At 35.2% G+C, this 394,414-nt stretch carries 374 protein-coding genes, 5 pseudogenes and 1 other annotated feature (1 of these 380 only partly in view); of the genes and pseudogenes, 63 read left to right on the top strand and 316 right to left on the bottom strand.

Annotated features, from left to right (window positions below):
* The 3 genes from MKY04_RS07610 to MKY04_RS07600 all read right to left on the bottom strand — a co-directional run.
* A protein-coding gene (locus tag MKY04_RS07610; protein WP_126295770.1) for a hydroxymethylglutaryl-CoA lyase crosses the window boundary here: on the bottom strand, positions 1-657 show its 5' portion. 249 nt of this gene lie to the left of the window's left edge; only the first 657 of its 906 coding nucleotides appear in the window; its start codon is at positions 655-657; its stop codon lies beyond the left edge, outside the window.
* A 138-nt stretch (positions 658-795) separates the two neighbouring features.
* Entirely contained in the window at positions 796-2,790 is a 1,995-nt protein-coding gene (gene tkt, locus MKY04_RS07605) for a transketolase (RefSeq protein WP_346235595.1), read from the bottom strand.
* A 140-nt stretch (positions 2,791-2,930) separates the two neighbouring features.
* Positions 2,931-3,161, bottom strand: a complete 231-nt coding sequence (locus MKY04_RS07600) for a DUF896 domain-containing protein (protein ID WP_126295772.1) — start codon at positions 3,159-3,161, stop codon at positions 2,931-2,933.
* 295 nt (positions 3,162-3,456) lie between these two features.
* Between MKY04_RS07600 and MKY04_RS07595 the strand changes: the two genes are divergently transcribed.
* Positions 3,457-3,870, top strand: coding sequence for a YugN family protein (locus MKY04_RS07595; protein WP_126295773.1), 414 nt, complete (start codon positions 3,457-3,459; stop codon positions 3,868-3,870).
* A 53-nt stretch (positions 3,871-3,923) separates the two neighbouring features.
* Here the strand turns inward: MKY04_RS07595 and MKY04_RS07590 are convergent, their stop codons facing one another.
* From MKY04_RS07590 to MKY04_RS07575, 4 genes are read right to left on the bottom strand one after another with little or no spacing between them, the layout of a single operon-like run.
* Positions 3,924-5,543, bottom strand: coding sequence for a BCCT family transporter (locus MKY04_RS07590; RefSeq protein WP_346235594.1), 1,620 nt, complete (start codon positions 5,541-5,543; stop codon positions 3,924-3,926).
* Positions 5,544-5,568: 25 nt separating this feature from the next.
* On the bottom strand, positions 5,569-6,726 hold the full coding sequence (locus MKY04_RS07585) for an iron-containing alcohol dehydrogenase (RefSeq protein WP_126295775.1): 1,158 nt from the start codon (positions 6,724-6,726) through the stop codon (positions 5,569-5,571).
* Between the two features lie 31 nt (positions 6,727-6,757).
* Positions 6,758-8,194: an aldehyde dehydrogenase gene (gene aldA, locus MKY04_RS07580; protein WP_126295776.1), complete on the bottom strand. Its 1,437-nt coding sequence runs from the start codon at positions 8,192-8,194 to the stop codon at positions 6,758-6,760.
* 11 nt (positions 8,195-8,205) lie between these two features.
* Positions 8,206-9,339, bottom strand: a complete 1,134-nt coding sequence (locus tag MKY04_RS07575; RefSeq protein ID WP_126295777.1) for a mandelate racemase/muconate lactonizing enzyme family protein — start codon at positions 9,337-9,339, stop codon at positions 8,206-8,208.
* Positions 9,340-9,457: 118 nt separating this feature from the next.
* On the opposite strand from MKY04_RS07575, the gene MKY04_RS07570 reads away from it, so the two are divergent.
* Positions 9,458-10,249, top strand: coding sequence for an AraC family transcriptional regulator (locus tag MKY04_RS07570; RefSeq protein WP_346235593.1), 792 nt, complete (start codon positions 9,458-9,460; stop codon positions 10,247-10,249).
* 122 nt (positions 10,250-10,371) lie between these two features.
* Here the strand turns inward: MKY04_RS07570 and MKY04_RS07565 are convergent, their stop codons facing one another.
* Positions 10,372-11,190, bottom strand: coding sequence for an IclR family transcriptional regulator (locus tag MKY04_RS07565; RefSeq protein WP_126295779.1), 819 nt, complete (start codon positions 11,188-11,190; stop codon positions 10,372-10,374).
* Positions 11,191-11,254: 64 nt separating this feature from the next.
* Here MKY04_RS07565 and MKY04_RS07560 point away from each other — a divergent pair, with 64 nt between their 5' ends.
* The 3 genes from MKY04_RS07560 to MKY04_RS07550 are packed head-to-tail and all read left to right on the top strand — an operon-like array spanning position 11,255 to position 15,208.
* On the top strand, positions 11,255-12,562 hold the full coding sequence (locus MKY04_RS07560) for a lyase family protein (protein WP_346235592.1): 1,308 nt from the start codon (positions 11,255-11,257) through the stop codon (positions 12,560-12,562).
* Positions 12,563-12,572: 10 nt separating this feature from the next.
* Positions 12,573-14,084 carry an aldehyde dehydrogenase family protein gene (locus tag MKY04_RS07555; protein WP_346235591.1) on the top strand — a complete coding sequence of 504 codons (1,512 nt, stop codon included), beginning with the start codon at positions 12,573-12,575 and terminating at the stop codon, positions 14,082-14,084.
* 17 nt (positions 14,085-14,101) lie between these two features.
* On the top strand, positions 14,102-15,208 hold the full coding sequence (locus tag MKY04_RS07550; protein WP_346235590.1) for a Zn-dependent alcohol dehydrogenase: 1,107 nt from the start codon (positions 14,102-14,104) through the stop codon (positions 15,206-15,208).
* 125 nt (positions 15,209-15,333) lie between these two features.
* Here MKY04_RS07550 and MKY04_RS07545 read toward each other — a convergent pair whose 3' ends face one another.
* Together MKY04_RS07545 and yneA are read right to left on the bottom strand one after the other, a co-directional pair.
* Positions 15,334-15,993: a YneB family resolvase-like protein gene (locus MKY04_RS07545; protein WP_346235589.1), complete on the bottom strand. Its 660-nt coding sequence runs from the start codon at positions 15,991-15,993 to the stop codon at positions 15,334-15,336.
* Positions 15,983-16,327: a cell division suppressor protein YneA gene (gene yneA / locus MKY04_RS07540; RefSeq protein ID WP_246020458.1), complete on the bottom strand. Its 345-nt coding sequence runs from the start codon at positions 16,325-16,327 to the stop codon at positions 15,983-15,985. Before yneA ends, MKY04_RS07545 begins: the two co-directional genes overlap by 11 nt.
* Before the next feature lie 169 nt (positions 16,328-16,496).
* On the opposite strand from yneA, the gene lexA reads away from it, so the two are divergent.
* Positions 16,497-17,117, top strand: a complete 621-nt coding sequence (lexA, locus tag MKY04_RS07535) for a transcriptional repressor LexA (protein WP_346235588.1) — start codon at positions 16,497-16,499, stop codon at positions 17,115-17,117.
* 103 nt (positions 17,118-17,220) lie between these two features.
* On the opposite strand, the gene MKY04_RS07530 is transcribed toward lexA, so the two are convergent.
* The 9 genes from MKY04_RS07530 to MKY04_RS07490 all read right to left on the bottom strand — a co-directional run bounded on the left by MKY04_RS07530 (position 17,221) and on the right by MKY04_RS07490 (position 25,166).
* On the bottom strand, positions 17,221-17,931 hold the full coding sequence (locus MKY04_RS07530) for a gamma-glutamyl-gamma-aminobutyrate hydrolase family protein (RefSeq protein WP_346235587.1): 711 nt from the start codon (positions 17,929-17,931) through the stop codon (positions 17,221-17,223).
* Between the two features lie 243 nt (positions 17,932-18,174).
* A complete protein-coding gene (locus MKY04_RS07525; RefSeq protein WP_346235586.1) occupies positions 18,175-18,762 on the bottom strand; it encodes a DUF6434 domain-containing protein in 588 nt (195 codons plus the stop codon).
* Between the two features lie 120 nt (positions 18,763-18,882).
* The gene (locus MKY04_RS07520; protein WP_346235585.1) at positions 18,883-19,638 is read right to left on the bottom strand and encodes a prepilin peptidase; all 756 of its coding nucleotides are present in this window, start codon (positions 19,636-19,638) and stop codon (positions 18,883-18,885) included.
* 380 nt (positions 19,639-20,018) lie between these two features.
* Positions 20,019-20,531 (bottom strand): GNAT family N-acetyltransferase, encoded by a 513-nt coding sequence (locus MKY04_RS07515; protein ID WP_126296306.1) that lies wholly within the window; start codon positions 20,529-20,531, stop codon positions 20,019-20,021.
* A 71-nt stretch (positions 20,532-20,602) separates the two neighbouring features.
* Positions 20,603-20,896 (bottom strand): DNA-binding protein, encoded by a 294-nt coding sequence (locus tag MKY04_RS07510; protein WP_126296307.1) that lies wholly within the window; start codon positions 20,894-20,896, stop codon positions 20,603-20,605.
* A gap of 178 nt (positions 20,897-21,074) precedes the next feature.
* The gene (glnA, locus tag MKY04_RS07505; RefSeq protein ID WP_126296308.1) at positions 21,075-22,409 is read right to left on the bottom strand and encodes a type I glutamate--ammonia ligase; all 1,335 of its coding nucleotides are present in this window, start codon (positions 22,407-22,409) and stop codon (positions 21,075-21,077) included.
* A 70-nt stretch (positions 22,410-22,479) separates the two neighbouring features.
* Positions 22,480-22,884 carry a MerR family transcriptional regulator gene (locus MKY04_RS07500; RefSeq protein ID WP_126296309.1) on the bottom strand — a complete coding sequence of 135 codons (405 nt, stop codon included), beginning with the start codon at positions 22,882-22,884 and terminating at the stop codon, positions 22,480-22,482.
* A 240-nt stretch (positions 22,885-23,124) separates the two neighbouring features.
* The gene (locus MKY04_RS07495; protein ID WP_126296310.1) at positions 23,125-23,751 is read right to left on the bottom strand and encodes a Bax inhibitor-1 family protein; all 627 of its coding nucleotides are present in this window, start codon (positions 23,749-23,751) and stop codon (positions 23,125-23,127) included.
* A gap of 167 nt (positions 23,752-23,918) precedes the next feature.
* The gene (locus MKY04_RS07490) at positions 23,919-25,166 is read right to left on the bottom strand and encodes an aminotransferase class I/II-fold pyridoxal phosphate-dependent enzyme (RefSeq protein ID WP_126296312.1); all 1,248 of its coding nucleotides are present in this window, start codon (positions 25,164-25,166) and stop codon (positions 23,919-23,921) included.
* 369 nt (positions 25,167-25,535) lie between these two features.
* Between MKY04_RS07490 and MKY04_RS07485 the strand changes: the two genes are divergently transcribed.
* Positions 25,536-26,189: a trimeric intracellular cation channel family protein gene (locus MKY04_RS07485; RefSeq protein WP_126296311.1), complete on the top strand. Its 654-nt coding sequence runs from the start codon at positions 25,536-25,538 to the stop codon at positions 26,187-26,189.
* Between the two features lie 65 nt (positions 26,190-26,254).
* On the opposite strand, the gene MKY04_RS07480 is transcribed toward MKY04_RS07485, so the two are convergent.
* The 11 genes from MKY04_RS07480 to MKY04_RS07430 form a co-directional block, all read right to left on the bottom strand.
* Positions 26,255-26,557, bottom strand: a complete 303-nt coding sequence (locus MKY04_RS07480; RefSeq protein WP_126294805.1) for a rhodanese-like domain-containing protein — start codon at positions 26,555-26,557, stop codon at positions 26,255-26,257.
* 88 nt (positions 26,558-26,645) lie between these two features.
* Positions 26,646-26,882: an RNA chaperone Hfq gene (hfq, locus tag MKY04_RS07475; protein ID WP_126294804.1), complete on the bottom strand. Its 237-nt coding sequence runs from the start codon at positions 26,880-26,882 to the stop codon at positions 26,646-26,648.
* Positions 26,883-26,933: 51 nt separating this feature from the next.
* Positions 26,934-27,866, bottom strand: coding sequence for a tRNA (adenosine(37)-N6)-dimethylallyltransferase MiaA (gene miaA, locus MKY04_RS07470; protein WP_346235584.1), 933 nt, complete (start codon positions 27,864-27,866; stop codon positions 26,934-26,936).
* The gene (locus MKY04_RS07465; RefSeq protein ID WP_246020342.1) at positions 27,863-28,777 is read right to left on the bottom strand and encodes an alpha/beta fold hydrolase; all 915 of its coding nucleotides are present in this window, start codon (positions 28,775-28,777) and stop codon (positions 27,863-27,865) included. The genes miaA and MKY04_RS07465 overlap by 4 nt, the downstream gene beginning before the upstream one ends.
* Before the next feature lie 12 nt (positions 28,778-28,789).
* Positions 28,790-30,427: a glycerol-3-phosphate dehydrogenase/oxidase gene (locus tag MKY04_RS07460; RefSeq protein WP_126294802.1), complete on the bottom strand. Its 1,638-nt coding sequence runs from the start codon at positions 30,425-30,427 to the stop codon at positions 28,790-28,792.
* Between the two features lie 36 nt (positions 30,428-30,463).
* Positions 30,464-32,374, bottom strand: coding sequence for a DNA mismatch repair endonuclease MutL (mutL, locus tag MKY04_RS07455; RefSeq protein WP_126294801.1), 1,911 nt, complete (start codon positions 32,372-32,374; stop codon positions 30,464-30,466).
* Positions 32,375-32,477: 103 nt separating this feature from the next.
* Positions 32,478-35,072, bottom strand: coding sequence for a DNA mismatch repair protein MutS (gene mutS, locus MKY04_RS07450; protein ID WP_346235583.1), 2,595 nt, complete (start codon positions 35,070-35,072; stop codon positions 32,478-32,480).
* Between the two features lie 380 nt (positions 35,073-35,452).
* Positions 35,453-36,061 (bottom strand): outer spore coat protein CotE, encoded by a 609-nt coding sequence (gene cotE / locus MKY04_RS07445; RefSeq protein WP_126294799.1) that lies wholly within the window; start codon positions 36,059-36,061, stop codon positions 35,453-35,455.
* 258 nt (positions 36,062-36,319) lie between these two features.
* Complete coding sequence (locus MKY04_RS07440) at positions 36,320-36,757, bottom strand: RicAFT regulatory complex protein RicA family protein (RefSeq protein WP_346235582.1); 438 nt, start codon at positions 36,755-36,757, stop codon at positions 36,320-36,322.
* Positions 36,757-38,289 carry a tRNA (N6-isopentenyl adenosine(37)-C2)-methylthiotransferase MiaB gene (gene miaB / locus MKY04_RS07435; protein ID WP_126294797.1) on the bottom strand — a complete coding sequence of 511 codons (1,533 nt, stop codon included), beginning with the start codon at positions 38,287-38,289 and terminating at the stop codon, positions 36,757-36,759. The genes MKY04_RS07440 and miaB overlap by 1 nt, the downstream gene beginning before the upstream one ends.
* 152 nt (positions 38,290-38,441) lie before the next feature.
* Positions 38,442-38,807, bottom strand: a complete 366-nt coding sequence (locus tag MKY04_RS07430) for a hypothetical protein (protein WP_126294796.1) — start codon at positions 38,805-38,807, stop codon at positions 38,442-38,444.
* Between the two features lie 262 nt (positions 38,808-39,069).
* On the opposite strand from MKY04_RS07430, the gene MKY04_RS07425 reads away from it, so the two are divergent.
* The 6 genes and pseudogenes from MKY04_RS07425 to MKY04_RS07395 all read left to right on the top strand — a co-directional run bounded on the left by MKY04_RS07425 (position 39,070) and on the right by MKY04_RS07395 (position 45,821).
* Positions 39,070-39,372 carry a hypothetical protein gene (locus MKY04_RS07425; protein WP_126294795.1) on the top strand — a complete coding sequence of 101 codons (303 nt, stop codon included), beginning with the start codon at positions 39,070-39,072 and terminating at the stop codon, positions 39,370-39,372.
* Between the two features lie 488 nt (positions 39,373-39,860).
* Positions 39,861-42,277, top strand: a pseudogene (locus tag MKY04_RS07420) (collagen-like protein).
* A gap of 445 nt (positions 42,278-42,722) precedes the next feature.
* Entirely contained in the window at positions 42,723-43,097 is a 375-nt protein-coding gene (locus MKY04_RS07410; RefSeq protein ID WP_246020340.1) for a hypothetical protein, read from the top strand.
* Between the two features lie 72 nt (positions 43,098-43,169).
* Complete coding sequence (locus MKY04_RS07405) at positions 43,170-43,655, top strand: hypothetical protein (protein WP_126294793.1); 486 nt, start codon at positions 43,170-43,172, stop codon at positions 43,653-43,655.
* Positions 43,656-44,690 carry a glycosyltransferase family 2 protein gene (locus tag MKY04_RS07400; RefSeq protein WP_126294792.1) on the top strand — a complete coding sequence of 345 codons (1,035 nt, stop codon included), beginning with the start codon at positions 43,656-43,658 and terminating at the stop codon, positions 44,688-44,690.
* Between the two features lie 24 nt (positions 44,691-44,714).
* On the top strand, positions 44,715-45,821 hold the full coding sequence (locus tag MKY04_RS07395) for a polysaccharide pyruvyl transferase family protein (protein WP_126294791.1): 1,107 nt from the start codon (positions 44,715-44,717) through the stop codon (positions 45,819-45,821).
* A gap of 447 nt (positions 45,822-46,268) precedes the next feature.
* Here the strand turns inward: MKY04_RS07395 and MKY04_RS07390 are convergent, their stop codons facing one another.
* The 111 genes from MKY04_RS07390 to MKY04_RS06840 all read right to left on the bottom strand — a co-directional run bounded on the left by MKY04_RS07390 (position 46,269) and on the right by MKY04_RS06840 (position 165,221).
* Positions 46,269-47,357 carry a glycosyltransferase gene (locus MKY04_RS07390; RefSeq protein ID WP_346235581.1) on the bottom strand — a complete coding sequence of 363 codons (1,089 nt, stop codon included), beginning with the start codon at positions 47,355-47,357 and terminating at the stop codon, positions 46,269-46,271.
* Between the two features lie 102 nt (positions 47,358-47,459).
* Positions 47,460-49,010: a methyl-accepting chemotaxis protein gene (locus tag MKY04_RS07385; RefSeq protein ID WP_126294790.1), complete on the bottom strand. Its 1,551-nt coding sequence runs from the start codon at positions 49,008-49,010 to the stop codon at positions 47,460-47,462.
* A gap of 153 nt (positions 49,011-49,163) precedes the next feature.
* Positions 49,164-50,030 carry a 2-oxoacid:ferredoxin oxidoreductase subunit beta gene (locus tag MKY04_RS07380; protein ID WP_346235580.1) on the bottom strand — a complete coding sequence of 289 codons (867 nt, stop codon included), beginning with the start codon at positions 50,028-50,030 and terminating at the stop codon, positions 49,164-49,166.
* On the bottom strand, positions 50,030-51,769 hold the full coding sequence (locus tag MKY04_RS07375; protein ID WP_126294788.1) for a 2-oxoacid:acceptor oxidoreductase subunit alpha: 1,740 nt from the start codon (positions 51,767-51,769) through the stop codon (positions 50,030-50,032). The genes MKY04_RS07380 and MKY04_RS07375 overlap by 1 nt, the downstream gene beginning before the upstream one ends.
* A 309-nt stretch (positions 51,770-52,078) precedes the next feature.
* Entirely contained in the window at positions 52,079-52,345 is a 267-nt protein-coding gene (locus tag MKY04_RS07370; protein ID WP_097072367.1) for a stage V sporulation protein S, read from the bottom strand.
* 165 nt (positions 52,346-52,510) lie between these two features.
* Positions 52,511-53,308 (bottom strand): TIGR00282 family metallophosphoesterase, encoded by a 798-nt coding sequence (locus MKY04_RS07365; protein ID WP_346235579.1) that lies wholly within the window; start codon positions 53,306-53,308, stop codon positions 52,511-52,513.
* Positions 53,309-53,616: 308 nt separating this feature from the next.
* Complete coding sequence (locus tag MKY04_RS07360) at positions 53,617-54,333, bottom strand: CpsD/CapB family tyrosine-protein kinase (protein ID WP_126294786.1); 717 nt, start codon at positions 54,331-54,333, stop codon at positions 53,617-53,619.
* Positions 54,334-55,059 carry a YveK family protein gene (locus tag MKY04_RS07355; RefSeq protein ID WP_126294785.1) on the bottom strand — a complete coding sequence of 242 codons (726 nt, stop codon included), beginning with the start codon at positions 55,057-55,059 and terminating at the stop codon, positions 54,334-54,336.
* A gap of 164 nt (positions 55,060-55,223) precedes the next feature.
* Positions 55,224-56,195 carry a UDP-glucose 4-epimerase GalE gene (gene galE / locus MKY04_RS07350; protein ID WP_126294784.1) on the bottom strand — a complete coding sequence of 324 codons (972 nt, stop codon included), beginning with the start codon at positions 56,193-56,195 and terminating at the stop codon, positions 55,224-55,226.
* Between the two features lie 40 nt (positions 56,196-56,235).
* Positions 56,236-57,126, bottom strand: a complete 891-nt coding sequence (galU, locus tag MKY04_RS07345) for a UTP--glucose-1-phosphate uridylyltransferase GalU (protein WP_126294783.1) — start codon at positions 57,124-57,126, stop codon at positions 56,236-56,238.
* A gap of 25 nt (positions 57,127-57,151) precedes the next feature.
* Positions 57,152-58,450, bottom strand: a complete 1,299-nt coding sequence (locus tag MKY04_RS07340) for a glucose-6-phosphate isomerase (RefSeq protein ID WP_346235578.1) — start codon at positions 58,448-58,450, stop codon at positions 57,152-57,154.
* A gap of 77 nt (positions 58,451-58,527) precedes the next feature.
* Positions 58,528-59,781, bottom strand: a complete 1,254-nt coding sequence (locus tag MKY04_RS07335) for a flippase (RefSeq protein ID WP_346235873.1) — start codon at positions 59,779-59,781, stop codon at positions 58,528-58,530.
* A 113-nt stretch (positions 59,782-59,894) separates the two neighbouring features.
* Positions 59,895-60,773, bottom strand: a complete 879-nt coding sequence (locus tag MKY04_RS07330) for an ATP-grasp fold amidoligase family protein (protein ID WP_126294781.1) — start codon at positions 60,771-60,773, stop codon at positions 59,895-59,897.
* A gap of 55 nt (positions 60,774-60,828) precedes the next feature.
* Complete coding sequence (locus MKY04_RS07325) at positions 60,829-61,710, bottom strand: ATP-grasp fold amidoligase family protein (RefSeq protein WP_126294780.1); 882 nt, start codon at positions 61,708-61,710, stop codon at positions 60,829-60,831.
* A gap of 190 nt (positions 61,711-61,900) precedes the next feature.
* Positions 61,901-62,719 carry a glycosyltransferase family 2 protein gene (locus tag MKY04_RS07320; RefSeq protein ID WP_346235577.1) on the bottom strand — a complete coding sequence of 273 codons (819 nt, stop codon included), beginning with the start codon at positions 62,717-62,719 and terminating at the stop codon, positions 61,901-61,903.
* 31 nt (positions 62,720-62,750) lie between these two features.
* The gene (locus MKY04_RS07315; protein ID WP_126294778.1) at positions 62,751-63,863 is read right to left on the bottom strand and encodes an EpsG family protein; all 1,113 of its coding nucleotides are present in this window, start codon (positions 63,861-63,863) and stop codon (positions 62,751-62,753) included.
* A gap of 26 nt (positions 63,864-63,889) precedes the next feature.
* Positions 63,890-64,987, bottom strand: a complete 1,098-nt coding sequence (locus tag MKY04_RS07310; RefSeq protein WP_346235576.1) for a glycosyltransferase — start codon at positions 64,985-64,987, stop codon at positions 63,890-63,892.
* Between the two features lie 77 nt (positions 64,988-65,064).
* Positions 65,065-65,760 (bottom strand): sugar transferase, encoded by a 696-nt coding sequence (locus MKY04_RS07305; RefSeq protein ID WP_126294776.1) that lies wholly within the window; start codon positions 65,758-65,760, stop codon positions 65,065-65,067.
* A complete protein-coding gene (locus tag MKY04_RS07300) occupies positions 65,760-67,112 on the bottom strand; it encodes a UDP-glucose/GDP-mannose dehydrogenase family protein (RefSeq protein WP_346235575.1) in 1,353 nt (450 codons plus the stop codon). Before MKY04_RS07300 ends, MKY04_RS07305 begins: the two co-directional genes overlap by 1 nt.
* A gap of 418 nt (positions 67,113-67,530) precedes the next feature.
* The gene (locus MKY04_RS07295) at positions 67,531-68,760 is read right to left on the bottom strand and encodes a GNAT family N-acetyltransferase (protein ID WP_126294774.1); all 1,230 of its coding nucleotides are present in this window, start codon (positions 68,758-68,760) and stop codon (positions 67,531-67,533) included.
* Between the two features lie 360 nt (positions 68,761-69,120).
* Positions 69,121-69,873, bottom strand: a complete 753-nt coding sequence (locus tag MKY04_RS07290) for a tyrosine-protein phosphatase (protein ID WP_346235574.1) — start codon at positions 69,871-69,873, stop codon at positions 69,121-69,123.
* A gap of 142 nt (positions 69,874-70,015) precedes the next feature.
* A complete protein-coding gene (gene rny / locus MKY04_RS07285; protein ID WP_346235573.1) occupies positions 70,016-71,572 on the bottom strand; it encodes a ribonuclease Y in 1,557 nt (518 codons plus the stop codon).
* Positions 71,573-72,253: 681 nt separating this feature from the next.
* Positions 72,254-73,318 (bottom strand): recombinase RecA, encoded by a 1,065-nt coding sequence (gene recA, locus MKY04_RS07280; protein WP_126293029.1) that lies wholly within the window; start codon positions 73,316-73,318, stop codon positions 72,254-72,256.
* A 298-nt stretch (positions 73,319-73,616) separates the two neighbouring features.
* Positions 73,617-74,873 (bottom strand): competence/damage-inducible protein A, encoded by a 1,257-nt coding sequence (locus MKY04_RS07275; protein WP_126293028.1) that lies wholly within the window; start codon positions 74,871-74,873, stop codon positions 73,617-73,619.
* 13 nt (positions 74,874-74,886) lie between these two features.
* The gene (gene pgsA, locus MKY04_RS07270; RefSeq protein ID WP_126293027.1) at positions 74,887-75,465 is read right to left on the bottom strand and encodes a CDP-diacylglycerol--glycerol-3-phosphate 3-phosphatidyltransferase; all 579 of its coding nucleotides are present in this window, start codon (positions 75,463-75,465) and stop codon (positions 74,887-74,889) included.
* Between the two features lie 48 nt (positions 75,466-75,513).
* The gene (locus MKY04_RS07265) at positions 75,514-76,389 is read right to left on the bottom strand and encodes a helix-turn-helix domain-containing protein (RefSeq protein ID WP_400194421.1); all 876 of its coding nucleotides are present in this window, start codon (positions 76,387-76,389) and stop codon (positions 75,514-75,516) included.
* A gap of 267 nt (positions 76,390-76,656) precedes the next feature.
* Entirely contained in the window at positions 76,657-77,448 is a 792-nt protein-coding gene (locus MKY04_RS07260; protein ID WP_126293025.1) for a DUF3388 domain-containing protein, read from the bottom strand.
* 296 nt (positions 77,449-77,744) lie between these two features.
* Entirely contained in the window at positions 77,745-78,002 is a 258-nt protein-coding gene (locus MKY04_RS07255) for a DUF3243 domain-containing protein (protein ID WP_126293024.1), read from the bottom strand.
* Positions 78,003-78,045: 43 nt separating this feature from the next.
* Positions 78,046-78,774 (bottom strand): elongation factor P 5-aminopentanone reductase, encoded by a 729-nt coding sequence (ymfI, locus tag MKY04_RS07250; protein ID WP_126293023.1) that lies wholly within the window; start codon positions 78,772-78,774, stop codon positions 78,046-78,048.
* On the bottom strand, positions 78,775-80,070 hold the full coding sequence (yfmH, locus tag MKY04_RS07245; RefSeq protein ID WP_346235571.1) for an EF-P 5-aminopentanol modification-associated protein YfmH: 1,296 nt from the start codon (positions 80,068-80,070) through the stop codon (positions 78,775-78,777). It abuts the gene before it with no gap.
* Between the two features lie 6 nt (positions 80,071-80,076).
* Positions 80,077-81,339, bottom strand: a complete 1,263-nt coding sequence (yfmF, locus tag MKY04_RS07240; RefSeq protein ID WP_126293021.1) for an EF-P 5-aminopentanol modification-associated protein YfmF — start codon at positions 81,337-81,339, stop codon at positions 80,077-80,079.
* A 294-nt stretch (positions 81,340-81,633) separates the two neighbouring features.
* Positions 81,634-82,593 (bottom strand): ABC transporter permease, encoded by a 960-nt coding sequence (locus tag MKY04_RS07235; RefSeq protein ID WP_346235570.1) that lies wholly within the window; start codon positions 82,591-82,593, stop codon positions 81,634-81,636.
* Between the two features lies 1 nt (position 82,594).
* Positions 82,595-83,644 carry an ABC transporter permease gene (locus MKY04_RS07230; protein ID WP_126293019.1) on the bottom strand — a complete coding sequence of 350 codons (1,050 nt, stop codon included), beginning with the start codon at positions 83,642-83,644 and terminating at the stop codon, positions 82,595-82,597.
* A complete protein-coding gene (locus MKY04_RS07225) occupies positions 83,637-85,181 on the bottom strand; it encodes an ABC transporter ATP-binding protein (RefSeq protein WP_126293018.1) in 1,545 nt (514 codons plus the stop codon). Before MKY04_RS07225 ends, MKY04_RS07230 begins: the two co-directional genes overlap by 8 nt.
* 253 nt (positions 85,182-85,434) lie before the next feature.
* Entirely contained in the window at positions 85,435-86,514 is a 1,080-nt protein-coding gene (locus MKY04_RS07220) for a BMP family lipoprotein (RefSeq protein ID WP_126293017.1), read from the bottom strand.
* A gap of 52 nt (positions 86,515-86,566) precedes the next feature.
* Positions 86,567-87,295, bottom strand: coding sequence for a GntR family transcriptional regulator (locus MKY04_RS07215; protein ID WP_126293016.1), 729 nt, complete (start codon positions 87,293-87,295; stop codon positions 86,567-86,569).
* 169 nt (positions 87,296-87,464) lie between these two features.
* On the bottom strand, positions 87,465-89,789 hold the full coding sequence (locus tag MKY04_RS07210; RefSeq protein WP_346235569.1) for a DNA translocase FtsK: 2,325 nt from the start codon (positions 89,787-89,789) through the stop codon (positions 87,465-87,467).
* 161 nt (positions 89,790-89,950) lie between these two features.
* Entirely contained in the window at positions 89,951-91,618 is a 1,668-nt protein-coding gene (locus MKY04_RS07205; RefSeq protein WP_346235568.1) for a ribonuclease J, read from the bottom strand.
* A 1,132-nt stretch (positions 91,619-92,750) separates the two neighbouring features.
* A complete protein-coding gene (dapA, locus tag MKY04_RS07200; RefSeq protein WP_346235567.1) occupies positions 92,751-93,653 on the bottom strand; it encodes a 4-hydroxy-tetrahydrodipicolinate synthase in 903 nt (300 codons plus the stop codon).
* A gap of 12 nt (positions 93,654-93,665) precedes the next feature.
* Positions 93,666-94,703 (bottom strand): aspartate-semialdehyde dehydrogenase, encoded by a 1,038-nt coding sequence (locus tag MKY04_RS07195; RefSeq protein ID WP_126293012.1) that lies wholly within the window; start codon positions 94,701-94,703, stop codon positions 93,666-93,668.
* An 81-nt stretch (positions 94,704-94,784) separates the two neighbouring features.
* The gene (locus MKY04_RS07190) at positions 94,785-95,375 is read right to left on the bottom strand and encodes a dipicolinate synthase subunit B (protein WP_126293011.1); all 591 of its coding nucleotides are present in this window, start codon (positions 95,373-95,375) and stop codon (positions 94,785-94,787) included.
* Positions 95,354-96,151 carry an NAD(P)-dependent oxidoreductase gene (locus tag MKY04_RS07185; protein ID WP_126293010.1) on the bottom strand — a complete coding sequence of 266 codons (798 nt, stop codon included), beginning with the start codon at positions 96,149-96,151 and terminating at the stop codon, positions 95,354-95,356. Before MKY04_RS07185 ends, MKY04_RS07190 begins: the two co-directional genes overlap by 22 nt.
* Entirely contained in the window at positions 96,148-96,417 is a 270-nt protein-coding gene (locus tag MKY04_RS07180; RefSeq protein ID WP_126293009.1) for a YlmC/YmxH family sporulation protein, read from the bottom strand. Before MKY04_RS07180 ends, MKY04_RS07185 begins: the two co-directional genes overlap by 4 nt.
* A 179-nt stretch (positions 96,418-96,596) precedes the next feature.
* Positions 96,597-97,838, bottom strand: coding sequence for a M16 family metallopeptidase (locus tag MKY04_RS07175; RefSeq protein WP_126293008.1), 1,242 nt, complete (start codon positions 97,836-97,838; stop codon positions 96,597-96,599).
* Between the two features lie 246 nt (positions 97,839-98,084).
* Positions 98,085-100,196, bottom strand: a complete 2,112-nt coding sequence (gene pnp / locus MKY04_RS07170) for a polyribonucleotide nucleotidyltransferase (protein WP_346235566.1) — start codon at positions 100,194-100,196, stop codon at positions 98,085-98,087.
* 343 nt (positions 100,197-100,539) lie between these two features.
* A complete protein-coding gene (gene rpsO, locus MKY04_RS07165; RefSeq protein ID WP_126293006.1) occupies positions 100,540-100,809 on the bottom strand; it encodes a 30S ribosomal protein S15 in 270 nt (89 codons plus the stop codon).
* 134 nt (positions 100,810-100,943) lie between these two features.
* On the bottom strand, positions 100,944-101,894 hold the full coding sequence (gene ribF / locus MKY04_RS07160) for a riboflavin biosynthesis protein RibF (protein WP_126293005.1): 951 nt from the start codon (positions 101,892-101,894) through the stop codon (positions 100,944-100,946).
* Between the two features lie 15 nt (positions 101,895-101,909).
* On the bottom strand, positions 101,910-102,821 hold the full coding sequence (gene truB, locus MKY04_RS07155) for a tRNA pseudouridine(55) synthase TruB (RefSeq protein ID WP_126293004.1): 912 nt from the start codon (positions 102,819-102,821) through the stop codon (positions 101,910-101,912).
* A 289-nt stretch (positions 102,822-103,110) separates the two neighbouring features.
* A complete protein-coding gene (gene rbfA, locus MKY04_RS07150; protein ID WP_126293003.1) occupies positions 103,111-103,452 on the bottom strand; it encodes a 30S ribosome-binding factor RbfA in 342 nt (113 codons plus the stop codon).
* Positions 103,453-103,546: 94 nt separating this feature from the next.
* Complete coding sequence (locus MKY04_RS07145; RefSeq protein WP_126293002.1) at positions 103,547-103,825, bottom strand: DUF503 domain-containing protein; 279 nt, start codon at positions 103,823-103,825, stop codon at positions 103,547-103,549.
* Positions 103,825-106,056, bottom strand: coding sequence for a translation initiation factor IF-2 (gene infB / locus MKY04_RS07140; RefSeq protein WP_126293001.1), 2,232 nt, complete (start codon positions 106,054-106,056; stop codon positions 103,825-103,827). The genes MKY04_RS07145 and infB overlap by 1 nt, the downstream gene beginning before the upstream one ends.
* 14 nt (positions 106,057-106,070) lie before the next feature.
* Positions 106,071-106,376 carry a YlxQ family RNA-binding protein gene (locus tag MKY04_RS07135; protein WP_126293000.1) on the bottom strand — a complete coding sequence of 102 codons (306 nt, stop codon included), beginning with the start codon at positions 106,374-106,376 and terminating at the stop codon, positions 106,071-106,073.
* On the bottom strand, positions 106,373-106,651 hold the full coding sequence (gene rnpM / locus MKY04_RS07130) for an RNase P modulator RnpM (protein ID WP_126292999.1): 279 nt from the start codon (positions 106,649-106,651) through the stop codon (positions 106,373-106,375). Before rnpM ends, MKY04_RS07135 begins: the two co-directional genes overlap by 4 nt.
* Positions 106,652-106,713: 62 nt before the next feature.
* Complete coding sequence (nusA, locus tag MKY04_RS07125) at positions 106,714-107,856, bottom strand: transcription termination factor NusA (protein ID WP_126292998.1); 1,143 nt, start codon at positions 107,854-107,856, stop codon at positions 106,714-106,716.
* A 21-nt stretch (positions 107,857-107,877) separates the two neighbouring features.
* A complete protein-coding gene (rimP, locus tag MKY04_RS07120) occupies positions 107,878-108,357 on the bottom strand; it encodes a ribosome maturation factor RimP (protein ID WP_126292997.1) in 480 nt (159 codons plus the stop codon).
* A 456-nt stretch (positions 108,358-108,813) separates the two neighbouring features.
* The gene (locus MKY04_RS07115) at positions 108,814-113,139 is read right to left on the bottom strand and encodes a PolC-type DNA polymerase III (protein WP_126292996.1); all 4,326 of its coding nucleotides are present in this window, start codon (positions 113,137-113,139) and stop codon (positions 108,814-108,816) included.
* Between the two features lie 276 nt (positions 113,140-113,415).
* A complete protein-coding gene (locus tag MKY04_RS07110; RefSeq protein ID WP_346235565.1) occupies positions 113,416-115,122 on the bottom strand; it encodes a proline--tRNA ligase in 1,707 nt (568 codons plus the stop codon).
* Positions 115,123-115,352: 230 nt separating this feature from the next.
* Positions 115,353-116,612, bottom strand: a complete 1,260-nt coding sequence (gene rseP / locus MKY04_RS07105; RefSeq protein WP_346235564.1) for an RIP metalloprotease RseP — start codon at positions 116,610-116,612, stop codon at positions 115,353-115,355.
* Positions 116,613-116,660: 48 nt separating this feature from the next.
* Positions 116,661-117,806, bottom strand: coding sequence for a 1-deoxy-D-xylulose-5-phosphate reductoisomerase (gene dxr / locus MKY04_RS07100; RefSeq protein WP_346235563.1), 1,146 nt, complete (start codon positions 117,804-117,806; stop codon positions 116,661-116,663).
* Between the two features lie 73 nt (positions 117,807-117,879).
* Positions 117,880-118,674, bottom strand: a complete 795-nt coding sequence (locus MKY04_RS07095; protein ID WP_346235562.1) for a phosphatidate cytidylyltransferase — start codon at positions 118,672-118,674, stop codon at positions 117,880-117,882.
* Positions 118,671-119,462, bottom strand: coding sequence for an isoprenyl transferase (locus MKY04_RS07090; protein ID WP_346235561.1), 792 nt, complete (start codon positions 119,460-119,462; stop codon positions 118,671-118,673). The genes MKY04_RS07095 and MKY04_RS07090 overlap by 4 nt, the downstream gene beginning before the upstream one ends.
* A 348-nt stretch (positions 119,463-119,810) precedes the next feature.
* Positions 119,811-120,368 carry a ribosome recycling factor gene (gene frr / locus MKY04_RS07085; protein WP_346235560.1) on the bottom strand — a complete coding sequence of 186 codons (558 nt, stop codon included), beginning with the start codon at positions 120,366-120,368 and terminating at the stop codon, positions 119,811-119,813.
* Positions 120,368-121,093: a UMP kinase gene (gene pyrH, locus MKY04_RS07080; RefSeq protein WP_126292989.1), complete on the bottom strand. Its 726-nt coding sequence runs from the start codon at positions 121,091-121,093 to the stop codon at positions 120,368-120,370. Before pyrH ends, frr begins: the two co-directional genes overlap by 1 nt.
* Positions 121,094-121,226: 133 nt before the next feature.
* Complete coding sequence (tsf, locus tag MKY04_RS07075) at positions 121,227-122,111, bottom strand: translation elongation factor Ts (RefSeq protein ID WP_126292988.1); 885 nt, start codon at positions 122,109-122,111, stop codon at positions 121,227-121,229.
* 287 nt (positions 122,112-122,398) lie between these two features.
* Positions 122,399-123,121 carry a 30S ribosomal protein S2 gene (rpsB, locus tag MKY04_RS07070; protein ID WP_126292987.1) on the bottom strand — a complete coding sequence of 241 codons (723 nt, stop codon included), beginning with the start codon at positions 123,119-123,121 and terminating at the stop codon, positions 122,399-122,401.
* A gap of 157 nt (positions 123,122-123,278) precedes the next feature.
* The gene (locus MKY04_RS07065; protein ID WP_126292986.1) at positions 123,279-123,830 is read right to left on the bottom strand and encodes a hypothetical protein; all 552 of its coding nucleotides are present in this window, start codon (positions 123,828-123,830) and stop codon (positions 123,279-123,281) included.
* Positions 123,831-123,839: 9 nt separating this feature from the next.
* Positions 123,840-124,142 (bottom strand): RNA polymerase subunit sigma, encoded by a 303-nt coding sequence (locus MKY04_RS07060; RefSeq protein WP_126292985.1) that lies wholly within the window; start codon positions 124,140-124,142, stop codon positions 123,840-123,842.
* 11 nt (positions 124,143-124,153) lie between these two features.
* Positions 124,154-124,924, bottom strand: coding sequence for a FliA/WhiG family RNA polymerase sigma factor (locus MKY04_RS07055; RefSeq protein WP_346235559.1), 771 nt, complete (start codon positions 124,922-124,924; stop codon positions 124,154-124,156).
* 304 nt (positions 124,925-125,228) lie between these two features.
* Positions 125,229-125,615: a hypothetical protein gene (locus tag MKY04_RS07050; RefSeq protein WP_346235558.1), complete on the bottom strand. Its 387-nt coding sequence runs from the start codon at positions 125,613-125,615 to the stop codon at positions 125,229-125,231.
* A complete protein-coding gene (locus MKY04_RS07045) occupies positions 125,615-126,118 on the bottom strand; it encodes a chemotaxis protein CheD (protein WP_126292982.1) in 504 nt (167 codons plus the stop codon). The genes MKY04_RS07050 and MKY04_RS07045 overlap by 1 nt, the downstream gene beginning before the upstream one ends.
* A gap of 2 nt (positions 126,119-126,120) precedes the next feature.
* Positions 126,121-126,753, bottom strand: a complete 633-nt coding sequence (locus MKY04_RS07040; RefSeq protein ID WP_126292981.1) for a chemotaxis protein CheC — start codon at positions 126,751-126,753, stop codon at positions 126,121-126,123.
* Between the two features lie 65 nt (positions 126,754-126,818).
* A complete protein-coding gene (locus MKY04_RS07035) occupies positions 126,819-127,262 on the bottom strand; it encodes a chemotaxis protein CheW (protein ID WP_126292980.1) in 444 nt (147 codons plus the stop codon).
* Between the two features lie 29 nt (positions 127,263-127,291).
* Positions 127,292-129,367, bottom strand: a complete 2,076-nt coding sequence (locus MKY04_RS07030) for a chemotaxis protein CheA (protein ID WP_346235557.1) — start codon at positions 129,365-129,367, stop codon at positions 127,292-127,294.
* A gap of 15 nt (positions 129,368-129,382) precedes the next feature.
* Positions 129,383-130,534: a protein-glutamate methylesterase/protein-glutamine glutaminase gene (locus tag MKY04_RS07025; RefSeq protein WP_126292978.1), complete on the bottom strand. Its 1,152-nt coding sequence runs from the start codon at positions 130,532-130,534 to the stop codon at positions 129,383-129,385.
* On the bottom strand, positions 130,535-131,398 hold the full coding sequence (locus MKY04_RS07020) for a MinD/ParA family protein (RefSeq protein ID WP_126292977.1): 864 nt from the start codon (positions 131,396-131,398) through the stop codon (positions 130,535-130,537).
* Entirely contained in the window at positions 131,395-132,546 is a 1,152-nt protein-coding gene (gene flhF / locus MKY04_RS07015; RefSeq protein WP_126292976.1) for a flagellar biosynthesis protein FlhF, read from the bottom strand. The genes MKY04_RS07020 and flhF overlap by 4 nt, the downstream gene beginning before the upstream one ends.
* Entirely contained in the window at positions 132,543-134,579 is a 2,037-nt protein-coding gene (flhA, locus tag MKY04_RS07010; RefSeq protein ID WP_346235556.1) for a flagellar biosynthesis protein FlhA, read from the bottom strand. Before flhA ends, flhF begins: the two co-directional genes overlap by 4 nt.
* 23 nt (positions 134,580-134,602) lie before the next feature.
* A complete protein-coding gene (gene flhB, locus MKY04_RS07005; protein WP_346235555.1) occupies positions 134,603-135,688 on the bottom strand; it encodes a flagellar biosynthesis protein FlhB in 1,086 nt (361 codons plus the stop codon).
* A gap of 1 nt (position 135,689) precedes the next feature.
* Entirely contained in the window at positions 135,690-136,466 is a 777-nt protein-coding gene (gene fliR, locus MKY04_RS07000) for a flagellar biosynthetic protein FliR (RefSeq protein WP_126292973.1), read from the bottom strand.
* Between the two features lie 4 nt (positions 136,467-136,470).
* Positions 136,471-136,740 carry a flagellar biosynthesis protein FliQ gene (gene fliQ / locus MKY04_RS06995; RefSeq protein WP_126292972.1) on the bottom strand — a complete coding sequence of 90 codons (270 nt, stop codon included), beginning with the start codon at positions 136,738-136,740 and terminating at the stop codon, positions 136,471-136,473.
* A 13-nt stretch (positions 136,741-136,753) separates the two neighbouring features.
* On the bottom strand, positions 136,754-137,419 hold the full coding sequence (gene fliP, locus MKY04_RS06990; RefSeq protein WP_126292971.1) for a flagellar type III secretion system pore protein FliP: 666 nt from the start codon (positions 137,417-137,419) through the stop codon (positions 136,754-136,756).
* Positions 137,419-138,087, bottom strand: a complete 669-nt coding sequence (locus MKY04_RS06985; RefSeq protein ID WP_126292970.1) for a flagellar biosynthetic protein FliO — start codon at positions 138,085-138,087, stop codon at positions 137,419-137,421. The genes fliP and MKY04_RS06985 overlap by 1 nt, the downstream gene beginning before the upstream one ends.
* Before the next feature lie 4 nt (positions 138,088-138,091).
* Positions 138,092-138,454: a response regulator gene (locus tag MKY04_RS06980; RefSeq protein ID WP_126292969.1), complete on the bottom strand. Its 363-nt coding sequence runs from the start codon at positions 138,452-138,454 to the stop codon at positions 138,092-138,094.
* A gap of 21 nt (positions 138,455-138,475) precedes the next feature.
* Entirely contained in the window at positions 138,476-139,699 is a 1,224-nt protein-coding gene (fliY, locus tag MKY04_RS06975) for a flagellar motor switch phosphatase FliY (protein ID WP_346235554.1), read from the bottom strand.
* A complete protein-coding gene (gene fliM, locus MKY04_RS06970; RefSeq protein WP_126292967.1) occupies positions 139,692-140,687 on the bottom strand; it encodes a flagellar motor switch protein FliM in 996 nt (331 codons plus the stop codon). The genes fliY and fliM overlap by 8 nt, the downstream gene beginning before the upstream one ends.
* A 29-nt stretch (positions 140,688-140,716) precedes the next feature.
* Entirely contained in the window at positions 140,717-141,148 is a 432-nt protein-coding gene (gene fliL / locus MKY04_RS06965) for a flagellar basal body-associated protein FliL (protein ID WP_126292966.1), read from the bottom strand.
* On the bottom strand, positions 141,135-141,359 hold the full coding sequence (locus tag MKY04_RS06960; RefSeq protein ID WP_126292965.1) for a flagellar FlbD family protein: 225 nt from the start codon (positions 141,357-141,359) through the stop codon (positions 141,135-141,137). The genes fliL and MKY04_RS06960 overlap by 14 nt, the downstream gene beginning before the upstream one ends.
* An 84-nt stretch (positions 141,360-141,443) precedes the next feature.
* Positions 141,444-142,409 (bottom strand): flagellar basal body rod protein FlgG, encoded by a 966-nt coding sequence (flgG, locus tag MKY04_RS06955; protein ID WP_126292964.1) that lies wholly within the window; start codon positions 142,407-142,409, stop codon positions 141,444-141,446.
* A 220-nt stretch (positions 142,410-142,629) separates the two neighbouring features.
* Positions 142,630-143,016, bottom strand: coding sequence for a TIGR02530 family flagellar biosynthesis protein (locus MKY04_RS06950; RefSeq protein ID WP_126292963.1), 387 nt, complete (start codon positions 143,014-143,016; stop codon positions 142,630-142,632).
* Between the two features lie 15 nt (positions 143,017-143,031).
* Positions 143,032-143,700: a flagellar hook assembly protein FlgD gene (gene flgD / locus MKY04_RS06945; RefSeq protein ID WP_126292962.1), complete on the bottom strand. Its 669-nt coding sequence runs from the start codon at positions 143,698-143,700 to the stop codon at positions 143,032-143,034.
* A gap of 3 nt (positions 143,701-143,703) precedes the next feature.
* On the bottom strand, positions 143,704-144,975 hold the full coding sequence (locus tag MKY04_RS06940; RefSeq protein ID WP_346235553.1) for a flagellar hook-length control protein FliK: 1,272 nt from the start codon (positions 144,973-144,975) through the stop codon (positions 143,704-143,706).
* Positions 144,976-145,011: 36 nt separating this feature from the next.
* On the bottom strand, positions 145,012-145,602 hold the full coding sequence (locus MKY04_RS06935; RefSeq protein WP_126292960.1) for a MotE family protein: 591 nt from the start codon (positions 145,600-145,602) through the stop codon (positions 145,012-145,014).
* Positions 145,603-145,606: 4 nt separating this feature from the next.
* Complete coding sequence (fliJ, locus tag MKY04_RS06930) at positions 145,607-146,056, bottom strand: flagellar export protein FliJ (protein ID WP_126292959.1); 450 nt, start codon at positions 146,054-146,056, stop codon at positions 145,607-145,609.
* Positions 146,056-147,381, bottom strand: a complete 1,326-nt coding sequence (gene fliI, locus MKY04_RS06925; protein WP_126292958.1) for a flagellar protein export ATPase FliI — start codon at positions 147,379-147,381, stop codon at positions 146,056-146,058. The genes fliJ and fliI overlap by 1 nt, the downstream gene beginning before the upstream one ends.
* A gap of 4 nt (positions 147,382-147,385) precedes the next feature.
* Entirely contained in the window at positions 147,386-148,177 is a 792-nt protein-coding gene (fliH, locus tag MKY04_RS06920) for a flagellar assembly protein FliH (RefSeq protein ID WP_185807630.1), read from the bottom strand.
* Complete coding sequence (gene fliG, locus MKY04_RS06915) at positions 148,161-149,174, bottom strand: flagellar motor switch protein FliG (protein WP_126292956.1); 1,014 nt, start codon at positions 149,172-149,174, stop codon at positions 148,161-148,163. Before fliG ends, fliH begins: the two co-directional genes overlap by 17 nt.
* Before the next feature lie 14 nt (positions 149,175-149,188).
* Entirely contained in the window at positions 149,189-150,781 is a 1,593-nt protein-coding gene (gene fliF, locus MKY04_RS06910; RefSeq protein ID WP_126292955.1) for a flagellar basal-body MS-ring/collar protein FliF, read from the bottom strand.
* 64 nt (positions 150,782-150,845) lie between these two features.
* Complete coding sequence (gene fliE / locus MKY04_RS06905; protein ID WP_126292954.1) at positions 150,846-151,151, bottom strand: flagellar hook-basal body complex protein FliE; 306 nt, start codon at positions 151,149-151,151, stop codon at positions 150,846-150,848.
* 20 nt (positions 151,152-151,171) lie between these two features.
* Positions 151,172-151,627 carry a flagellar basal body rod protein FlgC gene (flgC, locus tag MKY04_RS06900; RefSeq protein WP_126292953.1) on the bottom strand — a complete coding sequence of 152 codons (456 nt, stop codon included), beginning with the start codon at positions 151,625-151,627 and terminating at the stop codon, positions 151,172-151,174.
* 2 nt (positions 151,628-151,629) lie between these two features.
* Complete coding sequence (flgB, locus tag MKY04_RS06895; protein WP_126292952.1) at positions 151,630-152,022, bottom strand: flagellar basal body rod protein FlgB; 393 nt, start codon at positions 152,020-152,022, stop codon at positions 151,630-151,632.
* Between the two features lie 494 nt (positions 152,023-152,516).
* The gene (codY, locus tag MKY04_RS06890; RefSeq protein ID WP_126292951.1) at positions 152,517-153,296 is read right to left on the bottom strand and encodes a GTP-sensing pleiotropic transcriptional regulator CodY; all 780 of its coding nucleotides are present in this window, start codon (positions 153,294-153,296) and stop codon (positions 152,517-152,519) included.
* An 89-nt stretch (positions 153,297-153,385) separates the two neighbouring features.
* Positions 153,386-154,780, bottom strand: coding sequence for an ATP-dependent protease ATPase subunit HslU (hslU, locus tag MKY04_RS06885; RefSeq protein ID WP_126292950.1), 1,395 nt, complete (start codon positions 154,778-154,780; stop codon positions 153,386-153,388).
* Complete coding sequence (gene hslV / locus MKY04_RS06880; protein WP_126292949.1) at positions 154,777-155,322, bottom strand: ATP-dependent protease subunit HslV; 546 nt, start codon at positions 155,320-155,322, stop codon at positions 154,777-154,779. Before hslV ends, hslU begins: the two co-directional genes overlap by 4 nt.
* Positions 155,323-155,339: 17 nt before the next feature.
* A complete protein-coding gene (xerC, locus tag MKY04_RS06875; RefSeq protein WP_185807629.1) occupies positions 155,340-156,239 on the bottom strand; it encodes a tyrosine recombinase XerC in 900 nt (299 codons plus the stop codon).
* Positions 156,240-156,696: 457 nt separating this feature from the next.
* Positions 156,697-158,775 (bottom strand): type I DNA topoisomerase, encoded by a 2,079-nt coding sequence (gene topA, locus MKY04_RS06870; RefSeq protein ID WP_346235552.1) that lies wholly within the window; start codon positions 158,773-158,775, stop codon positions 156,697-156,699.
* 232 nt (positions 158,776-159,007) lie between these two features.
* Complete coding sequence (dprA, locus tag MKY04_RS06865; protein WP_400194407.1) at positions 159,008-159,898, bottom strand: DNA-processing protein DprA; 891 nt, start codon at positions 159,896-159,898, stop codon at positions 159,008-159,010.
* Positions 159,899-159,980: 82 nt separating this feature from the next.
* On the bottom strand, positions 159,981-160,883 hold the full coding sequence (gene sucD, locus MKY04_RS06860) for a succinate--CoA ligase subunit alpha (protein ID WP_126292947.1): 903 nt from the start codon (positions 160,881-160,883) through the stop codon (positions 159,981-159,983).
* Between the two features lie 19 nt (positions 160,884-160,902).
* A complete protein-coding gene (gene sucC, locus MKY04_RS06855) occupies positions 160,903-162,063 on the bottom strand; it encodes an ADP-forming succinate--CoA ligase subunit beta (RefSeq protein WP_126292946.1) in 1,161 nt (386 codons plus the stop codon).
* Positions 162,064-162,232: 169 nt separating this feature from the next.
* On the bottom strand, positions 162,233-162,526 hold the full coding sequence (locus tag MKY04_RS06850) for an EscU/YscU/HrcU family type III secretion system export apparatus switch protein (RefSeq protein WP_126292945.1): 294 nt from the start codon (positions 162,524-162,526) through the stop codon (positions 162,233-162,235).
* On the bottom strand, positions 162,523-164,436 hold the full coding sequence (locus MKY04_RS06845) for a hypothetical protein (RefSeq protein ID WP_126292944.1): 1,914 nt from the start codon (positions 164,434-164,436) through the stop codon (positions 162,523-162,525). Before MKY04_RS06845 ends, MKY04_RS06850 begins: the two co-directional genes overlap by 4 nt.
* Complete coding sequence (locus MKY04_RS06840) at positions 164,433-165,221, bottom strand: ribonuclease HII (protein WP_126292943.1); 789 nt, start codon at positions 165,219-165,221, stop codon at positions 164,433-164,435. The genes MKY04_RS06845 and MKY04_RS06840 overlap by 4 nt, the downstream gene beginning before the upstream one ends.
* A 177-nt stretch (positions 165,222-165,398) precedes the next feature.
* Here MKY04_RS06840 and MKY04_RS06835 point away from each other — a divergent pair, with 177 nt between their 5' ends.
* Entirely contained in the window at positions 165,399-165,920 is a 522-nt protein-coding gene (locus tag MKY04_RS06835) for a PCYCGC motif-containing (lipo)protein (RefSeq protein ID WP_126292942.1), read from the top strand.
* A gap of 231 nt (positions 165,921-166,151) precedes the next feature.
* Here the strand turns inward: MKY04_RS06835 and ylqF are convergent, their stop codons facing one another.
* From ylqF to recG, 19 genes are all read right to left on the bottom strand, one after another.
* The gene (gene ylqF, locus MKY04_RS06830) at positions 166,152-167,030 is read right to left on the bottom strand and encodes a ribosome biogenesis GTPase YlqF (RefSeq protein WP_126292941.1); all 879 of its coding nucleotides are present in this window, start codon (positions 167,028-167,030) and stop codon (positions 166,152-166,154) included.
* Between the two features lie 142 nt (positions 167,031-167,172).
* Positions 167,173-167,724, bottom strand: a complete 552-nt coding sequence (gene lepB / locus MKY04_RS06825; RefSeq protein ID WP_126292940.1) for a signal peptidase I — start codon at positions 167,722-167,724, stop codon at positions 167,173-167,175.
* A 101-nt stretch (positions 167,725-167,825) separates the two neighbouring features.
* Complete coding sequence (gene rplS / locus MKY04_RS06820) at positions 167,826-168,170, bottom strand: 50S ribosomal protein L19 (protein WP_126292939.1); 345 nt, start codon at positions 168,168-168,170, stop codon at positions 167,826-167,828.
* A 134-nt stretch (positions 168,171-168,304) separates the two neighbouring features.
* Positions 168,305-169,033 carry a tRNA (guanosine(37)-N1)-methyltransferase TrmD gene (trmD, locus tag MKY04_RS06815; protein WP_126292938.1) on the bottom strand — a complete coding sequence of 243 codons (729 nt, stop codon included), beginning with the start codon at positions 169,031-169,033 and terminating at the stop codon, positions 168,305-168,307.
* Entirely contained in the window at positions 169,033-169,551 is a 519-nt protein-coding gene (gene rimM, locus MKY04_RS06810; RefSeq protein ID WP_126292937.1) for a ribosome maturation factor RimM, read from the bottom strand. Before rimM ends, trmD begins: the two co-directional genes overlap by 1 nt.
* Before the next feature lie 475 nt (positions 169,552-170,026).
* The gene (locus MKY04_RS06805; RefSeq protein WP_346235551.1) at positions 170,027-171,340 is read right to left on the bottom strand and encodes an ISL3 family transposase; all 1,314 of its coding nucleotides are present in this window, start codon (positions 171,338-171,340) and stop codon (positions 170,027-170,029) included.
* Positions 171,341-171,700: 360 nt separating this feature from the next.
* Entirely contained in the window at positions 171,701-171,934 is a 234-nt protein-coding gene (locus tag MKY04_RS06800; RefSeq protein WP_126295849.1) for a KH domain-containing protein, read from the bottom strand.
* 14 nt (positions 171,935-171,948) lie between these two features.
* Entirely contained in the window at positions 171,949-172,221 is a 273-nt protein-coding gene (rpsP, locus tag MKY04_RS06795) for a 30S ribosomal protein S16 (RefSeq protein WP_126295848.1), read from the bottom strand.
* Between the two features lie 173 nt (positions 172,222-172,394).
* Positions 172,395-173,753 carry a signal recognition particle protein gene (gene ffh / locus MKY04_RS06790; protein WP_126295847.1) on the bottom strand — a complete coding sequence of 453 codons (1,359 nt, stop codon included), beginning with the start codon at positions 173,751-173,753 and terminating at the stop codon, positions 172,395-172,397.
* 11 nt (positions 173,754-173,764) lie between these two features.
* A complete protein-coding gene (locus MKY04_RS06785) occupies positions 173,765-174,097 on the bottom strand; it encodes a putative DNA-binding protein (protein WP_126295846.1) in 333 nt (110 codons plus the stop codon).
* 170 nt (positions 174,098-174,267) lie between these two features.
* Positions 174,268-175,503, bottom strand: coding sequence for a signal recognition particle-docking protein FtsY (gene ftsY, locus MKY04_RS06780; RefSeq protein ID WP_126295845.1), 1,236 nt, complete (start codon positions 175,501-175,503; stop codon positions 174,268-174,270).
* Positions 175,504-175,606: 103 nt separating this feature from the next.
* Positions 175,607-179,167, bottom strand: coding sequence for a chromosome segregation protein SMC (smc, locus tag MKY04_RS06775; protein WP_126295844.1), 3,561 nt, complete (start codon positions 179,165-179,167; stop codon positions 175,607-175,609).
* A gap of 1 nt (position 179,168) precedes the next feature.
* A complete protein-coding gene (gene rnc, locus MKY04_RS06770; RefSeq protein WP_126295843.1) occupies positions 179,169-179,930 on the bottom strand; it encodes a ribonuclease III in 762 nt (253 codons plus the stop codon).
* A 627-nt stretch (positions 179,931-180,557) separates the two neighbouring features.
* The gene (gene acpP / locus MKY04_RS06765; RefSeq protein ID WP_126295842.1) at positions 180,558-180,794 is read right to left on the bottom strand and encodes an acyl carrier protein; all 237 of its coding nucleotides are present in this window, start codon (positions 180,792-180,794) and stop codon (positions 180,558-180,560) included.
* A 126-nt stretch (positions 180,795-180,920) separates the two neighbouring features.
* A complete protein-coding gene (gene fabG, locus MKY04_RS06760) occupies positions 180,921-181,667 on the bottom strand; it encodes a 3-oxoacyl-[acyl-carrier-protein] reductase (protein ID WP_126295841.1) in 747 nt (248 codons plus the stop codon).
* A gap of 1 nt (position 181,668) precedes the next feature.
* The gene (fabD, locus tag MKY04_RS06755; protein WP_126295840.1) at positions 181,669-182,610 is read right to left on the bottom strand and encodes an ACP S-malonyltransferase; all 942 of its coding nucleotides are present in this window, start codon (positions 182,608-182,610) and stop codon (positions 181,669-181,671) included.
* 33 nt (positions 182,611-182,643) lie between these two features.
* A complete protein-coding gene (plsX, locus tag MKY04_RS06750; protein ID WP_126295850.1) occupies positions 182,644-183,627 on the bottom strand; it encodes a phosphate acyltransferase PlsX in 984 nt (327 codons plus the stop codon).
* On the bottom strand, positions 183,611-184,201 hold the full coding sequence (gene fapR, locus MKY04_RS06745; protein WP_126295839.1) for a transcription factor FapR: 591 nt from the start codon (positions 184,199-184,201) through the stop codon (positions 183,611-183,613). The genes plsX and fapR overlap by 17 nt, the downstream gene beginning before the upstream one ends.
* A 99-nt stretch (positions 184,202-184,300) precedes the next feature.
* Positions 184,301-186,349 carry an ATP-dependent DNA helicase RecG gene (gene recG, locus MKY04_RS06740; RefSeq protein WP_126295838.1) on the bottom strand — a complete coding sequence of 683 codons (2,049 nt, stop codon included), beginning with the start codon at positions 186,347-186,349 and terminating at the stop codon, positions 184,301-184,303.
* A 371-nt stretch (positions 186,350-186,720) separates the two neighbouring features.
* Here recG and MKY04_RS06735 point away from each other — a divergent pair, with 371 nt between their 5' ends.
* Positions 186,721-187,236, top strand: coding sequence for a sigma-70 family RNA polymerase sigma factor (locus MKY04_RS06735; protein WP_126295837.1), 516 nt, complete (start codon positions 186,721-186,723; stop codon positions 187,234-187,236).
* Entirely contained in the window at positions 187,229-188,056 is an 828-nt protein-coding gene (locus MKY04_RS06730) for a hypothetical protein (protein WP_346235550.1), read from the top strand. Before MKY04_RS06735 ends, MKY04_RS06730 begins: the two co-directional genes overlap by 8 nt.
* A 150-nt stretch (positions 188,057-188,206) precedes the next feature.
* Here MKY04_RS06730 and tnpA read toward each other — a convergent pair whose 3' ends face one another.
* From tnpA to MKY04_RS06705, 5 genes are all read right to left on the bottom strand, one after another.
* Complete coding sequence (gene tnpA / locus MKY04_RS06725; protein WP_346234657.1) at positions 188,207-188,680, bottom strand: IS200/IS605 family transposase; 474 nt, start codon at positions 188,678-188,680, stop codon at positions 188,207-188,209.
* 177 nt (positions 188,681-188,857) lie between these two features.
* Entirely contained in the window at positions 188,858-189,769 is a 912-nt protein-coding gene (gene sdaAA, locus MKY04_RS06720; protein WP_126295835.1) for an L-serine ammonia-lyase, iron-sulfur-dependent, subunit alpha, read from the bottom strand.
* Positions 189,770-189,781: 12 nt separating this feature from the next.
* Positions 189,782-190,444, bottom strand: coding sequence for an L-serine ammonia-lyase, iron-sulfur-dependent subunit beta (gene sdaAB / locus MKY04_RS06715; protein WP_126295834.1), 663 nt, complete (start codon positions 190,442-190,444; stop codon positions 189,782-189,784).
* 338 nt (positions 190,445-190,782) lie between these two features.
* Complete coding sequence (locus MKY04_RS06710) at positions 190,783-192,435, bottom strand: DAK2 domain-containing protein (protein WP_126295803.1); 1,653 nt, start codon at positions 192,433-192,435, stop codon at positions 190,783-190,785.
* 18 nt (positions 192,436-192,453) lie between these two features.
* Positions 192,454-192,816 (bottom strand): Asp23/Gls24 family envelope stress response protein, encoded by a 363-nt coding sequence (locus MKY04_RS06705; RefSeq protein WP_126295802.1) that lies wholly within the window; start codon positions 192,814-192,816, stop codon positions 192,454-192,456.
* Between the two features lie 477 nt (positions 192,817-193,293).
* On the opposite strand from MKY04_RS06705, the gene rpmB reads away from it, so the two are divergent.
* The gene (gene rpmB, locus MKY04_RS06700) at positions 193,294-193,482 is read left to right on the top strand and encodes a 50S ribosomal protein L28 (protein WP_126295801.1); all 189 of its coding nucleotides are present in this window, start codon (positions 193,294-193,296) and stop codon (positions 193,480-193,482) included.
* 118 nt (positions 193,483-193,600) lie between these two features.
* On the opposite strand, the gene MKY04_RS06695 is transcribed toward rpmB, so the two are convergent.
* From MKY04_RS06695 to MKY04_RS06625, 15 genes and pseudogenes are all read right to left on the bottom strand, one after another.
* On the bottom strand, positions 193,601-194,014 hold the full coding sequence (locus MKY04_RS06695) for a hypothetical protein (RefSeq protein WP_126295800.1): 414 nt from the start codon (positions 194,012-194,014) through the stop codon (positions 193,601-193,603).
* Positions 194,015-194,326: 312 nt separating this feature from the next.
* Positions 194,327-194,980: a thiamine diphosphokinase gene (locus tag MKY04_RS06690; protein WP_126295799.1), complete on the bottom strand. Its 654-nt coding sequence runs from the start codon at positions 194,978-194,980 to the stop codon at positions 194,327-194,329.
* Entirely contained in the window at positions 194,977-195,645 is a 669-nt protein-coding gene (gene rpe / locus MKY04_RS06685; protein WP_126295798.1) for a ribulose-phosphate 3-epimerase, read from the bottom strand. Before rpe ends, MKY04_RS06690 begins: the two co-directional genes overlap by 4 nt.
* A gap of 2 nt (positions 195,646-195,647) precedes the next feature.
* Entirely contained in the window at positions 195,648-196,529 is an 882-nt protein-coding gene (gene rsgA, locus MKY04_RS06680; RefSeq protein ID WP_126295797.1) for a ribosome small subunit-dependent GTPase A, read from the bottom strand.
* A gap of 12 nt (positions 196,530-196,541) precedes the next feature.
* On the bottom strand, positions 196,542-198,524 hold the full coding sequence (gene pknB / locus MKY04_RS06675; protein WP_346235549.1) for a Stk1 family PASTA domain-containing Ser/Thr kinase: 1,983 nt from the start codon (positions 198,522-198,524) through the stop codon (positions 196,542-196,544).
* Positions 198,525-198,526: 2 nt separating this feature from the next.
* Positions 198,527-199,276: a Stp1/IreP family PP2C-type Ser/Thr phosphatase gene (locus MKY04_RS06670; RefSeq protein ID WP_346235548.1), complete on the bottom strand. Its 750-nt coding sequence runs from the start codon at positions 199,274-199,276 to the stop codon at positions 198,527-198,529.
* A 5-nt stretch (positions 199,277-199,281) separates the two neighbouring features.
* Positions 199,282-200,418, bottom strand: a complete 1,137-nt coding sequence (gene rlmN, locus MKY04_RS06665) for a 23S rRNA (adenine(2503)-C(2))-methyltransferase RlmN (RefSeq protein ID WP_126295795.1) — start codon at positions 200,416-200,418, stop codon at positions 199,282-199,284.
* 6 nt (positions 200,419-200,424) lie between these two features.
* Positions 200,425-201,807, bottom strand: coding sequence for a 16S rRNA (cytosine(967)-C(5))-methyltransferase RsmB (rsmB, locus tag MKY04_RS06660; protein ID WP_126295794.1), 1,383 nt, complete (start codon positions 201,805-201,807; stop codon positions 200,425-200,427).
* Entirely contained in the window at positions 201,804-202,745 is a 942-nt protein-coding gene (gene fmt, locus MKY04_RS06655; protein ID WP_346235547.1) for a methionyl-tRNA formyltransferase, read from the bottom strand. Before fmt ends, rsmB begins: the two co-directional genes overlap by 4 nt.
* 3 nt (positions 202,746-202,748) lie before the next feature.
* On the bottom strand, positions 202,749-203,240 hold the full coding sequence (def, locus tag MKY04_RS06650) for a peptide deformylase (RefSeq protein WP_126295792.1): 492 nt from the start codon (positions 203,238-203,240) through the stop codon (positions 202,749-202,751).
* Positions 203,241-203,610: 370 nt separating this feature from the next.
* Positions 203,611-206,025, bottom strand: coding sequence for a primosomal protein N' (gene priA, locus MKY04_RS06645; RefSeq protein WP_346235546.1), 2,415 nt, complete (start codon positions 206,023-206,025; stop codon positions 203,611-203,613).
* An 8-nt stretch (positions 206,026-206,033) separates the two neighbouring features.
* Positions 206,034-206,576, bottom strand: a pseudogene (gene coaBC / locus MKY04_RS06640) (bifunctional phosphopantothenoylcysteine decarboxylase/phosphopantothenate--cysteine ligase CoaBC); the annotation flags it as partial.
* Between the two features lie 119 nt (positions 206,577-206,695).
* Positions 206,696-206,920, bottom strand: a complete 225-nt coding sequence (gene rpoZ / locus MKY04_RS06635) for a DNA-directed RNA polymerase subunit omega (protein WP_126295789.1) — start codon at positions 206,918-206,920, stop codon at positions 206,696-206,698.
* A 6-nt stretch (positions 206,921-206,926) separates the two neighbouring features.
* Positions 206,927-207,544, bottom strand: coding sequence for a guanylate kinase (gene gmk, locus MKY04_RS06630; RefSeq protein ID WP_126295788.1), 618 nt, complete (start codon positions 207,542-207,544; stop codon positions 206,927-206,929).
* 146 nt (positions 207,545-207,690) lie between these two features.
* On the bottom strand, positions 207,691-208,566 hold the full coding sequence (locus MKY04_RS06625) for a YicC/YloC family endoribonuclease (protein WP_126295787.1): 876 nt from the start codon (positions 208,564-208,566) through the stop codon (positions 207,691-207,693).
* A gap of 154 nt (positions 208,567-208,720) precedes the next feature.
* Here MKY04_RS06625 and MKY04_RS06620 point away from each other — a divergent pair, with 154 nt between their 5' ends.
* Both MKY04_RS06620 and MKY04_RS06615 read left to right on the top strand, forming a co-directional pair.
* Complete coding sequence (locus MKY04_RS06620; RefSeq protein ID WP_346235545.1) at positions 208,721-210,406, top strand: Rqc2 family fibronectin-binding protein; 1,686 nt, start codon at positions 208,721-208,723, stop codon at positions 210,404-210,406.
* A 244-nt stretch (positions 210,407-210,650) separates the two neighbouring features.
* Positions 210,651-212,336: a methyl-accepting chemotaxis protein gene (locus MKY04_RS06615; protein WP_346235544.1), complete on the top strand. Its 1,686-nt coding sequence runs from the start codon at positions 210,651-210,653 to the stop codon at positions 212,334-212,336.
* Between the two features lie 51 nt (positions 212,337-212,387).
* Here the strand turns inward: MKY04_RS06615 and pyrE are convergent, their stop codons facing one another.
* From pyrE to lspA, 12 genes are all read right to left on the bottom strand, one after another.
* Entirely contained in the window at positions 212,388-213,017 is a 630-nt protein-coding gene (gene pyrE / locus MKY04_RS06610; protein WP_126292841.1) for an orotate phosphoribosyltransferase, read from the bottom strand.
* 1 nt (position 213,018) lies between these two features.
* Positions 213,019-213,726 carry an orotidine-5'-phosphate decarboxylase gene (gene pyrF / locus MKY04_RS06605; protein ID WP_126292842.1) on the bottom strand — a complete coding sequence of 236 codons (708 nt, stop codon included), beginning with the start codon at positions 213,724-213,726 and terminating at the stop codon, positions 213,019-213,021.
* Position 213,727: 1 nt separating this feature from the next.
* On the bottom strand, positions 213,728-214,639 hold the full coding sequence (locus tag MKY04_RS06600; protein ID WP_346235543.1) for a dihydroorotate dehydrogenase: 912 nt from the start codon (positions 214,637-214,639) through the stop codon (positions 213,728-213,730).
* Positions 214,636-215,409: a dihydroorotate dehydrogenase electron transfer subunit gene (locus tag MKY04_RS06595; RefSeq protein WP_126292844.1), complete on the bottom strand. Its 774-nt coding sequence runs from the start codon at positions 215,407-215,409 to the stop codon at positions 214,636-214,638. Before MKY04_RS06595 ends, MKY04_RS06600 begins: the two co-directional genes overlap by 4 nt.
* The gene (gene carB, locus MKY04_RS06590) at positions 215,409-218,606 is read right to left on the bottom strand and encodes a carbamoyl-phosphate synthase large subunit (protein ID WP_126292845.1); all 3,198 of its coding nucleotides are present in this window, start codon (positions 218,604-218,606) and stop codon (positions 215,409-215,411) included. The genes MKY04_RS06595 and carB overlap by 1 nt, the downstream gene beginning before the upstream one ends.
* Positions 218,599-219,699 (bottom strand): carbamoyl phosphate synthase small subunit, encoded by a 1,101-nt coding sequence (locus tag MKY04_RS06585; protein WP_126292846.1) that lies wholly within the window; start codon positions 219,697-219,699, stop codon positions 218,599-218,601. Before MKY04_RS06585 ends, carB begins: the two co-directional genes overlap by 8 nt.
* Positions 219,699-220,973 (bottom strand): dihydroorotase, encoded by a 1,275-nt coding sequence (locus MKY04_RS06580; RefSeq protein ID WP_126292847.1) that lies wholly within the window; start codon positions 220,971-220,973, stop codon positions 219,699-219,701. Before MKY04_RS06580 ends, MKY04_RS06585 begins: the two co-directional genes overlap by 1 nt.
* 2 nt (positions 220,974-220,975) lie before the next feature.
* On the bottom strand, positions 220,976-221,851 hold the full coding sequence (locus tag MKY04_RS06575; protein WP_346235542.1) for an aspartate carbamoyltransferase catalytic subunit: 876 nt from the start codon (positions 221,849-221,851) through the stop codon (positions 220,976-220,978).
* Between the two features lie 342 nt (positions 221,852-222,193).
* Positions 222,194-223,528 (bottom strand): uracil-xanthine permease family protein, encoded by a 1,335-nt coding sequence (locus MKY04_RS06570; protein WP_346235541.1) that lies wholly within the window; start codon positions 223,526-223,528, stop codon positions 222,194-222,196.
* A 24-nt stretch (positions 223,529-223,552) separates the two neighbouring features.
* Positions 223,553-224,098, bottom strand: coding sequence for a bifunctional pyr operon transcriptional regulator/uracil phosphoribosyltransferase PyrR (gene pyrR, locus MKY04_RS06565; protein ID WP_126292850.1), 546 nt, complete (start codon positions 224,096-224,098; stop codon positions 223,553-223,555).
* A 362-nt stretch (positions 224,099-224,460) separates the two neighbouring features.
* Positions 224,461-225,372, bottom strand: coding sequence for an RluA family pseudouridine synthase (locus tag MKY04_RS06560; RefSeq protein ID WP_346235540.1), 912 nt, complete (start codon positions 225,370-225,372; stop codon positions 224,461-224,463).
* Positions 225,372-225,848: a signal peptidase II gene (lspA, locus tag MKY04_RS06555; protein WP_126292852.1), complete on the bottom strand. Its 477-nt coding sequence runs from the start codon at positions 225,846-225,848 to the stop codon at positions 225,372-225,374. The genes MKY04_RS06560 and lspA overlap by 1 nt, the downstream gene beginning before the upstream one ends.
* 151 nt (positions 225,849-225,999) lie before the next feature.
* Here lspA and MKY04_RS06550 point away from each other — a divergent pair, with 151 nt between their 5' ends.
* The gene (locus MKY04_RS06550) at positions 226,000-226,413 is read left to right on the top strand and encodes a hypothetical protein (protein ID WP_126292853.1); all 414 of its coding nucleotides are present in this window, start codon (positions 226,000-226,002) and stop codon (positions 226,411-226,413) included.
* Between the two features lie 865 nt (positions 226,414-227,278).
* On the opposite strand, the gene ileS is transcribed toward MKY04_RS06550, so the two are convergent.
* The 33 genes from ileS to MKY04_RS06385 form a co-directional block, all read right to left on the bottom strand.
* The gene (gene ileS, locus MKY04_RS06545) at positions 227,279-230,038 is read right to left on the bottom strand and encodes an isoleucine--tRNA ligase (RefSeq protein ID WP_126292854.1); all 2,760 of its coding nucleotides are present in this window, start codon (positions 230,036-230,038) and stop codon (positions 227,279-227,281) included.
* Positions 230,039-230,155: 117 nt separating this feature from the next.
* Positions 230,156-230,395, bottom strand: a binding site (T-box leader).
* Positions 230,396-230,599: 204 nt separating this feature from the next.
* Positions 230,600-231,142: a DivIVA domain-containing protein gene (locus MKY04_RS06540; protein WP_126292855.1), complete on the bottom strand. Its 543-nt coding sequence runs from the start codon at positions 231,140-231,142 to the stop codon at positions 230,600-230,602.
* 94 nt (positions 231,143-231,236) lie between these two features.
* Positions 231,237-232,022 carry an RNA-binding protein gene (locus tag MKY04_RS06535; protein WP_346235539.1) on the bottom strand — a complete coding sequence of 262 codons (786 nt, stop codon included), beginning with the start codon at positions 232,020-232,022 and terminating at the stop codon, positions 231,237-231,239.
* A 78-nt stretch (positions 232,023-232,100) separates the two neighbouring features.
* On the bottom strand, positions 232,101-232,382 hold the full coding sequence (locus MKY04_RS06530) for a YggT family protein (RefSeq protein WP_126292857.1): 282 nt from the start codon (positions 232,380-232,382) through the stop codon (positions 232,101-232,103).
* A 261-nt stretch (positions 232,383-232,643) separates the two neighbouring features.
* On the bottom strand, positions 232,644-233,114 hold the full coding sequence (locus MKY04_RS06525; RefSeq protein ID WP_126292858.1) for a cell division protein SepF: 471 nt from the start codon (positions 233,112-233,114) through the stop codon (positions 232,644-232,646).
* 16 nt (positions 233,115-233,130) lie between these two features.
* Positions 233,131-233,799: a YggS family pyridoxal phosphate-dependent enzyme gene (locus MKY04_RS06520; RefSeq protein ID WP_126292859.1), complete on the bottom strand. Its 669-nt coding sequence runs from the start codon at positions 233,797-233,799 to the stop codon at positions 233,131-233,133.
* Positions 233,800-233,874: 75 nt separating this feature from the next.
* Positions 233,875-234,114: a PRC-barrel domain-containing protein gene (locus MKY04_RS06515; protein ID WP_126292860.1), complete on the bottom strand. Its 240-nt coding sequence runs from the start codon at positions 234,112-234,114 to the stop codon at positions 233,875-233,877.
* Positions 234,115-234,180: 66 nt separating this feature from the next.
* Complete coding sequence (gene sigG, locus MKY04_RS06510; RefSeq protein WP_126292861.1) at positions 234,181-234,963, bottom strand: RNA polymerase sporulation sigma factor SigG; 783 nt, start codon at positions 234,961-234,963, stop codon at positions 234,181-234,183.
* 147 nt (positions 234,964-235,110) lie between these two features.
* The gene (gene sigE / locus MKY04_RS06505) at positions 235,111-235,818 is read right to left on the bottom strand and encodes an RNA polymerase sporulation sigma factor SigE (protein ID WP_126292862.1); all 708 of its coding nucleotides are present in this window, start codon (positions 235,816-235,818) and stop codon (positions 235,111-235,113) included.
* A 26-nt stretch (positions 235,819-235,844) separates the two neighbouring features.
* Positions 235,845-236,669, bottom strand: coding sequence for a sigma-E processing peptidase SpoIIGA (locus MKY04_RS06500; RefSeq protein WP_126292863.1), 825 nt, complete (start codon positions 236,667-236,669; stop codon positions 235,845-235,847).
* Positions 236,670-237,408: 739 nt separating this feature from the next.
* Complete coding sequence (gene ftsZ, locus MKY04_RS06495; RefSeq protein WP_126292864.1) at positions 237,409-238,560, bottom strand: cell division protein FtsZ; 1,152 nt, start codon at positions 238,558-238,560, stop codon at positions 237,409-237,411.
* Between the two features lie 32 nt (positions 238,561-238,592).
* Entirely contained in the window at positions 238,593-239,882 is a 1,290-nt protein-coding gene (gene ftsA, locus MKY04_RS06490) for a cell division protein FtsA (protein WP_126292865.1), read from the bottom strand.
* A gap of 101 nt (positions 239,883-239,983) precedes the next feature.
* A complete protein-coding gene (locus tag MKY04_RS06485; protein ID WP_126292866.1) occupies positions 239,984-240,355 on the bottom strand; it encodes a small basic family protein in 372 nt (123 codons plus the stop codon).
* Between the two features lie 3 nt (positions 240,356-240,358).
* Positions 240,359-241,078 carry a DUF881 domain-containing protein gene (locus tag MKY04_RS06480; RefSeq protein WP_126292867.1) on the bottom strand — a complete coding sequence of 240 codons (720 nt, stop codon included), beginning with the start codon at positions 241,076-241,078 and terminating at the stop codon, positions 240,359-240,361.
* Between the two features lie 51 nt (positions 241,079-241,129).
* Positions 241,130-241,846: a DUF881 domain-containing protein gene (locus tag MKY04_RS06475; RefSeq protein WP_126292868.1), complete on the bottom strand. Its 717-nt coding sequence runs from the start codon at positions 241,844-241,846 to the stop codon at positions 241,130-241,132.
* Positions 241,824-242,666 carry a cell division protein FtsQ/DivIB gene (locus tag MKY04_RS06470; protein WP_126292869.1) on the bottom strand — a complete coding sequence of 281 codons (843 nt, stop codon included), beginning with the start codon at positions 242,664-242,666 and terminating at the stop codon, positions 241,824-241,826. The genes MKY04_RS06475 and MKY04_RS06470 overlap by 23 nt, the downstream gene beginning before the upstream one ends.
* 188 nt (positions 242,667-242,854) lie before the next feature.
* Positions 242,855-243,934 (bottom strand): putative lipid II flippase FtsW, encoded by a 1,080-nt coding sequence (gene ftsW, locus MKY04_RS06465; protein ID WP_400194435.1) that lies wholly within the window; start codon positions 243,932-243,934, stop codon positions 242,855-242,857.
* A gap of 242 nt (positions 243,935-244,176) precedes the next feature.
* Entirely contained in the window at positions 244,177-245,526 is a 1,350-nt protein-coding gene (gene murD / locus MKY04_RS06460) for a UDP-N-acetylmuramoyl-L-alanine--D-glutamate ligase (RefSeq protein ID WP_346235538.1), read from the bottom strand.
* Positions 245,523-246,497 carry a phospho-N-acetylmuramoyl-pentapeptide-transferase gene (mraY, locus tag MKY04_RS06455; protein ID WP_126292872.1) on the bottom strand — a complete coding sequence of 325 codons (975 nt, stop codon included), beginning with the start codon at positions 246,495-246,497 and terminating at the stop codon, positions 245,523-245,525. The genes murD and mraY overlap by 4 nt, the downstream gene beginning before the upstream one ends.
* A 369-nt stretch (positions 246,498-246,866) precedes the next feature.
* On the bottom strand, positions 246,867-248,789 hold the full coding sequence (locus MKY04_RS06450) for a penicillin-binding transpeptidase domain-containing protein (protein ID WP_126292873.1): 1,923 nt from the start codon (positions 248,787-248,789) through the stop codon (positions 246,867-246,869).
* A gap of 65 nt (positions 248,790-248,854) precedes the next feature.
* The gene (locus MKY04_RS06445; RefSeq protein WP_126292874.1) at positions 248,855-251,029 is read right to left on the bottom strand and encodes a penicillin-binding protein; all 2,175 of its coding nucleotides are present in this window, start codon (positions 251,027-251,029) and stop codon (positions 248,855-248,857) included.
* Between the two features lie 38 nt (positions 251,030-251,067).
* A complete protein-coding gene (gene ftsL / locus MKY04_RS06440; RefSeq protein ID WP_126292875.1) occupies positions 251,068-251,439 on the bottom strand; it encodes a cell division protein FtsL in 372 nt (123 codons plus the stop codon).
* Positions 251,440-252,390: a 16S rRNA (cytosine(1402)-N(4))-methyltransferase RsmH gene (gene rsmH / locus MKY04_RS06435; protein ID WP_126292876.1), complete on the bottom strand. Its 951-nt coding sequence runs from the start codon at positions 252,388-252,390 to the stop codon at positions 251,440-251,442.
* Positions 252,391-252,423: 33 nt separating this feature from the next.
* Positions 252,424-252,855 carry a division/cell wall cluster transcriptional repressor MraZ gene (gene mraZ, locus MKY04_RS06430; protein ID WP_126292877.1) on the bottom strand — a complete coding sequence of 144 codons (432 nt, stop codon included), beginning with the start codon at positions 252,853-252,855 and terminating at the stop codon, positions 252,424-252,426.
* Positions 252,856-253,117: 262 nt separating this feature from the next.
* Positions 253,118-254,734, bottom strand: coding sequence for a bacillithiol biosynthesis cysteine-adding enzyme BshC (bshC, locus tag MKY04_RS06425; RefSeq protein WP_346235537.1), 1,617 nt, complete (start codon positions 254,732-254,734; stop codon positions 253,118-253,120).
* Between the two features lie 126 nt (positions 254,735-254,860).
* Entirely contained in the window at positions 254,861-255,250 is a 390-nt protein-coding gene (locus MKY04_RS06420; protein WP_126292879.1) for a DUF3397 family protein, read from the bottom strand.
* A complete protein-coding gene (locus tag MKY04_RS06415) occupies positions 255,250-256,149 on the bottom strand; it encodes a ketopantoate reductase family protein (RefSeq protein ID WP_126292880.1) in 900 nt (299 codons plus the stop codon). The genes MKY04_RS06420 and MKY04_RS06415 overlap by 1 nt, the downstream gene beginning before the upstream one ends.
* Before the next feature lie 77 nt (positions 256,150-256,226).
* The gene (locus tag MKY04_RS06410) at positions 256,227-257,759 is read right to left on the bottom strand and encodes an acyl-CoA carboxylase subunit beta (protein ID WP_346235536.1); all 1,533 of its coding nucleotides are present in this window, start codon (positions 257,757-257,759) and stop codon (positions 256,227-256,229) included.
* Positions 257,760-257,791: 32 nt separating this feature from the next.
* The gene (locus MKY04_RS06405; RefSeq protein WP_126292882.1) at positions 257,792-258,004 is read right to left on the bottom strand and encodes an acetyl-CoA carboxylase biotin carboxyl carrier protein subunit; all 213 of its coding nucleotides are present in this window, start codon (positions 258,002-258,004) and stop codon (positions 257,792-257,794) included.
* Positions 258,005-258,088: 84 nt separating this feature from the next.
* On the bottom strand, positions 258,089-258,472 hold the full coding sequence (locus MKY04_RS06400) for a transcriptional regulator (RefSeq protein ID WP_126292883.1): 384 nt from the start codon (positions 258,470-258,472) through the stop codon (positions 258,089-258,091).
* 369 nt (positions 258,473-258,841) lie between these two features.
* The gene (locus tag MKY04_RS06395) at positions 258,842-259,603 is read right to left on the bottom strand and encodes an enoyl-CoA hydratase/isomerase family protein (protein ID WP_346235535.1); all 762 of its coding nucleotides are present in this window, start codon (positions 259,601-259,603) and stop codon (positions 258,842-258,844) included.
* Positions 259,604-259,926: 323 nt separating this feature from the next.
* Entirely contained in the window at positions 259,927-260,100 is a 174-nt protein-coding gene (gene rpmF, locus MKY04_RS06390; protein ID WP_036202717.1) for a 50S ribosomal protein L32, read from the bottom strand.
* Positions 260,101-260,124: 24 nt separating this feature from the next.
* Positions 260,125-260,658 carry a YceD family protein gene (locus tag MKY04_RS06385; RefSeq protein ID WP_346235534.1) on the bottom strand — a complete coding sequence of 178 codons (534 nt, stop codon included), beginning with the start codon at positions 260,656-260,658 and terminating at the stop codon, positions 260,125-260,127.
* A gap of 152 nt (positions 260,659-260,810) precedes the next feature.
* Between MKY04_RS06385 and MKY04_RS06380 the strand changes: the two genes are divergently transcribed.
* Positions 260,811-262,025: a nucleotidyltransferase gene (locus MKY04_RS06380; protein ID WP_346235533.1), complete on the top strand. Its 1,215-nt coding sequence runs from the start codon at positions 260,811-260,813 to the stop codon at positions 262,023-262,025.
* A gap of 401 nt (positions 262,026-262,426) precedes the next feature.
* On the opposite strand, the gene MKY04_RS06375 is transcribed toward MKY04_RS06380, so the two are convergent.
* Entirely contained in the window at positions 262,427-263,473 is a 1,047-nt protein-coding gene (locus MKY04_RS06375) for a SepM family pheromone-processing serine protease (RefSeq protein WP_246020153.1), read from the bottom strand.
* A gap of 226 nt (positions 263,474-263,699) precedes the next feature.
* Here MKY04_RS06375 and MKY04_RS06370 point away from each other — a divergent pair, with 226 nt between their 5' ends.
* Positions 263,700-264,503 (top strand): hypothetical protein, encoded by an 804-nt coding sequence (locus tag MKY04_RS06370; protein ID WP_346235532.1) that lies wholly within the window; start codon positions 263,700-263,702, stop codon positions 264,501-264,503.
* A 156-nt stretch (positions 264,504-264,659) separates the two neighbouring features.
* Here the strand turns inward: MKY04_RS06370 and coaD are convergent, their stop codons facing one another.
* Genes coaD through MKY04_RS06355 form a run of 3 tightly spaced genes read right to left on the bottom strand, consistent with a single transcriptional unit; the run spans position 264,660 to position 267,170 of the window.
* Positions 264,660-265,145 carry a pantetheine-phosphate adenylyltransferase gene (gene coaD / locus MKY04_RS06365; protein WP_126292888.1) on the bottom strand — a complete coding sequence of 162 codons (486 nt, stop codon included), beginning with the start codon at positions 265,143-265,145 and terminating at the stop codon, positions 264,660-264,662.
* Positions 265,146-265,183: 38 nt separating this feature from the next.
* The gene (rsmD, locus tag MKY04_RS06360; RefSeq protein ID WP_126292934.1) at positions 265,184-265,729 is read right to left on the bottom strand and encodes a 16S rRNA (guanine(966)-N(2))-methyltransferase RsmD; all 546 of its coding nucleotides are present in this window, start codon (positions 265,727-265,729) and stop codon (positions 265,184-265,186) included.
* A 16-nt stretch (positions 265,730-265,745) separates the two neighbouring features.
* On the bottom strand, positions 265,746-267,170 hold the full coding sequence (locus MKY04_RS06355) for an RNA polymerase II (RefSeq protein WP_126292889.1): 1,425 nt from the start codon (positions 267,168-267,170) through the stop codon (positions 265,746-265,748).
* A gap of 143 nt (positions 267,171-267,313) precedes the next feature.
* On the opposite strand from MKY04_RS06355, the gene MKY04_RS06350 reads away from it, so the two are divergent.
* Complete coding sequence (locus tag MKY04_RS06350) at positions 267,314-267,703, top strand: DUF7147 family protein (RefSeq protein ID WP_126292890.1); 390 nt, start codon at positions 267,314-267,316, stop codon at positions 267,701-267,703.
* 24 nt (positions 267,704-267,727) lie between these two features.
* Here the strand turns inward: MKY04_RS06350 and MKY04_RS06345 are convergent, their stop codons facing one another.
* The gene (locus tag MKY04_RS06345; RefSeq protein ID WP_126292891.1) at positions 267,728-268,000 is read right to left on the bottom strand and encodes a YlbG family protein; all 273 of its coding nucleotides are present in this window, start codon (positions 267,998-268,000) and stop codon (positions 267,728-267,730) included.
* Between the two features lie 209 nt (positions 268,001-268,209).
* Between MKY04_RS06345 and MKY04_RS06340 the strand changes: the two genes are divergently transcribed.
* Positions 268,210-269,133 carry a glycerophosphodiester phosphodiesterase gene (locus MKY04_RS06340; protein WP_126292892.1) on the top strand — a complete coding sequence of 308 codons (924 nt, stop codon included), beginning with the start codon at positions 268,210-268,212 and terminating at the stop codon, positions 269,131-269,133.
* Between the two features lie 233 nt (positions 269,134-269,366).
* On the opposite strand, the gene MKY04_RS06335 is transcribed toward MKY04_RS06340, so the two are convergent.
* From MKY04_RS06335 to MKY04_RS06325, 3 genes are all read right to left on the bottom strand, one after another.
* Complete coding sequence (locus tag MKY04_RS06335) at positions 269,367-269,813, bottom strand: YlbF family regulator (protein WP_126292893.1); 447 nt, start codon at positions 269,811-269,813, stop codon at positions 269,367-269,369.
* 133 nt (positions 269,814-269,946) lie between these two features.
* On the bottom strand, positions 269,947-271,425 hold the full coding sequence (locus MKY04_RS06330) for a UDP-N-acetylmuramoyl-L-alanyl-D-glutamate--2,6-diaminopimelate ligase (RefSeq protein ID WP_126292894.1): 1,479 nt from the start codon (positions 271,423-271,425) through the stop codon (positions 269,947-269,949).
* 195 nt (positions 271,426-271,620) lie between these two features.
* Complete coding sequence (locus MKY04_RS06325; protein WP_126292895.1) at positions 271,621-272,703, bottom strand: CAP domain-containing protein; 1,083 nt, start codon at positions 272,701-272,703, stop codon at positions 271,621-271,623.
* A gap of 151 nt (positions 272,704-272,854) precedes the next feature.
* On the opposite strand from MKY04_RS06325, the gene MKY04_RS06320 reads away from it, so the two are divergent.
* Positions 272,855-273,220: a YugN family protein gene (locus tag MKY04_RS06320; protein ID WP_126292896.1), complete on the top strand. Its 366-nt coding sequence runs from the start codon at positions 272,855-272,857 to the stop codon at positions 273,218-273,220.
* 168 nt (positions 273,221-273,388) lie between these two features.
* On the opposite strand, the gene MKY04_RS06315 is transcribed toward MKY04_RS06320, so the two are convergent.
* The 7 genes from MKY04_RS06315 to cyoE form a co-directional block, all read right to left on the bottom strand.
* Positions 273,389-273,850, bottom strand: a complete 462-nt coding sequence (locus MKY04_RS06315; RefSeq protein WP_126292897.1) for a DUF420 domain-containing protein — start codon at positions 273,848-273,850, stop codon at positions 273,389-273,391.
* Between the two features lie 64 nt (positions 273,851-273,914).
* Positions 273,915-274,835 carry a cytochrome c oxidase assembly factor CtaG gene (ctaG, locus tag MKY04_RS06310; RefSeq protein WP_126292898.1) on the bottom strand — a complete coding sequence of 307 codons (921 nt, stop codon included), beginning with the start codon at positions 274,833-274,835 and terminating at the stop codon, positions 273,915-273,917.
* A 253-nt stretch (positions 274,836-275,088) separates the two neighbouring features.
* The gene (locus MKY04_RS06305; RefSeq protein WP_126292899.1) at positions 275,089-275,430 is read right to left on the bottom strand and encodes a cytochrome C oxidase subunit IV family protein; all 342 of its coding nucleotides are present in this window, start codon (positions 275,428-275,430) and stop codon (positions 275,089-275,091) included.
* A 1-nt stretch (position 275,431) separates the two neighbouring features.
* Positions 275,432-276,055, bottom strand: coding sequence for a cytochrome (ubi)quinol oxidase subunit III (locus MKY04_RS06300; protein ID WP_126292900.1), 624 nt, complete (start codon positions 276,053-276,055; stop codon positions 275,432-275,434).
* Entirely contained in the window at positions 276,055-277,947 is a 1,893-nt protein-coding gene (locus tag MKY04_RS06295) for a cytochrome c oxidase subunit I (protein ID WP_126292901.1), read from the bottom strand. Before MKY04_RS06295 ends, MKY04_RS06300 begins: the two co-directional genes overlap by 1 nt.
* 39 nt (positions 277,948-277,986) lie before the next feature.
* A complete protein-coding gene (coxB, locus tag MKY04_RS06290) occupies positions 277,987-279,057 on the bottom strand; it encodes a cytochrome c oxidase subunit II (RefSeq protein ID WP_346235531.1) in 1,071 nt (356 codons plus the stop codon).
* 103 nt (positions 279,058-279,160) lie between these two features.
* Positions 279,161-280,078: a heme o synthase gene (cyoE, locus tag MKY04_RS06285; protein ID WP_126292903.1), complete on the bottom strand. Its 918-nt coding sequence runs from the start codon at positions 280,076-280,078 to the stop codon at positions 279,161-279,163.
* A 336-nt stretch (positions 280,079-280,414) separates the two neighbouring features.
* Between cyoE and MKY04_RS06280 the strand changes: the two genes are divergently transcribed.
* Positions 280,415-281,347, top strand: coding sequence for a heme A synthase (locus tag MKY04_RS06280; RefSeq protein WP_346235530.1), 933 nt, complete (start codon positions 280,415-280,417; stop codon positions 281,345-281,347).
* A gap of 155 nt (positions 281,348-281,502) precedes the next feature.
* Here MKY04_RS06280 and pyc read toward each other — a convergent pair whose 3' ends face one another.
* The 3 genes from pyc to MKY04_RS06265 are packed head-to-tail and all read right to left on the bottom strand — an operon-like array spanning position 281,503 to position 286,466.
* Positions 281,503-284,940 (bottom strand): pyruvate carboxylase, encoded by a 3,438-nt coding sequence (gene pyc / locus MKY04_RS06275; protein ID WP_126292905.1) that lies wholly within the window; start codon positions 284,938-284,940, stop codon positions 281,503-281,505.
* 12 nt (positions 284,941-284,952) lie between these two features.
* Positions 284,953-286,125, bottom strand: coding sequence for an FtsW/RodA/SpoVE family cell cycle protein (locus MKY04_RS06270; RefSeq protein ID WP_126292906.1), 1,173 nt, complete (start codon positions 286,123-286,125; stop codon positions 284,953-284,955).
* A 59-nt stretch (positions 286,126-286,184) separates the two neighbouring features.
* Positions 286,185-286,466, bottom strand: a complete 282-nt coding sequence (locus tag MKY04_RS06265) for a YlaN family protein (RefSeq protein WP_126292907.1) — start codon at positions 286,464-286,466, stop codon at positions 286,185-286,187.
* 178 nt (positions 286,467-286,644) lie between these two features.
* On the opposite strand from MKY04_RS06265, the gene MKY04_RS06260 reads away from it, so the two are divergent.
* Complete coding sequence (locus MKY04_RS06260; protein WP_126292908.1) at positions 286,645-287,145, top strand: peptidyl-prolyl cis-trans isomerase; 501 nt, start codon at positions 286,645-286,647, stop codon at positions 287,143-287,145.
* Between the two features lie 14 nt (positions 287,146-287,159).
* Positions 287,160-287,363, top strand: a complete 204-nt coding sequence (locus MKY04_RS06255; protein WP_126292909.1) for a YlaI family protein — start codon at positions 287,160-287,162, stop codon at positions 287,361-287,363.
* A 290-nt stretch (positions 287,364-287,653) separates the two neighbouring features.
* On the opposite strand, the gene MKY04_RS06250 is transcribed toward MKY04_RS06255, so the two are convergent.
* The 3 genes from MKY04_RS06250 to MKY04_RS06240 are packed head-to-tail and all read right to left on the bottom strand — an operon-like array spanning position 287,654 to position 290,174.
* The gene (locus MKY04_RS06250; protein WP_126292910.1) at positions 287,654-288,448 is read right to left on the bottom strand and encodes an ABC transporter permease; all 795 of its coding nucleotides are present in this window, start codon (positions 288,446-288,448) and stop codon (positions 287,654-287,656) included.
* Positions 288,426-289,208: an ABC transporter ATP-binding protein gene (locus tag MKY04_RS06245; protein ID WP_126292911.1), complete on the bottom strand. Its 783-nt coding sequence runs from the start codon at positions 289,206-289,208 to the stop codon at positions 288,426-288,428. The genes MKY04_RS06250 and MKY04_RS06245 overlap by 23 nt, the downstream gene beginning before the upstream one ends.
* Complete coding sequence (locus MKY04_RS06240; protein WP_126292935.1) at positions 289,209-290,174, bottom strand: ABC transporter substrate-binding protein; 966 nt, start codon at positions 290,172-290,174, stop codon at positions 289,209-289,211.
* Between the two features lie 1,006 nt (positions 290,175-291,180).
* On the opposite strand from MKY04_RS06240, the gene MKY04_RS06235 reads away from it, so the two are divergent.
* A complete protein-coding gene (locus MKY04_RS06235) occupies positions 291,181-291,543 on the top strand; it encodes a hypothetical protein (protein WP_126292912.1) in 363 nt (120 codons plus the stop codon).
* A 370-nt stretch (positions 291,544-291,913) separates the two neighbouring features.
* On the opposite strand, the gene MKY04_RS06230 is transcribed toward MKY04_RS06235, so the two are convergent.
* From MKY04_RS06230 to typA, 3 genes are all read right to left on the bottom strand, one after another.
* Positions 291,914-293,128: an ISL3 family transposase gene (locus tag MKY04_RS06230; protein ID WP_346234469.1), complete on the bottom strand. Its 1,215-nt coding sequence runs from the start codon at positions 293,126-293,128 to the stop codon at positions 291,914-291,916.
* Between the two features lie 201 nt (positions 293,129-293,329).
* Positions 293,330-293,650 (bottom strand): YlaH-like family protein, encoded by a 321-nt coding sequence (locus tag MKY04_RS06225; protein WP_126292913.1) that lies wholly within the window; start codon positions 293,648-293,650, stop codon positions 293,330-293,332.
* A gap of 33 nt (positions 293,651-293,683) precedes the next feature.
* Positions 293,684-295,528: a translational GTPase TypA gene (gene typA, locus MKY04_RS06220; RefSeq protein ID WP_126292914.1), complete on the bottom strand. Its 1,845-nt coding sequence runs from the start codon at positions 295,526-295,528 to the stop codon at positions 293,684-293,686.
* 144 nt (positions 295,529-295,672) lie between these two features.
* On the opposite strand from typA, the gene MKY04_RS06215 reads away from it, so the two are divergent.
* Positions 295,673-295,858 (top strand): DUF5325 family protein, encoded by a 186-nt coding sequence (locus MKY04_RS06215; RefSeq protein ID WP_126292915.1) that lies wholly within the window; start codon positions 295,673-295,675, stop codon positions 295,856-295,858.
* 272 nt (positions 295,859-296,130) lie between these two features.
* Here the strand turns inward: MKY04_RS06215 and MKY04_RS06210 are convergent, their stop codons facing one another.
* Positions 296,131-296,922, bottom strand: coding sequence for an inositol monophosphatase family protein (locus MKY04_RS06210; protein ID WP_126292936.1), 792 nt, complete (start codon positions 296,920-296,922; stop codon positions 296,131-296,133).
* 422 nt (positions 296,923-297,344) lie between these two features.
* Positions 297,345-297,542, bottom strand: a complete 198-nt coding sequence (locus MKY04_RS06205; protein WP_126292916.1) for a hypothetical protein — start codon at positions 297,540-297,542, stop codon at positions 297,345-297,347.
* A 119-nt stretch (positions 297,543-297,661) separates the two neighbouring features.
* Between MKY04_RS06205 and MKY04_RS06200 the strand changes: the two genes are divergently transcribed.
* Positions 297,662-298,288, top strand: a complete 627-nt coding sequence (locus tag MKY04_RS06200) for a YktB family protein (RefSeq protein WP_126292917.1) — start codon at positions 297,662-297,664, stop codon at positions 298,286-298,288.
* A gap of 308 nt (positions 298,289-298,596) precedes the next feature.
* On the opposite strand, the gene MKY04_RS06195 is transcribed toward MKY04_RS06200, so the two are convergent.
* Positions 298,597-298,881, bottom strand: a complete 285-nt coding sequence (locus MKY04_RS06195; RefSeq protein ID WP_126292918.1) for a UPF0223 family protein — start codon at positions 298,879-298,881, stop codon at positions 298,597-298,599.
* A 20-nt stretch (positions 298,882-298,901) separates the two neighbouring features.
* Positions 298,902-299,861: an NAD(P)H-dependent flavin oxidoreductase gene (locus MKY04_RS06190; RefSeq protein ID WP_126292919.1), complete on the bottom strand. Its 960-nt coding sequence runs from the start codon at positions 299,859-299,861 to the stop codon at positions 298,902-298,904.
* Between the two features lie 141 nt (positions 299,862-300,002).
* On the opposite strand from MKY04_RS06190, the gene MKY04_RS06185 reads away from it, so the two are divergent.
* A complete protein-coding gene (locus MKY04_RS06185; protein WP_346235529.1) occupies positions 300,003-301,472 on the top strand; it encodes an aminotransferase class I/II-fold pyridoxal phosphate-dependent enzyme in 1,470 nt (489 codons plus the stop codon).
* Between the two features lie 235 nt (positions 301,473-301,707).
* Here the strand turns inward: MKY04_RS06185 and MKY04_RS06180 are convergent, their stop codons facing one another.
* The 11 genes from MKY04_RS06180 to pdhA all read right to left on the bottom strand — a co-directional run bounded on the left by MKY04_RS06180 (position 301,708) and on the right by pdhA (position 313,810).
* Positions 301,708-302,385, bottom strand: coding sequence for an LrgB family protein (locus MKY04_RS06180; RefSeq protein WP_126292921.1), 678 nt, complete (start codon positions 302,383-302,385; stop codon positions 301,708-301,710).
* On the bottom strand, positions 302,360-302,791 hold the full coding sequence (locus MKY04_RS06175) for a CidA/LrgA family protein (protein ID WP_346235528.1): 432 nt from the start codon (positions 302,789-302,791) through the stop codon (positions 302,360-302,362). Before MKY04_RS06175 ends, MKY04_RS06180 begins: the two co-directional genes overlap by 26 nt.
* A 165-nt stretch (positions 302,792-302,956) precedes the next feature.
* A complete protein-coding gene (locus tag MKY04_RS06170) occupies positions 302,957-304,483 on the bottom strand; it encodes a tripartite tricarboxylate transporter permease (RefSeq protein ID WP_126292923.1) in 1,527 nt (508 codons plus the stop codon).
* A 20-nt stretch (positions 304,484-304,503) separates the two neighbouring features.
* The gene (locus MKY04_RS06165) at positions 304,504-304,953 is read right to left on the bottom strand and encodes a tripartite tricarboxylate transporter TctB family protein (RefSeq protein ID WP_126292924.1); all 450 of its coding nucleotides are present in this window, start codon (positions 304,951-304,953) and stop codon (positions 304,504-304,506) included.
* 61 nt (positions 304,954-305,014) lie between these two features.
* Positions 305,015-306,037: a tripartite tricarboxylate transporter substrate binding protein gene (locus MKY04_RS06160; protein ID WP_346235527.1), complete on the bottom strand. Its 1,023-nt coding sequence runs from the start codon at positions 306,035-306,037 to the stop codon at positions 305,015-305,017.
* Between the two features lie 351 nt (positions 306,038-306,388).
* Positions 306,389-307,075, bottom strand: coding sequence for a response regulator (locus MKY04_RS06155; protein ID WP_346235526.1), 687 nt, complete (start codon positions 307,073-307,075; stop codon positions 306,389-306,391).
* Entirely contained in the window at positions 307,068-308,675 is a 1,608-nt protein-coding gene (locus MKY04_RS06150) for an ATP-binding protein (protein ID WP_126292927.1), read from the bottom strand. Before MKY04_RS06150 ends, MKY04_RS06155 begins: the two co-directional genes overlap by 8 nt.
* A gap of 236 nt (positions 308,676-308,911) precedes the next feature.
* Positions 308,912-310,324 (bottom strand): dihydrolipoyl dehydrogenase, encoded by a 1,413-nt coding sequence (gene lpdA, locus MKY04_RS06145; protein WP_126292928.1) that lies wholly within the window; start codon positions 310,322-310,324, stop codon positions 308,912-308,914.
* Positions 310,325-310,327: 3 nt separating this feature from the next.
* On the bottom strand, positions 310,328-311,686 hold the full coding sequence (locus MKY04_RS06140) for a dihydrolipoamide acetyltransferase family protein (protein WP_126292929.1): 1,359 nt from the start codon (positions 311,684-311,686) through the stop codon (positions 310,328-310,330).
* A 30-nt stretch (positions 311,687-311,716) separates the two neighbouring features.
* Positions 311,717-312,694: an alpha-ketoacid dehydrogenase subunit beta gene (locus tag MKY04_RS06135; protein ID WP_126292930.1), complete on the bottom strand. Its 978-nt coding sequence runs from the start codon at positions 312,692-312,694 to the stop codon at positions 311,717-311,719.
* Between the two features lie 3 nt (positions 312,695-312,697).
* Positions 312,698-313,810: a pyruvate dehydrogenase (acetyl-transferring) E1 component subunit alpha gene (gene pdhA / locus MKY04_RS06130; RefSeq protein ID WP_346235525.1), complete on the bottom strand. Its 1,113-nt coding sequence runs from the start codon at positions 313,808-313,810 to the stop codon at positions 312,698-312,700.
* 390 nt (positions 313,811-314,200) lie between these two features.
* Here pdhA and def (MKY04_RS06125) point away from each other — a divergent pair, with 390 nt between their 5' ends.
* A complete protein-coding gene (gene def / locus MKY04_RS06125; protein WP_126292932.1) occupies positions 314,201-314,758 on the top strand; it encodes a peptide deformylase in 558 nt (185 codons plus the stop codon).
* A gap of 226 nt (positions 314,759-314,984) precedes the next feature.
* On the opposite strand, the gene MKY04_RS06120 is transcribed toward def (MKY04_RS06125), so the two are convergent.
* The gene (locus tag MKY04_RS06120) at positions 314,985-315,755 is read right to left on the bottom strand and encodes a Cof-type HAD-IIB family hydrolase (protein WP_346235524.1); all 771 of its coding nucleotides are present in this window, start codon (positions 315,753-315,755) and stop codon (positions 314,985-314,987) included.
* Between the two features lie 525 nt (positions 315,756-316,280).
* On the opposite strand from MKY04_RS06120, the gene MKY04_RS06115 reads away from it, so the two are divergent.
* Entirely contained in the window at positions 316,281-316,490 is a 210-nt protein-coding gene (locus MKY04_RS06115; protein ID WP_126296370.1) for a DNA-dependent RNA polymerase subunit epsilon, read from the top strand.
* A gap of 5 nt (positions 316,491-316,495) precedes the next feature.
* Complete coding sequence (rnjA, locus tag MKY04_RS06110) at positions 316,496-318,163, top strand: ribonuclease J1 (protein ID WP_126296371.1); 1,668 nt, start codon at positions 316,496-316,498, stop codon at positions 318,161-318,163.
* Positions 318,164-318,400: 237 nt separating this feature from the next.
* On the opposite strand, the gene MKY04_RS06105 is transcribed toward rnjA, so the two are convergent.
* The 3 genes from MKY04_RS06105 to MKY04_RS06095 all read right to left on the bottom strand — a co-directional run bounded on the left by MKY04_RS06105 (position 318,401) and on the right by MKY04_RS06095 (position 320,574).
* Positions 318,401-319,060, bottom strand: coding sequence for a potassium channel family protein (locus MKY04_RS06105; protein ID WP_126296288.1), 660 nt, complete (start codon positions 319,058-319,060; stop codon positions 318,401-318,403).
* A gap of 78 nt (positions 319,061-319,138) precedes the next feature.
* A complete protein-coding gene (locus tag MKY04_RS06100; protein ID WP_346235523.1) occupies positions 319,139-319,909 on the bottom strand; it encodes a class I SAM-dependent methyltransferase in 771 nt (256 codons plus the stop codon).
* 221 nt (positions 319,910-320,130) lie between these two features.
* Positions 320,131-320,574 (bottom strand): redoxin domain-containing protein, encoded by a 444-nt coding sequence (locus MKY04_RS06095; protein WP_126296286.1) that lies wholly within the window; start codon positions 320,572-320,574, stop codon positions 320,131-320,133.
* A 252-nt stretch (positions 320,575-320,826) separates the two neighbouring features.
* Between MKY04_RS06095 and MKY04_RS06090 the strand changes: the two genes are divergently transcribed.
* The 6 genes from MKY04_RS06090 to MKY04_RS06065 all read left to right on the top strand — a co-directional run bounded on the left by MKY04_RS06090 (position 320,827) and on the right by MKY04_RS06065 (position 326,567).
* Positions 320,827-321,369, top strand: coding sequence for an XRE family transcriptional regulator (locus MKY04_RS06090; RefSeq protein ID WP_346235522.1), 543 nt, complete (start codon positions 320,827-320,829; stop codon positions 321,367-321,369).
* A 16-nt stretch (positions 321,370-321,385) separates the two neighbouring features.
* Positions 321,386-322,477, top strand: a complete 1,092-nt coding sequence (locus tag MKY04_RS06085) for an ABC transporter ATP-binding protein (protein WP_126296284.1) — start codon at positions 321,386-321,388, stop codon at positions 322,475-322,477.
* A gap of 1 nt (position 322,478) precedes the next feature.
* Positions 322,479-323,282: an ABC transporter permease gene (locus MKY04_RS06080; RefSeq protein WP_126296283.1), complete on the top strand. Its 804-nt coding sequence runs from the start codon at positions 322,479-322,481 to the stop codon at positions 323,280-323,282.
* Complete coding sequence (locus MKY04_RS06075; RefSeq protein WP_126296282.1) at positions 323,282-324,082, top strand: ABC transporter permease; 801 nt, start codon at positions 323,282-323,284, stop codon at positions 324,080-324,082. The genes MKY04_RS06080 and MKY04_RS06075 overlap by 1 nt, the downstream gene beginning before the upstream one ends.
* On the top strand, positions 324,079-325,155 hold the full coding sequence (locus MKY04_RS06070) for an ABC transporter substrate-binding protein (RefSeq protein ID WP_346235521.1): 1,077 nt from the start codon (positions 324,079-324,081) through the stop codon (positions 325,153-325,155). Before MKY04_RS06075 ends, MKY04_RS06070 begins: the two co-directional genes overlap by 4 nt.
* Positions 325,156-325,376: 221 nt before the next feature.
* Positions 325,377-326,567, top strand: coding sequence for an MFS transporter (locus tag MKY04_RS06065; protein WP_346235520.1), 1,191 nt, complete (start codon positions 325,377-325,379; stop codon positions 326,565-326,567).
* Positions 326,568-326,842: 275 nt separating this feature from the next.
* Here the strand turns inward: MKY04_RS06065 and MKY04_RS06060 are convergent, their stop codons facing one another.
* From MKY04_RS06060 to MKY04_RS05985, 16 genes are all read right to left on the bottom strand, one after another.
* Entirely contained in the window at positions 326,843-327,283 is a 441-nt protein-coding gene (locus MKY04_RS06060) for a hypothetical protein (protein WP_346235519.1), read from the bottom strand.
* 86 nt (positions 327,284-327,369) lie between these two features.
* The gene (locus MKY04_RS06055; RefSeq protein ID WP_346235518.1) at positions 327,370-328,137 is read right to left on the bottom strand and encodes a hypothetical protein; all 768 of its coding nucleotides are present in this window, start codon (positions 328,135-328,137) and stop codon (positions 327,370-327,372) included.
* Positions 328,138-328,366: 229 nt separating this feature from the next.
* Entirely contained in the window at positions 328,367-329,485 is a 1,119-nt protein-coding gene (locus tag MKY04_RS06050) for an N-acetyldiaminopimelate deacetylase (RefSeq protein ID WP_126295550.1), read from the bottom strand.
* A gap of 12 nt (positions 329,486-329,497) precedes the next feature.
* Positions 329,498-330,214, bottom strand: a complete 717-nt coding sequence (gene dapD / locus MKY04_RS06045) for a 2,3,4,5-tetrahydropyridine-2,6-dicarboxylate N-acetyltransferase (protein WP_126295551.1) — start codon at positions 330,212-330,214, stop codon at positions 329,498-329,500.
* Positions 330,215-330,334: 120 nt separating this feature from the next.
* Complete coding sequence (locus tag MKY04_RS06040; RefSeq protein WP_126295570.1) at positions 330,335-331,228, bottom strand: LysR family transcriptional regulator; 894 nt, start codon at positions 331,226-331,228, stop codon at positions 330,335-330,337.
* A gap of 230 nt (positions 331,229-331,458) precedes the next feature.
* Complete coding sequence (gene cbpB, locus MKY04_RS06035; protein ID WP_126295552.1) at positions 331,459-331,899, bottom strand: cyclic-di-AMP-binding protein CbpB; 441 nt, start codon at positions 331,897-331,899, stop codon at positions 331,459-331,461.
* Between the two features lie 145 nt (positions 331,900-332,044).
* Positions 332,045-332,284 (bottom strand): short-chain dehydrogenase, encoded by a 240-nt coding sequence (locus MKY04_RS06030; protein ID WP_126295553.1) that lies wholly within the window; start codon positions 332,282-332,284, stop codon positions 332,045-332,047.
* A gap of 150 nt (positions 332,285-332,434) precedes the next feature.
* Positions 332,435-333,202, bottom strand: a complete 768-nt coding sequence (fadH, locus tag MKY04_RS06025) for a 2,4-dienoyl-CoA reductase (RefSeq protein WP_126295554.1) — start codon at positions 333,200-333,202, stop codon at positions 332,435-332,437.
* A gap of 133 nt (positions 333,203-333,335) precedes the next feature.
* Positions 333,336-334,985, bottom strand: coding sequence for a putative bifunctional diguanylate cyclase/phosphodiesterase (locus MKY04_RS06020; protein ID WP_246020435.1), 1,650 nt, complete (start codon positions 334,983-334,985; stop codon positions 333,336-333,338).
* Between the two features lie 626 nt (positions 334,986-335,611).
* Complete coding sequence (locus MKY04_RS06015; protein WP_246020437.1) at positions 335,612-337,702, bottom strand: RNA degradosome polyphosphate kinase; 2,091 nt, start codon at positions 337,700-337,702, stop codon at positions 335,612-335,614.
* Between the two features lie 65 nt (positions 337,703-337,767).
* On the bottom strand, positions 337,768-339,309 hold the full coding sequence (locus MKY04_RS06010) for a Ppx/GppA family phosphatase (RefSeq protein ID WP_126295557.1): 1,542 nt from the start codon (positions 339,307-339,309) through the stop codon (positions 337,768-337,770).
* 210 nt (positions 339,310-339,519) lie between these two features.
* Positions 339,520-340,422: a chemotaxis protein gene (locus tag MKY04_RS06005; protein WP_126295558.1), complete on the bottom strand. Its 903-nt coding sequence runs from the start codon at positions 340,420-340,422 to the stop codon at positions 339,520-339,522.
* Between the two features lie 71 nt (positions 340,423-340,493).
* A complete protein-coding gene (locus tag MKY04_RS06000) occupies positions 340,494-341,819 on the bottom strand; it encodes an MFS transporter (protein WP_126295559.1) in 1,326 nt (441 codons plus the stop codon).
* 32 nt (positions 341,820-341,851) lie between these two features.
* Complete coding sequence (locus MKY04_RS05995; RefSeq protein ID WP_126295560.1) at positions 341,852-342,727, bottom strand: NAD(P)-dependent oxidoreductase; 876 nt, start codon at positions 342,725-342,727, stop codon at positions 341,852-341,854.
* Between the two features lie 377 nt (positions 342,728-343,104).
* On the bottom strand, positions 343,105-343,287 hold the full coding sequence (locus tag MKY04_RS05990) for an aspartyl-phosphate phosphatase Spo0E family protein (RefSeq protein WP_126295561.1): 183 nt from the start codon (positions 343,285-343,287) through the stop codon (positions 343,105-343,107).
* A gap of 92 nt (positions 343,288-343,379) precedes the next feature.
* Complete coding sequence (locus MKY04_RS05985) at positions 343,380-343,568, bottom strand: hypothetical protein (protein WP_346235517.1); 189 nt, start codon at positions 343,566-343,568, stop codon at positions 343,380-343,382.
* 122 nt (positions 343,569-343,690) lie between these two features.
* Between MKY04_RS05985 and MKY04_RS05980 the strand changes: the two genes are divergently transcribed.
* The 3 genes from MKY04_RS05980 to MKY04_RS05970 all read left to right on the top strand — a co-directional run bounded on the left by MKY04_RS05980 (position 343,691) and on the right by MKY04_RS05970 (position 345,448).
* Entirely contained in the window at positions 343,691-343,882 is a 192-nt protein-coding gene (locus MKY04_RS05980) for a YkvS family protein (protein ID WP_126295563.1), read from the top strand.
* A 203-nt stretch (positions 343,883-344,085) separates the two neighbouring features.
* Complete coding sequence (locus MKY04_RS05975) at positions 344,086-344,697, top strand: CPBP family intramembrane glutamic endopeptidase (protein WP_126295564.1); 612 nt, start codon at positions 344,086-344,088, stop codon at positions 344,695-344,697.
* A gap of 85 nt (positions 344,698-344,782) precedes the next feature.
* Complete coding sequence (locus tag MKY04_RS05970) at positions 344,783-345,448, top strand: hypothetical protein (RefSeq protein WP_126295565.1); 666 nt, start codon at positions 344,783-344,785, stop codon at positions 345,446-345,448.
* Positions 345,449-345,490: 42 nt separating this feature from the next.
* On the opposite strand, the gene MKY04_RS05965 is transcribed toward MKY04_RS05970, so the two are convergent.
* A complete protein-coding gene (locus tag MKY04_RS05965; RefSeq protein WP_126295566.1) occupies positions 345,491-345,937 on the bottom strand; it encodes a MarR family winged helix-turn-helix transcriptional regulator in 447 nt (148 codons plus the stop codon).
* An 85-nt stretch (positions 345,938-346,022) separates the two neighbouring features.
* The gene (locus MKY04_RS05960) at positions 346,023-347,483 is read right to left on the bottom strand and encodes an ATP-binding protein (protein ID WP_126295567.1); all 1,461 of its coding nucleotides are present in this window, start codon (positions 347,481-347,483) and stop codon (positions 346,023-346,025) included.
* A 705-nt stretch (positions 347,484-348,188) separates the two neighbouring features.
* Here MKY04_RS05960 and MKY04_RS05955 point away from each other — a divergent pair.
* From MKY04_RS05955 to MKY04_RS05935, 5 genes are all read left to right on the top strand, one after another.
* Positions 348,189-348,593, top strand: a complete 405-nt coding sequence (locus MKY04_RS05955) for a YkvA family protein (protein ID WP_126295568.1) — start codon at positions 348,189-348,191, stop codon at positions 348,591-348,593.
* 122 nt (positions 348,594-348,715) lie between these two features.
* A complete protein-coding gene (locus tag MKY04_RS05950) occupies positions 348,716-349,105 on the top strand; it encodes a YvaD family protein (protein WP_126295569.1) in 390 nt (129 codons plus the stop codon).
* A gap of 358 nt (positions 349,106-349,463) precedes the next feature.
* Positions 349,464-350,611 (top strand): IS3 family transposase gene (locus tag MKY04_RS05945; RefSeq protein ID WP_346235183.1). Its coding sequence is split into 2 segments (ribosomal slippage): positions 349,464-349,737 and positions 349,737-350,611, totalling 1,149 coding nucleotides; the frame shifts between segments, so codons are not numbered across the junction.
* A gap of 571 nt (positions 350,612-351,182) precedes the next feature.
* The gene (gene glyA / locus MKY04_RS05940; RefSeq protein ID WP_126296346.1) at positions 351,183-352,526 is read left to right on the top strand and encodes a serine hydroxymethyltransferase; all 1,344 of its coding nucleotides are present in this window, start codon (positions 351,183-351,185) and stop codon (positions 352,524-352,526) included.
* Between the two features lie 45 nt (positions 352,527-352,571).
* Positions 352,572-353,225 carry a GntR family transcriptional regulator gene (locus MKY04_RS05935; RefSeq protein WP_346235516.1) on the top strand — a complete coding sequence of 218 codons (654 nt, stop codon included), beginning with the start codon at positions 352,572-352,574 and terminating at the stop codon, positions 353,223-353,225.
* Positions 353,226-354,293: 1,068 nt separating this feature from the next.
* On the opposite strand, the gene MKY04_RS05930 is transcribed toward MKY04_RS05935, so the two are convergent.
* Positions 354,294-354,449, bottom strand: a complete 156-nt coding sequence (locus MKY04_RS05930; protein WP_346235515.1) for a hypothetical protein — start codon at positions 354,447-354,449, stop codon at positions 354,294-354,296.
* Between the two features lie 387 nt (positions 354,450-354,836).
* On the opposite strand from MKY04_RS05930, the gene MKY04_RS05925 reads away from it, so the two are divergent.
* The 3 genes from MKY04_RS05925 (at position 354,837) to MKY04_RS05915 (ending at position 357,752) form a co-directional block, all read left to right on the top strand.
* A complete protein-coding gene (locus tag MKY04_RS05925) occupies positions 354,837-356,045 on the top strand; it encodes an ISL3 family transposase (protein ID WP_346234717.1) in 1,209 nt (402 codons plus the stop codon).
* Between the two features lie 211 nt (positions 356,046-356,256).
* Complete coding sequence (locus MKY04_RS05920; RefSeq protein WP_126296343.1) at positions 356,257-357,171, top strand: helix-turn-helix transcriptional regulator; 915 nt, start codon at positions 356,257-356,259, stop codon at positions 357,169-357,171.
* A 77-nt stretch (positions 357,172-357,248) separates the two neighbouring features.
* Entirely contained in the window at positions 357,249-357,752 is a 504-nt protein-coding gene (locus MKY04_RS05915; protein WP_126296342.1) for a DinB family protein, read from the top strand.
* A gap of 314 nt (positions 357,753-358,066) precedes the next feature.
* Here the strand turns inward: MKY04_RS05915 and blaI are convergent, their stop codons facing one another.
* Entirely contained in the window at positions 358,067-358,456 is a 390-nt protein-coding gene (gene blaI / locus MKY04_RS05910) for a penicillinase repressor BlaI (protein WP_126296060.1), read from the bottom strand.
* Positions 358,457-358,517: 61 nt separating this feature from the next.
* Positions 358,518-360,284: a BlaR1 family beta-lactam sensor/signal transducer gene (locus tag MKY04_RS05905; RefSeq protein WP_185807822.1), complete on the bottom strand. Its 1,767-nt coding sequence runs from the start codon at positions 360,282-360,284 to the stop codon at positions 358,518-358,520.
* A 348-nt stretch (positions 360,285-360,632) separates the two neighbouring features.
* On the opposite strand from MKY04_RS05905, the gene bla reads away from it, so the two are divergent.
* Positions 360,633-361,556 (top strand): class A beta-lactamase, encoded by a 924-nt coding sequence (bla, locus tag MKY04_RS05900; RefSeq protein WP_126296062.1) that lies wholly within the window; start codon positions 360,633-360,635, stop codon positions 361,554-361,556.
* 511 nt (positions 361,557-362,067) lie between these two features.
* Here the strand turns inward: bla and MKY04_RS05895 are convergent.
* From MKY04_RS05895 to MKY04_RS05835, 13 genes and pseudogenes are all read right to left on the bottom strand, one after another.
* The gene (locus tag MKY04_RS05895) at positions 362,068-362,349 is read right to left on the bottom strand and encodes a GNAT family N-acetyltransferase (RefSeq protein WP_221766341.1); all 282 of its coding nucleotides are present in this window, start codon (positions 362,347-362,349) and stop codon (positions 362,068-362,070) included.
* A 636-nt stretch (positions 362,350-362,985) separates the two neighbouring features.
* A complete protein-coding gene (locus MKY04_RS05890; protein WP_126296063.1) occupies positions 362,986-363,375 on the bottom strand; it encodes a hypothetical protein in 390 nt (129 codons plus the stop codon).
* Between the two features lie 196 nt (positions 363,376-363,571).
* Entirely contained in the window at positions 363,572-364,192 is a 621-nt protein-coding gene (locus MKY04_RS05885; RefSeq protein WP_346235514.1) for an SDR family oxidoreductase, read from the bottom strand.
* A 244-nt stretch (positions 364,193-364,436) separates the two neighbouring features.
* The gene (locus MKY04_RS05880) at positions 364,437-365,165 is read right to left on the bottom strand and encodes an MOSC domain-containing protein (protein ID WP_126296065.1); all 729 of its coding nucleotides are present in this window, start codon (positions 365,163-365,165) and stop codon (positions 364,437-364,439) included.
* Between the two features lie 457 nt (positions 365,166-365,622).
* Positions 365,623-366,696, bottom strand: coding sequence for a DUF4179 domain-containing protein (locus MKY04_RS05875; protein WP_126296066.1), 1,074 nt, complete (start codon positions 366,694-366,696; stop codon positions 365,623-365,625).
* Positions 366,680-367,222: a sigma-70 family RNA polymerase sigma factor gene (locus tag MKY04_RS05870; protein WP_126296067.1), complete on the bottom strand. Its 543-nt coding sequence runs from the start codon at positions 367,220-367,222 to the stop codon at positions 366,680-366,682. The genes MKY04_RS05875 and MKY04_RS05870 overlap by 17 nt, the downstream gene beginning before the upstream one ends.
* Before the next feature lie 346 nt (positions 367,223-367,568).
* Complete coding sequence (locus MKY04_RS05865) at positions 367,569-367,811, bottom strand: hypothetical protein (protein ID WP_126296068.1); 243 nt, start codon at positions 367,809-367,811, stop codon at positions 367,569-367,571.
* Positions 367,812-368,029: 218 nt separating this feature from the next.
* A pseudogene (locus MKY04_RS05860) lies at positions 368,030-368,274 on the bottom strand (DJ-1/PfpI family protein); the annotation flags it as partial.
* Between the two features lie 251 nt (positions 368,275-368,525).
* A complete protein-coding gene (locus tag MKY04_RS05855; RefSeq protein ID WP_126296069.1) occupies positions 368,526-369,230 on the bottom strand; it encodes a hypothetical protein in 705 nt (234 codons plus the stop codon).
* A 4-nt stretch (positions 369,231-369,234) separates the two neighbouring features.
* Positions 369,235-370,050 carry an ATP-binding cassette domain-containing protein gene (locus MKY04_RS05850; protein ID WP_346235513.1) on the bottom strand — a complete coding sequence of 272 codons (816 nt, stop codon included), beginning with the start codon at positions 370,048-370,050 and terminating at the stop codon, positions 369,235-369,237.
* A gap of 285 nt (positions 370,051-370,335) precedes the next feature.
* Complete coding sequence (locus MKY04_RS05845; RefSeq protein WP_346235512.1) at positions 370,336-370,716, bottom strand: DUF3997 domain-containing protein; 381 nt, start codon at positions 370,714-370,716, stop codon at positions 370,336-370,338.
* 75 nt (positions 370,717-370,791) lie between these two features.
* Positions 370,792-370,965 carry a DUF5412 family protein gene (locus MKY04_RS05840; protein ID WP_346235511.1) on the bottom strand — a complete coding sequence of 58 codons (174 nt, stop codon included), beginning with the start codon at positions 370,963-370,965 and terminating at the stop codon, positions 370,792-370,794.
* On the bottom strand, positions 370,950-371,198 hold the full coding sequence (locus MKY04_RS05835) for a DUF5412 family protein (protein WP_281274639.1): 249 nt from the start codon (positions 371,196-371,198) through the stop codon (positions 370,950-370,952). The genes MKY04_RS05840 and MKY04_RS05835 overlap by 16 nt, the downstream gene beginning before the upstream one ends.
* 340 nt (positions 371,199-371,538) lie before the next feature.
* On the opposite strand from MKY04_RS05835, the pseudogene MKY04_RS05830 reads away from it, so the two are divergent.
* Positions 371,539-372,681: pseudogene (locus MKY04_RS05830) on the top strand (IS3 family transposase).
* A gap of 109 nt (positions 372,682-372,790) precedes the next feature.
* Here MKY04_RS05830 and MKY04_RS05825 read toward each other — a convergent pair.
* Positions 372,791-373,240, bottom strand: coding sequence for an Lrp/AsnC family transcriptional regulator (locus MKY04_RS05825; protein WP_126295974.1), 450 nt, complete (start codon positions 373,238-373,240; stop codon positions 372,791-372,793).
* A 114-nt stretch (positions 373,241-373,354) separates the two neighbouring features.
* Between MKY04_RS05825 and MKY04_RS05820 the strand changes: the two genes are divergently transcribed.
* The gene (locus MKY04_RS05820) at positions 373,355-373,897 is read left to right on the top strand and encodes a cysteine hydrolase family protein (RefSeq protein ID WP_126295975.1); all 543 of its coding nucleotides are present in this window, start codon (positions 373,355-373,357) and stop codon (positions 373,895-373,897) included.
* Positions 373,898-374,098: 201 nt separating this feature from the next.
* Positions 374,099-375,428: pseudogene (locus tag MKY04_RS05815) on the top strand (IS3 family transposase).
* A 279-nt stretch (positions 375,429-375,707) separates the two neighbouring features.
* On the opposite strand, the gene MKY04_RS05810 reads toward MKY04_RS05815, so the two are convergent.
* Both MKY04_RS05810 and MKY04_RS05805 read right to left on the bottom strand, forming a co-directional pair.
* Positions 375,708-376,781: a HAMP domain-containing sensor histidine kinase gene (locus tag MKY04_RS05810; RefSeq protein WP_346235510.1), complete on the bottom strand. Its 1,074-nt coding sequence runs from the start codon at positions 376,779-376,781 to the stop codon at positions 375,708-375,710.
* Position 376,782: 1 nt separating this feature from the next.
* Positions 376,783-377,469 (bottom strand): response regulator transcription factor, encoded by a 687-nt coding sequence (locus MKY04_RS05805; protein ID WP_126295977.1) that lies wholly within the window; start codon positions 377,467-377,469, stop codon positions 376,783-376,785.
* 469 nt (positions 377,470-377,938) lie between these two features.
* Between MKY04_RS05805 and MKY04_RS05800 the strand changes: the two genes are divergently transcribed.
* From MKY04_RS05800 to MKY04_RS05790, 3 genes are read left to right on the top strand one after another with little or no spacing between them, the layout of a single operon-like run.
* Positions 377,939-378,943 (top strand): DJ-1/PfpI family protein, encoded by a 1,005-nt coding sequence (locus tag MKY04_RS05800; RefSeq protein WP_346235509.1) that lies wholly within the window; start codon positions 377,939-377,941, stop codon positions 378,941-378,943.
* Between the two features lie 15 nt (positions 378,944-378,958).
* Positions 378,959-379,393 carry a hypothetical protein gene (locus MKY04_RS05795; protein ID WP_126295980.1) on the top strand — a complete coding sequence of 145 codons (435 nt, stop codon included), beginning with the start codon at positions 378,959-378,961 and terminating at the stop codon, positions 379,391-379,393.
* Between the two features lie 21 nt (positions 379,394-379,414).
* Positions 379,415-380,059 carry a DUF2306 domain-containing protein gene (locus tag MKY04_RS05790; protein WP_346235508.1) on the top strand — a complete coding sequence of 215 codons (645 nt, stop codon included), beginning with the start codon at positions 379,415-379,417 and terminating at the stop codon, positions 380,057-380,059.
* A gap of 793 nt (positions 380,060-380,852) precedes the next feature.
* Here the strand turns inward: MKY04_RS05790 and istB (MKY04_RS05785) are convergent.
* Complete coding sequence (gene istB / locus MKY04_RS05785; protein WP_036180664.1) at positions 380,853-381,578, bottom strand: IS21-like element helper ATPase IstB; 726 nt, start codon at positions 381,576-381,578, stop codon at positions 380,853-380,855.
* Positions 381,571-383,001 carry an IS21 family transposase gene (gene istA / locus MKY04_RS05780; RefSeq protein ID WP_346234451.1) on the bottom strand — a complete coding sequence of 477 codons (1,431 nt, stop codon included), beginning with the start codon at positions 382,999-383,001 and terminating at the stop codon, positions 381,571-381,573. Before istA (MKY04_RS05780) ends, istB (MKY04_RS05785) begins: the two co-directional genes overlap by 8 nt.
* Before the next feature lie 160 nt (positions 383,002-383,161).
* Between istA (MKY04_RS05780) and MKY04_RS05775 the strand changes: the two genes are divergently transcribed.
* Complete coding sequence (locus MKY04_RS05775; RefSeq protein WP_126295982.1) at positions 383,162-384,550, top strand: S-layer homology domain-containing protein; 1,389 nt, start codon at positions 383,162-383,164, stop codon at positions 384,548-384,550.
* A 465-nt stretch (positions 384,551-385,015) separates the two neighbouring features.
* On the opposite strand, the gene MKY04_RS05770 is transcribed toward MKY04_RS05775, so the two are convergent.
* The 5 genes from MKY04_RS05770 to MKY04_RS05750 form a co-directional block, all read right to left on the bottom strand.
* Positions 385,016-385,516 carry an ATP-binding protein gene (locus MKY04_RS05770; RefSeq protein ID WP_346235507.1) on the bottom strand — a complete coding sequence of 167 codons (501 nt, stop codon included), beginning with the start codon at positions 385,514-385,516 and terminating at the stop codon, positions 385,016-385,018.
* A 321-nt stretch (positions 385,517-385,837) separates the two neighbouring features.
* The gene (locus MKY04_RS05765; protein WP_346235506.1) at positions 385,838-386,122 is read right to left on the bottom strand and encodes a hypothetical protein; all 285 of its coding nucleotides are present in this window, start codon (positions 386,120-386,122) and stop codon (positions 385,838-385,840) included.
* Between the two features lie 193 nt (positions 386,123-386,315).
* Complete coding sequence (locus MKY04_RS05760) at positions 386,316-386,807, bottom strand: DinB family protein (RefSeq protein ID WP_346235505.1); 492 nt, start codon at positions 386,805-386,807, stop codon at positions 386,316-386,318.
* A gap of 352 nt (positions 386,808-387,159) precedes the next feature.
* On the bottom strand, positions 387,160-387,372 hold the full coding sequence (locus MKY04_RS05755) for a hypothetical protein (RefSeq protein ID WP_346235504.1): 213 nt from the start codon (positions 387,370-387,372) through the stop codon (positions 387,160-387,162).
* Between the two features lie 380 nt (positions 387,373-387,752).
* Positions 387,753-388,739 (bottom strand): YhdH/YhfP family quinone oxidoreductase, encoded by a 987-nt coding sequence (locus MKY04_RS05750; RefSeq protein WP_346235503.1) that lies wholly within the window; start codon positions 388,737-388,739, stop codon positions 387,753-387,755.
* A gap of 103 nt (positions 388,740-388,842) precedes the next feature.
* On the opposite strand from MKY04_RS05750, the gene MKY04_RS05745 reads away from it, so the two are divergent.
* A complete protein-coding gene (locus MKY04_RS05745; RefSeq protein WP_126295987.1) occupies positions 388,843-389,265 on the top strand; it encodes a MarR family winged helix-turn-helix transcriptional regulator in 423 nt (140 codons plus the stop codon).
* A 95-nt stretch (positions 389,266-389,360) separates the two neighbouring features.
* Here the strand turns inward: MKY04_RS05745 and MKY04_RS05740 are convergent, their stop codons facing one another.
* The 3 genes from MKY04_RS05740 to MKY04_RS05730 form a co-directional block, all read right to left on the bottom strand.
* Entirely contained in the window at positions 389,361-389,870 is a 510-nt protein-coding gene (locus MKY04_RS05740) for a type 1 glutamine amidotransferase domain-containing protein (RefSeq protein ID WP_126295988.1), read from the bottom strand.
* 396 nt (positions 389,871-390,266) lie between these two features.
* Positions 390,267-390,704: a hypothetical protein gene (locus tag MKY04_RS05735; RefSeq protein ID WP_346235502.1), complete on the bottom strand. Its 438-nt coding sequence runs from the start codon at positions 390,702-390,704 to the stop codon at positions 390,267-390,269.
* A 229-nt stretch (positions 390,705-390,933) separates the two neighbouring features.
* Entirely contained in the window at positions 390,934-391,344 is a 411-nt protein-coding gene (locus tag MKY04_RS05730) for a DUF4275 family protein (protein ID WP_126296081.1), read from the bottom strand.
* Between the two features lie 347 nt (positions 391,345-391,691).
* Between MKY04_RS05730 and istA (MKY04_RS05725) the strand changes: the two genes are divergently transcribed.
* Together istA (MKY04_RS05725) and istB (MKY04_RS05720) are read left to right on the top strand one after the other, a co-directional pair.
* Complete coding sequence (istA, locus tag MKY04_RS05725; RefSeq protein WP_346234451.1) at positions 391,692-393,122, top strand: IS21 family transposase; 1,431 nt, start codon at positions 391,692-391,694, stop codon at positions 393,120-393,122.
* Positions 393,115-393,840 carry an IS21-like element helper ATPase IstB gene (gene istB / locus MKY04_RS05720; protein ID WP_036180664.1) on the top strand — a complete coding sequence of 242 codons (726 nt, stop codon included), beginning with the start codon at positions 393,115-393,117 and terminating at the stop codon, positions 393,838-393,840. The genes istA (MKY04_RS05725) and istB (MKY04_RS05720) overlap by 8 nt, the downstream gene beginning before the upstream one ends.
* Here the strand turns inward: istB (MKY04_RS05720) and MKY04_RS05715 are convergent.
* Positions 393,811-394,353: a hypothetical protein gene (locus MKY04_RS05715; RefSeq protein ID WP_346235501.1), complete on the bottom strand. Its 543-nt coding sequence runs from the start codon at positions 394,351-394,353 to the stop codon at positions 393,811-393,813. The genes istB (MKY04_RS05720) and MKY04_RS05715 overlap by 30 nt on opposite strands.
* Positions 394,354-394,414 lie beyond the last annotated feature (61 nt).

Genomic DNA, 394,414 nt, shown 5'->3' with positions numbered 1-394,414 from the left:
CACTATATTTGCAATTGCTGTTCCATACGTATCATGGAAATGCATGGCAAAAAGATATGGTGGATATTTTTTTAGCAATACTTCTAGCAACCTTTCAATATCTGTCGGCACCCCTACACCAATGGTATCGCCGAGTGAGATTTCTTTTACTCCCATATCAATTAAATGGTCCACGACGTATAATACTTGTTCTGGTTTTACAGGACCATCGTATGGACATCCAATTACTGTTGATACATATCCTCGAACTGCTAAGTTATTTAGCCTCGCTTCTTCTACTACTTCCTTTAACACAGGAAATGTATCTGAGATAGTTTTATTAATATTTGATAGATTATGCCCTTCTGATGCTGACATAAAGATGCTAACCTCATCGATATGAACTTGTAACGCCCGTTCAAGTCCCTTTATGTTAGGAACTAAAGCTGCGTAGGTAATTTCTTTTCGGCGTTTTAAATTACATAAAACATCCACCGCATCTGCTAATTGCGGTATCCATTTCGGGTGGACAAATGAAGTAACCTCGATATAATCAAGACCCGTTTCTGATAATTTTTCAATAAAGGCGATTTTATCAGTTGTTGAAATATAGTTTTTTTCATTTTGCAATCCATCTCGAGGTCCTACTTCTTTTATTCTTACTTTATTCGTCGTCACTCTTTTCCCCCTCTCATTAATTATGAATATGAGTTATAGAGAATGGTATTCCTCTATTTGGGGTGATATTCCATCACTTTTTTCATAATAAAAAAACTGACCCAAAACTTACATTTTGGATCAGTTTTTATTACTTATTTAAAGAGCTTTTACTTTCGCAACGACATTGTCTACTGTAAAGCCATATTTCTCCATGATAATTTCACCAGGAGCACTTGCGCCGAATTGGTCGATTGCAAGGATGTCGCCTTCAAAACCAGTATATTTATGCCAGCCGAATGATGAGCCCATTTCAATTGCTAAACGTTTTGTCACAGCTTTAGGCAGGACAGACTCTTTATATTCATCTGATTGTTGTTCGAAACGGTCCATAGATGGCATTGAAACAACTGAAACATCAATTCCTTCAGCTAATAATTTACTTTGTGCTTCAATAGCTAAAGAAACCTCTGAACCAGTTGCGATAATGATTGCATCTGGAATTTGTTTTGTAGCAGAAGAAACAACGTATGCACCTTTTGCAACGCCATCTTTTGCAAGTTCAGCAGTATTTGCAAGGACCGGCAAGTTTTGACGTGAAAGAACAAGAGCAGTCGGCACATTTTTAGACGAAATTGCCAACTTCCATGCTTCTGCTGATTCATTTGCATCTGCTGGACGAATCACAGATAGATTTGGCATCGCTCTTAGTGAAGCTAAATGCTCAATTGGTTCATGAGTAGGGCCGTCTTCCCCAACTGCTATAGAATCATGTGTAAACACATAAGTAACTGGTAATCCCATTAATGCAGATAAGCGAACTGCTGGTCGTACGTAGTCGGAGAATACGAAGAATGTACCACCGAATACGTTCAATCCTCCATGCAACGCCATACCATTTAAAGCAGCACCCATTGCGAATTCACGAACACCAAACCAAATATTGCGGCCTTCTGGTGTATCCGCGAAGAAATCACCTGCACTTTTAATTGTCGTTTTATTCGAACCAGCTAGGTCAGCACTGCCCCCAAAGAATGATGGAACTTTTTTTGCTAATGCATTAATTACATCTCCTGAAGATGAACGAGTCGCAACAGATTTTCCTGCTTCATAAACAGGTACTTCTGCATCAAAATCAGCAGGCAGTTCATTATTCATTGCTTTTATAAATTGCTCTGCTAATTCAGGGAATTCAGCTTTATAAGATTCAAATTTTGCATTCCACTCTGCTTCAGGCTGTGCACCTTGCTTTTGAGCAGCTTCATTGAAAATTTCATAAACTTCTTGTGGCACCTTAAATGGCTCATGTTCCCAACCATATGCTGCTTTAGTTAATACTGCTTCGTCAGTGCCTAGAGGAGCACCATGTACATCCGATTTTCCTGACTTATTTGGAGAACCAAAACCGATAACCGTTTTAATTTCAATTAATGTTGGTTTGTCTTCGCTTTGTTTTGCTTGTTCGATAGCAGTATTAATTGCATCAACATCTGTACCATCAGCAACATGCAGATAGTTCCAGCCGTATGATTCAAAACGTTTTTGAACATTTTCAGAAAATGATTTTGCCAAATCGCCATCTAATGAAATATCGTTTGAATCGTACAACACGATTAATTTTTCAAGATTTAGATGACCAGCTAATGAAATTGCTTCTGCTGCAACACCTTCCATTAAATCGCCATCTCCGCAAAGTGCAAAAGTATAGTGGTCAACTATGTCATGTCCGGGTTTGTTATATGTAGCAGCTAAATGACGTTCAGCCATTGCCATACCTACTGACATTGCAATCCCTTGGCCAAGTGGTCCTGTTGTTGCTTCAACTCCAACAGTGTGTCCATATTCTGGGTGCCCAGGAGTTTTAGAGCCCCATTGACGGAAGTTTTTAATTTCTTCCATATCTAAACCGTATCCTCCTAAATGTAGAAGGCTATATAATAACATCGAACCATGTCCTGCAGAAAGAACAAAACGGTCGCGGTTATACCATTTTGGATTTTGTGGATTGTGGCGTAGTTGTTTCGTCCACAATGTATATGCCATTGGAGCTGCACCCATTGGTAAACCGGGATGACCCGAATTTGCTTTTTCGATTGCATCAATAGATAATGTTCGGATTGCATTAATTGCTAATAGATCCGCTTTTTGTGCCATTATTTGACATCCTTTCTCGTTCTATTTATTGTTCTTATCCAGTTTAGACAAGTTTATGACAGAAAACAATCCTATTTATAGACATTTTCAGTAATATGTCATGCTTTTTACAATTGTGCTATATTATTCTCCGTTTAAAATTAATTTAATTTATTTTTTTGTATTTTTTTAATCTTTTCAGGAGTGACCTCATTACCTGCAGCATCAAAAATTTGTACATTTTCTATTGTATTTCGGAATGAAGAACGGAATGAATCTAAATACTCCTTACGAAGAACTGTACGTTCTTTTGCTTCTGCTTCAGTTAATGTTCCCTCTTTTGCTCTTTTTGAAAGCTCATTGATTCGCGCAATTTTTTCTTTTGATAACATTTGTAATACTCACCTTTCTTCAATCCCATTCCAGACCTAAAACGTCCTGAATGAAAATATCAATACTTAAAAGGTATGAAAAAAAGAGATGAAGCGCAAGTGATTTAACTTAGTAAGGATTATTAATATTAAATTATAAACTTACTGAACCACTCTGCAGCATATATAGGAAAGAAGTTTAAAAAAATAATCCAATAACATTACTTTATTATCTTCAAATTATTTCTGTATGTTTCCTCTATATGTATTGTTCCTTGTGCTCTTGTTAAAAATAGTAGAAAAAAGGAGACGAATTATGTTAAAACTAGAAACAAATATAGAAGGAAAACAAGCACAATTTGGTTTCCTTCAAAATAAAATTAAAAAATATGGTTTTTGTCTTGGAAGCTATTGGGAGTATGATCACGGCTTTTTCGATACTATTCTTTATAAGGAAGACTGTGAAACAATTTATTTACGCCTTCCATTTGTTGTTATTGATGGTATGCTCGATTCCGCGAAGGCTCATATAAGTTTTCAAACTCCATATGTCATTAAGCATGTTTTCAATTGTGGGTTAGATTTTGACGAAAGCTCATTATTGGACGCAACAGGATTCAGTCAATTTCAAAATCCAATCGATAAAGATGGGGAAATTATAAATAAAAATAAATGGGTACATGCAGGCGAACAAGTTGTCATTAATAATGTAATCCCTTACCTCAATTAAAATATTAACAGGGTGACCCAATCTATTTTTGGGTCACCCTTACTTCTTATACTTTAGTTATTATTCGACTCTACTAAATCCTTCTCGTTTTCTAGGTTATTATTAACTTCCCGTTGAAGAACTGTATCTTTATAGCTTTCTTCCCTCTTTACTTGTTCAGTTACATCATATTTTGCAGGGTTGTTTGCAACCTTTAATAATGAACCGACAATTGCCAAACATAAAATTAAGGCTGGTATTCCACCTAAATTTGAAAGAATCTTTATTCCATCTATTTTTGCAAAACTTAACATTACCCATGCAATGATACCTACAGCCGTACCCCACATTACTTTAATTATAATATGAGCTTCCTGACTCTCAGGGGAAATACCGTGTGAACTAATACCGCCCATAGCCGAAATATTTGAGTCCGATGCAGTAACGAAAGAGATAAAAACAATAAATAAATAGAAAGGAATTACAATCATTGACAACGGAACATCTGCCAGTACAGCATACAATACTGATTCTGCACCAAAATTATTTAAAATATCTCCTAATGTACCATCAGTAAGTTGTTTATGGATTGCGGTACCTCCGAAAATTGTCATCCAGAGTGCACCAAATATAGAAGGGAACACGAAGTTTACTGCTATAAAAGTACGAACTGTATACCCATAACCAATACGACCTAAGAACATTGCTGTTATAGCCGCCCATGCAAACCAGTTTGCCCAGTAAAATACAGTCCACCATTTTGGCCACATATCACCTGCAGCAGCCCCAGTAAACAAACTTTTTTCAAAAAAGTTTGTTAAATAATGACCAAAAGATTCTGTACCTAAATTAACGATGAATGTCATTGGACTTGTAATAAAGATGAAAAGTACGATAATAATGTAGACATTCATATTAATATTAGATAATATTCGAATACCCTTCATTAAACCAGTTGAAGCAGAAATAGTAAAAGTAATCATAGTTATAGCTGCTATAATCGCCCACATTACTGTATTACTTTCCCAACCTGTTAAATAGTGGACACCGCCAGCCAGATTCAGTACAGCAGTCCCCATTGCCGATGCCATACCTAATGCTAATGTATAAAGTGAAATACCATCAATAAATGAACTAAATTTCCCATCAGTACGTTTTCCTAAAAGCGGTGCCAACGTCGAACTTAAACTAAAACTTTTTCTCATATTATAAAATGCAAAAGCAAACATTAATGCTGGCACACAATATATTGCATATGGTGTAACTGTCCAATGCAAATACATTGTAGACATGGAGAAAATAGCTGCTTCAGCACTATTTGCTTCTAGACCTAATGATTCCGGAGGAGTTACTAGGTGATATATAGGTTCAACAATTCCCCAAAATGTCACACCTGCTGCAATAGTAGTACATAATGTAATAGCTAACCAATTTTTCATGCTTAGCATTGGCTTTGCATCTTTACCACCAATTCGATATCTTCCTAAAGGCGAGAAGTAAACTGCAATGACAACAACCAGCATAAGTAGACCACTCAAACTAAACAACCATCCAACATTATCTAATAGCCAATTATTCGCAATATTTACCTTTTCAAGAAACAAATCTGGATATAACAAACTAAATAAGCCCGCAACGAGTAGTAAAATAAATGGCGGCCAAAACACTCCATGACGTAAATTAATTTTTTTCATTTCTTAGTCCCCTTTGTAAGAAATATTAATTAAAAATACTTTTAGCAAATCGATTTAGGTCTTCTATTGTTGGAACTGCACAACTATTTTGCAGCATTGGTTGATTTTCTTGATCTTGCATTATTTGTACAAAATGATTTATTTGTTGTTCACCAACTTTTCCTTCTCCCACTAACAAATCAAGCTGACCAACACTAACTAATTGTTTGTACCGCGCTGCAATTTTTAAAGGTGCTTCAGCATTCCATTCTATATCCATCGCTTGTGCCACTGTTTTATAGCTTTCTGACGCATTTATTACTAGCCAATCTATCGTTTTATATAATGAAATTGCTACTGCTCTTCCATGTGGAATCTTCTCTAAAGTTCCTAATGCATGGCCAATACAGTGTGCCAGACCAGTTCCCCCTTGTTCAATGGCAAGGCCTGCCAAAGTTGCGCCAAGAGATAAATTACCACGAGCCTCCAAATCATGCGGATTGGAAAGTACTTTCTCGAAATTCTCATTAATTAAACGAATAGATTGGTAGCTTAATGCTTCAATTATTGGATTTGAACGGCGACCACTTACTGCTTCCATTGCATGAATTAATGCATCAAGAGTTGTTGCTACTGTTAAATGAATTGGAAGATTAACGGTAAATGTAGGATCTAGTATGGCAAGTGTTGGCGCCATATTTTCATCCCATCCCCAAACTTTTCGTCCTTCTGTGTCTGAAAATACAACGGTACTAGTTACCTCTGCACCTGTACCAGAAGTTGTAGGGATAGCGATATTTACTACTTCACTTGTTTTAAATGGATTTTCCATCAATGCATAGTGCATTGTGTTATGAATATCACCTGAAACAAGTGTTGCCATTTTCGCAACATCCATCGCTGAACCTCCACCTAATCCGATGACACATTTAATATTGTTTTCACGAATTATGTTTGCTACTTCATCGATTTGTATAATTGAAGGGTCAGGTTTTACATCTACATATGTATCAACTGTATACCCCTTCTCAGTTAAAACGTTTTCAATTTTGTCTAATATTCCAACCATTTTAACCCCTTGGTCGGTTACTATTAGGACCTTTTCTTTGCCTATTAGTTTTTCAATTTCACTTGGTAGATTTAGATATACACCTTCACCAAATAATATTTTTGTTCTAGAGTAGTAACTAAGTGAAGCAGTCATTTGATATCCCCCTTGTGGCAATAATTTCTTGTTAAAAACTTAAGTACACCGTTTTATATTGTAAAAATTCTTCAAAGCCATGTTTTCCGTCATCTCCTCCAATACCGGATTTTTTCCATCCAGCATGGTAACCTTGATAAGCTTCTCCTTGTTGACGATTCACATATACTTCACCGAAATTTAATTCCTTTGTTAATTTCATTACTGATTTATAAGATGTCGTATAAATATTTGAGGTAAGTCCATACTCTGAGTCATTTGCCAATTCAACTGCTTCGTCAATTGTTGAAAATGATAGAATTGGAAGTACCGGACCAAATACTTCTTGTTGTACAACGTTCATTTTCTGATGACAGTTGACTAAAATAGTTGGTGCATAAAAGCTATCACCAAGTTCAGATAAAATGCGCCCGCCACATAAAATTTCGGCTCCTTCTCCTACAGCTTCTTTTACCATTTTGTCTACTCGCGCTGCATCCGCCGAGGACACAAGGCAACCAACTTCAATATCGGGATTAGTACGTCCGTCGCCAACTTTTACTTCTTCAAATGCTGCTAATAGCTTCGATACGAACTCTTCTTTAATCGACTCATGCACATAAACGCGCTCAGTATTACTACATACTTGACCAGAATTTGATAAACGGCCACCTTTTATTGCGGAAACTGCCAAATCAATGTCTGCATCTTCCATAACAATAGCTGGTGCCTTCCCACCTAATTCAAGAGATACACGAATCATATTAGCCGCGCATTTTTTCATAATTTGCTGCCCAACTTTCGTTGAGCCTGTAAATGTTACCATTTGTATATTTGCTGAAGTTAATGCCTCTCCAACTATTTCATCAGCACCAACTACGACATTTACAACCCCTTCTGGAAAACCAGCTTTTTGAAACAGTTCTGCTAACTTTAAAGCTGATATAGGTGATTTTATACTTGGCTTAATTACTACTGTATTTCCTGCTATTAACGCTGGGATAACCTTGCGTATTAAAACATAGATTGGAAAGTTCCATGGAACAATTACACCAATTACCCCCAACGGCTCTCTTTCAATTAAAATACGTTCTGTTGTTGAATCACTAGTAATAACTTCCCCTTCTATCCGACGAGCCCATTGCGATTGGTATTCAGCTAAATCAGCACTATAAAATGCTTCTGAGTTTGCAGCACTAATAGGTTTTCCCATTTCCAAGTTAATAAATTTGCCAATGGTTTTATAATTCTCATCTAAACGCAACAATGCTACAAACTCTTTTACATAATTTTCACGTTGAAATGCCGGGGTATTTTTCCACTTTTTAAATGCTTTTGCCGCGCATTCAACCGCTTTATCGACATCCTCCGCTGTACAGCTTTGAACTTGTGCAACAACCTCATTTGTTCCCGGGTAAACAACATCCATCCATGAATTTGTTTCATTTTTTAAAAATTCACCATTAATAAAAGCAGTACATCTCTCCATTGTGTTCCCCCCTAAACTGTTTCACCTACATAAAAGTGTTTTATTTCGTATTTTTCAAGTGCTTGCTGATCAAGTTCAAATCCTAATCCCGGTTTTTGAGATGCTTGCAGATAACCGTCGGAATCTATCATTAATTTATCTACTTGCACGAAATCACGACGCTCATTTGACCACGCTGGAGGATCGTATGGGAATTCTAAATATGGGCAATTACTTACCCCCAGCGCTAAATGAAGATTCCCTAAAACTCCAATCCCATTAGTCCAAGTGTGTGGACTGAACCAAGCCCCCTGACCCTGTACCAACTCAGCTATTTTTTTAACCCCTGTAATCCCACCTGTTAATGCTACATCTGGCTGGTAAACGTCTAAAGAGTTGTTGCGATTCATTTCTCGGAAGTCATACCAGTTGCGGTTCATTTCACCGCCAGCTATACGAATTTCAACCTTATCTCGCAGTTTTGCCATATTTTTAAATTCATGACAAGCTAATGGTTCTTCTAACCAAAATACATCCAACTTCTCCAGCTCACGTGCTACTGAAGTCGCTTTTTTTAAATCCCAAGTACGTTCTGTATCCCATGGCATTTTCCATCCTTGGTTGGCATCTACCATAATTTCTAGTTTATCTCCTACTGCTTTTCGTACTTCTTCGACCACTTTAATATCATCTCTTACGTCGGTATGGTGGAAACGAATTTTCATAGCTTTAAAGCCTTGCTCAATAAACTGTAATGCTCGTTCTGCTCTTACTTCCGGAGTAACAATTTCACCAGTAGAAGCATAAGCAAGTATTTTCTCATTTTTTGCACCTAGAAGCTTATATACAGGTTGATTTGTAGCTTTCCCCATTAAATCCCAAAGTGCTAAATCTAATGGCCAACAACGTCCATAATGGAAATCAATATTTGAAATAACTTGGTTATGACGCTCGATATTAAATGGATCTTGTCCAATAAATAAATGTTCATGACCACTTAGCCCCATCATTAAGTCTCCAGAGCCTATTCCTGTAATTCCTGAGTCAGTGTGGACATATACAACTGTAGATGCAAATTTCTTCCTTGGCTGCGGATCCCACGCAGCTTTAAATGGTGGATCTAAAGGTAATAAATAATGTTTTACTTCAATTCCAGTAATCTTCAATCCTATCTCCTCCAAAAAAGCGCTTTCAATATTTTTTTACATTCTATACAATTATTAATGATTAATGAATACACGTTTTTTCCAAAAACATATACTTTTTTGCAAAGGAGTGAAAATTTTGATAGATGAATTATTAAAGAAAAATAGCTTTTCCATTCATCAACACTCTTATTGGAATCCAATCGAGGAATTTCAATTATCGCATGATACATACCCTCATTGGTCATTTTTTTGTATTGAAGAAGGTGAAATGGAGTATAAATATCTTGACACCACTGGTATTGCTAAATTTGGGGATATTATCGTTTGCCCTCCCCAGTATCCACTATTCCGTAGAGCTGTTAGCCCTTTGAAATTCCACTTTTTTCAGGCTAGTGCTGATAGTGATATGAAAAATTATTTCCGAGTTGGAGTAAATACTCTACAAAATCTTGAAAGATTAAAATCAACCTATAATTTTTTTGCTAAACTTTCATTTTCAGAGGATGAATATAGTAAACAAGTTAAAGCTCACCTAATTTACGATATTTCAATTCAATTATTAATAGAAAATGAATTATTTATATTAGAAGAAGAGCCACAAATTAAAGATGAGGTTATTGTAGATATCATCACATATATAAATAATAATTTTGAAGATAAAATAAGCTTCCAAGAGTTGGCTGAAAAGCATCGCCTTAACTCTTCTCAACTAACTCGCCGCTTTATGAAACAAGTAGGTGTTAATCCTATTGATTACTTAACAATGGTGCGTTTGCGGCTTGTAAGAACTTTACTAATTGAAACTACAGATAATTTAGATGTAATTGCGGAAAAATGTGGCTTTCAAAATGGTTTTTACTTAAGTCGTAAATTTAAAAAAATAATGAATATCTCTCCTTCAGAATTTAGAAAAGTGTACCGAATGTAAAAAGTAGGTTGTTCACTTGGAGTATTCTTCTGTCAAAAGAGACTGCCAACTTTAGTAGTAGATTACTTTTATAAATAGTAAAAGAGCTAACCAAAACTTTCCCTTTTTGGTTAGCTCTTTACTTAAATTAATTTACTTGAGATTTCTTTTGCCACCTCCAACAGTTGCGGGGCAGCTTCACGTAAATCTTTCTCCGAAATTCGAAAAGCAGGTCCTCCAAGTGTTATAAAAGCGATTGGATTATTATTTGCCTCAATTGCTATAGAAATAGCGTTCTCGCTCTCATCATATTCTCCAATGGAAAGACTATATTTTTGCTGACTTATTTCTTTTAATTGTTTCTTCAGTGCTTGTCTATTAGTAATAGTGAAAGAAGAGAATTCTTCAAGAGGATACATTAAATAAGATTCCAGTTCTTCCTCAGTAAAATAACTAAGCTGCAATTTACCATTAGAAGAACAATGTAACGGTGAAAAAGTATTTGTATAGTTCATTAAACGAACCGTTTGCTCAGGATCCACCTGGCAAATGTTATACATTTTTTTATTTTGAAATACGCTTAAAATGACAGTTTCATTGTATTTCTTACTAATTTCCTCCATATAAGGTTGTATAACTTTTACTAAATAACTATAGCTATCATTACCCCTCACTAATTGGTAAAGTTTCACTCCTCTTTGATAATTTTTTGTTACTTCATCTTTCTCAATATATCCCCTTTTTTCTAAAGTACCTAATATTCTCCAAATCGTTGTTCGGTTTAACCCCGTTTTTTCCATCAACTCCATAATTGAAATTGATTGTTCACTATTTGCTACAAGCTCTAACAAATCCAGTGCACGTTCGACTGATTGTACTGTTGTTGTTTTTCCTTCATTCGCCATCATAAAACTAATATAACATAAAATAATTGAAGTATTGACAATTTTAAGAAGCTGCAATTATAATGCTCTTAAGTTCACATAGTGAATTAAATGTTCATAATATGAACAAAGGGGTGGTTTGTTGATTAGAATTGAAAGTGATTCCTTTGGACAAATAGAAATTGATGAAAAATTACTTTATGGTATTCAGACGGTCCGTACATTACAAAATATGTCTTTTTCTAATAAGCCGTTATCAAATTACCCTGAATACCTTAAAACAATTGCATCAGTAAAGTTAGCTGCTGCAAAAGCCAATAATTATGAAAAATTAATTTCTGATGACAAGTTCAACGCCATTGAATATGCATGTAAAAAAATTCAAGCAGGTGATTTTTTGGAACACTTTCCAGTTGATGTATTTCATGGCGGAGGCGGAATCGGAATTAATATGAATGTGAATGAAGTATTAACATCACTTGCAAATCAGAAACTTCAACATTCCACATTTAAAGTTCATCCGATTGAAGATGTTAATCTATCCCAATCAACTGCTGATGTTTGTAGTACGACAAGTAGAATTACTATTTTCATTTTAGCTAAACAATTAATTTCACAAGTTCATCTATTGATTGAAGCCTTTAGTGCGAAATCAAACGAGTATTCAGATGTTGAAACAATGTCTCGCACTTGTTTACAAGACGCGCTCCCTATTCGTTTTTATGATTTTTTTAGCGCCTATATTGAATTGTTAAAACGGAGAGCAGTTTCCATAGAAGCATCCATCCAACCATTACTTTTAATTAATTTAGGTGGAACTGTAGTGGGTACTGGAGATGGGGCATCGGATTATTACAAAAAAAATATAGTAGGAATTTTAAAGGATGAGATTAAGCTTCCTCTAGAAAAAAATCCAAACTTAATTGATTGTGCACAAAACATTGATTTATTTATAGATGTCTCCAATCAATTAGCACAGCTAAGTAATGCCTATTTAAAAATTGCCAAAGATCTACGTATTTTATCTTCCGGACCTTATGGTGGATTTAATGAAATAAAGCTACCAGCTGTTCAAAACGGCTCTTCATTCTTTCCTGGAAAGATAAATCCTGTTATTCCCGAAACAGTTATTCAATGCTCTCTACAAGTTTTGGGAATTCACCGATCAGTTTGTGGTGCACTTGAACACGCAGAATTAAATTTAAATGTATTTGAAAGCTTTGCTGTATTTAACATACTTGACCAAATTAATTTAATAACCAATGTCACAGAGCTTTTCCGTAATAAATGTATTGCAGGGATTGAAATAAATGAACAGCGTTGCTCTGAGTTGGCAAGCTCACCTATCCCCTACCTATCACGTTTAAAACAAAAGATTGGCTACACAAAAGTGAATGAATTATTAAAGAAACATAGTTTTGAAGAAATAAAGTTAATGAATCTAATTTGAGGTGATATTAATGACAACTGCACAATTTAACGGAATTGAACAGCCAAAATTAGAATGGGCTAAAGAATGGCTTAAGGAAATTAAGTGCTCTTATGTAAATGGTGAATGGGTAAAAACTGGCACAAATGAACTAATCGAATCTATCAATCCTGCAACGGGCGAAATTAATGGAAATTATGAAATTGCAACAGAGAAGCTAGTAAATGATGCGGTAGCTGCTGCACGAAAAGCACTTGAAAGCGACGATTGGAAGAAAGTCACTCGAAAAAATCGTGCTAAAATTTTACAATCAATCGGTGCTTTAATTAAGAAACATCAAGCAGAGTTAGCAACGTTAGAATCCTTGGATAATGGAAAACTTTATACAGAATCTTGGGAAGACATGACGGAGTGCATCGAACTATTCGAATATTATGCAGGTTGGACTGATAAATTTTATACAGAAAACAACCCAGTTGAAGGCAATTTTTTAAGCGTAACTACTGCAGACCCAATAGGTGTATGTGGTCAAATCGTTCCATTTAATTTCCCATTACAAATGGCAGCTCTAAAAATGGCACCTGCTTTAGCAATGGCCAATACAGTGTTACTAAAGCCAGCTAATGCAACTTCATTTTCTGCTATACGTTTCTTTGAAATTTTAGATGACAATAATGTTTTGCCGCCAGGAACTATTAATTTATTAGTCGGAGATAGTAAGGTTGGCTCTTGGATTAGTAAACACCCTGACATTGATAAACTTTCTTTTACTGGCTCCACAAAAATTGGAAAGCAATTATTACGTAATTCAGCCGATAGCAATTTAAAACCTGTCACACTTGAACTTGGCGGCAAATCACCAAATATTATTTTTGATGATTATAAAGATTTAGACGCAGCTATAGAGCGTTCATTTATTGCATTATTCACTCACAAAGGTGAAAAATGCTCTTCTCCTACAAGACTTTTTGTGCAAGAGACCATCTATGATTATGTTGTAGAAAAAATATCTGAACGGGCACGAAACTACAAATGTGGAGACCCATTCGATCCGAACAGTGATCAAGGTGCACAATGTACAAAAGCTCATATGGAATCTATTTTAGAGTACATTGAAAGTGCCCGTGTTGAGGGTGCATCAATTGTTGCCGGTGGTGAACGTGATTTAGAAGGTACTAATGCAAACGGCTATTTTATAAAACCAACAATTATTGCAAATGTACACAATAAAATGACAGTAGCACAAGAAGAGATTTTTGGTCCTGTATTATGTGTGATTCCTTTCAAAACAGAAGAAGAAGTTATTGAGATGGCAAATGATACTATATATGGACTAGGTGCCGGTTTGTGGACGGGAGACCCGTCACGTGCTCATCGAGTTGCAAATCAATTAAAAGCTGGTATGGTATTTGTCAATCGTTATGGATGCTACGATATGGCAAGTCCTTTCGGTGGTATTAAGCAAAGTGGCTGGGGAAAAGAATATGCAATTCATTCATTAAATTCATTTGTTTCAAAACGAGCTATATGGTTCGCATACTAAATAGAAGAGGTGCAATAATGAGAGCTGCTGTATTAATGGAAACAAACAAACCATTAGAAATAAAAGAAGTACATTTACTAAATCCAAAAGAAAACGAAGTACTTGTGAAGATCGGTGCAACAGGCGTTTGCCACAGTGATTTAAATGCTATAGAAGACCCAACTACCCCTACCCCAACAATTTTAGGACACGAAGGTGCTGGGATTGTAGTTGCAGTTGGTTCTTCGGTTAAGACAGTAAAAGTTGGAGACAAAGTTGCACTAAGCTGGGTGCCGTATTGTGGTGTTTGTGAGTTCTGCTTGGATGGAACTGTCAATTTGTGTGAATCTGCATTTGACCCAATGTTTGATGGAACATTATTAGATGGTACTTCTCGCCTTCATATTAATGGAGAGACCATTTATCATAATTCATTACTATCAACATTTGCTGAATATGCGGTTGTACCTGAGATGTCTTGTGTTAAACTTCCTGATGGTATGCCTATGGCGCAGGCTGCACTTATCGGCTGTGGTGTTGCTACCGGTTATGGGGCTGCTGTAAAAGCTGCTGGTGTAACGCCCGGTTCAACTGTTGCAGTTTTTGGTATAGGTGGTGTTGGTATCAATGCAATCCAAGGTGCTAAAATTGCTGGTGCAAGTAAAATCATTGCTTGTGATATTAAAGAGAGCAACTTAGAATTAGCTAAGCAATTTGGTGCAACACATACTGTTAATACATCTATACCTGACTCCTTTGAACAAATTAAAGGTTTAACAAATGGTTTGGGTGTCCATTATTCAATAGATTGTACTGGAAACACGCGTGCTACTGAAACCGCATGGCATAGTACGCGTAAAGGAGGCACAATAGTAATTGTTGGTGCCTTCAATCCAAATCAAACATTAAATCTACCAGCAGGTGGTTTTCATCGTGTAGGCAAAACAATTAAAGGTAGCTTTTATGGCGATATTCAGCCATTGAAAGACTTCCCTGTAATTGCACAACTATATTTAGATGGAAAATTGAAGCTTGATGAGCTGATTTTAAAAACTATTAAACTAGATGATATTAACATTGCAATAGATAGTTTCCATAACCACAGCTGCAGCAATGTAGGTCGTACTGTAGTAACATTTGATTGAGTATATTCTAAAATAATAGATAGCAAATAATAAAATGCCATCAATTTTATTATTTGCTATTTTAGTTTGACTCTATGCGAATACTCCTGCATCAATAAATAAAATTAAAAACAGAAGAATAATATTTAATTTTCTCCATCCTCAATATATTCAGTATATCTGCGATGTACTGTTGCTTTACTAACTTCGAATCCTAAACCTCTTAAAGTTGAAGCAATCTCTTGAAAGGTAAGTCCCTTTTGACGGAGCTTCACAATTTCTTCAATCGGTACATCAATTCGTTCACGGCCATCGTGGTTGTGCCGATTTTTTATGTTTAGTTCAGGCCTATATCCATTCTCAACCGCGCGACGCATACCTCTTTTAATTTTCGCATTATGAATCTTCCTTTGATATTCTTCAACAATTGCTAAAATTTCAAGAAGCATTGTATCCATCTCATTTAATGTAATTGGACCTGCGGAGTTTAAAGAAAATATAGTTGTCCCACTTTTTTGAAGAAGATGTAAAATAGCCATTCGTGCATTACCACGTCCTAAACGTGTTTCATCCTGCACAAATAACGCTTTTACATGATTTTCTTTAATAAAATCCATCATTTCAAGCAAACCTTCTCGTTCAACTTCATAGCCGCTCTGTTGATCTTGAAACGTTTTCAACACTTGATAATTCATTTTTTCTGCATAATGTAATAATTCTTCTTCTTGTCTAACTAGTGAAGTCTCTTGAGTATTTTTTTCTGTACTTACTCGTGTATAAATAACTGCTGTCTTGTTACTTGTCATTATTTTTAACCGCTACCTCAATAGGATGAACCTCTTCATCCTCTATTTTTTTTGCAATAAAATTACTATTTTCGTTGACTGGAATTGCTATTTGGTGCCCAGCTACGATTATTTCATTATTTAAGCCGTTTTCAGCCTTTACGGATTTAATCCACTCTTCAATTGTCATTTTACCACGAAACTGTTCCGCTAATGTCCAAAGGGTATCGCCATGTTGGATTTCATATTGTTCGTATGTTGTATCACCATTATCTGTTATGAATAGGAAGCCTGCCATCATCATAAAAACCGTAAATAAAACCACAATATAACTGTTTTTTTGTAACCAATTCATGTCTATTACTCCTTTTTCGAATGTTTGTTCGGAATGTATGTTCTTACTTTAATACGAACATTTGTTTTTGTCAACACTTTGAACGAACCTATGTTTGCATTTCTGTTCGCATACTGATATACTATATGTAATTAATAGAGATACATATTCACTTAAAGAGGTGAGAAGGTTGAAAAAAATATCAAAAAGGCAAGAAGATATTTTAGCATTCATAAAAGAAGAGGTTCGAACGAAAGGTTACCCGCCATCTGTTCGTGAGATTGGAGAAGCTGTTGGTCTTGCTTCTAGTTCAACCGTTCACGGTCATTTAGCACGATTAGAAAGCAAAGGTTTAATTCGCCGCGACCCTACAAAACCACGTGCAATTGAAATTTTAGATAATGAAGGGGAAACTGTTCAAAAGCAATCTGTTGTACATGTTCCACTTGTAGGGAAGGTTACAGCCGGACTGCCAATTACTGCAATTGAAAACATTGAAGAATATTTCCCTCTGCCTGATACATATGGCGTCGGTGAAGATAAACTTTTTATGCTTGAAGTTATGGGTGAATCGATGATAGAAGCTGGCATTCTTGATGGAGATTACGTGGTGGTAAAACAAACATCTACTGCGAATAATGGAGATATTGTAGTTGCCATGACTGAAGATGATGAAGCTACAGTAAAACGATTCTTTAAAGAAAAAACGCATTTTCGCCTACAACCAGAAAACTCCAGCATGGATCCGATTTTAGTAAACCAAGTAACTATTTTAGGAAAAGTAGTAGGATTATATCGTCAATTCCACTAAAAAAGGCTGTCTCGCAAGTCTAATCTGACTTTTGGGACAACCTTTTTTTGAATGAACAATATTTATGTCTTCTTAACTTTAAATATATGAACCCTCACATGAGTTAAATTTTATACTTGGTGCAAGCCTGTATAAACTCAGCAAACAATGCCTTTGAATGTTTATCGCCAGCAACTGCCATCTCTTCTGGATGCCACTGTACAGCAATACAAAACGGATAATCTTTTAACTCCACAGCTTCTACTATTCCATCACTTGCCTTAGCTGTTATTAACAAAACATGCGGAACATCTTTTATGGCTTGATGATGAAGAGAATTTACAGCAATCTTATCGTTTCCAATTATTTTATATAACAGACTTTCAGAATTTATCGTTACAAAATGAGATGCTTCATGACGTTCCGCTTTTTGATTATGAAGAAGCGGCTCTTTTTCGAATTGTGTATTAATATCTTGATAAAGCCCCCCACCTAATACAATGTTTAAAAGCTGTATTCCCCTGCATATCGCAAATATTGGAAGCTTATTTTTCAATGCAGCTTTGGCAAGGGCTATTTCAACTTGATCTCTCCGTAAACTTACTTCACCGAGATTAAGATGAGGCTCTTCATTAAAAAAATGAGGATGAATATCTACCCCACCAGTTAATAGCAAACCATCAAGTGTACTTATAAGTTGATCTACATCTTTTTCTACACCAAACGGAATACATAAAGGGACACCTCCAGCATCTAGTATTGATTGAACATATGGTGCATTCAAGCTATACTTCTTGTCACTTTTAGTCATCGTAAGTCCGACAATAGGTTTCATTTAAGCACCTCCAAAAATCTATAATTTACCTGTTATAGAATATTCTTTTGGGGAGCTTTCATTTCCTTCAAAAATAACTTTATTCGTCATCTTTATGCTTTCCTGTCTTACTGTTCAATAAAAAATGTATGTAATGAATTGAATGATTTCCGCCAAGTATTTTGTAGTTTGCACCTCTTAAACGTTTAATAAAAGGAATGATCGAGCCAAATCTGAAATCTAAATGAATTTATATTTGACAATTTAAAATGAATCTAACGGAAAATTTTTAGGGATGTATTTATTGCTTCCGGGAAGTTTCTTTATTTTTTTCCATGCTTCAATTGCTTCTTGCCGATTTTTCCCTTGATTTTTCGGGTCAGCGAAAAAGTCACGAATGAATTGATTGTACTCAAATTGAGAGGCAATTTCCTTTTTATAAGAGGGATCCTTTTTTCTCTCTAAATCTATATACCAAGCATCAACTACGTCACGATATGTTTTTCCAATATTATTTTTAAAGTAATTTTGGATATATGTAGAAAAATGAAAATTTGGAATAACAGTTTTGAAAAACGCTCTTACATCTTGGCTGCATCGGTGATTCTCCGTAATAACTGTATCAAGGCTTAAATTTGTTTGCGGCTCTATCTTCTTGTTAGAGGTAAATTTTTTAATAGGTTTTTTTATCTCTCCTGTCTGAAGAAACGCTTCAATCCTCTCGGAAATTTCCATTTTAGAGCCAGAAGCACTTATTCCATGTTGTCGGCAAAATAATTGTAATTCTTCTTTTAACCAATAAAAATCTCTAAAACTTTGAATACTAATATTTTTTGTTAAATTCGGTCTCAACCAAATCACCTCCATATATTTTAATATTAGAACATTAGTTCCCTAAATTCAATTTATTTTATCCAGTAACATCCAGCATTGTAAAATTCATAAAAAAACTTAACGATTTTCGTTAAGCTTTTAAATAACTACTTTACTATACCATTCCAATATAGAATCTCCGTAAAAATAAACAATAACTGCAGCCAGCGCTATAGCTGGTCCAAATGGTACAGGAGTTTTTGTTCCTTTCCCCCGGGCTTTTAACGTAGTGACACCGAAAATCATACCAATCACAGAGGCAATAAAGAGTGTAAGCAGAGAGTTTAAAGTTCCTAGTACTAGACCTATTAAGAAAAAGAGCTTAATGTCCCCTCCACCTATGCCGCCTTTTGAGAGGATGGCAATTAACAAAAGTATGCCAAAGCTAATAAACGCACCAAGCAAACTATCCCACCAAGGATCAAGTGGTGATAAAATTCTCCCAGCCACTAAAAAAGGGAGAAAGAATAGTAAAATTTTATCTGGAATTAACATATATGCAAAATCCGAAACAACAATGATTATTAAAAGCGAGATGAAAAAAAATGCTGTAACAAGTTCGCTGTCTATTCCTATTTTCCAAAACGCAAAGGCAAATAATGAGCCGGTTGCGAGTTCTGTTAATAAATAAACCGGCGAAATTTTTGTACTACAGTTTCTACATTTTCCCTTTAAAATTATGTATGAAAGTACGGGTACTAAGTCGACAATTGTTAAACGGCGTTGACAGTTTCTACAATGTGATGATGGGGTGAGAATTGATTCCTTAATCGGTACCCTTAGTCCAACGACATTAAAAAAGGAACCAAATACAAGACCCAATATCAATACAAATATTGCAATAATAATTTCCAATTTAACCTCCCCTTACTTTTACCTGGTAGTAATGATTGGATTCGACTATGTTGTGCGGAATCAAAAAATTTTTATTTAAATTCAAACTTTATTTTTCACACACAAGCATAGCATACAATATTTTCTTATTTAAATATACAAAGCTATTAAACCCTTCATTAGTACGTTAAATAGATAAAAACAAAAAGTTTGCGTTAGTATACATACAGCAAGGAACTTTTTGTTATAAAGAGCGACTTTTCTCGTTATATACGAAAAAAGTTGCTAGTTAAGCGGGGTGTTTTTTCAGATATATGGCAAACAAAAATAGACTGCTATCAAAACAGTCTATCCTTTTTGCACTATTCCTGAATTTTTAATGAATACTGAAACTTTATCGTTTATTTCCACTCTTCCTTCAAAATTGCGTAAAAATATTCATCCCACCATTCATTATCTTTTGGGATACATTTTTTAAAGTATCCTTCTCTTCTCATGCCAATCTTCTCCATGACTCGGTATGATGGAATATTTTCAGGTTGACATGTAGCTATAATTCTATGTAGATTCATGTTATTAAAGGCATATTCTAAAATAGCTTGTGCTGCTTCAGAAGCATACCCTCTATTTTGATATTGTGGATTAAACACCCATCCAATTTCATAAGTATGGTCTCCAAAATACTTATGAAAAATAATGTGACCTATAAGAGTATTTTCACCTAATAGTACTACAGGATATTTTTCTGCCTTTTCACCTTTATTTTTATTTACAAAGTCTTTTGCATCTTCTTTAGTAAAAACCCCTTCTGGTATATACCTCATAACATTAATGTCTGATGTATACTCATATACAGCTTGCCAATCTTCGAATTCAAATTCGCGTATTAGTAGCCTCTCTGTTTTTATATTCATTAAAATGATCCCTATAAAATATCTTCCTTTACTTTTGAATATAAGCTTGCAATCTTTTATGTTATAAAATCTTATTTCTCGCCTAGATGCATTAACCAATTGCGTAATTTTTCTTTAGGATAATATACATTATCATTCAATTTAACATGCGGTATATCAGGATACTCTTGTATTAATTTTTTCGCATCTTCTTTCGATATACCGATAAAATAGTGTACCTCATTTTCTTTAATAAGTTCATGGCCGTCATCTTCATCTAAATCTTCAATAAAACTTTTATAATTAGGGTTTTTAAAGTTTTTTAACCCTTCTCCAATAAAGTATCCCGCTACGGCGATTCCAATGCCAATCCAAATTAATTCCATCTTTGCTCACCACCCTATATTTATTTACTTATTATTCAAACTAAAAGTTTCATTTTATTACCTTATTTTTATTATTCTTCTTAATGTAAAATGCCCCAAAGTTTTATAAAGTAAATCCCTGGGACATCTTAAAAATTAATATTAGATTATTAAAATTATTTGTAAAAATTAATTTCGATTAATACATTTTTAAGTATTGTTCGCGTTCCCATGGGTGTACTGTTGTACGGAACATTTCGAATTCAATTTCTTTTGCTTCTTTGAAGTTTGCATAGATATGTTCACCTAATGCACGTTTAATTACTTCATCGTTATCAAGCGCAACAAGTGCATCGTCAAGTGAAGCTGGCAAGTTATCGATACCGTTTGCTTTGCGTTCTTCCTCACTCATAATGTAAATATTGCGGTTGATTGCTGGAGGAGGCGTCATTTTTTGACGAATGCCTTCTAAACCAGATTCTAAAATAGCTGCTAATGCTAAATAAGGGTTTGCTGATGGGTCAACTGAACGCACTTCAATACGTGTAGAAACACCGCGAGAAGCTGGTACACGAATTAAAGGTGAACGGTTTTGAGCTGACCAAGCTACATAACAAGGTGCTTCATATCCAGGAACTAAACGTTTATATGAGTTTACAGTTGGGTTTGTTACCGCTGTAAATCCTTGAACGTGAGCTAGTACACCTGCCATGAATTGCATTGCTGTTTCTGATAAGCCGATTTCAGCTTTTTGATCATAGAATGCATTTTCTTTACCTTTGAATAAAGATACGTTACAGTGCATTCCTGAACCTGCTTCACCAAATAATGGTTTTGGCATGAATGTTGCGTGTAAGCCATGTTTACGAGCAATCGTTTTAACAACAAGCTTAAACGTTTGGATGTTGTCACATGCTTCTACAACATTTGCATATTTAAAGTCGATTTCGTGTTGACCTGGCGCTACTTCGTGGTGAGAAGCTTCAATTTCAAAGCCCATTTCTTCAAGCTCTAATACGATATCACGACGGCAGTTTTCTCCAAGGTCTGTTGGTGCTAAGTCGAAATAACCACCATGATCGTTTACTTCTAAAGTAGGTTCGCCTTTTGCATCTAATTTGAATAGGAAGAATTCTGGCTCTGGCCCTAAGTTAAAGTGTGTAAAGCCCAGCTCCTCCATTCCTTTTAAAACTCGTTTTAAGTTGTTACGAGGGTCGCCTGCGAATGGTTCGCCGTCTGCAGTATAAATATCACAAATAAAACGAGCTACTTTACCATTTTCAGTAGTCCATGGGAATACCATAAAAGTATCAAGATCAGGATATAAGTACATATCAGATTCTTCAATACGAACAAAACCTTCAATAGAAGAACCGTCAAACATCATTTTATTGTCTAATGCTTTATCTAATTGACTTACTGGAATTTCTACGTTTTTGATTGTTCCTAAAATGTCTGTAAATTGTAAACGAATGTATTTTACTTCTTTTTCTTCTACAAGACGTTTAATGTCTTCTTTTGTGTATTTACCCACAGAATTCCACACTCCTACTCTTCCCTTACTAGCAAATATGTTTAGTAAATAAATTTATAATTTACGCGAATTATTGATAAAATCGCGATAAATCTCCTTGTCTTAAAGATGGTTTTTGATGGCGCCCTGAAATACGCATTTCTTCACGTAAAATTCGCCGTAATTCTGAATCGGAAATTTCTTCTTTTGCTTTTGCAGCTTGAACTGCAGGATTGTTCTTCATGTCAAATACTTTTTTAATTCCTGCCATGTTTACGCCTTGTTCAAGCATATCTTTAATATCAAGAAGAGTGTCTACATCATTTAGAGAAAACATTCTTCGATTGCCTTCTGTACGGTGTGGCTGAATTAAATCATGTTCTTCATAATAGCGAATTTGACGCGCTGAAAGTTCTGTTAATTGCATAACAGTACTTATCGGTAAAAGCGGCATTGATCTTCTTATTTCACTAGATCTGCTATTTTCACTACTCATTTAATTCACCTCCCTTTCAACCATCATACTCTCGACCATATATATTGTCAATGTCACGTAAGAAAAACTAACATAAAAATATAAGAAATAGTTGCACTATTTACAAAATACAATCAATATTAAGCATATAACATACACAAAGCATAAAAATCAATAATAACATTTCTTGTTAACTAACATTCAATCAATAACTAAAACTGCCTCACCTTAAATAAATGGGAGGCAGTTTTAGGATAAACATTATTTTCTTATATGATTAGTAAACTCTCGAATATTTAAAAACATATTTATAAAATTTAAATAAAGTCCTAGAGCAATTACTATTACTTCACTGTCCTTCACAAAATTGTTCCTCATTATATTTAACTCATAAACCGTATAGAGAGCAAACATTAAAACAAAAAGGCCACACAGAATTAAGAAAAATGAACTGCTTATTGGAATAAAAATATAAATAAAAGCGAACACAACAAATACAGATAATATCGTTAATAGATAATTTGCCATATCTGGAACTTCAAATGTTAATTTTAATCCAAGAAACGCTAATAATAGAAAAATAATAATGGTTCCAATATAAACGGATATGACTAATGCTGTCCCGAGCCATTCAATAAAAACAATCATAATTAAAAATTCAAGCATTCCTAGGAAAAAAGGAATTAAATAAAGAATAATGTTGGGAAGTTGAATTTTTTGCATCAGATATGTACTCACTAACAACACAATACTTAGAATTGCTAATGGTATAACAATGGAGTATGGCAGCATTGTTGCGAGCAGTACACCTAAGATAGTTAGTACCCACATAAAAACAAAATGTTTTAATATGAAGTTGAAGTTCCGATTTCGACTCATATAAGTCATAAATTACTCCAATCTGTTGTCGTTTTTATTTACTATATTTTTATTTTCCTTATGTTATTAATCATTTTAACAAGGAAGAAAGGACAGTATTTTTCGAACTTTCAGGATCAACTTCATTTTTTCTAATAAATATAAATAAGCGATTCCTTTCAGAACCGCTTTAAAAATTATTTTAGTTTTTGTACCGCGCTGCAGATAGCAAACTTTACGTGCTCGTAAGTTAATCCACCTTGAATATAAGCTGTAAATGGTGGACGAATTGGACCGTCAGCTGTAAGTTCAATACTTGAACCTTGTACAAAAGTTCCAGCAGCCATAATGACGTCATCTTCGTACCCTGGCATGTAAGCTGGTACTGGAGCAAAATGGGCATTAATTGGTGATGCCGCTTGAATTTCTTGGCAAAATTCCACCATTTGCTGAGCAGTTTGGAATGACACGGACTGTATTAAATCCGTACGATTATCTGTATAATGGGGGTATGTTGACATCCCCACTTCTTCAAGCATAGCAGATGTAAAAATTGCACCCTTTAAACTTTGTGCAACAACATGCGGTGCTAAGAAAAAACCTTGGTAGAAATCCGCTAGAGTATTTAATGAAGCACCTGCTTCTGCTCCAATGCCAGGTGAGGTCATTCTATAAGCGCATTTTTCTATTAAATCTGCACGCCCTGCAATATAACCACCGATTTTAGCTAATCCCCCACCTGGATTTTTAATTAGTGATCCAGCCATTAGATCTGCTCCAACCTCTGTTGGTTCCAATGCCTCAACAAATTCACCATAGCAATTGTCTACAAAAATAACGACATCTCGCTTAATGTCACGGATTTTTTTACACATTTCTTGAATTTCTGAAATCGTGAATGATGGTCGACTTGCATAACCTTTTGAACGTTGAATCGCAACCATTTTTGTACGTTCGTTAATGGACGCAACTACACCGTTCCAATCAATTTCATGATCATCAATTAAGTCTACATGTTGATAACTTATCCCAAAATCTTTTAATGACCCTGTATCCTTATCTCCCCCATCAACGATTGATTGAAGCGTATCATACGGTTTTCCAGTAATATAAACCAATTCGTCACCTGGTCTTAACACACCAAATAAGCTTAATGTTATAGCATGTGTTCCCGAAATAATTTGACTTCGTACAATTGCTGCTTCTGCTCCAAAAACCTCAGCATAAACCCTTTCCAAATTATCTCGACCCTCATCATCATAACCGTATCCACTAGAAGGATGTAAATGATAATCACTTACTTGGTGTTTACGAAAGGCTGCTAAAACTTTTTGTTGATTGAAAAATGCCATTTTATCTACTTTTTCATGAAATGGACGGATTTTTTCTTCCACTTTACTTGCAAGTTCTATTGTTTCTGGTTTCAAAGTTGAAATAAATGTCATGATAATAGCTCCGATCTTAATGAATTCCTCTATCATCTTACCAATTCTTTTTATCTTTTCAACTATTTTAGATTTTCCAAGCATTTTTCTGCTATTTCAAATCAATTGCACATTGGCGTTTTGTATTGGATTTCTGATGCATTTAAGCCTATTTTAATTTTGAATTTCATTTATCTCAGTCAATGATACTTATAAAGGCACAGGGGGATAGCCCTATTGAATAAAACTATAATCTATATTCATGTCCCTCCTAAAAAGGCAAGGTAACTTCAGTACTTGTCTTGATTAAAGATAAACCATAAAATAACTCTTTACGAATATCTTACAAACTGCTATTCTCAAAATTGCATGAAGTAAGGGGGATGTTTTATGGCATGGGATGTATTTAGTATTATTGGAACAATCGCCTTTGCAATCTCAGGTGCAATTGTTGCAATGGAAGAAGAGTATGATTTATTTGGAGTGTATTTACTCGGCATTGTAACCGCATTTGGTGGTGGAGCTATTCGAAATCTTTTAATTGGCTTGCCAGTTTCGACATTATGGAGTCAGGAAATGATGTTCCAAATCGCTATTGCCGCAATTACAATCTTTTTCCTCGTTCCACATCATTTAATAAAGCATTGGAATCGTTGGGGGAATTTTACCGACGCCATTGGTTTATCGGCTTTTGCAATTCAAGGTGCAATGTATGCTGTATCGCTTGAGCTTCCTCTTAGTGCGGTTATCGTAGCAGCAGTTTTAACAGGTTCAGGCGGAGGAATTGTTCGTGATTTACTAGCTAGAAGAAAACCTATTGTATTACGTGATGAAATTTATGCGGTTTGGGCAGCTGGAGCAGGGGTTATTATCGGGTTAGAATTATTTACTGGAGACTTCTTTCTATATATGCTGTTTATAGTTATCACTTCATTGCGTGTTTTATCATATATGAAGCATTGGAAATTGCCAGTGCGAACATTAAAAAAGGATTTAGAAAAACCGGCAGTAGTTATTTCTACAGATAAAAAAGCACATAGATGAATTGGATAAATTCATCTGTTGTGCTTTTTTGACCATAATACACATTTTTTAGACTTTAAATAGTATTATTTAAACTCCAGTTCACCATCATAAGCCATCATACCACCTTCAAGATTGATGACTTCAAAGCCTTGTGATTCAAGATATTCGCAAGCGCTTGCACTGCGAGCGCCAGCTTTGCAAACCATAATATATTCCTTTGATTTATCTAGTTCAGCTGCACGTTCGGGAATTGAACCTAACGGGATATGAACTGCTCCAGGAATCATGCCTTCTTCAACTTCAAAATCTTCACGTACATCAATAATATTTAAATCTTCATTCGCGTCCAATAGGTTAATTAACTCATCCGTTGTCATTGTTTTCATGAACAGACCTCCAAATTTTCCATTTACTATGCCATTATAGTAAATAAGTAAAAAATCGGCTAGTATATTAACTTCGCCGATTTAAATATTAATTATTGTCTTCGCCGTCTGAACCGAGTTGCACTGTTTTTGATGGTACAAAAGTTGAAATTGCGTGTTTATAAATTAAGTGTTGTTTCCCTTCTGACTCCAACAATACAGTAAAATTATCATACGACTTTACTAACCCTTTTAGTTGAAAACCGTTTAGTAAAAACACAGTGACAAATGTATTGTTTTTACGAAGATTGTTAAGAAATGTATCCTGTAAATTGATTGATTTCATGCCGTACACCTCGTCTATTTATTCTATTAGTACGTATTCGGCAAGTGGAAATTAATTCCCTTCTTTAATATTAAAAATTTTAGAAAACTTTTTAATTTCATCCCAATCGTTTCCAACCCACTTAACATCCATTTTGTTTCGAAAGTAGGTCAATTGTCGCTTCGCATATCTTCTTGAATTCTGTTTTAATTGTTCAATAGCTTCTTCAAGAGTGATTAAACCATCAAAATATGCGTATAGCTCCTTATATCCAATTGCTTGAACAGACTGCACATTGCGAATTTTTTTATCCCACAAACTTTTCACTTCATCAAGCAGGCCATTTTCCATCATTAAATCTACTCGTAAATTAATGCGTTCGTATAACTTTTCTCGATCCATGTCCAAACCGATAATCAAATGGTGATACAGTGGAATATTTCCTCGGTTATACTCCTCAGCTGCTTTTGACACACCATGTAATTCAATCATTTCAAGTGCTCGAATAACACGACGAGTATTATTCGGGTGAATTGAATTTGCAATTTCCGGGTCAAGCATTGCTAATTTTTTATGCATTGCCTCTGGTCCAATAGTAGCCAACTCATCATAATATTTTTTCCGAGCTTCTAGTTCTACTTCCTCTTTTGTAAACTGGAAGTCATATAATGCGGCCTGTACATATAGCCCTGTTCCCCCAACGATGATGGGCAGCTTCCCTCTACTTTGAATTTCACTAATTTTCTTTCTTACCAATACCTGATATTCAGCAACTGAAAAGCTTTCTGTTGGATCTTTAAAGCTAAGTAGATGATGTGGAATACCTTCCATTTCTTCTTCCGTTATTTTTGCAGTTCCAATATCGAGGCCTTTATAGATTTGCATCGAATCCCCATTAATAATTTCACCATTAAATTCCTTTGCCATTCGAATGCTTAATGCTGTTTTTCCTGAGGCTGTTGGCCCAACAATAGCTACAACCTCAATACGTTTCTTTTCTATCATTTACTCAACCACCGCGATACGACATGAAACACATGCTCTTTATTTTTTTCTCTTAATATTTCGTGGCGCATTCCTTCAAAAAGGTACACGACAACATTGTTTAATCCAGCTCTTTTCAATTGGTTTGCAACTTTATAAACACCAACACCTTTATTTCCTACCGGATCTTCACTTCCACTTATTAATAGTACAGCCAAATCTTTTCGAATGTTTGCAATTTCATTCCTTCGATTAATCAATAATAATCCTTCTGTTAAATCTACAAAAAATTGATTTGTCGGTACAAACCCACAAAATGGGTCGTTAATATAAGTGTGTACTTCATCTTCATTAGTACATAGCCAATCAAATGCCGTCTTTACATTTGCAAATTGTTTGTTAAAGCTTCCGAAGCTCAACTCATTCATTAGATAACTTTTCACTGTCTTCCCCTGAACAAGTGAAAGAGTTTTGGCCAGTATATTTCCCAAGCTATGAAGAACTGTTGTTGCACCAGTTCCACACAAAATGCATTTATCAATTTCTTGACTATAAAGTTGTATAAATCTCCGTGCTAAAAAGGAACCCATACTATGACCGAATAATATCGTTTCACGCACTTCATGTTCCATCTGAAAATATTGAATTAATTCATAAACATCTTGAACAACACGATGAAAGCCATTGTTGTCTGTAAAGTATCCTTGTCTTCCATTCATTTCTGCAGTTTTTCCATGACCACGGTGATCATGTATCGTAACGAAATACCCAAGCTCACAAAGTGCATCGGCAAACGCGTCATAACGACCACCATGCTCGGCCATTCCATGTAAAATATAGAAATGCCCAATAGCTGTTTCTTTCGGTTCATATAGTCGAACAAAAATCTGATGTCCATCACTCATTTGCAAAAACCTAGAAAGTTTTGCCAAAGCACTCACACCTTACATTGTTTGATTTTTTGCTTCATCAATAAATTGATCTAACTGCATTTGATAAAAGACCTTTTCACTTTCAGAATAGCCGATAATATTGCTCATTAAATCGATTACTGTTATTTTATATCGTTCAACTAAACCTATATTAAAATAAAGATAGCCAGTTCGGCGAATAAAGAAATCACTAGGGGTGATCGTCATCTCATGATAAATTGAATATAATAGCTGTGCGTATAACGCTATTGGCAGACTTACGCTATTATCGATAACTGATCTAGCAAATTGAAATACTTCATCGACATTTGTCCCGTATCTTTCAACTAGCTGCTTCGCTTCATGATTCGGAATCCCTAGCATTTCGCCTTCTTTTGCTTTATTTACAATATAATCTTTAAAATTGAGCGAATTCAAACCCCTTGCACCTGACAATGCCAATTCTTTCGTAATACATTCTGAAGCATGTTTAAACCGATGTTTCTTCACAATTTTATCAACAATCGTTTGTGCCATTTGGCGATAGCCGGTTAATTTCCCTCCTGCAATTGTTATTAATCCGCTAGGAGCAGTCCAAATTTCATCCTTGCGAGAAATTTCAGATGGATCCTTACCCTCTTCAGAAATTAGTGGCCGTACACCTGCCCAAGTTGATTCGATATCACTGGATGTAATATGAACCTTAGGGAAAATATACTGAATTGCATCTAATAAATAGTTTATGTCTTCTTTTGTTGCAACAGGCTGAATCGGATCATCATTATAAAAAGTGTCCGTTGTTCCAACATACGTTTTTCCATCACGAGGTATTGCAAAAACCATACGGCCATCTTTTGTATCAAAATAAACAGCTTGCTGAAGCGGGAATTTTGATTGATCAATGACAATATGAATTCCTTTAGTAAGTCGAATATGTTTGTTATGATGAATTTTATCCATTTTTCGCACTTCATCAACCCAAGGACCCGCAGCATTAACAATTTGGTGTGCATGTATAGTAATTTGTTCACCCGAGATTTCATCACGAACATTTGCTGCTACTATTTTTGCACCCTTATATTCAAAGCCAGTAACTCTCGCATAGTTCAAACAAACAGCCTTGTATTCCACTGCTTTCTTTAATACTTCTATCGTTAATCTTGCATCGTCTGTTTTATATTCCACGTAGTACCCTGCACCAAGCAGCCCTTCTTCTTTCAATAAAGGAACCTTTTGAAGAGTTTCTTTTGCAGAAAGCATTTTTCTCCGTTCATTTTTTTGTACTTGAGCAAGCCGATCGTAAACTGTTAAAGCAGCTTTCGTTGTTAGTTTTCCTAAAGTTCCCTCTTTATACAAAGGAAGGAGCATCCATTCAGGTTTTGTTACATGAACTGCATTTTCATAGACAATTTGACGCTCCCTGCCAACTTCTGCAACTAATCCAACTTCAAATTGCTTTAAATAACGAAGCCCTCCGTGAACTAATTTAGTGGAACGGCTTGAAGTACCAGCAGCAAAATCTTGCATGTCAACAAGCGCAACTGAAAGACCACGAGAAGCAGCATCAAGAGCGATGCCAGCTCCCGTAATCCCTCCACCAATAACAAGAACATCAAATGAATAACTATTGCAGATATTTAATAGTTTGGAACGATCTTTAAATGAAAACATCGAGTATATCTCCTTCTGCTATCGAATTATTGGATGTTACATGACACGTTTAAACATTTTCTCAACTTCATATGTTGAAAAGTGAATCATAACAGGTCTTCCGTGCGGACAAGTAAATGGATTGTCAGCTTTTCGCAAATCTTCTAGTAATGCGATCATTTGTTCCTTTGTTAGAAAGTAATTTGCTTTAATTGATTTTTTACAGCTCATCATAATTGCGGCTTCTTCTCTTAACTTTTTCACATCGGTTTTTCGAGTTTTCAGAACTTGTTCAATTAGCTCTTCAATAATTTCCTGTTCAAAACCTTTCGGGAACCATGTTGGATGCTCCCGAACTACAAAAGAAGATTGGCCAAAGTCCTCTAAAAAAACTCCAACTTCTTCAAGTGCACTAAGGTTCTCTTTTAATATCAATGCCTCATCAGCTGAATAATGGAAGGTTAACGGCAACAAAAGAGATTGTCGTTCATTTGCATTGACTTCTCCAACTTTGTCGCGGAAATATTCATACTTAATTCTTTCTTGTGCAGCATGCTGGTCGATTAAATAAAATCCATCCTCCATTTGCGCAACGATATACGTACCATGAATTTGACCGACAATTTCAAGCTGTGGGAATGGTTCTTTTTCTTCCTTTTGTACAGTTGCTCCCAATTCCTGTTTATTATCCTCAAGAATGGTTGAAGTCATTTCATTTTTCTCATCATGCGGCAATGTTATGTCTGTTTCATTCCATTGTTCCAAAAACTCAGAAGTAATGTCCTCACTGAGCACATCTTTTGGATTGGTTGCTGTTTCAACTTCCTTTGAGGTTTCTTTTACAACCGACTGCTGAGCATTTAATTTTTCCACAATTTGATTCATTTTTGTTTCATCAAAGGTAGGAGTTGGTTTCCAAAAATTTATTTGCTCACTCGGAACACGTACTGGCTTCTCTTTCTTTTCTGCCAACGGAACATGAATAGCAGAGCGAATCGCTTGGCGAACTGCATCTTCAATAAGTGGCAACAGCTCTTGCTCTTTACTTAATCTTATTTGGAGCTTTGCTGGATGAACGTTTACATCCGTCAAATAAGGATCTCCCTCAATATAAAGCACAACAATTGGGAAACGTTCGATTGGCAAATACGTATGATATGCATCAACAATCGCTTTTTGAACTAAGTAATGCTTGACCCACCTTCCATTTACAAATAAAGACATATAATTTTTTGAAGCTCGTGTTACTTCAGGTAGGCTGGCAAATCCGTGTACTTTATAGTCTTTAGATTCAGCATTAAAAGAAATCATTTTTCTTGCATTTTGAACTCCGTAGATTGCTGCGATGACTTGCTGCACATTCCCTCGACCATTTGTTTGGAGAAGTGTTTGCCCATTATGTACAAGTTTAAACGCAATTTCTGGATAACCCAATGCTAGACGATTCATATAATCAATTGAATGACCGAGTTCTGTTTGAATTGTTTTTAAATATTTTAATCTCGCAGGGGTATTGAAAAATAGTTGCGAAACTGTAATATCAGTTCCTCTTCGAAAAGAAGTTGGTTTCTTAGAAACAATATGCCCTCCTTCAAGCCGAAGCTCCATCCCACTGCTTTCTCCATCAGAAGTTTTTAATGTAACCTTTGATACAGATGCAATGGATGCCAATGCCTCACCTCTAAATCCGAGAGTTCTTATGCGAAACAAATCCTGCTCCTTTGAGATTTTGGATGTAGCATGGCGGGAGAATGACTTTAATGCATCTTCTTCATCCATCCCACTACCATTGTCTGTTACTTGGATGGAGGTTAATCCTGCTTCTTCGAGAAAAACTTCAATTGATGTACTGCCTGCATCAATGGCATTTTCAACAAGTTCTTTTACGACAGAGGAAGGTCGTTCCACCACTTCACCTGCTGCAATTTTATTTGATAACCATTCATCCATAATTTGAATTTTTCCCATTTGGAAGAACCTCCTTTGCGTTCTGTTTGATTGGTTTATTGGGGATTTTATCCGCTAATTTTGGAGTTTTATCCACCATTTTTCTAATTTTATCCGCCAAGCTTTATTTCTTGTTTAACAATAGTTGTTGCAGCTCATACAGTACATTAATTGCTTGAATTGGAGATGTGCCCATGATATTCATTTTTTCAAGTCGTTCTAATACTTCACACTCAGCCTGTGAAACTTTTTCTGTAGCAGAAAGTTGTGCTTCCTTACGTTTCTCTATTTCTTCAAATAATGATAATTGAAGTGCATCTTCTTTTACCTCTTTAGTAGTTTGACAATCCTTTGATTCGAATTGTTCTAGCAAAACTCTTGCACGTTCAATAATTGCTTCAGGCATTTCTGCAAGTTGAGCTACATGAACACCGTAGCTCTTATCAGCTGCACCTTGTTTCACTTTGTGTAAAAAGACTACTTTGCCGTCCTGTTCCGTTGCGCTAACATGAACATTTTGAAGGCGCTGTAATTGTTGTTCAAGTGCTGTTAGCTCGTGATAATGTGTTGAAAATAATGTGTTTGCACCAATCTTATCATGAATATATTCCATCATTGCTTGAGCTAACGCCATTCCGTCATAAGTTGAAGTACCTCGGCCGATCTCATCAAACAATAAAAGACTTTTGTCTGTTGCGTTCATAATTGCATTTTGCGATTCAAGCATTTCTACCATAAATGTTGATTGACCTGCAACCAAGTCATCTGCCGCACCTATCCGTGTGAAAATTTGGTCAGTTATTGGAAGTTCTGCTTCATCAGCTGGAACATAACAGCCCATTTGTGCAAGCACGACAATTAAAGCAACTTGTCTCATAAATGTACTTTTACCTGACATATTAGGCCCAGTAATTAACATCATATTTTTTTCATCGGTTAGTATACAGTCGTTTGGAACATACATTTGTTTATTTAACATTTTTTCTACAACAGGGTGGCGTCCTCCTACGATTTTTAACGCCCTTCCATCATGAAATGTTGGTTTCACAAAACGATATTTTTCCGATACGACAGCAAAGCTAATATAAACATCAAGTTCACTAATTTCAGATGCAAGCTCTTGTACACGGGGGATATATTGCTTTAATTGTTCACGAAGCTCGACAAACAAATCATATTCAAGTGCCAAACTTTGTTCTTCTGCATTTAAAATAACCGCTTCTTTTTCCTTTAACTCTTCGGTAATATAGCGCTCGGCATTTGCTAATGTTTGTTTTCGTTCATAACGAGTTAAATCCGCATTGGCAATATTGGATTTTGTAATTTCAATATAGTAACCAAATATCCGATTGTAACCGATTTTCAAGTTTTTTATGCCTGTAATTTCACGTTCCTTCTGCTCTAATTGGGCAATCCAATCCTTGCCGTTGCGCGCCGCAAATCGCAATTCGTCAAGTTTATCATCATAGCCTTCACGAATAACATCCCCCTCTTTAATTGCTACTGGAGGATGATCAGTTATCGCTTTCGATAAGAGCTGCTCGATATCCGTACATTCATCCAGTTTTTCACCGAGCTTCACCAAAGTTGCTTTATTGCTATTGATTAATTGTTCTTTAATCGATGGTACTTGGCGCAGTGATTCACGTAGCTGTGCTAAATCACGCCCTCCTACATTGCCAAATGCAACTCGTCCAGCTAAACGTTCTAAATCATACACTTTTCTAAGAAGCTCTCTTAATTCGTCTCTAATGAAAAATTCATCTAGAATGTCTGTCACAATTGAGAGGCGCTCTTCTATTGCACTCTTATCAGCAAGAGGTTGATGCAGCCATTGCTTTAATTTTCGCCCACCCATTGCTGTAACAGTTTCATCTAACAACCACAGAAGAGTCCCTTTTTGATCACCACCGCGAATTGACTGAAGCAGCTCTAGATTTCGTTTTGAGTTCGTATCAATTCGTAAAAGCTTTTTTGTTTCTGTATATGTAAATGGTTGAATATGAGTAAGTGAGCGCATTTGAGTGCGTTCAACATATTTTAATAAACATTTAGCAGCTCCTTGCAGCGATTTCGGCAAATTGCTTACATACTGTATTGAATTTTCGTCAGTCCCCTCTTCATTTTCAAGAGAAAGAACTATCCCTAAATTGGCTGCTTGTTCAGCTAATAAAACTTGAAGATACTCTGTCACAACGAGCTCACGAATATTAAATGCCATCAATTGCTGCAACAAGGATTTAGTCCCACCTTCAACTAACAAGGTGTTAGTTTCACCTGTTGAAACATCTAAATAGGCTAATGCAAAGCTATTTTCGGATAATTGTTCGGCAGCAGCAATATAATGATTTGATTTCCCGTCAATCGTTTTTCCCTCTGTTAAAGTTCCTGGCGTAATAAGCTGAATTACTTCTCTCTTCACAACGCCTTTTGCCTGCTTAGGATCTTCTGTCTGTTCACAAATTGCTACTTTATAACCTTTTGAAACAAGTGTCTCAATATAACCTTGGGCTGAATGATGGGGTACTCCACACATCGGAACACGCTCCGTGCTCCCAGCATCACGGCTAGTTAATGTAATTTCTAAAATTTGTGATGCGGATATGGCATCATCAAAAAACAATTCATAAAAGTCGCCTAATCTGAAAAACAGAAAGGCATCTTTGTACTCTGATTTAATTAATAAATATTGTTGCATCATTGGTGTATATGTCGTCATTTTATTCCCTCACATGTATTACTAGTTATCTTTTATTATAACAAAAATCTATTAATTAACGAGGAATCCTACTTAGAAAAGCGCAAGGCTCCGTTTTGCCCCTCTATTTAGAAAGCGCCACATTATGTGGTATTGTCGTACTTGAACATCTATGTGCGTTGTTGAAAGTCAATATCGATAAAATATCGATAAATTTTTTTCCAGCTTTTTGACCGGGGCAGATCACAGCATAGAAAGGCCAGATAGCATGTGCAAAATGCAATAAATTTTATTTATATAATAGAAAAGATTACTCTTCTAACTTATACTTTCCTATCCACAAATTAAAGAAGAGCGCCTACTTCACTACTTCTTTTTAGTAGATGGCGCTCTCAACTTTATTAATGATATGATGACGATTCGTCGCTTATATTGTCATATTTGCTTGAACTTGATGAAGAACTAGAGCTTGAGCTTGAACTTGAACTCGAGCTTGAACTTGAGCTAGAAGAAGATGAACTTTCTTCTTTTTCTTCTTCAAATGTCCATTCTTCTTCATATTCTATTGGATGAACCGATACAACTACTTTAGTTTCTCCTACTACTTCTACTAAGAATTCGCGTTCAATAACAACTTTGAAGCAGTCCCCATTCGATGTAATTACTGCCTCTATACAATTTGGCTGTTGTAATACACGTACATGACAATCATTTGAATCAATAACATCGTCATCACGGTAATGAAGTTTTATACGATCTTTGTATTGAACCGTCTCAGTGTGTACTGCAGTTTTTGAGTGATTATTATACGCGTACCACACGTTCACATCGAACTTACCTGAAACCTCTACATATTTGCCTACTTTCTTTGCATTATAGTGATGATTAATTACCCAGCAACCTAAAATGCTCGTTGGAACATTGGACGGGCGTATAACTTCACTACTTTCAACTCGTTTTTTACCCTTCGCGACAATCGCTTTTGTCACTATTTGACGCAAACGTTTCAACGTACTTTCCTCCTTTACATTTTCGAACTATAGTATGCGGCACATGCCTAATTGGTGAAATGTCATGGATAAATTTCTCTTAAATTTTTGAAGAAAAGGTATTTTAACTATAGATAATAGAATTGTTATTTATTTTTTTTTGATTTTTATTGGTTTTGACAACTTATAGTATTAAAGATGGGCGAATAGTGTTCCCATGGAAATAAAAAAACTGCCTCAAAGTTTTATAAAAACTAATGAGACAGTTTTAATGTTAATTTATGAACAGCTTCCAGGTTGAGAATTCCGTATTTTTGAACCTGTTTCGCCACGTAAAAGGTCGCCGCCTGTTGATTCAATAATTTCAGTTGTCACAGTATTGGCAATAGCATTTGAAACAAGCTGCAATAAATTGTTTACATCCATTTGAGATTGTTTAAATTGTTGCACGATTGGTAGTGCATCGATTTCTTCTTCAACTTTTGCAATCTTTTCTTCAATTAATTTTAAAGCTTTTTCTTTTCCAAGATGTTGGAAATTTACAGCTTGTTTTTGCAATGTTTTAAGGCTAGCAATTTTTTCACGAACAAATTGATTTTCATTAATTTGCGCTTCTGCTTTTTTGAAAAATTCAACTTCTTCTGTATTAGCGATCATATGTGCAATTTCTTTAGATTTTGCAACGATTTCATCTTTTGTATAAAGCTTTGTTGTCATTATACTTCCACCCCATGTCGATTGACGACTTCTACAAACTCACCACGTAGAGAGTAAGATTTCGCCTCGAGTATTTTTACTTTCACAATCTTTCCAATTAATTCCTTAGGACCTTTAAAGTTCACTAATTTATTTCTTCTAGTATATCCAGCTAAAACATCATCACGTTTTTTACTGCTTCCTTCAACTAATACTTCAACCTCTTGACCTTCATATTTTTTCAATGCAGCAGATGAAAATTCTTCAACTACTGCATTTAAACGTTGAAGACGCTCTTTTTTAACTTCTAGTGGAACATTATCATTCATTTTTGCAGCAGGCGTTCCTTCACGAGGAGAATAAATATACGTGAATGCTGTTTCGAATCCAACTTCACGATATAAGTCAATTGTTTCCTGGAATTGTTCCTCTGTTTCATTAGGATAACCTACAATAATATCAGTTGTTAAAGCAACATTAGGAATTGCTTCTTTGATTTTACGTACTAAATCTAGGAAGTGCTCGCGAGTATATTTACGGGCCATAATCTTTAAAATTTTATTTGACCCAGATTGAACCGGCAAATGAATATGTTCCACTAGATTGCCGCCTTTAGCTAATACTTCGATTAAATGATCATCAAAGTCGCGAGGGTGGCTTGTTGTAAAACGAATTCTTGGGATATCGATTTTACGTAACTCGTCCATTAAATCACCTAGACGATACTCAATATCAGTAAAGTCTTTTCCGTAAGCATTTACGTTTTGACCAAGAAGCATAATTTCTTGATATCCTTGAGCAGCCAGTTCACGTACTTCCTGGATAATTTCATCTGGTCGACGACTGCGTTCCTTACCTCGTGTATAAGGAACTATACAATACGTGCAGAATTTATCGCAACCATACATAATATTTACCCAAGCTTTAATGGCACCATTACGTTGTTTCGGAAGGTTTTCAATTACGTCTCCTTCTTTTGACCAAACTTCGATGACCATTTCTTTGGACATATATGCTTCCTTTAGAATATGTGGCAAACGGTGAATATTGTGTGTACCAAATACCATATCTACATGTTGGTATGTTGTTAAAATTTTATTTACAACCGACTCTTCTTGTGACATACAGCCACAAACGCCGATTAACATTTCAGGATTTTGACGCTTATATTTTACTAGGAAGCCGAGCTCTCCAAATACTTTATTTTCAGCGTTTTCGCGGATTGCACAAGTATTTAACAGCACAACATCAGCTTTATCAATTTGATCTGTTGGTTCATAACCTAGCTGCATAAAAATACCAGCCATTACTTCTGAATCATGTTCATTCATTTGGCATCCGTACGTACGAATATAAAACTTGCGACCTACTCCCATACCTTTGAATTGTTCATCTATGGCGAAGTCTTTATGGTACTTTACTTCTTCTTTCCCACGTTTTTTCGCTTCTTTTAATGAAGGAGCAGTAACTACTCGTTCAAAATAACTACTATAATCTTTTTCTGGTTTTGGTTGTTTTACTTGTTGACTAGCCAGTCGTTGTTCCTCATTCATTGAATCTAGAAACTCCTTTCAAGATTGGTTTCGCACATTCGAATCCCATTTTATTATTATAACGAATGATAGGTAGAAAGAACAATATAGGGAATTGAAAAGTTATAGATATAATATGAACTTGTACTATTTTTCAACAAAATATATTGGGTTTACTTATCCGAAATATTTGTAATGAATAATTCATATTGTTTTGGGTCATTTTCTTTTAAAATTGTAAGGAATGTAAAACAAAACTGAACAACTGAAGACCACTTCATCTCATACTTCTGCTCAAATTGATGCTTTGGATATTTTAAAACATCTTTAAATATAGTTGATGGTTCAATTTTTCTTTCCCTCAAGTATCCGAGAAAGGCAAGAAAAAGTTTATGATCTTGTAGTACAAGGGACTTTTCTTCCACAAGCTTATTTATTTCTATCGGACTTTTTAAAGAATTCCCTTTTCTAAACACTTTTTCAAGTTGTTCACTCTGCTTGCTTTTTTTAATCGATATGAAATCAATAACGTTTTTCAAAATAGTCCCCTCATTTTATCATTTTTCATTAGTAGGTAATGTTAATGTATTATTTTGTCTAGAACTATTTACTTTTCCAATTTGGTTGTTCTACTCCCAGTTCATATTTTTCCACCAATCTCATTAAGTTTCAATTAATTGATTTCAAGATTTTCTATAAATAATTGTAAAACTGGGCGAAAACCCATTTTTGCGCACCCAATTTAAATAAATTACATATAACACATTATATCTGGTATGAAATTTATGGAGGGAGAGTTGAATGTCTCAACCAAATATTCCGAATATAAGCCCTGCAATTACCATTGATCGAGATGATGCTATTAATTTACTGCTTGCATCAATAGCTATGGAAGAATTAGGTTTAGCACATATCATTAATGCAGAAGGAGAAAAAATACAATATTCGCTGGGGTCAGCTCCTGGTCTATCCCCTAGAGCCTCTTTTGAAGATATTTTAAAAATAAATAATAGTGTTCAAGATACAATAACTACCACGATTAAAAAAGAACTATTGCTTGATATTAAATTAAAACAGATAATTCAGTTAATTTCAAATAGCTAATAGAGGTCGATCAAAATGTTGAAGTCAAGTAGTACGATGTTACTTATTGTGAAATCACTTGTAATATATAATACTTAACATCACGATAGAGTGAGTTCTACTAAACTTGTAGTACTCATTCTTTTTGTATCCTTCCAATTGATAACCCTTTTGCTACTCATTTTCTTTTAAATACATATTATTTCTTTCTTCATTAAACCTCCATATCTCCAGAAGTTAAAGGAAATTCTCCTAACCTTTAACAAGAATATTATATTTTCGGGGACCATAGATATTAATTATCTTTCTTCTATTCTAGAAAACCAACTATTTATATTACTTTTTACCGAATTTTTTATATTTATTATGAAAATCGGGCGAGTGTTTATACCTTTCTTTACCATTTGAATAATTTACTAAAGAACACGTTGCCGATCGGTTTATCGAGGATTCGATAGGAATTAGGCGAAACGAGTTCTTTTCTAAATTTAATAGAAAGGGGAAGTGAAATGTCTCAACCGAATTTGCCAAATATTACCCCAACAATCACCCTTAGTAGAAATTCTGTTATTAACCTATTGTTAGCATCGATTGCGATGGAAGAAATAGGTTTAGCACATATTCTTAATGCTGAGGGAGAAAAAATCCAGTATGCTTTGGGGACAATTCCTGGCTTAACACCTCCAGCCACATTAGATGACATCCTTGATGTGAATTCTAGTGTTCAAGATACACTTTCGATGGCTATAAAGAAGGAATTGTTACTGGACAATAGATTAAGACAAGTGGCTCAATTGACTGGTAATGGAGTAATTGGGCCAACTGGACCGACTGGACCTGCTGGGCCAACTGGACCTGCTGGGCCAACTGGACCTGCTGGACCGACTGGACCTGCTGGACCAACTGGACCTGCTGGACCGACTGGACCTGCTGGACCAACTGGACCTGCTGGACCGACTGGACCGACTGGACCTGCTGGTGCGACTGGACCTGCTGGACCGACTGGACCTGCTGGTGCGACTGGACCTGCTGGACCGACTGGACCTGCTGGACCGACTGGACCTGCTGGGCCAACTGGACCTGCTGGACCGACTGGACCTGCTGGACCAACTGGACCTGCTGGTGCGACTGGACCTGCTGGACCAACTGGACCTGCTGGTGCGACTGGACCTACTGGACCGACTGGACCTGCTGGTGCGACTGGACCTGCTGGACCGACTGGACCTGCTGGACCAACTGGACCTGCTGGACCGACTGGACCTGCTGGACCGACTGGACCTGCTGGTGCGACTGGACCTGCTGGACCGACTGGACCTGCTGGACCGACTGGACCTGCTGGACCGACTGGACCTGCTGGACCGACTGGACCTGCTGGACCGACTGGACCTGCTGGACCGACTGGACCTGCTGGACCGACTGGGCCGACTGGGCCGACTGGGCCGACTGGACCGATTGGACCTGCTGGTGCTACTGGACCTGCTGGACCGACTGGACCTGCTGGTGCGACTGGGCCGACTGGACCTGCTGGACCAACTGGTGCTACTGGGCCGACTGGACCTACTGGGCCGACTGGACCTGCTGGTGCTACTGGACCTGCTGGGCCGACTGGACCTGCTGGACCAACTGGTGCTACTGGCCGACTGGGCCGACTGGGCCGACTGGACCGATTGGACCTGCTGGTGCTACTGGACCTGCTGGACCGACTGGACCTGCTGGTGCGACTGGGCCGACTGGACCTGCTGGACCAACTGGTGCTACTGGGCCGACTGGACCTACTGGGCCGACTGGACCTGCTGGTGCTACTGGACCTGCTGGGCCGACTGGACCTGCTGGACCAACTGGTGCTACTGGACCGACTGGACCTGCTGGGCCGACTGGACCGACTGGACCTGCTGGTGCTACTGGGCCGACTGGACCGATTGGACCTGCTGGTGCTACTGGACCGACTGGACCTGCTGGACCAACTGGTGCTACTGGGCCGACTGGACCTGCTGGACCGACTGGTGCTACTGGACCTACTGGGCCGACTGGACCTGCTGGTGCTACTGGGCCGACTGGACCTGCTGGACCAACTGGTGCTACTGGGCCGACTGGACCTACTGGGCCTGCTGGACCGACTGGTGCTACTGGACCTACTGGACCTACTGGGCCTACTGGGCCGACTGGACCTGCTGGTGCTACTGGGCCGACTGGACCGATTGGACCTGCTGGTGCTACTGGGCCAACTGGACCTGCTGGTGCTACTGGGCCAACTGGACCTACTGGGCCGACTGGACCGACTGGTGCTACTGGACCTACTGGGCCGACTGGACCGACTGGACCGACTGGGCCGACTGGACCTACTGGGCCGACTGGACCGACTGGACCGACTGGACCGACTGGGCCAACTGGGCCGACTGGGCCAACTGGACCTACTGGGCCGACTGGGCCTGCATTTGCTGAGGAAGGATTCTCTGCACAAGCAGCAGCCTTAAGTGATGTAACAGGGCCTACACAAATTGGCGGTTGGACAGTTGCACCACCGTATTATCCAGGAGAAAACTTTGACCCAGCGACGGGAACTTACACAATCCCTGAAACTGGAAGATATGCAATTTCAGCAACAATCAACTATACAACAACGGCTGCACTTACTGTAAGTTTAGGACCGGATGTTAATCCAGCATTTGTTGTTCGTAGAATTAATACTGCGGAGGACTTAATCACTGGATTATTCCCTGTATTAAATGTAAACGTCGCATTAATACTCACACTAAGGGCAATTCTCGGAAATGGTACTGTTACTCTAACAGGAGAAGTAGCATTGAATGCAGGAGATCAAATTGGCTTATTCTATGAATCTGATGGTTTAACAATCGGAATAGATATTGGTGGACCTGGTTCTGGAATTGTTTGGTCAGTACACCAAATTACAGATACAATTTAATTAAATAATTATAACAAGCTTTATAACACTCGCTGAAAGCTGGATGCATATAATGTATCCAGCTTTTTGTTACTCTTAATAACATATAATTTGAGGTTCCTCAATTAATAAAAACATTGAATTATTCTATAAAATTTAAAATCCAAATAGTTAAGTCATAAATTTCATATGAAACAAGCACGTAATCAACAACGCTTTAATAAATTATTAAAGGACCTATGTAGTCATTCACCTAATAATTCTAAAACTCATTTCATTCGATCCATTGTAATAGTCTGCACTAAACAGTACCTGGTGCATATCCTTATTGTTCATATGAAAAACTCTCTATCCATCTTCGTAGCAATCAGTAACGATTATAAAAACTTAAATACACTTTAAACCTTGTCATGCTATTGGTCCAGACTTTGCCAAATGATAAATAAATCAATTTAGGAGGAATCAAATGTCTTTACCGAATATCCCTAATATCACACCCAAAATTTCATTGGAACGATGTGATACGATAAACTTACTACTTTCTTCCATTGCTTTAGAAGAAATCGGTCTTTCTCATATTTTGAATGCTGAAGGTGAAAAACTTCAATATTTTTTAAAAACATGCCCAGAAAACTACCATGATTATTTAAAAATCAATAACAGCATAAATAATACACTACGTACCATTATTAAATCTCAACTATTGCTACAGCTTAAACTTGAAGATGTTGTAACACTTAATTTACTTTCGGGTTGTCATAACTGTTCTGAACATCATGATCATCCAACTAAATGTAGTTCTTGCTTCGGAAAATTAGAAAAAGATAAAAAACACTTATAACCTAGAGTAAAAATTTAACGAGGCATTCTTGAAAATTTATAAAAAGATTATTAGTTGAAAGGGGGAGATTAATTGCAGGAGAAATATACCTTTAAAAAAGAAACAGTTAAAGAAAGTGATATCAATTATATAAATTTTTTAGAGTCATTCGTACAATCAATTACTCATTATTTTGGTCAAAATTCTAATCAAAACGATTCTTTTACTGAAAATCAAATGACCCATTCCTTGTTTTTAATTGAAAAAATACATTTCTATCTTTTTTCTCGATATAAACTTTATAAGCAAATCGTTTCGTTTCCTGAAGAATTCCACCCATTTCATCATACTAAAACGGATACACTTTTTCAGTTATTAAAAGGTTTAGATAGATTGATGCATAAGTATCCTTTTTTAGATGAAGAAAATCAAATTCAATGCCAAAACAACTTGTCTCAAATTTTAAACTACTATTCTCATAATACAAACTCAATTAAAATTAAAATTACATCTCCACTTCCAAAGCCTTGGAAGCCAAGAGAACAATCAAACATTTTGAATAAGGAAGTGAAAGTCTAAATGACAGCTCCGACAATTTCATTATGTATGATTGTAAAAAATGAAGAGCAATTTATAGAGCAATGCTTAAAAAGCGTCAATGACTTTGTTCAAGAGATTATTATCGTTGATACAGGCTCAACGGACGAAACAATTAATATTTGCGAAAAATACAAGGCTTCCATCTATTCATTTAAATGGACGAATAATTTTGCAGATGCAAGAAATTTTGGTTTATCGAAAGCAAGCGGTGATTGGATTTTATGGCTTGATGCAGACGAAGAATTAGAAGCTGGCAATGAACAAATGATAATAGAAAGCATTAGTAAGACAAATGCTGCTATGCTGTTAATGCCAATTATCAATTATTATGGAGAGACATTTCCAGTTAAGAAGCAACAAGCCTATTTGTATTATCAACCACGTTTGTTTCGAAATCATATAGGGGTTAAATTTTACAATCAAATCCATGAAACCCCAATGCTTTCTAATAAAAACGAGGTCACAGAGTCAATTGAAAGCCTAAAAGCTCCAATCCATCATTACGGATATATAGAAGAAATTACAAAACAAAAAAATAAGTCTCAGCGCAATCTCCAAACCCTTCTCATAGAATACGAACAACCTAACCACAGTCCTTGGATTGAATATCATTTAGCAAGTGAATATTACCGAAAAAAGGAGTACAATACTGCTTTTCTTTATATAAATGAAGCGATTTTAGGTTTTCTTTACCAAGGTTTAAAACCACCAGCATTACTTTATCGTTTAAAATATGGGATGTTAATTGAAATGAATAGTTTTGACGGGGCTTGGCCTGCTATTGAAAAAGCAATTCTCCTTTATCCTGATTATGTCGATCTTCATTTTATGAAAGGTCTTATCCTATATCAAAAGGAACAGTACTCTGATGCACTAGCTTCCTTTGAAAAATGTCTTGAATTAGGTGAAGGTCATACAGAATACCTTATTCTTCGGGGTTCAGGGAGCTTTAAAGCTACAGAATATAAGCATTTATGTTTAAAAAAAATCAATTCAACAAAGAAGAACAACTAGTTTCTTTATTAAGGAAGTGACTGTTTGAAAAAGGTTCTTTATATTGGATGGATTGGCTATAAAAATTTAGGCGATGAATTAATGGCCGATATATTCAAGCAACAGTTTTCTATATTAGGAGAATCGTACAAGCTTGATTTTGTTAATATTGAACACAAATATTTAAAAAATGTCTCCCCTAATCAGTATGACCTCATTGTTTTAGGTGGCGGTTCCATACTAAGTGGAAATGGAAACTTAATCCATCCATATATCATTGAGTATTTGTATAATTGCTTAACAATAAATAAAAAAATAATGATTTGGGGATCTGGTATAGACTGGGCTCCAAAAGATTATATTGAACGATTAGAAAATAATGTGGAAATTCCAATATTAATTTCAAATAATTTTAGCGCTAAAATTAAACAGGTCTTTATGGAAAGTGTTTGGTCTGGTGTTAGAGGTCCGTTAACATTAAAAGTGTTAGAACAGTATGGGGTTAGAAAGGATGCTCATATAAGCGGAGATCCTGGATTTTTACTAAAACCTCAGGTAATTTCTAAAAATGAACAAATAAATAAATTACAATCTACTCTTCAACATAATGAAAAAATTATAGGTGTGAATTGGGGAACAAGCTTTAATAATATTTATGGGGAAGATGAAATCACTGTAGAAGATCAATTAGCAGTCAGCTTGAACCAGTTCATTGAAAATGGGTACTTTATTTATTTATTTTCTGTTTGGAGACAGGATTTCCCATCTATAGAACGTCTTTACTCAAAGCTTGATAATAAGTCTCAAGTGATTTTGGACCGAAATCTCTACAATGAGTATGAGTTGATGGACATCTTACAAAATTGCACCTTTACTATTAATTTTAAATTACATGCTAATTTTATTTCATTAGCAGCAAATGTTCCTTTTATTGCTTTTGGTTATCGCTTTAAAGTATTTGATTTTGTTAAGTCAATTAATCATGAAAAATACTTGGTCTCAACTGATGAACAAAATATAAGTGAACAAATTTCACAGTTGGAATCAGACATTATTAATAATAGAAGTACTATCCTTTCAAATTTGAACGTACATCAAACTAATTTTCGAAAGAAGATTATTGAACCTTTTAACAATGGGTTGTATATATAAAAAAATAAATAAAATAACTAGACGGGATTCTCCATTTTAGACTGTAGGCAAAATCAATAAACGCTGATTTTGTTTACAGTCTTTTTTATAATTAAGTAAGATTTACTCTACTAGTTTTGATAGCAATAAATATGAAAATTTACTGGAGAAGCAACAAAATATCACTAAAATTACTATTTATGAAAAAAAGTGTCCAGATAATACTGGACACTTCAGAGTGTAGACAAAGTCGAAAATCGACTTTGTCTACACGTATTTTTAGGTAATTCTTAAAAAGTAAAGAATATCCAGACTGTCTTGAAAACGCTTGCCAGCCAAGGCACGAAGGCGAGTGAAGACGCGAATAGAAGTTGCCTTCATGAGCGGACGAGCGAGACAAGTAACGTAGGATGAAAGCGTTTGTCAACAGTCTGAAGTGTCCAGATAATACTGGACACTTTTTTTCAATTATTTATTTGCAAAATAACTATTAAAGAATTCTTCATTTTTTAGGACTGCAGGATCATGTGGTCGATATGCTTTTGCCTTGTTATTATATTCAACAGCAAGTTCCTTTTCACCAATATTCCAATAACAAACACATAACTGTAAATACGGATACCAAGTTGAATAGCTTTCCTGTCTAAATCCCATAATATTTTCTGTTGAAACATTAGTTGCTAAATGATACCAAATAATGGCCTTCTCATAAAGTTTTTGCTCTTTATATAAGTCGCCCATACGACAAGAAACTTCTGGTCTTGGTACATCGTATACAAGTGATTTTAAAAGTGCATCAATTTCTTTTTCTGCATCACCTAAACTTCGATAACATGCAGCTAAATTAATACAAGCTCGAATCTTATCCTCTACCCATCCTTTGTCCTCTGACAAAAATTTATTATAATATTGAATTGCTTTTTCATATTGTCCATGATCCTTTAATTCATTACTATAATAAAATAAATCTCTTGGGGTAAATGTTTCCCCCTTCTCTAATCGTTTCTCATAAATTTTTAAATTCCGATCACTTTGTGGTCGATTGATTGATTTATCTTTTTTTCGGTGTGTAATGGCAACATCTGATGAAATTATATTTCCACCCACTTGCAAATATTCGTGAACTGCTCCATACCATTGAAAATTGCGCGCTCTTTTTACAAGTCGATTTCTTCTAAAACTAAATGTTGGATTATCATATTCATCAAAAGCTATATGATAAAGCATGGAAACTGCATCCACTTTATTTGCAAGAGAATCCTTTAATTGTTGAAACTTTATCTGATCCTCTTCTAGCAAAACATCATCTGCATCCATCCAAAAAATGTAATCCATCGTTGCTTTACTAAAGGCAAAATTTCTTGCTTTAGAAAAATCATCAACCCATTCAAAATCAAAAATCTTTTCTGTAAATTGACTTGCAATTTCCTTCGTTTTGTCTGTTGAGCCAGTATCGACAATTATAATTTCATCCACAAGATCGTTTACACTATTTAAGCATTGATGTAAAACTTCTTCCTCATTTTTCACTATCATACATAAACTAATTTTAACCATTCGTTCACCACCAAATATATTCGTTTTCATATTCATTACTATATGAATAGAAAATTTGAGTGAACATGATGAATGCACCAATTTTTAACAAAATATTAAAAACTAAACCGTAAATCGCTTAATTGCACTTGTTAATGAACGAATATTTTTCGTAATTTTTTGAATTTCCTCGTGCATTTCACGTGTTGCTTCCAGCTGATCATTTGTTGATTTTGACACTTGCTCTATTCTGGATGCATTTTGCTTTGATACTTCGCTTAATTGTAATGAATTTTGAGCAACTTCTTTTGTGCTTTCTGTGATTGAGCTTATTGTTGAAGAAACCTCGCCAATATGCGGTCCGATTTCATTTACAGATGATACGATTTGTTGGAATTTTGCAGCTGTTTGATTCGTAGTATCAAGACCTGTTTGGACAGATTCAATAGCAACTCCCATGAAACGTACTGACTCTTTTGTGTCGCTTTGAATTTGCTTGACTATATTCTCGATTACCCGAGTTGATCGAACTGATTGTTCTGAAAGTTTACGAACCTCGTCAGCAACTACGCTAAAGCCTTTTCCATATTCCCCGGCTCTTGCTGCTTCAATAGCTGCATTTAATGCTAGTAGATTCGTTTGTTCTCCGATTTCATTAATCATTTGAACCACTTTTTCAATTTCTTTTGAATGCGCAACTAACACCTGCATCATATCGTTCGTTTGCTTTACGGCTTGTTCAATTTCATTCATTTGTCCAATATTTAAGTTGACAAATTGAACCCCTTCATTTGCTTCATATACGGTATGTTGAATCGTTTTCTCTATATACTCAATACCTTCTGCGATAACTTCTATACCCTCAGCAATCCCTTGAAGTGCATTTGTATTAACTTTTAATTGATCTGTTGATCGAATGGTAGCTTTTGTTAAATCGGTAGCATCATGTGAAATATGGATTGATGCCTCTGTTGTTTTTTCTGATGCACGTTGCAATTGGTCATTTGCTTCATCTACTGAAGCAGCACTTTCTTGTACAACCCTTAATAGTTCCTTCACTTCCGTTGCCATTTGATTGTAGCTTAGCATGACCTCGCCTAGCTCATCCTTGGAATCATATGTAGCGGTTTTTGTAAAATCACCTTGTTCAGCCTCTTTAAGCAATTTTTTTAGCTGTCTTGTCGGTATATTTACGGCTCTTGTAGCCCGTATACTGAAATAAATAATAATTAGAATAATCACAACTGACACACTAGCCAATAATTTGTATCCAAATGAAATATCCTTTTGATAAGATGCCATTTGACTTTCTGCCCTATCAATTACATATTGCTTCATTTCTTGTACTGTAGTGATTATTTTATTATGATCTTCACTTTCCAAACTACTATTTAAATCTTTTATGTAAAATTCCATTTTAGAATCAAACTTATAATTTTCTAGTAAATTTTGAATCTCGTTCAATCTATTGGAATCTCCGGTAAGAAAAGCAACTTCAATATCTGAGATTGTGTTAACGGCTAGAAGCTTCTCTCCATACATAATTTCTGTATTATTTTCCATTTTCCTTAAATAATCAATACTAAAAATTGCAAAAATACTGTTCGAAATAATACAAACAATCATTAAAACTAGTAATCGGTCTTTTACCTTAATATAGCGTCTTAAACGCAATCCAAACGACCCCTCTACTTTATTTCTAGTAAGAGCATAGTTTAGTTTTATAAAGCAACTGTAAGATATATGTAAATAGTTTGTAAAAATTTCATATTCAAGGTATTTCCCCCAAGTAAAAGAGCTCCTTTAAAAGGAGCCCTTGCGAAGCAATTACATAAATTCTTTTACTAATTCATTAAACTTTTCTTCAGATAAATTCATATCAATTTTTGATAGTGGTTCTTCAGAGTAGCCAGGTACTTTTTCTTGGTAAGATTTTGTATCCGTTTCTTGATAAATAATACCTGTTACTAATCCTTCTTTTTCCATAACTGTTTGCATTGCTAATTCTCTGTTTGTAGAATCATAGTCTTCAATTTCAGATAGTTTCGTTAGATGCTCTTTAAACCATTCATAGGTATTTACCTTATTGTATGTTACACAAGGACTGAATACGTTAATGAATGAGAATCCCTTATGCTGAATACCAGCCTCAATTAAAGCTGTTAATTCTTTAATATCTGTTGAGAAACCTTGTGCGACAAATGTTGCACCAGCTGATAATGCCACTTCTAACGGTTTTAATGAAGGTTCAATTGCCCCGCCAGGTGTTGATTTTGTAATAAAACCTTGTGCAGAACGAGGTGAAGTTTGACCCTTTGTTAAACCATAAATTTGGTTATCCATAACAACATAAGTGATGTCAATGTTACGGCGGATCGCATGTACTGTATGAGCCATACCAATAGCAAACCCGTCGCCGTCACCACCAGAAGCGATAACATGGAGATCACGGTTGGCCATTTTTAATCCTTGTGCAAGTGGCAGCGAACGACCATGAATTCCGTGGAACCCGTAAGAATTAATATAGCCGGCAATACGTCCTGAGCAACCAATACCTGCAACTACCGCTAATTCATGTGGCTCAATTCCTACATTAGCCGCTGCACGTTGGATAGCTGCTTGAACAGAAAAGTCACCACAGCCTGGACACCAGTTTGGTTTAACTGAGTTACGAAAATCTTTAAATGTTGCCATTAGTCAAGCAGCTCCTTTACTTTATTTGTAAGCTCACGAGGTAAGAACGGTGTACCGTCATATTTCGTGATACTAAGTGTTTTATTGTGACCGCCAATATTCATTTTCATAATATTTGCAAGTTGAGAAGTTTTATTGTTTTCTACAACAATCACTTTTTTCGCTCCTGCTACTAAAGGAGCCATTTCTTCTGATGGGAATGGGAATAGTAAACGGATATGTGCATGGTTTACTTTAAGCCCTTCATTCGTTAATTGCTCTTGTACTTCTTCAATTGCTCCACGTGTAGAGTTAAAACCAACTAATAATACATCCGACTCGTCATGTGGTGCATTTACATAAACAGGATTATCGAATTTTAAATGTTGAAGTTTACGGAAACGTTTGTCCATTTGAATCTCACGGTTTCCTTGTGCTTCGCTTGGTTTACCTGTTTCATCATGCTCAACACCTGTTACATGGTGAATACCATTAGGTGTTCCTGGGAAAACGCGTGGTGAAATTCCATCTTCAGTGTTTTCATAACGTTTGAAGTAGTCTTTATTGTCGTTTGGTTCAATATCCCCTTCAACAATTTTCCCGCGACGAATTTCAATTTTCTTATAATCAAAAGGATCCGTAGTTTGTTTACCAAGAGATAATTGTAAATCCGTCATAATGATAACTGGTAGTTGAAGTTCTTCCGCAATATTAAATGCTTGAATTGTGTCAAAGAACGCTTCCTCCAATGTAGAAGGTGCAATGACAACTTTTGGAATCTCACCATGTGTACCATAGAGCATTGCCATTAAGTCTGATTGTTCTTGTTTTGTTGGAAGACCTGTTGATGGACCCCCACGTTGCGTATCGACAATCACTAAAGGTTGCTCCGTCATACCAGATAGACCTATCGACTCCATCATAAGTGATAATCCAGGTCCTGCTGATGCCGTAAATGCGCGGGCACCACCAAAGTTCGCACCAATCGCCATTGTAGCAGCTGCGATTTCATCTTCTGTTTGAATTACGGCTCCACCAAGCTTCGGTAGCTTTTTAATTAAATACTCCATAATTTCTGAAGCGGGTGTAATAGGATATGCTGCCATAAAGCGTGCACCTGCTGCTAGAGCACCTAAAGCAACTGCGTCATTACCAATCATATACATGCGACGTTTTCCATCTGCAGGAGCTAGTTCCCATTCACCTACTCGTTCACCTAAAAGCTCACTCATAACGTCATAGCCTTTTTGGATAGCTTCAATGTTTTTATTAACTACTTCTTCGCCTTTTCGTCCAAAAATTTCTTCGACTACACCTTGAAATACTTCAATATTTAAGTTTAATAAAGCTGAAGTTGCCCCAATTGCTACCATGTTTTTCATCAGAGAAGTACCTAGTTCTGCAGCAATTTCTGTAAATGGTACGATAAATAATGGAGCTTTGGAATCTTCAGGTTTTGTAGGATTAAATTTGCTATCAGCTAGAATGATGCTTTTTTCTGTTAGCTCTTTATAGTTAACTTCAATCGTTTCTTGGTCGAATGCTACTAAAATATCTAAATCGTCCGCAATTGAGCGCACTTCTGTTGGTCTTACTGTAATTTTATTATTCGTATGGCCACCTTTAATACGTGAAGAGAAATGACGATAGCCGTAAAGGTGATAACCTAAACGATTCATTGCCATTGAGAAGATTTCACCTGTACTCTCAATACCTTCACCTTGCTGCCCACCGACTTTCCACGAAAGCTGATGTAACATGTTAACAACTCCTTAAATTATTACTCTATTTATATATGAATTTCCTACATTAGTTTAACATGAACATATATCATAAACTATTGGAAATACAACAATTTGGTGAAAATCAGACCTTTGACGGAAATAGAGAAAATACCGAAAATTATAGCTTTATGTAAAATAAGACGACCACTATAAGTTAAAGATTCACTACTTCAGTATGTCATAATTGTGTCAGTATTTCCCGAGCATTGTAAAACAAAAAATTAAATTGAAAAAGCTCTCATTAATTAGCAAGGCTAATTAATGAGAGCTCCGGTTCAAACGCTTTTATCGGTTTCTTTTTTCAACTACTAACTTTAATGCTGTTCGATCCTCACCAGCAATTGTTATATCTGCGAATGCCGGTGCACAAATTAAGTCCGTTCCGCTCGGCGCAACAAAACCGCGCGCAATCGCAACTGCTTTCACTGCCTGATTCAATGCACCTGCACCTACAGCTTGCATTTCCGCATATCCTTGCTCTCGAATAACCGCAACGAGCGCACCTGCGACAGAATTTGGATTAGAGCGAGATGATACTTTTAATGAATCCACAATTATTCCTCCCCATATAGCTTTAATAAATGTTGAATGAAGCATTTGAATTTTTGGGCATTCATTCAAAGGACTTCAACTTAGTGTCCGTATCACATTTTATGTTGCTAAAGAGGAAATTAGAATCTATTCTAATTTGAATTTGGAGCTGAAAAAAATTTATTTTTAACCTTTAAATGGATAGTCTTCATTTATATAAATTCGTTCACAGCTAAATGCTTTACCCGTTTTATCATCTATCTCAACGAAAAATCCACTTAGTACTTCTCGTCCGGTTTTAGGAACTTCAAAACGAGAAGGCATATTTGTTTGAAATTTGTAAATGACGCTTTCTTTTTTCATTCCTAAAACTTCATCGTACGGACCTGTCATCCCAACATCGGTAATATAAGCTGTTCCACCTGGATAGATTCTGGCATCTGCTGTTTGAACATGTGTATGTGTTCCAACAATAGCAGAAGCACGACCGTCCAAATGCCAACCTAGGGCAATTTTTTCACTTGTTACTTCAGCATGAAAATCAACAAAAACTAATGGGGATATTTTACGTGCTTCTTCCACTAAAACATCAGCCATCGCAAAAGGATCTTCATGTGGCGGTAGAAACACTCTACCATGCAAATTAATCACTGATAACGTAACACCGTTTTTCGTAATTTGCACCATTCCTTTTCCAGGTGCTTCGTTTGAAAAGTTAGCAGGACGAATTAAATACTCTGCATCATCAATAAATTCAAAAATATCTTTATTGTCCCAAGTGTGATTGCCCATAGTAATTACATCAACACCAACTTGCAACAATTGCTGATAAATTTTTTGTGTAATTCCGCGGCCAGCTGCTGCATTCTCTCCGTTTGCAATGACAACATCTGGACCATATTTTTTCTTTAAGCGGGGTAAATATTTTTCCACTGCATCTCGACCGATTGAACCCACGATATCGCCGATAAATAAAACTTTCATTTAATGACCTACTTTCTATCAACGCCATGCTAACCAGCGTCCGCTTTCGGAATCGTAAAGGGCCTGCACCGATAAGGTTAAATCGCCTTTGCTGGAGGGAGACTACTTGGCTAATTTCCTACGAACTCTCCGAAATCGAAACTTGCTGGAGGCTTTATCTCTATTTAGTGGGGTGGCACTAAATAAATAAGATAAATAACACCCTCAATTTTACCATTCATTGTTTGATAAGAGCAAAATAAAACGTAAATCACAAGAAAGATTTACGTTTCAAGTTTTATATTCAAATGTATTCGAATGACATTCAGTTATTGCTTTTCTATATATGCATATTGATATCTATAATAATTATTTCGAGGTATTTTATAGTTGTTTAATACAACTCCTAATATGTTAGCTCTTGAGGCAAGAAGAATTTCCTTTGATTTTAAAACATCCTCTTTTTCAGTACTTCCTGAATTTATAATAAGCACAGTGCCATCAGTTTTATTAGCCAATATTTGGCTATCTGTCACTGATAACAATGGTGGTGCATCGAAAATGATAACGTCATAATATTTCTTTATCTCATTTAATATATCATCAAGTGCCTTTGAAGATAGTAATTCAGCTGGATTGGGCGGGATTGGACCACTAGGAATTATAAATAGGTCTTCAACCGAAGTATTTTGAATTACTTCATAATACTGCTTTTTTCTTGCTAATATTGTTGAAAAGCCCTCTAAATTTAAAATATTGAATGTTAAATGCAATGTTGGTTTACGCATATCTGCGTCGATTAACAATACTTTTTTTCCTTCTTGGGCAAACACGATGGCAATATTGGCAGCATTTGTTGTTTTCCCCTCTCCTGGAATTGAGGAGGTTATTAAAAGAGTTTTTTGATCATCAATAGACATTGAAAATGTAATATTAGTACGAATTGTTCGAAACTGTTCCGATACAAAAGAATAATTATCTGATAAAGTCACAAGAATACGCGGCATAGTAGAAAGTTTTCTTCTCTTTTTCTTTTTTTTGAACATTTAACTCCTCCTTGCATGATATTGCGAGCTAGAGGATTTATGGCTTTTTTCAAGTTTCATCAAACTAACTCTACCGATTACTGGCAAGCTTAAAATTTCTTCAATATCCTTTTCATTCTTAATTGTAGAATCTAAATTTTCTAATAGAAAAGCTAAACCTACACTAAGAAGCAATCCTGCAATTGCTGCAATTCCAATATATAAAACTTTATTTGGTTTTACAGAGCTGGGGGTATCACTGATAGTTGCGCTTGATAAAATATTTATATTATCAACATTCATTAAAGTTGGAATTTCCTCTTTAAATATCTCTGCAACTTTATTGGCTATTATCACTGCTTGTCCATAATCTTTGTTTTCTATTATTATATTGACAACCTTTGAGTTATCTTCATTTGAAACGGAAATTTGATTTGAAAGCGATTCTGTTGTTATATCCAAGTTTAATTCTTCAATTACTTTATTCAAGATAGCTGGACTTTTTATAATCACATTATACGTATCGATTAATTGTAAATCCGTTTCAAGTTCTGCCCAACCGTAAACTTCCTGATTTATATTATTTTGATTTATTAAAATTTGTGTTTGCGCTGAATAGATTGGTGGAATTACATAAAAAAGAAGAAGCGCAGTAACTCCAGCACTTATAACAACAAAGCTAATAATAAGAAAAAGTCGTTTTTTTATTATTTTTAATATTTCCTGTAAACTAAGTGCTTCATCCAATGAGTGTCCTCCCTAGTGCTTATAGTTAAAAAAGAAAACTTTTAGAAATCCAGCATTTATTATAAAAGTATATGGTTTGTACAATTATTAATATGTACCCAATAGTTTGTTTATTCTTCAATATGGGGTGTCTTTACAACAGAGACCCCAACTTTATTAGCCTGCTAATATTTTTGATGTTTATGCCATTTCCAAGCACTCTCAATGATTGACTCTAAGTCTTTTTCTGCTTTCCAACCAAGCTCTTGCTGAATTTTTTTTGCAGAAGCCACTAATATTGCTGGGTCACCTGCACGTCTTTGTGCAATTTCAAAATTACATTTTGATTGAGCGATTTTTTCACAAGTTTTAATAACTTCCTTTACTGAATAACCGGTGCCATTCCCTAAATTATAAATAGCAGCCTTGTTCTTTCCATTTAACAATGACTCAAGTGCAATAATGTGAGCAGTTGCCAAATCCATTACGTGAATAAAATCTCTAATACAAGTACCGTCGGGGGTATCATAATCATCGCCATAGATGAATACTTTTTCTCGAGAGCCAGCAAGGTGCTGCAATATGATGGGAATTAAATGAGATTCTGGATGATGGCTTTCTCCAATTTCACCTGTTGTATAAGCACCCGCAGCATTAAAATATCTTAAAATAACATAATGTAAATCATATGCTTGTGCGTAATCAGATAATATTTGTTCAATCATGAGTTTAGATCGGCCATACGGATTTATCGGCCATGTGGGGACAGCTTCATCAATTAGTTGTGAATTTGAAATGCCATATGTAGCTGCTGTGGATGAGAAAATACAATTTTTCACCTTATGTTTTATCATTGTATTTAAAAGTGAGAGTGTCGCAACTACATTATTCATATAATACTTTTGTGGATTTATAACAGATTCTCCTACTAAACTGTTCGCCGCAAAGTGCATAACAGCTTGAATAGAGAACGTTGAAAAGATTTCATTTAATAATTGTTGGTCACCTAGTTCACCATGTATAAAAATTACTTTCTCATCAATTGCTTCTTGATGGCCGGTTGATAAATTATCTAAAACTAATACTTTATGTGACTTTACCAGCTCTTTTACTAGGTGGCTGCCAATATAACCAGCACCACCAACTACAAGAATCATTAAATAATCTCCCTCACTAATTCAGAATTTATATAAGACGCTATAAGTTTACTTTGTCTTTACTTAATCTCTTTATTAATAATTCCTTTAACATCTCTTCTACTTTTTGACCAATTTCCTCATTATTTAAAGCAAATTCCAATGTAGCTTGAATAAAGCCAATCTTCTCTCCAACATCATATCGATTTCCTACGAATTCATATGCAAAAACACTTTGAATTTTATTTAGTTTTTCAATTGCATCTGTCAACTGGATTTCCCCGTTATTATCCATTTCATGACAAGATAAAATTGGGAAAATTTCGGGAGTTAATATATATCTACCAACGATAGCTAAATTAGAGGGCGCTGTACCACGTTTTGGTTTTTCAACAAAATTTCGCACTTCATATAGTCTTCCATCCATACTAAGCGGGTTTATAATGCCGTAACGTTCAGTATCCTTTCCTAAGACCTTTTGAACTCCTACAATCGATGACTGTGTTTTATCATATTGGTCAATTAATTGTGCTAAGCACGGTTTTGGTGATTCAACTATATCGTCTCCTAATAAGACAGCAAAAGGTTCATTTCCAATAAAGTTCCTTGCACACCAAATAGCATGCCCCAACCCTTTTGGTTCCTTTTGTCTAATATAATGAATTTCTACTTCAGAAGAATATTTAATTTTATTTAATTGCTCATGCTTTTCTTTTTTTACTAAATTCTGTTCAAGTTCTAGGTTTATATCAAAATGATCTTCAATTGCACGTTTGCCTTTGCCTGTGACAATCAAAATATCTTTAATTCCTGATTGAATCGCTTCATCAACGATAAACTCAATTGTAGGTCTATCTACTATCGGCAACATTTCCTTTGGCATTGCTTTTGTAGCTGGTAGAAAACGAGTACCAAGACCTGCAGCTGGAATTATTGCTTTCTTAACTTTCATCCTATTAATCTCCTCATTTGTTATTTTAAATTTGTTCAGTTGCTAATTTTGTATTTAACAATTCAAGCATTTTATTTTTATAAGCCTCAACACCTGGTTGATCAAATGGATTTACTTCTAACAAATACGCACTCATTACACATGCCTTCATAAAAAAGTAAATGAGGTATCCTAGATGATAACTATCAAGACGTTGCAACTCCAATTGAATAACAGGCACTCCCCCATTGGAATGTGCAAAAGCAACCCCTTCTTTAGAGGTAGCATTTATTTCATTAAAGCTAAGGTTGGATAAAAAGTTAAGCTGATCCTCGTTTCGATTGTCAAAAGGTACTCGATAATCATCTATAATTTCTTTAAAATGAAGGAATGTCTCAAAAAGTATTGGGTTGCCTTCCTGAATAAATTGGCCTATGGCATGTAAATCAGTAGAGTAATTAACTGTTGCAGGAAAAAGACCTTTTTTATCTTTTCCTTCACTTTCTCCAAATAATTGCTTCCACCATTCATGTAATCTAGCAAGACTAGGTTCAAAAGATGCGAGCAATTCGATTTGGTAGCCTTGTTTATATAATGCATGTCGAATAACTGCATAACGGTATGCTTCATTCATTTCTAATTTCTCTTCTTTTAAATGTATTGCTGCCTTTTTAGCACCTTCAATTAAATGATTTATATCCACCCCCGCAGCCGCAATTGGTAAAAGTCCAACTGGTGTAAAAACAGAAAAACGTCCGCCAATATTTGAAGGTATGACAAATTGGCGATAGCCTGAATTTTGAGCTATGTTTCTTAGCAATCCTTTTTTAGAATCCGTTGTGACGATAATACGTTCCTTTGCCTGTTCCCCATAGCGTTTTTCCATATATTGACGAAATACACGGAATGCTAAAGCAGGTTCAAGTGTTGTTCCAGATTTCGAAATAACATTTACATATATGTCTTTGAACTTAAGACTATTTAATAATTGCTGAATATAAGCACCGCTCATGTTTTGACCAACATAAACAACTTCAACACCATTTTGATGTTGCCCAAAATATGGAGTTAGTGCATCTTGTATTGCCCGCGCACCTAAAAATGAACCACCTATACCGATTACTACTAATATGTCGGCATTGCATTTTATTTCATTTGCTACATTTCCAATTGAATTCAACAAATCATCTTCTGTTTCGATAGGTAAATTAAGCCAACCTGTTTGTTCATCTTCTATTCCTTCAATGTAATGATGAATTGAAGCTACCATTGAAGAATAACTTAACCAGTCAATATAAACTAATGATTCATTTAAAATACCAGTATGAAGCAATGGAATTGTCAAGTTTTCCCTCATTTCCTATTTGTTGAAATATAGCAACATTGCTTTCAATTTTTGCAGCTTTATTCATTTCTTTTTGCTTAATTCTTTATATCTTTAAAACACAATGATTCAATTATTAATTTAAACAAAGGACGTGTTTTATTAAAAAATAAACAAGCAATAAGTGTAGAAACTATTTCCACAAATAAAGTAGCAATTGCAGCACCAACCGCTCCATATTTAGGAATAAATAGACAGTTCAGTACTATATTTAATAAAGCTCCAATTCCTACAAAGTAAACTTGATATTTTCCTAAATTCTCTACAGTTAACCATATAGCTTTAGTAGTCCCTATTAATGAAAAAATTCGTGACCAAATCAATATGATAAGTACATTTATTGACTCAATAAATTGATTTCCATAAATTAATAAAATGATAGGTTTGGCAAGTAGAGTAATTACTACAGAAGCTACAATCCCTATCCACATTATGGAACAATATAGCTGCTTATTTTTCTTAATGTATGATTTTTCATTTTGATCTTTTGAATTCATTATAATCGGCCTTGCTGACTCTATAAGTGCATTTGGTATAAACATCCATAAACTAGATATCGTTAGTGCTGCTGAATAAATTCCTACCGTTGCACCACCAGTCATCTGTCCCAGCATAATTTTATCGATTTGGGTATACACCATAATAAGTAATCCGGCAATAAAGTGATAATAACCTTGAAATAACAATCGTTTTGCTGTTTGATATGAAAACTGCAGTCTTGGCCCGTTAAATCTTATATAAAACACCACGATAAATAAACTTATAACAATAGCTTCAATCACCGTTGCAATAGCGAAATATTGTATAGGTTTTTCGAAAATAATTAAAGCTAACCGCCAAATTGTCACGATAATAAAAGCTGTCGATTTTGCAATCACAATATATTTTGATTGCAAATTTGATTGAAACCAATATTCGATTGTATCAAAAATAATAAAGAGTAATGAGATAGACTGAAGTAATGTTATAATTAGAAGAATAGTATCATTGGGGTTTAAGTAGCTAACGATTAAGTAGATTAAGAAAAATGAAATTAGTGAAGAAAATAATCTAAGATAAATAGTTGTACCGATAATCTTGCCAGTATCTTCTCTTTTTTTAATAATTTCATTTACGATTATACAATCAATTCCAAGATTACTTACTGTCGTAAAAATTATAATATAAGCTAAACTATAATTAAGTAAACCAAAATCTTGAGCACCAAGGTATCGAGCCATAAGTGATGTAATTATTAGCGACAGGCCCATCCTAAAAATCTGTTCAAATAATAACCAACCAGTATTTCTTATAAATTTTGTATTAAGTTTATTTTTTACTAATGAAAGCTGTACTATAATAAACTTCCTTTATAGAATTTTATAATCAACTTATTTGAGTAATACTTTTGGATAGAATCCTAAATTTAAAAATTTATATTTTGTTCTAACATTTTTCCGGATGTTCCTTTAGTAGACTTTGCCAAATCTATTAAATTACCAATGATATGCTCTGCTTCATCAAATAAATCGGTAAATAAGCAGGCATCTGGCGTAAAAGTAAGTTCTCCAAAATAAATCTTTTTATTGTAAAAATATAAATCCACTCTTACATAAGTGAATCCGCTGCTTAGCTTTCTTGCAATTTCCAGCATCTCATTCGCTTTTTCCGGCGGTGCAATAACTTCTTTAAAGCTAAGACTCTGCTGATCATAAGGTAATATGTCCCAGTTTAAATCGAATAAAATGGATTTTGTTTGAGCAGTTCCACGATCAAATATTAATTCTATAATTTTCGGTTCTCCATGAAAACAGTGGAACTTATAATCCATTGGCAGCTTCCCATCAGATCCCCCTAAAAATTTTTCAGCAATTATTCTAGCTTTAATTTTAGAGTAATGAGGTTCACAACAGTAAAGTGAATAATCGGTTTTCATCCATTTTTTTATTTGTTGAATAGTATGCTCTTTATCCAAATTCTCTTTATTTGAACAAATAATATTAAATCCAGATCCATGTGTACATTTCAATACAAAACTATTCGGCAACTCTCGAAAATCAATCTCTTCAACACTTTCATACACTTTATATAAATCAATTAATATATTTGAATATCCTAATTCTTGAATATATTGCCTTACTAGGTACTTATCCGTATAAATAGTTTTTAAGGAATCGTCTTCGTTAAGTTTTAACCACATCAATTTTTCATTGAATGTTTTAGGGTTCTTTAAATTTAATCTTTTTTTAAAAGTTTTAAAATAGATTAATTTACTGGCGAGCTCTGGTGAGGTTTTTACTAACATTGAAAAAACTATTCTTAAAGTTCTTTTAATAATTGATATTAACCCCTTACAAAAATTATTTTACGCAGGATTTTGTCAAATCTAATAAGTTGCCAATTTTATATCCTGCTTCATCTGATAAATCTGTGAATAAGCAGGCATCCGGTGTAAAAGTAAGCTCTCCAAAAAAAATCTCTCTATTACAGTAATATAAGTCTACTCTTACATACGTAAATATGCTGCTTAGCTTTCTAGCGATATTCAGCATTTCATTAGATTTTTCAGGCTTTTTAATTTCTTCCTTGAAGTTAATACTTTGTTCATTATAGGGTAATATGTCCCAGTTCAAATCTAGCAAAATACATTTCTTTTGAGTAGTTCCTCGATCAAAAATTAACTCTATAATTTTTGGCTCTCCATGAAAACAGTGGATTTTATAATCAATAGGCACTTTGCCATCTGAGTTCCCTAAAAATTTTTCAGCAATTATTCTAGGTTTAATTTTAGAGTAATGAGGCTCACAGCTGATTAAAGAATAATCTGTTTTCATCCATTTTTTTATTTGTAAGACTGTATTTTTTATATCAAGTTTTTCTTTGTTCGAACAGATAATATTAAAACCCGAGCCATGTGTACATTTTAAAATAAAACTATTTGGTAATTCTTCAAAATCAATCTCTTCAGCACTATCGTAAACTTTATATAAATCAATTAAAATTTTTTCATACCCATTTTTTTTTATATAATCTCTTACTAAATATTTATCTGTGTATCTAGTTTTGAGAGTATCCTCTTCCATTAATTTAAGCCACATTAATTTTTCATTGAATGTTGTTGGATTTTTTAAATCTAATTTTTCCCTAAAGGTTTTATAGTATATAACTTTACTAGCAAATACTGGAGAGGTTTTTACCAATAGTGAAAAACTAGGTCTTAATACCTTTTTTATAATTGACATTTAATCCCCCACATATGTTGTTATCATTTGCTCATTAATTAAACTTCCTATAAATGAATTTAAAACTTTATCACGTAATAATAACAATAATGATATTAAATTTTAGAGGATTTAGTGTTAATATTCATCGTGTAAATTTAAATTTTTCTTTTAACCTATTCCTTAAAGATCCTTTGCGATTCTCTTATTTTTACTTTCCGTAAAGCACTTTCTTTAAAGATTGTCTGAAATGTTGGGGTGCTAGACCGTAAAAGAATTTGCTTACTGCAAAGAAAAACCCAATATAATCTCTGGTGTTAATAAGTGATTTTGCAGACATTTGGAATATCTTATAAGCATAATCTACTGGATTTTTATTTTCGTAATTTTGATTTTTGTGTATTCTTTTAATACATGTTTTAACTGGGAAAAAGCCAATTTTTACATTTTGCTGTTTAAGTCTTAACCACAAATCATAATCTATTAATTTTTTTAAGTCTTCATTATATCCTCCTACTTTTTCAATTAATAATTTTTTAAAGATGACTGTACTATGATTTATCGGGTTAAACCTACCAACCTTTTTTGTAATATCAATCATCCGATCCCCTATTTCACTTTGTATAAAATTATTTATAGTTTTCTCATTTCCAATTAACAAATAGTAATCTGAACATATGACATCAAACTCAGAATGTGTCTTTATATTATTTACTTGTAATTCTAAATGTCTTTTTGACCATAAATCATCTCCATCTATATTTGCAATAAAATCTGAAGATGCGTTCTTTAACGCTAAATTCAATGCATTTGATCTACCAATATTTTGATTTAGGTTTAAAAATTTAATAGTCATCATTTTATTATTTTCTACAAACTGTTCAACAAGTTCACCTGTATTATCTTTTGAGCCATCGTTTACTATAATCAATTCATAATTTTTAAACGTTTGCGATTTAATACTATTTAATGTATCCGTAATCGTATTTGCACCGTTAAAGATTGTTAAAATGATTGATATTTCCGGCAACTTATAACCCCTTTTATCCCTTAATATTTTGCTAATTTAAAAAAGTATATGGAACTATCCCCTGATTATTAGTTAAAATTCTGAGGAAATAATAGACTAACCAAAATAATAAAATGAGAAACGGTACTAACCTAACCATATATTTATTTGTATCATTTAAGAGTTGATGAAAAAGTAGTGAGTAAAAGTAAATATTAAAAACAGAGAGGTATAATTGGATTCTATCGACTGCTTCAATACCAGCTATCGCATATAAGCATAAATTTATAGTGATGATATTATAAGAGAAGTAAAACAAATGATAATTTATATTAAGATTTTTTTTTGCATCTAAATAAAAATGGGTAAATACTAGAATCCCCATTTGAAAAATAACAGGCATTAATTCTACAATGCCTTTTTCCTTATTCACAGAAAAAAAATGCTTAGTATTAACTTCATATTTTTCTGCATAAAATCCTGAAAAGTTTATAATAAATTTTCCTACAAAATCTTTAAAATCTGAGATGAAATATAAAATAATAGTTAATATAAAAAATGGAATAATATATTTAATATTAAATTTACTTTTTGGAACTAGAAATAATAGAAATAAAAATATTGCACTCCTATGAAATAATAAGGCAATTAAAATGATAACTACGAATTTGTATCTATCTTTTTTTGACAAGAGGAAATTAATAAAACAAAATATCAATGATACAGCTATTAGTTGACGTACTTGGTTAAAGCTGGTTAAGTATACATAAGTTAAAATAAAGAAAAGTATACTAATTAAATAATTGGGACAATTCTTCTCAATCCCTTTAGAGATAAAAAATAAAAATATTAAATAAACAATAAACGAAAAAAGTATATAATTATTGTACTTATTTGCAATATTATATATAAATGAAATTCCAGGTTCAAATATTTCATAGTTTTCGCTTTTAAAAAATTGGTAATACATCGATGCATCTGTACCTACTGTTAATCCTTTGAAAACTGCCAACAGCCATAATAACAAAAAACAAAACATTAATGTATTTTTCTTTTGAGAAGTATATCTTTCTGTCTGCAAATTATAAAAATTCTTTTTAATAGTTAAACGTTGCAACACTAGTCCATAAAAAACTAATATAGGTAGTAATGTATATACTAACATCTACCTCTCCTTAACAATTAATATACTTAAACCGTTTCATAAAGTTCTGCTATATTTTTAATCATTTTATCCAGACTAAAATGATTCTTAAATATTTCAAATGAATTAGATGGTAAATAATTATATTTTTCTTTATCATTTATTAACATGGTAATAAAGTTATTTACTTTTTCGTAGTCTTGGAAATTAAAGAGCAATCCATTTTTATTGTCTATTATTAAATCTTGATGACCGACAATATCACTTAAAAGTACTGGCAGCTTATAAGAAAGAGCCTCCACCACAGAAAATGGTAATCCTTCGTAAAATGATGTTGAAAAAAATAAATTTGCGTTTGAGAGTAGATCATTTTTATTTTCTAAATATCCAATAAATTTTATTTTGTGTTCCAATTTTAGCTCAGCAACTGTCTTTCTAGCAGAGTTTAAGTGCTCTCCACTACCTGCCCAAACAAATTGGACACTAGGATTTCTCTCAATAATAAATTTAGCAAACTCAATAAATCCAAATGGATTCTTTTGACTATCTACTCGAGCTAAATTTACAATTGTAAAAATTCCATTTAACTTCTTTATTTCATCCTTCTCTGGTAATTGTGAACCATTGTAAATAACTATCGAGTTTTTATTGTTTACAATTTTATTACTCACTGCCATTCGTTCTTCACTTTTTGACACATGAATAACTTTTAGACAAATACTATTTATTCTTTTTTCCACTTTTTTAACTAAGTATTTTTTAATCTTCCCCATTGATTTAAAAGAGAAGTAACCGTGTGGAGTATAAATAAACTTAACTTTCGAGTTAAAACACACTTTATAAAAAAAGATTAAAACTCCTGATATTGAGCTATTAGCATGGATTACATGTATATCCTTTTCCTTAACGATTTTATTAATTGTTTTCAAAGCCTTAATAAACTTAAAAAAAGATTTGTTAAAAGAAAGATTATTGTCGATAATAAATTCGTTATTTGAATTAAGCACATTACTTTCAAGTCTTTTAGTACTAACTAGAACTATTAATTGGACATTGCTTAATTTATCCTTATTCGAGGATATTCCATCAACATATGTTTTAACTCCCCCACCATATGCTTCACATAATAATAGAATATTTTTCAAAGATTTCCCCCTAAAAATTCTATAAGAACGAAAAATAGTAGTTGAAATCTCATTATTCAATAGGTATGAAAGAAATTCTAATATGCACCCTTCTTTTGAATAACAACGTATATAGTTTTTAATAATATGTAGATGTCTAACTTTAATGATTGATGATATACATAATACAATTCTACATTTACCCTTTCAGGATATCCGATAGTACTCCTCCCGTTTACTTGCCAATATCCTGTGATGCCTGGTTTTACAGAAAGAAAAACATTTTTTCTTTCTTTATATTCCATTAATTCCTCCTCAACAATTGGTCTTGGTCCTACTAAGCTCATATCCCCAATAAGTACATTAATTAATTGGGGTAACTCATCTATACTCGTTTTTCTTAAAAACCTTCCGAGCTTTGTTATTCTTGGATCTTCATCTTGTTCAAGTTTATAATTGTTTTCTATATACTTTTTATAAAGAAATTGATTTCTCTTCAATGTCTCATCGGCATTTACAACCATGGATCTGAACTTATAAACAAAAAATAATTTACCACCTTTTCCAAATCTTCGTTGTTTATAGAATAACGGCCCTCTAGCCTCTCCGAGAAAATAAAGAGTTCCTAGAATTAAGAAAATTGGTGAGGTTATTATTAATCCTAAAATAGCAAATACAATATCCATACTCCGTTTTATAAAAGCATAATTCCTTGATAGCCTCTTTTTATGAATAATTTTAGAATTGATATTATGCGAAAGAGAAGTGGATGGTTCATACACATCTTTCGACATTATTTAGATTCACCCACTTGGCATACTACTTCTGAATTATTGGATTTTATATTTTTAACACTAGATCTCCCGATAGAGTGGTACTCTATTTGATAGGGTTTTATGTCCTTTAATTTAATGCAATTTCTTCCGTCGATGAGAAGAGGATATTTCATTGTATTTATTAAATTAAAATCCATATTCTTTATTTCATCCCACTCGGTAAGTATGAGTGCTGCATCAGCACCTCCAATTGCCTGTTCAATGTTGTAAACAAAGTGAATGGATGAATCTAATATTTGTTTTGCATTGTCAATGGCAATAGGGTCATATGCATATACAATAGCACCTGCCTTAACTAGTTCACTTGAAATACTAATCGATGGTGCTTCCCGCATATCATCAGTGTTCGGTTTAAAGGCTAATCCGAGAAGTGCTATTTTTTTGCGCTTCAGATTACCGAACCTATCGTATAACTTATCAAGCAATATTCGCTGCTGCTTTTTATTTACGTTAACGACACCTTGCAATAATTCGAAATCATATGCGACATTTCCAGCAATTTGAATTAAAGCTTTTGTATCCTTTGGAAAACATGAGCCGCCATAGCCTATACCTGCGTTTAAAAAATGAGAGCCAATTCGGTGGTCTAACCCCATACCGTAGGCCACTTGTTCCACATCTGCATCCACTCTTTCGCATATATTAGCAATTTCGTTTATAAAGCTTATTTTCGTCGCCAAAAATGCGTTGGAAGCATACTTAATCATTTCTGCACTTCGAATACCTGTTATATAAATAGGAATGTTAAATGGTTTATTGATTTCTTCTATTAGTTTTGCGGCCTTTTCACTATTTGCCCCAATAACAATTCGATCTCCATGAAATGAATCATAAATGGCTGATCCTTCTCTTAAAAATTCTGGATTGGAAACGACTTCAATTGATATGTAACTAGGCTTATGATTATTAATTATTGTTTGAATTCGATTATTTGTGCCAACTGGTACAGTACTTTTAGTTACAACAATCGCATCTCTTTTCACATTTTTAGCTATTATCTTAGCTACATCATCAACATAGGATAAATTTGCAGAACCATCTTCATTCTCAGGTGTGCCTACCGCTATATAAATAACATCCTTGTTTTTAAATCCTTCTAAATAATTTGTTGTAAAAGAGAGACGACCTAAATTAACATTTTTCATCATTAGTTCCGTTAATCCAGGTTCATAAATAGGGGAGATTCCTTTTTTCAATTTGTCAACCTTACTCTTATCAAGTTCAATACATGTCACGTGATGTCCGATTTCTGATAAACATACACTAGTCACTAAACCAACATATCCTGCACCTACTACTGCTAACTCCAACTCTTCCCCTCCGAGATTTTTCTTAGCCTTTTTCGCCTTCCTTCTAAACATTTGAACTAATAATAAGTAAGCGATTTAGGAGGTTTTAAAAACTTGCATATAAATCTAACTAAAGTATCATCTAATCAATAGTTCATTTGTTTTTTTCTTTTTACACAATATGTTTTTTTATAATACATAATTCCTTGGCTAGTGGTAAAAATTATTTATATTATTTAATAATTCGTCATTCTATATATAATTAATATAAAATTTCTTTAATTTTATGCCTAAACTACTAATAAAAAATTACTAGGCATACACGACTGTATTTATTAACAAAAAAAAGTCAAAACCACCAGTATAACTGGTGGTTTGCTCTTCTATACAATAAAAACAGCTGTCTGATTTGATATCAGACAACTGTTTAAAGAAGAGTTTAAAAATAATCAATAAACGTAGGAATTCCAACTGGAAGTATATCCTCAAGAACGGAGATTGTGTCAGTCTTTCCTTTTAGTCGTTCGATTTTTTCAAGGTATTTTGGGCGTTTATAGCCTAATAACATTGTTGCTAATGTTTGAATGGACATGTGGACGTTAATATGTTCCTGATCGTCGGAATGATCCACTTTCTTCACTGTTACTTTCCAATCAGTAGAAGAAATATCATATGTTCCATTATTCCATTCAATTAAACGATCTGTCACGGTAAAACGAATATGAAATGTCGGTTCATCGAATGGGAATGTTGCTAGAAATTTTTCTACATCTACTATACGAGCCATGAAATATGGAGATACTTCTTGAATAATTTCACTATCTTCTAGCAAAAAGGCAACAGGTTCATTACCCGCAGTTTTTCCGTATGCATTGTATACCATTGATTTATGGGCAGAAACGAAATTCCATAAACCTTTACGCGCTTCTTCCTGTAAATAAACAATTTCATCAATATAAAAATTTTCTTCCATAATACGATAAAACATATACCCTTGAGGCTCGTCATCTTCATCATAATAAACCGCTGCCTGTAATTGTACATCGGTATCGACGAATTTTTCCTCCCAATAGTCTTCATGGAATTTTTCATTCCACGCAATCGTATTTCGAATCATTGCACCGTGAGTTCGTGAAGCATATTTTTCATAAATATTTACAACATGTTTATTTCTCGTATCTACACGACGAATTTTTCCTGGTAATTCAGTATAATTGGGGAATTGTGTGTCCTTAACCTGGAACTCGACAATGTCACACATAATTTCCCAGCCCTTTTTTCTATAATATGGAATAGAGAATGGAAATAAATATGAAATATAACGACCCTCGTTACGCATAATCGTTAATGTTTCTTTAATTAATTGATCCATTAGTCCTTGCTTTGAATACTCAGGATAAGTACCAATTGCAGTAATCCCACCCATTTCATAAGCGACCCCGTAAACGTTTACTTGAAATGGCAAACTAAGAATTTGAGATACAAGCTGATCACCGTCAAACCAGCCAAGTGCATGCCCGACATTAAATTGTCTACTTTTTTCTGTTACGAAACGACGATCTTTTTTTAAGGACATCGACATTTGGAAAACATAATTTAATAAATCAATTGATTGTCCCATTTCATCCATTCTAATTTCTCGCATTACTAAACCTTTACGCTGATTCACTATTATCACCTATTATTTTTGGATTTTATTTTATGTGAATACTGCTTTAAGAAAAACTCGAGCTCCCTTTAGAAAAGCAGCTGCTTTACATATTTAAATGTTTAGCAGCCATGAATCACTTGTGTGAACCTAAAGCAATGGATTATAACATCACATCTATTATTAATATCGGCATTAAAATAATAATTTACTTCGAGTTGAATACATATTTTCCACTTTCTTCTATTATTGGATAGTAAATTGCTTTTAGGTCATACGAATAAGCTAAACTAAAATTTGATATTATACTTATTAAAGAATTAGGAGAAGCTCCTTCTTCAAGAATACTAAAATTTTTCATTTCATTTCAAGGGTTGAAGTTTACCATCTCCGTTTTTTTATCCTCTCTGGTTCAAGAATTATTAATTGTTTATTTTTTATTATATTTTTATTATTTCCAATCAATATGTAAACATAATCCAAGAGACCTTTTTTTTCTAAGAAGCATAGCCCTTCCTTAAATAAAAAAGGACGTGCTTTTAAATTATGAACATCCGAACCATAGGTATGTATTAAATTTGCTTTGACTAAATCTAAGGAAAATTTTTGTACTTTTCGCCCAAAGTGTCCGGTTAAACTACCAGCTGTTATTTGAGCTAATACACCATTTCTAACTAGCTTTTCTAAAAGCAGTGGGTTTTCAAAAATTTCATGGTTTCTTTCAGGGTGGGCAATGATTGGCGTTATTCCATCCTTTAATAATTCTTGAACAATGTGAAACGTATATAAAGGTACTGAATATGATGGCAGTTCAAGTAATAAATATTTTGAATTTGCTAAAGTATGTACTTCGAATGTTTTAACTAGTTGAGCTAAATTGGGGGATAGCCTAGCTTCGTGTCCTGTATATATTTTTAAGGGAATGTTATATTTCAAAAGCTCCATTTGAAGAAGATTAACTTTATTCTGAACTTGATTAAAATTTACTGAATATAAAGGATGTTGGAAATGTGATGTTGTAATAATGTCAGAAATCCCTTCATCTACTGCCTTTTGTAACATGTTAATTGTTTGCTGCATTGTTGCTGGCCCGTCATCTTCATTCCATAGTAAATGACTATGTATATCGATCAATACGTATCCTCCTTTTGCCATTACACACCAATTAACTATTGTTATTAAAAACATAATATAAAAGACTTTAAATTAGTACATGGAAAATATGATTTCATAGAAAAAAACCACTATCAACTAAAAGTTAATAATGGTTTTCCATTTATTTCGCGTATTCAACTGCACGTGTTTCACGAATTACAGTTACTTTTATATGGCCTGGATAGTCGAGCTCTTCTTCGATACGTTTTCTAATATCTCTTGCTAAGCGATGTGAAGCTAAATCATCAATCTTATCTGGTTGTACAATAATTCGAATTTCACGACCAGCTTGGATTGCATATGATTTTTCTACCCCATCATAGCTTTCAGAAATTTCTTCTAGCTTCTCTAGACGGCGAATGTAGTTTTCCAGTGTTTCACTACGAGCACCCGGTCTTGCTGCTGATAGTGCATCTGCAGCAGCTACAATTACTGAAATAACAGATGTTGGTTCAGTGTCACCATGGTGAGATGCAATACTGTTAATTACAACAGGATGTTCTTTATATTTCGTTGCAAGCTCTACACCAATTTCAACGTGACTTCCTTCAACTTCATGGTCAATTGCTTTCCCAATATCGTGAAGCAATCCTGCGCGTTTTGCTAAAGTTACATCTTCCCCTAGCTCTGCTGCCAGTAAACCAGCTAAATGTGCTACCTCGATTGAATGTTTTAACACATTTTGGCCATAGCTTGTACGATATTTCATACGACCTAGAATTTTCATCAAGTCAGGATGCAAGTTGTGAATACCTACCTCGAAAATCGTTTGTTCACCTGTTTCGCGAATTTGCTCGTCCATTTCTCGACGTGATTTTTCCACCATTTCTTCAATTCGAGCTGGGTGAATTCGACCATCTTGTACTAATTTTTCAAGTGCAAGACGAGCTGTTTCACGGCGAATCGGATCAAATCCTGATAAAATAACTGCCTCTGGTGTATCATCAATAATTAAATCAATACCAGTTAGTGTTTCAAGTGTTCGAATATTGCGACCTTCACGACCAATAATACGGCCTTTCATTTCGTCATTCGGTAGGTTTACAACCGATACAGTTGTTTCTGCAACGTGATCAGCTGCAAAACGTTGTAGTGCAAGTGATAATATTTCACGAGCTTTTTTGTCAGATTCTTCCTTTGCACGTGTTTCAGCTTCCTTCGTCATAATTGAAATATCTGTTGAAAGCTCGTTTTCAACCTGTTTCAAAATGATATCCTTCGCTTCTTCACGTGTTAAAGCTGCGATGCGTTCAAGCTCTGACTTCTGTTCGCGTACTAGCTCTTCCACTTTACTTTCCATCTGTTCAATATGCTGTTGTCTTTCGGCAAGAGCTTCTTCTTTTCGCTCTAAGCCTGTTTCTCTCTTATTCAGAGCATCATCCTTGCGATCAAGATTTTCTTCTCTTTGCAATAACCGGTTTTCTTGTTTCTGAAGCTCGTACCGGCGTTCACGGATGTCTTTTTCTGCTTCAGTTCGAATTTTGTGAGTTTCATCTTTTGCTTCAAGTAGTGCTTCTTTTTTAAGCGCTTCCGCTTCTCGCTTAGCTTCATCAATGATAAGCTCAGCCGAGTTTTTCGCACCATTTACTTTTGATTCATTCACTTTTTTCATATAGAAATAGATAACAGCGGCACCGACGATGAGTCCAAGCAAAGCGGAGATAATGTTGTCCGGCATTCGAACACCTCCTCTTGCTATATTCGTGTCATTTTCAGTCGGCTCATATATTGAGTAAGTTCAACATACTGCCTATTTCATTTCAAAATTAAGAAATTATACATATTTAATTGTATAGCTCAATACTAGGTCTGTCAAGGATTCCCACTATTACGCGATAATAATATAAGCATATATTTTGATAAAGACTTCGAATATGACTTTATCCACTTGTATTAAAAATTAATCTTAAAAGGATTTGAAAATTAAGCTAGAACTCTTTAATAAAATTTATGCTTATTTTTTACATAAAATAGAATTTCTTATTATTTTAGTCAAAATTTGATATTTTATTCAAAGAAGTTTTCTGAGTAGATTTATTCCAAATTAAGTAAATAATCCTTTACTTAATTATTTTTACCGTTCTTTGGCATATTCCTCTTTTTTTGAAAGAAGGATGATTATTACAAGACAGTTTATTCATAACAAGGCGTATTATGTTTATGTCCTTAATAATACTTCAAGTAGACCTACTATTAATCACCCTGAAAAGGCACTTCACAAAATCTTCGGGAATTTCTGATTGTATTAAAAAATCTACTCATTTAAAAATAAATGAGCAGATTTTACTAGAGAATAATTTGAGATTTATAAATCAATATTCAACTGTTCTCAGATTTTAGGACAGTGCTATAAAATATCCTATTCTTCGTCTAATAATAATGCTAACTCTTCATCCATTTCTTCCTCTTCATCATGTGCACCAATTGTATATGATGACGAAGCAATTCCATAGGATTCACGAATTTTGTTAGCTATCTCATCGCGGATTGCTGGATTTGCTTTTAAGTATTGTTTTGCGTTTTCACGACCTTGACCTATGCGCTCATCACCATATGCATACCATGAACCGCTTTTTTGAATAATGTCTAACTCTGCACCAAGGTCAACAATTTCTCCTTCTTTGGAAATACCTTCACCATACATAATATCTACTTCTGCAGTACGGAATGGAGGAGCAACTTTATTCTTTACAACTTTGATCTTCGTTTTGTTCCCTATCATTTCTGTACCTTGTTTAATTTGTTCAGCACGGCGAACTTCAAGACGAATTGACGCATAAAATTTAAGGGCACGTCCACCAGTAGTTGTTTCTGGGTTGCCGAACATAACGCCAATTTTTTCACGAACTTGGTTGATAAAGATAGCCAATGTGTTTGATTTGTTAATAATACCAGAAAGTTTACGAAGTGCTTGAGACATTAAACGAGCTTGCAGACCCATATGAGAGTCACCCATCTCACCTTCAATTTCTGCTTTTGGTACTAGGGCAGCAACTGAGTCGATAACGATAATATCAATCGCACCACTACGTACTAATGCTTCAGCTATTTCTAATGCTTGCTCACCAGTATCTGGTTGAGAAAGTAATAATTCATCAATATTAACACCTAATTTTTGCGCGTACACTGGATCTAATGCGTGCTCTGCATCGATGAACGCAGCTTGTCCGCCATTTGCTTGAATTTCAGCAATTGCGTGCAGGGCAACAGTCGTTTTACCAGATGATTCTGGACCGTAAATTTCAATAATACGGCCGCGAGGATAGCCCCCTACTCCAAGTGCTGCATCAAGCGCCAAAGAACCACTAGGTGATGTTGAGATTTGGCGGTCTGATTGTTCACCAAGCTTCATAATAGAACCTTTACCGAATTGCTTTTCAATTTGTTTTAATGCCATATCTAAGGCAGCTTTACGATCGCTCAAAATATTTCCTCCCTATATATCAATTGAATTAAGTTTGTCTCTTTCTTATGTCTCTACTATACTTCTTTTTGAGACAACTTTCAAGGAAAAAGCGAACATATTTTCGTTTTTTGTGCAAAATAAAAATTTGAGCTACAAAAATAGCCCAAATTTCTTTTTTACATAATTAAAAAAGCATAAAAATTATTCGGATGTCTAGCCCCTCAATATAATTTGCATACCTCTCCTACAAGATATGAGACAAGTCGGCTAAGCATGCTCCTAAGTGTTGCCGATGTCCAGCTTAAAGTAGCTATTCTTATACTTTTTCATAACCTTTTTCATGTAACAATCTCATCAAGTAGCTGAATGCTAGTTTAACGGCGCGTATTCGGTTTGTATTGCGCATGCCTGAAAGCTGAAGCTTGCGAGTAATTGGATCAGAATCTCCAATACTAAATCCAATCCAAATTGTTCCTGCAGCTTGGCCGTCATGTGGTTCTGGTCCAGCAGCGCCAGTTAAGCCGATACCAATATCTGTTCCAAACTTTTGACGTACTTTAGAAGCCATAGCGGCTGCACATTCGCTGCTAACAATACCGAACTCATCTAAAAATGACTTTTCAATACCAAGCTGAGTTACTTTCGCCTGTTCAGTATATGTTACGACTCCACCAACTAGTATACTGCTTACACCTGGAATTTCAGCAAGCTCCGATTGAAACAATCCTGCTGTTAAACTTTCTGCCGCAGAAATTGTTAATTTATTATGGAGTAGCATTTCGACTGTTTTTGAGGCTAATGAATCGTCATTATTCCCGTAATGGTATTCACCAACAATGTTTAAAATTTCACCTTCTTTAGCTTTTATCAAATCCCAAGCTTCATTTTCTGAATTCGCTTTAGCTGTAATACGCAATGTTACCTCACCATCAGAAGCTAAGGGTGCAACAGTTGGATTTGATTGATTATCTAAAATATCCTGTACCTGTACTTCAAGCTCGGCTTCACCAATACCATAAAAACGTAAAACATGAGAAACAATAACACCGCCATCATTTAGAAGCGCAGCAAGTTTAGGCTTAACTTCAAACTGAAACATTGGTTCTATTTCTTTTGGCGGCCCTGGAAGTAATATGTATGTGCGGCCATTCTGTTCTAAAATCATTCCAGGTGCCATGCCATGATGATTAGCAAGCACTTTGCTTCCTTCAAGCACAAGTGCTTGCTTGCGGTTATTTTCTGTCATCTCCCGTCCACGTTGGGCGAAGTATTCTTCAATATAAGTTAACGCTACATTATCAAAGACTAGTGGTACACCAAGATGATTTGCAATTGTTTCCTTTGTTAAATCATCTTTAGTTGGTCCAAGCCCACCAGAGAATATAATTAAATCTGAGCGTGATTCTGCAATCTCAATTACATCTTTTAAACGTCCAGCATTATCTCCAACAGCTGTATGATAAAAAACATTGATGCCAAGTTCAGATAATTGAGTTGAAATAAATTTTGCATTGGTATTTGCAATTTGACCGAGCAATAATTCGGACCCAACCGCTATAATTTCCGCATTCATTTTCTAACCTCACTTATTTAGAGTTTACAAATACATGACGGTTTAAATAAAAATATTCCCATCCTGACCAAATGGTAAAGATTAACGCAACATAAAGAGCAATGATATCAAATGGTATGCCGATTAGTGTAAAGATAGTATTGTGTAATAACAGCGAAGCAATTGCAACGATTTGTGCCCATGTTTTAATCTTTCCTAACTGGCTGGCTGCTACAACTTCTCCTTGACCTGCCAAAATTGCACGCAAGCCTGTCACCGCAAATTCACGGCTCAAAATAATAATGATAACCCAAGAAGGTGCCATCCAAAGTTCAACTAGAATAATAAATGCTGCAGAAACCAATAATTTATCCGCTAATGGATCTAAAAATTTCCCTAATGTTGTAACTAAATTATATTTTCGTGCATAATAACCATCAATCCAGTCAGTTGTTGAAGCAATGATAAAGATTAATGCTCCTACAAAATGATTTACAGGCATTTCTGCACCAAATAGCTCGATTGTTCCCCAACCGAAGTCAAATAGTATTACAATCACAAATAACGGGATTAGACAAATTCTTGAGACTGTAATCTTATTCGGAATATTCATTTTTATAACACCTTTCATTCGAAAGAAAATAGCCATCCTTTTAGATGACTACTGTTCTTGTTGTAATGTAATAATAATATTTTGTGTCATAATGTCTTGTGCATACTGAACTTCAACATCATTTACAAACACTTTAGCATTTTGTGAGTTGCCAAGTCTAATACGCGCAAAGCCATTTGAAGTAGAATCGTGTTCCACGACCTCACCAGCTGTATATACACGAGCTTCTATTTGTTCGTTTCCATTAGTATCACGAACTCCTACCCATGTGTCTCCAGAAACTTCAATACGAATATTCATCGTATCTGTACCAGATAATTCATATGTTGTTGTTTCGCCATCAACCACACCTGGGGAAATTGTTTGAGTAACAGTTGGTTCTTCTACGACTGGTTCCTCTTCTGTATCCTCTGGTGAATCTGTTTCTGGCTTATTTGCATTGTCTTCAATTGGTTCTATAGGAGTTTGCGTATATTCAAATTGTGAAGTTGCCTCTTCATCTTCTGGAATATTTGAAACCTTTTTCTGATATAAAAACCAGATTGCAACAATAATAACAATAATAAATAATGCGACGATAATTTTAGGCATTGTTTCTAATAAACGATTCGTTGAACGAGCATTAAGTTTTCGTCGAGTCGGACTTTGGGAAAGAGACTGGGCAACCTCTTCTGTTGGCTGAGTTGGAATATCACCCTTAAATTCCTGTAAGATTTCTTCTGAATCTAATCCAACAGCCTCTGCATATTGTTTTATAAATGCCCGAACATAAAACGATCCAGGCATAATCGAATAATTTCCTTCTTCGATGCCTACAAGATAACGCTTTTGAATTTTTGTAATTTCTTGTAGATCATCCAAACTATAACCTTTAGATAATCTCGCTTCTTTAAGGCGAGTTCCGAGTTCTGTCAACAATAACACCTACTTTTTTAATCAATTTCGCCACGACGAAATTGTCTTTCAGATTTTGAATATACAAAATCTATGACACACGTCGGGAGCAAATACAATGTTGGCCACTAAAGCATTACCACAGAACATGGCAATGTTATGCCTGAGTTTATCTAATTTATGTGGGGGGTGCATATACCCATTAAAGAGCAGTTTCTCATCCCCTAACCATACATCAGATTCTTCCGTGGCTGACTCGTTTTCGCCACACTAAACAAATTTCTAAATGAAGATTAACTAAAATCCTCCAAAACCACCGAAATGGTCATTTTGTGACATCATCTCATTTTTTTCAATTAATTCATAAGTAATCACTTCTTCTGGATGATGGCGAAGTTCAATAATGTAATCGAAATCCTCTATTTTATATTCTGAATGCTGTACAAAAATGTCAGGATGTTCTATTACTTTAGTGGATGGGATTCGCATTATTTCTCGAACTAGCTGCTGATGCCGCTCATCCGAAGAGCGACGGGTAACAGCACCGTCAAGAATAAATAAATTATTTGCACTAAATTCATCACCAATTAACGAATTTCGTATAGTTTGTTTAATCATAGTTGATGATAAGAAAATCCATTTTTTATTAGCACAAACACTTGCAGCAACAACGGATTCAGTTTTGCCTACACGAGGCATACCACGAATTCCAATAAGTTTATGCCCTTCTTTTTTAAAAAGCTCAGCCATAAAATCAACTAATATACCGAGTTCGTCCCTTACGAATCTAAACGTATTCCTTTCGTCTGCGTCTCGTTCAATATAATGTCCATGTCTAACTGCAAGCCGGTCGCGTACTTTTGGTTGGCGAAACTTTGTAACATGAATATTTTCCATTGTAGATACAATAGATCTAAAGCGTTCAATTGAATCTTCATTCTCCGCTTTTAATAACATGCCCCGTCGTTCCTCATCTACACCATTAATTGATACAATATTTACTCGCAACATACCGAGAAGTGATGCAATATCACCTAATAAACCTGGACGATTTACTTGAATCTCATATTCAAAATACCATTCACCCATTAAAATCGTCCCCCCACTAACGAAACGAAATTTTTTCTTTATAAGTTTCATCATAGCGGATTTTATATGTATTGAAAAGTTCGAAACTGTCGATTTTTCTACCAAATTATAAAAAATTATTATTTTTATATCATTTCATTTTAAAAAAGCGATTTTGGAGTTCTTTACACGAAATTTATTTAAAAATAATAGAAGAAAAAGGAGGACTAGCCTCCTTAATAAGAGAAGTGGTTAAGTGTGATTAATTTCTTTGATTTCTAGTTATTTAGACATACTAAATGAACAGTTCAATATTATTATTGAACGCGGTTGTTTTGCACTAGTTTGATTACACAGTTTGCAAGGGCATGTTTTTCGTCATCAGATGCTACTCCCCATAAATCGGATAGTACGCGCTCTTGTTCGTTTTTAGGATCAACATTTTTCGCTAAATAATCGCCAATTTGTACAGCTGTTTTTTCAATCACTTTTTTAGGCATACCTTGTTGTTTAGCATCGTCAACTTGTTGACCTAAAAATGACGTCCATCTTTCCCAGTTTTCTAATAGCGCCATTGTAATCTCCTCCTTTGTACTTTATTATGTACAAAATCAGAAATTATATGTACCAACCACCATTTAATCGAATAATTTGTCCTGTTACATAATCAGCCTGCCCACTTAAATAGAAAGCAACTAAATTCGCGACATCTCTCGTTGTACCTGCTCTTCCTAATGGAATTTCTTCATAAAGTTGTTGTTTTTCTTCATTATTTAAATGTTGATTCATAGAGGTATCAATTAATCCTGGAGCAATTGCATTAACAAGTATATGATTAAAGGCAACTTCTTTTGCATAGGCTTTTACAAATGCATGCTGAGCACCCTTTACTGCACTATAAACAGATTCAAAAGCAGCACCAGTTTCGCCCCAAATAGAACCAATAAACATGATATAGCTCACATCATTTGCTCTAAGCTTACTTGATAGTAAGGCTAATAAATGAATTGGGTTTTGAACATGAACTTTCCAAAGTCGATTCATTTCAGACACAGGTGTTTCTTCAATTAGACCATAGTAAGCATGTCCGCTGGCAACTACAATTGCTTTTATGGAAAAAATCTGACCTGCAAGTCGTTCTGCTCCATCGTCTTCAGTAAAGTCTGCTTGAACAGCTATGAATTCTTGTTCTGGGTAAGTAGAAGACAACTCTCTAACCAAATTATCCACTTTTAATCTGCCGTTATTAAAATGCAAATAGAGCGACCAACCATCTTTAGCCAGCCGCTTTGCTATTGCACTACCTATCGCACCAGAAGCACCGATTACGAGTGCAAAATGTTTCATTTATTCTTTTCTCTCACTTGAAGGTAAAATTTTAAATACTGTTTGTTGTGACTCGCCTTGAATTGTTTTAAATGCTTCAACTATATCTTTCAGCGTAAGTTTTTCGATTACTGGTACAGCATCAAATAAATTCATGTCATTAAACTCATATCGAGTAAATTGATTTGCAATAAATTCCATTGAGTTTAATGCTCTTAAGAAGAAACCTATTTTCTTGCGTTTTACACGTTCAACTTTTTCTTCGGTAAAAGTTGACTCAGCATTATTAATTTGCGTTTTGATTAGTTCTGCTAATTTATCAGGTTGGCTTGAATCAGATCCAATTAACGCAAAACCATATCCTTTTTCAAGTGAAAAGTCGTATGCAAATGATTCATCGATTAATCCATTTTCATAAACTTCTGTATAGAAGTTGGATGCACGACCAAATAAACATTCTAAACCAATTTGAACTGACAGCTCATGTTTCAGCATTTCTTCTCCACTTAAATTTGTTTCTAATGCTTTTAGACCAACATAAACTTTTGGCTTTTGAACATCCATTTTTAATTCGCGTTCCTGAATGGCTACTTCTTTAGGCTCATCTTCAAAATGGCGTTCGATTGGTGTTGGTTCTGGGAATTGTTTTTTATTTTGATTTTTTTCAATAAAAGCCATCATTTCAGTTGGATCAATTCCACCAACAACAAACAATAACATATTTGAAGGATGATAAAATGTATTGTAGCAAGTGTACAAATGCTCTGCTGTAATTTTATCAATCGATTCAATTGTACCTGCAATGTCGATTTTGACAGGGTGCTTATGAAACATATTTTCGATTGCCCCAAAATAAAGTCGCCAATCTGGCTGGTCATCATACATTGTGATTTCTTGACCAATAATGCCCTTTTCTTTATTTACAGTTTGTTCAGTAAAATATGGTTCTTGAACAAAATTTAATAAAGTCTCTGTGCTTTTATAAATATTGTCTGTTGCGGAAAATAAATATGCTGTTCTTGTAAAGGAAGTAAATGCGTTTGCTGATGCACCTGCTTCGCTGAATTCTTGAAAAACATCTCCATGTTCTTTTTCAAACATTTTATGTTCTAAGAAGTGTGCAATGCCATCTGGAACTGTAATCGTTTCAGATTCTCCAATTGGGACAAATGTACGATCAATGGAACCATACTTCGTTGTAAAAGTAACAAATGTTTTAGAAAAACCTTTTTTCGGTAAAATGTATACATCAAGTCCATTGGACAATTTTTTGTAATATAAAGTTTCGTCTAGCTGTTTAAACTCAATTGTTTGCATGTCGTTTTAGGCCTCCTTACCAGATAAAAAATAAATTGCTTCAAGTTTAACCTGAGAAGCCATTTTTTGCACATCTTCTTTTGTTACCTTATCCCAGCGCTCTTTCCAAAGTTCAACTGAGAATTGGTCGTCTAGATCTTTATATTGATCATAAATGTCAATTTGTCCACGAGCAAGATCAAGTGCTTCTTTCAGTTGGTTTGTCAGCATCGCTTTAGTTTGATTTAACTCAAGGTCAGATATTTCTCCATTTTTTATCGCTTCTAATTGCTCAGCTATTACATCCGTAGCTTTCTTTTCATTTGCTGGTTCTATTCCTGAAACAACAAATACTAAACCATAATATGAAGAATAAGAACTTGATGCATAATATGCTAAACTTTCACGTTCACGAACATTCATAAACAATTTAGAGTGAGCATAGCCCCCAAATACACCATTAAATATTTGCATTTTAGGGAAATCCTCGTCACCAAAAAACACAGGTGTACTGTATCCAATATGAAGTTTACCTTGCTTCATTTCCTGTTGTTCTTTTGTATATTCTTTTTCTGGTTTAGAATCGACATTGTTCCTTTCAACTTTTTTAGGAGCACGATCTTTAAATGGAAGTGCTTCTGTTAATTTTTTCTGAACTGCTTCAACATCTATATCACCGACAACGTAAATATCAATTTTGTCCTCATTAATCATGGAATGATAAGCTTCTGTTAATGAATCAATTGTCACCGCTTTTACAGTATCAATTGTTCCATTTGCAGAAATAGAAGCTGGATGATTTGGTCGTATAATTTGTGTTAATCGATGCTGTGCATAACGAGTTTTATCATCAAATATTGAGTGAATACGTTGAATAACCATTTCTTTTTCACGCTCAACAATCGATGAAACGAATTTATCGTTTTCGAAGTTCGGTTGAAAAATAACAGTATTTAATAAATCGAGAACTTCATTAAATACTTTATTTTGCGCTAAATATTGATCGTTTACTGTCTCTACATTTAATACCACTGTATGCTCGCTGCCGCGCTTTGACGCATCAAAATATAATACAGTACCAAAAAGGTCATCTAAATAGCTTCGAAATTCTGCTGATTTTTTGAATTTCCCATTACTATGCTGTAAAACATTTGACAATACGGCACGTTCTGCTGCATCTTTCATTGTTAATGGTCTTCTCCATTTTATTGAAAAATTCACAGTTTTGAATTGTGTTGTTTGTCGAATATGAAGAGTAACCCCTTCTGCTAATTTTGTCGATAAAAACAAAAAAATTCCTCCTGACTTAATTCATTACAGTCACTATCACTACTATACATGTACCATTGGGTTTTATGCAAAAATAATCCAATTTGTTTATAAACAAATTTTAATAATTTTATTGTCATAATTAATTTTGCCCTACTCATACCTTTTAATTCATTTGAAAACATAACTTGCACAAAATAGTGTGAACTAAATTCTTCACTTTCTGAATTTATAATCATAGAAAAAAGAGACATCTCAATTTGAGACGTCTCTCCCTAACGTTATCTAAATTTAGCATATGAAAAAATAAAACTATTATCGTTTTCCTTTAATATAAGGTACTCCACTTGCTTTTGGAGCGTTTGCTTTACCGATAAATCCAGCTAAAGCTAAAATTGTTAACACATAAGGTAGGATGTGTAAATAAACAGCTGGTACATCTTGAATATAAGGAATTGATGAACCAACGACACTTAGTGCTTGTGCAAACCCAAAGAAAAGCGCAGCACCTAATGCACCAAGTGGATGCCACTTACCAAAAATCATAGCCGCAATCGCCATGAAACCTTGTCCGCTAATTGTTGAAGCTCCAAAGTTACCAGCAATTGCTTGGGCATAAATTGCACCGCCAATACCACCTAATGCACCTGAAATCATAACCGCAATATAGCGCATTTTTGTAACGCTAACACCCATTGTATCCGCTGCTAGAGGATGCTCCCCTACAGCTCTAAGTCTTAAACCAAATGGAGTTTTATAAATTACAAACCATGCAACAATAGCAACTACAAACGCCAAAATAGAAGTAGCATAAACGTCAACGAAAAACATCTTTCCGATTAACGGAATATCACTTAAAACAGGGATATCGAAACGAGAAAAACGTTCAGCAATAGAATCTGTTTGACCTTTATCGTAAATCATTTTCACTGTAAATACTGCCACTGCAAGACCTAGCAAATTAAGAGCTACACCTGAAACTGTTTGATCCGCTCTTAATGACACAGCAGCTACTGCTAAAATTAATGACAAAACAATACCAAAAATCATAGCAACAATTAAGCCAACCCAAGGCGTAAGATTACCTAATTGATCAGCAAACATTAAATTAAATATAATACTACTTGCTGCACCTACAATCATAATTCCTTCAAGACCAATATTTACTACCCCTGATCTTTCAGTAAATACTCCACCAATTGCTGTCAAAATTAATGGTGCAGCATAAAAAATTGCAGAAGGAATAATAAAATATAGCACATCTAAAAAGCTCATATTATTTTTCCTCCTTTCTTTGCTTGCCAAAACGTTCTAGTACAACTCGAATAATATAGCCTGAAGCTACAAAGAAAATAATTAAAGCAATGACAATGTTAACGATTTCAGTTGGCACTCCAGCTTCACTTGGCATATTCAATCCACCATTTTTTAATGATCCAAATAAAATAGCACCTAAAAGTACACCAAATGGTTGATTTGCCCCAAGTAACGCAACGGCAATACCATCAAATCCAATTCCTGTAAAACCATGCAGCTTAGACATGTTTTCGAATGTTCCTAATGCTTCCATCGCACCGCCAAGTCCGGCAAATGCACCTGAAATTACCATTGCTAGAATAATATTTTTATTAACATTCATTCCCGCATACTGGGAAGCATGTTTATTAAATCCTACTGCTTTTAATTCATAGCCACGCGTTGTTTTTTCAAGAATGAACCACATTACTAAAACAGCAATTAATGCAACAACAAATCCCCAGTGCATACGAGAATAATCAGTTAACGACTCAAAAAAACTAGAGCGTAATGAAGCAGTTTCCTGTACTTTCGGCGTTCTTTCATCACCGCCTGATAAAGTTCCTATTAAAGAATTGGCTACATGTAATGCCGTATAGTTCATCATAATTGTTACAATAACTTCATGCACTTGCAGCTTGGCTTTCAAAAGACCAGGTATAAATGCCCATAATGCACCCGCAACTGCTGCAGCGATTAGCGCTAACGGAAGATGAATTACTGTTGGTAAATCAAACTTAAACCCAACATATGCGGCAGCTAACCAACCCATAATAAGCTGTCCTTCTACACCGATATTGAATAGACCTGTACGGAAAGCAAAAGCAACAGCCAAACCAGCAAATACATATGGCGTAATCTGGCGTACTGTTTCACCCATTGTATACGTATCCATAAAGATACCGTTCCACAATGCAACATATCCTTCAACAGGACTGAAACCGCTGATTGCCATTACGATCGCACCAATAATTAAACCAAGTAAAATCGAGATAAGTGGAACAAGTATATTAACTAATCTCTTACTCATTTTCGCCACCTACCTTTTCCTTTCCATGCAGCGATTGTCCCGCCATTAATAACCCTAATTCCTGCTCTGTTGTTTCCTGAGGTTTTACAGTATCAATGATTGTACCATCATGAATTACTGCTATACGGTCTGAAACATTCATTACTTCATCCAATTCAAATGATATTAGTAATACAGCTTTACCTTTATCACGTTGTTCAATTAGACGCTTATGAATAAATTCGATTGCCCCAACATCAAGACCTCGTGTTGGCAATGCAGCAATTAGTAAATCCGGATTTCGATTAATTTCACGTCCAATAATTGCCTTTTGTTGATTACCACCAGATAAAGACCTGGCTATAGACATTTCACCCTCGCCTGAACGAACATCATATTCCTCGATAATTTTACGTGCAATTTCATTTACTTTTTTATAATCGATAACACCAGATTTAGAAATTGGCGCTTTGTAGTATGTTTGTAGAGCAATATTGTGTCCAATAGGAAAATCTAATACAAGTCCGTGTTTGTGGCGGTCCTGAGGAATATGACCAACACCCGATTCTGTAATCTTTCTTGGTTTTAGTCCTGTAATATCTTTTCCATTCAAAGAAATCTTTCCACTTTTTACTTTACGGAGGCCTGTAATTGCTTCAATCAATTCAGATTGTCCATTTCCATCAATACCAGCAATGCCAACAATCTCACCAGCACGAACCGTTAAATTTAAGCCCTTAACTTTATCTACATCACGATTATCTGCAACAGTTAAAGATTCAATTTGCAGTACTGTATCTGTAGGGTTAGGATCTTTCTTTTCTGTTTTAAAGACAACTTGTCGGCCTACCATTAGTTCAGCAAGTTCTGTCGGATTTGTTTCTGATGTGATAACAGTGCCGATTCCTTGTCCTTTTCGTATAACTGTTACTCGATCCGAAACTTCCATAATCTCCTTTAACTTATGGGTAATTAAAATAATAGATTTCCCTTCTTCGATAAGGCGCTTCATAATTTGAATTAGCTCTGTTATCTCTTGAGGGGTAAGTGACGCTGTCGGTTCATCGAAAATTAAAATTTCCGCACCACGGTATAGCGTTTTTAAAATTTCAACACGCTGCTGCATACCAACAGAAATATCTTCAATTTTTGCATTTGCATCAACATTCAAACTATATTTTTCAGACAGCTCTTGAACTCTTTTCGATGCGTCCTTGATATTGATCGTCCCCATTTTTGTCGGCTCACTACCAAGTATAATGTTTTCAGTCACCGTAAAATTTTCAACTAACATAAAGTGCTGGTGTACCATACCAATCCCAAGTTTATTTGCAACATTCGGGTCAGTAATTTTTACGTCTTTACCATGAACCCGAATTGTCCCTGCTTCAGGCTGGTATAACCCAAAGAGCACATTCATTAACGTAGATTTCCCTGCACCATTTTCACCAAGAAGTGCATGTATCTCGCCTTTTTTTAGTTGAAGGGTGATGTTATCATTGGCTACAAAATCCCCAAATTGTTTGCGGATTCCAAGCATTTCAATTACATATTCCAATGTGTTCACTCCCTTGGACACTATTTTCGTAATAGTAGTTTAATAGACTTGTATTTAAATTAACACAAGAAAGGTTTTAATTTAAGAAGGTGTATTATGTAAAAATTTTTATAAACTTAAAACCTTTCATCTATTAATTAAACTCCCAGGCAAAAATGAATTTTCGGAAAATTATAGTTGTTCGAATATTTATAATTTTATTTCTGAACAAAACATGAAGACTAGCAATAGCTAGCCTTCATATTCCTAAAGATTATTCCCCAGGTTGTTCTGGAACTTTGATTGTTCCATCGATAATTTGTTGTTTAAATTCTTCTACTTTGGCTAAAGTTTCTTCAGAAATTGCACCACGAGAATCAGCTAAGTCAACACCTTGGTCAGCTAAACCGTAAGTGATTGTTTCGCCACCAGGGAATTTTCCTTCTTGCGCTAATTTTGCAACTTCTTGAGCTGCAACATCAACACGTTTTAAAACAGAAGTTAATACGATATTCGTATCAGCATCAACTTGTCCTTCATCATATTGGTCACGGTCTACACCAATAGCCCAAACATTTGCATTTGGATCTTTTTGTTTACGTTCTTTTGCTTCTGTGAATAATCCGCTACCAACACCACCAGCAGCATGGAAAATAATATCTACGCCAGAATCATACATTCTTTTTGCAATTTGTTGACCTTTTGCAGCGTCACTGAAGCTAGCCGCGTATTCAACATCTACTTTAATATCAGGATTTACAGCTGCTACACCAGCTTCAAAACCAGCTTGGAATCCACCGATAATTGGACCTTCCATACCGCCAATGAAACCAATTTTACCTGATTTAGATTCAAGAGCTGCTGCAACACCAGCAAGGAAAGAAGCTTCGTTTGCACGGAACATGATTGAAGCTACGTTATCTTTACCTTCAATCACTTCATCAATAATTGCAATTTTTGCATCTGGTTGTTGATCTGCAACTTCTACTACAGCATCATGCATAAGATATCCTACTGCATATACTAAATCAAAATCACGACGAATTAAGCGAGTTAAGTTTGATACATAATCTGATTCAGAAGCAGATTGTAGGTAGTCAAAACCACCATCGCCTTTTTCTAATCCATTTTCTTCACCGAAAGCTTGGATACCTTCCCAAGTAGATTGGTTGAATGATTTGTCATCTACACCACCTGTATCAGTTACCATTGCTACTGAAAACGTTTCTTCTGTAGTTTCAGTATCAGTAGTTGTACCAGTTTCTTCTGTTTCCTCTTTTCCGCCACAAGCACCAAGGATTGTTCCAAGTGCAAGCAATCCAGAAAGAGCAAATGCAAATTTACGTTTCTTCATTCTTTTGACCCCCCGAGATTTAGTAATTAGCAGGAATTTCCCAAGAAATGTTCTACACCCGTTTTCGAATTACATGGAAGCTGAATTTATCAGCTCTGAAATAGTTCTTTGAATAAAGAACAACACGATCATTATCATCATAATGAAGTTGTTTTAGTACGAGCAATGCGGTTTCTCGTCCGCAATTTAATATTGGTGATACTTGTTCATGAAACCCTACTGGATCAATATAAGTAACAGCATAAGCTACATGAATGTCACCAGATTGTTCCAGCGATGAGAAAATGGATACTTCCTTTTTTTGAACATAATCAGATGGCAAGTATTTTGCTAAAACTTTATCAACACAGTATACTACCGGTTCTCCATCTGCAGTTCTTACTCGTTCAATTGTAATCACTTGGTCATTCGTGCAACATTGAAAGCGATGCATATCATCCTCTGATGGCACATCTTGAGCTGCATTAATAAATATTGTTCCTGGAGTCATTCCAGCATTTTCTATCATAGAAGAGATGCTGGATAACTGTTCAATACCCGATGTAAAAACCGGTTTTGGATTTACAAAAGTACCTACTCCATGACGACGAACAATAATATTTTCCTCTTCTAATAATCGCAGCGCTTCACGTAGGGTTGCACGACTTACTCCAAGTTCTTTCGATAACTCGAATTCAGAAGGCAATTTTTCATTTTCTTGATAAACTCCCTTATCGATATCCGATTTTATTCGATCAATTACTTGAAGATATAAATGACGATGATCAGCTTTTATTGACAATTTCATCACCACCATAACAAAGATCAGACATCTGATGTTGAACATTCCTACTAATCGTTCATAATATACCATTTTTCTCGAATAATGAAAATAGATTTACAAAAATCTGTTGTGTAATAGATATAAAGTTTCTATTCTTTTTTTACAATATCATGTAACATTAATAGTTCTATCCATTTTCTACATTCGTTTTATTTACTAATACTTGTCTTGGCCTACTTCCATCTGGCGGACCAACTACCCCTCTCATTTCCATTTGGTCTACGATGCGTGCAGCTCTAGAGTAGCCTATTCTAAAGCGTCTTTGAAGCATGGAAACAGATGCCGTTTGCATTTCTACAACTAGCTGAACAGCCTCATCATATAAATCATCTGTTTCTTCCTGGAATGATTTTTCAGGTTCATCTGTTGGTATCATTGATTCATCATATTGTGCTTTTTGTTGTTCTATAACAAAATCAACTACTGCCTCTACTTCGGAATCAGATAAGAACGCTCCTTGTACTCGAATTGGCTTAGATGATCCGGCTGGTAAAAATAACATATCACCTCTTCCCAGCAATCGTTCTGCACCACCCATATCTAATATCGTTCGCGAGTCAACAGCAGATGATACTGCAAAAGCAATACGCGATGGAATGTTTGCTTTAATAACACCTGTAATAACATCCACTGAAGGTCTTTGCGTTGCGATGATTAAATGAATACCTGCAGCACGTGCCATTTGTGCTAAACGTGTAATGGAATCCTCAACATCATGTGACGCAACCATCATTAAATCCGCCAACTCATCGATTATAACAACGATATAAGGCAGTTTCGGATGTTTTTCATCATGTTCCCTATTAAATTGTTCAACATGCTGATTGTAACCTTTAATATTTCGTGTACCAGAGTGAGAAAATAAATCATAGCGGCGTTCCATCTCAGATACCACTTTTTGTAATGCTTGCGATGCTTTTCTTGCATCTGTTACAACTGGTGCCAATAAATGGGGAATGCCATTATACATATTTAACTCAACCATTTTTGGATCAATTAACATCATTTTCACTTCATGGGGCGCAGCTCGCATTAAAATTGAAACAATGATGCCATTAATACAAACACTTTTCCCGCTTCCTGTAGAACCTGCAACTAATAAATGTGGCATTTTATTAAGTTCTGCCAATATTGCTTGTCCAGCAATATCCCGACCAAATCCAATGAGCAGCTTTGAATCTGGTTTATTATTTTCCTTTGACTCAAGCACTTCTCTTAAAGTTACGATTGCTACCTCACTATTTGGCACTTCAATACCAATTGCTGATTTACCTGGAATCGGGGCCTCCATTCGAATATCCTTCGCTGCAAGAGCTAAAGCTAAATCGTCTTGCAAACTAACAATTTTGCTTACTTTAACACCGACATCTGGCATGACTTCATATTTTGTTACAGCTGGTCCAAGGTGGACTTGAGTAACTCTTGCCTTAACACCAAAACTTAAAAACGTTTGTTCTAGTTTTTTTGCATTCGCTTGAATTATAGAATATTCACCGCTTTGATCATGTGTTGGAGGGAGTTGTAACAAATTCATGGAAGGTAGTCGATAATCAACATTTTCCACATTACTTTCAACTGCATGTTGTATTGCATCTTCAATATTTACATGATCTTCTTCTATCGGTTCCTCAGCAATTGTAATATGGGGCTGCTCAATTTTATATTGTTGGGTAAAAGCAGAAATAATTGGTTCTTCATCTACCTCTTCATCTTTATCTTCAACTAAGTATTCCGTCTGTTTTTTGCGTACTGGCTCCTCAGTAGTTGCTGCAATTTCATTTGAAACCGAGTCATCTTTTGACCTTGAACGTTTTGGACGTTTTTCATCCTTTATTACAGATTTTTTACTTCTTCTTTTTCTAGGGAATTTCTTTTTAATTTTCGGCGCTTTCTCGATAAGAATTGGTACAAGGGCTTTACCTGTAATTAAAATGATTCCGATAAATAAAATAAACCACGCAGCCACCTTTGCTCCTTTAGCATCGAATAAAATATGGAACATACTAAAAAATAGAGCCCCAATTATTCCTCCACCTAGAGCGCTGCTGCGGTTTTCAATCCCATCCATTTCGATTAAAAGTCGCCATGTTTCCCGTAATACCGAATTAGAAAGTAATTTATTACTATTATATAATTCTTCAAATAATACACTATGACTAAAAATGGATAAACTAATTACGATTAAAATCGATCCTTGTACAATTCGATCTTTAAAGGATACACTCTTTCTTTTTACCATTAGAAGTATTGCTACTAAAACTGCGAAAAAAGGAACTACAATATGCAAGTTTCCAAAAAGGAACATGGAGATTGTCTGAATGGTACGTCCGACAACACCATACTCAAAAAATACAATAATGGCAAAGGCGATTAATAATAAGCCAATAATTTCATAGGCAAGAGGATGTAATCCAGATTTTGCTTTCGTGCTTGTTTTTTTCTTTTCAGTCATTTCTTCACCTACTTATCTTTAACGATAATATTTAATTTTTAAGAGAAAAAAAGGATTTCCTTGAACCGATATCGGCTAAGAAAATCCTTCTTGGTTGTGGACAAATTCTTGCAGGAAGAATTATTATTTACCTGTCTACAACCGTAATAATTACGAGTTGCTTAGTATTCCATAATAATTGGGATAATCATTGGGCGGCGCTTTGTTTTTTGGAATAAATAAGCGTTTAGCGTATCACGGATTTCTTGTTTTATGTTTGTCCATTCAAACGTATCTTTATTCACATACTTTTCAATAACATATCGTGCAAGTTCAGTAGCTTCTAAAATTAACTCCTCTGACTCACGCACATAAACAAATCCGCGCGATAATATTTCAGGACCTGATGCAATTCGTTTTTGCGCTCTGTTCAACGTTACAACAACGATGAATATTCCATCTTGTGAAAGTAGCTTACGGTCTCGCAACACGATATTTCCTACGTCTCCCACACCGATTCCATCGATAAGAACATTGCCTGCTTGTACACGTCCACTCATTCGCATTTTGCCATTTTTATATTCTACAATATCACCTTTATCAGCAATAAAGATTTGTGATTTTTGCATTCCAGTTGCCTGTGCTAATTTTGAATGTGCAATTAACATTCGGTATTCGCCTTGTATCGGGATAAAATATTTTGGCTTCATTAAATTTAGCATCATTTTCAAATCTTCTTGACTACCATGACCAGAAACGTGGACTTTTTTATCAGCTGTTAGAACAGTTGCGCCAGCTTTTGCCAAACTGTTCATTGCACTGCCCATTTGAATTTCCATCCCTGGTGATGGCGTAAAGGTAATAAGAACTGTATCGGTTTCTTTAATTCTTATGTCACGATGCTGTTTACGAACTATTTTATCAAGCGCTTCTAAAGGTTCACCTTGGTTGCTAGTAACGATGATAATTAATTCTTCATCTTCATATTTTTGAATATCACTTACTGGGATGAGTGTATTCTCATCAATCGTTAGATAGCCAAGATTAACACCAATATCAATTACTTTTTCTAGGCTTTTTCCAATGACTGCAACTTTTCTATTGGAATCCTGTGCTTGGTTGAATATTTGCTGAATTCGAATAAAGTTTGACGCATAAACTGCTACAATGATGCGAGCAGGCGCTGAATAGAAATATTTTGCCAATCTTTCTTCAATAACTGTTTCACTCGTTGTATGTCCTGGTCGTTCAGCTTCTGTTGATTCTGAAAGTAAAATGAATACGCCCTCTTCACCAAGTTGGGCCATTTTAGCAATGTCTGGTTTATATTTCCCTTTAGCAGATTGATCAAACTTAAATTCTCCTGTATGAACAATTGCACCTTCAGAAGTATGGAAAACAATTCCTAATGAATCAGGGATGCTATGTGTCGTATGGAAAAAAGTCACATAAGTAGAATTAAAGTTCATACGGCTTTTATTTGTTACTTCGAAAAATTTAACTGGCTGAGGAACCGGCAAATCTTTTATATGTTCCTTCGCTAAAGCAATTGTTAATTTTGACCCGTAAACAGGAGCTTTTATCTTTTGTAGTACGTAGGAGATTGAACCAATCGCATCCTCGTGACCATGTGTTAAGAAAATTCCTTTTACTCGTTCTTTATTTTCTTCTAAGTAAGTAATGTCAGGGATGACGATATCTATTCCAAGCATTTCATCTTCTGGAAACATTAACCCACTATCTACAATGAATAGTTCGTCATCGATTTCGATTACGTACATAGATTTTCCGATTTCTCCTACTCCGCCAAGAGGGATTACTCGGATTACTTCGTTTTTTGTTTTCGTCACTTGATTTCCTCCTAAAAATATCCCGAACGCACAACCACTTATAAATCATTATACGGTGTCCATGCAGGAAGCACAAATAAAAAAGCGAAAATTTTAATTTTAAAAGCGGAGGCGGCTCGTTTAGGCTCGACATGCGCTGGAGACTTCCGCCAAGCGTGCTTGCACGCGTAGAAGGAAGTTGAAGCGACACGAGAGCCTAGCCGACGCAGCTGGATATCTTTAAAAGCGGAGGCGGCTCGCTTAGGCTCGACATGCACTGGAGACTTCCGCCAAGCGTGCTTGCACGCGCAGAAGGAAGTTGAAGTGACACGAGAGCCTAGCCGCCGCAGCTGGATATCTTTAAAAGCGAAGGCGGCTCGCTTAGGCTCGACATGCGCTGGAGACTTCCGCCAAGCGTGCTTGCACGCGTAGAAGGAAGTTGAAGTGACACGAGAGCCTAGCCGACGCAGCTGGATATCTTTAAAAGCGGAGGCGGCTCGTTTAGGCTCGACATGCGCTGGAGACTTCCGCCAAGCGTGCTTGCACGCGTAGAAGGAAGTTGAAGCGACACGAGAGCCTAGCCGACGCAGCTGGATATCTTTAAAAGCGGAGGCGGCTCGCTTAGGCTCGACATGCACTGGAGACTTCCGCCAAGCGTGCTTGCACGCGCAGAAGGAAGTTGAAGCGACACGAGAGCCTAGCCGCCGCAGCTGGATATCTTTAAAAGCGAAGGCGGCTCGCTTAGGCTCGACATGCGCTGGAGACTTCCGCCAAGCGTGCTTGCACGCGTAGAAGGAAGTTGAAGCGACACGAGAGCCTAGCCGCCGTAGCTGGATATCTTTAAAGCGAAGGCGGCTCGCTTAGGCTCGCGTCGGCGAAAGCGCCACATCCTGTGGCATCGCCGACAATTTTTCTGCACCGAAAGCGAAGCGTCAGATGCATGACTCACATCGTGTGAGCCCATGCGCTGGCCCACAAAAGCGTAACATTCTGTTGCACTGTCGACACTCGCACCTCCTCGTATATGCAGGGGGACACAATCGTTGTCCATACTCACCTAGATGGTAATAAAATCAAGAGCACCACTACCTATGACTTCCTAACTTTTAAAAAAAGCAAACACCGAAATGTTTGCCTTTCAATACTCCATAACTTAAGAGACAGTATTTAATTTTGCTACTTTTTCTTGGAATTGCTCCCAAACTTCATCAAACCTAATTCTTTCTTCTTCCAATAGTTCAACTAATGGAAGTCTTACTTTTTCAACATTAAAACCAACTTTACTCATTGCATATTTTACAGGGACTGGATTTGGGTTTTCGAATAATTTTTTAATAAGTGGTAACATTGCTTGATGGTATTTTGCAGCAACTTCATGTCGCCCTTTTTCAAATGCTTTAATCATTGCCTGCATTTCATTTCCAATAACATGAGAGGCAACCGAAATGACCCCTCTCCCTCCTATCGAAATAAGAGGCAGTGTCAAGGCATCATCTCCGCTGTATACAAATGTATCATCCGAAACGTTTGCTAGTATTTCAGTCATTTGATCCAGACTTCCACTAGCCTCTTTTATAATGCGGATATTGGGAATTTTACTTAACTCGATTGTCGTTTGTGCAGAAATATTAACCCCAGTACGTCCTGGAACATTATAAACAACAATCGGCAAGTTTGTAATATTCGCAACAGCCTCAAAATGTGCATAAATTCCTCTTTGGTTTGGCTTGTTATAAAAAGGTGCAACGACCATTATGCCATCAGCACCAAAAGCCTCCACCACTTTTGTTGCTTCGATTGTGTACGAAGTATCATTATAACCAACACCAGCAATTACTGGAATTCGTTTATTTACTTTTTTTATCGTAAAATCAATAAACTCTCTTTTTTCTGGAATAGTTAATGTTGGGGTTTCACCCGTCGTCCCACAAACTATGATTGCATCTGTACCATTTAGAATTAAGTGCTCTATTACTCGCTCTGCTACTTCATAATTAATTTTTCCATTGTCATCAAATGGGGTAATCATGGCAGTAGCAATTCGACCTAAATCCACTATTAACACCCCTTAGAGTAAATTATCCTCTAACATCGCTTCTGCAATTTGAATGGAGTTTAAAGCAGCGCCTTTTAATAAATTATCTGAAACAATCCATAAATGGAATCCTTTTTTGTTCGATAGGTCTTGGCGAATACGTCCAACATAAACTGGATCTTCACCTTCAACATATAATGGCATTGGATATTCTTGGTTAGATATATCATCTTGTAATACAATACCAGGAGCATTTTTCAACACATCAAAAATATTTTGAACAGAAGCGTCTTTTTCAACTTCTATATAAACAGATTCAGAGTGTCCAGAGACAACTGGTACACGAACACACGTTGCAGCTACTGAAAGTTCAGGCATATGCATAATTTTTTTCGTTTCATTTATCATTTTCATTTCTTCATATGTAAAGCCATTGTCCGTAAATACATCGATTTGCGGAATGACATTACGCGCAATCGGATAATGCTTTTTATCTGATTTACAAGGTAGAATATTTGCCTCAACATCTTTGCCAGCTTCCCACTGTGCGCTTTGTTGACGCAGTTCTTCAATTGCTGAAACACCTGAACCAGATACAGCTTGGTAAGTGGAAACAATTACTTTTGTTAAACCAAATGCCTCACGAATTGGTTGAAGTGCAGCAACCATTTGGATCGTTGAACAGTTTGGATTTGCAATAATTCCATTATGACGAGCTAAATCTTCTCTATTTACTTCTGGCACAACTAAGGGCACTTCTGGGTGCATACGGAAATGACTTGTATTATCAATTACAACAGCACCACGTTTTGCTGCTTCTGGCGCTAATTTCGCAGAAACAGAACCGCCAGCTGAGAATAACGCAACATCTACACCTTCAAAAGCTTCTGGCGTAGCTTCTTCAATTGTGTAAGTTTTTCCGCCAAACTCAACTTCTTTGCCAGCTGATCTAGCAGAAGCTAAAAATTTTATATGTTTAATCGGAAAATTACGTTTTAATAGCTGTTCTTTCATTTTAGTTCCTACTGCACCTGTAGCACCTACAATTGCAACTGTTAATTCCTTAGACATTTACTCATCTCTCCTCAAAAACTAGTAACATAATGTTGTAAATTGTATCACAAAAAGTTTGAAATGTGTTAGAAAATTGGATTATTTCAAATATTGGATAAATAAGGGTTGTAGCTGTTTTTTATGAATGAGAGCATGCTCGACAGTTTCGAGCATCTTTGTAAAATCTGCAATTAATGAGTTCGGTTTATTAAATGGATCATCTTGACCGAAAGGAATAAAATATATATTTTTTGAGTTCAACAATTTCATAATATTTACCCCATTTAATCCTAGGGCATCATTTGTAGAAATTCCTAATACAACCGGGGAACCGTTTCGGAGTGTTGCTTTTGCAGCCATTAATACAGGACTATCTGTTGAAGCATTTGCAAACTTGCTAATTGAATTACCAGTCATAGGGGCAATAACCATACAATCTAGTGGATTTTTCGGACCAAAAGGCTCTGCTTCTACAATGGACGATACAACTTTCTCTCCAGCTAAAGACTCTATTTTTTCAATCCATTCTTCTCCAGTTCCAAAGCGTGTTGCAGCAGTTAACACGGAATGTGTAATAATAGGTACTACTGTAGCACCAGCATTGCGGAAATCCATAATTCTTGGAACAACTTCCTCATAGGTACAATGTGACGCTGTTATGCCTAGCCCTATTCTTTTTCCTTCGAGCAAGGATCTCTCCTCCTTAATTGTTCGACAATCGATTCATATAATACGTTTCCAGCATCTTCAGGGAAAAACTTTCCAGGCAGCGCTGGCAACAGTTCATACTGCTTTCTACTAATTCCATCTTGTAAACACCCTGGATAGGAGGCTAAATCAAATATTGGAATAGAAATTTTATCGTTAAATTGTTCATCAAGCCATTTTGCTGGAATTGTATTAATAAAGAAGTCTCCTTTGATGTCACCTACTTCTTCCAAGTAAACAGCTTCATAGCGCAATGCTTTTGCTTCATTTAGCTGTATATTCGATCTGACAGCTACACAAACATGTGCGCCCATACTTCTTAAAATATGCGCAACCATTTTTGCTACTCGACCAAAGCCGGTTACGATAAACTTTTTTCCTCTAATTGCTCGTTTTGTATTATAGAAGGTTGATACAAACGCTTCCGCTGTTAAAGAAGCATTGTGCCAAATAAATGCCTCATCTTCTAAATAATAATGAACTTCATTTTGCTGTAATAGTTCTTTCCATTGGTCATTTAATTTGCCAGCAAAAATGACTGCTCGTGATAGTCCATATACAATTGGCACTTCAATCGGTAATGGATGAATTGGCAGCACAACAAAGTGAGGATGAAACTCAAGAACTGTTTTGTTTAGCTCTTCATCCCACACCGATAAATTTTTATAAAATACGGTTCTATTACCATCGCTCAAATTTTTTGCTAAAACCTTCATTCGTGAATCTGTACCAACAATAAGCCATTTCTCTTCATTCATAAATCAAACTTCCCTCTTTGTGTATATGTTTTACGGAACAAAATTCTATCTTCACCAATTAGGTGAATTTCCTCCCAAGGAATAAATAAAGGTGAAGTTGTTTTCTTTTTTTGAAATGGCAATTTCGTTGATTGTTCACCGAGTTCAAAGCCAAAAATCTTACCTGTCTTTGGATCAAATACGCATTCCGTTTCAGATAAATATCCGTATCGAACTCCATTTTCCATTTCAATCAATTCTTTCTCTGCAAGCTCCGATAGCAGCATTATCTCCCTCCTCCATGAGCTTATTGTTACTATATGCAACCTAAGAAATGAAGGTGCCCCTTCAACTCAAGTTCTGAATGTTATAAAAAATTAACGAAAATATAAATCGTTAGTTTATATTACTTTTATTCTTTAAGAGACGATTTTATTTAGAAAAATATAAAAAAGTTGTCTCCTTTTTAGGAAACAACTTTTTCATTAACTCCTTGACCAATAATCGCAACAGCAGGTTCTGCACCTAATATAGTGTCAATAAGTTCATCTATTTTGTCCATCGATACCGAATCGATTTCTGAGATAGTTTCATCGATTGTTTTATGGCGGCCATGAACAAGTTCATTTTTTCCATTGCGGCTCATTCTTGCACTGGTACCCTCTAAATCTAAAACGAAGCTGCCTTTTAAATGCTCTTTTGCATTTTCCAATTCTGTTTTTGTAACCCTTGAAGAACGAACTGTATTTAAAGTTTTATCAATTGTTTGCTGTAATAATGGTAGCTGTTGATTTGTTGTACTGCTATATATTGTCAATGCTCCGACATCCTCATAGCATGACTGATAGGAAAAAATTGTATAAGCGAGTCCACGATCTTCCCTTACCTCTTGGAATAGTCTTGAGGATGTGTTGCCGCCAATTATATTATTTAAAACAATAAAGCTATTTAAATCTGGGTGTTTTACTCCTATTGCTGGATATGAAATAGCAATATGGGACTGCTCTACATCACGTTGTTTGACATATTTGCCAGAATGAAATGTTGGGAAAGTAAGTGTCGTTTCTACAGCCTTAGGGGAATGCTCAAAACGACTAAACAACTTTTCAATGTGAAGTAGCAAGTCCTTAGTTATATTACCAGCAACTGAGATGACAATATTTTCTGGGTAATAATGTTTATCCATATATTGAAGGATTGTGTCTTTTGTGAATGTCTGTAATGTTTCGCTTGTACCTAAAATCGGTAGACCTAGAGCGTCGGTCGGGTACATAACGCGCCATAATTGTTCATGAACATCATCATCAGGTGCATCCTCGCTCATTAAAATTTCTTCTAAAACAACCTGGCGCTCTTTTTCCAATTCCACCTTTGCAAACTCTGAATTAAAAAACATATCTGCAAGTATAGAAATTGCCAGTTCACCATGATGATCTAACACTTTTGCATAATAACAAGTATTTTCTTTTGAAGTAAACGCATTAATTTCACCGCCAATTCGATCAAATTCTTCTGCAATTTGGCGAGCTGTTCTCGTTTTCGTCCCCTTAAAGAGCATATGCTCAATAAAATGTGTAATTCCATTTTCTTCAGGCAATTCAGATCGCGATCCAACCCCTACCCATATCCCTACAGAGATTGAACGGACATGTGGAATATGTTCTGATACGATGCGAACGCCATTATGACATGTATAAACAGTAACCAATTTCTTACCTCTCTTTTTCTTTTTGTCTTTCTTTTAGCTAAATTCATAAGAAAATATATCTTCTTCATACAATACAATATTCATATAAAAAGAGCCAGTTAGAAAAGCGCAAGGGCTAATTTGTTTTCCCGGACAATAAAAAAAGGCCACCCTAGTTTAAAATCATGGGCACCTTCCTTAAATTAGCCTGCTTCATCAAATGAAGCGAGGCTATAGTTATCCGATAAGTTCTAGCTTATTCATTAATTAGGCTTGTTCAGCACGTTCTTTTTCTTCTTTAATTACCACTTTACGCGATAAGTTTACACGCCCTTGGTTATCAATCTCAATACATTTCACTAGTAGTTGATCACCAATTTTTAATACATCTTCTACTTTGTTTGTACGTTCTTCTTGAATTTCTGAAATGTGTAGCAAGCCGTCTTTTCCTGGGAAAATTTCACAGAATGCGCCGAATTTCTCGATACGTTTTACTGTTGCCATATAGTACTCGCCCACTTTTGCTTCACGTACAATAGATTCGATGATTTCTTTAGCACGTTTGTTCATTTCCTCATTAGCAGAAGAAATATAAATTGTACCGTCTTGTTCAGTATCAATTTTTACGCCAGTTTCATCGATAATTTTGTTAATTGTTTTACCACCAGAACCAATTACATCACGGATTTTATCTGGATTGATATGAACCACTTCAATTTTTGGAGCATATTTAGATAAGTGAGTACGCGGCTCAGCAAGTGTAGCAAGCATTGATTCTAATATAATCATACGACCAGCTTTTGCTTGTTGCAGTGCTTCTTCTAAAATGTTTCGAGATAACCCGTCAATTTTAATATCCATTTGAAGTGCAGTTACACCTTTTGCTGTACCTGCTACTTTAAAGTCCATATCTCCAAGGTGGTCTTCCATTCCTTGAATATCCGTTAAAATAGTATAATGTTCGCCTTTTTTAACAAGACCCATTGCAATACCAGCTACAGGAGCTTTAATTGGTACACCCGCATCCATCATCGCAAGTGTTGAAGCACAGATTGATGCTTGTGAAGTTGAACCATTTGATTCTAAAACTTCAGATACACAACGAATTGCATATGGGAATTCAGATTCGTCAGGAATAACTGCGAGTAATGCACGTTCACCTAATGCCCCATGTCCTATTTCACGTCGTCCAGGTCCACGCATTGGTCCTGTTTCACCAACTGAGAATTGCGGGAAGTTATAGTGGTGCATAAAGCGTTTTGACTCTTCTAAACCAAGACCGTCTATAATTTGCACGTCACCCAATGGTCCTAATGTACAAATTGATAGCGCTTGAGTTTGTCCACGTGTGAACAAGCCTGAGCCATGTGCACGTTGTAATAAGCCAACTTCAGAAGAAAGTGGTCGAATTTCATCAACCTTACGACCATCAGGACGAATTTTTTCTTCTGTAATTAAACGGCGAACCTCATCTTTAACCATTTTATCTAAAATTGTTTTTACTTGTTTTAATGTTTCTTCGTCTGCTTCTTGTTCTTCGTAGCCTGCAATAACACGTTCCTTAACAGCTGTTATAGCTTCCTCACGCGCATGCTTTTCTACTGTTTGAATTGCAGCAATCATATCTTCTTCACAAAGTTCTTTAACTTGAGCAGAAAGTTCTTCGTTAATTTCAAATAGTTCAACTGCAATTTTTTCTTTTCCAACTTCAGCAACAATTTGTTCTTGGAATGCAATTAATTTCTTAATTTCTTCATGACCGAACATAATAGCTTCAAGCATAATTTCTTCAGGTACTTCTAATGCACCTGCTTCAACCATATTAATGGCATCTTTATTTCCTGCCACAGATAGGTGAATAGTACTTTTTTCTACTTGTTCAACAGTCGGATTGATAACAAATTCACCATCAATGTAACCAACATGTACTCCAGCAATTGGTCCATTGAATGGAATATCTGAAATAGCTAATGCCAATGATGAACCAAACATTGCCGCCACATCAGTAGGACAATCAGGATCAGAAGACATTACCATTGAAATAACTTGTACTTCATTACGGAATCCGTCTGGGAACATTGGTCGAATTGGACGGTCAATTAAACGTGAAACTAAAATCGCATGCTCTGATGGTCGACCTTCACGCTTAATAAATCCACCGGGAATTTTACCAGCTGCATAAAGACGTTCTTCATAGTTCACCGTTAGTGGGAAGAAATCTAATGCCTTTGGAGTTTTTGACATCGTGGCTGTTGCAAGTACTGCTGATTCACCATAGCGTACTAATGTTGCACCATTTGCTTGTTTTGCTAGCTGTCCTACCTCAACTACTAGTTGGCGGCCAGCCCATTCATATGAATAGACTTTTTTTTCGGTCATTTAATGAACCCCTTTCTTAATGAAACACACTACGTTACGAATATATATCATAGTAAGTGTATCAAAAAAGCAATTTCTATGCTAAATATTTTCAATTTAATTATGGCTATTTCGTATATTTTTTACAATTTATTTAGGAGAATATCATTTATTTCTTTTTTATTTAAAAAAAGATTTTACATAAATAAAAAGCGGGAATATTCCCGCTTTTTTGGCCAACGCTATGTTGGTCATGCTTTTTACTGTCTAGCTGCAGCGCCCAGCCCCTACTTCCCACGTGTGCAAAATTTATTCTGCATCGAAAGTGATAGCGGCAGATGCAGGGCGCTTTCGCTTTTCTTTATTATCGACGTAATCCAAGACGTTGGATTAATTCACGGTAACGTTGTACGTCTGTTTCACGTAAGTATTTTAATAAGTGACGACGACGACCAACTTTTTTAAGAAGACCACGTTCTGAGTGGAAGTCTTTTTTATGAGTACGTAAGTGATCGTTTAAAGCATTGATTTCTGCAGTTAATACTGCGATTTGTACTTCTGGAGAACCAGTATCTCCTTCGTGAGTGCGGTACTCAGCGATAATTTCATTTTTGCGTTCTTTTGTGATTGCCATAGTCTTATGGACCTCCTAAATAATAATTTAACACCAATAGCACAGCAGTCGTTGGAGAATCGAAAAGCCGAGCTAAGGTTTAGTGCGTAATACACTTAAAGAAGTGTACCATACTTTAGATTTACAAGCAAATATTATGATAGGTGCTTGAAGTAAAGAATTGCTTCCTCTTTATCTTTTTCAATTTGAGCCTTTAATGCATCGATGCCGTCAAATTTTTGTTCACTTCGAAGACGTTTATACCAACCAACTTGTACTTCTTCTCCATAAATATTTTTATTAAAATCTAAAATATGCACTTCAATTGATAATTGTCGGTCATCAGGGTTTTTAAACGTTGGTTTATATCCCACATTACAAACACCATCATACCATTTGTTTTGAACTAAAATTCTCACAGCATATACACCGGTTGCAGGAATAAAACTACCTTCTATCGCTTGAATATTTGCAGTTGGGAAACCAATTGTACGCCCTCTCTTATCCCCATGAACGACTATACCTGGCACTTCAAATGCTCGTCCTAATAATTTCGCTGCACTTTCCATATCTCCATCTTGTAGATATTGACGTATTCTTGTAGAGCTTATTTTTTCTGCATCATCACTTAGTTTATCCACAATCGTTACACCATAATCTCCATTGCTTAATTCTTTCATCGTTTCCATATTGCCCTTGCCAAAATTTCCGAATGAGAAATCAAATCCTGCAGTGACATGTTTAACATTTAAATCCCGAATAAAGTATTGAATAAAATCTTCTGGAGAAAGTTTAGCAAAATCTGATGTAAATTGAACAACAAAAACATTATCTACACCCAGATCATTTAATATGTCCAGCTTTTGTTGTAATGGTGTTATGTAAAATACTTTTTCCTTTCGCCCACCTAATACGATAGATGGGTGGGGATCAAATGTCATAACTGCACTCTCAATCTTTAACTCTTGCGCTTTGTCGATTGCAGTTTTTATGACAGCTTGATGACCTTTATGTACACCATCAAAAAATCCGACTGCTAATGAATATGCAGCCGTTTGATCTAGTTGATTTAACTGATGTGGATATTTCAAATGAATAATATTCATTGTGGATTTTGCCTCCTATATTAAATTTGGGAACATTTTTTCAGGCTTCATGAATCCTTCTTTTGTTGGATGTGCTATATAAACGGCTAAAGCCTTTCCTTGCTTACTAAACACAATTTTATCACTTTCTCTTAAAAAGGCATGTATCGGAAGCACTTGTCCATTTATAATTTGTTTATCATTTGATGAATCAATTTCAACAAATGGATAATTAGCTAATGCATATTCTACAGGAAGAATGATATTTTGAATATTTCCTTCATTCATGATGTTTTCCACTTGTTCTATTGTGACACAATTCTCCTTAGTAAATGTTCCAGAGGCAGTACGGATTAAAGATAACATATGTGCAGGAAAACCTAATTTTTCCCCAATTTGTACAGCAAGTGTACGGATATACGTTCCTTTACTGCACGCAATTCTTAAACGAAATGTTATTTCTTCCCCCTCGAAAACTGTTGAATCATCAAGCAATTGCATCGAATAGATCGTTACAGTTCTTGTTGGGCGTTCTACAACTTCACCTTTACGAGCGTATTCGTAAAGTCTTTTACCATTTACTTTTACAGCAGAGAACATTGGCGGAGTTTGTTCTATCCGACCTGTTAAAGATTCTAATACTTCTAATAGCTGCTGTCTTGAAATCTTTTTATAAGTTTCATCTGCTTCGACTGTTTCCCCTTCAGCATCCTCTGTTGTAGTTGATTTGCCAATACTAACAATCGCCTCATATGTTTTGCCAGCATCAGTTAGATATTCTGCAATTCTTGTCGCCTGCCCAATGCAAATAGGCAGGACTCCTTCAACTGCTGGATCTAATGTTCCCGTATGACCAATTTTTTTCGTTTTTAAGATTTTGCGCAATTTAAAAACACAATCATGGCTAGTCATGCCTCGCTCTTTCCATAGCGCTATAATGCCGTTCATTGTAGTTCTCCTTTAATATTAGCTATGAGATAAATGAAATTTATCATACAAAAATTCTGAACTCGATAAAAAGAAAAGTCTACATTGCACAACATTATGCAGATGTAGACCTATACTCTTTAAATTTTTGTCCCGCATTGACGAGAAGTAGAAATCCTACTATTTCAACTTTAGAAGAGTCGAGTAATGGTAGGTGGTGATCAACTTCTCCTAATAAGTTCCACTAACAATCAGTAGGGGATGAAGACCTCTACTGACTAAAGTTCAACTTTATAGTTCCCTTTAGAATTTACTCTTCATGGAGAGAACGTAACAGCGCATCAATTTTGTTTCCGTATTCAATCGATGAATCAAATTCAAATGTTATTTCAGGTGTTCGACGCAAACGAATTCGATTCCCAATTTCAGTACGAATGAAACCAGAAGCTTTTACTAAAGCTTTTAATGTTTCTTCACGCTCACGATCGTTTCCTAGAGAAGAAATATAGACAGTTGCTTGTTGAAGATCACCAGTAACGTCTACATCCGTTATGGTTACAAATCCAACACGCGGGTCTTTTAATTTACGAGTAATAATATCGCCAAGCTCTTTTTTCATTTGCTCAGCTATACGATTTGAACGTAATGACATAAGATGTGCCACCTCTTTATTAAAGGGATGTTTTTTTATAAGGTATTTATATATTGATATTATACCTAGCCATCACCTTTAAAATTTAGTCTAGTTATAAATAATCTCGCCAAACCTCAAGCTGTTCCCATGCAGGATTTGATTGAAGAAAATGCAGTGCGTGGTTGATTTCACGCTCTGCACTTGCCTTCGATGAGGAAACGGACACTAAAGCTAATCTTGTCCGTTGCCACACATCTTGATGGTCAATTTCTGCTATCGAAACATTGAACTTTTGCTTTGTACGAGTAATCATTCGCTGGAGAACTGCTCTCTTTTCTTTTAACGAATGGGCAGTTGGAATCATAAATTCCACTTCCACGTAGACAATCACTAGCGTTTAATTTCTTCCATAATGAAGGCTTCAATTATATCGCCTTCTTTAATGTCGTTGAAGTTTTTAATTGTCATACCGCATTCGTAACCTTTCGCAACTTCTTTCGCGTCATCTTTAAATCGTTTTAACGAATCGAGTTCACCTTCATAAACTACGATGCCATCACGAATTACACGAACGCCAGAATCACGAGTTACTTTACCATCCGTTACATAAGAACCAGCGATTGTACCAACTTTTGAAACTTTAATTGTTTGACGTACTTCCGCTTGACCAATAATTTTTTCTTCAAATTCTGGGTCAAGCATACCTTTCATCGCAGCTTCGATTTCTTCAATCACTTTATAAATGATTCGGTGTAATCGAATGTCTACTCCTTCTTCTTCAGCAGCACGTTTTGCATTTGCATCTGGACGTACGTTGAAACCAATGACAATGGCATTTGAAGCTGCAGCAAGTGAAATATCTGATTCCGTAATAGCACCTGCACCAGTATGAATAATTTTCACATTAACGCCTTCTACATCAATTTTCATTAATGATGCAGCCATTGCTTCAACAGTACCTTGAACGTCTGCTTTCACGATAATATTTAATTCTTTTACTTCGCCTTGAGACATTTGTTCAAATAAATTGTCTAATGTCACGCGTTGTTTTTCTGAACGACTTGCTTGAATTGCAGTCATTGCACGAGATTCTCCAACTTGGCGAGCAGTTTTTTCGTCTTCAAATACAACAAAACGATCTCCTGCTTGTGGAACTTCATTTATTCCCGTAATTTCTACTGGAGTTGCTGGTCCAGCTTCTTTTACACGGCGTCCTAGATCGTTTACCATTGCACGTACACGTCCATAAGCATGACCTACAACGATTGGGTCCCCGATACGCAATGTACCATCTTGAACTAATAATGTAGCAACAGAACCTCTACCTTTATCTAATTGAGCTTCAATTACTGTACCGATTGCTGAACGATTAGGATTTGCTTTTAGTTCTGCTACTTCAGATACTAATAGTATCATCTCTAAAAGCGTATCAATACCTTCACCTTTTAGGGCAGATATTGGAACAAATATTGTGTCACCGCCCCAGTCTTCAGGAACTAGACCATGTTCAGTTAATTCCTGCATTACTCGGTCAGGATTTGCAGAAGGTTTATCCATTTTATTCACTGCAACAATAATTGGAACTTCTGCCGCTTTTGCGTGGTTAATCGCTTCAACAGTTTGTGGCATTACACCATCATCTGCAGCTACAACAATAATTGCTAAATCAGTAATTTTTGCTCCGCGCGCACGCATTGTTGTAAATGCAGCGTGACCTGGTGTATCAAGGAATGTAATTTTTTTATCATTTACTACAACTTGGTATGCACCTATATGTTGTGTAATTCCACCTGCTTCGCCAGCAGTCACTTTTGTATTACGAATTGAATCCAGCAATGTTGTTTTACCATGGTCAACGTGTCCCATAATCGTTACAACTGGTGGTCGTTCCTTTAATTCATCTTCATTTACTTCAGTTTGCTCGAAATATACTTCTAAATCCGTAATATCAACACGTACTTCTTCTTCTACTTCTACACCATAGTCAGCGCAAATTAATTCAATTGCATCTTTATCTAACTCTTGGTTAATTGTTGCCATTACTCCAAGCATAAATAATTTTTTAATAATTTCTGATGGTTCACGGTGTAATTTTTTCGCAAGTTCTGCAACAGATAAAGATTCATAGAAAGTAATTTTTTCTGGCAGTTCTTTTGGTGTTACAGTTGCTTGAGGTTGATGATGTTTTGGTTGGCGACGTTTCCCACCATGAATTCCTGGTTTCTTACGTTGGTTAAATCCGCCTTTATTTTTGTTGTTGTTTTGTTGTTGTTCCATGTTTTTGTTATGGTTACCCTTACTTTTATGTTTTTCGCCAGCTCCATTAGGCGTTTGTTTATGTTCATTACCAGCTTTTTTCTGTGGTTTAATAGGCTGTTGTTCTGATTGTTTATTTTGAGCTTTTGGTGCAGATTTTTTCGTATCGCTCATTACTTTTTGTTTAGAAGTTTGATTCGCTGAATTTCCTTGATTAAAAACAGAATCTAATTTAGTTACAGCTTCACTTTCAAGCATCGACATATGATTTGAAACAGTAATGTTTAGTTTGTTTAGTTGTTCGATTACTTCTTTACTTGATTTATTTACTTTTTTTGCATATTCATGAACTCTTAATTTGGTCATCTGCTCACCCCCGATTATTTTTCGTTGAGTAGACTAGACATCTTCTTCGCAAATCCACTATCTGTTATAGCGAGTGCGACACGTGCTTCTTTACCAATTGCAGTCCCTAGCTGGTAGCGATCACCAAACACATGATACTCAACGTTGTAATACGTACATTTATCTTGAATTTTTTTACTAGAATTATTTGACGCATCAGATGCTAATATTACCAGCTTTGCGTTGTTATTCCTTATTTCCTTTACTACTAACTCTTCGCCTGAAACTACTTTCCTTGCTCTTGCGGCTAGTCCTAATAGTTGAAGGAATTGTACACTCATAAAATAGACTCCCTGCGAATTAATTTGATTAGTTCATCGAAGACTTCATCAGGGATTTTCACTTCTAATTGACGCTCTAATATATTTTTCTTCCGCGCAATGTCAACTGCCTCTTCAGACTTTGATATATATGCGCCACGTCCTGATTTTTTTCCTGTAATATCTACAGATACTTCTCCTTCTTTTGAACGAACGATGCGTATCATTGATTTTTTAGGAAGCATCTCGCCAGTTACAACACATTTGCGTAATGGTACCTTTTTTTTAGTCGACATGAGAACTTCACCTTCCCTTAAAACGAAAAATATTCATTAATTATGCATATAGCGTGTTATGTTTATTCTTCGTTATCTTGATAAAGATCGTATTCGATTTCATCGTTTGAAGTATCAATATCTTCATCATCTTGGATAAATCGGCTTGATTCATTAGGGTAAATACCTAACTCGCGGGCATCTGATTCACTTTTAATATCAATTTTCCACCCTGTTAGTTTTGCTGCAAGTCGAGCATTTTGACCACGTTTACCGATAGCAAGTGATAATTGGTAATCAGGTACAACAACTGTAGTTGATTTTTCTTCTTCATTCACAATAACATCTAGTACTTTAGATGGGCTAAGTGCATTTGCTACGAATACAACTGGATCTTCTGACCACTCTACAATATCGATTTTTTCACCATTCAACTCATTTACGATATTTTGTACGCGTGCACCCTTCCCACCAACGCAAGCCCCTACTGCATCAACTTCTTCGTTATGTGCATAAACAGAAATCTTCGAACGATCTCCTGCTTCACGAGCAATTGATTTAATTTCTACAATGCCTTCATAAATTTCTGGAACTTCCATTTCGAAAAGTCTTCGAAGTAATCCTGGATGTGTGCGAGAAACAATTACTTGTGGTCCGCGTGTTGTACGTTCAACCTTTGTAATATAAACGCGAATTCTTGACTGAGGTTTATAAACTTCACCTTGAATTTGTTCATTTACTGGCAATGCAGCTTCAACTTTACCTAAGCTAATATAAATGTTGCGTGCATCTTGACGTTCAATTGTACCATTAACAATATCGTCTGTGCGGTCAACAAATTCTTCATAGATTAATCCACGTTCAGCTTCGCGAACTCGCTGCGTTACAACTTGTTTAGCCGTTTGAGCAGCAATACGGCCGAAATTACGCGGCGTTACTTCTTGTTCTAACACATCACCAATTTCATAAGCAGGGTTGATTTTTTTCGCTTCTTCAAGAGAAATTTGAAGACGATCATCTTCTACTTCTTCTACTACATCCTTACGTGAGTAAACAACCATTGAACCATTTTCTAAATTTAAATCAACACGAACATTTTGTGCTTGATTAAAGTTACGTTTATATGCAGTTACTAATGCCGCCTCAATTGCTTCAATTAAAACGTCTCTTGAAATGCCTTTTTGCTGTTCCAGAGCAGTTAAAGCATCTAATAAATCACTACTCATTCTATTTTCACTCCTAAATAGCTAGTTTGATGAAAAATCAATTGCAAGCCGTGCTTTTGCGATTTTTTCTTTTTCAATAAAAATGTTAATTTTACGAGTTTTAATTCGAACTTCAAGCTCTAAACCTTGTTCAGTATATGCCTTCAAATAACCTTGAAATTCTTTCATATCTTTTATTGGCTCATATGTTTTCACATAAATAAATTTGCCTACTGCTTTTTCGAAATCTGCTTCTTTCTTCAAAGGACGCTCGGCTCCAGGTGAAGAAACTTCTAAATAATAGTTTTGCTCGATTGGATCTTTTTCATCCAGAACTACACTTAGACGCTCACTAACTTGAGCGCACTGGTCGATATCGATTCCGCCTTCAGGTGTATCTATATAGACGCGAAGAAACCAATCGCGGCCCTCCTTTAAAAACTCTATATCGACTAGTTCAAGATTTAAGTCTTCTAAAATTGGTGTAACAAGCTCTTCAATTACTGACGTTACTTTGCTCATAGTATCCTCCTAAACGTAATTGTTTTTTGCTTATTAATATAACTAGTTGTTGCTTAAAGTAAAGCGTAGGCGTCCTAACTCTTTTTTGCGAAAAGTCGACATTACTTACATTGTGTTTGGAGTACTAAAAATCCAAACAAGTTCATGCTTTTCCTTTATTAAAGGAAAACACAGATAATAAGTCTGCGGCTTACTATAGTCGTAATTTTAAAATTGTATGCTTTGTTGTTTAGAAAAATAGAAATTCCACCTAAGTTGGTGAAATTAACGTCAGAACAAGGTGTTCGTTCAATGGTAATTAAATTTGGATTAGCATAACAACAGAAAAGAGCGGGAAGGCCCCACTCTTTTGCTGCAAAACTATCAACAAATTATTACCTTTACAATAGCACAAAATCTTACTTAATGCAAATTTACGTAAATGTGTCACTCTAATGGTAATTAGAATTTGCATTTCTAGAATAATGAAAGCTGGTTGGCATCTGGCAGCCCATCTAGACAGCCGAGGCTATCCATATACTCAATTAACGTTTTTGAAACACGTCCACGTTGTTGCAAATCTTCTTTTGATAAGAATTCTCCTTCTTCTCGTGCAGCAACAATTGCTTTCGCAACGTTTGTTCCAAGACCAGGAATCGCATCAAAAGGAGGTATTAAAGAATTGCCATCAATGACAAATTCACTTGCTTGTGAACGATATAAGTCAACTTTTTTGAAACTCATGCCGCGTTCACACATTTCTAACGCCAATTCAAGAACCGTTAATAAATCTTTTTCCTTTTTAGATGCATCTAAACCTTTTGCATTAATTTCATCGATTCGTGTGCGGATCATTGCAGACCCTTGCGTCATCGCTATTAAATCGAAATCACTTGCACGTACTGTAAAGTAAGCAGCGTAATATAAGATAGGATGATGCACTTTAAACCATGCTATACGCACAGCCATTAAAACATATGCAGCTGCATGGGCTTTAGGGAACATATATTTTATTTTTTTACATGAATCGATATACCATTCAGGTACATTTTGTGCGCGCATTTCTGCTTCCATTTCTTCAGTTAAACCTTTTCCTTTACGAACAGACTCCATAATTTTAAAAGCAAAACTTGGCTCTAACCCTTGATAGATTAAATAAACCATAATATCATCACGACAACCAATTACTTCTGACAGGACACATGTACCGTTTTGAATAAGCTCTTGTGCATTTCCTAACCATACGTCAGTTCCATGTGATAATCCTGAGATTTGAACAAGTTCACTAAATGTTGAAGGTTTCGTATCCTCTAACATTTGACGAACAAAACGTGTTCCGAATTCAGGAATACCAAGTGTACCTGTTTTACAGCCAATTTGTTCTTCTGTAACACCAAGTGATTCTGGACTTGAAAATATTTTCATAACTACCGGATCATCGGTTGGAATTGTTTTCGGATCGATCCCAGATAAATCTTGCAGCATCCGAATTACTGTCGGATCATCGTGCCCTAGTATATCTAGCTTCAGAACATTATCATGTATGGAGTGGAAGTCAAAATGCGTCGTTCTCCATTCTGCATCTTGGGCATCAGCAGGGTATTGAACAGGCGTAAAATCGTATATATCCATATAATCAGGTACAACAATAATCCCGCCTGGGTGCTGGCCAGTTGTTCTTTTTACCCCTGTACATCCTTGTACAAGACGATCAACTTCTGCCCCACGGAAGGTTATATTATGGTCATTTGAATAACCCCTTACATAGCCGTATGCAGTTTTTTCAGCAACAGTACCGATCGTTCCTGCACGGTAAACATAGTCTTCTCCAAAAAGCACTTTCGTATAATTGTGTGCGTGTGGCTGATATTCTCCAGAGAAGTTTAAGTCGATATCGGGTACTTTGTCTCCTTTAAAGCCAAGAAACGTTTCAAACGGGATATCCTGTCCATCTTTTTTATAACGTGTTCCGCATTTCGGACAGTCTTTATTCGGCAAGTCAAAACCACTACCTACAGAACCGTCATCAAAGAATTCAACATTTTTACAGTTCGGGCAAACATAGTGCGGCGGCAATGGATTAACCTCTGTTATTTCCATAAAAGTCGCAACAAGCGATGATCCAACAGAACCACGCGAACCAACTAAATAACCGTCAGATAGTGATTTTTTAACAAGCTTAGCAGAGATTAAGTAAATAACGCCGAATCCGTTCCCTAAAATCGATTTTAATTCTTTCTCAATACGCGCCTTTACTATCTCGGGCAAGTCCTCACCATAAATTTTATGCGCCATTTCATATGTTAAATTTGTTACCTCATCGTCAGAGCCTTCAATTTTAGGTGTATACAATTCATCCTTAATCGGTTTAACATCACCAATCATATCTGCTACTTTCTGAGAATTTGTTACTACAATCTCTTTAGCTAAATCTGGACCTAAGAAATCAAACTCCTCAAGCATTTCATTTGTAGTACGAAAATGAACCTCAGGCAATTTGTAGCGGTTTAATGGGTTTGCTCCCCCTTGAGAACCAACTAAAATCTGTCTAAATATAGCATCTGTTTGATGGAGGTAATGAACGTTTCCTGTTGCAACAACTGGCTTATCTAATCTCTTCCCTAGTTTTACAAGCTTGCGGATAATATCCTCTAGATTCCACTCATCATGAATTGCACCATCTTCAATTAGTTGTGAATAGACTGGTTTTGGTTGAACTTCAATATAATCATAAAACTTGGCAACCTTTTCGGCTTCCTCAGTCGATTTGTTCATCATCGTTTCAAACAACTCGCCTTTACTGCATCCAGAGCCAACTAATAAACCTTTGCGCAATTTTACTAAGTCAGAACGGCGTATTCGAGGAACTCGGTAAAAGGTTTGTGTATGGGCAATCGAAATAAGTTTAAATAAATTTTTTAGCCCTTCATTATCAATCGCTAAAATTGTACAGTGATATGGGCGAGATTGCTTATAGCTTTCATTTTTGTCTATATACTTATTAAATTCATCATGATAATTGATGCCTTGCTCCTTCGCTTCTTTTAATAGATGAAGCATTAATTCTCCTGTTGCCTCTGTATCATAAATCGCACGGTGATGCTGTGTTAATTCAATACCATATCGTTTACATAGCGTATTTAAACGATGGCTTTTTAACGTCGGGTTTAAGAAACGTGATAATTCCAATGTATCAATAACAGGATGTATTACTCCGTGTATCCCAGCTTTTTCATAGGCAGTATAAAGGAAGCCAATATCGAATGAAGCATTATGTGCTACTACAATGGCATCTCCAATAAACTCCTTGAACTCTGACACTACTTGGTCGACTTCAGGTGCATCCTGCAGCATATCATCAGTAATATGAGTTAACTCGATAATTTTTGCAGTTAAAGGCTTATGCGGATTTGCAAACCGTTCGAATTTATCGATTACCTTACCTTCTTTAATTTTTACAGCGGCAAGTTCAATAATAGTATCGTAAGCAGTAGAAAGACCCGTTGTTTCCACGTCAAATACAACAAATGTTGCATCATCTAAAGCAATATGCTGCTCTGCATATGCAATCGGGGAGCCATCATCTACTATGTTTGCTTCAACTCCATATATAATTTTTATTCCATGCTTTTTCCCTGCAGCATATGCCTCTGGAAAAGCTTGTGCAACTGCATGGTCTGTAATGGCAATCGCAGGATGCCCCCATTTTGCTGCTTGTGCGACTAACTGATCAATTGGTGTCACGGCATCCATCTGACTCATTGGCGTGTGAAGGTGGAGTTCTACTCGTTTTTCCCCCTCAGGTGCTGTATCCTTTCGCGGCTCTTTATATACCTCATTAATATCTTGAGCCATAACAACTAAGTCTCGAACGAATGTATCGTTTTGAACAGAACCGCGAACTTTCACCCACATTCCTTTTTTCAATTGGGTCATCATTTCCGCATCTTCTTTGTCTCGAGAGAACATTTTTACTAAGATTGAGTCCGTATAGTCAGTAATTTTCAACTCTAATAAAGAACGCCCACTTTTCAGCTCTTTAATGTCAACTGCAAATACGTATCCTTCAATTACAATGCGGCGTTCTTCCTCTAAAATACGGCGAATTTCCATCGTTTCTGTCTCTTTAATTTGAACTCCCAGTTGGAAAGGACCGCTGTTCGCAACTGCTGCTGGATTTTCACTTTTAGCCTTTTCACGTTTTTGGAAATCTTCCATTGCTTGTCTAGCAAGTTCAGCTTCCTCCATTTGACGCTGTTCTATATATAAAAGCTGTGCCTCTCTCATTTCATCCGTTTCTTCAAGTAGCTGAAAATCTACTGAAAATGGCGGAAAACCTAATGAGCCGTAAGCTTCTACGATTTTTTGTGCATATTTAGATTTTAATGTTAACTGTTCAATTTCTGACATACAACAAGCTGTTAATTTATTCCCATTCCACTTTGGCATTTGATTGATTAATCTATTTTTCAATGGTGGAGAAGCATCTAATTGTTCAACAGCTGTTAACCAATAATCTGTCACAAGTTGTTCTGTTACTTCTGGATTGCTTGCCTCAATGGTAAATGTAGCTTGTGCAATATGATTAAACTGTTCAGCCATTCTAGTACGAAACAGTTGATAGACTTGAAAAGGCAAAATATTTTTTAATTTAATTGCAAAACACCATACACGATTTTTCTTATGAACTGTCAGCCGTGTGAGTTCTCCTTGTTCAAAAAATGACATGTAGACATCTTCAGTCAATTGCAATTGTTGTAATAAGGTTAAAAATCTTTCTCTTGCTTCTTGATTGTCTAACATTCAACTCACCACCTACTTAATTTATTTTTATAATGTTTGTCCGAAAAGTAAAAGGAGTACAACTCAACTTTATACTGAGTTGTACTTTCTAAATTGTTGATTTCCGCTCCAAATGTATTTGTGACGAGTATCGTAGGGGGCATGCGGAAGCTTTCCCCGGAGCGCAGCCTAAAACGAAAACCAACAAGTATATGCCTAAAATAAATTTCTTAAATTCTTACTCGTACTTATTATCTCAAGAAGAAATTTTTTGGACAACCTTTATATAGAAATTTATTAATTACTTCTAAAAAACTCATTTAAATAATCGACAAGCTCTTCTTTTGCCCATTCGAAAGTTTCACCTGTACTTCGTATTTTTACTTCAACAATTCCTTCACTTGCTTTTTTCCCTATCGTTACACGAACAGGCAAGCCAATTAGATCTGCATCAGCAAATTTAACTCCAGCACTTTCATTTCGGTCATCAAACAATACTTCAAAGCGATAGAACGTTAAAATATTATAAAGCTCATTTGCTAGACTTAATTGAACATCATCATCAGAATTAGTAGGCATTAAATGAATATCATAAGGGGCTAATTGTTTTGGCCAAATAAAACCATGTTCATCTTGATACTTATCTGCAACTACTGCTAATAATCTCGTAATGCCAAAACCGTAGCTTCCCATTATGATAGGTTTTGATTCACCATTGTCATCAACAAAGTTTGCATTAAATGTTTCTGAAAATGTTGTACCTTGCTTAAAAATATGCCCTACTTCAATTCCCTTTTCAAAGCGAATAGATCCGTTTCCATCAGGTGAAGGATCACCCTCTTGAATATAGCGAATGTCTTCATACGAATTGATAGCAAAGTCCCTTTCAGGGTTAACATGAATATAATGATATCCATCCTCATTTGCTCCTGCAACACTGTTGCGTACTGATTGAATCGCTAAATCAGCGATAACTTTAACGTCTACTGGAAGCTTAATCGGACCAATCGATCCAGCAGAGCACCCTAACAGCTGCTGAATCTCTTTTTCATTTGCTAAACAAAGAGATTTTGCATGCAATACTTTTCTTAATTTTATTTCATTGATTTTATGATTACCACGAACCAATACAACTACATACTTATCATCAGCTTTAAATAATAGTGATTTAATGCAGTTTGAAGGTTGCATGTTTAAAAATGCACATACGTCTTCCATTGTTTCGACATCTGGAGTAGCAATTTTTTCTAAAGACTTTAAATGTTCATCAGAGATAACACCTTGATCTACCACTTCTGCAACTTCAATATTTGCTGCATAGTTGGATTGATCTGAAAACGCAATAATTGCTTCTCCTTCTTCTGAAGGGACGATGAATTCCTCTGCAGAAGTCCCTCCTATTATACCTGAATCCGCTTGAACAATTCGGTAATTTATTCCGACACGATATAAAATGGAGGAATAGGCCTGAACCATCTTATTATATGTATTCTCTAAGCACTCATTATTCGCATGAAAAGAATAAGCATCCTTCATTATAAATTCCCGACTACGGAGTAGGCCATAGCGAGGTCGGATTTCGTCGCGAAACTTCGTCTGAATTTGAAATAATATTAGAGGCAGTTTTTTATAAGATTTGATTCCCTCTTGGACTAACATCGTTACAGCTTCCTCATGTGCTGGAGAAAGCAGCAAATGTCGACCGCTTCGATCATTAAAATGCATTAATTCTTTACCGAAATTTTCATATCGATTAGATTGTTCCCATATTTCAACAGGTTGAATAATAGGTAAAGAAATTTCAATTGCGCCTAACGATTCCATTTCTTGTTGAATCATTTTTTCTATTTTTGTTAATACACGTTTTGCTAATGGTAAATATGAATAAACACCACTTGTACTTTGTCGTATAAAACCGGCACGAAGCAGCATTTTATGAGAGCGAGCTTCAACTTCAGAAGGCACTTCACGCATTGTTGGAATTAAAGTTAAACTTTGTTTCATAAGTGCTCACCTTTTCTTTTCAAAACTTACTAAGTTTAGCATAGCATACTAATCTTCTATATGCGTATAAGCAATTTTTTACAGTAAATGGAGCAAAAAAAGATTTAACCTTATTCATTTTGGATTTTACCATAAACGAATAAGGTTAACTAAAAATTCAATCATATATATTAAAAGGATATGTTTTCTTTAATTTAGAAAGGCTAAGCAGGTCGCTTTCCCTTTTCATATTAAAAGAAAAATCTTTGGATATCGTTCCAAGTAACCACGACCATTAAAATCATTAAAAGGACTATTCCTACAAAATGAACTAACCCTTCTTTTTGCCGATCGACTGGCTTTCCTCGCAATGCCTCAATTCCGAAGAATAATAGTCGTCCACCATCTAAAGCTGGTAGAGGCAATAAATTCATGATACCTAGGTTAATACTTAACACTGCTGCCCAATTCATTAAATTATAAACACCATATTGTGCAACAGTTTCTGTTGCTTTATAAATTCCTACTGGACCAGAAAGTGCATCAATTGTAAATTGACCTGTAACAAGCTTGCCCAACAGATCAAGAATTAGCACCGTATAATCCCATGTTTGTTGTGCACCAAAGACAACTGCTTTTAAAGGATTTTTTTCAACAGGACTTTGATACATAACACCAATTTGTCCAACTTCTTTTCCGCTTTTTTCAACTGATTGAGGGGTTAACGTTAATTCTAGTTCTTGTCCATCTCGTTCAACTAAGAATTTTAATGGTTGTCCAGGGTTCTCTTGCACAGTGCCTGATAGTGAATTCCAATCTTCAATAGCAACTCCATCAATTTCCTTTACAAGGTCTCCTGCTTCCATCCCTGCTGCTTGAGCCGGACCATCATCAACCACATCATAAATAACCGGTTCATTAGTTGGCACTCCTTGCATTAAAGCGATAAAAACAAAAACAACGAATGCTAAAATAAAATTAAATAACGGACCCGCAAAAATAGTCATAGCACGTTGACCAACTTTTTTCGAATTAAATTGTCGATCAAATGGTGCAATAATTGTTTCATTTCCGTTTTCAACTATTGTAGCTTTTCTAGATACTTTAATTCGGACAAATTGATCATCTTCATCATATCCTTCAATCCATAACCCTTTTTCTAGGTCGGCACGCTCAACCTCCATAAAAAGTACATTTGGATTTTGGACTTTTTGGTTTAAATAAATTTTTTCGGCGACGTTATCTCTGTTTAAAATTAGTCCGACTCTATACCCAGGCTGTAATTCAACCGTGTCAGTATCTTCTCCAGCCATGCGGACATATCCACCAAGTGGTAATAATCGGATTGTATATAACGTTTCACCTTTTGTCATTCCGAAAATTTTCGGACCCATACCAATTGCGAATTCGCGAACTAGAATCCCTGCACGCTTAGCAAAAATAAAATGTCCAAGTTCATGGAAAAACACAAGGGAACCGAAAACAATAATAAACGCAAGAACAGTTTGCATAAAATCCCACCTTTAAGAGCAAGTTTTGTTAGTCTATGCTCACTCTATCTATTTTACCATGCTTACTACTGTTTTTCTTGTTTCTTTATCTACATGTAGTATTGTTTCTAAATCTGGTATTAAAGTATTGTTATGATTTATCATTACTTGTTCAATAATTTCTTCGATTTGTAAAAATGTAATTTTTTCTTGTAAAAATAGTGCAACTGCTGCTTCGTTTGCTGCATTCATTGCCGTTAAAATCGTACCTCCTGCTCTTCCTGCATCATAAGCAAGCTTGAGAGCACGATAGCGGTCAAAGTCTACTTCTTTAAAATGAAGTTGTCCAATTTGTGCTAAATTTAAGCGTTGACCGCCTTTAAGTGGCAATCGATCTGGATAACTTAGTGCGTATTGGATTGGCACACGCATATCAGGTGTACCTAACTGAGCAATGACACTTGTATCATGATACTCAACTAATGAGTGAATAATACTTTCTCTATGCAATAAAACATCAATTTTTTCATAAGGCATATTAAACAAAACGTGCGCTTCAATCACTTCTAAACCTTTATTCATCATTGTAGCTGAGTCAATTGTAATCTTTGCTCCCATTGACCAATTCGGGTGATTCAAAGCATCTTTTACTGTTACATTTTTTAATTGTTCACGTGTTTTATCACGGAACGATCCACCTGATGCAGTTAAAATAAGTCTCTCTATTTGCTTCGGATTTTCACCATTCATTGATTGAAAAATAGCAGAATGCTCACTATCAACAGGTAAAATAGGTACATTATATTTTTTTGCCTCAGACATTACTAAATGTCCGGCAGTTACCAATGTCTCCTTGTTCGCAATGGCAATCGTTTTGCCCATACGAATAGCTGCGAGTGTTGATTCTAAACCTACACTACCTAGTACAGCATTTACTAGAACCGTTGATTCTGGATGAGTAGCAACATCGATTAACCCCTGAGCACCAAAGGCAAATTGGACATGGGGGTAATCCTTTTGCAATGCCAATGCATCGCTCTCATCTTGAATTGATACAAGCTCTGGCTGTAGATGGTCAATAATTTCACGAGTTTTTTCAATATTTTTACCTACTGAAAAAGCAACAAGCTTAAAGCTTTCAGGATGGTTTAACAAAATGTCAACCGTTTGCCATCCAATAGAACCAGTTGCCCCTAATAAACTTATTTTTTTCAAAAAATTACTTCCCTTCAAATAACAAATTTCCTGCATCACGTTTATCCTTTTTAAACTTGTGAAGCTTGTCCTGTTATCCTACAAAATGCAGTAAATTTAATAATGGTAATACAAATAATAAACTATCAAAACGATCCAGTATTCCACCATGCCCTGGTAAAATTGTTCCTGAATCTTTTACATCATAATGTCTTTTAATGGCTGATTCAACTAAATCTCCCATTTGGCCAAAAATTGAACATACAATTGTGATGATGATTAACGCAGCCCAGGAAATATTAAATGGATAAATAACTTGCATTAAACATGCGAATATAACAGCAATTACAATACCACCAATAAAGCCTTCTACTGTTTTATTTGGTGAAATTTCAGGCCAAAGTTTATTTTTCCCTATTTTCCTTCCTGTAAAATAGGCACCTGAGTCCGTAGCCCAAACAACAAGTAAAGCATAAATAATGAATTGTAACCCGGCTTCACGCGTTTCAATTAAATAGTGGAAGCCAATGCCAACATAAAATGAGCTTAACAATACAAATGCTACATGATCGAAAGTAAATCGATTTTTTACAATAACGGAATAAACTAATAATAGGATGATAGCAATAATAACGAACTCTAATTTTGTATAATTAAACCTTTCAATAATTTTGTCCGCCCATAAATTTGGAATTAAAAGCGCGAACACTGTCAAGGCACCAATTAATCCTGGTATAGAAAAAATTGATATACCTTTCATTTGGAGGATTTCAAACAACCCAATTGCTGCTACTAGATATACCAAAAGTGTAAATGGCAGGTCGCCAATTAAAACAAATGGGATAAATAATGCAGCAGCAATTACCCCCGTAATAATTCTTTGCTTCAACGAATTTCTTCCCCTTTCAACCCACCGTAGCGCCGATTCCGCTTTTGATAAGCCTGAATAGCTTCCATAAATATTTGTTCATCAAAATCAGGCCAAAGCGTATCAGTAAACCAAAACTCCGTATAGGCGAGTTGCCACAACATAAAATTACTTAAACGAACTTCTCCACTAGTGCGTATGAGTAGATCTGGTTCTGGTAGCTGCGATGTCATTAAATATTGATTCACTGTATTTTCATCGATTGAGTCGATTGTTAAATTGCCATTACTTACTTCTATCATTATATCCTTGAATGCTTTAACAATTTCAGACCGACTTCCATAATTCATAGCAAAATTTAATATCAATCCAGTATTATTTTTTGTTTTTTCCATTGCTTCCTCTAATGCAGTCTGCGTATTAGCTGGTAAAGCGTCTTTATCACCTATCATTTGCACTCGAATATTGCGTTCCATAATCTCTGGCAAAAAGGAATTTAAAAACTTTTCAGGTAAACCCATTAAATAATCTACCTCAGTTTTCGGTCTTTTCCAATTTTCGGTTGAAAATGCATACAGTGTTAATACATTTATCCCTAAATCATCTGCAATACGTGCAATTTTTCGAACCGTTTTCATTCCTTCATGATGACCAGCTATTCTTGGCATTGCTCTTTTTTTAGCCCACCGTCCGTTGCCGTCCATAATGATTGCAATATGGGAAGGTATAAAGTCATTGATTGAAAGATTTCCATTTTCCACCAACGATTTCTTTTCTTTTTTTGACTTTCCAAATATTCCTTTGAACATCTTATTCCTCCACCTGACAACATTTTGGACGTATTCTTAATTATCATATCAAAAACGAATGTTTGTGTCCTTTTTTTCTTTATAAACATTTTCATATTAAGCCACTTATTTGTTTTTATGTATAAAAAAACCTATCTCTTTTAAGAAAAGTGCAGCGCTTTAGCCGAGCCGTAGTGGACAAGGTTGCAGCTATTCATATCAAAAGTTTTTCCTCTCTTATTAAGAGAAAAAGACGTCCTATTAAAAAGGACGTCCTAATCCACTTTTTGTTCACTATAAATTTTTAAAAGTTCCGGCGTCCTTTGCCTTAAAAACTGTATTTATCATTCTCTAACTGCAAACGCCTTTTTAAATAGATAAAATTTCTTTTTCTTTATCTTTTGCAACTTCATCTACTTTGACAATATATTCATCAGTTAGTTTTTGAATATCGTCACTATAACCACGTAGATCGTCTTCAGTAATATCGCCATTTTTCTCTAATTTTTTCAAATCATCGTTGGCATCACGGCGTACATTACGGATTGCAATCTTTGCATCCTCCGCTTCTTTCTTCACAACTTTAACAAGATCTTTACGACGTTCTTCTGTTAAAGCAGGAATTGTTAAACGAATAACATTTCCATCATTTGTTGGTGTAATCCCAATATCAGATTTCATAATTGCTTTTTCAATTTCACCTAAAATCGTTTTATCATAAGGTGTAATCACAAGCAATCGTGCTTCTGGTACTGAAACACCTGCTAGTTGGTTGATTGGAGTAGGTGCACCATAGTAATCAACTGTAATTCTATCCAACAGTGATGCGTTGGCACGTCCTGCACGAATTGAAGCTAGTTCTCGTGTAAATGCAGAAATTGTTTTATTCATTTTGTCTTTTGCTTGTTCTAATACTTTCTTAGGCATTAAACATTCCTCCTAACGACTGTTCCAATTTTATCACCGAGTACGGCGCGTTTAATATTTCCTTTATCCATTATAGAGAATACTATTAATGGTATGTCGTTGTCCATACATAAAGTGGAAGCTGTCGAATCCATAACTTGCAATCCTTGTTGAATTACCTCTAAATATGTGAGTGTGTCATATTTTACTGCATTTTCATCAACTTTTGGATCTGCAGAATATACACCATCAACATTATTTTTTGCCATTAAAATTGCATCTGCATCAATTTCAGCAGCCCGTAATGCAGCTGTTGTATCTGTTGAGAAAAATGGATTCCCTGTACCTGCTGCAAAAATAACAACACGTTTTTTCTCGAGATGACGAACTGCTTTTCGACGTATGTAAGGCTCCGCCACTTGTGTCATCACAATTGAAGATTGTACACGAGTTTCAATTTCTAATTTTTCTAACGCATCTTGTAAAGCTAACGAGTTCATCACTGTTGCTAGCATTCCCATGTAGTCTGCTGAGGCGCGATCCATTCCCATTTCACTGCCGACTTTTCCACGCCAAATGTTTCCACCGCCAACAACTACCGCTACCTCAACACCAAGCTCTACTACTTCTTTAATATCTTCAGCAACAGATTTGATGATTTTTGGTGATAAACCGAAACCTGCCTCACCTGCCAACGCTTCGCCGCTTAATTTTATTACTACTCGTTTATATTGTGGCACACTCATAGTAAACCTCCGTTACTCATTATTAAAATTCAACCATCTATATATTCAATATCTTGAAAAATAGGGAACACGCAAATTGTGCTCCCTATCTTCCATCAATTGTGTTCATCACACAATTTATTATTTGAATTGATTAGTTACCTTTAACTTGGTTCATTACTTCTTCAGCGAAGTTATCTTCACGTTTTTCAATACCTTCACCAACTGCAAAACGTACAAATGATGTTACATTTCCACCTGTAGCTTTTACAAAGTCACGAACTTTTTGGTCTGAATTTTTAACAAAAGTTTGGTCTAATAAACAGATTTCTTCGAAGTATTTTCCAAGACGACCTTCAACCATTTTTGCAACGATATTTTCAGGTTTACCTTCGTTTAGTGCTTGTTCTGTTAAAATTTTACGTTCATGAGCAACTTCTTCTTCAGAAACTTCATCACGAGATACATATTTTGGGTTAATAGCAGCAATGTGCATAGCAACATCTTTAGCAGCATCTTCATCAGTAGAACCTTCAAGCACTACTAATACACCAATGCGTCCACCCATGTGTAAGTAAGAACCGAAAGCATCGCTATCAGTTTTTGTTTTAACTTCAAAACGACGAAGAGTGATTTTTTCACCAATAGTAGCTACTGCAGTTGAGATTTGATCAGCAATTTTAACACCTTCTGCATTTGTAACTTCTAAAGCAGCTTCTACTGATTCAGGTTTTTCAGCTAAAATTTGTTTCGCTAATTCAGCTACTAATACTTGGAATTTTTCATTTTTAGCTACAAAGTCAGTTTCTGCGTTTACTTCTAAAATAACAGCTTCATTGCCTTCAGCTAAAATATAAGTAGTTCCTTCTGCAGCAATGCGGTCTGCTTTTTTTGCAGCAGATGAAAGACCTTTTTCACGTAAGAAGTCGATAGCAGCTTCAATGTTACCATCAGTTTCTACTAGTGCTTTTTTGCAGTCCATCATACCTGCGCCAGTTTTTTCACGAAGTTCTTTTACTAATTGTGCAGTAATTGCCATTTGAAGTTTCCTCCTTGAGTTATATAAATATTAAATTTTTTATAAGTTCTTATATATGAAGCAAAGTGACACTTTACAAAAATGTCCCGTTCCAGCGGTTAGCTCATTAAAGTTGGAGCTTTAGCGAACCGCCTCCACTTTTCTTTCTAAAAAAAGGTGATAAGAGGTTTCATCCACTTATCACCTTTTGTAGGCAGCTAGAAGTGCAGCACTTCCTTAGCTGCTTAAGTGCAACTAAGGCTCATCACTAGATAGAGTGGCGATAAGCCAAGTATTCTAACAGTGAATTACTCAGCAACTACTACTTCTTCAGCTGGAGCTTCAGATTCACCTTGTTTTGACTCAATTAGAGCATCAGCCATTTTTGCAGTTAATAATTTAACAGCGCGGATAGCATCGTCGTTTGCAGGGATTACGTAGTCGATTTCATCTGGATCACAGTTTGTATCAACAATACCTACGATAGGAATATTTAATTTACGAGCTTCTGCAACAGCAATACGCTCTTTACGTGGATCAACCACGAACATTACATCTGGAATATCTGCCATATCACGAATACCGCCTAAGAATTTCACAAGACGTTCGTGTTCTTTTTTAAGTTGGATAACTTCTTTTTTAGGAAGCACGTCAAAAGTACCGTCTTCTTCCATTTTTTCGATAGCTTTCATACGAGCAACACGTTTTTGAATTGTACCGAAGTTTGTTAAAGTACCACCTAACCAACGTTGGTTGATGTAGTAGTTACCTGAACGTTCAGCTTCTTCTTTAATCGCTTCTTGCGCTTGTTTTTTAGTACCAACGAAAAGTACTTTACCACCGTCTTGGCCAACTTGACGCATGAAGTCGTAAGCTTCTTCTAATTTTTTAACTGTTTTTTGTAAATCGATAATATAAATACCGTTACGTTCTACAAAAATGTATTTTTTCATTTTTGGGTTCCAACGGCGTGTTTGGTGTCCGAAATGTACACCAGCTTCAAGTAATTGTTTCATTGAAATTACTGACATAAATATTTTCCTCCTAAATTTTGGTTTTGTTCCTCCGCATTTTTCATTTGCACCAAGCAACTTTTTATTCAAAAAGCACCACTTACTACATCAAAATGCGTGTGTAATAATAACACCAATTGATAATATATCACACTAGATTTCGTACTGCAACATTTTATGCATGAAACTTAATGAATAACTCAATTTCCGTTTTTCCCTTTTGAGTAATTTTTGCTATTTCATCAATAGATTTTCCCTGTTGATGCAGCTTTAATACTTGTTGTTCAAAAGTCGGCAGTTCAGTTTTTTCAATAGGCTCCTTTTGGACATTCAGAGTTGAAGCACTATTTATATTTTTATGTTGACTGTACGCGTTCTTCACTATATTTTTAGGAACAACTGGCTTTGATTCTATTACAAAATCTTCTGTATTGCTTTCTTTTTGAATTAAAGAAGAAGCTGTTTCTATCATTGCCTCATTTTTTTTATCTATTGCCCCTTTATTTACTTCTGCCGTTTTAACATTAGACAACTCTTTTATTAAACGATCGTTTTCTTCACGCATTTCCAATAAATATACGCTTATTGCATCGTCCATTTCACGAATAAGTTTATCTTGGCGTATTTCTAAATCTTTAAATTTAGATAGTTTCGTATTTAAAAGAAGAATAAAGTAAAAACAAATCAGTTGTGAAACGATTAGTATAACGATTAAAACTGAGACCATTATGTTCTCCTATCCACTAAAATCTATAAAATTCCCTTTAAAAGGATGCTGTGCTTCTTGTTGTTTCTTCTTTTGTTGTTTTTCTCTCTTAGACATATTCTGTTCATTACTACTGTTATCTTCATCTTCAGAAACTTTGTCTGTTTTTTCTGTATCCATAACTGTAAACTGCTTTTTTTCAATATCCTTTTTTAGTGCTTCATGCGCATTTATTTGTTGTTGAATTACATTTTGTTGATGCTGTTCTACTGCTTTACCTGCTTCATATGTTTTCGGAATTGCAATCTGAAGTTCTATATTTCGTAGACTCATAAAATTCCTCCCTATAAATTAAGCATTTCAGTAGAAAGAAGTTTCCTAAGCTTGAATAAAGCCTTTGAATGGATTTGTGATATACGAGATGTTGAAAGTTCTAGTAATTCACCAATTTCTGTGAGTGTCATTTCTTCTGAGTAGAACAAGCTTAGCACTAGCTGTTCCTTTTCATTTAGCTTTTTAATATTTTCCTCGAGATCAGAAATCAACTCTGAAAAAACAACTTCTTGCTCAGGCGTTTTTGTATAATCGTCTCGAATGGCAAAAGCTTTTCCTTCTGCATCATCTTGATCCTGCTGATCATTTATGGAAAGTACATTAGAAAAGAAATGTTCTTGAACAGTCTGATATACTTCCTCGACAGGCAAATCCATATATTCGGCAAGTTCCTCAGGTGTTGCATGCCTCATAAGCTTTTGTTCCAATTTTTCAATTTGTGCTTCCATTTTCTTTGCTTTTTCCCTTGCAGAGCGGGGCAGCCAATCTTCTTTTCTTAATCCGTCAATTATAGCACCACGCACCCTGAAAGAAGCATATGTATCAAATTTCAAATCCCTATTTATGTCAAATTTATTTAATGCATCAAAAAGTCCCATCATGCCAAGACTCATTAAATCATCCCTTGAAACATTTTTAGGCACACCAGCGCCAATACGTTGAACATGATAAGAGACTAGTGGTTTATACTTTTTTAAGAGTAAATCACCCGCATGAGGATCTCGATTATTTATCCAGCTATTCCAAAGTTTTTGTTCATTATCTAGCGTTAGTTGTACCACCCGTATCCACCTCACATTTAGACGTTTATTTTCTACTAACAATTATATCAAATCATAGTAAAAAAACACACGCTTCTATAAGACTATTATATTACTTAGCAACTATATTTTTTGGAATGATCATATGAAAAAAGAGCCGTTTTTCGACTCTTTTCGCTTAAATTAGTTAATATAACTTATATTGAATTTATTAAAGTTCCACCGATTCGAAGCACTAACTTTCCATTAAGGAGAAAGTTCTTTTTAAAGGAAGGCATAACAACGCAAGAAGCAAAAACTAAGACTCTTTCCTGTTCTTAATCCTTTAAGAATTATTTGTAGCGGTGTCATCTTGACTTAACATTGTACGCACCACTTGTGCTATTTCCTCTGGGCTTTCATCATTATATTCAACAGTAGAATAATTTGATGTTGTAGGCATTTCTTTATCTAGATATGGATCGTGATTTAACGTTTCTGTATCTGTCTCATTTTGCTCTGCAACTTCCTCAAACAGTTGTTGATCAGGTGTATACAGCACATATGCCAACAAGTAACGGACAGCAAAGGTAACGAAAAATGCAACAGCGGCAGTGACAAAGGAACCAATTAAAATTTGAGCAGGTGCTTGTGATTGAGATAATGTTATAAAAAAGTAAATCGTAAAAGCTAATAAAGCAGCCCAACAATTGTAAAATATCGAACCGTACATTATATTTCACTCACTCCTTGATTCACTGTCCTTATGCTCAGCATGCAAGTAGCCGGGTTGAACTCAATAGTTCTTCCACTATTGCCACCCGTATCTTCAGCAACAATAGGAATGCCATTTTTCTTAAGCTCCCTTTTTACTGCCTCAACATTACGGGGACCAATGCGCATCGTATCTTTATCAGAGGTGAATTTAAACATTTGAGCTCCACCAGCTATTTTAGCCTTCAAACGAAATGGCTGCACACCTTCCAATTTTAACATTGCGATAAGTGCTTGGATTCCTGAATCAGCAAACTTTGCGACATTTATTGTTTCCGTTCTGCCTAGACTTGACTCAGGCAACATAATATGTACCAATCCAGCTATTTTTTTTGTTTCATCATATAACACAACACCTACACATGATCCTAATCCTGAAGTTCTTATTGTATTTGGTATTTTTACGACATCCATTTGGGCAATTCCAACTTTAATAACTTGACTGCTACTAGAAGAAATCATTTCTAGGATACTCCTAAAGCTTTAAAAATAGACTCAAATGACTCTGGATCAGGTAACAAGAAAAAATGCCCACGGACTTCTTTAGAATTGTCGAAACCTTCTTCAAAAATGGATGTATTAATGACAATAACATTATCACTAACTTCTGAAATTTCAATAAGTCCGATGCTTATAATTGCACCAAACATATCTACACTTAAGCCTGGAACTGTAGGATAAATCTTCAACCTAGTAAAATCTGAAAGTGCAGATAAATAAGACCCGGATAAAATATTGCCCATTTCCTGCATCGCAGATAGTCCTAGTTCTGGGATTGGGTTACTACTAAAATCAAAATTCTTATCATTAATTAAATGCTGTATAAAGCGATTGGCTTGTTGAATTGGCAAGATAAAAAACATGCTGCCCTCTACATCCCCTTCAATACGAAGAAAAATTCCAACGACAACCTTCTCGGCTCCCCCAGCCAGCTCCATCATGTCATTAAAAGTTACCATTTCAACTTTCGGTACACGCATATCAATTTTTTTGCCTAATAAATCAGATAATGCTGTTGCTGCATGTGCTGCACCAATATTCCCTATTTCCTTAAGAACATCTAAATGCATTGAAGTTATTTTTTGACTATGGTTCATATGTTTATCCCCACTTCAATCATTCCCAATCGATTAGCAAAAGATATGCTAATCGATCGAAAATTTTAGTCTACTGGATTTAAAACTTTATCTAAATGTAATAAAATTAGTAAGCGATTTTCAATTTTCGCTACACCTGATATAAACTCTTCCTCATGTGAACCAACAACTTCCGGTTGTTGCTCAATTGAGCTAACCGGTATATCAATTACATCATTTGCTGAATCAACGACAAAACCAACTTCCATTTCATCAAGTGTAATAATAATAATTCTAGCTGTATCTTCACTGTCAGTTGCAGGTATGTTAAAGCGTTCACGTAAATCTATAATTGGCGTTACTACCCCGCGCAAATTAATAACACCTTTTACATATTTCGCAGTTTTTGGAACACGAGTAATATGCATTAGCTTTTCTATTCCTTGAACATTCGATACTGGAATAGCATACTCTTTATCCGCTAACTGAAAAACTATAACTTTTAAATATTCCTGTTCAAGAGCATTCATCTGCTACACCTCTCATTTATCTTCGTTAGTTACTTCATTAATGCATTACAATCTATAATTAATGCAACTTTACCGTTTCCTAAAATTGTTGCGCCAGAAATAGCAAAAATATTAGTTAAGTAGTTACCTAAAGATTTAAGAACAATTTCTTGTTGTCCAATAAATGAATCTACTACTAAACCAGCTAGTTTTTCACCTTTTCGAACAATTACAACAGAGTGATATTCATCTGCTCTTTGTTCTTTTCTTGGAACCTCAAAAATTTCTTCTAAGAAGATAAGCGGAACTACTTTCCCACGGAAATCAATAACTTTTTGATTATGCGCATTTAAAATATCTGAATTTTTAATAATAGAAGTTTCTATAATTGATGATAAAGGAATAGCATAAATCTCTTGTTCAATTTCTACTAACATAACTGAAATAATTGTTAAAGTTAATGGTAATTGAATAGAGAAAATGGATCCAACGTTTTCTGTTGATTCAATAGAAATACTGCCGCCTAAAGATTCAATTGTTGTTTTAACAACATCTAGACCAACACCGCGTCCTGAAATATCAGAAACTACATCTGCAGTAGAGAACCCAGAAGCTAAAATTAATTCATTAATTTGTTTATCCGATAAGTTAAGTGCAGCTTCTTTTGTTATAATTCCTTTTGAAATAGCCTTTGATAATACTTTTTCTCGGTTTATACCAGCACCATCGTCTTCTATTTCGATAAAAACATAGTTTCCACTATGATATGCTCTTAAAACAACATTACCTTCTTCCGGTTTTCCTTTTGCACGACGTACCTCAGGACTTTCTATACCATGATCAACTGAGTTTCGAATAAGGTGAACTAGTGGATCACCAATTTCATCGATAACCGTTCTATCAAGCTCAGTTTCTGCCCCAAGAATTTCAAGATTAATTTTTTTCTTTAAATCACGCGACAATGTACGAACCATTTTAGGAAATCGATTAAATACTGTATCGATTGGAATCATACGCATCGTTAATACGATATTTTGCAAATCACCCATTGTGCGGCTCATTCTTTCAACCGTTTCATTTAATTCTGAATGATTTACTTCTGTAGCTATTGATTGTAGTCGCCCTCTATCAATTACTAGCTCTTCAAATAAGTTCATTAAAATATCTAAACGTTCAATACTAACTCGAATTGTTTTACTTGCAGCATGACCATTTTTAGCAGGAGCCTGTGACTTCTGATTATTATTAGCCTCCGGTGTTTTTGGTACAACAATTGCAGGAGATTCATTTTGCACTGCAGCTTTAAACGTTTCTTCAGTAGTAGATTGTATAAAGAACTCTTTAGAAAGTGGAGTCACCGTAACAGTGTCAACCTCTGATACTTTCATAATTTTGCTTTTTAATTCTTCAGCTGAATTTTTAGAAATAAATGCTACTTGGAAATGTTGATCAAATTGTTCCTCTTCTAATTTATCAACAGTTGGTGATGATTTAACCACATCTCCATTTTTCTCTAAAATATCAAATACCATATAAACTCGGGCTGCTTTTAATAAGCAGTCTTCACGTAAAGCAACAGAAATTTCAAATGCATTGAAGCCCTGGTCAGTTGATTGCAGTATTATTGTTTTTTCAAAATCATCATAGTCTAATTTTGGAGATGTTTCTGCAACTGCTGTTGCAGCCACCTCAGCTAATGCAGCATCAGCAACACTTGCAGGCGATTCACTAGTTGTATCACTCGTTTCACCTGATTCAATACGTTTTAGTTTTGCAACCGTATCAGAAACATTTCGTTTTCCATCACCGCCATTTGCAATATCCATTACCATTTCTTCAAGATGATCAACTGATTCAAAAACAACATCAAGAATTTCTGGTGTTACATGAATTTTTTCATTGCGAATTGCATCTAAAACATTTTCCATTTTATGTGTTAAATCTGCCAAATCTTCATATCCCATTGTCGCAGACATACCTTTTAAAGTATGAGCGGAACGGAATATTTCATTTACAATCGCTAAGTCATCAGGATTTTTTTCAAGCTCTAACAAATTATCGCTACAAGATTGTAAATGTTCTTTACTTTCTTCAATGAACATTTCTAAATATTGATTGACTTCCATACGATAACACTCCTTTTATGGCAAATATTTCATAATCATTTGCGCAATCTCGTCAACAGCTACTACTTCGTCTACTAGTTGAGTTTCAACAGCAGCTTTCGGCATTCCATAAACAATACATGTATCAGCTGACTCGGCAATTGCAGTTACATTACCATTTTGTTTTAAATCAATTAGTCCTTTGGAACCGTCATACCCCATACCAGTCATAATGACAGCAATTTTATCAAAGTCATTAAATTTACTAACATTTTCGAACATTACATCTACAGCAGGTCGATGTCCGTAACGAGGTGGTTCTTGTTGATCTAATTGTATTTCAAAATTTGTCCCAATTTTTTGAAGCTTTAAATGCCATCCGCCTGGAGCAATATAAGCTACACCATTTTGCAATCTGTCTCCATGCTCAGCCTCTTTTACTGTTATTTTGCTAAGGTTATTTAACCTTTCCGCTAAAGATTTTGTAAATCCTGCTGGCATATGTTGAACAATTAAAATTGGAGCATTTATTGTTTCAGGCAATTTTGTAATCACTTCTTGCAAGGCCCTTGGTCCACCAGTCGATGTCCCAATTAATACAATTTTTTTAGAAGTATTGCTCCACGTACTTTTTTGTTTAATTATATTTGCAGTTCCTTTGTTAGTTCTTTGCTGTAATATTGTTTTGTTTAAAGGAGTAGACTCACTTTTATTGTTTGTACTGGCAACATCTAAAACTGTTTTTTTGTTTCCAATAGGTTTTTTCAACTTTGCAACTGGAACATGAGCTGCTTGCTCCACTTTATGTACAAGTTCTTCTTTTATCTTGTGAAGATCAAGGGAAATTGTCCCACTAGGTTTTGCTACAAAATCGACTGCACCATTTTCAATTGCACTTAAAGTATTTTCTGCCCCACTTACTGTTGTACTTGATAACATAATCACAGGGACTGGGGAAACTTCCATAATCTCTTTTAATGCATCAAGACCATTCATTTCAGGCATTTCAACATCCATTGTTACAACATCAGGCTTTAATTGTTGTATTTTCTTTATGGCATCTTTGCCATTGCGAGCTATACCGATGACTTCAACCTTTGAATTCCCTTCAAAAAAGTCACTAATTAGCTTTCTCATAAAAGCAGAATCATCAACAATTAATAGCTTGCTTTTATTCGAAAATTCCAATTAATCACTCCCTTTCGAAAAAATACTTTTTAGTTTAGATAAAAATGTATTTCGAGCATGAATTTCTTTTGTTTGATGAAGAACAAAGTGATTTACAATCTCATGTAATGTTTTAGAAATAGATGCATTAGGATAGGATATTGAAAAAGGCACTTGTTCTCGAACAGCTTTTCTTACTACCGGATCTTCAGGTAAAGATCCTAATAAATTCACATTCTTTGATAAAAATCGTTGCATCGTATTTTTCAAGCGAATTAACGTTTCTTGCCCCTCTTCTTTTGAGTAAGCTCTATTACATAATAAATAAAATGTTTTATATTGATCCTTTAAATGAATATATTTCATCATTGAGTAGGCATCTGTAATAGAAGTTGGTTCAGCAGTTGATATAACAATAATTTCATCAATAGAAGTCAATAGATCAATCGACCAATTCGCAGCTCCTGCCCCCATATCAAACAGAACATAATCATATGATTTTTGAAGCTCTTCAAATGCATCAATCAATAAATCGAACATTTCTTTCGACCATTCTACAACTGAGGACAAGCCTGAGCCACCTGAAATATACTGCAAGTTGTAAGGTCCCTCATACATCGCTTCTTCCAAAGAAACGCTACCTTCAAGATAATCCATTAAGCTAAATCGGGCCGTTTTACCTATTAAAATATGGACATTTCCCATACCGATATCCATGTCAAGTACTACAACCTTTTTTCCTAGCTTAGCTAACTCAATTGCAAAGTTAGTTGAAAAATTGCTTTTTCCTACTCCACCTTTACCGCTAACTACTGCAATAGACCTACCCAATGCTCCTTGACTTTCTAGCACTTTCATTCTTAATTTTTCAGCTTGATCTCTCATTTGAATTCTCCTTGAAAGAACAATTCAAGCAAACTATCTAGGTTTGCTTCTTCGATATCTTCTGGTACTTCTTGTCCATTCGTATAGTAAGCAAGTCCTTTATTATATTTAATCATTAAATTATACATAGTGCCAATAGAATTTGTTTCATCTACCTTAGTAAAGATAAATTTTCCTATTTGAAATCCATCGAATTGTCTTATTATCGCTTCCATATCACTTTCTTTAGAAGTTAAGGATAAAACTAGAAAGGATTCTACCTCTTCATTAAAATCAATAATTTTTTTCAAATCATTAACATATTTTGCTTCTTTATAATTTCTACCAGCAGTATCAATAAAAACTAAATCAAGATTTGCAAATTTTTCAATTGCCTGTTGGTAGTCACTGGCATTATAGACAATTTCAACAGGTGCCTGTAAAAGATTTGCATATGTTTTTAATTGCTCGATAGCCGCAATTCTATATGTGTCAGTTGTAATAAACCCAATTTTCTTCTTTTTTTCTAACACACAACGAGCTGCCATTTTAGCTATAGTAGTTGTCTTACCAACCCCAGTAGGTCCGAGTACATTAATATACTTTTTTCTATATGAAAGTCCGCCCAGAGGAAGTTCTGCCAACTTTTTTCTCATAACTCCCTTTGCAATTTTTTTCATTGTTTGGTTATTCAATGGGGACTCTGAATTTTGATGATGTACAAAAAGCTCATCACTAATTACGGTGATGAGCTCATCGTCAAGCTCTTGACGTTTTAAAAAGTCAATAAAAGGCAATATTTCCTCTGGCAATTCGGATAGTCTTGCATCTCTTTGCATAGACTGCAGCATTAATTTTAAATCCGAAATTTCGCTTTTTAACTCATGTGTAAACGAATCGTCTATATGTACTTTCGTTTGTTGAGGTATTTCTGTTGGTTTCATGATTGACTCAGCATTTATTTGCAGGTCAGGGAAACGCGGAGTAGGCTTCGCATCTACACGGTCCACCCCTGCAAGCACTTCAAAGTTTTTATGTCTTACTAAACCAAATAATTTTTTGGTCACGACTACTTTGGAATTGATGATAACTGCATCATCTCCAAGCTCGCTACGGACTAATTTCATCGCTTCTGCAATTGAAGGTGCAGTATATTTTTTCATTTTCATTCTACATTCACCACCCCAACACTTTGGATTTCAACATTTGCGTCCAATTCATTGTAGGATAAAATTGGTATTTGCGGGAAATAGCGCTCCGTTAATTGTCTTAAATACATTCGAATGCCAGGTGAGCAGAGAATAATTGGTGACTGTTCCATAAATGAAACCCTCTCTACTTCTTTTGCAATTGCCTCAAGTACTTGCTGTGATTCTTGCGGATTCATTGCTAAATAATTGCCATGGTCTGTTTGTTGTATACTATCTGCAATTAATTTTTCCAATTTTCCAGGTATCGTAATTACTTTTAATGAATCTTGTCCAGCAGAAACATATTGAGCAGTAATTTGTCTAGCTAGTGATTGACGTACATATTCTGTAAGTATATCTGGGTCGCTAGTTAACTTTGAATAATCTGCCAATGTTTCAAATATGATTGGCAAGTTTCGAATCGATACATTTTCTCTTAATAACTTCGCTAAAACCTTTTGAATTTCTCCTATTGATAAAGGTGTTGGTGTAAGTTCATCAACTAAGATTGGGTAACTTTCGTGTAAATGATCAATTAGTTGTTTTGTTTCTTGACGACCTAGTAATTCATGAGCATTTGCACGAATCATTTCTGTTAAATGTGTTGAAACGACGCTAGGTGGGTCAACCACAGTATAACCAAGCACTTCTGCTTCCTCTTTTGTTTTTTCTGTAATCCACTTAGCAGGTAAGCCAAATGAAGGCTCAATTGTGTCGATACCATCAATAGAATTATCATCTCCAGGACTCATAGCTAAATAATGATCAAGAAGGAGTTCACCACGGGCCATTTCATTCCCTTTGATTTTAATTCTGTATTCATTTGGTTGAAGCTGGATATTATCTCGTATTCGGACAATCGGTATAACAATCCCTAACTCTAAAGCAAGCTGTCGACGAATCATTACTACCCTATCTAATAAATCTCCGCCTTGAGCAGCATCAACTAATGGAATTAAGCCATAGCCAAACTCGAATTCTATTGGATCGACATTTAATAGATTCACTACGTTTTCAGGGCTTTTCATTGTATCAGCAGCCACTTCTTCCTCAATTTCTAATAACTCTTCAGGATCCTCTGGTTTCTTATGATCAATCAAATATGCGCCGACGATCAGAATAATCGCAATCGGAATTGTAATCCACTCGGGAATCGGCGTGAAAAGTCCCATTAAGAAAATTGTACCGCCAGCAATATATAACAGCTTTGATTGAGCGAATAATTGCTTTGTAATATCTTCTCCTAAATTGCCATCTGATGCTGCACGTGTTACAACAATACCAGTAGCTGTTGAAATTAGTAATGCTGGTATTTGAGCTACAAGTCCATCACCGACAGTTAACTTAGAAAAATGCGAAGCCGCATCTGCCAATTCATAATCAAGCTGTAGCATCCCGATTATAATCCCGAATATTAAGTTAATAAAAACCATTATAATAGAAGCGATAGCGTCACCTTTAACAAATTTGGTTGCACCATCCATCGCACCATAAAAATCCGATTCTCTTGATACTTTCTCACGACGTTCTCTAGCTTCTTTTTCTGAGATAATGCCTGCATTTAAATCAGCATCGATGCTCATTTGTTTACCAGGCATCGCGTCTAATGTAAAGCGAGCTGCTACTTCAGCTACACGTTCAGACCCCTTAGTAATAACAATAAAGTTAATAATCACCAATAACATGAAAATTACTAAACCGACTAGTATATTACCACCAGTTACAAATTCACCAAATGTCTCTACTACATCTCCAGCATCACCATTTGCTAAAATTGCACGGGTTGTTGATACACTCAAACCCAGTCGGAATAACGTTAGTAATAATATGATTGAAGGAAAGATTGCAAAATCCAACGCTTCTTTCATATTCATCGCTGTTAATAATATAAGTAAAGAAAGCGTGATGTTAATGATGATTAAAAAGCTCAATAACCATGTCGGTAGAGGGATGACGAGCATCGCTACTATTAAAACAACTGCAGCTAAAACCCCTAAGTCGCGAAATTTCATGTTTGTCCCTCCTACAAAATGGTCTAAATTTTACGTTTAATTCGATAAACATATGCTAGTATTTCTGCTACTGCTTTAAAAAACTCTTCTGGCACTTGTTGTCCGATTTCTACTTGATCATACATTGCACGTGCTAACGGACGATTTTCAACCATAACTACATCATTTTCTTTAGCAATTAATTTAATTTTTTGTGCTACAAAGTCGGTACCCTTAGCGACCACTGTTGGTGCGTCCATACTTTCATCGTATTTTAATGCGATAGCATAGTGAGTTGGGTTTGTAATAACTACATCTGCTTGAGGTATTTCCTGCATCATGCGCCGCATCGCCATTTCACGCTGGCGTTGCTTTATTTTTGCTTTGATCTTAGGGTCCCCTTCAGCATTTTTATATTCATCTTTAATGTCTTGTTTTGACATTTTCAATTGTTTTTCGTACTCGTATTTTTCATATATGTAATCTAATAACGCGATAAACACTAGCGTAATTGAAGCAGCAATTCCCATCATCCCAGTTAACTTGGCGACAGTTGTTAAAGTATCCCAAGTGCTTTGGAATGATAACGAAAGTACTTCTTCAAGGTTTATCCAAATAATAATTGAAGTAACTGCTCCGATAAATGAAATTTTTAATAGCGATTTCAATAAATTTACAATGGCACGGACGGAAATGATTCTCTTAATACCTTTAATTGGATCTATTTTTTTTAAATCAAATTTCATTGTTTCCATTGTAAAAAGAAATCCAAATTGTAAATAGTTAGATCCAATACCTGCAACTAGTGTGATAACCATAAAAGGTAATAGAACCATTGCCATTTCCTTTAATGTATCTACGTAAATTTTCATTACTGTATCGGCCGTTAACGATTCAATGAGCATATTTTTTTCAAAAGCTTGATGTAAAAAAGAAAACAGACTTTCCAGCATTTTTGGAGCTGTTATATACAAGAATAAAAAGAGAATTAGCAGTACAAAGGCTGCAGTTACATCTTGGCTTTTTAAAATTTGACCTTTTTTCCTTGCATCCTGTCTCTTTTTTGGCGTTGCTTTTTCCGTCTTTTCCCCAGCAAAAAATTGTAAATCTAATGTGAGCAGCAACTTCAAATTAAGCACCACCTAATAATCGCATTAAATCACGCATGGATAGTATCATAATTTCAATTAATTTTTCCATCACTTCAATCAAGACACCCATCGATACGATTAATACAAGCAAACCTACTGCAATTTTAACAGCAAACCCAATTACAAAAATATTAAGCTGGGGAACTGTTTTCGCCGTTATACCTAATGCAATAGTGACTAAAAATAAAGTTGCAACTATTGGGGCTGACATTTGGAATGCAATTGCAAAGACAGTAACTATCAATTTCATTACAAACTCAGCAAAATCAACATCTCCAAAGTTGGGGAATAGTTGATTAATCGGCATAAATTGATAGCTATAATAAATGCCGTCTAAAATGAGATGATGACCGTTTATTGCAAGCAAAACAAACAATAGTAAAAAATTAAAGAATTGCCCCATTAATGGAGTATTTACTCCGGTTTGTGGATCAATTACATTCGCCATAGCAAAGCCCATTTCAAAATCAATAAATCCACCTGCCATTTGTACAGCAGTTGTAATCAGATATGCCGTTAAACCAAGTACTAAACCAATAATTGCTTCTTTTAAAACTAGTAATATGTAATCTCCATCAATTGGAATAGCTTCAATATTCATCGTATAATAAATCATCCAAGAAAATAATACTGCTAAAGCTATTTTCAATTGTGCAGGAATTGTACGATATGAAAAAAAAGGGACTGATACAAAGAAAGCAGAAACTCTAACAATTATTAAAAGCAAGACCGATAATTTTGGAATAATTTCTGTCATTTAATCACCCGATATACCGAGTTAAGTTATTAAGAATATCGTAAAAATAATCTGTCATTTGAGAAATCATCCATGGTCCAAAAAATATAAGCGCAACTAATACAGCAACGATTTTCGGTACGAAAGACATCGTTTGTTCTTGAATGGATGTTGTCGCCTGGAATATACTAACAATCAACCCTGTTACGAGTGCTATCAGTAATAAGGGTCCTGAAACAATGAGGACAATCCATACAGCTCTTTCTGCAATTGCAATGACCATTTCTTCTGTCATATAGTATCATCCCCTAAAAACTTTGAAGTAGAGATTTGATGACTAAATACCATCCATCAACTAAAATAAATAGCAAGATTTTAAATGGTAGTGAAATCATCACCGGAGGGAGCATCATCATACCCATGGACATGAGTACGCTTGCCACAACCATATCAATTACTAAAAAAGGAATAAAAATCATAAATCCAATTTGAAAGGCAGTTTTTAATTCACTTAATACAAAAGCAGGCACTAAAATCGACAAAGGAATTTCTTCAACCGATTGTGGACGTTCTGCTTGATTGTAGTTAATAAATAATTCTAAATCTTTTTGCCTTGTATGCTTTGACATAAACTCTTTAAAAGGAGTTGTTGCACGGTCATATGCTTCCTCTATTCCAATCTCTTCATTAAACAATGGCTGTAATGCCTGTTCGTTTACTTCTTGAAACGTTGGTGCCATTATAAAAAACGTTAAAAATAAAGCCAGTCCAATAATTACCTGATTAGGTGGTATTGTTGAAGTAGCAAGTGCTGTACGAGTAAAAGAAAGAACAATCACTATCCGAGCAAAAGAGGTCATTAATATTAAAATACTTGGTGCTAGTGAAAGCACTGTTAATACAAGCAATAACTTTACAGATGTTGAAACGTTTGTAGGATCACTTTCAGAAAAGAATGAGATAAAATCTTCCATTATTTATCCTTCTCCTTTTCTTTCCATTTTTCCAGCTCGTGCTGTCTCTCTTTTTTTATATCCAACAACCTCTTATTAAATATATCGCCAAAATTTGAATCATCTTGTTTACTCTCAGATTCTATTTGATTTGGCTTTAATTTCTTTAATAGTTCTAAAATATAAGGAGTTGTTGCACCGAATGATTGCTTTTCATTGTAAAAAGCTACTAATTGTTGAACTTCATCCGGATCATTAATTTCTTTAATTAATTGCACATTATCTCCAACGCCCACGATATATAATTTATCCCCAATATGAAGCAATTGGATTGATTTTTGAGCGCCAACAGATATTCCGCCAATATTTCGTACTAGACTATTTTGTTGATAATTCATACTTTTTTTATTAATAAATTTTAAAACAAACAACAACAAAGCTAGCACAAAAATAAGGGCAAATAACATTTTAATATAATCCCATGGTCCTAATCCTACAGCTGCCGAATCAGATTTCTCTTGGTCGGCAGCTGGTAGAGTTTCCGGACATGAATCTGGATTTTTCAAACATTCATCCGAAACCATTGGACTTTTCTGACTTGCTAACGTTGTATCTGTAGGTGTCATCATTAAAAATGTAAATAATAACGCAATGACAAGCCGAATTGTTACAAATAGTTTAAACTTCATTTTATTACCCTAGTGCTTTTTGAATTGCTTCAATAACGCGATCTGCTTGGAATGGTTTTACAATAAAATCTTTTGCACCAGCTTGAATTGCATCAATTACCATCGCTTGTTGCCCCATTGCTGAACACATAATAATAGTAGCGCTTGGATCTGTAGATTTGATTGCTTTTAATGCAGCAATTCCATCCATCTCTGGCATCGTAATATCCATTGTTACTAGATCTGGACGTAATTCATTATACTTTTCTACAGCCTGTAGGCCATCAGCTGCTTCTCCAACTACTTCAAATCCATTTTTTGTTAAAATATCCTTTATCATCATGCGCATAAATGCAGCATCGTCAACTATTAATATTTTTTTTGACATTTAGAATTCCTCCAATAAACACTATTTTAGATTATTTAAACGATCTGCTTGACTTAAAATATCTGTAATACGAACACCAAAGTTCTCATCGATTACAACGACTTCTCCTTTTGCAATAAGACGGCTATTTACTAAAATATCGACAGGTTCTCCTGCAAGCTTGTCCAATTCAATAATAGAGCCAGATGCAAGCTGTAAAATTTCCTTTACACTATGCTTCGTACGACCAAGCTCAACGGTTACTTGCAAAGGAATGTCTAGTAACATATTTAAGTTGCGAGCTTCATCCTTTGAAATATTTGCATTTTCAAATGTCGCAAATTGAGCCTGCTGTACATTTACTGGTTGGACAGGTGCTTGATATTGCGGCATTGCATAAGCTGGTGGCTCTGCATACATTGTCGCTGCCTGCTGCTGATAAACTTGTTGCTGTGGAGTCGGTTTTGGCTGAACCTGCTGCTGTGGAACTGCAGGCTGCGCCGGAGCAGCAGGTGGTGTTTGCATAGGTTGTTGTACAACCGGCTCCTGCTGAACAGGTGCTTCGTCTTCCCCAAGCAGTGATTTAACTATTTTCTTTCCAAAATCTAATGGTAATAATTGCATTAAATTTGAATCTATTAATTCACCAATTTTTAATCTGAATGAAACTTTCACTAATAAATCTTCATCCGGTATACTTTCTTTACCTTCATTTTTTGAGAAATTTAACAAATCAATTGAAGGTGGTGAAATATCTACCTTTTTATTAAATACAGTAGACATGGATGTTGCAGCTGAACCCATCATTTGATTCATTGCTTCTTGTACTGCACTTAATTGGATTTCGCCTAAATCTGGATTTGGGTTTAATCCGTCTCCACCTAGCATTAGATCAGCAATAATTGCAGCATCTGATTGTTCAATCACTAATAGGTTCATTCCACTTAAACCAGTTGTATATTCCACTTGTATCGCAACATACGGATGAGGAAATTCCTCTTCTAACCGTTGGCGATCAATCAATGAGACTACTGGAGTTGTAATGTCCACCTTTTGTCCTAAAAGAGCGGATAACGCAGTTGCTGAACTTCCAAATGAAATATTTCCTACTTCACCTAAAGCATCCTGTTCCATTGAACTAAGGTAATCTTCTACACGAAGTGTTTTTCCATCATTATTAGTTTCTAACTCGTTGTTTTTTTCTGCTAACGTTTCGCCCCTTAATAGAGCTTCAATTTCTTCTTGGGAGAGCATTTCATTACTCATTTTCGTCTCCTCCTTTCAAAGGGTCGATAATCTGGACTGCCATTTTTTTATTACGTTTACCTGGCTGTACTGTGAATTTTGGTAAACCACCAACCTTTAAAATAAGCGGGTTATCAATTTTTTGATCCAACTGAATAACATCTCCAACATTCATATATAGAAAATCTTCAATCGTTATATCTGTCGTACCAAGTTCAGCTATTAAAGGTAATTCTGCTTGTTTTACTCGTTTTTCTAACATATCAGCCTGTTCCGGAGTTGCTTCCTTCGTATTAGATTGCATCCAATACTGAACAGATAAATTGTGAATGATTGGTTCCAACACGACATGGGGTATACAAATATTTATCATACCTGTTGTCTCACCAATTATTGTATTTAACGAGATAACAACAACTGTTTCATTTGGTGAAATCATTTGTAAAAATTGAGGGTTTACTTCCAGCTCTACAAGCATTGGATCGATTTCTGCGACAGAATCCCATGCTTCACGTAAATTATCGAATGACCTTTCGAATAAATTTGTCATTATTTTTTGTTCAATTTCCGTTAAGTTGTCTACATTACTATAGCTTGCACCGCTACCTCCCATTAAACGGTCCAACATGGAGTAGGCGATATTTGGATTAATCTCCATTAAGATATTACCATCTAAAGGTGGTACTTCAAATACATTTATTAATGTCATATTCGGTATTGATCGTACAAATTCCTCAAACGGAATTTGATCGACAGAAGCAACAGTAATTTGAACATAAGTTCGTAACTGTGCTGAGAAGAAAGTTGTCAGTAACCGCGCAAAGTTTTCATGTATACGGGTCAAACTTCGGATTTGATCCTTCGAAAAACGAAGAGCACGTTTAAAGTCATAAACTTTTATCTTTTTTGTTTCTTCTTCTTTTTTCATGTCATCTGCTGACATTTCCCCCGTTGATATCGCCGAAAGCAGCGCATCAATTTCGGATTGGGATAATACATCTCCTGCCATTTGCCCACCTCCATTTCAAGATGTTTCATTTACTGAATGATGTAGGAGGTTATATAAACTTGTTGTACCTCACCCTCTTGCATCAATTCATTTATTTTCGATTTGATTGTTGATTCAAACATTACTTTTCCTTGTTTTCCGTCTAAATCTTTTTTCGTCATTTCAGCAAGCTCTTCAATGATGATATTGTTAGTTTGGAAATCACGCTTTACTAATTCTTCTGCAGCCTCTTTACTGTCAGTTTGTAACTTAAGCGTTAAACGAACAATACTGTTATCTGCTAGATTCGTTGTTAGCTCCGGCACATCAACAGATGCTTCTAATATTTCATCGATAGTAGGTTCTGGAGGAGCTGCTTGCTGCTTGTTAAATTGTGTCAATAACACGAAGATGACGACACCAATCAGTGTTATCGTAATTAAAATGATGAGCATAATCGTTAATAATTTATTCTTCTTCATTTTCATCACCTCGTAGATGCGGGTTTGATAATATTTGTATACTTCTATAAAAGAGAGCTACTCGATTACGAACCTCTTCTTCACTTTCAAGAACGATAAATTTCCGCCCAGTCGTCAGCGTTATCGTTGTATCTGGAAAGGCTTCGACTGACTCTATGTATATAGCGTTTAATGAAAATGGTTTACCATTTAAACGTGTAAGTTCAATCATTGAAATAGGGCCGGGTCGCATTGGCGAGAGCCGGCCCGACCCTCCTTTGCAATGAATCTATGAAAATATTATGTTACTAATAGATTAACGTTTTAAATTAACAAGCTCTTGTAAAATTTCATCTGATGTTGTAATAATACGAGAGTTTGCTTGGAAACCACGTTGTGCTACGATCATTTCCGTAAATTCCTCTGAAAGGTCAACGTTCGACATTTCTAAAGTACCTGGTACAACTTTCCCGATACCTTGTTGTGTTGCCACTTGTACTGTTGGATCTCCTGAGTTCGATGTTACTTGGTAATAGTTATTGCCGTTTTTCTCTAGACCACCTGGGTTAGGGAATTTTGCAAGTAATAGTTGACCAGCAAATTGTAGTTGTCCATTAACATCGACATAAGTTATTGACCCATCTTGTCCAATATTCATAGATTGTGCATTTGTTGGGATTTTGATAGGGCCATAGCCTTCTACATCAATCGCACCATCTACGTAAAGGCTATCAGTACCAATAGCAGTTGCTGCCTCCCCTTTCTCTGCATCCGCATTACTTACCGGATCCTCAACAACGTCTTCGTATAATGTATCATTCGCAACACCTACTAAGTATTTACCCTCTGAATTAACTAAATAACCGTTCTCATCCATATAGAAATTACCTGCACGAGTATAAACAACATTGCTAAATCCAGAATCTGCCTCAATAATTCCGTCCTCATCCGGTGCAACCGTTGAATCTCCAACCATAAAGAATCCATCTCCGGAAATCGCTAAATCAAGAGTTCTTCCAGTTGTTTGCAATGAACCGGTACCATGAATTACGTCAATTGCTGCCATTTGGGTACCTAATCCAACTTGCATTGGATTAACACCACCTCTAGTAGCAGTGAATCCTGAAGCACCTGATACTGATTGTGAAATTAAATCTTTAAATACAACACGACTTTTCTTAAATCCGTAAGTATTTACGTTTGCAATATTATTACCAATAACGTCTAGTTTTGTTTGATGGTTTTTCAACCCGGAAATACCTGAATACATGGAACGTAACATCGTTATCGTTCTCCCTTCATTTTTCAAATTTACTTATATTTTGTGTTGCATCAATCGATCAACAACACGAGGTATCCTAATCAAATTTGCCTTGATGAAATTGCGTCAAAATTATTAATCGTTCTTGAGCGATAAATCTACTACAAAATTACTGCCCTTCACCAAAAGGCTTAAAATTATTTATAGGCTAAGCCTACTGAATAATTTTATAGGTCCTACCTTATAACACAATCGTGCCATCAATATTTGTAAATAATTGATTTTTTGCTTCAGTGCGTTCCATCGCAGTTATCACTGTTGCATTTTTAGCACTTACAATTAAAGCTGCTTGGTCCATCAAAACGAGCGGTTGGTTGACACCTTTCGAACGAGCTTCAAACACTTTATCCGTCACAACTTGCCATTCTTGATCGGATATATGAATATTACGTTCTTGTATACGCTCATTTGCATGTTTGCTAATTTTTAATTCTTGACTATCGGTCGCTGCACTTCGCAAATGGTCACGGAAAGATTGCTCTGTCCTGGCTATTGTTTTAGATTTTAATTGTGAGTTTGATTGAATGGTCGGTTGCAACGGCACGCGCTGTATTCCAAATCGATGCATGTGTTTTCACCAACCTTATTCATTCACTAACTCAAATTGATCTTTCTGTAAACGGGTACCATTGGATAAAATATATTCAATTATTTTATTATTTGTTGAAACTGCCTCTATAACTGCTTGAACCATTTCTCCGTTAGATTCATACTGCACCGTTTGTCCAATTAATTGACTTGCAGCTACAAGTGGATTTTCCTCAGTCGGGCTATTAGATGATGACGTTCCACTTAAAACCGATGAAATATTGCCTGGAGAAATTTCCTTTCCATCTTCCAAGATGAATACAGGTGCGCCATCAACAAATTTCATTTCTTTTATAACACCTGTACCCTCTTTGATGATGTTTTTTCCTTCTTCATCCAGTTCTTCTGTTATCTCAACCCATTTAACTTCTTTCCCAACGAACATCGTATAATTCATTAATTGGCTTTCTTGTTGTGATATAAGTAAGTTTTCCATCGCTGTAGTCATATTTTGCATTTGCTCTAATGAAGAAAACTGCGCCATTTGTGCAATAAACTCTTTATCATCCATAGGGTCAGTCGGGTCTTGATTTTGCAATTGTGTAATTAAGATTTGTAAAAAAGCATCTTTACCTAAACTGCTATTGTCACCTTCTTTTGCATATTTCGGTGTGTTGGCAGATGGTAAATAAAAATCTTTTGATATTCCAGATGTACTAGCCATTTACTACACCCCCTCATTTATCAAATACTCACTAAAGGAAATCTTCTCTTCCTCTTCGTCAGTTTGATCATTGTCATCCTCTTGTTCTGATTGTTGCTGCTTGAATAAGTTGCTAAATGGATTTTGGTCTCGCATATTGCGATCAGTTTCCTGCAGCGTTTGCGCAATATCAATCCGATCTATTTGGATGTTTTGCTGTGCAAATGCAGCTTTCAATTGTTGAAGTTGGCTATCTAACAGTTCTTTTCCTAAAGAAGTTGATGTTAGTAATCTAGCAGTTAATACACCATCTTGCTGCATTAACTCAATTCGAATAGAACCAAGATTTTCAGGATAAAGCTTCAATAATAATTTCATTGAACCTTGATTACCGGACAATTGACTGCGATTAAGCAAGTTTTGAATTTCTTTTAGCAACGCCTCTGACTGTGCTGGCTTTTCAGTTGGCAAAGTAATTGTCACTGTTTTAGTAGAGACTGTAGTAGTTGCAGTTCCAAGTGTTGAAGATGGTTCATTCGTCTCGCTCTTCTTGATGGTTTGTTCAACTAATTGTTGAAATCCTTGCAGTGATACTTTCACTGAGGAAGAAGTTTCGACTGTTTTAGATTGAGCACCTTGATAATTTGCTTCCAGCTGTTTTGATACTGCTTGCAAAGATTCTTGCAGCTGTGTTAATTTAGCTGCTTGTTCATTCAACAAATCAGAATTTTTGCCAGTTGAATATGCCAGCTTTAAAAATTGCAATAATTGCTCCACTTCTTTTGGTGTTGCTTTATGCTCTCCTTGAAGTGCAGTAGTAATTTGAGGGATTAATGTTGACGCTTGCTCATTTACGATTTGTATAAAATCCCAAATATTGTTTACTTCAATGCTGTCATCACCTAGAAGCTGCTGAACAGTTTCTAATAATTGTTCTTGGTCAATATTAAGTACTAATAGCAAATCCTCTAAATTCATTAATTCATCAATTGCTACAGCCTGTCCATTGTCAGTGCCAACCATTAATAGCCCTTCATCATGTGAAATTCCTAATAAATCAAGAATTTCTTCGATTGAATCTGAATTTAATAGTTCAGTCAACTCTTCTAAATCCGTCAACCCTTCTTTAGCAGCTTCATTGTTAATATCATTGTCTTTTGTTGAAGATGAAACAACATTGCTAAATACGTCGCCAAAATTATTACCCTTTGTATTCATAGTATTAGTTGGCGCTTTTACAGACTGTTTTGCCGATATAGTATTGAAATTGCCAAGTTGCATTATACCGATATTCATTATTTCACCTCCTTCCAATCAACCATATAAATGTTTCTACTGTGATAGAAGTTCAGAATATCTTGCTGCTTCAGCCGGATCCATTTTTTCGAATATGGCAGACAATGTTTCAGGCTGCATATTGGATAATATTTTTAATGCTTCTTCATCACTCATCTCAGCAATGATCGGAGCAGCACTTTTTGCTGACATTTGTTCAAATGTAGATAAAATATCTTCAAACTCTTTCTTTGCTTCATTTTCGGTTTGTTGTAAACTTTCAATTTTGCTTTGTAATTGTTCCTGAATAGCAACATTGTCTTTATTTTCTGCCAATGCACTATCCAATTTAGATTGCAGCTGCGCAATTTCAGCTTCTTTTTCTTTTACCTGTGCCTCAAGCTCAACAATTTTTTTATTATAATCGACTGAAGATTCTTCAGCTGATTCCTCAGAGGAAAAACCTGTTAATTTAGAGGCCTTTTCAAAAACATTAAAGTCTGTGACTGTAGCAATAACTAATAAAACCGCTATGACAAATAGTAATGGAATCAAGACTAAATAAAATAATTTTTGAAAAATACCTGGGGATTTTTCCTCTTCAATTTGGTCTATACTATTTGCATTTTGTACTTTCCCTTTAGCCATGAAATCACCTGATTTCCTTCTTGTAATACATAAGCGAGGAGAGCTCGTCCAGTTGCAGCATTTCTATATGATCTTGCTGCTTTTTAAAAGATTCGTAATCCATTTCTCTCATTTTCTCAAACTTACGTACTTCCAAGTTTTTTTCTAATAATTTTTGTTCATGCCAATTCATTTTTGCACGTGCTTGCATAACTTTGTTTTGTAAGTCAGCGATTGTATGCTCTAGGCTATCAATGAATGTTGTGAAATGGTGAATTTCATCAATAGTAGCACCTGTTTTTAATCGCTCATTTTGATATGTTATTAAATCTTCTTTTTTCTTCAAAAATTCATATAATTTTGTAGCCACTTCTTCAAATGATCGTACAGATTCTTTATAAGCAATTTCTGATTGTTGCTTTTCTTGCTCACGAATCGATAGTACTTTTTCGAATCGATATGTATATTGAAGCATTATTTTCCACCACCATTTGATAATGCGACAAGCTCATTTATTGTATGTTCCAATGTTACTTTTTCTTTATAACCTTGTTTTAAAAATGATGTAATAAGCGGTTCATAATGAATCGCATCATCTATTTCTTTCGATGTGCCCCTTTTATAAGCACCGATATTAATTAAATCTTCTGATTTCGAATACGTATAGTAAAGCTCTCTTAGTCTTTCAGCTGCTTTAACGTGTTCCGGGCTCGATATATGATTCATCAAACGGCTGACACTTTTTAATACATTAATGGCTGGATATTGCCCCTTGTTTGCTAAAGTGCGGTCCAATACAATATGACCATCTAATATACCACGGACTGTATCTGCAATCGGTTCATTCATATCATCACCATCTACTAAAACTGTATAGAAAGCTGTAATAGTACCTTTCAAGTTTGTTCCTGTACGTTCTAATAGCTTTGGTAATATCGAGAAAACTGACGGGGTATAACCTTTTTGAGCAGGTGGTTCACCAGTTGCAAGCCCTATTTCCCGCTGTGCCATTGCAACACGAGTGACGGAATCCATCATTAACATGACATTTAATCCTCGATCTCTAAAGTATTCTGCTATGGCAGTTGCTGTGAAAGCTCCTTTTATCCGCATAAGTGCTGGTTGATCGCCTGTTGCAGCAACGACAATAGAACGGCTTAATCCTTCTTCACCTAAATCACGTTCTATGAATTCCCTCACTTCTCGACCACGTTCACCTATTAAAGCAATGACGTTTAAGTCTGCTTGTGTATTACGTGCAATCATACCGAGCAATGTACTTTTCCCTACACCAGAACCTGCAAATATACCAACACGTTGTCCACTGCCAACTGTTAGCATGCCATCAATGGCTTTCACCCCAACTTCCAACTGTTTATTGATTGGAGGCCGTTTTAAAGGATTCGGTGGTTCTTTATCTGTTGGAACAGTTACCAATCCTTTAGGAAGCGAAGATCCATCAAAAGGATTCCCCATTGAATCTAACACTTTTCCAATAAGCTCAGGGCCCACCTTTATTTCAAGAGGTTTCCCAGTACCTTCTACTAAACAACCAATTGAGATTTCACGAACAGACGTATATGGCATAAGAACAACATACTCATTATTAAACCCAACAACCTCTGCTAAAATAATTTGATGACCATTTTTCGGTGAGTTTACATGAATTTTGCAAACATCACCGATTGAACTTTCAGGTCCCTGTGACTCAATCATTAATCCGACTACACGATTTACTTTCCCAAATTTTTTAAATGTATTAATATTAGGGATTTTCTCTATTAATTGAGCCGCTTTCATCCTATCAGTCCTTACTACTTAAAATTTCATTAAGCTTCAATCTAAGTTCATGTAATTGTTCATCAATTGATACAACAATTCGGCCATGGTTTGTTTCGATATAGCTTTCAGTATCGGTCAGGTCTTCATTAACAAAAATCAGTAATGGTACATCTGTCGGAAACATTTCAGCTAATTCATCACGATTATCTGAAACGATTTTATGGTAAAGAGGTGATACATAAATTTTAATTTCTTTCATTTCACGAGCTTCTTTTAACCCTCGTTTAATAATTGAAAGATATATTTCATCATCACGATCCAATGAACTTCCGATAATGCGTTCAGCTGAAGCTAAAGCTATATCTAGAATTACCTGTTCTTGGTCTTCAATATATTTTTGTGCATTTAAGCGAGCAGTTTCGATTGTTTCGTTCGCTACTTTTAAAGCCTCTGCCATATCTGCACTCGCTTTATTTATTCCCTCTTCATAACCTTGCTGAAAGCCTTGATCATACGCCTGCTGCTCTAGAATGAGTTTTTCTTCTTCCCACATATGCTTTAACTGCTCTATAGCTTCAAGTTGTTTATGACGATACTTTTCGAATTCTTCTTTTTGTAAGTCTATTTGATATTGTGCATCTGAAAGCAATTGGTCACGTATTGCTGTTATTTCTGCGACAGATAGCTTAGGTTCTTGTTCTAAATCGTCTTGATCAAAGTTTTCAGTAAACAAGTTGCGAAGCTGGATCTCTACTTTTTTTTCTTTTTTTTGCATTGCGTTGGCTGAACGGATGATTCTAGACAATGACGTCATCTCCTCCACCGCGTGCAATAATAATCTCTCCTGCATCCTCTAAGCGACGGATAACTGCTACTATTCTTGATTGAGCTTCCTCTACATCACGAAGACGAACAGGTCCCATAATTTCCATTTCTTCTTTAAATGAATCAGCCATACGCTGTGACATATTGCGGAAGATAATATCTTTTACTTCCTCGCTACTTACCTTCATAGAAAGTAATAAATCTTCATTTTCACAGTCGCGAATAACTCGTTGAATCGAACGGTTGTCCAACGTAACAATATCCTCGAATACAAACATGCGCTTTTTAATTTCTTCAGCAAGCTCTGGATCTTGAATTTCAAGCGCATCGAGAATTGTTTTTTCCGTCTGTCTATCTACACCATTCAATACTTCAACAACTGCGTCTACGCCACCTGTTTCAGTATAATCCTGCGTAACAGTTGAGGACAGTTTTCTTTCTAATACTGATTCAATTTCACTAATAACCTCTGGCGAAGTTGAATCCATTACTGCTATACGCTTTGCAATATCAGCCTGAACCTCTTGTGGCAGTGATGATAAGATGACCCCTGCCTGTCCTGGATCTAAATATGACAAAATGAGGGCAATTGTTTGCGGATGCTCATTTTGAATAAAGTTGAAAATTTGTCCAGGATCAGCTTTTCTAGCAAAATCAAAAGGTCGAACTTGTAGTGAAGAAGTAAGTCGATTAATTATTGCTTGCGCCTGATCTTGACCTAACGCCTTTTCTAAAACAGTTTTTGCGTAGCCAATCCCTCCTTGAGAAATGTAATCTTGCGCTAATGCGATATTATGAAATTCTTCAATTATTTCTTCTTTAATACCTGGTTCAACTTTTTTCACGCTTGAAATTTCCAACGTAAGACGTTCGATTTCTTCTTCATTTAAATGCTTATAAACAGAAGCAGAAACTTCAGGTCCTAGAGAAATCAACAGTAAAGCAGCTTTTTGTTTCCCTGTTAATTCTTTATCTTTCTTGGACACAGCACGTCCCCCCATTAATCTTCAGTAATCCAACTTCGCAAAAGCTTTGCAAAGTCTTCCGGTTTTTCTTTCGCCATTTTTTCAAGTTGTTTACGTCGAATTGTACTCTCTGTTTCTTTTTCATCATTAATATCATCAACAAATAAATCTTCTTGTTCATTGATAATATTTAACTCTTCTTCTTTTTGTTTTTGTTTTTTCGAACGCAAGATAAAGAATACAAGAAGTAAGATAACAGCTAGTAATATTCCACCTATTACCCAAATCCACCAAGGAATTGTCGGCGTTTCTTCAGCTGCAGCAGCTTCATTTCCATGGAACTGTTGAACAGATACTACAATTTTTTCATCGACCTGTTCGTCAGTAAGTTGTCCCGCTGCCTCTTTATCAATTGTTGTTCGAACAATCGTCGACAAAATTTGTTCAACGTCTGCTCTTACCTCTTCTGGTAAAGATGCTGTGTCATTTGCCACTGGTGGTTCGAGCATAACTTGAATACCAATGTCGCGAATTTTATATGGACTTTCTTGAATATCTCTTGTAATTCGATTCACATCATTATTGATGGTTTCTTCGACACGTTCATAGTCTCCATCTCCATAAGCACCCGCTTGATAATCAATAAAATTATCAGTAACATTTTCAGCTTCAGGAGTACCTATTGCAGCATTGCCGCCTGTATATGTTTCTGTTATACGTTGGGCACTGACTTCAATACCTGCCATATTCTCTTCATCTACAGGTTCGACAAGATTTTCTTGGCGATTTTCTTGTTTAAAATCGATGTCAGTCGTTACAGAGACAACCACTTTATCATTCCCCATCAACGTTCCTAGCATTTGTTGAACTTGACGTTGAAGATCACGTTCAATGGTCTTTTTCACTTGCATTTGACCTTCAATTGAATCGATTGAATTAGAACCATTTGTTGCTGATTCTAAATCGAAATACTCAGAATATTGATTTGTAATAACAATATTATCAGTACTTAAATTTGGAATACTTTTAGATACCAAATTGTATAGTGTTTCAATTTGCTCATTGCTAAATTGATGTCCTGGTTCTGTATCCAAAACAATTGATGCACTTGCTTGTTGACTAGCATCATTTAAAAATACCCCTTGTTCAGGCATTGTAATCATGACATTGGCATCTTTAACACCGTCAATTGTTTTAATTAGGTTTGCCAACTCAGTTTGAGTGGCAGCAAGCTTGATTACATTAAATTCATTATCCGTCATCCCAAATCCGGCATTAGAAGTGAAAAATGAATTATTGATTTCACCTGAATTAGGATAACCTTGGGATGCAAGTGATACTTTTAATGTATCCACTTGATCCTCTGGAACTAAAATATTTGTACCCCCTGGGGCGATTTCATATGTAATACCTTGTGCACTTAATACTTCTGCAATTTCACCAGCTTCGGTAGTAGATAATTCAGTAAAAAGCGGCACCATAGTTGTTCTAGTAGAAAAATATGTAATAATACCAGCTAATGCAATAACACCAATTAAAGTTCCTATTATCGCACCCTTCTGATTTTTCGTTCGACTCTTCCAAAATCTAGAGGAGTCAGTTTTCACTCTTGTCAATCGTTCATTCATTGTGTGTCCTCCGATTATAGTGAATACACCAACAATTTATCGTCGTTTATTGTTATAAAATTAATTAAACAGACATTCGCATAATTTCTTGGTAGGCTTCAATTGCCTTATTTCTTACTTCAATTGTTGCATTTAATGTAACGCCCGCCTTTTGAGAAGCTATCATTACTTCATGCAGGTCTACATCTTCTCCATTTATTAATCTTTCAGTTAATTTATCAGACGTAATCTGTTGCTCGTTTACTGATTTGATTGCATCTTTTAATGTGTTTGCGAAAGACTGTTGGGCCTCATATGGCGTCGTCGGAGTTAATTTCGTTTCAGTTGCTGATTGAGTTGGCAGCATTGATGATACTGAATTTATCGCCAAGTTGATTCATCCTTTCCCTTTTACTTTCCTATTTCCAGCGCTTTTGTTAGCATCGACTTACTTGCATTAAAAACCGTAACATTCGCTTCATAAGAACGAGTTGCAGAAATTAAATCAACCATCTCTGTTAATAAATCAACATTAGGCATTTCAACATACCCTTCCTCGTTCGCATCAGGATGTGTTGGGTTATAAACTAATTTAAAAGGTTTCTCATTGTCTTCATTAATTGATACTACTTTAACACCATTTCCAGAATAATCCTTTCCACCTATTGCAGCATTTAAAAAATTAGAAAATTGCCCCTGATTCTCAGCCAATGTAACTGACTTTCTTCTATATGGCTCCCATTCTCCATTTACTTGTCTCGCACGTGTTGTATCAACATTTGCGATATTTGAAGAAATAACATCCATTCTTAAACGTTGAGCAGTAAGAGCAGACGCAGTTGAATTCATACTAGCAAATATGGACATCTTTATTTACCTCCTTTGATGACAGTATTCAACGTATTAAATTTACCAGAAATCCGCTCAACTAAAGCATTATAGTAAATAGTGTTTTCTGCTAAACTCGCTTGTTCTGCATCCATATCAACACCATTTCCATTGCTGCGATACTTGTAATTTTCATAGCTAAAAACTCCTGGAGTTGATTGTTTAATTTTAAAATCAAAATGTCTAACATCTGTTCGATTTGCTTCTATTGTTGAATTTTGGGCATCTGACAGCATTTTCTTAAAACTGACATCTTTCGCTTTATAATTCGGTGTATCGACATTCGCAATGTTTTGAGCAATAGTTTTATTTTTCAAAGATGCATAATTAAGTCCATACTCTAGGCTACTTATAGTTCCACCAAACAAGTTCAAACCATTCACCTCAATATATTAAATTTATTTAACATTTTGTTTCAAATCAATAACTTAATTTTAAAGTATGTTACGACAAAGTGTCTATCGCATTTTGTCGATTTTTAATAGGCTATACGTACTAATTTTCAAGGAATTTCTATTTATAGAATTCACAATTTGCACATTTAATACTGAATTCGACATGAAGTGATAGAGATTATAAGGATAAACCTCACACAAAATCAACCATTAAGAAAAAAGGACTATGGTAAAAATGTACAACATAATAAATAGCCTTTTATCTATAACAGAAAAATTTTCAAACGATTGAAAACGCTTTTATACTGGTTGTACTTATAGCTGTACTTTTGATCAAGAATATCCTGTCTGACAAGCGTTGGCAGGTTGTTAAAATGTTTTTATAAAATAATAAAAGAGTGTAGACAAAGTCATAATTAACTTTATCTACACTCTGATGTGGTTTCACCTTTAGCAGATGAAACATATTTCAATTATTTCATTTTAATTTCAGCTAATGCAATTAAAAACTTATCATTCAATACTTTTATATACGTACCTTTCATTCCTAAAGAACGAGATTCAATAACACCAGCAGATTCTAATTTACGTAATGCATTTACGATTACAGAACGAGTAATTCCTACACGATCTGCAATTTTTGAAGCTACAAGTAAACCTTCATTACCGTCAAGTTCTTCAAAAATATGTTCAATAGCTTCCAATTCACTGTATGATAATGAGTTGATTGCCATTTGTACAACCGCTTTACTACGTGCCTCTTCTTCAATCTCTTCTGATTTTTCTCGTAAAATTTCCATTCCAACTACAGTAGCACCATACTCAGCTAATATTAAATCATCGTCTTCAAAGCTTTCAGTCAGGCGTCCTAAAATTAAAGTACCTAGACGTTCTCCCCCACCAATAATAGGAACAATTGTTGTTAACCCGTTTTTGAATAAATCGCGATTTTCTATTGGGAAAACAGTATGTTCACTGTCAATGTCAATGTTAGGAGAAGTCTCTGTTATTTCAAATAAATGCTGTGTATAGTCTTCAGGGAATTGACGAGCTTCAAACATTTTTTTCATTCTTTCATTCTCAATTAATTGGTGAATTGAAATACCTAAAAGCTTCCCTTTTCGGCTTACAATAAATACATTGCTATCTATAATATCACCAAGTGTTTCTGCCATCTCTTTAAAGTTAACAGGTTTGCCGGCTGACGCTTGCAGCATTGAATTGATTTTACGTGTTTTTTCTAATAAATTCATTTAAATAAATCCTCCTAAAGGTTTACATTTAATAATTCACTTAATATTCTAAAGGTTTATAAAATTTATTGTAACTAATTAAACTCGAATTATAAGATAAATTGTGACAAATCTTTGTTTTTAGATATTTTCTCGAGCTTTTTATCGACATATGAAGGGGTAATTTCAATATGTGCTGGTGCTATTTCAGATGCTTCAAATGATAATTCTTCTAATAATCGTTCCATAATCGTGTGAAGTCTTCTCGCCCCAATATTATCCGTTTCTTGGTTAACCTCTGTTGCGATCTCAGCAATTCTATCTATCGCTTCGTCTGTAAAACTAATTGTTACACCTTCTGTTTCCAAAAGAGCTTTATACTGCAATATAAGGGATTGATCTGGTTCTTTTAAAATGCGAATAAAATCTTCCTTAGTTAACTTATCAAGTTCAACACGAATCGGGAATCGGCCTTGCAATTCGGGGATCAAATCACTTGGCTTAGACATATGGAAAGCACCAGCTGCAATAAACAACATAAAGTCAGTTTTTACTGGTCCATATTTTGTTGTTACAGTCGAGCCCTCAACAATCGGTAATATGTCACGCTGTACACCTTCTCGAGATACATCTGCTGAAGAAGATCCGCGACTTGCAATTTTATCAATTTCGTCAATAAAAATAATTCCAGATTGCTCTGCTCGTCGTATCGATTCCCCTGCTAATTCATCACTATCAATTAATTTATTCGCCTCTTCAATAATTAAAACGCGTCTAGCATCTTTGACCATCATCTTACGCTTTTTAACTTTTTTTGGCATCAAATTTGATAGCATGTCCTGCATTCCTGACGAACCCATGTCCATTCCCATTCCAGGCATTAATTCGAAAAATGGAGTATTTTGTTCAGTTACCTCAACAGTTACCCATTCTTCTTCTAATTTGCCCGCTTTTAAGTCTTCTAAAACTTGCGAGCGTTTCGAGCGGATTTCAACTTCCTCGACGCTCGTATCCTCAACAGGCTTTTCAGTTTTCTGTCCAAAAAGCATTTCTAATGGGTTTTGAGCCATCTTCGCTTTTAATTTTGATGGTACTAACAATTTAGCAATTGCTTCATTTGCATTTTGTTCTGCCAGATCTTTTACATTTTCCATCATTTCATCTTTAACAAGCCTTCTTGAAGCTTCAACCAAATCACGTACCATCGATTCTACATCGCGTCCAACATAACCTACTTCCGTAAATTTCGTTGCCTCAACTTTTATAAAGGGTGCATTTGTAAGCTTTGCAATTCTTCGAGCAATTTCTGTTTTCCCTACACCAGTAGGCCCAATCATTAAAATGTTTTTTGGAATAATTTCATTTTTTAAATCCTCATTTAATAATGATCGGCGATATCTATTTCGAAGGGCTATGGCAACAGCGCGCTTTGCATTATTTTGCCCAACAATATAACGGTTTAGCTGTTCTGTAATTTGTCTTGGCGTTAAATTTTGTTGTGTCATTCTTCCAGCGCCTCCACGATAATGTTATGGTTTGTATAAACACAAATATCCGCAGCGATCGTTAATGCTGCCTTCGCAATTTCTTTAGCAGATAAATTGCTGGCATTTTGCTTTAGCGCACGTCCAGCAGCTAATGCATAATTTCCTCCAGATCCAATCGCTAAAATACCATCATCCGGTTCAATAACTTCACCAGTACCTGAAATAAGAAGCAATGTCGAATTGTCCATTACTAAAAGCAGCGCTTCTAGTTGACGAAGCATTTTATCACCGCGCCATTGTTTTGCAACCTCTACCGCTGCACGCTGTAAGTTGCCTCCATATTCATTAAGCTTTGCTTCAAACATTTCAAATAAAGTGAATGCATCAGCAACAGACCCGGCAAACCCAGCTAATACTTTACCGTTAAATAGTCTTCTTACTTTTTTGGCAGTATGTTTCATTACAACTGAATTACCTAGTGTTACTTGCCCATCCCCAGCCATTGCACAGCCACCATTATGATGGATTGCAAAAATGGTTGTTGCGTGAAATTGTTCCATTTATCTTCCTCCTCACATTATGCTCGTGGATGCGTACTCATATAAGTTTTTCGAAGATGTTCTTTCGTTACATGCGTATATACTTGAGTTGATGATAGATTGGCATGGCCTAATAATTCTTGAACTGTTCTTAAATCCGCACCATGATTTAATAAATGTGTCGCAAATGAATGCCTTAACATATGTGGATAAATTTTAGTATGCATTGAAGCATTTTTAATCATTTCCTCTAATATATAACGTACACCACGCGGAGTAAGTTCTTCTCCACGCATATTTACAAAAAGTCGATTATGTTTTGTCTTTTTCATAAGAACCGGACGAACTTCTTCAATATATTTAACTAAAGCTTCGTGGGCATACTGTCCGAATGGAATTATTCTTTCCTTACGCCCCTTCCCCATTACTCGAATAATTGAATAATGAAAATCTATATCCTCAAGATCTATTGAAGTACATTCGCTGACTCGAATACCTGTTGCATAAAGCAATTCAAGCAAAGCAATATTACGTAGAGACTTGGGATCTGTACCGTAGTTGCGTTCGAATAATTGTGAAAGTTCCTCTTCATAAAAGAAGTTTGGTAAGCGCTTTTCTTTTTTAGGATGATAAAGTGAACGAAATGGTGCATCATCTAAATCATATTCTCGATTTAAAAATTTAAAAAATGATCGAATAGATGAAATTTTACGAGATATTGATGTTCTTGCTTTTTTTTCGTCGTATAACTTTGTAACATAAATTCTAGCATGCAAGTATTCAACATCATTTAGCTGAGTGACACCTTCGGATTGTAAAAAGGCCAGAAAGTCCTTTAAATCAATCTCATATTCCCTAACAGTATGTACTGAGAAGTTTTTTTCCAATTGAATATAACGGAGAAATTGATCCAATGCATCTTTCGATTCGATACCCAATTCAAGAAACCTCCCTTCCAACTATTTTCACTCAAGTCTCGCATCGTATTTGTAAGATTTTACAGAAGATTGCATTAATGATTGTGGCGCTATAACTAAAATTTTATTTCATTTAAAAACATCCATAATGACACTATACCTATATTGGAAATATATCAAGTATTAAGTAAATAAAAATTGTAAATTTTGAGTGAAGCATTAACAATTTAGTAATAAAATAACCGATTTTTATTGTCTTAAAGCACCCCGATTGCGCTATGACATCTATAATGTCTTAGAATGTCTAAGCCAACATGGTTCTCAAGTCTAATCCTTACAACTTTAAGACCTTTTGATAAGAACTAAGCTGGAGGCACAGAACACAAGCAAAAGAAAATGCCTCATAAATTATAACAATTTAATGAGGCATAAAGCAATTATATTGTTTGATAATTCATAAAATTTAGAAATATCATAACTATTGAGTCGGTTCTTCTTCGTAGTCACATTTTGTACATTGAATTTGAATACCTTTTTTTATTTTCTTCTCAACTAACAATGAACTACATTTCGGGCAAGGTCTACTAATTGGCTTATCCCAGGAGACAAAATCACATTCTGGATACGTGTTGCAACCGTAGAATAGACGTTTTGTTTTACTTTTTCTTTCTACAATTTCTCCAGTATCACAATTTGGACATTTCACTCCAATAGGCTTGATAATCGCCTTAGTATTTCTACATTCTGGGAAATTTGAACAAGCCATAAATTTTCCATATCGCCCTAATTTATAGACCATAGGCGAACCACAGTTTTCACAATCTTCCCCAGCTGGCTCATCTTTTATTTCGATTTTTTCCATCACTTCATCTGCATGCTTGACATTTTTCTCAAAGTCTTTATAAAATTCATCAATAATTTTTACCCAGTTTGTTTGCCCTTCTTCAATTTTATCGAGGTCTTCTTCCATTTTCGCAGTAAACTCGATATTAATAATTTCAGGGAAAAATTCTATCATAAACTGATGGACAATTTCACCAAGTTCTGTAGGTACAAATCGTTTAGCATCTAACTGAACATAGCCGCGCTTTTGAATTACATCTAACGTAGGTGCATATGTCGAAGGACGTCCGATTCCAAGCTCTTCAAGTTCTTTTACAAGACGTGCCTCGGTAAAACGTGGTGGTGGTTGTGTAAAGTGCTGCTTTGGCTCAATTTCTAACGATTTTACTGTATCGCCAACTTCCATTTCAGGCAGCAGCTTTGTTGTTTCTTCAGAATTATCATCAGTTCCTTCAATATAAAGTTTCATAAAACCAGGAAATTTCACATGGGAACCGTTTGCACGGAATTGTACATCTTGATTAACTAAATCAACAGTTACTGTGTCTAAAATCGCCGGTGCCATTTGACTTGCAATAAAACGTTCCCAAATAAGTCGATAAAGACGCAATTGATCCCGACTTAATACTTCCTTCAATTCTTCAGGTGTTCTCATTACACTAGTTGGACGGATTGCTTCATGGGCATCTTGAGCATTGGAAGATTTTTTTGCTTGTTTCTGCTCTCCGATAATATAATCTTTGCCATATTTTTCGTTTATAAAATTCGTAGCTTCAGCTTTAGCACTGTCTGAAATTCTTGTTGAGTCAGTTCTCATGTATGTAATTAACCCGACAGTACCTTCTTTTTTGCCTATATCAATACCTTCGTATAGTTGCTGAGCCAACATCATTGTTTTCTTCGCTCGGAAATTTAGCTTTCTCGCTGCTTCTTGTTGTAAAGATGATGTCGTGAAGGCAGGTGCTGCATTACGTTTTCGTTCTTTCTTAACGACATTTGTTACTCGGAATTCATCGCCTTTTAAACCGCTTAAAACAGCCTTGACTTGTTCCTCGTTTGTAAGCTTAATTCTTTCTTTTTCATTGCCATAGTAAAGTGCGTCAAACTGTTTTTTTCCTTTTTCGAAATTACCTTCAATAGTCCAGTATTCTTCTGGAACAAAATTCTTAATCTCTTCTTCTCGATCAATTATTAATCGAAGTGCAACAGATTGAACACGTCCTGCTGATAATCCCTTTTTAACTTTTTTCCAAAGGATTGGACTAATGTTATATCCAACTAGACGATCTAAAATACGTCTAGCTTGCTGAGCATCAACTAAATCCATGTTAATAGCACGGGGATGTTTAAAAGAGTCTAAAATTGCATCTTTTGTAATTTCGTTGAAAACAACGCGACACTCCGAATTCATATCAATATTAAGAGCTGATGCTAAATGCCATGCAATTGCTTCCCCTTCGCGGTCAGGGTCGGCTGCGAGATAAACTTTTTTTGCTTTTTTCGCTGCTGACTTTAATTCCTGGAGTACTGGGCCTTTTCCTCGAATGGTAATGTATTTCGGTTTATAATTATTTTCCGTATCAATACCTGTTTGGCTTTTTGGCAAATCAATAACATGACCAATGGAAGCCTTTACTTTATATTTTTTGCCTAAGTATCTTTCAATTGTTTTTGCTTTTGCTGGTGATTCTACAATCACTAAATAATCTGCCATCTATACTTCCCCCTTGTAGAGGTAAATTGTTATTAATCAAATCCACCATGTAATTTGACGATTAATTTTTTAGGACTTAAATAATACACATCCATTACCTAAATCGCATCATTACAGCGGTGTTCAACTTTCTTCTTTTTTCCAGGAAGCTCTCCCTTGAAGCAAAGTTAAAATGAATACCTGTTGCAAAATGTATAACAGTTTTTATGATAATGCAACTTTTTTTCAATATTTACCTTAAAAACAATTTTAATTCCTCTAATATTTGGTGGCCGCTCCATATAGGAATTGCCCCTTCTCTTAATAAACTATTCGTTCCTTTTGACTGTTCAGAGTCTATAGGTCCTGGTACTACAAATACATCTTTTCCATGCTCGAGTGCGTGTTCAGTTGTAATAAGGGAACCGCTCTTTAATGCTGCTTCTGTTACGACTATTGCATTGCTAATACCGCTTATAATACGATTTCTCATCGGAAAATGCCATTTCTGAACCCCAACATATGGAGGATATTCTGTTAATAGTAAATGATTTCCTTCCAATTCATCTGCAAGTTTTTTATTTTCTTTTGGATATAGATGAAATAATCCGTGACCTAAAACAGCAATAGTTTTTCCACCATATTTAATGGCTGCACTGTGTGCTAAACTGTCAACGCCTTTAGCTAGTCCACTTACGATAATAAAATTCCCCTGAATAAGGGGCGGTACAATCATTTCCATGGCCAACTCAGAATAATTCGTTGCTTTTCTTGAACCAACAATAGCTATTTTATTAGGATTTTTTAATAGTGAAATATCCCCTTTTGCATAAAGGATTGTTGGCGGATCAACTAACTCCATCAATTTCCCGGGATAATATTCACTATTAAAAGGAATAACATTTATATTAGCAGAATTATATGCATCTAATAAATTTATTTTTAACATTCGATGGTAATTTAGTAAAATATTATCAGCGTTTTTTGTCGAAATTGATAGGATTTTAGAGAAATTAGAGGACGACAAATTTTTTATATTTTGAATTGAGAGACTAGATTCTAATAGTTTTTGGAGTTTATTTAAAGTGAGAGGATAAACGTAGTGTAGAGCAATAAGATCGTGTAAAGAATTCAATAAAATCACTCCTCTTTTAGATAAATAATCTGATGAAAGAAGACGTGACCGCAAAAAAAGAAGGTGTAGCTCATTGGCTACACCTTTTATTTTAATGTGTTTTACATTTTTCGTATAGACCTTTTTCTTTTATTACTTTAATCAATGTTTCCCCTATAACAGATGGCGTTGCAGCTACTTCTATCCCAGCCTCATTCATTGCCTTAATTTTTTCTTTAGCCGTCCCTTTGCCGCCAGAAATAATTGCTCCTGCATGTCCCATGCGTTTCCCAGGAGGTGCAGTTTGACCACCAATGAAGCCTACAACAGGTTTTGTCATATTTTCTTTAATCCATGCAGCAGCTTCTTCTTCTGCAGTTCCGCCGATTTCACCAATCATAACAACCGCATATGTTTCTGGGTCATTATTAAATTCAGATAGAACATCGATAAAGTTAGTGCCATTTACCGGGTCTCCTCCGATACCAACAGCTGTTGATTGACCAATTCCAGCCTGTGTTAGTTGATGCACTGCTTCATAAGTAAGTGTGCCTGAGCGAGAAACGACACCAACGTGACCTTTTTTATGAATGTAGCCTGGCATAATTCCGATTTTACATTCATCAGCACTAATAACACCTGGACAGTTTGGACCTACTAAACGTGTTTTCTTTCCTTCCATATAACGTTTTACTTTCACCATATCCAACACAGGAATATGTTCCGTAATGCAAATCGTTAAATCTAATTCAGCGTCTACTGCCTCCATTATAGCATCTGCTGCAAATGGAGCTGGTACATAAATTACTGAAACATTTGCACCTGTTTGTTTCACTGCTTCCTGAACAGTATCAAATACAGGTACTCCTTCTATTACTTGCCCACCTTTACCAGGCGTTACCCCTGCTACAATTTTTGTACCATATTCCAGCATTTGTTTCGTATGGAAAAGGGCTGTTTCCCCTGTAATACCTTGAACAATTACCTTTGTATCTGCATTAATATAAACACTCATGAAATCTCCCTGCCTCCCATTAACCTACAAGCTCTACAATTTTTTCTGCGCCGTCAGCCATAGAATCTGCTGCAACAATGTTCAATCCAGATGCATTTAATAATTCTTTGCCTCGTTCGACATTTGTCCCTTCTAATCGAACTACTAACGGCACTTTTAACCCTAATTGCTTAGCAGCAGCAATAACACCTTCAGCTATTATGTCACATTTCATAATACCGCCAAAAATATTAACAAAAATGCCTTTTACGTTAGGATCTGACAAAATAATTTTAAATGCCTCAGTTACTTTTTCAGTTGTTGCACCACCACCAACATCAAGGAAATTGGCAGGTTGACCGCCGTAGTAGCTAATAGTATCCATCGTTGCCATCGCGAGGCCCGCACCATTAACCATACAGCCGATATTACCATCGAGCGAGATATAGCTTAAATCATATTTTGATGCTTCAATTTCCTTTGGATTTTCTTCATCAAAATCTCTTAACTCGACAATATCCTTATGTCGGTAAAGTGCATTTGAATCAAAATTAAATTTTGCATCAAGTGCCATTACTTCGTCTCCACCTGTTACGACAAGGGGATTAATTTCAAGGATTGATGCGTCTTTATCAACAAATGCATCATATAAGCCCAACATCAACTTAGCAGCTTTATTAACGAGCTTCGGCGGAATATTCATATTAAATGCCATACGGCGCGCCTGAAAAGGTAATAGACCTGTTACAGGATCGATGACTTCTTTAAAGATTTTTTCAGGGGTTTCCTCAGCTACCTCTTCGATGTCCATTCCACCCTCTTCAGAACCCATTAGAGTAACTCTAGAAGTTGATCTATCTAAAACGAAGCTTAAATAATATTCTTTTTTTATATCAGATCCTTCTTCGATGTAAAGTCGTTTTACTTCTTTACCCTCTGGACCTGTTTGATGTGTTACTAAAATTTTTCCTAATAATTCTTTCGCGTAAGTACGGACTTCATCCAAGTTCTTCGCGATTTTTACACCCCCAGCTTTTCCACGACCACCAGCGTGAATTTGTGCTTTTACAACGATTACATTGGAACCAAGTTCTTTTGCAACCTTCACTGCCTCTTCTGGTGAAAATGCAACTTTACCGTTTGGTACAGCCACACCATATTTTCTCAGGATTTCTTTCCCTTGGTATTCATGGATATTCATGATACATCCTCCAATCAGCCTTTTGAAAATTATTTTCTTAACATATTCTATTCTATACAAATATTCTGACAAAGTCTATTATTGTATTATTTGTATATTTTTCAATGTCTTATTACACAATTTTCTATATCAATCTAACAAACAATTGGCTTCATATTGTTTTACTATACTATTTTCCCTTTGTTAACGAGTCATAATTTCGATCTAATCGGTAAATAAATGCAAAAACTTCTGCTACTGCCTGATAGAGCTGTTCTGGTATTGAATCATTTAAATCTAGCTTGCCTAGCAATTCAACAAGATTTGGATCCTCATAAATTGGGACATTATGGATAGAAGCTTGTTCTAATATATTATCTGCAATTTTTCCCTTTCCCTTTGCAACAACTGTTGGACTATTGCCGTTATCCGGATTATATGAAAGGGCAATCGCTTCTTTTCTTATTAACTTTTTGTCGTTCATATTCTTATATCTACCCCATTTTGAAACTTTGAATCATTTTTTTGAATTACATTTTCATTGATTATTTGAGATTTCGTATTCTCAAATTTTTTTATGAATAATCCAGAAAGCTGATAATCTTTTTCTAACAATCCTGTTTTAAGAGATTGTTTTAACGGTTCTGCGAGTATTTCAAGATGAGGGTGATCATTATAAAGGTGAATAGTAATAATTCGATTTTGCACTTGCATATCGACTACCGTTTCTTGCAATGCCTCCATATTTAGATAAAATAAAACCCTTGCATAATTAGCATCGATTTTACCGTTTTCTTTCATTCGGCCATTCCATTGAATTGTTGCATCGGCATGTTTCCCCAAAAATTGTAAAGGAACTTGCATGATAAGTTGATGCTGTGGACCACTTTCTCCAGAGAATAATTGCATTCCATTTAACCTTGATAAAATAATATCAGCACTCTCTTTTAACGGCTGTGATGTTTGAGCATCTTGCAGTAAAGATATAAGTTGCGGTTTTAGCGATTGTGCGATTTCTGAAATATCACCACCCTTACTATTTAAAGATGCTTCGTAGCTCATTCCTAGAGATTTAAAAATTGTTTTTAATGCTTGTTCCATCGCTCTGCTGTCAATTGAAGCAAGGACTTGCGCATCCGCTTGTGTAACAGCATTTTGTATAAACGGATCAGCTGAATCATTAGCAACTTTTAAAATATTGGAAAATATTGCTTGCGAGTTGTTAGTAGCGTCGTATTTCATCAATGATAATAATTGATTTTTAGCAGAGTCACCATTTTCATCTTGCGTGAATAAACGACTTATTGCATTTTCTGAAAATGACTTTATAAGCTGTTCGTGCAGCTGCTTTGCTAACAATTCAATTGTTTGTGCATTTTTGGGTAAAGCTTCAAATCGAATAATAAGTTGTTGAAGCTGCGACTTTTGTTCTGAAGTTAATAATTGTTGATTCGTTAACCATTCTTTCACTTGAGCGATCATATTTTGTACATCTGCTGCATTTGCAGCTGCAATTGTTTGAACTAGCTGGCCAGCTGATGAATTCTGTATCTCGGTATTTGGTAATAACTTTGATGTAATTTGTTGAAAGCTTTGTGATAACCAATTTGGAATCGTCGAATTTTTAGGTAGAATCTCTGCTTCTTTCAAAAAATTTAATGCCTGTAGATTATTGGCGGAAGTTTCTGAACTAAGTAAGGTTTGCACAGCTTTTGATAATAGAATGCCGCCAGTTTCTACTGCAAATGGTTTTGAAATGGCTTGTAATTGTTGAAGCAAATTCAGCTTTATTTGTTGAGATACATTATTATTTTCTTTTGACAAAACGTTTGCAAAGTTTTCAATTGCCTCTGCTATCCCTGTTGTTTTAGCCCCATATAACAATCCTTTGAAAATTTCGTCAGTAAAAGGAAGCTTTAATTCAATCATTCTGTGTATTACTTGGATAGCCTCATTTTTCAATGTCCCTTCAGGTAAATTATTTAACCAGTTTTCTGCCTGAATTAGTTGATCTTTTGATATTGGTAGTTGATTTTTTATAAAGTGGGCTAGTATTTGCTGCAGTTCTGCTGTTTTTGGCAGGTTCATTGAGTCAAGCAATTGCGTCATTTGCTGTGCCATTGTCTGAGAAGGCTGCATTGGCCCTGTAACTACCTTTAGTTGTGCTTCGGGGTTTATACTTGTTACCTGAAAAAAATGAGAATCTCCTGCTTTTAACGGCGTTTCTAGCTTCGCAAAAAGTTTTTGGTTGCCAATTTGTATCTCTGCCATCTGGTCGGGGTAAAGCTTTTTAATAGTCCCGTGAAAAACTTGTCCTTGTTTTAATGACAGGGATTGGCTTTGCTGAATTGCCGCCCTGTCAATTTGAATTGGGTTAAATGATGCGGATGTCATAAAAATAATCGCTCCTTACTTTCAACCATTGATTTAATCGGTTCAAAACTTTTTCGGTGCTCAATTGTTGGCCCAAACTGTTCAAGCGCTTCTAAATGTTGTTTCGTTCCATAGCCTGCATTCTGATCAAATCCATAGGCCGGATATTTTTCGTGCAGCTTCTCCATATATTCATCACGTGCATTTTTCGCTAGAATTGAAGCTGCCGCAATTGCTAAGCTTTTGGCATCCCCTTTTACGACCGATTTTTGGGGTATTGATATCGGCAATGTCATAGCATCTACAATACAGAAATGTGGACAAATTGTTAGATTCTCGACGCTTTCTTTCATTGAATGTTTTGTTGCTTCATATATATTTAATTGGTCTATCATATCAACACTTTGAAAATGAATAGAGTATGCTAATGCGTGCTCTTTAATGATTTGTGCAAAATCCTCTCTAGCTTTTTTTGAAAGCTGTTTTGAATCATTAATCCCTATAAAACGCTCACAGTTATATGGTAAAATGACAGCCGCTGTCACAACTGGACCAGCCAAGGGGCCTCTACCTGCTTCATCAATTCCTGCTATATACGCATTTTCAAAAGGCATAAATGAAGCATCGAAACGAACTTTCCGTTCATGCTCATCAACTATTAGTTGCTGTTTTTTCATCCGGTTTTCCCATTGTTTCCACACCTTTTGTACACCTATTCGCTCATCTTGCTGAATTTCATCCATCCATTGCTCATATTGCTTCGCTTCATTTAATGCGATTGTTATTTCTTTTATTGTTTTCCCCATAACACTACACTTCCCTACAGTCTCTATACTATTTTATCGGCATCTTTACTTGTTCATAAAAGTAAAAATTTTAGCTTTCATTATATGTACTACTTTTAATGTAACATAGCTGTCACTGTATTCGATCAATCAATAAGAATATAATTAAAAAGACTATAATTTTTGGAGGAGAAACCTATGAAAAAAATACTCCCTCTCTTTGCTGCACTAGTACTTATTCTCTCTGCATGCAGCAGTTCTTCAGAAAACACACATAGTAAAGAAGAGCATTTAGATGCTGAGGAAGGAATGGAATCATCAACTATTTCACATAATCATTTATCAGGAGATCTTCAAGAATTAACTGCATCTGCACACGAACTACCAGAATTTTTAGATTCACAACCGGAGGATATTCGTTTAGTTTATGAAGTTGCTGGACAAGCAACAGACATTTTAAAATGGATACCTTGTTATTGCGGATGTGGTGAAACTGCAGGACATCGAAGTAATTTAAACTGTTTTATTGCTGAATCCCGGGACGATGGTTCAATAGTTTGGGATGACCACGGTACAAGGTGTCTTGTTTGTTTAGAAATTGCAGTTGAATCTGTTCAAATGTATAAGGAAGGGAAAACGTTAAAAGAAATTCGCGAGGCAATCGATTCAAAATACGCAGAAGGTTATGCAGAACCAACTCCAACAGAAATCCCTGCATAAAAAAACATCATCAAATTACTAAAAAAATCTGCCATTCACCCCTTGCGTAATCAGTACCCAACGTACGAATGGCATTTAAAATTAAAAGGGTATAGAAAGTCTTAATTGACTTATCTATACCCTGTTATTTCTAGCTAGTTAGACTTTTTTAAACCTCTTGCCAGACATTTTACTCTAACTGCAAGCTCCCAATTATTACAATGTACTATAAAAGTGTTTGTCAAATTCAAGTTACTCTTCTGTCGATGCCTCTTTCTCCAGTTGTTCCTCAACAATATCAAATGTTAAATTTCCTAGATTTTGATTACGAATGTCTCGTACAATAATTTCAGATACTTGATCATAATCAATTTCGCCGCCTGGTCCAAACACTTTTCTTAGCTTTCCAATATGGTCGAATGTTTCAACTAAATCTTCATGTACAAATGTTATTCCGTAGCGTTCTTCCATTCGGTTAGGATAATGGATTGAAAGAAAACGCAATCCATATACCGCTAAATCCTCCATGTTTATAATGGTATCTTTTATCGCTCCTGTTAAAGCTAGTTTTAATCCTACTTCTTGATCTTCAAATTTCGGCCATAAAATCCCTGGCGTATCTAAAAGTTCCAAATCTTTGCCAACCTTAATCCATTGCTGCGCCTTTGTTACCCCAGGTGTATTTCCCGTTTTTGCGATATTCTTTTTAGCTAAACGATTAATTAATGTAGATTTCCCAACATTCGGTATCCCTACAATCATCGCACGTATAGCTCTTGGTTTCATGCCTTTTGCTTTCATACGTGCCCATTTATCAGCTAGTATTTCTTGGGCAGCTTTTGTTACACGCTGTAGACCTTTACCATCTAATGAATTAATAGCAACAGCCATATGTCCACGGTCTGCAAAGTATTGTACCCATTTATGTGTTTGTGAATCGTCTGCCATATCAGCTTTATTTAAAATTAGTAGACGTGGTTTCTGATTAATTACTTGATCAATCATTGGATTTCTTGAAGATAGAGGCAAGCGTGCATCAATTAATTCAAAAACAATATCTACAAGCTTTAATTTTTCAGATACTTCACGTCTTGCTTTTGCCATATGCCCTGGAAACCATTGAATTGTCATGTTGTCATCCTCCTATATGTATTGCTTGAACGAAATTTGTACAAGTTAATGTTTTTATTATGTGATTTACAATAACTATTTTTCCCTAATTGCCAAAAAGAAAAGGAGATTTCAAGTGAACCTCCTTTTAGTAACATACGTATTAATCTACTATCTGAATTTCATTTAATGGCCAAAATACAATATTTGTTTTTCCAATAATTTTTTCTTCACTAACGATGCCAATATGTCGGCTATCTTTACTATATCGACGATTATCACCCATTACAAAAACATAGCCTTCTGGAATAACTTCAAGTGTTGGATCAATGTCTTGTAATGTAAAATCCTGAGTCAATGTGCCTTCTGTTAGCTGGGATTTATATTCATCTAAATACGGCTCATCAATCGGTTCTCCGTTTATATATAATTGATCGTCTTTATACTCAATATAGTCGCCCGGCAGCCCAATTACACGTTTAATATAATCTTTTCCTTCTGGGGCATGGAATACAACGATATCGAAACGATCAAGCTCTCCCATTTTATTTACTATCATCCGGTCGCCATCTTCAAGAGTCGGCATCATAGATTCACCATCAACTACAATTGGTGTAAATAAAAAGTACCGAATAAGTACTGCAATTGCAAAGGCTATTATAAGTGCTTTTGCCCATTCCCAAATTTCATTTTTTTCTTTTTTAGTTTTTTCCACGAGAGATGTCCCCCCATCTATTACTATTTTATAGCAAATGAATAATGTTGTACAAGCAAAAAGAAAGGGAGCTTGCCAACCAAGCCCCCATTCTAAATAAATTATCGAATTTCTTTAATACGAGCTGCTTTACCACGTAGGTTACGTAAATAGTAAAGTTTAGCACGACGTACTTTACCACGACGGATAACTTCTAATTTAGCGATTTTTGGAGTGTGTACAGGGAATGTACGTTCAACACCAACACCGTAAGAAATTTTGCGAACTGTGAAAGTTTCGCTAATTCCGCCACCACGACGTTTAATTACAACACCTTCAAACACTTGGATACGTTCACGAGTACCCTCGATTACTTTCACGTGTACACGTACAGTGTCACCAGGACGGAAAGTAGGAAGATCAGTGCGAAGCTGTTCTTTTGTAATTTCTGCAATAATGTTTGACATAGTTTTCTCTCCTTAGACAGATGCTCATGCAGTCCTCTGTTGGCCACAGCGGAACACCGTAATTCAGTACTTCACATAGAAGCACAAAATGAATAATACCACATTTTTATTTATTTTTGCAAGTCGTTTAACTATTATTTTTCGTTCTTTAACTTTTCAATATATGAGATTTGCTCTGGTGTTAATTGCATTTCCTCCAGCAGGTCAGGGCGTCTTTCGAAAGTTCGTTTTAACGATTGTTCCTCACGCCATTTATCAATTTTCGCATGATTTCCCGATAATAATACATCTGGTACTTTCATTCCACGGAATTCAGCTGGACGAGTATAATGTGGATGCTCAAGCAAGCCTGTTGAAAACGAATCATGTATATGTGAATCTTCTTGTCCTAAAACACCAGGTAAAAGTCTTACCACTGCATCAATAACAGTCATTGCTGGCAATTCACCACCAGTTAAAACAAAGTCTCCTATTGAAATTTCATCCGTTACAAGATATTGTCGAATGCGTTCATCATATCCTTCATAGTGTCCACATAAAAATACAAGGTCCTGTTCTTTTGAAAGCTCCTCTGCTTTTTTTTGAGTAAAGCGTTCACCTTGAGGGCACATTAGAATGATTCTCGGTTGTCTACCCTCTGCAATTGTTTCGACTGCTTGAAACATTGGTTCAGGTTTTAGCACCATTCCAGCACCGCCGCCGTAAGGATAATCATCAACTTGTTTATGTTTATTGTCGCTATATTCTCGTATATCTGAAACTGTTAATGATACTGCCTCTTTTTCTTGAGCCTTTTTTAAGATAGAAGAGCCAAATACACCTGTAAACATATCAGGAAATAGACTTAAGACATGGATATTCATTACAATAATCCTTCCATAACGTGAATAATAATTTTCTTTTCTTCTACGTCGATTTCTTTTACTACATCCTCAATATACGGGATATAATGTTTCTTTCCGTTAGTAGCCTTGATTTCCCAAACATCATTTGCACCGGTTTCTAAAATCTCCGTAACTGTACCAATTTTTTCGCCTTCTTCAGAGAACACTTCACATCCGATGATTTCAAAATGATAATATTCATTTTCTTCAAGCTCGTCATCAGCTAATTGATCTTTTGTTACTTTTAATAAGCCTTCCTTAAATGATTCAACTAAATTAATGTTATTGTATCCTTCGAATGTTAATAAAATGAAGTTTTTATGTCGACGTACACTTTCTACAGTTACCCAAATTGGTTTTTTATCATCTTTCTTGAATACCGCTAATTTGCTTCCTGGTGCAAACCGGACTTCTTCAAAGTCAGTTGAGGATAATACGCGAACTTCTCCGCGAATACCATGAGTATTAACGATTCTGCCTACATTAAACCATTCCATAAATTCACCTCTTTATAAACTTATTGTTTACGTTCACTTATGTCAATCATACTAAGAAAAGAACAAGCGCCCTGCTCATGAGGTTACTCGTTTGAAAAAAGGCTTTTGCTTAGCACCGCGTCGGCGAGAACACCACGTCCTCTAGCAACGTCTAAAATTTATCTGCATCGAAAGCGAATCGTCAAATGCATAACTCTCGTCGTGTGGGCCTCAAGCACTCGCCGACAAAAACGCCATATCGAGTGGCATTGTCGCCACCTGCACATCCTTGTGCGACGGATGTCCCTCAATCGAAAGCATTTTTTTAACTTTCGACTAAGGGTAGACCGCGACCTTGAGGAGGTGGGTGACTTGGGCTTGCGCTAGACATTATTTAAAGATATTATACTTTTTATTTTTATAAATTAAAAAGGTTCTTTGTCAAATAACGTTGGTGAAGGATATTAATCGATTATTACCATGCTCTTAACTAGCTTTAGGCTGTTTGGGAGCGTGGTTGTTTTTGTTCTGTTGTTTTGAGTTTGAAGTGTAAAATAATTCGCTTTTTGTAATTCATAAAATTTCTATATCCATAAGCTACACGATTTAATACTTTAATTTTATTGTTAATCCCTTCAATTTTGCCGTTGTTATAAGGATAATTAAAGCTGTTATGTATATACGGAAGATGCTCTTTCAACGTTTTTATACTAGTCTTCATATAGCTAGAGATTAAAGGATGAACAGGATTTATTAAACAAGATTCTAACATTTTAAAGTCCTTCTCTTCCATTGCTTTCAAAAGGGCTTGATAAAGCTCATAATTCGCTTTTAGCACTGGATCATACGCTAAAATCTCTTCAACGATGCTTGTTTCAAGACGTTGTCCGAATAGCGAATAATATTTGTATTCAACGCTAGAGAGAGCCGATTTCTTTTTGAGAATTAGCTTCCAGTAACGCTTCAATCGACGGTACTTTTTCATGTCTTCGTTATCTGAAGTTCTTAGTTGATTCATCACACTGATTCGGCACTTATTCATAGATCGATTGATTAATTGAACTAAGTGAAATCGGTCAATAATTATTTTCGCTTTTGGAAACAGTTCTTTAATGACGCTTACATAACCTGCATTCATATCAATCGTTACCGTTTCCACATTTCGTCGGTCATTTAGGCTGTAATTCACAATGAAATGATTTTTAATTGCGAAGTTATCGCGACGATTAAGAATGTCCAAGATATCACCATTCAACACATTGATATATTCAAAAGCCATTGCCCCTTTTGCGTATTTAAATTCGTCAAAAGAAAGATGCTTCGGAAGCTTAGTATGATGGGGTTTAAGATGCACTGCAACTTCATTAATGACTCGTTGAACCGTTGTAGGTGAAATCGAACAATCTTTAGCGATCGATTTTAAGGATTGAGCTTCTGCAGATTTAATCATTACTTGAACTTTAACATTCTTAGAAATATAACAATTACGTTCAACGATTGGTGTTTTGGCAGTAAAGCTAGTGTTGCATTCTGTACACATAAAGCGTTGCTTTCTTAGTAGTAAATAGGTTGGACTTACCCCGGTAAGAGGTAAAGTAATTCGCGATAATTGAGTTCCGTTCTTAAAAACTGTAAAATTTTTGTTTTCAATACCACACTTTACGCAATGAGTAGGGTTGTAGGTTAATGTTCCAGTGATGTATTTACAAGCTTTTCCTTTAAAAGTCCCTTGTTTTACACAATCTTCATCGAATGTAATATTCAAGTCTTGAATATCAATCAAGGATTTAATACTATTAGAATATGACAAGTGAATTCCCTCCTGAATGATGGTTTTGGTCGACTTTAATTCTACAGGGAACCTCACTTGTTTTCTATTATTAAAATAAAAGAAAATAACGCTAGTGATATTCCATCACCTTCTCCAACTTTCGGGAGAAGGTGATTTTCATTCACCAACGTTATAAATTGTACAGCCATTAAAAAGAAGGGACTCGCTGATCGAGTTTCCCTCCTTTTTTTGGCTGAAACATACAGCTTCAGCTTTTTTATTGTCTCTAGCTTCAGGTGCTAGCTCTTTCGATCACTTCAACTTCCTCCTACGCGAGTACCCCCGCTTGTCGGAAGTCCCCAGTGCCGTCGAGAGCTAAACGAGCCCTTCGCTTTTCTTTTAATCCAATATATCGACGTAAGTCTTTTTCTTATGGTGACCGCCAGCAGCTGAATAAACAATTGTACGTATTGCCTTTGCAACCCGACCTTGTTTGCCTATAACTTTTCCTCTGTCTTGCGGATGAACAAAAAGTTTATAAACAATTCGACTTGAATTCTCGTCCGTCTCAATACGAACTTCTTCTGGATAATCGACTAATGGTTTTACGATTGTTTCAATCAGCGCATGCATAGCGGCACCTCCGATTATTTACTGAATTTTTGGTTGTGGAATTTTTCCATGATACCTTGTTCTGAGAACAGGTTACGTACAGTATCAGATGGTTTTGCACCATTAGCTAACCATTGAAGAGCTTTCTCTTCATCGATGTTTAAAGTAGCTGGTGAAGTAAGTGGGTTATAAGTACCAACTGTTTCGATTTGACGTCCGTCACGTGGTGAACGAGAGTCAGCTACTACGATACGATAGAAAGGAGATTTTTTAGCTCCCATACGTTTTAAACGAATTTTAACTGCCATGTTTATTTGCACCTCCGAATAAGTTTCACACAAGATAGTATATTATCAATGTTTGTGTAGTTTGTAAAGTGTTTTTTCTTAACACCTAAAATTTTAGCAAATTTTTTAACTTACTTCAACGATTAGTAAGATTTTAAGTTCAAATATTTAAGATAAATTAGATATTAGTCCTCTTATTTAAACAAAGAATCCAAGCCAGGTAATCTCATTTTTTTCTTACCTTTTCCTTGCGCCATACCTGTCATTTGCTTCATCATTTTTTTCATATCTTCAAATTGCTTTAACAATCTGTTTACTTCCTGGACAGATGTACCAGAACCTTGTGCAATACGTTTTTTACGACTTGCATTCATGATTTCAGGATGTGTTTTTTCAGCAGGCGTCATCGAATAAATAATCGCTTCAACACGCCCCATTTGTTTTTCATCCACCTTCACATTATCAAGGCCTTTAATTTTATTAGCACCTGGTAACATCTTTAACATATCTTCAAGTGGACCCATTTTTTTCACGGCTTGAAGTTGCTCTACGAAGTCATCAAGTGTAAAGCTTTGTGTCATAAATTTTTCCTCAAGCTCTTTCGCTTTTTCCATATCGACATTTGCTTGAGCTTTTTCAATTAATGACAGCACATCACCCATACCTAAAATACGTGAAGCCATACGTTCAGGATGGAATGGTTCCAGTGCATCCATTTTTTCACCCATACCGACAAACTTAATCGGTTTTTCTGTTACAGCACGGATAGATAATGCTGCACCACCACGTGTATCACCATCAAGTTTAGTTAGTACAACACCTGTAATTCCTACCGTTTCATTAAAGCTTTGGGCAACGTTTACCGCATCTTGACCAGTCATCGCATCGACAACTAAAAATACCTCATCCGGTTCTTTTAAAGCCTTAATGTTTTTCAATTCGTCCATTAGTTCTTCATCGATATGTAAACGACCTGCTGTATCGATAATAACAACATCCAAATGTTCTTCCTTTGCATGCTCAATCGCTTGTCGAGCAATTTCAACAGGGGACACATTGTTTCCAAGAGCGAATACAGGAATTGAAAGTTGTTTTCCTAATGTTTCAAGTTGTTGGATCGCCGCTGGACGGTAAATGTCAGCTGCTACTAATAAAGGTTTGCGGTTATACTTTTTACGCAGTACGTTTGCTAACTTACCAGTAGTTGTTGTTTTACCCGCACCTTGTAGACCGACCATCATAATAACAGTTGGCGGTTTTGAATTAAATTTAATTGGGCTTTGTTCCCCACCCATTAATGAAGTTAATTCATCTTGAACGATTTTAATTACTTGTTGACCTGGCGTTAAACTTTTCATTACTTCAGAGCCAACTGCGCGTTCACTTACTTTTTTTACAAAATCTTTAACAACCTTTAAGTTAACGTCTGCCTCAATTAATGCAAGACGAACTTCCCGCATCATCGCTTTAACGTCTTGTTCGGAAACTTTCCCTTTACCTTTAATCTTTTGGATTGTCCCTTGGAGTCGTTCCGCTAATCCTTCAAATGCCATTGTTTAGCCTCCTAATCCGTTTCCTTTAATTGATTAATTAATGCAAGACAATCTTCTTTAGAAGCTTCGTCTTTAATTGCATTCGATAATTGTTCAAGGATAGTTTGACGTTGACCGAATTTTTCAAATAACCGTAATTTTTCTTCATATTCCTCAAGCATTGCTTCTGTACGTCGAATATTATCATATACAGCTTGACGTGAAACTTTATAGCTTTCTGCAATTTCTCCAAGTGACAGATCATCTAAATAGTAAAGTTCCATATAACTACGCTGTTTTTCAGTTAATAATGCTTGATAAAAGTCGAAGAGAAAGTTCATGCGTGTTGTTTTTTCAAGTAGCATCAATATCTCTCCAATCATAATTTGTCTATAGTATCATATACGTTTACACAATTAACTGTCAAGGCGAAATCCTTGATATATTTAAAAAGTACAATTCAGGATAAATACTGAATTGTACTTTTATGCATCTTAAATAGTTGATTTTTGTTCCAGTCGGGCACCTAAACCAGCTAATCATCCATTTTTTCTAATTCTTTTTCCAAGCCTTCTGCAAATAGTCCGTAGACGTAACGCTCTGCGTCAAATGGCTGTAGATCATCCATTTTCTCACCAAGACCAACAAATTTCACCGGAATATGAAGTTTGTTGCGAATCGCTAACACTATACCGCCTTTTGCAGTACCGTCAAGTTTTGTCAATACAATTCCAGTTACATTTGTTGCTTCTTTAAATGTTTGTGCCTGAATTAAGGCATTTTGTCCAGTTGTCGCATCAAGTGCAAGCAACACTTCGTGAGGAGCATTTGGTATTTCCCGAGAAATAACTCGGTGAACTTTTTCAAGCTCTTTCATTAAATTCACTTTATTTTGAAGTCGTCCTGCTGTATCACAAATTAATACATCAACTCCGCGTTTTTTAGCTGCTGCAATCGCATCATAAATGACAGCTGCCGGGTCAGAGCCTTCCGATTGTTTAATAACTTCACAGCCAACACGGTCTCCCCATACTTGCAGCTGATCAATCGCTCCAGCACGGAATGTATCACCTGCTGCAAGTAAAACGCTTTTACCTTGTGTTTTTAAACGATGTGCAAGCTTTCCAATTGTTGTCGTTTTGCCGACACCATTAACCCCAACAAATAATATAACAGTAAGCTCACCCTCTGGCTGCATATTTAATTCCACAATATTTTCTTCGCCAGCTTCATAAATTTCTACTAATTTTTCGGAAATAATCGTTTGGATGCCTTCTGTATCTTTAATATTTTTCCGTTGCACCTCAAAACGCAGTTTATCCATTAAATCCATTACCGTTTCAAAGCCAACATCAGCTTGCAATAAAACCTCTTCTAGTTCTTCGAAGAAATCTTCGTCAACTTTACGGTATCGAGCTACTAAATCATTAACTTTTGAAGTAAAGGAATCACGCGTTTTCGCTAGACCCATTTTAAATTTTTGGGTAATTGACCATGCTGACGGTTTCTTTTCAGTCTCTTGTTCAACTACACTTTCAGAAAGATTGTCTTTTATTGAAGAATCTGTTTTCTCTTCTGTTTGTTCTTCAATAATTTCCAACATTTTTTCCACTGTCTCTTCAACTGTATTAAGTTCTTCATTTTGTTCAACTTTCTCTTGTACATCAGATGAAAGAGATTCCGATGCATCAGCTTCTTCAACATGTTGTTGAACTTTTTCTTCTTCAGCATTACCTATTAATTTTTCCTTCAATCGTTTGAAAAAGCTCATAAAATTCCGCTCCTTTTCCCTATTAGAAAATTTGGCTTATCGCCGAGCATTCTCTGCGATAAGCCCTAGTTGCACTTAAGCAGATAACACAGTGGATACCTTTTTATCTGCTTAGTACTGCTTCTTCTTCAAGTTTTACAGAAACAAGTTTAGAAACACCTGATTCCTGCATTGTAATACCATATAAAACGTCCGCACCTTCCATTGTCCCTTTACGATGCGTAATAACAATAAATTGTGTTTCGCTGCTTAATTTATTCAAATAGTCGCTATAGCGTTGTACATTTGCTTCATCGAGTGCAGCTTCCACTTCATCTAAAATAACAAATGGAACTGGTCGTGTATTCAATATTGCAAATAATAGTGCAATGGCTGTTAGTGCTCTTTCTCCACCAGAAAGCAAACTTAAGTTTTGAAGTTTTTTTCCGGGTGGCTGCGCTACAATCTCAATGCCGGTTTCAAGTAAATTATCTGGATCAAGCAATACTAAATCAGCCTGTCCACCGCCAAACAGCTCTCGGAATACAAATCTAAACTGTTCCTGAATCATCGTAAATGATTCTCTAAAACGACTAGACATTTCTTCATCCATTTCTCTAATTGCTTCATGTAATGTCTCTTGTGCTTCGATTAAATCATTTCGTTGCTCAGTTAAGAATGTGTGTCTTTCTAAAACACGATCATATTCTTCAATGGCAGTTAAGTTTACAGGGCCAAGCTCTTCTATAGATTGTTTTAAAAGTTTTACTTTTCGGCGGACTTGGTCAACATCTTCAATGTCAATCGCTTGCTGCGCGGCTTCTTCAAAGTCAAGTTCATACTGCTCATCTAATTGTGTATGTAAACGATTGATTTCAAATTCCATTCGACTTCGTTTTACTTCAATTGCTCTCAAGCTTTCCATAAATCCTTTATGAACACGCTGTAATTCTTTTAACTGTTCTTCAAGCAGGGATAATTTTTGCTGTTGTTCTAAACGAGCCTGTCGATTTTTTTGTATTTCATTCGTTAGTGTCTCTTTTTTAGACGCCCATTCTTGAACAGTTTTTTCAATTTCCTCATCAGAAGGACCGTCGCTATCATTCTGCTGTATCCATTTAATTTCTTGCGCAATAGATTCTAGTTGTTGTTTTGCTTTTGTTCGCTTTAATGCTAGCTCAGCCGTTGAAATTTGCAATTGGCTAAGCTGTTCTTGAACGACGGCAAGCTCTGAACGTTTTTGTGCAGACTGCTCACGCAAGTCATCTTTTTCTGTTTCACTTTTTGATTTTAATTGAGTAAGTTGCTCTACTTGGTTGTTAATATCATCGAGTTCCAACTTTAGTTGCTCTAGACGCTTTATAGCCTGTTTTTTTTGTTGTAAAAGAGAAGTTTTTCTTGATGTTGCTGACGACTGTTCAGAAGTTGCGTTATTAACTGTCATTTTTAGATTTTTTTCTTCAACTTCTAATTCAAGTAATTTAGCTCGATGCTCTACCTCTTCTTGACGAAGTGCATCTCCTTCAACCTTTAAAGCCTCTAATTGTTCTCGCAACTGTGCCAACAGTTGTTTTTCTGATGCGACTGATTTTTCAGCTTGAACAATAGAAGCATCCATTTGTGAAAGCTTCTCTGTCAATTGATCCAGCTCCGCTTTACGAGAAAATAAAGAGGATTGCTGCTTTGATGCACCACCTGTTAGAGAACCTCCGGCATTAACGATATCTCCTTCAAGTGTCACAACACGGTATTTGAAACCGCAGCTTCTTGCGATTTGGCTTGCACCTTCAAGATTTGAAGCAACTAAGACATTACCTAATAAATTCTCAACTATACTGCGATTTTCTTCATCAAAATTCACAAGTTCATAGGCAAGGCTTACAAAAGCAGGGTGTTCAGTAGCTGAAGCTAGTTGAGAAGGTAGCAATTTTCGGGACTTCATAACAGTTTTAGGTAAAAATGTTGCTCGTCCAATTCGTTTTTGTTTTAACCAGCCAATTGCTCTTTGCGCATGTTGCTCCGTTTCCGTAACTATATGTTGGGAGGCAGCGCCTAAAGCCGTTTCAATAGCTTTAGAGTACTTTCCATCAACTTGAATTAACTCTGCAACTGCCCCCTCAATTCCAGGTAGCTCTCCTCGATCACGAGCCAACAAAATCTCTTTTACTCCTTGGAAGAATCCTGAAAAATCAGCTTCAAGCTCTGCTAAAGTATCTTTTCTTGCTTTAAGTTGCTGCTGATGTTGATAGGCTTGATACAATAACTGTTGTTTCTCGTCAAATGATGATGAAGCACCCTTCAGTTGAATTTGTATTAATTCATATTGCTCAAGTTTTTCTTTAACTTGTAACTCAACTTTTTGCAAAATCTTTTGAAGCTGCTGTTTCAACTCGCTAACTTGTTCAAGCTTTTTAGCCATTTCTGATGATCGATCACTCATTCTATCAGCCGTTTCTTGGTGTAATGCAAGCTGCTGCTCTATATGCTTTAATTCGTTTCTAACAGTTGCTTCTTCATTTAATAAATCGATATATTTATTTTTTGATTGCTCAATTTCTTGCTCAATTTCTATTGCTGATGAATTTAATGTCAGTTCAATTTGTTTTATGTCATTTTTTAATTGTTGAACTTCTTTTTGCTTTTCTGCAAACTGTAATTTCTTTTCCTGTTCACTTGCAGTTAATTCATTCTCTTCTTCAGTGGCTTGCTGTAATGAAATTTGCAATTGTTTTAACTGTTTTTCAGCATTCAATCGCTTTTCTTTCATCAAAGCTTTGCGGCCTTCCCATCGTTCAACTTCAGAGCTTGCTTCAACTAATTGCTCTTGTGCAGCATCTAATACTTCATCAATGTCTTTTAATTTTCCACGAATACCATCTACTTGGGCTTCAAAATTTGAAATTTCCAATGCATGCTGATGTTCAGTTTTTCTTAAATCCTCATGCTCACTATTTACAGCTTGTAAATCAGCTGAGTAGTTTGTTAAATCGTTTACAATTAAGGCAATATCAAATTCTCTTAATTCTTCTGACATTCTTACATAATCTTTTGCTGCCGATGCTTGAATTTGTAATGGTTCTAGACGACTATCAAGTTCATGCAAAATATCTAAAACGCGGTGTAAGTTTTCATCTGTTTCAACAAGTTTATGTTCTGCTTTTTTCTTTCGCAGTTTATATTTTAAAACTCCAGCAGCTTCTTCAAATATCGTTCTGCGATCATCTGGTCGACTGTTTAAAATTTCATCTACGCGTCCTTGAGAAATAATAGAAAACGCTTCTTTCCCTAGACCAGAATCTAAAAATAAGTCCGTAATATCCTTCAGGCGACATTGCTGATTGTTTAGCAAATATTCGCTATCACCTGAACGATACACACGTCTTGTCACACTTATTTCTGTATAGGGCATTGCAACCTGTTCATCTTCATTATCTAAAACAAGCGTCACTTCTGCAAAATTCAGTGGCTTCCTTGAATCACTTCCAGCAAAAATAACATCTTCCATTTTGGATCCGCGCAGTGATTTCGCTGATTGTTCCCCCAACACCCACCGAATGGCATCTGTAACATTACTTTTCCCACTGCCATTAGGTCCTACAACTGCTGTTACACCAGGAACAAAATCAATACCAATACGATCAGCAAACGATTTAAAGCCAATTACTTCAAGTCGTTTAAGGAACATACTATTCCTCCTTGTGCAAAGACTGATTTAAAGTTACCATTGCGTTTTGAGCTGCTTGCTGTTCAGCCTCTTTCTTCGATTTACCTCGTCCAATTCCGAGTTCTTGATTATTTAATAAAACACGGGAGACGAATGTACGATTATGTGCCGGTCCTTTCTCGTCTACAATTTCATAATGCAGTACACCATTATTTGATTGTTGAACCATTTCTTGCAATTGACTTTTAAAATCCATCACATGCGAAAAAGCACCGACTTCTACTTTAGGGAAAACAATTCTTTCTAAAAATTCAACTACTATATCTAACCCTTGATCTAAATAGAGAGCTCCAATAAATGATTCAAAAACGTCTGCTAAAAGTGCAGGGCGCTCACGACCACCAGTAAGCTCTTCACCTTTTCCTAATAAGACGTATTTGCCGAAGTTTAGTTCATTTGCGAAGATAACAAGTGAAGGTTCACAAACGATTGAAGCACGGAGCTTTGTTAACTCTCCCTCACTCATATGTGGATATCTTTCGAAAAGGTATTTAGATACAGATAGTTCAAGAACTGCGTCTCCTAAAAACTCAAGTCGTTCATTGTCAGTAAAAAGTTTGCGACGATGCTCATTCACATAGGATGAATGCGTAAATGCTTGATAGAGTATGGATTTGTTTCGAAAATAAATATTGAGTTCCTCTTGTAAAAATTCAAATTGGCTTTTAATTTTTTCAGGTAGCACACCAATTTTATGATTACTTCCTTTTTTTCGTATTGTCATGAACAATCTGCCTTCCTAATAGATTCTAACGTTTAGTTTACCTTGTTATGTATGAGAAATTCAACTTTTCTTTAATAAGAAAAGCGGAGAACGCTCGTTAAGCTCCGACAACAACTGGAAGATCCGACAAAAGGGCGCTTTTTGCCCTTGCCGGAGGATCTGAAGTTGTCGAGGAGCTAGCGTTCGCAGCTAGACATCTTGAAAAGCGGAGGCGGCTCGTTTACAACCGACAAGCGCTCGCCGACAAAACCGCCACATCGTGTAGCATTGTCAGCACTAGCCCATCCATGTGCGTCGGAGAGCCCGAATCGAAAACGTCTTTTCAGTTTTCGACCGAGGGCAGACCGCGACCTCGAGGGTGTAGCCGCCGTAGCTAGACATTTTTTAGAAAAGCGGAGAACGCTCGTCCAGCTCCGACAACAACTGGCCGACAAAAGCGCCACGTCGTATGTCTTGTCGGCACTAGCATATCCGTATGCGTCAGAAGATCCGGCAAAAGGGCGCTTTTGCCCTTGCAGGAGGATTTGAAGTTGTCGAGGATAGCGTTCACAGCTACAACTATTTAAACAATGAAAAGAGGCACTATTTTGCACTTTAATAAATGCGAAATTTGTGCCTCTAACTATTTTAGCTTACTTTGCCTTCAATGTAACTGATAGCATCGCCAACAGTTGCGATTTTTTCTGCATCTTCGTCTGAAATTTCCATATCAAACTCATCTTCAAGTTCCATAACTAATTCAACAACGTCTAATGAGTCTGCACCTAAATCTTCACGGAAAGAAGCTTCTAATTTCACTTCGCTTTCGTCAACGCCTAAACGGTCAACGACAACTTTTGTAACACGTTCTAATACTGTAGCCAAGTCGGTCACCTCCCCTCAAATAGTATACATAAAAAAGGCAGTAGTTCAAAGTGTGTGACAACAAAATTATGCATTACATAATAATTTTTGTTAAAATCCAACATCACAAAAGGATATTAGAATTTTTTACATGTGCATACCGCCATCAATGTGTAATGTTTGGCCAGTCATATAATTTGAATCCTCAGAAGCTAAGAATACAACTGCTTTTGCAATATGTTCTGGCTCTCCAAGACTGCCAAGTGGAATTTGAGATAACATTGAGCTCTTAACTTCTTCTGGAAGTGCATCTGTCATTTCAGTTGTAATAAACCCAGGAGCAATTGCATTTACTAAAATATTACGGGAAGCAAGCTCTCTTGCAGTTGTTTTCGTTAATCCAATAACACCGGCCTTTGCAGCAACATAATTTGCCTGACCCGCATTACCCATAACACCAACAATTGAAGTAATGTTGATGATGCGACCGGAGCGCTGTTTCATCATTTGGCGTGTCACTGCTTTTGTACAAAGGAATACACCTTTTAAATTGGTATTAATGACATCATCCCATTCCTCTTCCTTCATACGCATAATGAGATTATCACGTGTAATTCCTGCATTGTTAACCAAAATATCGATTGAGCCAAATTGTTCGATAGCAGCATTCATTAAGCTTTGTACAGACTCATTATCTGCTACATTGGCTTGTACAGCAATAGCTTTTGCTCCTAAGCTGTTTATTTCTTCAACAACTTGTTGTGCTTTTTGCTCACTTCCACTGAAATTTACAACAACGTTTGCTCCCTCTGAAGCAAGTTGTAATGCAATAGCTCGGCCAATCCCTCTTGAAGCACCTGTTACAACTGCAGTTTTTCCATCTAATTTACCCAATTTATTCACCCCTTAAAGATTCGACTACTTCGTTAAATGAAGCTTCATCATACACACAAAATGTTTTAACGGAACGATCTACTTTCTTCACTAAGCCAGAAAGAACTTTTCCTGGACCACACTCTATGAATGTCGTCACACCTAGCTCTAACATTTTACGGACATCATCTTCCCATAAAACAGGACTGTAAACTTGTTCAACCATTTCCTTTTTAATTTCAACGGCATCCTGTAAAAGTTCTGCTTTCACATTGCTAATAATAGGTGTTGTCGGAGTTTGAATATCGATATTTTCAATTTCTTGTTCTAACTTCACAGCCGCTTCTTTCATTAGCGATGAGTGGAAAGGCCCACTAACAACTAATGGAATCGCTCTTTTTGCACCAGCCTCTTTTGCTGCTGTTGATGCCTTTTCAACACCAAGCTTTGTTCCTGAAATAACTATTTGACCAGGACAATTTAAGTTTGCAAGCTGCACTGTCTCTCCTTGTGCAGATACTTGTTCACAAACCTCTCTTAAACTATCAGCTTCCATACCTAGAATTGCAGCCATTGCGCCTTGACCAGCAGGAACGGCTTCATTCATAAACAATCCACGTTTATGAACAGTTTTTACAGCATCTTCAAATGAAAGTGCCCCAGAAGTTACGAATGCACTGTATTCACCTAATGAATGACCAGCTGTATAATCAGGTTGAATTCCTGCTTTAATTAATTTTTGTGCAATCATGACGCCAGTAGTTAATAATGCAGGCTGGGCATTATAAGTTAACGTTAATTCTTCGGCAGGACCCTCTAACATTAACTTTGATAATTCAAATTGTAATACTTCATCAGCTTTATCATAAAAGGCTTTGCTTTCTTCACTATTTTGAATAAATTCTGAGCCCATTCCAACTTGTTGTGAACCTTGTCCAGGAAAAATAAAAGCTATTTTTGTCATTTTGTATCCCCTTTTCTAATCCATTATTACTCCTTAGTTTGGAGAAATTGTCGTTTTAATCACATCAACTACATCATGCTCTACCATAATAGATGCCTGACGTATCGCACTATAAATAGCTCTAGCATTAGATGATCCATGTGCTTTAACGACCGGCGCCTGCAGACCGAATAGTGCAGCCCCGCCATGCTCTGAATAATCCAGTTTACCTTTAAGATTCTTCAACTCATTTTTCATTAATAGAGCGCTAATTTTTGTTTTACTAGAAGCCATAAAAGCATCCTTTAGCATAGACATTATTGCTCCGGCAGTTCCTTCAATCGATTTCAAAACCATATTTCCAGTAAAGCCATCTGTTACAACTACATCCGCCACATTGTTTAATAAATCTCTAGCTTCTACATTGCCAATAAAGTTTAAATCTGTTTCTTTTAACTGGCCGAATACTGCCTTTGTTAACTCGTTTCCTTTTTTCTCTTCTGTCCCGATATTTAATAGACCAACACGGGGTTTCTCAATTCCACGTACTTTTTGAGCATAAATATTCCCCATAATTGCGTATTGCACTATATTTTCTGGCTTTGCATCGGAATTCGCACCTAAATCAAGCATTAAAAATCCTTTACCATCGATTGTCGGTAAAGTTGTTGCTAATGCAGGGCGAGAAACCCCTTCAATACGACCTATTTTAAATAATCCACCAGCCATTAATGCACCTGTATTGCCGGCTGATAAACAAGCATCTGCACGACCTTCTTCTACAGCTTCCAACATTTTTGCCATAGAGGAGTCTTTTTTACGGCGAACTGCACGAGCAGGATCATCTTCCCCTTCTACTACTTCCTCACAATGTATTACCGTCAAGCGGTCATGTTCTTTTAGGAAAGGTTGTAATTGTTGCTGATGTCCATAAAGCTGTACTTCAATATTTGGAAAGTCTTCTAGTGCGAGTAATACACCTTCAACGATTGCTTTTGGCGCATGATCTCCACCCATACCGTCAATTGCTAATTTCATTATTGTCACCTGAGCCTTTCGTGCGATACATTTCAAATTCGCCTTTAAATACAGTTTCATTATTAACTGTTGATATTACTTCTATATATGTACGATTTTTTTCATTATGTTGTCCGCGTACAATCGCTTTCGTAATGACACGGTCACCTGCTTTTACAGGATTAATAAAGATGACATTTGCTTTTACAGTTAACGCTAGTTCATCGTTTATAACTGCTACGGCTAAAGAGTTCGCCTGTGCAAATAAATGATGTCCCCTTGCAATGCCATTTCGCTGAAAAACATGTTCTTCCTTAACATCGAAAATTGAGATTGCCTGCTTATCTAATTCTATATCAATAATTTCTCCAATCACTTCGTCCAAGGGCAGAGATTTTACTTCATTTTCATAATTTCTTTCAGCAACATCCTTTATACGTTCACGCAATTCAGGAATAGCTAGTTCCATTCGATCCAGGCGAATGGTTTGAACACTGACTCCAAACTGAGAAGCTAACTGTTCATCAGTGACGAATGGGTTGTTTTCTATTGTTTCAGTAAGTAGCCTTTGTCGTTCTTTTTTTGTTCGCTTCATATCACTCGTCACCCACTTAAATAATTTTAGCACTTGGTACTAATACCAGTATACATATCCTCAAAAAAGAACGCAACAAAAATTGTTGCGTTCTACATGTTAATCAATCCGTTCACCGTTGAGAACACCTGTCTCCTCTAACATTTCCCTTAAATGTCGATAATCATCGCCTGTCCAAAATGCTTCGTCATAAATTAGTTTTGCAGCATCTTGTCTTGCAACCTCTAACGTACGATAATCATGTACTAAATCAGCAAGTTTGAAATCTGGCAAACCACTTTGTTTTTTTCCAAAGATATCTCCAGAACCCCGTAGCTCTAAATCCTTTTCTGCTAGCTTAAATCCGTCGTTTGTTTGTGTCATTGACAACATGCGTTCTTTTCCTTCATCACTTTTAGGATCAGCTAGTAATACACAATACGATTGATGTTCTCCTCGACCAACTCGGCCGCGCAATTGATGGAGCTGTGCCAGTCCAAATCGATCCGCATCATAAATTACCATAAATGAAGCGTTTGGCACATTTACACCAACCTCGACTACCGTTGTAGATACTAATACATCAATTTTCCCTTCAGTAAATTCACGCATTACTGCATCTTTTTCATCAGGATGTAGTCTTCCGTGCATTAATCCAATTTTATATCGACCATGAAAAATCGTTGCAAGCTGCTCGTATACATCAACCGCATTTTGCACATCTAATTTATCCGATTCCTCTATTAACGGACAAATTACATATGCTTGTCTACCTTGACGCAGTTCCTGTTCCATTTTTGATAAGACCGAATTTAATTGTTCATTTTTTAACCAATGAGTTTCAATTTGTTTTCTACCTGCTGGTAATTCATCAATAATGGAAACATCCATTTCACCAAAGGCAGTAATAGCAAGAGTTCGGGGAATTGGAGTAGCCGTCATAAAGAGAACATCAGGATTCATGCCTTTATCTCTTAAAATTCTACGCTGCTCAACTCCAAATCGGTGCTGCTCATCTGTAATGACAAATCCTAGATTAGAAAAAACGACATCAGGTTGAATTAGAGCATGAGTCCCTATCAAAATATCGATTTCTCCATTATGTAATTGCTCTAAGATAATTCTTCTTTCTTTTGTTTTTGTTGAACCTGAAAGTAAAGCAACGCGTACACCAATCGGTTCAAACCAATTTTTTAAAGATTCAGCATGCTGTTCAGCTAAAATTTCGGTCGGAGCCATTAATGCCCCTTGAAAGCCCGCTGTAACAGCTGCATAAAGTCCAATCGCCGCAACAATTGTTTTTCCTGAACCAACATCTCCCTGCAACAGCCGATTCATTCGATGAGGTTCTTTTAAGTCCTTGCAAATTTCATTCACAACACGCTGCTGCGCCTTTGTTAACGTAAACGGTATCATTTTAATGAATTCACGAAGCTTTTGCAAATCATATTGAATCGCTAGACCTCGTTCATTTTCTTTCCTTGCTTTTCTTAATGCTTGTATTCGCAATTGAAAATATAACAGCTCTTCATAAACAAACCGTCTTCTCGCTTGTTTGGCATGCTCACTATCCTTTGGAAAATGCACACCTTCCAGCGCATCTATTATAGATAGCAATTTATATTGCTCGATTAAATGCGGCGGAAGGGTTTCTTTCATTTCTTTACCGACTACATCTAAAGCCTGTCGCATATATTTGCGAAATTTATTTTGATGGATGGAGCCCTTCAAGCTATAAACCGGTTCAAAATCGACACTATCAGTTTTAGGTCCGAATTTAATTGACGTACCGTTAATTACTTGTCTTCCTCGATCCCATTTTCCTGATACTGTAACAATCGCACCTGGAGTCAGCTTTGTCCGCAAATAATTTTGATTAAAGAAAACCACTTTTATTAAATGTCTTCCTGCTAATACAGTTACTTGAATTCTCGATTTATTTTTTCCTAAATAAAGAACAGAAGGTACACTTTCTACTCTTGCTTCAATTGTAACCTTCTCATTATGCGGAGTGGCAGCCAAATCTTTTAGCCGATAATCTTCATGCCGATAAGGAAACGTCCATATTAAATCGTTTATTGTAAAAATGCCCATATCACCAAGATGTTCAGCAGTTTCTTTTCCGATTCCTTTTAATGATGTGACCGGCTCTAATATTACGCTACTCACCCTTCAATACAACTCCTAAAAAATTAATTGTGAATGTTTTTAGTGTAGGAGTGAGCAAAGTTTTAATGCATTGATGCATATTAGCTTCCCCCTTCTTCTAATTACTTTCTTATTCTTTTGTAAACCAACCTGAACATTTTAATAATATTATATACTTTTTCTATTTTGGGTTGATAGTGATTTAATCTATCCTATAACTTTAGTTGTTTAATATAAAACTAAATACATGTTATGGATAGCAGCGTGTAATATGTAAAATAAAGTTATTTAAAAATAAAAAAGGAATTTTTTAATATAACCATTTAAATTTTTACATTTTTAGACTTTCTTATTTTTGGAATCGTCTAAGTTGGGAAGGGAGGGCTTCTATCGTGCAACTAGATGATGAAAGGTTTCAATCAATTATTAATGAACATAATGATTATTTACTTCAGCTAACCTATCTTTACGTAAAAGATTGGAACACTGCAGAAGATATTGTTCAAGAAGTTTTTATTAATTATTGGATGAAGGAAGAACAATTTCAAGCTCAATCAAGCCTGCGAACTTACTTAACCAGAATTGCGATTAATCGTTGTAAAGACTATTTAAAAAGCTGGCGGTACAGAACGCAAACATTAACAAATGTTTTTACTGGAATGATTCGCCCGAAAAATCAACTGATTTTGCAAGACGAACAATTGATATTAGCAGATGCTGTCTTAGCATTACCAATTAAATTTCGTGAGGTTATTATTCTTTATTATTTTAAAGAGTTAACTATCCGTGAAATTGCAGTAATTATAAATACTTCAGAAAGTACGATTAAATATCGGCTGAGATCTGCTAAAGAGCGTTTGAAGGCAAAGTTATCCACTCAACAATGGGAGGTGTTAACAAGTGAATGAGATTAAGAGACAATTACAATTAAAAGTTGGCGATACAACCCAACAACAGCAAAATGTTATTCAAAAGATCAGTGCACAGTATCCAATTCGTACAAAAAAGAATAATGCCTTTTTTCCTGCGTTCATTAGTTTTGCACTTTTAGTAGGGGCTTGTCTATTTGTATTTTCATATATTGGCGAGAAGCAATCACGTACTCCCCCTAATGAGATTGTTGCAACAACAGTTGAACAGGAAAAAGACAATGAAAACAATACGACTTTACTTTTAACAGAAGAGCAGAAGAAAGAATATTATAAGCAATATAAGGAAATTATGGACAAAGTCAATGAGAAGAAACTCGGCCTCGGATTAGAAGTTGCCCCGATGGAAAGCTTCGAAGAATCCGATTGGGTGGAACCAAAGGACTACGAAAAAATGGTAAATAGTATTGTAGAGGATTTTTTAGCAACAGAACGTGAAAAAAAAGCTGCACTATCACGATATCTTGAAGAAACTGTAACGAATCTAGATGGCGAAACGACAAAACCAATCTATGTGTACTTCTCTGGTTTAATGATAAAGATTAAAATGACAGCTAATTTTGTAACACAATATAACACAGAGTATGATCGACAATTGTTTATAGCAGTTAATGATATATCAACACAATTAGCAGACAAAAAAGGAACGTGGGAGCAAACTTCCTCAAAAGCTTCTTTAATTGATGGTGGTAAAACTTATAGTATACGTATTGAGGGGATTTTCTATTTTAATGGCATAACTTATGAAAAAGCATTTACAATTGAATTTAGTTGTGATGAATTCGGTAATATATATTAGTTTTCTTCAAATAAGTAAGTCAAAACCACCAGTATAACTGGTGGTTTGCTCTTCGCGTGAAACGCTGGGTTACTGGCTCCTGTCTAAAGACATTCTGAAAGGTCCGCCAACCGCACTTCGCTTCCTCACTTTGCCGCTAAAGCGGCTTTTTTATTTCTTTCTTCGATTGATTTCTTCTCCTGTGAAAGGGTCAATGAATTCTTTCATTGTCATTTGATCTTCCAGGATATCTTCTTGTAATTGATTTTTGATATATTCTTGTATTGTTTTTTTATTTCTTCCTACTGTATCCACATAAAATCCTCTGCACCAAAATTTTCTGTTTCCATATCGATATTTCAGATTGGCGTGTCGATCGAAAATCATTAAACTACTCTTCCCTTTTAAATAACCTACAAATCCTGAAACACTTAACTTCGGTGGAATACTTACTAACATATGAATATGATCGGGACATGCACTTGCTTCTATGATTTCCACGCCTTTTCTTTCACACAATTGTCGCAGGATTCTTCCTATATCTGCCTTTATTTGACCATAAATCACTTGTCTTCTATATTTCGGTGCAAACACAATGTGATACTTACAATTCCACGTTGTATGTGCTAAACTTTTCTTATCCATTTTGGAGCTCCTTTCGTACGAAGTCGGTTGACCAGACCTGACTTTATTGTACGACTGGAGTTTTTTTTATGTCCATAGCTATAAGCTTTCCGGAACCCCCTGCATAGCAGGGGGTTTTCATTTATACAAATCAAAAAAACACGCCATTCTTTTATGAATAGCGTGTTTTAAATTTACTTATTGTTGAAGCGACTTAATACTCTCTAATTTTCCATTGTCTAAGATTGCCTTGCTAATGGCTTTCCCAGTAGGTGTTGCAGCAAGCCCTCCGCGAGCTGTTTCTTTTAAACTAGGGTGCATTGATTGGCCAATTCTAAACATTGCACCAATTACTTCATCACATGGTATACGGCTTGTAATACCTGCTAATGCCATATCAGCAGCAACCATTGCATTGGCTGCACCCATTGCATTGCGTTTTACACATGGGACTTCTACAAGGCCTGCAACTGGATCACAAACTAAACCAAGCATATTTTTTAACGTAATCGCAAAGGCTTCTGAACTTTGAGCAGGTGTACCACCAGCCATTTCTACAATTGCTGCAGCAGCCATTCCGGCAGCAGAACCTACCTCCGCCTGGCAGCCTCCAGCAGCTCCAGATATCGATGCATTATTTGCAACAACAAAGCCAAAAGCACCCGATGTAAATAAAAATCGTATCATTTGCTCGCGGCTTGGATTTAATTTATTTTTTACAGCAAATAAAGTTCCCGGTACTACCCCAGCTGAACCAGCAGTAGGCGTTGCACAAATTGTTCCCATAGCAGCATTTACTTCATTTGTTGCAACCGCTTTACTTACAGCATCCAATAATAAATCTCCAGATAGACTATTACCTTTAGCGATATAATTTTGTAATAAAACTGCATCTCCGCCAGTTAAACCTGTGACAGACTGAACCCCTTTTAAGCCTCGCTCTACTGCTTCCTCCATCACAGTTAAATTCCTATCCATTTGTTTGAAAATTTGTTCACGTGTACGACCACTCATTTGAATTTCTTGTTCAATCATGATTTCAGAAATGAGCTTATTTTCTTTTTCAGCAAGTTCAATTAATTCTCTTACATTATGGAATAATACGTCCAATTAGCTCACTCCTTAATTATTAATTTTCGATACTTTTGTTATATTTGGAATATAAGAGATTTGTTGAATAATTCGATCGTCTATATTTTGATCGACTTCAATTACCATTAAGGCAGTTAAACCTCGCTCAATTCTGGATACTTCCATATGACCAATATTAACATTATGCATTGCTAAACAATTTGCCACATTTGCAATGCAGCCAGCTCGATCATCATGAACAACTAAAAGCGCTGGCATACCACCAGTTAATCTTAGTTTAAAGCCATTGACTTCACTAATTTCAATTTTACCACCACCAATGGAAATCCCTTCCACTGACATTTCACCGTCATCATCACCCATGACAATACGAGCAGTATTAGGGTGTTCTTTATTTGCCGTTTCTGGTATAAATTCAAATTCTAGTCCTTCCATTTTGGCATGTTCAAATGCACTTTTAATTCTTTCGTCAAATGTATCAAAATCCAGCAATCCACCGACGATAGCCACATCCGTCCCATGACCTCGATAAGTTTCTGCAAATGAACCGTACAGATGGATTTTTGCCCATTTCGGCTTTCTGCCAAACAAATCTCTAGCAGCCCTGCCTATTCGCGCCGCACCAGCTGTATGAGAAGATGATGGCCCGATCATAATAGGTCCAATGATGTCAAAAACTGAAGTAAATTTCATCCGACTTCCCTCCTTAAAAATATAGATCTAACCATTTAACATCAAAATATGAGCAACGAGCTATATATGAAATTATTATATTGTAAGCCTAGTTTATCACGAACGTTCTTCACCCTTCAAAATAAATAATATTCAAATAAATCAACTAGAAATTTCCCTATTTCGCTTAATAAAAAGACATTCCAGCTCTTTTTATACTAAATTATAAATCCATAATAATTTCCTTCGTCATAGCAGAACGCAACCTCGAAAGGCTAATAACTTATAGACATCTCCAAAAGATTACATAATAAAAAAGTGTACGAAAGTCAAAGTCTAACTTTACGTACACTTAATCACTATTCTACTGATAAAATAAATGGATATAATGTTTGTTTTCCTTCAACTACTTCCACTTCTGCATCAGGGTAATTTTCCTCGATAAAGCTTGCAAGTTCGTTCGCTTCATCTTCTGAGGCATCTTCTCCGTAAATAATCGTTATGATCTCCGAATCTTCATCGACTAATTCAGTAACGACTTTTTTTGACGCTTCCTGCATGTTAGGAGTCGATAAAACGATTTTCCCTTCAGCCAGCGCCATATAGTCATCTTTACGAATTTCAACCCCATCAATCGAAGTATCACGAACTGCATATGTTACCTGACCTGTTTTCACATGGGCAAAAGCATTTGTCATGCCCGTTTTATTGCTCTCAACAGACGCTTCTGGATTGAATGCTAAAATAGCAGCCATACCTTGTGGAATTGTTTTCGTTGGCACAACTGCAGCTTCAATATCTAAAAGTTCAACTGCTTGTTCAGCTGCCATTATAATATTTTTATTGTTTGGCAAGATTAACACTCGTTCTGCACCAATTTCTTTTACAGCTTTCACGATATCCTCTGTAGAAGGGTTCATTGTTTGACCACCCTCAATAACATAAGAAGCGCCAATGCTGCGTAATAAATCGGCGATACCTTCGCCCATGGCAATTGTTACAACTGCATATGGATGTTTCTCTTGTTTCTTAGGAGCATTTTGTGCTGCATTTGCTGGTTCGTTCACAATTGCAGAATGCTGTTCACGCATATTATCTACTTTTATTTTAATTAAACTGCCGTATTTTTGACCTGCAGATAGTACAGCACCTGGAGTTTCAGAATGGATATGTACCTTTGCAATTTCATCATCAGAAACAACAAGTAAAGAATCACCCATAACACTTAATTCTTCACGGAATTTTGCTTCATCAAATGGTTCTTTCTCTTTTTCAAAACGAACCATTATTTCTGTACAATATCCAAAAACAATATCTTCTGTACTCATAAAGTCTTGTGCTCGATGATGTTCAGCATTAATTAAATCATTTAATGATGCATCATTTTTCTTTGGTAGCGCTTCCCCTTTTAGCGATGCAAGGAAACCTTCATAAACAAAAAGCAACCCTTGGCCACCGCTATCCACAACCCCAACTTCTTTTAACACTGGGAGCAAATCTGGGGTTCTATTTAATGAATTTCTTCCCTCTTCGACTAATGCTTCCATCACTTTTATAATATCTGTTTCTGTTTCTGCTACTTCTACAGCTTTCGCAGCTGCCTCACGAGCAACTGTTAAAATTGTTCCTTCTACTGGTTTCATTACTGCTTTATATGCAGTATCTACACCTGCTTGGAATGCGTTTGCAAAACCTTTTGCATCAATCTCATCGGCTTTTTCAATTGATTTACCGAAGCCGCGGAAAAGCTGAGATAAAATAACTCCTGAATTACCGCGAGCACCCATTAATAAACCTTTTGCTAAGCTTTGTGCTGTTTTCCCAATATGCTGCTGGGCATTTACTTCAGTTTCCTGTGCACCCGATGTCATTGACAAGTTCATATTAGTCCCTGTATCTCCATCCGGAACCGGAAAAACATTTAATGAATCAACATAACTTGCATTTTGGGACAACGCATGTGCACCCATTTGTACCATTTCGGCAAATTTGATTCCGTCTAATGACTTCATCCGTATAAAATCCTCCTCTTACACATTCATAACACGAACGCCTTGAACAAATATGTTTACTGATTTAACGCTCATACCTAGTGTTTTATTTACTGTATATTTTACTTTTGATTGTACCTGATAAGCTACTTCAGAAATTTTTGTGCCATAGCTAACAATAATATACATGTCAATATGAAGGTCTTTTCCTTCTTGACGGATAATAACGCCTTTAGCGAAATTTTCTTTGCGTAAAATATCTGTTAAACCATCACGAATTTGATGTTTTGATGCCATACCAACAATACCATAGCATTCGATTGCTGCTCCACCAGCAATTTGTGCAATTACATCATTCGAAATATCAATTTGGCCGAAATCATTACTAATTTCTATTGACATATTTATGCCCCCTTGGCTCTTTTTGACTACTCTATATTGTACTACACAAAAATTTATTATAAAAGAGAACGTTGACATTCGTCCACTTATTATAAAATTAGTAATAGTTAAAATGAAATATATTTTTATGATTTTATTATTTTTTATACCTTCAGTGACACGTCATTCAAAGAAAATAGAATAACATTTTTAATTTTATTTGTCACTTGCACGTTGTATGTCTATAGGAAAACTGGCAAACAAGTAACAATATCTCCTCTGAGGTTAGTAAATACGTCGCTGCTAATGAAAAATAATAATTAATAGTATTATTCTTTCCATTTTAAATATATTTTTTTCTAAGTGTAAAGGTTTTTTTCTTGAAAGGTTGTATGAAATAGGTTGCATAGAAACACGAGCTATGTTAAATTATTAAAGTATGTGAAATAACGAACTGAAAAAACATCTTTCAGATTCATCTGCAAGGAGGGAATATACATGCCTAAACAATGTGTAGTAACTGGTCGTAAAGCTCGTTCAGGCAACAATCGTTCACACGCTATGAACGCTAGCAAACGTACTTGGGGTGCTAACTTACAAAAAGTTCGTATCTTAGTGAACGGTAAACCAAAACGTGTATGGGTATCTGCTCGTGCCCTAAAATCAGGTAAAGTTGAACGCGTTTAATCGTGTTAACACTTTAAAAAATCGATTTTTACTTTAGGTAAAAATCGGTTTTTTTATTTTTGTAACTATTGATGCCATTCAAATGTATATAACTTCTTTTCGCTATTTATATAAATTGCTATAAGATAATCATTTCCGTTATTTTTTGATTTATAAAAATAATAATCACCCATTTGCGCTTTAACTTGAATCTGTTCAAGTTTTTTGTTAATTTTTCATCTCTATATAATAAAATCGTTGTTTGTATAAAATTCTTAATCTGACTATTAACTTTACTTACGCTTTCTTCTGTAATAAGTTTCATACCACTGTTAATTAAGTTAAGTTCAGTACCATAACTAAAAACATTGATCCATTCACCATCACCATTAAAGCTCGCTTCTGATCCCCAAAGCTCTTCACTATCTTTTGGTATCGGGATATGGATACCCCATTCTTCTGCATATAATTTTATTAACACTGTTTGTCTATTCCCATTTAAAAATAACGGTATTACTATTATTAGCAGAACCAATATTCCCCATCTTTTCATTACTTCACCTCTTCATGTCTAGTGACGCTTAAAACATTTCTTAGTTGCAATAAAGTCGAAAAGCATCATTCTATATAAAAAAGAGCTGTCCCTTTATATTTTAAGGGACAGCTCCTTCTTTGTAAGCTATTCGAGACCAATGTTGCATCCAATTTAATTTATAGGCTTTTTCGATGAACGAATAAAAATTAAAATTATTCCCTACTCTTCTTCTTCTTACCGCCTGTAAAAAAATTGATGCAACTGCGTGTAAGACTACTAACAAATTTCGGTAATTGAAATGTATAAACTCTCAAACACTGGACCTCCTTTTTAGTCACTGCTTCTTATCACTAAACATATGCCTGATGAAAAGGAGATATACCCAAGCTCTGAAATCAATTCATTACTAGTAAATCGTGAGGTACCTAATTCAATTGTTTCGTTTGTTGTTTCGTATTTTACACCGCGTAAATTAACATTCTCTACAGTAGTTTCATAAGCAAAGAATGATATATATCGTAACTTTTCATCTCGTAATATAGTATGTTTGCCAGGGAATAGTATGCAAATTTCATTATGAGAGTTTACAATTTTAATTTTTATTTTCGGATATTGTAATTGAAATCGATACATTGAGCGAATTGCAGCCTCAAAATGATCTAGTCTGCCCCCGGTTACACCTGTTAAATATATTTCGGATGGCTCATAGGAAAGTGCCTTTTGCAATGCCAAGTCGGTATCTGTGTCATCCTTCTCAGCTTTCACTTTTTCTATTTTGGGTACTACATTGACAACTCTTTCCCACTCATATTCCGAAAGTGAATCAAAATCGCCAACGATTTCAGATGGTATAATTCCCTCATCTAGCAAGTAGATCGACCCTCTATCAGCACCGATATATAAAACATTTTGTTTGGACTTAAATTTATCAAATGAGCAAAGCTCTTGTTTCGGTCCACCTGAACATATAACTACAATAGTCATTTTTGTAATGCAGCCTCACCAGCAGCTTTAATTTCTTGCAAGCTTTGTGCTCGATTTTCTTTATTGTATATGGCAGAACCTGCAACGAAAATCGTTGCCCCTGCGTTTGCACATGGAACAATCGTTTCAGCAGTGATGCCACCATCAACTTCAATTTCAACAGATAATTGTCGTTCGTTAATTACTTTAGAGAGTGCTTCAATTTTCGGTACAACAGAGGAAATAAATTTCTGACCACCAAAGCCTGGGTTTACTGTCATAAATAATACAAGATCTACGTCCTCAAGTATATGTTGAATAGACTCAATTGGTGTGTGCGGATTTAATACAACACCTGGCTTAACACCAAATGAACGAATTAACTGGATTGTACGGTGCAAGTGTCTGCATGCTTCGACATGGACAGTGATATAATCTGCTCCTGCTTTAGCAAATTGTTCGATATAGGCATCTGGATTTTCAATCATTAAATGAACATCAAGCGGTAATTGTGTAATTGGTCGCAGTGCCTCTACAACGATTGGACCCATTGTAATATTCGGAACGAAATGACCATCCATTACATCAATATGGATCAGTTCTGCTCCTGCTTCTTCTACTTCTTTTACTTCTTGTCCTAATTTTGCAAAGTTTGCTGCTAGAATAGATGGTGCAATTTTAATCATCATTAGTACCTCGGCTTTCGATCAAGTATTTCTTGTAAAAACTGCTGATAGTGTTCATAACGATAAGGCTGGACCTCTCCTGTCTCAAGTGCATCCTTAACTGCACATTTTGGCTCTTTAATATGTAAGCAGCCTCTAAACTTACATCCTTCACTAAGTCGTTCGAATTCTGGAAAGCAAGAAGTTAATTCTTCTTTCTCGATTGTATCGAAATCAAAAGAGCTAAAACCTGGTGTGTCTGCCAAAAGACCGCTACAAACTTCTATTAGCTCTACATGACGTGTTGTATGTTTTCCTCGACCAAGACTTTGTGATATATCGCTTGTTTGCAGCTGCAACTCTGGCAGCAATGTATTTAGTAAAGTAGATTTACCAACCCCTGATTGACCAGCTAATACAGATGTTTTTCCCTCTAAAATAGGTTGTAATCGTTCAAGCAATGTTTCGTCATTTTTATATGTTTCAATTATTTCATATCCAATTGCTTTATATTGATCAATATAGACTTGCAACTTTACTCTTTCCTCATCTGTTAAAAGGTCCATTTTTGTTAAACAAATTATTGGATCAACTTGAAATGATTCTAGTACGACTAGAAAACGATCAAGTAATATTGTATTAAATTCTGGTTCTTTCACAGAAAAAACTAATAATGCTTGGTCAATATTAGCAATTGGCGGTCGTACAAGCTCATTTTTTCTCGGATGAAGCTTCATAATGACTCCATCCGAATCACCTTCTTTTGTATAATCAACAATATCGCCTACAAGCGGGGATTCCCCTCTATTTCGAAAAACACCACGCCCTCGACATTGTATTAGCTCACCATCTTGATAAACATAGTAATAACCACTTAACGCTTTTCGGATTTGGCCTTGCGCCATTCATTATCCTCCTTAATTTACTTTTTCATAAGGTATTGTTTCTTCTGCTATAACAGTTGAATCTCTTTCAATTCGATAAGCGGCAGTAGCCCCTTCTTCAATCTCAAGCTGAATTTTGTAATTGTAATTTTCGGTAATTGTAAATTCTTCATAAGGCTCTACCATTGTATTTTTTTTATCTTGAATGAAAATTCTAACTTGCTGCTCATTACCTAATTGTATTGGTTCATATGGAATAACAACTTCTTTAATATACATTTTCACAAGTTTTTCGGCTGGACCTTTTGAAATGACTACATCAATTGTTCCGCCTTCTTCTAGACTTTCATTAGCCTTTGGATCCTGGGAAATGACATTTCCTGCTGGAACTGTGTCCGAATATTCTTCGCTTTTCTTGTTAATTTTAAAGCCTGAGCTTTTTTCATATTCCCGTAACGCAGCATCATTATAATCTGTTAAGTCAGAAACTTTTATATAATTTTTCCCTTTACTTACTTTTAGTGTAACCGACGTTTCTTCTGGTACAATTTCTTCTCCTGCAGCTGGTTGCTGTTCAATGATTGTTCCTTCTGGTTCATTAGAAGAATACACATCTTCAACATCAATGTCTTTAAATTGTCCATTTTCTAAAATAGTAATAACTTGATTTGCTTGCTGGCCAACATAATTTTTCATTTCAATCTTTTCAGTGCCTAGACTAACAATTAAAGTTATTTCAGTACCTTCCACTCGTGTTAAACCTGCCTTAGGATTTGTACCGATAACCAATCCTTCTTCAACTTCTTCTGAATGCTCTTCCCGCTGATCTTCGTCTACAGTAAATCCAGCACCTTCTAATGTTTCAATCGCATCTTCGACTTCCATATTAGTTACTTCCGGTATTTCTACTTTCTTAGGACTTAATAAATTGACCAGTAAAATTAATGTTAAAATAATTATGGCAATTACAGCACCAACAATAGCCCAAATCTTGCGTTGATTTTTTTTCTTCTTTTTTGGTGCCTGAATCTGTGAGTTATTTTTTTCTAAATCAGGACGTTTTGATTCTGACGGTTTTTGCGACAAAACTTTTGTATTCACAATATCATTTATAGGCAATGATTCTTTAATTATGGGAATTGCCTTTGTTTCATCATCATCAACTGGAGGCTTAAATTTTTTTTCATTCACTCGATTTGATGATAGAACTGTTTGCAAATCATCTTCCATTTCTTCTACTGAAGAATAACGATGAATTGGGTTTTTCGCTGTTGCTTTTAGTACAACATTTTCAAGACTTTGAGGAATTGATGCATCAAATTCTCTCACTGACGGCGTTTCAGTTTGTAAATGTTTTAGCGCAATCGATACTGCGGACTCACCTGAAAATGGAAGTTCTCCAGTAAGCAGCTCATACAATACAATTCCAAGTGCATAAATATCAGACTTTTTTGTTGCATTGCCACCGCGAGCCTGTTCAGGTGATAAATAATGGACAGTACCTATAACAGAATTTGTTTTCGTATAGCTTGTTGCACTTAATGAAGTAGCAATTCCAAAATCAGTAATTTTCACATTCCCGTCTTCATCTACAAGTATATTTTGCGGTTTAATGTCTCGGTGAATAATTTGATTTTCGTGTGCATGTGCAATAGCTGATGTCAGTTGCTTCATAATTTGGACACTTCGAGCAGGTGACAAAGGCGAAAACTCATTTATGTATTGCTTCAACGTTTTGCCTTTTATATATTCCATTACAATGTAGTGCATGTCCCCATCTTCACCAACATCATAAATACTAACGATATTTGGATGTGCAAGGCTTGTTGCTGATAAAGCTTCTCTTTGAAAGCGACGGTGAAACTCTTCTTCATTTGAAATATCATAACGTAATATTTTAATGGCTACGTCTCGATTAAGAATCATATCATGTGCCAAATAAACATTTGACATTCCACCGCCACCAATAAGTTCTATAATTTTATAACGATCGTTTATTCTTTTTCCTATAAGCATTGCTACACCTCCTCATCGTTCATAGATAATAGAATGACAGAAATGTTATCTTCTCCACCTGAATCATTTGCTAATTTAACTAACTTTTTACCCTTTTCCTCTATTGACATTGGGAGAGTTAAAATGGCAGCCATTTCATCTGTGGAAATTTTATTGCTCAGCCCATCAGAACATATTAAAACGTATGACGCCTGTTCCAACTGAAGCTCATAAAAATCAGGATCAACTGTTGATTCTGTACCGAGTGATTTTATAATAAAGTTTTTCTGAGGGTGATTTGCAGCTTCCTCTTCACTAATTTCTCCATATTCAACTAAAATATTGACGTAAGAATGGTCTCTTGTAACTAGAGTGACATGTTCGGGAGTAAAATAATATACTCTACTATCCCCAATATGCCCTATTAAACATTGATTCCCTTCGATTAGAACTGCAATTAGTGTTGTGCCCATTCCTTGGCATCCTTCATGTGTTAATGAATGATTATATATTTTTTCATTTACTTTTTTAATAACTTCAAACATCCATTGCTTTTTTGCTTCAGGTGAATTTAGCTGTGAAGCATCCGTATTAAAAAAATACGTTTTCAATTCTTCTATTGCCATTTCACTAGCAACATCTCCAGCATTATGACCACCCATGCCATCAGCTAAAATAGCAAGTTTAAAGTGATCGGGATGCTCTAAAAAAGCAACCCGATCTTCATTAACTATTCTCTTACGCCCTATATCACTTTCGACTGTGTACTTCAAAGTACTCACCTCGTCTCTTGTGCTCTCTCTTTCGCTCTTAATTGTCCACATGCAGCATCAATATCAGAGCCATGTTCACGACGAATGGTTACATTTATACCATTCTTTTTTAACGTTTTTTCAAAGGCAAAAATTTGATTTCGTGGTGTTCTTACATAATTTCGTTCTGGAACATAGTTTACAGGAATTAAATTAACATGACATTTAATACCTTTTATAAGTTTTGATAATTCTTCAGCATGTTCAACTGAATCATTTTCACCGCCGAATAAGCCATACTCAAAACTTACACGACGCCCTGTTTTATTTGTATAATAGCGAATTGCTTCCATTAAATCTTCAAGTTTATAGGCACGAGCAATTGGCATAAGTTTTTGACGGAGTTCTTGATTTGGTGCATGTAATGAAAGTGCAAAATTGATTTGCAATTGTTCATCTGCAAATTGATAAATTTTAGGAATAATCCCTGAAGTTGAAACAGTAATGTGACGTGCCCCTATATTTAATCCCTTATCCTCGTTAATAACTTTCAGGAAGTTCATCATCGCATTATAGTTATCAAATGGTTCACCAATACCCATGATTACAACATGTGATACACGTTCTCCCACTTCATCCAATGCTTGTTGCACTTTTACTACTTGCTCTACAATTTCTCCTGCTAACAGATGGCGCTTTAAACCACCAAGTGTTGAGGCACAAAATGTACAACCAATTCGACATCCAACTTGAGTTGTAACACAAACTGAATTTCCATAATCGTGTCGCATTAATACCGTTTCGATTGAATAACCATCCTGAAGCTGGAATAAAAATTTAATTGTTCCATCTTTCGATTCTTGCTTAATAATTGTGGAAAGTGTTGTTAAAGCAAAGTTTTCACTTAGCTTTTCTCGAAGTGATTTCGAAAGATTTGACATTTCATCAAATGTTTTTACTCGTTTCTCATATAACCACTCATAAATTTGACCAGCTCTAAATGCCTTTTCTCCATTTTCCTTTAGCCATTCTTGTAATTCGTCAAGTCGCAAAGAGTAAATTGATTCTTTTAGCTGCGGTTTTTCTTTTTTCTCACGACGAGGCTTTTGTTCAGCCTCTTCCACTAAATCTTGAATACGTTCGTTAAATTTATTTTCATCCATTTGTTATTAGGATTCTCCTTTTTCTGCCATTTCTAAGTCAGTCTTTTTACGAAAAGACGCTACAAAAAAACCATCGCTCCCAAAGTCTTGTGGGAATACTTGTAGCATGCCACTTTGCCCGCGTTCTAACAGCAACTCAGGTAAATTTTCTATTTGTACTGGTTCCATTTCTGGGTGTGACGCTAAAAATTTCTTTACCGTCATTTCATTTTCATCAACATTTACTGTACATGTACTATAAACAAGACGGCCTCCCTGTTTTAATACTTCCACAGCATTATCAAGTAATTTTAATTGAATTTCATGAAGACTTTCAAAATCTTCTTCACGTTTTGTATATTTTATATCTGGCTTACGACGCATAACACCTAGACCAGAACATGGAGCATCTACTAAAACACCATCAAATGATTCTTTCTGTAAGAAGTCAGCTGCTTTTCTACCATCTATTGGTGCTGTTTCAATAATATTTAATCCAAGTCGGCTGCTTGTTTCTTCGATTAAATCCAATTTATGAGGATGTAGATCCGTTGCTAAAATCGAGCCTTCATTTTTCATTTTTTCAGCAATATGCGTTGTTTTACCACCAGGTGCTGCACACATATCCAATACGCGCCAGCCTTCTTGCGGATTTAGAACATTGGCAGGCATCATCGAGCTTTCATCCTGTATCGTAATATATCCTTCTTTAAACGCTTTTGTTCTAGATGCTTGTCCGTTTACAAAATGGAGACATTCAGGTATGACTTTACTTTGCTTTGCTGTAATCCCCTCTTCTTCCAACAATCTTATTACATCTTTCACAGTTGCTTTTGTTGTATTCACACGTACTGTTTGAATAGGTGGAACATTGTTCTCCAGCAGCATTTCAGTTGTTTTTTCAATTCCATACGATTCCATAAATCGTTCGACCAACCATTCTGGGTGGCTAGTTTCAATTGCTAAACGTTTAATTGGCTCTTTTATTTCATCTGTAGAACGAATACCTTGTCTTAAAATCGACCGTAAAATACCATTAACCGTTGAGGCGATCCCTTTATGTCCTCTTCGTTTCGCTATTTCAACAGCTTCATTTACTGCAGCATGATCCGGCACGCGGGATAAATAAACAATCTGATATAAGGAAAGACGAAGAAGCCATCTTACCCAAAGATCAATATTCCCTCGGATAAAAGGTTCTAGATAATAATCTAAAGTGTATTTATGCTGCAATGTTCCATAAGTGATTTCTGTAAGAAGTGCACGATCTTTAGCATCAATATTGTATTTATTAATTGTTTGATTTAGCAATAAATTACTGTATGCTTGGTTTTTATCTACTGCTAAAAGAATTGTTAACGCGGCATCACGAACATTGCCATCCCAAATTTGTACTTTCTTTTTTGTCATTCAAATTTGTCCCCTATCGCGAGTTTCGAACCTGTTCCACGCAAGTATTCTTCCGCCGTCATACGTTTCTTTCCAGCCGGCTGAAGTTCTAGTATAGCTATGGATTTTCCATCACCAGCTGCAACTTCAAAACTATCTTTATTAATTTTTATCACTTCACCTGGTTCAGCATTTGTTGAAGTTAGTCCCATTTTAGCTGCCCAAACTTTTACGTTATCACCTTGGAACGTCGTATAAGCAGTTGGCCATGGAGATAACCCGCGGACTTGGTTAAATACTGTTCTTGCATCCTTTGACCAATCAATTCGTTCTTGCTCTCTTGAGATATTATGTGCAAATGTTGCTTTTGTCTCATCTTGTTTTAGTCTTTCATTTTTACCTTCGACTATAAGAGGCAATGTATCTTTTAATAAGTCTCTGCCTAAAATACTTAATTTATCAAACATACTGCCTGTATCATCTGTTTCTTCAATGGCTATCTCACGTTGGGAAATAATATCTCCTGCATCCAACTTTTCTGCCATATACATAATCGTGACACCTGTTTTTTCTTCTCCATCAAGAATAGCCTGGTGAATTGGTGCACCTCCACGATATTTAGGCAGCAACGATGCATGAACATTAATGCAACCCAAACGTGGAGCATCCAATAATTTTTTGGGCAAAATTTGACCAAATGCTGCAGTAATAATAATATCTGGATTTAATGACAATATTTCATCCAACTCTGATGAATCACGCAGTTTTTCTGGCTGAATGACATGCAAACCTAAACGTATTGCTTCATCTTTTACTGGCGGCGGAGTTAAAACTCGTTTACGACCTACAGGACGGTCGGGCTGTGTAACAACTGCTAACACTTCATAGCCTTCTTCATGAACCATACGCAAAATCGGTACGGAAAAAGCCGGTGTCCCCATAAATACAACTGAAGTCATTTTTTACTCCTCCTCACCATACATCTCAGCAAGTTCCTCTTCTGTCACAATTCTTATAATTTTAGAATCAAATAACACACCATCTAAATGATCAATCTCATGAAGAATGGCACGAGCATCAAAGCCACCTGCTTCTAATTCATAAACACGACCTTCTCTATCACACGCTTCAATTTTCACATATGTAGGCCGCTCTACCTCACCAAACAAATTAGGGAAGCTTAAGCAACCTTCTATATCAACTTCTGCTCCGTCAATCTCCAGAACAGTAGGGTTAATCATTTCTAAAATATCACGCTCTTCACCGATTTCAACAATTGCTACACGCAATGGAACATTAATTTGTGGAGCAGCAATTCCAACACCATCATATTCAACCATCGTGTCATATAAATCATCAAGAAGTGTAATGATTTTCTCATCGATAACTGTTACTTCGCTACATTTTTCTGTAAGCACCGCTGCAGGATGCTTTACAACTTCTTTTATTGCCATTATTTAACCTCTTTCTACACTTCTACTCTACGATTTTCGCTACAGACGGACGCGTATCAAGGGCGGGCATTTCGCCTCCTCGTAAGCTGCGCTCCTGCGGGGTCTCAATGCCCCTGTTGCCTCGCTTTCGTCGCAAATAAATTGACTCACGCTCTTCCCGAAGGAAGCTTTGTACCTGACGCTTCGCTTTCGGTACAGAAAATGTACCTGACGCTTCGCTTTCGGTACAGAAAATGTACCTGACGCTTCGCTTTCGGTACAGAAAACATTGCTCTGTTGCGAAAGGCGCAGCCGACAGCTACACTTGCCGTCTTTCGCTACAATCGAAAATAATATTTGCCTAGTATATTGATAAAATTAATTTATCATATCAAATCATAGTCGGATCTAAGTCGACTGAAAGTATAATACCTTTTTTTATCCAATCTGAACGATACAACTTTATAAGCTGCATAAGTGTTGGAATCAAATCCGGTTCTATTTTGTATTTTATCAAACATTGGTATCGATATCTATTTTGGAGGCGGCTAATTCCAGATGCTGTAGGACCAATAATCGATACGTTAAACGATAACTTTGAGCGCAACCATTCGACTGTCTTTCCAGCGTACTCTGCTGCCATCATTACATCCTCATGCGACACTTGAATTAGTGCTAAATAATAATAAGGTGGATAGCCTGCTTGATGGCGCATAAGCATTTCACGTTCATAAAATGGGCCATATTCCTGGGATTTGGATAATTCAATCGCATAATGCTCAGGAGTATACGTTTGAATTACAACTTCTCCCGCCTTTTCATGTCGACCAGCACGTCCGCTAACCTGTGTTAGTAGCTGAAATGTTTTTTCTGCAGATCGAAAATCAGGTAAATGCAGCGACGTATCGGCACTTAGTACACCAACCAACGTAATGTTTGGATAATCGAGGCCCTTTGCAATCATTTGTGTTCCAAGTAATATATCTGCTTGTCCATCACCAAATGCTTGTAGTATTTGCTCATGAGCCCCTTTTACTTTCGTTGTATCAACGTCCATCCTTAAAACTCTTGCTTCGGGAAACAGTTTACTCAATTCCTCTTCTACTTTTTGTGTTCCTGTACCAAAAAAACGAATATGATCACTTTCACATTGTGGACAACTTTTCGGTACAGATATTTCATAGCCGCAGTAATGGCATTTACATTTTTCACTTGAACGGTGATATGTTAATGAAATATCGCAATTCTCACACTGTAATACAGTTCCACAATCCCTGCAAAGTACAAAGGAAGAATAGCCACGTCGATTTAAAAACAGGACGATTTGTTCCTTCTTTTGTAAACGTACTTCAATTGACTCCATCAAACTTCGTGAAAACATAGAACGGTTGCCTTTTTGCAACTCTTCCCGCATATCAACTACCTGTACAGTAGGCAATGATTGCTTTAACGCACGTTCTCTCAATGTAAGAAGTGTGTATACATTTTTCTTTGCCCGTGCAAAAGATTCCAGTGAAGGTGTAGCACTGCCTAAAATAACAGGACAATGATGAAATTTACTGCGCCAAATCGCCACATCTCTTGCATGATATCTCGGTGAATCCTCTTGCTTATATGTAGATTCATGCTCTTCATCTAAAATAATAATTCCAACATTCTCAAATGGTGCGAATACTGCAGAACGTGCACCCACGACTACCTTCACTTTGCCTTCGTGAACTTTTCGCCATTCATCGTATTTTTCACCAACAGAGAGTCCACTGTGCATCACTGCAACGAGCTCACCAAAACGTGAGCGGAAGCGTTCTGTCATTTGAGGTGTAAGAGAAATTTCAGGTACTAATACAATGGCTTCTTTGCCATCATTTAAACATTGTGAAATAGCCTGTAAATACACTTCAGTTTTGCCGCTTCCAGTTATCCCGTGTAAAAGAAAGGTTTCTGACTGCTTCTGTTTCATAGATAAAACGATTTTTTCCAATGCAGTAGATTGCTCATCTGTTAAATCTAAGAAATCCTTTTTTTCTACCTTTTTTGTAAACGGATCACGATATACTTCTTCATGAATAAATGTTGCAGCCCCTAAGCTAATTACAGCTTGCAATACTTGGGAAGATGTATTCGCCTCTTCATAGATTGTATTTGGCTCTATTGTTTCTCCAACATGTGATTGCATCCATTCTACAAGCTGCTTCTGTTTTTTTGCGCGGTTGGAAATGTGATTTTGAATTTCTAAAAGCTTATTTAAATCGTTGCAAATTTGAACTTTTCGAACTTCTTTGACATTCCCTTTTTGTTTTACTACATTTTCAATAACAACTAATTTTTCATTAAGTGCATGTTTTAGTTCGTGAAGTAAATTGTTTTTTTCAAATTCTTTATAGTTCACTTTTGAAGAGTTTCCGAATATTTCTTTTAAGGATTGTGGCAATAACTCAATATCTGTTTGAAGCGTTACCATTTTTTCGTATTTTGCCCGCAATGCAGAAGGCAACATTACTTGAAGTGCATCTATCTCATAGCATATCGTTTCATGCTTTAACCACTTTGCGAGTTCAAGCATTTCATTCGTTAAAACAGGTTCGATATCTAGAAGCTGAGATACTGGTTTAATTTTTTCCAAAGGAATATCAGTTGATTCCTTTAACAAAACTACAAAACCAAGCACATTTCTTGGACCAAACGGAACCTTTACCCTACTGCCGCACTCAATTAAAGTTGTCATATCATCTGGAACTAAGTAATCAAAAGGCCGATCAACTGGATATGCAGCAACATCTACAATTACCTCGGCAACTAATGTCATAATTTTTCCGCTTCTCCCTTAAAAAACTCAACTACAAGCTGTGTAATTTTTTCCGGCTCCTCTAATCGTCCTTTGCCTACATAGCCACATGCCAAATATCCTTCAGACGGCTCTATAAATGAACAGCCATCTTCAGCTAATCTAGCGATATTGCGTTTAACAGCTGGATGATCATACATATGTACATTCATTGCAGGGGCTAGCCAAACAGGGCATGTTGCAGCGAGTAAAGTAGTTGTTACCATATCATCAGCAATACCATTTGCCAGCTTGCCTATGACGTTTGCAGTGGCAGGGGCAACGATTATTAAATCTGCCCAATCTGCTAAATCAATGTGAGCAATTACACTTGAATCTTTTTCGTCAAAAGTATCGTAATATACATCGTTTTTTGACATAACTTGAAAGCTTAACGGTGTTACAAATTTTCTAGCGGATTCTGTCATTATCACTTTGACATTAAAATTAGCTTGAGATAATTTGCTGACTAGTGCAACTGCTTTATAGACGGCAATACCGCCGGAAACACAAAGTAATATATTTTTCTTCATGACTACCCATCCTTCCAAATGACAAGCTCCCAAAGAAAAATTCTCCGGGAGCTACTTAAGATCGTCATATCATAAAATTATTTCATGTCTATAAATTCATTCCAGCATGACGTTTGAAATTATACTTCGTCTTCGTAAATTGTAGACTCGTCTTGCTTTTCTTTATTTAATATACCTGCCGCAACTTCCTCTAACGCTTTGCCAACTGGCTTGTAAGATACATAGCCCTTTAATCTTTCATCACCTTGTTCTTGCATTTGGCGAGCACGTTTAGCTGCAAGACTTACCAATGAATATTTAGAATCAATTTTACTTTTTAATGCATCAATAGATGGGTATAACATAAAAGTTTATTCTCCTCTCAACATAGACAAATATTGTTTTTCAACACGTTCACGTCGACAATGTTCTGCAACAATAATAGCATTTATTTTATCACATGCATTTTGAATTTCGTCATTTTCTACAACGTAATCATATAAACTCATCATTTCGAGTTCTTCCCGCGCAGTTTCAATTCTCTTTTTAATAATATCCTCTGTTTCAGTACCTCGTCCAACTAAACGGTTTTGAAGTTCTGAAAGACTTGGCGGTGCCAGGAAAATAAATAGTGCTTCAGGTGCCTTTTCACGAATTTGTGCAGCTCCTTGTACCTCTATTTCTAAAAAAACATCCCGTCCTGCATCAAGTGTTTCATTTACATAGGCTAGCGGGGTACCATAGTAATTGCCAACAAATTCGGCATGTTCTAATAACCCACCTTCCTCAATCAAGACCTCAAACTCTTCACGCGTCTTAAAAAAATAATCGACTCCATCTACTTCCCCTTCTCGCGGAGAGCGGGTAGTCATCGAAATCGAGTATTCATAATTTGTGCCGGCCTTTGAAAATAGCTCCTTGCGTACTGTTCCTTTACCGACACCAGATGGGCCTGATAGAACAATTAATAAACCACGCTCTTTTCTCATTGTTCTCAACTACTCCCTTACTTTACTGCTATTAATATCAATTACGTCCCTGCGCAATTGCATCCTCTCACCACTAATTAGGCGGAGTCTTCTACTGAATCAAGAAAAACAATAATTTTTAATTTATTACTAATAGCATAAACGAATTATTCGATATTTTGTACCTGTTCTCGCATTTTTTCTAAAACTGTTTTACATTGAACAACTGCAACTGCCACTTTAGAGGATTGATTTTTTGAAGCAATCGTATTTACTTCTCGATGCATTTCCTGCATTAAAAAATCCAATTTACGACCTATTGAAGTAGATTCTTCCAATGTTTCTTCAAGCTGATTAAAGTGACTATCCAGACGATCCAGCTCTTCAGCAATATCCACGCGATCTGCAAATAATGCTACTTCAGCAATAAGGCGATCTTCAATAGCATCAACTTGTGCGATTTCTAATATTCTTTCAGTTAACTTATCGCGATATTTTTTAACTGCTTCTTGTGAAAATTCTCGAATAAATTCAATTTGCTCTTTCAATTCAGCTTTATATTGAAGCAAAGCATTTTTTAATTGCTGACCTTCTCTTTTCCGCATCACAACTAATTTTTCAGCAGCCTCTCTGACAGCATGTTCCACCGCTTCTTGAAGCTCTTCAGATGATATCTCTTGCTTTTCATACGTTAAAGCATTCTCTAATGAAAAAAGCTCCTCCATCGTCCATTTTTCTTCTAGTGGCAACACTTCACGAAGCTGTTCTTTCGCATTTTTATACGCCTCTATAATAGACCAATTGATTTGAAATGCAGATGCTTCATTTCCCATTAATTTTAAATTAACGACAACATCTAATTTTCCACGTTGTACATATTGCGAAAAAATTTTTTTGGCTAGCATTTCAGCTTCTAGCCATTCCTTGGGGAATTTCGTATAAATTTCTAGAAAACGATGGTTAACAGACCTAACTTCAACAGTAAGCTGAAAGTTATTCGTGGTTGTGACACCCCTACCAAAACCAGTCATACTACAAACCAAGGTTCGTCACACCTTTCTTTACATACTGTTCCAATTATAACACATGTTTAGTATTTTATTACGTATGAAGCAAAGAAAAAGTAAATGGAAGGCAACAGATAAGAACTATAGTATAATGTGAGAAAGATTTTTTATTTAGAAAAGAGGAATTAAAATGGCTTTTGATGGATTATTTACTTTTGCTATGGCAAATGAATTAAAAAAACTTATTACCGGACGTATTACAAAAATCCACCAGCCGAATGCACTCGAAATTGTTTTACATATACGTGCAAACGGTGAAAATTATAAATTATTATGTTCAATCCACCCATCATACGCACGTGTTCACTTAACTGAACAATCGATTGATAATCCTGCCGAGCCACCGATGTTTTGTATGCTGCTTAGAAAGCATTTAGAAGGAGGCTTTATACACGCAGTCCAAACAGATGCTTTCGAACGTATTATTACATTGGATGTGGAAAGTAAAAATGAGATTGGTGATCAAGTTTTCCGTAAATTAACGATTGAGATTATGGGTCGTCATAGTAATGTAATGCTAATAGATAGCGATTCAAATAAAATTATCGACAGCTTAAAACATTTACCACCAACTATAAACAGCTATCGAACTGTATTGCCTGGACAACAATACATAGCTCCACCAGCTCAAAATAAAGTTAATCCATCTACTGTTTCAGAGGATGAATTGCAACTGTTTTTCGCCGAAGAAAAGACAGCAAAAGATATTGTTTCTCATTTTAAAGGGTTTTCACCAACACACGCTGAAGAACTGTTGCATCGCTTAAAACAAGGAGAAATAGTTAACACATTCAAGACATTTTTAAACGAAATCATAACAGGCGCCTTTCCGACCTATTTAGAGGCTGACAAAAAAACATATTTCTCACCGACAAAAATAACTCATTTAAATGGCAAAGAAACAACATTTGATAATTTAAGTTCTTTGCTAGACCGCACATTCTTTGCACGCGCAGAACGTGACCGAGTTAAACAACAAGCTGGTGACTTGGAACGTTGGCTGCTAAACGAATTGAGTAAATTGAATTTGAAATTAAAAAAGCTTCAAAAAGATCTTGACCATGCATCGAAGTTAGATAAATTTCAGCTTTATGGTGAGTTGCTGATGGCGAATTTATATCAATTTGAAAAGGGTATGAAAGAAGTAACGGTCACAAACTACTACAGCGACAATGGCGAACAAATTACTATTCCGATAAGCGAAAGAAAAACTCCAGTCGAAAATGCCCAAAGCTATTATACGAAATATAATAAAGCTAAAAATGCACTCATTATGATAAATGAACAAATGACTAAAACAAAAAATGAAATCCAATATTTTGAAATGATTTTAGCACAAGTTGGGCAAGCTTCCCCGGCGGATATTGAAGAAATTCGCGAAGAACTTGCTGAACAAGGATATCTTCGAATGCGTGCAACAAAGCGCAAAAAGAAACCAACGAAGCCATCACCTGAACAATTTATGTCATCATCAGGAATTGCTATTTCCGTCGGTAAAAATAATAAACAAAATGATTATTTAACATTTAAATTAGCAAAAAAGACTGACATTTGGCTTCATACAAAAGATATACCCGGTTCTCACGTAGTCATCCATTCAAACGATCCGGACGAAACAACTTTATTTGAAGCAGCTACATTAAGTGCTTACTATAGTAAAGCTAGAGAATCTTCTTCTGTACCTGTTGATTACACAGAAATTCGTCAAGTGAAAAAACCAAATGGGTCAAAACCTGGTTTTGTTATTTATTTCGAACAAAAAACCCTTTATGTAACACCAAATGAAGAGATTGTTTTAAAGTTAAAAAAAAAATAAATAATTAAATAAAATCCACTCTCCTTTAATAGAGCTTTGCCTTCGCTTCTTTCTATTAAAGAGGGTGGATTTTCTATTCTCTTGAACTTTCTAGCTTATCTATTATTAAATTTAATTACTAATTAATCTTTTTAGTTCGTTCTACTTTCGTTCAGATTTTGTTCAATTCCCTCGTATAAAATAAAAAGTATTACAATCTTATAAGTATTTGAATAACAGTAAAACTGTTTTATGGAGGGGAATTATGTCAATAGGAAAAAAAATCGGGATTGGTTTCTTTACTGTAATAGTAGTATTTGTCATTTCATTAAGCCTCATTATAAAAGAAATAAACAATATTAATACTAAAGTTGAACAAGCAATTGATGAACAAGTTGCCCAAGTGCAATTAGCAAATGATATAAAATTCGGAATGGCTATGCAAGGGCTTTATGTAAGAGCAATTATGATTGATGATACACCAGAAACACGTGACAACTTATCGACATATTCAAAATTTTTGGATAATAAAATCTTGGAACTTAGTAATCAAGCAACTGAAAATGAGTTAAAAAAATATGCTGATGAAATTTCAATGTATAATAATAATTTTAACGAAGCTATAGAAAAGATGTGGAATTACTATAACACCGGTGATAAAGAAAGTGCCATCAAAGTTGTAGTGGAAGAAGCTAAAACAGCAAACTCTGGTATTTCCGATTACTCTGATAAAATCTTAAACTATCAAGAAGATTTATTAAATAAAGTTTCTGCAAGTGCAAAGGAAACAGTTGAATTAACAAGAACAATTACTATTGTTTCTATTATTGTCGGAATATTAATAGGCATTATAATTATTATTTATGTTCGCCGTACGATTTCAAATCCATTACAAAAAATCGTCGATAGGGCAAATTTAATTGCAGAAGGCGATTTATCTGAAAAAGAGATTATACATAAGTCTAAAGATGAAATCGGTCAGCTTTCAATTGCATTTAATAAAATGAAATCTAACCTACAGCTTTTAATACGCAATGTACAATCGGGTACTGAGCAATTGTCGGCTGCTGCCGAAGAATTGTCTGCAAGCACTGAAGAAATGGCGGCAACTTCGGAAGATATGGCTAAACGAGTTGAGGAAACTGCAGAAATAGCAAAGATTTCATCAAGTGCTTCAAATGAAAGTGCAAGAGCAATGGATGAAACCGCTACTGGTATTCAAAAAATTGCAGAATCAGCACAAGCACTTCACCAAAATGCAACAGACTCTTCTGAAACTGCTGCCATAGGAAGTAAAAATGTTGAGCAAGCTCAAAATCAAATGAACATTATTAAAGAATCCTCTTCAGTTGTAAATAACTTAGTACAAAAACTAAGTAAACAGTCTGAAGAAATTGAAAATATTACACAGGTAATTACAGACATAACAGAACAAACAAATTTACTTGCCTTAAATGCAGCAATTGAAGCAGCTAGAGCTGGAGAGCATGGTAAAGGTTTTGCTGTCGTTGCAGAAGAAGTAAGAAAGCTTGCTGAAGAATCAAAACTCTCTGCAAGTAAGATTGTTGAAATAACAACTTTAATAAAAGCGGATACTAAAAATGTTGAAAATGCGGTAAATGACTCGCTTCACTCCGTTCATGAAGGCGTCGATATTATTGCCGAAACAGGGAAATCGTTTAACTTAATTCAACAAGCAATTTATTTAATGAATGACCAAATAAGTAATATTTCAGCTGCTTCCCAGCAAATATCAGCAAGTGCTGAAGAAGTCGCAGCTTCAGTTGAAGAAATTTCAAAAGGTTCTACTAATGCAGCTGACCATATGGAAACAATTGCTGCTTCAGTAGAAGAGCAAACAGCAACGATGGTTGGAGTAAACAATGTAGCTATAGAATTATCCGACCAATCAGTCGAGCTGCAACAACTGCTCAAAAAGTTTAAAGTATAAAATAATAGGTCAACTCAAAATTTGGTTAATTTTGAGTTGACCTTTAATATTTTATAGCTCCCCGGCTTTTAGTTTTTTATGCCAGTCCTTCAGAAATGGTATCTCTTCAGATTTAATTGCTCCAGACTCCATTGCCGCTTCTACTAAATAATCAAAATTTGTTAAACTTACATATTTAACGTTTCCATCCTTAAATGCCTGCTCTGCACGAGGCAAATTATATGTATATACACAAACTACTCCAACTACTTCACAACCAGCAGCACGCAATGCTTCAACTGCTGTAATAGATGAACCACCAGTAGAGATGATATCTTCAACTACGACTACTTTTTGACCTGCTTTAATTTTTCCTTCTATTTGGTTTCCACGCCCATGTTCTTTTGCTTTTGAACGTACATAAACCATTGGCAATTCTAAAATATCTGAAACCCAAGCAGCATGAGGAATACCAGCAGTAGCAGTACCAGCAACAACTTCTGTCTCAGAGAAATATTCCTTAATATTTTGTGCAAGACCATTTGCAATTTGTTTACGAATAATAGGATCTGAAATAGTTAAACGTGTATCACAGTAAATTGGTGATTTTATTCCAGATGCCCAAGTAAATAATTCATTCGGGTTTAACTCAACTGCACCAACCTTTAACATTGCATGTGCAATTTCTTTTTGTAATGACATTTTAGTTTTCCTCCCATAATTCGCTTACTGTTTTATATGCTTCAACTGGATCTTTTGCATTTGTTATTGCACGCCCTACTACAATTAAAGAAGAACCATCTCTGCGCGCTACGTCTGGTGTTGCTATTCGTTTCTGATCATGTATTTCTCCACCAGCTAAACGAATCCCTGGTGTTACACGTAGAAAATCTTCTCCGCATTGATTTCTAATTACATTTGCTTCATGCACCGAGCAAACTACTCCATCTAAGCCTGCTTGTTTTGTAATACTTGCATAATGTAATACTGATTCAAGCAAGGATAAGGTGATTTTTTGTTGCTGCTGCATTTGTTCTTCTGTTGTAGATGTTAGTTGTGTGACACTAATTAATTTTGCACGCTTCATACCTGATGGAGTCCCTGCCTCTAATCCTTCAAGTGCACTTTCCATCATATTGACGCCACCTGCTGCATGAACATTGACTAAATCGACGCCTAGTCTTGCTAAACCTTTCATTGCGGATTTAACAGTATTCGGAATATCATGCAGTTTTAAATCTAAGAAGATGTCATGGCCATGTTCCTTTACTTTGCGCACTATATCGGGACCTTCCTGTAAATAAAGTTCCATCCCGATTTTTACAAACAACGGCTCATTAAATTGACTCAAAAAAGCGAATACTTCTTTTTCACTAGGGAAATCTAGTGCAATGATTGGCTTACTATTCATTTTATCGATGGCTCCTTCCAATTAGTTCTTTAATATGTGTCACGCCTAATTCTTCCAATTTCTTCGGTAGTGCATCGATAATATTCGGACATACAAAATGATCTACAAAATTGGCAGTTCCAACTGCTACTGCTGAGGCTCCGGCAGACATGAAATCTATAACATCTTGGACGCATGACACACCGCCCATTCCAATAATCGGAATATCCACTGCTTTATACACGTCATATACCATTCTAATGGCAACAGGCTTTACTGCTGGCCCTGACAGCCCCCCTGTACCGTTTGCAATAACAGGCTTACCTGTACGTTCATCTAAGCGCATACCAATTAATGTATTAATCATTGTGATTCCATCTGCACCAGCAATTTCAACTGCTTGGGCAATTTCAACAATATTTGTTACATTAGGCGACAATTTGACATAGACAGGAACCTTTGAAACAGCTTTTACCGCTTCCACTAATTCACGTGCTATAACTGGATCTGTTCCGAAAGTAATACCACCATGCTTGACATTCGGACATGAAATGTTTAATTCTAAAGCTTTTACATTCGGTGCTGTACTAATTCTTCTCGCTACTTCAACATAGTCTTCTATTAATGTACCAGCAACGTTTGCAATAATAGGTACATCGTATTTCTCCAACCAAGGAAGCTCATCACTCATTACTTTATCAAGCCCTGGGTTTTGTAATCCGATTGCATTTAACATACCAGCAGGTGTCTCGGCTACACGAGGAGTTGGGTTTCCAAGACGTTTCTCAACTGTAGTTGCTTTTATCATAATTGCACCCAATTTTGACAAATCATAAAGCTGTGCGTATTCACGCCCAAAACCAAAACAGCCTGAAGCTGGCATAATTGGGTTTTTCAAATCCAATCCTGGGAGTTGAATGCTTAGCCGACTCATAGTTTAACAACTCCTTTCGGAAATACTGGTCCATCAGAGCAAACTTTTACATAATCCTTTTCTGAATCCTCTGTTGTTTTGCAAATACATGCAAAGCAAGCTCCGATACCACAGCCCATCCGTTCTTCAAATGACAGATAGCCTGGTTTATTAGGATAAAATTGTTCAAGGGCGCGAAGCATTGGCAGCGGACCACAAGAATAGAACACATCAAATTCTGGCTTTAACTCTCCAAGTAAATCTGTTACAAAGCCTTTTGTTCCCTTAGACCCATCTACTGTTACAAAATGTGTTTCACCTAATGTTGAAAACTTGTCCTCATAAAAAGCCACGTCTTCTGTAGCAAAACCAAATACATGGATTGTTCGAACTCCGCGTGCATTTAACTGTTTGGATAACTCATATAAAGGCGGTACACCAATTCCTCCTCCTACTAATAAGGCTGTTTTGCCTTTAGGAAGTTCATCAACAGGGAATCCATTTCCAAGCGGTCCAAGAACATCTACTTCGTCTCCTACTTGCTTTTCGGATAGAATCGTTGTACCACGGCCCTCTGCACGATAAATAAGTGTTACCTCTCCTGCTTCTTTGTCAATATTAGCTATACTAATTGGTCGTCGTAGGAGCGGCTCAAAGCTTTGCGACACACGAATGTGGACAAATTGTCCAGGATTCATTTCCTGAACAATTTGACCTTGTAAAGTGAGTTCAAAAATGTGATGAGCGATTTCTGTTTGACGAACGACAACCATTCGTTCTTGTTGAATCATTAATGGAATACCTCCGCTTTTGGCATTTCTTCTGCTGTGAATGTCATCGATTCAATAATTTCTAACATTGCCTCTGCTGTATCAAGTGATGTTAAACATGGCACACCATTTTCTACTGATTCACGACGAATACGGAATCCATCGCGAGCAGGCTGTTTCCCTTTTGTTAACGTGTTAACAACGAGTTGTGCTTCGCCATTTTGAATAACATCAAGTAAAGTTTTTTCTTTCGAGCCGATTTTGCCAACAACATCAGCCTGCACACCTGCTTCAGCAAAGCTTTGTGCCGTGCCTTCTGTTGCCATAATGCGATAACCAACCGTATTAAAACGTTTTGCTAATTGAATTGCTTCTTCCTTATCTTTATCAGATACTGTAAACAATACTGTACCGTAAGTTTTGATTTCCATACCTGCTGCAACAAAGCCTTTATACAATGCTTTTTCAAATGTTGCATCTTTCCCCATTACTTCACCCGTAGATTTCATTTCAGGCCCTAATGTAATGTCGACACGGCGCAGTTTTGCAAAGCTGAATACCGGTACTTTTACAAAGACACCTTTTTGTTCCTTAGCAAGTCCTGTTGGGTATCCTTGCTCTACAATCGATTGCCCTAAAATTGCCTTTGTCGCAATATTAGCCATTGGAATGTTTGTAATTTTACTTAAGAACGGCACAGTACGGCTTGAGCGAGGATTTACTTCAATTACATAAATTTCACCATTCGATAATACATATTGGATGTTCATTAATCCAATAATGTTTAATCCTTTTGCTAAGCGTGTTGTATAATCAACTAAAGTTGCTTTTTGCTGATCCGTTAATTTTTGTGGTGGATATACAGAAATTGAGTCGCCGGAGTGAACCCCTGCACGTTCAACATGCTCCATAATTCCTGGAATTAATACATTTTCTCCATCACAAATTGCATCAACTTCAATTTCCTGCCCTGTTAAATAACGGTCTACTAATACTGGATGATCAGGAGAAGCCTCTACTGCATTTTCCATATAATGCTCTAATTCTTGTTCATTATAGACAATTTCCATCGCACGCCCACCTAGTACATATGAAGGACGCACTAACACTGGGAAGCCAAGTTTTTTTCCAATCTCCAGCGCTTCCTCAGTTGATACAGCTGTCTCACCTGCTGGCTGTGGAATGCCTAATTCATGTAATGCCTGCTCAAATTTATCACGATTTTCAGCGCGGTCAATATCTTCTAAGTTTGTTCCTAAAATCTTCACACCATGCGCTGCTAATTTATCAGCTAAGTTAATTGCTGTTTGACCACCGAATTGAACAACAACCCCTATAGGTTTTTCAAGATCAATAATGTGCATTACATCTTCGATTGTTAATGGTTCAAAGTAAAGCTTATCTGAGATTGAGAAGTCAGTTGAAACCGTTTCAGGGTTTGAGTTAATAATGATTGCTTCATAACCTGCTTCTTGAATTGCCCATACAGAGTGTACTGTTGCGTAGTCGAATTCTACACCTTGACCGATACGAATCGGGCCCGAACCAAGTACTATAACGGATGGTTTATCTGTTACGATTGATTCGTTTTCCTCTTCATATGTTCCATAGAAATATGGTGTTGTTGATTCGAACTCAGCAGCGCAAGTATCCACCATTTTATAAACAGGGATAATGCCTTGTTCTTTACGGTATTGGTAAATTTCCTCTGCAGTAGTATCCCAAAGCTCAGCAATTTTCTTATCTGCAAAGCCTAAACGTTTTGCTTGGCGTAAAATTTCGGCATTATTTACGTTTTCAGATAACGATGCTTCCATATTAATAATGTTTTGCAGTTTGTTTAAGAACCATAAGTCAATCTGAGACCATTCATGAATTTGCTCTGCTGTAACACCTCGTCTCATTGCTTCTGCAATGAAGAATAATCGCTCGTCACCAGCTTTGCGAATGCGTTTTTCAATCCAGTTGTCTGAATTGTCTTCAGCATGCTTTAATTCAATGTGTGTATGACCAGTTTCAAGAGAGCGTACGGCTTTTAAGATTGCCTCTTCAAAAGTACGGCCAAGAGCCATAACTTCTCCTGTTGCCTTCATTTGTGTTCCTAAATTACGTTTGGCAGATTCGAATTTATCAAATGGCCAGCGTGGGATTTTGGCAACAATGTAATCAAGTGCCGGTTCAAAGTCTGCATAAGTTGATCCTGTTACTGGATTGATAATTTCATCTAAAGTCAAACCTACTGCAATTTTCGCTGCTAATTTTGCAATTGGATAACCTGTTGCTTTTGATGCTAGCGCTGATGAACGTGATACACGTGGATTAACTTCGATTACATAATAATTGAAGCTGTTTGGATCAAGCGCTAGTTGTACGTTACAGCCGCCTTCAATTTTTAATGCGCGAATAATATCTAAAGAGATATTACGCAGCATTTGATATTCGCGGTCGGATAATGTTTGAGATGGCGCTACTACGATTGAATCGCCTGTATGGATTCCTACTGGGTCAAAGTTTTCCATATTACATACAACGATTGCATTATCGATTGAATCTCGCATTACTTCGTATTCGATTTCTTTGTATCCAGCGATTGATTTTTCAAGCAAACATTGTGTAACTGGACTATATTTTAATCCGCTTGTTACGATTTCCTCTAATTCTTGTTCGTTGTTGCAAATACCGCCGCCTGTTCCACCAAGAGTGAATGCCGGGCGAACAATTACAGGATATCCAATTTTCGCAACAAATGCTTTTGCTTCTTCTAAATTATGAATAATATCTGATTCAGGCACAGGTGCACCTAATTCATACATAAGATTACGGAATTGGTCACGGTCTTCTGCTTTGTTAATGGCATCTAGCTTAGTACCTAGAATTTCAATGCCTAGCTCATCTAAAATTCCAGAGTTGTTTAATTCAATTGCCATATTTAATCCAGTTTGCCCACCGAGTGTCGGAAGAATCGCATCTGGGCGTTCTTTACGTAAAATACGGGATACGAACTCTAAAGAAATAGGTTCTAGATACACCTTATCTGCAATCTGAGTATCTGTCATAATTGTTGCAGGATTTGAGTTGATTAATATTACTCGGTAACCCTCTTCTTTTAATGAAAGACAAGCTTGTGTTCCTGCATAGTCAAATTCTGCTGCTTGACCGATGACAATTGGACCTGATCCAATTACTAAAATAGTTTCTATATCTGTACGTTTAGGCATGTTGTTTCTCCTTCCCAGCATGTACTTCCATTAGTTCGATAAATTCATCGAATAAGTGATTTGAATCTTCCGGCCCAGGTGAAGCTTCTGGGTGGTATTGTACTGTAAATACAGGATATTTTTTATGACGCAGCCCTTCAACCGTGCCATCATTTAGGGCAATATGTGTTACTTCTAGATCTGTACCTTCCAATGATTTTTCATCAACTGCATAACCATGATTTTGTGAAGTTAATTCTGTACGTCCAGTGCGTAAATCTTTTACTGGATGATTTGCACCTCGATGTCCGAATGGTAATTTGAAACTTTTTGCTCCACAAGCAAGTGCAAATAATTGGTGCCCTAAGCAAATTCCGAAGATTGGCACTTTTCCGATTAGGTTGCGTATTGTTTCAATACCTTCCGTAACATCCTGAGGGTCCCCAGGTCCATTTGATAGCATAATACCATCTGGATGCCATGCTAAAATAGTTTCAGCAGATGTGTTATATGGAACAACTAACACATCACAGTCACGTTTATTTAATTCACGTAAAATACCATGCTTCATTCCAAAGTCCATTATGACAACTCGTTTGCCACGTCCTGGACTCGGATATGCTGCTTTTGGAGAAACTTCTTTTACATGATTTGTAATAAGAGGTGTTTCTTTTAGTTTTGCAACTACTTCCTCTACATTAACTTCTTCATCTGCCGCTGTAAGAATTGCCTTTACAGCACCTTTCGAACGAATGATGCGTGTTAATTTACGCGTATCAATTCCTTCAATTCCTGGAATGTCTTGAGATAATAAATAATCATTTAGTGAAATGTCATTTCGAAAGTTTGATGGCTGTTTTGCCAACTCACGACAAACCATCCCTCTAATTGCTGGAGTAATCGATTCAAAATCATCACGGTTAATTCCATAATTTCCGATTAAAGGATATGTGAAAGTAACAATTTGTCCATAGAAAGATGGGTCAGATAATGTTTCTTGGTAACCCGTCATACCAGTTGTGAATACGACTTCACCTTGGGAAGCGCGGTCACTTCCAAATGCAATACCATTAAAAACTGTTCCGTCTTCCAAAATTAATAAACGTTTTTTCATTATTTCTCCTCCTTATAGACGATGTTGCCTTCAAAAATTGTCATAATTGGCCAACCTTTTGCAGCCCATCCGTTAAACGGTGTGTTCCGTCCTTTTGAGACAAACTCTTCTGCATGAATTGTTTGCTCTTTATTTAAATCGATGATAATCAAATCAGCTGATGCACCTACTTCAATTTTTCCATAAGGCAAGTTGAAAATTTGTGCTGGCTTTACTGTCATCCAATCAATTAATTGTTTTAAAGTCCATTTGCCTGTCTCTACAAATTGTGTATATAAAAGTGGGAATGCTGTTTCAAAACCGACAATTCCAAATGGCGCCCCAACCATTCCACAGCATTTTTCTTCAACTGTATGAGGTGCGTGATCCGTTGAGATACAGTCGATTGTTCCATCAAGTAGTGCTGCATGCAGGGAATCTTTATCCTCTAGAGCACGCAGTGGAGGATTCATCTTCCAGTTCGCATCATCCCCAGGAATATCCATCTCTTCTAATAACAGATGATGAGGACAAACCTCGGCTGTCACTCGGATGCCAGCTGCTTTTGCATCTCTTACTGCTCTCACTGATTCTTTCGTCGAAACATGACAAACGTGATATCTAGCACCTGCAGCTTCAGCTAGTAATACATCTCGAGCAATTTGCACTGATTCACAAACAGAAGGAATTCCTGGTAATCCAAGCTCTTTATTTCGTTTTCCTTCATGCATTACGCCATCATAAATTAATGAATTATCCTCACAATGTGCAACAACTACCATATCAAGCTTCGCTGCATCCTTCATTTGCTCGAACATTGTTGCAGCTAGCTGAACACCTACTCCATCGTCCGAAAATGCGACTGCACCATGGGCTTTTAAGTTAGCTAAATTGGTCCGCTCATCACCAGATTGTGCAACAGTTAGTGAACCATATGGAAGGACACGAACAACTGCACTTTCTTTAATTAATCCATTAATGAGTTGTAAGTTTTCCACTGAATCTGGCACTGGTTTTGTATTTGGCATCGCACAAATTGTAGTAAAGCCGCCTTTAGCCGCAGAAGCTGAACCAGTTGCGATTGTTTCTTTATGCTCAAAACCTGGTTCACGCAGATGAACGTGTAAATCAACAAAGCCGGGTGCTAGTAGGTTCCCATTGCCATCAATAATTTCTGCACCTTCTGGCTGTTTTCCACCAATTGCAATGATTTTTCCATTATCAATCGTTACACTTGAGTTTATTAATTCGCTTTGCTCGTTTAATAGTTTTATATTTTTTATATGTTTCGTCATGTTTATCTTCCTTTCAATATTGTTTCAAGTATCGCCATTCTGACAAAGACGCCATTTCTTACTTGATCAAAAATTCGGGAGCGCTCGCACTCAACTAATTCTGAAGCAATTTCTACATCGCGATTTACTGGTGCTGGATGCATAATTATTGCATTTTTTTTCATTTTTGCTTCACGCTCGAATGTTAATCCAAATTGTTCATGATAGCTTTCCTTTGAAAAGCTCTTATTTACAATATGACGTTCGTGCTGAATGCGTAATAACATGACAACATCGCTATCTTCAAGCAGTTCATCCCACGAATGATGGGCCGCGTAATCGCCTGCCCATTCAGGTGGGCAAAGGAAGCGTATATTAACACCCAGCCTTTTTAGAGCAGTTGCATTTGATTTTGCGACACGGCTATGAGAAATATCACCGACGATTGTTACATTTAGTCCTTCAAATGAACCAAATTCCTTATAAATCGTATATAAATCTAGTAAGCTTTGTGAAGGATGCTGACCTGCTCCGTCCCCAGCATTTATTACTGCAACATTAATACCTTCAAGTAATTCGTTATAATATTCATCTTCTTTGGCGCGGATTACAACCGCATCCATCCCTATCATTTCTAATGTTTTGACCGTATCGTACATTGTCTCGCCTTTTAATGCACTTGAAAAACTAGCATCAAATGGAATCACTGAACATCCTACTTTTCGCTCTGCCATTTCGAAGCTTGTTTTTGTTCGTGTACTTGGCTCAAAGAACAGATTTGATACATTATATGACCTGTTAAGGACGCTTTCTTCCCCTGCCTCGAACTGTGCTGCCCGTTCTATTATCATCATTACTTCTTCATTAGATAAATGTTCCATTGAAAGTAAATTTCTCATTGCCTCTTCCTCCTGATAAGAAAAGCGAAAGCGCCCTGCTCAGCCCCGCGTCGGCGAAGGAGCCACATCGTGTGGCATCGCCGACATGACTCACATCGTGTGAGCCCCATGCGCTGGAAGGCCGGAATCGATAAGCTTTTCTAGCTTTCGACCCGAGGACAGACCGCGACCTCGAGGGGCTGGGCGCTGTAGCTAGACATTATTCAATGCTTTATAGTAAAAAAACCTCGCAAGCTTGCGAGGCGTAGGAGGTATGACAAGGCAAAGCACGTTAAATTTTAACGCACTGCCGCCATAATTCCCCTTTTTTGCCTCTCTGGACAATTCTTTAAAAGGTAATCTTTATTCATCTAACTCTTTAACTTCTTTATCTCTTCCCGGCAACATAAAGTTGAGAATAACACCAACAATTGCAGCTAAAGCCATTCCTTCAATTGCAAATGTATCTGTAAATCTCAAGGCTGCTCCGCCAATTCCCATAACAAGAATTACTGAAGCAATTACCATGTTTCGGCTATTACCAAAGTCAATGTTGTTTTCTACAAGCATGCGAAGACCACTTGATGCAATAATCCCGAACAATAGGATTGAAATCCCACCGAGTACTGATGTTGGAATTGTTTGTACTAACGCCATTGCTTTTCCAAAGAAAGAGAACAGAATGGCTAGTACTGCTGCACCGAGTATTACATAAATAGAGAATACTCTTGTTATCGCTAATACTCCTATATTCTCACCATAAGTTGTTTTTGGTGGACCACCAATAAGTGCACTTACAAATGTTCCTAAGCCGTCACCAAGCAAAGATCTATGTAATCCAGGATCCTTTACATAGTTGCGGTTAACTACTTTGCCTAAAACCAACTGATGACCGATATGTTCTGAAATTGTTACAATAACGATTGGCACCATTGCTAGTAAAATAGTTAACGTTACATTAAAGTCATAGTGTACACCTGGTATTAAAAAGTCTGGCAAAGCAAACCAAGATGCCTCTTTTACAGGTGTAAAATCAACAATACCTACAATTGCTGAATATATGTATCCAACAATGATTCCTAATAGAATAGGCATAGTACTTAATACATTTTTAAAGTAAACATTGAAAATAATTGCTGCCAGCAATGTAACTAGTGCTGCAGAAAAATGCAAGACACTGTATTGTTTCACCATTTCAGCAACACCTGTATCTGGATTTACTTGCTCTACATTAATATTCATTGCCATATCTACCGCTGTTCCGGCAAGCCCTAAACCGATTACCATAATGACAGGTGCAACAACGATTGGCGGTAGAAGGCGCATTAGCCATTTGTAGCCTGTTTTCCAAATTAATAATGACACAATCCCATATACAACCCCGACTGCCATAGCACCGATCATTGCATTTCCTGGATTAACACTTGCTCCATTGTCATCTAGCCCACCAGCTGCGATTAAGATTGGAGCAATAAAGGCAAATGATGAACCTAAATAGGCAGGTACTTTAAATTGTGTAATTAGCAAGAAAATGATTGTTGCAATCCCACTAGTTAGTAATGCAATTGCAGGACTTAATCCTACGAGCTGCGGTACTAATATAGTTGAGCCGAACATTGCAAACATATGTTGAAAACTTAGCGTAATCAATTGTCCAGTTGTTGGTTTTTCATTGATGTCTAAAACCGCATTTGCCATGTTTTTTCCCTCTTTTTTTTAATGTTAGTCTGCTTTGTGTAGTGTTACGTTATCTTCCCCATCTACTTCAGTTAAACGAACGACGATTCTCTCCGAACTTGATGTAGGAATGTTTTTTCCTACATAGTCTGCACGAATTGGTAATTCTCTGTGTCCTCTATCTACTAGTACCGCTAACTGAATTTGAGAAGGTCTTCCTAAGTCTATTACTGCATCAAGTGCTGCACGCACTGTTCGTCCTGTGTATAGAACGTCATCAACAAGAACAATTTTTTGTGCCTCTACTACATAATCAATATCAACTTGTTGTACAAGCGCCTCGCCATTTTCATTTTTCGTTGATAAATCATCACGGTATAAAGTGATGTCTAGTTCACCTGTACGTATTGGTTGACCTTCTATTTTTTCAATTTTTTCTGCCAATCGTTTGGCTAAAAATGCACCTCGTGTTTTGATTCCAACTAAAATACATTGATCAATTCCTTTATTGCGTTCAATAATTTCATGGGCGATCCTTGTCAAAGCTCGATTCATTGACGGCCCATCCAATAGTTCTGTAATTTGTGGCATATCTTTTTCCTCCTCCCTATTTGAAAATAAAAAACCTCTTAAGCGCCAGCTTAAGAGGTTGGATATACATGTTGAAAGTGCATGCTTGGAAATTCTCTAATGATAATAAGCATAACATTGCCTATTAGGACACGATTCGACATTTGAATTCTTCAAATGAACAATGTGCTGCACACAAGAGCATAGAAATTCCCTTACATTTCTACAAGTACCTTCTCAGCCTCTCTGGACTGCCATTAAAGGTGAATATTTAATTTTTTGTCAGTTCCCATCTCTGTGGGTTTGTTTATTTATTCACTGTTGTCAGTATAGTCTTATAACCTACTTAAGTCAATAATGTTTTTGAAATAATTTTCTCAAAGTTATTGATTTTGCCGTAACTGTTCAAGTAATGCCTCAAAATCATCTGGAAGCGGTACTTCAAATTCTAAATATTCTTTTGATGTAGGATGAATGAATCCTAACACGCCTGCATGAAGCACTTGTCCACCAAAATCAATCGTTTTTTTAGGCCCGTATTTTGGGTCTCCTACTAACGGAAATCCAATATAGTTCATATGTACACGGATTTGATGTGTACGTCCTGTTTCTAAACGACATTCTACTAACGTGTAATTCCCCAGTCTTTCAGTTACCTGGAAATGGGTAACAGCATGTTTTCCATTATCAACAACCGCTTGTTTTTGGCGGTCTTTTGGGTCCCTAGCAATTGGCGCATCGATTGTACCTTTATCATGTGCAATATGGCCATGTACTAAAGCTGTATATTTACGGGTCACCGTTTTATTTACTAATTGTTCGACTAGTGAATGGTGTGCATGGTCATTTTTTGCAACCATTAATAAACCAGATGTATCTTTGTCAATTCGATGCACAATACCTGGTCTTAAGACGCCATTTATGCCCGACAAATCTTTACAATGATACATTAATCCATTGACTAAAGTACCTGTCATATGACCAGGTGCAGGATGTACAACCATTCCCTTTGGTTTGTTGACAACGAGTACGTCTGAATCTTCATAAACAATTTCTAAGTTTAAATCCTCAGGAATGACTTCTAAAGGCTCTGCTTCCGGAACGTCAACTTCAATGACGTCGCCTTCTTTTACTTTATATTTTGCTTTAACGCTTTCACCATTAACTTTTACAATACCATCTGTAATCCAGCTGGCTATTTGAGAACGCGACCAATCCTCTTGAATTGACGAAAGAGCCTTATCAATGCGTTCTCCCGCATTTTCTTGTTCTATTGTAATTGATACAACTGCCATTATTTCACCTTTTTCTTATTTTCCCGTTCTTCTTTTAACAATACTAAAATAATCATAATTACAGAAATTGTTAATGCTGCATCAGCGATATTAAATATTGGGAAATCATAATTAATTATTGGAATTAATACATCTATAAAATCGACCACTTCTCCACGGAAAATTCGGTCGATAAAATTACCAAGTGCTCCGCCTAATAATATCATTAAGCTTACTGCAAATAGTGGTTTATGTTTTGCTTCTTTATGAAAATAATAAATAATCCCACCAATTACAACGAGTGTAACGATTGTAAAAATCCACATTTGTCCTTGCAGCATTCCCCAAGCAGCACCACGGTTGCGATGAGACAGAATAGCAAACCATGGATCCCAGACCATAATTTGCTCGCCTAATTCCATATTTTTTACGATTAACCATTTAGTCCATTGATCTAATAAAACAACAATCGCTGCTAAACCATAGTATTTATACACAGTATTCCCCCGTTTACCAATAATCTCTCCTATTCTAACATAAAACAAAACGGAAATATAATTATACATGGTTGAAGAAGTTGCTCTGGTGAAGAAAAATTGTAACGAACTATACATATTAAACGTCTATTCGATATAAGGAGGAATCATTTTGAAAAAATACTCATTTATTACAATAATACTTTTAGGAAATCTAATGCTATGGGGATGTTGGAATGAAGAAAAGAATATCTCCTTATTATCACAAGTACCTATTACAGAAGTAACAATCGGTAATCCTACTGCAAAAGAGATCCTGGAGAATGATTCGCAAGCAGATATTTTTCAGTGGGATGATATTATCTATGAGACGAATATCGATTGGGTCAATGAACTTGTTTTAACTGAAGGTGATCTAGTAGGATTTATTAAATATAACACTTCCAACCCAACCGATTTTAAGAATGCTACAGCAAATATTTTACCAATAGGCACTGAATTATATAAGGTAAATGAACGCAATGATATATTCATTGCAAAATATAATGGTGAATGGAAGTACTATTATCAATTGGTTGAAGGGTAAATCACAGTGTATGTAATAATAGACGCAGGGACAAAACTAAAAGACGCCATTTTTCTTGATGAGAAAAATGACGTTTTTTTCTAAGTTGAAAATTTTCAGATTCTTATTAATAAGAAAAGCGAATTCTTACAAAAAATCCACTTATGTCCCAGCCCCATTGCTGCAAATTTAAAATTTTTAACATTTAAAAATACTAATTCTTAAAGTGAATTCATATATTTTATTTTTTATCATTTTTAGTTTTAACAGAAGAAGAAAATAACCAACGAAGGGCAAAAAATGCTACAATAAAAAAGAACGTGTCTAGAATATTTTCGCCCCATTGAAATTTACCCGTCCTATTATAGTCCCAAAAAACATAACTAAAAAATAAAGCTATACTAGCAATAATTGTAAATATAATTTTCATCTTTAATAACCTTTGCTTTTTTATATGCATAATAATATTCCATAATATACCATAAATTAACAAATTTAACAAAGGCCAATTTTAATATACATAGTTAAAGCGAAAAAGATGTACTACTTTAATTAAAACTGAAGAAATCTAAAATCTGTAATCCCATTAATCATCTTCTAATTTAGTTCCATTATATACCTTTCGATCAACACAGCAATCTTATTACGTGCCGTTTCAATTTGTCATTGCATAGTACTCTTCAGTGATGTATTTGCTGCGTCAGCAGTTATTCGTTAGTTCAATTATAGAAGGTCAACATACATATAGATTCAATTCTCGTTGGCAAAGTTTTACTAACCAAACTTATACACTGCCATATAAAAAGCTGCTCACTTTACTATAATGAGCAGCTTCTTAATTTTATGGAACAGTCCTTATAAACAGCTCCGAATTTTTTAAATAGAATTAAACATAATACTTCTCAACTACATCGGCACAACGTTTACATGCTGTTGGATGCTTTTCGTGTTGACCTACTGTTGTTGAGTAAGACCAGCAGCGTTCACATTTTTCACCATCTGCATGCTCTACAACGATTGCACATTTTTCAAGTACAAGTGCATTTTCTGGTGCACTTTCCTTGCTTCCACCGACAACAAATTGTGATACGATACAGCTTTGAGCAAAGTTAATTGCTGAATCATTTAATAATGTTTGAATAGCTTCATCAGCAAATACTGTAACTTTCGCTTCTAATGATTTACCAATTGTTTTTGCATTACGTGCTTCTTCAAGCGCTTTTAACACCTCGTCACGGATTTCTATAACCTTTTCCCATTTCGTGCGTAGTTCAGCGAAATTGCTGCGCTCATCAACTTCAGGGAAATCTGTTAATTGAACAGAAAGCTCTTCCTCATTTAAGTAAGACCATAATTCATCTGTCGTATGAGGTAAAATTGGCGTTAAAACTTTTAATAAAGTTAATAGTGTATCATACATAACTGTTTGCATCGCACGACTGTCTTTATTATCTACACCTTCAATATAAACAACGTCTTTTGCAACATCTAAATAGAATGCTGATAATTCAACTGCGACAAAATTATTAATTGTATGATATACAGAAGCAAATTCATATCGGTCGTATGCATTGCGAACTGTTTTTAATACATCTTGCAAACGCATATACATGTATTGATCGATCTCACGTAAATCTTCATAAGCGACGCGATCAGTTTTTGGATTAAAGTCAGTAACATTCCCATGTAGGAAACGAAGTGTGTTGCGGATTTTACGATACACTTCTGAAATTTGCTTCAACATATCCATAGAGATACGAACATCGCCAGTATAGTCAACTGATGCTACCCATAAACGTAGAATATCTGCACCATATTGGTTCATTACTTTTTCAGGTATAATAACATTTCCTAAAGATTTACTCATTTTGCGGCCTTCACCATCTAATACGAAACCATGAGTTAAAAGACCTCTATAAGGAGCATAACCATTAATTGCAACAGATGTTATTAATGACGAGTTAAACCATCCACGGTGTTGGTCAGAACCTTCAAGGTAAAGGTCAGCAGGATATTTAATTCCGCGTTCTACAAGTACACCTTGATGAGATGAACCTGAGTCAAACCATACGTCCATAATGTCATTTTCTTTTGTGAATTTTCCATTTGGACTTCCTGGATGAGTAAATCCTTCTGGTAGAAGATCTTTTGCTTCACGCTGGAACCAAATGTTAGAGCCATGCTCACGGAATAGTTTTGACACATGTTCAATAGTTTCTGGTGTAATAATTTCTTCCCCATTTTCAGCATAGAACACTGGAATTGGAACACCCCAGGCACGTTGTCTTGAAATACACCAGTCACCACGGTCACGAATCATATTATAAAGACGTGTTTCACCCCATGCTGGAGTAAAAGCAGTACTGCTTACTGCATTTAATAACTCATCACGGAATGCTTCTACAGAACAGAACCATTGTGGTGTCGCACGATAAATTACCGGCTTCTTCGTACGCCAGTCATGTGGGTATGAGTGCGTGAAGAATGATAATTTTTCTAATGCACCAACCTCTTTTAATTTTTCAGTAATGACTTTATTTGCATCATCATAAAACAGACCTTCAAATCCAGGTGCTTCATGTGTATAGCATCCTTGGTCATTTAATGGACTTAAAATGTCTAAGCCATATCTTTTGCTAACTAAATAGTCATCTTCCCCGTGACCTGGAGCTGTGTGAACACACCCTGTACCTGCTTCTGTTGTAACATGGTCACCAAGCATGATTAAAGAATCACGATCATAGAATGGGTGTTTTGCAACAATATATTCTAGTTGCTCCCCTTTAACTTCTTGCAGAACTTCAGCGTTTTCCCATTCTAGTGTATTTGAAACCGTTTCTAATAAGTCTTTTGCAATAATATATTTATTATTATTTGCTGATACAACGATATAAGTAATTTCAGGGTTTACTGAAATACCTAGGTTTGCTGGCATAGTCCATGGAGTTGTCGTCCAAATGATAAATTTTGCATCCTCTGGTACAACGCCTTTTGAATCTTTAATTTCAAAACTTACATAAATCGAAGGTGATTTAATATCTTTATATTCAATCTCTGCTTCTGCCAAAGCTGACTCAGAAGACGGCGACCAGTAAACTGGTTTTAATCCTTTGTAAATATATCCTTTTTCCGCCATTTTACCGAACACTTCGATTTGGCGTGATTCAAACTCTGGTTTTAATGTAATATACGGATTTTTCCAATCTCCGCGGACACCTAAACGCATAAATTGAGTTTTTTGATTTTCAATTTGTTCATAGGCATATTTTTCACATAATTCACGGAACTCAGCTACTGTCATTTCTTTACGTTTAACACCTTTGTTTGCAAGTGCTTGCTCGATTGGCAGTCCATGAGTATCCCAACCAGGAATATAAGGTACATGATAGCCAGTCATTGAACGATGACGAGTAATCATGTCCTTTAATACTTTATTTAAAGCGTGGCCAATATGAATATCTCCATTGGCATATGGAGGTCCATCATGTAGAACATATTCTGGACGGCCCTTTGTACGCTCTAAAACTAGTGTATTAATGTCAATTTCATCCCATTTTTCTTGCATTTTTGGTTCATTTGCCGGCAAATTCCCGCGCATCGGGAAATCTGTTTTTGGCATTCGTAACGTATCTTTATACTCTACCATTTAAAATTCCTCCTTAATTGAATTATCTGTTTTTAAATGCGACTATATAGCTTTCTAAGAGGGAACATTGCGGTACTAAAAATAAGTATACTAAATAAAAAAAGTTCCTCATCCCAGTAAAGGGACGAGAAACTATAACTCGTGGTACCACCCTAATTTGCGGAGAAATTGCATACAAAATCCGCCTCTTAGACACTGTAACGCCGTGTGTACGAAATCACTTAATCAAATACCATGTATTTTTTCAGTGATTTAGCTCAGGAGTGATGTTCATTTTTGAAGCTTAGTCGAGCTTTCACCATCCTCGACTCGCTATTGATCACTTTCAAAAATTACTGTCTCCATCAACGCCAAATATTTATTATCAACTACGCCTTGGCGTAATTGCTTCCGGGTTTCTACTCGTGTATTCACGAGTCAACTCCTCTACGAAATCGCAAGACTCGCAGATGGCAATATTTCATTCATCTTATACTAAAATGAATATAAATTCTATACTCGTGTATCAGTATATGGAAATAGTGAAATTCAGTCAAGTAAATCGTTAACCATTAAAGATAATTATTTTATATCATCTGTTAATAATTCAAAATCGTCTTGATCCGTTCTTGCTTGGTTTTGAATTTCCGTTAATCCAATTTCATATTCCATTAAATGATCCCAGTCATCTGTATTTAGCAAGTCTAATTGAGCTTCTACCAGCATTTTAAAACGATTGCGGAATACTTTAGATTGCTTTTTTAATCCATCGATTTCAATCGTAATTTTCCGTGCTTTTGCAAGCGCTTCATTAATAATTCGATCAGCATTTTTTTCAGCTTCTTTAATAATTAATTTAGCTTCTTGCTGCGAATTGCGGCGTACTTCTTCTGCAGCTTCTTGTGCCACAACAATAGATTTTTGCAAAGTTTCTTCTAAAGTATTATAGTGTTTCATTTGCTGTGTCATTGTTCTAACTTTTTCTTCAAGCTCTTTCTTTTCACGTAAAATTATTTCATAGTCTTTAATTATTTGCTCTAAAAAATCATTTACTTCGTCTTCTGCATACCCGCGAAAACCTCGAGTAAATTCTTTATTATGTATATCAAGAGGTGATAATGGCATCGGTCAACACTCCTTTACGTTAAATATATAATTTTATTATACAGTGGTACACCATTCTTGACATCAAATTTTCGTAAATTTTCACTATAATCTACTATTTTTGCTCTAAGCGACCTACTTGAAGGCGAATTTTATCCTTTTTAGTTCGGCCTTCAGTCATAGCTATTTTCAATCTTCCAAATCCACGAGCAGAAATGATATCCCCTTCTTGTACCTCAAAAGACGTCCCCTCACGTACTGTCCAATTTACTTTCACTTTTCCAGCTTGAATAAGCATTTGTGATTTTTGCCTTGAAATATTTAATACCGTAGCTAAAATAACATCTAATCTCATCGAAGAAACCGTATAGATCTTTTCAACCCACGCGTCCTTCATTTCAATTAGTTGTGTTAAATCATCTATTTGCTTGAGTTGTACCTTTGTCTTTCCAATGCTTGTTAAATTTGTTTTTACATAATCTTTTACTTCCTGTGCAACTGCAAATTGAATTATATCTTCTTCTATATGAATATCACCAAATTTATTTCGCCCAATTCCAATCGATAATAAAGCACCTAATACGTCAGGATGCTTTAATTGAACAAATTTTGCTGGATAATGAATTGAAAAAATCGCAATTTGAAAGTCGTCCCTTAAAGGGATAAAGTAACTAGGACTAATATAGAGTCGTTGTCTTTCTGCTTCTTTAAAACCTCCGTCAGTAGAAATAGATAGATCCTGATTTTGACCAATAATAGATGATACGATAAAACGTTCACGCGGATCTAAAAAGTCAGTTAATTTTGGAGCAAAACGATCTTCTACTTCGCGTTGCCATCCAACTACCCGTTCAATAAAAACTTGTTCATCTTTTCGAAAATGCTGAATTAAATGCTCCATTTCTACAACTCACTTTTGTCTTATGATTCAAATACATCTTTATTAAAAAACCCCCACTTCGTAGTAGGGGGTAAATTACTAAGCTACCATTTTTAAAATATTTAGGAGAACGATTTGTACACCACGTTCTATAAAGCTTAATAATAGTATCGCGATAATTGGTGAGAAATCAATCATCCCAATTGGTGGTATAAATTTTCTAAAGAAACCTAAATAAGGCTCACAAAATTTCGCAAGCAAACGACCAAACCCCGAACTTTGGGCAGCTGGAACCCACGACATTAAAATATAGATGATTAGCATAAACGAATAAATTGAAAAAATCATTGATATAACTGGAATAATTGATAGTAAATTCATATAAATAAATTACCCTCTCTAATAATCAAATTCCTTCAGCGTATTAATACCTTACGTAGCTTGAAGTTAAAAATAAATATGTACAGCAAGTCCATAATAAAAGCGGAAACGCCCTAATTCGCCCTGATAAGTGCTGAAAGGCATGAATCGAAAACGTCTTCCCAGAGCTTTCGACCGAGGGACAGACCGCGACCTCGAGGGGCTGGGCGATGGAGCACACTCTACAAGAAGGATTAACTTCATTCCGAAAATGGAATAAAGTTAATATTCCTCATATAAATAATTTGAAATTTCACCTGTAACTTCTACATTTTCTGGGGTGCATAGAAAAATATCTGTACCAATACGTTGAATGTCCCCGCCTAGTGCATAAACAGTTCCACTTAAAAAGTCGATTATACGAACACCGGCATCACGATCAATTCTTTGCAAATTAACAATTATTGCACGTCTATTTTTCAAATGCTCTGATATATCTTGAGCTTCGGAATATACTCGAGGTTCAACAATTACTACCTTAGAGTTTTTAGCAGAGTTTGTTGCTTGTAAACTTACTACATTATGAGGTGTATGTGTGTCTACCTTCGTGTAATTACGATTTTTTTTAGGACTCGCCTTTACAACAGGCTGCTCTTTTGTAATATTTATCGGTTTACTTGATGTTTCAACTTCAACAGTCTCTTCTTCTTCTTCTAAGTAAAAGAAATTTTTAATTTTATTTTTCATACTCATCTAGCATCCCTCTTTTCTATCCAACAAGAGCTGTTCCAATTCTTACAAATGTTGCACCTTCTTCTACCGCAATTTCGTAGTCGTTTGACATCCCCATTGAAAGCTCGTGGCAAGGTGCGTAAGGCAAGTTTAATTTAACAACTTCCTGTTGTAAATTCTTTAAATTTTTAAATACATTTCTTATAACAGTTTGATCCTCAGTGTTTGGAGCCATTGTCATTAAACCTACAACTCGAATTTTATCAAATTGTCCTAAAGATTGTATAAATGGAATAACTTCCTCTGTTTTTAATCCATGTTTAGACTGTTCGCCTGAGACATTAGCTTGAACAAAGCAATTGATTGTTTTTTCTGCTCTTTTATTAATTTCCTCTGCTAAACTAATGCGGTCTAAAGAATGTAAATAATCAATCTCATTTATTACCTGTTTAACTTTCCTAGATTGTAAAGAGCCAATATAATGCCATTTTGCTTGATTATTTAATTCGCTTTTTTTAGCTAATAATCCTTCTGGTCGGTTCTCTCCCAAATGGATTAATCCAGCATTAATTGCCTCTTGTGCTCTATCTATAGAAACTTGCTTTGTAACTGCAATAATAGTTACATCGTGGTTAACGTTTGCTCTATTTTTTGCTTCTTCGATTTTATTTTTAATTTCGCTTAATTTAGAACTTATTTTTTCCACACTAAACCCAACTTTACATAAATAGTTTCCTTCATTGTATCAATCTGTATATTAATTTTCAATGAATAGCACGACCTATTCAGAAATCTCCTTCACTAAAATTACATCTTTTCCTACTACAAGAATATCATTTATTAGTACTTTTCTTACATGGTCCTCTCCTTGAATGAAGGACATAAACTTTTTTGGTTCTGCTACAAGGAAAGCTATTATATTACCCGTTTTCTCACAAACCTCGGCATCAATAATATAACCTATAAATCTCCCGTTGCCAGCTTCAATAATTTCCTTTTGTTGAACGGCAGAAAAACGCAAAGAGATCTCCTTTCTATCGTTAATTTATAAAATAAAAACGCACTTAAAATAAAGTGCGCGATAATTTTAGCCTAATTTATAGTCTTTTTGCATTGTCTCAATTGCATTTTTTTCCAATCTTGAAATTTGTGCTTGAGAAATGCCGAGTGATTTTGCAATTTCAGTTTGTGTTTCGCCATAATAGAATCGTTTAGATAAAATCATTTGTTGTCGTTCATCTAATTTTTGCATACTTTCTTTTACACTAACATACGCAACCCATTGATCTTCTGATACATCGTCATCTCTTAATTGATCCATAATATATACTGCATCACCGCCGTCAGAATATATTGGCTCCTGTAATGATAAAGGATCTTGAATTGCATCTAATGCATAAAGTACATCTTCTTTTTTCATTTCAATAGCTTCCGCTAATTGTTCAATTGTCGGTTCATGCAAATTTTCTGAAATAAATTTTTCTTTTGCCTGCATCGCTTTATATGCAATATCTCTTAATGATCTAGATACTCGAAGTGCATGGTGATCTCTTAAATGTCTTCGAATCTCACCAATAATCATTGGTACAGCATATGTTGAAAATCGAACATTATGCTTCAAATCAAAATGATCAATAGCCTTTAATAAACCGATACAACCAACCTGAAACAGGTCATCTGCCTGTTCACCACGATATGAAAATCGACCGACAATACTTAAAACTAATCTTAAATTACAAATCACAAGTTCATCTCTTACCCATTCTTCCCCAGATTGTAGACGAACGAACAGCTCTCTCATCTCTTCATGTTTTAGTACTGGCAAAGAAGCAGTATCTACACCACAAAGTTCTACTTTTGTACGGACCATCTTCTTTTCCTCCGAACTTTTTTTTATCTCTGAACTGTTTTTTAAGTTTGTCCGGAATAAAGAAGAATATGCACCAAAAGCGTGTCCAATTTCATCCAGTAATCTATCGTAACTTGTCTTAAACCTGCCTGTTGCAAGTTAAAAAACTTATGAAATTGGTTGATTTAGATGTTCTCGTAAATCTAAAATAATTTTCTTTTCTAACCTTGAAATATATGATTGGGATATTCCCAAATGGTCGGCTACTTCTTTTTGCGTCATTTCTTGTTTCCCATTTAAGCCAAATCGACACTCCATAATGTATCGTTCACGTTCACTTAAACCATTAATAGCTTGAAACATATGCTGACGCTCTATTTTCTTTTCAACATCATTCATAATAATTTGTTCCTCAGTACCTAAAATATCTGATAAAAGAAGCTCATTTCCATCAGGATCTGAATTTAATGGCTCGTCTAATGAAACTTCTCCCTTCATTCGGCTTGTCTTTCTTAAGTGCATTAATATTTCATTTTCTATACATCTAGATGCATAGGTAGCCAATTTGATATTCTTTTCAGTGTTAAAAGTTTCAATTGCTTTAATTAGTCCAATTGAACCAATACTTATTAAATCTTCAATTGGAGTACCTGTGTTATCAAAACGTCTCGCAATATAAACAACTAGACGTAAATTTCTTTCAATTAGTGTATCTCTTGCTCTTAAATCACCATTCATAAAGGCTTCAATAACTGTCATCTCTTCTTCTCTAGTTAATGGTACTGGCAATGAATCATGCCCTCCTATATAGTATGTTCCATTAGTACGAAACTTACTCCAAATTTTTCTAAATAAGTCGATTAATTTATTAAACAATCATTTTCCCCCTTTATGCATCATTTTTATAACGATAAAACGTGAAGAATTATTTGTGCGTTATGTGGATATTTCGCATCATTACGTGTGAAAACAACATATTGCTCGGAAATTTCCTTATCCTTTGTCCCACTTATTTTCAATCGATCAAAACGAAAGGCAAGTACTGTTGATTTTTCCTTTTGTACCGTTGAAAGAGACAATATTCGAATCTTTGGATAGACATAAGTAGGAAACATCTTTAAGTCATAGGGATTTTTTTCATCCCATTTCAATAACGCTTCGTGAAAATCTTCCGATAAATCTTTTGCAACAGCATTATATGAAAGAAAATGTACCGGTTTACCACTTAAAGGTTCAATACATTCATTGCCGGTATCAATAAATCCCTTTAAGCAATATGTTCTTTTTAATAGGTCAAGCTCACAATCCACGACAAATGAAGATTGAATATTCATTTGCATCATTTTTCTCCATTTTGAGTGAATCGTTGTTAAACTCAAGAAAGCGATTGCTGAACAAAAAATAAAAAAAGTTACTTCGCTTTGATTTAATAAAAAGGGCAGTAAACTTGTAAGTACTCCACCGAGGAAAAAAGTAGTTATAAATAGGATTGTCCCTTGCTTTAACAACGATTGGATTCGAAAAGAGAATGCGAGCCCGATTAGTACAATAAAACTAACTGCTGCTCCTAATAATGATTGATAAAAAATCGATGAAATTAATCCACTGCAAAACGCACTAAGTAGCAATCTACTCCTTTTTACATACAATCCCGTTATTTCTTGTGTGAATTTTAATAAAAAGTAATTGAACAACGTATTGTATAGTACGAGTAATTCTCCAATCATTTTAGCGTCCTCCTAGAAATAGATTAACACTAGGAAGACGAAGAAAATGTCAAACCGTTGTACAAAAAGCTAAAATCTTTTTGACAAAATTTTTATTAAATTAAGAATTTCGACATGAATATTGAGCGAAAAATGAATTTTTAAGAAAAATGAGGGTAAAAAAAAGGTGTGTTATACTTGCTGAAAAACATTAGGGAAAATCAGTAGTGAATCATTTGATATAAATGTGAACGGTCTAGGGGGCTACACGATGTTGGTCATGGGAGCGATGAATCATGGACGCAACTTTCTCGCTTCCCACACAAGTCGCAAAGCCACTTTGTATCTCTACCACTTGTCTTTGGGGCCAACAGGGCGCTGGTCATGGTGACAAGACATGCGATGTGGCGTTTTTATCATCTGCTTCGTATAAGGCCCGCAGAGTGCTTTTAACTTTTTTATATTATTTTACAACTACATGATAGGATTCTTGTTGTAATCCTACTACATGCATTCGACATTCTTGCATGAATTTTATAAGTTGTTCATTATTCTTTAAAATTAGAATAGAAAGTAATAAAAAAGGATCTGCTTTCAAAAAGCAAAATTAATAAAAATCCTCGTAAGTATCTATCAACAAATTTGAATTCGTTAAACAATAAAAAAACTGCCCATCCATTTTAAAAGAATGAGCAATTTTGAATATAATCGCATAACAAGAACTTAAAATAGCCCCTTATGTCGAATAGTTTCGAATTAATTAACCACGGTTACGTCGATTACGTAAGAATGTTGGAATATCTAACATATCTTCTTGTTGATAAACTTGACGTTGTGGTTCTTGTTGTTGCACCGGTTGTTCTTGTACACGTTCACGAATTGGAGATTGTTGTTGTTGTGTTTGCGTATTGCGTACATTCCCCATTGGTCGTGTATTTTGTGGTCGTTGTTGTGCAACATCATCAGAAAATCCTGTAGCAATGACTGTTACAATAATTTCGTCATTTAAGTTTTCATTGATAACAGAACCGAAAATCATATTTACTTCTTCATCTGAAGCAGATGCAACAATATCAGCAGCTTCCTGTACTTCAAATAAACTTAAATTCGTTCCACCTGTAATGTTCATAATTACACCTTTTGCACCATCAATAGATGTTTCAAGAAGCGGACTTGAAATTGCTTTTTTTGCAGCTTCTGTTGCACGGTTTTCACCTGTTGCAATCCCAATTCCCATTAGTGCTGATCCTTTGTCAGACATAATAGTTTTAACGTCTGCAAAGTCTAAGTTAATTAGTCCTGGTGTAGCAATTAAATCAGAGATACCCTGTACACCTTGTCGTAAAACATTATCAGCTTCACGGAATGCCTCGAGCATTGGTGTACTCTTATCAACAATTTGTAAAAGCTTATCATTCGGGATAACGATAAGGGTGTCAACAGCTTCCTTCATTGCTGCAATACCGCCAATCGCCTGTGTTTGGCGTTTGCGGCCTTCAAATGAAAATGGACGTGTTACAACACCAACAGTTAATGCTCCTAATTCGCGAGCAATGGTTGCAATTACTGGAGCAGCACCTGTACCAGTACCACCGCCCATACCTGCAGTAACAAATACCATATCTGCCCCTCTAAGAACTTCCTCAATTTGCTCTCGGCTTTCTTCAGCAGCCTTTTTTCCAACTTCCGGATTAGCACCAGCACCAAGCCCTCGAGTCAGTTTATTACCAATCTGTAATTTATATTCTGCTTTTGATAGATTTAAAGCTTGTGCATCAGTATTAACAGCGATAAAGTCAACACCTTGTACGCCATGTTCAATCATTCTATTTACTGCGTTATTACCACCACCGCCAACTCCAATTACTTTAATGTTGGCTAGCTGGTCTACACTTGTATCAAATTCTAACATAGTTTCTCCTCCTACCACACTAGTCTCGAAAATTATTCAAAAAACTTATCAAATAGTTTCTTAGCTTTGTTAATGACGCTTGTTTTATTCATGTTATTATCTCGTTCTGATGCATTAGATTGTTTTTTAGGAGGAGTTGTCCCTGCTCCAATTGTTGCATAAACAGGTGTTTGATTTGCACTTCTACCATAAAATTCATCCTCTAAATGTGCATAGCGTATTAAACCAACAGCTGTTGTATAAGCCGGCTCACGGACACCTATATAATCTGGAGTATAAATTCTTACACGTGTTTGCATTGTTTGTCTTGCCAATTGGGCAATTCCTTCCAACTGAGCAACACCACCTGTAAGGACTACTCCACCAGGTAAATCACGCACCCCTAAGCGAGCTAACTCATCTAAAATAAGCTCAAACAATTCTTCTAAACGTACACCAATGATTTCTGAAATAAATTTTTGGCTATATTGATCCATCGTATCAGTTCCTGAAACTGGTACTTCAAATACTTCTTCATCAGAGGCATCATCAAAAAATGCATGTCCAAACTGCTTTTTTATTATTTCGGCTTGTTCTGTTGGGGTTTTAAGAACAATAGATAAATCTTTTGTTATATGCTCCCCACCCACTGGAATAACGCCCGCACGTGTCAATAAACCATCCTCAAATACTGCAATTGTAGTTGAGCCGCCTCCTAAATCTATGAAGGCAGTACCTTGGTTTTTTTCATCTTCCGTTAAAGCAAAATAGCCTGCTGCTAAAGGTTGTAAATAAATTTCTCTAATTTTTAATCCTGCACGTTCTACACATCTCAATACATTATGAACTAATGTTTTTGATGTAGTGATCATCGTTGCATCCATCTCTAAGCGAATACCAATCATTCCACGCGGATCTTTAATTTCATCTAAATTATCAACGATGAACTGACGCGGAATTAAATTTACAAGTTCTCGTTCAGGCGGGATTGACATTACTTGAGCGGATTCAATAACTCTCTCTAAATCCTCATCAGTAATTTCGCGGTTCTCACTATTTACAGCTACAACCCCTTTAACCGGTTGAAGGGCAGTTTGGTTTGCAGGTATACCCAACACTACATCGTCTATTTTAATTCCTGTCATTCGTTCTGCTTGATCCACTGCTTTTTTAATTGATTGTACAGTAGCATCTATATCAACAATTGCGCCTTTTCGAATTCCATTAGATTTAACATTTCCGACCCCGATGACATGTAATTGATTATCTGTTATATCTCCTATCAACACTTTGATAGAAGATGATCCTATATCAAGTGAAATGTAAATATCTTGATGACTCACTATACCGCCCCTCCTTCAATTACTACTCCTATATATTATTCTATTGTAATTTCCACCTATTGTCTAAGTAAATCCATGTATACTATACAATTTTACAGCTATTATACTGTATTTTCATCCTTTTTTATATGTCTCTCTTCCCATTTTGTTATCAAAATTCGTCGAATGACAGCGATATTCTGGAAAAGTCGAACACCAAAGGCAAAAATTGCAGCCAAATAAAGGTCTACACCTAAATGAACACCTAAAAATGCTAGGGCAGCAGCTAATGCGATATTAAAGAAAAATCCTGAAATAAATACTTTATCGTCATATACTTGTTGTAAATTTGCTCTTATTCCTCCAAAAATTGTATCAAGCGCAGCAAGCACAGCAATTGATAAATAATGTTCATACACTGCTGGAATTTGAATATCGGTTAATAGCCCAAAAGCGAGTCCTAAAAGTAATCCTAATAATGGTAGTAACCACATTCTCTAATCCCCTTTGCTGTTCTCAACTAAGTAAGTATTTGTTAAGTCACCATCATATTCATCTATTGTTAAATTTGATTGTGCTTCATTAATAACTAAATTTAAATTGTCAAGGTAAAACTCATCTCGAAACGATGAAGCGTATAAATAACTATACAATTTTTCAGCGTCTTCATAGCTGTTTGTAATAACTCGTATTTCTAGGTTCGACTTGTCTATTGGAACACCGTTTACTGTTGTTGCACCGTTAATATCACGTATCGCTGATGTGTGAACGATTCGTTGCCCTCCAATCTCAACAAATAAACCGTTATAGTGATATATTTCATTTACTAATCGAATTAATAAATCAGGTGAAATAGGTTCTATTCTATAGCCAAACTCGATTAATTCAGATGCTGGAACGATGTTTAAAATTACACCAGGTCCAGAAACTGAGGTAATACCTGTTTGCTGCGCTAAGCTATCCACTGTATTTTTTAATAATTGAGCTTGACTTTCAGCATCGTTTTGTTCGTATTCCTCAACAATTTTGTTTAAGGCTGATATTTCTGATAATAATTCTGAATGCCGCTTTTTTTCTTCAGATAACTCTTGGCGTATTTCCCAAATGTCTCTAGTATCTCTTGCCGTCGGTTGCTGCATTGTATTATATTGGACTGCTATCATTAAGCCTACAATAGTTGATACAATGGTTATTTTTGCAACTATTTTTTTATTCATCGAAACACTCCTAAACGATACTATAATTTATAAGCAAGTCCCGCGAATAATTTATGATTCATCATTTACTGAAGGCATTTGAATAAGGTCACTTTCTTCAATTGTAACAACAATTCGATCATTTAATAATTGGTCAAAAATTCCTCCAACAATTTTCATTGATGCAACTAGAGATTGTGAGTCACCTACAGCTTCAATTACAAAAGGGGCTGGATATTGCTTGCCGTCAATTGTAATAACGGGGCCATTACACCTGATATATGAATTCGATTTTAACCTTTGTCCATTAATTGAAATTGCTTCTGCACCAGAAATTTTCAATTCATTTATTACGGATAAAACATGGCTTTCATGAACTATATATTCATTTGGATTTGTAGAATTGGGGTCATATTCGCCATCTTTTAAAGTGACTCGTACTCCCTCTCCTTGGGCTGGAATCTCACCAACAATTAACCTGAGTTTTTCCGCCTCATCAAGCAAATGCTCGTACTCATCTTTGTTTTCTGCGAAAGACTTTTCAAATTCTCGTATTCGCACTTGCAAGTTATTAAGTTCTTCAGTTAATTCCTTATTCCTCTCTTGTTGTTCAATTAAATCTTCCCGATATGATTCTTCTTGATTTAGATATGAATTGTTTACCTTTTCTTCATCTTTTGTAAGGTTATATGAATACCCGATAATAAACCCTGTAACAATACAAACAATTAAAATAATGAAATGCTTCCTTGTGATTTTATTATTCTTATTCTGAAATGATTTCTTCATCAGCAATCACTTCCTGTTCTTCTTCTGTATCAGGATCTATTTCATCACTAGTTAAATCTACTTGTGTATATTCATCACTATAAGATCTGTAATATGACCCTACTTCAATATCAATAATCCCTTTTTCATATCCTCCAGCACTTTCAATTTGAGCAACAATTGATGGATAAAACTTAAGCTTGTCCGCGAGGGACGTAATCTCTGCCCGCACCTCATAGCCATCATTCATAAAAAGCGTTATAGAATACGGATCTGAGCTTGATGGTGTAGCATTAATTTGTGAAATTAGTGCTAGTACAGTAGGGTCTAACTTTGCAAGCTCTTTTAATAATTTTTTCCTTAATTCCTCATCCTCAAATTCTAAAAATAATGGAGCATCAATGGGCTCCAATGTACTACCCTGTGTGAAAATTTCACCGTTTTCCAGCATTGGATAAAATTCATTGTCGACTGAAATATAAGCAACTTTCTGCCATTCTTTAATTTCAATTTCAACAGTTGTTAACCACTTTCTTTTCACTTGAACATCTTTTACCCAATGTTGTTGTTTAATTTTTTTCTCAATTTCATCTGCATGAAATCCCCACATTGAATTGCCAATTTGCAAGGTGGATTGCTGCAAATAAACTTCTTCATCCACAAGCTTAGAGCCTTGAATGTCAATTTTCTTTATATCGCTATAAGGTGATTGAAAATAAAGGAGTAAAAATAATGTTAGAAAAAACAACAATAATAATGTGATAAATTTAAAATTTGTTCTTCTTCTTCTTTTTTCTCTTAAAGTTGGTATACGCTCTTCAATGTCAATTACTTTATCCATAATTTTTACTCCTCCTTTCACGATAAAAACTGAAGAGACTCGGTCCGGCTCGCGTCGACGAAATGAGCCACCAATGTGATCCTCTTTGGCCGGAGACTTCCGTAAAGTGTGCTTACACTCGTAAAAAGGAAGTCGAAGCGACGCTAGAACTAATTCACTGTAGCTAGACACTGTTAAAAATCCGATAGTTAATCGGTTCGATTTGAAAAACTAACGACAATCGCTACTATAAACCAGATAATTAAAAGCGATGTTCCACCATAGCTAATAAAAGGCAGTGTTACACCTGTTACCGGAATAAGCCCAATAACTACACCTATATTTAAAGCTGCTTGGAATCCAACCATTGCGACTAATGCCGATATTGCATAAAAATCCGAGCTTTTCGTAGTCTGCAGTGCCAGTCCACAACCTGAGTAAATGAAAAGCGCAAAAAGAACTAACACTACACATCCGCCTAAAAATCCAATTTCCTCTAAAATAATCGAAAAAATAAAATCATTTTGAGGCTCTGGTAAATATAAAAACTTTTGACGACTTTCTTGGAAGCCATGTCCCAATAATCCCGCAGGCCCAATTGCCAATAGGGATTGAACCGCTTGGAAACCACTTCCTAACGGGTCTGCCCATGGGTTAATAAAAGCTTCAATTCTTTTTAACCGATAAGGTGCCGATGCGATTAATGCGACTAATCCGATGATGCCAAGAGCAATAAAACCGACATACAGTTTTATCGGATATTTAGCAATAAACAGCAGTATGAATGCAGATACTACTAAAATAAATACAGAGCCAAAGTCAGGTTGCAGCATAATCAAAGCGCAGGGAATAATAATGATAACAAAATGTTGCAGCCGTATAACTCGTTCCCCATTTTTCACCTTGCTTAACATATAGCTAAGATACATTAGGGTGGTAATTTTCACTAACTCAGCAGGCTGAATCGTTAATGGACCGATGCCAATCCAACTTTGAGAACCGTTTCGGACAATCCCAATTCCTGGTATCAAAACCAAAACTAGTAGTAAAAGCGAAAATACATATAGAATAATCCATGTTTTTTGTAATGTGAAAATCGGCATGTTTGCAACAACTGTAAATACAACTATGGCAAGAATTAAGTAAATAAGCTGTTTCACATAAAATGGCATTTGTCCTTCGTAGTGAATTGAACTCCAATATGTACCAGCAGAATAAATAAAAATAATACCTATAGTCGACAACAGTAAAGCAGAAATAATAAATAGCCTCTTATAAGTAAACTTCAGTTAAGGCATCCTTTCCTCTTAAGAACTTAAGAAAATCATAAGCGCCCCCAACCCTACTGCTCTTTTCATACCGAATTGCAAGTCGAAACAACATGACTTCGCATCCATAGGACCCTGCTAATAGCATTAAAAGAGCTTTTGCCCTTGTCAGGGAAGCAGCAGCTGAAAAGGGATAAGCGCTTATGGTAGGCACTTTTCAATATAATGTTTTGCAATAAACAAACCTGATTAAAGTACTAGATTTAAAGGTTCATTACTTCCTGGATGAATAAATCTCCACGCACCTCAAAGCTCTTATATTGATCCCAACTTGCACAAGCCGGCGACAACAAAATAATGTCTCCTATTTCTGATAACGGTATGGATAAACTCACAGCATCTTCAACATTCTTTGCAAGAATTGTTTTTTCAATACCACACGATTTGGCAAATTCAATAAACCTTTCGCCAGTGCCTCCAAATGCTACAACGGCTTTAACATTTTTCATCGACTCTCGTAATTCTTCAAAGGAATGACCTCGGTCAAGTCCCCCTGCAAGTAAAACAATCGGCTGATTGAAAGCTTCTAGCGCGACTTTTGTTGCTAAGCAATTTGTTGCTTTAGAATCGTTATAAAATTTCCGACCATTCCATTCACGTACAAACTGAGTGCGATGTCGAACTCCTGTAAACGTTTTTAATACTTCTTCCAAGGGAGATTTATCACAACCATAGATTATACATGCAGCAAGAGCTGCTAATATATTTTCTAAATTATGTTTCCCTGGTAATGCAATATTTACTCTACTTAGATAAGGTTCACCCTGCCAGTAAATTGTTGTGTTATCAGCACTTATGCCATGTTCAGTACGTCCACTTGCATTAAATGGCACCTTTTTAGCCTTTGAGCGGCTCGCATATTTTTTTACAATCTCTTGTTCTGCGTTAAATATTAGCCAATCAGTTTCATCCTGATTTTTGGTAATGCCAAACTTCGCCTCTGCATATTGTTCAAACGTCCCATGGTAGTCTAAATGTGCATCATATAAATTTGTTAGGATGGCAATTTTAGGTTTAAACTCAATTGTTCCCATTAATTGAAAAGAAGATAGCTCAGTCACGATTACATTTTCAGCAGTCGCCTCAGCAGCAACACCGCATGCAACAGTACCTATATTTCCTGCAATTAAAGGATGTCGGTTGGCGTTTTTTAGCATGTCATAAATTAATGTCGTTGTTGTTGTTTTACCATTCGTACCAGTTATCCCTATAATCGGCGCCTCACTAACTAAATAAGCCAGCTCAACCTCTGTTATAACAGGTATCTCCCGCTTTAAAGCATCTTCGATAATCGGATTAGTGTAAGGAATTCCAGGATTTTTCACAATTAGTTCAAAACCTTCATCTAATAAATCCTCTGGATGTCTCCCACATATAACAGTTATTCCTTTTTGAAGCAGCTGTTGCGCTTGAGGGTTCTCGTCAAAGGGCTTTGAATCATTAACAGTTACGAAAGCCCCCAACTGATGAAGGAGCTCAGCGGCCGCTACACCACTTTTCGCCAAACCAAGAACCAGCACTTTTTTATGTTGTAGTTTTGAATATTGAATCATAACATTGCCTCCGTAACTACTGCAATCAATGCAACAATTAATGCAGTTGACCAAAATACCCCAACCACTTTGCGCTCAGACCAACCTGATAGCTCGAAATGATGATGTATTGGACTCATTTTAAATATACGCTTACCGCGCAATTTAAAACTTCCTACTTGTAAAATTACTGATAACGTTTCTATTACAAAAACTAAGCCTATTAATAATAGCAACAGTTCTTCCTTCACTATAACTGAGACAAGTGCTAAAGCCCCCCCCAATGCTAATGAACCTGTATCACCCATAAACACTTTTGCCGGATTTGCATTAAAAATTAAAAATCCTAGTAAAGCTCCTGTTACAGCGAATGTAAATAACGCAACATCTGCTTGTTCATTAAAAAGGGCAATGACACCATAAGCGGTGAAAGCAATAGATGCTGTTCCAGCAACTAAGCCATCTAATCCATCTGTTAAATTAACTGCATTCGAAAAGCCTACTAACCAAAAAATTAAAAATGCAACATATAAAATACCTAAATCAATCGATAGTTGTGTAAATGGGATGGTAATTGATGTATCAAATGTTCCTAAACGTAACAATAAGAATGCTGCAATTGAAATAATAATTTGAGCTATTAATTTTTGCAATGACGTTAATCCTAAATTACGTTTAAAAATTACTTTAATACCGTCATCTAACAAGCCTATTAATCCAAAACCAGCCAGTACTAATAACATTACAACTGATTGAGTCGTAAATAAGTCGAAACCATTTCCAACAATTACCGTTGTAGCAATTATCGATATTAAAAATATAACGCCACCCATTGTAGGGGTACCAGCCTTTTTCATATGAGACTGTGGGCCTTCTTCTCGAATGCTCTGTCCAAATTTTAAACGCCGTAGAATTGGGATTAATATTGGAGCTAGAACCACAGAAACGATAAATGAAATTGCTAGAATGGTTATTGTTGTTGTGATTGTCATGTTAAATCTCCTCTTTTGTCTAGCTTCGCACGTTACGTTCTAAGCAGCTTTACTTACGTCCTTGGTCATGCACTTATGATGAAATTTCCAACATATAAAGTTAAATGCACTAGTATTCATAGTGCAGCAGGACAAAGCGTTTTCGCTGACCAATGCTTAGAGCTCAGGTAATGTGAATGCTGTCGACGATGCCACCAAACTGCCTTTGCGACGAAAGTGTAGCAGCAGGAGCAGAATGTGGCGTTTTCCGTCGACCAGCACTTGCCGGAGCTAAGCATACGCACTCCGCTTTTCTTATATACTTGTTCTTTCAAAATGATTCATCATTTATAATAGTTGTTTTTAAATCATTTTTAAAGCTAATTAAAATTAATCTTTGTCTAAATAAAGATGAATAGTGCCATCTTGTTGAATGATATTATCTGGTTCTGGCAATTGAGCTGTTACTACATCCCCTTCACCATGCCACTCAATTTTATATGGGTATTGTAACTTCATAACCTCAGCTTTTTCATAGCCAATCAAATTTGGGACCCGATCTGTTATTGGATCTCCCCAACGATATTGCTTTTCTAACTGACCTTCACGATTTACTTCTATCCCTACTTTTGGTGCGATGTCTTCAATTATTTGACCGACAATTGGTGCTGCTATCGTACTGCCAAATACTACTGAACTTTTCGGATGATCAATTGCAACATATACAACAACTTCTGGATCATTAGCAGGAGCAAATCCAATGAAAGATACAATATAGTCCCCTTGCTTATAACGACCATTCTCTACCTTTTGAGCTGTACCCGTTTTACCACCGATCCTTAATCCATCGCGATATGCTTGACGGCCTGACCCATTTGCTACAACAGATTCAAGAGCATGACGTACTTCTTTAGATGTTTCTTCACTAATTACAGTACGCTTTAGTTGCGGTTTATTCTCAGCAATTGTTTTACCTGTTTCTGAATCATACACTTTCGATACAACATACGGGGTGAACAACTTTCCTCCATTTACTGCTGCTGCAACTGCTTGGACTTGTTGAATAGGTGTTACAGATATTCCTTGGCCAAATGATGTAGTGGCATGCTCCACAGGTCCAAATGCCTCTTCTGAAAACAATATACCTGAAGCTTCACCAGCAATATTTGAGCCCGTTGTTTCGCCAAAGCCGAAATCTTTTATATATTGCAGCAGCTTTGTTGAACCAACGCGTTGACCAAGTTCAATAAATCCAGGGTTGCATGAATTTTCTACAACTTGTAAAAATGTCTCACTACCATGGCCAGAACGTTTCCAACAACGAAGTCTCGCTCCCTCTACTAGCGTATATCCTTGGTCGTAAAATCGATCATTCTCTAAATCCACAACGCCCTCTTCCAGAGCAGCGCTTAAAGTAATAATTTTAAAGGTTGACCCAGGCTCATATGTCATCCAAACGGGCAAATTCCGATTGTAAATTGATGAATCTACCTCTTCAAAATTCGATGGATCATATGTAGGATACGAGGAAAGTGCTAATATTTCACCAGTATTTACATTCATAGCAATAGCCAATGCCTGATCAGCATCATATTTTTCCATTGCTTGTGATAATTCTCTTTCAACAACTTGCTGAACTTCTAAATCAATTGTTAGTTCAACAGTTGCACCTTGGTCACCCTCACGCCATTCATCATCAACATGGGGAAGAGAGTTGCCTTTTGCATCTGTAAAGAGTCGAATTGCTGCGGCCCTAGACGTAAGAAACTCGTTATATTGATATTCAATTCCAGCCAATCCTTGGGTATCATATCCGGTAAAGCCTATAAATCGAGACAATAAATCACCATATGGATAATGTCTTACATAATCTACACCACTGTACAAGCCATCAATTTTAAGACCTTGAATTTGTACAGCTTGTTCATACGTAATATTTTTTGCTTCTGGTGCAAGTTTTACTAGATAAGCTGTCGAATTCATTTTTTCAAACAACTTTTGTTCATCAATCTTTAGAACGGATGCAATTTGTTTTGCAGCTTGTTCGATATTATCATTTTGAGCAGGCATAAAGTAAAGTGTTGGAGCAAGCTTATTTGTAACAAGCACTTCACCATTACGGTCGAGTATTTCTCCGCGTTCAGATGCAAAGGGGATTTCTCGATCCCAGTTTATTTTAGCAAGCTCCGTTAACTTATCATGCTGTATAACTTGGACATAAAATAATCGAATGACAACTGCAATGCCAAAAAGAATAAACCCATAGACGATTAGTTTCAAGCGTTTTTTTGAAATGGTTGATATCCACTTCATTTTCTATTCACACCTCGTTTTTAACAAAGTATGTATAGAAGTTGACTTCTATTCGAACGCTTTTCCTAATCTTGTGGCAAACTCTCACTTTCTTCATCTGGTTCTTCATTTACTTGAGTATATTTTTCTTCAGGTGTTTTCAATTTCACAACAATTGGTGAGGAATCGGTGATTGTCGTATTTGCTGAAACACTTTGACTTTCAACATACCCTTCTCCAACTATTTCAATAGATAAACCTGTCATCATTCTATAGACTAAAATATTTCGAAGAGACCAATTTTCAAATGATGGAATGGTAATTGCTCCTTCGGTTTTAAGAAATACTATACTTCCTTTTGTAATCGGTATACCAGCTTGCGGATATTGATCCGTTATTTGTCCACCTTCACCAATCACGATTGGGGTTAAGCCCTCGTTTGCAAGCTCTACTTGAACACTTTCCACCGTTTTACCGATGTAATCATCTATTTTTGCGGTTTTTACCTCCGCTACATCTTCTGGTTTAATGTTTAAGTACTTTAAACTGTTTTGAACTACAGATGTGAACACTTTAGCTACTGGTTCGGAACCAACTTCAGTTGCAGACAATTTAGGTTGCTTCACTGCAACGTAAACAATAAGTTGTGGGTCATCTATTGGAGCTAGTCCTAAAAATGAATAAAGATAATTATTTTTCCCTGTTAAATAACCTCCACCTGGTCGAGCTATTTGTGCAGTACCGGTTTTTCCACCGACTTCATAGCCATCAATTGCAAACCTTTGAGCAGTTCCTGCTTCAGAAGTAACAGTTGAAGCCAAAATTTGACGAACTTGACTAGCAGTCTCTGCAGATATAGGTTTACCTTTCACAACAGGTTCACTTTCTTTTATTATTTCACCAGTATTGGTATCTACTACTTTATCTATTACATAGGGCTGCATCATTTTACCATCATTTGCAATGGCAGTCATAGCCTGTACAAGTTGGATTGGTGTTACTGTAGAGCCCTGCCCAAACGATGTCGTTACCCGGTTTATAGGATACGTAGTTAAAAGTGTACCTGTTACTTCACCTGGTAAATCGATGCCTGTTTTTTCTCCAAAACCAAACTTCTTTAAATATTCAATAAATGTTTCGTCACCAATTTGCTCTAGCAAATTTGCCATAGCTGTATTTGCAGATCGTTGGAATCCTTCTAAATAAGTAATACTACCCCACCCAACAATATTGTGGTCACGAATTGTTCTATCTAATACTGTATAGCTTCCTGATTTGAAATAAGCATTTGGGTTCCACTTTCCAGTTTCAATTGCTGTCGCCAATGTAAATGTTTTCATTGTAGAACCTGGCTCCATTACTTTTTCAGTCACTTCATTCAGCCAATTATCACTTAATCCTTCTCGTGAATCGGGATCAAATGTTGGACGCTGCGTCATAGCTAAAATTTCACCTGTTTTAGGATCTGCAACAACTGCTACCATTGATTCTGGGTTATATTCTTTATAAACTTCTGTCATTGATTCTTCCAAGAAGTTTTGAATTGTTTTATCGATTGTTAAATAAATATCACTGCCATTTTCAGCAGGCTTTACCATTTTTTTGCTATTTGGAAGTAAATAGCCGAAAATATCACTTTCATATTGAATAGACCCATTTTTCCCAGTTAATTCTTTATTATAAATGTACTCTAAACCCATTTTCCCAACTGTATTAAATGTACCATCATCTTGCTTTTCTTTCAGTGCAAAACCGATTAAATGAGACGCAAATGGTCCATTTGGATAATATCGTTTCGAGTCACTTGCAAAAGTAATTCCTGGTAATTTTTCTTCTTTAATCGCATTCATTGTTTCATGACTTATACTACGGCCAGCAACCCCAAATTCAACTTGGTAAGGCTGTCTGCCGTCACTTAATTTTTTTGTTAAGTTCTTATATATTTCCGACTCTTCCATTGGAATATACTGGGCTAAAATTTTTGCCGTTTTTTCAGGATCAGTAACATGTTTAGGATGTTTTTTATCTGTAGTCGCTTTTGGACTAACAACTGCAATAAGACGATAGCTTAATGTATCTTCTGCAATGATATTCCCGTTTCTATCTTTAATTTTCCCTCGTTCGGCCGTTAACACTGCTTCTTTTTCATAAAGTGCAGCTGCTTTTGCTTCCAATTGCTGTCCAGCTACTTCTCCTGTCGCCTGAATATAAAAAATCCGGATAAATAATGCAAAAAAGAGCCCTCCATATAGTAATAACATTAGAAAGGCTCCCCATTGGAATCGAAATGTCTTTTTTTTCATTCTCCCGGCACTACCTTTACATTTTTCTCATTAAGAGTTAAACCGAGTGCTTTTGCTTTTTCCCAAATTCTCTCATACGTTGATAACTCGCTTACTTGTACCTTTAAGTCAGCATTTTTTTCTTCAGTTTTAGCAATTTCAGATTCGATTTGTTGAATTTCCATCGTCGTTTGCTGAATCGAACTTTGCTTATGTAATATCGAAACAGCAAACACAGCAACTAAGACTATAAAAGCGATATAGATTAGTTTTTCTTTTGCAGTGATAAGTTTTTTCTTTTTATGACTATTTTGCTTTTTAGAGGGGTGTTGCTGTTCCGGAACTACAGGCTGCTGAATATATGAATTTTGCCTAACACGAACTGCCATTTACCCACGTCCTTTGTCATTTATTTTTTCAGCTATTCGAAGCTTTGCTGATCGTGAACGATTATTTGCTTCTAGTTCTTCCTCGCTTGGAAGAATCGGTTTTCTCGTAATTAGTTTTAATGTCGGTTTATACTCGTCTGGAATTACTGGTAATCCAGGAGGTAAATCTGGTAATGAAGAAGCCTCTTTAAAAATTGTTTTTGTTAATCGATCTTCTAATGAGTGGAATGTGATAACACTTATCCTTCCGCCGACCTTCAATAAGTCAATTGCATCAACTAATGAATCCTCAGCTGCTCCAAGTTCATCATTTACCGCAATACGAATTGCTTGAAAGACTCTTTTTGCAGGATGTCCGCCTTTTCTTCGAGCGGGTGCTGGAATCCCCTCTTTAATTAACTCTACAAGCTCTCCAGTTGTTTCAATCGGAGCGTGTTTTCTTGCTTCCTCAATTTTGCGAGCTATTTGCTTAGAAAACTTTTCTTCCCCATATCGGAAGAAAATACGAACCAAATCTTCATAAGACCATTCATTGACTACATGAAATGCAGAGATTTCTGCTGTTTGATCCATTCGCATATCTAAAGGTGCATCATGATGATAACTAAATCCGCGCTCAGGTGTATCTAATTGGGGTGAAGAAACTCCTAAGTCATATAAGATACCATCAATTTTTTCAATATTTAGTTTTTGAAGCTCTTCTTTTATATAACGGAAATTAGAATGAACAAATGTTACACGATCTAAGTAGTTCTCTAAACGGACTTTTGCATTTTCTATTGCCGTTATATCTTGATCGAAACAAATTAATCTCCCTTTGGTTGACAGTTGTTGTACTAAATATTCGCTATGACCTGCGCCGCCTAACGTACAATCAACATATATTCCATCAGGATTGATGCTCAATCCATCAACTGTTTCTTTTAATAGTACGGTTGTATGATCGAACATTTAACCATTACTCCTTCTCTGCGCGCGACTTTTCTAGAAGTCAAAGCCAATTAAATTTTCTGCAATTTCATTAAAAGAATCCTCTGCTTCGCTGAAATAAGATTCCCAAGAATCTTTAGCCCAAATTTCAATCTTGCTTGATACTCCTAAAACTACACACTCTTTTTCAAGCTTTGCGTAAGTGGCAAGTGTTGATGGGATATTAATTCTTCCTTGTTTATCTATTTCAACTTCAGTTGCCCCTGAAAAGAAGAACCTTGCAAAAGCACGAGCATCTTTTTTTGTCATGGGCAATTCCTTTAATTTTTCTTCGAGTTTTCGCCATTCATCCATAGGATATCCAAATAGACAGTTATCAAGTCCGCGCGTAATAACAAAAGTAGCACCTAATTCTTCACGAAACTTTGAAGGTATAATTAGACGCCCTTTTGTATCAACGGAATGTTGATATTCTCCCATGAACATGCTACTCACCCCACTTTAGTAAATAATGTACCACATTCCCCCACTTTCCTCCACATTTTTAAAGAGATTGTTATTAACTTTTAATAAATTGTGCATATAGTACTTTTTGCGATATTTTCAACTAATATAATAGACACAAAAAAGAGGTCGTCTCATATGCCTTTGAGACGACCTTCTTTTATGCAGAATATCAATTTAAGGACTATTAACCTAAATTAATCAACATTTATATTACATAGTAATATCTTTATTTTCGAAAACACTACAATTTTACTATGTAATGTTTATTCGAAATTGTCATTGGTAATTTACATAAATCATTTATTAAATCTATTCCATATACATTTAAATATTGGAACGGGTTATAAACTCTTTCTTGAAGATTTTCATTAGGGTAAATTTCAGCGTTGAGCAAATTGAATTGACCAATAGTTTTGTCATGTTTTGCTAAAACTTCTTGTTCTATTTTTTTATTTAAATATTCTAATTGCATTTCATGATATTTTTTATTTTTGTTTATAATCGGCAGCAGCTTAATTTGTTGTTCTGTCAAGTGAACAGCTAACTTTTCATATTGCTCGTTTAATAATCCTTTCAATTCAGCAATTTGTTTTTTCGCTTCAACATCTTGCACACTGTTGATAAATTTTTCTTTTAAAGACTGTGCACTTCCATCCATTACTTGTGCAATTGTTAACTCGTAATCTAAAAGCAGCTGATTAACTTTTCTTGTAAGCAGAGTGATGTTTAGTCGGGGCGCTAATATTGGCATCTGCAAATCAAGCAGCTCGAATGCATCTTTTAACGTCGCCCAATACGCTAGTTCTCCAGGCCCACCAACAAAAGCTAATACCGGTATGGCCATTTCCTGCATTAAAGGCCTAGTAACCACATTATTACTTAGATTTTCTGGGCTTGTTTTTGCAATATCTAATAATTGCTCTTTTGTAAATTTAAATAGTCCGTTTGAATTTTGATAGCCATTTGCTGTTCTTTCCAATAAAAAGCGTTCACCGTCTTGAACATAGAAAAGGTTTGCATTTTCAATAGTAGCAGAAATCGGTTTTCCATACCCTTCTTTATCAAGTAATTGCTCCTTCTCTACTACAACTTTAGAAATGCCCTCATTTTGTTCAATTATTTTTACAAAAAACGATGATTCAAATTTTCGGAAAGGAGTAAATGCAGCATCAATCATTAATAAACCTTCATTTTTAAATAAATGGTTCATGATACGAGCAAATAAATCAGTAAATGTATCGCTTTGTTCTATTTGATGCAATACAAATTTAAAGAGATCTTGTGTGTATTCAGTTTCCCCATAATCATTAAAAATGGATTCTATTAAATTGATTAATTCATCTTTTTGAATTTTAGTTGCAGAAGCCATTGTTTTTTTAGAAGATCGTTTATCATATACTTGTTTCTTCGGAATTCCATTATGAATAGTAAAAGTATGATTGATTTCTTCTAAATCGTGATCTTCTCCAGCGATCCAAAAAATAGGCACTACCTTTTCTCCAAGCTTTTCACTTTGTTCTTTTGATAATAAAATAACAGTAATCGCTTTATGAACAGAATATAATGGACCAGTTAAAATTCCTGCTTGCTGACCACCTACTACAGCAACTGCACCTTTTTCAAGATGTTTCAAATTCTCTTCTACTTTTTCGGAAATGCCCAAAGGCTCCATATAGGAACGAATGATATTACTTAACTCTTCATTGTTCGTATATCGACTTTTCAAATAATCAAGTCGAGTGGTAAAAGAATAATCATTAAATTCGTATTGATAAAAAGGTTGTAGCTTCTCACTACCTGACCAATAATCAAAAAGTAATTGATTGCTAACTGGTAATTCTACCTGTTCCAGCTTCATAAAAAATCTCCTCTACTCTATGAACAGTTTTCAAAAGTTGTTCGTTTTCTCTCTTTTGTGTTTTATTTCATTTCACTTACTATATTGTAAACGTTCCTACTTTTACTTCAAAAGAAAATGCTTCATTTAATTGACAATGTATTCAATTATACTTTGAATTAAACCGATAATCCATATCGCCATGTAAGCGATGGTTAATATGATAAAGTATAATCTCCAAGTTTTTTTTAACAGCGGTAATATTTCAATTTCTTTTTTAGTGCGCCAATCTATGTATGTAAAAATAATCGCAATAACAATTTCAATCACAAATACAATTATATTGTACTTCATTCCCCATAAGCTTGAGATTGAAAGTGGTACAGAGAAGAGCAAAATGAATGTCGTTGCATCCGCTGCATAACCAAAACTTTTCGCAACACTTTTTTTCCGTTTATGAAAAATAGCATATGTAATAAAAAATAGAATAATGGGAAAACAAATAATTGCACTGATTATATATTGGATGACAAGCATCACATTTTCTCACCGCTCTCTATTGCCAACAGCAAATGATATAGTGTGGTTAATGTCGGTAAAGGTTTTTCTCTTTTAGCAGCTCTTTGTATAACCTCTCCTATAATCGTTTCAGCTTCAGTTGGACGCATTTGTAATCTGTCGGACAGCATGGATGAAGTATTTGCAGCAGTTTTTATACATAAATTTTTAACATCTTCAAATTGAAAATCTTCTCTCTTTTCAGGGAATGCTTCCATTAACTCGTCATATAAATTTAATAGAAGCTGATATGTATATTGATTTTCAATTAGTTGTCCATTTTTCATCTGAACGATAGCGGTAATTGGATTAATAAAACAATTTAGTAATGCTTTTTCAAAAAGCATTTGCTCTGCGTCCTCTTCCATAACTAATTGAATCTTACCATCTAAAGTGCTAGCTAATTTTTTAAATAATTCTTTTTGCCCCTTTTCTACAGCTAATTTCAATACACCTTGCCCTCGATGAACAACAATATGATCACTTTCTTTTTCAGCGCCAAATTGGCAAGCACCAAATGCGATTGTTTTTTGCGGCAAGCGTAATGCTTCCTGAAAATGTGCTAAGCCATTCTGCAAAAATAACAAGGGAGATTCAATATTTAATGTTTTAAGCGTTTTATACAATGGCTTTAGCTGCCCATATTTAACTGCAACAATAACTAATGAATCTTCTTTTATAGATGAAAAGTCAGTTTCTACCTGGATTTTTGCTGTATAGAATGAACCATCAAGATTTTTTCTTATTAAACCAAATTTTTGAATTTCTAAGGCTTGTTCCTTTCTACGAACAATAAGTGTAACATTTATATTTTGTTCAGCTAAGAAACTTGCAATAAGCATTCCTACTGATCCTGCACCTATTATAGTAATCCTCATACAATTTCCACCTTCTTTGATTGTAAGAAAAGTAAAGGTCTACCGATTATGGCAGACCTTGTTTTATTTATATTTTATTATACTGGATACACGGGGTGTTTTCGATAAGGTAATGAAATTTGTTTACTTGAATAATGCAGTAAGCGTTGCGCAAGGGTCGTTCGTAGATTACTTGGCGAAACAATTTCATCAATTACCAACTGTGATGCAAGCTTATAAATATCGATTTCTTCTTTATACTGATCAATTTTATCCTTAATGAAATTCATACGTTCTTTATTATCGTTTATTTCAGCCAGCTTATTCGAATAGACAGCATTTATTGCAGCTTCCGGCCCCATAACGGCAATTTGTGCTGTTGGAAGAGCTATACAAACATCCGGTTCAAAAGCGGGTCCACACATTGCGTACAATCCTGCCCCATATGCTTTACGAATAATAACAGAAATCTTTGGAACGGTTGCACTGCTCATGGCAGAGATAAATTTAGCCCCATGTCGAATAATACCTGCTTTTTCAACCATTGTTCCAATCATGAATCCTGGTACATCAGCTAGAAATAACAATGGTATCGAATAAGCATCACACAATTGAATAAATTTGGCCGCTTTATCGGATGAATCAACGAATAACACTCCACCTTTTACTTTTGGCTGATTTGCAACTATTCCAACAACTTGCCCATTAATTCTGGCTAATCCTGTAATAAGTTCTGGTGCAAATAATTTTTTTATTTCAAAAAAGCTTTCTTCATCTATTAGTTGATGGATTAATTCATACATGTCAAATGGAACATTTTGATTTTCTGGTATGATTTCTTCTAATGAACGACCAGGTATTGGCATCTTAGGCGTTTCTTTATTAGGCAACTTTTGAAAATTTGCGCCAAAGTAGCCTAAATATTTTTTTGCATATTCAATAGCCTGTTGCTCATTTTGAGCTAGAACATCTCCACAGCCACTTATTGTACAATGCATTTTTGCGCCGCCCATTTCTTCTAAAGAAACTTTTTCACCTATTACTTTCTCAGCCATGCGAGGCGACCCTAAATACATCGATGCATTTCCTTCAACCATAATAACGATATCACAAAAGGCTGGAATATATGCACCTCCTGCTGCAGAAGGGCCAAATAAAATACATATTTGCGGAATCATTCCACTTAACTTCACTTGGTTATGAAATATTCGACCAGCACCCCGTCTACCTGGAAACATTTCTAGTTGATCTGTAATACGTGCTCCTGCAGAATCGACTAAGTACAATAGTGGTACTTGCAATTTTTCCGCGGTTTCTTGAATGCGAATAATTTTTTCAACCGTCCTAGCACCCCATGTACCTGCTTTGACAGTCGAATCATTAGCCATGACGCAGACCGTTTGATTATTTATTTTTCCTATTGCAGTCACTACCCCGTCTGCCGGTAAATCCTTTTCTACACAGTTGGCAAATCGGCCATCTTCTTCGTATTCTCCATTATCGAACAAAATCAACAATCTATCTCGGACAAATAATTTATTTGCTTCCCTTAATTTTTCGTGGTATTTCTTTTGACCGCCTGCGGTAATTTTCTCGATTTTTTCTGCTAGTTTTTCGTTATATGTTTTCAATACCTAACACTCCCCTTTGTGCGGCTCTTCCATTATGCAATTGTGATTAGTACATCCTCTTCGTTGACAAAATCTCCTTCAGCTACGTTAATTTTAATAACAGTTCCATCAGCCTCTGCTTCAAATGGAATCTCCATTTTCATAGATTCAATGATAATGACCGTTTGACCAGCAGTTACTTGTTGTCCTTCCTTTACTAGTAACTCATATACAATTCCGGCCATTTGCGCCTTCAATTCCACCATAAATGACTCCCCTTTCCTCAAATGGAAGATGTTCTTTAAGTGAATCTCTTTAGTTCATTTATGTTTAATGATGAAATGATCTTATTATTTTTGATGTTCAATAAAATTTGCGCCTTGTTGGAGCCATTTAATTATTTTTTCGTGTTCTGTCTGCAATTCTCTATATTTTATTTCTAGCTCGTTATATGCTTCAGTTAATTCATCAAAACTATTAAGCGCTAGCTTTAAATGACTGCGCATTAATTGCTTTGGACGTTTTCGCACACTGTTTAGCATTTGGCCATATTGACCGCGCAATGTTTTATTCCAACGGAAACCACACGCTTGCTTTGTACGATTTAAAACTGCTGCCGCTTCAGAAAAAGCCTCTAGTTGCGTTTTACCATTTTGAACAGCTTGAATAACAATTTCTGCTAATTTCTCATCATCATCGGCTGTCCATTGATCTTTACGTCTTTTTCCATCCATTTCTATCACCTCACATTTTTTACTACTATATGCTGACAAATAGAATAAATAGAATAGCATTCGATAGAAAAAATAGGTTGCGACATATTAAAATTCTTTCTACTTCCATATGGTTTATAACAAAAGAAAAAAACGCCTCAAAAGAGACGTTTCAATTATTAATAAGGGAAATAATGGGACACCTTCAATATTTTTTAAGCATATGTTAAGAAGTTTTTTATAATAGCCAAAAAATACGTTGTTCTCACCTTTTATGCTGCTCTCAAAGTGTAAGAATCAATTTTTCGGTTTTCTCGTTGATTTTAGATTGCATATGATGGCTGTGATTAGCACAAGCGATATATCATATCTTTTTTAAAACCATAGTCTCTATTTTGATTTATTTAAAAATCGGTATACTGCTTCATTATGCGCATCACTTTCCCATAGTTTTGCACATAGACGGATCTCTTCCATTACACGTTCATACATATTTCTTTCCTTCCATTTTCGCAACTCTATTTCTTTATACGCTTGATGTACAGAAGGGTGAATTTTCCTCATTTCTAAAATAAATTCATCTAGTGCTTGTTCTTTTGATCCTTCAAAAATACGCATTGCCCAACCAATTTCATATAAAAGATTTGCATCATAGCTTTTCGCATCAACTAGCATTTTTAGCGCTCTATCATGCCTCAATCCTCTTTCAAATAGATACGTTCCTCCACCCCAGCCCGTAGTAATAGAAAGGGTGCCTTGTATAAAACCACATTTTGCATGACTAGCGACTAATCTAAAGTCGCAAGCTGTCGCAATCTCGCAGCCACCCCCAACTGCAGCTCCGTTAATTAACGCAATTGTTGGTACACGTAATGTTGCCAAGTCATACATAATATTACCCATTTTACTTAACATGCCAAAAGCCTGTTCCTCAGTTTTCAAACTATGAAATTCAGATAAATCGCCACCTGAACAAAAGGCTTTTTCTCCAGACCCGGTAATTACTAAAAAACTTATCGATTTATTTTCTTTTATATATGAAATAACTTCTCTTAATCCGTTCATGACTTCATCATTCACAGCATTTCGTTTTTCTTCCCGATTAATCGTAAATATACAAACCCCATTGTCATTTTCAATTTTATAAGCCAAACTTTACATCCCCTTTAAATGCTCATTATTTCAACATAACGTAAGACTTTGATTTAAATAGTAAATGACTAAATCTATTTTTACAAGTTGCGTTTATAAAGAATTAGAAAATTGTTTCTATTATTTTGCTCAAAATTAAAAAGGCTATTAGAGAGCCATGGCCTCTCTAATAGCCTAAAAGAGCTTGCAGTGTGAATTTCGGAATACGCACTGCTGATATTTTGCGCTGCACGTTCATATTATAAGATTAGTAAACCTCTTACTTATGTAAAATACATTTTATTAGGTTTTTTAACACTTATACCTTACGTGCTTTCGCTTTATTATTTGCTTACTACTTCTTTACCTTTGTAGTGTCCACAAGCTTTACATACGTGGTGAGCTAAAGTTGCTTCTCCACAGTTTGGGCAAGCTACCATACCAGGTACAGATAATTTGAAATGCGTACGACGCTTTCTTTTAGCAGTTTTAGAAGTTCTTCTAAATGGTACAGCCATTATTGGCACCTCCTTACAGATTATCTATTCATCTGTTTGATCAAAATACTTAGCTAAATCAGCCAGTCTTGGATCCACTTTTGGTTCGTCATTTTCCTTTTGACGTCGGACATCTTCTTCTGTTGAATAGCTCCAACCTTTACCACCGTGTACCTGCCCTTCAGTATTTTCTTTAAATACTTGCATTGGCACTTCAAGAAGTACAAGCTCCTCTAAAACCGGTTTTAAGTCGATTACTTCACCATCAATATAATGGATATCTTCATCGTCATTACCACGGTGTTCTTGATCAACCCAGCTGAATATTTCAACTGCATCGACTTTTATTGGATATTCAACATCTTCCCAAGTCCTAGATTCAGGAAGTGTTAATGTCGCCGTCATCGTAAACTGACATGTCATTTGCGATGCACCGAAAGTACAGTGTCCTTTTACATGAACGGGTGAAATATGACGAATATCTTTATTTCGTTTCATTACATCATCCAATTGTACTTCTGCATCAATCGGCATCCCATTTTGGCGATACTTTGATAATTGATGAATTGACCATTTCATTCATTAATCACCTCGAGACAACAATGTTGATTATATAATGTGTATTTTTAGATGTCAAGATATTTTCTTGTCACTCAAGCATTTGAGGACTATAATTTTTAGTAAATGCAAGCTCTTTTAATAAAAAAATTTTCTACCTAGGAGTGTAACAAATGAAAGCAGTCGGCGTTGTCGTTGAATATAATCCTTTTCATAATGGCCACCTATATCATATGGAACAATCAAAAATACAAACAAATGCTGATGTGTCGATTGCCGTTATGAGTGGGCACTTTCTACAACGGGGCGAACCTGCTTTAGTTGATAAATGGCATCGTACAAAAATGGCACTTTTAAATGGAATCGATATTGTTATAGAGCTTCCTTACGTGTTTAGTACAGGCAATGCCACTCACTTTTCACAAGGTGCAATACAGCTTTTAGATGCTATCAATTGTGATACATTTGCTTTTGGAAGTGAACAAGGTACTATACAGCCATTTTTAAGCACCTATTCATTGCTGGAAAAAAATAAAGAAGAGTATAATACGTTAATCAAACAATTCGTTACAACTGGTGTTAGTTATCCCCAAAGTTTGTATATGGCATACGAAAAACTTAAACAAAAAGAACCTGGAGAATATATTGATTTATCTCAGCCAAATAACATTTTAGGATACCATTACATTGAAGCAGCCAACCGCTTAAAACTTTCTATAAAGCCGGTTACAATTCAAAGAATTCAAGCTGGTTATCATGACTCTATCGATTCTGATTCTACAATTGCAAGTGCCACTGGTATTCGAAAAGCAATATTTGAACAGCAAGCTATAGAAGAAATAGCTGCTTATGTACCACCGGCAACTCTATTGCAGTTAGAAGATTGGAAAGCAAAATATAACACATTTATAAGCTGGGAATTGCTCTGGCCTCTGCTGCGCTTTGCAATTTTGCGCAATACGCCGGAGCAATTAACCCATTTTGCAGATGTGACAGAGGGAATTGAATTTGCTATCAGAAAGGCAGCAAAAAAAAGTGATACTTTTGCTGAATTCATGGTGAACCTAAAATCAAAACGCTATACATGGACTAGGCTTCAACGAATGGTAACACATATCTATACGGGTATTACGAGGGAGCAATTGCATCAATTTTCAGAACCAACTTATATACGTTTACTAGGAATGACTTCAAAAGGTCAAGCGTATATATCCGAAAATAAAAAGCATTTCAAGCTACCTTTAATAAGTCGAGTAGCATCCACTAAGGATCCAATGCTAGAGTTAGATATCCGTGCATCCGATATGTACGCGCAATGCATCAATCTTGCTTCAAACCAAAAAATAAACGGAGACTACAACACCCCGCCTATAAGGATACAGGTATAAGAGGAACAATTGAAATTGTTAATTTCCTAATACGTTCCAGTAGGCTGAACGAATTTTAGAACACGCAGCCTACAACTGTAAGCTGCGTACTATTTTAGTATCATAAGAAGCACGCTCTAATTTGTTAGCGGGCCTTACACAAAGCAGGTGACAAAAACGCCACATCGCATGTCTTGTCACCATGACCAACGTCCTGTTGGCCCCAAAGACAAGTCGTAAAGACACAACGTGGCTCTGCGATTTGTGTGCTTAGCCCGCTCACTCAATCCAAAATTTTTAAAAAAATTTTTATTTGTAATTCAATTAAAAATTATCCTTAAGTCTATAACTATAAAAAATACAATCCAGATTGGTACTGGATTGTATTTTCTGCGTTCGAATTCAATTATCCGTGAAATTAACTATGAGACGTCTTCCTTTGGTTCTAATTGCTCCAAATACTCAAGCGCATCATCAATTGTCTTAACAGGAACAATTTCCATATTAGTTCCTATTTTTTTCGCCGTTTCAACAGCAGCCTCATAGTTGGATTTTACATTTGGATTTACTTTTAACATTGCATCTGTTATGTCATCGTCTGGAGCAAAGAAAATTTCTATATGATCTTCATTGGCAGCAACAACCTTCTTCTCAATCCCGCCAATTCGACCAACTGTTCCATCTTCATTCATTTCTCCGGTTCCTGCGATATTGTAGCCCTTTGTTAAATCCTTATCAAGAATTTGATCCAAAATTTCTAATGTAAACATTAAGCCTGCTGAGGGACCGCCAATATCTTCTGCCTTTACTTTTACTCTTGGATCTGTTTTAATCGATTTATTTTCAGAATACGAGATGCCTATGCCGACTCGATGATTTTCATCGCCGGGAATTTTCTTTAAACTAATTGTACGATCAAGCAATTCATCATTTCGATTAATAACTAGCTTTACTTCATCATGTTCTTTTTTCGAATTTAAAATATTGGATAAATCTTCTGCCTTTTCTATTAACTGTCCATCTATCTCAACAATATTATCGCCAGGCAGTAGTTGACCATCCGCTGCTCCCTTTGAAAGAACATTCAAAACCGTAACACCATTGTATTCAATCGTATATGGTAAACCAGCTTTTTTAAATGCGACGTAAAGCGCATTGAATTGTGAGTCTGACATAAGCTTTAATTGTCGAATACTATATTCTGTTTCGTCTTCCTCTTCTTGACGAACATCCTTTAGCTCCATAATTTCTTCAAACTCTCTAAAATGTGCAATGACATATGTAAGAGGAGTTGCAGTACCCATGGCAACAGTCATTAGATTGAGGGTACCTTTATCATCTTGATCCCCGTCTTCAACCGTTACAAATTGGCTAACATCATAGGCGCTCCCAGGTTTCATAATATAGTAATCAAGCTTATAAAAGGCTAAGAAAAAAACGATGCCTAGTGGGATGATAAAAGAAAGCATCTTCTTCAATATGTATAGCACCTCCTGAAGTTACCCTTTCATAGACTATTTATTTTTTAGTTTGCATATATTATTTTAGCATTTGATTATACAGAAAACAAAACAATGAAAAGAGTTGATGCATATTCCACTACTATATTTATTCGTTTGTCTAACATTAATTTGTTTACTATTATTATTTCCTGGTATTGCTCACGAAGGGACAGATTTAGGTGTAGAGTTGTTTATGGAAGCATTATTTCCATATTTACTGCCATATCTGATACTTACACAATGGTTCATCCGGTTGACACCGAACAAAAGTAATTCCTTATCAAAATTCAAATTATACTTTAAAACATATGGAATCAGTGCTCTTGGTGGTTTTCCAACAGGCGCTGCAACGATTGCCTATTTAAAAAAAAGCAATCAAATTTCTCTCCGTGAAGCAAACATCCTTTTAAGTATTTGTCATAGTCCAAGCCCTTTATTCGTATTAGGATTCGTTGGAAATGATTTACTAAATGACAATCGTTTTAGTTGGCAATTCTTAATTTTATATCATGTAGTTTCCATTATCATCTTAACAGGTGTTTATTATTATTATCGTCAAGGAAGTATAGACACTGTTCATATTACCGAGCCTCAAAAAACGAAACAACAAAATCCTTTTACAAGCAGTATTAAAGATAGCATCCCTACTGTTTTAGTTGTAGGATCGACAATCATTTTTTTCACAACAATCTATACAGTCGTTATGCATTCAGTAAAAAGCTTTCTTCCAGACATACATAATAATGGTATGCTGCTCATCGCAGCGATGTTGGAAATGACAAATGGTTTAAAAATTGGACAACAGTTGTTTGAAAGTCAATCAACTATTCTTTTATTGCTTTTAGCAACTTTTTTAACAAGCCAAAGTTTAAGTATTCATATGCAAGTTGCCGTTATTGCTAAAAGTGAGAACATTTCTTTAAAACCATATATGCTTATGCGAATTTTATATACTATTTTTATCCCAATACTGTTCTATTTGATTTTTTTATATTGAAGGCAACACCTGCTTAGCCCAGACAAGTGGGGGACTTCAAAAAATTGTGATATTAGTACTTTGCAGCAAGAAGTTGAAGTTCCGTGATGCTTTTGCTTGTTTTAATTTAACGTAAAAAAATCGACAAAATCTTTAAAAGGATTTTGTCGATCTTTTTTACTTTTTAAATTTTTCCAGTAATGCGGATTCTACTTCACTTGGTACTAAACCAGTTACACTTCCGCCATATTTCGCTACCTCTTTTACGATGCTTGAGCTTAAGAAAGCATATTGATTTTTCGTCATAATGAAAAATGTTTCAATTGACTCATCTAAAAAGCGATTCATTGAAGTAATTTGCATTTCATATTCAAAATCAGAAACTGCACGCAAGCCACGTACTATTGCTTTTGCATTTTTCGATTGAGCATAATCAATTAATAAACCAGATGAGCTATCAATACGAATATTTGGGATATCCTTCGTTACTTCTGCCATTAAAGCCATACGTTCATCAATTGTAAAGAGCGGCTTTTTTGAAGAATTATTTAAAACAGCTACATATACAATATCAAAAACATCTGCTGCACGCTTTATAATATCTAAATGGCCGTTTGTTATAGGATCAAAGCTTCCTGGTACTACTGCTATTTTTTCAGACAACGATTTCTCCCTCTTCCCTTTATCAATCGTCTTTAAAGTCAACGATATATAGAAATAATTGTACCCCCGTAACTTTCTTGTCGTGTTAAAGTATAGGGGCCATAAGTCGAAGGCAAGCTAACTTCTGCAGCATGTTCACAAACAATTACGGCATTTTCAGAAAGCTTTCCACCATCTATTAATGTTAAAATAAGATCATAATACTCAATTTTACGATATGGGGGGTCTAAAAAAAGGTAATCTATTTGTATATCTCGTTTTATTAGACCTTTTACCGCGCGTGTTGCATCAGTTTTAAAAGTTTCAGCAACATCCTCATAACGGCATTTTTTTATATTTTCCTGCAGTGTTTGATAAGCACGTCCATCCTTTTCAACAAAGATTGCTCTTTGAACGCCTCGACTTAAAGCTTCTATCCCTAAACCTCCACTACCCGCAAATAAATCAAGTACAGTCCCCCCATCAAAATAGGGGCCAATCATATTAAAAATTGATTCTTTTACTTTATCAGTTGTAGGTCTAGTTGTAGTCCCTGTAATCGCTTTTAAAGGCATTCCCTTTCTTTCACCTGCTACAACTCTCATATACTCACCAAGCTTTCTATTGTTGTAAAGTTGCTGTAGGTTTAATTGAAATTGCATTATCACTTTTATCAATTTCTACTGCAAATAGTCGTTGCAGCCACGTTTCTTCTACGTAATGGCTTCCTGCAATTTCAATAACTGGCTCTGAAACAGTATTATAGCGTGTTTCATTATAAACATAAAATCCGTAGTCTTTTGGGAATCGGAAATTACTAGCTTCATTACGTACATAATACCCATTTTTCCCAACCGATACTTCATATCCTAAATGCTTTAATAATGGATCGGCTGTATAGTAAACAAAACCGTCTTTAAAAACTACTTTTACATTATCAATTTGATCTGTACCTACATAAACACCCCGATTATCATTAAATAAAAATGGAAAAATACCTTCTATTGAAGCGTTTAATGATAAGTACTGTGTATGATGGCCAAAAACTTCTGATAATCCTTCATCTAGAATTTTAGGAGAAACTTTTTCACCTTTTAATTTTTCTAAACGCTCAACCCACTCTTTTAACTGTTCGTCAGTCATTTGATTTTTTAAGGTATCTACTATTTCTGTAGATTTCTTTCCGCCAATCTCAGAATCTGTAATAAATGAAGCAACAACCTGGCTTAGCCATTTCGGGCTGTCGCCAAAATCATATAGAGATTTTGCTTGGCTAACAATTACATTTTTTTCTATAGAATCAATCGTTAAATCTCCTAAAAATAAAATACGCTTTCCTTGCTGTGAAGACAGATTCTGCCCCTGAACGATTGCGATATGCTTATCATTTAGGAAATGTAAATTTTCTAATCCCTTTAAAAGTTCATTTGATAATGCAGACTTAGAAAATATTGATAAGTTATCAGTAGATTTTTGAAGCTTTATATTTCCATCCTGCCAATAAACTTCTGAAACAGGACCTGCTCCACTAAACAGGGCATAATTTACAAGCGATAATTGCTGTTGACCAATCAAAGGTAAACCTGTTATCCATTGACCTAAAATTTCACTATCAGTGGAAATATGTACTGTTGAATATGAAACTTTTCCATTAGACAGTCCTACAAAAATATCTTTTATTAATTGCTTTGATTTTAAACCACCGTCTAAAGGGATTATGTATGATAGAGATTGACTTAAAGCGTCTCCCTTTTCAAATTTTGACTTATCTTCACTTAATCGGCTGCAGCTAGTTTCGGATTCAATAGAACAATCGGGACTTTCGGCATTTTTTGGCCAAACAATATCAATCGTTTGGTTCGGCAAATTTTTAAAATGCTGTCTTATATCTAAGCTGTTACTGCGATACGTAATTTCAATTTCCTGAGTATAATAAAAGTCACCTTCACCAGCTTCAAGCTTGTCCGAATATACCTGGTACTGAAAGAATAGTACTCCACTAATGATTAAAATAAGAAGTCCAAAAAAACTTATTGCATATTTCATGTGCCTTACCCCCTGCATCATGATACTATTATTATTAGAAAACTTGGCTAATCGGCAAGCTTTTTTCGATTAGCTCTAGTTGCACTTATGCAGATAGGAAAGTTTTATCCTCACTTATCTGCCGAAGAAAGGATGTATGAAATTTGATTCAACAATTTATTGAGCTCGGACAAGGTTACGGCGATGTTTATGAACTTTGCGAACTTATTAAAACAAATGAAAAAAGATTCCATAATGCATTTATTTTTATTTCAGATAAAGGGGACAAAAAAGTTGCTTCACTGGCTGTTGCTTTTAAAGCGGTAGGCGAAAGCAATTTTATGCCAATCTATATTTGCCGTGAAGGCATACCATATAATATTGAAAAGCCTTCTAAAAGAATTGCTATTTTTGAAGATACATTAAATGAAATCGGTAAAAAAGCAATTCCAATGGAAGTAAAGCATTCCTCAATTTATTCTGAAACAGTGCTGTACTACCAGCATTTAATTGGAATCTTAAGAATGAATCATTTTATTCCACCAAAGCAATAAAACCTCGCTATTGAATGTCAAAAATTATAAACCGACTTTATAGTCATATTCTTTCGCTTTGTCTGGTTTAGCATTTTCAAATTCCGTTTTCAAAAACGGACGGAATGACTCTACAACGTCTTTCACAAAAGGAAGGCGTTGTAATTTCAGTTTTGTCGATTCAATTTCTTCTCGATCACAGTACATCACAACATATTTTAACTTACGTGAAATATAATGGACGTGCCCATATTTTCTTAAGCCCTTTGCATGTTTCAGCTGATGAACGTAAACGATTAGCCCTTGTCGTTCTTGCATTTCAATTCCCTCATTTCTTACTTAAAAGCATACCATAATGTCAATTTTGATAGCAACAGAGTTTAGCTGACATAAGACAAGAATTTCCGTTATAATCATCCTTATAGAGTTTACAATATTCCATATTTCATTCAGAATATTTTTAAGTAAAAATAACAATAAACTATTAAATTATAAGTTGCTGTGTTTTATTTATAAGGAGGATAAAAATGGGAAAGAAAACGAAGGTAGCTCTTGCAATTGCAGCAGCAAGTGCAGCAGCATGGGCTGGAAGTAAAGCTATTTCTAAGCCCCAAAAAAGAGAAATAAAAGATGTATTACAATTCAATCGCCCTATAGTTCTCGCACATCGTGGTGGCTCACACTTAGCACCTGAACATACAATGATTGCTTTTAAAAAAGCATTAGACTTAGGTGTCGATGGCTTTGAAGTAGACATTCGCTTAACAAAAGATGAAGAAATTATTGTGTTCCATGATGATACAATTGATCGCACTAGTGATGGTGCAGGTTTTGTAAAAGATTTTACATTAAATGAATTAAAACAATTTAACTTTGGCTATCATTTTGAAGACTTAGATGGGCAATTTCCTTATAGAGAACAAAAAGCGGACGTCGTAACTTTAAGAGAATTATTTGAGAGGTTCCCAAACACATATATTAATATAGATATTAAGGATGGACCTGATACGTATGAAGGAAGCTTAATGCCATCTAAATTATGGCGTCTTATTGAAGAGTACAATGCAGAAAATCGTATTGTTGTTACAAGCTTTTACAGTGAACAGGTTGACCGTTTTAATTTATATGCACAAAATCGAGTTGCCTTAGGTGCGGGTGAAGCAGATGTAAGAAAGGCATTTACAGCGTTTACTAGTCAATTTGGGCATTTATATCATCCAAAGGTTGATGTATTCCAAATACCTACTAAATCTGGGGTTATTTCATTAGACTCATCAAAATTTATTGCGTTCCTATCAAAATTAAATATTCCAGTTCATTATTGGGTAATAGATGATACTGAAGCAGTACAGCGTTTAATTGAAAATGGTGCACAAGGTATTGTAACAGACCGTCCAGATATTATTGTTCCTTATCTACAACAATTGCAATCAGAAAAAGAAGAATCATAGTGTGAAAATAGCAGTGGAGGTTAATTTTCTCTACTGCTTTTCTATTGTTTAACAGGAAAATTTCAAAACTAATTGAAAATTGCTTATAGGATTTTTTAAATTGTATAGGTTTTGTGAGAGGACTAAGGAGCTAACACAATGTTGATCACGGGAACGTTGCCACATGGACGCAAACGTTTTTAATAATTTCCATAACAACAAAAAACGACTCAAATTTAATTGAGTCGCATTTTTTATGCCGAGCAGGAGCAGCTTCCACCGCTTCCACAGCCGGTTCCACATGATGAATCTGATGCAAAAAAAGGATTGCTGACTGGAACTTTTACCGCTTCTGAAACTGATTTTCCTATAATTAAGCTTATTTCATCTAGTAAATCTTGAAAATCATTTTCAGCTAATTTTAAATTCGCTACAAGTTCGTTTAAATCAAGTTGACGCTTTTGTTGACGAATTTCTTTCATAATTTTATGATAATCAGGATGATATTTCCCAAAACGCTGAACATCCTCATATTGTTCTTTCATTCGTGTAAATGCTTGTATTTGCTGTACAAGTTTTTCATTACTATATACATCATTATATGCATTACGTAATTTTTGAGCTTGTTCTGAAGAGAGTATCATTGCACTCAATTCATCTGCTTCATCTAAAATGAAGGCCCATTCTGATGTCATAATCATCAATATTTCCTCCAATCTGATATTATCATAGCAGAAAATAAGCAATGTTTGTATTATGAATACTTATTTGTTTACTAAAAAAATTTTTTCATAATTAATACCTATATTATAAACGCAATTACTATAATAAACTCTATTCAACACGATCCTTCATACACTTTTCTATAACAGATTTCACACATTCGTAATCCGAAAATTCGAATTGTTCCGTCCCAATTGTCTGCGTTTTTTCATGACCTTTTCCCGCAATCAATATCGTATCTCCCTCTTTGGCAGAACGAATTGCTCTTTCGATTGCCTGAGCTCTATCTAAAATCATTTCATATTGCTGTTTTGCAGTAAAACCAGCAGCTATTTGAGCATTAATCACTTCAGGGTCCTCACTTCTTGGATTATCTGTAGTTAAATAAATTAAATCTGCATATTTTGATGCTACTGCCCCCATTTTAATACGTTTATGCTTATCTCTATCCCCACCGCAACTAAATACAACGATTAAATCACCTTTTACAGTTTTTCTTAATGTTTGCAAAACTGCTCTTAATGCTGCTTCTGTGTGGGCATAATCAATATAAATTGATAAGTTTAAATCATTCTTAATAGATTCTAATCGACCACTTGGCAAATGAAGTGTTTCTGCCGCATTACATATTTCTTCTATTTGAAAGCCAAGTTCACTTACAGTAGTAATTGCAGCTATTGCGTTTTGTAGATGATGTTCACCAACAAAAGGTATGGAGAACACCTTTTGCCCTTTATTGCTTTGAAGACAACATGTTGATGTTGTTAATCCTTCTGCAAGAAGTTGTAATTGGTAATCAACCCTATTTCCTAAACCAAAGTATGCCTTTTTCTTTTTCGTTTGCAGTCCTACTGTCCGGCAGAAGGAATCGTCTCCATTTAAGACAAGCTGATCTGCTAAAGAAGCTAGTAGCTGTTTAGCTGCTTTATATTTGTCATACGACCCGTGATCTTCAATATGATCCTCTGCTAAATTTAGGAATACACCTATATTAATAGAACAGTCATCTAAACGATGTTTTGCAAGTCCCATAGATGAAGCTTCAAGTACAACATATTGAACACCACGATTAACAGCAATTTTTAATATTTTGTGTAAATGCTTCGGCTGTAAAGTAGTTAATGGTTCATAAGATAATTTCACTTCAACACCATTAATAAATATTCCGTTTGTTCCAATGACGATTACATTTTTATGTAGTGCATGTAGTAGCTGACCGATAAAATGACTTACTGTTGTTTTTCCATTTGTACCAGTAATAGCAATTACTTGCATTGCTTCAGCCGGATAATTATTTATTTTTGCAGCACTATATGACATGAATTTTAAGCAATTCGGCACCCATATTAACGGTACTGATAACTTTAATGTATCTAGTAATTTTTCATCCTCGATAACTACCCCAACTGCCCCATTTTCTATTGCAATATCTATATATTTTAATCCATCAGATTTTCTTCCTTTTCGTACTACAAACAAATCGCCTTTTTGAACTCCTTGGGCATAATCTTCTATTCCAAACACTTCAACTCTTATAGACCCACCCTTAACAGTACATGGCCAATCTTTTAAAAGTTCTGCCAGTTGCAAGATGTCACTCCTTTTCCCTATTCTATGCCTAGGTTTCATTCGTGACACTAAAAAAGTGTGTGCTAATATAAATGTGTAAACGCCCTACAAGCCCTGTGCAGCCTTTTAAAGTTGATACTTTCTTCAAACACGAAAAAACAAAAAGAGTATGTTTTCAACTTATAACAGCTAATAACATACTCCTAAACATCATTATTATTCAGTTATTTTATTTTCTTCTTCTAAATTTTTTTGTATAAATATTTGTGTATAATAATTCATAAAGACACCGGATCCTACGGTAGTAAATTTTTCATCCAGCATATATTCTCTATGATTACTTGAATTTAACCAACCATGTGCCGCTTCAATCGAGTCAATATATGATGTAGCAATGTTTTCCTCTGCATCCTCATATAAAATTCCTTCTTCATCCAATCGCTGCTTTAATGTACCATTTGTAGGCGAGTCATGTGATAAATAATTTTGACTGTACATATCTTCACTATGCTGCATTGCTACAAACGAAATCTCTTGTTCGTTATCAATTAGGGGAATATCATTTTGTTCTCGAAATTGATTTAATAAATCGTATAGTTGATCTGCACTTGCCTGATTGCTTTCTTCTATCAAATAAGAAGTTGGACTTGGCGATGTTAAAAGTTTTCCTACAAATGACATTTCATAAGGTCGGTGCATTACCAACGTTTTACTATCAATATATCTTATTCCACTCAATGATCCACTTTCACTATCCATATATAACTGTGCAAAGATATCTTCAAATTTAGTTAATATTCTAGTATTCATATCTTCTTCACTCATAGTAAAAGTGTAAATATTATCATCAATAACTGCTGTAACCTCTGAATCAATTATTGTCATTCGATATATGTCATTAAGTGATTGGCCAATTTTATATGGAGTTACATCTAAAGATTTTCCACTCGTATACACTTGCGTAATAATGCCATCTTCTACACCAAACATGACAAACTTATTAACATCCTCATTATAAACCCACCATTCATAACCAAAAACAGTTTGATCGTAGCGGTTCGGTTCTCCGTATAGTTTTATTATAGTATCACTTTTTTTGCCAATAAAGGTTGATAATCCCGTTTTTGGACGAGGCAACGCATCCTGTAAAACTTGCGGTTCGCTGTCAGTCTTCGGTATAATTTGAGAAGATGAATTTGGTCCTTCTAATGGTTCGTATTCATCTCCAGAGTTTGACGAATAATAAAAGATAATTGCTAGAAATGAAAGGACAATTAAGATTCGAAAAAGAGTTTTCATGCGCACCTATCCTTTCTTTTTTAATGATATTTAGTATACCAATTATATATCGGTTGACACAATGTTGCCATTGCAACAAAACTTAATTTGCTCTATTATTGAAATTGAGCGTATAATTTATGTACGATTTTGCTAAAGGAGGATTTTTTTAATGTATTTTGAAAACAAAACACTTGAAAATATAACTGCTGGACAAGAATTACTTGTAAGCGTTATGGAAAAAAACGGATTAGAATGTCATGGTGGATGGGACTATGATCGCATGACTTTCGACAAACGTTTTGATTTACGCGAAGGTCGCTATTATTTACGCGTATTCTGCAGCGCAATTTCTGGTGACGTTGGAAATAGAAGTGCCGTTTTAAAAATCAACAAACCTGCTCTTGGTAAATACTACTATCCACACGGTGTAGAATATGACGAAGATGAAGTATTCCCAGTACATTTAGTAAAAGAATGCGAAGAAATTTTAGAAAACGTTAAAAAAGACTTCGCAGCATTCGGTATCGAAGCTTAATATTTCAATTTCAAGGGTATGGCGAATGTCATGCTCTTTTTAATTATAGAACAAAGACTTATAATAACTCCACTTCCTTTGCAACTACTTCATTCCCAGCTAAAGATTCCCTAAAACTTCAAGGGGATGTCCAAATTTTGGACACCCCCTTGTAAAACAAACTTTTTTTTAAAAACCTAAAATCGCTTTAATAACAGAGGTAGTTTCTCCACCTTTGTAAATTACATAAAGCAATAAATATACTGCAACACCAGTAATTGCTACAAAAAACCAAATAATACTTGTAATCGGACCAATTTTACGGTGAATACTAAGCTTAGTCTTTAATCCTGTGATAATACTTACTAACCCAAAAACTGCTCCTACAGTCGCCAAAATAATGTGGAAAATTAAAAAGAATGTATAATATCCTTTTACATCATCCGGTCCACCAAACGCAGTATTACCAATAAAAACAGTTCTAGAAACATAAATTATAAAGAAAATTAAAGCTGAAACTCCAGCAGCGATCATTACCTTTTTATGTGCATCAATTTTTCTTTTAAAAATTAGTCCCCATCCGATTGCAACTAACACAGCACTGATTACTATGAATGAAGTACTAATCGTAGGTAGAAGAGGTACTCCCATTTAACATTCTCCTATCTTGTATATATCTCTACTCACGTCAAAACGTAATTAGGTACAAAATTTATTAGTATTGCTCACTTTGTTTTTTTGATTGAAAATCTCTTAAAGCCTTTTCAGTAATTGCTTCTTCGTCTGTATGTTCTTCTTTCCACCACTCACGGAAAACTCTAAATAATACAACTGCAAATATTATTTCTTGTATTATTTTCATTAGAACCCCACCTAATTGTTGATCACCAATAGGGCTCATATTATTAAATAATTCAGGTCCTGATAAAGTCAAGCCAGATAATGTTGAACTTGGAACACATAGCTCCATTGCCTTTAACCATACTTCTCCATCTGTGTAAGTTGCATACATAGGCTCTGGATTAAAAATAATTAAAGCACAAGCCGGTGTAATTAATACGGCATTTGCAATGATATAACCAATTTTGAAGAGGTTTTTCATTTTCGGCTGACCTTCTACCTTATTTACTAAAGGCCAATTCATAAAGAAAGCAGCTAAAAATAATATAAATGAAAAGATACCGTGGAATGTTTCATTTAGTTTTATCGTATCAAACAAAACTGGAATATGGTATAGAGAAAACATCATCGCAAATACAAAAGCAGCAACTACGGGTTGTGTAAAAATTTTAAATATATTTCGAACAACTGGTGCTTCAATAACGACTTTCCAAACCCACCAAGGAATTCCTTTAATTAGTAAAATAGGTACTAACAATAATAAAAATGCCATTTGCACCATATGATAAGTGAACATAATATGTGACATCAAATCTATAGGCGAACCCTTAATAATATAAAGGGATATCATTGCTAATAGAAAATATATTGCTTCACTCTTTTTTAAAGGTTCGCTAGTTTTAAAATCTTTTCGCCACACGACTGTCACTAAAAAATAAAGGACTGTTAAAAATAATATTACTCCGATTAAATAAGGACTCCATAATGCTTGAAATCCAAATATACTTAACGGCATACACATGCGCTCCTTTAAACTTCAATAGTCTTATTATAGAACGCTTACATCGTAACATCAATGAACGAACTATGACAAATATAATATTTTAACGTTTTAACTAATTATTTGTTAATTATATAAAGATTTGAACACTCATATGTAAATACTTTCTGTTTGCTAATATCGCTAGCAAAAACGCTGTAATACTCAACAACCGTTCATTAAAAGTTAAAAACACGCTTCTGATTATCAGAAGCGTGTTTATTTTATCTTACCACCAAATGATAGTTAAGAATGTAATAAAGAATGTAAATGCAATTAGAGCACCAGTCCAAACAAATAATTGAATTACTCCGATATGGTGACCTTTTTTATCATCCATATGCATGAATGAATATAGTTGTAAAACAACTTGGATCCCTGCAAGTAATAAAATTAATGGTTTAATAAAGAACGGTGAAAAATCTGCTACTACTACTGTAAATGCAAGAAATGTTAAGAAAATCATAATCGCAAAATTGACTACTTGCTTACGCATGTGCACAGCATTATGATGGCGGTCATATTGATACTGCGCTTTAGTCTTTGCACGAAATTCAGTACCGTGTCCCATATTATCCTAACACCCCCATTAAGTATACTACAGTAAAGATAAATACCCAAACTACGTCAATGAAGTGCCAATAAATTGATGCTGCATAGTATTTTGGAGCATTGTATAAGTTTAATCCGCGTCTAGCGTTACGAACGATTAGACATGTAATCCAAACTAAACCAATTACTACGTGCAAACCGTGTGTACCTACTAAAGTAAAGAAGGCGGAAGAGAACGCAGATTGTGTATAGCCAAATCCAATGTGTACATAATGATAGAACTCATAAATTTCAAGACCTAAGAATCCAAGACCTAAAAGAACAGTGATGATCATCCAAGTTTGAACGCCTTTGAAATTATAGTTTTTCATATGATACATCGCAAATACAGAAGTTAACGAAGATGTTAAAAGCAACATCGTCATAACAAATGCTAATGGCAATTCATAAAGTTCAGCTGCTGAAAACTCCATACCAGCTGGCCCTTTATCTTTTAAAGAAAGGTAAGTAGCAAATACACTAGCGAAAAGCACAATATCGCTACAAATGAAAATCCAAATTCCAACGAATTTATTTTTCCCTTCCATTGTTGCTTGTTCAGGATGATCTGGCCAAGTTTGTGGGGTGAATTTAGTTTCTTCCATTATTTGTTACCCCCTTTTCCATAAAGTTCCTCTTCTGTAGCAAGGATCTCGTCAACGTGAACATGGAAGCCTAGATCGTCTTTAAGAGAACGAGTAATCATAGCAGCTACAGTAATACCTAAACCAATAACTATTACTGGAATTGACCAAGAAACACCATCTGGATGATAAAGTGCACCGAATGCTGCAACAAACATACCGATTGAAATTACTAAAGGTATAATTGAGTTATTTGGCATATGGATGTCGCCAAGAGGTTCAGCATATGTCATACCTTCTTTATTACCTTCATGTTTTTCTAACCAGTAAGGGTCGAATCCACGAACAAGTGGAGTTTGCTTAAAGTTATAGAATGGAACTGGCGTTTTAAGAGCCCATTCAAGTGAACGTCCATCGCCCCAGTAGTCTCGGCAATTTAATGGTTTAGACTTAATAGACATAAAGATGTTAGTTACTAATAAGATAACTCCAACACCCATCATTAATGCACCGATAGAAGAGATAAAGTTAAATAAATCCCATCCTTGGTCTGCTTGGTATGTGAATACACGACGTGGCATACCCATTAATCCTAAGAAATGTTGAATAAAGAATGTTAAATGGAACCCTATGAAGAAAATCCAGAAAGTCCATTTACCTAATTTTTCACTTAAAGCACGGTTAAACATAATTGGCCAATAGAAATGGAATGAACCAAAAATAGCTGTTACGATACCACCAACAATAACGTAGTGGAAGTGAGCAACGATAAAGTAAGAATCATGTAATTGGTAGTCAAGTGGTGCAGTTGCCTGCATTACACCTGTTACCCCACCAGCTACGAATGATGGAATGAAACCAAGAGCATAAAGCATTGGTACTGTAACTTTAATCGAACCGCCCCAGATTGTAAGTATCCAGTTAAATACTTTCATACCAGTCGGCACTGCAATAGCCATTGTAGCAACGGCAAAGATTGCATTTGCTGTTGGCCCAAGACCTGTTGTAAACATGTGGTGAGCCCAAACCATGAATCCTAAGAAACCAATTAAAATTGTTGCGAATACCATCGAAGAGTATCCGAATAATCGTTTACGAGCAAATACCGGAATAATTTCAGAGAATAAACCGAATGCCGGTAATACTAAGATATAAACTTCTGGATGTCCGAAAATCCAGAATAAGTGTTCCCAAATAATTGTGTTACCACCCATAGTATGATTGAAGAAGTTTGCTCCGAACATACGGTCAACTAACATAAGGAATAACCCAACTGTTAGTGGAGGGAATGCGAATAAAATTAAAGTACTTGAAATTAAAGAAGTCCAAGTAAATAATGGCATACGCATAAATGTCATACCAGGTGCACGCATTGTAATAATTGTTACAATGAAGTTAATACCAGAGATTAACGTACCAGCACCAGAAATTTGTAAACCTAGTACATAGAAATCAATACCATGACCTGGTGAATATAAAGATAATGATGCATATGATGTCCAACCTGCATCAGGTGCTCCACCCATAAAGAATGAAAGGTGTAAAAATAATGCACCTAAAAAGAACAACCAAAATCCTAAAGAGTTTAGGAATGGGAATGCAACGTCACGTGCACCAATTTGTAGCGGCACAATAGCATTCATGAAAGCAAATAGCAATGGTGTAGCTGCTAAGAATAGCATCGTTGTACCATGCATTGTTAGTAATTCATTGAAAAAACCTGCTGAAACGAAATTGTTATTTGGTATCATTAATTGAATACGCATTAATAACGCTTCGAAACCAGCGATAGCGAAGAACAGTGTACCAGCAACTAAATATAATACTGCGAGTTTCTTATGATCGACAGTTGTTAAATAGTCCCATACTGTTGCTCCAAAGCCCTTTTTCTTTGCGACTGCGACAGAGCTCACAACTTTAACCTCCTTCAAGTGTTTCTACTCTAGTTCAAATTAATCTTCTACAGATAAAGTCATAATATAATCAGCAACTGCGCTGATCTCTTCTTCAGATAACTCCCCATATTTACCAGTCATTAAATTGCCTGGCTTATATGTTTCAGGATCTGTAACCCATTTTTCAATACTTTCTTTACTGTGTTCTAAAACACCCGCAACACGATTGCGGTCTGCAAAAGTCGCTAAGTTAGGACCCATCGCACCGCTAGCTCCAACACCAGAAATTGCGTGACATCCTAAACAACTATTAGCAAATGTTGCTTCACCTAAATCTGCTGAGTCAGCATTTGCAGTTTGACCTTCTGTAGCTTGCATTGCAGCAACCCAATTATCAAAGTCTTCACGGCTTAATGTTTTAACTTTGAAATCCATTAATGCATGAGATGGACCACAAAGCTCGGCACATTTACCATAGAATACGCCATCCTTAAGATCAGCTGATTCTTCATCAAATTGCAAGTAGAATTTGTTAACGTTTTCTACGTTCGTATCCATTTTACCACCAACTGATGGAATCCAGAATGAGTGCTTAACATCTGCTGCTTTTAAGTTAAAGTAAACTTTTTCACCAGTAGGAACAACAAGCTCTTGAGCAGTTACAATACCTTGTTCTGGATACTCAAATTCCCACCAATATAATTTTGCAGTAACATTTACTGTTAACGCTGTTTTGTTGCCTTCTTCATCTACTTCTTCCATAGCTTTTACGTCAGCAAATTTATAAGTAGTTATAAGCGTTGGCACAGTTAAAATTAATAGTAGTATAATTGGTATAACTGTCCAAATTACTTCAAGAGTATGACTACCCTCTACTTGTTTTGGCATGTGATCCTCGCCCTGTTTTGAACGGCGGAACTTAGCAAAAGCATATAAATAAAGAACAGAAACTACTACTACTACTAAAGCCATTATTGAGATGGAGAATAATAGTAAGTTAAATTGTTCCTTTCCCACTGCACCTGCTGGTTTAAGTGTTGTAATATACTCTTCACCACATGCAGAAAGAAAAACTGTCATTACCGCTAACAGCGAGAAAAGACGCCATTTTTTAAGCCCTTTCATCATAGCTTAATTAAACCCCTCTTTCTTTGTTGTATTTTCATGTGTAAACCAGGACTTTGGTTTTTTAGTTCTATATGAATCCCTTTTTAAAAGAAGAATCCCAAAATTAAATGAACACGGAAAAGATTATAATTGATACAAATAATATCGTCATATGGTTCAAAGAGTAAATGAACATTTTATTTGCCCACTTTATATCATCTTTTGTATTAAAACCTTGAACTGCTAATAACAGCCATCCTGCATTTAATAGTGTAGCCAAAATTAAAAAGCCTGTACCAAGTTCATCTAAAAGAAATGGCAATGGTAAAAGCAACAGTATCCAAAATAGCATAGATAACTTTGTTCGCTTAAAACCTTTCACTACTGGTAGCATTGGTATATTTGCCGCCCGATATTCTTCAGTACGTTTCATAGCAAGTGCATAAAAATGTGGTGGTTGCCATGCGAACATAATCAAGAATAATGCAACTGCTTCAAAACTAAGTGACGGGTCAATAGCTGACCAGCCAATCAATGGCGGTATAGCACCGGAAATACTCCCAACTATTGTATTGCTTACAAATTTCCTTTTAGACCACAGTGAATATAGAACTACATACGCTAAGATACCAATAAGTCCCCACATGCCGGCAGACGGTGTTGCCGAAAATAACAAAATTTCACCTACAATTAAAAACGAAAGAGAAATTGCCAAAACGTCACGTTGCGTAAATCTACCAGTTACTGTAGGCCTTGACTTCGTTCTTTTCATAATTGGATCGATATCTTGATCGATGTAGTTATTCATGGCGGCTGATCCACCGATGATTAATCCTGCACCGAGCAATGTACATAATATCAAATCAATTCGTTGTAAAAGGTGTCCATCCGTTACTTGAAATGCTAACCACATTCCTGTAAACGTTGTCACTAAATTCGAGTTAACAATTCCAATCTTTATAAGTGCAAGAAAGTCTTTGATAAACGGAGTCGTTTTAGGCTGATTTTCTCCAGTAGAAGTTACTGCCCGACTATTTGACATTTTGCCCCCCCTTTCATTTTTGTAAGCATATTCCGCTAACAATAACTATATCGAAATTTGTCTATGATTTCTAGACATTACATAAAATTTCGAAGAAGTTCGCTAAAATGCTTACAGTACTTGCAAATAGGTCAAACAACATCTTTATAGTAATGCATTTTTAGGTAATATTTGTGAAAGTAAAAGTACGAATTTATGAACAATTTGTGAAAAACTTAACCCTTCTGTCAACGTTCTTCTGTTTGAAGTTGTCTTTTCCTTATTTATTCGCTATCATCATAAAAGCAGAGGCGCTTTTGTAAGCGTGGTTTATAGACAAAGTAGGTGGCTCATAACATGCAATATAAATATAGTAAATTATTAAAGTGGATTGCTTTTGCTACAACATTGGGTATGTTGCTTATTCTTTTAGGGGGGGCACTCGTTACAAAAACGGGCAGCGGTTTAGGCTGTGGCCGAAATTGGCCTGATTGTAATGGGTCACTTATTCCAAAAGAAATTACACCTGAAGTATTAATAGAATTTTCCCACCGTTTTGTAACTGGAACGGTTTCAATTCTAGTACTTATTTTAGTTATTTGGACTTGGCGAGCACTTGGTCATATTCGTGAAGTCAAATTTTTAGGTTTTTTAGCAATCTTTTTCTTAGTGGCACAAGCTTTAATCGGTGCAGCGCAAGTTTTATGGGGACAAGGCGATTTTATTTTAGCTCTTCATTTCGGTATTTCATTAATTTCCTTTGCTGCTGTCTTATTACTTGCGATGATTGTGTTTGAAGTCGACACGAAGTTTGATGCTGATAAAGTTTTTATTGCCAAACATTTAAAATGGCATACAATCGGTGTGACGTTATATTCTTACATTGTTGTTTATACAGGTGCATTAGTACGTCATACAGAGTCGAGTTTGGTTTGTCTCGATTGGCCGTTCTGCAATAATGAGCAGCCATTTGCACTTCCGGACAATATGTATGTCTGGGTACAAATGGGGCACCGATTCGCAGTACTTTTAATTTTTCTGTGGATTACATACATTACAATACATGCTATTAAGCATTATAAAGATCAACGAGTTATTTATTGGGGATGGATTATTGCCTTTATAATCGTTGTTTTACAAATAACTGCAGGTATGCTCATTATCTTTACTAGACTTAATTTAATAGTTTCTTTGTTACATTCATTATTTATTTCATTATTATTCGGTTTATTCTGCTACATGATTTTGCTCATCGCACGCAGTAGTTATAATGAAAGAAATAAAAAATAATTACCAAAATGAAAGGGTACAATTCAAATTCTTGAATTGTACCCTTTTCTTTTTTAATTATTGATTTTAATTTCAAATGCTTTTGGTGTTTATAAAATACTTTAAACCTATTTTGCAATTACGCAAATTGAATGGTTCTTATAGAGTTAGAATCGTTATTCTAACTCTATTAATAAATCTCCTGTTGAAATGGCGTCACCGGCAGAAGCATAAACTTCTTTAACAACACCATCTTTTGGTGCTTGCACAGTAGTTTCCATTTTCATAGCTTCAGTTATTAGTAAATGGTCGCCGCGCTTAACAGTACTTCCTTTAGACACAACAACTTTCAAGACAGTACCAGGCATTGTAGCTCCTATTTGATTTGGATTGCTTGGGTCTGCTTTTAACGCAATACTACCATCTACTTCAACCGTTAAGTCTTGAATCACAAGCTCGCGGGACTGTCCATTCAGCTCAAAGTAAAGGACACGAGTACCGTCGTGTTGAGGCTCACCAATTTCAATTAGTTTAATAATTAATGTTTTCCCTTTTTCGATTTCTACTTCAATTTCTTCTCCTAGTTTCAAGCCGTATAAGAAGGTTGGTGTATCCAACACAGATATATCGCCAAATAAATCAGTAGCTGTTATATAATCTTCAAATACTTTTGGATATAAAGCATATGCTAAAACATCTTGGTTTGATACATGACGTCCAAATTTCTTCTCAAGAGTTTGTTTTAGTTCTGCAAAATCAATTGGCTCCAACAATTCTCCTGGTCTTACTGTAATAGCTTCTCTATCCTTTAAAATAACTTTTTGCAGTTCTTTTGGGAAGCCTCCATGAACTTGCCCTAAATAACCTTGGAAAAGCTCGACAACAGAATCTGGGAAATCAATTGTTAAACCACGTGTGAAAATATTTTCTTCATTTAAATCATTTTGCACCATAAATAATGCCATATCCCCAACAACTTTAGATGATGGCGTCACTTTGACAATGTCCCCAAACAATAAGTTTACACGGGAATACATCTTTTTCACTTCATCCCAGCGATCGCCAAGACCAACTGCTTTTGCTTGCTGTTGCAGGTTGCTGTATTGCCCTCCTGGCATTTCATGAACATAAATTTCAGAATGTGGACTCTTCATTCCGCTTTCAAAATCACTGTAAAATGTACGTACATCCTCCCAATAGTAGGATAGTTGTTCCAGCGATTCGATGTCAGCACGAACTCCTCGCTTGCTTCCCTGCATTGCATAATACAATGAATTTGCACTTGGCTGTGAAGTTAAGCCAGACATTGAGCCTAGAGCTGTATCAATAATATCCACACCTGCTTCTATTGCTCTTGCATAAGTATAAATACCATTGCCGCTTGTATCATGTGTATGGAGGTGAATAGGAAGACTTGTAGACTCTTTTAATTCTGAGATTAAACGATAGGCTGCTTCTGGTTTAAGCAAACCTGCCATATCCTTAATCGCTAAAATATGAGCCCCAGCTGCTTCTAATTCTTTCGCCATTTCTTTATAATACTGAACCGAATATTTTGAGCGTGAATCATCAAAAATATCTCCAGTATAACAAATTGCAGCTTCTGCAATTTTTCCAGTCTGACGAACCTCATCTATTGCAACTTCCATTCCTTTGATCCAGTTTAAGCTATCAAAAATTCTAAACACATCAATTCCCGATGATGCAGATTCTTTAATAAACTCTCGTATTAAATTATCTGGATAGTTTTTATAACCTACTGCATTTGCTCCACGGAACAGCATTTGGAACAAAACATTTGGCATTTGTTTTCGAAGCTTTTCTAATCGTGCCCAAGGATCCTCTTTTAAGAAACGATATGAAACATCAAAAGTTGCACCGCCCCATAGTTCAAACGAGAAGAAATCGTGAAGCATTCGAGCATTATAATCAGCTATCTGATACATATCTTGCGAACGAACACGCGTAGCAAGTAATGATTGGTGGGCATCACGGAACGTTGTATCTGTTAATAAAACATCTTTTTGCTCTTTAACCCATTCAACAAGTCCATCTGCTCCTCGTTCATCTAAAATTTGTTTTGTACCATTTGGGATAGATGTTGTCTTAATATCTATTTTAGGTTTATTTGGTTGTACTAAAATTGGCTTTGTTCGCTTTTCGATTCCAGGGAAGCCATTGAGCGTAACATTTCCAATATAATTTAATAATTTTGTTCCTCTATCTTTTCTTTCAGGGAAATCGAACAATTCAGGTGTTGTGTCGATAAAGCTCGTATCAAACACACCATTAATAAACTTTTCATGTAAAACAACATTTTCTAAAAACGGAATATTTGTTTTTACACCACGTATACGGAATTCACGCAAATTACGGTGCATTTTTGCCGATGCTTCTTTAAATGTCATACCCCAAGTCGAGATTTTTACAAGCAATGAATCATAATAAGGGGTCACGACAGCACCTTGGAAGCCATTACCTGCATCTAATCGAACACCAAAACCACCGCTCGAACGATAAACCATTAGTTTTCCTGTATCCGGCATAAAATCATTTGCTGGGTCTTCTGTTGTTACACGCGATTGAATTGCATAGCCAAATAAAGGAATTTCATGTTGTTTAGGAATTCCAATTTCTTCAGAATGAATTTGATGCCCTTCGGCAATTTTTATTTGTGCGTGAACGATATCAATACCTGTAATCATTTCTGTAATGGTATGTTCTACCTGAATTCTAGGATTTACTTCAATAAAGTAAAAATCGTTACCTGCAACTAAAAACTCGACAGTCCCTGCATTTATGTACTGTACATTTGCCATTAACTTTACAGCAGCTTCACAAATACGATTTCTTAACTCAGAAGAAATTGAATTAGATGGCGCAATTTCTACAACTTTTTGATGGCGTCTTTGAATTGAACAATCACGTTCGTAAAGATGTACAATATTCCCTGACGCATCTCCTAAAATTTGAACTTCTATATGTTTTGGCTTAATAATTGCCTTTTCAACATATACTTCATCCGAACCAAAGGCAGCCTTTGCCTCCGATTTGGCACGTTCATAAGCAGATGCAAGCTCATCTTTAGATTGAACAAGACGCATCCCTCGGCCTCCACCGCCAAGTGCTGCTTTAATCATTAAAGGATAGCCATAGTTCTCTCCAAATTCCATTACTTCTTCAAGCGACTCAACTGGTCCATCACTGCCCGGTATAACTGGTATACCAGCTTTAATCGCTTGTTCTCTTGCTTTAACCTTGTCGCCAAACATTTCTAGGTGTTCAGATGTTGGACCGATAAAGATAATTCCTTCTTCTTCACAACGTCTTGCAAATTCAACATTTTCAGATAGAAAGCCATATCCTGGGTGAATTGCATCAACCTCAGCATGTTTTGCAATTTCAATAATGCCTTCAATATCCAGATAAGCATCTATCGGTTTTTTTCCTGCACCTACGAGGTAAGATTCATCGGATTTATATCGGTGATATGAACCACTATCTTCTCTCGAATAAATTGCAACAGTTTTTAATTTAAGTTCATTACATGCTCGAAAAATTCGAATAGCAATTTCTCCACGATTTGCAACTAAAATTTTACTAATTTTTTTCATACAAATTCCCCTTTACCCCTTCTTTTTTTCAAGCTTTACATACATGGAAACATTTATTAATATTCCCATTGCAAAAGATAGTAATAATATAGATGTACCGCCATAACTTATAAATGGTAGCGTTACACCGGTTAACGGGATAAGTCCCGATAATCCCCCTAAATTAATAAACGATTGAACCGCAATCCAACTGGCAATCCCTGCAGAAATCATCCGTGCAAGTGGATCCTTTGTCTTTAATGCGATTGTCAAAGCTCGAAAAACAATAAATCCTAGTCCTCCGAGTACAATAATTACTCCTAAAATACCAAGTTCTTCAGAAATAATTGCCATAATGAAGTCATTTTGAGGTTCTGGCAAATACCCTAGCTTTTGAATGGATTGTCCCAATCCAACACCTTCTAATCCACCAGAGCCTATTGCAATATAACCATTAATAATTTGATAACTTGAACCCCCCTCATATTCGAAGGGGTTTAAAAAAGATTTTATCCTACCAAGGCGGTTCTGTGTTAAAATTTCATCGCCTTTAACTAAAAGTACTAACCCGATTAAAGCAGACCCAAAACCAGCAAGAACCGCAAAAAACTTCATAAACTTTTTAAATTGAATACCACTTGCAGCAATAACAGCTACTGCTATTCCTGAGATAATCATAACTGCTCCTAAATCTGTTTCGGTAGCAACAAATAATATAATTACTAACCATACAATAATCGGGTAGACAATGTTATTTGGCTCTAGATTTTCCATAGGATTATTTAAACTTTTCCTATAAAAGGCACCAGCAAAATATAAAATTATAAATAGTTTAGCAAATTCAGAAGGTTGAAACATAGTTAGTCCAAACAAATTGATCCAGCTTTTTGCACCACCAGCCTCATATCCATCAATTAATAGCCATATGAATAAAAAAATTGTAAAAAATAACAATACTTTCATTAATTTTTTGCTACTGAAATGTTTATAAGGGAAAAATGCTCCTATGAGAAATGCAAAAGCTGCGACTACTAAGTTAAGTAATTGCTTTCTATAAAAATAGTCTGGAGTACCATCCTCATAGACAATACTCACCATCATACTTGAGCTATAAATCATTACAAGACCAAATAAACATAAAAACACATAAGTAAAAAATAATGGATAATCAAAATTTCTCACAAAATAGGCCAAATACTTTCTCATGTTTCAAAACCTCTTTTTAGAAAAAAAACTCAAATCGCAAAGAGCGTTTGAGTTTTTTATTATTTGTTTGTATATGCTTCATGCAGTAAAGAAAGTTCTTTTTCTAATGTATCAAGAATTTCTTTACCACGTTCACGTTCAATTAAACCTAGCTTCACAGCAAAATCAATTTCACGTGATAAGCCAAACATCTGTGTATCTAATACTTCTTCATATAAAGGACATGATGGCATCGTTAAATGATCCATTTGAACTTTTATTAAACGTGCAATTTTATCTGCATCGGATAGCAGTAATTCTAAAGCTTTCTCCTGAAAGGAAGCCTGACTTTTCGTATCCATGAGGACGCCCCCATCATTTGATATTTCTTCTATTCTATCTTAATAAAGTTTATCTTTTAGCTGTTAAAAAAGCAAGTCCATTAGCAAGAAAACATAACATTTGATTTATAATTCTTTATTATTTGCCTATAGTAGCGTTATACTGTACATGACATTTAGATTAGGGGGAACCATAAATATGGAAAATATTATACCAATTAAAGGTGCCGTTAAATATAATATTACTTTAGATCCAACTGTTTGGATTTTTGATGACCGTAGATTAGATTTAAATACGTATTTCACAGACCGTAATGAAGAGGAAGACGAAGAGACGCTTTATTTAAAAAATGCTGGTGCACATTGGTCAAGAGAAATAATGGAGGGTGCGGTTTTCCCACCAACTTTAAAAACAGAAAGAAAATTTGATCGTCAAGGTATGAAAACAGGAACTTTCGGCATGGAAATTAAGTATTTTTTAAATAATGCTGAAATTGACAATAATGCAACTAAAGTTGTATTTGAATTAAAAGACGGCAGCGAACATACATTTTCGATAGATGAAGCATACTCACTTATTTTCAAGTATAGCCAGGATGGAAAGCCGATTACTGATGGAGGTCCTGTCCACATTATTTTTTCAGACGGATCAAATATCGACAATCCAATTAAAAATGTATCAGCAATTCGTGTTGAATAGATGGAGGGGATCTGATGCGAGTCAAATGTGTCATTTGTGATTCAATAAATAATCTCAACGACGATTCACCATTGGCAAAAAAATTGCGCAACCGTCCAATTCATACGTACATGTGCGAACCATGCCACGAAAGAATTGCAAAAAAGACAGAAGTAAGACTAGCTACAGGCAACTTCCGCCTATTCCGAACATCCTCACCGATTGATGAGGATTTCTAAAAAGCTTTTTGAGGTTTGAATGGTAAAAATAATAAAGTGAACGGCTATTTCAATCTAATTTGGATAAATAGCAAACAGTTTAAACATTAACCAAATAAATCCGTCATTCGCGCCTCACATGCCGCAGTAGCCAAAGTATGAGATCCAAGTCTGCGATTTATTGATCGCAGACTTTAGCTCATACGACGGCTGCGGCAAGCGCGAACGACATTTAGCAACACTTTTACTTTAATAAATTTTAGAAGAGAAAAATCCTGAACACTTTACCGTTCAAGGATTTTTACACACTTCTATTCACTCTTAATTAACCACTTCTCCAGCATTTCCACTAACTGATACATAATCGTTGCAAAAATCGCAATAATTAGTAGGGACATAAGCACAAGGTTAAAGTTGAACACTTGGAAGCCATAAATAATCAAATAACCAAGTCCCTGTGATGAAACGAGGAACTCTCCAACAATAACCCCAACCCATGCTAAACCAACGTTTACTTTTAAAGTAGAGATAATTGTTGGGAATGATGCTGGCAATATTGCTTCTTTAAACATTTGCAACCTTGTTGCATTAAATGTTTGCAACACTTTTAAGTAATTCGCATCAACATTTCTAAACGATGTATATATTACAATCGTTGAAATGATGACTGAAATAATTGCCCCCATCGTAATAATTGAATTCATCCCAGGACCCATCGCAACAATTAAAATTGGACCTAGGGCAACTTTCGGCATTGCATTTAAAATAACTAAGTAAGGATCCAGCACTTTCGAAAGAATTGGTGACCACCATAAAATTGCTGCTAATATCGTCCCAAGTAAAGTACCAATAATAAACCCAAGCACTGTTTCAAAAAGTGTGTAGCCTATGTGAATAAATAATGTACCGTCCGATATATTATCAATAAACAAATTAAAGACTTTTGAAGGGGAACTAAAAATTAATGGGTCTATCCATCTTAAACTTGAGGCAATTTCCCATAGTGAGAAAAAAGCAATGATAATTAGCAATTGGTAAAAACGAATCCATCGTTTTTCTTTCACGAGTGATTGCTTAAATTGCTCATGTAGATTGTTGGTGTTCAAGGCCTTCAAGCTCCTTCCAAATAATTTGGAAAAGAGAGGAATAGCTTGAATGGGAACGAGCTTCAAAAGGGGTAAGCCTTCTTAATTCCTCTGGTACTACAAACGTTTGATACAGTCTTCCTGGTCGAGGTGAGAAAAGAAAGATTCTATCACTCATCGCAATCGCCTCACCTAAATCATGTGTAACTAGAATAGCTGTCTTTCCATACTCTTTTAACATTAGAGAAACTAAATCCTCTAGTTTTAATTTTGATAAGTAATCCAACGCTGAGAACGGTTCATCTAACAGCAGTATTTTCGGATCGACTGCTAATGTTCTTGCTAAGGCAACTCTTTGCCGCATACCGCCTGATAATTCTCTTGGGTATTTCTTTTCAACTGATGGCAAGCCTACATCATTTAATAGTCTCGATGCAACAGATTGAAAGCTCTCTTTTTCTTTATTTAATAACTTTAAGCCAAGTGTTATATTTTCTTCAATAGTCTTCCAAGGAAAGAGATAGTCTTGTTGAAGCATATAGCCGATTGATAATTCAGCATTATTATAAACATCTTGACTTTCAATTGTTATTGAACCTGATGTCGGTTTGAATAATCCAGCAATAATAGAGAGAAGTGTCGTCTTGCCGCAGCCGCTAGGTCCGATAAATGAAACAAATTCACCTTTATTTATTGTTAAATTAATATTCTGTAATGCCTCTGTTGCAGCTTCTTTTGAAAAATACGTATGGTGAACATTGCTGACAGATAAGAAATCCATTTACTCCGAAACCTTCTCTGCAAACGACGTATCTACTAATTCATTATAATCCATACGTTTTGGTAGTTCTCCTGCTTCTTCCATAATATCCTGTAAATTATTCCATTCTGCTTCGTCTAAAATCGGATCTTTTGCAAATGATTCCTGAGATTTATAGCGCTCAACAACAGTTGCAATTAATTCCACATCCGTATCTTCAAAGAAAGGTTGAATTGCTTCGGCTACTTCCTCAGCAGAGCTTTCATATACAAAATCCTGTGCTTTTTTTATGGCTCTCGTAAATTTCTCAATTACTTCTGGATTTTCATTCATATAACTATCTTTTGCCATGAAAACTGTATATGGTAAATGTCCAGATTCCGTTCCAAATGATGCAACGATATAACCGACCCCCTCTTGTTCAAACACACTTGCTGTTGGTTCAAATAATTGAACAAAGTCGCCAGTACCTGAAGCAAATGCTGTTGAAATATTAGCAAAATCTATATTTTGAATTAATTCTAAATCTGCTTGAGGATCAATTCCGTGCTTCTTCAACACGAATTCACCTGTCATTTGCGGCATACCACCCTTACGTTGTCCAAGGAAGGTCGTACCATTTAACATATCCCAAGAGAAATTGTCGATTTTTTCTCTTGAAACTAAAAACGTTCCATCAGTCTGTGTTAATTGTGCAAAGTTTTTAATTGGATCATTTGCACCTTGAGCAGATACATAAATAGATGTTTCAGAACCTACAAGGGCAATATCTATTCCATCAGATAGAAGAGCTGTCATCGTTTTATCCCCACCGGCAATTGTTGATAATTCGACATTAAGTCCTTCTTCTTCAAAAAAGCCCTTGGAAATTGCTACATATTGAGGTGCGTAGAAAATGGAGCGCGTTACTTCACCAACTTTTACATTTTGAAGCTCTTCTTTGTCACCACAAGCGACAAGAAGAAGGAGTCCAAAACATGCTAACATAACTAAAAAACTTGACCTCACCCATTTTTTCAATGCTCCAACCTCCTTTTACTCTTCGTACTTTATTCTAGAGTAGGTTATGCGCAATATAAAAAATGTGTGATTACCCAGAAAGGTGGAGATAATTGTTTAATCTAAGGTGGTTAAAGGAAGTTTCATTTAATGGCTTGATTAGTCCATACTTAAACAGAAAAAAACTATAGTAATAGTTATATGAAGGCCCTAATTATGTCACTAAATTGGACTAAAGAAATGACCTACTAAACAATTAGACGAAAAATAAAGAATCCGAATTCAAACAGCAATTGAGCTTTGTAGCCTATGGTACATATATTGATTAACCATCTAAAATATAGTACTTCTAAATAATTTATTAATCGTTTAATTAACATTTTCCAATTAAATGTGATAAAAGTGAACATCAATAGTTACATAATAAAATTAATAGTGTTTTAATGAGTAGAATATTTTTTAATATTAATAATTTCAAATCAAGAAAATTATTATTTCGTACCTAAGTGCTATTTAAAGGTATTTTTTTAACATTAAACAAAAGAAGTGGTCATTACGGTGCATTACAGAACAGCATACTTCAAATTGATCCGTAAAACAGGAAAAAATAGAAAAAATATTTTAAGTTATTTTTATAACATCAGTTTTCAACTGAAAACTCTTTAAAATGATTCTGTCAACCTTACTAAAGAGTTTTCGAATCAAACCAATTGTATTAAATTCATTTGACACAACGCTAATAAATAGCGATGTTATGAAAAAAATTTCTTTTTCATCCTGCTCAATTCCTTCTATTTACACCATTGAAAATCAATCCCTTACATATAAATGTATTTGAAATCTACTTATAACTACCAGAATTTGACATTTTTCATAAAATGTTAAAATGAATTTAGGGATATTTTTTTTAAAACCTATAAAGCTTATCTATAGTACTATTTAAATTTTAAAAGTTTTGAGTTTTTAAAACCCATCAATAGGAGGAAAATTTTAATTGAAAACAATATTAAAAATTTTAATACCATTCGTTTTAATTATTTCTATTTATGGATATAACTCTGAAGCAGCATCCGCTAGCACATCTGAAACTGTTTTCATATCAGGAGCTGATTATCAAGTTTCAGACTATATTAATAGTTCCTCATCAGTATATGTCTTAGCTAAAAATACTGGTTCTGATCCTATTTTCTTCTTAGTGGTAGGACCCGGATTAGTTGCAGAATCAAAAGTATACACTCTTCAACCCGGTGCTGCTTGGCAAGGTACAATTAAGACAAATAGTAACACAAAACACGCTTTAGCTTTATATTGCGGCGGTTACAAATGTAACGGAACAGGTAATATTTCTTTAAAATAATAAATAGTACTATTCATTATTTTTTTAACTGATTAATTAGGTTTTAAAAAAATACTTCTATCTGTATACACAAGTACTTAACAGATATATTACTATATCCCTTTATGTAACCCAAGAATGATTATACGCTTGGGTTACATTTTACATTAATCTCTCTCTTTATAAACAGGACATTATAACCGTCTTCCAGATTCATCCATAAATCTTTAAAATCCTCTAATTTATATTACCCTTAAAAACTTTCAATCACTCTTAATAAAAAATTATCACTTTGAAAAAACATTTATACTTAACTACTCCTTCATGTTTGCAAAGAAAAGAAGGTTCTATGTCAAATGTTGGGGTGAAGTGATATTACACGGCACCCCGATTATCCTAAATGAACCCCAATTTTCTTATATAAATTATTTAATAAAATTTTCGCTTTAAAGTGTTCATAGCTTCTAAAACCATAAGCATTGCGCTTCAAAACTTTTGATTTATTATTAATTCCTTCTAAAAAACCATTTGAATATCCAAAACTTAAACTATTTAAAATTTCAACTTGCCAATTTTTTAGCGTTTGAATAGCCTTTAAAAATGCCGGAATATTTGCTTCTTCTACCTTTCGGTAAAAGGCTTCTAATCTTTTTTTTATTTCTATCAAATCATTTGAAGTTTTTGCCCAATCAAACCATTCGCAGTAAGCTTCTTTTAATTCATAGGCTTGCTTTAGTTCCTTCGACATTCCTATGTAACGATTTAAGTACCAACGATTCGTTTCTGTTAACTTATCAAATCGTTTATATAGTACATGACGCATTTTCTTACATTTCTTTCGATCATATGCATGCCATTCTTTTTGAACATTTCGACGTACTTCATCTAGTGCCCAGTAAATATAACGACAATAATGAAAGCGATCCGCAATAATAATCGGGCGATTTAACGCCTTCCTAACTGCTGCTTTAAAGCTTGGATTCATGTCCATAACCACAATTTCTACATCTGCACCGTATTTCATCAAGTAATCCTTAATGGTTTCTTTTCTACGATTTGGTAAAATATCAATTGGTTCATGTGTTTCCGCATTGGCAATAATTAATTGATAAGTTCCCGCATCGGTATCTGCTTTATATTCATCAATCGCGATACATTTTGGTAAATGAACCCCTTCATTTAATTGTTCCTTTACTACTTCTTTAAAGCGACGAATCACTGTTGAGCTTGATGTACCAAGTACTTCAGCTGCTTCTTTAAATGTTTTTGCCTTTATTGAACGGATTCGTACAACTTGATTCCATTCTTTCGAGAAACGTTGATATTTATCCACGAAAGGGGATTTTTCTGAAAAACGTTTCCCACATTGGCATACATAACGACGACGTTTATAAAAAAGGACGGTTAATCGTTCAAACCATTTTAAATGATTAATTTTTTGAATTCGATAATCATGGACTTTTGATGTTATATTCTTGCATGCCGGACATTGATGTTCTTTTTTTGGTATGGAAACGTGTAGAACAATACGTTCCCCCATCTCCTCCACCTTATGAACAGTTACACCTTTTAATCCTGGAATATTCATGTTAAAATTCATTTGCACGTATCACCTTTCATTGCTTGTTTCTAGACAATTCAAGTATATAGAAATCGGTGATTACGTGCTTTTTTATTTATGAATTTTTTCAAACCCCAACAAATATTATAGAGCCGAAAAGAAAAAAAGATGACTTCCAAAGAATACTGAAGTCATCTAATTCTACATATCCAGAAAGTTATTATTAAACTGTCTGAAACCATAATTTTAATTTTTTTCTCGTAATAAACGAAGTTTATAAATTCCCAAAAATAACGTAGCAACAATTAATCCTTCTATCATTGGTAAAGATAAGGCAAAGAAAGAAAGTACAACACACCCTAAAAATAGGCAAATATAAATGATAATATTCTGCCATAACTTTAATTTTTTTTGCGCAAATCCCAATTTATAAACAATCGCACATAAGATAAAGACTGTAAAGAAAACAATATACCCAGCAACTGAATAGTTTGATGAATTTTCAAAAATGAAACGACTTATGCCGGTTAATTCATTTAGAACTTCTGATTCAGTTCCCTCCCTCATTCAACTCTACCCCTTCTTTATACAAGTTTCAAATTATTGCTCAGCGTATTTTTTCTTTTTAGCAAGTTTTTCACGTTCATTTTTATCCAAAATTTGTTTACGTAAACGAATTGATTCAGGTGTAACTTCTAAGTACTCATCATCGTTTAAGAATTCTAACGCTTCTTCAAGCGTCATAATTTTTGGTTTTTTAATGACATTCGTTGCATCTTTTGTTGCTGAACGAACGTTTGTTTTTTGTTTCATTTTCGTAATATTTACTGTGATATCGTTATCGCGTGTATTTTCACCAACAATCATACCTTCGTAAATTTCAGTACCTGGTTCAACAAATAGTGTACCACGGTCTTCTACTTGCATCATACCATAAGTTGTTGCTTTACCTGTTTCCATAGATACTAATGCACCTTGGTGACGTCCACCAACACGTCCTGGTACAACTGGTTGGTAAGAATCAAATGTATGATTAATAATACCAAAACCTTTTGTTAAAGACATGAATTCAGTTGTATAACCAATTAGGCCCCGGGCAGGAACCATGAAAATAAGACGCACTTGTCCATTTCCTTCATTTACCATGTCTAACATTTCACCTTTACGGTTACCAAGTGATTCAATAACTGAACCTACGTTTTCTTCAGGTACATCAATTTGCACTCTTTCAACTGGCTCGCATTTCACACCATCGATTTCACGGATGATTACTTGTGGTTTTGATACTTGTAATTCGAAACCTTCACGACGCATGTTTTCAATTAAAATTGATAGGTGAAGTTCCCCACGTCCTGAAACGATCCATGCATCTGGTGAATCTGTGTCTTCTACGCGAAGTGATACGTCAGTTTGTAATTGTGAACGCAAACGCTCCTCTAACTTACGTGATGTTACCCACTTACCTTCACGTCCTGCAAACGGTGAGTTATTTACTAGGAAAGTCATTTGTAAAGTAGGCTCATCAATACGCATTGGCGGAAGTGCTTCTAGATGGTCTTGTGGACAAACTGTCTCACCAACATTGATTTCTTCCATACCAGAAACGGCGATTAAATCACCTGCATAAGCTTCTTGAATTTCTTCACGTTTTAATCCAAAGAATCCAAATAATTTTGTTACACGGAAGTTTTTCACAGTACCATCAAGTTTCATTAATGATACAGATTGTCCAACGTGAATTGTTCCGCGGAATACACGTCCAATACCGATACGACCAACAAAGTCATTATAATCAAGTAATGCTACTTGGAATTGCAATGGTTCTTCACGCGTATCAGCTGGTGCTGGAATATGTTCAATAACAGATTCAAACAAGCACTGCATATTTTCTTCCTGTTTAGAAGGATCTGAATCTAGTGAAGCCGTACCATTTACACCTGATGCATAAACTACAGGGAAATCTAATTGGTCTTCATCTGCCCCTAATTCGATTAATAAATCAAGAACTTCATCAACTACTTCTTCAGGTCGAGCAGAATCTTTATCGACTTTATTTACTACTACGATTGGTGTTAATTTTTGTTCTAGTGCTTTTTTCAATACAAAGCGAGTTTGAGGCATACAACCTTCATATGCATCGACAACAAGTAGTACACCATCTACCATTTTTAAAATACGTTCTACTTCTCCACCGAAATCTGCGTGTCCAGGCGTATCAAGAATATTAATTCTTGTACCATTATAATTTACTGCTGTATTTTTAGCTAAAATCGTAATTCCACGCTCACGTTCAAGATCGTTTGAGTCCATTGCACGCTCTTCTACATGTTCATTCGAACGAAAAGTACCAGATTGCTTTAACAATTGGTCAACTAATGTTGTTTTCCCATGGTCAACGTGGGCGATAATTGCGATATTGCGTAAATCTTCACGTAACTTTGTCATTATTCCACTCCATATTCTTTTTTCATATGATTAACTGTGTTATTATAGCACAAGAAGAGGTTAATGTCTTTTTCAGAATTTAACAATTCGACAATAAATTATTAATAATTGCTTTTTTATAATGAGCAAGGAGGCACAATCCGTATGAATAAAGCAAAAATCGTCATGTTTATTTTTGCAATAGCTGCAATTTTATCGATGATTTCAATCGGTTATGCAATTGCTGCTCAAACGATACTTGGCATCATCTTAGGAATAATCGCATTATGTGTAGTTATGATGATGGGATTCAAAATGAAGCGCAAGTTTCGTGAACAGGGATTATTATAAAAAGGAAAAAACTTTGCTTTTTAATTATATTTCCTCAAGAAAATATAAAAATGCATAATTAAAAGTACAAGCATCCTTTAGCTGCGCTTATAAATGCCACAACTTGCGCAATAATCTGCATAAATCTCCAAAACAAGCCTTTTTCCTTCCTTCATCGGAAGCGAGGACGCAATTTGAAGGTTTATAGACAACCTTCAAAGTATATATTAATTTTTTGTAAAAAATCCGCATGTAGCACTAAGAAAAGTATCTTCTTTGCTACAGCGGATTTTTTAAATTTCTTCAATATAATTATCTAATATAAGCTGATGTATGGATGGATTCGCAATAATGAACGTATCTTGGGATAGAAAATCAAAATGTTCTCCCTTTAGGTTTGTAGCTATTGCACCAACTTCTTTTGCAATCACTGTACCTCCCCCTATATCCCAAGGTGCTAATCTCATTGAAATATAAGCATCTAATTTTCCACTTACAACAAAAGCAATTTCCATAGCAGCTGACCCATAAGAACGGGTTCCTCTTACAGTATTTACTAAATCAATTATTTTTTCATGGTTTATTTTTTTATTCGGAGTGACCCAGCTAGCATTTATACCAATGACTGCTTCCTCAATATTCAATGGTTGTAATTTACGCAGCCGAGAGTCATTGTACCAAGCACCTTCACCTTCAATTGCATAAAATAAATCTTCCCGCATAACATCAAATATGTACCCGAGCTTTCCTATTCCGTCTACAAAAAATCCAATGGTAATCATAAAATGACGATGCTGTTTTACAAAATTCATCGTTCCGTCAATTGGATCAATAATCCATACTGGGCCATCAAGTGAATTTACATTCTCACCCATACCCTCTTCCCCTATTATTTTATGAGTGGGATCAAATGCTTTAATTTTTTCTATAAAAAACACTTCAGTTTGTCTGTCAATATTAGTTACTAGATCATTTGCTCCTGATTTTGTTTCAATAACAAGATCATATGAGAATGCATCCCGTATTCTTTTCCCAGCCTCAAATATCATTTCCTTTGCGAACTTATCAATTTGTTTAAAATCCAAATCCATTTCCCCACCTTCTTTAAGAAAAGCACAAGCTCCCAGCTCCTATCGCAACCACATTCGTTGCATAACGGCAGTGCTTAGCTAACTTCTAGGTAAACGCCACGTCCGAATTTATAGCCAACCATTTATCTACATCGAAAACGAAGCATCAGATGCACAACTAAACTTATATGAACCCAAAAGCTGATCATTAGAACACTACATCGCTTGTCCTGTCAGCTACTTGCACACCTTGTACGTCGGAATGCCCAAATCGGCAAGCTAATCCAGCATGTGATTGAGAGTGGCTGCGACCTGGAGGTACTGGGCGCTGAAGCTACACATTAATTTAAAACAAAAAACCCTTTTTCTAATTTTATAACAAAAATCACTTGCTGTCCGATATTGGAGCAAGTGATTTTTAAAATATTATGAAATTTTTAAACATAAGCGTGGAGACCATCTAATTCATCTTGAATTTCTTTGAGGCGTTTTTTACTTTTTTCCATTTCTTTTTCATCTTTCTCTTGCATTGCAGCGTATAAAGAAGCTAGTTCATAATCAAGTTCTAATCTTAAAATTTGTTCATATTGCTTTTCAATATCAACTTTACGTATAATTTTAATCATCTGTTTCATATTAAATCACTTCCCTTTCATTTTTTAAAAAAATTTTTGTCTCATGAATGGTTTGTTACAAAATTTTTCCCAAAAAACTGATAAAATAAACATGTAAAACAAAGATGGGGGCTGCAATAATGAACAAAGTTAAATGGACAAACAAAGACTTCGATGTGTTTGAAATAGAAGGTTTGGAACAACGAATGGATGCACTTTCAACAGTTGTTCGCCCGAAGTTTCAAATACTAGGCGAAAAATTTTCAAGCTATTTTAGTGCAAGAACTGGTAACGAGTTTTTTCCACATGTAGCTAAGCATGCTAGAAGAACAATCAATCCTCCTAAAGATTCATGGGTAGCGTTTGCTCCATATAAACGCGGGTATAAATCGCTTCCTCATTTTCAAATTGGACTTTGGAATACACATTTATTCATAATTGTTGCAATTATTTATGAAGCACCGCAGAAATCGCAAATGGCTGCACGATTATTGGATAATATAGATATCTTTAACCAATTGCCAGATGATTTTATTATTTCCGGTGATCATATGTCACAAGACGCAATTTCTTTAAAAATAGGGCGTGAAGAAATGCTCGAAAAGTTGCTTATTCGATTAAAAGACGTAAAAAAAGGTGAGTTTTTAGTTGGACGTCATATTTCTCGCGAAGAGGCTGTTAATCTTTCATCAGATCAGTTTCTACAACTTACAGAAGAAACTTTTGAAGCTCTCTTGCCCATTTATAATATTATTACGGGTAAATAAAGTAAAACTTCAATCTGCACAAGGATAAATTAACCTATATAGTAAAGTTGGCTCAAGCACAGCCAACTTTACTTTTTTTGTGTTGTATAATTAATATGCACAAAATACAACCAAACATTACATATTTCTACTGTTAATTTGTTGTTTTTTTTATTTTTATTTAATAATCATTATTGACAATTGAGGAAAATTGTTATTTCTATGATTGTTCATTTTGGTGGATTGTTTACTGACAGAAATTAAGTATTTTTAATAAAAAGAAGAAGGGCTGCTAAGAAAAATTTACTTCCCTGACAGCCCAATTCTTATTATTTGCGGTTTGAATTAATCTGAACAATTTGTCCATCTTCTAATTCTTTTGTTAACTTTACTACTTGATAACTAATATAGCCGCTTGCTTCTTCAAATTCTCGAAAGACACTTTTTTCTTCCGCTTGAGATGGAACAATTTGCTTAAAACGACGATATCTAGCTAACAAATCCTCTCGCTTAATTCCTTTTTCATAAGCTTGCTCTACACCTTCAAAAAATTTTATAACATCAATAATTTCTTCTGTAGACCAATCTGCTAAAATTGGATATGAATATTCCATGTTTAACCCTACCTTTTATATTAGTGACCCCATTTTAATCTTATTTCCTCAGCTTGTGCAACCATACGATTTATTAATTCCGCTACAGTTGGTACGTCATTTATCATTCCCGCAACTTGACCAGCCCATCCATATCCATTTAAATGATCTCCATCATAAATAAAATTTTTATTTGCTTCTCCACTAATATAATCTTTTAATGCTTCATATGTAGGAGATTCTTTTTCAATTTCTAAAATTTTATCTGTAAATTCATTTCGCAATACTCTTGCAGGTGCTCCTATAGAGCGTTTAATAATCGTAGTATCTGCTTCAGAACTATTTAATAGAGCTTCAATATATTCGTTTGATGCATGAACACATTCTTTTGTTGCAATAAAACGCGTGCCCATTTCTATTCCCTCAGCACCCAATGCGTGTGCCGCCATCCAGCCGCGTCCATCTCCAATTCCACCAGAAGCGATGACAGGTATCGATACACTATCCACAACTTGAGGTACAAGCACCATTGTTCCTACATCATCACGCCCTAAATGACCTCCACCCTCTTGACCTACAACCATTACAGCGTCAGCTCCAAGTTGTTCAGCTTTCTGCGCTTGTCGTCTAGCAGCTACTAAAACCAGTTTTTTAATTGTTGTCCCCTTAAGTAAATCAAAAAGAGGTGCAGGGTTGCCGCCTGTCATTGAAATAACGGGTACATTCTCCTCTATTGCCACTTTTACCATGTCCTCATAACCTTGACCATGATTTCCGATTGCAAAATTTACACCGAAAGGTTTATCTGTCTTTTCACGCACTTTATGAATTTCTGCACGCAACAAATCAGGTGATTTTAAACTCATAGCTGTAATTTGACCTAAGCCACCAGCATTGGATACTGCTGCTGCTAAATCCGAATATGCTAAGTAAGCCAATCCACCTTGTATTATTGGATATTTTATTTCTAATAGTTTTGTTACTCTAGTACCCCAATTCATAATTTTCCCCTCCAATTCATCATCTATTAATACTTTCGATATCCCAATAAAATTTCCTTCATTTTTATGTAGTCACAAGGTCTAATAGGTGCTATAATTCTTCTTGTTTTCAAAATTTAATAAAGTGAGGTGGTACCTGCGTTGTCACAATTAGAGACTCCATTGTTCGACGTATTACTTAAACACCGAAATAGACATCCAGTTCAGTTCCATATTCCCGGTCATAAAAAAGGACAAGGTATGGATCCAGCATTTCGTGAGTTCGTCGGCGACAACGTTTTATCAATTGATTTAATTAATATTGCTCCACTAGATGATTTACATTCACCAAAAGGCGCAATTAAAGAAGCACAAAGATTAGCAGCTGAAGCTTTTGGTGCTGACCATACATTTTTTTCCGTTCAAGGTACTAGTGGTGCGATCATGGCGATGATTTTAACGGTCGTCGGTCCAGGTGATAAAATATTGGTACCACGGAATGTTCATAAATCGACTATGTCTGCAATCGTTTTAGCTGGTGCTATTCCAATCTTTATTCACCCAGAGGTTGATGAAGAATATGGAATTGCACATGGAATTTCAGCAGAATCTGTTGAAAAAGCATTAAAAACATATCCAGATGCAAAAGCAATGCTTGTTATAAATCCAACTTATTTTGGTTTTGCAGCAGACTTAAAGCGAATTGTCGATATAGTTCATGCCCACAATATCCCTGTTATTGTTGATGAAGCCCATGGAGTTCACATTAAATTTCATGATGAGATGCCTATTTCAGCAATGGAGGCAGGAGCAGACATGGCTGCAACGAGTGTCCATAAACTCGGCGGTTCAATGACGGGAAGCTCTGTTTTAAATGTTCGGGAAGGTTTAGTTTCAGTAAACAGAGCTCAATCTGTTTTATCAATGTTAACGACAACTTCAACATCATATCCACTTTTAGCTTCATTAGACACGGCAAGACGTCAACTAGCAGTTCATGGATATGATTTAATAGATAATGCAATTCGACTTGCTAAGGATGCAAGAAAAAGAATTAATAAAATTCCACATTTAAAAGTTGCTGGAAGAGAAAAACTGCACTCATCTGCAACTTATGATATGGATCCTACAAAAATTCTTATAAGTGTAAAAGATTTAGGAATTACTGGTCATGAGGCTGAGGAGTGGCTGCGACATAATGCTAATATCGAAGTCGAGTTATCTGACCTATACAACATCCTATGCCTTGTTACATTAGGGGATACAAAGAAAGAAATTAATTTACTAGTAAACGCGTTGCAAAGAATGTCTCAAGCATTTGAATCTGAGGCATTTGTAAAAGAAACAAATGTTAATATTCCTGATATTCCAGCTCTTGCGATGTCTCCTAGAGATGCGTTCTATGCAAGTACTGAAATTATTCCATTTGAAGAATCTGCTGGTTATATTTGTGCAGAATTCATTATGGTTTACCCACCAGGTATCCCAATTTTTATTCCCGGGGAAATAATAACTGAAGATAATATAGAATATATTAAAATGAACATTGATGCAGGATTACCTGTCCAAGGACCTGAAGATCGTTCATTAAAAACTGTTCGAGTAATTAAAGAACGCAAACCAATTTTTTAAGTGATTTTAAAAAGTACAATTCAGAGTGATCTGAATTGTACTTTTTTGTTTCTTGGTTGTTGTGTTCCATTCCAATTCTTTAAGAGAAGGTATCAGCAACAGGAGTAGGTACTTCTCCTCTTCATCTTAATCAGTAGATATTGCTTAAGTTTTAAAATCTATTAATTAGAAGTAGCAGATTTTTATATCGTTATCAAAACTATTTTAAATTTACTAAGACAAAACTATTATTCCTTTAGAAAAATAGATAGACAAATAACGGGCAAAGAATTGCTCCCATAACTGCGCTTACTCCCATTGAAAGAGAACCAATCGACAAATCTTTTTCACCGAAATCTTTTAGTTTCGAAATTCCGACACCGTGACTTGCACTTCCCATCGAAATACCTCGGCTAATTGGCGACTTTATCTTGCCTACTTTAAAAACTAAAGGTCCAAAGAGTGCACCAACGAAACCAGCAATCATTACAAGCACCGCAGTCAACGATGGTATGCCGCTTATCGTTTCACTAACTTGCATTGCTACTGGTGTTGTAATTGATTTTGGCAATGCAGTCAAAATAAAAGAATCTTTTATTTTAAAAATTTTCAGCATAGCAAAAATTGTTACTAGTCCACTTAACATAGCAACAAAAATACCGAGTATAATGGTATATTTATACTTCATAATTAATTTTCGTTGATTATACAAAGGGTAAGCAAGACCAACAACTGCTGGACCCAGTAAATGCTGCAGCCATTTTCCACCCTCCATATAGTCATCATAGGGTATATTTAATAAAAGCAATGCAATAATTAAAACAATTGTTGTGGTTACAATTGGCAATAAAAAGGAATAGCTATATTTTTTATGTAATTTACTCATTAATATAAACAAAACGACAGTACTAATGATGTAGATGACTGCTTTCAATGATTTTCCCCTCCTTCCCCTCTTTTTTTTCTTTCATTTTCAATTCCTTTTGCTCTATCTTTTGACTTATAATTCCTGCAAAATAAATTGTCATTAATGTACTTACAATGACAGACACTATTAAAATTAGCCCATTGATAGATAAAAGCTCTGGGTAATCTATTATTCCAAGCATTGCCGGTATAAAAAATAATGTCATTGAGCCAAGTAAAAGTCCCGCTCCATCTCGAATGTACTCTATTTTAATCCATTTCATTTGTAGACATCCTACTAATAAAAGCAGTCCAACAATGCTCGCAGGCAGTGGTAAATGTGTTAGATCGACTAAGAAAACTCCTACATAATAAAAGAAGTATAAAATACCTATTTGAGCAATAATACGGATGATTCTCATATAGTTAAGCAAAGATCTAATCTTTGCTATCTCACCTCCTTAATAAACGCTATTGTACGCCTATGACAAATAGCTGTCTATATTTCTTAGTGAAAAATTATATAAAAAAACTACTTAGTAATTTATTTTTTTACTAAGTAGTTTTCACTTTCTAATTTATCCAATCTTCAAAAAACATTATTCCTCCTCATTGACAATTACTTTTCTGCCCATAAACTTTAGAATAACTGGAATTAATACCCAAGCTATAGCAATAATTAAAAATACTAATGATAATGGCTTTGTCACGAAAATGCTCCAATCACCATTTGAAATCGTTAATGCACGACGCATATTATTTTCAATCATAGGACCTAAAACCAATGCTAAAACTAAAGGTGCTACGGGATAATCATTTTTTGATAATAAGTAACCGAATAAACCACATGCCAGCAACAAATACAAATCAAATGTAGTGTATTGAACAGCATAGACACCAAAAAATGAAATTGCAATAATGATTGGCAATAAATACTTTTTAGGTGTTTGAATAATTTTTGCAAATACTTTAACTAATGGCATGTTTAAAATTAATAAAACTAAATTTCCAATAAACATACTTGCAATTAGTCCCCATGCAATTTCAGGATGATCGTCGAATAATAAAGGACCTGGCTGAACGTTGTACATGATGAGAGCTCCCATCAAAATAGCAGTCGTTCCAGATCCAGGGATTCCTAAAGTTAAAAGCGGAATCATAGCACCACCTGAAGCAGCATTATTTGCAGATTCTGGACCAGCAACACCTGCTATATTCCCTTTTCCAAATGAATCTGGGTTTTTACTAAACTTTTTTTCTGTAATATAAGAGAAAAATGACGCTAATGTAGCCCCTGCTCCCGGTAATACACCAATAAAAAATCCTAAGAGTGAACCACGGGTAATCGGTTTTGCACTATCCTTTAAATCTTGCTTTGTTGGTAATATGCGTTTAATCTTCGCAATTGGCTCTGCATCTGTATCATTTTCCAAAATAGTTTTGAAAACCTCCCCTAATGCAAATAATCCAACCGCTATTGTTAAAAATTCTAAACCACCATATAATACTGGCAGGTCATATGTAAAGCGAGCAATACCCGATACCGCATCAATTCCTATAGTTCCAAGCATTAAACCGAAAACAGTCATAATTAATGCCTTTGTTACAGACTTTCCTGCAAGACCACTTACAGCAGCCAGTCCAAGAAGCATTAAAGAAAAATATTCTGCAGGACCGAATTCTAACGCAATATTTGACAAAGGTTCAGCTAATAAAACTAGACCAATTAACGAAACAATCCCCGCTATAAACGAACCAATCGCTGCTATCGATAGAGCAGCTCCAGCTCGGCCTTGCTGAGCCATTTGGTAACCATCTAACGCTGTTACAACTGAAGAGGATTCTCCAGGAGTGTTTAATAAAATCGAAGTAGTAGAACCGCCGTACATAGCTCCATAGTATACACCAGCCAATAGAATGATAGAGCTAGCAGCAGCAGCATCAGTCGGCATACCAGATGTTAAAGTTGCTGTAACTGGAATCAGTAATGCCACCCCACTCATCGGCCCAATTCCAGGCAGTACTCCAACGGCTGTTCCAATGATTACACCTACTAAAGCAAACAAAAGATTATGCCATTGTAGTGCAACAGTAAAGCCATCTAATAAAAATTTAATTGTATCCATTTATTAGACACCCCCTCAGTTTAAAATAAAGAAAATCTCGGTAAAGCTCCTCCAAGTAAATTGACGTACATTGCATATACACCGTAGGAGAAAATAGCTGAAATAATTAACGTTTGGATAACTCTCCCCTTTTCCATAACTTGGAATGCGACTACTAAAAAGATAAATGTTGATATAACATAGCCTATTATTTCTAGTAAAAGAACATAGACAATTGCAGAAATAAAGATGATAGCAAATTTCTTATAATCCAATTTCATTGTTTCTTTTTTGTCAGAGGCTTGCTTAAATGCTTCATATAATAAACGTAAACTTAAAATTCCTAACACAATCCCTAAAATTAAAGGATAAATCTTCGGTCCAACAACTGATCCGTATGCACTTCCTGAAATTTTCAAGCTCTCGGAAATAAACAAAATGCTAATTAATAGAAATATAATGCCTGATATTTTATCGAAAGATTTTATCATCCGTTTGTACACCTCCATCAGTTAAAAAGGGCAACTTTATCACGTTGCCCTTTTCCCGGCATTATTTGTGCATATCAAGAGCTTTTAATAATTCACTTATAACTGCTTCCTGTTCTTCTAAAAATGCAGTAAACTCTTCAGCATTACGGTATTCATGCTGCCAGCCGTTTCGCTCAAGTTCTGCTTTCCATTCATCTGTTTCTGCCATTTCAGACAATTTTGTTGTCCAATATTCAAACGCTTCATCAGACATATTTTTCGGTCCAAATAGGCCGCGCCAAATAGTGAACTCTGCATCAAGACCAAGTTCTTTGAACGTAGGAACATCTTCTAAAGCTCCTGTTAGACGTTCAGTAGAACTTACCGCCAAAACTTTTACATCGCCTGATTTAACGTACTCACCAATGGCTGATGCATCTGTAGCAATTACGTCTGCATTGCCTCCTAATAAAGCTGCAATTGCCTCACCGCCACCGTCATATGACACATACTTCACTTGTTTTGGATCAATGCCAAATGCATAAGCTGGTAATACACCAACTAAATGATCCATTGAACCAGGAGCTGATCCTCCTGCCAATGTCAATGAGCTTGGATCTGCTTTTATTGCATCTAAAAGTTCAGTTAAGTTGTTATATGGTGAATCCGCTTTCACTACAATAGCACCGTAATCTCGAGTTAATTGTGCAAGTGGCTTAGTATCTTTATAACCATATGGGCTATTACCCTCTGCTTTTAAATTATTAATAAGAATTGGTGGTGATTTTGCCATTAACATATAATCATTATCTGCTTCTTTAGTAGCGTATTCAGCCATAAATACAGCACCACCGCCGCCAGCACGATTTTCAACTGTAATCGCTTTCTCAACTAAACCTGTTTCTGACATAATTTTTGCAACAGAACGGGCTGTTAAATCCCATCCACCACCTGCTCCAGATGGTGCAACGATTATAATATTGCTTTCTGGATAATTTGATGAGCTTTCTCCACTGGCACCAGTTTCTGACGTATTACTATTACATGCTGCCAACATTATGGACAGCATCACCGTCATACCAAGGATTAATAATTTCTTCTTCATAAGACTCCCCCTTTGCTATACACCGTGTTTTAAATACTGATGTATAACAATAAGTTAATGAAAGCGCATACTAAATACAATAAAAGTAAAATAAAAGGTATTATTTCTATTAATTTGCATTTTGTTCATTTTGTTCACGATTCTTTAAAACACTGCAATGATATAACACGATAAAATAACCACCAAGAGTTTGAATCATGAAGGAAAAGGAATGAAGTTATTGAGAGGTTGTTTTTATGAATGTTTATAAAGAAAAAATCCGCCCATTCAAAATGAGCAGATTTTTATCAACTAATATACAAATTGAAGTTGTAGAAAGAGAAAAATAAAGACGCCTTTTCGTTTTACACATTACGACTTTGAAAGGATATATCTTCTTTCAGGTCTTCCAACTGTTCCATATATTAAATCTGTATATACTTTATTTTCAGAAACTAAGTGTTCTAAGTATCTTCTTGCAGTTGATCGGCTCATCCCCAAGTCTTTGCCCAATGCTTCAGCTGTTGTTCCTTCAGGATAATTTATTAAATAATCATAAACCTTGCTTCTTGTAATAGCGTCAATCCCTTTTGGTGTAAATTCATTCATTAGCATCTCTTTTGAGGAAGCCCAAATTTCTTTAATTTCATGCTCTTCAAGATGAGTACTTTTTTCTAGAAGTTTTCTTTTCGAACGGTATGTTTCTAAGCTTTCCTTAAACCTTTCAAATGTAAGTGGTTTCAATAAATAATCAATAACACCACCACGAAATGCTTTCTTTAATATTTCTGTTTCTGATGCAGCAGTAATAAAAATTATATCTGAATTAGGGCTATTAGTTTTTATATATTCCAACACTTCTGTCCCTAATTTATCTGGAAAGTAAACATCTAATAAAATTAAGTGCGGCTTAAATGAATCAATCCATTCGTATGCTTCTTCTGCATTAAATGCAACTCCAATATTTTTAAACCCCTCTATTTTCTCAATAAATTTTTGATGAATTTTTGCAATTCTTTTATCATCCTCAACAATTAAAACTTCTATAACATCAGTCATGATTAATCCCCCTTTTTGAAATCACGATGATAAATAGTGCTCCCCCTAAATCACCATTTTCTGTATAGATTTCTCCACCAAGTTCTTTCACGTTTTCTTTTACTTTTAATAATCCAAACCCATGTTGCTCAACAGTTTTACTTTTAGTAGTAATTCTTGTTTGGAAAAGTGATTCCTTAATTTCATCCCCGATGCCTGCACCACTATCTTCAACTTCAATTAAAAGCTCTTTTCCATTGTCTAAAATTAATATCCGTACAATTCGGTCCTGCTCTTGAAGATGTTCAACTGCTTCAAATGCATTCGTAACTAAGTTGCCTAAAATTGAAACGAAAAGATGCTTTTGAATGTTTTTTGGTAAACGTTCAAGTCTACTGTCTTCATCTATTATTAATTTAACTTTTAACTCTTTCGCTCTATTAAAAAATCCAATTAATATACCGCTAATTAGTGGGTCTTTTAAGTGTTCTGAAATAAAATGAATTAAACTGCCTTGCTCTTCTCGTTCCGTATGTATTAAGTCAAGAGCCTCATCATAATCTTTTAATTGTATTAACCCTGATAATGTATATAAAAAATTATTATATTCATGTGTTTGAGCGCGTAATGCTTCCGAATATTTCTTTACTTGTGATAGTTCTAATGCCAATCGATCAATTTCAGATTGCAGACGAAAACTCGAAACTGCCCCAACCACTTTTTCTCCATTCATAATAGGAATTCTGTTAACAATTGTTTTTTGACCGCCAATTTCCATTGGACGGTCTAGATGACGTTCCCCAGTAGACAATACCTCAAACATATGAGAATTTGGTATTACCTCTCGAATGTCTCTCCCAATTAATTGAGCATCTTCGTTAAGCGAAAGCGTTTTATATACCGCTGAATTTGCTACCGTAATAACCCCATCTTGATCGACCATAATAATTCCTTCTCGGACAGATTCTATCAGTGCATTTTGTTGTTTTAACAATTCAGCAATTTCTATCGGCTCATAATTTAAAAGCTCTTTTTTTATTCGTGTTGATAGTAGACTAGAAAAGATAATTCCTATGATTATACCAAAAATTACAATTAAGACAATATTATCTAAATATTTTAAAAAGATTGTATTTACATCTGTCTTTAAATACCCAACAGACACTACACCAATTATTTGTCCATCATAGCCGAATACTGGGGCTTTTCCCCTAATCGCTGGTCCAAGAGTTCCGGTAGCTTCAGATATATATGATATTCCTCTTATTAAAGCACCTTCATTATCATCTCCTACCATAGCCTGTCCAATTCGCTCTTCTACAGGGTGAGCATAACGTATCCCATTCTCATCGCCAATTACTACGTATTCAGAATCCGTTTCAATACGTATCTCTTCAGCAATTGGCTGTAGTACATCTGAAGGATTGTCAGCATAAAATCCCTCAATAATATCAGGACGATTTGCTGTTGTTTCGGCAATTTGCAGTGCCTTTAATCCAATTTCATCCTTTATTGCACTGGATAATATAAAATAAAATGATATTCCTGTTGCTATTGTAATTATTAAAATAATTAATATATTATAAATAAACATTTTCGACTGCATCGAATGTAGTCTCATCAAATCCCCCAACAAAACGTACTAATTTTCTTAATATTATAATAAATATTTTATCAATAATGTAGATTTCTTAATAAATTTACTTAAAGAAGTATTAATTTAATAAACGAAAATCCGTTCATTTTTAGAATTAATGAAGCACTAAATCATACAATAAAAAAAGAGTGTAGACAAAGGCATTTCTGACTTTATCTACACTCTGGCTTTCTTAACCTAAGTTAGAGCAGCATCTTTTATTATTTTGAAATAATATGGATTGGGTTGCCTAGTAATACTTCAGCAGTTTCCATTGTAATTTCACCTAATGTTGGGTGAGGGTGAATTGTTAAAGAAACATCCTCTGCAGTCATACCGCCTTCGATTGCTAAACATAATTCAGAAATCATATCAGAAGCACCTGTACCAACGATTTGTGCACCTACTAATAAGCCATCTTCTTTGCGAGCAACTAGTTTAACAAAGCCTTCAGTTTGGTTTAATGCAAGAGCACGACCATTAGCTGCAAATGGGAATTTAGCAACGCTAACTTCTAAACCTTCAGCTTTTGCTTGTTCTTCACTGTATCCTACAGTTGCCATTTCTGGATCTGTGAAACATACAGCTGGAATTGCTAAATAGTCAACGACAGATTTTTCTCCAGCGATAGCTTCGGCAGCAACTTTACCTTCGTAAGAAGCTTTATGTGCAAGTTGTGGTCCACCTACGATATCACCAATTGCATAAATATTTGGAATGCTTGTGCGGCATTGTTTATCAACTTTTAATAAACCGCGTTCTTCAAACTCAACACCAATTTGTTCTAGGCCAAGCTCATCAGTGTTTGGACGACGACCTACAGTTACTAATACATAGTCAGCTTCAACTTTTTTCTCTTCTCCACCAACTTCATACGTAACAACTACGCCTGTATCGCTTTCTTCAACACCTTTAGCAGATGCGTTTACTTCGATAGTAACACCTTTTTTCTTAAGGCCTTTTTTCACGATTTGCGTCATTTGTTTTTCGAAACCAGCTAAAATATCTTTGCCGCCTTCGATAATCGTTACTTCAGATCCAAAGTTAGCGAATGCAGAACCTAATTCGGTACCGATATAACCGCCGCCAATTACAACTAACTTTCCTGGTAATTCTTTTAAGTTAAGAGCACCAGTTGAGTTAAGTACACGGTTTGAGAATTTGAATGTTGGAATTTCAACAGGACGAGAACCTGTTGCTAAAATAGCATTTTTAAATGTATATGTTTGAGCTGAATCTCCGTCAATAACACGTACTGTGTTTGCATCTACGAAGTAAGCTTCACCTTTAACAATTTGAACGTTGTTGCCTTTTAAAAGACCTTCAACGCCTCCTGTTAATTTATTAACAACACTGTTTTTAAAAGCTTGAACTTTTTCAAAATCAAGCTTTACTTCAGAAGCAATTACTCCCATATCTTCTGAATGTTTTGCGTGCTCAAAACGGTGACCTACTGAAATCAATGCTTTTGAAGGAATACATCCAACGTTTAAGCAAACGCCACCTAATACATCTTTTTCTACAATTGTTACTTTTTGACCAGTTTGAGCTGCGCGGATTGCCGCAACATAGCCACCAGGGCCAGCCCCAACTACTAAAGTATCAATTTCAATTGCGAAATCTCCAACTACCATTTTTTACGCCTCCATTAATAAAAGTTCCGGGTCACTTAGCAAACGTTTTAAATGATTTAAAGCATATTGCGCTGTGGCACCGTCGATCATGCGATGATCAAAGCTCAATGATAATGCTAACACAGGTGCGGCTACAATTTCACCATTTTTTATTATTGGTTTCTCAGAAATTCTTCCGATTCCTAAAATTGCCACCTCAGGATGGTTTATAACTGGCGTAAACCATTGACCTCCAGCTGAACCAATATTGGTAATTGAGCAAGAAGCACCTTTCATTTCATTAGGTGTTAATTTTCCATCACGAGCCTTTGTTGCTAATTCATTAATTTCAGCAGAAATGTTGAAAATTGATTTGCGATCCGCATGTTTTACTACAGGAACGAGCAAACCTTTTTCAGTATCTGCTGCAATTCCTATATTATAATAGTGTTTTTGAATAATTTCACTTGTTTCGTCATCAAATGAACGATTAAATTCAGGGAATTCACGTAATGTAGAAACTAATGCCTTAACTACATACGGAAGATATGTTAATTTAACACCTTTCTCTTGTGCGATATCCTTGAATTTTTTACGGTGTGCTACTAAATTCGTTACGTCCACTTCATCCATAAAAGTAACATGAGGAGCAGTGTGTTTAGAATGTACCATTGCTTTTGCAATCGCTTTGCGAATTCCTGACATTTTCTCACGCGTTTCAGGGAATTCTCCTTCAAGATTTACAGGGACGTTTACAGCTGTAGTCTCTGCTTTTGCCTCAGTTACATTTGCCTCTTTGGCATTAATCGATGCAGCAGATGGAGTAGCTGTGTCGCCCTTCAAGAAGTTTTCGATATCTTCTTTTAAGATACGTCCATTTTTCCCAGTCCCATTAACAAGCTGAATATCGACACCTTGGTTTCTTGCAAATTTTCGAACTGAAGGCATTGCAATTACGCGTTTAGTTGATGTAGCTTCAACAATTTCAACGTTTTTCGAAGGTGCAGCTTCAGAATCACCTTGAACAGGCGCCTTTTCTACTGGACTACCGTCTTCAGCTGTTGCTTGAACTTGCGCACTCGTAGTTGCAGTAGATTGTTCTTCTTGGTGATGATCATCACCTTTAAACTGAAGATTTTCATAACCAGGAGCATCGATTCGGATGATGACATCTCCTACTACTGCTACAGAACCTTCTTCTACGACAATTTCCTCAATTGTCCCTTCAACTGGTGAAGGCATTTCAACAACTGCTTTATCATTTTGAATCTCACAAAGTACATCATCTTCTTGAATTTTATCGCCCGGTTTAACGAACCATTTTACGATTTCGCCTTCATGTATACCTTCTCCAATGTCTGGCATGCGGAATTCAAACGCCATATATTTCACCCTTTCCGTACTTGCAAATGATTAGAATGTTAGAACTTTTTTCGCTGTTTCTAAAATATCCTTATAGTTTGGCAACCAGATGTTTTCCGCTTGTGGGAATGGATATACAGTATCAGGAGCTGCCACACGTAAAACAGGTGCTTCCAAACTTAAAATTGCACGTTCTGTAATTTCAGATACAACGTTTGCTGCAATACCAGCTTGTTTTTGTGCTTCTTGAACAACAATTGCACGATTCGTTTTTTCAACAGAAGCAATGATAGTTTCGATATCAAGAGGTTGAACTGTTCGTAAATCTACCACTTCTACCGAATATCCTTCTTTTTCTAATTCTTCTGCTGCTTTTAAGCTTTCATGTACCATTAAGCCATATGCAAAAATCGATAAGTCCTTGCCTTCTCGTTTTACATCTGCTTTGCCTAAAGGAATTGTATAAGCTTCTTCAGGAACTTCTTCACGTATTGAGCGATATAGTTTTAAATGCTCTAAGAATACAACAGGATCATTATCCCGGATAGATGAAATTAATAAACCTTTCGCATCATATGGAGTAGAAGGAATTACCACTTTTAAGCCAGGTTGTTGTGCCATTAAACCTTCTAAACTATCAGAGTGCATTTCTGGCGTATGAACTCCACCACCAAACGGAGAGCGGATTGTAACTGGCATACTATAAGTATTGCCTGTACGGTAGCGATAACGAGCTAATTGTCCACTAATAGAATCCATTACTTCATAAACAAAGCCGAAGAATTGAATTTCAGGAACTGGGCGAAAACCAGTTAGCGATAAACCTACTGCTAAACCACCAATTCCAGATTCAGCTAGAGGTGTATCAAAAACACGATCTACACCAAATTCATTTTGAAGACCTTCCGTAGCACGGAAAACCCCACCGTTTACGCCGACGTCTTCACCGAACACTAAAACATTTTCATCATTTTTTAGTTCACAACGAAGCGCATCAGTAATTGCTTGAACCATAGTCATTTGTGCCATAGGTTATTTCGACTCCTTCTCTTTGTAGATTTCATATTGCTCTTGTAAATTAACAGGCATTTCTTCGTACATATTTGAAATAAGGTCCGTTACCTTTTGTTTTGGTGTTTCATCAGCTTGTTTAATCGCTGCTTTAATTTCTTCTTTTGCACGTTCAATTACTTCATTTTCTTTTTGTTCAGACCATAACCCTTTACCTTCTAAGTAAATACGGAAGCGAACAATTGGGTCTTTAGCTGCCCACTCATTGTCAATATCAGAAGTACGGTAACGTGTTGGATCATCACCAGACATTGTATGAGGTCCATAACGGTAACACATTGTTTCGATTAATGATGGACCTTCTCCATTTACTGCACGTTGTCTTGCATCACGTGTTGCAACATATACCGCTAATGGATCCATACCGTCTACTAGAATACTTGGAATACCTGCAGCGATACCTTTTTGAGCAATTGTTTTTGCTGCTGTTTGCACTTCACGTGGTGTTGAAATTGCGTACTGGTTATTTTGTACGATAAAGATTGCAGGTGATTTTTGAGCTCCTGCAAAGTTGATTCCTTCATAGAAGTCCCCTTGTGAAGAACCACCGTCACCTGTATACGTGATGGCTACAGTTTTTGAACCACGTTTTTTTAGACCTAGCGCAACTCCAGCAGTTTGCACATATTGAGCACCAATGATAATTTGCGGAGGTACAACATTAACTCCCTCAGGAATTTGATTTCCTACAAAATGTCCACGGCTGAATAAAAATGCCTTCCACAAAGGCAGACCGTGCCAAACAATTTGTGGTACATCACGATAGCCTGGTAAAATCCAATCATCTTTTTCTAATGCAAAATGTGAAGCTAATTGAGAAGCTTCTTGACCAGCTGTCGGTGCATAGAAACCAAGTCTACCTTGACGATTAAGCGAAATTGAACGTTGATCTAAAATTCTTGTATATACCATTCTTGTCATTAGTTCAACTAACTCTTCATCAGATAGTTTCGGATCTGCTTCCTCATTAACAATTTTTCCTTCTTCATTTAGAATTTGAAACATTTGGAATTGATCTTCAATTTCTTGCAAAGTAGTTTTCGGATCAAATTGTTTTGAAATTTTTTCTCCCATATAGCACCTCTCCTTAATTTCTGTATTAAAAATTTTTATAAAAAAATTAGTACAACAACTTGTTAGATAGAGTATATAAAAATAAATCCAATCGGTCAATCATAGAATACTGTTTAAATTACACTTTTTTTCTCGAAAAAATAAAAAAACCATTTCTTTCATCTGTTATATAGTAATATTCAAACTGTATTATAACAATAATATCCCCTACTTTATTTGTATAACATTTCATCTACCCATCCCCTTTTGTTGCCAAACTACATATACTAATGCGACTAAACTTTTTCATAAGCAAAAATGGATTATGTGTGATATTTTAAATAGAGAATAGATTCTTTTTATGTATACTTAAATACATAAGTAGATTTAGTTTCGAAAGGAAGTTTAAATATGATTTTAATGAAAGATATTGTTCGCGAGGGTCATCCAGCTTTGCGAACAAGAGCACAAGAAGTTACATTCCCGTTATCTGAAGAGGATCGCAAACTCGCTTCTGATATGCTGGAGTATTTAATTAATAGCCAAGATCCAGAAATAGCTGAAAAATACGGTCTTCGTTCTGGTATAGGTTTAGCTGCCAATCAAGTAAATTCTTTAAAAAGAATGTTTGCATTGCATCTAGAGGATGACAAGGGTGAACTCTTAAGTTTCGTAGCTGTTAATCCTAAAATTGTTAGCCATTCTGTTGAAAAAACATATATTCCATCAGGTGAAGGCTGCCTTTCAGTAGATCGTCAAGTACCTGGTTACGTACCACGATACGCAAGAATAACAGCAAAATTTTTCACAATTGATGGTGAAGAAAAAAAATTACGTTTAAAAGGATTACCAGCTATCGCCTTTCAACATGAATTAGACCATCTAAACGGTGTAATGTTTTACGATCACATAAATAAGGAAAACCCATTCGCTGAAATACCGGATTCCTGTCCATTAGAACGCGAATAAAAATAAAAGACGGACGTCCAAAAATCCTTTTAGACACAAGCGCTTTGCTTCTAAGGTGGTTACCCATCCTCGTCACAATTTTTTCTGCGACGAAAGCTTCAGCGACAATCGAAAAGGGGACGTCCAAAACTTCTTTCGGACGTCCCCTTCATTATTAACAAAATAGATTAATTATAGACTGATGTATAAAATTACAGGAATGGTAAATTTATAAAAAACTTTTCAATTATATAATTTTCAGCTTTTTCATAACTTTAGCAAGACCATCGTGATCGACATGATCTGCTACAACATCTGCAACTTTTTTTACTGTTTCATGGCCATTACCCATTGCCACACCTGTTCCCACCGCTTGCAGCATTTCAATATCATTCAAACCATCACCAAACGCTATTGAATTCTCAATTGGAATCCCCATTTTATCAAGCAATTTTTTTATACCACGCGCTTTAGATCCATCTTTTGGAAGAATATCACAGGAATATCGATGCCATCGTACAAATTTTGCTTCAGGAAACGCTTCTTTATATAGCTGTTCGTCTTCTTCTTCCATAAATATTAACGTTTGATACACTTCATTATCTTCATAAAATAAAGGGTTAGCCTCTGGATATGGATATTTTAATGTATTTATGCTCTCACGTATAAAATCGTCTCCTTCAATTGATGCAATCATTTTCTTATCATCAATGAATACAACCGGATGATTTCTTTCATTGCCAAATTGAATGATTTCGGAAAGGTAATTTTTGGGGATACTGTCAGTAAAAATTACTTCGCCTTTATACACTACATACTGTCCGTTAAATGTTACATATGTATCGATTTCTAATTCATCTAATACTGTTTGAATCATAAAAGGTGCTCGACCTGTTGCTATAGCAATTTCATAGCCGTTTTGTCGCGCTTGTTTAATTGCATCCTTTGCAGATTGAGGTATTACTTTTTCACGATTATAGAGTGTACCATCCACATCAAAAAATAAAATATCCTTCATTTTAAAATCCTTTCCATGCATATTTATATGTAAATGAAAAATACTTTACATATATACAGAATTTCAGTATAATTAATTTAAGGAGTGATGTGCCATGTTAAAACGACTCAAAAAGAAAATTTTGAAACGATTAAATGGCATCCTCGGTAAAAAATCTATCGCTTAAGCCCTTCAATTTTGAAGGGCTTTTCTTTATTTTAAAGTAGTCGCATGATAATATAAAGGAAATGCATCATTTAATAATTAATTGATTCGTCTTATCTTCATTCTGCACAAGACTCTTGCTCCAAATGATGGTAAAATGATTGAAGGTGTAGTTTCAGCAATTCAACTAATGTTCGCTGAAAGAAGATAAAACCTTTAGGATGATGTCACAGATTTTGAATACAACTATTTGATTAACGTCTGCTTTATTAATACAAGCCAGAAATTCATAATCTGTACGGCATTTCGCCAAGGTATGATCGATAATATTGTGAAGATGAATGATTGCACAATAATGTACGTAATAAAAGGAGAGAAATTATGATTTACAAAGTTTATTATCAAGAAAATGCAAATGAAGTACCAGTTCGCGAAAATACAAAAAGTCTTTATTTAGAAGCATCTTCGGAGAGAGAAGTCCGCGAATACTTAAAAGACCGCAATTATAACATTGAGTATATCCAACTACTTGAGGGCAATTATTTAGAGTATGAACAAAACAGCCCGGACTTCCGTTTGGAGAATGCTTAACATTTATGAAATTTGTAAAAAATGATCAAGCTGCCGTTTTCGCTCTTGGCGGACTGGGCGAAATCGGCAAAAACACATATGCAGTACAATTCCAGGATGAAATTATAGTAATTGATGCTGGAATAAAATTCCCAGAAGACGATTTACTGGGGATTGACTATGTCATTCCTGACTATACGTACTTAGTACGCAACGCTGATAAAATTAAGGGATTATTTATAACACATGGTCACGAAGATCATATCGGTGGCATTCCGTACTTATTACGTCAAGTTAATATCCCTGTTTATGGAGGCAAACTCGCTCTTGGGCTATTACGAAATAAATTAGATGAGCATGGCTTACTCCGTACAACAAAACTTATTGAAATTAAAGAAGATGACATCATTAAATTTAGAAAAACATCTGTTAGTTTCTTCCGTACCACTCACAGTATTCCTGATGCTTTTGGTATTGTTGTAAAAACGCCTCCTGGTAATATCGTTCATACAGGAGACTTCAAATTTGACTTCACACCTGTTGGTGAACCAGCGAATTTGACTAAAATGGCTGAAATTGGGCGTGACGGCGTACTATGCCTATTATCTGATAGTACAAATGCTGAAGTACCAAACTTCACAATGTCAGAACGTAAAGTTGGCGAAAGCATTCATGACATTTTGCGTAAAGTTGAAGGACGTATTATATTTGCAACGTTTGCGTCGAACATTCATCGCTTACAGCAAGTAACCGATGCAGCTGCACAATATGGACGTAAAATTGCCGTTTTTGGTCGTTCAATGGATAATGCAATTTCAATTGGTCGTGAACTTGGTTATATAACAGCACCAAAGGAAACATTTGTCGATGCACAAACTATTAATCGACTGCCTGCAAATGAAGTAATAATTTTATGTACAGGCTCCCAAGGTGAACCAATGGCAGCACTATCCAGAATTGCAAACGGTACACATCGACAAATTCAAATTCAACCTGGTGATACGGTCGTATTTTCATCATCACCAATCCCAGGAAACACTATGAGTGTCAATAAAATTATTAACTTATTGTTCCGCGCAGGTGCAGAAGTCATTCACGGTTCATTAAATAACATCCATACATCCGGCCACGGCTCTCAAGAAGAACAAAAATTGATGCTGCGGTTAATAAAACCGAAATTTTTCATGCCGATTCATGGTGAATACCGGATGTTAAAAATGCATACAAGTTTAGCTGTAGACTGTGATGTACCTCTTGAAAATACTTTTGTCATGGAAAATGGCGATGTATTAGCGCTAAGTTCAAATAAAGCTGCTGTAGCAGGTCGCATTCCATCTGGGGATGTCTATATTGACGGAAGTGGAATTGGAGATATTGGCAATATCGTGCTACGTGATCGACGAATTCTGTCAGAAGAAGGATTAGTTATCGTAGTAGTAAGTGTTGATATGAAAAAGCAAAAAATTGTTGCAGGTCCAGATATTATTTCCCGCGGCTTCGTCTATATGCGTGAATCAGGTACAATGATTAGTGAAGCACAAAAAATGTTAAATAATCATTTAAATGAAATGATTAAAGCGAAATCTACTCAGTGGACAGAATTGAAAAATGAAATTACAGACGTATTAGGACCATATCTTTTTGAGAAAACTAAACGTCGCCCAATGATTCTACCTATTATTATGGAAGTATAAAAAGGCAAGCACTCAACTACATTGCTATATCACATACAGACATGAAACCTTTTACAAAAAGGTGCTAGCTCTGTTATATGCTACTAAGCGATTAGAGTAGTGGGGCTAGACACTTTTCGAAACATTCCGAAAAATATTAATGTATAAAAAATAAGGGTTGTCCATTTAGTGAATTCACTGTTGGACAACCCTTATTTATTTTTCATAATGGAAATTTACGTTTTGATGAAACAACATTTAACTCATTGTTTTCTTTAAGAAGCGGTTAATATCAACATCTGCACCAATAACTAACAGAATATCACCAAGCAATATTTTATCATCAGCTGCAGGAGAAATGATGATGGAGTCGCCCCTTTTTATGCCAACGATATTAATTCCATATTTCGCACGAATATCTAAATCAATTAATGAGAACCCTGCAATTTGTTCATTTGCTTTTATTTCCATAATTGAATGCTCATCAGAAAGCTCTAAGTAATCAAGTACATTATTTGACATCATATTATTAGCAATTCGAATTCCCATATCACGTTCTGGATGAACTACATGGTCTGCACCAATTTTTCTTAACACTCTAGCATGGTAATCATTTTGTGCTTTTACGGTAATTTGTTGAACTCCTAAATCTTTTAAAATTAAAGTTGTTAAAATACTTGCTTGAATGTTTTCACCGATGGCAATAATTACATGTTCAAAATTACGAATTCCAAGAGATTTTATTACTTCCTCATCTGTTGTATCTGCAACGACTGCTTGAGTCGCAATTTTAGCATATTCATCAACTCGCTCAGGAGAAGTATCAATTGCCAGTACATCGGCACCTAGCCTAATCAGTTCTTTTACAATACTTCCTCCAAAACGTCCTAATCCAACTACGACAAATTCTTTTCTCATGTTTCCCCTCCGTACAAGACCTCGCTTCACCTATTTTAACTTAGTGGCGCCGCTTTGTACAAATAGTATAGTTAATTATTATTCCTTGACTCCAACAAACCTTATTCTCTTATAATCCGCTTCCCATCGCCCATCTTTAAATAAAATTGGTTTAAGAGCGTTTTCGACATTTGCGATGATAAAATCCTTTCTGTCTTGATTTACCCCATCGAAAAGTGAATTTCCAAACATATTAATCCAATTTTTCAAACCGTCTGCTCCCTCTAATGGTGTTGGTCTATTAAAATGTGATGCATAAACCACCCGAAAACCAACACTTTCCATTAAAGTTGAATATTCTCCTATGCTTGGATAATACCAAGGATAATTTTCCTCATGATATTCTATTCCACATGCCTTTATCTGTTTTATAACTTCGTTTGTAATAACTTGTACATTGCCTTTCCCACCAAATTCAGCAACAAATCTACCTCCATGTATTAGACTATTATAGATGCCAGCAATCGCTTTTTCAGGAGGCTGTACCCAATGCAATGTTGCATTCGAAAATACTGCATTAAAGACATTATCGTAATCTAGAGATATGGCATCCTTAACTAAAAATGTTACTTCAGGATATTTTGCTTTTGCCTGTTCAATCATATTTTCCGATTTATCTGTACCAATTACATGAACACCGATATCAAATAGTTTTTTCGCTATATCCCCTGTTCCACATCCTAAATCTAAGATTCTCTCACCAGGTTGTGGTGATAATAGTTCGATAACATCGCTGCCATACTTCGATACAAATGAATGGCGTTCATCATATAATTTTGCGTTCCAACTATCTTTTTTAGTAGTGTTCATCTTTGACCTCCATATATTCACATTATTTGTAAAGTTATTTAAATAGATTGTAAAGTATATGGACTATAATTAATATTTGCTAAAAATCATAGATGTTATAACTAATTTTTATAAAGCTCCATTCGCGCTTTGTTTTCTCTGTAAAATAAAGAGTAAATTAACAGCTCCCTCGCCAAAATAAACGTTGAATGCGTAAAGCGCGAATGGCAATTAATAGTTTGTTAAGTTTCTTGTATTAATCGATTAATACTCGTTTCCACCATTTTCGTTCCTCTGCTTCCTGATTGATAATGCCGCAATACTCCAAATTTATCAAAAACATAATATGCGGGGACAAATTGATTATTAAATGCATCTGTTAATTTCAAAAAATTATCGACAAAAACCGGATGAGAAATATTGAACTTAGCAGCAGTCTTTTTAATTTGCTTTATATCCGTATCTTCTTCTGATCTAGGCATATGGACTGCAACAACATTTAGTTGATCCTTATACTGTTCGCAAATTCTATTAACATTTGCCATCGCTTCTTTACATTGATGACAACTAACTGACCAAAAATGAATTAAAGTTGGTTTTTCTCCTATTAATTGTGAACGTGTCACTTTACCATTAATCCATTTCGATGCCCCTTCTAATTCAGGCATTGGTGTGCGTAATCTCATTTATATTTCCCCCTAATATGAAATAAAAAATGTAGCATCGATCGAATATAAAATATTCTAAAGTCTTTCAAATCGTTACATTCAAAGTAAATCTGAAATTCAACTTTAAGATTTATAAAAACTTAAAAAAATAGGTATTGATTTACGTATTTTTTCCAGTATAATAATATCGTTGTTGTAAACTTTAAGTTTTGTTAAAGTAAACTTTTATACTGGAAGTTTATGAACACTAAACTTTTAAGGAGATTTATTATGCAAATTGGCGCAAAAATTAAAGCATTACGAATTAAAAAAGGACTAACACAAGAAGAATTAGGGGAAAGAACAGATTTAACAAAAGGATACATATCACAACTAGAACGTGACTTAAATTCTCCTTCAATCGAAACATTATTCACTATTTTGGAAGTGTTAGGTACAACTCCTAGAGATTTCTTTGATGATTCGTTAAGTGAACGGAAAATCGTTTATAACGAAGAAGACCAAACTTCTTATTTTGATGAAGATAAAAAATATCAAATACAATGGCTTATCCCAACATCAAATGAAAAAGAAATGGAGCCAGTTCTAATAACTCTTCAAAACGGCGGCGAATATAAACAATTTGAGCCATCATTATCAGAGACATTTATTTATGTTTTAAAAGGAAAAATAAGAGTTGTATTAGGTGAAGAACAATATATCGCTAGTGAGGGAAATGCAGTCTATTACGAAGCATCAGAAAAACATCAAATTATTAATGCAAACAATGGCAAAACAATGTTGTTGTTAGTTGCAACAGAATCTTATTTATAGGTTAGGAGGCAAAAAAATGAACGACACAATCATTCGATTTGAAAATGTTTCAAAATCATATGATGACGGGACAGTAGTATTAAAAAATATTAATTTTGAAATTGAAAGAGGCAAATTTTATACGTTGCTAGGACCTTCTGGTTGTGGGAAGACAACCATCCTTCGTTTAATTGCAGGATTTACAGAGCCTTCAAACGGAACTATATATTTTAACGACAAGAATATTAATAACGTACCTGCCAATGAACGACAAGTGAATACCGTTTTCCAAGATTACGCTCTATTCCCTCACTTGAATGTTTTTGAAAATGTAGCTTTCGGATTACGCATCAAAAAACTAAAGGAATCTGATATCCAAAATCGAGTAATGGAAGCCCTAAAGTTTGTAAACTTAAGTGGCTACGGCAATCGTGAAATTTCGGAAATGTCTGGTGGACAACGCCAACGTGTTGCAATTGCACGAGCAATTGTCAACGATCCTGAAATAATTTTATTAGATGAACCATTATCTGCACTCGATTTAAAGTTACGCTCCGAAATGCAATATGAACTAAGAGAGCTTCAACAACGTTTAGGTAAAACATTTGTATTTGTTACACATGACCAAGAAGAAGCGTTGGCTATGTCTGATGAAATTTTTGTTATAAATGATGGCGAAATTCAGCAATCAGGAACTCCCGTTGATATTTATGATGAACCTATCAATCGCTTTGTTGCAGATTTTATAGGAGAGTCAAATATTGTTGACGGGGTAATGATTGATGATTTCCAAGTTCAATTTAACGGTAAAACGTTTGAATGTGTGGACCAAGGCATGAAGCCAAATGAAAAAGTAGATATAGTGATTCGACCAGAAGATTTGGAAATCACTAGTGTTGATAAAGGAAAACTCGTTGTAACAGTTGATACACAACTTTTCCGTGGTGTACATTACGAGCTTTCAACTTATGATAAGGATGGGAATGAGTGGCTAGTTCATTCACTTAAAAAGGCAGATGTAGGTGAACAAATAGGTTTAGATTTTGATCCAGAGGCAATCCATGTAATGCGCTTAAACGAAACAGAAGAAGAATTTGATAAACGACTTGAGTCCTATGGAGAAGACTAAAATGACAAATAGAGTTTCTAAAGGATCGTTGTTTCCTTATTGTTTATGGATTTTATTATTTGTAATTGCACCTATTGCCTTAATAGTTTACTATTCTTTGCTGGATTTAGAGGGGAAATTCACTTTAAGTAATTATCAATCATTCTTTTCCCCTGCTTATATAAAAATGACATTCACAAGCTTTTGGTATGCATTTTTAATTACGTTTTTTACACTCGTAATTTCTTATCCAACTGCTTACCTATTAACAAAAACAAAGCACAAGCATTTATGGTTAATGTTAATTATTATTCCTTCATGGATTAATTTATTATTAAAAACTTATGCATTTATCGGGATTTTTGGTTTGTACGGTCCAATAAATGCTGTTGTAGAAGTGTTCGGAATAGAACCAAAACAAATTTTATTTACTGATTTCAGCTTTATTTTTGTATCAGTATATATTTTTATTCCATTTATGATTATTCCTATTTTCAATTCACTAGATAAATTAAACCCAACATTAATATATGCAGCGCGTGATTTAGGAGCTTCGAGCTTTACAACATTCCGTCGTGTTGTTTTTCCTTTAACAATTGATGGAGTGAAATCTGGGATTCAAGTAACGTTTATCCCTGCATTATCATTATTCATGATTACCCGTTTAATAGCTGGGAACCAAGTCATTACATTAGGAACTGCTATTGAACAACAATTCCTTGTATCCCAGAACTGGGGAATGGGTTCTACAATTGCAGTATTCTTAATCATAATTATGATTATTATTATGCTTGTTACAGGACAAAGAAAAGGAGGCCGTGCATAATGAAAAAATTATCTGCTGCCTCAAAGATCTATCTTATAATCGTTTTTATTATTCTATACGCTCCTATATTCTATTTAATTTTTTACTCATTTAATAGCGGCGGCTCGATGAACAATTTTGAATCTTTTACCCTTGAACATTACAAGGCGGTGTTCGAAGATTCAAGATTAATCGTCATCTTAATCAACACAGTGATTGTAGCATTACTTTCTGGATTGATTTCTACAATTATAGGTACACTTGGTGCAATAGGTATTGTATCGATAAAAGATGCGAAAATGAGAAATATACTTCTTTCATTAAATAATGTTTTAATCGTAAGTCCTGATGTTGTTATTGGTGCGAGCTTCTTAATATTATTTACAATGATCGGTGTAAAACTTGGATTCACTTCTGTTTTAGTTTCACACATAGCATTCAGTATACCTATTGTCGTACTAATGGTTTTACCAAAACTTCTTGAAATGAATAAGTCACTAATTGATGCGGCACGCGACTTAGGAGCAACTAAGCGGGATGTATTAACAAGAGTTATCCTTCCCTATATTCAGCCAGGGATTTTTGCAGGCTTCTTTTTAGCGTTAACTTATTCGCTAGATGATTTTGCTGTTACTTTCTTTGTAACAGGAAACGGATTTTCTACCCTTTCAGTAGAAATATACTCGATGGCACGTACTGGTATTTCGCTAACAATTAATGCCCTATCAGGATTAATCTTTTTAATTACTGTTTTAGTTGTAATTGGCTACTACTTTGTTGCGAATCGTGCAAAACGAGTTAGCGAGGAGGTACAGCGATGAAACCGTTAATTCAAGCAACTATAGCAATAATAATTGTATGTGCACTCCTATTATTTACAGCAAATAGATTAGAAACTGCTGGTTCACAAGGAAGCAAAGATACCATCACGGTATATAACTGGGGAGAGTATATCGATCCAAGTTTAATTGATCAATTTACAGAAGAAACCGGCATACAAGTAATTTATGAAACATTTGATTCAAACGAAGCTATGATGACAAAAGTTGAACAGGGTGGTTCTGCTTATGATGTCGCTGTACCTTCTGAATACATGGTCCAAATGATGATTGAAAAAGACCTCCTTATACCATTAGATCATTCTAAAATTCCAAACCTAAAAAATATTGACCCTTACTTTTTAGATTTGGCTTTTGATCCTAAAAACAAATATTCAATCCCCTACTTCTGGGGTACAGTCGGAATTGTTTATAATCCAAATTTAATTGACGATCATTTAACATTTACGACTTGGGAAGATTTATGGGATCCTTCATTAAAGGACAAAGTATTCTTAGTTGATGGTGCACGTGAAGTAATGGGAATGGGCCTAAATTCTTTAGGTGAATCACTTAATTCAAAAGATGATGAGCTGCTTAAGAAAGCTACAGACAAATTGATTACATTGTCGCCAAATATTAAAGCAATCATTGGAGATGAAATTACACCATTAATGATTAATAACGAAGCAGCTGTTGCCTTAACATGGTCTGGTCAAGCTGCCGATATGATGTGGGAAAATGAAGAACTTGATTTTGCAGTACCAAAAGAAGGTTCAAATTTATGGTTTGATAATTTTGTTATTCCAAAAACTGCTGCAAATATTGATGGTGCTCATGCATTTATAAACTTTATGCTAGATGCTGAAATTTCCGCACAAAACAACGATTATGTTGGATACTCAACACCTAATGCAGCAGCAATGGCTTTAATGGATCCTGAAGTAATTGAAGACGAACGTTTTTACCCAGGAGAAGATTTACGAGATAAATTAGAAGTTTATGAAAACCTAGGCCTTAAATGGTTAGGAAAATACAATGAGTATTTCTTAAAGTTTAAAATGTCTATACGATAGTTTGAAAAGCACAAGCTCCTCGATTAGGATTTGCACACAACAATCATTTTATATTATTGATTAAGTCGACGAAATTAGAATTAAAATTTCGTCGGCTTTTGTATATGTTGGTTAAAATGAACAACCATTTTTTGTAGTTAATCAAGATAGAATATGGTAAGCTATTGAATACAATTAATTTTTACATATTTTCGGATGTAGTATGAGAAAGGTGGACAGTAATGTCTCAAAAAAAGAAAAAAATAGCTTTGCTAATTTTAATGTTTAATATGTTTATTACAATGGGTGGTATAGGAATTATTATTCCTGTATTACCCTCTTATTTGGAGAAATTCGGTGTAGGTGGTCAAGTTCTAGGATTTTTAATCGCTGTATTTGCATTTGCACAATTTTTATTGTCGCCTGTTGCAGGGGATTTATCAGACCGTTACGGCCGAAAAATATTAATTATCGGTGGGCTAATTGTTTATGGTATATCTCAATTGTTATTTGGATTAGCCACTGAAGTTTGGATACTTTTCCTTTCACGCTTCTTAAGCGGAGTTGGTGCAGCTTTCATTATGCCGCCTATCATGGCTTATGTAGCAGATATTACAACTATTGAAGAACGAGGAAAAGGCATGGGAATGATTGGCGCAGCTATTTCATTAGGTTTCATGATTGGACCTGGTTTAGGAGGATTTTTAGCCAACGTAGACTTGCATTTCCCATTCTTTTTAGCTGGTTCTGTAGCATTGGCTGCGGCTATTTTATCGTTTGTCGTATTACCAAATATAAAACCGCAAATTGAAGAGGCTAATATTCAACCTCGTGATAACTTAATACAACAATTAGTTCGTTCAGTAAAAACACCTTATTTTATTTTATTAATTGTTGTACTTACTTTCAGTTTTGGTATTGCTAACTTCCAAGCTACCTTATCCATGTTTTTAACTCTTAAATTTGATTATTCACCAACTGATATTGCAATTGTTATTACTGTAGGTGGTTTTGTCGGTGTAGTTCTTCAAATGTTTATTATTGATAAATTATTTAAACGATATGGTGAAATGAAAGTTATTTTAGTTAATTTAGTTGTAGCCGCTATTACAATGCTATTAATGATTTATGTTGGTGGTTTCTTTATTATTTTAGCAGTTTCAACAGTTTTCCAAATCTCTACTATATTTATCAGACCTGCAGCAAATTCGTTAATTTCTAAATTTGCTGGGGCTGATCAAGGATTTGCGGCTGGTATGAACAACGCATACATGAGTTTAGGCAATATGATAGGACCTGCATTAGCAGGAGTCTTACTTGAATGGAAGATTCCTTCACCTTTTATATTAGGTTGCATCATTCTATTAGGTTGCTTTGTTTTAGCATATAGCTGGACAATAAAAAAGGCTCCAAAGTTAATGCGTGCTGAATAGAACAAAAAGTTGCACTCTAAAAATTGCAACATGTACACATTAAAAGAATTATTTATTTAAAAGGGAGATCCAGTTTCATTTGGATTTCCCTCTCTTTATTTAAATTTAAAAAATTAGAGTTTATTGTCTAGCTTCATTGGAAACTTAGCTTAACCTTAACCTCACCCCGAAATATTTTGTGTATCGTTTCCCCTAAAAAAGTAATAATTGATTCTTTGTTTATTTTAGTTCTTATACAAGAAGCTCTTAAAAAGCTACTTCTTTGTTGAACGATGCTAATTCCAAAAATTAAAAATAATCTCTCCATTTGTATTTGGGCGCCAATGCCTCACAATTTTTAATTCACTGTCCGATAAATCATGTATGTTTGGATTAAAATGCTCATTTAAGAATGCTGCTCCTAAAACTGTATAATAAGGATTTAATTCTAACATTAAATTTTTATAATCTAAAAATTGTATCTGAAATTCATTTATATATGAAGCGATTGCAGCATAAGGGAAAAATTCGTGCAGTAAAATAGATACTACGGTATCACCAATCTCTATATCTATACAAAAATAATTTAGTGGGTAGCTAGGTGGAAACCAATCATTTACTTTGCCATTAACTTTTCTAGCAAAATCATATACCACTCTTTGAAATAGGTGTCCATCCATTTGTTCTATTTTAATTTCTTTATTTATTAAACTAGTAATATTCATTGGTAATCGCATTCATTCACCTCATGAAAACAACTAATAAATTAATAAATTTAGGGAAGCTTCAGATGAAAATGTAGTTAGCCTCGTTAAAGTAAGAATTAGTTTGGAACAACATATATAGCAGGGGTTTCACCTTTAATTTCAACTTTAGCTGCCTCTCCATTTTCTTTTCTCCACTGTTCTTCCATAAATCCAGGCAATGTTGCCAATACATAATAATTTGTATAGTGATTCGGTGATACGTTCATTTCAATATAATTGTTTTCATTCGGAAGTCTCGACTTTTCTAAAAAGAATTGTCCATCCCTTTTTTTTAAATAGTTATATAAAATCAGTTCTCCCTCTACACTCATAAGCCGCAATAAAAACGAATCCTCTTCGTAACGGACAATTTCCTTAAGTTCCACGCTACGTTCAATATACTCAAAAGGTTTTTCGTAAACCGAATTTAATAGTAAATAATCGAGCTCTTCTTCGTTGCCATCAACCATCGTAGAATAATGCGAAAACATAACAACTCCATTTTGATCTACGCGATAATATTCATTGCGATATTTATAATTATTTGCAACAACACGATACTCATAAGGAGTATCGCCCTCCTCAAGTATCTTTGGCGATATATCAAATTCATATTTTGGATACTGTTTATGTAAATAATCCACTAAGATCTCATATCTCTCAGCATGTTGTTGTTGGATATAATAAGGTCGTAAAGCGAAAAATAAAATGAAGACAACTACTGAAAAAATCGTCACGGTAAGAGCTATTTTTTTCTTCTTCCGAAATATAAACCAAACAATAGCCAGTACAATAACGAGTATGCTGCCAAAAAATATCATTTGAATTAGCTCAACTGGACTCATTTTGCTTCCTCCCTCTAATTATTTTCAACACCGTTATGGAATATATTACCACTGAAAATTCGAATATTCTCATTAATTAATAAATTATTTAATAATTATACTTGCCTTGAAGTTTTCGATGCAGAATAAAAAGTTCTTTATTTTGGAAAATAAAAAGTGTAAACAAAGTTAATTTTGACTTTGCCTACACTTTTTTAGAACATATCTTAAATATTTGTACGTTTTAAGTTTATAAACTTCTTATGAATTGCTCAACAAAGTTTGCATTGAATGTTAGTAGATCTTCATCAGGACTTATTTTTGCATGATGTAGCCCATACTCACAGTTTGCTCCTGCCCAATACAAGGCTCCTGGTATTTCCTTTAAGAAATAGCCAAAATCTTCACCAGTCATTGCTGCAGAACAAGTTACAGCCTGACAATCTTCAAAGCTTTCAGCAAATGCTAATAACTGATTTGCACATTGTTCATTATTATTTACTTCATAATACATAGAACCGTAATCAATTGTTATATCACATTCAAATGAAGCTTCAATACCAGCACAGATTGCTTCAATGCGGCGTTTAACCTCTGCCATTGCTGAAGCATTCAATGTACGAATCGTGCCTTCTAATCTAGCATTTTCTGCTATTATATTTTGCACCGTACCAGACGTCATCTTACCAATTGTTACAACAGCACTATCTAATGGATTCACATTGCGGCTAACAATTGTTTGAAGCTGTAATATTAAATTAGCGGCAGCTATAGTCATATCACGAGTTTTATGAGGATAAGCTGCATGACCACCAAGACCTTTTAAATCAATAAACAGCTCAGATGTATTAGCAAACAACAGTCCTGCTCTTGTTGCAACCGTTCCTACTGGATATTCTGGTGCAATATGAAGAGCATAGATTTCGTCAGGTAAAAGGTCAGGACGTTCTGTTTTTAACCAATTTAACATTGGTTCAGCTCCGCCCGGACCTTCTTCTGCAGGTTGGAAATAAACAACGACATTTTGTTTTGGCTGTGTAGTCGCAAATGCACTCACTAATGCAAGCGCGATAGTCATATGACAATCATGTCCACATGCATGCATTTTCCCTTCATGCGTCGATGAAAATGGCAAGCCTGTTTCTTCTGTGATTGGCAATCCATCAATATCTGTACGCCAGCCAATTGTTTTCGATGGATTACTCCCTGTAATCTTTACAACAATACCCGTATTCCAAGTCGTAATACTTAAATAATCTTGAGGAAATTGAGCTATTGTTTTAAGTAAATACTGTTGAGTTTTAAATTCTTGAAATCCAAGCTCGGGTATTTGATGTAACTCTCTTCGAATTTGGATGAGTGTATCCATCTTTCCACCTTCTTAAATATTTCTAAGTGCATCAATAATTTCAGTTTTTGATTTAGTTTTGTCGTCTAGTTGTTTTAATACACGTGCAGGAACGCCTCCAACTACTGTATATGGTTCGACATCACTAATTACTATGGCACCAGCAGCAACCACCGCACCTTTACCAACTCGAACACCTTCTAATACTACTGCATTAGCACCGATAACTACATCATCTTCAATAATAACTGGTGTTGCTGAAGGTGGCTCAATTACGCCAGCAAGCACTGTTCCTGCACCGATATGACAGTTTTTACCTACAGTAGCTCGTCCACCTAATACAGCACCCATATCAATCATTGTTTTTTCACCAATTTCAGCACCAATATTAATGATAGCACCCATCATAATAACAGCATTGTCGCCAATTGTTACTTGATCACGAATGATTGCACCCGGCTCAATACGTGCGTTTTGGTGTTTTAGATCGAGTAAAGGTACACCAGAATTGCGACGATCATTTTCAACAACATAGTCTGTAATTTTATCGCCATGTTCTTTTAAAGCAGCTTCAATTTCATGCCATTCGCCGAAAACTACAGCATTGTTATTTTCACCGAATACTTTTGAATTTTCACCATATGTAAGGTCCGCAACACCCTCACCTTTTACAAATACTTTTACTGGTGTTACTTTTTTAGATTCTGATATAAATTGAATAATTTCTTGTGCATTTAATTTTTTAGACATTTTATTAACTCCTATCTATGTAAAATCATTTATTGAATAATTGTACTAAATTTTCAATCAAATAGCACGCTTTTCTAATTTGTTGATTTCCGTTCCAAATCTACTCATAACGAGTAAAATTCAATTATTTGAATAGTCATATAAACAGCTAGCGTGTTCCTTTACAACATCGACAAAGGCTGCGACTTGTCTTAGTTCGAAGGAGGAATCATAGCCAATTAACCAAGTATCACGTGTTAACCCTAAATCTTTTTCAGTATTCGTTAATGGTATTTTATTTACATCTTCTTCCCCATTTAATGTAATAGAAGGTAAAATTGCATAGCCAATCCCATTCATAGCCATTTGTTTACAAGTCTCAATTTGATCGACAATTATTTGTCGTCGAGGATTTGAAGAAAAATGACGCTGCCACCAAAGCTGAATTTCTTGATAGTAGTTTGAATCACTTTTAAATTGAATGAATGGGCGGTCTGTCGTTAGAATTTCATCAATATTTTTGATTTCTTTATCCACTAAATACATCATATCCCTGAATAAATGCACTTTTTTCCCTTTCCATTCGGCCTGGCCACGCACTATTCCTACCTGTGCCTCCCCCTCATAAAGAGCCTTCACAATTTCAGAACTCCAACCAGTTATTAAAGAAATTTTTGCATCTGGATATTGTGTAACAAAATCTTTCAGTACTTTCGGAAGCCAGTTTTGTCCAACAATTGAGGCACATGCAATTTTTAACGTACCATGCACTTTTGAATGAAGAGCTTGAATTGTTTCGAAAATCTCTTCTCTTCTAATAATTGTTTCATTTGCATATTGAATAACAAGCTCTCCAGCTGGAGTAGGGCTTAATCCTTTCTGGGATCGGATAAATAACTGAGCCCCCCATTCCTTTTCAATCGATTGAAGTCTTTGGGATAATGCCGGTTGTGTTAAAAACAATCTCTCGGCAGCTTTTCTCATATTTTTCTCTTCTGCTAAAATTTTTATAATTTCTGCTTCTGTTGCAGTCATATTTTTCACTCACTTTCAACGGCCTTAATAAAAATGCAATGTCCTTTTGCAGTGCATCGGCGATAATGCCAAATCTTCTTCTGTATAATACAATTCACTTCAAGCGATTGCCAGTATCTTTATAAAAAGATCAGATTCAAGAAGTATAGATTCTTTACGAAACAAATTTTATACTTTCATATTTAATAAAAATCGACAAAATCCAAACTTTAGGATTTTGTCGATATCTATTAATCTACTTGATAAATGTATTTTTTTAATTGTTTTAATATAACACGACGAGTTAAAATACCTGCAAAAGTTCCTTCTTCATCAACAACACATAAGAAAGCATGGTTAATAACTAAATCTAATGCTTTTTGAAATGTATCGGTAATTTTTAAAAATGTCACATTATTATCCATTACATCATCAACTTTTATATTCGGCAGCTTTTCATATTCGATTTTCTCCAGCCCCAATATTGATTCTGTAATCATTTTCATACTAAGTAAACCATGTAGACGATATTTAGTATCTAATACTGGAACTGATGAGTAGCCAGTTTTAGTTAAAACGAGTAAAGCATGTTCAGCACTATTACCAACTTGTACGTGAGCAACCTTCTCTGATGAAATTATAAAGTCGCTAATTGGTGTATCCAATAATGCTCTTGAGTTTGTTGAAATCATGACCTTCTACTCCTTTGCCTGTCAATAACTTTTCTGAACAGGATTACTACACTACTACTATCATATCACAATTTGTTCACAATTGACCATGATAAGGGGGTAGTATTTTTAGAGTAGAAGGTTAAATTTTGAAAAACTTCACATACTAGTATCCATATATTGACCAGTAATAAAAGATCATAATTCCTGTAAATAATCCAAATATAATGTACATAATGATGATTGGGTTCATTGCAATAGGATGATCTTTTACAATCTTACTTATTGGTGTATCAGTAGCAGATGCACGCTGTCTTGTTTTCTTCATCACACCTGCTGTTAAAAAGTATGAAACAAATACAATGATTGCCCCAGTAATAATGGTCGGTATTGTCCACATACCCATTTTGTTACACCCCCTTTTAATATAGAAAGTGTAATTAGTATGAGTCTAATACGACTTATTTTATTCTAATCTAAAGGACTTTACGTTTTACCTTTACTTGGGTTACCAATTTCACACAATAACATTTTATCCTTGAGCCTAATGTATTAATTAAAATGGAAATGGATTTAACCATTGTCCGCCATCGAGTGTTACACATTCGCCATTCATATATGATGCTTTATCGGACAAAATAAAAGTAGCTAAGTTCGCTATTTCTTCAGGAGTTCCAAGTCTTTTTAACGGTACTGAATGAATTGTTCGCTTTGCTTGCTCTTCAGACTCCCAAAGCTTATCCGCCCCACCTGTCCGTTCAATTGGACCAGGTGCGATTCCATTGACACGAATGCCATATTTATGTCCCCACTCTACTGCTAATGTTCGAGTAAGCGACAAAACACCTGCTTTTGCAGCGGCAGAATGTACTACGCCCGCTCCAGCACCCCATGCATACGTAGCAACCATATTTAGAATCTTCCCCTTAACCCCTTGTTCAATCCAATATTTCCCTACCTCTGAAGAACAATAAAATGTTCCATTTAGTACAATATCAATAACCGCTTTCCAACCATTAGGTGAAAGCTGCTCGGCTGCAACTAAAAAATTTCCTGCTGCATTATTTACTAAACCATCCACTTTACCGTATGTTTCAACAGTAAATTTCACCATTTCCTTAACATGTTCTATTTCTCGAACATCCATTTGAAATGTTTCAATTGTACTTCCAATTGACTGTATTTCATTTTTTGCTTCCTGCAACCTTGTTTTATCACGTCCAGTAATTACAACATTAGCCCCTTCAGCAACAAATTGCTTTGCCATAGCAAGTCCCATTCCACTAGAACCGCCAGTAATAATAATTGTTTCGTTTTTTAACATTTAAATCCCCCATTTTCCCCAAAAATTTTGAACTTTCAATTTTATCTTACTATATATGTATTTTAGAAAAAAATAGAAAATGATAGAAAAAAACCAACAAATTCTATTGTTTAATAAAATTTGTTGGTTTTGTTTATTGTAATAAATATTGTTTAACAATTTCTTCAACTGGAAGAGGTTTATTATATAAATACCCCTGCCCTTTTTTACAACAGTGTTTCTTTAAAAAGATTTCTTGCGATTTTTCTTCTACCCCTTCAGCAATAACATCCATACCAAGATTCTGTGATAGTGCAATAATTGCTTTTACAATTGCTTCATTTTTTTCATCTCTGTTAATATCTGAAATGAAAGATTGATCAATTTTAATAATATCAATCGGGTATTTTTTCAAATAACTTAATGATGAGTAGCCTGTTCCAAAATCATCTACTGAAACATAAACTCCTAATGCTTTTAAGCTCTTTAGTATTGCTTCGGTTTCATCGACATTCACCATCGAACTTTCGGTTATTTCCAGCTCTATATATTTTGGATCTATATCATATTTCGAAAGTAATTGTTTAATTTTCTCTGCAAAGTTTTCTTGTTTAAATTGTTTTGGTGAAATATTGACTGCAACTCGAACTGGCCGGTAGCCTTTTTCTTTCCATTGTTGCTGATACTTGCAAACCTGTTCTAAAATCCAATCACCAATTTGAATAATAAGCCCTGATGATTCTGCAAGTGGAATAAATTGAGATGGCGGGACAAATCCAAATTTTGGATTATTCCATCGGGTTAAAGCTTCAAAGCTGTCAATTTCATATGTGTCATAATCAATTTGTGGCTGCAAATGAATTGAAAGTTCATTAAACTCAATCGCACGTCTTAAATGTGCTTCCATCAACACTTCATTTTGGAAAGTATGGCTCATCTCTTCACGATAATAACGGTAATGAGCACGACCGCGTTTTTTCACATAAAATAGTGCTTGTTCAGCTTGAAATAATAACTTTTCCAAATCACGACTTTGATCAGATAAAATAGTTGAAATCCCTATAGAACACGTTACAAAATATTCCTGCTCATCAATAACGAAAGGCTCCTTAAGCTGATCTAAAATTAGATTTGCCATTAGTTCTACTTCTTCACAAATACAATATCGGATTAAAAAGATAAATTCATCGCCGTTATAATGAAATAATTCACATGTTTCATTTCGCAATTTATTAAATCTTTCGCTAATCTGTTTAATCATTCTATCGGCTTTCTTTTTTCCAAGTGATTCATTATACTTTTTAAAACGATCTATATCAATAAGTAATAAAGCGATATTTTTATCATCTTTATAATCGCGGTAATACTCTGACCAACGAACATTTAAAGCACGTCGATTTAATAAACCAGTGTTTTCTTCTTGAAAGGTAGAAGGACTAAATGGATTATTATCATGTTCTATTTGTTTAATAATGATTGCATAATATATTTCTCCATTTGAAGAAATGCCTTCAACAAAGATTGAAAAACTTTTCAATTCATTGATTGTTATGTATTGTATGTCCTGGTATTGTTCTTGGATGATCTCTAAAATTTTCGTCCAATTCATACACTGAAGAAATTTTTCTGCGTCCATTCCCTTTGTAAAAGGTATAGGCGACAAAATCGATGCCTTAGAATTAATCAATTCTACAGTGTATGCTTTTTCATCCTGTTGTTTTAAAATAACAACAGCATCAAATGGATTAAGTTTTATGATATCACGCAAATAATTTTCAATCTCCATCCTTGGAAAATTAATCATCGTATTTCCTCCATTAATTACACTTAAAGTTGCTTTCAAAAAGTAGCGTGTAGTTGAAATATGCTTTAATATCATTTATGCCTTGGAGTATTACACTTGCCTTTAAAACTATGAGTGCAGTTGTATACATCTAGATTTGGAGATGCCCCTGCGGAACAAATAATGTTTGGAGAAGCGACAACACTCTAGGATAACTTCCTAAATTTACGCCTATCAAAATCCACGACACCTTCTACAATCTTTGGACCATAGTTTGCTTTGCTTTTCTCCCCCAGTAGGTTTGTAGGATTCCACAAAAAGAAAGCGCAAGCGTTCTTTAGCCTCCAGTGCGCTAAGCTTAACATAGCTTGTCTAGCAAACATACATTCTTCATATAACTCCCAAAGTACTTGTCCTCATGTACGTATACACTGTCTACAATTTTAGAAGTCCCGATCATGAAGTTTTACTAGTTTTCAAACGAAGCATGTAAATCACCCCAAGGAGCTACATGGCATGCCTATTTAATAAAAGCTTCTTAGTTCACCAACTTGGGGCAGGTTTTCGGCTGACGCTTCACTTTCTCAATAGAAACATTGCTGAATGAAGATAAAAACTACACTTTGTATGCGTACATCATAAACTTCTTATTCTTCTACTACGACCGCGCTCATCGCTTCTAATAAAAAATGTTCTTGAGAATTTAATTTATGCTCATTTTCACGGATCTTTTTATAATGATATTTACCTGTAGAATCTTGAACCCGCGCTTTTACCGTATCTGCTAACTCAGTTAGTAAAATGTTCATTACCCGTTGTTTTATGTCATTTGAGTATAATGGGAATAAAATTTCAACCCGCTTAACCATATTTCGCGTCATCATATCTGCTGAAGATAAATATAATTTATTTTCTCCATTATGATGGAACCAATAAATTCTTGAATGCTCTAAAAATCTTCCAACAATACTCGTTACAGTTATATTTTCGCTTATGCCTGGGATGCCAGGGCGCAAACAGCAAATACCACGAATAAGTAATTCTATTTTAACGCCATTATTAGATGCTTCATAGAGCTTCATCATTAAATCTTTATCAGTTAAAGAATTCATTTTTGCACGAATAAAGCCATTTCCAAACTTTTTGTGTAGGCGAATTTCTTCGTCAATTAATCTAATAAACTCATCCCGTATATCAAATGGTGCAACAACAAGATGGTGGAATTTTGGTTTTTCCGTATATCCACTTAAATAATTAAAGAAATTTGTTGCATCGATTCCAAATTCCTTGTTCGTCGTGATAATTCCTAAATCTGTATAAATTTTCGCGGTTGCATCATTATAATTACCAGTACCTAAGTGAACAAATCTTTCAATTTTCCCTTGATTTCGTCTAACAACAAGGGTAATTTTTGAGTGAGTTTTTAAATTATTAACTCCATAAATTACTAGACACCCAGCTTGCTCTAATTCTTTCGCCCAATGAACATTGTTTTCTTCATCAAATCTTGCCTTTAATTCAACTAATACAGTTACTTGTTTACCGTTCTCAGCAGCTTGTTTTAAAGCATGAATGATTGGTGAATTGCCGCTTACACGATAAAGAGTTTGTTTAATAGCTAAAACAGTTGGATCTTCTGAAGCTTCTATGATAAATTCAACAATCGGTTCGAAAGATTCATAAGGATGATGGAATAAAAGATCCTGTGTTAGTGCTTTTTCAAAAATATTTTCATGGGAATCTAAATCTTTTGGACGTTGCGGAATAAAACTTTCATATTCTAAATGTTCTCTTCCTATAGATATTTTCTTTACAAAGCCAAATAAAAAAGTTAAATCAAGTGGCCCATCAATTTTAAAAACATCAGATTCTTCGATTTCAAATTCTTCAAGTAAATAATCAAGAACCTCGTCGCTTATTTCACCATCACGAACTTCCAAACGACTTCCAACGCCCCATTTTCGTTTCTTTAATTCCTTTTCAATTTCTACAAGTAAATCCTGTGCACCTTCTTCATGGATTGTTAAATCAGCATTTCTTGTCAATCTGAATGCTTGGGTTGACTTTACATTATAGCCATAAAACAATTTATCAATTTGACTTGTAATAACGTCCTCTAACAGCACAAAAACTTTTTCACCATCATCGCTTGGAACCTCAATAAAGCGTTCTAAAACAGAAGGAACTTGTACAATTGCCACTTTTTCATTTTCCTCATAAATGTTGTTTTCTTCCAACATTACAAGCAAATTTAATGTTTTTCCCAACAGCGTTGGAAAAGGACGATAAGCATCCACTGCAACAGGAGTTAAAACCGGGAAAATAGTTTCCTCAAATAATAAATTGATATAATTTTTCTGATGTTCTTTTAAAGAACCAACCTCTCGAATATGCACTTTTTCTTGAGGAAGCAATTCGTAAATAATATGGTGGTAAACTTCCATTTGTCTTCGAACTAGTGCTTGAGTCCGCTGTGCAATTTTTGTTAACTGTTCTTTTGGTGTAAGCCCTGATTTATTTTCTGGTTTATGAAAACCTGCACGCACTTGATCTTGCAAGCCTGCCACTCGCACCATAAAGAATTCGTCAAGATTCGAACTAAAAATCGCCAAAAATTTCAATCTTTCAAGAAGTGGATTGTTTATATCCTCCGCCTCTTCCAACACACGCTCATTAAATGCCAGCCAGCTTAACTCACGATTATTATAATATTGCGGCTTTGCAATCTCTTCCAGCATTTCCTCATACGAATGGCCTTTTTGATTATTGCGTTCTTCAGGAGTATCAATTTGAATATCCAATGTCATCTCGTTTCACCCTTTAAAAATTGAATTTTTACTGGTTTTTTAAAAATGCGTTCAATATATTTCTTTTGTCGATCAGACTGATAAATTTCAGCAACTGAAATATTATCAGTTGTTATATTTACCAGAATTGTATCATGAAGTTTTTCTAGCATAATTGACTTTATAATATTCCGTTTTGACACGTTTAATGAATAAACAAATTTTAAAATTGCTCCATAATCCTTCAAAGCTTTTAATTCTTCACGACTAATCCATGATGTAAATGGTGCTGAAAAACGACGAAAATAGTCTTTATTTTTATATGATGCAAGCAAAGCCAATTTTACACGGTCCACATGATTCATTCCCGAAATCGATTGGTTGGCAATTAAATAAAACGTATGCTGATTTGAAGAATCAAGTTCAATATATTCTCCAATCGAATATAATTGTGCAGCCTTCTTTACTAAATCAAAATGTTTTTCATTATAAGAGAAGTAACCTAATCTACAGCATTCTTTATATAATTGTTCAGATATAGAAATAAGCATTTGACATTCTTCCTCTGAACGACCGTATTTAAATGTCATTCTTCTAGCATTTTCATCGTACACATTATATTTATCGAATGCTTTAGAGTCACTTTGCAGGACACGATTAATAATCAGCCCCTCCCGCAAGCCTTTTTTACTTATTTGGAATTCATTTGCGTCAACTTGAGCCATTAATACGTTGAAAACTTCCAATGCAATTCCAATGATGTCTGCACGGTCAGAAGAAAGTCCATCCAATTGTTTTAATTGTTCAAAAGTCATGCTATCAAGATAGCGGCTAAGTTCAATTAAGTCGACGTTTTTCATTTCATATTGATGGACGCCTGAAATAGGATAATTAATTAAATGCTGATGAACTTGAGCAACATTTCTGGCACTCCCACCAATTGCAATAATTGGCAGCTGAATATTTTGTATCCATTGTAATTTTTCAAATTGCTTTTTAACATATTGTTGCAATAACCTTTTTTCTTCGTCATTAATTATATCGCCGGATACAAATTTTTCTTTTAATGAAACGGTCCCAAAAGGAAAACTAATTGTTTTTTGCAGCTTTTTATTTTTAAATAATGTAATTTCTGTGGATCCTCCTCCAATGTCAATTGTGACGGCAGATGGAGTGTCCATTGAATGGGCAACAGCTACAAAACCAAAATATGCCTCTTCTTCTTCTGTTAATAAGTCAATTGATATTCCGGTCTCCTCCTCCATACGCCTAAGAATCTCCTTATTGTTTTTTGCTTGACGTACGGCCGCTGTTGCGGCTGCCTTAATATCAGTTATTTCGTAATCATCTAAAATTTCCTTAAATGATATTAGTGTATCTGCCAACACTTGTATGCCTTTCTCAGACATCTCACCATTAGATTGAATATAAGATCTTAATCTAGCTACCTTTTTAATATTTCCAAATTCACGTAGCCCTTCTTGTTTATTGTATTTATAAAGGACAAGCCGAATTGTATTTGATCCGATATCAATAATGGCAGTTTTAATTCTTTCCACAGGTATCACTTCTCTCTTTGCAATTTCAAGTGGGCTACTAAGTGATTTTTTACAAATCTATATACGTAACCTTCTAATTATAAGAATGGTTTAAAAAATATTTATTTAATCAAGTAAAATAATACAAAATGGTCGAATTTCCTTTTAAAGGTATCCGACCATATGTAATACGAAATATAAAATTTGTGGATACCTGAATGTATTTGACTTTTATAAAATTAATTCGTCTATTTTTAAAATTAGTTCAGCAATTTCAGGTTTACTAATTTGTTCTTCCGCACCTACTTCTTCTCCCTTATGACGAAGGTCGTCAGTAATTAAGCTTGAGAATATAATAACGGGAATTTTTTCTAAATCAGGATTTGATTTAATTTTCTTTGTTAAGTGATGACCGTCCATTTGTGGCATTTCAATATCTGTAATAACTAATTGAACAAGTTCTTCAATGTTTTTATCCGTATTTAAAAGCCCCTCTAAATAGTCGTAAGCATCACGTCCATTTTCAAAAAACTCTAGATTTACATACCCAGCTTCGTGCATTGTATCATACAGCAATTTGCGCAATAGCGGAGAATCTTCTGCACATACGATTTTTTTCTCAGATCGTTCACGTTTACCTAGCTTTTTCACTGATTCAACATTAATACCAGAATCCGGATTAATATCTACCATTATTTTTTCAAAGTCTAATAACAAGACCATCGAATTGTTTTGCTTAATCACACCAATAACTTGAGATGAGCCGCCTTGATACATATCAGAAGGCTTTTCAATTTTATCCCAAGAAATACGATGAATTTGTGTAACATTATCTACATGGAATACGACCTTTTGTTTATTAAATTCCGCAACAATATATTTTTGCTGTGCACTAAATGCACCATTAGGTATCCCAAGAACTTTCAGCATATCTACAACAGGTAATACTTCACCCCGTAATTGTACAATTCCTTCAACATGTGGATGAGCATGTGGAATAAAAGTAACCGGAATTGGTTGAATAATTTCCTTTACTTTAATGACATTTATACCAAATTTATTGTTAGCAACCTCAAACTCAACAATTTCAAGTTCGTTAGTTCCACTCTCAAGTAAGATACCTTTTTGCTGCATCACTTCTCGCTCCTTTTATTTCCTTCTCTGACTATATATAACTAGATTGTATCATAGGTAAAGCTTTTCTCCTATATTCGATTTTCATTTTCTAATTTAACTTTTGAATGAACGAGAACACCGATAATTGTTAGTACTATTAAGGAGCCAAGAGCAATGCGGCTAGCCAATGTTCCATAATCTTTTAGTACAAGAGTCACAGTTCCATATAGTGCTGGACCAATTATGGATGAAACTTTTCCGGAAAATGCAAAAAGTCCAAAAAACTGGCCTCTTTTTTCTTCAGGAGTTAATTCTATAATTAATGTTCTAGAAGTAACCCACATGGAACCAAGAGAAATCCCAAACATACTACCTGCAATCCAGAACATCCACTCTGCATTTGCAAAAACAGCAAGCAACAGTGCAGCTATCATAATATACGCAACAATGGATACAGCTTTTTTCGCTCCAATCGCTTTTGAAATATTGCCAAACGCCAAGGAACCAATCACTGAAGAAATAGTGCTAATTAAATATAAAATAATAAATTGACCAGAGCTAAATCCGATAATCGTCGTTGCATAAATTGCCATCATTGCAATTGTTGTGGCAATTGCATCATTTAGGAAAAAATAAGCAATCATAAAAGTAAAAATAGCTTTATATTTTTTCACTTCTTTAAATGTCTGGATAATTTCCTGATAGCCCCTGAAAAAACCTAACTTTTCTCTTTCACTTTTAGGAATTGGGCGATCCTTTACAAAGAAAAATAAAGGCAAAGAGAAAAGTAAATACATAATAGCTGTTGGAATAAAAGTTCGATGATAATTTCCATCGCTAACGAAAAAATAGACGAGCAGTCCGAATATTGTTCCTAAGTATCCGACTGCTACTCCAAAACCAGAGATGAGCGGCATTTCTTCTTTTGTGCCTAAATCCGGCATAATCGAATCATAAAATACTAAGCTCGAATTAAAGAAAAATTTTGCTATAACAAAACATATAATTACTAAGAATAAACTTAAAGGTATGCCCAAGTAATCAACGTTAAAATTAATACTCGCGAAAATACCCATTAAAAATGTAAAGATTATTGAGATTGATGCAAACCAAACTATAAAACGTTTTTTATACCCAGTGTTATCAACCCATACGCCGAAAAGAGGGGAAAAAATAACGATAAAAAAGCTTGCAATTGCATTCGCATAAGAAATAAACGTACTTGCTACTTGCTGCATCACTTCATCTGTACCTAATACTTCATCCATATAAAAGGGGAAGAAGACTGTATTAATATTCGATGAGAAAATCGTATTAGCAAAATCATAGAAAGCCCAGGATAATACAGGTAGAGACAAGTACAAGGCAAGTTGACTTCTTTCCCCTGGCAATTGATTTTTAAAAGGTTTCCCCATTATATCGCTCCTAAATTGGTTGATTTCACTTTTTAATCCGCTACGTAATATCTTATCAAGGCTTGTGTACCTTTTTCACCATAGCCCTTTTCCAATAAAGTGTTGTACAGCTGTTTTGAAAGCTTTAAACCTGGTAAATCTAAATTCATTTTCTCCGCTTCATCAATTGCAATTTTCATATCTTTTATAAAGTGTTTAATATAAAATCCAGGTTCTATATCACCTTTTATCATTCTAGGACCTAGATTGCTTAATGACCATGAACCTGCAGCTCCAGTTGATACAGATTGAAGAACTTTTTCAACATCTAACCCTGCCTTCAATCCATAGCTAATGGATTCACAAACCCCAATCATATTAGTTGATATTAAAATTTGATTACACATTTTCGTATGTTGTCCAGCGCCAGCTTCTCCTTGATATACTATATTCGAACCAAATAATTGTAGAATTGGCAATATCTTTTCAAACACTACTTTGTCGCCGCCGACCATAATAGATAATGTTCCGTTTTGGGCCCCCACATCGCCACCCGATACTGGTGCATCTATGCTTGATATGCCTTTTTCTTTTGCTATTTCATACAATTTTTTTGCTAATGACGGCTCAGATGTCGTCATATCAACTACGACGGAACCTGCCTTTGCAGATTGGAAAATACCGTTTTCCCCACAATAAACTTCTTCCACATCAGATGGAAAACCAACCATCGTAAAAATAATGTCTTTATCTTCCGCCGCTTCACGAGGTGTTTTAGCCCATTTTGCACCAAGCTCTAAAAGGTTTTCAGCTTTTGCTTTCGTTCGTGTATATACTGTAACTTCATGATTTGCTTTTAATAAATGTTTAATAATACTTGCTCCCATTACACCAGTTCCGATAAAAGCGATTCGATTTTTTTGTTCCATATATCATTACTCCTTTTTTATCATGTTACCATTCCATTTTATTGTAGTTTAACAAATCAACAAGGAATTGTAGATATTTTCAAAAAAAATAAATAATATTTTAATATTACTTAATCATTAATAGTATGGAAATGCTTTTTGCGACGATTAAAACTTTTAATATAAAAAATGCAAATAAATCATTGATTCAAATATCAGCTGCAGCCTACATGAATAAATAGCACTTTTTTCACAATATTATTGATACAATATGTATTTTACAAAAAAAAGAGAGCAGCAAGCCGAAGCCTCTGCTCTTAAAGGGGGAAATGAGAATGTTGCTGTGTTCAAATATAATATCACCAACCTGTTAAAATTTTAAACAACTTTATAAAAATTTATTGGATATTTTTATACACATTATTTATTTTTCTGTAATTTTCACCATCATACTGATTCATAAGCTGATCTAATCTTTTGCTTAGACGAATTGTTTTTGGGTTTTGAAGACCGTTCTCAATTCCTGATTCAATCATCAATTGCCTTGTTTGTTCAAGTTTCTTCAAAAGGTTATTTTCCACAAAACCCCTCCTAATAATTCGTTGGTGTTCTCCTATTTTAATGTTTTTCTAGCCATTAAAGCAGCAAAATCATTAGACAAAGTTCGACACCCTTAACTTCTAGGCTTATCTAAAAACGTAAATATTACGTCTCCCCCTTGTTTTGCTTCACCACGAAAATGTTTAAACATTTCATCCTTCACCAACAACTCACGGAACTGCAAAAATTCTTCCTTAGGGATTTCTATACTATTTATTTCCCCCTTTTTTAACTGTTCAATCATATTTTTATATTTTTCCATATATTTCACCAATCTTTCCTGTAAAAAATAGTTAAAAATAATTAATTATTCAAATATCTCTTTACTTTTTTTGATTTTTCATGCACACTTTCAGAATATTAGTCGATAAGGAGCTGACTCTTATGAAAATAGCAGAAGTTGGAAATGTTGTCGAGTTTAAAGAAGGTCTACAAGGAATCGTGGAAAAAGTAAATGAAAATTCTGTCATTGTAGACTTAACAATTATGGAGAATTTCCACGAACTTGAAATAGAAGAGAAAACTGTTGTAAACCATAAACGATATAAGATTTTAAATCACCCGAATGAAATATAATCTACGAATTAAAGCAAACATTAAGGAGTTTTTACTCTCCAATATATAAACCGATTACTATCTTTTTACGATTTTTTTCTTAAATCCATTTGAATTTGAGAGCCTCTGACAGATAATGTATTAAATTTAATTTCCCTTTCTATCGTTAAAAAGATGATAGGGGAATTTTTTTTTGTTAATATATTAAAAAGGAGGTCAAGCATATGAGAATTACAAAACATTTAATCGGACTCCTTCTTTCATTATTATTCATTTATATCATGCTCTCTTACTCTTTTGAAGAATCCAAAGTCTTCTGGTATCTATACACGTTTACACTACTTGTCGGGATGTCCATAGCAATTATCTCCAATAAATTTAAAGACGAGCTTCCTACATGGAAGTATTTTATCTTTGGTATTGGATACGGAACCATTCTTTATGGGATAGTGCGTCTTGGATATATACTCCTTACTAATATCGATGGAAGTATTGCAAAATCAATTTCAAAATTCTTAGATACTTACGGCCCAACTAATATTTGGCACTATTTATTGCTTATCTTTATTGTTGTCGTCGGAGAAGAACTATTTTGGCGTGGATATGTTCAGCAGCAACTAAAAAAATGGATGTCACCAGCAATTGCTGTTATTATTACAAGTATTTTATTTGCATTGTCTGTTATCATCAGTGGATTTATTCCTGGTGCTGTAGCAGCACTATTCGCGGGGGTAATTTTAGGCACTCTTTATGAATGGAAACAAAGTATGCCGCTTATTATTATTGCCCATGAAGTATTTGTATTACTATTGTTTATGATTTTACCACTTTCATAATTTATCAATTTTATTCAAAATTAAAAATAATGATGTGAAACATTTCGTAATTTTAAACGTCTAACACATCAAGGAGGCTATTTTTATGAAAAAAAATATTCGTTTCTTCATAACGATATTTCTATCGATTATGGTACTAGCAGCGTGTAATACTGCGGAAAAGCCATCATCGGAGCCAGACAATGATTCAGTAACATCAAACGGCGATAATGATAATATTAACGCAGAAGAACAAACAAATGAAGAGGAACAAACAGATGAAGAGGAACAACAAGAAGGATCTACAACAGAGACAAATGAAGAAAGCACATCTATAACATTCACTTCAAATGACAAGGAATATACTGAAGATATTACGCCAATATCAGGTGAAACATATACACTACAAGCAATTCCAGGATTTGCACTAACTGCAGAAGAACCTGGCAAAGATATTTTGTATTATGAAAAAGATGATTCCGTTTCTATGCGTATTGAAGCAATTAATGAGTCTTACAGTGACTTAATTGCAAACACTGAAGAAACAATGGCGGTAATTAATGAACAATACGAACCATTTGATTTAGCACCATATATTTCAGAAGCAAATAATATAGAAAATTCAGCTGCATATATTGCTAATTTTGAAAATGAAGAAGTTATAGCGGTAGTTTTTGAAAAAGAAGACAAAATTGTAAGACTTACAATTTATGATAATGAAGAATACGATTTATCAGATGCTATGATTAAAATGGGCTTAACAATTGAGTAAAAAAAGGGGAAGCATTTGAGGCTTCCCCTTTTCTAATGGAACTTAATAAGACAAATCTTTTATAGACAACCCTAATTTTTTTAATAGTTCAATTGCTGTATCTTTTTCTTCTGGAGTAAGTACACTAAGCAATTCATGCAAATTTTTTTCATGCTCTGGAAACATCTGCTGCATAAATTTTGTACCTTCCTCAGTAATATCTGCAAATGTTACTCGTCGATCAGAAGGACAAGAGACACGTTTTAAGTAACCTCTTTTTTCTAACTTATCGATTACATAAGTAATTGAACCGCTTGCTAATAAAATCTTATTACCTATTTGTTGCAACGGCTGTCGTCCTTTATGATATAGCAGTTCCAGTACCGCAAATTCGGTTGGATTTAATCCTTTTTCATGAAAAAATTGATTTGTTACTTCATTAATTGCCTTATTTGCCCTTGATAAAACAATGTATAATTTAAGCGATTGCTTGATTTCTTTAGTTGACACGACAAATCATCCTTTACCAATATATAAATGAATTATAGCGATAAAGAGAAAGATTTGTCAAAAAACCTCTAGTTAAACTACATATTTAAACAACAGGCAAGCGGTTTAATAATTCATTTTTAAACCACAATTCAACAATCTTGTCATCATTTTCACCGCAAATTGATTCTTCACATATTGGCAAGCTAATTTTAAAGGTTGTCCCTACCCCGACAGTGCTCTCTACATTAATAGCACCATTATGCTCCTCAATTACTTTTTTTACTAAAGCTAAACCTAGACCTGTACCAGTTTCTTTCGTTGTATAAAACGGCGTAAATAAATGACTTAACTCCATCTCTGAAAGCCCTGGCCCTTCATCAATTACAGAAATTTGAACCCCACTATTTAAATTTTCTAGCTTTACTGTAATTGTTCCGCCATTCTGCATTACTTCTATTGCATTTTTCACGAGGTTAATAAGCATTTGTTTAAGACGATTATCATTTCCAATAATTTTTGTCTTATAATAATCATAGCTTTCAAGCTTGATAATGATATTGTTTGCTAATGCATGTTGTAGCATAAGCTCAACAACTTCTTCAACTACTTGAACAATTGAAATTTCTTTATACATTCTTTCTTTAGGCTTTGAAAGATATAACAATTCCGTTAAAATTGCTTCCATTCGTTGAAGTTCACTATCCATTACTTTTAAATATTTTTGACTATCATCTGGGGAACTTTGTTTTAATAATTGCACAAATCCTTTTAATGATGTCATTGGATTGCGTATTTCATGAGCGATACTTGCTGCCATCTGTCCAATTGAATTTAATGTTTCTTGTTGTTCCATTTTTTGTTTTAAGACTACTTTTTCAGTTTCATCTGTAATCGTTGTTACAATCAAATTCATTTTATAATTTAATTTACTTTCTAATCTAAAATAAACATCTTCGTTTTGCTGATTTATACTAGATACATTTATTGATGCTCGTCCACAATTTATTAAATTTGCAAAATATTGAAGTTTATTAAACTGATAGTCAACAAAATTAATAAATATTGATTCATGCTGTTTATTAATAATTTTACTTTTTTCGCACTGTAAATATTGTAATGCTTTGTCATTTACATCAACAATATCACCATTAATATTAGTAAATAATATTCCGTGTGTAATATCATTAAACATTGAATAAATTTCATGTTTACCAGTTTCTAAAACATTATTTTCAAATTTTGCAGGTGAAATTCTAGCAAAAATCAAATTTTTACCTTCATGGTAATAGCCAATTAAATAAAACTCTTGATATTTTCCTGCACCAACATGAATATTTAATTTACAAAATCCACCCATTTCTGAGCGAATCTTATCTAAAAATAAAGACCAACGATTTTTTGAATGCTCGTCCATTGGCAATTGCTTTGTATTTTTATCTATATTTAATAATTGCGCTGCAAAGTCATTAATTGACTCGATTTGACAAGAAGTATTTAAAATCAGTAATGGATCTTTAACGGTTTGAAACAACTTCCTAAAAATAGGACTAACAGTTTTCACCATTTCGCAAACACCAATCCTTCCATTTGGAAAATACCCTCTCTATTTCACGCAAATCTTTTACATTTATTCTATTATTGACACAAAACAATTATGACTTAATTTATTCTTTATTTACAAAATTTTCTTAATTTAGAATTATAACAAATTATTTCATAAATTTTTTGGTAATAAAATGGGTAAAAAAACTCAATTTTCACATTTTCAACACTTTTTTTTATTACTTTTATGTTAAGTATATTAAATAAATGTGTTATATGTGAAATTTGATCTAAGCAATTATACCTTTTTTAAAGCGCTTTCATAATACTCTTGAGTATATCCTTTTACCTAACAACTTAAAAACAACGATAAGTTTCTATAAAAATTTATCATCCTTTATAATCAGCCACAAATTTTGTAGAAAGGAATATATTTTTCGAATATTATTACTAGTACTATATATATATAAATATTTCCTTATTTTAACTTAAGGTAAAATAAATGGATAATATTTACGATATTAGTTACATTGATGTATAAAAACTAAGTTACATGGATTTTTAATCTCAGGAGTAAACGGCTTCAACATATTAATGGAACAAGTTGATGAGATTTTTAAAAGATTAAAAGCTCAAAGATACATAAGAAATTTCAAATAAGTCGTTTTTTAAGCGGGATTTTGGAAACTGTTTGTATCCTTTCTTATTTAAAGGAGACTTAACTATAGTGAAACAACAAAACACATTAACTAAATTGAAGAATTTTGCAGGAAACTTAAAACAAAATTTATTCGTACTATATCTTTCATATAAGGATGATAGAGTTCCTTGGTATGCTAAAGTATTTGCTATTTGTGTAGTAGCCTATGCTTTTAGTCCGATAGATTTAATTCCAGATTTCATTCCAGTGCTAGGTTATCTTGATGATTTAATCATAGTTCCCATTGGAATTTTCTTGGCCTTAAAACTAATCCCACCACATGTAATCGAAGAGTATAGATTTAGAGCAGAAGAAATAAAGAAAAATGGAAAACCTAAAAATTGGTATGTTGGTATCCTTTTTATATTGATTTGGGCAGCATTTATAATTTGGATTGGTAATATAATAATAAATTTATTTCAGCAGCCATGATAATAAACGTAAATCATATCAAAAAGTATCGGTATTTAGCCATCTTTACTTTACTTTTCATTTCTATGAAACCATTCTTGCCTCCAAACGTATTTACTAGATAAATTGTTAGGAGGAGAAAAATGAAATCGCTTCGTTATTTTTTTTGGGTAACTGATATAGGTTTTGTAATATATTGGGTCATCACTTTATTACATATTATTCCCGATAAGTATCTGTTTAAGGATTATAACAATCCTATTCTTTCTGCTTGGAACTGGTCATTCTTTCCCCTTGATTTACTAATTTCAATAACTGGGTTCATAAGTTTATATTTTTATAAAAAAGGATATCCCTCTTGGACTAAAATAGCTATTATATCTTTAGTATTAACATCTTGTTCTGGCCTTCAAGCAATTTCATTCTGGATAATTAGAAGTGACTTCGATCCATCATGGTGGATCCCTAATTTATTTTTATTAATCTATCCAATGTTTTTTCTGCCTGGCCTCATTAAAGAAAATCAGAAATAAAGTATGTTGACCTTTCATACGCAGTTACTAAATTTACCATTATTTAAAATTGAACTCTAATTTGTTATAAGAAAACCTGCTTAGGACTAGCTTAGTTTCAGATAAATTACTATTGTATATGAATCACTTTATAGTTTAATTAAATTTGCATTCTTACTTTGAGACAGGTCTGATAGAAATTATCTATTTATTCAATTTACCATTTAAATGAAACTGGATTTAATTTTCAAAAGCATTATTAAAATAATTGTAGAATGCTGCTATATTTTCGGCGGTCCTAAAAATGAGACAAATAAAAACACCTTTCGTTGAAAAACGGGTATTAAACCTATAAATCCAACGTGGAGGTGTTTTTTCTATGGGAACAAGAGTTAGTTATCCAGTAGAAATTAAAATGAAAGCAATCGAAATGAGGTTAGCAGGAATACCTGTTAATCAAGTTTTAGAAGAATTGAATATTCGAAATTATACACAACTAAAAACGTGGATGAAGTGGTATCGAAATGGAGAACTTCATCGCCTTGAACAGCCAGTTGGAAAGCAATATACCTTTGGTAAAGGACCAGAATATGAAAATGAAACAGCTAAATTAAAGGCTGAGAATCGTTATTTAAAGCAACAAATTGAAGTTTTAAAAAAGTACGCAGAATTGGAAAGGAAGTGGTGCCAAGAATAGTTGTGCAATTGGTAGAAGAACTAAAAGAAGTCATGACAATTGGTGAAATCTGTGACCACTTGGGGGTAGGTAGATCATCTTATTATCGTTGGAAAAAGAATAATAACGTTGAAACAAAGAAAGATATTCGGGATAAGAGAATTGGTGAGTTGTGTAAACTTCATAAATATCGATACGGATACCGAAAAATCACAAGCATTTATGGAGAACCGATAAGTGAAAATACAGTACAAAAAGTAATGCAAAAATATAATTGGCAGTGTCGAGTAAAAGTGAAGAAACGTAAAAGCACTGGACAACCAGCATACGTCGCACCGAATTTATTAAATCGTGAATTTACAGCGGAAGCACCATTTGAAAAGTTAGTAACAGATATTACCTACTTGCCTTTTGGTCAATCAATGATGTATCTTTCAAGTATTCTAGATGTCTTTAATGGCGAGATTGTAGCGCGTACAATCGGATTTACTCAAGATACAGAGTTTGTTTTAGATACATTAAATCAGCTACCAGAATTACCTGAAGGCTGTATCCTGCATAGCGATCAAGGTTCTGTATATACGTCCTATGACTATCAAAAGGCAGTAAAAGAAAAAAGAATTACCATGAGCATGTCTCGTAAAGGCACGCCCGCTGATAATTCTCCAATTGAAACGTTTCACTCCTCGCTAAAGTCTGAAACGTTCTATCTCGACGGAATCAATCGCACAACGAATGCGCATGTGATCCAAATCGTCGAAAACTATATAAATTATTATAACAATATCCGTATTCAAACGAAACTAAACAGCCAATCGCCGGTAAAATACCGCCAACTAACTGTAAAGTAGGGTGTTTTCTTATTGTCTCAAAAAGGATGGTAAGTACCTAATCGTGAGGTGTTTTTCTCTGGGAACAAGAGTCAGTTATCGAATTGAAATCAATGGAAATATGAGTATTGGTTTTACAAAATATACGAAAAGATTACATATTAATAATGCCTTCAAGTCACAAACCTTGTCCGTTAATCCGATTCCTTTGGCAAAAGTAACTTTGACCGGCTAAAAGATCAGATTAATTTATACTTCTGCGTTTTTTATAAAAAACCCCCAATATAATGAATCAGTATTAAATATACTCTAAACTTGGTACCCCTATAGCTTTTAATTGAATTTGGGGTTTACTCTTTTATTCACCCTATTTTCAAAGTTAATCCCTTATGTAACCTACATCATTTAGATCGATAGTTAGTATTAAATAAACATATCGACTTATTTCCGTTAAACACTTCAATATAAGGAAAATTCTAAAAATTCAGTTGACTACAAACTTGTTAACCGATATATTGGTTTATAGGTGAATGATGTTTTCACCAATTTATTGGATTGAATCTATTTTTATATGAGAAAGGAGTTTTACGAAATGAACAACGCAACACCGACAACTACTTACAATGAAGTACATGACCAGAAAGTTTTGGAATGGGCGCGAAATTTACTTGACCAATGTTCATCTCCACGCCTAATGCAATTGGAAGTAATCAATGCTGTTGAAAGAAATGCGGTTTACAGAGGGGAAGAGTGTCTCAACTTGCTTGCCCCTGAGGCTCCTACCAGTCCGACAGTAAGAAAACTATTATCCGCTGAAGTTGGTACTCGTGCTGCTGAGGGTCATATCGGACCAACGGCAAGATGGTTTGCGGGAACTAAGTATATTGACGAGATTGAATCACTTTGTGTTGAACTTTTGAAAAAAGTATTCCGTTGTAATTATGCAGATCATAGACTTGTAGCCAGTATGATTGGAAATATGACAGTATATGCCGCTTTAACAAAACCTGGTGATAATATAATGACTATATCCCAGCCTTTAGGCGGCCATTCAAGCAATCGAATTGATGGACCTGCGGGTATTAGAGGCTTAAACATTTATGATATCCCGATGGATCCTGTTGACTTAGTAGTTGACTTAGACAAATTTGCAGCAGAGGCACGGAAAATCAAACCTGTTTTAGTTACACTAGGAGCATCCATGACCTTATTCCCTTTCCCTATTAAAGAAATGGCGTCGATTGTAAAGGAATGGGATGGAAAGATTTTCTTTGATGGCGCACACCAATTAGGACTAATCGGTGGAGGTCAATTCCAAGATCCTTTGAGAGAGGGAGCTTGTATCGTTACAGGCTCAGCTGGTAAAACCTTTAGTGGTCCGCAAAGCGGAATCATTATTTGGGATGATCCAAGTTTGACTAAGCCTGTGACGGATGTAATTTTCCCAGCACTAGCTGCTACTCACCAAGTTAATAGAGTTGCAGCCTTAGCAGCTTCTGCAGCTGAGTTTTTAGCATATGGGGAAGAATACATGGCGCAAATTGTAAAAAATGCACAGGCATTAGGGAAGGAACTGCACGACCGGGGTATAAAAGTGTTAGGAGCACATAAAGGCTTTACCACTACACATCAAGTAATCTTAGATGTAAAAAGTTTTGGCGGTGGTTTGGAGGTTGCTCATCTACTAGCAGAAGCAAACATCATTACCAATAAAAATTTAATTCCTAGTGATCGGCCTGAGGATTGGGATTACCCTAGTGGTTTAAGGATCGGAACAATTGAGATTACTAGACTTGGAATGAAAGAAAGTGATATGGCAACAATTGCTGATTTTATTGTAAATATTCTTAACGGAAGAGAAAACACTGAGAATGTAAGAAAGAAAGTCATCGAGATGCGCAAATCCTTTAACAAAATCCACTATTGCTTTGACTAGTTTCTGTTTATTGACACTGTTTTTTTCTAGGTATATATTAACTTTATGAAAAATATAAAAAAAATTACTCGTCCTCCATTAAGAGATGAAATTTACAATCAATTAAAACATGCTATCATTACGTTGCAATTCCAGCCTGGAGAGCGTATTAAAGATACTGATTTTGCCGAACAATTCGGAACAAGCCGCACACCAGTCAGAGAAGCACTTAAAAGACTAGAAACAGAAGGCTTGGTGGAGTCTCTGCCAGGTTCTCTAACAAGGGTAACGTTGTTAAATGAGAAGGAAGCAAAACATGCTTTTACAGTGGTTGCAGCACTTCATAGTCTAGCTACGAGATTAGCTGTTCCTTTACTGGATCAAAGTCACATTTCTTTATTAGAAAAATACAATGAACAACTAAGGAGCTCTCTTGAAGAAAAAGATAGCATTAATGCTGTACTTGCGGATGATTGTTTTCACGATGTCTTTATCCTTGCCTCCCAAAACACAGAAATTTCATTAGCTTTAGAACGAGTTATTCCAAAAGTAAGGCGTCTTGAATTTGCCAAGTTCAAAACACTGGAGGGACTCTCCTCCGTCCAGCAGCATAAAGAAATTATTGAAGCATGTAAGCACAAGGATGTTGAACTGGCTGCAAGTTTAGTGCAAGAGAATTGGCTAAGTTTAGGAAGATTGCTAACAGGTGAATCATTATAGGAGTAAAATGGGGACATTTCAAAGGGTATGAGATGTCCCTTTTCTGCTACGAAAGGCAAGGCCGACTTTCGCAATCAGGCGCTTTCTGTACCGAAAGCGCCTGATTGCCAAAAGCTAATTTATCTTACAACAGAATTTATTCAAAAGTTTAACCTAGACATCTAACAATTGTTCACACGCTGGCCCTTTCATGCAAAAAAGCGCAAATATCTACTCTGGAAATGCGCCCTATAAAGGGAAAACTATAAACTACTTAACTCTCCTTGAATTAATAAGTTTTAGCCAAAAATCCTTTTGGCTTATTTTTTTACTGTTTAAATATAATTCCAAACTAAACATAACTAAAAATATTGTGGGAAAAATTATGGAAAATGTATTTTTATATAGGATAGATGTACTCAATAAGATAATAATAATAATAATGTTTACTAGACGTACTAACATACCGCATTTTTTACTGATATTGAAAAAATCTTCAAGGATGGTAAGGAAATAAAAAGATCCGAAAAGTAAATGATATTCAACAATTATCACAACTTCTATATCGTAAAAAGCAAGTGGAATACCGAAAAGAATTAGACCAATCAAATAGACAATCAACGGTACATACTTCATATATTTAAACAAATCTAACAAGCACACCCCCTCTTTTGTAATATATTAACAGTTATTACGTTATTAGGGGAGTGCTATGTGGTAATAATTAAAAACGTCTACCCATCCCCATGTTAAACATGTTCACCATAAAACGCCCTTAAATGAAAATAGACGCATTCCTTATTAGAGAATTGCTCCCTTAATTAATTAACTAAAATTTATTTCCAATACCACTTAACCCTATTCAATCGAAACTGCCCGTTTGCTAAAAAAATCTTTACAAGCATACTTTCTTGTTCTAAAGTATGCTTCATGATCTTCCTTAATTATTAAGTTTCATAAATATCGGTGCTACTCTGCAAGGCTGTATGTCTATTTTCTGCCATACATTTGCCACCACATAAGGTTCAACCTTCAGCCAATTATTCAACTCTTCTATCGATGGATAATCCACTACCATCATCGATCCTATCATTTTCCATCATCATCAAGTATAGCGGCACCGTATAAATGCTGGCCTTCTTTCACTCTCTTTTCCACTGATTTTAAATGATCCTCCCTTGCCATTAATCTTCTATCGATTGCTTTATCATCAGTGCCATCATAAGCTGTAATTATGTATTGCATTCATCTCCATCTCCTTTACAATTGTCAATTTCTCTAGTTCATCTTAAAAATTGTGACTATACATTAATGCTTATCATGTTCATTAGAGGGGTTGTTTTGTTTACCAGAAAATACCATTGTAGATTAATTCATTATCCATGACTAATTATATCAATATTTCATGATTTTCCTGAACTATGCAGGAGGATTAAAATTGATATAATAGAAAGTTATAGAAATAACCTGATATTTTTAAAGGTTGGATAAATTCATTGAAATACTAGAAAAAATGGTTCTATAATAAATGTTGGGGTTTTTAAACAATTTCTAAAATAAAAATGCACAACATCACCTATTTTACTATACTTGAATTGACGAGAAACAAGTAGTAAAGGTGAGTTGTGCAATATGAATTTTAACATGCATTTACCAGGATTAAAAGGAGTAAACCTTGAGGAAATTGTTGAACAAGAAAATAGAATTTTAGTGTATATTTCAATACCCATAAAAGAACACATTTGTCCAGCATGTGGTGAAAAGACGTCGAAAGTACATGACTATCGAATGCGTAAGATTGGGCATCTTCCAATGTGGGGACGTTCAACGCAATTGATGTATAAATGCCGCCGTTATCGTTGTATTTGTGGGAAGCGATTTGCCGAAAAGGCCCCATTTGTTGAGCGTTACCAGCGTTTTTCTAAGGAAACAAATCAAGCCATGATTATTCAATCGGTTAAATCAAAAACATTTAAAGATGCTGCAATGATACTCAGTACATCCATTTCAACGATACTACGTAGATTCAATAAACAGACAAAAGCAGCGTTACCAGAAGGGTTTCGTTTACCAAAGGCGATTGCCATTGATGAATATAAAGCAGATACAGATGCCGGGGAATATCAGCTAATTATAGCAAATGCGGAAACACATGAACCAATTGATATTTTGCCGAATCGGCGACTACAAACGATAAAAACATATTTACAAAAATATGGACAAGATGTAGAAATTGTTGTGATGGACATGAATGGAAGCTTTAAAGCAGCTGTCCATCAAGCATTAGCAAAGCCAATCATTGTAGCGGATCGATTCCATTATTGTCGTTATATTCATTGGGCTTTAGATGACGTCAGAAGGAAAGTTCAAAAAGAAATGCATGCTTATGATCGCAAAAAATGTAAACGTATGCGATTTGTTTTACATAAAAACTCTGCAAAATTAACAGAAGATGAGCGTTGGTATTTAAACCGTTATCTTGGATTATCACCTGAATTAAAAAAAGCCTATGAGTTAAAAGAAGCGTATAAAAAGTGGTTTACACAAGCTAAGGAAGAGAAGAATATTCAAAAGGTGAAGGAAGGTTTAGAAGCGTTTTACCGCAAGGTAGAAGAGGCAAACATTCCATCTTTTATAAAACGTATTCAAACGATAAAAAACTGGCAGGTAGAAATCTTAAATAGCTTTGTCTTTAACTATTCAAACGGGTTTTTAGAAGGTATTAACAATAAATCAAAAGTGCTCAAGCGAAATGCTTATGGCTTCCGCAAATATGAGCACTTTAAAGCAAAAATATTATTAGGTCACATGTATAGAAAAATAGGGTTGTATGTTGGGTGAGGGAGCGAAGCGAGCCGCGACCTACCCATACATTCCTTCCTCGCTACGCTTCGGAAGAAATGTATGGGCAGGAAAAGTTAATCTTATACTCAAATTCTCTTGTTCTCTCAAGTGTTACCCCAACATTTGACAAAGGACCGAAAAAATAAAATGTACATCTGTAGGATGACAATGCTCGCTTAATCAATTACCTAAGGAGAGGAAATGAGAATTGAAATTAGAACGTTTGATATCAATCATATTCAAGCTCTTAAATAATGAAATTTTGTCGGCATCTAGTTTAGCTGAGGAATTTCAAGTATCATCGCGGACAATTTATAGAGACATCGAAGCTATTTGTGCTGCTGGAATACCTGTCGTTTCTTACCAAGGTACTAACGGAGGGTTTGGTATAATAGAAGGATACAAATTTGATAAAAGCTTAATGAGTTCTTATGATATATTGAATCTAATCACAGTATTAAGTAGTTTATCGAGTATTTTTGAAGAGAAGGAATTTGAATATACGATAGATAGATTAAAACTACTTGATACAAGTAATGGCGATAACACTTTATTGGTTGACTTGGAAAGCCATAGAACAGAACCAAATTCATTAATGGGTTTACGAAAAGCAATAAATGAAAAAAGGGTAATCCGCTTTGATTATGTAAATTACAAAAATGAATTTACATCACGGGAATTAGAACCTATTTATCTTCATTATAAGTTTCGTAACTGGTATATATATGGTTATTGTAGAGAGCGTCAGAATTATAGAGAATTTAGAGTTTCACGTATGATGAGTATTACTTTAACACAAGAAAAGTTTCTACAAAAGCACGTAATGAAAGGTGATTTATCTTATTCAGACTGTAGTCTAGAAGGGGTTGAGGATGTAGTAATCTGGGTGAATCATAATTCCTTAGCAGAAGCATTGGACCAATTCCAGATTTCTTCAAAAGTCATAAACAGTGATGGAAGCATGACAATTACAATTTCTGTTTATCAACCTCTACATGCTGGGTGGCTTAAATCTATTCTTTTAAGCTTCGGGAGTCGGGTTAAAATTATAAAACCTGTAGAACTGCAATCAATTTTAATAGATGAGGCAAAAAAATTAATTAAAGTTTATAAAGATATATGACAACATGCTGTCATATATCTTTTTTTATAATTCAAATATACATTTTTAAAATCTGGTTGTTAAGGAGTAGATGTTAAATGAATCATGCAAAAAATATGTACGAGTACCATGTTTGGGCTAATAAGGTATTATTAGAAAGAATAAAAGAATTACCAAGCAATGTCCTATATGAAGAGGTTAGTAGTTCATATCCAACTATTGCTCAAACGTTTGCTCACATCTATGTGGTAGATGTTATGTGGTTACAAGTACTTAAAGGAATTGATATGCAAGAAGCATTGGAAGCTTCTAAGGCTTTCTTAGAAAGGACTAAGTTATATTCTGTAGAAGAATTTGTTAAGTCTTATGAGGAGCTAGCTTCACATTATGAAGAATGGATGAGTAGCCAAAAAGATTTAGAAAGAAAATTTAATTTGAATAATCCTTGGACAGGTACTAGAGAAACTACTTATTCAGAAATTTTATTTCATGTTGTTAATCATGGTACTTATCATCGAGGCAACATAACAACAATGTTAAGACAGCAGGGGTACGCTTCAACAATGAATGACTTCTCTTTATATTGGTATCAGGTTAAATAATACCTGCAAATTAATGATGACTTATATCTGGAGTCGCCGTCCAATTTGTACAATAAATGTTCTTTAATTAGACTAACTAAGCCATAAAATAACTGGCCAAACAAAAAAGCCGAATTCCTTATTGATCAGGAAGTTGGCTTTTTTAGGTTGAAATTCGTTTAATCGTACTGAATGTTCGATACCCAGTTAAAAACTCTAGATGTAAAAACCATCTAGAAAAATATTATAAATGCAAAAGAAATACACAATGACTTGACAGTTATTTTACTAAAATCCATACGACAAAAAAGAATGTCTTAAAATATTTGCATTCTTTAATGAGGTTGTTTTTTCTGCTTTGGATCCAAAATGGAACGTAATTCCTGGATATCCTCTTCGGATAAGGAGTCTTCCTGGATAAACTGGACCAACATTGACTTCAGTGCTCCACCATAAATTCGTTTAACAAAAGATTCCGCCTCCGCATGCTGGCATTCGTCCTGCGAATATAGTGGGAAAAAAGTATAAATCCTTTGTTCTTTATTCACACCAACTACATTTTTTTTGACAAGACGATCTAAGAGAGTACGTATGGTTTTAGGTTTCCAATCTGTCCGTTCCTGTAGAGTGGAAATCACATCATTAGCAGTAAGTGGTGCCTCTTCCCAGAGTACCGTCATAATTTCCCATTCAGATTCAGAGATACTAGGAATTTTTTTAGACATTCTGTTCCACCTCCTTTTGTAGCTCAAAAGATTTTCGTAGTATCTTTTTATCAAGCTTTACTTAATATATTCCCTTGTCCTTCAAAATGGATAAGGTCATTTCGGCTGCCCTTTCTCCAGAGGCATTTTCTTCATTCTGTATATTTGTTGCAAAGAAATACGTATTTTCTCCGTTCTCTACATATCCGATAAACCAACCATTTATTTCTTTGCCATTGACGGTGCCTGTTCCCGTTTTTCCATAAAGAATCTTTTCATTTTTTTCCTCGAGTTTAATTGCCTCTTTAACGGTTTGAATGTTTTTTTCCTTAAACCCTAATTGATTTGTATACAAATCCTTTAATAATTGTACCTGTTCCACTGGAGAAATTTTTAATGATGATTCTAGCCAAAATTCATTGATTCCTCCAGACATGTCTAAATTACCATAATTGATTCGTTTCAAATAAGAATGGATAATCCCAGCCTTGGTTCTTTTATCTAATTCCTGAAAATACCAAGTCACTGAATTTTTCATCGCCGTCGTTAAATTTTGTTCCGAATTCCAAGAATCAAAGGGATATTGTGTGCCATTCCATTTTATCGTAGAGTTTTCATTTGATATGATTTTTGATTCCAGTCCAAACAATGCACTATAAATCTTATAAGTAGAATTCGGAGATACTCTCAAAGTACTTTTATTTTTATTATATATTTGATACTGATCAGTCTGGATATCATATAAGACAAAGCTCCCATCATAGCCGGTAAAATGCTCACTTAGGTCCATATAAAGAGCCTTTTCATCTTTAAAATCATAATGATTATTATCATTAGCCATGGCAGAAATTAACGGAATCTGACTAGCAACCAATACCCCTAAAATAGTAAAAATCGCTTTACTTTTTAGCTTCAAAATCTTTGATTCTTTTTTATAGGAAGCAATACGTTCTATGCGACTTTTAATTTGCTTTTTGGAGCCATGAAATTGATTAGCTAAAATAAAGTTTTTCTGTCGTGAAACTTTGGCTATAAAATTAATGATTGTTATCCCATATTCTCTATGACAATTCTCATCTAAGGAACTTAATACCGCATAATCACAGGCAATTTCACGATCTAATCTCATTTTTCGAAAAGCAATCCAAACTAGTGGATTGAACCAGTAAATGATTTGAAAAATAACGATGAGATAATTCGTAGCTATATCCTTAGATTTATAATGATTAAGCTCATGCAAAAAAATATATTTGATTTCATCCATAGACAGCCATTCGTCAAAATTGCCAGGCAACACGACATAATTTCTGAAAATGCCAAATGTCATCGGAGATTTGACATACGGTGATTCCCCTACAACTAAATTTCCCGATATATTCAATTGCTCTTTGCACTGTTCAAACAAAAACTGCACGCCTTTATTTTCCAAAGGGTATGTTGTTCTTTTAATTTTTTTTACTTCAAGCCATGCCTTTACTGCCAGAACGGTCATGGTAAGCAGCCCAGCGATCCATATACAAGCTGTAATGATATTTAGATATTCCAGATTATACCGATTGACAGATATGGAATAGTCCTGAATCCAATTTGAGTGTTGAATATCCTCTGTAATCATATTGGAAGGACTTGTTCCGTTACTTTGGTTGACATCCAAAGCACTATAGGAATATTCAAAAGGTAATAATTGAACTGGAATAAAAGGCAGTATCAATGCAAACAACAATAAAAACCATAAATTATATTGCCCTTTTGGTGATAATTGTTTTTGGAATACTCTCCTCACCAGTATAATTCCTGAAATGGTTAAAGAAGACACTATAAAACAGATAATAAAGTATGTAAAAAACATGTTATTAACCTCCATGTCTCACCGGTCACACTAAAAATTCCTCGGACTTTGTTGCTTTCTACTTAAAGCGGAAAGTTAAATAAAAACTTTTTCATAAATATAACCACTTCCCAGAATTACAACTGTAATATTCAAATAATATCACGCCAGTTCCAGTTTATCAATCTATCCTATTTAGAGAAATATTTTGATTCTTAAAGGTTGACCAAAACAGATTACGAATGTAATATTGTATTACACGTGTAATACTTGTATTGAGAAAGGTGGAGATTTAATCGATTCAAGCCAGTAAAACGCCGATGAATAAACTTTGAAATATATCATTTAATAGAAAAGAGGTTATGATTAATGCATACATTATGCAGACTACATAAACATAAAGGAACCCTCCTTATATCAATATTCATTCTAATCATGCTAGCTGGTTGCACGAATGCTGCCACTTCACCTGCTCCCCCGCCCGAACAGGAAACCAAAGAGGAAGCAGGAGTTCATGCAGAAGAGACATTTAGACAACTTGAGAGTCAGTTCGATGCCCGCTTGGGAGTATATGCAATCGATACTGAAACGGGTAAGAGTACCTCCTATCGAGCAGATGAGAGGTTCGCCTTTGCTTCTACTTACAAAGCACTTGCTGCAGGTGCAATTCTTGAACAGAAATCATTGAATGAGCTTGATGAAATGATTACTTACACGAAGGATGATTTGGTCACATATTCACCGATCACAGAGAAACACGTAGATACAGGATTGTCTCTAAAAGATATTGCAGAGGCTGCAATCCGCTACAGCGACAATACAGCAGGGAACCTACTTTTCAATAAACTGGGAGGTCCTGCAGGATTTGAATCTGCACTTAGGAATATTGGAGATATGGTTACAGAGTCAGATCGCTTCGAGCCTGATTTGAACTTCATAGTTCCAGGAGACACCCGTGACACAAGTACACCGAGAGCACTTGCCACAAGTCTGCAAACATACGTGATTAGTGACTTGCTTCCTTCAGAAAAGCAGGCACTCATAAAAGATTGGTTAGTTGGGAACACCACTGGAGATACACTAATCCGAGCTGGTGTACCTAAAGACTGGGTCGTTGGTGATAAGAGTGGTGCAGGAAGTTACGGCACAAGAAATGACATTGCAATTGTTTGGCCACCTGATCGTGATCCAATTGTCATCGCTATTCTATCTGACCGTAATATTGAGGACGCTACTTATGACGATGCTCTTATTGCAGAGGCAGCAAAAATCGTAATAAACGCTCTAAAATAAATAATATACAAATAAGACGGAAGCTTACTAGTATATATCGTTATCGGAACTAGCTATACCTTTAATTTATTTAAAATATATAGGTGTTATTTTTCACAACTAATTTTAAAACCCAGCTACTTTCATGCGAAAGATTAGCTGGGTTTATTAATTATTTTCCCATTCATTTATTCAAGAATATAAACGCATCCATTAGTAATATAACGAACTAATAGCTTTTTCCACTTTCTAGTTACCATAAAAATTCGGAAAATCAAATACATGTTCTGTTTTCATCAAAAATAAAGGTGTAGTTTTCCCAGTAGCTATGAACATTAGATATTTCTATCTCCTCCATTGAGTTGAAGAATACAGATATTAGTAAGATTGAGGTAACATTTTAATAAAGTACTTTGGGGATTCAGTAAACCCTTGTCGCATATAAAACCTATGTGCCTCTTTTCTCCTTGAATGGCAATGCACTTCAATTCTATCACAATTTCTTTTAATAGCTAAATTAGTACAATATTCTTCACATCTTACGCCCTATTCCCTTACTTCTAATGTTTTTATCAACTGCAAAATAACTTATTCTTGCGAAATCTCCCTTTACAGCTAATTGTGGTATAAAATGAACTGAAATGAAGGCAATGACATTTTTTTCTTCTTCAAATACCAATAATTCCTCATTCGGGTCCATAAGAAGTATTTGAACTTTTTCTTTTAAAAAAGGTTCGGTATTTGGATAATCCAACTGGTTTAATAACAAAGAAATCTGCTTGCAATCATCAATACATGCTTTTCTAATCCCCATTCATTCCACTCCTCAAATTTTCAACTGTTCCTTATTATATTTATATTCATCTACTAAAGGTTAATATAAAACTATTTAAATATTGAGAGTGAGAAACAGATAAATACGGTACCACTAAATAAAAAAATTAGACCTAAACATAATATCCAAGCCAAATAGCTTGTTAAACTTAAACAGTCCCATAATTCTAAAATATATATTACGACTCTTTTCCTAAGCGAAAGCCCATTAACATCTTTTAAAGTTTCCTTAAAATCTTTAATACCTATTAGAAATAATATTAAACCAATAATCAAAAGTAAAATTCCTATGAGAAATCCATCCATGTTCATATGCTATCTTTCCTTACTTTGAACTTAGTGTTCATCTAAATAAGTATTCATTTGTGTATATTTAACATAATAGAATAGCCAATAAACTGTCTCGTCAGCTAAAATATATTTTAACAATCTCCCTTATATTTTAGCACCAATATCCAAGTAGATTGTTTATTTTTAAGAGGATAGCCGTTTAAAAGAAAAAGACGTGTTCCTAAATAAACACGCCTGAATGCTGAATATTTAAAAATAAAAAGAGGTACATATAAATCTTTCCGGTAATTTTACTAAAGACCTTGTTAGTACAATAAGAAATAGGTCAAACTATTCTCCTTCTTAGCAAAGAAACGATTAAAGTCAGCGCAAATAAAGCAATTACTATATGTGGAGCTGCGAATATCCAGTGAGCAACAAAATTACTTGTTGGCGTCCCATCGGATATACTACTCCCACTAAAGATAAACCATAACAAAATAGCAGGGATTTGAATTAACAATACAAAAAATATTAAAACACCTTCTATTACATTATTGACTTTATCTTTAATTAATCCTTGGAAGACAACAATTCCTCCTAAAACAACAGCTATTAATCCCCAAGTAACTACTTCTGATTCAGTTTGACCAAAAAATTGAAGTAAATAAAGTAACCCTGTTAATGCCGTTAATACTCCTAAAACAATTTCCAATTTAGATGAACTCTTTATCATTATTCATCCTCCTCAAAAATTTTTCACATTGCATTAACCTACTTCGATAGTTTAAGTGCTTCCACACAACATCATCTAAACTTTAACATAATATTATTACAGAAAATGTCACTTTTGATAAAAAACACGCGTATTTAAATAAACGCGCCCTTTAATGGAATAATTACATTATTTAATAGGGCGATACCTTCATTATTTAATAGGCAATACCTACACGCATTTTTATATAATCACTGCTTTTTATTTGGCTATATGCAAATTCAGCAGTATCCGGCACTGAAATTTTAACACCACCCTCTGGCAAAAAATTACTATCCGTTCGATATTTACCTAACCTTTCCCCATCCGGTAAATATGTAGGACAGACAATCGTCCATTCGAGTTTTGATTGTTTAAGCATATCGTAGACTTTATGATGTTCTTCGGCTGCACGGGTTGACTTTTGCTTAGATTCACTTGATTGATAACGTAATAAATTTGGGCTAACTCTACTTTGCAAGATACCTGCAGTTCCTATAGTGATAATTCGTTTTATACCTTCTTTTTCCATAGCTTCGATAATAAATGGCATACATTCTGATAGAGTGGTTGTCCCATCTGTATTGAGCGCACTAATAACAACATTAATTCCATGCAGTGAGCGTAAAATAGCATCTTTATTCAAAACATTACCTTGAATAATAGTTAAATTTTCATGATTTATTTGAACCTTTTCTGGAGTCCGAACTAGCAGAGTAACATGATGACTATCGTGAAGGGCATGAGTAACTATTTTAGCTCCAACTCGTCCAGTTCCACCTAAAATTAAAATATTCATTAAAACGAATCTCCTTTTAAGAATTAAAATATTACGCAAACTATAAAAACTATTATATCTTTTTTTAATATAATTAAGTTTGGAATACTTTAGTATATTAATCCCTCTAAAATTTAGGTAGGAGATTTAGTTTTCTTTAGAGAAGTTGTTCCACCAATCTTGCCCCTTCATGAAGAAAGATGCTTTCACAATCTTTAAATAAGAAACATTTTTTATTTTATTTGTTTTTTGGCAAAGCAAAACTTTATTCAAGAAGAATGACTTCATCACCCACATGAATTTCACCAGTTTTTATAACAGAAGCATATACGCCAAAATAATTGCTTCTTTCTTTTACAACTGTTTTTAGCAAAGTCGCATCTCTTTCTGCACTTTCAGGATTAACGGTAATAATCATACATCTTTCACAATGCCTTTTTAATTCTATTTCAACTTTATTCCCTATCCTAACTCGTTTACCAAACCATTGTTCTTCTATAAAGGGGATTTTTTCCTTTAATGCTATAAATAAATTAGGTCGAAAACGTCTATAATCAATCTCTGATTTTCCCCATATTTCTTTCAATTTATCTAATGAAGCATCAGTAACAAGTTGAATGTGTTCTTCTTCAATTGCTCCTAAAGGTACGTGAGTAGGGGGATATGTAACAACAGAAATTTTCCGTTTCGATTTGTGCTCAATTTCATTCGTTAATTCTTCATCCCCCCAATTAAAAATCTTACCTTCAGGTGTCAATATTTCAACTTTGGGATATACATCCACCGACTCTTTACCTACGAATCTTGCTTTATATCGAACCATTTCTGGAAACTGTGTTATTGTTAAAAACTTTCCAGGCCTTGTTTCATCTAAAAAAGCATGACTACGGTCTCCGTACAAGCCATACTCCATTAATTTTGTTTTTTGTACGCTCTCCCCATAAAAAGATTTTACAGGATGACGAACAATCTCCTTGATTTGACCAATTAGCATAAAACCCCCCCTATTTTTTGTCTATTTTATCATACATTGTTAATTATTCTGCCCTTAGTTTAAGTGTACTCCTTCACAATGTCTATTAACGTTACTAAAAAAGCTGGCCCCATTGCAGAAAAAAACATTGTGTCCTATAATTGTAGCTTTAAAATAAAATTTGATCAAAATACCTTAAAAACCCAATTTTAAAAGAACCCGTTTTGAAAAAAGATTGATCATTTTCTTTGTGAAGTATTGTACATTTTTTATAAAAAAGTTTAATCATTTTCTAACTGCAAACTTCAACAATTGCGCACTTGTTTTGAAGATTACATTTATGATAAGACTTTATTAACATTCAAAAGATAGTACATCTGCTAACCTTCTAGAGGAACTAACATGGCTGCAGTAAAATTAATTATTTACCTAAATTATGAAAAAAAGAGCTTAATATCAGCTCTTTTTAAACAATAATTTATTGTGGAATATTCACTTTAAAGGAGTCAAACTCAACCGACTTTATAGAATCACCTTTTAATTCTAACTCTTTTTCCTCGCCGTTTTCGTCAATTTCTACTCCTCCCCCGCTCGACGGAATGACTAAGTAAGGAGTGATTGTCAATTCAGTAACAGGAGACCCCACGGGATCAAATTGTTTATTACTTTTAAACACTATTCTATCCTTAACCCTTTCCCCTGAAACTCCACCCGAGCGGCCTGTAATTTCATTTCCATCTTGATCTACTACAAGGAATTCAATATATCCTCCACGACTTAGGTCAAAATCAACTTCCTCTTCAGAACTCTCATAGGCAATACTTAAACCTGTTTCACTATAAGATATTTCTGTTACAGTTAGATTCAAGCCATCAACTGACTGTGTATGGTAAACAGGAATTTTATAAATATCAGTAATTTTTTTAACAGGAGTTGTGAAATACCACTTCTCTCCATTCTCACCCCGTAATATTAACCCAAGTTCGAACTTTTCCGGCATCTCTTCAGTTATATTGATTTCTTGAATGGCAGTCCGAGTTGTTGACGAAAGTTTCTCTTCTCCATAGCTCCCAGTAGAATTGCTAGGCAACTTTCCATTAATTGTATAGTCCATCCCTGAACCAAAATAATCTGGCTCAAGGTACTTCTCCGATTCGATTAAAAGACCTATCGTAATATTATTTTGATCGTATAGAATTTCATTAAGCGTAACGGAAATCCCATTAATCGTCTGTGTCTCGCCTATTTCATTTATTAACCCATTTTCTTGGGCTCGTTGTAAACCGACTATATCCGAATTCCCGAAAATAGAACCGATAATCGGTATATGAGACAAACTGTTTGCCAATGCAGGAGAGTAGTAAGACGAACCAAGCAATATTGCAAAAACAGCTGCCACACAGCTTAAAGCGTAGGTTGCTTTTCTTCTCCAATGACCCACTTTAATATGCTTTGTATTTGAATGCTCTTTAGCTTGAATTATTCCCGAACGAATAGCTGAACGAACTTCATCTTGTGGAAACTCCTTAAATGGATCATGTGACTTTTTCATTTAATTGATAACTCCTCTCTAACTCACTTTTTAATTTTTTCTTAGCTCTACGTAAATTCGTTTTTACTGTACCAACCGGAACCTCCATAATCTCGGAAATATCTTTAATGGACAGGTCATGATAGTAAAACAAGATGATGGATGTTTGATAGGACGAATTCAACCTCGATAGCGCCTCACTTAAATGAAAAGATTCTATCTCTTCGTCCTGTTTTTGATCTAATTTCTTCAATAATTCGCTATTCTCATAAGGAAACACTTGGTCTCTTTCTCTTAATAGCCGATAACATTCGCGAATTAAAATTCTAAACAGCCAAGTTGAAAAATATTCTGGATTTCGCAATTGTTTTATCGCAAGGAATGCATTATACGCTGTTTCTTGAATAGCATCTAAAGCATCCTCTTTTTTTCTAACGTAAGAAAGCGCTTTGTAATATAACATTTTTTCTTCTTTAAAAAGCAGTTCTTCAAAGGCTTCAACGTCTCCATCTATCGCCCGTTGTACAGTATTTGGATTATGTTTCATCGTATCATCATTCCCTCCTCTCACTAATTAGAGTGATCTAGATAAAACAAAAGTTTCAACTTTATCATTTTTCCTAAATTATTAAAAGTTTCAATTATTTAAATTTAAAACTAACAAAGATATAAAGATAAAAAAAAGTATGTTTTGATCTGTAATCAAAACATACTATAATTAATTATTTATAAAACCTGTCCAACTAAATACAACGTTAGTTTAAGTGTAATCCTTTACAACCTCAATTGCATTAAATAAAAATATATGTTTACTTTCCTCCACAATCTGATCCGATTGTTGAAGTTCTTTATTCAATTAAAGCGACTCTTTAGTGCAATAACAATTACTTAATTTAGTTATGTTTCGACAGTGAATTCCAAACCAATATTGTCCCAATTAAAATTTGAACAATACCTAAAATATACGGAAACCACCCCATTATTTCATTAAGTACTGTAGCAAATTTTCCAGGAGGATAGCTCCAACCTGTAAGATTTGGTATGTACGTTGCAATTGCTAAATGCATAATACCTAACAAAATTGTTCCCGAAAGAATTAACAAAGAACCTATAAGATAATATTTGTTTGGATTCATATTTCCTCTCCATTTCTTTTTTCCACTAACCTGCTTGTAAGTTTAAGTACATTTCTTCCAATTTCCCTTAAACATTAACATAAATATCCAATTATTTTAAGTCATTTATTCCTTTAAATGGACCTAAACTGCAAAACGAGCGCCACTTCCTCAAGAATGGCGCCCAGTTGTTGAAGAGCAGAACCTTAAATTTCAAAACTTATTCGCATTTGGAACGATCACTTCTTCGGAACTTCCTGATTCGTCGTAAAGTTGATCGGTGATATTCCTTTCGCTTTCCACACCGTACCTCTTCGCTCGTACTCGAATAACCTTTCTACGGCATTCGCGATTTGAGGACCTAACTCACGCTCAACTAAATACAAGGATACGTCAAGTCCCGAAGTTACGCCTCCCCCACTCAATAGTCGAGGAGATCTTCAACGACTCTTGCATTAATCAGAATTGCGCCGGCAGCTTCTAACGCTTTGGAAGTAAAACTCTTCCTGAATTCGGATGATAAACGATTGCTGCTAAGATTAAAATGTGTAGAGAATTGTTACGTATCATCGATTGTAAAACATACATTTCAAGTATTCCAAAGTTTCGTTCTTGTTAAGCAATCTGGCCCTATAACTGAAAAAGGTTCAATTACTCTTCAAGAATTGCGGCCTTTTAATTGAACATCATATATACTGTATAGCTTTTACAAATATTCATAAGTTAGTAAAGCAACTAACTTTCTTTTTTTATAAAAAGAGGAACTAACATGACAGCTCCGATGATTAGATAACTAACTACAAAAATACTATCGATTATTACTGGTGTATTTATTAGTACTTGATCTTCGCCTTCCATATACCCTATCACCTTGAACACGGGAGGGAAGACCCACAAAATCCATTTAAAAAACAATGATATTTCGATAATTGATTTTGAGGCGAGTGAAACTACGATTATAAATACAGACGAAAGCCAGGCGTATTTTTTTGTTGCAAGTTTAGTAGCGGAAAATAGGGTTCCTACTAATATCCCAAATGCCATAAAGACCAAATGGCTGTAAAATGCATAAGCATATAGCTGAATTGACATATTCCCTTTGAAGCTATCTGTTATGATTGGGAAAAAAATTGCAAACAAAAGTAAAGGTATCATTACTATTAGAATAGTTAGCCATTTGCCAAATAAGTAACTCACTTTTCTTTTAAGATGAGATATTAAGATATGCTTTTCGCTTTCTTCATCCAATGTAAAAATGGACATTGTAATCCATGTCATAATTAAGTACATTACAATAGATGATACTGCGTAACTGCTAAGTATTGGCACATTTTTATAGGCATATAAAATAAACACCCATGCAAAAAAAATAACAACGGGTGGGATAAATTTTAATGAACGAACATAGCTTATTATTTGGTAACGGATAAAAGCTGACAACTTACTACCTCTTCTCTGTTAATTCAAATATTGAACATCCTCTTTGAAGCAACATGGCTAATATCTTATCAGACTCTTTCGCTGAAACAATTATTTCAACAGAATCTTTCCCTATAAATTTATGTCTAATAGACGGAATCTCTGTTATTATCTCTTTAGTGGGGATACTTGCTCTTATGTATCTAAATTTTTCCTTTTTGATTTTTGCAGCATCGTAGACAATTCTTCCACTCTCTACAGTTAAAACCCTATCGGCTAATCCTTCAATTAGTAGTGGATCATGTGCAGTAAAAATAATCGTTTTTCTCCCTTGGAGAGAATTTAGCTGATTCAAAAGCTCGATTTTTGCTTTATCATCTAACCCAGTTAGCGGCTCGTCCAATAATAATAGATCAGGATTCTTCAGCAATGCCTGGATAATTCCGGCTTTCTGCTTTGTCCCTTTTGAACAATTCTTCAAAGGGGTGGTTAGAAAGTCTGTAATTGCAAACAGCTCAGCATAATTCTCAATTCTTTTTAAAATTCCTTCATCCCATTTACAAGTCATTTTACCCATTAACATTAAATAGTCTTTTAATTTGAATCGGATACTTTCTGGAAAGTGTTCAGGTACATATCCTATGTTAATTTGAGATCTCTTCACTTGCCCGGCAGTTTCTTCAAATATACCCCCAATGAGTTTTAAAAGGCTGCTTTTCCCTGATCCATTAGTTCCGGTGATTGCCACTTTTTCACCTTGTGAAATACTTAAAGAGACTTCTTTAAGAATCATTATTCCATCAATTTCCTTGCAAGCTTGATTTGCCTCGAATATTTTCATCAAAAATCACTTCCATCTTCCCTCATTTTACTAGCAGAAATAAAGGCAAAAATCTACATTTTCCTAAAGGTACCCTTCATAGATAATAGACCGCTTATTTAATTATACAGTAATTTCCACACAAGTTAGTAATCAATCATTATTATCATTACTAAGAGTTAATTCAAGGAGATTACTCCATTAAATGCCCCTTTAATGAAAAATGCACTTTCCTTATTCAGGAAAGCGACTGATTGTTTAATACAGTCTAACCATATATTTTAAAAAGTTATTAAATGGTTGGAGTTATTTTCTTAAACTTTCAACTTCTTTTAGTTCTATTTCACCAATACTATACTCCCCTAGTTTACTAACAAATTCATCGTATTCTAATGGCCCTTCAATTTCTTCAGAATCTATGTTTAGAATCCAGTAATAATCTTCTTCAGTAGAAGGTTCTATTTGTTTACAATAAATAAAACGATTATTCCATCCTACTTCTACAACCTTAGAAGGTATTAAATCTTCGCCCCACCAGCCTTCTTCAGTTTTTTGGGCAATGGTAACTTCATTTGCAGAGGTTCTAATAACTGAATAATTACCAGGTAAATCGATATCGTAATCCCCCAAACCTGCACAACCAGATAAAAATATACAACAAATTATTATGCTCATTAGCTTTTTCATTTATAAAATCATCCTCTATAAATGTTGATATATCAAAGCTTTATTCCGTTTATACTTAACTATTAACAGTGTGTATTAATTAATCCCACTTCTATAATCATAAGTTTCGTGAGGTAATTCTAGTTGTACATTATTTATAATCACTGTACTATCATCTAACCATTCAATAGTTGCATTTTCCTCTCGATATCGCCAATAGATTTTCTTTGTCCTTTTATTTTCTTTATTTAAAACTAATTCCCCCAACACTGCATATGAAACTGTAGCACCTCCTTAGATAAATAAGCATTGATTGTATATGTCCCATTTGGAGAAGTGGATTGATTAATTAATTCGTCTTTAAATCTACCCCAATCAAAGAAAAGCCAATATATTCCGTAACCAATGATACCTGCAAATAATAAAATCCATATTAAAACTACTGTAAGAATTTTTTTATACGTTTTCTTCATTTCTACTTTATAATGTATATTAGAATACATTGGTGATTCCTCCGTAAGATTAGAATCTAGAGTTTCGAGCACTACTATCTTAAATTTTAATTATGGCAAAAGTTTCAATGTGAGGAAATTGTTTTTCTTAAATTAAATAAGACGCATCCCTTATAAAGAGGGCACTGCAAAAAGAAAGAAACTTTAAAAAATACTACAAAAAAGTCTCTAGTAATTTAAATTTTTTATTACCAGAGACTTTTTTGTCATTATTGCCTATAAAAAACCCTTAGTGGGCTCGCACTGACCTAAAAAAATGAGACAAATAAAAACACCTTTCGTTGAAAAACGGGTATTAAACCTATAAATCCAACGTGGAGGTGTTTTTTCTATGGGAACAAGAGTTAGTTATCCAGTAGAAATTAAAATGAAAGCAATCGAAATGAGGTTAGCAGGAATACCTGTTAATCAAGTTTTAGAAGAATTGAATATTCGAAATTATACACAACTAAAAACGTGGATGAAGTGGTATCGAAATGGAGAACTTCATCGCCTTGAACAGCCAGTTGGAAAGCAATATACCTTTGGTAAAGGACCAGAATATGAAAATGAAACAGCTAAATTAAAGGCTGAGAATCGTTATTTAAAGCAACAAATTGAAGTTTTAAAAAAGTACGCAGAATTGGAAAGGAAGTGGTGCCAAGAATAGTTGTGCAATTGGTAGAAGAACTAAAAGAAGTCATGACAATTGGTGAAATCTGTGACCACTTGGGGGTAGGTAGATCATCTTATTATCGTTGGAAAAAGAATAATAACGTTGAAACAAAGAAAGATATTCGGGATAAGAGAATTGGTGAGTTGTGTAAACTTCATAAATATCGATACGGATACCGAAAAATCACAAGCATTTATGGAGAACCGATAAGTGAAAATACAGTAAGTAATGCAAAAATATAATTGGCAGTGTCGAGTAAAAGTGAAGAAACGTAAAAGCACTGGACAACCAGCATACGTCGCACCGAATTTATTAAATCGTGAATTTACAGCGGAAGCACCATTTGAAAAGTTAGTAACAGATATTACCTACTTGCCTTTTGGTCAATCAATGATGTATCTTTCAAGTATTCTAGATGTCTTTAATGGCGAGATTGTAGCGCGTACAATCGGATTTACTCAAGATACAGAGTTTGTTTTAGATACATTAAATCAGCTACCAGAATTACCTGAAGGCTGTATCCTGCATAGCGATCAAGGTTCTGTATATACGTCCTATGACTATCAAAAGGCAGTAAAAGAAAAAAGAATTACCATGAGCATGTCTCGTAAAGGCACGCCCGCTGATAATTCTCCAATTGAAACGTTTCACTCCTCGCTAAAGTCTGAAACGTTCTATCTCGACGGAATCAATCGCACAACGAATGCGCATGTGATCCAAATCGTCGAAAACTATATAAATTATTATAACAATATCCGTATTCAAACGAAACTAAACAGCCAATCGCCGGTAAAATACCGCCAACTAACTGTAAAGTAGGGTGTTTTCTTATTGTCTCAAAAAGGATGGTAAGTACCTACCAAGCTAGGGCTTTTTTATACTTAATTTAGTAACTGCCTTTCTATTGATACATGATGACTACAAAACGTTATTCATCAGACACTAATGACGCATTATAATGCTTTTTTACTTCCTTAATAGACAAATAAAGCTGATAGTTTCCATATTTCAATAAATCATTCAAAAGGTGATTTAAAGCTTCTTGTGAACGAACCGTTATTTTCAGATGATAACATGCATCTCCTGAAACACGATGTGCTTCGCTAATTTCATTACGAGTAGCGATAAATTTCAATAAATCATCATGCGTATTTGCATTCATGAAAAAGATAACAAAAGCTGTAAAAGAAACCCCCATCTTCAATTCATCAATCACAATTGAATATGCTTTGATGATGCCGTTATCTTCCATTTTTTTGATACGATTGCCTACCGCCTGTCCTGTCATATGGATTTTTTCACCAATTTCTTTCCATTGTATCCGAGCGTTTTTATTTAATAATTGTAGAATTTGAACATCAACTGAATCAATTTGCATAGTAACTCCTTTCACAGTGAAAAAGTTTTGACTGATAGTATTTCATGAGACCATCGAAAATTCATTCAAATATGTATATCCTTATACTATACAAAATTTTAAGAGGTGAAGAAAATGACAACTGCTTTATTAGTAATTGATATCCAAAATGATTATTTTCCAAATGGAAAGATGACTTTAACAAACCCTGAGCAAGCAGCACAAAAAGCTGCGAAACTGCTAACACACTTTAGACAAACAGGTGCACCAATCTTTCATGTACAGCATATCACAGAAGGTGAAGTGGCTCCTTTTTTCCATCCAAATACAGAAGGTGTCGAAATTCATGAGTCAGTACGCCCATTAGAAGGCGAGACAGTCATAGAAAAACATATGCCGAATAGCTTCTTCAATACAAACTTACATGAAAAACTACAAGAGCAAGGGGTTAAAGAACTAGTCGTTTGCGGTATGATGTCACATATGTGTATTGATGCAACAGTACGTTCAGCAGTCGAACACGGATATACATGCCAAGTGATTGAAGATGCTTGTGCAACAACAACATTACAAATTGAAGATAAAATCATTCCCGCTGATCATGTTCATTATGCATTTATGGCCGCATTAAATGGCACTTATGCAACAGTGAAAACAACAGAGGCATTTTTTAAATAAAAGAACTTCTCTTGAATCATAACGTTTTTCTTACGTAAGAAAGATATTTCAGAACCTAAAAAAAGGGTGTCCAGAAAAAAATTGAACTGAACCCCGAATAGTGGACACTTTAAAAAAAGTGGACCTATTCGGGGTTTTTCTATTTTCATCACTAGAAAACCCCGTTATACTAACCATACGATTTAGGAACGGGAGAACACTATGAGTAAAATAATTTTTAACGAACATCAACGCAGACAAATTGAAGCGAATCCAAATGTCGCTTCAGTATCTGATTGCGCCATTCAATATACAGCGGAATGCAAATTAAAAGCTGTTCAGGAAAACTTACAAGGTAAAGGACCGGCCCAAATTTTTAGAGAAGCCGGATTTGATTTAGAAGTCATTGGGCTGAAGAAAGCTCAAAGTGCATTGAATCGTTGGAAGAAAACGTTTCAAACCTATGGTGAAAAGGGATTTTCAGAGGAACGTCGAGGAAAAGGAAGTACAGGTCGACCACGGACAGAAAACTTATCGGCTGATAAAAAGCTGGAGAAAGCAGAAGCACGTATTCGATTATTAGAGGCTGAATTGGCCCTTCTAAAAAAGCTCGAGGAAATGGAAAGGCAGGCGAAGAAGAATCGTATTTAACCCCGAAAGAGAAGTATCAAGTAATCAATGAAACGGTTCGACTGTATCAACTAAAAAATCTAACACGCTATCTGTGCCAAGTAGCGAATGTCATTCCAAGTGGTTACTATAAATGGCTTCAAAATATGGAGAAACATGCGTTACGTGAAGAATCGGACTATCAAGATTACATATTATTAAAATCAATCTATGACGAAGCGAAAGGAAAAATCGGTTACCGTGGGTTTTATATGGCATTAGTAGATGTATTGGACAAACCGATGAACCATAAAAAGATTCTTCGTCTGATGCGCAAATTCAATTTATATGCGAAAGTACGACGAGCGAATCCATATCGCCAGATAGAAAAGGCAACGGAAGCACACCGTCGTATTCCGAACCATTTAAAGCGTGAATTTAAGCAGGACGAACCAGGAAAAGTATTTTTAACCGACATTACCTATCTTCCATATCGAGGTGGGCAAACGGCTTATTTATCGTGCGTAAAAGATGTGGCTACACGAGAAATTGTAGCGTATGAGTTGTCGACAACACTCAAGATGTCCATTGTTTACAAGGCACTCGAGAAGTTGGAAGCCCATTTAGATAAAAACCTCCATCCAGAAGCAATGATTCATTCTGATCAAGGTGTCCATTATACGCACCTCAATTTCAGCAGCGTGTAAAAGAAATGGGGCTTCGTCAATCCATGTCTCGTAGAGGAAACTGTTTGGACAACGCACCGATGGAATAATTCTTTGGGCATTTAAAAGATGAAATAGATTATAAAGAAGCAGAAAGTTTAGCAGAATTACATACACTTGTGATGGATTACATGAATCATTACAACCATACAAGAAAGCAATGGACATTAAAAAAGATGACTCCGGCAACTTACCGAAGTCATCTAATCGCAGCGTAAGAACAACTACATCCCTTTTTATTAAACTGTCTACAAAATGGGGCGCAGTTCACAATACCGAATTCAATCCTCCATAGCTGCTTAATTTAATATAATGTCTAACTTTTTGGGGTCACTTCAACTGAAGGAAAGCGCCCAATTGTTGAATAATTCAATAATTATTTATGATACGGTTCACTGCTAGTTTGTTGGTAAAGCAAAAAATTTCTTAGAAAGAGTGTGTCTAGACAAAAGGAATCAGTTAACCAGGATAGTCAAATAAAGCTTTCAAGTATGAGACTAGAAAGAACTGTTTGCCAAGGGTATCGAGCCACTTAGGAGTGCACCTCCATCTGAATGGTTAGCTGCGACAAGGTCACCTCCGTGTTGCTTAATGATTTTCTTTGAAATCGTCATGCCCAGCCCAACTCCCCCAGTTAAACGATTTCTTGATACTTCCCCACGATATAATGGTTCAAAAACCCGCTCCAACTCATCTGAAGAGAAACCCTCACCTGTATCTTTAATGGTAAAGATCACATTGTTGCCATTCTTATAGCATTCTACAAAAATCTTCCCATGGCAGGGTGTAAACTTGACCGCATTATCCAATAAATTGTTCATGGCTCGCTCCAATAAGTGCGCATCACCAATGACTACACACTCCTCACCAAATTGATGCATAATAATCGATACATGCTTCTGGTGAGCTAATGGACTAACACTGTCAATCGACCTCTGTAAAACAATTGAAAGGTCTACCGTATTTTTTTTGAATTCCGTCTCTAATAATTCTGTTTTTGTAAATGTGAAAAGGTCCTCTACAAGTCGGTCCAATTGTGCAGACTTTTCCTTACAAACTTGCAGATACTTTGCTTGTTTTTCAGGTGAATCAGCAATGCCTTGCTCTAAACCTTCTAAATAGCCCCTCAAGGCAAATAATGGTGTCCGTAAATCATGCGCAACTGCAGCAATCACAAATCTCCGTTCATCTTCCAATTCTATCTGTTTCTGATAAGATTTTTTTAAACTATCTACCATTACATGAAAACCATCATGGACCTCAGCAATTTCTGAAATCTTTGAGGAAGGTAACTGAATATCCAAATCCCCTTCTGCAATCTGCCTAGCACTTGCGCTCATTTTCTCCAGAGGAATGAGAATATATCTTCGCATTGTATAGGCAACAATCAAAAAGGACAATAGTAGACCAGAAATTACTGCAATAATTTGAGTCATTTTTGAATCGGCTTGAATGCCAAGATTGAACGATTTAGTTTCAAGAAAATGCGCCCCCACATAAAATATCCATGGAAAAGTCAGGATAATAAATAAGCAGAGAATGGTAAACTTACGAATACGAATGGTTTTCATTTTATTCTCCTTTGAAACGATAGCCTATCCCCCATACGTTGACGATAAATTGTGGATTATTTGGATCAGCCTCAATTTTCTCCCGAAGTCGACTTAGATGGACTCGAATTGTATGTTTGTCACCAATTCCTTCCCAAAATTTATTCAGTAATTGGTCGTAAGAAAATACATATTTCGGATGTTCTGCAAACAATTGCAGCAAATCATACTCTTTCGGTGTTAGTGAGATGGGCTGCTCTTCCACAAAAACTTCTCTTGTCGACAAATCCAACGAGAGCCTTCCATAATCCAGGACCTTCCTCTTCAATTCTTGCTGAGAACTGGAGCGTCGTAATACAGCCTTCACTCTTGCAACAATTTCACCCGGCGAAGCGGTTTTAATTATATAATCGTCTCCTCCAAGTGCTAAACCGCGAATCTTATCTACATCATCACTTAAAGCACTCAAAAAAAGAATCGGTACGTTGTTTTTCATACGAATCTGCCGACATAACTCAAAACCATTTTGTCCCGGCATCATTACATCAAGAACAATGCAATCAATGGTATTTTGCTCTAGGACGACAAGTGCCTGTGAAGAGTCATTAGCAGTATTCACATTAAAGCCTTCATTCTCTAAGAAATCCCTCAATAATTCAACAATGCTCTTATCATCGTCAACAACTAAAATTGTCTGCTCCTCCTTCACAAAAATCCCACCTTTCCTCAGATAAACTCCCTCTATATAGCAACCTAACAAATGAAATTTGATTTTAGTTTATCATTTTTTTAATAAAGATAAAGTTTTCTAATGGATTGTGATTATTTTGTGATTATTTTATACCTTCATTTGAGACATTCAAAGGATATTCTTTCATTGTGGAACATTTAGCAGGCTTCACGCCATACTTAACTATTTTAAAGGAGGAATTACAAATGGATAACACTTTCTCTTTCTTTCCATTTGGCGCTTTATTTTGCCTTACACTATTTTGTTTTGTAGCAGTTCGCATATTTGCCATACGCTATCGTTGTAGAGATAACAAGCAAACGGACCGTCTTAAAGACCTAGTAATTAAGGGGGAACTGACCGAGACGGAATATGATAGACTGAAAAATCCGCTTACAAAATAAAGATGTAATGGGTCTCAAATTTATTTTTAACGGAGGAAATATGTATGCATATCCAAATTGTGTTGTTTGATGGATTTGATTTATTAGACGCTATTGCACCTTATGAAGTGTTTACCGCTGCAGCGATGTACTCAAACGAGGAAGTAACCGTTAAACTTGTATCTGCTGAAGGGAAACGTTTGGTGACAAGTGGTGTAAATCATTTACAAATTCAAGCAAGTGAAAAACTTGATTTAAGCCGTAAAGGAATCATTCTTATTCCGGGGGCATCCGGTTCTGTTCATGATAATGGATCAGATTCGGTTCCAGTTAAATTACAACAAGCAACAGAAACAGAATTAAGTCATTTATTAAAAGAAGCTATGATGAAGCCAGATATTTTGCTAGCAACAGTTTGCGGTGGTTCTTGCATATTAGCTATGGATGGTTTATTAGAAGGACGGCATGCTGTTACCCATCATATGGGAATGGACCTTTTAAGTGCCACAGGTGCTATTCCCGTTAATGCACGAGTCGTTGATGATGGCAATCTCATCACTGGAGGTGGTGTGACATCGGGATTAGATGTTGCCCTTTACTTAGTTGAACGAGAGTTAGGTCCCCAAATTGCGCATGCTATTGAGCAATTATTTGAACACGAACGAAGGGGGACGATTTGGAAGGCTGAAGGAAACGTGCCTAAAGAAAGTAAACATGAAAATACAGTTGAAGCTACAAGACAACCTTCCACTATTCAATCAAATGAAATATGGGATTTTCAAGGAAAATGGGATACCATCATTTCCACCCCTATAGGAAAGCTTTCTGTATTAATAGATTTATCTACTAATGATGGTCAAATAGTCGGAACTGCGAAGCAAGGAGAAGAGATTGTTTCTTTAGACAACCCTTTCCTTGAAGGGAATCAATTAAAGTGGTCCATGAAAGTAACAAAGCCAATGAGGCTTACTTTAAAGTTTAGCGTTTCGATAGATGGAAACCAAATGATTGGTGAAGTAAAGGCTGGTATGCTTCCCTCTTCAAAATTAATTGGACACCGTCTTACTTAAAAGGAATATATAACTATGTATTCATTCCTTGTATTTATTCATGTTGTTAGTGCTTTATTTTTAGGAAGCTTCCTTACTTTACCTTTTATCATTCATACCATTTCTTCTCGAACGGGCAATGAATTAAAGACAGTCCTTAGAACGACTTTGAGCTTTATGCGAGCAGGTCATTATGCATTAGTTCTTTTGATGATTTCAGGAGGATGGATGAGCTTTGGTTATTCATCCTATCCTTCAATATTATGGGTGGGGATTGCAATTGTGCTGCTTGTCCTGATTGGTGGCGCGATTGGAATGATGCATAGAAATCTAAAAAGGATTATTCTCTCAAAGTACCCTGAGAACAAATTAGTAGAGAATATCTCAAAGTTAAATTGGTATAGCTGGATTACCTTTCTCTTCATCATGGCTGTTGTCTTTACTATGACTAACCGCGGTTTATTTTCCTAAGCAGAAATGGAGGAAAAGCAAATGAAAAATTTCATTCGAATAACCATTTTATTTATCCCAATCCTATGGGTATTTCATACTTTTTCAAAGAATTTTATGGTTGATCCTACTTTTGAAAAATTTATTTCTAGAAAGGATCTAATTCTGACAGATAAATCCCTATGGATAGTAATGATTCGAATTCATATTTTGCTGGCTATTATTGCGCTTCTCACAGGCCCATTAGGTGTGATAAAAAGAATACGCATAAAATCTATCAAGTTTCACCGCTGGAATGGCCGATTATATGTCTTGTCTATCATCATAAATTTCATTCCCGGAGTTTATGTCTCATTCTTTGCAACAGGGGGATGGCCAAGTACAATCGGGTTTCTAATTTTAAATACATTATGGCTCGGCACAACTATCCTAGGGTTTTGGTATATTAAGAGACAAAATGTAATCTTACATAGTCAATGGATCATTCGAAGTTTCTTTCTTTCTTTTGCGAATATGACTATTTATATAATCGTAGCCATTACTCATAACGCAATGAATTTTCCCTATGGAAATGCCTATATGATAGCAGTCTGGTTATCTTGGATTCTTAATCTTTTTATTGCAGAGATAACAATTAGAAAAAACATTCTCTATAAGAAAGAAATAATTTTAAAAATTAAATCATAAATTAAAATGCATCATTCTAGTTCAAAGCTTGAATATTCAGTCCAACATAGAGCTCTCTAATCTCCACAAAAAGAGACCGTCTATTAATGACGGCCTCTTTGGTTTTAATCCCTTTTCAAAACCTTGTACCCTGTGAAACTTTTACTCCCTGCTTTACCATTATTTTGGTAGGTTTCACCTTGCATAATCAATCCTATATCAATAATGATTTTACTCAACAATCTGGCCTATTAAGAAAAAAACACGGTCTTAAATAAATACATCCAATTCTTGAATAACGGATAACAAATTCAACTTATTTTAGGAAATCAAAACATAACCTTGACACCCAATCGTTCCTAAATAGATTTCACATGATTACTTTTTAATTCATAATTTACAATATATCCTTGCCATTCCTTTAGCATGTACACTCCTTTCAGGTGGTTCCCTCCACCCTACTTAGTTAATAAGATATTCCCGTTATTATCGGCGAAGATTAAATCAGTTCATCTATTAATTGACCTTGCCTTTCTAATAATCCAGTCCTTCCTCGATTAACTAAGGTTGTATAACGAAAATATCCTCAAATTCCTTTTCAGAAAGGATATTCATAATCGATTCCTCCTTACTATGTTTATAAAAGTCGGAAGATGTATTTCTTAGATTAATTTCCACTATTTTAATAGCCTATGAATCTTGTATACTGAAACAAATATTAAAAATAAACTAGCTATCAAACGGAGGTGTATTTTGCAAGATAAAAATGCAGAGAATTGCAATGAAAAATACAGAGTGTTGCCACCCAATATTTTTACTGTTTTCTCGACAACGCATTGGCTAAACGGAAGCTCTGTCCCGTATAAGAAATAATATGGGCATGGTGAATCAAACGATCCACCAGAGCTGCCGTTAAACGTGAATCTGAAAAAATACGATTCCACTGACTAAATTCTAAATTTGACGTGATAATCAAACTCTTCTGTTCGTAAAATTCAGAAATGATTTGAAAAAGTAACTCCGCTCCTTCTTTACCAAATGGAAGATAACCCATTTCATCCAATATCATTAAATCAATTTTCTCTAATTTATTTCGAAATTGCTTTAATTTCCCCACATGTAAAGCCTGTTCCAATTCTTCTACTAAATGCGAAACTCGATAAAAACGTACTTCAAAACCTTGCTCACAAGCTTTTCTACCCAGTGCTGAAGCTAAATGTGTTTTACCAGTTCCAGGCGCCCCTACTAGAATTACATTCTCTTTTCTTCGAATAAAATCGAGCTGCACTAGTTCTTCTTTCGATAGATGACTAGGTAAACAAATATCTTTGTGCCATTCGTAGCCCTCTAATGTTTTCGTATCGATAAATCGGGCATTCTTTAAGTTTCTTGCGATCCTTGCTTGTTCCCGACCATCTTGTTCTTTTAATAAAAGTTGGTAAATATATTCTTCAGGTGTTGTAAATGGAACATCATGTATTGCTTCAGCGATATGAGCTAACCGCAATTGCTTACACAATTGTAAAATGGCATTATTCATGACTTGAAGCCTCCATTCCTTTAGGAGATAGCGCATCATAATCAGTCCATTTTACACCGTAAGGATGTTCTTGATCATCGCTATTTTTTCCAATAAGTTCATAAAAATTCTGGTCAATTTCTTTCATATCATGAGTCACTAAAAGAGTGAGTAATTCATTTAGACGCTGTTTCCTTAATGCCAAGGATGGAACTGTTAAATACTCCTTTATACGAGTCGGTAAATAAGGGGTATAACGTGAATGCCCAATAACACGAGGCTTTTTTAACCAATCTTTTAAAATATCTTTCCATGGAATGAAACGTCGTTTCTTCATATAAGGTCTTGCATCTGATAATAAAATTTCTCCCTCATTTGTAATCACTTTGAATGAATCCCAATACGTAATGCAATATAACTGCACATAGTTACGCGCTCTAGGCACATGAATAAAATGCTTGTCTAACTTAAACTCATTATACTTATTAAACTTAATCGGAAACTGCTTAAATACTGGATACGGATCTTCTGGTAATTTTATTAATTGCTTTTGCTCTTGCTGCCATAAATCCTCAATGAGTTCTTCTTTTTCATAATGTGGTCGGTCACGATCTTCCTTCAGTTGTTGCTTTAATTGTTCCGTTAAATCTTCAAAGTCTTTTATGACTGGTGGTAAGCTAAAGAAGTTATATCGTACATAGCCTACTTTATTTTCCACATTTCCTTTTTCATTACCTCTGGATGGATTGCACACTTGCACTTTAAAGCCATAATAGTTTTGGAAATGGCGAAATGCTTCTGTTAATTCAGCTTCTGTATCACCTTTGCGTACTTTTTTGACCGCAGGTGTTAAATTGTCAATTCGAATACTAATTGGCACTCCACCAGCTTGCTTAAACAGCTCTTGTAACCCACCTAGGAAACACTCCAAATTTTCTCCAGGCATCGGTATCGCAAAACCAGTATTACTAGCTGGGAACGTCATAACTAAAACATGAACATCGACAATCTCTCCGTCTTGAACAGCCTCCATTACGCCAAAATCTAGTTGCGCTTCACCTTCTGGATGTTGTAATCGCTCATGCCCTTTACTTACTTCATCATCTTCTGTCGCACGCCATTCTTGAATAAAGTTACAGACCGTTCGATACGATCCTTTAAACCCCATCCTTTTTAAATCCGCAACTATTTTTTTATTTGTTCGACGTAGTTTTTTCTTTAGTTTGAGATCTTCTTCAAGCCAGTCTATAACGATTTCTCCCCATTTTTCTTCGTACATCATCCCTTTTTTAATATGCTTTTTTTCTTGAGGTAACTGATTGCCATCACCATACTTTTTGGCGGTACGCCAATTTACATTCATAGTTTCTGCAATTTTAGAAATAGACAATCCTTTTTCATTTCTTAAAGTTTTGATACAATTAATTTCAGACATTGCTAGCATCCTTTCAAACCTCCACTGGTAAAATTCGACACTTTAACAGTAGAGTGACTTGGGGTGGCTGGCAAGTCTATTTTTTTGCACTAAAAAAGTGCTAGACTCTGTACAAATTCGTTGCACTAGTCTGCACTTTTATTATGCAATACACAGGAGGTCTATCGTTTTGAAAAATAAACTAACGGTAGTATGGATTATTTTACTCATTTTCGCCGCAATCCCATTTCAAGCACAAGCGGCTACTTATTTTTCCGATGTGGATAGTCATTGGGCGAAGAAAGAAATCATGTATTTATCCGATTTTAATATTATCGGAGGCTATCCTGACGGTACATTCAAACCGAATGAGGCGATTACGCGAGCGCAAGCATCCGCTATGCTCATCAAAGCACTAAAGATTCCGCTGAACGAAGATACATCCATTCAGTTCAAGGACGTATCGAAAGATTCACCTTACTACAAAATTCTCGCGACGGTGAATGAAAGAGGAATCCTTCGCGGTAACAATGGCTTTATGCGTCCTGGAGAAAAAACATCACGTGCGCAGATGGCTGCTATCTTACGCCGCGCATTCAACATGCCGCTTGACAAGCAACCGACATTCATTGACGTCACACCATCACACTGGGCGTACCAGGACATCAACGGAATCGCAAAACAGCGCGTTGCGGGCGGATCGAAAGGCAAATTTATGCCAACAGACTCTGTCACACGTGCGCAGTTTTCAGCATTTCTTGTGCGGGCACTAGATGATAAAATGAAGCTCAGCAGCTATCGTTCATATGTCAGTACGAAAGGGAAAACCGTTGAACAAGACGGTTCATTATATTTCATTGGGAAGGACACAGACGGTTATCGTCAACTTATCAAAGAAAATATTGAAACCGGTAAACGTGAAGTGTTATTGAAAGACGAGGATGTACCGAAAAGCGATTGGAATCACCCCAGCGCCATGTACTTGCATAAAGATACCCGAATTATTGTTTACAATGGAGAGATTTTCATTCCTTACCATAGTGGGGGATTTGCTGAAGCAGACGAAGTGCCATTTATTTATGGGGTAATGAAAATAAAGACGAACGGTCAAGACTTGGTAAAAATGCAAGAGCCAAGTGACGATAACTTCCGCAATATGTTCATTTGGAACGACCGGATTTTATATACGGATGTATCCGAAAAGAATTATAGTTATTTAAATCGTAGAATTATACAGGATTCGGCGGGATTTGTGGACAGCACGCTGATACTTTATTCGACAGCGATGGATGGCAGCAGTGATAAGAAAAAAGAATTCAGCTTTGATGCGCTTATAACTTTCGATGTATTCAGTTACAGTTACGATGGAATGCCTATCGAGGCGGGCGGAGAAAATAGGTCGGTGTTGTTTGATCACTCCACAATGTATTACTTTAATAAAAAAGGCGTCTTTAAGTATAATCTGCTTGATAAAAAGACGAACAAGCTTTCAAATGTCCTTGCGAAGGATATGTATGTTTCAGAAACACAGTTAGTTGTGACAGATCTAAACGGAAAGGAACATACACTAAAGAAATAACCAGTAAACAAAAAATAGTGACTCAAGCACTCAAGGACTGAGTTACTATTTTCTTTTTTGAATAAGTAATATGTTCAATGGCTTACAAGTAAATAGCCGAAGAATATTGAATCTGATGCTGAGAAAGTCATTTTCTTCTGGAAAATAGCCATTTATCACTATCACCTTTCACTATAGCTTTGGAATAAAGATTGATTAAAAAATATCCCTCAATTCCTTATCTAACAGCCACTTCAAAAACTCCATTCTGAAAAAGAATTGATCAAAATGGAGTTACTCCTTTTGAATTTAGTAGGAGATTTTTATTAAAGTTTGATTATTTTCCACTTATGTTATTCAAAAATTGCTCCCTTTAATGGAAAAACTGAAAATGGTTAGTCATAAAATCAATTATTTCTTCTTTTACTAAAGCACCCGGTTAGTTAATGAATTTTCTTCTGGATCAATAACGCAGTGTCGGACTTTTTATTCTTCTTTTCCACTAAACTCTAAAATATTTAAACCCTCTGATGCTTCTGGTGCTTCAAAAAATTTAGTAACATGAATAAACGTCGCTTCCGTGTCAAAAGCTGCTCTTTCGGGTTGTTCGTTACGCCTTTGTGCAATTTGGCGTAGGCATTGCTCGTTATTTAAATTAAGGAAAATTAGTTCATGGTTTACATTGACCTCTGCCGCTATATCCAAAAACCACTTTCGCTGTTTTTGAGTGTTACCTGGAAAATCCATCACTACATCTGTACCGACACTTAATATATTTTGGACAAGCTTTTTCACCATCGGCTTGAGTTGCGCTGAAAATTTTAGATAGTCATCAAATGATGTAATCTGATTGGGATAAAGAGATGAAAGCCATTCATCCTCAGATAACAGTACCGCATGTTTTTCTATAGCCAATTGTTTTGATTTAGTTGATTTTCCTGCTCCCATTTTTCCACAGAAAAAGTATAGAGTCCCCAATTGTTTCATTTTTTATCCCTCCAAGCTTTTATTATTGGTTGTTGCCCCACCTTGTAAAACTTTAATTTACAACCTAGATTATTAGTAATAGTAACTGTCTTTTTTAAGTATGATTATTCAGTTTCAAATATTCAATATTTTTATAAATAGTTTATCGATTTATAAAACACATCTCAATAAAAGGTTAATGTTGAGTTTTGGAATGGCTTAATTGTTTAGAATAAAGCTCCCAAAGCGGCGTTTGGTCACATTTCACAAAAGAATGTTATTCAACATTATAGCCCTTTAATATTGAAAAAGGCACTTTCCTAATATGACATTAATAAGTAATTATTTCTTACCTTTTAGTTCTAAAAGTATAGGTGCTATATTTAGTAAGATAGAAACAATTGTCAAAAACCATAATGCCCTTTCCATACCAGGTACTACATCCTCTAAAGCTGCCCAATCTTTCACTTCTACCCACTCCGATACAAGACTGTATTCTGCACAAAGTGTTAATGCTGTAAATGATAACCCCATTGCCATAGCAAGCTTATAATCCTTTCCTGCTGTATACATATAAAGATTTACAAAAGTTACTACTATTGCAATAAGACCTATTATTAACCACATAATGATGCCTCCATTATACTTCCATTTTTTAATATAGACATAAATTGTAATTATATGGTTCCCAAAGTATCCTTTTTTGGGAAGCTTTTATAAAATAATGTTGTTCAACGATCTGGCCTTTAATGAAAAAAGACGCAATTCTTAATAAAAAAACACGCCTTATAGTGGGATAATTGTAAAGCTAATAAAACTTTTAAAAGCTGCGTTTCCCTGCCCAAGCTCCTTGCATTTTACTTAGGAAAACAATTTGCCCAATATGATATGCATCATGCAATGCTAAACTCTTCAGTTCAAGCACTAGTGATCTTTCTCCGGGGATTTGTCTATATAAATCTTCATGTTCTGATTTTGCTAGTATTTTTTCGAGTTCCCGATGAACATAAAAGTATTCCTGTTTTGTTTCCTTCCAATTTTCTAACGTCTCAGTTGGTAATCTAAATGTAGATTCATTATCTTCTGCCTGGGGTTCATTCGCTGTTTCACCAAGAAATCGCATCAAAAGTCTCTTTTCATAGAAAAGTAAATGACAAACTAGTTCCCAAATGGAATTCATTTCTCCCTCAACTGGCTTCCAAATTGCCTGTTCAAGAGTAATATCCTCTAGCACTTTTTCAAGTGGTGGAAACCAATCTTCTTCATCTAAGCAGCTTGCCCATTGCTGTAACAAAAGTGTCTTTGCGTCCATTTCCTATTCCCTCCAAATTTAATCCCTTTGATTAAAACTTCAGAGATGAACCATCTGATAACTTCTCTTATTCCACAATATGGTCCTTTAATGAAAAACGCACTTTCCTTATTCAAGGAAAGCACCCTATAATTGAATAACTATTTTTTTATTATTAATAGTGTTTTCTCATATATTTCTATGTCATTGATGTCCGTTTTATCAAGAATAAAGGTCTGGTCTAATTTTCTATTTCTATTTTGACCTTCGTCGCCAGACCAACAAATATATAACTCACAATAATCCCATTCTTTAAGATAAGGTTTTAAAAGCTCGCAAAGTCTTAGGAAACTTTCCTGCGACCTTAAATTACTTATTGAATACTCCCTTTTATAGCTTGATTAAACCAGATACCGGAACCACCATTCTCAAAAACCTCATATACATATTTAGTTGAAAAATGCTTTTTTACATTATCTATACCTTCTTCATCCGTGAAGTCCTGAGTAATTATAACTTTATCATCACTATCTGTTTCACGTATGGGTAATTTAAAATTACATCCAAGATAATTGAGTATCGTCATTTAATAAGACCCCTTAATTATTTTAATTATAATTCTATATACTGGCATTTCTTATTCAACATTCATATCCTTTTCCTTTTGTTATTTCAAATATGTATTAGAACTACAATATTAGAACTACAATATGGCCCAATACGAAAAGACACGCATTACATGGATTTCTTAATATAGAATTGCTTTAATGTAATTAAACAAGCTGAACTACCAAATGTATTTTAATTATCTCTCCCTATTTAGATAGATTTTTTAATAATCAGAATAAAACACCCTATACCAGTAAAGGTATAAGGTGAAAATAACTGTATTTATCAAAAATTTTGTATGCCTATTGATTAAAGTAAGATAAGTGTTGTTTACTTCTTTAAAATGGTCGAATGTTTTTAATATTTAATAATTGTTCTTCCCAAATGGTGACCATTTTTAATGGCCTCAATCGTTTGAGGTAATTCTTCAAGTGTAATTTCACTAATTAGAGTTGTTTGAGAAATATTCCATTCATTCGCTATTTTCTCCCAAATATACCCCCGATCTTCAATTGGTACATTTACAGAATCAATTCCCAAAAGGTTAATTCCTCTAAGTATAAACGGCAACACTGTTGATGTTAGTTTTATCCCACCTGCATTCCCACACATACTCATACTTCCACCATAGCAAATTTGAGAAATTAATACAGAAGCAATTTCTCCACCAACAGTATCTAGGACAAAGTCAAATTTTTGCTTATTTAACGGTTTATTTTGTACTCCTAATTCATCCGCAAAAATGACATCAGTAGCTCCTAAAGATTTTGCTACTTCTATCTGGTTTTCTTTTCGAACTAAAGCAGCAATATTTTTATACCCAATTTTGGATAAAATTTGTAAAGCTATACTACCCACTCCACCAGTTGAACCAGTAACTAGAATTTTAGGATTTTTATTTAAATCCATACCTTTCTCCTCTAAAGCTATGATAGATAGGGCAGCAGTAAACCCTGCTGTTCCAAAAACCATAGCATCTTTTAAGGATAAGTTGACTGGTAAAGGAACAATCCAATCTCCAGAAACCCTAGCATATTCTGCAAACCCTCCTGTATGGCTCATTCCCATAGCAAAACCTGTAACAACTACTTTCTGTCCCTCTGCGTAACGATTATCTGTTGTATGTACAATGGTTCCACTTAAATCAATTCCGGGGATCATAGGATAATTCCGAATAACTCCTCCATTTTTTTGAACAGCCAACATATCTTTATAGTTTATTGAAGAATATGACACCTTAATTAAAACCTCACCATTAGAAAGACTGTCAAGATTAACATCTTCCAAACCATAAATTACTTGATCATTTTTTTCTTTTACAATAATAGCCTTGAATGTATCCATATATATCCATCTCCTTTTCTACATAAAACATTTCTGCGACAAAAATGTTTCATCACAAAAACTAACATGATATTATAGGTAATGTCAATATGGAGGAGATACTATGGAATTAAAAGATTGCATGAATTTTTTACTAAGTACTAGCCAGAATAAAGTTTTTAAATATTTCAGCAAGCTTTTAGAGGACTATGGAATAACACCAGCTCAATACGGTGTATTGAATTGTTTGTGGAGAGAAGGGCAATTATCACCTAAACAAATTGGAGAAATGATTTATTTAGAAGCCCCTACTATCTCGGGGATATTAGATAAAATGCAAAAAGCTGAATTAATAGAACGTTCGGTAGATCCAAAAAATCGTAGAAATGTTTTAGTGATTGCTACTCAAAAATCTAAAGAAATCAGAGATGAAGTTGAAGCTGCAACAGTTAAGTTGAATAATAAGGTTCTTCAAAATTTGACAGCTAGCGATATAGAAGTGTTAAAAAAAGCATTAGAAGTAATAATAAAGTCTGATTTTTCATGATAAAACTGTTTTCTCTTAACTAATTTATTGACAAAATCAAAAAGAGGAAGTGGATCCCCTTTTAATTAAAGGCTCCCTTCCTCTTTTTGAATTATTTATGCTAATTTCGCTAAGATTTCACGGATAAACGCTGGTTCATCTACAGGCGTACGTGATGTTACAAGATTTTCGCTAACAACTACCTCTTCGTCACGGTAGTCTGCACCTGCTAGTTTTACATCATCACGAATTCCGATGTAGCAAGTTGCAGCTTTTCCTTTTAATACATCAGCACTTATCATGACTTGAGGTCCGTGACAAATTCCTGCAATTAATTTACCCTGCTCGTTTACTTCCTTCACAAAACGAATCACTTCTTCATTCACACGTAATGCTTCTGGAGCGCCTCCGCCAGGTATAATGACAGCATCAAATTCTTCTGACTTTGCTTCCGATGCCCCTAAATCCGCTGTGTAGGAGACCGTACCTTTTTTTCCATCGCATTGTGCACCTTTTTCTAAGCCAACTACGATTACCTCATGTCCTGCGTCTTTTACGGCGTTATATGGATTTTTCATTTCAGAATCTTCAAATCCACTCGCCAAAAGAAATGCTACCTTTGCCATATTCAAAACCTCCAGTTAAAAGTATTTTACAAGATTACTATAATTTATTATCCGATAAATTGGCAAAATGTTTGCCTGCTTATTATAAAAGCAAGCAACTAATTGACCTGGGTCTTACGCTGGATCAAGGAGTTCGGTTTGCTTCAAGATTGTGGAATCGCACCCTAAACGAAGAGGATAGAACACGATTTGAATGAGAATGGATTGCATTATCAGAATCAAATGGTTTGGTGAGGATTTGGGAAAATATCAAAATTCAATGAAGATTACTTTGATGATTTTATTGTGACGATATTAGACTGAATTTAATTCTACCATATTTTTTTTCACTAGAATGTTGCGTAATTTAATAGACAATTTACGTTTGAATTTTAGTCGAATAATAAATCTTTACTTTTACCCTTGAGATAAATAAAAACTTTCTTCTATATGATTTAGCTTGAAACTTGAGTGTACAAATCTTAAAATATTCTGGAAATCCTTTAGTTGTAAAGTTACTGGTAAATTGGAGAACATATTTTTATCTATAAATCGTTTAACAATCTTAGCAGTTGGAATTACCTCGTGTAATAAATCATCAGCAAATTCAATAATACTATCATTTTGTTGCTTAGTTAATTCTTCGCCAGTTAGTATATATAAATAAAGTACATTATGTATTTCATCTTTTAATTCATTTTCGTCCATTAAGTTATAAGGAGTTAACTGCTTCTCAGAATCATTTAACGCTCTACGTTTATCTTCAATAATTAGCAAACAAATTTTAACACTATTATGAACTACTTCAATTATTTCTAAGTCCCTCATCCGTAATAAACGAATAAATCGAAACATCTAATCACCCTTACGTTTTTTTTAGTATCAAATAACGACTCATTTGATAACCAGTTTTAATTATATTTCTTCACAATATCTTTTTATTTTTAACAAAAATAATCATTTTTTCGGAAGTCGTTACTCCACAATCATGGCTCTTTTTATGGAGAAAAGCACACTTCTTGTTACAGAATCGCGTACGATTGCTGAGTATAAGATTTTACTTTTATTTGAACAAAACTATCACCTAAAATTTCTGAATAAAATAAGGACCAAGATCACTTTCATGTGTAATAATAAACGTCCATTTATAATTCCAATCCATTATATATATGTCGCAATAATCCATATCATATTTATCATATGGAAGTTCTTCTACTGTAAGTGTTTTAGCATTTTCAAGAAGATAAGCTTCATCTATAAATTGATAAAAGATAGTACATTTAAATTTTGATTGCTTATTAAAGGCTGCTATCGCTTCATCTTTCTCAAAACATTTAACTTTTTCCCAACTACATAAATGCCACAGGAATCCATCCATCCCAATCAATTTTTGTTCCGCATTTGTAAGATGTCTAGCAAAGCTTTCACGCCATTGCTCACGTAAGTAGGTTCCCCATTTCGGAATTTCCACTACCTTTAATTCTTTAAATCTCAATTAATTACCCCCTTAATTTTTCCTAAAACAGCTTTGATAATATATTTTCTCAAAATTATATACCAAATTTTAACATAAACATCTAGTTTTGTTTAAGTAGCTTTATTCAATTAAATAGTCCTATAACTGAAAAAGGCACAATTCCTCTGAAAGAATTACACCCTTTTTTGGAATAAACCATGTTGGTATTAATAATATACTTGTGTATTGCATAATAAAAGTGCAGACTAGTGCAACGAATTTGTACAGAGTCTAGCACTTTTTTAGTGCAAAAAAATAGACTTGCCAGCCACCCCAAGTCACTCTACTGTTAAAGTGTCGAATTTTACCAGTGGAGGTTTGAAAGGATGCTAGCAATGTCTGAAATTAATTGTATCAAAACTTTAAGAAATGAAAAAGGATTGTCTATTTCTAAAATTGCAGAAACTATGAATGTAAATTGGCGTACCGCCAAAAAGTATGGTGATGGCAATCAGTTACCTCAAGAAAAAAAGCATATTAAAAAAGGGATGATGTACGAAGAAAAATGGGGAGAAATCGTTATAGACTGGCTTGAAGAAGATCTCAAACTAAAGAAAAAACTACGTCGAACAAATAAAAAAATAGTTGCGGATTTAAAAAGGATGGGGTTTAAAGGATCGTATCGAACGGTCTGTAACTTTATTCAAGAATGGCGTGCGACAGAAGATGATGAAGTAAGTAAAGGGCATGAGCGATTACAACATCCAGAAGGTGAAGCGCAACTAGATTTTGGCGTAATGGAGGCTGTTCAAGACGGAGAGATTGTCGATGTTCATGTTTTAGTTATGACGTTCCCAGCTAGTAATACTGGTTTTGCGATACCGATGCCTGGAGAAAATTTGGAGTGTTTCCTAGGTGGGTTACAAGAGCTGTTTAAGCAAGCTGGTGGAGTGCCAATTAGTATTCGAATTGACAATTTAACACCTGCGGTCAAAAAAGTACGCAAAGGTGATACAGAAGCTGAATTAACAGAAGCATTTCGCCATTTCCAAAACTATTATGGCTTTAAAGTGCAAGTGTGCAATCCATCCAGAGGTAATGAAAAAGGAAATGTGGAAAATAAAGTAGGCTATGTACGATATAACTTCTTTAGCTTACCACCAGTCATAAAAGACTTTGAAGATTTAACGGAACAATTAAAGCAACAACTGAAGGAAGATCGTGACCGACCACATTATGAAAAAGAAGAACTCATTGAGGATTTATGGCAGCAAGAGCAAAAGCAATTAATAAAATTACCAGAAGATCCGTATCCAGTATTTAAGCAGTTTCCGATTAAGTTTAATAAGTATAATGAGTTTAAGTTAGACAAGCATTTTATTCATGTGCCTAGAGCGCGTAACTATGTGCAGTTATATTGCATTACGTATTGGGATTCATTCAAAGTGATTACAAATGAGGGAGAAATTTTATTATCAGATGCAAGACCTTATATGAAGAAACGACGTTTCATTCCATGGAAAGATATTTTAAAAGATTGGTTAAAAAAGCCTCGTGTTATTGGGCATTCACGTTATACCCCTTATTTACCGACTCGTATAAAGGAGTATTTAACAGTTCCATCCTTGGCATTAAGGAAACAGCGTCTAAATGAATTACTCACTCTTTTAGTGACTCATGATATGAAAGAAATTGACCAGAATTTTTATGAACTTATTGGAAAAAATAGCGATGATCAAGAACATCCTTACGGTGTAAAATGGACTGATTATGATGCGCTATCTCCTAAAGGAATGGAGGCTTCAAGTCATGAATAATGCCATTTTACAATTGTGTAAGCAATTGCGGTTAGCTCATATCGCTGAAGCAATACATGATGTTCCATTTACAACACCTGAAGAATATATTTACCAACTTTTATTAAAAGAACAAGATGGTCGGGAACAAGCAAGGATCGCAAGAAACTTAAAGAATGCCCGATTTATCGATACGAAAACATTAGAGGGCTACGAATGGCACAAAGATATTTGTTTACCTAGTCATCTATCGAAAGAAGAACTAGTGCAGCTCGATTTTATTCGAAGAAAAGAGAATGTAATTCTAGTAGGGGCGCCTGGAACTGGTAAAACACATTTAGCTTCAGCACTGGGTAGAAAAGCTTGTGAGCAAGGTTTTGAAGTACGTTTTTATCGAGTTTCGCATTTAGTAGAAGAATTGGAACAGGCTTTACATGTGGGGAAATTAAAGCAATTTCGAAATAAATTAGAGAAAATTGATTTAATGATATTGGATGAAATGGGTTATCTTCCATTTGGTAAAGAAGGAGCGGAGTTACTTTTTCAAATCATTTCTGAATTTTACGAACAGAAGAGTTTGATTATCACGTCAAATTTAGAATTTAGTCAGTGGAATCGTATTTTTTCAGATTCACGTTTAACGGCAGCTCTGGTGGATCGTTTGATTCACCATGCCCATATTATTTCTTATACGGGACAGAGCTTCCGTTTAGCCAATGCGTTGTCGAGAAAACAGTAAAAATATTGGGTGGCAACACTCTGTATTTTTCATTGCAATTCTCTGCATTTTTATCTTGCAAAATACAATTATCTTATTTTCTAAAGAATCAAAATAAAAGCGAAAACCATTAGTAGTAAATAAGTTACCCAATATTTGATATTGTTTTTCGGAACCTACAATATATCCATTATACCCATATTGTTCATCCTCTTTTGGAACAATATAATCCGCTGTTAAAACTGCCTTATGTAATGTTTGTACCCATAAACTCCATTCATTGCTAGCTTTTGCTGTTAAAGTCATTGCCTCATCTTTAGACATGCTTTCAACTTCATTTAAACTTTCTAAGGTATTTTGTAAGTCATCTGCATCATATTGGTGAAGGCTTTCTATAAAATTAACATTGGATTTATTTAAATATATCTCTTTTGTCCAATCAATTTCTTTTTGATATTGATAAGTGAAGGTTATTAAAGTAAAAACTAATAGCATTAGAACAAATATTCCAATTTTTATTTTTATATTTGACATTCATTACACCTCATATATGTACTTACAACCAGTTTCCTTTTAAATTTTACCCAAATCAAAT

The sequence above is a fragment of the Lysinibacillus telephonicus genome, from assembly GCF_039654155.1.
In the GTDB taxonomy this organism is placed as follows: Bacteria; Bacillota; Bacilli; order Bacillales_A; family Planococcaceae; genus Ureibacillus; species Ureibacillus telephonicus.
The sequence above is the reverse complement of the archived record's forward strand: the minus strand, read 5'-3'. Positions and strand labels throughout refer to the sequence as shown.

Coding starts and splice junctions, on each gene's coding strand:
- tkt (WP_346235595.1), bottom strand. CDS start 2,790: ATGGCACAAAAAGCGGATCTATTAGCAATTAATGCAATCCGAACATTA.
- MKY04_RS07600 (WP_126295772.1), bottom strand. CDS start 3,161: ATGTTATCAAAAGAAAAAATTGCGCGAATCAATGAGCTTTCAAAAAGA.
- MKY04_RS07595 (WP_126295773.1), top strand. CDS start 3,457: ATGTTAAAACTAGAAACAAATATAGAAGGAAAACAAGCACAATTTGGT.
- MKY04_RS07590 (WP_346235594.1), bottom strand. CDS start 5,543: ATGAAAAAAATTAATTTACGTCATGGAGTGTTTTGGCCGCCATTTATT.
- MKY04_RS07585 (WP_126295775.1), bottom strand. CDS start 6,726: ATGACTGCTTCACTTAGTTACTACTCTAGAACAAAAATATTATTTGGT.
- aldA (WP_126295776.1), bottom strand. CDS start 8,194: ATGGAGAGATGTACTGCTTTTATTAATGGTGAATTTTTAAAAAATGAA.
- MKY04_RS07555 (WP_346235591.1), top strand. CDS start 12,573: ATGACAACTGCACAATTTAACGGAATTGAACAGCCAAAATTAGAATGG.
- MKY04_RS07550 (WP_346235590.1), top strand. CDS start 14,102: ATGAGAGCTGCTGTATTAATGGAAACAAACAAACCATTAGAAATAAAA.
- MKY04_RS07545 (WP_346235589.1), bottom strand. CDS start 15,993: ATGACAAGTAACAAGACAGCAGTTATTTATACACGAGTAAGTACAGAA.
- yneA (WP_246020458.1), bottom strand. CDS start 16,327: ATGAATTGGTTACAAAAAAACAGTTATATTGTGGTTTTATTTACGGTT.
- MKY04_RS07530 (WP_346235587.1), bottom strand. CDS start 17,931: ATGAAACCTATTGTCGGACTTACGATGACTAAAAGTGACAAGAAGTAT.
- MKY04_RS07515 (WP_126296306.1), bottom strand. CDS start 20,531: ATGAATATAAAAACAGAGAGGCTACTAATACGCGAATTTGAATTCGAA.
- MKY04_RS07510 (WP_126296307.1), bottom strand. CDS start 20,896: ATGGAATTAATTTGGATTGGCATTGGAATCGCCGTAGCGGGATACTTT.
- MKY04_RS07500 (WP_126296309.1), bottom strand. CDS start 22,884: ATGAGTAGTGAAAATAGCAGATCTAGTGAAATAAGAAGATCAATGCCG.
- MKY04_RS07495 (WP_126296310.1), bottom strand. CDS start 23,751: ATGACTTATATGAGTCGAAATCGGAACTTCAACTTCATATTAAAACAT.
- MKY04_RS07490 (WP_126296312.1), bottom strand. CDS start 25,166: ATGACATTTATTTCAACTTTGAAACCAGAAACAATAGAACTTGCAAGT.
- MKY04_RS07485 (WP_126296311.1), top strand. CDS start 25,536: ATGGCATGGGATGTATTTAGTATTATTGGAACAATCGCCTTTGCAATC.
- MKY04_RS07480 (WP_126294805.1), bottom strand. CDS start 26,557: ATGAAAACAATGACAACGGATGAGTTAATTAACCTATTGGACGCGAAT.
- hfq (WP_126294804.1), bottom strand. CDS start 26,882: ATGAAATCAATCAATTTACAGGATACATTTCTTAACAATCTTCGTAAA.
- miaA (WP_346235584.1), bottom strand. CDS start 27,866: ATGATAGAAAAGAAACGTATTGAGGTTGTAGCTATTGTTGGGCCAACA.
- MKY04_RS07460 (WP_126294802.1), bottom strand. CDS start 30,427: ATGTTTTCATTTAAAGATCGTTCCAAACTATTAAATATCTGCAATAGT.
- mutL (WP_126294801.1), bottom strand. CDS start 32,374: ATGGGAAAAATTCAAATTATGGATGAATGGTTATCAAATAAAATTGCA.
- mutS (WP_346235583.1), bottom strand. CDS start 35,072: ATGACGACATATACACCAATGATGCAACAATATTTATTAATTAAATCA.
- MKY04_RS07440 (WP_346235582.1), bottom strand. CDS start 36,757: ATGACAACAAAGCTTTATACAAAAGATGAAATCGTTGCAAAATCTAAA.
- miaB (WP_126294797.1), bottom strand. CDS start 38,289: ATGAATGAGGAACAACGACTGGCTAGTCAACAAGTAAAACAACCAAAA.
- MKY04_RS07425 (WP_126294795.1), top strand. CDS start 39,070: ATGTCTCAACCAAATATTCCGAATATAAGCCCTGCAATTACCATTGAT.
- MKY04_RS07410 (WP_246020340.1), top strand. CDS start 42,723: ATGTCTTTACCGAATATCCCTAATATCACACCCAAAATTTCATTGGAA.
- MKY04_RS07400 (WP_126294792.1), top strand. CDS start 43,656: ATGACAGCTCCGACAATTTCATTATGTATGATTGTAAAAAATGAAGAG.
- MKY04_RS07390 (WP_346235581.1), bottom strand. CDS start 47,357: ATGGTTAAAATTAGTTTATGTATGATAGTGAAAAATGAGGAAGAAGTT.
- MKY04_RS07380 (WP_346235580.1), bottom strand. CDS start 50,030: ATGGCAACATTTAAAGATTTTCGTAACTCAGTTAAACCAAACTGGTGT.
- MKY04_RS07375 (WP_126294788.1), bottom strand. CDS start 51,769: ATGTTACATCAGCTTTCGTGGAAAGTCGGTGGGCAGCAAGGTGAAGGT.
- MKY04_RS07365 (WP_346235579.1), bottom strand. CDS start 53,308: ATGAAAGTTTTATTTATCGGCGATATCGTGGGTTCAATCGGTCGAGAT.
- MKY04_RS07360 (WP_126294786.1), bottom strand. CDS start 54,333: ATGTTCAAAAAAAAGAAAAAGAGAAGAAAACTTTCTACTATGCCGCGT.
- galE (WP_126294784.1), bottom strand. CDS start 56,195: ATGATTCTTGTAGTTGGTGGTGCTGGTTATATTGGCAGCCACCTAGTA.
- galU (WP_126294783.1), bottom strand. CDS start 57,126: ATGAAAGTTAAGAAAGCAATAATTCCAGCTGCAGGTCTTGGTACTCGT.
- MKY04_RS07330 (WP_126294781.1), bottom strand. CDS start 60,773: ATGTTAGTAAAAACCTCACCAGAGCTCGCCAGTAAATTAATCTATTTT.
- MKY04_RS07325 (WP_126294780.1), bottom strand. CDS start 61,710: ATGTCAATTATAAAAAAGGTATTAAGACCTAGTTTTTCACTATTGGTA.
- MKY04_RS07315 (WP_126294778.1), bottom strand. CDS start 63,863: ATGTTAGTATATACATTACTACCTATATTAGTTTTTTATGGACTAGTG.
- MKY04_RS07305 (WP_126294776.1), bottom strand. CDS start 65,760: ATGTCGAAAGATGTGTATGAACCATCCACTTCTCTTTCGCATAATATC.
- rny (WP_346235573.1), bottom strand. CDS start 71,572: ATGCCGGACAACATTATCTCCGCTTTGCTTGGACTCATCGTCGGTGCC.
- MKY04_RS07275 (WP_126293028.1), bottom strand. CDS start 74,873: ATGAATGCGGAAATTATAGCGGTTGGGTCCGAATTATTGCTCGGTCAA.
- pgsA (WP_126293027.1), bottom strand. CDS start 75,465: ATGAATATTCCGAATAAGATTACAGTCTCAAGAATTTGTCTAATCCCG.
- MKY04_RS07260 (WP_126293025.1), bottom strand. CDS start 77,448: ATGGGTGAATGGTATTTTGAATATGAGATTCAAGTAAATCGTCCAGGT.
- MKY04_RS07255 (WP_126293024.1), bottom strand. CDS start 78,002: ATGGCGCTATTAGAAAACTGGGAAAGATGGACGTCATTTTTAGGTCAA.
- ymfI (WP_126293023.1), bottom strand. CDS start 78,774: ATGAAACATTTTGCACTCGTAATCGGTGCTTCTGGTGCGATAGGTAGT.
- yfmH (WP_346235571.1), bottom strand. CDS start 80,070: ATGCAAACAATTGAGTTTAAACAGCTAGACGAAACTTTATATTACAAA.
- MKY04_RS07235 (WP_346235570.1), bottom strand. CDS start 82,593: ATGAGCTTTTTAGATGTGCTATATTTTATTATTCCTTCTGCAATTTTT.
- MKY04_RS07230 (WP_126293019.1), bottom strand. CDS start 83,644: ATGAGTAAGAGATTAGTTAATATACTTGTTCCACTTATCTCGATTTTA.
- MKY04_RS07220 (WP_126293017.1), bottom strand. CDS start 86,514: ATGAAGAAACGTAAATTTGCATTTGCTCTTTCTGGATTGCTTGCACTT.
- MKY04_RS07210 (WP_346235569.1), bottom strand. CDS start 89,789: ATGACTGAAAAGAAAAAAACAAGCACGAAAGCAAAATCTGGATTACAT.
- MKY04_RS07195 (WP_126293012.1), bottom strand. CDS start 94,703: ATGTCTAAGGAATTAACAGTTGCAATTGTAGGTGCTACAGGTGCAGTA.
- MKY04_RS07185 (WP_126293010.1), bottom strand. CDS start 96,151: ATGAATGAAGAGAAATGGCTTATTGTTGGTACAGATTCACGAATGAAG.
- MKY04_RS07180 (WP_126293009.1), bottom strand. CDS start 96,417: ATGCTGCTATCGGAGCTTGCAGAGAAAGAATTGATTGAAATGGAAAAT.
- pnp (WP_346235566.1), bottom strand. CDS start 100,196: ATGACCGAAAAAAAAGTCTATTCATATGAATGGGCTGGCCGCCAACTA.
- rpsO (WP_126293006.1), bottom strand. CDS start 100,809: ATGGCAATCACAAAAGAACGCAAAAATGAAATTATCGCTGAGTACCGC.
- ribF (WP_126293005.1), bottom strand. CDS start 101,894: ATGAATATTATTCATTTGAAATATCCACATCAGTTAAATCAACTAGAT.
- truB (WP_126293004.1), bottom strand. CDS start 102,821: ATGAACGGCATTATAGCGCTATGGAAAGAGCGAGGCATGACTAGCCAT.
- rbfA (WP_126293003.1), bottom strand. CDS start 103,452: ATGTCATTACGTTCAAATCGTATAGCTGAGCAAATGAAAAAAGAGCTT.
- infB (WP_126293001.1), bottom strand. CDS start 106,056: ATGACCAAATTAAGAGTTCATGAATATGCAAAAAAAGTAAATAAATCA.
- MKY04_RS07135 (WP_126293000.1), bottom strand. CDS start 106,376: ATGAGTGTACAATTCCTTCAACTATTAGGACTAGCCGCAAGAGCAAGG.
- rnpM (WP_126292999.1), bottom strand. CDS start 106,651: ATGTCGACTAAAAAAAAGGTACCATTACGCAAATGTGTTGTAACTGGC.
- nusA (WP_126292998.1), bottom strand. CDS start 107,856: ATGAGTAGTGATTTATTAGATGCTTTAACTGCTCTGGAACAGCAAAAA.
- rimP (WP_126292997.1), bottom strand. CDS start 108,357: ATGAGCAAAGTAACGTCAGTAATTGAAGAGCTTGTTACACCAATTTTA.
- MKY04_RS07115 (WP_126292996.1), bottom strand. CDS start 113,139: ATGTTAGACAATCAAGAAGCAAGAGAAAGATTTTTAACCTTATTACAA.
- MKY04_RS07110 (WP_346235565.1), bottom strand. CDS start 115,122: ATGAAACAAAGTTTAACTTTAATTCCAACAATGCGTGAAGTGCCTTCT.
- rseP (WP_346235564.1), bottom strand. CDS start 116,612: ATGCAAACTGTTCTTGCGTTTATTATTGTTTTCGGTTCCCTTGTGTTT.
- MKY04_RS07090 (WP_346235561.1), bottom strand. CDS start 119,462: ATGTTCAAAGGAATATTTGGAAAGTCAAAAAAAGAAAAGAAATCGTTG.
- frr (WP_346235560.1), bottom strand. CDS start 120,368: ATGCCTAAGAAAGTATTAGAACAAGCAAAAGACAAAATGAATAAAACA.
- pyrH (WP_126292989.1), bottom strand. CDS start 121,093: ATGAGTGTGCCACAATATAAACGAGTAGTAATAAAATTAAGCGGCGAA.
- tsf (WP_126292988.1), bottom strand. CDS start 122,111: ATGGCAATTACTGCACAATTAGTAAAAGAACTTCGTGAAAAAACTGGC.
- rpsB (WP_126292987.1), bottom strand. CDS start 123,121: ATGTCAGTAATTTCAATGAAACAATTACTTGAAGCTGGTGTACATTTC.
- MKY04_RS07065 (WP_126292986.1), bottom strand. CDS start 123,830: ATGGTCTCAGTTTTAATCGTTATACTAATCGTTTCACAACTGATTTGT.
- MKY04_RS07060 (WP_126292985.1), bottom strand. CDS start 124,142: ATGAGTCTACGAAATATAGAACTTCAGATTGCAATTCCGAAAACATAT.
- MKY04_RS07050 (WP_346235558.1), bottom strand. CDS start 125,615: ATGTACGGTTCGATATTTTACAATTGTTGGGCTGCTTTATTAGCTTTT.
- MKY04_RS07045 (WP_126292982.1), bottom strand. CDS start 126,118: ATGATTTCTTCTAGTAGCAGTCAAGTTATTAAAGTTGGAATTGCCCAA.
- MKY04_RS07040 (WP_126292981.1), bottom strand. CDS start 126,753: ATGAACCATAGTCAAAAAATAACTTCAATGCATTTAGATGTTCTTAAG.
- MKY04_RS07035 (WP_126292980.1), bottom strand. CDS start 127,262: ATGAATGCTCTTGAACAGGAATATTTAAAAGTTATAGTTTTTCAGTTA.
- MKY04_RS07030 (WP_346235557.1), bottom strand. CDS start 129,367: ATGGAAGTCAATCAATATTTAGAAATGTTCATTGAAGAAAGTAAAGAA.
- MKY04_RS07020 (WP_126292977.1), bottom strand. CDS start 131,398: ATGAGAGATCAAGCTGAAAAATTAAGAATGAAAGTGCTAGAAAGTCAA.
- flhF (WP_126292976.1), bottom strand. CDS start 132,546: ATGAAAATGAAAAAATATACTGCACCTTCAATTGCAGAAGCGATGAAA.
- flhA (WP_346235556.1), bottom strand. CDS start 134,579: ATGAAATTTCGCGACTTAGGGGTTTTAGCTGCAGTTGTTTTAATAGTA.
- fliR (WP_126292973.1), bottom strand. CDS start 136,466: ATGACAGAAATTATTCCAAAATTATCGGTCTTGCTTTTAATAATTGTT.
- fliQ (WP_126292972.1), bottom strand. CDS start 136,740: ATGACAGAAGAAATGGTCATTGCAATTGCAGAAAGAGCTGTATGGATT.
- fliP (WP_126292971.1), bottom strand. CDS start 137,419: ATGGAAGATTTTATCTCATTCTTTTCTGAAAGTGATCCTACAAACGTT.
- MKY04_RS06985 (WP_126292970.1), bottom strand. CDS start 138,087: ATGAAGTTTAAACTATTTGTAACAATTCGGCTTGTCATTGCGTTATTA.
- MKY04_RS06980 (WP_126292969.1), bottom strand. CDS start 138,454: ATGTCAAAAAAAATATTAATAGTTGACGATGCTGCATTTATGCGCATG.
- fliY (WP_346235554.1), bottom strand. CDS start 139,699: ATGAGTAATGAAATGCTCTCCCAAGAAGAAATTGAAGCTCTATTAAGG.
- fliM (WP_126292967.1), bottom strand. CDS start 140,687: ATGGCAGGAGATGTATTATCCCAATCCGAAATTGATGCGCTGCTTTCG.
- fliL (WP_126292966.1), bottom strand. CDS start 141,148: ATGAAGAAGAATAAATTATTAACGATTATGCTCATCATTTTAATTACG.
- MKY04_RS06960 (WP_126292965.1), bottom strand. CDS start 141,359: ATGATTGAACTTACACGTTTAAATGGTAAACCATTTTCATTAAACGCT.
- flgG (WP_126292964.1), bottom strand. CDS start 142,409: ATGTTACGTTCCATGTATTCAGGTATTTCCGGGTTGAAAAACCATCAA.
- MKY04_RS06950 (WP_126292963.1), bottom strand. CDS start 143,016: ATGCATCGATTTGGAATACAGCGCGTGCCGTTGCAACCGACCATTCAA.
- flgD (WP_126292962.1), bottom strand. CDS start 143,700: ATGGCTAGTACATCTGGAATATCAAAAGATTTTTATTTACCATCTGCC.
- MKY04_RS06940 (WP_346235553.1), bottom strand. CDS start 144,975: ATGAATATCGGTATAATGCAACTTGGCAATTTCAATACTATATCGGCA.
- MKY04_RS06935 (WP_126292960.1), bottom strand. CDS start 145,602: ATGGCTAAAGGGAAAGTACAAAATGCAAATAGTATAGACCAAATTGAA.
- fliJ (WP_126292959.1), bottom strand. CDS start 146,056: ATGCTTCAATATACATATCGATTCGAAAAAGTACTATCGATTCGTGAG.
- fliI (WP_126292958.1), bottom strand. CDS start 147,381: ATGAAAGCGGCTCAATTAATAGAGAAAATCCCTAATATTAATACATTT.
- fliH (WP_185807630.1), bottom strand. CDS start 148,177: ATGACGTCATTGTCTAGAATCATCCGTTCAGCCAACGCAATGCAAAAA.
- fliF (WP_126292955.1), bottom strand. CDS start 150,781: ATGAATGAACGATTGACAAGAGTGAAAACTGACTCCTCTAGATTTTGG.
- flgC (WP_126292953.1), bottom strand. CDS start 151,627: ATGTCCATATTTGCTAGTATGAATTCAACTGCGTCTGCTCTTACTGCT.
- codY (WP_126292951.1), bottom strand. CDS start 153,296: ATGAATTTATTAGAAAAAACACGTAAAATCAATTCAATGCTGCAAGCG.
- hslU (WP_126292950.1), bottom strand. CDS start 154,780: ATGACACAACAAAATTTAACGCCAAGACAAATTACAGAACAGCTAAAC.
- hslV (WP_126292949.1), bottom strand. CDS start 155,322: ATGGAACAATTTCACGCAACAACCATTTTTGCAATCCATCATAATGGT.
- topA (WP_346235552.1), bottom strand. CDS start 158,775: ATGGCAGATTATTTAGTGATTGTAGAATCACCAGCAAAAGCAAAAACA.
- sucD (WP_126292947.1), bottom strand. CDS start 160,883: ATGAGTGTTTATATTAATGCAGATACAAAGGTAATTGTTCAAGGTATT.
- sucC (WP_126292946.1), bottom strand. CDS start 162,063: ATGAATATCCATGAATACCAAGGGAAAGAAATCCTGAGAAAATATGGT.
- MKY04_RS06850 (WP_126292945.1), bottom strand. CDS start 162,526: ATGAACGACAAAAAGTTAATAAGAAAAGAAGCGATTGCCCTTTCATAT.
- MKY04_RS06845 (WP_126292944.1), bottom strand. CDS start 164,436: ATGACATCCGCATCATTTAACCCAATTCAAATTGACAGGGCGGCAATT.
- MKY04_RS06840 (WP_126292943.1), bottom strand. CDS start 165,221: ATGGGGAAAACAATAAAAGAAATAACAATCGCATTAAATGAAGCGAAG.
- MKY04_RS06835 (WP_126292942.1), top strand. CDS start 165,399: ATGAAAAAAATACTCCCTCTCTTTGCTGCACTAGTACTTATTCTCTCT.
- ylqF (WP_126292941.1), bottom strand. CDS start 167,030: ATGACAATTCAATGGTTTCCAGGGCATATGGCAAAAGCAAGACGTGAA.
- rplS (WP_126292939.1), bottom strand. CDS start 168,170: ATGTCAAACATTATTGCAGAAATTACAAAAGAACAGCTTCGCACTGAT.
- trmD (WP_126292938.1), bottom strand. CDS start 169,033: ATGAATATCCATGTCTTAAGTCTATTTCCTGATATGTTTACAGGTGTA.
- rimM (WP_126292937.1), bottom strand. CDS start 169,551: ATGGAATGGTTTAATGTAGGCAGAATCGTTAATACTCATGGTATTCGC.
- MKY04_RS06800 (WP_126295849.1), bottom strand. CDS start 171,934: ATGCATGCGCTGATTGAAACAATCGTAAAACCATTAGTCGATTATCCA.
- rpsP (WP_126295848.1), bottom strand. CDS start 172,221: ATGGCAGTTAAAATTCGTTTAAAACGTATGGGAGCTAAAAAATCTCCT.
- ffh (WP_126295847.1), bottom strand. CDS start 173,753: ATGGCATTTGAAGGATTAGCGGAACGACTCCAAGGGACAATCCAAAAG.
- MKY04_RS06785 (WP_126295846.1), bottom strand. CDS start 174,097: ATGCTACTTGAAAAAACAACACGCATGAACTTTCTCTTCGACTTTTAT.
- ftsY (WP_126295845.1), bottom strand. CDS start 175,503: ATGAGCTTTTTCAAACGATTGAAGGAAAAATTAATAGGTAATGCTGAA.
- smc (WP_126295844.1), bottom strand. CDS start 179,167: ATGTTCCTTAAACGACTTGAAGTAATTGGCTTTAAATCGTTTGCTGAT.
- rnc (WP_126295843.1), bottom strand. CDS start 179,930: ATGACAATACGAAAAAAAGGAAGTAATCATAAAATTGGTGTGCTACCT.
- fabD (WP_126295840.1), bottom strand. CDS start 182,610: ATGACAAAAATAGCTTTTATTTTTCCTGGACAAGGTTCACAACAAGTT.
- plsX (WP_126295850.1), bottom strand. CDS start 183,627: ATGAAATTAGCAATTGACGGTATGGGTGGAGATCATGCGCCAAAAGCA.
- fapR (WP_126295839.1), bottom strand. CDS start 184,201: ATGAAGCGAACAAAAAAAGAACGACAAAGGCTACTTACTGAAACAATA.
- tnpA (WP_346234657.1), bottom strand. CDS start 188,680: ATGGATAAGAAAAGTTTAGCACATACAACGTGGAATTGTAAGTATCAC.
- sdaAB (WP_126295834.1), bottom strand. CDS start 190,444: ATGAAATTTACTTCAGTTTTTGACATCATTGGACCTATTATGATCGGG.
- MKY04_RS06710 (WP_126295803.1), bottom strand. CDS start 192,435: ATGAAGTCATTAGACGGAATCAAATTTGCCGAAATGGTACAAATGGGT.
- MKY04_RS06705 (WP_126295802.1), bottom strand. CDS start 192,816: ATGTCAATAGAAATTAGTAATGATTTCGGCCAAATTGATATTTCGAAT.
- rpmB (WP_126295801.1), top strand. CDS start 193,294: ATGCCTAAACAATGTGTAGTAACTGGTCGTAAAGCTCGTTCAGGCAAC.
- MKY04_RS06695 (WP_126295800.1), bottom strand. CDS start 194,014: ATGAAAAGATGGGGAATATTGGTTCTGCTAATAATAGTAATACCGTTA.
- MKY04_RS06690 (WP_126295799.1), bottom strand. CDS start 194,980: ATGACTATTGTAGTTATATGTTCAGGTGGACCGAAACAAGAGCTTTGC.
- rpe (WP_126295798.1), bottom strand. CDS start 195,645: ATGATTAAAATTGCACCATCTATTCTAGCAGCAAACTTTGCAAAATTA.
- rsgA (WP_126295797.1), bottom strand. CDS start 196,529: ATGGCGCAAGGCCAAATCCGAAAAGCGTTAAGTGGTTATTACTATGTT.
- pknB (WP_346235549.1), bottom strand. CDS start 198,524: ATGCTTATAGGAAAAAGAATAAACGATCGTTATAAAATTATAGAACTT.
- rlmN (WP_126295795.1), bottom strand. CDS start 200,418: ATGGATGAAAATAAATTTAACGAACGTATTCAAGATTTAGTGGAAGAG.
- rsmB (WP_126295794.1), bottom strand. CDS start 201,807: ATGACAAAAAAGAAAGTACAAATTTGGGATGGCAATGTTCGTGATGCC.
- fmt (WP_346235547.1), bottom strand. CDS start 202,745: ATGACTTCAGTTGTATTTATGGGGACACCGGCTTTTTCCGTACCGATT.
- def (WP_126295792.1), bottom strand. CDS start 203,240: ATGGCAATAAAAGAAGTTGTAAAGCATCCTGCAGCGGTGCTTACAGAA.
- priA (WP_346235546.1), bottom strand. CDS start 206,025: ATGACATTAGTTGCCGAGGTAATTGTAGATGTTGCTGCATATCCAGTT.
- rpoZ (WP_126295789.1), bottom strand. CDS start 206,920: ATGTTATACCCATCTATTGATGCATTAAAAAGTAAAATTGATTCTAAA.
- gmk (WP_126295788.1), bottom strand. CDS start 207,544: ATGAGAAAAGAGCGTGGTTTATTAATTGTTCTATCAGGCCCATCTGGT.
- MKY04_RS06620 (WP_346235545.1), top strand. CDS start 208,721: ATGGCTTTTGATGGATTATTTACTTTTGCTATGGCAAATGAATTAAAA.
- MKY04_RS06615 (WP_346235544.1), top strand. CDS start 210,651: ATGTCAATAGGAAAAAAAATCGGGATTGGTTTCTTTACTGTAATAGTA.
- pyrE (WP_126292841.1), bottom strand. CDS start 213,017: ATGTCATTACAAAAAGAAATTGCACATGCAATGTTAAAGGTTGGTGCA.
- pyrF (WP_126292842.1), bottom strand. CDS start 213,726: ATGAATAGTAAGCCAATCATTGCACTAGATTTCCCTAGTGAAAAAGAA.
- MKY04_RS06600 (WP_346235543.1), bottom strand. CDS start 214,639: ATGAGTCGGCTAAGCATTCAACTCCCAGGATTGGATTTGAAAAACCCA.
- MKY04_RS06595 (WP_126292844.1), bottom strand. CDS start 215,409: ATGATTCAACAAGAACGAATGGTTGTCGTTCGTCAAACAGAAATCGCT.
- carB (WP_126292845.1), bottom strand. CDS start 218,606: ATGCCTAAACGTACAGATATAGAAACTATTTTAGTAATTGGATCAGGT.
- MKY04_RS06585 (WP_126292846.1), bottom strand. CDS start 219,699: ATGAAAAAACGTTTATTAATTTTGGAAGACGGAACAGTTTTTAATGGT.
- MKY04_RS06580 (WP_126292847.1), bottom strand. CDS start 220,973: ATGACGAAACATATAAAAAATATAAAACTATTAAACGAGCAAAGCGAA.
- MKY04_RS06575 (WP_346235542.1), bottom strand. CDS start 221,851: ATGAGAAATTTACTTTCAATGGAACATTTATCTAATGAAGAAGTAATG.
- MKY04_RS06570 (WP_346235541.1), bottom strand. CDS start 223,528: ATGGCAAATGCGGTTTTAGACATCAATGAAAAACCAACAACTGGACAA.
- pyrR (WP_126292850.1), bottom strand. CDS start 224,098: ATGCCACAAATTACAGAACTATTGGATGGGCCGTCAATGAATCGAGCT.
- MKY04_RS06560 (WP_346235540.1), bottom strand. CDS start 225,372: ATGGCAGTTGTATCAATTACAATAGAACAAGAAAATGCGGGAGAACGC.
- ileS (WP_126292854.1), bottom strand. CDS start 230,038: ATGGTAGAGTATAAAGATACGTTACGAATGCCAAAAACAGATTTCCCG.
- MKY04_RS06540 (WP_126292855.1), bottom strand. CDS start 231,142: ATGCCATTATCACCTCTTGATATACATAATAAAGAATTTACTCGAGGT.
- MKY04_RS06535 (WP_346235539.1), bottom strand. CDS start 232,022: ATGGAGCATTTAATTCAGCATTTTCGAAAAGATGAACAAGTTTTTATT.
- MKY04_RS06530 (WP_126292857.1), bottom strand. CDS start 232,382: ATGAATTTACTATCAATTATTCCAGTTATATCAATGATTTTTTCAATT.
- MKY04_RS06525 (WP_126292858.1), bottom strand. CDS start 233,114: ATGAGTATGAAAAATAAAATTAAAAATTTCTTTTACTTAGAAGAAGAA.
- sigG (WP_126292861.1), bottom strand. CDS start 234,963: ATGGTCCGTACAAAAGTAGAACTTTGTGGTGTAGATACTGCTTCTTTG.
- MKY04_RS06500 (WP_126292863.1), bottom strand. CDS start 236,669: ATGATTGGAGAATTACTCGTACTATACAATACGTTGTTCAATTACTTT.
- ftsZ (WP_126292864.1), bottom strand. CDS start 238,560: ATGTTAGAATTTGATACAAGTGTAGACCAGCTAGCCAACATTAAAGTA.
- MKY04_RS06485 (WP_126292866.1), bottom strand. CDS start 240,355: ATGTGGTTACTACCATTATTAGGATTACTTTTAGGACTCGCTTTTGGG.
- MKY04_RS06480 (WP_126292867.1), bottom strand. CDS start 241,078: ATGAATAAAAAAATAGTTGCAAAAATAACCATTGTATCAACTATTGTA.
- MKY04_RS06475 (WP_126292868.1), bottom strand. CDS start 241,846: ATGAAGAAATCATTTCAGAATAAGAATAATAAAATCACAAGGAAGCAT.
- MKY04_RS06470 (WP_126292869.1), bottom strand. CDS start 242,666: ATGGATAAAGTAATTGACATTGAAGAGCGTATACCAACTTTAAGAGAA.
- murD (WP_346235538.1), bottom strand. CDS start 245,526: ATGATTCAATATTCAAAACTACAACATAAAAAAGTGCTGGTTCTTGGT.
- mraY (WP_126292872.1), bottom strand. CDS start 246,497: ATGACAATCACAACAACAATAACCATTCTAGCAATTTCATTTATCGTT.
- MKY04_RS06450 (WP_126292873.1), bottom strand. CDS start 248,789: ATGAAGTGGATATCAACCATTTCAAAAAAACGCTTGAAACTAATCGTC.
- MKY04_RS06445 (WP_126292874.1), bottom strand. CDS start 251,029: ATGTTATTACTATATGGAGGGCTCTTTTTTGCATTATTTATCCGGATT.
- ftsL (WP_126292875.1), bottom strand. CDS start 251,439: ATGGCAGTTCGTGTTAGGCAAAATTCATATATTCAGCAGCCTGTAGTT.
- rsmH (WP_126292876.1), bottom strand. CDS start 252,390: ATGTTCGATCATACAACCGTACTATTAAAAGAAACAGTTGATGGATTG.
- mraZ (WP_126292877.1), bottom strand. CDS start 252,855: ATGTTCATGGGAGAATATCAACATTCCGTTGATACAAAAGGGCGTCTA.
- bshC (WP_346235537.1), bottom strand. CDS start 254,734: ATGAAGCTGGAACAGGTAGAATTACCAGTTAGCAATCAATTACTTTTT.
- MKY04_RS06420 (WP_126292879.1), bottom strand. CDS start 255,250: ATGCTTGTCATCCAATATATAATCAGTGCAATTATTTGTTTTCCCATT.
- MKY04_RS06415 (WP_126292880.1), bottom strand. CDS start 256,149: ATGAGGATTACTATAATAGGTGCAGGATCAGTAGGAATGCTTATTGCA.
- MKY04_RS06405 (WP_126292882.1), bottom strand. CDS start 258,004: ATGGTGGAATTGAAGGCGCAAATGGCCGGAATTGTATATGAGTTACTA.
- MKY04_RS06400 (WP_126292883.1), bottom strand. CDS start 258,472: ATGGATGGAAAAAGACGTAAAGATCAATGGACAGCCGATGATGATGAG.
- rpmF (WP_036202717.1), bottom strand. CDS start 260,100: ATGGCTGTACCATTTAGAAGAACTTCTAAAACTGCTAAAAGAAAGCGT.
- MKY04_RS06385 (WP_346235534.1), bottom strand. CDS start 260,658: ATGAAATGGTCAATTCATCAATTATCAAAGTATCGCCAAAATGGGATG.
- MKY04_RS06380 (WP_346235533.1), top strand. CDS start 260,811: ATGAAAGCAGTCGGCGTTGTCGTTGAATATAATCCTTTTCATAATGGC.
- MKY04_RS06375 (WP_246020153.1), bottom strand. CDS start 263,473: ATGCTTTCTTTTATCATCCCACTAGGCATCGTTTTTTTCTTAGCCTTT.
- MKY04_RS06370 (WP_346235532.1), top strand. CDS start 263,700: ATGGAAGCATTATTTCCATATTTACTGCCATATCTGATACTTACACAA.
- rsmD (WP_126292934.1), bottom strand. CDS start 265,729: ATGAGAGTTGTAGCAGGTGAAAGAAAGGGAATGCCTTTAAAAGCGATT.
- MKY04_RS06355 (WP_126292889.1), bottom strand. CDS start 267,170: ATGAAATATGCAATAAGTTTTTTTGGACTTCTTATTTTAATCATTAGT.
- MKY04_RS06345 (WP_126292891.1), bottom strand. CDS start 268,000: ATGCAAGAACGACAAGGGCTAATCGTTTACGTTCATCAGCTGAAACAT.
- MKY04_RS06340 (WP_126292892.1), top strand. CDS start 268,210: ATGGGAAAGAAAACGAAGGTAGCTCTTGCAATTGCAGCAGCAAGTGCA.
- MKY04_RS06335 (WP_126292893.1), bottom strand. CDS start 269,813: ATGATTATGACATCAGAATGGGCCTTCATTTTAGATGAAGCAGATGAA.
- MKY04_RS06325 (WP_126292895.1), bottom strand. CDS start 272,703: ATGAAAACTCTTTTTCGAATCTTAATTGTCCTTTCATTTCTAGCAATT.
- MKY04_RS06320 (WP_126292896.1), top strand. CDS start 272,855: ATGTATTTTGAAAACAAAACACTTGAAAATATAACTGCTGGACAAGAA.
- MKY04_RS06315 (WP_126292897.1), bottom strand. CDS start 273,850: ATGGGAGTACCTCTTCTACCTACGATTAGTACTTCATTCATAGTAATC.
- ctaG (WP_126292898.1), bottom strand. CDS start 274,835: ATGCCGTTAAGTATATTTGGATTTCAAGCATTATGGAGTCCTTATTTA.
- MKY04_RS06305 (WP_126292899.1), bottom strand. CDS start 275,430: ATGGGACACGGTACTGAATTTCGTGCAAAGACTAAAGCGCAGTATCAA.
- MKY04_RS06300 (WP_126292900.1), bottom strand. CDS start 276,055: ATGGAAGAAACTAAATTCACCCCACAAACTTGGCCAGATCATCCTGAA.
- coxB (WP_346235531.1), bottom strand. CDS start 279,057: ATGATGAAAGGGCTTAAAAAATGGCGTCTTTTCTCGCTGTTAGCGGTA.
- cyoE (WP_126292903.1), bottom strand. CDS start 280,078: ATGTCAAATAGTCGGGCAGTAACTTCTACTGGAGAAAATCAGCCTAAA.
- MKY04_RS06280 (WP_346235530.1), top strand. CDS start 280,415: ATGCAATATAAATATAGTAAATTATTAAAGTGGATTGCTTTTGCTACA.
- pyc (WP_126292905.1), bottom strand. CDS start 284,940: ATGAAAAAAATTAGTAAAATTTTAGTTGCAAATCGTGGAGAAATTGCT.
- MKY04_RS06270 (WP_126292906.1), bottom strand. CDS start 286,125: ATGAGAAAGTATTTGGCCTATTTTGTGAGAAATTTTGATTATCCATTA.
- MKY04_RS06265 (WP_126292907.1), bottom strand. CDS start 286,466: ATGGATACGAAAAGTCAGGCTTCCTTTCAGGAGAAAGCTTTAGAATTA.
- MKY04_RS06260 (WP_126292908.1), top strand. CDS start 286,645: ATGGAAAATATTATACCAATTAAAGGTGCCGTTAAATATAATATTACT.
- MKY04_RS06255 (WP_126292909.1), top strand. CDS start 287,160: ATGCGAGTCAAATGTGTCATTTGTGATTCAATAAATAATCTCAACGAC.
- MKY04_RS06245 (WP_126292911.1), bottom strand. CDS start 289,208: ATGGATTTCTTATCTGTCAGCAATGTTCACCATACGTATTTTTCAAAA.
- MKY04_RS06240 (WP_126292935.1), bottom strand. CDS start 290,174: ATGTTAGCATGTTTTGGACTCCTTCTTCTTGTCGCTTGTGGTGACAAA.
- MKY04_RS06225 (WP_126292913.1), bottom strand. CDS start 293,650: ATGAGGGAGGGAACTGAATCAGAAGTTCTAAATGAATTAACCGGCATA.
- typA (WP_126292914.1), bottom strand. CDS start 295,528: ATGACAAAGTTACGTGAAGATTTACGCAATATCGCAATTATCGCCCAC.
- MKY04_RS06215 (WP_126292915.1), top strand. CDS start 295,673: ATGAATAAAGCAAAAATCGTCATGTTTATTTTTGCAATAGCTGCAATT.
- MKY04_RS06205 (WP_126292916.1), bottom strand. CDS start 297,542: ATGAAACAGATGATTAAAATTATACGTAAAGTTGATATTGAAAAGCAA.
- MKY04_RS06200 (WP_126292917.1), top strand. CDS start 297,662: ATGAACAAAGTTAAATGGACAAACAAAGACTTCGATGTGTTTGAAATA.
- MKY04_RS06195 (WP_126292918.1), bottom strand. CDS start 298,881: ATGGAATATTCATATCCAATTTTAGCAGATTGGTCTACAGAAGAAATT.
- MKY04_RS06190 (WP_126292919.1), bottom strand. CDS start 299,861: ATGAATTGGGGTACTAGAGTAACAAAACTATTAGAAATAAAATATCCA.
- MKY04_RS06170 (WP_126292923.1), bottom strand. CDS start 304,483: ATGGATACAATTAAATTTTTATTAGATGGCTTTACTGTTGCACTACAA.
- MKY04_RS06165 (WP_126292924.1), bottom strand. CDS start 304,953: ATGATAAAATCTTTCGATAAAATATCAGGCATTATATTTCTATTAATT.
- MKY04_RS06160 (WP_346235527.1), bottom strand. CDS start 306,037: ATGAAGAAGAAATTATTAATCCTTGGTATGACGGTGATGCTGTCCATA.
- MKY04_RS06155 (WP_346235526.1), bottom strand. CDS start 307,075: ATGACTGATGTTATAGAAGTTTTAATTGTTGAGGATGATAAAAGAATT.
- MKY04_RS06150 (WP_126292927.1), bottom strand. CDS start 308,675: ATGAGACTACATTCGATGCAGTCGAAAATGTTTATTTATAATATATTA.
- lpdA (WP_126292928.1), bottom strand. CDS start 310,324: ATGGTAGTTGGAGATTTCGCAATTGAAATTGATACTTTAGTAGTTGGG.
- MKY04_RS06140 (WP_126292929.1), bottom strand. CDS start 311,686: ATGGCGTTTGAATTCCGCATGCCAGACATTGGAGAAGGTATACATGAA.
- MKY04_RS06135 (WP_126292930.1), bottom strand. CDS start 312,694: ATGGCACAAATGACTATGGTTCAAGCAATTACTGATGCGCTTCGTTGT.
- pdhA (WP_346235525.1), bottom strand. CDS start 313,810: ATGGGAGAAAAAATTTCAAAACAATTTGATCCGAAAACTACTTTGCAA.
- def (WP_126292932.1), top strand. CDS start 314,201: ATGATTTTAATGAAAGATATTGTTCGCGAGGGTCATCCAGCTTTGCGA.
- MKY04_RS06120 (WP_346235524.1), bottom strand. CDS start 315,755: ATGAAGGATATTTTATTTTTTGATGTGGATGGTACACTCTATAATCGT.
- MKY04_RS06115 (WP_126296370.1), top strand. CDS start 316,281: ATGATTTACAAAGTTTATTATCAAGAAAATGCAAATGAAGTACCAGTT.
- rnjA (WP_126296371.1), top strand. CDS start 316,496: ATGAAATTTGTAAAAAATGATCAAGCTGCCGTTTTCGCTCTTGGCGGA.
- MKY04_RS06105 (WP_126296288.1), bottom strand. CDS start 319,060: ATGAGAAAAGAATTTGTCGTAGTTGGATTAGGACGTTTTGGAGGAAGT.
- MKY04_RS06100 (WP_346235523.1), bottom strand. CDS start 319,909: ATGAACACTACTAAAAAAGATAGTTGGAACGCAAAATTATATGATGAA.
- MKY04_RS06095 (WP_126296286.1), bottom strand. CDS start 320,574: ATGAGATTACGCACACCAATGCCTGAATTAGAAGGGGCATCGAAATGG.
- MKY04_RS06090 (WP_346235522.1), top strand. CDS start 320,827: ATGCAAATTGGCGCAAAAATTAAAGCATTACGAATTAAAAAAGGACTA.
- MKY04_RS06085 (WP_126296284.1), top strand. CDS start 321,386: ATGAACGACACAATCATTCGATTTGAAAATGTTTCAAAATCATATGAT.
- MKY04_RS06080 (WP_126296283.1), top strand. CDS start 322,479: ATGACAAATAGAGTTTCTAAAGGATCGTTGTTTCCTTATTGTTTATGG.
- MKY04_RS06075 (WP_126296282.1), top strand. CDS start 323,282: ATGAAAAAATTATCTGCTGCCTCAAAGATCTATCTTATAATCGTTTTT.
- MKY04_RS06070 (WP_346235521.1), top strand. CDS start 324,079: ATGAAACCGTTAATTCAAGCAACTATAGCAATAATAATTGTATGTGCA.
- MKY04_RS06065 (WP_346235520.1), top strand. CDS start 325,377: ATGTCTCAAAAAAAGAAAAAAATAGCTTTGCTAATTTTAATGTTTAAT.
- MKY04_RS06060 (WP_346235519.1), bottom strand. CDS start 327,283: ATGCGATTACCAATGAATATTACTAGTTTAATAAATAAAGAAATTAAA.
- MKY04_RS06055 (WP_346235518.1), bottom strand. CDS start 328,137: ATGAGTCCAGTTGAGCTAATTCAAATGATATTTTTTGGCAGCATACTC.
- MKY04_RS06050 (WP_126295550.1), bottom strand. CDS start 329,485: ATGGATACACTCATCCAAATTCGAAGAGAGTTACATCAAATACCCGAG.
- dapD (WP_126295551.1), bottom strand. CDS start 330,214: ATGTCTAAAAAATTAAATGCACAAGAAATTATTCAATTTATATCAGAA.
- MKY04_RS06040 (WP_126295570.1), bottom strand. CDS start 331,228: ATGACTGCAACAGAAGCAGAAATTATAAAAATTTTAGCAGAAGAGAAA.
- cbpB (WP_126295552.1), bottom strand. CDS start 331,899: ATGATTTCAACAAACTCAAGAGCATTATTGGATACACCAATTAGCGAC.
- MKY04_RS06030 (WP_126295553.1), bottom strand. CDS start 332,284: ATGGGTATGTGGACAATACCGACCATTATTACTGGGGCAATCATTGTA.
- fadH (WP_126295554.1), bottom strand. CDS start 333,202: ATGTTAAAAAACGAAACAATTATTATTACTGGCGGTTCTAGTGGAATG.
- MKY04_RS06020 (WP_246020435.1), bottom strand. CDS start 334,985: ATGATTAATTTTCCAAGGATGGAGATTGAAAATTATTTGCGTGATATC.
- MKY04_RS06015 (WP_246020437.1), bottom strand. CDS start 337,702: ATGCTGGAAGAGATTGCAAAGCCGCAATATTATAATAATCGTGAGTTA.
- MKY04_RS06005 (WP_126295558.1), bottom strand. CDS start 340,422: ATGCAGCAAAAAGGTATCTTACTTGAGAGTGGAACTAACGAACTTGAA.
- MKY04_RS06000 (WP_126295559.1), bottom strand. CDS start 341,819: ATGGGGAAACCTTTTAAAAATCAATTGCCAGGGGAAAGAAGTCAACTT.
- MKY04_RS05995 (WP_126295560.1), bottom strand. CDS start 342,727: ATGGAACAAAAAAATCGAATCGCTTTTATCGGAACTGGTGTAATGGGA.
- MKY04_RS05985 (WP_346235517.1), bottom strand. CDS start 343,568: ATGGAAAAATATAAAAATATGATTGAACAGTTAAAAAAGGGGGAAATA.
- MKY04_RS05980 (WP_126295563.1), top strand. CDS start 343,691: ATGAAAATAGCAGAAGTTGGAAATGTTGTCGAGTTTAAAGAAGGTCTA.
- MKY04_RS05975 (WP_126295564.1), top strand. CDS start 344,086: ATGAGAATTACAAAACATTTAATCGGACTCCTTCTTTCATTATTATTC.
- MKY04_RS05970 (WP_126295565.1), top strand. CDS start 344,783: ATGAAAAAAAATATTCGTTTCTTCATAACGATATTTCTATCGATTATG.
- MKY04_RS05960 (WP_126295567.1), bottom strand. CDS start 347,483: ATGGTGAAAACTGTTAGTCCTATTTTTAGGAAGTTGTTTCAAACCGTT.
- MKY04_RS05950 (WP_126295569.1), top strand. CDS start 348,716: ATGAAATCGCTTCGTTATTTTTTTTGGGTAACTGATATAGGTTTTGTA.
- glyA (WP_126296346.1), top strand. CDS start 351,183: ATGAACAACGCAACACCGACAACTACTTACAATGAAGTACATGACCAG.
- MKY04_RS05935 (WP_346235516.1), top strand. CDS start 352,572: ATGAAAAATATAAAAAAAATTACTCGTCCTCCATTAAGAGATGAAATT.
- MKY04_RS05930 (WP_346235515.1), bottom strand. CDS start 354,449: ATGCAATACATAATTACAGCTTATGATGGCACTGATGATAAAGCAATC.
- MKY04_RS05925 (WP_346234717.1), top strand. CDS start 354,837: ATGAATTTTAACATGCATTTACCAGGATTAAAAGGAGTAAACCTTGAG.
- MKY04_RS05915 (WP_126296342.1), top strand. CDS start 357,249: ATGAATCATGCAAAAAATATGTACGAGTACCATGTTTGGGCTAATAAG.
- blaI (WP_126296060.1), bottom strand. CDS start 358,456: ATGTCTAAAAAAATTCCTAGTATCTCTGAATCTGAATGGGAAATTATG.
- MKY04_RS05905 (WP_185807822.1), bottom strand. CDS start 360,284: ATGTTTTTTACATACTTTATTATCTGTTTTATAGTGTCTTCTTTAACC.
- bla (WP_126296062.1), top strand. CDS start 360,633: ATGCATACATTATGCAGACTACATAAACATAAAGGAACCCTCCTTATA.
- MKY04_RS05895 (WP_221766341.1), bottom strand. CDS start 362,349: ATGGGGATTAGAAAAGCATGTATTGATGATTGCAAGCAGATTTCTTTG.
- MKY04_RS05890 (WP_126296063.1), bottom strand. CDS start 363,375: ATGATAAAGAGTTCATCTAAATTGGAAATTGTTTTAGGAGTATTAACG.
- MKY04_RS05885 (WP_346235514.1), bottom strand. CDS start 364,192: ATGAATATTTTAATTTTAGGTGGAACTGGACGAGTTGGAGCTAAAATA.
- MKY04_RS05880 (WP_126296065.1), bottom strand. CDS start 365,165: ATGCTAATTGGTCAAATCAAGGAGATTGTTCGTCATCCTGTAAAATCT.
- MKY04_RS05875 (WP_126296066.1), bottom strand. CDS start 366,696: ATGAAAAAGTCACATGATCCATTTAAGGAGTTTCCACAAGATGAAGTT.
- MKY04_RS05870 (WP_126296067.1), bottom strand. CDS start 367,222: ATGAAACATAATCCAAATACTGTACAACGGGCGATAGATGGAGACGTT.
- MKY04_RS05865 (WP_126296068.1), bottom strand. CDS start 367,811: ATGAATCCAAACAAATATTATCTTATAGGTTCTTTGTTAATTCTTTCG.
- MKY04_RS05850 (WP_346235513.1), bottom strand. CDS start 370,050: ATGAAAATATTCGAGGCAAATCAAGCTTGCAAGGAAATTGATGGAATA.
- MKY04_RS05845 (WP_346235512.1), bottom strand. CDS start 370,716: ATGAAAAAGCTAATGAGCATAATAATTTGTTGTATATTTTTATCTGGT.
- MKY04_RS05835 (WP_281274639.1), bottom strand. CDS start 371,198: ATGTATTCTAATATACATTATAAAGTAGAAATGAAGAAAACGTATAAA.
- MKY04_RS05825 (WP_126295974.1), bottom strand. CDS start 373,240: ATGCAAATTGATTCAGTTGATGTTCAAATTCTACAATTATTAAATAAA.
- MKY04_RS05820 (WP_126295975.1), top strand. CDS start 373,355: ATGACAACTGCTTTATTAGTAATTGATATCCAAAATGATTATTTTCCA.
- MKY04_RS05810 (WP_346235510.1), bottom strand. CDS start 376,781: ATGAAAACCATTCGTATTCGTAAGTTTACCATTCTCTGCTTATTTATT.
- MKY04_RS05800 (WP_346235509.1), top strand. CDS start 377,939: ATGCATATCCAAATTGTGTTGTTTGATGGATTTGATTTATTAGACGCT.
- MKY04_RS05795 (WP_126295980.1), top strand. CDS start 378,959: ATGTATTCATTCCTTGTATTTATTCATGTTGTTAGTGCTTTATTTTTA.
- MKY04_RS05790 (WP_346235508.1), top strand. CDS start 379,415: ATGAAAAATTTCATTCGAATAACCATTTTATTTATCCCAATCCTATGG.
- istB (WP_036180664.1), bottom strand. CDS start 381,578: ATGAATAATGCCATTTTACAATTGTGTAAGCAATTGCGGTTAGCTCAT.
- istA (WP_346234451.1), bottom strand. CDS start 383,001: ATGCTAGCAATGTCTGAAATTAATTGTATCAAAACTTTAAGAAATGAA.
- MKY04_RS05770 (WP_346235507.1), bottom strand. CDS start 385,516: ATGAAACAATTGGGGACTCTATACTTTTTCTGTGGAAAAATGGGAGCA.
- MKY04_RS05765 (WP_346235506.1), bottom strand. CDS start 386,122: ATGTGGTTAATAATAGGTCTTATTGCAATAGTAGTAACTTTTGTAAAT.
- MKY04_RS05760 (WP_346235505.1), bottom strand. CDS start 386,807: ATGGACGCAAAGACACTTTTGTTACAGCAATGGGCAAGCTGCTTAGAT.
- MKY04_RS05755 (WP_346235504.1), bottom strand. CDS start 387,372: ATGACGATACTCAATTATCTTGGATGTAATTTTAAATTACCCATACGT.
- MKY04_RS05750 (WP_346235503.1), bottom strand. CDS start 388,739: ATGGATACATTCAAGGCTATTATTGTAAAAGAAAAAAATGATCAAGTA.
- MKY04_RS05745 (WP_126295987.1), top strand. CDS start 388,843: ATGGAATTAAAAGATTGCATGAATTTTTTACTAAGTACTAGCCAGAAT.
- MKY04_RS05740 (WP_126295988.1), bottom strand. CDS start 389,870: ATGGCAAAGGTAGCATTTCTTTTGGCGAGTGGATTTGAAGATTCTGAA.
- MKY04_RS05735 (WP_346235502.1), bottom strand. CDS start 390,704: ATGTTTCGATTTATTCGTTTATTACGGATGAGGGACTTAGAAATAATT.
- istA (WP_346234451.1), top strand. CDS start 391,692: ATGCTAGCAATGTCTGAAATTAATTGTATCAAAACTTTAAGAAATGAA.
- istB (WP_036180664.1), top strand. CDS start 393,115: ATGAATAATGCCATTTTACAATTGTGTAAGCAATTGCGGTTAGCTCAT.
- MKY04_RS05715 (WP_346235501.1), bottom strand. CDS start 394,353: ATGTCAAATATAAAAATAAAAATTGGAATATTTGTTCTAATGCTATTA.